Source organism: Pseudomonas sp. BS3767, from assembly GCF_900099665.1.
Taxonomy (GTDB): domain Bacteria; phylum Pseudomonadota; class Gammaproteobacteria; order Pseudomonadales; family Pseudomonadaceae; genus Aquipseudomonas; species Aquipseudomonas cerasi.
In genome coordinates this window covers 1-461,373 of sequence record NZ_FNCX01000003.1, presented here as the reverse complement: position 1 = coordinate 461,373, position 461,373 = coordinate 1, and the positions used below count along the sequence as shown (strand labels likewise).

Annotated in this window: 420 protein-coding genes, 2 tRNA genes, 1 rRNA gene, 14 pseudogenes and 1 riboswitch; of the genes and pseudogenes, 250 read left to right on the top strand and 187 right to left on the bottom strand. The window is 58.5% G+C overall.

All coding sequences use genetic code 11. The features are described from left to right. Nucleotides 1-310: 310 nt before the first annotated feature. Nucleotides 311-1,951 (bottom strand): methyl-accepting chemotaxis protein, encoded by a 1,641-nt coding sequence (locus BLR16_RS11215; RefSeq protein ID WP_057403941.1) that lies wholly within the window; start codon nucleotides 1,949-1,951, stop codon nucleotides 311-313. A 307-nt stretch (nucleotides 1,952-2,258) separates the two neighbouring features. Here BLR16_RS11215 and BLR16_RS28575 point away from each other — a divergent pair, with 307 nt between their 5' ends. Further along, nucleotides 2,259-2,504, top strand: a complete 246-nt coding sequence (locus BLR16_RS28575) for a hypothetical protein (RefSeq protein ID WP_161437896.1) — start codon at nucleotides 2,259-2,261, stop codon at nucleotides 2,502-2,504. Between the two features lie 193 nt (nucleotides 2,505-2,697). Here the strand turns inward: BLR16_RS28575 and BLR16_RS11205 are convergent, their stop codons facing one another. The 3 genes and pseudogenes from BLR16_RS11205 to BLR16_RS28055 all read right to left on the bottom strand — a co-directional run bounded on the left by BLR16_RS11205 (nucleotide 2,698) and on the right by BLR16_RS28055 (nucleotide 4,391). Beyond that, nucleotides 2,698-3,072 (bottom strand): histone-like nucleoid-structuring protein, MvaT/MvaU family, encoded by a 375-nt coding sequence (locus BLR16_RS11205; protein WP_092194277.1) that lies wholly within the window; start codon nucleotides 3,070-3,072, stop codon nucleotides 2,698-2,700. Nucleotides 3,073-3,522: 450 nt separating this feature from the next. Continuing rightward, nucleotides 3,523-3,642 (bottom strand): annotated as a pseudogene (locus tag BLR16_RS28060) (IS5/IS1182 family transposase); the annotation flags it as partial. 350 nt (nucleotides 3,643-3,992) lie between these two features. Continuing rightward, nucleotides 3,993-4,391, bottom strand: coding sequence for a hypothetical protein (locus BLR16_RS28055; RefSeq protein ID WP_129446496.1), 399 nt, complete (start codon nucleotides 4,389-4,391; stop codon nucleotides 3,993-3,995). Nucleotides 4,392-4,567: 176 nt separating this feature from the next. Here BLR16_RS28055 and BLR16_RS11195 point away from each other — a divergent pair, with 176 nt between their 5' ends. Both BLR16_RS11195 and BLR16_RS11190 read left to right on the top strand, forming a co-directional pair. Next, the gene (locus BLR16_RS11195) at nucleotides 4,568-4,828 is read left to right on the top strand and encodes a hypothetical protein (RefSeq protein WP_092194273.1); all 261 of its coding nucleotides are present in this window, start codon (nucleotides 4,568-4,570) and stop codon (nucleotides 4,826-4,828) included. After that, a complete protein-coding gene (locus BLR16_RS11190; RefSeq protein ID WP_223886360.1) occupies nucleotides 4,828-5,316 on the top strand; it encodes a hypothetical protein in 489 nt (162 codons plus the stop codon). Before BLR16_RS11195 ends, BLR16_RS11190 begins: the two co-directional genes overlap by 1 nt. 131 nt (nucleotides 5,317-5,447) lie before the next feature. On the opposite strand, the pseudogene BLR16_RS11185 reads toward BLR16_RS11190, so the two are convergent. From BLR16_RS11185 to BLR16_RS11165, 5 genes and pseudogenes are all read right to left on the bottom strand, one after another. After that, nucleotides 5,448-5,978, bottom strand: a pseudogene (locus BLR16_RS11185) (glycerophosphodiester phosphodiesterase family protein); the annotation flags it as partial. Nucleotides 5,979-5,984: 6 nt separating this feature from the next. After that, entirely contained in the window at nucleotides 5,985-7,091 is a 1,107-nt protein-coding gene (locus tag BLR16_RS11180; protein ID WP_092194271.1) for an ABC transporter ATP-binding protein, read from the bottom strand. Further along, complete coding sequence (locus tag BLR16_RS11175) at nucleotides 7,088-7,981, bottom strand: ABC transporter permease subunit (RefSeq protein ID WP_092194269.1); 894 nt, start codon at nucleotides 7,979-7,981, stop codon at nucleotides 7,088-7,090. Before BLR16_RS11175 ends, BLR16_RS11180 begins: the two co-directional genes overlap by 4 nt. Then, a complete protein-coding gene (locus BLR16_RS11170; protein ID WP_092194267.1) occupies nucleotides 7,978-8,871 on the bottom strand; it encodes a carbohydrate ABC transporter permease in 894 nt (297 codons plus the stop codon). The genes BLR16_RS11175 and BLR16_RS11170 overlap by 4 nt, the downstream gene beginning before the upstream one ends. Next, entirely contained in the window at nucleotides 8,868-10,190 is a 1,323-nt protein-coding gene (locus BLR16_RS11165; protein WP_092194265.1) for an extracellular solute-binding protein, read from the bottom strand. Before BLR16_RS11165 ends, BLR16_RS11170 begins: the two co-directional genes overlap by 4 nt. Nucleotides 10,191-10,662: 472 nt before the next feature. Here BLR16_RS11165 and BLR16_RS28875 point away from each other — a divergent pair. The 10 genes and pseudogenes from BLR16_RS28875 to BLR16_RS11115 form a co-directional block, all read left to right on the top strand. Continuing rightward, nucleotides 10,663-10,988: pseudogene (locus tag BLR16_RS28875) on the top strand (hybrid sensor histidine kinase/response regulator); the annotation flags it as partial. Between the two features lie 192 nt (nucleotides 10,989-11,180). After that, nucleotides 11,181-11,993 carry a DUF1868 domain-containing protein gene (locus tag BLR16_RS11155; RefSeq protein ID WP_092194263.1) on the top strand — a complete coding sequence of 271 codons (813 nt, stop codon included), beginning with the start codon at nucleotides 11,181-11,183 and terminating at the stop codon, nucleotides 11,991-11,993. Nucleotides 11,994-12,028: 35 nt separating this feature from the next. Then, a complete protein-coding gene (locus tag BLR16_RS11150) occupies nucleotides 12,029-12,841 on the top strand; it encodes an energy transducer TonB (RefSeq protein ID WP_347237604.1) in 813 nt (270 codons plus the stop codon). Nucleotides 12,842-12,849: 8 nt separating this feature from the next. After that, nucleotides 12,850-13,551: a MotA/TolQ/ExbB proton channel family protein gene (locus tag BLR16_RS11145; protein WP_092194261.1), complete on the top strand. Its 702-nt coding sequence runs from the start codon at nucleotides 12,850-12,852 to the stop codon at nucleotides 13,549-13,551. A gap of 1 nt (nucleotide 13,552) precedes the next feature. Beyond that, nucleotides 13,553-13,957, top strand: a complete 405-nt coding sequence (locus tag BLR16_RS11140; protein WP_092194259.1) for an ExbD/TolR family protein — start codon at nucleotides 13,553-13,555, stop codon at nucleotides 13,955-13,957. A gap of 58 nt (nucleotides 13,958-14,015) precedes the next feature. Then, nucleotides 14,016-16,295, top strand: a complete 2,280-nt coding sequence (locus BLR16_RS11135; RefSeq protein ID WP_092194257.1) for a TonB-dependent receptor family protein — start codon at nucleotides 14,016-14,018, stop codon at nucleotides 16,293-16,295. A 121-nt stretch (nucleotides 16,296-16,416) separates the two neighbouring features. Next, nucleotides 16,417-17,481, top strand: a complete 1,065-nt coding sequence (locus BLR16_RS11130; protein WP_092194255.1) for a LacI family DNA-binding transcriptional regulator — start codon at nucleotides 16,417-16,419, stop codon at nucleotides 17,479-17,481. A gap of 213 nt (nucleotides 17,482-17,694) precedes the next feature. Next, nucleotides 17,695-17,974: pseudogene (locus BLR16_RS11125) on the top strand (hypothetical protein); the annotation flags it as partial. 473 nt (nucleotides 17,975-18,447) lie between these two features. Beyond that, complete coding sequence (locus BLR16_RS28570; RefSeq protein ID WP_161437895.1) at nucleotides 18,448-18,612, top strand: hypothetical protein; 165 nt, start codon at nucleotides 18,448-18,450, stop codon at nucleotides 18,610-18,612. Nucleotides 18,613-19,428: 816 nt separating this feature from the next. Then, nucleotides 19,429-20,040, top strand: a pseudogene (locus tag BLR16_RS11115) (IS5 family transposase); the annotation flags it as partial. A gap of 14 nt (nucleotides 20,041-20,054) precedes the next feature. On the opposite strand, the gene BLR16_RS11110 reads toward BLR16_RS11115, so the two are convergent. The 4 genes and pseudogenes from BLR16_RS11110 to BLR16_RS11095 form a co-directional block, all read right to left on the bottom strand. Further along, nucleotides 20,055-22,220 carry a tyrosine-type recombinase/integrase gene (locus tag BLR16_RS11110; RefSeq protein ID WP_092194251.1) on the bottom strand — a complete coding sequence of 722 codons (2,166 nt, stop codon included), beginning with the start codon at nucleotides 22,218-22,220 and terminating at the stop codon, nucleotides 20,055-20,057. Beyond that, entirely contained in the window at nucleotides 22,217-23,236 is a 1,020-nt protein-coding gene (locus BLR16_RS11105) for a tyrosine-type recombinase/integrase (protein ID WP_092194249.1), read from the bottom strand. Before BLR16_RS11105 ends, BLR16_RS11110 begins: the two co-directional genes overlap by 4 nt. 64 nt (nucleotides 23,237-23,300) lie before the next feature. Then, nucleotides 23,301-23,543 (bottom strand): annotated as a pseudogene (locus BLR16_RS11100) (DNA polymerase V subunit UmuC); the annotation flags it as partial. After that, nucleotides 23,530-23,964 carry a LexA family protein gene (locus tag BLR16_RS11095; protein ID WP_074805602.1) on the bottom strand — a complete coding sequence of 145 codons (435 nt, stop codon included), beginning with the start codon at nucleotides 23,962-23,964 and terminating at the stop codon, nucleotides 23,530-23,532. The gene BLR16_RS11095 and the pseudogene BLR16_RS11100, both read right to left, overlap by 14 nt. 113 nt (nucleotides 23,965-24,077) lie before the next feature. On the opposite strand from BLR16_RS11095, the gene BLR16_RS11090 reads away from it, so the two are divergent. Together BLR16_RS11090 and BLR16_RS11085 are read left to right on the top strand one after the other, a co-directional pair. Further along, nucleotides 24,078-24,776 carry an SOS response-associated peptidase family protein gene (locus BLR16_RS11090; RefSeq protein ID WP_074805927.1) on the top strand — a complete coding sequence of 233 codons (699 nt, stop codon included), beginning with the start codon at nucleotides 24,078-24,080 and terminating at the stop codon, nucleotides 24,774-24,776. Nucleotides 24,777-24,889: 113 nt separating this feature from the next. After that, complete coding sequence (locus BLR16_RS11085) at nucleotides 24,890-25,384, top strand: Hcp family type VI secretion system effector (protein ID WP_058417267.1); 495 nt, start codon at nucleotides 24,890-24,892, stop codon at nucleotides 25,382-25,384. Between the two features lie 73 nt (nucleotides 25,385-25,457). On the opposite strand, the gene BLR16_RS11080 is transcribed toward BLR16_RS11085, so the two are convergent. From BLR16_RS11080 to BLR16_RS11040, 9 genes are all read right to left on the bottom strand, one after another. Then, nucleotides 25,458-25,781, bottom strand: coding sequence for a hypothetical protein (locus BLR16_RS11080; protein ID WP_080484270.1), 324 nt, complete (start codon nucleotides 25,779-25,781; stop codon nucleotides 25,458-25,460). Further along, nucleotides 25,781-26,425 carry a hypothetical protein gene (locus BLR16_RS11075; RefSeq protein WP_080484254.1) on the bottom strand — a complete coding sequence of 215 codons (645 nt, stop codon included), beginning with the start codon at nucleotides 26,423-26,425 and terminating at the stop codon, nucleotides 25,781-25,783. Before BLR16_RS11075 ends, BLR16_RS11080 begins: the two co-directional genes overlap by 1 nt. A gap of 89 nt (nucleotides 26,426-26,514) precedes the next feature. Then, nucleotides 26,515-27,309 carry a DNA adenine methylase gene (locus BLR16_RS11070; protein ID WP_074805609.1) on the bottom strand — a complete coding sequence of 265 codons (795 nt, stop codon included), beginning with the start codon at nucleotides 27,307-27,309 and terminating at the stop codon, nucleotides 26,515-26,517. Nucleotides 27,310-27,489: 180 nt separating this feature from the next. Then, a complete protein-coding gene (locus tag BLR16_RS11065) occupies nucleotides 27,490-28,035 on the bottom strand; it encodes a glycoside hydrolase family 19 protein (protein ID WP_074805611.1) in 546 nt (181 codons plus the stop codon). Nucleotides 28,036-28,115: 80 nt separating this feature from the next. Continuing rightward, on the bottom strand, nucleotides 28,116-29,156 hold the full coding sequence (locus BLR16_RS11060; protein ID WP_074805613.1) for a phage late control D family protein: 1,041 nt from the start codon (nucleotides 29,154-29,156) through the stop codon (nucleotides 28,116-28,118). Nucleotides 29,157-29,232: 76 nt separating this feature from the next. Beyond that, a complete protein-coding gene (locus tag BLR16_RS11055; protein ID WP_003342371.1) occupies nucleotides 29,233-29,439 on the bottom strand; it encodes a tail protein X in 207 nt (68 codons plus the stop codon). After that, on the bottom strand, nucleotides 29,414-30,259 hold the full coding sequence (locus tag BLR16_RS11050; RefSeq protein WP_080484256.1) for a phage tail protein: 846 nt from the start codon (nucleotides 30,257-30,259) through the stop codon (nucleotides 29,414-29,416). Before BLR16_RS11050 ends, BLR16_RS11055 begins: the two co-directional genes overlap by 26 nt. Nucleotides 30,260-30,267: 8 nt before the next feature. Further along, nucleotides 30,268-33,375, bottom strand: a complete 3,108-nt coding sequence (locus BLR16_RS11045; RefSeq protein WP_092194245.1) for a phage tail tape measure protein — start codon at nucleotides 33,373-33,375, stop codon at nucleotides 30,268-30,270. Nucleotides 33,376-33,514: 139 nt separating this feature from the next. After that, complete coding sequence (locus BLR16_RS11040) at nucleotides 33,515-33,835, bottom strand: phage tail assembly protein (protein ID WP_005621660.1); 321 nt, start codon at nucleotides 33,833-33,835, stop codon at nucleotides 33,515-33,517. A gap of 18 nt (nucleotides 33,836-33,853) precedes the next feature. Here BLR16_RS11040 and BLR16_RS11035 point away from each other — a divergent pair. The 5 genes and pseudogenes from BLR16_RS11035 to BLR16_RS11015 all read left to right on the top strand — a co-directional run. Continuing rightward, nucleotides 33,854-35,350: pseudogene (locus BLR16_RS11035) on the top strand (DNA cytosine methyltransferase); the annotation flags it as partial. Then, nucleotides 35,347-36,045 carry a hypothetical protein gene (locus BLR16_RS28870; RefSeq protein WP_223886433.1) on the top strand — a complete coding sequence of 233 codons (699 nt, stop codon included), beginning with the start codon at nucleotides 35,347-35,349 and terminating at the stop codon, nucleotides 36,043-36,045. The pseudogene BLR16_RS11035 and the gene BLR16_RS28870, both read left to right, overlap by 4 nt. Then, nucleotides 36,042-36,530, top strand: coding sequence for a class I SAM-dependent methyltransferase (locus BLR16_RS11025; protein ID WP_074805621.1), 489 nt, complete (start codon nucleotides 36,042-36,044; stop codon nucleotides 36,528-36,530). Before BLR16_RS28870 ends, BLR16_RS11025 begins: the two co-directional genes overlap by 4 nt. Further along, entirely contained in the window at nucleotides 36,527-36,850 is a 324-nt protein-coding gene (locus BLR16_RS11020; RefSeq protein WP_074805624.1) for a hypothetical protein, read from the top strand. The genes BLR16_RS11025 and BLR16_RS11020 overlap by 4 nt, the downstream gene beginning before the upstream one ends. Before the next feature lie 352 nt (nucleotides 36,851-37,202). Then, entirely contained in the window at nucleotides 37,203-38,609 is a 1,407-nt protein-coding gene (locus BLR16_RS11015) for a hypothetical protein (RefSeq protein WP_074805627.1), read from the top strand. A gap of 267 nt (nucleotides 38,610-38,876) precedes the next feature. Here BLR16_RS11015 and BLR16_RS11010 read toward each other — a convergent pair whose 3' ends face one another. Further along, the gene (locus BLR16_RS11010) at nucleotides 38,877-39,779 is read right to left on the bottom strand and encodes a tyrosine-type recombinase/integrase (protein WP_241689280.1); all 903 of its coding nucleotides are present in this window, start codon (nucleotides 39,777-39,779) and stop codon (nucleotides 38,877-38,879) included. A gap of 590 nt (nucleotides 39,780-40,369) precedes the next feature. Here BLR16_RS11010 and BLR16_RS11005 point away from each other — a divergent pair. Beyond that, nucleotides 40,370-40,753 (top strand): type III secretion system chaperone, encoded by a 384-nt coding sequence (locus BLR16_RS11005; protein ID WP_032609490.1) that lies wholly within the window; start codon nucleotides 40,370-40,372, stop codon nucleotides 40,751-40,753. 59 nt (nucleotides 40,754-40,812) lie between these two features. Further along, entirely contained in the window at nucleotides 40,813-41,940 is a 1,128-nt protein-coding gene (locus BLR16_RS11000) for a T3SS effector HopA1 family protein (RefSeq protein WP_003365117.1), read from the top strand. A 615-nt stretch (nucleotides 41,941-42,555) separates the two neighbouring features. On the opposite strand, the gene BLR16_RS10995 is transcribed toward BLR16_RS11000, so the two are convergent. Both BLR16_RS10995 and hrpL read right to left on the bottom strand, forming a co-directional pair. Continuing rightward, entirely contained in the window at nucleotides 42,556-44,862 is a 2,307-nt protein-coding gene (locus BLR16_RS10995) for a type III effector HrpK domain-containing protein (protein ID WP_003365119.1), read from the bottom strand. A gap of 73 nt (nucleotides 44,863-44,935) precedes the next feature. Further along, a complete protein-coding gene (gene hrpL / locus BLR16_RS10990) occupies nucleotides 44,936-45,490 on the bottom strand; it encodes an RNA polymerase sigma factor HrpL (protein ID WP_003365122.1) in 555 nt (184 codons plus the stop codon). A gap of 242 nt (nucleotides 45,491-45,732) precedes the next feature. Between hrpL and sctW the strand changes: the two genes are divergently transcribed. The 12 genes from sctW to sctU are packed head-to-tail and all read left to right on the top strand — an operon-like array spanning nucleotide 45,733 to nucleotide 56,195. Continuing rightward, nucleotides 45,733-46,839 (top strand): type III secretion system gatekeeper subunit SctW, encoded by a 1,107-nt coding sequence (gene sctW, locus BLR16_RS10985; RefSeq protein WP_003365124.1) that lies wholly within the window; start codon nucleotides 45,733-45,735, stop codon nucleotides 46,837-46,839. Next, nucleotides 46,839-48,926: a type III secretion system export apparatus subunit SctV gene (gene sctV, locus BLR16_RS10980; protein WP_003365126.1), complete on the top strand. Its 2,088-nt coding sequence runs from the start codon at nucleotides 46,839-46,841 to the stop codon at nucleotides 48,924-48,926. The genes sctW and sctV overlap by 1 nt, the downstream gene beginning before the upstream one ends. A gap of 33 nt (nucleotides 48,927-48,959) precedes the next feature. Next, on the top strand, nucleotides 48,960-49,934 hold the full coding sequence (gene sctD / locus BLR16_RS10975; RefSeq protein WP_003365128.1) for a type III secretion system inner membrane ring subunit SctD: 975 nt from the start codon (nucleotides 48,960-48,962) through the stop codon (nucleotides 49,932-49,934). Continuing rightward, on the top strand, nucleotides 49,931-51,280 hold the full coding sequence (hrcN, locus tag BLR16_RS10970) for a type III secretion system ATPase HrcN (RefSeq protein ID WP_003365129.1): 1,350 nt from the start codon (nucleotides 49,931-49,933) through the stop codon (nucleotides 51,278-51,280). Before sctD ends, hrcN begins: the two co-directional genes overlap by 4 nt. A gap of 2 nt (nucleotides 51,281-51,282) precedes the next feature. Continuing rightward, entirely contained in the window at nucleotides 51,283-51,729 is a 447-nt protein-coding gene (locus BLR16_RS10965) for a hypothetical protein (RefSeq protein WP_060708758.1), read from the top strand. 6 nt (nucleotides 51,730-51,735) lie between these two features. After that, nucleotides 51,736-52,308, top strand: a complete 573-nt coding sequence (gene hrpP, locus BLR16_RS10960; protein WP_003365132.1) for a type III secretion system protein HrpP — start codon at nucleotides 51,736-51,738, stop codon at nucleotides 52,306-52,308. Further along, entirely contained in the window at nucleotides 52,305-53,021 is a 717-nt protein-coding gene (locus BLR16_RS10955) for a type III secretion system protein (RefSeq protein ID WP_074805634.1), read from the top strand. Before hrpP ends, BLR16_RS10955 begins: the two co-directional genes overlap by 4 nt. Beyond that, entirely contained in the window at nucleotides 53,011-53,400 is a 390-nt protein-coding gene (locus tag BLR16_RS10950; protein WP_074805637.1) for a FliM/FliN family flagellar motor switch protein, read from the top strand. The genes BLR16_RS10955 and BLR16_RS10950 overlap by 11 nt, the downstream gene beginning before the upstream one ends. Beyond that, nucleotides 53,397-54,050, top strand: coding sequence for a type III secretion system export apparatus subunit SctR (gene sctR / locus BLR16_RS10945; protein ID WP_003409078.1), 654 nt, complete (start codon nucleotides 53,397-53,399; stop codon nucleotides 54,048-54,050). The genes BLR16_RS10950 and sctR overlap by 4 nt, the downstream gene beginning before the upstream one ends. 7 nt (nucleotides 54,051-54,057) lie before the next feature. Then, nucleotides 54,058-54,324 (top strand): type III secretion system export apparatus subunit SctS, encoded by a 267-nt coding sequence (sctS, locus tag BLR16_RS10940; protein ID WP_003339811.1) that lies wholly within the window; start codon nucleotides 54,058-54,060, stop codon nucleotides 54,322-54,324. Next, entirely contained in the window at nucleotides 54,325-55,119 is a 795-nt protein-coding gene (gene sctT, locus BLR16_RS10935) for a type III secretion system export apparatus subunit SctT (RefSeq protein WP_092194243.1), read from the top strand. Next, on the top strand, nucleotides 55,116-56,195 hold the full coding sequence (gene sctU / locus BLR16_RS10930) for a type III secretion system export apparatus subunit SctU (RefSeq protein WP_003433472.1): 1,080 nt from the start codon (nucleotides 55,116-55,118) through the stop codon (nucleotides 56,193-56,195). The genes sctT and sctU overlap by 4 nt, the downstream gene beginning before the upstream one ends. A gap of 399 nt (nucleotides 56,196-56,594) precedes the next feature. On the opposite strand, the gene BLR16_RS10920 is transcribed toward sctU, so the two are convergent. The 14 genes from BLR16_RS10920 to BLR16_RS10855 all read right to left on the bottom strand — a co-directional run bounded on the left by BLR16_RS10920 (nucleotide 56,595) and on the right by BLR16_RS10855 (nucleotide 68,346). Beyond that, nucleotides 56,595-56,942, bottom strand: a complete 348-nt coding sequence (locus BLR16_RS10920) for a hypothetical protein (protein ID WP_003365146.1) — start codon at nucleotides 56,940-56,942, stop codon at nucleotides 56,595-56,597. A gap of 2 nt (nucleotides 56,943-56,944) precedes the next feature. Beyond that, complete coding sequence (gene hrpT / locus BLR16_RS10915) at nucleotides 56,945-57,148, bottom strand: HrpT family type III secretion system protein (protein WP_003314144.1); 204 nt, start codon at nucleotides 57,146-57,148, stop codon at nucleotides 56,945-56,947. Beyond that, nucleotides 57,145-59,250 (bottom strand): type III secretion system outer membrane ring subunit SctC, encoded by a 2,106-nt coding sequence (gene sctC, locus BLR16_RS10910; protein WP_003433473.1) that lies wholly within the window; start codon nucleotides 59,248-59,250, stop codon nucleotides 57,145-57,147. Before sctC ends, hrpT begins: the two co-directional genes overlap by 4 nt. Before the next feature lies 1 nt (nucleotide 59,251). Then, nucleotides 59,252-59,692 (bottom strand): type III secretion system protein HrpG, encoded by a 441-nt coding sequence (locus BLR16_RS10905; protein ID WP_003415377.1) that lies wholly within the window; start codon nucleotides 59,690-59,692, stop codon nucleotides 59,252-59,254. After that, a complete protein-coding gene (locus BLR16_RS10900; protein WP_003314139.1) occupies nucleotides 59,670-59,894 on the bottom strand; it encodes a type III secretion protein in 225 nt (74 codons plus the stop codon). Before BLR16_RS10900 ends, BLR16_RS10905 begins: the two co-directional genes overlap by 23 nt. An 83-nt stretch (nucleotides 59,895-59,977) precedes the next feature. Continuing rightward, nucleotides 59,978-60,559: a type III secretion system stator protein SctL gene (sctL, locus tag BLR16_RS10895; RefSeq protein WP_054080718.1), complete on the bottom strand. Its 582-nt coding sequence runs from the start codon at nucleotides 60,557-60,559 to the stop codon at nucleotides 59,978-59,980. Nucleotides 60,560-60,592: 33 nt separating this feature from the next. After that, nucleotides 60,593-61,120, bottom strand: a complete 528-nt coding sequence (locus BLR16_RS10890) for a hypothetical protein (protein ID WP_003365149.1) — start codon at nucleotides 61,118-61,120, stop codon at nucleotides 60,593-60,595. Then, entirely contained in the window at nucleotides 61,120-61,926 is an 807-nt protein-coding gene (gene sctJ / locus BLR16_RS10885; RefSeq protein ID WP_003433474.1) for a type III secretion system inner membrane ring lipoprotein SctJ, read from the bottom strand. The genes BLR16_RS10890 and sctJ overlap by 1 nt, the downstream gene beginning before the upstream one ends. Nucleotides 61,927-61,934: 8 nt before the next feature. Further along, a complete protein-coding gene (sctI, locus tag BLR16_RS10880; protein WP_003314135.1) occupies nucleotides 61,935-62,309 on the bottom strand; it encodes a type III secretion system inner rod subunit SctI in 375 nt (124 codons plus the stop codon). 27 nt (nucleotides 62,310-62,336) lie between these two features. Next, on the bottom strand, nucleotides 62,337-63,362 hold the full coding sequence (gene hrpZ / locus BLR16_RS10875; RefSeq protein ID WP_074805640.1) for a type III secretion system effector HrpZ: 1,026 nt from the start codon (nucleotides 63,360-63,362) through the stop codon (nucleotides 62,337-62,339). Nucleotides 63,363-63,414: 52 nt separating this feature from the next. Beyond that, nucleotides 63,415-63,741, bottom strand: a complete 327-nt coding sequence (locus BLR16_RS10870) for a type III secretion system major pilin HrpA (RefSeq protein ID WP_003314134.1) — start codon at nucleotides 63,739-63,741, stop codon at nucleotides 63,415-63,417. 92 nt (nucleotides 63,742-63,833) lie between these two features. Further along, nucleotides 63,834-64,742 (bottom strand): transcriptional regulator HrpS, encoded by a 909-nt coding sequence (hrpS, locus tag BLR16_RS10865; protein ID WP_003365153.1) that lies wholly within the window; start codon nucleotides 64,740-64,742, stop codon nucleotides 63,834-63,836. 45 nt (nucleotides 64,743-64,787) lie between these two features. Then, nucleotides 64,788-65,732, bottom strand: coding sequence for a transcriptional regulator HrpR (gene hrpR, locus BLR16_RS10860; RefSeq protein ID WP_072365606.1), 945 nt, complete (start codon nucleotides 65,730-65,732; stop codon nucleotides 64,788-64,790). Between the two features lie 1,075 nt (nucleotides 65,733-66,807). Next, nucleotides 66,808-68,346, bottom strand: coding sequence for a lytic transglycosylase domain-containing protein (locus tag BLR16_RS10855; protein WP_074805642.1), 1,539 nt, complete (start codon nucleotides 68,344-68,346; stop codon nucleotides 66,808-66,810). Nucleotides 68,347-68,564: 218 nt separating this feature from the next. Here BLR16_RS10855 and BLR16_RS10850 point away from each other — a divergent pair, with 218 nt between their 5' ends. Then, a complete protein-coding gene (locus BLR16_RS10850) occupies nucleotides 68,565-73,934 on the top strand; it encodes an AvrE-family type 3 secretion system effector (RefSeq protein ID WP_074805645.1) in 5,370 nt (1,789 codons plus the stop codon). A gap of 61 nt (nucleotides 73,935-73,995) precedes the next feature. On the opposite strand, the gene BLR16_RS10845 is transcribed toward BLR16_RS10850, so the two are convergent. The 3 genes and pseudogenes from BLR16_RS10845 to BLR16_RS10835 form a co-directional block, all read right to left on the bottom strand. Further along, nucleotides 73,996-74,385, bottom strand: coding sequence for a type III secretion system chaperone (locus BLR16_RS10845; RefSeq protein WP_003433480.1), 390 nt, complete (start codon nucleotides 74,383-74,385; stop codon nucleotides 73,996-73,998). 98 nt (nucleotides 74,386-74,483) lie between these two features. Then, nucleotides 74,484-76,641, bottom strand: a pseudogene (locus BLR16_RS10840) (restriction endonuclease). Beyond that, on the bottom strand, nucleotides 76,638-77,132 hold the full coding sequence (locus tag BLR16_RS10835; RefSeq protein ID WP_074805933.1) for a CesT family type III secretion system chaperone: 495 nt from the start codon (nucleotides 77,130-77,132) through the stop codon (nucleotides 76,638-76,640). The pseudogene BLR16_RS10840 and the gene BLR16_RS10835 overlap by 4 nt, the downstream one beginning before the upstream one ends. A gap of 304 nt (nucleotides 77,133-77,436) precedes the next feature. Between BLR16_RS10835 and BLR16_RS10830 the strand changes: the two genes are divergently transcribed. After that, nucleotides 77,437-78,729 carry a pectate lyase gene (locus tag BLR16_RS10830; protein ID WP_074805651.1) on the top strand — a complete coding sequence of 431 codons (1,293 nt, stop codon included), beginning with the start codon at nucleotides 77,437-77,439 and terminating at the stop codon, nucleotides 78,727-78,729. An 83-nt stretch (nucleotides 78,730-78,812) separates the two neighbouring features. Here BLR16_RS10830 and BLR16_RS10825 read toward each other — a convergent pair whose 3' ends face one another. Next, the gene (locus BLR16_RS10825; protein ID WP_074805653.1) at nucleotides 78,813-80,264 is read right to left on the bottom strand and encodes a type III effector; all 1,452 of its coding nucleotides are present in this window, start codon (nucleotides 80,262-80,264) and stop codon (nucleotides 78,813-78,815) included. 342 nt (nucleotides 80,265-80,606) lie between these two features. Here BLR16_RS10825 and BLR16_RS10820 point away from each other — a divergent pair, with 342 nt between their 5' ends. Next, nucleotides 80,607-81,551: a bestrophin family protein gene (locus BLR16_RS10820; RefSeq protein WP_058397429.1), complete on the top strand. Its 945-nt coding sequence runs from the start codon at nucleotides 80,607-80,609 to the stop codon at nucleotides 81,549-81,551. Between the two features lie 87 nt (nucleotides 81,552-81,638). Here the strand turns inward: BLR16_RS10820 and BLR16_RS10815 are convergent, their stop codons facing one another. Next, nucleotides 81,639-82,556, bottom strand: a complete 918-nt coding sequence (locus BLR16_RS10815; RefSeq protein WP_003433485.1) for a LysR substrate-binding domain-containing protein — start codon at nucleotides 82,554-82,556, stop codon at nucleotides 81,639-81,641. Nucleotides 82,557-82,744: 188 nt separating this feature from the next. On the opposite strand from BLR16_RS10815, the gene BLR16_RS10810 reads away from it, so the two are divergent. The 8 genes from BLR16_RS10810 (at nucleotide 82,745) to BLR16_RS10775 (ending at nucleotide 90,585) form a co-directional block, all read left to right on the top strand. Then, complete coding sequence (locus BLR16_RS10810; RefSeq protein ID WP_003365186.1) at nucleotides 82,745-83,494, top strand: SDR family NAD(P)-dependent oxidoreductase; 750 nt, start codon at nucleotides 82,745-82,747, stop codon at nucleotides 83,492-83,494. Between the two features lie 100 nt (nucleotides 83,495-83,594). Continuing rightward, complete coding sequence (locus BLR16_RS10805) at nucleotides 83,595-84,896, top strand: MFS transporter (RefSeq protein WP_024662124.1); 1,302 nt, start codon at nucleotides 83,595-83,597, stop codon at nucleotides 84,894-84,896. Between the two features lie 18 nt (nucleotides 84,897-84,914). Further along, nucleotides 84,915-85,763 carry a transketolase gene (locus BLR16_RS10800; protein ID WP_074805657.1) on the top strand — a complete coding sequence of 283 codons (849 nt, stop codon included), beginning with the start codon at nucleotides 84,915-84,917 and terminating at the stop codon, nucleotides 85,761-85,763. Further along, entirely contained in the window at nucleotides 85,760-86,779 is a 1,020-nt protein-coding gene (locus BLR16_RS10795) for a transketolase family protein (RefSeq protein ID WP_074805660.1), read from the top strand. The genes BLR16_RS10800 and BLR16_RS10795 overlap by 4 nt, the downstream gene beginning before the upstream one ends. 48 nt (nucleotides 86,780-86,827) lie before the next feature. Continuing rightward, on the top strand, nucleotides 86,828-87,781 hold the full coding sequence (locus tag BLR16_RS10790; protein ID WP_065349202.1) for an alpha/beta hydrolase: 954 nt from the start codon (nucleotides 86,828-86,830) through the stop codon (nucleotides 87,779-87,781). Between the two features lie 143 nt (nucleotides 87,782-87,924). Then, nucleotides 87,925-88,458 carry a P-loop nucleotide/nucleoside kinase family protein gene (locus BLR16_RS10785; protein WP_072365592.1) on the top strand — a complete coding sequence of 178 codons (534 nt, stop codon included), beginning with the start codon at nucleotides 87,925-87,927 and terminating at the stop codon, nucleotides 88,456-88,458. Nucleotides 88,459-88,614: 156 nt separating this feature from the next. Next, entirely contained in the window at nucleotides 88,615-90,360 is a 1,746-nt protein-coding gene (locus tag BLR16_RS10780) for an OPT family oligopeptide transporter (protein WP_003433497.1), read from the top strand. A gap of 63 nt (nucleotides 90,361-90,423) precedes the next feature. Beyond that, on the top strand, nucleotides 90,424-90,585 hold the full coding sequence (locus tag BLR16_RS10775; RefSeq protein ID WP_074805663.1) for a DUF2986 domain-containing protein: 162 nt from the start codon (nucleotides 90,424-90,426) through the stop codon (nucleotides 90,583-90,585). 229 nt (nucleotides 90,586-90,814) lie between these two features. Here the strand turns inward: BLR16_RS10775 and BLR16_RS10770 are convergent, their stop codons facing one another. Both BLR16_RS10770 and BLR16_RS10765 read right to left on the bottom strand, forming a co-directional pair. Further along, a complete protein-coding gene (locus BLR16_RS10770) occupies nucleotides 90,815-91,441 on the bottom strand; it encodes a glutathione S-transferase family protein (RefSeq protein ID WP_003433501.1) in 627 nt (208 codons plus the stop codon). Nucleotides 91,442-91,537: 96 nt separating this feature from the next. Continuing rightward, nucleotides 91,538-91,954 (bottom strand): ester cyclase, encoded by a 417-nt coding sequence (locus BLR16_RS10765; protein ID WP_054080706.1) that lies wholly within the window; start codon nucleotides 91,952-91,954, stop codon nucleotides 91,538-91,540. A gap of 380 nt (nucleotides 91,955-92,334) precedes the next feature. Between BLR16_RS10765 and BLR16_RS10760 the strand changes: the two genes are divergently transcribed. The 12 genes from BLR16_RS10760 (at nucleotide 92,335) to BLR16_RS10705 (ending at nucleotide 104,384) form a co-directional block, all read left to right on the top strand. Continuing rightward, a complete protein-coding gene (locus tag BLR16_RS10760; RefSeq protein ID WP_032609497.1) occupies nucleotides 92,335-93,756 on the top strand; it encodes a sugar porter family MFS transporter in 1,422 nt (473 codons plus the stop codon). Between the two features lie 39 nt (nucleotides 93,757-93,795). Further along, a complete protein-coding gene (locus tag BLR16_RS10755; protein WP_054080705.1) occupies nucleotides 93,796-94,176 on the top strand; it encodes a glyoxalase superfamily protein in 381 nt (126 codons plus the stop codon). A gap of 222 nt (nucleotides 94,177-94,398) precedes the next feature. Next, nucleotides 94,399-96,204: an allophanate hydrolase gene (gene atzF / locus BLR16_RS10750; protein ID WP_161437894.1), complete on the top strand. Its 1,806-nt coding sequence runs from the start codon at nucleotides 94,399-94,401 to the stop codon at nucleotides 96,202-96,204. 15 nt (nucleotides 96,205-96,219) lie between these two features. Further along, the gene (locus BLR16_RS10745) at nucleotides 96,220-97,329 is read left to right on the top strand and encodes a BMP family ABC transporter substrate-binding protein (RefSeq protein ID WP_003433508.1); all 1,110 of its coding nucleotides are present in this window, start codon (nucleotides 96,220-96,222) and stop codon (nucleotides 97,327-97,329) included. Between the two features lie 9 nt (nucleotides 97,330-97,338). Then, nucleotides 97,339-98,448, top strand: a complete 1,110-nt coding sequence (locus BLR16_RS10740; protein ID WP_058397438.1) for an ABC transporter permease — start codon at nucleotides 97,339-97,341, stop codon at nucleotides 98,446-98,448. Further along, complete coding sequence (locus BLR16_RS10735) at nucleotides 98,441-99,361, top strand: ABC transporter permease (protein ID WP_058397439.1); 921 nt, start codon at nucleotides 98,441-98,443, stop codon at nucleotides 99,359-99,361. Before BLR16_RS10740 ends, BLR16_RS10735 begins: the two co-directional genes overlap by 8 nt. Before the next feature lie 25 nt (nucleotides 99,362-99,386). Then, nucleotides 99,387-100,403 carry a formamidase gene (locus BLR16_RS10730; protein WP_074805668.1) on the top strand — a complete coding sequence of 339 codons (1,017 nt, stop codon included), beginning with the start codon at nucleotides 99,387-99,389 and terminating at the stop codon, nucleotides 100,401-100,403. 4 nt (nucleotides 100,404-100,407) lie between these two features. Continuing rightward, nucleotides 100,408-101,094, top strand: coding sequence for a biuret amidohydrolase (locus BLR16_RS10725; RefSeq protein ID WP_003365215.1), 687 nt, complete (start codon nucleotides 100,408-100,410; stop codon nucleotides 101,092-101,094). Then, on the top strand, nucleotides 101,091-102,632 hold the full coding sequence (locus BLR16_RS10720; RefSeq protein WP_161437893.1) for an ABC transporter ATP-binding protein: 1,542 nt from the start codon (nucleotides 101,091-101,093) through the stop codon (nucleotides 102,630-102,632). The genes BLR16_RS10725 and BLR16_RS10720 overlap by 4 nt, the downstream gene beginning before the upstream one ends. Next, entirely contained in the window at nucleotides 102,629-103,306 is a 678-nt protein-coding gene (locus BLR16_RS10715) for a cysteine hydrolase family protein (RefSeq protein ID WP_092194241.1), read from the top strand. The genes BLR16_RS10720 and BLR16_RS10715 overlap by 4 nt, the downstream gene beginning before the upstream one ends. Then, complete coding sequence (gene hpxZ, locus BLR16_RS10710; RefSeq protein WP_054080701.1) at nucleotides 103,306-103,701, top strand: oxalurate catabolism protein HpxZ; 396 nt, start codon at nucleotides 103,306-103,308, stop codon at nucleotides 103,699-103,701. The genes BLR16_RS10715 and hpxZ overlap by 1 nt, the downstream gene beginning before the upstream one ends. Continuing rightward, on the top strand, nucleotides 103,698-104,384 hold the full coding sequence (locus tag BLR16_RS10705; protein WP_003365220.1) for a GntR family transcriptional regulator: 687 nt from the start codon (nucleotides 103,698-103,700) through the stop codon (nucleotides 104,382-104,384). Before hpxZ ends, BLR16_RS10705 begins: the two co-directional genes overlap by 4 nt. 57 nt (nucleotides 104,385-104,441) lie before the next feature. Here the strand turns inward: BLR16_RS10705 and BLR16_RS10700 are convergent, their stop codons facing one another. Together BLR16_RS10700 and BLR16_RS28855 are read right to left on the bottom strand one after the other, a co-directional pair. Then, nucleotides 104,442-105,188 (bottom strand): ATPase, encoded by a 747-nt coding sequence (locus tag BLR16_RS10700; RefSeq protein ID WP_074805677.1) that lies wholly within the window; start codon nucleotides 105,186-105,188, stop codon nucleotides 104,442-104,444. Next, nucleotides 105,175-105,444: a hypothetical protein gene (locus BLR16_RS28855; RefSeq protein WP_024959552.1), complete on the bottom strand. Its 270-nt coding sequence runs from the start codon at nucleotides 105,442-105,444 to the stop codon at nucleotides 105,175-105,177. The genes BLR16_RS10700 and BLR16_RS28855 overlap by 14 nt, the downstream gene beginning before the upstream one ends. 527 nt (nucleotides 105,445-105,971) lie before the next feature. Here BLR16_RS28855 and BLR16_RS10690 point away from each other — a divergent pair. Next, entirely contained in the window at nucleotides 105,972-108,218 is a 2,247-nt protein-coding gene (locus BLR16_RS10690; RefSeq protein ID WP_074805679.1) for a putative bifunctional diguanylate cyclase/phosphodiesterase, read from the top strand. Between the two features lie 51 nt (nucleotides 108,219-108,269). Here the strand turns inward: BLR16_RS10690 and BLR16_RS10685 are convergent, their stop codons facing one another. Then, nucleotides 108,270-109,640 (bottom strand): GntT/GntP/DsdX family permease, encoded by a 1,371-nt coding sequence (locus BLR16_RS10685; RefSeq protein WP_060708740.1) that lies wholly within the window; start codon nucleotides 109,638-109,640, stop codon nucleotides 108,270-108,272. A 320-nt stretch (nucleotides 109,641-109,960) separates the two neighbouring features. Between BLR16_RS10685 and BLR16_RS10680 the strand changes: the two genes are divergently transcribed. Further along, the gene (locus BLR16_RS10680; protein WP_058416407.1) at nucleotides 109,961-111,217 is read left to right on the top strand and encodes a sensor domain-containing diguanylate cyclase; all 1,257 of its coding nucleotides are present in this window, start codon (nucleotides 109,961-109,963) and stop codon (nucleotides 111,215-111,217) included. A 105-nt stretch (nucleotides 111,218-111,322) separates the two neighbouring features. On the opposite strand, the gene BLR16_RS10675 is transcribed toward BLR16_RS10680, so the two are convergent. Then, complete coding sequence (locus BLR16_RS10675) at nucleotides 111,323-113,062, bottom strand: dipeptidase (protein WP_058397446.1); 1,740 nt, start codon at nucleotides 113,060-113,062, stop codon at nucleotides 111,323-111,325. 130 nt (nucleotides 113,063-113,192) lie between these two features. Between BLR16_RS10675 and BLR16_RS10670 the strand changes: the two genes are divergently transcribed. Then, nucleotides 113,193-113,798 carry a DUF6508 domain-containing protein gene (locus BLR16_RS10670; protein WP_054080697.1) on the top strand — a complete coding sequence of 202 codons (606 nt, stop codon included), beginning with the start codon at nucleotides 113,193-113,195 and terminating at the stop codon, nucleotides 113,796-113,798. A 54-nt stretch (nucleotides 113,799-113,852) separates the two neighbouring features. On the opposite strand, the gene BLR16_RS10665 is transcribed toward BLR16_RS10670, so the two are convergent. Beyond that, a complete protein-coding gene (locus BLR16_RS10665) occupies nucleotides 113,853-114,290 on the bottom strand; it encodes a GNAT family N-acetyltransferase (protein ID WP_054080696.1) in 438 nt (145 codons plus the stop codon). A 157-nt stretch (nucleotides 114,291-114,447) separates the two neighbouring features. On the opposite strand from BLR16_RS10665, the gene BLR16_RS10660 reads away from it, so the two are divergent. Beyond that, the gene (locus BLR16_RS10660) at nucleotides 114,448-114,657 is read left to right on the top strand and encodes a hypervirulence associated TUDOR domain-containing protein (RefSeq protein WP_003433541.1); all 210 of its coding nucleotides are present in this window, start codon (nucleotides 114,448-114,450) and stop codon (nucleotides 114,655-114,657) included. Nucleotides 114,658-114,766: 109 nt separating this feature from the next. Here the strand turns inward: BLR16_RS10660 and sodC are convergent, their stop codons facing one another. The 3 genes from sodC to BLR16_RS10645 form a co-directional block, all read right to left on the bottom strand. Further along, on the bottom strand, nucleotides 114,767-115,285 hold the full coding sequence (sodC, locus tag BLR16_RS10655) for a superoxide dismutase family protein (RefSeq protein WP_092194239.1): 519 nt from the start codon (nucleotides 115,283-115,285) through the stop codon (nucleotides 114,767-114,769). Nucleotides 115,286-115,528: 243 nt separating this feature from the next. After that, nucleotides 115,529-116,539: a zinc-dependent alcohol dehydrogenase family protein gene (locus tag BLR16_RS10650; RefSeq protein WP_074805683.1), complete on the bottom strand. Its 1,011-nt coding sequence runs from the start codon at nucleotides 116,537-116,539 to the stop codon at nucleotides 115,529-115,531. A gap of 63 nt (nucleotides 116,540-116,602) precedes the next feature. Continuing rightward, nucleotides 116,603-116,911 (bottom strand): ArsR/SmtB family transcription factor, encoded by a 309-nt coding sequence (locus BLR16_RS10645; protein WP_017277782.1) that lies wholly within the window; start codon nucleotides 116,909-116,911, stop codon nucleotides 116,603-116,605. Nucleotides 116,912-117,056: 145 nt separating this feature from the next. Between BLR16_RS10645 and BLR16_RS10640 the strand changes: the two genes are divergently transcribed. Both BLR16_RS10640 and BLR16_RS10635 read left to right on the top strand, forming a co-directional pair. Next, nucleotides 117,057-117,845, top strand: coding sequence for a transporter substrate-binding domain-containing protein (locus BLR16_RS10640; protein WP_074805686.1), 789 nt, complete (start codon nucleotides 117,057-117,059; stop codon nucleotides 117,843-117,845). A 117-nt stretch (nucleotides 117,846-117,962) separates the two neighbouring features. Further along, nucleotides 117,963-118,961 carry a hypothetical protein gene (locus BLR16_RS10635; RefSeq protein ID WP_054080695.1) on the top strand — a complete coding sequence of 333 codons (999 nt, stop codon included), beginning with the start codon at nucleotides 117,963-117,965 and terminating at the stop codon, nucleotides 118,959-118,961. A 56-nt stretch (nucleotides 118,962-119,017) separates the two neighbouring features. On the opposite strand, the gene BLR16_RS10630 is transcribed toward BLR16_RS10635, so the two are convergent. From BLR16_RS10630 to BLR16_RS10585, 10 genes are all read right to left on the bottom strand, one after another. Beyond that, a complete protein-coding gene (locus tag BLR16_RS10630; protein WP_074805688.1) occupies nucleotides 119,018-120,037 on the bottom strand; it encodes a branched-chain amino acid aminotransferase in 1,020 nt (339 codons plus the stop codon). 148 nt (nucleotides 120,038-120,185) lie between these two features. Continuing rightward, nucleotides 120,186-120,827, bottom strand: a complete 642-nt coding sequence (locus BLR16_RS10625; protein ID WP_074805691.1) for a CatB-related O-acetyltransferase — start codon at nucleotides 120,825-120,827, stop codon at nucleotides 120,186-120,188. Between the two features lie 37 nt (nucleotides 120,828-120,864). After that, nucleotides 120,865-121,749 (bottom strand): glycosyltransferase family 2 protein, encoded by an 885-nt coding sequence (locus BLR16_RS10620; RefSeq protein ID WP_074805694.1) that lies wholly within the window; start codon nucleotides 121,747-121,749, stop codon nucleotides 120,865-120,867. Between the two features lie 255 nt (nucleotides 121,750-122,004). Then, the gene (cyoE, locus tag BLR16_RS10615) at nucleotides 122,005-122,892 is read right to left on the bottom strand and encodes a heme o synthase (protein WP_003314082.1); all 888 of its coding nucleotides are present in this window, start codon (nucleotides 122,890-122,892) and stop codon (nucleotides 122,005-122,007) included. 10 nt (nucleotides 122,893-122,902) lie between these two features. After that, nucleotides 122,903-123,235, bottom strand: coding sequence for a cytochrome o ubiquinol oxidase subunit IV (gene cyoD / locus BLR16_RS10610; RefSeq protein WP_003409003.1), 333 nt, complete (start codon nucleotides 123,233-123,235; stop codon nucleotides 122,903-122,905). After that, nucleotides 123,235-123,867, bottom strand: a complete 633-nt coding sequence (locus tag BLR16_RS10605) for a cytochrome o ubiquinol oxidase subunit III (protein WP_042930342.1) — start codon at nucleotides 123,865-123,867, stop codon at nucleotides 123,235-123,237. Before BLR16_RS10605 ends, cyoD begins: the two co-directional genes overlap by 1 nt. A 3-nt stretch (nucleotides 123,868-123,870) precedes the next feature. Further along, a complete protein-coding gene (gene cyoB, locus BLR16_RS10600; RefSeq protein ID WP_003433558.1) occupies nucleotides 123,871-125,883 on the bottom strand; it encodes a cytochrome o ubiquinol oxidase subunit I in 2,013 nt (670 codons plus the stop codon). A gap of 3 nt (nucleotides 125,884-125,886) precedes the next feature. Then, a complete protein-coding gene (gene cyoA / locus BLR16_RS10595; protein WP_003433560.1) occupies nucleotides 125,887-126,828 on the bottom strand; it encodes a ubiquinol oxidase subunit II in 942 nt (313 codons plus the stop codon). A 10-nt stretch (nucleotides 126,829-126,838) separates the two neighbouring features. Beyond that, entirely contained in the window at nucleotides 126,839-127,039 is a 201-nt protein-coding gene (locus tag BLR16_RS28565; RefSeq protein WP_003314077.1) for a hypothetical protein, read from the bottom strand. A 252-nt stretch (nucleotides 127,040-127,291) separates the two neighbouring features. Next, the gene (locus tag BLR16_RS10585) at nucleotides 127,292-127,801 is read right to left on the bottom strand and encodes a disulfide bond formation protein B (RefSeq protein WP_003365269.1); all 510 of its coding nucleotides are present in this window, start codon (nucleotides 127,799-127,801) and stop codon (nucleotides 127,292-127,294) included. A gap of 611 nt (nucleotides 127,802-128,412) precedes the next feature. Here BLR16_RS10585 and BLR16_RS10580 point away from each other — a divergent pair. The 3 genes from BLR16_RS10580 (at nucleotide 128,413) to BLR16_RS10570 (ending at nucleotide 130,709) form a co-directional block, all read left to right on the top strand. After that, the gene (locus tag BLR16_RS10580) at nucleotides 128,413-129,309 is read left to right on the top strand and encodes a chemotaxis protein (protein ID WP_003365270.1); all 897 of its coding nucleotides are present in this window, start codon (nucleotides 128,413-128,415) and stop codon (nucleotides 129,307-129,309) included. A 65-nt stretch (nucleotides 129,310-129,374) separates the two neighbouring features. After that, nucleotides 129,375-129,836 (top strand): GNAT family N-acetyltransferase, encoded by a 462-nt coding sequence (locus tag BLR16_RS10575; RefSeq protein ID WP_074805697.1) that lies wholly within the window; start codon nucleotides 129,375-129,377, stop codon nucleotides 129,834-129,836. A gap of 117 nt (nucleotides 129,837-129,953) precedes the next feature. Beyond that, nucleotides 129,954-130,709 carry a YkgJ family cysteine cluster protein gene (locus BLR16_RS10570; RefSeq protein ID WP_058416399.1) on the top strand — a complete coding sequence of 252 codons (756 nt, stop codon included), beginning with the start codon at nucleotides 129,954-129,956 and terminating at the stop codon, nucleotides 130,707-130,709. Between the two features lie 17 nt (nucleotides 130,710-130,726). Here the strand turns inward: BLR16_RS10570 and BLR16_RS10565 are convergent, their stop codons facing one another. The 7 genes and pseudogenes from BLR16_RS10565 to BLR16_RS10535 all read right to left on the bottom strand — a co-directional run bounded on the left by BLR16_RS10565 (nucleotide 130,727) and on the right by BLR16_RS10535 (nucleotide 137,604). After that, the gene (locus tag BLR16_RS10565) at nucleotides 130,727-130,951 is read right to left on the bottom strand and encodes a hypothetical protein (RefSeq protein WP_003365273.1); all 225 of its coding nucleotides are present in this window, start codon (nucleotides 130,949-130,951) and stop codon (nucleotides 130,727-130,729) included. A 93-nt stretch (nucleotides 130,952-131,044) separates the two neighbouring features. Then, a complete protein-coding gene (locus BLR16_RS10560) occupies nucleotides 131,045-132,043 on the bottom strand; it encodes a fimbrial protein (RefSeq protein ID WP_074805699.1) in 999 nt (332 codons plus the stop codon). Between the two features lies 1 nt (nucleotide 132,044). Continuing rightward, nucleotides 132,045-132,830, bottom strand: coding sequence for a fimbrial biogenesis chaperone (locus BLR16_RS10555; RefSeq protein ID WP_060708969.1), 786 nt, complete (start codon nucleotides 132,828-132,830; stop codon nucleotides 132,045-132,047). After that, nucleotides 132,827-135,361: pseudogene (locus BLR16_RS10550) on the bottom strand (fimbria/pilus outer membrane usher protein). Before BLR16_RS10550 ends, BLR16_RS10555 begins: the two are co-directional and overlap by 4 nt. A 131-nt stretch (nucleotides 135,362-135,492) precedes the next feature. Next, nucleotides 135,493-136,245, bottom strand: a complete 753-nt coding sequence (locus tag BLR16_RS10545) for a fimbrial biogenesis chaperone (RefSeq protein ID WP_003433576.1) — start codon at nucleotides 136,243-136,245, stop codon at nucleotides 135,493-135,495. 63 nt (nucleotides 136,246-136,308) lie between these two features. After that, nucleotides 136,309-136,893 carry a fimbrial protein gene (locus tag BLR16_RS10540; RefSeq protein WP_003365284.1) on the bottom strand — a complete coding sequence of 195 codons (585 nt, stop codon included), beginning with the start codon at nucleotides 136,891-136,893 and terminating at the stop codon, nucleotides 136,309-136,311. A 330-nt stretch (nucleotides 136,894-137,223) separates the two neighbouring features. Continuing rightward, nucleotides 137,224-137,604 carry a hypothetical protein gene (locus tag BLR16_RS10535; RefSeq protein ID WP_074805936.1) on the bottom strand — a complete coding sequence of 127 codons (381 nt, stop codon included), beginning with the start codon at nucleotides 137,602-137,604 and terminating at the stop codon, nucleotides 137,224-137,226. A 292-nt stretch (nucleotides 137,605-137,896) separates the two neighbouring features. On the opposite strand from BLR16_RS10535, the gene BLR16_RS10530 reads away from it, so the two are divergent. The 5 genes from BLR16_RS10530 to BLR16_RS10510 all read left to right on the top strand — a co-directional run bounded on the left by BLR16_RS10530 (nucleotide 137,897) and on the right by BLR16_RS10510 (nucleotide 145,942). Then, complete coding sequence (locus BLR16_RS10530) at nucleotides 137,897-139,063, top strand: efflux RND transporter periplasmic adaptor subunit (protein WP_074805706.1); 1,167 nt, start codon at nucleotides 137,897-137,899, stop codon at nucleotides 139,061-139,063. Then, nucleotides 139,060-142,164, top strand: a complete 3,105-nt coding sequence (locus tag BLR16_RS10525) for a multidrug efflux RND transporter permease subunit (RefSeq protein WP_074805709.1) — start codon at nucleotides 139,060-139,062, stop codon at nucleotides 142,162-142,164. The genes BLR16_RS10530 and BLR16_RS10525 overlap by 4 nt, the downstream gene beginning before the upstream one ends. 10 nt (nucleotides 142,165-142,174) lie before the next feature. Further along, nucleotides 142,175-142,852: a heavy metal response regulator transcription factor gene (locus BLR16_RS10520; RefSeq protein ID WP_003314062.1), complete on the top strand. Its 678-nt coding sequence runs from the start codon at nucleotides 142,175-142,177 to the stop codon at nucleotides 142,850-142,852. Next, complete coding sequence (locus BLR16_RS10515; protein WP_092194235.1) at nucleotides 142,842-144,206, top strand: heavy metal sensor histidine kinase; 1,365 nt, start codon at nucleotides 142,842-142,844, stop codon at nucleotides 144,204-144,206. Before BLR16_RS10520 ends, BLR16_RS10515 begins: the two co-directional genes overlap by 11 nt. Nucleotides 144,207-144,412: 206 nt before the next feature. Then, nucleotides 144,413-145,942 carry a sensor domain-containing diguanylate cyclase gene (locus tag BLR16_RS10510; RefSeq protein ID WP_003365292.1) on the top strand — a complete coding sequence of 510 codons (1,530 nt, stop codon included), beginning with the start codon at nucleotides 144,413-144,415 and terminating at the stop codon, nucleotides 145,940-145,942. A 70-nt stretch (nucleotides 145,943-146,012) separates the two neighbouring features. Here BLR16_RS10510 and BLR16_RS10505 read toward each other — a convergent pair whose 3' ends face one another. Further along, nucleotides 146,013-146,492 (bottom strand): PA2169 family four-helix-bundle protein, encoded by a 480-nt coding sequence (locus BLR16_RS10505; RefSeq protein WP_074805714.1) that lies wholly within the window; start codon nucleotides 146,490-146,492, stop codon nucleotides 146,013-146,015. Between the two features lie 218 nt (nucleotides 146,493-146,710). On the opposite strand from BLR16_RS10505, the gene BLR16_RS10500 reads away from it, so the two are divergent. Continuing rightward, complete coding sequence (locus BLR16_RS10500; protein ID WP_003341842.1) at nucleotides 146,711-146,950, top strand: DUF3820 family protein; 240 nt, start codon at nucleotides 146,711-146,713, stop codon at nucleotides 146,948-146,950. A 123-nt stretch (nucleotides 146,951-147,073) separates the two neighbouring features. Here the strand turns inward: BLR16_RS10500 and BLR16_RS10495 are convergent, their stop codons facing one another. From BLR16_RS10495 to zwf, 3 genes are read right to left on the bottom strand one after another with little or no spacing between them, the layout of a single operon-like run. Further along, nucleotides 147,074-147,748, bottom strand: coding sequence for a bifunctional 4-hydroxy-2-oxoglutarate aldolase/2-dehydro-3-deoxy-phosphogluconate aldolase (locus BLR16_RS10495; RefSeq protein ID WP_003433587.1), 675 nt, complete (start codon nucleotides 147,746-147,748; stop codon nucleotides 147,074-147,076). A gap of 36 nt (nucleotides 147,749-147,784) precedes the next feature. Then, nucleotides 147,785-148,498, bottom strand: coding sequence for a 6-phosphogluconolactonase (pgl, locus tag BLR16_RS10490; RefSeq protein WP_003365295.1), 714 nt, complete (start codon nucleotides 148,496-148,498; stop codon nucleotides 147,785-147,787). Next, complete coding sequence (zwf, locus tag BLR16_RS10485) at nucleotides 148,485-149,954, bottom strand: glucose-6-phosphate dehydrogenase (protein ID WP_003408964.1); 1,470 nt, start codon at nucleotides 149,952-149,954, stop codon at nucleotides 148,485-148,487. Before zwf ends, pgl begins: the two co-directional genes overlap by 14 nt. A gap of 218 nt (nucleotides 149,955-150,172) precedes the next feature. On the opposite strand from zwf, the gene BLR16_RS10480 reads away from it, so the two are divergent. Beyond that, nucleotides 150,173-151,039, top strand: a complete 867-nt coding sequence (locus BLR16_RS10480; protein WP_002552324.1) for a MurR/RpiR family transcriptional regulator — start codon at nucleotides 150,173-150,175, stop codon at nucleotides 151,037-151,039. A 125-nt stretch (nucleotides 151,040-151,164) separates the two neighbouring features. Here the strand turns inward: BLR16_RS10480 and BLR16_RS10475 are convergent, their stop codons facing one another. The 10 genes from BLR16_RS10475 to edd all read right to left on the bottom strand — a co-directional run bounded on the left by BLR16_RS10475 (nucleotide 151,165) and on the right by edd (nucleotide 163,159). Further along, nucleotides 151,165-152,040: a D-hexose-6-phosphate mutarotase gene (locus tag BLR16_RS10475; RefSeq protein WP_003433591.1), complete on the bottom strand. Its 876-nt coding sequence runs from the start codon at nucleotides 152,038-152,040 to the stop codon at nucleotides 151,165-151,167. A 108-nt stretch (nucleotides 152,041-152,148) separates the two neighbouring features. Beyond that, on the bottom strand, nucleotides 152,149-153,510 hold the full coding sequence (locus BLR16_RS10470) for a carbohydrate porin (protein WP_003408960.1): 1,362 nt from the start codon (nucleotides 153,508-153,510) through the stop codon (nucleotides 152,149-152,151). A 125-nt stretch (nucleotides 153,511-153,635) separates the two neighbouring features. Continuing rightward, nucleotides 153,636-154,805, bottom strand: coding sequence for an ABC transporter ATP-binding protein (locus BLR16_RS10465; RefSeq protein WP_074805720.1), 1,170 nt, complete (start codon nucleotides 154,803-154,805; stop codon nucleotides 153,636-153,638). Between the two features lie 2 nt (nucleotides 154,806-154,807). Further along, entirely contained in the window at nucleotides 154,808-155,653 is an 846-nt protein-coding gene (locus tag BLR16_RS10460; protein ID WP_003433593.1) for a carbohydrate ABC transporter permease, read from the bottom strand. Continuing rightward, nucleotides 155,646-156,554 (bottom strand): carbohydrate ABC transporter permease, encoded by a 909-nt coding sequence (locus tag BLR16_RS10455; RefSeq protein ID WP_003314048.1) that lies wholly within the window; start codon nucleotides 156,552-156,554, stop codon nucleotides 155,646-155,648. Before BLR16_RS10455 ends, BLR16_RS10460 begins: the two co-directional genes overlap by 8 nt. Before the next feature lie 104 nt (nucleotides 156,555-156,658). After that, nucleotides 156,659-157,945, bottom strand: a complete 1,287-nt coding sequence (locus BLR16_RS10450) for an ABC transporter substrate-binding protein (RefSeq protein ID WP_065349176.1) — start codon at nucleotides 157,943-157,945, stop codon at nucleotides 156,659-156,661. A 169-nt stretch (nucleotides 157,946-158,114) separates the two neighbouring features. Continuing rightward, a complete protein-coding gene (locus BLR16_RS10445; RefSeq protein WP_003433594.1) occupies nucleotides 158,115-159,521 on the bottom strand; it encodes an ATP-binding protein in 1,407 nt (468 codons plus the stop codon). Nucleotides 159,522-159,582: 61 nt separating this feature from the next. Next, nucleotides 159,583-160,320, bottom strand: coding sequence for a response regulator (locus BLR16_RS10440; RefSeq protein WP_003365308.1), 738 nt, complete (start codon nucleotides 160,318-160,320; stop codon nucleotides 159,583-159,585). A 50-nt stretch (nucleotides 160,321-160,370) separates the two neighbouring features. After that, a complete protein-coding gene (locus BLR16_RS10435; RefSeq protein ID WP_074805723.1) occupies nucleotides 160,371-161,336 on the bottom strand; it encodes a glucokinase in 966 nt (321 codons plus the stop codon). After that, nucleotides 161,333-163,159 carry a phosphogluconate dehydratase gene (gene edd, locus BLR16_RS10430; RefSeq protein WP_003365314.1) on the bottom strand — a complete coding sequence of 609 codons (1,827 nt, stop codon included), beginning with the start codon at nucleotides 163,157-163,159 and terminating at the stop codon, nucleotides 161,333-161,335. The genes BLR16_RS10435 and edd overlap by 4 nt, the downstream gene beginning before the upstream one ends. Before the next feature lie 219 nt (nucleotides 163,160-163,378). On the opposite strand from edd, the gene gap reads away from it, so the two are divergent. From gap to BLR16_RS10375, 11 genes are all read left to right on the top strand, one after another. Further along, complete coding sequence (gene gap / locus BLR16_RS10425; RefSeq protein WP_003433596.1) at nucleotides 163,379-164,380, top strand: type I glyceraldehyde-3-phosphate dehydrogenase; 1,002 nt, start codon at nucleotides 163,379-163,381, stop codon at nucleotides 164,378-164,380. Nucleotides 164,381-164,553: 173 nt separating this feature from the next. Continuing rightward, complete coding sequence (locus BLR16_RS10420) at nucleotides 164,554-164,952, top strand: YbaN family protein (protein ID WP_050557974.1); 399 nt, start codon at nucleotides 164,554-164,556, stop codon at nucleotides 164,950-164,952. A 98-nt stretch (nucleotides 164,953-165,050) separates the two neighbouring features. Further along, nucleotides 165,051-165,407 (top strand): DUF5064 family protein, encoded by a 357-nt coding sequence (locus BLR16_RS10415; protein WP_003433598.1) that lies wholly within the window; start codon nucleotides 165,051-165,053, stop codon nucleotides 165,405-165,407. Between the two features lie 189 nt (nucleotides 165,408-165,596). Next, nucleotides 165,597-167,105 carry a sigma-54-dependent transcriptional regulator gene (locus BLR16_RS10410; RefSeq protein ID WP_003433599.1) on the top strand — a complete coding sequence of 503 codons (1,509 nt, stop codon included), beginning with the start codon at nucleotides 165,597-165,599 and terminating at the stop codon, nucleotides 167,103-167,105. Nucleotides 167,106-167,275: 170 nt separating this feature from the next. After that, nucleotides 167,276-169,006 carry a PAS domain-containing sensor histidine kinase gene (locus tag BLR16_RS10405; protein WP_074805725.1) on the top strand — a complete coding sequence of 577 codons (1,731 nt, stop codon included), beginning with the start codon at nucleotides 167,276-167,278 and terminating at the stop codon, nucleotides 169,004-169,006. Next, a complete protein-coding gene (locus BLR16_RS10400; RefSeq protein WP_003365327.1) occupies nucleotides 168,991-169,380 on the top strand; it encodes a response regulator in 390 nt (129 codons plus the stop codon). Before BLR16_RS10405 ends, BLR16_RS10400 begins: the two co-directional genes overlap by 16 nt. Before the next feature lie 9 nt (nucleotides 169,381-169,389). After that, nucleotides 169,390-171,519 (top strand): putative bifunctional diguanylate cyclase/phosphodiesterase, encoded by a 2,130-nt coding sequence (locus BLR16_RS10395; RefSeq protein ID WP_003365329.1) that lies wholly within the window; start codon nucleotides 169,390-169,392, stop codon nucleotides 171,517-171,519. A 328-nt stretch (nucleotides 171,520-171,847) separates the two neighbouring features. After that, a complete protein-coding gene (gene gcvH, locus BLR16_RS10390; protein ID WP_003365331.1) occupies nucleotides 171,848-172,231 on the top strand; it encodes a glycine cleavage system protein GcvH in 384 nt (127 codons plus the stop codon). Between the two features lie 10 nt (nucleotides 172,232-172,241). Next, nucleotides 172,242-175,106, top strand: a complete 2,865-nt coding sequence (gene gcvP, locus BLR16_RS10385; RefSeq protein ID WP_060708730.1) for an aminomethyl-transferring glycine dehydrogenase — start codon at nucleotides 172,242-172,244, stop codon at nucleotides 175,104-175,106. Between the two features lie 80 nt (nucleotides 175,107-175,186). After that, the gene (gene gcvT / locus BLR16_RS10380) at nucleotides 175,187-176,311 is read left to right on the top strand and encodes a glycine cleavage system aminomethyltransferase GcvT (protein ID WP_003433603.1); all 1,125 of its coding nucleotides are present in this window, start codon (nucleotides 175,187-175,189) and stop codon (nucleotides 176,309-176,311) included. A gap of 411 nt (nucleotides 176,312-176,722) precedes the next feature. After that, complete coding sequence (locus BLR16_RS10375) at nucleotides 176,723-176,935, top strand: cold-shock protein (RefSeq protein ID WP_003365337.1); 213 nt, start codon at nucleotides 176,723-176,725, stop codon at nucleotides 176,933-176,935. A 141-nt stretch (nucleotides 176,936-177,076) separates the two neighbouring features. Here BLR16_RS10375 and lptG read toward each other — a convergent pair whose 3' ends face one another. Together lptG and lptF are read right to left on the bottom strand one after the other, a co-directional pair. Beyond that, nucleotides 177,077-178,138 (bottom strand): LPS export ABC transporter permease LptG, encoded by a 1,062-nt coding sequence (lptG, locus tag BLR16_RS10370; RefSeq protein WP_003433604.1) that lies wholly within the window; start codon nucleotides 178,136-178,138, stop codon nucleotides 177,077-177,079. Then, on the bottom strand, nucleotides 178,125-179,252 hold the full coding sequence (lptF, locus tag BLR16_RS10365; protein ID WP_003316899.1) for an LPS export ABC transporter permease LptF: 1,128 nt from the start codon (nucleotides 179,250-179,252) through the stop codon (nucleotides 178,125-178,127). The genes lptG and lptF overlap by 14 nt, the downstream gene beginning before the upstream one ends. 319 nt (nucleotides 179,253-179,571) lie before the next feature. On the opposite strand from lptF, the gene BLR16_RS10360 reads away from it, so the two are divergent. The 5 genes from BLR16_RS10360 to rlmF all read left to right on the top strand — a co-directional run bounded on the left by BLR16_RS10360 (nucleotide 179,572) and on the right by rlmF (nucleotide 186,172). After that, entirely contained in the window at nucleotides 179,572-181,062 is a 1,491-nt protein-coding gene (locus BLR16_RS10360) for a leucyl aminopeptidase (protein WP_003365340.1), read from the top strand. A gap of 60 nt (nucleotides 181,063-181,122) precedes the next feature. Further along, a complete protein-coding gene (locus BLR16_RS10355; protein ID WP_002552284.1) occupies nucleotides 181,123-181,551 on the top strand; it encodes a DNA polymerase III subunit chi in 429 nt (142 codons plus the stop codon). A gap of 7 nt (nucleotides 181,552-181,558) precedes the next feature. Further along, nucleotides 181,559-181,993, top strand: a complete 435-nt coding sequence (locus BLR16_RS10350) for a hypothetical protein (protein WP_058416391.1) — start codon at nucleotides 181,559-181,561, stop codon at nucleotides 181,991-181,993. 188 nt (nucleotides 181,994-182,181) lie between these two features. Continuing rightward, the gene (locus BLR16_RS10345; protein WP_074805728.1) at nucleotides 182,182-185,028 is read left to right on the top strand and encodes a valine--tRNA ligase; all 2,847 of its coding nucleotides are present in this window, start codon (nucleotides 182,182-182,184) and stop codon (nucleotides 185,026-185,028) included. Nucleotides 185,029-185,185: 157 nt separating this feature from the next. Further along, a complete protein-coding gene (rlmF, locus tag BLR16_RS10340) occupies nucleotides 185,186-186,172 on the top strand; it encodes a 23S rRNA (adenine(1618)-N(6))-methyltransferase RlmF (protein WP_092194233.1) in 987 nt (328 codons plus the stop codon). Nucleotides 186,173-186,951: 779 nt separating this feature from the next. Here rlmF and BLR16_RS10325 read toward each other — a convergent pair. Continuing rightward, entirely contained in the window at nucleotides 186,952-187,233 is a 282-nt protein-coding gene (locus BLR16_RS10325) for an HU family DNA-binding protein (RefSeq protein WP_002552279.1), read from the bottom strand. A gap of 393 nt (nucleotides 187,234-187,626) precedes the next feature. Between BLR16_RS10325 and yejK the strand changes: the two genes are divergently transcribed. Together yejK and BLR16_RS10315 are read left to right on the top strand one after the other, a co-directional pair. After that, nucleotides 187,627-188,628 carry a nucleoid-associated protein YejK gene (gene yejK, locus BLR16_RS10320; RefSeq protein ID WP_003365349.1) on the top strand — a complete coding sequence of 334 codons (1,002 nt, stop codon included), beginning with the start codon at nucleotides 187,627-187,629 and terminating at the stop codon, nucleotides 188,626-188,628. 5 nt (nucleotides 188,629-188,633) lie between these two features. Further along, a complete protein-coding gene (locus BLR16_RS10315; RefSeq protein ID WP_054080679.1) occupies nucleotides 188,634-188,984 on the top strand; it encodes a glutaredoxin family protein in 351 nt (116 codons plus the stop codon). A gap of 61 nt (nucleotides 188,985-189,045) precedes the next feature. Here BLR16_RS10315 and BLR16_RS10310 read toward each other — a convergent pair whose 3' ends face one another. The 4 genes from BLR16_RS10310 to BLR16_RS10295 form a co-directional block, all read right to left on the bottom strand. Beyond that, nucleotides 189,046-189,978: a glutathione S-transferase family protein gene (locus tag BLR16_RS10310; RefSeq protein ID WP_072365552.1), complete on the bottom strand. Its 933-nt coding sequence runs from the start codon at nucleotides 189,976-189,978 to the stop codon at nucleotides 189,046-189,048. A 64-nt stretch (nucleotides 189,979-190,042) separates the two neighbouring features. After that, on the bottom strand, nucleotides 190,043-190,384 hold the full coding sequence (locus BLR16_RS10305) for a GIY-YIG nuclease family protein (protein WP_003365356.1): 342 nt from the start codon (nucleotides 190,382-190,384) through the stop codon (nucleotides 190,043-190,045). After that, a complete protein-coding gene (locus BLR16_RS10300; RefSeq protein WP_072365550.1) occupies nucleotides 190,377-190,868 on the bottom strand; it encodes a nuclear transport factor 2 family protein in 492 nt (163 codons plus the stop codon). Before BLR16_RS10300 ends, BLR16_RS10305 begins: the two co-directional genes overlap by 8 nt. Nucleotides 190,869-190,955: 87 nt before the next feature. Then, nucleotides 190,956-191,399, bottom strand: coding sequence for a winged helix-turn-helix transcriptional regulator (locus BLR16_RS10295; protein ID WP_003433613.1), 444 nt, complete (start codon nucleotides 191,397-191,399; stop codon nucleotides 190,956-190,958). A 48-nt stretch (nucleotides 191,400-191,447) separates the two neighbouring features. Between BLR16_RS10295 and BLR16_RS10290 the strand changes: the two genes are divergently transcribed. Then, nucleotides 191,448-192,386, top strand: a complete 939-nt coding sequence (locus tag BLR16_RS10290; RefSeq protein ID WP_074805730.1) for an aromatic alcohol reductase — start codon at nucleotides 191,448-191,450, stop codon at nucleotides 192,384-192,386. A gap of 42 nt (nucleotides 192,387-192,428) precedes the next feature. Here BLR16_RS10290 and BLR16_RS10285 read toward each other — a convergent pair whose 3' ends face one another. The 5 genes from BLR16_RS10285 to BLR16_RS10260 form a co-directional block, all read right to left on the bottom strand. Continuing rightward, the gene (locus BLR16_RS10285) at nucleotides 192,429-193,658 is read right to left on the bottom strand and encodes a CynX/NimT family MFS transporter (protein WP_161437926.1); all 1,230 of its coding nucleotides are present in this window, start codon (nucleotides 193,656-193,658) and stop codon (nucleotides 192,429-192,431) included. Between the two features lie 167 nt (nucleotides 193,659-193,825). Further along, nucleotides 193,826-194,590, bottom strand: coding sequence for an amino acid ABC transporter ATP-binding protein (locus BLR16_RS10275; protein ID WP_003365366.1), 765 nt, complete (start codon nucleotides 194,588-194,590; stop codon nucleotides 193,826-193,828). Nucleotides 194,591-194,600: 10 nt separating this feature from the next. Next, the gene (locus tag BLR16_RS10270) at nucleotides 194,601-195,698 is read right to left on the bottom strand and encodes an amino acid ABC transporter permease (protein ID WP_060708725.1); all 1,098 of its coding nucleotides are present in this window, start codon (nucleotides 195,696-195,698) and stop codon (nucleotides 194,601-194,603) included. A gap of 10 nt (nucleotides 195,699-195,708) precedes the next feature. Continuing rightward, complete coding sequence (locus BLR16_RS10265; protein WP_003365371.1) at nucleotides 195,709-196,890, bottom strand: amino acid ABC transporter permease; 1,182 nt, start codon at nucleotides 196,888-196,890, stop codon at nucleotides 195,709-195,711. 70 nt (nucleotides 196,891-196,960) lie between these two features. After that, the gene (locus BLR16_RS10260; RefSeq protein ID WP_003365373.1) at nucleotides 196,961-197,989 is read right to left on the bottom strand and encodes an amino acid ABC transporter substrate-binding protein; all 1,029 of its coding nucleotides are present in this window, start codon (nucleotides 197,987-197,989) and stop codon (nucleotides 196,961-196,963) included. A 485-nt stretch (nucleotides 197,990-198,474) separates the two neighbouring features. Between BLR16_RS10260 and BLR16_RS10255 the strand changes: the two genes are divergently transcribed. Together BLR16_RS10255 and rhlB are read left to right on the top strand one after the other, a co-directional pair. Continuing rightward, nucleotides 198,475-199,134: an alpha/beta hydrolase gene (locus BLR16_RS10255; RefSeq protein ID WP_003365375.1), complete on the top strand. Its 660-nt coding sequence runs from the start codon at nucleotides 198,475-198,477 to the stop codon at nucleotides 199,132-199,134. 115 nt (nucleotides 199,135-199,249) lie between these two features. Then, entirely contained in the window at nucleotides 199,250-200,707 is a 1,458-nt protein-coding gene (gene rhlB, locus BLR16_RS10250; protein WP_161428607.1) for an ATP-dependent RNA helicase RhlB, read from the top strand. 3 nt (nucleotides 200,708-200,710) lie between these two features. On the opposite strand, the gene moaE is transcribed toward rhlB, so the two are convergent. From moaE to BLR16_RS10225, 5 genes are all read right to left on the bottom strand, one after another. After that, a complete protein-coding gene (gene moaE, locus BLR16_RS10245; protein ID WP_058397465.1) occupies nucleotides 200,711-201,160 on the bottom strand; it encodes a molybdopterin synthase catalytic subunit MoaE in 450 nt (149 codons plus the stop codon). A 2-nt stretch (nucleotides 201,161-201,162) separates the two neighbouring features. Next, nucleotides 201,163-201,408, bottom strand: coding sequence for a molybdopterin converting factor subunit 1 (gene moaD / locus BLR16_RS10240; protein ID WP_003365381.1), 246 nt, complete (start codon nucleotides 201,406-201,408; stop codon nucleotides 201,163-201,165). Beyond that, the gene (gene moaC / locus BLR16_RS10235) at nucleotides 201,405-201,890 is read right to left on the bottom strand and encodes a cyclic pyranopterin monophosphate synthase MoaC (protein ID WP_074805736.1); all 486 of its coding nucleotides are present in this window, start codon (nucleotides 201,888-201,890) and stop codon (nucleotides 201,405-201,407) included. The genes moaD and moaC overlap by 4 nt, the downstream gene beginning before the upstream one ends. 115 nt (nucleotides 201,891-202,005) lie before the next feature. Further along, nucleotides 202,006-203,400, bottom strand: a complete 1,395-nt coding sequence (locus tag BLR16_RS10230; protein WP_003365383.1) for a PhoH family protein — start codon at nucleotides 203,398-203,400, stop codon at nucleotides 202,006-202,008. Nucleotides 203,401-203,694: 294 nt separating this feature from the next. Then, the gene (locus BLR16_RS10225; RefSeq protein ID WP_074805739.1) at nucleotides 203,695-204,873 is read right to left on the bottom strand and encodes a polysaccharide deacetylase family protein; all 1,179 of its coding nucleotides are present in this window, start codon (nucleotides 204,871-204,873) and stop codon (nucleotides 203,695-203,697) included. 202 nt (nucleotides 204,874-205,075) lie between these two features. Here BLR16_RS10225 and yaaA point away from each other — a divergent pair, with 202 nt between their 5' ends. The 15 genes from yaaA to BLR16_RS10150 all read left to right on the top strand — a co-directional run bounded on the left by yaaA (nucleotide 205,076) and on the right by BLR16_RS10150 (nucleotide 224,550). After that, a complete protein-coding gene (gene yaaA, locus BLR16_RS10220) occupies nucleotides 205,076-205,855 on the top strand; it encodes a peroxide stress protein YaaA (RefSeq protein WP_003433624.1) in 780 nt (259 codons plus the stop codon). An 815-nt stretch (nucleotides 205,856-206,670) separates the two neighbouring features. After that, on the top strand, nucleotides 206,671-207,987 hold the full coding sequence (locus BLR16_RS10215; protein ID WP_003365389.1) for a nucleotide sugar dehydrogenase: 1,317 nt from the start codon (nucleotides 206,671-206,673) through the stop codon (nucleotides 207,985-207,987). A 100-nt stretch (nucleotides 207,988-208,087) separates the two neighbouring features. Next, a complete protein-coding gene (gene alg8 / locus BLR16_RS10210) occupies nucleotides 208,088-209,569 on the top strand; it encodes a mannuronan synthase (protein WP_002552255.1) in 1,482 nt (493 codons plus the stop codon). 40 nt (nucleotides 209,570-209,609) lie between these two features. Further along, nucleotides 209,610-210,782, top strand: coding sequence for an alginate biosynthesis protein Alg44 (locus BLR16_RS10205; protein ID WP_003365396.1), 1,173 nt, complete (start codon nucleotides 209,610-209,612; stop codon nucleotides 210,780-210,782). A gap of 2 nt (nucleotides 210,783-210,784) precedes the next feature. Next, on the top strand, nucleotides 210,785-212,197 hold the full coding sequence (gene algK / locus BLR16_RS10200; protein ID WP_003433625.1) for an alginate biosynthesis TPR repeat lipoprotein AlgK: 1,413 nt from the start codon (nucleotides 210,785-210,787) through the stop codon (nucleotides 212,195-212,197). Further along, nucleotides 212,194-213,678 (top strand): alginate export family protein, encoded by a 1,485-nt coding sequence (locus BLR16_RS10195; protein WP_003433626.1) that lies wholly within the window; start codon nucleotides 212,194-212,196, stop codon nucleotides 213,676-213,678. The genes algK and BLR16_RS10195 overlap by 4 nt, the downstream gene beginning before the upstream one ends. Before the next feature lie 26 nt (nucleotides 213,679-213,704). Then, the gene (algG, locus tag BLR16_RS10190) at nucleotides 213,705-215,315 is read left to right on the top strand and encodes a mannuronan 5-epimerase AlgG (protein WP_003433627.1); all 1,611 of its coding nucleotides are present in this window, start codon (nucleotides 213,705-213,707) and stop codon (nucleotides 215,313-215,315) included. Nucleotides 215,316-215,329: 14 nt separating this feature from the next. Then, nucleotides 215,330-216,769, top strand: a complete 1,440-nt coding sequence (locus BLR16_RS10185; RefSeq protein ID WP_003365406.1) for an alginate O-acetyltransferase AlgX-related protein — start codon at nucleotides 215,330-215,332, stop codon at nucleotides 216,767-216,769. Nucleotides 216,770-216,777: 8 nt separating this feature from the next. Then, the gene (locus tag BLR16_RS10180; protein ID WP_003365409.1) at nucleotides 216,778-217,914 is read left to right on the top strand and encodes a mannuronate-specific alginate lyase; all 1,137 of its coding nucleotides are present in this window, start codon (nucleotides 216,778-216,780) and stop codon (nucleotides 217,912-217,914) included. 189 nt (nucleotides 217,915-218,103) lie between these two features. Further along, nucleotides 218,104-219,660 carry an MBOAT family O-acyltransferase gene (locus tag BLR16_RS10175; RefSeq protein WP_024662377.1) on the top strand — a complete coding sequence of 519 codons (1,557 nt, stop codon included), beginning with the start codon at nucleotides 218,104-218,106 and terminating at the stop codon, nucleotides 219,658-219,660. Between the two features lie 10 nt (nucleotides 219,661-219,670). After that, entirely contained in the window at nucleotides 219,671-220,846 is a 1,176-nt protein-coding gene (locus tag BLR16_RS10170; RefSeq protein ID WP_003365413.1) for an alginate O-acetyltransferase, read from the top strand. Between the two features lie 12 nt (nucleotides 220,847-220,858). Next, on the top strand, nucleotides 220,859-221,527 hold the full coding sequence (locus tag BLR16_RS10165; RefSeq protein WP_003433631.1) for an alginate O-acetyltransferase AlgF: 669 nt from the start codon (nucleotides 220,859-220,861) through the stop codon (nucleotides 221,525-221,527). 118 nt (nucleotides 221,528-221,645) lie between these two features. Continuing rightward, nucleotides 221,646-223,097 (top strand): mannose-1-phosphate guanylyltransferase/mannose-6-phosphate isomerase, encoded by a 1,452-nt coding sequence (locus tag BLR16_RS10160; protein ID WP_003415201.1) that lies wholly within the window; start codon nucleotides 221,646-221,648, stop codon nucleotides 223,095-223,097. 152 nt (nucleotides 223,098-223,249) lie between these two features. Next, nucleotides 223,250-223,714, top strand: coding sequence for a hypothetical protein (locus BLR16_RS10155; RefSeq protein WP_003365419.1), 465 nt, complete (start codon nucleotides 223,250-223,252; stop codon nucleotides 223,712-223,714). Nucleotides 223,715-223,731: 17 nt separating this feature from the next. Next, entirely contained in the window at nucleotides 223,732-224,550 is an 819-nt protein-coding gene (locus tag BLR16_RS10150) for an SDR family oxidoreductase (RefSeq protein ID WP_003365421.1), read from the top strand. 112 nt (nucleotides 224,551-224,662) lie between these two features. Here BLR16_RS10150 and BLR16_RS10145 read toward each other — a convergent pair whose 3' ends face one another. Genes BLR16_RS10145 through BLR16_RS10130 form a run of 4 tightly spaced genes read right to left on the bottom strand, consistent with a single transcriptional unit; the run spans nucleotide 224,663 to nucleotide 229,418 of the window. Further along, a complete protein-coding gene (locus BLR16_RS10145) occupies nucleotides 224,663-225,523 on the bottom strand; it encodes an efflux RND transporter periplasmic adaptor subunit (protein ID WP_003365423.1) in 861 nt (286 codons plus the stop codon). A 25-nt stretch (nucleotides 225,524-225,548) separates the two neighbouring features. After that, a complete protein-coding gene (locus tag BLR16_RS10140; protein WP_003365425.1) occupies nucleotides 225,549-225,749 on the bottom strand; it encodes a DUF1656 domain-containing protein in 201 nt (66 codons plus the stop codon). Then, nucleotides 225,739-227,925, bottom strand: a complete 2,187-nt coding sequence (locus BLR16_RS10135) for an FUSC family protein (protein WP_074805741.1) — start codon at nucleotides 227,923-227,925, stop codon at nucleotides 225,739-225,741. Before BLR16_RS10135 ends, BLR16_RS10140 begins: the two co-directional genes overlap by 11 nt. Then, nucleotides 227,922-229,418 (bottom strand): efflux transporter outer membrane subunit, encoded by a 1,497-nt coding sequence (locus BLR16_RS10130; RefSeq protein WP_074805743.1) that lies wholly within the window; start codon nucleotides 229,416-229,418, stop codon nucleotides 227,922-227,924. The genes BLR16_RS10135 and BLR16_RS10130 overlap by 4 nt, the downstream gene beginning before the upstream one ends. A gap of 183 nt (nucleotides 229,419-229,601) precedes the next feature. Here BLR16_RS10130 and BLR16_RS10125 point away from each other — a divergent pair, with 183 nt between their 5' ends. Together BLR16_RS10125 and BLR16_RS10120 are read left to right on the top strand one after the other, a co-directional pair. Next, complete coding sequence (locus BLR16_RS10125) at nucleotides 229,602-230,549, top strand: LysR family transcriptional regulator (RefSeq protein WP_003365431.1); 948 nt, start codon at nucleotides 229,602-229,604, stop codon at nucleotides 230,547-230,549. Nucleotides 230,550-230,636: 87 nt separating this feature from the next. Next, entirely contained in the window at nucleotides 230,637-231,611 is a 975-nt protein-coding gene (locus BLR16_RS10120) for a 2-hydroxyacid dehydrogenase (RefSeq protein WP_092194229.1), read from the top strand. Between the two features lie 45 nt (nucleotides 231,612-231,656). Here the strand turns inward: BLR16_RS10120 and BLR16_RS10115 are convergent, their stop codons facing one another. Further along, nucleotides 231,657-232,559 (bottom strand): DMT family transporter, encoded by a 903-nt coding sequence (locus tag BLR16_RS10115; RefSeq protein ID WP_003365436.1) that lies wholly within the window; start codon nucleotides 232,557-232,559, stop codon nucleotides 231,657-231,659. Nucleotides 232,560-232,695: 136 nt separating this feature from the next. Between BLR16_RS10115 and BLR16_RS10110 the strand changes: the two genes are divergently transcribed. Continuing rightward, nucleotides 232,696-233,571: an AraC family transcriptional regulator gene (locus BLR16_RS10110; RefSeq protein ID WP_024663438.1), complete on the top strand. Its 876-nt coding sequence runs from the start codon at nucleotides 232,696-232,698 to the stop codon at nucleotides 233,569-233,571. Here BLR16_RS10110 and BLR16_RS10105 read toward each other — a convergent pair. Genes BLR16_RS10105 through BLR16_RS10095 form a run of 3 tightly spaced genes read right to left on the bottom strand, consistent with a single transcriptional unit; the run spans nucleotide 233,560 to nucleotide 235,798 of the window. Continuing rightward, a complete protein-coding gene (locus BLR16_RS10105; RefSeq protein WP_074805745.1) occupies nucleotides 233,560-233,892 on the bottom strand; it encodes a DUF3325 domain-containing protein in 333 nt (110 codons plus the stop codon). The genes BLR16_RS10110 and BLR16_RS10105 overlap by 12 nt on opposite strands. Beyond that, on the bottom strand, nucleotides 233,892-235,433 hold the full coding sequence (locus BLR16_RS10100) for a PepSY-associated TM helix domain-containing protein (RefSeq protein ID WP_161437925.1): 1,542 nt from the start codon (nucleotides 235,431-235,433) through the stop codon (nucleotides 233,892-233,894). Before BLR16_RS10100 ends, BLR16_RS10105 begins: the two co-directional genes overlap by 1 nt. A gap of 20 nt (nucleotides 235,434-235,453) precedes the next feature. Next, nucleotides 235,454-235,798 carry a DUF3649 domain-containing protein gene (locus BLR16_RS10095; RefSeq protein ID WP_074805751.1) on the bottom strand — a complete coding sequence of 115 codons (345 nt, stop codon included), beginning with the start codon at nucleotides 235,796-235,798 and terminating at the stop codon, nucleotides 235,454-235,456. 201 nt (nucleotides 235,799-235,999) lie between these two features. Between BLR16_RS10095 and BLR16_RS10090 the strand changes: the two genes are divergently transcribed. The 6 genes from BLR16_RS10090 (at nucleotide 236,000) to BLR16_RS10065 (ending at nucleotide 242,584) form a co-directional block, all read left to right on the top strand. Beyond that, nucleotides 236,000-236,503: a sigma-70 family RNA polymerase sigma factor gene (locus BLR16_RS10090; RefSeq protein WP_003433640.1), complete on the top strand. Its 504-nt coding sequence runs from the start codon at nucleotides 236,000-236,002 to the stop codon at nucleotides 236,501-236,503. Then, nucleotides 236,500-237,477, top strand: a complete 978-nt coding sequence (locus tag BLR16_RS10085) for a FecR domain-containing protein (protein WP_003349772.1) — start codon at nucleotides 236,500-236,502, stop codon at nucleotides 237,475-237,477. Before BLR16_RS10090 ends, BLR16_RS10085 begins: the two co-directional genes overlap by 4 nt. 269 nt (nucleotides 237,478-237,746) lie before the next feature. Further along, nucleotides 237,747-240,095, top strand: coding sequence for a TonB-dependent Fe(3+) dicitrate receptor FecA (fecA, locus tag BLR16_RS10080; RefSeq protein ID WP_003433642.1), 2,349 nt, complete (start codon nucleotides 237,747-237,749; stop codon nucleotides 240,093-240,095). A 273-nt stretch (nucleotides 240,096-240,368) separates the two neighbouring features. Next, a complete protein-coding gene (locus tag BLR16_RS10075; RefSeq protein ID WP_003365451.1) occupies nucleotides 240,369-240,797 on the top strand; it encodes an HPF/RaiA family ribosome-associated protein in 429 nt (142 codons plus the stop codon). An 858-nt stretch (nucleotides 240,798-241,655) separates the two neighbouring features. Then, the gene (locus BLR16_RS10070; RefSeq protein ID WP_032609541.1) at nucleotides 241,656-241,988 is read left to right on the top strand and encodes a DUF3509 domain-containing protein; all 333 of its coding nucleotides are present in this window, start codon (nucleotides 241,656-241,658) and stop codon (nucleotides 241,986-241,988) included. A gap of 263 nt (nucleotides 241,989-242,251) precedes the next feature. Continuing rightward, complete coding sequence (locus tag BLR16_RS10065) at nucleotides 242,252-242,584, top strand: YXWGXW repeat-containing protein (RefSeq protein ID WP_003365453.1); 333 nt, start codon at nucleotides 242,252-242,254, stop codon at nucleotides 242,582-242,584. 62 nt (nucleotides 242,585-242,646) lie between these two features. Here BLR16_RS10065 and BLR16_RS10060 read toward each other — a convergent pair whose 3' ends face one another. After that, on the bottom strand, nucleotides 242,647-243,135 hold the full coding sequence (locus BLR16_RS10060) for a phosphate-starvation-inducible protein PsiE (RefSeq protein ID WP_003316964.1): 489 nt from the start codon (nucleotides 243,133-243,135) through the stop codon (nucleotides 242,647-242,649). A gap of 411 nt (nucleotides 243,136-243,546) precedes the next feature. Between BLR16_RS10060 and BLR16_RS10055 the strand changes: the two genes are divergently transcribed. The 7 genes from BLR16_RS10055 to BLR16_RS10025 all read left to right on the top strand — a co-directional run bounded on the left by BLR16_RS10055 (nucleotide 243,547) and on the right by BLR16_RS10025 (nucleotide 254,036). Continuing rightward, on the top strand, nucleotides 243,547-243,813 hold the full coding sequence (locus tag BLR16_RS10055) for a YebG family protein (protein ID WP_003365454.1): 267 nt from the start codon (nucleotides 243,547-243,549) through the stop codon (nucleotides 243,811-243,813). Between the two features lie 705 nt (nucleotides 243,814-244,518). Then, nucleotides 244,519-245,769 carry a non-hydrolyzing UDP-N-acetylglucosamine 2-epimerase gene (gene wecB, locus BLR16_RS10050; protein WP_003365455.1) on the top strand — a complete coding sequence of 417 codons (1,251 nt, stop codon included), beginning with the start codon at nucleotides 244,519-244,521 and terminating at the stop codon, nucleotides 245,767-245,769. A gap of 167 nt (nucleotides 245,770-245,936) precedes the next feature. Continuing rightward, nucleotides 245,937-248,153, top strand: coding sequence for a cellulose biosynthesis cyclic di-GMP-binding regulatory protein BcsB (locus tag BLR16_RS10045; RefSeq protein ID WP_092194227.1), 2,217 nt, complete (start codon nucleotides 245,937-245,939; stop codon nucleotides 248,151-248,153). Between the two features lie 12 nt (nucleotides 248,154-248,165). After that, entirely contained in the window at nucleotides 248,166-250,286 is a 2,121-nt protein-coding gene (locus BLR16_RS10040) for a glycosyl transferase family protein (RefSeq protein ID WP_003433646.1), read from the top strand. Then, on the top strand, nucleotides 250,283-252,247 hold the full coding sequence (locus BLR16_RS10035; protein ID WP_060708717.1) for an NfrA family protein: 1,965 nt from the start codon (nucleotides 250,283-250,285) through the stop codon (nucleotides 252,245-252,247). Before BLR16_RS10040 ends, BLR16_RS10035 begins: the two co-directional genes overlap by 4 nt. Before the next feature lie 31 nt (nucleotides 252,248-252,278). Beyond that, nucleotides 252,279-253,151 carry an alpha-amylase family protein gene (locus BLR16_RS10030; RefSeq protein ID WP_003433649.1) on the top strand — a complete coding sequence of 291 codons (873 nt, stop codon included), beginning with the start codon at nucleotides 252,279-252,281 and terminating at the stop codon, nucleotides 253,149-253,151. A gap of 81 nt (nucleotides 253,152-253,232) precedes the next feature. Next, nucleotides 253,233-254,036, top strand: a complete 804-nt coding sequence (locus tag BLR16_RS10025; protein ID WP_092194225.1) for a SirB1 family protein — start codon at nucleotides 253,233-253,235, stop codon at nucleotides 254,034-254,036. Between the two features lie 228 nt (nucleotides 254,037-254,264). Here BLR16_RS10025 and BLR16_RS10020 read toward each other — a convergent pair whose 3' ends face one another. From BLR16_RS10020 to BLR16_RS10010, 3 genes are all read right to left on the bottom strand, one after another. Then, the gene (locus BLR16_RS10020; RefSeq protein WP_003365464.1) at nucleotides 254,265-254,822 is read right to left on the bottom strand and encodes a hypothetical protein; all 558 of its coding nucleotides are present in this window, start codon (nucleotides 254,820-254,822) and stop codon (nucleotides 254,265-254,267) included. Between the two features lie 212 nt (nucleotides 254,823-255,034). Then, on the bottom strand, nucleotides 255,035-255,946 hold the full coding sequence (locus tag BLR16_RS10015; protein ID WP_074805758.1) for an SDR family oxidoreductase: 912 nt from the start codon (nucleotides 255,944-255,946) through the stop codon (nucleotides 255,035-255,037). 110 nt (nucleotides 255,947-256,056) lie between these two features. Continuing rightward, complete coding sequence (locus BLR16_RS10010; RefSeq protein WP_003433653.1) at nucleotides 256,057-256,509, bottom strand: flavodoxin; 453 nt, start codon at nucleotides 256,507-256,509, stop codon at nucleotides 256,057-256,059. Nucleotides 256,510-256,715: 206 nt separating this feature from the next. Here BLR16_RS10010 and BLR16_RS10005 point away from each other — a divergent pair, with 206 nt between their 5' ends. From BLR16_RS10005 to BLR16_RS09975, 7 genes are all read left to right on the top strand, one after another. Beyond that, nucleotides 256,716-257,321, top strand: a complete 606-nt coding sequence (locus BLR16_RS10005; protein WP_003365472.1) for a hypothetical protein — start codon at nucleotides 256,716-256,718, stop codon at nucleotides 257,319-257,321. Between the two features lie 151 nt (nucleotides 257,322-257,472). Further along, nucleotides 257,473-258,039, top strand: coding sequence for a putative antibiotic biosynthesis monooxygenase (locus BLR16_RS10000; RefSeq protein ID WP_003346204.1), 567 nt, complete (start codon nucleotides 257,473-257,475; stop codon nucleotides 258,037-258,039). Nucleotides 258,040-258,272: 233 nt separating this feature from the next. Then, nucleotides 258,273-258,983 (top strand): dihydromonapterin reductase, encoded by a 711-nt coding sequence (gene folM, locus BLR16_RS09995; RefSeq protein WP_003433655.1) that lies wholly within the window; start codon nucleotides 258,273-258,275, stop codon nucleotides 258,981-258,983. Between the two features lie 21 nt (nucleotides 258,984-259,004). Next, entirely contained in the window at nucleotides 259,005-259,568 is a 564-nt protein-coding gene (gene folE / locus BLR16_RS09990; protein WP_003433656.1) for a GTP cyclohydrolase I FolE, read from the top strand. Next, a complete protein-coding gene (folX, locus tag BLR16_RS09985) occupies nucleotides 259,568-259,939 on the top strand; it encodes a dihydroneopterin triphosphate 2'-epimerase (protein WP_003316983.1) in 372 nt (123 codons plus the stop codon). The genes folE and folX overlap by 1 nt, the downstream gene beginning before the upstream one ends. A 43-nt stretch (nucleotides 259,940-259,982) precedes the next feature. Further along, a complete protein-coding gene (locus BLR16_RS09980; protein WP_003365478.1) occupies nucleotides 259,983-260,282 on the top strand; it encodes a DUF1244 domain-containing protein in 300 nt (99 codons plus the stop codon). Further along, entirely contained in the window at nucleotides 260,275-260,616 is a 342-nt protein-coding gene (locus BLR16_RS09975) for a HopJ type III effector protein (RefSeq protein WP_003433658.1), read from the top strand. The genes BLR16_RS09980 and BLR16_RS09975 overlap by 8 nt, the downstream gene beginning before the upstream one ends. Before the next feature lie 261 nt (nucleotides 260,617-260,877). On the opposite strand, the gene trxB is transcribed toward BLR16_RS09975, so the two are convergent. Then, the gene (gene trxB / locus BLR16_RS09970) at nucleotides 260,878-261,840 is read right to left on the bottom strand and encodes a thioredoxin-disulfide reductase (RefSeq protein WP_003316986.1); all 963 of its coding nucleotides are present in this window, start codon (nucleotides 261,838-261,840) and stop codon (nucleotides 260,878-260,880) included. 359 nt (nucleotides 261,841-262,199) lie between these two features. Between trxB and cysZ the strand changes: the two genes are divergently transcribed. The 4 genes from cysZ to BLR16_RS09950 all read left to right on the top strand — a co-directional run bounded on the left by cysZ (nucleotide 262,200) and on the right by BLR16_RS09950 (nucleotide 264,620). Continuing rightward, nucleotides 262,200-262,961, top strand: coding sequence for a sulfate transporter CysZ (gene cysZ, locus BLR16_RS09965; RefSeq protein ID WP_003433659.1), 762 nt, complete (start codon nucleotides 262,200-262,202; stop codon nucleotides 262,959-262,961). A gap of 182 nt (nucleotides 262,962-263,143) precedes the next feature. Beyond that, a complete protein-coding gene (locus tag BLR16_RS09960; RefSeq protein WP_003433661.1) occupies nucleotides 263,144-263,488 on the top strand; it encodes a hypothetical protein in 345 nt (114 codons plus the stop codon). Between the two features lie 338 nt (nucleotides 263,489-263,826). Continuing rightward, nucleotides 263,827-264,123, top strand: a complete 297-nt coding sequence (locus BLR16_RS09955; protein WP_003433663.1) for a hypothetical protein — start codon at nucleotides 263,827-263,829, stop codon at nucleotides 264,121-264,123. Next, complete coding sequence (locus BLR16_RS09950) at nucleotides 264,120-264,620, top strand: hypothetical protein (protein ID WP_044310852.1); 501 nt, start codon at nucleotides 264,120-264,122, stop codon at nucleotides 264,618-264,620. The genes BLR16_RS09955 and BLR16_RS09950 overlap by 4 nt, the downstream gene beginning before the upstream one ends. 40 nt (nucleotides 264,621-264,660) lie before the next feature. Here BLR16_RS09950 and BLR16_RS09945 read toward each other — a convergent pair whose 3' ends face one another. Further along, complete coding sequence (locus BLR16_RS09945) at nucleotides 264,661-265,083, bottom strand: flagellar protein FlhE (RefSeq protein ID WP_223886491.1); 423 nt, start codon at nucleotides 265,081-265,083, stop codon at nucleotides 264,661-264,663. A gap of 343 nt (nucleotides 265,084-265,426) precedes the next feature. Between BLR16_RS09945 and BLR16_RS09940 the strand changes: the two genes are divergently transcribed. Continuing rightward, on the top strand, nucleotides 265,427-266,647 hold the full coding sequence (locus tag BLR16_RS09940; protein ID WP_058416375.1) for a glycosyltransferase family 4 protein: 1,221 nt from the start codon (nucleotides 265,427-265,429) through the stop codon (nucleotides 266,645-266,647). Here the strand turns inward: BLR16_RS09940 and BLR16_RS09935 are convergent. From BLR16_RS09935 to BLR16_RS09925, 3 genes are all read right to left on the bottom strand, one after another. Next, nucleotides 266,616-267,719, bottom strand: coding sequence for an NADH:flavin oxidoreductase (locus BLR16_RS09935; protein ID WP_003365491.1), 1,104 nt, complete (start codon nucleotides 267,717-267,719; stop codon nucleotides 266,616-266,618). The genes BLR16_RS09940 and BLR16_RS09935 overlap by 32 nt on opposite strands. A 157-nt stretch (nucleotides 267,720-267,876) precedes the next feature. Next, nucleotides 267,877-268,365 (bottom strand): glutathione peroxidase, encoded by a 489-nt coding sequence (locus BLR16_RS09930; protein ID WP_003365493.1) that lies wholly within the window; start codon nucleotides 268,363-268,365, stop codon nucleotides 267,877-267,879. Between the two features lie 131 nt (nucleotides 268,366-268,496). Next, nucleotides 268,497-268,982, bottom strand: coding sequence for an FKBP-type peptidyl-prolyl cis-trans isomerase (locus BLR16_RS09925; protein WP_003365497.1), 486 nt, complete (start codon nucleotides 268,980-268,982; stop codon nucleotides 268,497-268,499). A gap of 14 nt (nucleotides 268,983-268,996) precedes the next feature. On the opposite strand from BLR16_RS09925, the gene BLR16_RS09920 reads away from it, so the two are divergent. From BLR16_RS09920 to BLR16_RS09910, 3 genes are all read left to right on the top strand, one after another. Beyond that, complete coding sequence (locus BLR16_RS09920) at nucleotides 268,997-269,302, top strand: DUF3565 domain-containing protein (protein WP_003365499.1); 306 nt, start codon at nucleotides 268,997-268,999, stop codon at nucleotides 269,300-269,302. A 78-nt stretch (nucleotides 269,303-269,380) separates the two neighbouring features. Next, entirely contained in the window at nucleotides 269,381-271,471 is a 2,091-nt protein-coding gene (gene pta / locus BLR16_RS09915; protein ID WP_003408730.1) for a phosphate acetyltransferase, read from the top strand. 63 nt (nucleotides 271,472-271,534) lie between these two features. Beyond that, nucleotides 271,535-272,443, top strand: coding sequence for an acyltransferase (locus BLR16_RS09910; protein WP_003433675.1), 909 nt, complete (start codon nucleotides 271,535-271,537; stop codon nucleotides 272,441-272,443). A 109-nt stretch (nucleotides 272,444-272,552) separates the two neighbouring features. Here the strand turns inward: BLR16_RS09910 and BLR16_RS09905 are convergent, their stop codons facing one another. The 6 genes from BLR16_RS09905 to rutR all read right to left on the bottom strand — a co-directional run bounded on the left by BLR16_RS09905 (nucleotide 272,553) and on the right by rutR (nucleotide 278,925). After that, nucleotides 272,553-273,242, bottom strand: coding sequence for a YiaD family glycine zipper/OmpA-like lipoprotein (locus tag BLR16_RS09905; RefSeq protein WP_003433676.1), 690 nt, complete (start codon nucleotides 273,240-273,242; stop codon nucleotides 272,553-272,555). Nucleotides 273,243-273,355: 113 nt separating this feature from the next. After that, entirely contained in the window at nucleotides 273,356-274,282 is a 927-nt protein-coding gene (locus BLR16_RS09900; RefSeq protein WP_054080658.1) for an ABC transporter permease, read from the bottom strand. Continuing rightward, on the bottom strand, nucleotides 274,282-275,391 hold the full coding sequence (locus BLR16_RS09895; RefSeq protein ID WP_042930348.1) for an ABC transporter permease: 1,110 nt from the start codon (nucleotides 275,389-275,391) through the stop codon (nucleotides 274,282-274,284). Before BLR16_RS09895 ends, BLR16_RS09900 begins: the two co-directional genes overlap by 1 nt. Beyond that, entirely contained in the window at nucleotides 275,384-276,895 is a 1,512-nt protein-coding gene (locus BLR16_RS09890; RefSeq protein ID WP_003433679.1) for an ABC transporter ATP-binding protein, read from the bottom strand. Before BLR16_RS09890 ends, BLR16_RS09895 begins: the two co-directional genes overlap by 8 nt. Further along, complete coding sequence (locus BLR16_RS09885; protein ID WP_003365515.1) at nucleotides 276,892-277,983, bottom strand: BMP family ABC transporter substrate-binding protein; 1,092 nt, start codon at nucleotides 277,981-277,983, stop codon at nucleotides 276,892-276,894. The genes BLR16_RS09890 and BLR16_RS09885 overlap by 4 nt, the downstream gene beginning before the upstream one ends. A 213-nt stretch (nucleotides 277,984-278,196) precedes the next feature. Beyond that, nucleotides 278,197-278,925, bottom strand: a complete 729-nt coding sequence (rutR, locus tag BLR16_RS09880) for a pyrimidine utilization regulatory protein R (RefSeq protein ID WP_074805764.1) — start codon at nucleotides 278,923-278,925, stop codon at nucleotides 278,197-278,199. Between the two features lie 290 nt (nucleotides 278,926-279,215). On the opposite strand from rutR, the gene rutA reads away from it, so the two are divergent. The 6 genes from rutA (at nucleotide 279,216) to BLR16_RS09850 (ending at nucleotide 284,236) form a co-directional block, all read left to right on the top strand. Beyond that, complete coding sequence (rutA, locus tag BLR16_RS09875; RefSeq protein WP_003433682.1) at nucleotides 279,216-280,298, top strand: pyrimidine utilization protein A; 1,083 nt, start codon at nucleotides 279,216-279,218, stop codon at nucleotides 280,296-280,298. After that, on the top strand, nucleotides 280,298-281,035 hold the full coding sequence (gene rutB / locus BLR16_RS09870; RefSeq protein WP_044309915.1) for a pyrimidine utilization protein B: 738 nt from the start codon (nucleotides 280,298-280,300) through the stop codon (nucleotides 281,033-281,035). The genes rutA and rutB overlap by 1 nt, the downstream gene beginning before the upstream one ends. Before the next feature lie 10 nt (nucleotides 281,036-281,045). Continuing rightward, the gene (gene rutC / locus BLR16_RS09865) at nucleotides 281,046-281,429 is read left to right on the top strand and encodes a pyrimidine utilization protein C (protein WP_003365523.1); all 384 of its coding nucleotides are present in this window, start codon (nucleotides 281,046-281,048) and stop codon (nucleotides 281,427-281,429) included. Nucleotides 281,430-281,470: 41 nt separating this feature from the next. Beyond that, on the top strand, nucleotides 281,471-282,250 hold the full coding sequence (rutD, locus tag BLR16_RS09860; RefSeq protein WP_044309914.1) for a pyrimidine utilization protein D: 780 nt from the start codon (nucleotides 281,471-281,473) through the stop codon (nucleotides 282,248-282,250). A gap of 13 nt (nucleotides 282,251-282,263) precedes the next feature. Continuing rightward, nucleotides 282,264-282,800, top strand: coding sequence for an NADH-dependent FMN reductase RutF (gene rutF, locus BLR16_RS09855; RefSeq protein ID WP_058397484.1), 537 nt, complete (start codon nucleotides 282,264-282,266; stop codon nucleotides 282,798-282,800). 242 nt (nucleotides 282,801-283,042) lie between these two features. After that, a complete protein-coding gene (locus tag BLR16_RS09850) occupies nucleotides 283,043-284,236 on the top strand; it encodes an HD-GYP domain-containing protein (protein ID WP_074805771.1) in 1,194 nt (397 codons plus the stop codon). 24 nt (nucleotides 284,237-284,260) lie between these two features. Here the strand turns inward: BLR16_RS09850 and BLR16_RS09845 are convergent, their stop codons facing one another. The 5 genes from BLR16_RS09845 to BLR16_RS09825 form a co-directional block, all read right to left on the bottom strand. Further along, on the bottom strand, nucleotides 284,261-286,990 hold the full coding sequence (locus tag BLR16_RS09845; protein ID WP_161437924.1) for a winged helix-turn-helix domain-containing protein: 2,730 nt from the start codon (nucleotides 286,988-286,990) through the stop codon (nucleotides 284,261-284,263). A 209-nt stretch (nucleotides 286,991-287,199) separates the two neighbouring features. Then, on the bottom strand, nucleotides 287,200-288,564 hold the full coding sequence (locus BLR16_RS09840) for a DUF1329 domain-containing protein (RefSeq protein ID WP_003365535.1): 1,365 nt from the start codon (nucleotides 288,562-288,564) through the stop codon (nucleotides 287,200-287,202). A 28-nt stretch (nucleotides 288,565-288,592) separates the two neighbouring features. Beyond that, entirely contained in the window at nucleotides 288,593-290,530 is a 1,938-nt protein-coding gene (locus tag BLR16_RS09835; RefSeq protein WP_003365537.1) for a DUF1302 domain-containing protein, read from the bottom strand. 309 nt (nucleotides 290,531-290,839) lie between these two features. Beyond that, on the bottom strand, nucleotides 290,840-292,522 hold the full coding sequence (locus BLR16_RS09830; protein ID WP_074805778.1) for a fatty acid--CoA ligase: 1,683 nt from the start codon (nucleotides 292,520-292,522) through the stop codon (nucleotides 290,840-290,842). A gap of 169 nt (nucleotides 292,523-292,691) precedes the next feature. Further along, entirely contained in the window at nucleotides 292,692-293,324 is a 633-nt protein-coding gene (locus BLR16_RS09825) for a LysE family translocator (RefSeq protein ID WP_074805781.1), read from the bottom strand. Between the two features lie 237 nt (nucleotides 293,325-293,561). On the opposite strand from BLR16_RS09825, the gene BLR16_RS09820 reads away from it, so the two are divergent. After that, nucleotides 293,562-294,560: a class I SAM-dependent methyltransferase gene (locus BLR16_RS09820; protein ID WP_054080647.1), complete on the top strand. Its 999-nt coding sequence runs from the start codon at nucleotides 293,562-293,564 to the stop codon at nucleotides 294,558-294,560. Nucleotides 294,561-294,599: 39 nt separating this feature from the next. Further along, nucleotides 294,600-294,793: riboswitch (yybP-ykoY riboswitch) on the top strand. A 13-nt stretch (nucleotides 294,794-294,806) separates the two neighbouring features. Further along, complete coding sequence (locus BLR16_RS09815; RefSeq protein WP_003365548.1) at nucleotides 294,807-295,391, top strand: TMEM165/GDT1 family protein; 585 nt, start codon at nucleotides 294,807-294,809, stop codon at nucleotides 295,389-295,391. Between the two features lie 54 nt (nucleotides 295,392-295,445). Here the strand turns inward: BLR16_RS09815 and BLR16_RS09810 are convergent, their stop codons facing one another. From BLR16_RS09810 to BLR16_RS09795, 4 genes are all read right to left on the bottom strand, one after another. After that, complete coding sequence (locus tag BLR16_RS09810) at nucleotides 295,446-296,264, bottom strand: M48 family metallopeptidase (RefSeq protein WP_003365550.1); 819 nt, start codon at nucleotides 296,262-296,264, stop codon at nucleotides 295,446-295,448. Nucleotides 296,265-296,447: 183 nt separating this feature from the next. Next, a complete protein-coding gene (locus BLR16_RS09805) occupies nucleotides 296,448-297,077 on the bottom strand; it encodes an SOS response-associated peptidase (RefSeq protein ID WP_003365552.1) in 630 nt (209 codons plus the stop codon). 28 nt (nucleotides 297,078-297,105) lie between these two features. Continuing rightward, a complete protein-coding gene (locus tag BLR16_RS09800) occupies nucleotides 297,106-297,366 on the bottom strand; it encodes a putative signal transducing protein (RefSeq protein ID WP_074805782.1) in 261 nt (86 codons plus the stop codon). Next, nucleotides 297,366-297,548, bottom strand: a complete 183-nt coding sequence (locus BLR16_RS09795) for a CPXCG motif-containing cysteine-rich protein (RefSeq protein ID WP_002552181.1) — start codon at nucleotides 297,546-297,548, stop codon at nucleotides 297,366-297,368. Before BLR16_RS09795 ends, BLR16_RS09800 begins: the two co-directional genes overlap by 1 nt. A 106-nt stretch (nucleotides 297,549-297,654) precedes the next feature. Here BLR16_RS09795 and BLR16_RS09790 point away from each other — a divergent pair, with 106 nt between their 5' ends. Next, a complete protein-coding gene (locus tag BLR16_RS09790) occupies nucleotides 297,655-298,818 on the top strand; it encodes a 1-acyl-sn-glycerol-3-phosphate acyltransferase (RefSeq protein ID WP_032609513.1) in 1,164 nt (387 codons plus the stop codon). Between the two features lie 315 nt (nucleotides 298,819-299,133). Continuing rightward, on the top strand, nucleotides 299,134-299,340 hold the full coding sequence (locus BLR16_RS09780) for a hypothetical protein (protein ID WP_046719914.1): 207 nt from the start codon (nucleotides 299,134-299,136) through the stop codon (nucleotides 299,338-299,340). 77 nt (nucleotides 299,341-299,417) lie between these two features. Here the strand turns inward: BLR16_RS09780 and BLR16_RS09775 are convergent, their stop codons facing one another. After that, nucleotides 299,418-299,999: a YajG family lipoprotein gene (locus BLR16_RS09775; RefSeq protein ID WP_003365560.1), complete on the bottom strand. Its 582-nt coding sequence runs from the start codon at nucleotides 299,997-299,999 to the stop codon at nucleotides 299,418-299,420. A 228-nt stretch (nucleotides 300,000-300,227) separates the two neighbouring features. On the opposite strand from BLR16_RS09775, the gene BLR16_RS09770 reads away from it, so the two are divergent. Both BLR16_RS09770 and mqo read left to right on the top strand, forming a co-directional pair. Next, the gene (locus tag BLR16_RS09770; protein ID WP_003365562.1) at nucleotides 300,228-300,461 is read left to right on the top strand and encodes a hypothetical protein; all 234 of its coding nucleotides are present in this window, start codon (nucleotides 300,228-300,230) and stop codon (nucleotides 300,459-300,461) included. A 721-nt stretch (nucleotides 300,462-301,182) separates the two neighbouring features. After that, nucleotides 301,183-302,691 carry a malate dehydrogenase (quinone) gene (mqo, locus tag BLR16_RS09765; protein ID WP_046719915.1) on the top strand — a complete coding sequence of 503 codons (1,509 nt, stop codon included), beginning with the start codon at nucleotides 301,183-301,185 and terminating at the stop codon, nucleotides 302,689-302,691. An 88-nt stretch (nucleotides 302,692-302,779) separates the two neighbouring features. Here the strand turns inward: mqo and BLR16_RS09760 are convergent, their stop codons facing one another. Further along, nucleotides 302,780-303,676 (bottom strand): homocysteine S-methyltransferase family protein, encoded by an 897-nt coding sequence (locus tag BLR16_RS09760; RefSeq protein ID WP_074805785.1) that lies wholly within the window; start codon nucleotides 303,674-303,676, stop codon nucleotides 302,780-302,782. 110 nt (nucleotides 303,677-303,786) lie between these two features. On the opposite strand from BLR16_RS09760, the gene BLR16_RS09755 reads away from it, so the two are divergent. Further along, nucleotides 303,787-304,608: an ABC transporter substrate-binding protein gene (locus BLR16_RS09755; RefSeq protein ID WP_003365572.1), complete on the top strand. Its 822-nt coding sequence runs from the start codon at nucleotides 303,787-303,789 to the stop codon at nucleotides 304,606-304,608. Next, nucleotides 304,605-305,438 (top strand): amino acid ABC transporter permease, encoded by an 834-nt coding sequence (locus BLR16_RS09750; RefSeq protein WP_054080645.1) that lies wholly within the window; start codon nucleotides 304,605-304,607, stop codon nucleotides 305,436-305,438. Before BLR16_RS09755 ends, BLR16_RS09750 begins: the two co-directional genes overlap by 4 nt. A gap of 198 nt (nucleotides 305,439-305,636) precedes the next feature. Here the strand turns inward: BLR16_RS09750 and BLR16_RS09745 are convergent, their stop codons facing one another. The 3 genes from BLR16_RS09745 to BLR16_RS09735 all read right to left on the bottom strand — a co-directional run bounded on the left by BLR16_RS09745 (nucleotide 305,637) and on the right by BLR16_RS09735 (nucleotide 307,118). After that, on the bottom strand, nucleotides 305,637-305,924 hold the full coding sequence (locus tag BLR16_RS09745) for a PA4642 family protein (protein ID WP_003365576.1): 288 nt from the start codon (nucleotides 305,922-305,924) through the stop codon (nucleotides 305,637-305,639). Nucleotides 305,925-305,990: 66 nt separating this feature from the next. Next, nucleotides 305,991-306,494 (bottom strand): hypothetical protein, encoded by a 504-nt coding sequence (locus BLR16_RS09740; RefSeq protein WP_003365577.1) that lies wholly within the window; start codon nucleotides 306,492-306,494, stop codon nucleotides 305,991-305,993. A gap of 66 nt (nucleotides 306,495-306,560) precedes the next feature. Continuing rightward, nucleotides 306,561-307,118 carry a hypoxanthine-guanine phosphoribosyltransferase gene (locus tag BLR16_RS09735; RefSeq protein ID WP_003433705.1) on the bottom strand — a complete coding sequence of 186 codons (558 nt, stop codon included), beginning with the start codon at nucleotides 307,116-307,118 and terminating at the stop codon, nucleotides 306,561-306,563. Between the two features lie 207 nt (nucleotides 307,119-307,325). Here BLR16_RS09735 and upp point away from each other — a divergent pair, with 207 nt between their 5' ends. Continuing rightward, complete coding sequence (upp, locus tag BLR16_RS09730) at nucleotides 307,326-307,964, top strand: uracil phosphoribosyltransferase (protein WP_003365583.1); 639 nt, start codon at nucleotides 307,326-307,328, stop codon at nucleotides 307,962-307,964. Between the two features lie 4 nt (nucleotides 307,965-307,968). Further along, on the top strand, nucleotides 307,969-309,246 hold the full coding sequence (locus BLR16_RS09725) for a uracil-xanthine permease family protein (protein ID WP_003365584.1): 1,278 nt from the start codon (nucleotides 307,969-307,971) through the stop codon (nucleotides 309,244-309,246). A gap of 196 nt (nucleotides 309,247-309,442) precedes the next feature. Here the strand turns inward: BLR16_RS09725 and hemH are convergent, their stop codons facing one another. Both hemH and BLR16_RS09710 read right to left on the bottom strand, forming a co-directional pair. Then, nucleotides 309,443-310,465, bottom strand: coding sequence for a ferrochelatase (hemH, locus tag BLR16_RS09715; protein ID WP_024661430.1), 1,023 nt, complete (start codon nucleotides 310,463-310,465; stop codon nucleotides 309,443-309,445). A 27-nt stretch (nucleotides 310,466-310,492) separates the two neighbouring features. Then, on the bottom strand, nucleotides 310,493-311,395 hold the full coding sequence (locus tag BLR16_RS09710; RefSeq protein ID WP_003433707.1) for a TIGR01777 family oxidoreductase: 903 nt from the start codon (nucleotides 311,393-311,395) through the stop codon (nucleotides 310,493-310,495). A gap of 288 nt (nucleotides 311,396-311,683) precedes the next feature. Here BLR16_RS09710 and BLR16_RS09705 point away from each other — a divergent pair, with 288 nt between their 5' ends. The 12 genes from BLR16_RS09705 to BLR16_RS09650 all read left to right on the top strand — a co-directional run bounded on the left by BLR16_RS09705 (nucleotide 311,684) and on the right by BLR16_RS09650 (nucleotide 321,628). Further along, on the top strand, nucleotides 311,684-312,670 hold the full coding sequence (locus tag BLR16_RS09705; protein WP_003365592.1) for an NAD(P)/FAD-dependent oxidoreductase: 987 nt from the start codon (nucleotides 311,684-311,686) through the stop codon (nucleotides 312,668-312,670). Next, the gene (locus tag BLR16_RS09700; protein ID WP_074805788.1) at nucleotides 312,667-312,882 is read left to right on the top strand and encodes a TIGR02450 family Trp-rich protein; all 216 of its coding nucleotides are present in this window, start codon (nucleotides 312,667-312,669) and stop codon (nucleotides 312,880-312,882) included. Before BLR16_RS09705 ends, BLR16_RS09700 begins: the two co-directional genes overlap by 4 nt. A gap of 107 nt (nucleotides 312,883-312,989) precedes the next feature. Further along, nucleotides 312,990-313,952, top strand: coding sequence for a YbgA family protein (locus BLR16_RS09695; protein WP_074805791.1), 963 nt, complete (start codon nucleotides 312,990-312,992; stop codon nucleotides 313,950-313,952). 3 nt (nucleotides 313,953-313,955) lie between these two features. Beyond that, a complete protein-coding gene (locus BLR16_RS09690; RefSeq protein ID WP_058397492.1) occupies nucleotides 313,956-314,858 on the top strand; it encodes a MerR family transcriptional regulator in 903 nt (300 codons plus the stop codon). A gap of 9 nt (nucleotides 314,859-314,867) precedes the next feature. Then, entirely contained in the window at nucleotides 314,868-316,316 is a 1,449-nt protein-coding gene (phrB, locus tag BLR16_RS09685) for a deoxyribodipyrimidine photo-lyase (RefSeq protein ID WP_044309898.1), read from the top strand. After that, the gene (locus tag BLR16_RS09680; protein WP_003433711.1) at nucleotides 316,309-316,731 is read left to right on the top strand and encodes a nuclear transport factor 2 family protein; all 423 of its coding nucleotides are present in this window, start codon (nucleotides 316,309-316,311) and stop codon (nucleotides 316,729-316,731) included. The genes phrB and BLR16_RS09680 overlap by 8 nt, the downstream gene beginning before the upstream one ends. Beyond that, nucleotides 316,728-317,516 (top strand): SDR family NAD(P)-dependent oxidoreductase, encoded by a 789-nt coding sequence (locus BLR16_RS09675; protein WP_003433712.1) that lies wholly within the window; start codon nucleotides 316,728-316,730, stop codon nucleotides 317,514-317,516. The genes BLR16_RS09680 and BLR16_RS09675 overlap by 4 nt, the downstream gene beginning before the upstream one ends. Continuing rightward, the gene (locus BLR16_RS09670) at nucleotides 317,513-318,760 is read left to right on the top strand and encodes an NAD(P)/FAD-dependent oxidoreductase (RefSeq protein WP_044309896.1); all 1,248 of its coding nucleotides are present in this window, start codon (nucleotides 317,513-317,515) and stop codon (nucleotides 318,758-318,760) included. Before BLR16_RS09675 ends, BLR16_RS09670 begins: the two co-directional genes overlap by 4 nt. Further along, on the top strand, nucleotides 318,757-319,557 hold the full coding sequence (locus BLR16_RS09665; protein WP_003415048.1) for a DUF1365 domain-containing protein: 801 nt from the start codon (nucleotides 318,757-318,759) through the stop codon (nucleotides 319,555-319,557). Before BLR16_RS09670 ends, BLR16_RS09665 begins: the two co-directional genes overlap by 4 nt. Beyond that, a complete protein-coding gene (locus BLR16_RS09660; protein ID WP_074805794.1) occupies nucleotides 319,544-320,812 on the top strand; it encodes an SAM-dependent methyltransferase in 1,269 nt (422 codons plus the stop codon). The genes BLR16_RS09665 and BLR16_RS09660 overlap by 14 nt, the downstream gene beginning before the upstream one ends. After that, the gene (locus BLR16_RS09655) at nucleotides 320,805-321,314 is read left to right on the top strand and encodes a DUF2878 domain-containing protein (RefSeq protein ID WP_003365611.1); all 510 of its coding nucleotides are present in this window, start codon (nucleotides 320,805-320,807) and stop codon (nucleotides 321,312-321,314) included. Before BLR16_RS09660 ends, BLR16_RS09655 begins: the two co-directional genes overlap by 8 nt. After that, entirely contained in the window at nucleotides 321,269-321,628 is a 360-nt protein-coding gene (locus tag BLR16_RS09650) for a YkgJ family cysteine cluster protein (RefSeq protein WP_044309893.1), read from the top strand. Before BLR16_RS09655 ends, BLR16_RS09650 begins: the two co-directional genes overlap by 46 nt. 438 nt (nucleotides 321,629-322,066) lie before the next feature. Here BLR16_RS09650 and BLR16_RS09645 read toward each other — a convergent pair whose 3' ends face one another. The 6 genes from BLR16_RS09645 to hemA all read right to left on the bottom strand — a co-directional run bounded on the left by BLR16_RS09645 (nucleotide 322,067) and on the right by hemA (nucleotide 327,466). Next, a complete protein-coding gene (locus BLR16_RS09645) occupies nucleotides 322,067-322,585 on the bottom strand; it encodes an acyloxyacyl hydrolase (protein ID WP_002552154.1) in 519 nt (172 codons plus the stop codon). Between the two features lie 118 nt (nucleotides 322,586-322,703). Further along, nucleotides 322,704-323,519: a glutamate racemase gene (murI, locus tag BLR16_RS09640; RefSeq protein ID WP_003433716.1), complete on the bottom strand. Its 816-nt coding sequence runs from the start codon at nucleotides 323,517-323,519 to the stop codon at nucleotides 322,704-322,706. Continuing rightward, nucleotides 323,512-324,282: a molybdopterin-synthase adenylyltransferase MoeB gene (locus BLR16_RS09635; protein WP_161437923.1), complete on the bottom strand. Its 771-nt coding sequence runs from the start codon at nucleotides 324,280-324,282 to the stop codon at nucleotides 323,512-323,514. Before BLR16_RS09635 ends, murI begins: the two co-directional genes overlap by 8 nt. Continuing rightward, nucleotides 324,276-325,109: a peptide chain release factor N(5)-glutamine methyltransferase gene (prmC, locus tag BLR16_RS09630; RefSeq protein WP_003408643.1), complete on the bottom strand. Its 834-nt coding sequence runs from the start codon at nucleotides 325,107-325,109 to the stop codon at nucleotides 324,276-324,278. The genes BLR16_RS09635 and prmC overlap by 7 nt, the downstream gene beginning before the upstream one ends. After that, nucleotides 325,110-326,192, bottom strand: coding sequence for a peptide chain release factor 1 (gene prfA, locus BLR16_RS09625; protein WP_003404940.1), 1,083 nt, complete (start codon nucleotides 326,190-326,192; stop codon nucleotides 325,110-325,112). Beyond that, nucleotides 326,189-327,466 (bottom strand): glutamyl-tRNA reductase, encoded by a 1,278-nt coding sequence (gene hemA, locus BLR16_RS09620; RefSeq protein WP_003433718.1) that lies wholly within the window; start codon nucleotides 327,464-327,466, stop codon nucleotides 326,189-326,191. The genes prfA and hemA overlap by 4 nt, the downstream gene beginning before the upstream one ends. 226 nt (nucleotides 327,467-327,692) lie before the next feature. Here hemA and BLR16_RS09615 point away from each other — a divergent pair, with 226 nt between their 5' ends. The 22 genes from BLR16_RS09615 to BLR16_RS09510 all read left to right on the top strand — a co-directional run bounded on the left by BLR16_RS09615 (nucleotide 327,693) and on the right by BLR16_RS09510 (nucleotide 352,515). Beyond that, entirely contained in the window at nucleotides 327,693-329,420 is a 1,728-nt protein-coding gene (locus BLR16_RS09615) for a tetratricopeptide repeat protein (protein WP_003433719.1), read from the top strand. Between the two features lie 4 nt (nucleotides 329,421-329,424). After that, nucleotides 329,425-330,042 (top strand): lipoprotein insertase outer membrane protein LolB, encoded by a 618-nt coding sequence (lolB, locus tag BLR16_RS09610; protein ID WP_010430230.1) that lies wholly within the window; start codon nucleotides 329,425-329,427, stop codon nucleotides 330,040-330,042. A 2-nt stretch (nucleotides 330,043-330,044) separates the two neighbouring features. Next, complete coding sequence (gene ispE, locus BLR16_RS09605; RefSeq protein WP_060708704.1) at nucleotides 330,045-330,893, top strand: 4-(cytidine 5'-diphospho)-2-C-methyl-D-erythritol kinase; 849 nt, start codon at nucleotides 330,045-330,047, stop codon at nucleotides 330,891-330,893. A 37-nt stretch (nucleotides 330,894-330,930) separates the two neighbouring features. Next, nucleotides 330,931-331,005: transfer RNA gene (locus tag BLR16_RS09600), tRNA-Gln, on the top strand. 45 nt (nucleotides 331,006-331,050) lie between these two features. Next, nucleotides 331,051-331,992, top strand: coding sequence for a ribose-phosphate pyrophosphokinase (locus BLR16_RS09595; protein WP_003317125.1), 942 nt, complete (start codon nucleotides 331,051-331,053; stop codon nucleotides 331,990-331,992). Nucleotides 331,993-332,116: 124 nt separating this feature from the next. Next, nucleotides 332,117-332,731: a 50S ribosomal protein L25/general stress protein Ctc gene (locus BLR16_RS09590; RefSeq protein ID WP_003365632.1), complete on the top strand. Its 615-nt coding sequence runs from the start codon at nucleotides 332,117-332,119 to the stop codon at nucleotides 332,729-332,731. 164 nt (nucleotides 332,732-332,895) lie between these two features. Beyond that, nucleotides 332,896-333,480 (top strand): aminoacyl-tRNA hydrolase, encoded by a 585-nt coding sequence (gene pth / locus BLR16_RS09585; RefSeq protein ID WP_003317127.1) that lies wholly within the window; start codon nucleotides 332,896-332,898, stop codon nucleotides 333,478-333,480. Between the two features lie 21 nt (nucleotides 333,481-333,501). After that, nucleotides 333,502-334,602 (top strand): redox-regulated ATPase YchF, encoded by a 1,101-nt coding sequence (gene ychF, locus BLR16_RS09580; protein ID WP_003433722.1) that lies wholly within the window; start codon nucleotides 333,502-333,504, stop codon nucleotides 334,600-334,602. A gap of 306 nt (nucleotides 334,603-334,908) precedes the next feature. Then, the gene (rfbB, locus tag BLR16_RS09575) at nucleotides 334,909-335,982 is read left to right on the top strand and encodes a dTDP-glucose 4,6-dehydratase (protein WP_003365638.1); all 1,074 of its coding nucleotides are present in this window, start codon (nucleotides 334,909-334,911) and stop codon (nucleotides 335,980-335,982) included. Continuing rightward, complete coding sequence (gene rfbD / locus BLR16_RS09570) at nucleotides 335,982-336,887, top strand: dTDP-4-dehydrorhamnose reductase (protein WP_003433723.1); 906 nt, start codon at nucleotides 335,982-335,984, stop codon at nucleotides 336,885-336,887. The genes rfbB and rfbD overlap by 1 nt, the downstream gene beginning before the upstream one ends. Beyond that, entirely contained in the window at nucleotides 336,884-337,774 is an 891-nt protein-coding gene (rfbA, locus tag BLR16_RS09565; protein WP_044309888.1) for a glucose-1-phosphate thymidylyltransferase RfbA, read from the top strand. The genes rfbD and rfbA overlap by 4 nt, the downstream gene beginning before the upstream one ends. A 41-nt stretch (nucleotides 337,775-337,815) precedes the next feature. Then, a complete protein-coding gene (locus BLR16_RS09560) occupies nucleotides 337,816-338,727 on the top strand; it encodes a glycosyltransferase family 2 protein (protein ID WP_074805800.1) in 912 nt (303 codons plus the stop codon). A gap of 558 nt (nucleotides 338,728-339,285) precedes the next feature. Next, nucleotides 339,286-339,423, top strand: a complete 138-nt coding sequence (locus BLR16_RS28560) for a hypothetical protein (protein WP_162492614.1) — start codon at nucleotides 339,286-339,288, stop codon at nucleotides 339,421-339,423. Then, a complete protein-coding gene (gene rfbC, locus BLR16_RS09550; RefSeq protein ID WP_003365650.1) occupies nucleotides 339,420-339,965 on the top strand; it encodes a dTDP-4-dehydrorhamnose 3,5-epimerase in 546 nt (181 codons plus the stop codon). The genes BLR16_RS28560 and rfbC overlap by 4 nt, the downstream gene beginning before the upstream one ends. After that, nucleotides 339,965-340,792 (top strand): ABC transporter permease, encoded by an 828-nt coding sequence (locus BLR16_RS09545; protein WP_003365652.1) that lies wholly within the window; start codon nucleotides 339,965-339,967, stop codon nucleotides 340,790-340,792. The genes rfbC and BLR16_RS09545 overlap by 1 nt, the downstream gene beginning before the upstream one ends. Next, nucleotides 340,782-342,146: an ABC transporter ATP-binding protein gene (locus BLR16_RS09540; protein WP_060708700.1), complete on the top strand. Its 1,365-nt coding sequence runs from the start codon at nucleotides 340,782-340,784 to the stop codon at nucleotides 342,144-342,146. Before BLR16_RS09545 ends, BLR16_RS09540 begins: the two co-directional genes overlap by 11 nt. Next, complete coding sequence (locus BLR16_RS09535) at nucleotides 342,139-346,818, top strand: glycosyltransferase (RefSeq protein ID WP_074805803.1); 4,680 nt, start codon at nucleotides 342,139-342,141, stop codon at nucleotides 346,816-346,818. The genes BLR16_RS09540 and BLR16_RS09535 overlap by 8 nt, the downstream gene beginning before the upstream one ends. A 167-nt stretch (nucleotides 346,819-346,985) precedes the next feature. Next, nucleotides 346,986-349,094 carry a glucosyltransferase domain-containing protein gene (locus BLR16_RS09530; RefSeq protein WP_161437922.1) on the top strand — a complete coding sequence of 703 codons (2,109 nt, stop codon included), beginning with the start codon at nucleotides 346,986-346,988 and terminating at the stop codon, nucleotides 349,092-349,094. 15 nt (nucleotides 349,095-349,109) lie between these two features. After that, nucleotides 349,110-350,219 carry a DegT/DnrJ/EryC1/StrS family aminotransferase gene (locus tag BLR16_RS09525; protein WP_058396841.1) on the top strand — a complete coding sequence of 370 codons (1,110 nt, stop codon included), beginning with the start codon at nucleotides 349,110-349,112 and terminating at the stop codon, nucleotides 350,217-350,219. Continuing rightward, on the top strand, nucleotides 350,216-351,166 hold the full coding sequence (locus tag BLR16_RS09520; protein WP_003365662.1) for a glycosyltransferase family 2 protein: 951 nt from the start codon (nucleotides 350,216-350,218) through the stop codon (nucleotides 351,164-351,166). Before BLR16_RS09525 ends, BLR16_RS09520 begins: the two co-directional genes overlap by 4 nt. Continuing rightward, entirely contained in the window at nucleotides 351,153-352,103 is a 951-nt protein-coding gene (locus BLR16_RS29095) for a WxcM-like domain-containing protein (protein WP_003365665.1), read from the top strand. Before BLR16_RS09520 ends, BLR16_RS29095 begins: the two co-directional genes overlap by 14 nt. A 7-nt stretch (nucleotides 352,104-352,110) precedes the next feature. Continuing rightward, nucleotides 352,111-352,515 (top strand): GtrA family protein, encoded by a 405-nt coding sequence (locus BLR16_RS09510; protein WP_046719931.1) that lies wholly within the window; start codon nucleotides 352,111-352,113, stop codon nucleotides 352,513-352,515. 96 nt (nucleotides 352,516-352,611) lie between these two features. On the opposite strand, the gene BLR16_RS09505 is transcribed toward BLR16_RS09510, so the two are convergent. The 3 genes from BLR16_RS09505 to BLR16_RS29280 form a co-directional block, all read right to left on the bottom strand. Then, on the bottom strand, nucleotides 352,612-354,699 hold the full coding sequence (locus tag BLR16_RS09505; protein WP_024662827.1) for a glycosyltransferase family 2 protein: 2,088 nt from the start codon (nucleotides 354,697-354,699) through the stop codon (nucleotides 352,612-352,614). 299 nt (nucleotides 354,700-354,998) lie between these two features. Continuing rightward, nucleotides 354,999-356,000 carry a glycosyltransferase family 2 protein gene (locus BLR16_RS09500; RefSeq protein WP_074805945.1) on the bottom strand — a complete coding sequence of 334 codons (1,002 nt, stop codon included), beginning with the start codon at nucleotides 355,998-356,000 and terminating at the stop codon, nucleotides 354,999-355,001. 175 nt (nucleotides 356,001-356,175) lie between these two features. Then, nucleotides 356,176-357,201, bottom strand: a complete 1,026-nt coding sequence (locus BLR16_RS29280; RefSeq protein ID WP_371124107.1) for a methyl-accepting chemotaxis protein — start codon at nucleotides 357,199-357,201, stop codon at nucleotides 356,176-356,178. Between the two features lie 1,391 nt (nucleotides 357,202-358,592). Here BLR16_RS29280 and BLR16_RS29275 point away from each other — a divergent pair. The 17 genes and pseudogenes from BLR16_RS29275 to BLR16_RS09405 all read left to right on the top strand — a co-directional run. Further along, nucleotides 358,593-358,707: pseudogene (locus BLR16_RS29275) on the top strand (molecular chaperone DnaJ); the annotation flags it as partial. A gap of 194 nt (nucleotides 358,708-358,901) precedes the next feature. After that, nucleotides 358,902-358,978: transfer RNA gene (locus BLR16_RS09485), tRNA-Met, on the top strand. A 167-nt stretch (nucleotides 358,979-359,145) separates the two neighbouring features. Beyond that, entirely contained in the window at nucleotides 359,146-360,387 is a 1,242-nt protein-coding gene (locus BLR16_RS09480; protein WP_074805811.1) for a tyrosine-type recombinase/integrase, read from the top strand. Between the two features lie 158 nt (nucleotides 360,388-360,545). Continuing rightward, nucleotides 360,546-361,334, top strand: coding sequence for a DUF6387 family protein (locus BLR16_RS09475; protein WP_004663880.1), 789 nt, complete (start codon nucleotides 360,546-360,548; stop codon nucleotides 361,332-361,334). 96 nt (nucleotides 361,335-361,430) lie between these two features. Further along, entirely contained in the window at nucleotides 361,431-361,691 is a 261-nt protein-coding gene (locus BLR16_RS09470) for a helix-turn-helix transcriptional regulator (RefSeq protein WP_004660907.1), read from the top strand. Further along, a complete protein-coding gene (locus BLR16_RS09465) occupies nucleotides 361,692-361,988 on the top strand; it encodes a helix-turn-helix domain-containing protein (RefSeq protein WP_004660909.1) in 297 nt (98 codons plus the stop codon). Nucleotides 361,989-362,603: 615 nt separating this feature from the next. Then, entirely contained in the window at nucleotides 362,604-362,909 is a 306-nt protein-coding gene (locus tag BLR16_RS09460) for a hypothetical protein (RefSeq protein ID WP_004667358.1), read from the top strand. After that, a complete protein-coding gene (locus tag BLR16_RS09455) occupies nucleotides 362,906-363,115 on the top strand; it encodes a hypothetical protein (protein ID WP_004660914.1) in 210 nt (69 codons plus the stop codon). The genes BLR16_RS09460 and BLR16_RS09455 overlap by 4 nt, the downstream gene beginning before the upstream one ends. Continuing rightward, the gene (locus BLR16_RS09450; protein ID WP_004660916.1) at nucleotides 363,112-363,444 is read left to right on the top strand and encodes a hypothetical protein; all 333 of its coding nucleotides are present in this window, start codon (nucleotides 363,112-363,114) and stop codon (nucleotides 363,442-363,444) included. The genes BLR16_RS09455 and BLR16_RS09450 overlap by 4 nt, the downstream gene beginning before the upstream one ends. Further along, on the top strand, nucleotides 363,441-363,773 hold the full coding sequence (locus BLR16_RS09445) for a hypothetical protein (protein ID WP_074805814.1): 333 nt from the start codon (nucleotides 363,441-363,443) through the stop codon (nucleotides 363,771-363,773). Before BLR16_RS09450 ends, BLR16_RS09445 begins: the two co-directional genes overlap by 4 nt. A gap of 47 nt (nucleotides 363,774-363,820) precedes the next feature. Beyond that, nucleotides 363,821-364,102 (top strand): hypothetical protein, encoded by a 282-nt coding sequence (locus BLR16_RS09440; protein WP_004660919.1) that lies wholly within the window; start codon nucleotides 363,821-363,823, stop codon nucleotides 364,100-364,102. Then, nucleotides 364,099-366,315: a DUF927 domain-containing protein gene (locus tag BLR16_RS09435; RefSeq protein ID WP_092194218.1), complete on the top strand. Its 2,217-nt coding sequence runs from the start codon at nucleotides 364,099-364,101 to the stop codon at nucleotides 366,313-366,315. The genes BLR16_RS09440 and BLR16_RS09435 overlap by 4 nt, the downstream gene beginning before the upstream one ends. A gap of 339 nt (nucleotides 366,316-366,654) precedes the next feature. Further along, entirely contained in the window at nucleotides 366,655-366,963 is a 309-nt protein-coding gene (locus BLR16_RS09430) for a hypothetical protein (protein ID WP_074805821.1), read from the top strand. Further along, a complete protein-coding gene (locus BLR16_RS09425; RefSeq protein ID WP_074805823.1) occupies nucleotides 366,960-367,562 on the top strand; it encodes a hypothetical protein in 603 nt (200 codons plus the stop codon). The genes BLR16_RS09430 and BLR16_RS09425 overlap by 4 nt, the downstream gene beginning before the upstream one ends. Nucleotides 367,563-368,578: 1,016 nt before the next feature. Then, complete coding sequence (locus BLR16_RS09415) at nucleotides 368,579-369,646, top strand: hypothetical protein (RefSeq protein WP_060404144.1); 1,068 nt, start codon at nucleotides 368,579-368,581, stop codon at nucleotides 369,644-369,646. After that, a complete protein-coding gene (locus tag BLR16_RS09410; protein ID WP_074805826.1) occupies nucleotides 369,643-370,047 on the top strand; it encodes a hypothetical protein in 405 nt (134 codons plus the stop codon). Before BLR16_RS09415 ends, BLR16_RS09410 begins: the two co-directional genes overlap by 4 nt. After that, complete coding sequence (locus tag BLR16_RS09405) at nucleotides 370,044-370,667, top strand: hypothetical protein (RefSeq protein WP_060404142.1); 624 nt, start codon at nucleotides 370,044-370,046, stop codon at nucleotides 370,665-370,667. The genes BLR16_RS09410 and BLR16_RS09405 overlap by 4 nt, the downstream gene beginning before the upstream one ends. Before the next feature lie 513 nt (nucleotides 370,668-371,180). Here BLR16_RS09405 and BLR16_RS09400 read toward each other — a convergent pair. After that, a complete protein-coding gene (locus BLR16_RS09400) occupies nucleotides 371,181-371,444 on the bottom strand; it encodes a DUF1652 domain-containing protein (RefSeq protein ID WP_060407239.1) in 264 nt (87 codons plus the stop codon). A 183-nt stretch (nucleotides 371,445-371,627) separates the two neighbouring features. Further along, nucleotides 371,628-371,846, bottom strand: coding sequence for a hypothetical protein (locus BLR16_RS09395; RefSeq protein WP_060407240.1), 219 nt, complete (start codon nucleotides 371,844-371,846; stop codon nucleotides 371,628-371,630). Nucleotides 371,847-372,161: 315 nt separating this feature from the next. On the opposite strand from BLR16_RS09395, the gene BLR16_RS09390 reads away from it, so the two are divergent. From BLR16_RS09390 to BLR16_RS09370, 6 genes are all read left to right on the top strand, one after another. Next, entirely contained in the window at nucleotides 372,162-372,782 is a 621-nt protein-coding gene (locus tag BLR16_RS09390; protein WP_007253027.1) for a type VI secretion system-associated protein TagO, read from the top strand. A gap of 358 nt (nucleotides 372,783-373,140) precedes the next feature. Further along, nucleotides 373,141-373,557, top strand: coding sequence for a DUF2280 domain-containing protein (locus tag BLR16_RS09385; RefSeq protein WP_060407241.1), 417 nt, complete (start codon nucleotides 373,141-373,143; stop codon nucleotides 373,555-373,557). A 666-nt stretch (nucleotides 373,558-374,223) separates the two neighbouring features. Beyond that, nucleotides 374,224-374,391 (top strand): hypothetical protein, encoded by a 168-nt coding sequence (locus BLR16_RS28555; RefSeq protein WP_164989081.1) that lies wholly within the window; start codon nucleotides 374,224-374,226, stop codon nucleotides 374,389-374,391. A gap of 278 nt (nucleotides 374,392-374,669) precedes the next feature. Then, entirely contained in the window at nucleotides 374,670-378,713 is a 4,044-nt protein-coding gene (locus BLR16_RS09380; RefSeq protein ID WP_074805829.1) for a phage tail tape measure protein, read from the top strand. Then, nucleotides 378,710-379,000 (top strand): hypothetical protein, encoded by a 291-nt coding sequence (locus BLR16_RS09375; RefSeq protein ID WP_074805832.1) that lies wholly within the window; start codon nucleotides 378,710-378,712, stop codon nucleotides 378,998-379,000. The genes BLR16_RS09380 and BLR16_RS09375 overlap by 4 nt, the downstream gene beginning before the upstream one ends. Before the next feature lie 121 nt (nucleotides 379,001-379,121). Continuing rightward, complete coding sequence (locus BLR16_RS09370; protein ID WP_007253033.1) at nucleotides 379,122-379,739, top strand: recombinase family protein; 618 nt, start codon at nucleotides 379,122-379,124, stop codon at nucleotides 379,737-379,739. Between the two features lie 41 nt (nucleotides 379,740-379,780). On the opposite strand, the gene BLR16_RS09365 is transcribed toward BLR16_RS09370, so the two are convergent. After that, entirely contained in the window at nucleotides 379,781-380,746 is a 966-nt protein-coding gene (locus BLR16_RS09365) for a hypothetical protein (RefSeq protein ID WP_232917498.1), read from the bottom strand. Nucleotides 380,747-381,629: 883 nt separating this feature from the next. On the opposite strand from BLR16_RS09365, the gene BLR16_RS09360 reads away from it, so the two are divergent. Then, the gene (locus tag BLR16_RS09360; protein ID WP_074805838.1) at nucleotides 381,630-382,367 is read left to right on the top strand and encodes a hypothetical protein; all 738 of its coding nucleotides are present in this window, start codon (nucleotides 381,630-381,632) and stop codon (nucleotides 382,365-382,367) included. Between the two features lie 523 nt (nucleotides 382,368-382,890). Then, nucleotides 382,891-383,454, top strand: a complete 564-nt coding sequence (locus BLR16_RS09355; protein WP_060407375.1) for a hypothetical protein — start codon at nucleotides 382,891-382,893, stop codon at nucleotides 383,452-383,454. 336 nt (nucleotides 383,455-383,790) lie between these two features. On the opposite strand, the gene BLR16_RS09350 is transcribed toward BLR16_RS09355, so the two are convergent. After that, nucleotides 383,791-384,687, bottom strand: a complete 897-nt coding sequence (locus BLR16_RS09350) for a LysR family transcriptional regulator (RefSeq protein WP_074805841.1) — start codon at nucleotides 384,685-384,687, stop codon at nucleotides 383,791-383,793. A 130-nt stretch (nucleotides 384,688-384,817) separates the two neighbouring features. Between BLR16_RS09350 and lldD the strand changes: the two genes are divergently transcribed. After that, a complete protein-coding gene (lldD, locus tag BLR16_RS09345) occupies nucleotides 384,818-385,960 on the top strand; it encodes an FMN-dependent L-lactate dehydrogenase LldD (RefSeq protein WP_074805844.1) in 1,143 nt (380 codons plus the stop codon). Between the two features lie 126 nt (nucleotides 385,961-386,086). After that, nucleotides 386,087-386,350, top strand: coding sequence for a hypothetical protein (locus BLR16_RS09340; protein WP_058396846.1), 264 nt, complete (start codon nucleotides 386,087-386,089; stop codon nucleotides 386,348-386,350). A gap of 163 nt (nucleotides 386,351-386,513) precedes the next feature. On the opposite strand, the gene BLR16_RS29270 is transcribed toward BLR16_RS09340, so the two are convergent. Together BLR16_RS29270 and BLR16_RS29265 are read right to left on the bottom strand one after the other, a co-directional pair. Further along, complete coding sequence (locus BLR16_RS29270; RefSeq protein ID WP_371124105.1) at nucleotides 386,514-387,302, bottom strand: methyl-accepting chemotaxis protein; 789 nt, start codon at nucleotides 387,300-387,302, stop codon at nucleotides 386,514-386,516. Nucleotides 387,303-387,419: 117 nt separating this feature from the next. Continuing rightward, a pseudogene (locus BLR16_RS29265) lies at nucleotides 387,420-388,394 on the bottom strand (cache domain-containing protein); the annotation flags it as partial. Between the two features lie 214 nt (nucleotides 388,395-388,608). On the opposite strand from BLR16_RS29265, the pseudogene BLR16_RS29260 reads away from it, so the two are divergent. Next, nucleotides 388,609-389,790, top strand: a pseudogene (locus BLR16_RS29260) (methyl-accepting chemotaxis protein); the annotation flags it as partial. Between the two features lie 39 nt (nucleotides 389,791-389,829). Further along, on the top strand, nucleotides 389,830-390,693 hold the full coding sequence (locus tag BLR16_RS29255) for a methyl-accepting chemotaxis protein (protein WP_371124103.1): 864 nt from the start codon (nucleotides 389,830-389,832) through the stop codon (nucleotides 390,691-390,693). Nucleotides 390,694-390,756: 63 nt separating this feature from the next. Here BLR16_RS29255 and BLR16_RS09325 read toward each other — a convergent pair whose 3' ends face one another. Next, entirely contained in the window at nucleotides 390,757-391,521 is a 765-nt protein-coding gene (locus BLR16_RS09325; RefSeq protein WP_003433744.1) for a meso-2,3-butanediol dehydrogenase, read from the bottom strand. Nucleotides 391,522-391,747: 226 nt separating this feature from the next. Between BLR16_RS09325 and BLR16_RS28840 the strand changes: the two genes are divergently transcribed. The 9 genes from BLR16_RS28840 (at nucleotide 391,748) to BLR16_RS09280 (ending at nucleotide 400,074) form a co-directional block, all read left to right on the top strand. After that, a complete protein-coding gene (locus BLR16_RS28840) occupies nucleotides 391,748-391,876 on the top strand; it encodes a hypothetical protein (protein WP_256332995.1) in 129 nt (42 codons plus the stop codon). A 142-nt stretch (nucleotides 391,877-392,018) separates the two neighbouring features. Further along, complete coding sequence (locus tag BLR16_RS09315; RefSeq protein WP_003433746.1) at nucleotides 392,019-393,287, top strand: OprD family porin; 1,269 nt, start codon at nucleotides 392,019-392,021, stop codon at nucleotides 393,285-393,287. A 178-nt stretch (nucleotides 393,288-393,465) separates the two neighbouring features. Further along, the gene (locus BLR16_RS09310; RefSeq protein WP_054080629.1) at nucleotides 393,466-394,293 is read left to right on the top strand and encodes an NAD-dependent epimerase/dehydratase family protein; all 828 of its coding nucleotides are present in this window, start codon (nucleotides 393,466-393,468) and stop codon (nucleotides 394,291-394,293) included. Nucleotides 394,294-394,335: 42 nt separating this feature from the next. Beyond that, nucleotides 394,336-395,220: a glucurono-1,5-lactonase gene (locus BLR16_RS09305; protein WP_024663310.1), complete on the top strand. Its 885-nt coding sequence runs from the start codon at nucleotides 394,336-394,338 to the stop codon at nucleotides 395,218-395,220. A gap of 57 nt (nucleotides 395,221-395,277) precedes the next feature. Further along, a complete protein-coding gene (locus BLR16_RS09300; protein WP_003433751.1) occupies nucleotides 395,278-396,303 on the top strand; it encodes a TRAP transporter substrate-binding protein in 1,026 nt (341 codons plus the stop codon). 62 nt (nucleotides 396,304-396,365) lie between these two features. Further along, on the top strand, nucleotides 396,366-396,893 hold the full coding sequence (locus BLR16_RS09295; RefSeq protein ID WP_003365702.1) for a TRAP transporter small permease: 528 nt from the start codon (nucleotides 396,366-396,368) through the stop codon (nucleotides 396,891-396,893). Beyond that, complete coding sequence (locus tag BLR16_RS09290; protein ID WP_003433753.1) at nucleotides 396,894-398,174, top strand: TRAP transporter large permease; 1,281 nt, start codon at nucleotides 396,894-396,896, stop codon at nucleotides 398,172-398,174. Nucleotides 398,175-398,258: 84 nt separating this feature from the next. Further along, nucleotides 398,259-399,230 carry an EamA family transporter gene (locus BLR16_RS09285; RefSeq protein WP_054080628.1) on the top strand — a complete coding sequence of 324 codons (972 nt, stop codon included), beginning with the start codon at nucleotides 398,259-398,261 and terminating at the stop codon, nucleotides 399,228-399,230. Next, nucleotides 399,205-400,074, top strand: coding sequence for an aldose 1-epimerase (locus BLR16_RS09280; RefSeq protein ID WP_074805850.1), 870 nt, complete (start codon nucleotides 399,205-399,207; stop codon nucleotides 400,072-400,074). Before BLR16_RS09285 ends, BLR16_RS09280 begins: the two co-directional genes overlap by 26 nt. Nucleotides 400,075-400,105: 31 nt before the next feature. Here BLR16_RS09280 and BLR16_RS09275 read toward each other — a convergent pair whose 3' ends face one another. Beyond that, on the bottom strand, nucleotides 400,106-400,669 hold the full coding sequence (locus BLR16_RS09275; protein ID WP_003365706.1) for a hypothetical protein: 564 nt from the start codon (nucleotides 400,667-400,669) through the stop codon (nucleotides 400,106-400,108). Nucleotides 400,670-401,004: 335 nt separating this feature from the next. Here BLR16_RS09275 and BLR16_RS09270 point away from each other — a divergent pair, with 335 nt between their 5' ends. Next, nucleotides 401,005-401,517: a sigma-70 family RNA polymerase sigma factor gene (locus BLR16_RS09270; protein ID WP_003345995.1), complete on the top strand. Its 513-nt coding sequence runs from the start codon at nucleotides 401,005-401,007 to the stop codon at nucleotides 401,515-401,517. Continuing rightward, nucleotides 401,517-402,179 (top strand): ChrR family anti-sigma-E factor, encoded by a 663-nt coding sequence (locus BLR16_RS09265; RefSeq protein ID WP_058396851.1) that lies wholly within the window; start codon nucleotides 401,517-401,519, stop codon nucleotides 402,177-402,179. The genes BLR16_RS09270 and BLR16_RS09265 overlap by 1 nt, the downstream gene beginning before the upstream one ends. 22 nt (nucleotides 402,180-402,201) lie before the next feature. Here the strand turns inward: BLR16_RS09265 and BLR16_RS09260 are convergent, their stop codons facing one another. The 3 genes from BLR16_RS09260 to BLR16_RS09250 form a co-directional block, all read right to left on the bottom strand. Then, nucleotides 402,202-403,458, bottom strand: coding sequence for a 3-phosphoshikimate 1-carboxyvinyltransferase (locus BLR16_RS09260; RefSeq protein ID WP_054080624.1), 1,257 nt, complete (start codon nucleotides 403,456-403,458; stop codon nucleotides 402,202-402,204). Between the two features lie 96 nt (nucleotides 403,459-403,554). Next, nucleotides 403,555-404,037, bottom strand: coding sequence for a PAS domain-containing protein (locus BLR16_RS09255; protein ID WP_003365711.1), 483 nt, complete (start codon nucleotides 404,035-404,037; stop codon nucleotides 403,555-403,557). Between the two features lie 3 nt (nucleotides 404,038-404,040). Further along, entirely contained in the window at nucleotides 404,041-405,045 is a 1,005-nt protein-coding gene (locus tag BLR16_RS09250) for a response regulator (RefSeq protein WP_003433765.1), read from the bottom strand. 265 nt (nucleotides 405,046-405,310) lie between these two features. On the opposite strand from BLR16_RS09250, the gene BLR16_RS09245 reads away from it, so the two are divergent. From BLR16_RS09245 to BLR16_RS09230, 4 genes and pseudogenes are all read left to right on the top strand, one after another. Then, on the top strand, nucleotides 405,311-405,760 hold the full coding sequence (locus tag BLR16_RS09245) for a DUF2384 domain-containing protein (RefSeq protein ID WP_003408523.1): 450 nt from the start codon (nucleotides 405,311-405,313) through the stop codon (nucleotides 405,758-405,760). After that, nucleotides 405,757-406,218, top strand: coding sequence for an RES family NAD+ phosphorylase (locus tag BLR16_RS09240; RefSeq protein ID WP_074805853.1), 462 nt, complete (start codon nucleotides 405,757-405,759; stop codon nucleotides 406,216-406,218). The genes BLR16_RS09245 and BLR16_RS09240 overlap by 4 nt, the downstream gene beginning before the upstream one ends. A gap of 303 nt (nucleotides 406,219-406,521) precedes the next feature. After that, a pseudogene (locus tag BLR16_RS09235) lies at nucleotides 406,522-408,557 on the top strand (S-type pyocin domain-containing protein). A 1-nt stretch (nucleotide 408,558) separates the two neighbouring features. Next, nucleotides 408,559-408,822: a hypothetical protein gene (locus BLR16_RS09230; RefSeq protein WP_003433769.1), complete on the top strand. Its 264-nt coding sequence runs from the start codon at nucleotides 408,559-408,561 to the stop codon at nucleotides 408,820-408,822. 98 nt (nucleotides 408,823-408,920) lie between these two features. Here the strand turns inward: BLR16_RS09230 and BLR16_RS09225 are convergent, their stop codons facing one another. The 16 genes from BLR16_RS09225 to BLR16_RS09150 all read right to left on the bottom strand — a co-directional run bounded on the left by BLR16_RS09225 (nucleotide 408,921) and on the right by BLR16_RS09150 (nucleotide 431,270). Beyond that, nucleotides 408,921-410,072 carry an alginate O-acetyltransferase AlgX-related protein gene (locus tag BLR16_RS09225; protein ID WP_074805860.1) on the bottom strand — a complete coding sequence of 384 codons (1,152 nt, stop codon included), beginning with the start codon at nucleotides 410,070-410,072 and terminating at the stop codon, nucleotides 408,921-408,923. An 11-nt stretch (nucleotides 410,073-410,083) separates the two neighbouring features. Further along, a complete protein-coding gene (locus tag BLR16_RS09220) occupies nucleotides 410,084-411,499 on the bottom strand; it encodes an MBOAT family O-acyltransferase (protein ID WP_058416332.1) in 1,416 nt (471 codons plus the stop codon). Nucleotides 411,500-411,517: 18 nt separating this feature from the next. Continuing rightward, nucleotides 411,518-412,192 (bottom strand): alginate O-acetyltransferase AlgF, encoded by a 675-nt coding sequence (locus BLR16_RS09215; protein WP_003433774.1) that lies wholly within the window; start codon nucleotides 412,190-412,192, stop codon nucleotides 411,518-411,520. After that, a complete protein-coding gene (locus tag BLR16_RS09210) occupies nucleotides 412,189-412,854 on the bottom strand; it encodes an SGNH/GDSL hydrolase family protein (protein ID WP_074805863.1) in 666 nt (221 codons plus the stop codon). The genes BLR16_RS09215 and BLR16_RS09210 overlap by 4 nt, the downstream gene beginning before the upstream one ends. A gap of 16 nt (nucleotides 412,855-412,870) precedes the next feature. Beyond that, nucleotides 412,871-416,746, bottom strand: coding sequence for a cellulose biosynthesis protein BcsC (locus BLR16_RS09205; protein WP_161437920.1), 3,876 nt, complete (start codon nucleotides 416,744-416,746; stop codon nucleotides 412,871-412,873). Continuing rightward, nucleotides 416,722-417,933, bottom strand: coding sequence for a cellulose synthase complex periplasmic endoglucanase BcsZ (bcsZ, locus tag BLR16_RS09200; RefSeq protein WP_074805866.1), 1,212 nt, complete (start codon nucleotides 417,931-417,933; stop codon nucleotides 416,722-416,724). The genes BLR16_RS09205 and bcsZ overlap by 25 nt, the downstream gene beginning before the upstream one ends. A gap of 3 nt (nucleotides 417,934-417,936) precedes the next feature. Continuing rightward, nucleotides 417,937-420,192 carry a cellulose biosynthesis cyclic di-GMP-binding regulatory protein BcsB gene (gene bcsB / locus BLR16_RS09195; protein WP_074805869.1) on the bottom strand — a complete coding sequence of 752 codons (2,256 nt, stop codon included), beginning with the start codon at nucleotides 420,190-420,192 and terminating at the stop codon, nucleotides 417,937-417,939. A gap of 14 nt (nucleotides 420,193-420,206) precedes the next feature. After that, entirely contained in the window at nucleotides 420,207-422,426 is a 2,220-nt protein-coding gene (bcsA, locus tag BLR16_RS09190) for a UDP-forming cellulose synthase catalytic subunit (protein WP_003365732.1), read from the bottom strand. Further along, on the bottom strand, nucleotides 422,423-423,562 hold the full coding sequence (gene bcsQ, locus BLR16_RS09185; protein ID WP_060708687.1) for a cellulose biosynthesis protein BcsQ: 1,140 nt from the start codon (nucleotides 423,560-423,562) through the stop codon (nucleotides 422,423-422,425). Before bcsQ ends, bcsA begins: the two co-directional genes overlap by 4 nt. Before the next feature lie 268 nt (nucleotides 423,563-423,830). Continuing rightward, on the bottom strand, nucleotides 423,831-425,033 hold the full coding sequence (locus BLR16_RS09180) for a murein transglycosylase A (protein WP_074805872.1): 1,203 nt from the start codon (nucleotides 425,031-425,033) through the stop codon (nucleotides 423,831-423,833). Nucleotides 425,034-425,275: 242 nt separating this feature from the next. Continuing rightward, nucleotides 425,276-425,761, bottom strand: coding sequence for a GNAT family N-acetyltransferase (locus BLR16_RS09175; RefSeq protein ID WP_074805952.1), 486 nt, complete (start codon nucleotides 425,759-425,761; stop codon nucleotides 425,276-425,278). 49 nt (nucleotides 425,762-425,810) lie between these two features. Continuing rightward, entirely contained in the window at nucleotides 425,811-427,052 is a 1,242-nt protein-coding gene (locus BLR16_RS09170; protein ID WP_074805874.1) for a phospholipase D-like domain-containing protein, read from the bottom strand. A 64-nt stretch (nucleotides 427,053-427,116) separates the two neighbouring features. Beyond that, nucleotides 427,117-427,767 (bottom strand): MotA/TolQ/ExbB proton channel family protein, encoded by a 651-nt coding sequence (locus BLR16_RS09165; protein ID WP_003365740.1) that lies wholly within the window; start codon nucleotides 427,765-427,767, stop codon nucleotides 427,117-427,119. A gap of 25 nt (nucleotides 427,768-427,792) precedes the next feature. Then, on the bottom strand, nucleotides 427,793-430,075 hold the full coding sequence (locus BLR16_RS09160; protein WP_003433789.1) for a TonB-dependent receptor: 2,283 nt from the start codon (nucleotides 430,073-430,075) through the stop codon (nucleotides 427,793-427,795). 20 nt (nucleotides 430,076-430,095) lie between these two features. Next, nucleotides 430,096-430,860, bottom strand: a complete 765-nt coding sequence (locus BLR16_RS09155) for an energy transducer TonB family protein (RefSeq protein ID WP_074805881.1) — start codon at nucleotides 430,858-430,860, stop codon at nucleotides 430,096-430,098. A 2-nt stretch (nucleotides 430,861-430,862) separates the two neighbouring features. Beyond that, nucleotides 430,863-431,270, bottom strand: coding sequence for an ExbD/TolR family protein (locus BLR16_RS09150; RefSeq protein WP_003380333.1), 408 nt, complete (start codon nucleotides 431,268-431,270; stop codon nucleotides 430,863-430,865). A gap of 201 nt (nucleotides 431,271-431,471) precedes the next feature. Between BLR16_RS09150 and BLR16_RS09145 the strand changes: the two are divergent. The 3 genes and pseudogenes from BLR16_RS09145 to ycaC all read left to right on the top strand — a co-directional run bounded on the left by BLR16_RS09145 (nucleotide 431,472) and on the right by ycaC (nucleotide 434,383). Beyond that, nucleotides 431,472-432,034: pseudogene (locus BLR16_RS09145) on the top strand (GNAT family N-acetyltransferase). Continuing rightward, the gene (locus BLR16_RS09140) at nucleotides 432,031-433,602 is read left to right on the top strand and encodes an alkaline phosphatase D family protein (RefSeq protein WP_074805884.1); all 1,572 of its coding nucleotides are present in this window, start codon (nucleotides 432,031-432,033) and stop codon (nucleotides 433,600-433,602) included. The pseudogene BLR16_RS09145 and the gene BLR16_RS09140 overlap by 4 nt, the downstream one beginning before the upstream one ends. Nucleotides 433,603-433,756: 154 nt before the next feature. Then, on the top strand, nucleotides 433,757-434,383 hold the full coding sequence (gene ycaC, locus BLR16_RS09135; RefSeq protein WP_058416325.1) for an isochorismate family cysteine hydrolase YcaC: 627 nt from the start codon (nucleotides 433,757-433,759) through the stop codon (nucleotides 434,381-434,383). A gap of 189 nt (nucleotides 434,384-434,572) precedes the next feature. Here the strand turns inward: ycaC and BLR16_RS09130 are convergent, their stop codons facing one another. Then, nucleotides 434,573-435,886 carry a methyl-accepting chemotaxis protein gene (locus BLR16_RS09130; protein ID WP_032609546.1) on the bottom strand — a complete coding sequence of 438 codons (1,314 nt, stop codon included), beginning with the start codon at nucleotides 435,884-435,886 and terminating at the stop codon, nucleotides 434,573-434,575. Nucleotides 435,887-436,146: 260 nt separating this feature from the next. On the opposite strand from BLR16_RS09130, the gene BLR16_RS09125 reads away from it, so the two are divergent. Then, nucleotides 436,147-437,106: a GDP-mannose 4,6-dehydratase gene (locus BLR16_RS09125; protein ID WP_054080613.1), complete on the top strand. Its 960-nt coding sequence runs from the start codon at nucleotides 436,147-436,149 to the stop codon at nucleotides 437,104-437,106. Between the two features lie 77 nt (nucleotides 437,107-437,183). Here the strand turns inward: BLR16_RS09125 and gmd are convergent, their stop codons facing one another. Beyond that, a complete protein-coding gene (gene gmd / locus BLR16_RS09120; protein WP_003365756.1) occupies nucleotides 437,184-438,230 on the bottom strand; it encodes a GDP-mannose 4,6-dehydratase in 1,047 nt (348 codons plus the stop codon). A 389-nt stretch (nucleotides 438,231-438,619) separates the two neighbouring features. Here gmd and BLR16_RS09115 point away from each other — a divergent pair, with 389 nt between their 5' ends. Further along, complete coding sequence (locus BLR16_RS09115) at nucleotides 438,620-439,813, top strand: GGDEF domain-containing protein (RefSeq protein WP_003433802.1); 1,194 nt, start codon at nucleotides 438,620-438,622, stop codon at nucleotides 439,811-439,813. Nucleotides 439,814-439,894: 81 nt separating this feature from the next. Beyond that, entirely contained in the window at nucleotides 439,895-440,332 is a 438-nt protein-coding gene (locus BLR16_RS09110; RefSeq protein ID WP_003350855.1) for a GNAT family N-acetyltransferase, read from the top strand. Between the two features lie 8 nt (nucleotides 440,333-440,340). On the opposite strand, the gene BLR16_RS09105 is transcribed toward BLR16_RS09110, so the two are convergent. Continuing rightward, the gene (locus tag BLR16_RS09105; protein WP_074805886.1) at nucleotides 440,341-441,981 is read right to left on the bottom strand and encodes a methyl-accepting chemotaxis protein; all 1,641 of its coding nucleotides are present in this window, start codon (nucleotides 441,979-441,981) and stop codon (nucleotides 440,341-440,343) included. 258 nt (nucleotides 441,982-442,239) lie between these two features. On the opposite strand from BLR16_RS09105, the gene BLR16_RS09100 reads away from it, so the two are divergent. Then, entirely contained in the window at nucleotides 442,240-444,252 is a 2,013-nt protein-coding gene (locus BLR16_RS09100) for an alkaline phosphatase D family protein (protein ID WP_074805889.1), read from the top strand. Nucleotides 444,253-444,338: 86 nt separating this feature from the next. After that, complete coding sequence (gene pcsA / locus BLR16_RS09095) at nucleotides 444,339-445,058, top strand: phosphatidylcholine synthase (protein ID WP_003433808.1); 720 nt, start codon at nucleotides 444,339-444,341, stop codon at nucleotides 445,056-445,058. 66 nt (nucleotides 445,059-445,124) lie between these two features. On the opposite strand, the gene BLR16_RS09090 is transcribed toward pcsA, so the two are convergent. The 3 genes from BLR16_RS09090 to BLR16_RS09080 all read right to left on the bottom strand — a co-directional run bounded on the left by BLR16_RS09090 (nucleotide 445,125) and on the right by BLR16_RS09080 (nucleotide 447,486). Continuing rightward, entirely contained in the window at nucleotides 445,125-446,333 is a 1,209-nt protein-coding gene (locus BLR16_RS09090; protein ID WP_054080609.1) for a sugar transporter, read from the bottom strand. Between the two features lie 268 nt (nucleotides 446,334-446,601). Then, nucleotides 446,602-447,033 carry a thiol-disulfide oxidoreductase DCC family protein gene (locus BLR16_RS09085; RefSeq protein WP_074805892.1) on the bottom strand — a complete coding sequence of 144 codons (432 nt, stop codon included), beginning with the start codon at nucleotides 447,031-447,033 and terminating at the stop codon, nucleotides 446,602-446,604. Between the two features lie 108 nt (nucleotides 447,034-447,141). After that, nucleotides 447,142-447,486, bottom strand: coding sequence for a zinc ribbon domain-containing protein YjdM (locus BLR16_RS09080; protein ID WP_042930397.1), 345 nt, complete (start codon nucleotides 447,484-447,486; stop codon nucleotides 447,142-447,144). 255 nt (nucleotides 447,487-447,741) lie between these two features. Here BLR16_RS09080 and BLR16_RS09075 point away from each other — a divergent pair, with 255 nt between their 5' ends. The 3 genes from BLR16_RS09075 (at nucleotide 447,742) to BLR16_RS09065 (ending at nucleotide 452,272) form a co-directional block, all read left to right on the top strand. Then, the gene (locus tag BLR16_RS09075; RefSeq protein ID WP_074805894.1) at nucleotides 447,742-449,763 is read left to right on the top strand and encodes an acyltransferase family protein; all 2,022 of its coding nucleotides are present in this window, start codon (nucleotides 447,742-447,744) and stop codon (nucleotides 449,761-449,763) included. A gap of 65 nt (nucleotides 449,764-449,828) precedes the next feature. Beyond that, a complete protein-coding gene (locus BLR16_RS09070) occupies nucleotides 449,829-450,488 on the top strand; it encodes an HD domain-containing protein (protein ID WP_058416416.1) in 660 nt (219 codons plus the stop codon). Between the two features lie 119 nt (nucleotides 450,489-450,607). Beyond that, nucleotides 450,608-452,272, top strand: a complete 1,665-nt coding sequence (locus BLR16_RS09065; RefSeq protein ID WP_054080607.1) for a methyl-accepting chemotaxis protein — start codon at nucleotides 450,608-450,610, stop codon at nucleotides 452,270-452,272. Between the two features lie 57 nt (nucleotides 452,273-452,329). On the opposite strand, the gene can is transcribed toward BLR16_RS09065, so the two are convergent. Continuing rightward, the gene (gene can, locus BLR16_RS09060; RefSeq protein WP_003345939.1) at nucleotides 452,330-452,968 is read right to left on the bottom strand and encodes a carbonate dehydratase; all 639 of its coding nucleotides are present in this window, start codon (nucleotides 452,966-452,968) and stop codon (nucleotides 452,330-452,332) included. A 170-nt stretch (nucleotides 452,969-453,138) separates the two neighbouring features. On the opposite strand from can, the gene BLR16_RS09055 reads away from it, so the two are divergent. Further along, a complete protein-coding gene (locus tag BLR16_RS09055) occupies nucleotides 453,139-453,546 on the top strand; it encodes a serine kinase/phosphatase (RefSeq protein ID WP_074805901.1) in 408 nt (135 codons plus the stop codon). A 9-nt stretch (nucleotides 453,547-453,555) separates the two neighbouring features. On the opposite strand, the gene rimI is transcribed toward BLR16_RS09055, so the two are convergent. Both rimI and BLR16_RS09045 read right to left on the bottom strand, forming a co-directional pair. Then, a complete protein-coding gene (gene rimI / locus BLR16_RS09050) occupies nucleotides 453,556-454,008 on the bottom strand; it encodes a ribosomal protein S18-alanine N-acetyltransferase (protein ID WP_003365779.1) in 453 nt (150 codons plus the stop codon). Then, nucleotides 454,001-454,807 carry a hypothetical protein gene (locus BLR16_RS09045; protein ID WP_060708678.1) on the bottom strand — a complete coding sequence of 269 codons (807 nt, stop codon included), beginning with the start codon at nucleotides 454,805-454,807 and terminating at the stop codon, nucleotides 454,001-454,003. The genes rimI and BLR16_RS09045 overlap by 8 nt, the downstream gene beginning before the upstream one ends. Nucleotides 454,808-454,951: 144 nt before the next feature. Between BLR16_RS09045 and mksB the strand changes: the two genes are divergently transcribed. The 4 genes from mksB (at nucleotide 454,952) to BLR16_RS09025 (ending at nucleotide 461,163) form a co-directional block, all read left to right on the top strand. Continuing rightward, the gene (mksB, locus tag BLR16_RS09040; protein ID WP_003404706.1) at nucleotides 454,952-456,229 is read left to right on the top strand and encodes an Mks condensin complex protein MksB; all 1,278 of its coding nucleotides are present in this window, start codon (nucleotides 454,952-454,954) and stop codon (nucleotides 456,227-456,229) included. Continuing rightward, nucleotides 456,219-456,926, top strand: coding sequence for an Mks condensin complex protein MksE (mksE, locus tag BLR16_RS09035; protein WP_003365786.1), 708 nt, complete (start codon nucleotides 456,219-456,221; stop codon nucleotides 456,924-456,926). Before mksB ends, mksE begins: the two co-directional genes overlap by 11 nt. Beyond that, on the top strand, nucleotides 456,923-459,742 hold the full coding sequence (mksF, locus tag BLR16_RS09030; RefSeq protein WP_003391215.1) for an Mks condensin complex protein MksF: 2,820 nt from the start codon (nucleotides 456,923-456,925) through the stop codon (nucleotides 459,740-459,742). The genes mksE and mksF overlap by 4 nt, the downstream gene beginning before the upstream one ends. A 173-nt stretch (nucleotides 459,743-459,915) precedes the next feature. After that, nucleotides 459,916-461,163 carry a right-handed parallel beta-helix repeat-containing protein gene (locus BLR16_RS09025; protein ID WP_074805903.1) on the top strand — a complete coding sequence of 416 codons (1,248 nt, stop codon included), beginning with the start codon at nucleotides 459,916-459,918 and terminating at the stop codon, nucleotides 461,161-461,163. Between the two features lie 122 nt (nucleotides 461,164-461,285). On the opposite strand, the gene rrf is transcribed toward BLR16_RS09025, so the two are convergent. After that, nucleotides 461,286-461,373, bottom strand: a 5S ribosomal RNA gene (gene rrf, locus BLR16_RS09020); the annotation flags it as partial.

Below are 461,373 nucleotides of genomic sequence, written 5' to 3'. Positions count from 1 at the left end.
GGTTAGCGGCAACACCCTGTTTGGCCTGCTGCAAAATCTCTGCATTGGCCGGCGGGGAATCACTCATATGAACGCGTACTATTCCTACTGGATCAGTATGGATACGGCGATGTCCCCCTTCCCCAAGATCAAATGGATCTTCCAGAGCCTAAGCAGTGCCGAGGTAAAGCCATTTCAAATATTGGTTTATATAACCATGTCCCATGGAGCACGCTGAAGGATCTGAAGACCCATCAGCCCCAAACTGGAAATACATCATCCAGCACTTCTTAGTCGCCTGCGTCATCAATGGAAAATCAAGGGCAGCCCATCAAAGCTTGAATTTACCCACAAGTGTATTGAAAGAAATGGCCAGTCGGGATAGCTCCTGACTCGAAGCGTTGGTTTGGTTAGCGCCGGCGGACGTTTGGGTAGACAGATCTTGGATATTAACCAGGTTGCGGTCGACTTCACGTGCTACCTGAGCCTGTTCTTCGGCTGCGCTGGCAATCACCAGGTTGCGCTCGTTGATTTCGCTGACCCCGGCGCTGATTCGCTCCAATGCCAGGCCCGCCTCGGCTGCCAGCGACTGTGTTCTTTGAGCCATCGACTGGCTTTTGCCCATCGATTGCACAGCCTCGTCAGCGCCTGCGCGCACTACCTTGATCATCGCTTCGATTTCACCCGTGGAGGCTTGGGTGCGGTGGGCCAAGGCCCGGACTTCGTCGGCAACGACCGCAAAGCCTCGACCCTGTTCACCGGCACGAGCGGCTTCGATTGCGGCATTGAGCGCCAATAGATTGGTCTGCTCAGCGATACCACGGATGACGTCCAACACCTTGGTGATGTCACGAATCTGACCGGCCAGGGTTTCGACACGCTGCGTGGAATCATTGATGTCCCCAGCCATGGTGTTCATCGCCATTACCGTCTGCTGCACTTGATACTGGCCTTTGGTCGCATCTTCTGCAGTCTGGCTCGACACTTGGGAAGTACTGACGGCATTACGCGCAACCTCTTCCACTGCGGCAGTCATCTCGTTTACGGCGGTCGCGGCTTGCTGGATCTCATCATTCTGACGAACCAGCCCACGTGTGCTGTCTTCGGTCACTGCGGTCAACTCTTCAGCAGCTGAGGCCAACTGATCGGATGCGTCCGCGATCTGCTGCACGGTGCCTTTGAGGTCTTTTTGCATGCTGGACAGCGCTTTGAGCAATTGTCCGGTTTCATCCTCGCTGTTCGAGGTGATCTCTTGGGTAAGGTCGCCCTGCGCGACCTGAGTGGCACTCTTCACGGACTGATAAAGGGGTCGGGTAATCATCCGCGTGACCACCAGTCCCAGAGTGATGGCGGCAGCGGCTGCCACAAGTCCGCCGATAATCAGAGCCCAGGTGACTTGATGGTTGGTATCGTTTCCTGCTTTGGCAACGTCAAGCGCTTGCCGGGCATTGGACTCGATCATGATATTCACTTCACCAACGGTCTTGCGATATGCCGGGGTTGCGCTTGAATCAGCAAGCCTGACGGCCTGGTCGACGTCGCCACTTTTCAACAGAGAAAAGAGGTTTTCTGCCGCTGCGACGTACGCGGGCCAGTCCCGCTCGAAGTCATTACCTGCCGCGCGCTCGTCAGCTTCCAGAGGAGTGGCGCGATAAATTTTGAATTGTTGCTCAGCCTCTGCTTGGTTATCCTTGAAAGACAAAACGACCGCGTTAATGTCTTCCGGGGCTGCTTTGCGCAAAGCCAGGTTAATGGCTCTGAACATGTCCCGGTGAGTGGCAATCACGTTGGCTTTAACCGAGTCAGTCTTTTGGATCGAGACCAGGTTGTTGCTGACCGTGCTCTGCAAAAGGCTATAGATGGTTGAGATCCCGCTGTACCCAAGCGCCGCAACACCGACAGTGATGACCGTGCATAGACCAAAAGCAAACAGCAGCTTGGATTTGAGCTTCAGATTGATGAACAGGGACATATGGAATACTCAGGCTCGTCGTTGTTGGTGTCGAGGGTTTCGAGCACTAGGAACCTCTCTATCGGTATTATCGACTGGACGGGGGCAAACTTTATTGATGTACCAGTACTTCTGGTGGGCTTGCGGTGAGAAAAAGAGTGAATAAACACGAGTGGACGTAATGTACTGTTTTTTTTAAGAATAAATTAAATTTCTGTTACCGATTTTCTCTGAAAAGCCGCTCTGGCGAGGCGGTTTTTGAAATTAGTAAGTCGTTTGCTTACTGGGCTCACCCTTTTTCGAGCATGAAGACGGGTTGGTCATGCCCATGGCCAGTAATATTGCCACCGTTAATGATGCAGACGAATTCTTTTTTATCGTTGGTTTTAAAATTGGCGTAGGTGTTGGTTCCATCGGTACGACGATTGACGAGAATCAAGTCTTCTGGCGAGTAACCCAATGCACCAGCGCCAATCGATTTGACTTTTCGTCATCCAGCACATTGGTTTTGCTGGCGATGATATTGCAGCCAGCCAGACTTGAAAAGATAAAAAGCGATAAAGCGATTTTTTGAACATGCTGTTTCGTCTCCAAATCGATTGCGATAAATACCAAACGATACCCGCTGCCAGTACGCTAAAAAATAGTACACATGTGCTATCCCAGAAGATAACAATTAAGACGCGTCGAAGAAAAAAGCCGGGAGGTATTCATAAAAACCTACACGCTCACCTCCCGGCGCGCTATCGGGTGCTTATTTATTCAACTCAATGGGCGAGCCAGGAGTCCACAACGTCTGCACCATATTTGGCTTTCCACTCTTTAAGGGTGCGATGATTGCCCCCTTTCGTTTCAACAACCTCCCCGGTTTCAGGATTCTTGAATACCTTGATCACTCGAGCTTTACGGGTTTTACGCGCAGTGACGGGATTGTCATTCGTCAATAGGGGAGCGCCAGCGTGGGGATCAAGCACCGCCACCACATTTTTCAGGCTGAAACCGTAATCGGCCAACAGGTTGCGCAATCTGGTTTCGAATTCGATCTCTTTCTTCAGCCCTTCATCGCTTTTCAGCGCTTCCAGCTCTTTGAGCTGCTCGGCCAATTTTCTTTCCAGCAAACGAAACTCTGCAAGCTTGGACATGTATAACTCCATCACGTATTGGAGGTTGGAATGGGCAGGCGAACCGAAGTGTCCTGTTCGCTCGCGGAAAAGCATTCAATGTTGCCCAGGTAGCGATGTTATCCAGACCAGCTTCTCTACTAGCTTTTTATACAAACGGCATTTATCAGCGGAAAATATCGGATGACCATCTCGCCGACATCGGTTTGCTCAAAAATACGTTGCGTGTCTGCATCCGGAGCATCGGACCTAGCACTCCAGCCAGAACTGCCTTCAGCGCAATCCTTGATACCGAGCTTGCACGTCGAAATCAGCTTCGGCTTCCGGTCAACAATATCTGCCACAGCAAGGGTCTGATACAGGTCCCCTCTAGCCCAGTCCTGAGAAAGACTGCAGACGCGGTTCTTATTATGATGAAAGCGAGTCCCGAAACACCCGTAAGCATAGGTATCCGCTTGCGGCACAAACTCGCAGGAGGGCAATCAAACCTTTCCAGGGAACCACCTGATCCATCTCGATCAGGAACAATTCCTTACGGGTCTGCTTGCGCTTGCTGGCATACTCGGCGTCGGCGAAGGTCATCTGTTTCATCATCGAAAAGCTCGGCGACTGGTGTCCGGAGATTTTGCCAAATTAGGAAGTCTTTTTCAGAATTTCCTTAGTGGTCGCCTTCGAAAATGTGTAACCAACGACGGCAATTAACTCATTCATGCCGAACCGTTTTCAATAGCACATATGTGCTATTTTTTCGTGTACGCCCTGGGTATAGCATTTTATCAATGCTAATCATGCGCATCGCTGATCTGTTAGTTACCTTAAGAATGTTTTATGCGCCAACGCTTGCTGACTATTCCGGCTCTTGCTGTAAGTGCGATCACTGTTTTCCAGGCTCAGGCAAGTGATGATGACTCCTGCGCAACGACCTAGCCGGTCAACACTAATCAATTCAGCGTTTGCAGCAACTTTCCTTTTCTCAGCCCCAGCAATGACAGCATCGCCAACTTGCGCCTGTTACTGGCAGACTTCGGCAAGCTGCCGCTGACACCCGTTCCGCTGAGCAAAGATGATATCCCGGAATACCGTTTGCCCACTATCGCCTTCAGCCCGCGCCAGACGCTGTAGAATCGGATGCTTCCGAGAGCAAAAAATCCAGAGCCTTTGATCCATTGCTGACAAGCCTGGGAATCAAGTGCGAACAGGCGAAGGTTACCAGCTCGACTCTGATCGACGGTGTAGGCAGTCGTTGCCGGAGCAACAATGAACAGGCTGCCACCGACTTCATTTCCCAAAGCCAAAGATTTTCCAATAGTACAGGTGATTTCTAATTCGTCGAAAGGCACTCTATTGTGTCGATCAATATAGAAATAGGCAGACAGGTGAAAAAAAGATTGGTCTGTGCGTTACAAGCGCCCTTTTCCTTGCCTTTACCCTGCACGCGAATGCTGGAGCCGACGATATTCCGCCCGGCTATTCCGATTTTGGGTTTGCCGAGCGCTGCGACGATGAAAGTGCAAAGTTGACCACGCTCGAAGATATCGCCTGTTCCAGTGCCAGCCTGCGAGCTCAGGAAACCAAAATGCTGAATCTGGTCGACGACGTGAGAGCAGAAACCAAGGGGGTCGATGGTGAGACCGGTAAGGCGTTGGACCCCATGGGCGCACAGCAGAAAAAGTGGCGTGATGCCTTGGCCCGCACGTGCAAGGATGCCGTCTGCTTCTCTGTAGCTTACGCAGCACGCATCGCAGCAATCCATAAAGAATGGTCGGAGGCGCTGTGATGAATACACTTGCTCACTGGCGAACCCGCGCAAACGCCGTGCTGGCAGTTTCGATTATTTCCACCGCGACGCTGCAAAGCCCGGTGTCCCTCGCTGCTCCCCCATACCCAGAGGATTATATGCAATCTTTCTTCTCTAAAACATTTGGTGGCCTTACCCCTAGTTACTATACTCGGCAGCTCATATTTGGGGCGCTGATTACCGCGGGAATACTTTGGGTACTATCGAACTCAACTAAAGGAATGTCAGCCAATCCTGGTATGATTTCCTTGCTTTTTTTCAATACGTTGCTTTACCCCTATTCGCGCTTTCTCTACGAACGCGTGGTTGGATTTATAATGGGCGGGAATATATTTTTTGTAAATGCGGTATTTATGCTGGCAGCAAAAGTGATAAGGATGTCGATGTGCTGGTCCTTCGCAACCTTCATCGTTCCAGTGGGGCTCGCCTATCTATATTGGCACAACAGCCGAAAAACTATGCTTTAGCTAACATCGACTTTTCAAGCTTAGTTTTTTGCTTCATGTTCTATTTAGATTGAACATGAGCCAAGAACGACCACTTTTAAACTTCATGTCTTCTTCAGAGTATTGCTGCTACCAACAGCACCTGCTAACACAGGTGCGACTACTGAGGCAATGGCCAATGGTACGTCGGTCCGTAACCGGCGTGCGGCGGTGAGTGAACCCACTGAAAAGCTGGATACAAACAGCTTGTGTTTATCGGCTGGCCATAGTCGCTTGAGGATTGGCATGACGACTTCCGCTGTCTCGATGTCGTCGCCAATGGTGGGCTTGAGTTCGACCTGTAGCCCCAGGTTCAGGCGCAAGGCGCAGGCCACGATCTCCTCGAAAGTCGGGATCTGCAGAACTGCGAATTCAGGTGCGAGCTAACTGCCCGCGTCGAGTGTGCGAATGACATCCAGATCACCCAGGACCACAGCAGCGCTTCCGTTGCTAGTTTGGTCCAGCAGGTCGTCATAAATGACAATGGGCTGAGCGTCGCGAGTCAGTTTCACATCTATTTAAACCTACTGGACGCCGCATTCAACAGCTGTTTCGAGGGTTAAAAGAGTGTTTTCCTGCACATAGGCCTTGGCGCCGCGGTGAACGATCAGCGGCGAGCGGACGAAGTGAGATTGTGTGGGCATAGACGGTCACTTGGCGGGTTGAGAAAAAGAGACGAACTGGCGTTGACCACTCTGGATATCGAACAACAACGGGGTGGCGTTGATTGCCAGTTGAATCTGGGTACCAGGTATCAGGTGCTGGCGTCCGGCTAGACTTACAACGCAGCGGGTTCCCGCGAGTTGGCAATACAGCAGGCTATGGCTGCCCGGACTTTCCGAGGACTCCACAGTTGCCGTGACGCCTTGCTGACCCAGAGTGAAGGCTTCAGGCCGCAGCCCTATCAACCATTTGCCCACATGACTGGTGGCAACGCCGAGCTCGAAAGGCAGGCGTTGGCCGTCCGCGAGTATCAGGGAGTTGTCCTCCAGGCAGTGTACGGGCAGCAGATTCATCGGAGGGGTACCGATGAAACCGGCGACAAATGTGCTGGACGGTTGATCGTAGATCTCGGCAGGCGTACCCACCTGTTCGACGCTGCCTTTGTTGAGAATCATCACTTGGTCAGCGAGCGTCATGGCTTCGGTCTGATCGTGGGTGACGTACAGGATCGTGGCACCGGTCTGCTGATGCAGATGCCGGATTAACAGACGCATCTCATGACGCAATGCGCTGTCCAGATTGCATAGAGGCTCATCGAACAGCAGCACTGGCGGCTTGCGAATCAGCGCACGCCCGATTGCCACTCGCTGGCGTTGGCCCCCCGAGAGTTCAGCGGGCTTGCGTTGTAGCAGGCCCTCAAGCCCCAGCGAGATAGCACAGGCTTGAATGCGCTGTTCTCGTTCCTTGCGTGAGACGCCCCCCAGCTTGAGCGCATAGCCTATGTTTTCGGACACGCTCATGTGTGGATAGAGCGCGTAATTCTGGAACACCATGGCGCAGCGGCGCTCCTTGGGCGGCAGCCGGGTAACGTCAAGGCCTCCCATAACAACTTGGCCCTGGCTAATACTTTCCAGGCCCGCAACCAAACGCAGCAAGGTGGACTTGCCGCAGCCGGACGGGCCGAGAATGACGCTCAATTCGCCGGCCTTGAAGGACAGGTCGAGCCCTTGAAAAACAGGCTCGGCACCATAGGCTTTGTGCAGACCTTTGAGGGCGATATCCGGAGCGCATGCAATAGGGGTGAGCGCGGTCATTTACCAACTCCAATCAGGCCCTTGACGAACCATCGCTGCATGAAAGCAATGACGAGGATAGGGGGCAGCATGCTGACCACGGCAGCGGCCATCAGCAGGTTCCATTCGGGGATTTGAGTGGCATCCGTCGGCAGGAAGCTGGCGACGCCCAGCACCAGCGTGCGCATACCCTCACGATTGGTCGCAACCAATGGCCACAGATAGTCTTTCCAGGCCCCGATGAACACCAGAGTGCCAAGTGCCGCAAAGTTAGTCTTCGACAGAGGCAACAAAATATCCACAAAGAATCGCCACGGCCCGGCGCCATCCATTCGTGCAGCTTCGGCCAGTTCTGCAGGCAGTGTCTGGTAAAACTGTCGGAACAGAAACGTACCGGTCGCCGAGGCAATAAGTGGCAGGGCAAGCCCGGGGTAGCTGTCCAGCAAGTTGATCGTCGGTATCGGCAACCACTGGATTCCCAGCCATTGCAATACGCTGCGAAAAGGACCGAGAAGATCGCTGGCCACGGCGTAGGTAGGGATGATGCGTACTTCCAGCGGCAGCAATAACGCACCTAAAACAGCGAAGAAAATCACTGAGGTATAACGGCTGCGAAAATACACGACCGCAAAAGCGGTCAACGCCGACAGCGTCAGCTTGCCGATCACCACCAATGTCGCGACCAGCAGGCTGTTGCCCAGCAAACGCAGCAAGTCCAGGCGCGCTGTCACTTGCTGCAGATTCACCAGCAGTTGGTCCCCGGGGACCACTGCCAGACCGTGAGTGAACAGCTGCGAATTGCTGACCGTTGCTGAGCAAACGGCCATATACAAAGGCCCCAATGCGAACACCAGGCCCAGAGTCAGTAACAGGTAGGCACCTGCGTTGAGCAGTCGGTTGTGCTCGATCATGCTTTGACCCCGCGGCGCTTCAGATGAGACATGAGCTTGAACTGGGCAACGCTCAACACTACGACCGCCAGCAGCATGAGGACCGAAAGTGTGGATGAGCCTGCCAGGTCCAGCCCCATGAAACCGTCGGTATAAATTTTGTAGGCCAGCACGTTGGTGGTATCGCCCGGCCCACCCTGGGTCAGGGTATGCACCAGTGCGAAACTGTTGGACAGGCTTTCCAGCAGGTCGATGCCGAACACGAAGAATAGATACGGCGCAACCAGGGGCAACTGGATATCGAGCATGCGCCGTAATGGGCTGGCACCGTCCAGCGCTGCGGCGGCGAGGTAGTCGTCCGGCACCGATTTCAGGCTCGCGACCAGCATCACAAAATTGAACGGTACCAGGCACCATGCATAGGCCACGATCAACAACAGCATGCTCTGCACCGGGTTGGCATAGGGTTCCCAGGTATCCGGTGCAATGGCGTTGAGCCAACCAAAAATACCCATCCCCGGATTGGCCAACACATGAAAGACGATACCGATGGTGGCGCCCGATACCGCGTAGGGCCAGATCAGTAGATTGCGAAAAATAGCGGTGCCGCGCAATTTCAGCTCCAGGCATAAGGCCAACACCAGCGCAATGAGAATCGAAAGCACCACGCTCGAGAGACTGAAGACCACCGTCGAGCCCAGCGATGCGAGGACGCCGGGGTCTTTCAAAACGCGCCAGTAATTGCTCAAGCCGACAAAAATATTCTCACCTCCGAAGGGCGGTACCAGATGAAACGACCACCAGAGTGCCTTGACTGCAGGCCAATAAAAAAACAGCCCGAGCGCCAGCAGTTGCGGCAGGGCAAACAGCAGCGCCAGACGCGGTTGTGGAAAATGCGCGCCGGATTTCATGGCGTAACCTCGTGAGTCGGGTCGTTGGCCTGAGCCTGAGCCTGGTGCATTTGTTGAAACAGGCTCAGCAGTTCGTTGGCGCGCAGTGTTGACTGGCGCAGCGCGCTATCAACGCTTTGTCGGCCTGCCAGTGCGTTTTCCATCTCTTGCGACCAGATCAGGCGCATCTGTGTGATGAAGCCAGACCGCAAGGGCGTGGAAGGTGGCTTTTCTGCTTCATTGAGCGCAGTCAAACCTGCCGTCACCGCTGACGGCTTCTGTTCACTGGATAGTAATGTCGCAGCTGTTGCCTGAGTGACCGGCAGGTAGCCGGTCCTTGCGCTAAACACCCGTTGGTTTTCCGGTAGCAGCAAGAACGTCAGGAATTCGGAAATTAACCGATACTCTTGCTCTGAATGCCCACACATCACCCACAGCGAAGAGCCACCGGGGACATTGGCCTTGCGAATGGAGTTGGCGTAGATCGGCAGCGGTGTGACGTCGATGTCGGATTCGAGCGAACCGTGCATGACATTCCATGCCCCGGTCGAGTCCAGCAGCATCGCGCACTCATCGCTGGCGAATGCCAGCGTCTGCTGACCGCTGCGGGTCGAATCCTCGTAGCGAACCAGTCCTTGAGCGGTCCATTGCGCAAGTTCATTCATTAGGCGCAAGTGCGTGCTTTTGTCGAACTGGTAACGATCAGCCCCGTCAATACGCAGGGCAACATCCGTGCCTTGTGCCGCACTGGTCTGTTCCAGCCAGATCCAGGGTGCAAAATCAGTAGCGAGGGGGCAGGTATGGCCGCTGTTCTTCAACCCACGCAATGCAGTCGCAAACGCCTCCCAAGTGGCGGGCGGCTCGTTGATACCTGCGGCGGCCAAAGCGTTTCGATGGGTGTAAAGGACGGCAGTCGAGACGGCGAACGGCTGGGCCACCAGAACGCCGTGACTGTCCGCGTAATAGCGTCGCAATGCGGGCAGGAAAGTGTCGCTGGAATAGGCCCTCTGGTGAGAGGCCATGACGGTCTCGACAGCCTTGGTGGCGCCACCGAGCAACATGTCGGGTGTGGCGACGTCGTAAATCTCCACCAGCGTTGGGCCTAAGCCGGCCCGATAAGCCGCCACGGTTTTCTGCAGGGTCTGCTCGTAGGTTCCTTGACGGATGCAGTGCAGGCGATCACCTTCATCACGTTTGGCATTGAAGCTTTTGCACAGGTCGACGATGGCGCTACCCGGCGCGCCGCCGTGGCTATACCAGAACTCTGCTGATGCAGCCAGGGTATGGGTGGCGAGTGACAGCAGCGCCAGCATGGATAATATTTTATGGATGAAAGGCATAAGAGCCTAGTCAATGACTTGGCAGGTCTGTTCGACCCCCAGGCTCTGGTGTTTGGTGGGCAATTGCCACCTGAATTGGGACGCCGCTGTGGTGCGTTACAAACAGCGACGGTGGCTTAGCAGGAAGCGTGGCAGCAGGCGGCTCAGGCCAAGGGCAGCGCTCATGCGGCGGTAGGCGGCGGGGCAATATCATGGTTGACATGGAATCAGCTCACCATCGAAAGAGTACGAACCTAGAGTCGCCACGCGGGTTCGTTTCAAATGGTGAGGATACTAATACACGATAGATGTATTAATTATGACTATATTTTACTGATCCTGTTTTGTCTCGTTGAATGCCCATGCCTTTGCGATACGCAGGGAACCATGATTTTTCAAAGTTCACGAGCAGATTGTACGAGCACCAATGGACCGGCCGCTGAACGTGGAGCAACCATCGTGCGGTTCTATACAAGGATCGGCGTGAGTGCCGCTGCGAAAATTGGGCTGCGATGTGCAGACAGCTTCAGCAATTCCCAAGACTCGAGTTGATTACGACCTTGTCGTCACCGACTTTGATCTTGATCGCGCCGCGACCGGTTCCGACAGTATTGCTATCTGCGCGAACTGCAAGGCCGTCGGATACCCTCAATTGTGATTACCGGCCATGAGTTGCAATACGTATAACAATCACTCAACGATCCGGATATCCCGATTCTGCCCAAGCCCGAGCGTCCTGCAGAACTTCGCTCATTACTGCTGAGTTTCAAAATGGATCAGATGCAAGACGTCGTGTGTGGGACGCCTGCATTGAACTGATACCGGATTGCCGCTTGGACCTGCCAGAACCAGGACTCAGTTCGCGAAGGTTCAAAAGTCCCGCTCAAATCGTCATGAATGTCATTTCTTCGTCATAAAAACGCGCTAGGTTTGCTGAAAATTAGAACGTTCTAATTTCTACGATCACTGATTTTCAAGCTCTGGCAACCCAGCATGAATGGAATTAATCTCATGATGAACGTCAATACGCGCCGCGCCTTCTTGCTGCAATCATGCGTCATGACAGCCAGCGTCGCGTTTGCCTCTTCGCCGGCGTCTACCCTTCCTCTCCCCACCGAGGACGACAGCGAAAAACCTTACGACGTTAATCGTAAATTCTATGAAGACGGTACAGCGCGACCGTTCGCCGGCAACACCATTATCAGTCAGATACCGTTGCGCACACCTCTGAACGAGGCGCTCACCGTCGTCAGGAATACCTTGGCCAATTACGAGTTCAGTCAATGCTTGAGCCTGCTGCCGCCTTCCAGCTATCACATGACTGTCTTTGAAGGTGTTATTGACGAAAAACGCAAGGCACCGTTCTGGCCAAGTGAAGTCCCCAGCAATGCGCCCATCCAAGCCTGCACACAATATTTCACTGCGCGGTTGAAGAATTTCTTTATTGAAGAGAATTTCCAGATACAGATGCACATCGATGACTTCAATGTTTACAAGGACAGCGGTGCAACAGTGCGGTTGGTCCCTGCCAATAGCCACGAGACTCAAAAACTTAATGATGTGCGAGATCGGTTAGCCAACTGCCTGGGGATTCGATCACCCCATCATGATGATTATGGATTTCACATCACGCTGGGCTATCTCGTGAAGTGGATGAACGCTCAACAAATCCAAGACTACGAGCTCGTTCAACAAAGTTGCAGGGCTTATCTGAAGAAAACATTAAGTGTTCTGACGTTGGAGAGCCCTCGCTTTTGTACCTTTAACGATATGTTGGCTTTTGACGACAAGTTCGCCATCGGCCAGCGTCCTGTAACGCTTTGACAGCGTCTACCCAAGCCTTTACAGCGAGCCTGTCCATGTCATCGTTTAGCGTACGTCGGCGCCCAAGCCCGGATTATTATCTAGAGCCTCTGATGCCTAACGCGATTGCCGTTCGGGCCACAGGCTGTTCAATCAAACTGCCCGCGATTTCCATGCCTGGACACCTGGGCAGGGACACTCTGTTGTGTCTGTTTCTGGCGATCGGTGTCCACGGGGTGGTGGCTTGGCTCCTGATACAAAGCCCCGCCGACATTCCAACCACCCCACCACCCGCGCCCGTGGTGATGCAATGGGTAGCGCCTCCCGTCGCGCCCCCAATGAGCTCATCCGCGCCAACAGAGCCTGCGGCAGCTACCCCTGCCCCCCAGAGTCCAAAGCCCGTTGAAACGCCTGCACCTCAAAAACCAAAACCTAAACCGGCACCCACGCAAGCACCGAAAAAAATCGCGATAGCGAACAAAACGCTGTCCCCCGCACAACCGACCGAGCAACCCGTTAAAGAGTCGGCGCAACCACCACAGACGGTCCCGGGCAAGCCTCCCGCCTCCGCCACTGAACCGACGCTGGTGGGCCCCTACGGACGCGCGGGTTACCTGAACAACCCGCCACCGACGTATCCGCCCGTTGCTGCCCGCTTACGCCAGCAAGGCGTGGTGGTGCTGAGGGTACACGTCCGGGCGGACGGTCGCCCGGAGCAGGTTCAGGTATTCACTTCGAGCGGATTCGACAGCCTGGACCAGGCCGCTATCAAAGCCGTCAACCAATGGACATTTATGCCCGCCAAGCGTGGAGAAGTCGCCACGGATGGCTGGGTCAACGTCCCTCTCTCCTTCAAACTCTCAAACTGAGGTTACTTATGAATAACGCCTACGCAACGCTCATCGCTCAGGTGTCTCTGGGAATCCTGTTATTTTTTTCTATCGTCACGTGGGCACTGCTCCTGCTCAAAGGCCTGAACCAGTGGCGACAAAGTCGCAAGAGTCGAGAATACATAAATGCTTTCAAAACCGCAGAAAGCCTTGAAGCGGCTCTAGACGTGGCGCAGAACGGAAGTGCCGCAGCGCGACTGGGGGCAACTGGCGCGCAAGTGCTGACCACCCGACAAGGCATTACGGAGCTGGGCCACCCCTGGAATCGCCAAGACTTGCTGGAGCGTAATCTGCATCAGCTGATCGTCGATGAACGACGAGCAATGGAAAGTGGCCTGGGTTGGTTGGCTAGCATTGGCAGCACCGCACCTTTTATCGGCTTGTTCGGCACTGTGTTTGGCATCATCCATGCGCTGAGCGCAATCAGCACGGCCAAGTCCGCGAGTATCGCGGTCGTCGCCGGCCCTATCGGTGAAGCACTGATTGCCACAGGCGTGGGTATCGCCGTCGCGGTTCCCGCCGTACTTGCTTACAACTTCTTCATGCGCCGGGTGAAACTGCTGGTTGCCGATCTGGATAAGTTTGCGGTCGAGTTCCTCAACCTGTCCCAGGTCCATGAATTTCAAGTGCAACGTCCGACCGCCGTACCGCGCAGCAAAGAAAACAGTGTATTGAGCGGGGTCATGTGAAATGGCATTTTCAAGCAATCAAAGTGACGATGTCATCAGTGACATCAACATCACGCCGCTGGTGGACGTCATGCTCGTCTTGCTGGTGGCATTTATAGTAACCGCCCCTTTGCTGACCAATGCCATCGCCTTGAACCTGCCTGAAACTGCAGCCACCGGGGAGGCAACACAACAACACTCAGTGGCCGTCAGTGTGGACGCAAAGGGTCAAGTGTTTCTGGACACCAATGTCCTGTCGATAGGCCAACTACCTGCCGCATTACAAACCCTGCATCAACAGGAACCTGATACGGCAATTACATTACGAGCGGACCGCAGCGCTGAATATGGAAAAGTTGCGCAAGTTCTTGCTGAAGTTCGCAATGCGGGTATCACTCAGTTATCCGTGATTACAGAAACCCCCTAACACCAACATCCACGCCTGCATTTCATCGCGCCCTGCTGCCTGAAAGGACATGAGTTACATGAACTTCAAACCGATGCTCAATTGGCAACGGCTAACCGCCGCTTGCCTGAAAATTGCCCTGACCCTGCCACTGCTTCCCCTTGGCCAGGCAAAAGCCGAAGAGGCCGATGTACCGCAGGACACTGGTGCGACATCAATAACACTGGGGACGGTCTCGGTCATGGGCCAAGGAGAAACGCGACAGGTTCAACGGGTTACAGAGCAGGACACCAAGGCCTATGCGCCTGGGAGCAACCCCATGAAAGTCCTGCAGCGCTTGCCAGGTGTCAACTTCCAGTCGAGCGACCCGCTGGGCCGGGAGTTGGGCAGCCAGCGTATCAGCCTGCGTGGCTTCGACATGCATCATCTTGGCTACACGCTGGATGGTGTGACGCTGGGGGACATGAGTTTCGGTAACTTCAATGGCCTGACGATTAACCGCGCAATCATTCCGGAAAACATCGTCAGTACTGAAGTGGCCGAAGGTACGGGAGCGTTAGGTACCTCTTCGACCAGCGATCTGGGCGGAACTCTGCAGTTCAAAAGCGCCAATCCGGATCAGACCCCAGGCCTGCGTCTGTCGCAAACCTTTGGCAGTTACGACACCACCCGTACCTTCTTGCGAGCCGATACAGGTCAGTACCAAGGGCTCGCCGCCTACGTTGCAGCCGAGAACTACGATGCCCAGACCTGGAAAGGCGACAGCCCACAACGCTCGCACGCCTTGAACGCCAAAGTCACTTATGATTTTGACGATAACCACTTAAGCTTCTTTCACAGCCAATCGGAATACAAAGAATCGACTATTCCATCGCTTTCACGAAGCCAGATCGACCGGCTCGGCTACAACTGGACCAACTATTCACCCGACTGGCAACGCGCAGTGAACGCTGCCAATGGAAGATTCAGCGGCGGCGTAAACAGCGTCAGCGATGCTGTGTATAACTCGAGCAACATCCGTAACGACGAACTCGACATTCTCAGTGGCACGTTTGCCTTGAATGATGCTCTGGTACTTGATGCCACCGTTTATCATCATCACAACTCGGGTGCCGGCAACTCCTATTATCCGTTCGTCTTCAACAACGGGTCGACTACAGTCCCAAGCAACTCGATTCGCAGCACCTTTTACGGCATTGACCGCACGGGCTTTCAAAGCTCATTGTCCTACTACGTCGCAGACCACGTGTTCCAGGCTGGCATGTGGGTACAGTCCAACAAGAATTCCGCAGATCGTTACCTGTTCGATACAACCGGTACAGCGCCGCAAAGCGGCATTGTCGAGGTCAGCGGTTTGCCCCGGGCGGCAACGATCCAGGCCCAGGATTACAACGACCTCACTCGCCAGTTCTATATTCGTGATACCTGGACGCTGCTGGATAACCGCCTGAAGCTTGAATACGGTGCCAAACACGTCGTTACCACCTCAACAGCCAAAGGCTCGGGCACCTCAGCCAGCGGCTCACTCGAAGCCCGTAACAACTTTCTTCCGCAGATCGGCACCACTTACAAAATTGACGAGCAAAACGAAGTTTTCGCATCCTACGCAGAGAATATGGCGGCGTTTCCCAGTGGCACCTCCAGCCCGCTGTTCACCAGCCAGACCACACTGGATGCACTTAACGGCTTCAAGGACCTGAAACCGGAAACTTCAAAAACCGTTGAGTTGGGGATGCGCCACAGCACCCCACTTTATGCAGCTTCGGCAGCGCTTTACGGAACACGCTTCGATAACCGTTTACTGGCCATCGCTAACTGTACCGGGATTGTGATTTGCCAGAACGGCGTGGCCAACGTGGGATCGGTCAGCAGCCGTGGCCTGGAATTGGCACTCACGCTGACTCCAGATCCCTATTGGCGCTGGTCCAACACCATGACCTATAACCGCAGTGTTTATGAAGACAATTACACCAGTAACGGCGCTCAGGTTGCTGTCAAGGGCAAAGATGTCATCGACGCACCCCGCTGGATGCTTTCCAGCAGCCTTGATTGGCAATGGGATCGCTGGAACGCCGGGGTGCAAACCAACTACATGGACAAGCGCTATTACACCTACACGAACGACTCGAGCGTCGATGCATACTGGGTGACCAATGCCAGCATGGGCTACGACTTCGGCAAGTTCGGGGATTTGAAGGAGACAACGCTGTCGCTCAATCTCGTCAATCTGTTTGACCGTCGTTACATCTCGACCATAAACACCGACTCCAGCGCAGCAAGTGACCCGTCAGGCAACCTGCAAATTTTAAAGGTCGGCTCGCCGCGTAGCGCCTTCGTCACATTGAGTACACGCCTATGAGGTAGTCTGCGTGCAAGCGCTTATTGCACAGAAAACAGGTTCCAGCCAGAATCGCCGCCAAGGCCTCTACTGGCTGGGCTGTTGAACTCACGCTAGCGGCATGGGGCGTGTACGGAGAGTTATGCGAAGTGAAGTAAAAAGAATCACCATTCGGGACGTCGCCGATGCCGCCGGGGTTAGTTTCCAGACAGTTTCCCTGGTCATCAACCACCCTGAAAAAGTTGCAAAGAAGACCCTAGCCAAGGTCCAGGGTGTGATTCGTGAACTGAACTTCGTACCCAGTGTGGCGGCGCGCTCGCTGCGCAACATTCCGACAAAAACGGTGGCCTGTATCTTTTTCGGCGAGCGCAGCCCCTATGACAACCGCTCCGGACAGAATCAAGACACCTACTGGAGCAACGTTGTACAGTCGCTGGGATTAGCTGCAGACCAGGTGGGTTATTCACTCCTGCAACGCAAGCCCTCAGCCCTCCAGGCACCGGCCCTCGAAGAAATACTGGGGCTCTACCGATCCGGAAGTATCGTCGGTGTCATTGCAGTCACCGAACAGCCTGATAATCCCGTATTGTCAGCACTCAGAAAACATGATGTCCCCATCATTCTGTTCGGGACGATGGATCCAGACTTTACTTATGTTGCTCAAGCCAACCGAATCGCTACAGCACAGATAGTTGATCATCTTTACAGCGGTGGTTGCCGTCATATCGCATTTATCGCCGGGGAACGAAATGGGCACACCAATCAGGATATCGAAGAGCGCTACCTTGGTTATCTCGAAGGGTTAAAAAAGTATAATTTATCGTTGGACAATGGCTGGAAGTTTGCAGGTGACTGGTCAATGGCCAGTGGAATGCAAGTGGCCCAATACCTCTGTGCACTTGATCGACGCCCCGATGCAATGATTTTTGCCAGCGATCGAATGGCGCTAGGCGCCCTGAAGGGGTTGTACGATGCTGGACTGAAAGTTCCCGACGATGTCTGTGTCGTTGGCTTCGACAACATGCAATATGATGAATTCAGCATTCCTACCTTGACCAGTGTTGACTCCCCGCTATTTGATATGGCGACAACCGCCATACATCTTTTACTTAAAAAGCTTGAAGGGTCAGCGCTCGATGAGCTGCCCCCTGTCATCTTCTCAACTAATCTCGTGGTCAGAGACAGCACACGACGTAAACTTACCTGACCCTTTTTGGCACTCAGACACTTGGCCTGCAAAACAAAGTTTTTTTGGTAGACTTTAAAGACCGAATACCAAAGTCCGTACGAGTGTCCAAACTCGTAGGGAAAGATGGACTTGAGTACGGACTGGTAGCTGGCACAGTCGCTGGCGATAGGGAGTAAGTGGCGTTCCTGTATCTTGTTGGAACACATCCGAGTCAGGCAGCAGCATCGATGTATGAGGTTTGAAAATTCCACACTCCACAACTTTCTTATAGTGGATGGGCAAGCCTTGCCGTATGTGCAAGGTTATCGAGAGCTTGCCGATGAAGGCGAAACCAGAGGCAACATTGCGCGGTTGACGGGCTTTTCCTGCCCAACGATCACGTTCTGGTGCCAGAGTTTCCAGGCACGTCGACTGGAGGGACTGGTCGACGAACCAGGACACGGACGCAAGTCATGGAGAGCCGCGCTGGAGATGTCGGAGCATGGCGAGGGCAGCAGGTATTTCCTCGACCAATCGTGCTTAGGCATTCGACGCAATTGATTGGCAAATGGCTCGTTCACATCGGCGGTGAAGTCGTTACCTGACACTTCGATGATCATGTCTCTGACCATCGTATGGCAAAGCAGTCTTCTCCGGGATACGCGCCATTAACCCTAGGCTCACCACCCGATCAAAGAAATAGGTGACTCAAGAATTGTAAGGGGCCGGGGAACACGCCTTCCGAATCCGATCAATAAGGGCGATTGTGTCCGCGTATTTTTAAGCGGACGCAATTATCCTTAATGTCAGGATAGTCATGCGCCAACGTAACTCATACCCGCCGATCAAAGCGGATCAGCCTAAAACTCTCAAATTACAAAAACAAGCCAAAAAGATTAGAAAATCTGGCTAAAGAATCGAGAGCAAGAGCTGCAGTTACACTTTCCAATTTTATAAAATCGCATTTGCTATAGATCTATAGGCGACGCTAAGCAACGGCGTACGATGCTCAAAGCAGCTGCAGAAAAAGCGCAGCTTGATGGAGATGGATTGAATTACGCAACAAACACCATTGAGTATTTCGAAATGACACTGACTGAAGGCTTAGCTCTAAGCAAATCCGACATTGCTCATATGGAAGAAGCTTACAGGCTAAACTACAACCAGTAATTAACATCTGAATTCAAGAAGGCATCCAAAATTTTGTGGGAGGACAGTAAGAACAAAAGAGATCTAGACAGGTTGCTTGAGCTTTTCGCTAGAGGATCACAGGTATTCCAGATCCTGAAACTCGACAATGAAGAAGAACGATATCTAACGGACTTATTTATAGTCCTTCAAGATAAAACCTCTCACAAATTTTATGCGAGCCTAAAATATGCGTTAGTACGCGCACTGGAACTCGAACGCCTATCCTTCGAAAAAATTTCAAACTCTCTGCAAGGAGTGGTTGAAGGTGATTTACAATACCGCCCTTGAAAGAGGATGAGGCCATGTAGCCAGTATGGCCGACAGTCAGTTGTATCGATGGAGCCAGCGATAGGCTTGGGACAAGTCCGAAGCAAACTCGTGTTATTGACCCAGGAACCCCACGGCTATCATCCCCAGCACGGCCACGGATCAGCCCGGAGGCTTCGTTGGTAGAGAGTTGCGCGGAATCGGAACGCTCCCGCAGTCCGGCTAGCGGCTTCCCGAAGGTGGGAATGCTGCTCTCGGAAAACGGCGGCCGGAAAACATATTTATTTCCACTAGCGAAAAATAAATATACCCCCGATTTTTTTCTAACAGCTTGTCCATTTCCTTGGCCGAATAATATTGCTCCTGAGAGGCATAGTCATTCCCCTAATGGACTGTTTCTGGTCGACTTCGTTGCGTCACCAACAGCGATTAGAGGTTGATTTCAGATACTCGACCGCTAGGGAAACTCTGAAAAAGACTTCCTAATTTGGCAAAATCTCCGGACACCAGTCGCCGAGCTTTTCGATGATGAAACAGATGACCTTCGCCGACGCCGAGTATGCCAGCAAGCGCAAGCAGACCCGTAAGGAATTGTTCCTGATCGAGATGGATCAGGTGGTTCCCTGGAAAGGTTTGATTGCCCTGGTTGAGCCCTATTATCCAAAAGGAGAAGGTGGCCGGCCCGCCTACCCACTGATGGCGATGCTGCGTGTTCATCTGATGCAGAACTGATTCGGCTACAGCGATCCGGCGATGGAAGAAGCGCTGTATGAGACGACCATCCTGCGTCAGTTTTCAGGCCTGAGACTGGAGCGCATTCCAGACGAAACCACCATTCTCAACTTCCGTCGTCTGCTGGAAAAGCACGAGTTGGCGACCAGGATTCTCGGCGTAATTAATGGTTATCTGGGCGACCGTGGCTTGTCGTTGCGTCAAGGCACCATCGTCGATGCCACGCTGATTCACGCGCCCAGTTCGACCAAGAACAAGGATGGCAAACGCGATCCTGAGATGCATCAAACCAAGAAAGGTAACCAGTACTATTTCGGCGCCAAGGCTCACATCGGCGCCGACGACGAGTCAGGCCTGGTGCACAGCGTGGTAGTAACAGCGGCCAATGTGGCAGACGTCACGCAGGTTCCCTAGGTCGCATCTTATGGCTGCCATCCCTTACTCGTATCAATCTCATTTGGCGTCCGGCCATCCAAAGTCGGAACGTTATCCAGTTTTCGAATAAGGCCGTCCAGTTTTTCCAAATCGCCTTCCACAATCGCCCGCTCATCAGCAGTCAATGGCACCGCTTCGAGGTAACGCCCGATTGAGGCTTTGCTTTCCAAGGCCTGAGCCCTTGCGCTGGCTTTCGGCAGGTTGAAATCACACCCGGCGCAGGCCATGCGATGGGGGCAACTGCTCCAGAACGGATTCGAGCAATACGAGTCGCCCAAGTCATAGAATGTGTAAGGTTCTTCTGAATGACGCGCGATTACATCGTGGTCAATGAGCACAGATGCCATGTGCGACATTTGATCTGCTTTGACAAAAGCTGCCGCCAGCTTGGTGGGGCGAATACGAATGTAATGAAGCGTCGAACTCGGCGAGCTATGCCCTGACCACTGCATCAATTCAATCAGCGACATGCCATGGGCAACACTGGCCAGCGCAGTAACTGCTGAGGCGCGCCCTCGGTGACTGGTGATGCGCCCCCGACTGTCGTCCAGCGGAACACCTGCCTTAGCGCACAGCATAGGGATGATGGTGCGGTTGATTACGCCTGAGCCCGTGCGCTTGCCTCGAAACTGAAACAAGTAGCTGACTTTCTCCCCGGTTCGCTCGTCCAATAGCGCCGCTTGGTTCACTGGCCTGTCCTTAAGCCAGGCATCAATCCGCTCTTTCACTACCGCCGCAACAGGTTTGACAAAGGCTTTGAACGTCTTGCTGGCAGGGATATCGAGATAGCTCAAAGTTCCAGCAGGTACGACGGTTCCATCCTCGTGTACCACATCGTTGGTCTGAGCATGCGCACACCCTTTGTCCAGCCGCATAATCTCATTGCTGCGCAGACCCGTGTGCGTCCACACCACAGCAATGGCTTGCACCATCGACAGAGGATAGTGAATTTCCGAGAGTAGATCGTTACGCGTGAGATTTAGACTCGCCCAAATCAGCTTGAGCCAGCTCGAGTCGTCAATAACGCGAGGGTTTATACCCGAGTTAAACGCCACGGATCTCGGCGTGGCTAGGTGATGCCTGGGACTGAATTTCAACCGGCCCCAGCCCCAAAATTCAAAGTCTATAAAAAATCGTCGTAAGGCATGTAGAAATCCGCGTTTTGAGTTCGGCGCAATTGGTTGGCCAAGCCCCTTGAGTTTCGTACCACGCGCTGACTCCAAGGCCCACTCGCCAACTGTCATCCGGTCGACTGCGGCAATAAACGCGGCGCAGCTAGACAGGCTCCAGTCGACTGGCGAATTAACCCATGGCTGCTCACGCGCCAACCAGATACCGGTTCTCAAGATAAAGCTGTAGTTACTTTCCCGTGTACGCGGGCGCAAGGTTGAGGTATCTCTCCACCGACGGCACCATCTGACCCAGGTAGGATCAATACCGTCGATACTTTTTTCACGCCAACTGGCATAGCCGCGCATGCGCAACGGCTTCACCAAGATGCCCATTGCAGCTAGCCCATGGGAAACTTTTCCGACCGATCTTGCGACACATTCGCTCCGATGGGCCTGGCCTCGTAGCAACAGTTCCTCAGTAAAGGTTTCCAAGCGCGGATCGCCGTTTTCCAGCATCAGGGTGCCCAGCACGCTGGAGAGGAACTGTTCTAGATGGCGCGCTGCATAACCCAGCGATTTCAAAATTTGGCTCATTCGAGCGTGTTCAAGTATGAATATTTCATGACCGAAAATATAAGAAGCGTAGATCGCTGGCTGCCGAAATTTGGCAATGCGTTGAGGTGTTTGAAAGCCGCCTAAGTGGTAAGCAACGGCGGCAAGATACGGGCGTGAACCTGCTCGGGTGTTAAGCAAGGTCAGCCACTGTGCTTCTGACCAGCACCAATAGGGCTTGCCGATTTTGCTAACATGCAAAAGAATGGCAGCCACTGAAGGGACAGCTAAACGATCAGAAACACCACTGTAGGCCACCAGATCAATCAGGGGCTTTATAAGCCCAGGCATCCTCGATTGCAGGTAGGGCCAGTCAGAACGGTAAAGATGATTGGAAAGCACAACCTGCTCAAAATCCGCTAGCACCTCTTGTCGCTCATACTGACCGACATCAAACGGTACATAGTTAGCAGCAGATGGTGCGCTCATGACGATGACTCCGACTTGAAGAGTTCGCCGAACATCCGGGCATCCAGACTACCCACCGATTGCGCCATTTTTGCGGTCAGATCCGCGCCCGATAGATGCAGGTAGATCAAGGTGGTTTTAGGATCTCGATGACCTGCATAGGTAGTCAATTCATGTAGTTTCCAGCCTGCACGAGCCAAATGCGTTAGTCGCAGATGACGGAAGGTATGCGTACTCAAGCATGAAAGATTTGCTTCCCTGGCCCACCCTTCTACCGTTTTACTCCACGTCCAACGCGTGAGCGCCGAACCACGATTGCGGTCTGATTCAGATCGAAACAGCGGCCCTTTCGACAACCCTGCATGGCGAAGGGCGTGAAGATGCACCATCAGGACAGGAGCTATGTCTGGGCTGTAACACACGATGCGGCTGCGTCGGCCCTTCGTCGTTTCAGCCCGCACGGATATCAGCCGATGGGCAACGTCCAAGTCTTCAATTCTCAGCGCCACCAGTTCGGCACGACGAAGCGCACCACAGTACGCTAACGCGAGCATAAGTCGATCACGAATAGACGACTTGGCCGCTGTGCTCAGAACGTACTGCCACTGCTTGTCGGTAGGAATGTCTGGCAGCTTGATGAGCCGTGGCACTAGCCCCCTTACAAACCCGGGATGTCCCGGCACTTGTAGCAGCCGACCATGCTGTCCGCGAGGCACGGGGTTTTGCTGACAAAGCCCCTGAAAGACTAAGTGGTCGTACCACAAGCGGATCGCTGTAAGCCGTTGGTGCAAGGTTGAATTCGCCACCGAATTTTCTTGGCCGGGTAACAGCCTACGTATGTAGAGCGTTACCTGCTCAAACGTGACTGATTCAGCTTTCAGGCCAGAAGCTTCGCAGTGAAGCAAGTAATGCGCTAAACCACGACCATAGGCGTCCAGGGTGGCAGGCGCACGCCCCAGGTTACCAAGCAATTGCAGCCATTCTTGAGCACTAGGATAGCGGCTCAGCACCAGCACATACGAAGCAGTAGAGGTCATGGGGAGATCCCTCTGAAAGTCAATAGAATCAGACTAGCTCAGAAGCATTCCACCTAACTTACTAAAGCGCGTAGTTGCTGCTGAACACCTTGATGCCATTGCGGCGCAGCACCTCTTTGATCTGGAAATACGGAGCCCCCATTTTCACAAATGGCTTGGCGTCGTAGCTGCGGGCGATAACGCATCCGTCGTTGTTGCTAAGGACCACGATAGGGGTCTTTTCCAAGTCAGGACGGAAGACGCGCTCGCAGCTCGCATAAAAGCAGTTGCAGTCAATCAGCGCGAAAACCGACTCACACTTTTCCATGACGGCGCATGCTGTAATTCACCACGCCCCAAATGACCAGGTTGTCACCTTCCAGAATATGCCGAGCTGGATATGCGGCATTTTCAGACTGGAGCTTGACGACTCCATCCATCATGAAGAGCCGTTTGCAGATCGGCTCAGAGTTATTCAACGCTGCAACGACTATCTCCCCATGCTCCGCGTTGCGGCTACGGTCGACGACGATCAGATCCCTATCGAAAATGCCCGCGCCTATCATGCTGTCACCCAAAATCTTCGCAAGATACACATGAGGCGCACGAACCTCGGCCATTTCATCCAGTGAGACGTGCTTCTCGATGTAATCGACAGCGGGCGAAGCAAATCCTGCGGGCACCTGAAACGAGTAAAGCGGAAGCTTGATGCCCCCTTCAGACAATGGGCCGAGAATGACTACGCTCATGTGGGAAACCTTTCGATTGAGATTGCTGTATGCATATACAGTTAACTCTTCAGCCCGCGTGCGGTCAATCGTATAGGCAGGCATTTTCGACGAGTGACATTACGGGTGACATCATGTGCGGACGCTACTCGATCTACGAATCGATGGACCATTACCTCAGGGAGCTTGCGCCAGAGCAGCTGGTGATCAATGGCTATGACCTTTGGCCGATAGAGCGATATAACGTCGCGCCGACGACTCGCGTAGAGATCATTCGACCGACGGAGGCTGGACTTAGTGTCGACAAGGTTCGCTGGGGCTGGGCACCGTTCTGGGCTAAGGGCAAACGCCCCGCACCAATCAATGCACGAGTCGAAACCGTCATGACAGGCAAGTTTTTCAAGGAGCTTTGGCCGCACGGCCGTGCTCTTGCACCTGCAAATGGCTGGTTTGAATGGGTCAAAGATCCAGCGGAACCAAAAAAGAAGCAGCCGTACTTCATCCGCCTCAAAAGCCAGAGACCTATGTTCTTCGCAGCCCTGGCCCAGGTTCATCCAGGTCTTGAGCCCCACGAGGGCGACGGATTCGTGATCATAACCGCCGCCAGTGATCAGGGGATGGTCGACATCCATGACCGGCGACCTTTAGTGCTCAGTCCGGAACTGGCCCGCGAATGGACCGACTCTGCAATTGACCCAGCGCGTGCAGCCGAAATTGCGCGGGAGTGCTGCACGCCAGTTGACGAATTCGAGTGGTACAAGGTTGGCAAGGCTGTTGGCAACATGCGGAATCAGGGGCAGGATCTTATCCGGCCCGACGTTGACGCTGCCTAAATGAAACGGGGTATCTGCAGCTAGTTCTCCGGGCGCTGGCTTAGACCGTGCTGGCAAACGATGGGCTCCGTAAGCTAGGCTAAGCACTCAATTTTTTAAAGCAGGAAGCTGATATGTCTTTTGACGCATTTATGCAGGTAGACGGTGTAGAGGGCGAATCCCTGGATGACGGCCACAAGGGCTGGGTAGAGCTGTTGTCCTATCATTACGATGCGGTTCAGTCGATCAGTACAACTGCCTCTTCTAGCGGCGGCGCGACTGCAGGGGGCGTGACCCTGGGCGACTTTAGAGTGAGTAAATATATAGACAGAGCAACACCGAAACTATTTGAACTTTGTTGCCGAGGCTCGCACATCAACAAAGTAACTATTCGCGTACACCGTGCAGGCACCGAAAAATTTAAATATTTAGATATCGTTCTTGAAGAAGTTTTGATATCAACCGTTAGCGGCAATGGCGCGGAGCATGCTGGCTTTCCTGTAGAAATGATTACACTCAATTATGGCCGCATAAAATTCGAATATTCTCAGCAAAGGCGTGCCGACGGAGGGAATGCTGGTATCGTTTCAGGGGGATGGGATAGAACCGCAAACAAACCATTTGCGTAATCAAAAGCATTATCGACTCAATGGCATTGCTTAACAAATAAAGGTCCGCCCAAAAACTGGGCGGACTTTAGAATCACCTAAACAAAAGCAAAGTAGCACCAAGTAGAATAACTGTAACTATTGCTTCTTTTCGAGAAAGCAAAAAGAAAATAGCCAACTGCACAACGACAGCTATAGTTGCAACTACGCCCCGAAAAACCGCTCTATCATTAGACTCATCTTGAATGGGGAAGGATAAATTGTCAGGTGATGGCGCGAGATCGGGTGATGGCGCAAGCATACTAGGGTCCATCCAATCATATTCAGAACCCTGAAAAAGCACATACATTAGCAAACAGAAAAAATAAATACCGTATAAAAACACTCGTAGCAATACGCTTTTAGCTTTCATATTTATCACATCATAAGCTGATTGAGATGACGCCAGGAATTGACGATGAAATTGCCATAACTCATATCTTTTTTTATCTCATCCAAGGACCAACTCGTTCCTCGATTATACCTAGCACCGATGATTCGTGCCTCCTCTATTCCAATGATAGAAAAGTGATCATAATCAGCGAGCATACGTATGTGCTTTGCTGCAATATCAATGTTATAAACATCAATCTCAATACAGTTAGCCAAGCTCCGGAACTGACTGGAATCCATCTCATCGGGATTCATCCCTAACGTAATGGCTGCCGTTCGAAGCTGGATGCTGACCCAACCAAAACTGGTCTTGGCTGGGGGATTAGTCAGCACGCTTGACACATTGCCCAAGCGGTCAAAAGTTCTGACTTCGAAGCCAATCCTATCCACAATATTTGGATCCCCACCTACTTCGATCCAACATACTCCTGCCAGCAACTCAATAGGAAGCGAATACTTGGCTGCCGCCGCCTTTATATATAATTTGTTATGAACCAGCCAAGCATCTTTAAATCTTCGCAAGTAGCCGGGACCCCCGCCCCACCGCTCCGGCCATCCCTTCCAAATGATTACATCAAGCAGGGTCCAAGTGGGACTGTTGTTTGATTCGGGCGTGCAAAATTCGTCCATATGTTCATCCATGACCAGCTTGCAAAACCATACTCTAGCATTAACCTTTGCCGTAAGTGCAGTCACTAGTGGCCAACCTCGGACAAAAATCAGAATAACCCCCCCAGCGCCGCAGGCTCCCAATTCATGATAATCAGCTCACCACTGACATCAGCCTTTCCCTGTCTCTGGTTGGCCGTGCTGTAGCGAATGTCGACCGTTTCAAAATGGAAGCCTTCAAACACCCGCCGTATGTCAGGGTGATCGTTGATGCTCACCATCACCTTCCCCTTACACCGCCGCATGAACTCAGCCATCCGCTCATAGTTCTCAAACGGAAAATCCACACCATACCCAGCCGTCTGCCAGTACGGCGGGTCCATGTAGTGGAACGTGTGGGGCCGGTCGTAGCGCTCGGCACATTCGAGCCACGGCAGATTCTCCACGTACGTACCTGACAACCGCTGCCAGGCCGCAGAAAGATTCTCCTCGATCCTCAGCAGGTTGATAGCTGGTCCCGTCGTTGCGGTCCCGAACGTCTGGCCGCTGACCTTGCCTGCGAAGGCATGGTGCTGCAGGTAGAAGAACCGGGCGGCGCGCTGGATGTCGGTGAGGGTTTCGGGGCGGGTCATCTTCTGCCACTCAAACACCTGGCGCGAGCTGAGTGCCCATTTGAACTGGCGGACGAATTCTTCAAGGTGGTTTTGGACGACGCGATAAAGCGTCACCAGATCTCCGTTGATGTCGTTCAAGACTTCAACGGGAGCGGCTTGGGGACGCATGAAGTAGAGGGCCGCACCGCCAGCGAACACTTCGACGTAGCATTCATGGGGTGGGAAAAGCGGGATGAGGCGGTCGGCCAGGCGGCGTTTGCCGCCCATCCAAGGGACGATGGGTGTGGACATAAATAGCAAGACCTTTACTGTATATATAAACAGGTGCTAGGCTCGCTCCGCTTTGTGCACGAAGCGGGAGCCTTGGCTGGACTTGCAGGGGTAATCTGCGGGAACAGTGACCAGTCGCGATGTTGGCGCATCTCGACTGGTCGCTCTTTTTCAATCTGCTGCGTTATCTCTTCAGCTCAATCAGACCAGTACCTTCAGGGCCCGCTCGTAAAGCCCCTGACGGTCGGCAAGGCCATTGGTGCCACCGTTGATCCGCTTGGTAATTGTCAGGAAGTCGCCTCTATCTGCGAAGGTATTAAGCCCAGCACGGTGCCAGAACCAAGCAGCTGACATGGCGGCATGCTCCGGACGCTCGAGGAGTTCAGGTTGCTGTAGCAGATCCAGGCCCAATGCCTCGCCGCACTCCGCGTAGTTCGCCCGTCCGGTAATTTGAATAAGCCCCCTGCCCCGATATAACTGACCGTCGCCGTCGTCCTCTGGCGTGTTGCCCAAGCGTTCGGCGAGCCGTCCGGTATCGTATTTTTCGAGGTAGGCATCACTGCCTAATTCCCGCACGTAACGAAGCTGGCCAGACTCATGGCCCACCTGCGCCAGGAAGGCCGCCATACGCAGCTTCGTGACGATGCCATATTTGCTCATTGCAACGTTTAAGACAGGAACAAAAACGCCAGCTCGGGAGCTGGCGTTGGGGAGGATCTGCAGCAATTGCTGCACAGTAATCGACATTCAGATATCTCCTGAATAGGGGTGATTTGTGATGGAGGTGATGGAGGTGATGGAGGTGATGGAGGTGATGGAGGTGATGGTCAGAGCTGCACGACCTTGACTGGTTTTTTCGCTTTCTTTTTGCCTTTGGCTTTTGCCTTGCCCTTGTTGCCACCATTGCACTCGGCCGTGGTGGACCAGCCAGCTTGGGTAAATACCTGTTCGACCGAATCGGTCAGGTACTCGCCATCAAGCCCCTCCTTGAACCCCTGCACGCTGATCATGCGCTCCGCGAAAAGGTCAGTACGCCCGACCATTTCAAGACGGATGCCTGCAGTGCTGCGATTGAAAGCAGCAAGACGCGCTTTCGCGGCCTGCTCCGCTGCAGTTTTGTTGGGGTAGATATGCCGGTCGGTATGAACAGGCGGGAGACCGTCTGGGGCCGTGTCGTTGTTGAGGCTCACGATCTGGAGCTTCCCGGTCTTCTTGTCCTGATGCTTCGTCGACACGGCTTTGTGTGTCGAACGATCACCCAGTCTGAACTGCCATCGGCTGACGTCTTGGCGCGTGATGGCCAGAACGCCAAACGCTTTACCGGACGCGCTGACTCCGTTTTGCCTGGGCATAACGAGCAATTTGCCGTCGGCAACCTTGGCAGTGCAGTCGTACTTTTTTGCCAGCCGTGTGATGAAGTGGTAATCCGACTCGTTGAGCTGGTCAGCCCGTGGGACCTTTGTCGCTACGTTGCAGGCTGAGGCCCAGCCATTGCGTGCGGCAATGTCGCTGACAATCTTGGACAACGGCACATCCTCCCAGCTACCGCTGCGCGTGGTCTTACCACTTCCACGCATGCTGCTGGCCTTGCCTTTGATGACCATTGTGTCGGGAGGACCAGACACCTCTATCTCGTCAATGGTGTAAAGACCGATCTTGGTCAGCTTCTGGCCGTCATAGCCCAGATAAACCTCAACATCGGCGCCCCTCGATGGCAACGCCACTGCACCGTCGCGATCATCAATGCGCAGCTCGAATTCGTCTGAGTCCATGTCGGGCTTGTCAGTGGTACGCAGCTGGATCAATCGGTCGTTGATGAGCGCCGTAATGTCGGTGCCGTCGGCAACGATCCGGAAAGTGGGTTTCATGCGCAGACACCAAAAGAAAGCCCCGCACTAGACGGGGCTGGGCAAAAGGAAAGGTTCGTTACGCGTAACACCGAGGTCAGCCCCAGAGCATTACAGTTTCGTCGGAGGATGCGGGAAGGTCTGGCAGAGTGATGATCAGCCCCACCCGAAAGGGTTGAGCCTCATCAGCCAGGCCCTGATTGGCATCAAGCACTGCCTCCACAGAGCCGTTTAAGTGGCCGTAGTGGTTGAAACAAAGGGTATCGAGGATATCCCCGTCAGACGTTCTGCATATCGTCGCCATAGCGTGTGAACTCCAGCGTGAACGCCTGCTTGCGAGGGATACCCCCTTGCATCAGAGCGCTCTGGTCTTCCTGAATTTTCTTCAAGCACCAGTTACCCAGCACGGCCCCATACCCTGTGGTCAGCGCCAGAGGCACGCCCAGACCTGCGATGCCACGCAAAGTATCGAGCTGTTTGATCCCGCCTTTGACGTTGGGGAACACCGCCCCCTTGAGCGTCAGTGACTCATCACCCATACCGATGTTCTGCTGTGCCGGTCGACGCGTGAGACGCTCTTGCGATGCCCAGCGAAACTCACTGGAACGGCTCAGTTCGTCGAACGCAGCGGTGTCCAGATTGAAGTAGTACGGCTCGGCTTTCGCGCTCAGCGGCTGCAAGATCAGAAGATGCTCAAACGGTTTGACCGCTTCGACAGCCGGGGTTTTCTGCGCGGCAAATGACGAACTGGGCACCACGTTGGCCAGCGCGGGACTGATACTGCCAGCCACCTTGTTGATGGCTGTCCCGGCTTTTGCTGCCTGCTCTTTGAGCACTCCCAAGCGCTCGTCAATCTGCGTCGCCGCCCTTGATGCACGACTGTATGTCGACACCACAGCCCCGACCTTCGCCTGGGCCGCATTGACACCCCGCATCACGCGTTGAAGCTTGGCCCCGGTTGCGGGGCCTACGATGGGCAGGCCCTCAAGTTCGGCGGTCGCACCACTGATTTCGCTGATCGCGCCATTGACCGGCGAAAGCATGCCGTCCAGATCGCGACGACCTGACTCACCTGCCGCCACCAGGTACTTCATACCCGACTGCAGTTGTTCCATATAAGCCATATATCCCCCTACTCGACGTGCGGAGCATCAAACAGATTCGACCGTTGCGACTGCTGCGCCGAGTCGCGCATAGCTCGCTGAATCATCGGCTCCAGATCTCGCATCAGCTGCTGCGGATCTTTCACATCACCTTGAACGGTCAGTGTTATTGGGGCATTTATCGAAACCTGCTGTTCGTACTTGGGTGTCGGCATCTTGGGTGCTTCGGGCTTGATGACAATCGGCGCGGCAGGACTCAGTGCTGGCTTTTCCGTCATGGCCCGCCCTACGTCCCCCATCAATGGCCCGGTAGGAGCCAGCGCTGGAGCTGGCCCTCGAGCCATCAGCGGCACCCGGTCGTTGTCGAAAGCCTTGGCCGTCGCACCCAGCGTGGGTACTACCGGGCCGGGCAGCGCGACCGGAACCGAAGGCGCAGCCAGCAGCGACACCGGCTTGTTCTCTTTCTCCGGCGTGCCAAACAGCTCTTTGCCCAACAAGCCGCCGACCTCACCGCCGCCCCAAGACCCCAGGGCACCGCCAATGGCCGCGCCTATCGCCGTGCCCACGACCGGCAAAATCATCGTGCCAATCGCCGCACCGGCCGCAGCACCACCCCAGCCGCCCAGCGCGGAGCCCGCAACTTCGGTAGCCCCTTCCAGTTTTTTCTCGATAGGGTCATCCGACTGATACAGCTCGACCGCTTTCAGGCCAGCGCTGATTACCGCTTCGCCAGGCAAAACCTTGGCCTTGCCTGCCATCTTGCCCAGCAAAGGCATAATGCTTCGTTCAGCAGCCGCAGGAAGCGGCGGCACAGGGATGGGCATACGTGAGGCCGGACGAATACGAGGAGCATCGGTCGGACGGGGTGGCACCGGGCGAATACGCGATTCACCGGCCAGGCTTGGCGGTACCGGGCGGATGCGCGGCTCACCGGGCGGGCTTGGTAGTATCGGACGGATGCGCGGCTCACCGACCGGACGCGGCGGAACAGGCCTGTTACGCGGTTCACCAGTTGGACGCGGTGAAACGACGGGCGCACGAGACCCAGCGCCTGCACGACGACGTGCGCGGGCTGATCGCCGTCCTCTACGTGATGTATCGCGCTGGCCCGGCAAACCCGATCCGGCACCTATCTCCGAGGCGTTCACCACGAAGACGCGCTGCAGGCCGCCCCCTTCGCCAGAAGCATTGGAACCGCCATCTGAATCCGCACCAGTCTCCAGCGTCTCGCGGTAAGCCTCCAACGCAGTGAACCCAACCCCCAGCAGCCCTTTAGGCCTTTTGGCCTCACCGTCTGCATCAGCGCCTTTGGCCTCGTCGTTCTTGGCGTCATCATCTTTGGCGTCATCCGGCTTGTCCTTGTCGACCAGCTTCGCACCGGCTTTGGACGCCACTGTCAGGCCAACGCCCAGCAGCGCAGCGACACGCGCTTTGCGCCCAGCGGCTGCAGCACCAGGCGCGGCCCCTGCGGTACTGCCAACACCTGCAGCTTTTGCGTTGGTCACAAAAACTTGCTGGACCTTCCCAGCTCCGCCGCCGACCGTCCCTCTGGCAAGGTTCATCAGGCCCTTGCCGATTTTGAATGCACCGAAGGCTGATTTCGCAACCAGCAGAGCACCTATGGCCCCCGTCAGTCCCATAGCCAGGTTCGGCATCTTGTCGCTGACGGTGGTGATGCCTTGGGCTACGGTCGTCAAACCTTGCGCCACGGCATCGGTTGCCGGTCTGATCGCATCGCCCACGCTGCGCATGGCATCGTTGGCGGCCTGTGAAAGCTCGGCCCACTTCTGCGACGAGCCTTCCCGGCGCTCGGCCAGGTTCTTGTCGAGAATGCCCGACGCGTTGCGGGACTGCGATTTCAGATCGTTGTACAGCTGCTTGTTCTGCAGGTACGCGGTAAGCGCCGCCTTGACCTGCATGTCCGCAAAGATGTCGCCGGTTTTCAAAGCCTGCGACAGCGATTCCATCATCGCTTTGGCTTTAGCCGGATCTGTTTCCTTGCTGATTTTGGACGTGGCGGCCGCCATTGCTTCGGCCTTTTTCGGGTCCGTCTTCTGGATGTACTGCTGGGCCAGCGCCATGCTGGACTCCAGCGTGGACATGCCTTTCTGCAGGCCGGTTTGCATCGAGCCTTCGTAATCGATACCGGCCTTTTTGTAGGCATCGACCGTATCCGAAGCACCGATTTTGCCCATCCAGTTTTTCAGGTTGTTGGCCGCCTCGTCAGAGCTGCCCGCCGTCTTCATCTGGACCTGCAGCATTGCACCGAGCTGCGTCACTGCGTCCATGCCGGTGATACCAATACTGCCCATGTTGGCCAACAGTTCGGGAAACCACTTTGCCATGTCGGAGGCTTCGAAACTGCCCGCCTGCCCTTGGTAGGCGATGGCCTCCAGAGCCTGCTGCATTTCCTTGGCGTCGGTGATCTTGGCGTTTTGCCCCAAGGCGTTGATCATCTTCGCTGTGTCGGTCCCTTCGGAACCCTGACCGACCACGAATTTGGCGGCAACCGGTGCGTACTCCAGCGCCTTGCTCAGTTCCATACCGGCACCGACCAGTTGGTTGACTACGTCAGCGACTTGATTGCGCTCCATGCCGGTATCACGGGCGGTCGTGATGATGGTTCGTGACATCTCCGCTTCTTGCGGTTTGTTGGCAATACCAGCCTTGATCGCAATGTCGCGAACAATCGCCCCGAAGTCCGCGCTGACTTTCGTCGGGATCGCCAAGGCCCCGGTCGCTACTACGGCTTGCCCGACCGAGCTTTTGACCGTCTCCCGTCCCTCGCTCATCTGCCGTCGGCCTTTGGCCTGCAACTCCGCAGAACGAGCCGTGCGCCCCATTTCCTTATAGGCTTTGCTCAGCCGTCCGACCTCGACGCCCTGCGCCTTGAGGCTATCGAGGTTCGAATTCAAACGTGACAGTAACGCGGTCGCACCGGCCTGGCCCGTTGCATGGGCTTTGCGCCACTCCTCGCGCAACTTGATCGTTTCGCCAATCGTGCTCTGCAGGACGCGAGCCTTGGCACCTTTGTCGTCCAGCGCCTTGATACGGCTCTCAACGTCCTTGAAGGCCTTGCCTACGGTTGCACTGACCGCGCCACCGATGACAAGGCCCAGCTTCAAACTATCACTCATAGACCACCCGAGGCGTTCAAAGGGGGATCAATCCATGATCCACCACAACATTCGATTGAAAGGCATTGCCTCGATCTCAGCAGCGGAAAAGCCCGTCTCCGCTGCCAACTTGCGCGCCGCCTGTCTCATGGTCTCGGGATTACAATTCATCCTCTTCGACCAGGCGAAAATAGCCTTCCTGCAGGCGGCGATAATCGCGCTGTTTCATTCGGTCCAGATCGTCCCGGCCAGCCTCGATCAGGCTGCAGAACAAGTGGAGTTCGTGGGCCTCGGGGCTGCCATTGGCAGCGGCCGCTGCAGCGCGGGTATCCCTGACGCAAGGTGCGCGCATTGTTACCTTGTCGACTTTCACGGTGTTGATTTCCACCGGGTACTTCAGCGTGATGATCGCGCCTGAATCCGTCAGGACAATCCACGACGGCAGCGGAGTGGTTTCGTTGTTGCCAGTTACTTGAGTCATGTTCGTTCCTTAAAGGCCAAGCGCGGCAAGACATGGGCCGTGTTCGTCGCCGAGCTGGAGCGCCTGGGTTATTCGGTCGAATGGCGTGTGATCCGAGCGTGCGACTTCGGCGCGCCGACCAGCCGGGAACGCCTGTTCATGATTGCCCGCTGCGATGGCCTGCCAATCGTGTGGCCAGAGCCGACCCACGCCAAGCGTCCCGCCAAAGGCCAAAAGCCTTGGAAGACCGCCGCAGAATGCATCGACTTTACCGACTTGGGCAAAAGCATATTCGGACGCAAGAAGGATTTGGCCTCAGCCACACTGCGCCGAGTCGTGAAAGGTATGAAGAAGTTCGTCATCGATAACCCGGCCCCGTTCATCGTCCCGATTGCGAACTGGTCGGTCGGGAATGTGCAGCCCTCAAGTGCGCCGCTGCGCACGATCACCTCCTATCCAAAGGGAGGCGCGTTCTCTGTGGTCAGCCCTGTCATCGCACCAGCAACCCACCAAGGCAGCGACCGCATCAACGATCCGCTGGAGCCATTACCTACAATCACCTGCGCCAACCGTGGCGAACTGACGCTGATCAGCCCAACCCTTATCCAGTCTGGTTACGGCGAGCATGAAGGCCAGAAGCCTCGCGTGCCAGGAATCGATCAGCCTTTGGGCACTGTAGTAGCGGGAGGTGTCAAGCATGCCCTCGCATCGGCGTGCATAGTCCAGGCAGGCCACGGCGAAGGAACTGGTGCAACCAAACGCCGCTCCCATGGCGTGAACGACATCCTTGGCCCGGTCGGCACTGTTACAGCAAGCGGTGGTGGCCAGTCGGTCAGCGCTGCGGTGATGATCCAAGCCAACGGCGGGTTCAACACCACTCACGCCAAAGACATTCGCGATCCGATGACTACGGTGACCAATTCCGGCAGCCAGCAGCAACTTGCAGTGGCGAACCTGGTTCATCTGCGCGGCAACTGTGATGCACGAGACGTGAATGATCCGCTACACACGATAAGCGCCGGCGGGCAGCACCACGGACTGGTCACGGCTTTCATGGAAAGGCAGTTCGGTGCCAGCGTGGGCCAGCCACTGGATGAACCTGCGCCTACCGTTACGGCTGGCGGCGGGAAAAGCTCAGTCGTATCGCTCAGGCTCTCCCCAGAACATGAGGAAGGCGCACTTCGTGTCGCAGCATTTCTGATCAGCTATTACGGGACCGAGAACGTCAGCAGCGCAGGCGAACCAGCACCAACGATCACAACCAAGGATCGCTTGGCACTGGTCACCGTCATGTTCAAGGGCACGCCCTACGTGATCGTCGACATCTGCCTGCGGATGCTCAAGCCGTCCGAGCTGTACAAGGCGCAAGGCTTTCCCGCCGACTACGTCATCACACACGGCGCCGACGGCAAGCCATTCACCAAAACCCAGCAGGTCCACATGTGCGGCAACAGCGTCAGCCCTCCGCCGATGGCCGCAATTGCCAAAGCAAACGACCCATGGCGGCAGATCGAACTTTGCAGGGAGGCAGCATGAGCCGCACAGGAGCACGTGACAGAGCGCGCAGACAGCTTACCGAAACCCTGACGCTCTTGAGTGAAGCCGTAGCCATTCTTGGCAGGTCGCGCTCGCTGATCGAGCGCATCGAGACCCAGGACGCTGCCCAGTATCTTGCAGATCTGGACGCTTTTTGTGGCCGCCCATTTCCAGCGCAGGTCAACCAGCACCCTGATAATCAAGCTGTTGATACGTTCGCTGCCGCAATGAAAACTAAGCTTGCCGAGGCCCGCGCCAAAGGTCGTCATGGCTGGAGTGAGTCATGGGTACAGGACAAGGAACTGGCCGAGCTGATGGTTGAGCATATTCGCAAGGGCAATGCTGGCAACTTCGAAGACATAGCGAACTTCGCCATGATGCTGCATCAACGGGGCGCTGATCCGATGGAACTGATGTTGGCTTTCAACAAAGCCAAGCTCGGTCCGCATCTGATGACGCGTGTTGAACAAGCGCTTGAGGGGATAACCAGACAAGTCACAATCGAATCAGCCGATCTGCACGGCGAGCCGGTGGCTTGGGATGTGCGCACCACTAATGGAAGCTGGTGCAAGACTGTGAGAGGCCGCGAAACCGCAAAGGCTGCTGAACAGCGCGGCTTTCGGATAGAGCCGCTTTACCGCCATGCCCAATCAGCCGAGACGGATGTAGATGAGCGGTTGGAGACACGACAATGAGCACAATAGCGAAAGTTCTGGACCCATGCTGCGGAAGTCGTATGTTCTGGTTCGATAAGGCCAATCAGTCAGTTTTGTTTGGCGATATCCGCGACGAAGAACATGTCTTGTGCGACGGCCGAGTTCTGAAGGTTAAGCCCAATGTCGTAATGGATTTCCGCTCGCTTCCATTCGAAGACGGGACTTTCAAGCTTGTCGTGTTCGATCCACCACATCTGACGCGCGCTGGAGTCGACAGCTGGATGCGCGCCAAGTACGGCGTACTGACAAAGGACTGGCGCGAGGACATATCGAAGGGTTTCACCGAGTGCTTTCGAGTGTTGGCCACCGATGGCGTGTTGATTTTTAAGTGGGCCGAGACCCAAGTGTCGGTGAGCGAGCTGCTGGCATTGACCAATCAGAAACCACTGTTTGGTCACAAGTCCGGCAAGCGCGAGAAAACACACTGGATCACCTTCATGAAGCAGAGCGGGACGACGTTATGAAAGACCTAAACATCGACGCTGACAGCGCTGAACTGCTCGTCACTCTACGCGCTATTGTGGTTGAGCTGCGTGCTCCGAGGGTTTCAATAGATGATGAATTATGGACCTTCGAAGACATCGCCCAATACTTAAAGCTATCTCAATACACGGTGGAAAGGCGCGTGGTGGTTCGCCCTGGATTTCCTGAGGCATTGCAGCCATGCGCTTCAGGCAAAGGAACGAAAGCGGTTAAACGATGGTTCGCAGGTGAAGTGATCAAATGGGCGCGCCAAAATCGGGCCAAACTACCTAGCGCCCGGAGCCCTCGCAAGGCCGCATGATTAATTACGGAATCGCTTGGATTTGAACAGTCTGTTCCATCGAGCCCGTCCAAAATAAACCGCTAAATAAGAAGATTTATCATCATCACCGACATCGGTGGTGATGGCACGATGGACACTGCTGATCGAAGTAAAGTACTGTGGTATCCAAAGGCCGGTAAGCTATGACTTGAGCCGGACCGAAAAATCGACAGGGCATTTCAGGTCGGGCAGCAACAAAGCAAACGGTTGGTGAATTTGGGTGATATACCTGTTATACCGACGTGAGCAGTACAAAGAATCATGGCAGCGAAAAATCAGATCATTCAAGGAATGAATATTACTGCCACACCCTCTACTGAAAGGAATCAAAATGGCAAATTTAATATTAGAGTCGAGCATTAAAGATAAAACCATTTGTGTGGGAGTAGACGGCGAGGTAGTTCCAGAAATACCTTTTTATACAATTCACATAAGCAGCTTAGGCCGCATCCGCGAAGACGTAATATTCTCGACAATCTTATCAAGCTCAAGACTCGGAGAGCGTATTGAAGCTAGATTGGAGAGAGCCGATGATGATAATATTTTTTGCATTTATATCTGTAGTGAGCCGAAAGACGAGTTTTTCATTAGCTCCCCCAACCATAATGGGTTAGTGATCAAGCAGTTTTTTTCTTTTGCAAATGGTGACATCACCTTGCTAGAGAATTCGGCTGGAGCAGAAAAAATAAATAACCAAGCCGCTTCGAACAGTGCGCCTTTGTACGCAGACACCCGAGATATCGCCAAGTGCAACTTCCAAGTAGTGGTATTTTGCGCAGGAGCCTACATATACAACACACTACCTCTAGAGGGAATCACAATAAAGCCCATTGAAAAAGGACTAAACAATCTCCCAATACTAGAAGCCATAGATAAATATTTGCTTGAAAATCACACAATAAATATTTTTGCGAATGGAAAAAATGGACCATGGCTTGAAACACAACCCACCTTTGCCGTGCACTTTAATCATGTCGTTTCAGCCTCTAGAGAAAGCGCTCTTGCATATACCAAGAGAACAATAGACTACATGAGAGACATTTTAGCACTTGACAGAGGCGACAGGCCTTATCCATTTATAACACTACTACTTGATCGCGACACGTTGAACTGGGCACTATACCCCTCAACCTACGATTTCAGAGGAAACTTACTAGCGCCATTATTTCCGCACTCGAACGCAGACCAAATTGAAAGGCTACGTCCAGTAGTAGAAAAAAACCCATTCGCACGACTAGTCCTTAGCCTTTACGTACAAACTATCACCGAGAAAGATCGATCCTATAAATTTTTTAGACAATGGTCTCTCCTTGAGATGATTGCTGAAAAATATATCAAGACTTCGAGCACTCCATTGAAATACAAAGATGGCTCAATCATTTACCGTGAACCCGGCAAAGAGCTCACTACAAAAAACAATTCAGGCAAGGTGTATTCTCTTCTATGTTCGCGCAGTATTGCGCAATCTATTCAAGGGTTTTCTGATGGTACAACAGTAGTTATTGAGGGCTCTGATGGGGGGTACAATCCCGGTGGAAAAATAATATCTCTGTACCTAGCCGTAGCTGCGGCCTATGCTGTGAGAAATGCAGTTGCACATGAAGGTTTTTACGATAACTTAGCTGAGCCAAAAAATGAAAAACAAGAGCTAAGCAAAATGCTTTATAACGGAGTTTATGGTTTCTTAGAACATTGGGTAGCAAGTGTTGCCCTGGCAGAAATATATAAGGACAGTTAAGTTCCAGCTCAGAGATCATGACCTGCCTCCTTGAACACATTGAAGTAAGCTTGTTTTTGTTTCAAGGCGTTGCCCCGCGTAGGACTGACCGAGTGGAGAGCTGCTCTTACACTTGGGCACCCATCGCCTAGATGCACCAGCGGTGGGGGGTGGGGTATGCGGAGAGCGAAGTATAATAATCTTCACGACGCAAGATTATACAGTTGGTGATTCAACCGTGGGTAGGTGCAGCGGAAACGGTCCACCTGATGGTAATCAATTTCTCAATCAGTCAAGCCGCGCGGCCATCTCGGCCGCCGTGGCGTTGTAGTAAACCATCAACGAACGAGGGTCTTTGTGACCTGTAATACGGGCGAGATCCAAGACGTCAACTTTTCGAGCAAGCCGAGTTGTCGCTTCGTGCCTGGTGTCATGGAAATGCAGATCAATGATATGCAACTCATCTCTGACCTTACGAAACATCGCATCAGCAGACGCAGAGCTGAGCCTGAAAACCTGACTATCCCCAGCACGTTCACCCACCAGCACTTGCAACAACTCCCCTGCACGCCTTGTTAGCGGGACATTGCGGCTCTCTCCATTCTTGGTCATTTCTAAATGAACGTATCGGTCCTTCAGTCGAACGTCTCTCACCTTAAGGCCAAGAATCTCCCCCTGCCTCATGGCCGTCTCAAGTGCCAACAAAAAGGCATAGGCCAGCTCCTGCTGCAAAGTAGTAGGTGCCAGCCCCTCAACAAACCCCAACCGATTAATGAGAACAATCTCTTCCAAAGCTGATACGCGGCGATCTCTGCGCCGACCGTTGCTTGGGCGCTTGACCTCGCGCACAGGATTAATTGTGCAGCACTTCCACTCTCGCTTGGCGATCTCGAATACAGAGGACAGCAGAGTCATATCGCGCCTTACAGAAGGGCTGGCCACCTTTTTCAACCGAAGGTCACGCCACTCCGCAATCTGATCAGCGGTGACGTCCCCGATCAATTCACCCACAAACGTAAGCTCGTTGTCCATCTTATCCAGGCGCAGTTCTTCCCATCGCTGCCCAGCCTTCGTCGGAGATACATCACGCTTGTATCGCCTCAGAGCCTCTGATAGCGTCATTTGGTTGCCAGCTTTTGGCTTGCCAGCTCCCGCCAGAATTTCTGCTTCACGATGCGTTGCCCATGCCACAGCAGTTGCCTTTGTCGGGAAGGTCTGTGAGTCCCGAATCCCCAGCTTGACTACCTCGGCTCGCCATCCCCCACTTCGCTTTCTGTATGAGGCCACATCGTTACCCTATTGGCGTAAAAATGGCGTAAAGAGTACCACGCCAATGCAACCAGATGCCGCCACCTGCACACCTGCAATTGCATTAAAACCTTACAGAACAAGATGTTGCAGCCACATGCAACTTATAGCAATTATTTGTGCGACCTATTAAGATTCCCCCTCGGGGCACCACCTTTAAAAAAGACCTTGAAATTCAAGGTCTTTTTTTTCGTCTGGTGGAAAGTGCCTTGATCCAATCCTCGCTCTTCCGCCTCTTTCTCGGAATAGAGTGCTAAACGTCCAGCAAAGCCTTCCTGCATTAAACATTCGTCGTTACACACATGCCTTCGATGAGCAGTGGGCGAAGACCTCCAAATGCCGCTCCGCTAATCACTTGAACCTTTCGAAACGTAAGCACTGACAGGGCGTCTGCCTGACGTTTCTGTACGCGCATGGAACCTTATCGGGAAAATTTGCCACCCACCCGACAAATCCACAGTGGCGAACCGATTATGAGTAGCCTTTTCTACAAAACGTTGCTTGATGACTTTTCAAGATGCATGGAGATGCCCGCCTTGGCGTTTGACGATAAGGGTGCGTGCAACATGATCATCGACAAGGCATTCGCTCTGACGCTGTTGCGCGACGACACGCATCAACGTTTGTTGCTGATTGGTCTGCTTGAGCCACACGAGGATCTACCCTTGCAGCGCCTGTTGGCTGGCGCTCTCAACCCCCTTGTGAATGCCGGCCCCGGCATTGGCTGGGATGAGCAAAGCGGCCTGTACCACGCTTACCAAAGCATCCCGCGGGAAAAAGTCAGCGTGGAGATGCTGAAGCTCGAAATTGCAGGATTGGTCGAATGGATGAAGTGTTGGCGAGAAGCCCGCACGTGACCGCGCTTTCAATCTTCCGACGTATTTCAACTACTCTTGCTTAGCGTAAGGAGCTTTTAGTGAACCCTATCCATGCACGCTTCTCCAGCGTAGAAGCGCTCAGACATTCAAACGTTGATATTCAGGCAATCAAATCCGAGGGTCAGTTGGAAGTCAACGGCAAGCGTTACGAGATTCGTGCGGCCGCTGACGGCTCAATCGCGGTCCTCAGACCCGATCAACAGTCCAAAGCAGACAAGTTCTTCAAAGGCGCAGCGCATCTTATTGGCGGACAAAGCCAGCGTGCCCAAATAGCCCAGGTACTCAACGAGAAAGCGGCGGCAGTTCCACGCCTGGACAGAATGTTGGGCAGACGCTTCGATCTGGAGAAGGGCGGAAGTAGCGCTGTGGGCGCCGCAATCAAGGCTGCCGACAGCCGACTGACATCAAAACAGACATTTGCCAGCTTCCAGCAATGGGCTGAAAAAGCTGAGGCGCTCGGGCGCGATACCGAAATCGGTATCTACATGATCTACAAGAGGGACACGCCAGACACAACGCCTATGAATGCGGCAGAGCAAGAACATTACCTGGAAACGCTACAGGCTCTCGATAACAAGAAAAACCTTATCATACGCCCGCAGATCCATGATGATCGGGAAGAGGAAGAGCTTGATCTGGGCCGATACATCGCTGAAGACAGAAATGCCAGAACCGGCTTTTTTAGAATGGTTCCTAAAGACCAACGCGCACCTGAGACAAACTCGGGACGACTTACCATTGGTGTAGAACCTAAATATGGAGCGCAGTTGGCCCTCGCAATGGCAACCCTGATGGACAAGCACAAATCTGTGACACAAGGTAAAGTCGTCGGTCCGGCAAAATATGGCCAGCAAACTGACTCTGCCATTCTTTACATAAATGGTGATCTTGCAAAAGCAGTAAAACTGGGCGAAAAGCTGAAAAAGCTGAGCGGTATCCCTCCTGAAGGATTCGTCGAACATACACCGCTAAGCATGCAGTCGACGGGTCTCGGTCTTTCTTATGCCGAGTCGGTTGAAGGGCAGCCTTCCAGCCACGGACAGGCGAGAACACACGTTATCATGGATGCCTTGAAAGGCCAGGGCCCCATGGAGAACAGACTCAAAATGGCGCTGGCAGAAAGAGGCTATGACCCGGAAAATCCGGCGCTCAGGGCGCGAAACTGAAATCGGGGCTAAATAGCTGACACACTCACTGCCCTTATTACCTGTGTGGTCCTGAGATAGATTTATACCTGTTTCACACTTAAAACGCTCGATGCACCGCATCGGGCGTTTTCTATTTCAGGGGTGTTTAGCAGTTCATTAAAAGCCGGAACAGTACTGAGCGCCGCAGCCTGAATGCTGAATCAGCCTCTGATCGGTTTTTTGCTCTCCAACCGCTTTCTCCGGAGCCTTTATCACCGACTGGGTAGAGGGCGATGAGTGGTCTTGTGATAAGCCCGTTGGCGAGGAACCTGCTCGCGCGCATCACGAATGAGGATAAACAGACGGTCTCTGCCTACGCACGACAACGCAGGAGCAATCAATATGAAAAAGCCCGCTCACCGCGGGCTTTTGAATTATTTTTGAGTAGGTGCCTGATGGGTCCGAACGCGACACTGGATAAACTTGCCAACCGCTGCCTATGGGCAACGTGTTCCTCAACCTCGGCATCAACATGCCAATACTTTCCTGGCAAGTAAAAAACCCTAGGATTGAAGACGGGCGGAACAATACAAGCACCTCATACACAGCACAAGAGGAAGAGGCTTGAAAAAGAGTTCAACCTCTTCCCTGCTATCAATGCGCCCTGTCAATCCCGAACTGATCCAGCACCGGGTCAACGTTATGATCAAACGCCTTCTGTGCCTTGTGCTTTTTGACTGCGTCGATAATCGCCGAAATACCAAAACCCAAAGCCATGGCGCCGTCGATGGCCCAGCCGATCACCGGGATTGCAGCGCCCAGCGCTGCGCCTGCGGCAAGTCCTGTGGCTTCGCCGGCAACCAGGCCGACAGCGCGGCCGATCATCTGTCCGCCCAGACGACCAAGGCCGGCGGACGCCTCGCGGCCCATCATTTTCGCGCCGGTGTCTATGCCGCCCTTGATTGCCTCCGCACCCAACCTGGAGCTGTCGATGATGCTCTGAGCCGCGCCCAGCTTGTCGCCGCTGGCGAGCCTGTCAGACACTGACGCGAAGCCCATGACCGAATTGAATGCCTTGCCTCCGATACCTTGCTCGGCGAGCTGCTCGGCCAGCGAAGGGCCACCCTCTTCATCGGTCTTGCCCTCCAGCAACTTGCGGCCTTTTTTGGAGTTCTGCAGTTCGGACAAGGTGCTGGCCGTGTAGCTCTCACGCTCACCATTAACGAAATCAGCGGGCAGCACGCTTTCATACGCCGCTTTCTGGTTATCTGCGGTTTGCAGAGACTCACCGGCGTCAGACTTTTTCTGGCCAAGCAGTTGTTTCAGAGCGCCCCCCTCGCTGAAGTTGCGAACGTAGGAATCGGCAATCTTCGTTTGCACTTCATCAGGCTGGTTGTTGAATACTTGCTGGGCAGTGGGCACCTGGGCATCGGGAAACAGGTCTTTTTGCAGTTGCAGTTGAGCCGACAGGCCGGTGATGGCGCCGCTGTAATCGGGGTCGGGGTTGTGTTTGTCGACGGCCTTGTCTGCGGTTGCCAGGTCGGTTTGCAAGGCCTTCCCGCTGTTGACGTTTTGAGCCTGCTCAGTCACGGCCTTCTGCAGCGCCGAATCGCTGCGAACCAGGCTGCGCTCCTGTTCGGGAATGCTTTTGTTGAGGTACTCCTGAACGTCGGGATCGGCTTGCAACTGAGCGATTCGCTCGTTAAGGCCCGCCTCGGTCTTCTCGGTATTGCGCAAATCCCGCCCGGCTATCACGCTCTGCTGAGTCTGCTGCAACTTGATCATCACAGCGGCCTTCTGCGCGCCGGTGTAAGCCTTGGGCTTCTCGAAAACCTGGGCGTTGAGTTTGCTGATATCGATACCGGCTACCGAATTCAACGTCGCGGCGTCGCTGAGCATGCTGGCGAACTGGCCACCATTTTTGGGAGCGCTCTTTCTGATCCACTCGCTCATATTGGACGCATCGAACACCTGGTCGGGACTATGCGCAGCCTTCTTGCGCCCGGTCAGACCGGCTTCATCCACCTGGCTGAGGAAGCCCGCCTGCGACCACATGTTGGACGACTGTTTGAGCGTACCTGACAACCCGGGGTTACTTTTAATCAGCGCTTTCAGACCCTCGGCGCTGACATTGCCATCGACATCGGTCTTGTCCGCCGCCCCGACTGCATGATGAGGGTCGGCAGCCGTGGCCAACGGCATATTGGCGCGCATCACCGCTGCGCTGCGCACCATTTCAAGGGATTGAGGATCGGCGCCGGGGTTGTCTTCCATGTACTTGGCCACGTCTTTGTCGGCATTGTCGGCCGCCTTCTCCATGTTTTTGGCGAACGCCTTGAGGTCTTTGTTGGTGATTTTGCCATCTGCATTACCGCCGTCCTTGCCGACGTCGACCGCCGTCTTCAACGCAGGATTGGCATTGATGAACGCCATCGCCTTTTCGGCGTTGGGGCCATTCTCTCTGGCCATCCAGGCTGCGGCGATGGGCCGGTTGAGTTCTTTGGCGGCCTGCTCGCGCTCTTCGGGCGGCAGGTTGGCAACCATCGGTTCCCAGCGCTTGAGCGCCTCGGGCGAAGAGTATTCGGAGTTATCGAGAAACGCTGCATCGGTCGCGCTCGGTGCATTCGCCGGGTTGGAGGCCGCCGTGGGTGACGCGCTCGCGGTTGACGAGACCGACGTCATCGGGGACACCTGATCACTGTCCTGATCGACGCTTGAGGTACTTTCGCTACTGCTGCTGCGAGTCAGCAGACTCATCAGCGATGAGCCGCTTTGCTCGGTTCCCGAAAAGGACGATGGGCTGTCGTTGGCCTGGCCGAACTGTACAAAAGCCTGACCACCACCTGCGCCGCTCTGCGTGAGCGAGGCTTTGGCCAATGGCGTCTCAGCAGCCAGTTCGCCAGAGGTGGGTTGATTCACGATGCTGCCGAGGGCAGGACTGGGAGAACTGGATATACGCATGGTTGCCATCCAAGTGGTGAGGGATGGCAACTGTGTGGTTTTGCGTGCGAGTTGGTTCCAGACAGATAACCACTCAGGCAAACGGGTCTATCTGTTGCTTGAGCTGCACCCGTGCCCGGGACAACCGTGAGCGGACGGTGCCGATCGGGACACCCAGCGTGTTGGCGGTTTCCTGATAATTGCCGTCCATTTCCAGCGAAACTTCCAGGACCTTCTGCATGTTCGTCGGCAAGCAATCGATGGCCTCTATGACACGTGCCAACTGCCGGTGCCCGTCTACCTGATGAGTAATATCGCCGTGCCATTCCAGATCGGTATGGACGTCGTCTTCCCAGCTTTCCTGATAAGGCTGGCGATACATTTTGCGGAAGTGGTTGCGGATCAGATTCAGTGCAATGCCACACAACCAGGTTTGCGGTTTGCTGGCGTGCTGAAACTTGTGCTCATTGCGTAACGCTTCGAGAAACACACACTGCAGGATGTCATCCACATCATCGGCGTTCTTTACCCGCTTCTGAATGAACGCCCTGAGCATCTGGATCTGATCGGCCGTCAATTGACGAATACCAGCGGACGAGGATGGTTTGCGTGGTTCGGTTACATCAAGGATCACAAGATTCGGGAGCATGGGCTTGCCTCATTTAATGGAGTGCAAGCCCTATAGCGATAACCATGCCAGCCAAAAAATATTTATAAATATCTGTTTTATAAGACTATTTTAAAATCTGAAATTCTTTGAAATACATTTTTTTGCGCAACACGGTTTTTGGCTCTGCAGCTTTTGGCACAAACGCATAAGCCTTCGGCATCAGGGAACCGAACCGCGTCAATGACCCACTCAGCGGTCATGACCAGGCCCAGAATCGTCCTATGAAAATCGTCGCCCCGCCTACATTACCCATTCGTCCGGTAGCGCCAATCCGCGCCATCACACCGGCTGCGCGAGCGATTCCCGGCAGCGGGTTGCCTGATGAAAAAGGCACCTCGTCACTGCAGGTCTCGCGCTTCGCCGCAGCGCTGGTGCAGCACAGCCGGATACTGCGTGAGCGAGAGCTGATCGCGAGCAGGAACGCGCTGCAGTCGCGGGCCGTCAAACTGGGCGAGCTTTATCAGTTGCTGATGAGCACCAGCGACACCGGGCTGGATAACGCCGCCAGACTGCTGCGCAAAAAACTGCTGCAGGACAACGACGCCGATCTGGAACAGGTTCTGGAATTCGCTGACGGCGACGCTGCCAAGGCTCACGTTGTGTTGCAGGCAGCGCGCAAACAGGCAGAAGACGATGGGGCTGAAGAAGAATATGCAGCGCTGACCCAGACGCTTAAACATCTGCGCCGCCGATTCGGTCCGCGCGCCCGCGCCGGTATCAATACCGCAAGAGCCTTCGGGCGCCAGAACATCGATAACAAGCGCCGCACTGCCTTGCGCAATCTGTATGGCGTAGCGGTGTCGGGACAACCCAACGTCACGGGTTTGATCGAAGCCCTGATCGGCGAGCAACAGGAACCCGGCGAGTTCGACCTGAACCTGCGCGACATGCGTAGAGCCATCGCCGACGATCTTTCGGCGATTACCCCGTCGGCTTCCCATGAACAACTGCGCACGCTGATGCATGGCCTGACCACCGCGCGCCATGTCACTACGTTGCTGCGCGGTTGCGAACACCTGCTGGGACGCATGCGCAAAAAGAATCCCAAACTGACCGTGGACCCTCCGGCCTTCCTCAAACACATGCTGACCCTGACGGCCAATGGCATGAACGTGAATCAGACCTTGCAGCTGACCCAGCACATCGGGGGCAACAAACTCGAACACCAGTTGGCGTTTCTCAATGGCCTGCGGCCGATGCTGATGCAACTGCCGATCCTGCTCTGGCGGGACCTGAAAAGCCGCCAGGCCGCGCTGAATAATCTACTCACGCTGATGGCCGAGCTTACGCATAAGGAACAGAAGCAACTATACGAGGGGCTTGCCTGATGAACCGGGTCATCAACTTTCTGAACATGGTCGCGCTGTCGGCCATGCGCCGCTCGGAACTGGTCGGTGCGTTTTTTGTGATCGCCATCGTGTTCATGATGATCACGCCGCTGCCCACCGGGTTGATCGACGTGCTGATCGCCGTGAACATCTGTATTTCCTGCCTGCTGATCATGCTGGCGATGCACCTGCCAAGGCCACTGGCGTTCTCGACCTTCCCTGCCGTGCTGCTGCTGACCACGATGTTTCGTCTGGCCCTGTCGGTTTCCACCACGCGGTTGATTCTGCTCAACCAGGACGCCGGACACATCGTCGAGGCGTTCGGGCAGTTCGTGGTGGGCGGCAATCTGGCGGTGGGTCTGGTGATCTTCCTGATCCTGACGGTGGTCAACTTTCTAGTGATTACCAAAGGCTCGGAACGGGTCGCCGAAGTCGGTGCGCGTTTTACCCTGGACGCGATGCCCGGCAAGCAGATGTCCATCGACAGTGACCTGCGTGCCAACCTGATCACCGTCCACGAGGCCCGCAAACGACGCGCTGAACTGAACAAGGAAAGCCAGTTGTTCGGTGCGATGGATGGCGCCATGAAGTTCGTCAACGGCGATGCGATCGCCAGCCTGATCATCGTTGCCATCAACATGATCGGCGGCATTTCCATCGGCGTGCTGCAACACAACATGGCGGCAGGCGACGCCTTGCAGCTGTATACCGTGCTGACCATCGGTGACGGCCTGATCGCGCAGATTCCTGCGCTGCTGATTTCCGTGACCAGCGGCATGATCATCACCCGCGTGCCCAACACCGAGGCGGGTGTGGAAGCCAACATTGGCCGCGAGATCGCCGAGCAGATCACCAGCCAGCCCAAGGCCTGGATCATCGCCTCGGTGGCCATGCTCGGCTTCGCGGCCCTGCCGGGAATGCCGACCGGTGTTTTCATTACCATCGCGATCATCTGCGGTGCCGGTGGACTGCTGCAGTTGCAACGAGCAAAACCCAAGGCCGATGAGCAACGTACAGCCGCTGTGGCGCCAGAAATGAACGGCAAGGAAGACCTGCGTACTTTTTCGCCCAGCCGCCAGTTTGTGCTGCAATTCCACCCCGGTCAGGACAGCGCACAGATCGAAGCGCTGGTCAGCGAAATACGCAAGCGCCGCAACCGTCTGGTGGTGCAGTACGGCCTGACCCTGCCTTCGTTCATCATCGAGCATGTCGATGACATTGCCCCGGACGAGTTTCGCTTCACCGTCTATGACGTACCGATGCTCAAGGCCACCTTCACGCAGAGCCATGTCGCCGTGGAAGCGCGCCAGCTGGAAGGCGAAAACCTTCCAGCGGCCATCCCGGGAAATACCGACCGCCAGGAAGATCAATGGGTCTGGCTGCCTGCCGAGCAGTCTGGCGAATTGAACCCGGTCAGTTCCACGACGCTGATCATCGAACGCATGGAGCGTGCATTGCAGTCCTGCGCGCCGCAGTTCATCGGCTTGCAGGAAACCAAAGCGATCCTCAGCTGGCTGGAGTCCGAGCAACCGGAACTCGCTCAGGAAATGCAGCGGGTCCTCACCCTGACGCGCTTCTCGGCCGTCCTGCAACGCCTGGCCTCGGAGTGTGTGCCGCTGAGGGCGATCCGGGTCATTGCCGAAACCCTGATCGAGCACTGCCAGCATGAACGCGATACCAATGTGCTGACCGACTATGTGCGCATTGCGCTCAAGTCGCAGATCTACCACCAGTACTGCGGTGCCGAAGGCCTGCAAGTGTGGCTGCTCACGCCGGAAAGCGAGGGGTTGTTGCGCGATGGCCTGCGCCAGACGCAAACCGAAACATTCTTCGCGCTGAGCAACGAGACCAGCCAGATGCTCGTGCAACAGCTGCACATTGCCTTCCCGGTACGAGCTCCCGAACAGGCGGTTCTGCTGGTGGCACAGGATCTGCGCAGCCCTCTGCGTACCTTGTTGAGGGAGGAGTTCTACCATGTACCCGTACTATCTTTTGCGGAAATCAGCAACGCGGCCAAGGTCAAGGTCATGGGTCGATTCGACCTTGAAGACGATCTCGAGCCGCTGGACAACGAGCACGCTGCCTGAGCCTGCAAGGCCTGAATGCACGGAGACTTTCAGATGTTTGAATTACGCGTACTGAATGGCCAGCACCAAGGCGCGGCATTACCGCTGATCGGTGAGCAATGGTCGATTGGCTCTGCCGGGCAACACGATCTGGCGCTGGACGATGCGGGCGTGGAAAGCCTGCATTGCCGCCTGCAACGTGTCGACGACAACTGGACACTGAACGCTGAACAAGGCGCGGTCTGCGACGAACAGGGCAACGCCCGGCCGAGCATCGACCTGACGCTCAATAACGCTTTCATGCTGGGTTCGGTGTGGCTGTGCGTTTCGCCTGCGGGCGATGAGTGGCCCTCGGTGCCCGCCGTGCTTCCCAAACAGCCCGAGGCCGAATCCGGGCCGGCACACAACGATGTGCCGCTGGAGAAGGTCAAGTCCCGCTCGCAATTTCTCAACCGCACCACGGGCATCATCGCCGGGCTGCTGGTGGGCGTCATCGGCAGCGCCTGGAGCCTGACCCGCCCGCCTGCTATTGCGATGGATCAGAGCCCGGCACACCTGGCTGCCGCCACAACAGAGGCCTTGCCCGATACGCCCAAGGCACCAGCCAGGGCTGCAAACCCTGTGACCGACAAACGCATACGCCTGAGCAACGCGGATGCCGTCCGCCATCAGTTGAGCACCATGCTCAGCGACCGCCTGCTGACTGACATCAGCGTGGAAGAGACGCCCGACGGGCTGATCCTCAACGGCGATCTGAAAGAAGAATCGCTGCTGGTCTACCAGCGCATGCTTCAGCGCTTCAAGGCGCTGTATGACTCGCCGGTAACCGTCCTGGACAACGTGGGCAGCAATCGCAACACCCTGCCCTTTGTGGTGGTTCAGATCATGACCGGGCCGCATGCGCATCTGGTGACTGCCGACGGTCGACGTGTTTACGTAGGTGACGAAGTGGATGGCCTGCGCCTCACCCGAATCGATAATCAGCGTCTGCAATTCGACGGTAATCGCCATATCGAGGTGAACTGGTGAATGCAGCACTGAACCTGTGGAAAGACGCGCATGCCAAGCGTTTGAGCCAGTATTGCGCGGTGCGCGTCATTGGCCGGGTCAGCGCCGTGCGCGGGATTCTGCTGGAGTGCAGGATTCCATCGGCCAAGGTCGGCGATCTCTGTGAAGTGAGCAAAGCCGATGGCTCGTTGCTGCTGGCCGAAATCGTCGGTTTCACCCAGGAATGCACGCTGCTCAGTGCCTTGGGCCCACCCGACGGTATTCAGGTGGGCGCGCCGATCCGACCGCTGGGCGTGGCACACCGGATCGGCGTCGACGACAGCCTGCTCGGCTGTGTACTGGACGGTTTCGGGCGGCCGCTGATGGGCGATTGCCTCGGCGCTTTCGCCGGCCCCGAAGACCGCCGCACGACTCTGCCGGTGATCGCCGACGCCCTGCCGCCGACCCAGCGACCGCGCATCACCCGGGCTTTGCCCACCGGGATACGCGCCATCGACAGTGCGATTCTGCTCGGTGAGGGCCAGCGTGTCGGGCTATTCGCCGGTGCGGGCTGCGGCAAGACCACACTGATGGCCGAACTGGCGCGCAACATGGATTGTGACGTCATCGTTTTTGGCCTGATCGGCGAACGGGGTCGCGAGTTGCGCGAGTTTCTCGATCACGAACTGGACGAAACCCTGCGCCGCCGCTCGGTGCTGGTCTGTGCAACTTCCGATCGTTCCAGTATGGAGCGCGCCCGCGCTGCGTTCACTGCCACCGCCATCGCCGAAGCCTTTCGCGCCCGTGGCCAGAAAGTGCTATTGCTGCTCGACTCCCTGACCCGCTTCGCCCGCGCGCAACGGGAAATCGGTATTGCCTCGGGCGAACCACTGGGGCGCGGCGGTCTTCCGCCCTCGGTGTACACCCTGCTGCCACGGCTGGTGGAGCGCGCCGGGATGAGCGAGAACGGTTCGATCACCGCGCTTTATACGGTGCTGATCGAACAGGACTCGATGAACGATCCGGTCGCCGACGAAGTGCGCTCATTGCTCGACGGACACATCGTACTGTCGCGCAAGCTGGCCGAGCGCGGGCACTACCCGGCTATCGATGTGTCGGCCAGCATCAGCCGGATTCTGAGCAACGTCACCGGTCGTGAACATCAACGGGCGAACAATCGCCTGCGCCAGTTACTGGCCGCCTACAAACAAGTGGAAATGCTCCTGCGCCTGGGTGAATACCAGGCCGGGGCCGACCCGGTCACCGACTGTGCCGTGCAACTGAACGAAGCCATAAACGCGTTCCTGCGCCAGGACCTGCGTGAGCCCGTGCCGTTGCAGGAAACCCTGGACAGGCTGCTGCAACTCACCTCTCAACTGCCGGAGTAGCCATGGACGAACCACTGGAAGACGACCCGCAACAGGTTGCTCTGCAGCAGGTGATCGGTCTGCTCACGCCACTGCGTCAACATCGTCAGGCCAGTGCCGAGCGGGCTCATCGCCAGGCGCAGTTGGAACTGAAATCGATGCTCGACCACTTAGCAGAGACCAGGGCGTCGCTGAATCAGGAACGCGAAAACCACAAGCGCCGCCGAGAGAGTCTGTCCCATGCGCATTTGCAAAGAACTCTCAGCCTGACTGATGTGGACGGCTGGCACGAAAAGGAAAGAACCATGCTCGACCGCCTGGCTTACATCCGCCAGGACGTGCAGCAACAGCAAATGCGAGTAGCTGAACAACAGGCGTTGCTTGAACAGAAACGGCTGCAAGCCAAGGCGTCTCAGCGCGCGGTCGAGAAACTCGCCTGCATGGAGGAGACGCTCAACGAAGAAGGTTAAGTGACGATGACCGCACCGATCAAAACCCCCGCCAAAGCGCCACCCGCGCCGAGTGCGCCGCCAGCCGCCTCGCGCCCCCTGCCTTCGCGGCGTCAGCCCGCCAGGTTCGATGACCAGCCGCCGGCCTTTACCGGGACGCCAAGGGGCGATGTGCAGAAGGTTCGTTTCGCGCTGAACCGTTCAGTGACCGACAGCCCGATGAGCGCCGACGGCATGTTCTTCTCGCAACTGCTGATACCGCAGGTAGGCGAAGAGCCGGATCAGCAGGGCTTCGGAGGCAGCGGTGTGGCCTTCTCCGCACAGTCCGAAAACGTACCGACGCAGTTGATCGACGAGCTGGCTCAGCGCTTGCCCGATCAGCCAGACGGTCCGCTGGCATTCAGCCTGCTCATGCCCAATCTGGGGAGCGTGCGGGTCAACGCCAGCAAATCCGAAAACCGCTGGAATATTCAACTGGGGTTTGGTCGGCGTGACGTTCTCAAGCGCTTGCAGGGCCAGGCCGGCGCATGCCGGGAATCGCTGGCACAGGCGCTCGGTCAGGACGTCGAGCTGGACATGCATGAAGACTTCACAGCATGAGCGCCCTGCGTCTGCGCAAGGTCGACGCTCTGCTGGCCCAAGCCACACGCGAACTCGGTGCCGGACGGCGCCTGGGCTTCAGCAGCCGCGGTCAGCACGCCGAACTGAGCCTGCTACCGCTGCTGGAAGACGCGCGGATACCGGCAGACGGTGTCTGGTTGAATACGGCGGTCGGCCCCTTGTTGCTGAGCGATGCCGAAGCGTTGCTCAGCCTGCTGGGCGAAGTGCCCTTCACGCTTGGCGGCGAGCACCAGGGCTGGTACTGGCAATTGTTCAACCAGCGCCTGAGCCCGGTGGTCGCCGACCTGCTGGCGCCTGTTGCGCCGTTTTCCGACACCCCGACCGAGCTGGCCATCGGCTGCCGCGTTCACGTGAGGCTGGGCAGCGAGCGACTGGATACCCGCCTGCACGCCGCACCCGCCACCCTGCTCAGGCTTCTGGGTTCGGCTGACTGGCAGGTCTTGAATCGTAACCTGGACGAATTCTGGTCGGTGTCGACACCGCTGATCGTCGGCGAACTGTCACTGACCCGGGAACAAATCGCCTCGCTACGCCCCGGTGACGTGGTGCTGCCCGCCCGCTGCCGCTTCGACAGCGCCGGACAAGGGTCCGTGACACTCGCTGGACGTCAATGGGCGGTCCGCACCGACCAACAGGCACAGCATCTTTTTCTGCAGCTCAGTCATGAGGAGCACAGTCACCATGAGTACTGAAGATCTGTATCAGGACGACGTCGAGATGCTCGACGACTATGAAGAACCGGTGCCTGAACAGGCTGATCAGCAACAGCGTGACGACGAATACGCCGAGCACGCATTCGGCTACGCGGAGCATGAAGAACAGTCGGGAGACCACCATGAATCGCCGATGCTCGATTCACTGGAGCTGGACCTGACCTTGCGCTGCGGCGAGCTCAGATTGACCCTTGCCGAACTGCGTCGACTGGACACCGGAAGCATTCTTGAAGTCAGCGGCATCGCGCCAGGGCACGCCACGCTGTGCCACGGTGAGCAGGTGGTTGCCGAAGGCGAACTGGTCGACGTCGAAGGCCGCCTCGGTTTGCAGATTACCCGGCTGGTGGCGCGCTCATGATCATGGAGGGCGTCAACCCGATCATGCTGGCGCTGTTTCTCGGCTCGCTGTCGCTGATCCCGTTCCTGTTGATCGTCTGCACCGCCTTTCTGAAGATCGCCATGACGCTGCTGATCACCCGCAACGCGATCGGCGTTCAGCAAGTACCGCCGAACATGGCGTTGTATGGCATCGCCCTGGCCGCGACGATGTTCGTCATGGCCCCGGTGGCGCACGACATACAACAGCGGGTCCATGAACACCCGCTGGAACTGAGCAACGCCGACAAACTGCAGAGCAGCCTCAAAGTGGTCATCGAGCCGCTGCAACGCTTCATGACACGCAACACCGACCCTGACGTCGTCGCCCACCTGCTGGAAAATACCCAGCGCATGTGGCCCAAGGAAATGGCCGATCAGGCCAACAAAAACGATCTTCTGCTGGCGATCCCGGCCTTTGTGCTGTCGGAACTGCAGGCCGGTTTCGAGATCGGTTTTCTGATCTATATCCCCTTCATCGTCATTGACCTGATTGTCTCCAACCTGTTGCTGGCACTGGGCATGCAGATGGTCTCGCCGATGACACTGTCGCTGCCGCTCAAACTGCTGCTGTTCGTGCTTGTATCGGGCTGGTCGCGTCTGCTCGACAGCCTGTTCTATTCCTATATGTGAGGCGGTCATGGAAGCGTTGGCGTTGTTCAAGCAAGGCATGTTTCTGGTCGTCATCCTGACCGCCCCGCCGCTGGCCGTTGCGGTGCTGGTGGGTGTGGTCACCTCGCTGCTGCAGGCACTCATGCAGATTCAGGATCAGACATTGCCCTTCGGCATCAAACTGGGGGCCGTCGGACTGACCCTGGCCATGACCGGCCGCTGGATCGGCGTCGAGCTGATCCAGTTCATCAATATGGCCTTCGACCTGATTGCCCGCTCCGGGGTCAGTCACTAAATGCCCTTCGACGCGCACAGCGCCTTTCAATTCATGCTGGGCATGGGACTGGCAATGGCGCGGCTGATGCCCTGCATGCTGCTGGTGCCAGCCTTCTGCTTCAAATACCTCAAAGGCCCGTTGCGTTATGCCGTCGTGGCGGTGATGGCGATGATCCCGGCACCGGCCATCACCCGGGCTCTGGAGTCCCTCGACGACAACTGGTTCGCAATCGGCGGCCTGCTGATCAAGGAAGCGGTACTCGGCACCCTACTGGGGCTTTTGCTGTATGCGCCGTTCTGGATGTTCGCCTCGGTCGGCGCACTGCTCGACAGCCAGCGCGGTGCGCTCAGCGGCGGCCAGTTGAACCCGGCGCTGGGCCCTGACGCCACGCCACTGGGCGAATTGTTTCAAGAAACCCTGATCATGCTGGTCATCCTCACCGGGGGGCTGTCGCTGATGACTCAGATCATCTGGGACAGCTACAGCGTCTGGCCTCCGACGGCCTGGCTGCCAGGCATGAACGCTGGCGGCCTGGATGTATTTCTGGAGCAGTTGAACCATACGATGCAGCACATGCTGCTTTACGCCGCCCCCTTCATCGCGCTGCTGCTGTTGATCGAAGCAGCGTTCGCGATCATCGGCCTGTATGCGCAACAGCTGAACGTTTCGATCCTCGCCATGCCGGCCAAGAGTATGGCCGGCCTCGCGTTTCTGCTGATCTATCTGCCGACGCTGCTGGAACTGGGCACAGGTCAACTATTGAAGCTGGTTGATCTGAAGTCGCTACTGACACTTCTGGTGCAAGTGCCGTGAGCGAAAAAACCGAAAAGGCCACGCCCAAGCAACTGCGTGACGCGCGGGAAAAGGGTCAGGTCGGGCAGAGTCAGGACCTCGGCAAACTGCTGGTGCTGATGGCTGTCAGTGAAATCACCCTGGCCCTGGCTGATGAAAGCGTCAACCGCCTGGAGGCGCTGTTGTCGCTGTCCTTTCAAGGTATCGACCGCAGCTTTGCCGCCTCGGTCGAGTTGATTGCCAGCGAAGGATTCTCCGTACTGCTCAGCTTTACCTTGTGCAGCGTCGGTATAGCGATGCTGATGCGTTTGATCAGCAGCTGGATGCAGATCGGCTTTCTGTTCGCGCCCAAGGCGCTGAAAATCGATCCCAACAAGATCAACCCGTTTTCCCACGCCAAACAGATGTTTTCCGGGCAAAACCTGCTCAACCTGCTGCTCAGTGTGCTCAAGGCCATTGCCATCGGCGCGACGCTGTATGTGCAAGTCAAACCTGTGCTGGGTACCCTTGCAGTGCTGGCCAACAGCGATCTGACGACCTACTGGCACGCGTTGGTCGAGCTGTTCAGGCATATTTTGCGAGTGATATTGGGGCTGCTGCTGGCGATCGCCATGATCGACTTCGCCATGCAGAAATACTTCCATGCGAAAAAACTGCGCATGAGCCACGAAGACATCAAGAAAGAGTACAAGCAATCGGAAGGCGACCCCCACGTCAAAGGCCATCGTCGGCAACTTGCCCAGGAGATCCTCAATCAGGAGCCCAGCGCTGCGCCCAAGCCGGTGGAAGACGCCGACATGCTGCTGGTCAACCCGACCCACTATGCGGTGGCCCTGTATTACCGACCAGGCGAAACGCCTCTGCCTCTGATTCATTGCAAAGGGGAAGACGAGGAAGCCCTGGCATTGATTGCCCGGGCCAAAAAAGCCGGCATCCCGGTGGTGCAAAGCATCTGGCTGACCCGCACGCTGTACCGCTCCAAGGTCGGCAAATACATCCCCCGCCCCACCCTGCAGGCTGTCGGCCACATCTACAAAGTGGTTCGGCAACTGGACGAAGTCACCGATGAAGTGATTCAGGTCGAAGTCGAGCTGTGATGGCTGTTTAGCCATACGCGTACCCTTCCAGCCAAGTGACCTCAACCGACGTTATCTCGCGGTCGTCGAAGCCTGCATGAATCACAGACAGAGTCATACCGGGTCATACAGGGCTGCATTGCCCATTGTCGGCCTGGATGTCGGGGCTGCGCCGTAGCCATGGCGCTTGACCAGGCCGCTGCTTGATCTCGGCTATGGTCTTTTTTATCGCTGGCGTCCGCAGTTGGCCTGGTCGTCCCATCCTGATGGCAGTGCTCGCTGCCGGGGTGACAGCTGTGCAGTGTCGAAAACCGACCGAGCTCCGCATGACCAGTAACTGCCTGATGCTTTTGGATTGCATCTGCGCAAAAAAAGACCGCCCCAGATGGGGCGGTCTTCTTTTCACGCGGGTGTTATCTCCTAAGCCAGATGATCCAGGCCTGCCAGTATCAGCTCGTTTCGCCGGATATCATCCAGGTTGGTGACGGCATAGGGGGCGTCGCTCACCGCGTGCCACACCACGAAATCACGCCGCATATCCAGGAACAGAAAGTAGTCATTGAATCGTTCGGCTTGTGAAAACCTCAGTTGCAGCGCCTCTCTGAGTTGTTCGGGACGCAGCGCTCGACCCTCGATGTGCAGCGCAATGCCCCAGTCATGATGCTCGCGCCGGCTGACGAAAGACACTCCGTTTGCCACCGGCCAGACCGCAGGACTCTGCGCCGCAACGTTGTAGTAGAACGCTGTTTTCTCCTCGACCTCGATCATGTCTAGTCCCTTAACTTCACGACGGTGTAATCACGCTCGTGGTCCTGGTCGTCAAGACCGTCACGCATGTCCGGAGGCCACCAGATGACCAGTTCGCGGCTGGTGGAGTCCGGGCGTTTGCAGGCAGTTCCCGAACAACCGTGGGTGGCGCACCCGGTCAGGGTAGCGAACACCACCAACACGACTGCAACGCTGCTGATCTTCATGGCTTTGCCCCCCGGAGCAGTGATGGCCGGCTCTCTTTGGCCATTTTCGATATCTGTGGCTGACGTACCGCGATATACACTTCGCTTTCCTCGCCCGGTTGCAGCCATGCATGGGGCCAGGCGGCGACGCCGATGACCCAGCGACCACCGCAGCGACTCTCGTCGATCCGCACCGGTTTGTCGGTATTGTTGCGCGCGACCACGACAGCCACACCCCAGTCCTTGCGGGCATACCATTGCGAGCGCTGGCCATCGAGGCTCAGGCCCTGGCCCGGGTCACACAGGCTGTCGGTTTCAAAGGGCAGTGTTTCGCCATCATGCATGCCCTCTGGCGCAGCGCCATCAACCATCTGCGTGAAGACTTTCTGAATGTCGCCACGGGTAGGCAGCTCACCGCCGTCACGCCGTTCCTTGATCCTTTTCATCTGATCATCGACGTCGTGAGGGTTGCCGTTCTGCACATAGCGAGCCGGGTTGACCTGATCGCCAATCAGTCTTGGCGTCAGGATGAACAGGCGCTCGCGCTGGCTCAGTTCACGGCTGCGTGACTGGAACAGCAGCTTGCCGATGTAGGGAATGTCGCCCAGCAACGGAACCTTGTGGACCTTGTCGTTGGCTTCAAGACCATGGAAACCACCGATGACCAGCGAACCGTGCTCGGCTATGACGGCTTGGGTACTGACATTGCCTTTGCGCACACTTGGCTGCGTGTCATTGATGTCGGAGATGTCGATCTGACCATCCTCGATATCGACGATCAGTTGCACCTGAGGCTTGCCATCGTGATCCAGCGAGCGCGGGGTCACCTGCAGACTGGTGCCTGCGGTGATGGGCTCGATATTGGCCACGCGTTCCGAGGTCGCGGTGAGGTATTCGGTGCGACTGAAGTCGATCACGGCCGGCTGGTTTTCAAGGGTAAGAATGGACGGGTTGCCGATCACCGACGCTGAGCCGTTACCTTCCAGCGCATGCAGTTCGGCGGCGAACTTGCCGGCGTTCTGAATGAACAGGGTGGAGCTGGTGCCAGCGTCGAACATGTTGGCGCCCCCGTTGACACTCCCGGCATTGAAGTTCCAGCGGCTGGACAGTTCTGCCAGCTCGTTGCGATCGATGTCGAGAATCACGGCGTCGATTTCGATCAGGTTGCGCGAAACATCCAGCTCTTTGATGAGCTTTTCGTACATGGCCTTGCGCGAGGGCAAGTCGTAGATCAGCACGGCATTGTTACGGACATCGGCGGTTACACGGATGTTGGCCCGCCCGCCAGAGCGACTTTTTCCACTGCTTTTGCTGCCGCCGCCACCATAGTGCAGCACCTGATCGAGGCCCTGCTCCAACGCATTGGTATCGAGGCCGCTGGAGCTCATTGGCAGACTCGGAGTGTCCGGGCTGCCACCGCCCGCCAGACCGTTACCGCGACCGCCTCGCCCCAGCAGATCCATACCATTGATGGACCCGCCATGAGAACGGGTATCCAGCAAATCCTGGAGAATGCTGGCGACACCGGCGACCACCAGTTGTTGATCGCGATAGCGAATGGTGCGGTCCGCAGCACTGGCGTACTTGAGCGGAAATACGATGACGTCCTGTTTGTCGCCCTTTTCCGGCGCTTCGACTTTCTTGCTGTAATCGCGCACCAGTTCCACATATTTTGCCGGGCCGCGAACCAGAACCACGCCTTCGTTCGGCAATACCCCCCAACCGAAGCGCTTGTCCAGCAGCCCCACATCGGTCAAGGCAGTCTGCAGGTCATCCACCGCGTCGGAGGACACTTCGATGCGTGCCGAGGTGTGCTCGCTGGAGGGGCTGACGTACAACGTGTCGTTATACACAAACCACTGGAAGTGATATTCCTGGCCCAGACGATCGAGAAACTCTTCCGGGCTCTGGGCGCGTATCCGGTCATCGAGGACTCCCGGGATGGGCGGCATGTCCAGCGCCATGCCGAATTCCTTGGCGAAGTCGGCCAGCGCCGTCGCCAGCTCGGTCTGCCGGGCATCGTAGGCGTAAGCCGTATGTTTCCAGGCTTCGGGGGTCACCGCCCACGTGGCGGGGGACAGCCCGATCAACAATAAAGGCAACCACATCAAGGCCTTGCGCATTTCAAACTCCCGGTTGCCGGTGATTGAGGGTCGTGCGCCCGGCTAAGGCGGGCACGGAATTGACCAGAGTGGTGTGCATCAGGCTGAGCAAGGCCGCGCGCTGATTGGCCAGGCTTTCCAGACGGTTCAGCAGATCGGCAAGGCCGCAGGGGCCAGGCATCCAGCTGACCAGCACCATGCAGCGCGTTTGCGGATCGATGGCGAACGCGCCGTCACAGGCACACGCCAGGCTGGCACCGCCGTGACTGAGCAATGCTTCGATACGCTGAGGGTCGTTGGCGTCATAGGGGTCGAGTAATTCGATGCTGCAACGGACTCCGCCACCCACCATTTCCAGCCGTGCGTTGGCGTCGTCGACCCAGCAGTCGAGCGGGCTCGCCGGACGCTGATCACGCCACAGGCCGACGACCTCCTCGAACTCACTGAAATCCATCGATGACATTTTTGGTCATTTTATAACCAGCCTGCTGGCATTGATCAGCGATGTTGGAGCTGACCGCAGCCTGCTGGCTCGCCTCACTGAAGGCATCGATGTCGTCGGCGGTGAAATGCCCATTGCCCCCGTCCAGCACGTCATCCACGTCGGACAACGCGCGAGTGAGCGTGGAATCGAGGTTATTTTGCAGGGATTTGAAATTTATCATGTCCTGATACTCCAGCAGAAAGGTTCAAACCTTGAGTGGAGCAAACAGGTGGAGCGGTTCCATTTTCGCCGCAAGAGTCTGTTTCAGGCAGCTGGCTCCGCGCCTGCCAGCCCATTGCGAAGGGTTGCCCAATCGATTTCGAAAGCGCCGTTGGCGTCGCTCAGGCGCAGGCTTTCGGTGGTCAGCGTCGCATCGCGCTTGAGCTCCCAGTGCTCTGCAAAACGGCTCTCTGCCAACCATTCGGCGACCGGCTCGGCCATCTCCGGATGAACGCTGAGTGTGGCCACTGCTTCGTTGAGCTGACTGGCTGCCAGGTTCCTGACCAGTGCCCGAGCGCGCTCGGCAAGGGTTGTTTCGTCGAGCAACTGGCACAATGCCTCAGTCAGCAGTTCCTCTACAGCAGTCATGGCCTGCTGCTGCAAGGCTTCGCGCTGAACGTGCAGCTCGTCCAGAAAGGCATTGGCACGCTCCCAGAACTGCGCAAGCGCCTCCTGATGCCGATGATCGGCTTTAGCCTGCTCAAGCACCAGCAGTTGCTCAGCCTGACGGCGCGCGTCAGTCAGAATGTCGCGAGCCAGCAAACTGTTGGCGATGTCTTCACGGCGCAATACCGGCTCGGGCAGCACCGCGTCGGCAGTCAAAGTAATACTGCGTTTGGCAAGCATGGGAGAATTCCTGGTGCAGAGAGGAGCGGATACTCAGGCCGCGGTGACACGCCATAGAACAGCCTGCCACAACGTCTGAAGTTTATTTTCGGGGGCCGCGCAAGGTCTGTCGGCGACCTCATCGGGCGCCCAGGCCAGACGCAATCGCGACCAATACTCAGGCCCGAGCCAGGCACCCAACAGCAAGCGCGCATCTTCACGCTCCAGCTCCAGCCAGACACCGGGGCGCAACGCTTTGGTCAGCGCCCAGCACCACTGCCCGTCATGGCCGTCGCTTTCGTTACGGGAAAAACAGATGCGCTGCGCCAGATCCAGCGCCTGATCACGCTGCACGGGCGTCAGTGCCAGCCAGTTCAAAACAGGCTCCGCAGGCATTGGCGGTTGACTTGGCGTGATGCCGATACTCTGCAGGAACACACTGTGACGGCTGACCATAAGGGCTTCACAGTCGCTGACGGTCAGTCCGCAGCGCTCGGCGAACCGGCTTTGCCAGCCCGGATGCGCCCATGGCCAGGGATTGCACCACCACTGAGTCCAATAGTCCTCGGCGGTCAGGTCCATCACGCGCGCGCCGGTACGGTCGAGCGACTCCGGCCGGCAAAGCCGATCCGCCGCAGCACTGAAGCGCGCCAGTCACTGCGCAACAGCAGCGCGGTGATCAGCAGCAATACCGCCAGGCCAGCCGGCACCAGCCAGAGCATCAAGTTCCAGAACGGCAAATTGGCGCTGTCCAGCTTGAACGGTCCGAAACTGACCCACTGTGTGGTTTCCTGAAACTCGGTAGCCGGTACGAACACAATGGAAAACTTTTTCGATTCTGCCGCTTGCGTCGACATACCGGGGATACTGCTGGCGACCATCTGCTGAATGCGTCCGCGCACGCTGTCCGGGTCAAGCGCTGCGGAGTGTTTGATGAACACTGCAGCAGAAGCAGGTTGCACCGGTTCGCCCGGTGCGATGCGTTCCGGAAGTACCACGTGCACCCTGGCCACGATGACGCCGTCTATCTGCGAAAGTGTCGCTTCGAGTTCCTGAGACAGGGCATAGATGTAGCGGGCGCGCTCTTCGAGCGGGGTCGAAATGACCCCTTCTTTCTTGAAGATATCCCCCAGACTGGCGCGGGACTGACGTGGCAGGCCGGCAGCGTTGAGCACCCTGACGGCGCGGTTCATGTCGCTTGTGGCGACGGTGACGACAACGCCGGTTTTTTCCAGACGTTTGCGCGCGTCGATATGCTGATCGGCAAGGCGCGCAACGACCTCGTTGGAGTCCTGCTCGGACAGGCCGGTGAACAGATCGGTTTCATCACTGCAGCCGCCGAGCAACACCATGCAAATCAGCAACAGCCCTGCGCTCAGAAATTTCACGGAAACCTCTACTGCAAGTTAGTCAGCTTGTCGAGCGCCTGCGCAGTCTTGCTCACCACCTTGGTGGTGAGCGCAGTCTGCAACGAGCATTGCGACAAGGTTCTGGTCATCGCCGCGATATCCAGCGCGTCTCCAGTCCCGGAGGCTTTCTTCATCGACCGCATCGCTTGCTGAGACATTTTTTCGGTTTCGCCCAGACCGCCGGAAATTGCGCTGGCGATATGCTCGGAAAGCGGCGCTCCACTTGAAACGCCGTCCGGCTGCGTGGCAGCGGTGAAGATGTCGACATCCGCCTGGGCCGGTTCTGAAACGAGCCCCTGTGGCACATCCTGCCCGAGTTCCGGCGAGATGCTTTTAACATTACCAAGGTGGGAAATGGTCACGTGAGTTCTCCGTCAGGCGGTTGTCGGTCAGGCCGCAGCCTGATTGCGGGTGCCTTGCAGCAGCGTACTGACCAGCAAGGTGGCGATTTGCGCAGCGCTCGACTGCACGTCGGTGCCTGTTTGCCCGGCATCCTTGAGCGTTGCCTCCAGGCCCTTGAGCAGCAAGCCGCCCAGCAACTGATCAAGATCCTGAGCGGACTGTCCGCCATTCGCCGACGTACCGGTCTGCGGGGTGTTTACGGGTGTGCCCAGTCCACCACCGGCCAATACCGATTGCAGGCCACGGTCGATAAGCTCGCCGATCAGTTGCCCCGCTTCACCACGGGTATTGCCGCTGTCACCGGGACCGGTATTGGCGTCGATCAGCGGATCACCCATCACGGACGAGTTGTTGGAAAAACTGCTCGGAGTGCCCAGACCTCCACCCGTCCCTGCCAGACTGCCAGTGTCACTCTGCTGATTACCCAGTTGCTGGCCAATGATGTCGAGTGCCGAACGGAACGCAGCCGTTTCGTCGCCATCAAGGAAGTTGTCTTCCTTGAGTTCGTTCACCCAGGAGCCCGAGTCCGGTTTGGGAAACTGTGCGGGATTGTCATCCATGAACTGCGCGATCTTGTTCAGCATCGGCATATCGTCTTCGGAGAAGCTTGTCCCGCCATCCTGCTTGGTCAGAAGATCATCGAGCATCGACTTGGCCAGGCCATTGAGCACCTGAGTCATCAGGTCCTGCTGTCCGGTACCCGAGGCGCTGTCCGCAGACGCGCCGAAGTTGTCACCGAGCTTTTCATGGATCAGCTTGTCCAGCGCAGCGATGACATCCTCAATACCGCCGCCCGCCTTGCCATCTGCGGCCATCGACTTGGCCAACAGTTTTCCCAATGGCGAGCTGTCGTCGAGTTGACCATTGCGCATCAGTTCCTCGGCCAGCTTCACGACAACTTCCTGAAGCGCCTTGCTCGACGTACTGCCAGTCGTCTCGGCTTCAGGACGTACCAGGACAAGGGCCATTGCCGGGGTTTGCAGCGAGCTGCTGTTAAGACTGAGACTCTGCATCACAACCTCCTAAAAGTAGCAGCCCCCTCAGGTATGAAGGGGCGTCAAGAAATCAGAACTGGACGACCGAGTTCCGGATCTTGCTTGCGACGATCTGGTTGGAAAGCGCCTCTTTCTTGTCCTCAAAGCCCGCCAGCATGCTCGACTCGCGGAGCAGGCCGTTCTCTTCGTTCGCGGTGCCGTCAAGCTCGGCACTTTTTGCATCGCCTTTGCTGATGCTGGAGCGAGTAGCGTCGATGCTGTCAGTGCTGCCGGTGTTGCTCACCAGTGCAGCATTACGGTCGGCGCTGCTCTTTACGCTGTTGATGCCCTGAGCGGCACCACCGATCGTGTTGACTACACCGCGACCCGCACCCGCCAGAGAACTCATGATAGTCATAACGTCATACCCCTTCGTCTGTACCAGCGTAATTGCTTGGTACAGCTAGGTGGCATGTGTCCGCGAATCGGTTCCAGATCTTCTGCAAAAAATCAGATGCTCAATTCCTTGATGCGACGGTAGAGCGTACGACGTGGAATATCGAGCTCCAGGCTGGCCGCGTCGATGCAATTGCGGTGGCGCTTGAGCGCTTGCTGAATCAAGGCCTTTTCGATCGCCCGCAATTGGAACTTGAGCCCGCACGCCATGTGCTCTTCGGTCTGCGAGTCAGCCCCCAGCAAGGGGAAGCCCAACACATGACGCTTTGCAGCGGCCTTGAGCTCGCGGATATTGCCGGGCCAGCGATGCCCCGTCAGTACCTGCTGCAGCAACGGGCATACATCGGGAATCGCGACGTTCAGTTCTTTGGCCGACGCCGCCACAAACCGAGTAAACAACGGCAGGATACGCTCGGGCTGATCGCGCAGCGGCGGCAGTTTGAGGGTCAGCACGTTCAGGCGAAAGTACAGGTCGCGCCGAAACTTCCCCTCTTCGACGGCATCGTCCAGAGAGGCCTGAGCCGACGCAATCACACAGATATCCAGGTGGATCGTGGAGGTCGAGCCCAGACGCTCCAGTGCTCGGGTTTCAAGCACCCTCAGCAGCTTGGCCTGGAGGGCGAGCGGCATGCTATCGATCTCATCCAGATACAAGGTTCCACCCTGCGCCGCTTCGATGTAGCCCATTCGAGAACGGTCCGCGCCGGTGTAGGCTCCACTCACCACCCCGAACAGCTCGCTCTCGGCGAGCGATTCCGGAATGGCCGCGCAGTTCATCGGTACGAAGCGCCCCTGGCGCCCGGACATGTTGTGAATGCGCCGGGCAGTGGTGTCTTTACCGGTGCCGGTTTCGCCCGACAGCAAGACATCGATGCCGAGCTGCGAAATACTTTCGGCAACGATCCCCAGATTGGGTACGCGCTCCGCATCCAGGTCATCGTCAAACTCATCATCGAGATTCATTTCATGACTCCAATGGCATCGGCGTTGCGCGAGCGCAGCGGCGATTCAGGACTCGGCTGCCAGGTCGATATGCGAAGCAACCCCCAGCTCTTTCATGCGGTGGTAGAGGGTCCGCCGGGGCAGTTCGAGTTCCTCTAGCACAGCGTCGAAATTGTGGCGATGCCGCTTCAAGGCATCCTGGATGAGCATTTTCTCGATGACGCGCATCTGCATGCGCAGTCCTGTTACCGGGTCACGCGCTTCGACCGGCTCGGCGCCCAGCAACGGCAATCCGAGGACAAATCGCTTGGCAGCGGACTTCAGTTCGCGCACGTTGCCGGGCCAGTCATGACTCAACAGGATCTGTACACGCCCATTGTCGAGCGTTGGAGCGGAGCGGCCACACTCTGCGGCGATGTCCTGGGTGAACTGGTCGAACAATGGCAAAATCTGCTCGCGACGCTTGCGCAAGGCTGGCAACTGCAGTGTCAGCACATTGAGCCTGAAAAACAGGTCACGACGAAAAAGTCCTTGTTCCACCAGTTCATCCAGCGGGCGCTGGGCCGAGGCGATCACTCGCAGATCCAGGGGTATGAAGTCGGTCGAGCCCAGCCGCTCGACCCCCCTGCTTTCCAGCACGCGCAGGAGCTTGGCCTGAAGGCTCAACGGCATGCTGTCGATTTCGTCCAGATAGAGGGTGCCGCCGTTGGAGGCTTCGATGTAGCCCTCGCGAGCGCGGCACACGCCGGTGAACGCACCATTGACCACGCCGAATAGCTGACTCTCTGCCAACGACTCGGGGATGGCCGCACAGTTCATGCCGACAAAGGGCCCTGTCCTGCTCGACAGCTCGTGAATCCGGCTGGCCAGGGTGTCTTTGCCGGTGCCGGTTTCCCCGCAAAGAAGCAAGTCCATATCCAGTAGCGCACTGTGCATTGCAATTTGATGACCAGCCGATAATGCAGTTACGTTCCAACGCGTTCGAACGTCGTTATCAATGTCTGTGCTCATCGATCACTCTCATAGCGGGAGGAAGGCGGAATATTAATACCACGTCTTACAAGGCACACCTATAGTAATTTAGTTCCCCAACGATGGTAAAAAATTTCACAAACTCGAGAATCACTATCAAGTAGCGCCAGCACCTTAAGATTCACTCGGTATAGCGAACGCGCTTTTACATGACCTTATTAATATATACTTATTCCAAAATTATCATAGACTTACGCTGGCCAAGCATCGCCGCAGGCCCCACAGCTGCTGGGGATCCGGGCGCATGCCCGATCAGGAGCCATAATGAAATCGAAAAATTTGTAACTTGCCAATCGTAGAAAAAACAGTTAGCCACCCCATGAACTTCGATGCCCCTGCACGGTGTGCCGCAACGCGTGAGTTCTTTGCAACAGTAAAAATCGATCAAACCAAAAGAATAAAGCACATGCACTTAATAGATTAACTTTCAATAACATTACAACTAACAAACTCAGGCATAAACCTGTCAATGTCCAACCTGCTCCACACGTTCGAATATAAAGTGCCGGACTGCAAAACAATGCCCGATAACTGGGCGGATACAACCAAGTTATCAGTCGGATTTCCGAACAGTGCGACATCGCTGATTTGGTTGGATCCAGAATCCCCCCATTTCTTGGGCCCATCTCGCGATAGCTTTTTGCCACACCTGCATTCGGTAATCCGAACGCGTCGCCTTTTCAGAATTTAGATTGTCAGGTTCTGAAAATGGCTAATCGGCTGAAAGGATTCACTGTAGGACAATCTGGCAATCAAGGATTATGGCGCTGTGAACTTTTCCCTCCATAAGCAGCGCTGATACCTCATCATCACTGAGATTGTTTCAAAATATGTGTAAGTATTTACTTACAATTCTTTACAAAGTTTGCATGATCCATTGAGAAACATATCTGGTGCAGGTCGGTCAGCCGCCCTTTTTACGCCCCTATAACGGCAAAAAAAGGAGCAAAATTCTGCCTCCGAGGATTTCGGATACACACTGAAAACGCGAAAAAGCACTAAAAAAGGTCAATTTTCAGGTGCTTTAAGGGCTCAGGAGAAAAAAATCGAGAGGTTATTGGCGTGGATCGCTCGCGTACACCACGACACGAGGACCGTTCGGCAGCTCACGCGGCTTATCGCGGTACGCGATCTCGTCGCGCTTGCGTGGCGACGAACGGTCATCGATGTACAGCCTCTTTTGTATCCGGCGGTCCAGTAACGAACGCTCGTTTTGCGATTCAAGCTGTGTCGCCTGCGACGACGCCAGACGCTCAGGCTGGATGGGGTCGGATACAGGCACCCGCTCGGCAGCGTTAACGGGTTGCGCGGCGCCGGGCAAGGGTTCCTGCCTGGCAACCTGCACCACTTTCGGTTGAGGTTCACGTCTGACCGGTTGCACCGATTCCGGTGCCGGCTCCCGCCCAAGAACCTGCATCAGGCCTACGGTCTGCTCGCGCGCTGCTGCGTGCAACGGTCCAGGCGTCGGAGCGCGCTCGGCCACCTGCGACGATGGCTGACGCTCGAGCACGCGCTTTCCAGGGCTGGGCGGGATGACAGCGGTTGTCGGCGACTCTCCGGTGATCCGCTCGATACCAGCAGTCAAAACCTGCGTGTGGGTCTTGGGAATCAGCAAGCGTCCCGGCCCATCCGGGGTCTTTTTTCGCAGGAATGCCGGGTTGAGGCGCAACAACTGCGCCTCATCTACCCCGGTGGTGGCGGCGAGCTGAGTCAGGTCTACCGTGTGGTTGAGCTCAACCACATCGAAATACGGCATGTTGGCGACCGGCGTCAGTTGCACGCCATAGGCGCCTGGATTACGCACCACCAGCGAGAGTGCCAGCAGGCGCGGAACGTAGTCCTGGGTTTCGCGGGGTAAATTCAAATGCCAGTAGTCGACAGGCAAGCCACGCCGACGGTTGGCGTCGATCGCTCGTACAACCGTACCCTCGCCTGCGTTATAGGCCGCCAGTGCCAACAGCCAGTCGTTATTGAACTGATCATGCAGGCGAGTCAGATAATCCATCGCCGCCTTGCTTGACGCTACGACATCGCGGCGGGCGTCGTAGGTAGCGCTCTGGTTCAAGTTGAACTGGCGACCGGTGGACGGGATGAACTGCCAGAGGCCCGCTGCCGCCGCCGGGGAGTTGGCCAAGGGATTGTAGGAGCTCTCGATCATGGGCAAGAGTGCCAGTTCCAATGGCATGTTGCGCTCATCCAGGCGCTCGACAATGAAATGCAGATAAGGCGTGGCGCGCTTGCTGGCCCCGGTCAGGAAGCCCCTATTGTTCAGCAGCCAGTCACGCTGACGAGCAATACGTTCATTGACGCCCTGCCCGTCCACCAGCCGGCATCGCTGCGCTACCCGTTGCCAAACGTCCTCGCCGTTGTAGACGGGCAAATCGGAAACAGTCGTTGCAGCCAGAGGGTTTGCCTGCGCGTCGTCAGAGCGATGCCCCAGCCCGGCGACCAGTCGCGGTAAGCGGTCCAGGCGCGGCTGTGAGTCATCGACTGACTGACAGCCCACACACAGCGACCCCAAGGCCAGGACGGCGATCTGTATCGAACGAGCCAGCAAACGAGGAGACGAAACGTGGAGGGCAACGGCGGCCATGTGCGGAATGTCCTGAACGTGTCCCCCTACGTGGCACGCCCGCCTTTCCAGTTCCCTGCAACGCGTATTTCGCTTGCGTACGCACAAGCCTGAAACGTTTCAGCCAGCTGTTTTTCTGTGGAACCGGTGCCTTTCCCATGCCACACAGAAGCTGAAGGACTTTTCAAAGGGTTACAAAATCGCCGTCGTCGGGCGGCAAATGGAAAGGGAGATGCACCGTGCAGGCACCAACGGTCAACCGCAATTCCGGTAACGTCATTTCGCCAGAAGCAACAGCAAGAGCCGACAACCCTTCAAATCTGCGGCAGCAAACTGAACAGCCGACCCAGCGCTCCTCACATTCCCTGGGGAGCATGGGAAAACGGCTGCTGAAAAGCGTCGGCAAGGTTTTCCAGAAATCCAGGGCACCCCGTCAGTCGGCCGCCAGATCGCCCAGTACACAAACACCCTCAAGCTCGGCGCCGCGCTCCAGTCGCGAGGCCGGCAGAAATACCGGTCGTGGCAATCATTTGCAGGATAACCCGGCGCCGCGCAGCGACCAGCCTCCCAAGTCCATTCTGCGCACCAGTGCGAACAGGGCAAACGCGTCAGGGACGACGACGCATGAAATAGAAGAAGGATCGACGCGGACAGGCACTGCCCCCCGTAACAATCGCCGTGTCACATTCAATCTTCCGCAGGATCAGCTCACACACAGCGCTTCGCAGCAGCTCTCCGCAGAGCCCATGACTGACGAAGAGGCGGTCGCCAGCGCTATGCGCGAACGCCGTAACCCTGGCAGCCGCCTGCAAGGCTCCGATGGTACACGCCAGTCAATGCAACCTGTCGACACGAACACGGCAAGCAGTTCCGGCACCAAAGCCGACGATCCTGAAGAGCCGCTTGCGCCGCGCAACCCCGGTCTGGAACCTGGCACCAGCGGGCGCTCCGCGCTCAGGAGCGAGCAACGGCTACGCAATGCGCAACCACAGGCCACTGTCAGGCTGAGTGCCGACGGCAAGCCGGATTTCTCTTCGTTCAAGACGCCCGGCATGGCCGCGCTGCTGGACGACATACTCGCCAAGCCCGGACAAACCTATCTGGCGCAGCAGAGTGAGCAAGGCGCGCAGGGCCACCAACTTCTGCAAGCCAACGGGCATCTGCTGCATCTGGCGCAGGACGACAGCTCGCTGGCCGTCATCCGCAGCAGCGAGCCCACACTGCCGGTAGCAGGCGGGAAACCTCCGCCGGTGAACATGCAGCGTGAAGAAAACCACATTCATCTCGACACCCTTGACGGGCGGCGCAGCCAGGAGTTGCCAGGCAAGGCCCATATCGCCCACCTCACCGAGGTCCATCAGACCACCAGCGGCGACCGCCTGCGCGTGCATGAAGACCGGCTGTACCAGTTCGAACCGCTCGCCGCTCGCTGGAAACCAGTGGATGATATCGAGGACATCGCTTTCAACCGCCTGATAACCGGAGGCAACGGCTCGGTCTACGCCAAAAGTGACGATGTCGTCGTCGATCTCTCCAGCCCGTTCATGCCGCACGCCGAGTTCAACGACCTGAAGTCATTTTCGGTTGCCCCTGACGATACCGCGGCACTGCTCAGCGGCTCGGACGTGCAGACCGTCCTGCTGGCCGACATGAGTCCGGTGATTGGTGGGCTGACCCCGAAAAAAACCAAAGCCCTTGAACTCGACGGTGGTCAGGCACAGGCCGCCGAAGTTGCCCTGAGCAACGACAGGCTATTTATTGCAGACACGCAGGGCAGGCTTTACAGCACTGATCGCAGCGCCTTCGAAAGCAACGACCCGATGTTGCGCCTGATGCCGGAGCGGGCCGGCTACAGGCTGGACGATCAACCCATGGGCGGCCACAACAGCGTCAGCGGATTCATCAGTGGCGATGACGGTCGCGTGCACGCGCTGATCAGGAATCGTCAGGGCGAGGTGCACTCCCATGCGCTCGATGAGCAGGGTACGAAACTGGAAAGCGGCTGGAACCTGACCAATGCGTTGGTACTGGACAACACACGCGGCCTGACGGTTATGCCAGCACCTACCGGTGCCGACCGCCTGCACCTCGACCGTGCCGGGCTGGTCGGCCTGAGCGCCGGTCGTATCCAGCGTTGGGATGCGACGCCACAGTGCTGGAAAGATGCTGGCATCAAGGAGGTGGATCGCTTGCAACGCGGTGCCGACAGCAACGCCTACGTATTGAAAGGTGGCAAGCTGCTCAGGCTGGATGTGGCCCCTAAGCACCCCAATGTCGCCTTCGACCACAATACGGCGCTGGCCCAGATAGCACGCTCGACCAAGGTGGCGATGGGCAAGGAAATCGCAGGGCTGGAGAATCGGGTCGTGACCGCCTTTGCCATGGTCAGCGACAAGCGCTTTGTTGTGCTCGATGATCAGAACAGGCTGACGGCCCATAGCAAGGACCACAAACCCATTGATCTGGATACGTCCGTAATCGAGGGCGATATCAAGGAACTGGCCCTGGACGAAAAGCACAACCTTTACACACTGAGCAGCACCGGCAAGCTTTACTGCATGCCCAGAGAGGCATGGCAGGCAACCCGATTCGGAGGCCAGTTGGCCGCCAAATGGACGCCGCTCGCAGCACCTGACGGGCAACCGGTCAAAGCGCTGTACAGCAATGATGACAATCGCTTGAGCGTCCAGGTCGAGGACGCCGCCGGTCAAGGCCTGATGCAACTGAAAGAGGGGCAGTGGCAAGCGTTCGAACAGCGTCCCGTGGAAAAAAACGGCTTGAACGACGTCTACAATCGCATCACGCGAGCGCACAAGACCTGGCGGATTCCAGGCACCGGGTTGACGGCCAAGCTGGACATCAATGCATTCGGGCGCAGCGGCATGGAGAAAAGCAATCGTCCCGCCGCCAGCGAGGCTATTCGGGCCAATGTCTACAAGCACACGCTGGAACCGCCTCGCTGGATGAAGAACGTCGGCAACAACATCCAGCATCGCTACCATGGTCGCGAGGGCCTGAAGGAGCTCTACAAGAAAGAGCTGATCGCGTTCAAACAACTTGAACTGATTCATGAAGCCGGCGGCGCACCGCCGACCCCGGGCAACGATCTGAAGGCGCGAATTGCGCGCCTGCAGCTTGGCCCTGAAGGCGCTGAGCTGGCAAAAGAACTGGAAGTATTCCGCGACGAACTGGAGAAGCACGCCAGGACCGCGTTGGAGAACATCGGCAAGGATTACGGCAAGCTCAAAAACCTGAGGCAGAACGACGGCGTGCTCAACCAGCACAGCGAATTGGCAAAGTCGTCGAAACGCACTCAGCTAGGCAAGAAGCTGGCTGAACTGGGGTCGATGCTCAACTTCAAAAGCTCCGGCCATGATTTCGTCAATGAGCTGGATAACGCACTGACCCGGGTCGCCCCGTCCGCAGAAAACCCAACGGCCGCAACGCTCAAGCGGCTGAAAGACAACGGGGTAAAGCTTTCTCACACCAAAACCGATATCGGTCTGGGTCAACGCCGCGATGCCAATGAAGATCACGGGCTGAGCAAGGCCCGCCTGGCGCTGGATCTGGTCACCCTGAAAGACCTCGGTGCGCTGATCAGCAAGGTTGAGCTGCTGACACGCAGCAGCGACCTGCCCAGGCTGCAAGCGGAATTGACCTCGTTACGCGATGTGACCTATGGCGAGAACCCGGTCAAGCAGGTCACCGACATGGGCTTTACCGATAACGCAGCACTGGAAGGCGCGTATGACGCAGTCAAGGCGTTCTCGAACGCGCTCAAGAAATCCGACCACGCTGTCAGCGTCAATATGCGCGCGGCAACCGGCAGCCAGGATCAGTCCGAACTGGCCGACACGCTCAAGGCCATGCTCAAAAACCTGGAGCATGGCGACGATGAAATCGGCGTGCAACGCAGTTACGGGCTGAACCTCACCAGCCCGTTCGCCGTCCTTGCCGACAAGTCGACAGGCCCGTGGCCGACCGCCGGCGCTACCGGCAATCGCAACTACCTCTTCAGTGCCGAACGCTGCGAAGGTGGCGTGACCCTGTACCTGATGAGAGAAGCGGCCGGAAATATCAGCGGCGGCGTGGGCGGCCGCAAGGACTACTGGCCTGGCTTCTTCGACGACAACCACCCAGCCCGCAGCGTCGATATCGGCAACAACCGCAAGATGACCCCGAACTTCCGTCTTGGCGGAGACGTGACCGCAACCGCTGCCGCCAGCCAGCGTGCCGGGGTGATCTTCAATGTGGCGGACGACGAAATCGACGGGTTCGTCGATGATCTGTTCGAAGGCAAGCTCAACCCCTTGCAGCTGTTGAACAAGGTCAAGGACCACGAAACCTATGAAGCGCGCCGCTTCAATTTCGATATCACGACAGGCTTCAGCGCTGATATGCGCGTCGGCTTCGGTCTGTCGGAGGCCGACAGCGCGCCGCTCTCCGCAGTTGCGCGTCTGGGCGTGGCGGCGAATGTCACGGTCAACCTGCTGAGCTACACCGATTACTCCCTGACCCAGAAGAACGACAAGACAGAACTGCGCGAAGGCGGCAAGAACCGGCCGCGCTTTTTCAACAGTCTGATCTTCGGCGGGCAGGCGCGCGGGCAGATCGGTGGCACGCACACCAACGCCACAGCGACCCCGGCCTCCGCTGCCGGGCCGACGCCAGCGACTCAATCGGCGGCCAATAACCTGGGCGTCGCAGCGAACGTGACCATCGATGACAAAACCGTCAAACGGGTCAAGTTCCGCTTTAACGTAGCGACCCCGATGAGCACCGAGAGCCTGGACAAACTGTCGAAAAGTCTCGCTGCAGCCTTCAAGGATAAAGCCACGACAGCCAGGCTTGCAGCGCTGCAGGATCCGCTGAACGCGCTTTACGCCGACATGAACCCTGAGCAGGCCATTCAGGCACGACTTGACGGGTTCACAGCGCTGTTCGCCGACAGACCGTCGCAGAACGACACGCAATACAAGGCGCTTCGAGACCTGAAACGGGCGGCCGTGCAACACGAAGCGTCGATCAGCAATCACAGCGTGCTGGACAATGCCCGCTTCGAAACCAGCAAGACCAACCTGTCCGGCCTGAGCAAGGAAAGCATCCTCACCAGAATCATGGGTTCGATACGCGAAGCCAGTGCGCCCGGCAACGCCGCCAGGGTCGCCGAGTACATGCGTCAGGACCCGACGCTCAGCGCCATGGTCAAGCAGCTTGAAAACAGCCAGGGCACCCTCGCCCGGGTACGCCTTGAACCAAAAGACTCGCTGATCGACGAGATCGACGAAGGCAGCCGCAGGGGTACGCTGACGCAGACCGAACTCTCCGGCCTTCTGGAAAATCGCAACAACATGAGGATCAAAAGGCTGGTGGTGTTCCATGCGCCACCGCAGACCGAGAACTTCACGTCACCCACGCCACTGATCAGCTACAACAGCGGTGCGTCGTTGAGCGTGAACAAGACCCTCGGGCGAATCAATTTCATCTATGGCGAAGACCAGGACAAACCCATCGGCTACACGTTCGACGGGGAGCTGTCGCGGCCCTCGGCATCGCTGAAAGAGGCGGCAGGCGAGTTGAAGCTGTCGGGCTTCGAAGTCAAAAGCTGATAGCTGAAACAACGCAAAAGCGCCGCATGGAAGCGGCGCTTTTGCGTGCATACCCGTCTGCTCAGGCGTGCAGAAATGCGCGGGCTTCGCGTGCCTGAGCAATAAAGCCACGCGTCACGTCGCAAAAGGCTGGCTCATCGAGCGACACCAGCTCACGTTGCGCACACAGGCGTACATCGCCCTGATCGACGGCAAACCAGCAACCGTGCAAACGGGCGACATCGAAGTTCAGGCTCAACAAATGCTGCAAATCGGCAGTGCGTTCAGGGCAGCGCCCGACGCGGCAATGAAAGATGACCATTTCACTGTGCTCGGGCAGCTCGATGACGGCGGCTTCGTTATCCTGGCCGTCATATAGCGCGCATACCCCGTTCTGCCAGGTAAGCGAAGTGCCAAGCTGGGTACCCAGCGCAGTGATGAAACGGGAAAACTCATGTTGCGAGGTATTCATCGTCATAGTCCTTTAAGAAAAGCCTGAGCTGACCAGGCAGTGAGTGGCTGCCTGGCGCTGTCGGTTCCAAAAGAAAGGCTCAGCCCTGGTTGCTTTCGTCAGCGTCGGCGCCCCTCCTCCATCGCCGTCAGTTCGACAGCAGCGGCGTCATCAACTGCTGGCGATGATGTTTCCGCTGGTTTGAGCGCATCGCGCAACGAGGACACGCCGCTTGCTACGCCGTCTTCCACGACACGCGCCGTATCGACCACCACCTGGGTCGGTAATTGCAGCGCACCCCTGGCCATGTGATAGGCGTTTTCCACGGCTCTGGGGACGCCACCCAGGGTAGCTGGCTGGAACGTATGCGGCAGTGAAGCTCTGTCCGGATGGCGGATGTTGCTCAGGGCGGTTTCAGTGCGGGCTACCATTGGCGTGGCGCCGCCCATGCCCGCCTCTTTCAAGGCCTTGGCCTCGGCCGTAACCGACTGGTTGGCATACAGGGTCGACAGGTACGACACCGAACCGGTTGCCGCCAGCGCCATGTTGCGCAGGATATTACCCGCGCTGAGCGTGCCGGATGTACCTTCGGGCTGGACTGCCACCGGTGGTAGCGCGCCGTTCAGCGCTGCGCTCTGCACACCTGAAACAGCCTTGCTGTAGAACGCGGTGCGTACCGCCGGCTCGCGAAGGTCCAGGCCTTTGGCCAGGTCCTTGCCCAGGTCGGCATTGGCGCGGTCCGGGGTGAAGACCGGGATCTTGCGTCCGCGCGGATCGACATAGGTCGAGTTCAGCTGTGCAATGGTCTGGGTGGTGGCTGATATGGCCCCGGCGATCCCGGAGGTCACCGCTCTGGCCGACAGGGTCTGGCCATTGAGCAGATTGAAATCATTCAGCATCTGGCGTACCGCCTGCCCGCCACCAAAGGCACCGTAGGGGATCATCTCACCCAGTGGGTGGGTGGACGAAACCTGAACCTTTTTCTGATTCAAAACCGCTCGCTCGCTTTCGACGAAGGCTTTGTCCTCAGCGGCTTCTTCAGGTGTTTTTCTGACCAGTGCGCCGTTGTCGTTCTTCAACTCGAAAGGGTCGGGAATCACCGAGTCGGTATCAATCCCCTTGAGCGGTACCATATTCAGCCGCTCATTGAGGCCGGTTTTCTGAAACCCGGCCTGCACGACCGGCTTCAACAGATTGGTAATGCCCTCATGAGCCACGCCGGCAGTCAGTCCTACGGCCAGGGCCCTCTTCATGCTGGCGTCGGCGCTCTTTCCGGGAACGGCATCTTTCATCGCGTCACCGGTGGCCGTACGGATATACCCCAGGTGGAGCATGGACACCATAAACTGCGGCACCGCTGCCGCGACGATCGGACCGACCCCCCTTCCAGCCGCCGACCGAGTTGCGATCAACGTTCAGCTTGTCGATCAGAGCATCCATTTGCGTGTGAGCGGCAACGGCATTCAGCCGCTTGGCTTCAGGCGATTTGCAGAAGTCGGCGTGCAAGTCGCTCAGCATCGCTCTGGCCGTTTCCAGCGCCTGTCTATCCATCAGCAGACCCGGTCTGCTGCCCTCATTGGCGCCCTCCAATTGACTGTCCAGTGCGGCGATGCGTTCATCCAGCACCGCGAGACTGTGGTTCAACCCCGCTTCGATGGACTTACTCGCCCGACCGGCGTATTCGCCCAGCGCCGCCTGACTGACCGCCAGCGTGTTGCGGTCGCGCAGCCCTCCGGGGCCGAATCCATCAGCCGTCGCGTCGTGCATGAGCTGGAAGTGTTCCAGCTGGTCTGCGAGCGACTGGGCAAAGCCCTTGATCAGTTGCTCGGTCTCGGCCTTGCCTGGCACATGCCCTGGCTCAGCGAATCGTCCGAGCGTTTGCTGCAAGTCGGAGCCATGAAACTGTTTCAACTCATAACGCTCAGGCGCCAACCGGGCGGCCATGACTTCGAAGGGCAGCTTTTCAGACTGCAACAAACTGCCGATCAGCAGGGCCGCGTTAGAGCTGATAGTCGGTGTGGAAGTGCCTTGTACGGTGGGCTGTTCGGCACGAAACTTCTGCAAAATCGGCAGATGTCGCGGCGCGACTGGCAGGCGAGCGGCGCCGGCCGCCGAGCTTTCCGGCGCCTGCGCGGCCGACTGGCTGGCGGTCAGCGGCGGGTTGCTGCCCGGGCTTACCGCGTGTGGATGAGCCTGGGCGACAGCGGCAGATGGCTGCGGCTGGTTCGCCTGAACGATCTCGGTACTGCCTGATCCGCCGACTCGTGTGCCGATCATTGGAACCTCCCGGCGCTCGCAGGATTATCACGCATGGTTGCCTTGGAAGCGGGCATATTGAGCGGGGCACCCGCAGTGCCCACCGGTCCCATGAAACCGTGTTCGCGCCACTCTCTGGCCAGGTCGGCAAAGGACTTCATCAACAACAGCACGCCCTCGGCTGTCGCTCGTTCAAGGCCTATCGATCCCATCAGCAGCACTCGGCCGGTCTGGGCATTCCAGGAGAAAGCCGGGCTGTGGGCACCCGAAAACATATGAAAGTTGATGTCCATCAACGCCAGCAATGCGCTGTAGCGATTGCGCGCGGGCAACGCGCCCATATCCCCGTAGATCAGAATCGCACGCCCCTCGTCGCGATCCTGATAGTGAAGTGTGAAGTCGACGTCGCTGATTTTGAAATTGGCTGACTCGTAAAAACGTTCGGGTTCGGAGATCAGGCTGAGCGCGCAAATCTCATTTATAAGCGTTTGATACTCATCATTTTTGTTCATTTCACGGCCTCTGAGTGCGATGTGGGTCCACACCATTTTTTTGCTGGCGTGCGCGCACTGAGTCGGAGGGCAAGGTGTTTTGGTTCCTTGGGGCGAGTCTGCCTCTCCAGACACGTACATCGGGATCATCGCCAGTCAACGCACACAAACGGGAACCCATCCCACCGTGTTGCCACTCACTTCGGGCAACGCCAAGGCAGAGTCCTCATCGACCTATAGAGCCCGACAAGGACGCGGCGATCAACGCCGGTAAATCCGGAAGACGACGCTGGTTCATATGTCCATCCCATCGAGGTAAAGCACCATGAGCATCGGTATCAACTCCTCCACCACCTACCAACCCGCTTCAACCCAGTTGGACTTCTCGGCGCTGAGCGGCAAGAGCCCACAGACCAATACGTTCAACGATGAGAGCACTGCACAGGCCGTCGACCCGAGTGCCCTGCTGTTCGACACTGCCAGCCAGAAAGACGTCAGTTTCGGAAAGCCCGACAATACGGTTCAAAGCCCCACCGACAGCAGTGCTGCAACTGACCCGCAGTCCAACGTCGTCAAGCTGCTCAGCGCGCTCGTCACATCGCTGCTGCAAATGCTCATGAACCTCAATAAAAAACAGGACACGGGTCAGGACTCCAACGAGTGGCAAGACCCGTTTCAGAACAATGGCGGACTCGGTACGCCATCGACCGAAGGCGGTGGCGGTGGTACTGAGGCGGCTTCAGGCGGTGACGACGGCGGCGGCGGTACAACGGCAGCGTCGGGTGGTGGCGATGGTGGCGGTACATCCCCAACCACTGAAGGTGACGGCGGCGGTAGTTATGCGTCGACTGGCGCAGACGGCAGCGGCACGCCTTCGACCGAGGACGGAACCGGTGGCGGTGGCGGTGGTAGCGTAACGCCTCAAGTCACCCCACAACTGGCCAATCCCGGCCGCAGCTCGGGCAACGGCACGGTTTCGGATACAACGGGCTCTCTTGAGCAATCCGGCGAGGTCAATGTCGAGAAAGACACCATCGAAGTCGGTCCTGGCCAGGTGTATGACGGCCACGGTGCAACCTTTACCGCCGACAAGTCGATGGGCACCGGCGACCAGGACGAACATCAGAAACCCCTGTTCGAACTGGCCGAAGGCGCTGTGCTGAAAAACGTGAACTTGGGTGAGAACGAAGCCGACGGCATCCACGTGAATGCCAAGAACTCGGAGCAGGTCACCATTGATAACGTGCACGCCCAGAACGTCGGTGAAGACATGATCACGGTCAAGGGCGAAGGAGGCGCAAAGGTCACCAACCTGAACATCACTAACAGCAGCGCCAACGGTGCCGATGACAAGGTCATTCAGCTCAACGCTGATACCCACCTGAAAGTCGACGGTTTCAAAGCCACCGATTTCGGTACCCTGGTCCGCACCAATGGCGGCAAGCAGTTTGATGACATGAGTGTCGAGCTCAATGGCGTGGACGCCACCCATGGCAAGTTCGCACTCGTCAAAAGCGACAGCGATAACCTGAAGCTGGCCACTGGCGACATCGCCATGAGCGACGTCAAGCACGCCTATGACAAGACCAAGGCGTCTACCCAGCACACCGAGCTTTGATACGACGCATACATGAGGAACAAGCAAAGGGGCGCATTCCGTAGAGGGCGCCCCTTTCCTTTACCGGCTATGGTTGGAGACGCTTATGAGCGCCCTGGCTGAAACGGCACCGCGCTCGGTGAACCCGCTGCAATGCCACCCTCTTCGATGTCCGGCTCACGAGCATTGCGACGACGTAATGTGTCACGCAGGGATGCCCCCGTCGCAGCAATCGCCTCACTACTCGCGTCGATGCCCGCCCTGGCCAGCTTGACAGTCTGATCGGCTACATAGCTGGTCGAACTCGACGCCGCCGATTTAACCGTATCCTGCAAGAACGACTCGGCCTTTTTCACTGCGGGATCGGTTGCGACTGCGGCCGTGGTCCAGGCTGCGAACACACCTGCCGAGCCGGCCATATTGGTCAGTTGGCTGACCGCCGCCTTGGTGGCCGGGTCAGTGATATTTTTGGTCGCCATCTCCTGCAATTTGCCCACGCCGGCAAAGCCGCCCGCCAGGGCCAGCCCGTTTTGCGCAAGACCGGTGGCCGACACCAGGCTTCTCACCGCTTTCAGGCCGTCGGTGGCGACGTCAAGCGGCAGACCCGCCATCCGCTTGCCGGCGTTCAGCGCCGCGCCGGCGTAGCTGGCTGACTTGATCGCATTGTAGGCCTCAAGCCAGTCGGTTTCTTCACTCAAGTCTGCCTTGGGTTCCTTGTCCTTGATGCCGAGCACGAATGCACCGCCGCGCAGGTGATCACGCGCCTGCACACTGAGCATCCGATTGCCGAACCCCGCGTTGGCCGCCAGGCCACCTGCCGCCGACACGCTGATGTCGACCGCACCCTGCACGGCGGGTCTGGATGCCAGTGCTGGCGCCAGCACGGTACGCACCGCATTACGCGCACTGTAAGTCTGAACGGCAATGCCCAGATCGACCGCCTGACGCATGACACCCGGCGAATGACGCTTCACGGAAGCAGCCATCGCATCATGCAGTTTCTCAGGCGAGGTACTCAGGTAGTGCAGGTCGCCCGTGGCGCGATTCATGACCGTAGTGCCCACCTGATCCATGACACCGGACAGCGCTCCGGATACAAATGGCGTCAGGGGTTTGAGCGGCGTCGGCAGCCAGTCGCCCTTGTTGATGGCAGGCTGCATGTACTGCAACACCGACGCAGCGGCAAACGGCGTGGCACGTAGCGCGGTCGAAGCGGTGGTTGCCATCCTGTCGAACTTCTCCGCCTTGGCGAAGGTTTCGCCAATGCTGGCAGGCGTTTCGCCCTCGTCCAGCAAGCGTCTGGCGCGAGTATCGATGATGTTGTCGATCTGCTCGTTATGCGCATGAACAGCGTCCTGGTCGACGGCCGACTCACTCAACGGCAGTTTGTGCGCAGCGAACACATGATCTTTCAAGTAATCGGTAATGGCTTGCAGATTGGTCTGCTCGGCACTGCTGAGCTCGCGTACGGAACTGGAGGCAAACGATTCCGATGTGGAATAAAACCGCTCCAGCTCGATGCTGGGGTGCGGGCTGCCGGTTCGGTTGATGTTCATGGAAACTCCCTCTCTATTGCGTAAGTTGCGTAGCAACGCGACGAGACGGGTCTGGCCGGACGACTTGCTTGTAAACAGGCAAGGCAATGGGGCGTCGGTCCGAGAGTGATAGGAATTGCAAACGTCCGGGTGCCCGTCAGCGAAGAGGACCGACAAGGCTGTGTGGTCGCAACTGTGCCGGGGGTTCCAGCTGTCGGCATGGGCCGCCATGGTCAAGACAGGCGTGACTGTTTCGCCACCATGGAGAATTAAGCGAGCTTTAAGCCTCGGTCAGTAAGTTTGCAGCGTGGCGTGTTGATTGACCGCGCCAAACCTCTTCCAACCCAGCAAAGGAGTGCCGCAATGTCTGGTCCTTTTGAAAAAAAATGGCGGTGCATCAGCAGAACGGTCACCTACGTTGGCTGGTCACTGTTCTGGCTTCTGCTCTGGGACGTGGCCGTGACCATGGACTTCATGTTGGTCCAGGGTGCTGGGATAGATCTCCCGCTGATGCCGCTTACGCTGTTGTGCTCGGCGCTTATCGTGCTGATCAGCTTTCGCAATTCCAGCGCCTACAACCGCTGGTGGGAGGCACGCACGTTATGGGGCGCGATGGTCAACAGCTCGCGCAGCTATGGCCGTCAGGTACTGACCTTGATTGAAGGCAACGCCGATGAGCGCGGCAACCCGGTGAAAGAAGTGCTGTTCAATCGTCACGTGGCTTACCTGCGGGCACTGCGCGCTCATTTGAAAGGCGATGTCAGCAAAGCGAAACTGGAAGGGCTGTTATCGGATTCCGAGATTCAGCGCGCAAAAGAGAGCAACAACTTTCCCAATGACATCCTCAATGGCTCGGCGGCCATGATCTCCGAAGAGTTTGCCGGAGGTCGAATCGACAGCATCCGCCTGGCGCGACTGGAGTCGACCATGGTCGAACTGTCCAACTGCCAGGGCGGGATGGAGCGCATCGCCAATACGCCGCTGCCCTACCCGTATGTCTATTTCCCCAGACTGTTCAGTACCCTGTTCTGCATCATCATGCCGCTGAGCATGGTGACCACTCTGGGCTGGTTCACCCCGGCGATATCCACGGTGGTCGGCTGCATGCTGCTGGCAATGGACCGCATCGGCACTGACCTGCAAGCCCCGTTCGGCGCCAGCCAGCACCGGATCCGCATGGAAGACCTGTGCAACACCATCGAAAAGAACCTGCGCTCGATGTTTGATGCACCGGCAAGGCAAAGTCTGGTGATTGACGCGCAAGATCAGCAGGGCAGCGCTTGGCAACCGCATCGGCTGGTCGTTTAGACGCGTTTGACTGGCGTGCCGATGTTCCACATTGGCACGCCATCCGGGACGCCCGGCCTCACACTGCAAGACCACAGACAGTGCAGCTCAAAACGCAAATCCCTGCCCCAGTTCGCCTTCCATCCATTCCAGAAATCGCCTGACTCTGGGGAAGCTGGAGTGCGCCTTGGGGAATACCAGATGGTGCGCGGCGACCGGTGCAGTCAGGGCTTGAGGGGCAACTTCGATCAACTCACCCGTGGCCAGGTATTTTTGCGCCAGCAACGTACTTTCCAATGCAAACCCCAGACCGTGGCTGGCCGCTTCGAGCGTCATGTATGAGCGGTCGAAACTCAGCGCGTAGGGCTTTTCCGGACGAGCCAGACCATGCCGGGCAAACCATTCAGGCCATTTCAGCAGTGTGGCCTCGGAGAGAATCAGTTCGCGGTCGAGCAAGCCAGCGGCGCTCTCTACCGGACGTCGCGCCAATAGCTGCGGAGACGCCAGCACAGCGAATTTCTCGTCACGCAAGGTGCGCACTTCATAACTCGGCCAGTTCGGCCTGCCATGCCGGATATCGACGTCGATCTTGTCCCTGCTGAAATGCAGCGACTCGTAAGAACACGACAGGTTGATCTGAATGTCCGGATGGCTTACGCGAAAGGCTTCCAGCCTGGGCATCAGCCACAGCAGCCCGAAACTGGGCGCAGAATGCAGACGCAGGCAATCGAGGCTGACATCGCTGGCGGCACGCTCGGTGGCGACGGCGAGACTGTGCAGCACTCCGGAGACATCTTTCAGATACTGCTCACCGACCGGCGTCAGGGTCACACCACGGGCGGCCCGAACGAACAGCTGGCGACCAATCAAGGCCTCCAGCCGGGCCAGTTGGTGACTGACCGCCGACGGCGTCAGATCCAGTACTTCGGCGGCTCTTGCCAGGTTGCCAAAGCGCGCCGTCTGCTCGAAAGCCTGAAGCGCTTTCAGCGGTGGCAGGCTCAGCGGTGCATCGTCATCAGGCCGCATGGATGCTCCGATGTGTCCGATTATTCGAGTTTCATTCATTCAACCACTCGCCTGTCGAATTGACGAGAGGTGAATTTTTTTCAGCATCCAGTGATTTTTGCGGCATTGCTCAGGATCGGCACCGGGAACACTCTGAAGTCATCGATCACCCGAATCGAACCCAATAACAATAATCAGAGGTAACCCTCATGCTACTTCAAGGCAAAATTGCAGTGATCACCGGCGCGGCGTCGGAACGCGGTATCGGTCGCGCAACCGCGATCACCTTCGCCAACCACGGCGCACGCGTGGTGATTATCGATCTCGACGAGTCCGCAGCACGCGATGCCGCCGCCGCACTGGGCGAAGGTCATCTCGGCCTGGCGGCCAACGTCGCCGACGAACGTCAGGTTCACGAGGCCGTCAGCAAAATCATCGCGCACTATGGTCGCATCGACATTCTGGTGAATAACGCCGGTATCACACAACCCATCAAGACCCTGGACATCCGCCCTTCCGATTACGACAAGGTGCTCGACGTCAGCCTGCGCGGCACCTTGCTCATGTCGCAAGCGGTGATCCCGACCATGCGCGCCCAGTCCTCGGGCAGTATCGTGTGCATGTCTTCGGTTTCCGCCCAGCGCGGCGGCGGCATTTTCGGCGGGCCTCATTACAGCGCCGCGAAAGCCGGCGTGCTGGGACTTGGCAAAGCAATGGCGCGGGAATTCGGCCCCGATCAGGTGCGTGTCAACTCCATCGCCCCTGGCCTGATTCATACCGATATCACCGGCGGTCTGATGCAGGATGAGCGACGCCACGCGATCATCGACGGCATTCCCTTGGGCCGCCTGGGCGCAGCGCAGGACGTGGCCAATGCCGCGCTGTTTCTGGCCAGCGACCTGTCGTCCTACCTCACCGGTATCACGCTGGATGTGAACGGCGGCATGCTGATTCACTGACCGCGAGTGGACGGGCTGGCAAACAGCCTGTGTTTGTTCTGGATCGACGATACGCCAGGCGGTTGCCTGGCGATCTATAAAAACAAGAGATCAGACCATCATGATAACCACCATGACCCTCGACGCGGTGTCGACCACGCGCGCCAATGCCTACCGCAAGACCGCCTGGCGACTGATGCCGTTCCTGATGCTGTGCTACCTGTGCGCGTACTTGGATCGGGTCAATGTCGGCTTCGCCAAGCTGCAGATGATGAACGACCTGGCCTTCAGCGAAACCGTTTACGGGCTGGGTGCAGGCATGTTTTTCATCGGCTATTTCCTCTGTGAGGTGCCCAGCAACCTGATCCTGCACCGGGTCGGTGCCAGACGCTGGATCGCCCGCATCATGATCTCCTGGGGGATTATTTCCGCGCTCTTCGCCTTGGTCGAAACTGCCTGGCAGTTCTACGCCCTGCGCTTTCTGCTCGGGGTGGCGGAAGCCGGTTTGGCACCCGGTCTGCTGCTGTACCTGACGTACTGGTTCCCCTCTTATCGCCGCGCGCGCATGACCGTGCTGTGGTTCATCGCCATCCCGCTGTCCGGCATGATCGGCGGCCCGCTGTCGGGCTACATCATGACCCGCTTCGCAGGCGTTCATGGATGGGCCGGCTGGCAATGGATGTTCGTCCTCGAAGCGATCCCGACGGTGATCGTCGGCTTGCTGGTCCTGAGCTATCTCAAAGATGGCGTGCATCAGGCGACATGGCTGTCTGCCGAAGAAAAGGAACTGGTCAACAAGGAGCTGCAAGAGGACAACAGCCAGAAAGTGGTACACGCGTCGGTAGGCGCCTTCATTCGCGACAAGCGTCTGTGGCTGCTGGCGTGCATCTACTTCTGCGTGGTGATGGGCCAGTACGCAATCACCTTCTGGCTGCCTACGCTGATTCGCAATGCAGGCGTTTCCGACCCGCTGCATATCGGCCTGATGACCAGCCTTCCCTACCTGTGCGCAATCGTCGTGATGCTGTTGATGGGGCGCAGCGGCGACAAGCATCGAGAACGCCGCTGGCACCTAGTCGGGCCGATGATCGCAGGCGCGCTCGGGCTGAGCCTGGCAGCGCTGTTCGGCGGCAATCTGCTGCTCTCGGTGCTCAGCCTGTGCCTCGCCGCAGCAGGCATTCTCTCGGCATCGTCGCTGTTCTGGATGCTGCCCACCACCCTGCTGGGCGGGGTATCGGCGGCCGCCGGGATCGCCGGAATCAACAGTTTCGCCAATCTCGCGGGCTTCTGTTCGCCCTACCTGATCGGCTGGATCACCACCACGACCGGCTCAAGCGCCATTGGCATGTACCTGATTACCGGCGTGCTGTTCATCGGCGCCTATCTGGTGCTGCGCATCCCTGCCGCCTCGGTCAATCGTTGAGTCAACGGAGTAATCACCATGACAGCCACTACTTTACCTGCGCCTTCCACTTCGCTGGCGCAGCGTGCTCATAACATTCGTCGACACGCATTACGCATGGGCCAGGTTCAGGGCCAGGGTTATGTCGGACAGGCGCTGGGCGCTGCGGACCTGCTCGCCGTGTCCTATTTTCACGCGCTGAACTATCGCCCTGAAGACCCTGAATGGGAACAGCGTGACCGCTTTTATCTGTCGATCGGCCACTACGCCATTGCGCTGTACGCGGCGCTGATCGAGGCCGACATCATCCCGCTCGATGAGCTGGAAACCTATGGCTCCGACGACAGCCGATTGCCCATGTCCGGAATGGCCACCTACACCCCCGGCATGGAAATCACCGGTGGCTCACTGGGTCACGGGCTGGGCATTGCCGTAGGGGCCTGTCTGGGTTTGAAACGCAAGAACTCGCGTTCTTTCGTCTACAACCTGCTGTCGGACGGCGAGCTGAATGAAGGCTCCACCTGGGAAGCGGCCATGTCCGCCTCGCACTGGAAGCTGGACAACCTGATCGCGATCATCGATGTGAACAACCAACAGGCCGATGGTCACTCCAGTGAGGTACTGGCGTTCGAACCCATTGTCGATCGCTGGCAGGCGTTTGGCTGGTTTACCCAACGGGTCGACGGCAACGATCTGGACGCGCTCGTCGCCGCCTTCGACAACGCGCGCCAGCACGACGGAACGCAGCCCAGGGTCATCATCTGCGACACCAAAATGGGCAAGGGCGTGGCGTTTCTGGAAACCCGTGAAAAGACCCACTTCATCCGTGTGGATGAGCACGAATGGGACATCGCACTGAATAACCTCGACGAGGGGAAAATCGTATGAGCTCTGCCAATCACACACCGTCTCCGTCCGTTGCCACGAAGAAAAAACTGACCACCTCGGCAATGATCGCGTCTATCGCGTCCGAGGGTCAGGCCACTCGCCCGGCTCCGTTCGGCCATGCATTGGCGGCGCTCGCGGAGCAACATCAGGATATCGTCGGGCTGTCGGCTGACCTGTCGAAATACACCGACCTGCACATCTTCGCCAAGGCGCATCCCGAACGTTTCTATCAAATGGGCATGGCCGAACAGTTGCTGATGAGCGCAGCGGCCGGCATGGCCAGGGAGGGTTTTGTACCTTTTGCGACCACTTATGCGGTGTTCGCCTCGCGTCGCGCTTACGACTTCATCTGCATGGCGATTGCCGAAGATAACCTCAACGTCAAAATCGTATGCGGTCTGCCGGGCCTGACCACAGGTTACGGGCCGAGCCATCAGGCCACCGACGACCTGGCGATCTTTCGCGCCATGCCCAATCTGATGATCGTCGACCCCTGTGATGCACTGGAAATAGAACAGGCGGTCCCTGCGATCGCAGCACATCAGGGCCCGGTGTACATGCGCCTGCTGCGCGGTAACGTGCCCTTGGTGCTGGACGAATACGGTTACACATTCGAGATTGGCAAAGCCAAGACCCTGCGCACCGGCAACGACGTGTTGATCATTGCCACCGGTCTGATGACCATGCGTGCACTGGAAGCGGCCAAGCAGCTGCAGGCTGACGGTATCGACGTGGCAGTGCTGCACGTACCGACCATCAAACCGCTGGACGAACAAACCATACTCGCTGAAGCCAGAAAGCCGGGCCGGCTGGTGGTGACGGCCGAAAACCATTCGGTCATTGGAGGGCTGGGCGAAGCAGTGGCGACGCTGCTGCTGCGCAATGGCGTGACCCCCACGTTCAGGCAGATCGCCCTGCCGGACGCTTTTCTCGACGCTGGCGCGCTGCCTACACTGCATGACCGTTATGGCATTTCCACGCCCGCCGTCTGTACGCAAATCAAGGCGTGGCTTTAAGCACTGACAGGCGCAGGGGCTTATCTCCCTGCGCCTCGGGAGCACGTATTGAACGCCGATGAATTACTGGACCCGGCCTATCGTTGGTTCATGGACGAGCCGTCGAGCAACTGGACGCTGCACACCCTTGCCGACATCAGGGCTCGCGTCAGCGCCTCATGGGCAACCGCCGCCACAAAGCGCGGCGAGCAACACTGGACCTCCTCCGATTCGGACAACGGCGTCAGGTTATGTCTTTATCGTCCGGACCTTTCGCTCTCTCACTCTGGACTCCCCGTCATCCTGTATATCCACGGGGGCGGCTTTGTACTGGGCAGCCCGGAGATGGCCGATGACTATCTCGCAACGCTGGCCGTCGAGCTCCAGGCAATAGTCATTGCCGTCGACTACCGGCTTGCACCCGAGCATCCATTCCCGATCCCGCTGGAGGACTGTTACGCAGCGCTGGAGTGGGTATTGAGCAACGGGCTGACGCAGGGCATGGACACCCGCAACCTGGTGATCATGGGCCACAGCGCCGGCGGCGGGCTTGCTGCCGCGCTCGCCCTGCTGGCAAGAAACAGAGGTCTGCGGACCATCGCCGGCCTGGTGCTGATCTACCCGATGCTGGATCACCGTACAGGCACACCCGACGCTCCGTCAGCCAACCCGACTACCGGCACTTTCAGCTGGTCGCGTCAGGCCAATCATTTTTGCTGGGAATGCCTGCGCGGTGCCTACGCACTGGACGATGATCGCAAAGCCCTGTTCTCCCCCGCACTGGCCACCGACCTGAGCGATCTGCCGCCCACTTTCATCTGCGTTGGCGCACTCGATCTCTTTCTGGAAGAGGACCTGGCATTCGCGCTGACCCTGTCGCGCTCTGGGGTGCCGGTGGAATTGCATGTCTACCCAGGCGTGCCGCATATGTTCGATCAGTTGCCAGGCGAGCAGACCGCGCAGGCTACGCAAGATATTGCCCGGGCCGTGCGCAGGATGATCGCAGCAGGGTTATGCGATTAGAATGACGCGCATGTTGCGGTGACGATCGCGAGTGCCATTTCAATGATGCGCTGAATGTGCTTGGCTGAGAGCCTCCCGCAGGGTCACGGACTCGCCTCTGCTCAGGAATGCACACCTTACGACTGGAAAAGGGACACGCCTTGATGCTCGCCACGAAACTTCACCTGCTGTGCGGCAAGATCGCATCCGGTAAATCGACACTGGCAAAATCAATCGCGACCGAGCATTCAGCGATCCTGCTCAGTGAAGATCAATGGCTCTCTCGGCTCTACCCTGACGAGATCAAATCAGTGGCGGACTACGTGCGTCTGGCCCATCGGATTCGCGACATCATCGGCCCTTTGGTCATCGACATGCTGAAGTCCGGCATGTGCGTGGTTCTGGATTTCCCAGCCAATACGCTTGCCGACCGCCAGTGGCTTCGCAGCCTGGCTGAAGACGCTCAGGTTAAGCATCGACTGCACTATCTCGATGTGGAAGATGATATTTGCCTTGCCAGACTGCATGCTCGTAACGAAACAGCAGAGCATGACTTTGCGGCTACAGATGCGGAGTTCAGGCTGATCACGCGCTACTTCCAGACTCCACACACTGACGAGGGGCTGGATATCCTGGTTCACCGCCTGTCATTCATCAGAGGGCGCGTGGCGACGTCCTTCCAAGAGTCTGATTTCTGATGCTCCCGCAACAGGCACCCTGCGTAGCCGGTCGGCAAAGATCGGGACAAACGGATGCCTTAACGCCACTCCACAACGAAGCCTGCCATATGAACCTTCGGCCGATATGGCGCTCACTTTATAGGTTGCCTTGTCTCATTGCCGAAAGGAATTCGCATGCTTTCGACCTCACCATCGAACCCTCTTGCCAGCCCTGTCGAGCGTGAGCTCAGTCTGCGCGCGGTGATTACCGGGGTTGTGCTCGGTATCCTGCTGACGCCTTCCAATGTGTACGCCGGGTTGAAGATCGGCTGGTCGTTCAACATGTCAATCATTGCGCTGTTGATCGGTTATGCGATCTGGCAAGGGCTGTCGAAGCGCGCCTCCGGGCAGCTGCCGTGGACGCTGCATGAGAGCAACATCAATCAGACGGTCGCCTCGGCCGCTGCGTCGATCATTTCCGGCGGGCTGGTCGCGCCGATTCCGGCTTATACCTTGCTGACAGGCCAGCAATTGGACGCCATCCCGATGATCGCCTGGGTCTTTTCGGTGAGCTTTCTGGGGATCTGGATTGCCTGGTATTTGCGGCCGTCACTGCTCAATGACACATCGCTGAAGTTTCCCGAAGGCATGGCCACTCTGGAAACCCTCCTGCACATCTACAATCACGGCCGTGAAGCTGCGACGCGCCTCAAGGTGTTGCTCAGTACCGCGTTGCTGTCGGCGCTGGCCAAGTGGATCGACACGTTCGTATGGGCGTTCCCGCGCTGGTCGCCGAGCGCTCAGTTGGAGCGCCTGACCTTTACCGCGGACCCTTCGCTGCTGCTGGTGGGGTTCGGGGCGATTATCGGTATTCGCGTCGGCTTGACCCTGCTGATCGGTGCCGTGCTGGCCTGGGGTGGCCTGGCGCCGTGGCTGCTGGAACAGGGGCTGGTGACGTTGCCGTCCGACAGCAGCGGCCCGCAGTTCGCCGCGCTGGTGGAATGGTTGCTGTGGCCGGGCGTGAGCCTGATGGTCTGTTCGACGCTGGCTTCGCTGGCTATCCGCCTGTGGACACTGCACGCGTCTACCAAAGCCAGCGGCGGGACGCCCTGGTCAATGCCCAAGCCCGGGCCGGCCGCCGGTTTTGCGCTGGCGATCCTGTTGGTGGTCAGCCTGCAGGCGCTGTTGTTCGGTATCAATCTGTGGATGGCATTGCTGACCATTCCTCTGGCGATCTGCCTGGCGGCCGTGGCGGCTCGTGTGGTCGGTGCCACGGGTATCCCGCCCATCGGCGCAATCGGGCAGTTATCGCAACTGAGCTTCGGTATCGTCGCGCCCGGTCAGGTGCCGATCAACCTGATGAGCGCCAACACCGCAGGCGGTTCAGCCGGGCAATGCACCGATTTGATGAACGACTTCAAGGTAGGCCGGGCGATTGGCGCCACGCCGCGCAAACAATTGATCGCCCAGACACTGGGGATTTTCGTCGGCAGTATCGTCGGGGTCCTGGCTTATATGGCGCTGATCCCGGACCCGCAATCGATGCTGCTCACCGAGGAGTGGCCAGCCCCGGCGGTGGCGACCTGGAAGGCTGTGGCGCAGACCCTGACGCACGGTCTGGATTCGCTGTCGGCAAGCATCCGCTGGGCGATTTTCATCGGCGGTCTGGCCGGCTTGCTGCTGGGCATCCTCGACAGCACACTACCTGCGTATCGCGCCCGGTACTTGCCCAGCGCCGCAGCCCTGGGCCTGGCCTTCGTGCTGCCCGCCTCGGTGTCGTTGATGATGGCGCTCGGTGCGGTGCTCACCTGGCTGGTGAACTGTCGCTGGCCGTCACTTACCGAACGCTTCGCCATCACCGCGGCGGCAGGCCTGATTGCCGGCGAGAGCATTACCGGCGTCGGTGCGTCGTTGTGGCAAATGGTTCAGAACGGCGGGTAGTCGCATGCATGGTGCGACAGGCAAACTGCTATGATTCGCGCCTGTGCAAGCGAGTTGAAGAATATGAATCGTCGCAAGAAAATCCAGCAGTTGCTGAAAGCTCATGCCAAAAAAGCCAGCGCCAAACTGGCCCCGCAGAGCAAGACCAAATACATCAGCAAGGCCGACCGCGTGAAGCTGGCGGCCGAAGCGGATCAGGAATCCAACAGCCAGTCCGAAGGCTGACCCGCCACGTAAGCGCCATCGTGCGACGCAGAGCGTCGAGAACTGCATTCCCACGCTGGAGCGTGCGGAACGATCATCGCAACTATCGTGCGACGCTCTGCGTCGTATGCCTTTCTGGACGCTCCGCGTCCTCTTGCGACGCAGAGCGTCGAGAACTGCATCTACACGCTGAAGCGTGAGGAACGATCAGCCCGAGTATCATGCCGCGCAAGCGCTTCAGGCACGGCGGTTACTTGGCAAAGGAATATTCCCCGCCCTGCTCCAAAGCCTTGCGGTACGCAGGTCTGCCCTGCAGCCTTTCAACCCACGCGGTCACGTTCGGGTACGGCTGCAGCATTCCCTGGGCCTTGGCAAACTCGCCGATGAAGCTCATCTGAATGTCCGCACCACTCAGCTCGTCGCCAAGCAGATACGGCGTCAGCCCCAGAGCCTCGTTCAGATAGCCCAGGTAGTTGGCCAGCTCCGACTGGATACGCGGATGCAACGGCGCACCTGCGTTACCCAGGCGCCCGACGTACAGGTTGAGCATCAGCGGCAGAATCGCCGAGCCTTCAGCGAAGTGCAGCCATTGCACGTATTCGTCGTAGGTAGCGCTGGCCGGGTCCGGCTGCAGACGACCGTCGCCATGACGGCGAATCAGGTAGTCGACAATGGCACCGGACTCGATGACGACATGCGGGCCATCTTCGATGACAGGTGATTTGCCCAGCGGATGCACGGCCTTGAGCTCGGGTGGCGCAAGGTTGGTTTTCGGGTCGCGCTGATAACGTTTGATTTCGTAGGGCAGGTCGAGCTCTTCGAGCAGCCACAGAATACGCTGCGAACGTGAGTTGTTCAGGTGATGGACAGTGATCATGTGAGGCTCCGCCGGGTGAGAGTGTCTAAAAAAGACTGCGCTACTACCCCGTAGTGCCCTGAAATGATTTTACTTCGATGAACGTAACGAATTCATTCAGGTGCTTCTGTCACTCGAGGCGCCCGCCGCTTCGCCACGAAGCTCGCGCTCCACTGCCGCTTTATCAATGACCGACCAGACGCCGATGATCTTGCCGTCAGCAAAGGTATAGAACACGTTCTCGCTGAAGGTAATGCGTTGGCCACGCGCCTCCAGCCCGAGAAAACGCCCTTGCGGCGAGCAGTTGAAGAGCAGACGGGCGGCAATCTGTGGCGCTTCGACCACCAGCAGGTCGATATTGAAACGCAGGTCGGGAATGATCCTGACGTCGTTTTCCAGCATCGCCCGGTAACCGGCCAGACTGATCCGCTCGCCGTTGTAGTGCACACCGTCGTCGACGAAATTGCCCAGGTCCTGCCAGCGACGCTCGTTGAGACAGGCGATGTAGGCACGGTACTGCTCGGCCAGGTTCATGTTGCGCCCTCTTTTTCAAAAGATACCGACGCAGCCTCGTTGAAAAGGCCGCACACCTCTGCTGTCTTACTGTAGCGCTTATGAGCGGCGCAGAGAGTGAGTAATGACAGCAGCGCATGTGCCAGATAAAAACTGCTTGGAAATCAATGAACAGCATTTTTTACCAGTCAAAAAAACTGAATTTCATTGACAGCGAAAGGGGGAAACAGGGGCGTTTATGACAAGGAAAAGTTAATCGTTTCAGCAGCCTCAAGCTCAAGGCTTTCGCCAGGAAAACAATCCTGAGCAGGTTTGTAGGGAACTAGCACGGCCGACACCGCCCTAAGCGTGACATCCATGTACTGGCGCAACGCTGGTTTCAAGCCAAGGACTTCAGATTCATGTCTTCAAGTAGCACCTCAGCAGCGGCGGGTCAGCAAGGCCGGCAACGCGCTTCATCGAATCGACTCATCTTTATCTCTGTGCTTGTGGCGACCATGGGCGCACTGGCGTTCGGGTATGACACTGGCATCATCGCCGGTGCCCTGCCGTTCATGACACTGCCCGCCGATCAGGGCGGGCTGGGTCTGGATGCTTACAGCGAAGGGATGGTCACCGCGTCACTGATTGTCGGCGCCGCGTTCGGCTCGCTTGCCAGTGGTTATATCTCCGACCGCTTCGGACGCCGCCTCACCTTACGCCTGCTGTCAGTGCTCTTTATTGCGGGCGCACTGGGCACTGCTATTGCGCCGTCCATTCCGTTCATGATCGCAGCGCGCTTCCTGCTGGGTATCGCAGTGGGCGGCGGCTCTGCAACAGTGCCGGTGTTCATCGCCGAGATCGCAGGTCCGTCACGGCGTGCGCGGCTGGTCAGCCGTAACGAACTGATGATCGTCAGCGGCCAGCTGCTCGCCTATGTGCTGAGTGCGGTCATGGCGGCCTTGCTGCATACGCCGGGGATCTGGCGTTACATGTTGGCCGTCGCTATGGTGCCAGGGGTGTTGCTGCTGGTTGGTACGTTCTTCGTACCTGCGTCGCCGCGCTGGCTGGCCTCCAAAGGCCGTTTCGACGAAGCGCAGGACGTGCTGGAGCAACTGCGCCCCAGCAAACAGGACGCGCAGCGTGAAGTCGACGAGATGAAGGCGCAGGACGAAGAAGCTCGCCATCGCCCGAAAGCAAGAGAGTTGCTGCGTCAGCGCTGGGTCATCAAGTTGTTGCTGATCGGTGTAGGGCTGGGCTTCACCGCGCAGTTCACGGGGGTGAACGCGTTTATGTACTACACGCCGATCATTCTCAAGAACACCGGGATGGGCACTAACGCTGCGTTGACCGCAACGATCGGCAACGGCGTGGTATCAGTCATCGCGACCTTGCTGGGCATCTGGGCCATCGGCCGCTACGGGCGCCGGCATTTGCTGATGACCGGTCTGGTCATCGTCATTCTGATGCAGGCAGCGCTCGGTTGCGTGTTGCAGTTCATGCCGCAGAACATGACCCAGAGCTACACCGCCCTCGCCTGCATCCTGGTGTTTCTGCTGTTCATGCAGATGTGCATCTCGCCGGTTTACTGGCTGCTGATGTCAGAACTGTTCCCCATGCAGGTACGCGGCTTGCTGACCGGCACGGCGGTATCGATGCAGTGGCTGTTCAACGCATCGGTAGCGTTCACATTCCCGATTGCGGTCGATACCATCGGCAACCCGACGTTCTTCATCTTCGCCGCCATCAACATTGGCTCGTTGATTTTCGTGTTCCTGTGCCTGCCGGAAACCAAGGGCAAGTCACTGGAGCAAATCGAAAAACATTTGAAGAAAGAGCTGTAATGGGCGCCTGTCCACTGAACCTCAACTAAAGGAATAGCGATGCCCACGACCGAGCCAGCCACCGTGACCTTCACCAGTGCCATCCCGATCCTGCGGATATTCGATGAACGCAAGGCGCGTGAGTTTTACATCGACTTTCTCGGTTTCAGCATTGAATTCGAGCACCGCTTCGAAGCGGATCTGCCGTTGTATCTGGGCATCAGCCGTAATGGGCTGAACCTGCACCTTTCCGAACATCACGGTGATGCCTGTCCAGGTGCGGCGGTGTTCATCCCGACGCAGAACATCGAGCAATTGCGCGATGAACTGATCGGCAAGCAGTATGGCTACGCCCGCCCGGACATCGTTCAGCAAGGCTGGGGAAAGACACTGGAAGTCTGCGACCCGTTCGGTAACCGGCTCAGGTTCTGCGAGAGCTGAGAACCCTGCATTGATGTCAGCCGCGCGGCGCTACATTCGCCCTGCGGCTGACATGACCTATCTTTGTGCACGCAGACACATTCAAGCGCAAACATGACGCATGACTGCAGCGCAACGCCCCGCCAATAGCCAGTAACCCCACCGTAAATCGTCCTCCGGCTGACCTTGGCACGTAACGTGCAAACGCGTCAGCTCATCTTGTATACATGAATGAACACCACCATGACCGCACTCGATATCCCTGAACTTCAGTCGGCGCTCCGCTCGGGCGAAACCACGCTGACGACACTGGTGCAGAACCTGACCGCGCACATTGATGCGGATGACCGGGCAGAGGTCTGGATTCATCGCGTCCCGCTGGCACAGCTTGTCGAGCGGGCACAGGCGCTGGAGAGTATCGCCGAACAACTGGGCGATGCGCTGTATGACCGGTTGCCGCTGTTCGGCGTGCCCTTTGCGGTCAAGGACAATTTCGACGTAGCGCAGATGCCCACCACGGCTGCCTGCCCGGCGTACGCCCACGTGCCCGAGGACAATGCTCACGTTGTGCAACTGCTGCTCGACAGCGGCGCGATCCTGATGGGCAAGACCAATCTCGATCAATTCGCCACTGGCCTGGTGGGCGTCCGTTCGCCCTACGGCGCGGTGCGCAATGCGCATGATCCGGCCTACGTCAGCGGCGGTTCGAGTTCCGGCTCGGCAGTGGCGGTAGCGCGTGGCTACGTCAGTTTTGCACTGGGCACGGACACCGCAGGTTCAGGCCGCGTGCCAGCCGGCTTCAACGGCATCGTCGGCCTCAAGCCCAGCCTTGGTCTGTTCAGCAGCCGCGGGGTCGTACCTGCCTGCCGCACGCTGGACTGCCCATCCATCTTTGCCAACGATGTGATGCAAGCCTGGCACGTGGCGCAGGTCATTGCAGCTTACGACCCGCTGGATGCGTCCAGTGCGACCGTGCAGGCATTGCCGGTACAGCGCAGGGCTCGGCGTGTCGCCGTCGCGCGGCACTGCGAGTTTTTCGGTGACGAGCAGGCAAAAGCGGCTTACCTCAAAACGCTGGAAGCCCTGCAAAACGACCCGCTGGTGACGGTCAGCGCTATCGAGTTCGACGTGTTCGCCGAGGCGGCTGCCCTGCTGTACCAGGGCCCGTGGGTGGCGGAACGCCGCGCTGCCATCGGCGAATTCTTCGCCAGCAACGCGGCCGACATTCATCCCGTGGTGCGCGGCATTGTGCAGAGCGCGGATTCATTCGACGCCGTGGACACGTTCAACGCCCGCTATCGCCTGGCAGAACTGACCCGCGCTGCGCAGCAGTTGCTGACCGACATCGACGTGCTGGTGGTGCCTACCGCGCCGTGCATGCCGACCATCGAAGCGGTGCTCGGCAATCCGGTCGAGCTCAACTCACAGCTTGGCTATTACACCAACTTCGTCAACCTGATGAACATGTGCGCCATCGCCATCCCGGCAGATCGCCGCGCGGACGGACTGCCTGCGGGCATCACGCTGATTGGCCCGGCCGGTGCCGATCAGCGCCTGGCGGAGATCGCCGCTGCCTGGCAGCCGCTGTTCGGCCAGGCTGACCAGCGTGACGCCGTGGCGATGGCTCCCCTGCCCTATAACAGCCCGACCGTGCAGGTTGCAGTGGTCGGTGCACACCTCGTTGGCCAGCCACTCAACTGGCAATTGCTCGAAGGTGGCGCGCGCCTGCTGCGTACCACAACCACCAGCGCGGATTACCGCCTGTATGCGCTGGCAGCAACGACACCGCCGAAACCGGGACTGGTGCGCGTCGCTGAACAGGGCGCGAGCATCGAGATAGAAGTCTGGGAAATGCCGCTGAGCCAGTTCGGCGCCTTCGTCGCGGCCATTCCCGCACCACTGGGCATCGGCTCGCTGCAATTGGCCGACGGCCAGTGGGTCAAGGGTTTCATCTGTGAGCCTGGCGGCCTTGAAGGCGCGTTGGACATCACCGATTACAAAGGCTGGCGCGCCTACCGCGCCGCGCACACATCTTCCATCGCTCAATGACCCGAGGTAGCACACATGTCGAATGTTGATCGTCGCAGTTTCATCAAGTTGGCGGGCATTATCGGCCTGAGCGCAGCGCTGCCTTTTGGTCGCGCCTATTCAGCCGATGCGCCGTTGGTAGTGGGTTTTATCTACGTCGGCGCTCGCGACGACTTTGGTTACAACCAGGCCCACGCTCAGGCAGCGGCCATCATCAAGACGCTGCCCAACGTCAAAGTGATCGAGGAAGAAAACGTTCCGGAAACCGTGGCCGTACAGAAGACCATGGAAGCCATGATCCGTCAGGACGGCGCCACGTTGATTTTCCCGACCTCGTTCGGCTATTTCGAACCGCACGTGGTCAAGGTCGCCAAAAAGTACCCGGACGTCCGTTTCGCGCACTGCGGCGGTCTCTGGCAGAAAGGTCGCGACCCGATGAACGCGGGTAGCTTTTTCGGGTACATCGACGAAGCGCAATACCTCAACGGCGTGATCGCCGGGCACATGAGCAAGAGCAAAAAGCTCGGTTTCGTCGCCGCCAAACCTGTGCCGCAAGTGCTGCGCAACCTGAACGCGTTCGCCATGGGAGCCCGCTCGGTCGACCCGAGCATCGTCACCACGGTGATCTTCACCGGTGACTGGTCGCTGCCGGTCAAGGAAGCAGAAGCTGCCAACGGCCTGATCGACCAGGGTTGTGACGTGCTGACCTGCCATGTCGACGGGCCCAAGGTGATTGTCGAGACAGCTGAAAAACGCGGTGTGATGACCTGTGGCTACCACGCCAGCCAGGCTGCGCTGGCGCCCAAGGGCTACCTGACCGGTGCCGAATGGAACTGGGAGACGCCTTATCGTGCTCACGTCGCGGCAGCCCAGAGCGGCGCGCCGATGATCAACTTCCTGCGCGGCGGGCTGAAGGAAGGCTTCGTCAAAACGTCCGCCTACGGGCCTGCGGTAACAGCCGACGCCAAACAGAAAGCGGATGCCATCAAGGCGCAGATGATGGCCGGTCAGTTCGTGATTTTCAAAGGCCCGCTCAAGGACAACAAGGGCAACGTGGTGATTGCCGATGGTGTTGCACAAGGCCAGACCGACATTGCGCTGGAGAGCATGAATTACCTGGTCGAAGGCGTGCTTGGCCAGATCTGAGGAACGTTCATGAGTTCATCGATAAGTCTGCGCCGTCTGGCCAGCGCGCTGTTGCCAGGGTTGCCTACAGTGCTGGCGGTGTTTTCCTCGTGCGTGCTGTTCGGGCTGTTTCTGGCGGTTCAGGGCAAGCCTGCCTGGCAGGCGCTGCACTTGGTCGGCGAAGGCGCGTTCGGCTCGTGGTTCGCCCTGGAAAACACCTTGCAACGCGCCGCGCCGCTAATGCTGACCGCGCTGTGCGTCGCCCTGCCCGCGCGAGCCGGGCTGATCATCATCGGCGGTGAAGGTGCGCTGGTACTGGGCGGCCTGGCTGCCGCCGTGACACCCTTGTGGCTCAGCCATCTGCCAGCCGGTTTGATGCTTGCCTGCATGGCCGTCGCGGCAATGACCGTGGGCGCACTGTGGATCGGTCTGAGTGGCTGGATGCGCCAGCGTCGCGGGGTCAATGAAACGATCAGCAGCCTGCTGCTTTCGTACATCGCCCTGGCACTGTTCCGGCAGTTGGTGGAAGGCCCGCTGCGCGACCCGGCAAGCCTGAACAAGCCTTCGACGCCGCCGCTGGACGATGCCTACATGATCGGCACGATCAGCGACAGTTTCGAGGTGCACTGGGGACTGGTGGCGGGCGTCGTCGCCTGCCTGCTGGCGTATGTGCTGGTGCGCCACAGCGTCAAGGGGTTTGCCCTCGCCGTGGTCGGCGGCAACGTGCGTACCGCGCTGATGATCGGCTTGCCCGTGGACCGGCTGATCATGCTCAGTTGCCTGCTGGGCGGTGCGGCGGCGGGTCTGGCCGGCATGTTCGAGGTCACCGCAGTGCAAGGCAGCGCCAACGCCGCGCTGATCGCAGGCTATGGCACCAGCGGCATCCTCGTGGCTTTCGCCGCTCGCCATCATCCGCTGGCAATTATCGTCTGCGCCATCCTGCTTGGCGGGCTGGAGGCCAGTGGCGGACTGCTGCAACGACGACTCGGTCTGCCGGACGCCACCACGCTGATTCTTGAAGGTCTGCTGTTCACCAATCTGCTGCTCTGGGAAGCCCTGAGTGGGCGTATCGCCGCCTGGAAGATCAGGCTGACGGCGTCGCCCGCGTCACTCGACAAGGGAGCACTGCAACATGGCTGATATCGACCTGACTACCTTTCTCCTCGCCCTGCTGGCCGGCGCTATCCGCGTCGGCACACCTTTTCTGTTCGTCAGCCTGGGCGAATGCCTGACCGAGAAGAGCGGCCGGATCAACCTGGGGCTGGAGGGCATTCTGGTGGCTGGCGCCATGTCCGGATATGCCGTCGCGTGCCTGAGCGGATCGGCGTGGCTGGGGGTGGGCGCGGCTGCAGGGGTCGGCATTGTGCTGGGCCTGCTGCATGGGCTGGCGTGCTCGTTGCCAAGGGTCAACGACATCGCGTTCGGCATCGCGCTGATTCTGCTCGGCACCGGCCTGGCGTTCTTTCTCGGCAAAGCCTTTATCCAGCCACAGGCGCCCATGCTGCCTTCACTGGCGCTGGGAGCCTGGAGCAGCGAAGAACGCGTGCGTTCGGCGCTGAACATCAATGTGCTGTTCTTCGTCGGTGCAGCCCTGGCGTTCGTTCTGCACTGGGGGCTGCGCACCACGCGCTGGGGGCTGATGCTGCGTCTGGTCGGCGACCACGCTGAAACCGCTCAGGCGCTGGGCTATCGACCGCTCAAGGTACGCATTGTGGCCACTGCGGTGGGTGGTGGGCTGGCCGGTATCGGCGGTGCCTATCTGTCGCTCTACTACCCCGGCAGCTGGAACGAAGGGCTGTCCAGCGGTCAGGGACTGATGGCCGTGGCGCTGGTGATATTTGCCCGCTGGCGCCCGTTGGCGTGTCTGTGGGCGTCGTTGCTGTTCGGCGCTGCCGGTGCCATCGGCCCGGCCCTGCAAGCGGTCGGTATCAGCACCGGCTACTACCTGTTTGCCGCAGCACCTTATGCGCTGACGCTGGTGGTGATGTACGCCACCTGCCGCCGTGGTCGCACTCTGAATGGCGCGCCGGGCGAACTCAGCCTGACGCGATGAACTGATCTTTTCGAGGAGACATTGCATGGCCAGTGGTCTTGGTGGTTTGAACAAGTCGCCCAAGGGCGTGGTGATCGGCCTAGCGCAACTGGCGCTGCCCGATCCGCATACGCGCGAGGCGCTGTGGGCACAGACGCAGAAAGTGGTCGGCATGGTTGCCAAAGCGCGACGCAGCAACCCGGGCATGGACCTGATCGTATTTCCCGAATACTCGCTGCACGGCCTGTCGATGAGCACGGCGCCGGAGATCATGTGCAGCCTCGACGGCCCGGAAGTCCTTGCGCTGCGCGAGGCGTGCAAGACGCACCGGATATGGGGCTGCTTCTCGATCATGGAAGCCAACCCGCACGGCAACCCGTTCAACAGCGGCCTGATCGTCGATGACCTCGGGGACATCCGCCTGTACTACCGCAAGCTGCACCCGTGGGTGCCGGTCGAACCGTGGGAGCCGGGCGATCTGGGTATTCCGGTCTGCGACGGACCGCGCGGCAGCAAGCTGGCGCTGATCATCTGCCACGACGGCATGTTCCCGGAAATGGCCCGCGAGTGCGCCTACAAGGGCGCCGACATCATGCTGCGCACCGCGGGTTACACCGCACCGATCCGCCACTCGTGGAAGATCACCAATCAGAGCAACGCCTTCACCAACCTGATGCAGACCGCAAGCGTCTGCATGTGCGGCTCCGACGGCACGTTCGACTCCATGGGCGAAGCGATGTTTGTCGACTTCGACGGTACGGTCATGGCTGAAGGGGGTGGCCGGGCCGACGAAATCGTCTGCTGCGAACTGCGCCCCGACCTGGTCCGCGAAGCCCGTGTGCACTGGGGCGTGGAGAACAACATCTATCAATTCGGGCATCGCGGCTATGTGGCGGTCAAGGGCGGCGCACGCGACTGTCCCTACACCTACATGCACGATCTGAGCGCAGGCCAGTACCGTCTGCCATGGGAAAACGATGTCGTGCATACCGATGGCAGCTCGTGCGGGTTCGCGGCCCCCGAGCGCGACTTCAAACCTACCCCCAGCAGTTGGGAGGAGTAATGCCATGAGCGAACGTCATATTGCATCGGCGCCCTACCCCTGGCCCTGGAACGGCCAATTGCATGCGCACAACACAGCCTTGATCGTGATCGACATGCAGACCGATTTCTGCGGCGTCGGCGGCTACGTGGACAGCATGGGTTACGACCTGGCACTGACCCGTGCGCCCATCGAGCCGATCAAGGCGTTGCTCGCCGCGATGCGCCCGCTGGGCTTCACCATCATCCATACCCGCGAAGGCCATCGCCCGGACCTCAGCGACTTGCCCGCCAACAAACGCTGGCGTTCGCAGCGCATCGGCGCGGGAATCGGCGACCCAGGTCCGTGCGGCAAGATTCTGGTACGTGGCGAGCCGGGCTGGGAAATCATCGACGAGCTGGCACCGCTGCCCGGCGAAATCGTGCTCGACAAGCCCGGCAAAGGCTCCTTTTGCGCCACCGATCTGGAACTGATTCTGCGCACTCGCGGCATCGACAATCTGATCCTGACCGGCATCACCACCGACGTCTGCGTGCACACCACCATGCGCGAAGCCAATGACCGTGGCTTCGAGTGCCTGCTGCTGGAAGACTGCTGCGGGGCGACCGACCCTGGCAATCATGCGGCGGCCCTGAGCATGGTCAAAATGCAGGGTGGCGTGTTCGGCGCAGTCGGCCATTCCTCAATGCTTCGCGACCTGTTGGGAGCATGAACATGCGCGCCCCGAGCCTTGAGACGATTGGTGCCAGCAAGCATTTCGGAGCGTTTCGCGCACTCGACGAGGTGTCCTTCAAGGTCCGCGCCGGCACCGTCCACGCCCTGCTCGGCGAGAACGGCGCCGGCAAGAGTACGCTGGTCAAAGGCATCATCGGCTACAGCCCGCTGCAGTCGGGCAGCATTCTGATCGACAACCGCGAACACGAGATTCGCACCCCGCGCGACTCTCATCAGTTGCAGATCGGCATGGTGTATCAGCACTTCACCGTCGCGCCGGGCCTGAGCGTGGCGGAAAACCTGGTGCTGTCGCGTGGCGATCTGCCGTGGCGTATCGACTGGGCCTGCGAGCACCAGCGTCTGGAAGCGTTCATGGCAAAAATGCCTTTTCGGCTGGACATCCATCGTCCGGTCAGCAGCCTGGCGGCCGGCGAAAAGCAGAAACTGGAAATCCTCAAACAGCTGTATCTGGAGCGTCGACTGGTCATTCTCGACGAACCCACCTCGGTGCTCACGCCACAGGAAGCCGACGAAGTGCTGGGGCTGATGCAGGCGATGGCGCATCGTGGCGAACTGACCGTCTTGATGATCACGCACAAATTTCGCGAAGTCAGCACCTACGCCGATGACGTCACCGTTTTGCGCAAAGGCCGCTGGGTGGGCAGTGCAGCAGTGGCTGACACCACCACACAACAGATGGCAGCGTGGATGATGGGCAACGCACAGGTGCGCGGAGTGAGCACCGAGCGCCCGGTGATGGCAGCTCGTCCGCCGCAGTTGCAGGTGACAGGCCTGGATGTGCCTGGCGACAAAGGCACGCTGGCGGTGAAAAACCTGTCTCTGGCCGTTCACCCGGGTGAGATCGTCGGGGTTGCAGGCATCTCCGGCAACGGTCAGCGCGAACTGACCGAAGCGCTGCTCGGCCAGCGAGCCTTCAGCGCCGGGCAGATAGCGGTCGACGGTCAGCCTTACCACGCGCGGCGTGAACAGATGCAGCGCCTGCGCGTGTTCAGCCTGCCCGAAGAGCCCCTGCGCAACGCCTGCATCGGCACGTTCAGCGTGGCTGACAACCTGGCCCTGCGCAATTTCGACCAGCCGCCGCTCTGCCGTCAGGGCTGGCGCCTGGATCGTCGCGCCGCAGGTGTGCAAGCACGCAGCCTGATTGAGCAGTTTCAGGTATCGCCCAACGACCCGAACCGGCCCATCGGCACTTTGTCAGGGGGCAACGTGCAGCGCGCTGTACTGGCCCGAGAGCTGACCCACGACGTCGCGGTACTGATCGTCGCCAACCCGGTATTCGGTCTGGACTTCGCCAGTGTCGCGCTCATTCACCAGCGCCTGATCGACGCTCGCAACAGCAGCACAGCGGTCCTTCTGCTCAGTGAGGACCTCGACGAACTGCTTAGCCTGGCAGACCGCATCGTGGTTATCCACGACGGCGAGCTGGTGTTTGAAACCAGTGCAGCGGACGCTGACCGTACCGAGCTGGGCCGACACATGGCCGGTGCCGAGCATCTCGCGGGGCAACCGGCATGATCAAGGTCAATGCGCGCCCTGACAGCTTCGCCTTCGACACGTCCCGGACCGCTGTGGTGATCATCGACATGCAGCGCGATTTTCTCGAACCCGGCGGCTTTGGTGCCGCACTGGGCAACGACGTCGCACCGTTGCAAGCCATCGTACCGTCCGTGCAACGCCTGCTGACGCTGGCCCGCGATGAAGGCATTGCGGTGATCCATACCCGCGAATCACACCGCCCGGACCTTGCCGATTGCCCGCAAGCCAAACGTGACCATGGCTCGCCGGGCCTGCGCATCGGCGATGCTGGTCCGATGGGACGCATCCTGATTCGCGGCGAACCCGGCAATCAGATTATCGACACCCTGGCGCCGCTCGCTGGCGAGTGGGTCATCGACAAACCCGGCAAAGGCATGTTCTTCGCCACGGATCTGCAGCAGCGGCTGACCGACGCCGGGATCACCCATTTGATCTTTGCAGGCGTCACCACCGAAGTCTGCGTGCAGACCAGCATGCGTGAAGCCAATGACCGGGGTTATCGCTGCCTGCTGATCGAGGACGCGACCGAAAGCTACTTCCCCGCATTCAAACGGGCCACGCTGGAGATGATCACCGCACAAGGCGGGATTGTTGGCCGCGTCGCCTCACTGACGGACCTGGAGCAGGCGCTGCAGACAAGGAGTACACATTGATGGACATCAACCTCCCCCACGTGGTCGCTGAAGTGACCCACGCCTTTCACGACTACGAACGCGCCCTGCTGGCCAATGAACTGACCACGCTGGATGCATATTTCTGGGATTCCGAACAGACCGTCCGCTACGGCGTCGCGGAGAACCTGCATGGCGCCGACACGATTGCGCGCTATCGGCGCCAGTGCCAGCCGGTCGGACCGGGCCGCATGCTGCTGCGTACCGTGGTGAGCACCTTCGGTGAAGACTTCGCCACGGTCAGTACCGAGTTTCACGATGGCGTCACCCAGCGCCTCGGTCGGCAGATGCAGACCTGGGCGCGACTGGAGGGCGGCTGGAAAGTCGTTGCTGCACATGTCAGCATTGACCTGAGCAGCCTGGAGCCACGCCCTTGAATTCCCCGAACACCACCAACGCACTGGCAGAAGACGTCTATCGGCGGCTCAAGCAGGAGATTTTCGACTTCTATCTGCTGCCTTATGACCGGTTCACCGAAACCCAGCTGGCCGACCGTTATCAGGTCTCGCGAACACCGGTGCGTGACGCACTCTACCGCCTCCAGCGCGAAGGCTACCTGGACGTCGAGTTCCGACGTGGCTGGTCAGTCAAGCCTCTGGATTTCAACCAGATCGACCAACTCTACGATCTGCGCATCGTGCTGGAGTGCGCGGCGGTCGAGCGCATTTGTGCATCCGCCGAGGTGCATCCGGAACTCACTATTCTGCGCCAGCACTGGTTGGTCGATCGCGACCGCTGGCAGATAGACATGCAAGTGGTCGCCGACCTCGATGAGCAGTTTCACACCCAACTGGTGGCGGCGTCAGGCAACCTGGAAATGGCCCGCATCCATCAGGAAGTGACCGAGCGCATCCGTATTGTGCGCCGCCTGGACTTCTTCAAAAGCGCCCGTATCGAACATACCTACCTCGAACACGCCGCGATCCTCAATGCCCTTCAGGCGCGCAAACGCGACGAAGCATTATTGCTGCTGCGCTCCCATGTAGAGATCAGCAAACTGGAAGTACGCAAACTGACGATTTCCATGCTCAGTGATGCACGACGGCGGTATGAGGCGTGAGCGTCTGTTCGCTTTGCGATCGGTAGCCAGGAGCTCATACTCAAATAAAAAGCACTTCTAGGGTTCCGGATAGATAAGCTGTTCAAGCTCTTCAATAGAGACTTTGCACCACTCCGGGACTTCGTCAACTTTGTATTCGACAATAGAAGCGTCTGTGATTTCTGCTTCGAGCTCTGCAGTATCTCCGGAGTTATCAAACAAGTATGCTCGGTTCGTCGCCTGGATGGCCTCCGGCAGTAACGCCAGGCATCTGTGATAACGAGTACGCACTTTCTCCGGGGTGACATTATGCCCGCCCTCGCCAACACGAATCGCGATCCGGTTGATATTGATACTCGGGTTTTCGGTAGCGACAAAATATAAATAGGTCCGGTATCCCATTGCCTTGGCTTTTTTGATGAACTCCACTTTGGAACGATCTGACATGACCGTCTCAAACGTGAAGCTGGCGGACTGATCAAGCAATTGATGCCTGATGAAGTCAGCAACCACCGAAGCGTGGTAGGACGTGAAGGTGATGCCTTCAATCAATAGCGATTGGGCGGTGATGACGAAATGCTCAGCCTGGCAAGCCAACTGTTCTCTTTCAATGAGGGGGTGGGACGAAAAAAACGTCCGGAAAGCCTGCTGGTCAGCGTCAATCGAAAAGGGAGAAAGATCCAGAAACCCGTTGTCACCCACCTCACGCTCAAGGTCGTCGGCATTGACGTAGATGTAAATCAGGTCAGGATGAAGTATGCGTTTGATGGTGCTTTTGCCTGAACCGTTGGGGCCGGCAAAGACACGTAGCCTAGGTACGGGCACTGGTAGCGGACCCTGGGCCGATCCTGAAAGAGCCCGTCGTTACCTTGCGTCTCGGCTTCGAGGCACAAACGACTTTCTCCGTGCCGTCCGCACATTCGGCGACGATAAATCCTCCTTTGGACAACAACACTGTCTGCCCGGAGGATTTTGCCTTCTCATAAGCCATTCTGGTTGCAATGGACGCTTTAGCCGGGATCTGGGCTTCCAGCTCCTGAATAGCTTCTTCAGACAGTATATTTTCTGGAGATCTGGGCATGAATCCTCCTCGTCAGCATGTTCAGTGCGAACCTCAATGGCCAGATCATAGCCCGAAAGCGCTTTTTTCGACACCGACGGATACTCATCAGTGTTACCAATCATGGCGCGGGCGAACTGACATATACAAAGCCGTAAGTCAGAACAAAGTGAATTGGGGCGCATCAACCAGCCCACCCGGACATCGACTCTCCCATGCAACCTTTTGAAACCCGCCCTGTCGTAACCATTAGTGCGTAATAGCACTTAGGCATCAGCAAGAACTCACTGTATTAAACATGAGCCGTAACAGCAGGTGCGATCCGCAGCTGACTGAGGGGCACGTTATCCAGTAGGTCACTCGTCGCTTCGACCAAACGTCTTTTAGCAACATCAAGTCTGTACGTGGTGCTGGCTGAAAAAAATCAGCTGAACCCGTCAGACGATCTCTTAGCGCAACTGGAAGAGGTCCACGGAACGCGTCCACGGCTTATGCGCTGCCGAACAGGATCCGGACTATACATGCATGCCATTCAGGAATAGCGATCGATGAACCCTCAGGGCTATGAGCACGACCACGTCATACCAAAGAATATTGAAGATGTTGCCAAGGTATTGCAGGCCGCTGCTCATTCCGCCTCGTGCAACGCCGCTCTGCTGATGGTATCCAGCGCTACAGGCTGGGAGCAGTTGGTCAGCGTTGGTCAAAGCCAGACCAAGGCGGACGAAGCATGGTTAAGGATGATCTCATCGTATGGAGACGTGGTGCTGGTCGGTCATGACAGCCCGGCGAAGGCAATCGAAGCGAATGGCTCAGGGCCTACCCTGATCTACGTCGCGATTCGTGGCTTCAGGCATGAGTTGCTGGGCGCGATGTTGTTGAGCAACAGCGACGACGCAACAGTGCTGAGCGCAGCGCAACGTTATGCGCTGCAGGCCCAGGCTGTTCATATTCGTACTTACCTGCAACCGGGACGTGATCCCGAAGCCAATAACCCGCTGGTCACCTCGTTCGAACGCCTGCGCTTGCTTGAATCGGTTGTCATCAACGCCAATGACGCGATTCTTATCACCGAAGCGGAACCCATCGATCTGCCCGGCCCGCGTATCGTCTATTGCAACCCTGCGTTTCTGGCAATAACCGGTTTCACGGAAGACGAAGTCATAGGTCGCACGCCACGGATTCTGCAGTGTGAGGACACCAGTCGGGCAACGCTGGACGTTATTCGCGAGGCACTCAGTCACTGGCGACCGGTTGAAGTCGAACTGCTCAACACCCGCAAGGATGGCAGCCAGTTCTGGGTCGAGCTGAGCATTGTGCCGGTGGCCAACGAAAAAGGCTGGTTCACTCATTGGGTATCTGTGCAGCGCGATATCACCGAGCGCAAGGAGTCCCAGCAACTGGCTCAGCGAGCTCGGCTGGAGTGGGAGGAAAAGCTTGCGTTACAGAGCCGGCTGGAGGAACGCGAGCGTATTTCCGAAGAGCTGACCTATATCGCTTTTCACGATGAGCTGACCTCACTGTTCAACCGCGCTTACTTGATGAACGAATTGACCACGGCATTTGTAACCCGTGACTCTCGTTACGAACGGGCAACGGTACTCTTTCTGGACCTGGACGGCTTCAAGGTGGTCAACGACAGCATGGGGCACCTGGCCGGTGACAAGTTGCTCAAGGCGGTCGCGAACCGATTGCAGACCTGCGTTCGCTCGAATGACGTTTTGGCTCGAATCGGCGGCGACGAATTTGCAATTCTGCTGATGGGCAAGGAGCAGCCGGAGACTGCCGTAAAAATGGCTGAACGTATCGTCAGTCAATTGCACACGGCAATACAGATCGAAGGCCAGGACATTTTCATCTCGTGCAGCATCGGCATTGTCACCGCAGGTGAAAGCCATACCAAGCCCGAAGAGTTGCTGCGTGACGCCGATGTCGCCATGTATTCCGCAAAAAAACAGGGCAGAGGACGCTGGAACATCTTCAACGCCTCGATGCGCGAGGCGGCCATCGACACGCTGGTGATTCAGAATGCATTGCGCCAAGCACTGGAAAACAAGGATTTCCTGGTTTTTTATCAGCCGATCTACAGCGGCGACTGTGAGCATCTGGTGGGAGCCGAAGCCCTGGTCAGATGGAACCACGCCACCATGGGCATCATTTCCCCCGATGCGTTTATCCCGATTGCCGAAGACCTCGGGATCATTCATGAGTTGGGGGCCTGGGTGATGCATCAGGCCTGTAGCGAAGTGCAGGCCTGGCGCAAGCAGTTCCCTCACCTGGACCTGAGGCTCAATGTCAATGTGTCCGGAAAAGAGTTGAGCCATCCCGGGTTCGTCGATCAGGTGACACGGATCATCGCCTCCACCGGCCTGCCTGCGGGCCAGCTGCAGATCGAGGTCACCGAATCGGTGTTTCTCTATCAGCCTGACGCGATCGCGGAGATTCTCCGGCAGATCAGGCAGCTCGGCGTGAGAGTAGCGCTGGATGACTTCGGTACGGGTTACAGCTCGCTCGGCTACATCGACCGTTACCCGATCGATGCCGTGAAGATCGATCGCTCCTTCGTGTCCCGAATGATGACGTATGAGCGCAGCGAAGCCATTGTCAGCAGCATCCTGTCGCTGGGCCGAGCACTGGACCTGGATATCACGGCGGAAGGTGTGGAGACAGCGGAACAATACAACCTGCTGCGCAAAATGGGCTGCCCTTACTTTCAGGGTTATCTGTTGAACAGGCCGATGCGCTCAGAGGCACTGTTGCATATCATCAAGTCCGCAGCCGAATGCACTGCCTGATTTACGCCGACGTTGATGGGCCGGAATGATTCCCGGCCCTCCCGCAGGGCTTCACGTCAGCCAGTGCCACAGCAGCAATGTCCCGATCAGCCCGACCACCGAAACGATGGTCTGCAACACCGACCAGACCCAAATGGTTTGCTTGAGTTGCAGGCCGAAGTATTCGCGGACCATCCAGAAGCCTGCATCGTTGACGTGGCAGAAGAACACCGAGCCGGCACCGATCACCAGCGCCACCAGTGAGGCCTGCACCGGCGCAAGCCCGGCCATCATCGGCGCGAGTATGCCTGCGGTCGTGGTGGTCGCCACGGTCGCGGAACCAGTGGCCTGACGCAGTGCCACGGCAATCAGCCAGGCGAGCAGCAGATAAGGCATGTGCGCACCTTCCGCCACTTTGCTGATGGTCTGGCTGACTCCCGCATCCAGCAACGTCTGCTTGAGGCCGCCACCCGCGCCGATGGTCAGCAACAGTACCGCGATGGGCGCGAGGCTTTTGCGCAATGTACCGCCGACGTGTTCACGGGAAAGCCCGTTGGCCCAGCCCAGACAAACCGTAGCAGCCAGCACCGCGATACCCAGCGCTACCAGCGGCTCACCGAGAAACTTCAAGGTCAGCGCGATGTTGCTTTCAGGCTCCAGGGCGATCTTGGCAAAGGTGCTGCCGAGCATGAGGATCACCGGCAAAAGGATGATCAGCAGCGAGATGCCGAACCCTGGCTGGCGACTGGTTTCAGGCTTGGCACTGAACAATTCACCGAGCTCGGCCGGCTCTGCAACGTGCATGCGTCCGGACAGCCAGTTGCCGTACAAGGGACCAGCGAGAATCACCGCCGGCACGGCAATGCACAACCCCAACAGCATGGTCAGCCCCAGATCGGCATGCAACGCGCTGACCGCAATCAACGGGCCGGGATGCGGGGGCATCAAAGCGTGCAAGGTGGTCATACCCGCCAGTGCCGGAATCGCGATTTTCAGCAGCGGCTGACCGGACTGACGCGCCATGACGAAGATGATCGGCACCATCAGCACCAGACCGACTTCAAAGAACAGCGGCAAGCCGATGACCATCGCCACCAGCGCCATTATCCAGGGCAACATGCGGCCCTTGCCCAGCCTGAGCAAGGTGGAGGCAATACGATCCGCCGCCCCCGACTCGGCCATCAACGCGCCAAGCATTGCCCCTAGCGCGATGATGATTCCGGCCTCGCCAAGAATGCTGCCTGCGCCTTTACTAAAGGCTTTTGCGACAGCCTCGGCTGGCAAACCCGCGCCGATACCGGCGATGAACGTGCCGACGAGAATGGAGAGAAAAGGTGGCAACCGGGTAGCGCTGATCAGCACGATGATCGTGGCAATGGCAATCAGGCAGCAGATAATCAGACGGGTGTCGTGAAACACCCAGGCAGCAGACGACAAATCCAACGCAGACCTCCTGGCATTCGTTTTTTCAGGACGCATTTCAGCGCGCACCCCGAGAGAGAGTCAGAAACAATTAGTTTCAATTGACCGAACGATACCGGAATGCGACATCGCGTCGCAGTTAATATTTGCCAAACCGCTCAGATACTTGGGCGCTGCACGGGGAGTCATGCGCGCGTTTTTTCCTGGAGGTATAGTGCCCGTGCAACCAGTGCTCGGTGCCTGCGGTCCAACTCACTGCACCCATTGTCCAACCGGCATTGCGTCACACATTATCTGATCAGAGCCGCGATCAATTAACGGATCACTCGACAGGAAATCAGATGACCTCATCCAGTCAGCGTCTTGCCTTGCTTGAAGCAGTTGTCGAACAGTCATTCAATGCCGTATTGATCACCGACGCCAATCTGGCCAATGGCGGCCCCTTCATTGTGTACGTCAATCCGGCATTCTGCTCCATGACCGGCTACACGGCCGAGGCATTGATCGGTGCCTCGCCACGGATCCTGCAAGGCCCGGACACCGATCCTCAAGTGATCGAGCGGATGCGCGAATGCCTGAGTGAAAGCCTTTTTTTCGAAGGGTCGACAGTCAATTACCGCGCGGACGGAAGTCCTTACATCGTCGAATGGAAAATTTCTCCCGTGCGCGACGATGCAGGTTCGGTGTGCAACTTTGTCTCTGTGCAGCAGAACATCAGCCCGCGCATCCGGGCCGAGCGTGAGCAACACCTGCTGGCGCAGGCACTGAACGCTGCGCTTGATCCGATTATCATCACCGACTGCAATTCCACCATCGTGTTTGCCAATGAGGCTTTTCAGCAGATCACTGGCTACAGCAGCAGCGAAATCCTCGGCGAAAACCCGCGGATACTGAGCTCTGGAAAACACGATGAGGCGTTCTATGCGCAATTCAAGGAAGCGCTGAAGAGTGGCGCCCCGCTTCGCACGACCTTCATCAACAAGCGCAAGGATGGCTCGCTGTTCTATGCGGAACACAGCATTTCTCCGCTGTGTAACCTGGAGGGCGCAATCACCCACTACGTCAGCATCAGCCAGGATGTGACCACACGCCTGGGCCGTGAGCAAAAGTTGCTGGAGATTGCTCACAGCGATCCGCTGACCGGGCTGGATAACCGTCGCTCAGCCGAGCATACGCTTGAGCGACAGATACCTGCGGTGAGTATGTCGGGCAAGCCGTTCAGTCTGATCATCTGCGATATCGATCATTTCAAGGCGGTCAATGACCGGTACGGCCATCCTGCCGGCGACAGCGTAATCACCAGCGTTGCGGCCATCCTCAAACAGCGTATCCGCCTGTTGGACGTCGCCGCCCGATGGGGAGGAGAAGAGTTTCTGATCCTGGTGCCCGACAGCTCGTTGAAACAGGCGGCCGAACTCGCGGAGCGCATTCGCAAGAGCGTTGAAAGCCTGGTGATTCCGGAAACAGGGTCGGTGACCATTTCTCTGGGCGTTGCAGAACTGAGCACCGGGGAAACGGCCGCCAGCCTCATTCAGCGCGCAGACCAGGCGCTCTATCAGGCCAAGCGCCTGGGCCGCAACCGTGTGGAATGCGCTTAGGCAAGGACCCGGCTTTCTTCGTCATCCGCGTCGTTCGCCCACGCATCGGAGTGAACACCGCTCATCGAAACCGGGCCTGTCATTACAACAGGCCCGGACATCGTGTCAGAGCTTCGGCAACTGTCCGATACGCCCCATCATCTCGGTGACGATCTGCAGATCCAGCAAGAACTGTCCGGTGGTCTTGAACTCGTTATCCGTATGGCCGGTGTATTTGACTTCGGGTCTTGCCAGACCGAACTGCACACCGTTGGGTAATGAATGGACCGACGTAGCGCCAGCCGACGTGCCAAAGGTGTGCTCCATGCCGAGATTTTCACTGGCAACAGCCAGCAGCGCCTTGACCCACTCACCCTCGGGATTGCGATACATCGGCTCGGCGATGGAATAGTCAAACACTGGCTTGATAGAAGTTTTTGTACTCCAGGCCGCAAGCTTTTCAGCGATTTCGGATTTAAGGACCTGCGGGGACTTGCCCTTCGGCACACGCAGATTGACCGCCAGTTTGAACGCCTTTTCATCCATTGCTACGTAAGTCAGGGATGCGGTCAGAGGCCCCATGAAGTCGTCGGAGAACCCGACGCCCAACTTGCTGCCCAGATAATCGAGCCCCCAGTTGTCAGCGGCATAGCGGGCAGCGTCGGTGATCTGGTTCTGTTTGAGCGCAACCTTGCCCCGCAGACTGTTGATGAAGTCCAGCATCCTCGCGACCGGGTTGACGCCGGACTGGGGTGCCGACGAGTGTGCGGATACACCGGTGACCGTCAGCTTGACGTCTTTGCCGTCGACGCGGGCATCGACCTCGAAGTCGCCGCCATTACTTTTCACGTACTCGGCACCGGCCTGTTGCAGGCTGGCAGCCAGCTCGGCAGGCTTGTCGGTCACCAGAGTGGCCACCGACTTCGATGGAATCTGATTGGTGGCCATGCCCCCGGTCATTGAAACGATCTCGGCGCCCTCGCCCTCGGCCTGGCGTCGAGCAAAGCTGGCCATGACCGTGCCGTAGCCTTTTTCTGCGATCACGACGGGATAACCGCCATCCAGCGCCAGGTTGTAGGCGGGCGTCGGGTTACGCTCAAAATAGTACGGGATGGCGTCGCCGGCCGTTTCTTCCGTGGTATCGATCAGCAACTTGAAGTTTCTGGCCAGCGGCAGCTTTTCTTCCTTGATGACTTTCATGGCATAAAGCGCCACCACGATACCGTTCTTATCGTCCTCGGTGCCGCGTCCATACATGCGATCACCGATCAACGTCACCTTGAACGGGTCCAGACGAGTGCCGTCAGGCAAGACCCAGTTGTCCAGCGTGACCGGCACAACATCGGCATGCACATGAATGCCCACCACTTCGTCACCGGCCCCGTCGAGCGACACTTCATACACACGGTTATCGACGTTACGGAACTTCAGATTGAAGCCCTCGGCCAGGCGCTTGATCGTGTCGGCGATCTTTATGAACGCCGGGTTTTCATGCTGGGCAACGCCGTCGACACGAACAGTGGGAATCGCCACCAGCTCGCGCAGGGTTTCAGTAGCCGCGCTGCCATACTTCATGCGGGTATACAGACCAAGCAGACGATGAATATCGTTCTGTTGCGATGCGGAAAGTTGCTTGTTGTCGAGAAAGGCGCTGATGGCCGGGCCAAAATCGGCAGTTTTCACCACATCAGCGCTGGCGAGATTGTTCAGAAACTGCCTGAAATCCTTTACCGATGTCTCACTGAATGTCTGGAGAATGACAGCGCTCTGTTGTGCAGTGACAGTGGCATTTGCCAGACTGGCGAACGACGAGAGACTGGCCAGTATCAAGGTGGAGGCAGCCAGTTTTTTGAGTGACAGGTTCATTATTGAAGGCATTCCTTGGCAGGCAACGTGCGGATTTTCTGATCGTTTGATCAGGAAGCGTTTCAACTTACACCAAGAGCAGTGATGCGAGAATCCCCTTCTAAAACGAAGCGATGCACTGGAGTGCTCTATGATCAAGCTGCTGATGCGCCTGAAAGCGCGCTTCGACCGAAAGTCCAAGGGGCAGCAACCTGATCGGTTACCGCCTGCGCAGCCTGCCGATCAGCAGGAATCCATGTCACGCGTGCGGGAAAATCTGGCTTGGCTGCCAGTCTATAAAGAGCCGGAACCACTGCGTTTTACGCCAAGACAGGTCAGGACATTTCTGCCACATCCCTCAAGCGAGACACGTTTGCCTGATGAACCTTCGCCGGGGCCCGACGATATTGACCAGCTGCTCTCCTACCTGCCACTGCTGTACCCAGACGGCGTGGCGATCAAGACTTATATCGTCAAGGAAAACACCTATTGGCCAGACTACTTTCCGGTAGTTGAAGCGTTTTATCACGCGGTGGCCAAAGACTGCTGGTGTGATATTGATTACCTTAATCATGGCGCGGCGGACATGCTCAATGACGACAGCTATATGGCCCAGGCAAACCTCGCTGATATACAAACCTTGCTGACCTACTGCATCAGAGGCGAGCGTTTTTGCGATGGCCACAATGGTGCGATGATCGAAAAAGGCTACGTGCTGAAGATCTTACGCAGGCTGGCAGTGTTGCGCGAGGATTGAAGTTCGTGACAATCAGTCAGAGTGTCGGGCCATAACAGTGTATACCTGACTCTTTCAAATGCGCTCCTGTGCACCGAACGATTTCAATAGCGTATGTCGGCTCCAGGGGCCACAGTAGCGTGGAAGACATGCGATCGGCACGTAACCGCAACGCGCGTACCATCTGGCGACATCGTCATCCAGCGTTTCGATCAGAGCGTCAGTACAGCCCCGCTCGATGGCCAACGCTTCAAGCCTGTTCAGGGTCTGCGCCCCGAGCCCTTTTCCGCGCGACCCGGCATCGATCCAGAGGTAACTCACAAACAGCCGCTGGAACTCGGTTCGGCCTGTGGCGCCGCCAATCAATAGATCGTTCTCCATGATCATGCAGGCGATCGGATCAGCCACTCCCCCTTTCGCTTCGGACAATGCGCGGCCATGTTGCAAGACGCCGTCAACAACAGCGCGGGTTTGATCATTGTCAATCTGTGAGCCTGTAAGCCACTTCCTCATGTAATCAACTCCTTGATAACGGACCGCAGGTACATGAGCATGAGCAAGATAAAGGCCAGGCACACGATCAACCGCAGTGAATTCTTCCCGCGCCGGACACTCCGAACAATACCGAGCGAATGCTGCAGATCATTCGCTCCCCACTGAGGAAGTCTGAATGACCACCGCATTCAAAGTTGGCGACGCCGTACACTGGAACTCCGAGGCGGGCCAGGTGCATGGCAAAGTCACTAAAGTACATGTGAAGGACGTTGAGTTCATGGGCAAACATCGGCCTGCTTCAAAGGACGATCCGCAGTACGAAGTGAAGAGCGACAAGACCGGCCATTCGGCGATGCATCATGGGGATGCGCTCAAGCACGCGTGATTGCTCCGCGCCGCGTTGTGGAGAGAACGGTGTAGCGCACGTCTCACTTACGCGAGAAAGCTTTACCGATTGGCGCGCCTGCACCCGAAACGGATGCAGGCACGGTCCGTCAGATCACGCCACAGGCAGCACGATCACCGCCACCGCCCAGAGGTGCGGGGTGGTCGGAATGGTTGTCGCCGCCGGCGTGAACCATCAGCGCGTGGCCTTTGACTTCCGAGAGTTTCTTCAGGCGTGAGGCAAGCACCGGGTAAGTTGCAGTGCCGTCAGCAGCCACGTACAGCGCAGGCAGATCGCCTAGATGGCCATCGGCGTAAGGACCCAGGTGCTTGCCGGTCTTGGCCGGGTCGAAGTGACCGCCAGCCGCGAGGGCTGCGACCTTCTTGCCGTCCTTGGTGCCCGCTTCGCAACTGCCGTTTTCATGCACATGAAAACCGTGGATGCCCGCAGGCAGCTCTTTCAGATTCGGAGTGAACAGCAAGCCGTATTGCGTTTCGCTCACCGTAACGCTGCCGACAGGTTTGGGGGCGCCATCAGCGCTGACCAGATTGATCGGAACGTCCAGCGATGCAGCCTGAACACCGAAGGAGAAAACGCCAAGCAGACCTAGCAAAAGGTGAGGTTTCATAATTTCAATGCGTCCCTGATCTGATAATCGAATTGAACGTGGCGCCAGGCAGCACTGATGCTGCACAGCACGAACGTCTTTCATGCCACAGAGGTGTGACCACAGACCGGCGAACTTGATGCGAGGAAATGAGCGGGGAGTACTTGGGAAAGTAATGCAAAACATCACAACTGGCCTGCCGACACCAGGGTCGGCAGGCCAGCGCTGTTCACCTGTGCTCAGTTAACAGCACAGTGTTGCGGATCAGATATCCAGGCAGATCTTGCCGAAATGCTGATTGGTTTCCTGGTAACGGAACGCTTCGACGATGTCGGTCATCGGGAAGGAACGGTCCATGACTGGGCGCATGCCATTGGCATCGATGGCCCGGATCATGTCCTGTTGCTGAGTGCGACTGCCGACCAGAACGCCCTGCATGCGCAGCTGTTTGACCAGCGCCGGGACGAACTCCAGTTGGCCGGCAACACCGCTCAGAATACCGATGACCGAGATATGGCCAGCGACCCGGGCCGCGTTCATGGAGTGCTGCAGTGTCGAGGGCCCGCCCACGTCGATGATGTGATCCACGCCACGGCCGCCGGTCAGCTTGCTCGCCGTCTCGCCCCAATTGCTGTCCTTGCGGTAGTTGATCAGGTGATCAGCGCCCATGGCTTGCAGACGCTCCAGCTTTTCATCACTCGACGACGTGGCGATAACGGTCGCACCAACCATCTTGGCGAACTGCAACGCGAAAATCGATACACCACCAGTGCCCTGCACCAGAACGGTATCGCCGGCTTTCAGCGCGTCATCGACCATCAGCGCACGCCATGCGGTCAGACCGGCGGTGGTCAGCGTGGACGCTTCAGCATGGCTGTAGCCCTTTGGCGCAAGGGTGAACGAGGTGGCACGGGCAGTCACCTGCTCGCGGGCATAACCGTCGACGCCATCACCCGGCACCGTGACAAAACCTTCGACCAGCGGCTCGCCGCTGATCCATTCCGGGAAGAACGTGCTGACCACTGAGTCGCCAACCGCGAACTCGCTGACGCCCTCGCCCACTGCAGTGACTACACCTGCGCCATCGGCCATGGGAATGCGTTTTTCCGTCGGTGCCCACATGCCGGTAACGACCGCGAAGTCGTGATAGTTGAGCGAATTGGCATGCAGACGCACAGTGATCTCACCGGCTTTCGGTGCCAGTACTTCGCTTTCGCCCACGCTGACCTGATCGTAGCCGCCGCCAGCCTGCACGTAGATGGTTTTATTGCTCATGGTCAATCTCCTATCAATTCAACATTACGCAAAATGACGAAATGTATAAATAACGCTCAAAGCCTAGAGTTCTTTCTTGAGCCTGTCGGCAAACCGGTCTATGGCCTGCTCGTCACGGCGAAAATAAGTCCACTTGCCGATCCTCGTTGCCTGAACCAGCCCGGCACGTTGCAGGATGGCCAGATGCGCAGACGCGGTAGAAGCCGACAGGTTGGCCTTGGCCTGAATGTGCGACACACACACGCCTATCGCCGGATCACCGTGGTCCTGGGGAGGGAAATGGGCTTGCGGGTTTTTCAGCCACTCCATGATCAACATGCGAGTGTCATTGCCGACCGCTTTGATTTGCTCAAGAATCATGGGGCACAACATTACGCTTTTTTACGAAATGTTCAACCCCTGATTTCCCTCCCCCGGCCAACGGCATGTTTTGATTACAGCTTCACAGCGGCCTGACAAATGAAGCAATCTGTCGGCTCCAATAAAACCGACTGCACCGCTGAGAGCATCCAGACTCATGATGAATCTTAAATACAGCGCACTGACCGCCCTGCTGCTGGGCATCACAGGCATGGCTCAGGCTCAGGACTACACCTCGCATCTGGACAAGGTGCTGCAAGCTGGCCAGTTGGCTGTCTGCACCACTGGCGACTACAAGCCCTACACCCTGCTGCGCGAAGACGGTGAGTACGAAGGCATCGATATCACCATGGCCCGTTCACTGGCCAAGAGCCTGGGGGTGAAGGTGCAGTGGGTGCCCACGACCTGGAAAAACCTGATGCCGGACATGGTGGCCGGTAAATGCGACATCGGTATGGGTGGCATCTCTGTGAGTCTGGAACGCCAGAAAAAAGCGTTTTTCAGCAACACACTGGACGTCGATGGCAAAATCCCGCTGGTACGCTGCGCCGATCAGGCGCTGTATCAGACGGTCGAGCAGATCAACCAGCCCTCTGTGCGTTTGATCGAACCCGCCGGTGGCACCAATGAAGCCTTCGCTCGCGCTCATCTGCCAAAGGCGTCCCTGGCATTTCACGACAACAAGACCATCTTCCAGGAGCTGCTGGACAAGAAAGCTGACGTGATGATCACCGATGCTTCCGAAGCGCTCTACCAGCAGAAACGCATGCCCGGCCTGTGCGCGCTCAATCCGACCCGCTACATGCAATACGGCGAAAAGGCCTACCTGTTGCCACGTGACGATGTCACCTGGAAAGGCTACGTGGATCAGTGGCTGCACCTGAGCAAGGCCACCGGCGAGTATCAGCAGGCGCTGGGAGAATGGCTGGCAGTGCCCGCCGAGTGAGTGTGAAGTGGTTTTGCCGGGCACTGCCTTCGACGTCCTGCTGTGCAATGGTTGCAAGGCGTGTCCGGGTGAAATAGCGTGTTACGGCAACTCTCACTGGAAGGCAGCCAAACGAGCATGAAGCCCAGCAAACCCATCACCCGTGCGTACTGTGTGGAACTGCAGCAGGAGCTGTCGATCGCCGCGGCGCGACGCGAATACTTCTCTCAGGAACCGCCACGCGCACGCTTCGAGTTTCTCTGCTCAACCGAGGCGTGCAGGGCAATGGGCGCGAAGGTCACCGGGGTTCGCTATGACGTGAAACCACAGGACAACCCGACCTTCGTCGCCGCGCACTTTCGCGCCAACCCGCATTACGACCATCACCCGGGCTGCGAATGGGTGGATGAGCGCGCAGAAGCAGAGGAAGAACCGAACGAGCCGGTCGAAGAAACCGATGTACAGACACGCCTGCGCAAGGCCAAACGCAAGCTGGACGATTACATCGATATCTTCGACCCGGTCATCAAGGTGCCGACCAAGGAAACGTCCGGCCCGGAAAAGCCCGATGCTGGCGCTCAGCGCCCTGCTGCAACGCTTCCAGTCACAGAACCTGCCAAGGCACCGATTGCTCGCTACAGCGAAACGCGCACCAACAATCTGGAGCGGCTGGTGGACAGCTATCGGCAGGCCAAGGCCGAGCTGTCACTGGAAGACTTCAAGCTGTTGAAGCTGAAGATTCCGGGCCAGGGCGAAGTGTCGCTGCGCTCATATTTTCGCCATATCAAATACGCGCAATCAGGCGATAACGGCCGGGTGCTGTTCGGCGGCGGCCTGATCGAGCAGCGGTACGGGCTGGGCTTCAAGTTCAGGTTCTTCGACCGTCTTGACGGCAAACTGGTGACGCTCTATGTGTCGCCCGCGCAGATGCAGGCCTATCGCTCCAGCCGTTACATCAGTGAGCTGCTGAGCCACGCGGATGACGTGAAGTTTTTCACGGTGTATGCGCTGGGAACGGTCACTCAGAGCCCTTCGGGCAAAAGCTATGGCCTGGAGGTCGACGACTTGCGACATTTGGCGATTGTGCTGGGGCCGGCTAAAGAACCGGTTGAGCAAGGAAAAACACCTGAAGCCTGAACGTGTGGTCGGTGGTCGTTCCAGCGTTCGACGCTGGAACGATCCGGGTCAGCTCATCAGACCTTGACGATCCAGCCGGCTGGCGCCTCGATGTCACCGGACTGAACGCCGGTCAGCTCCTTGTACAGACGCTGAGTGACAGGGCCGACTTCGGTCTGGCTGTAGAACACGTGCAGGTTGTCCTTGTAGGAAATCCCGCCGATCGGAGTAATGACCGCAGCCGTACCGCATGCGCCTGCTTCCTTGAACTCGCCGATCTGGTCGATGAACACATCGCCCTCTTCGACCGTCAGGCCCAAACGGGATTTCGCCAGTTCGATCAACGAAAGTCGGGTGATACCCGGCAACACTGATGGCGACTTGGGCGTCAGGAACACATCGTCCTTGGTGATGGCAAAGAAGTTGGCTGAACCTACTTCCTCGATCTTGGAGTGGGTCTGTGGATCGAGATAGATGCAATCTGCAAAGCTGTGCTTCTTGGCTTCGGAACCGGGCATCAGGCTGGCAGCGTAGTTACCGCCGACCTTGGCCGCACCTGTGCCGTTGGGCGCAGCACGGTCGTAGCCGGAGATGACGAAATTGTTCGGCTTCAGGCCGCCCTTGAAATAGGCGCCCACCGGAATGCAGAAGATCGAGAAGATGAACTCAGGCGCCGTACGCACGCCGATGTTGTCACCCACACCGATGACGAACGGGCGCAGGTACAACGCGCCGCCGGAACCGTAAGGCGGGATGAAGCGTTCGTTGGCCTTGACCACCTGTTTGCAGGCGTCGATGAATACATCGGTCGGGATGTGGGGCATCAACAGACGGGAGCAGCTGCGCTGCATGCGCTGGGCGTTCTGATCGGGACGGAACAGATTGATCGAGCCATCCTTGCAGCGGTAGGACTTGAGGCCTTCGAAGCACTGCTGACCATAATGCAGCGCGGTCGACCCTTCGCTGATATGCAGCGTGTTGTCCTCGGTCAGTGAGCCCTGATCCCAGGCACCGTCGCGCCAATGAGAAAGGTAGCGCTTGTCAGTCTTGATGTAATCAAAACCCAGAGTGTCCCAGTTGATGCTTTCTTGACTCATAACGCCCTCTATCATTTTAGCGACTGCCTGGTCGAGTCAGGCCAATGCCTTATTCTGCCAGATCATTCGGGCCATGAGGCTCGAAATAAATGCAAACCGACATGGCATTTCTGAAGCAGCTCCGAACGCACAGGCGCTTTTCGTCCAGTCAGTTGCCCACTGGCCGTGATGTGGCCTGGCGCCGGCGAACATATGAGAGAAAGGCTTCCATATCACCGCTGCACAAGGTCCGTGCCACAGATTTGACCTCCTCCATGGGCCAGTCCCACCAGGCCGTTTGCAGCAGCAGTTGAAGAACATCCTCTTCAAAGCGCCAACGGATGAATTTGCACGGATTGCCACCGACAACCGAATAGGGGGCCACATCGCGCACAACCATCGCGCCGGCACCGACGACTGCACCGTGACCTATCGTGACGCCCGATACGATGAGCGCGTTGGCGCAGATCCAGCAGTCACAGCCAATGGTGACATCACCCTTGCTGGGGGAGTAATCCTTGATATCTGCCAATTGCTCGACCATGGCGGGAAATGGATAGGTCGTGATCCAGTCTGTGCGGTGCTCACCCCCCAGCAGAATCCTCACTCCTTTGGCAATCGAAGTGTAGGACCCTACACGCAGCACGGAATCATCACCAAACTCGACGATATCCGGCGTGCCATATGTGCCTACACCCACTTCAGCTCGCGGGTATTGCAGTCTGATCTTCTCCGCAAGCCTCTCCAGTTTGTCAAGTTTGCGTAGCTGCTTGCGTATTTTTCTATTTTTTAACAGCTCGATGATTTTCATATCTTCAATCACATATGTTTTGACCAGCAGGCAGCGCCTACCGATAGCTCAACAACAAACGCTTGCAGCGCCGCAAGGTTGTTCTGTTGATCTGCCTCCACGGAATGGACAACAGCAGACTCCAGGCATATCGCTTGTCCGCGATCGCGGCATATTTCAAGGCCTTGTTGATGGCCTGAGTGCGACCGCACTGGTATTCGCGATGGTCCCGATAAGGCTCGATGCTTTTCAAGTCAGCCTCTAGCAACACCTTGTACTTGCGTGAAAGGTTGTTCGAGTGACGTCGGTAGCGCGTAACGATCTCGGGGAGCACATGAATTTCATAGCCCAGATGGGCTATTTTCAATGTCGCCTGAAAATCCTGAACCTTTATCTGCGGGTCATAGCCGTTCGCATCCTTGATGGCCTTCATGCGGTACAGAGCGACCGGCGCGCCGACGACCACTGCGCCGCGCAATATGTCATCGAACGTCAGCCTCTCGATGTAATCGCGCGACTGACGTTTGATTTCATTGCCGTCACCATCCATGTAGCTGATCAATGCGCCGACACAGCCTACTGCGGGGTGATTGTCCAGATACTCGGCACGGATCCGCACCGATGAGGGAAGCATGATGTCATCCAGGTCCGGCGTGGAGAGGTAAACGCCCTTGGCATACCGCAGACCGTGGTTAAGGGCAGCACTGACACCCTGATTGGCCTGACGGTAAAGCTGGAAAGGATAGCGTTGCTGCAGGGACTCGAGCATCGCAATGCTGTTGTCGGTCGAGCCATCATCAACAACGATGACCTCGAAATTTCCGTAGTCCTGAGCAAAGATGCTCTGAATCGCAGCCTCAAGAAATCGCTCGGCGTTGTAGCAAGGGGCAACGATGGAAACCAAGGGGCTGGACGTGGGGTTCTGACTTTCTGAAGACATCATGGGTAGCAGCCATAATCATGATCAGCCCTGGCGGGCTCGGAAACCGGATATCTGTAACAGGTCGCTTGAAAACGGCACATCATGCGGCAAGCGCTCCTGATTTTCCATGAAAGGTCAAAAACGCCCTGCAAGCAGGCGTTTACAGGCACTTCAACACTGCCGACACGCCCTGTGTTTCATCCAGTGTAGTTCGGCACTCGAAAAAAAACCCCGTTCTTCGCAGAACGGGGTTTTCATAACGCGTATCAGGAGGAATCAGAAGGCGTAAGTCACCAGCAATTCTTTTGTCACCTGAAAGTCGACCGACATCATCACGCTCAACGCAGTAATGGTGAAGATCGAAAACACGAACAACTTGCGAGCCCAGACAGTATCGTCAACGGCCTTGTAGCCCTTCCAGGCCATGTACAACCAGTACATGCCCATACCCGCTGCGACAGCCAGGTAATTGAGACCCGCATAGCCACCGACGGTCAGCATCAGGGTCGCTACGAGGAACGCCAGGATGTAGAGCATGATGTGGCGCTTGGTAACCAGAATGCCGCGCTTGACCGGCAGAACCGGGATCTTCGCAGCACGGTAATCATTGAAGCGGAAGATGGCGATCGCATACGAATGCGGCATCTGCCACAGGCTGAACATCACCAGTAGCGTCAGGGCCGCAAAGTCGAAGCTGTTGCTCACTGCGCAGTAGCCAATCACCGGCGGCATGGCCCCCGAGAGACTGCCCACCAGCGTGCCGTGAACGGATCTGCGTTTCAGGTACAGGCTGTAAAGGCCGACGTAAATCACGAACCCGATCACTGCAAACAGTGCGGCCAACGGATTGGCCTCGGTGTACAGCAGGCCAACGCCTGCAATACCGAGCAAGGTTGCGTAGAGCAGCGCCAGTTTCAGTGAAACCAGGCCCTGCACCAGAACCCGGTTACGGGTTCTTTCCATTCGCTGATCGATATCGCGATCGATGCAGTTATTGAACACACAACCGGACGCAACGACCAGGGAAGTACCGATGACAGCAGCGAGGAACACGCCGAAATCGATATTTCCCTTAGAAGCCAGAAAAAAGCCACCTGCCACCGAAAGCACGTTACCGAAAATGATCCCCGGCTTGGTGATTTGGATAAAGTGCTTCAGTGACATCTGGTATTCCTCAATGCGCCATCATTTCGCGGTGGACGCTGAAAATGATCCACAGCGACAAGCCGACCAGCAGGACGATAACCATCGTGGTAAAGGCGAAGGCCATCACGTTGTTACGCTGCACGCTCGTGAAGTCCAGATGCAGGAAGTAATGCAGGTGCACCAGGATCTGGATGATCGCGAAGACCAGAACGATTGCGATCGTCATGTCCTTCGGCAGTGAAGGTGACATCACCAGGGCAAACGGAATGGCGGTCAGGATGATCGACAGTACGAAACCGATGACGTACGACTTCACTGAGCCGTGACTATTGTCTTCAGCGGAGTGATGCGAATTTGACATTACAAAGCTCCCATCAGATAGACAACGGTGAACACGCCGATCCAGACAACGTCCAGGAAGTGCCAGAACAGGCTCAGGCAGCTCAGGCGCGTCTTGTTGGTGTTGGTCAGGCCCCTTTTCTGGACCTGGAACATCATGATCGCCATCCAGATCAGACCGCTGGTCACGTGAGCACCGTGCAGGCCTACCAGGGCGAAGAACGCTGACAGGAAGCCACTGCGGCTCGGACCGTAGCCCTCTTCGATCAGGTGATGGAACTCATAGATTTCCATGCCGATGAAGGCAGCACCGCACAGGAAGGTCAGTGCCAGCCAGCCCAGTACCTGGCTTTTATTGCCCTTGTACAGTGCCAGCATGGCGAAGCCGTAAGTGATACTACTGACCAACAGGAACGCGGTTTCCACAGCCACGAATGGCAGCAGGAAGATGTCCTGGCCCGATGGGCCACCCGCGACACTGTTGACCATCACGGCGTATACCGCGAAGAACGAGGCGAACAACACGCAGTCGGTCATCAGGTACAGCCAGAAGCCGTAGACCGTCATGCCACCGCTGTCGTGGTGATCGTCATGCCCATGATCATGGTCGTGACCGTGATCGTGGGCTCCGGAGTTGATTGCAATATTTGACATTGTTTAAACCTGTTCCAGCGAGGACTTGACAGGAGTGTATGCACCGTTGGCCGCCAGGACCTTGTGATGCTCACCTTCAATACGCGCTACATCTTCAGCAGGCACCATGTAGCCCTGGTCGTCACGGACAGCGTGAGCAACGAAGACTGCAATGGTCGCAACCAGGCTTGCGCCTACCAGCCACCAGATGTGCCAGATGAATGCAAAGCCGAAGACCGTCAGCAACATACCCATGTACAGGCCGGTCGGCGTGTTGTTAGGCATGTGGATCGCCGAGTAGCGGGCAGGAACCTTGTAAGCGGTGCCGGCACGTTTTGCGTCGGTGAACGCGTCAATGTCGTCAGCTTTTGGCAGCTCGGCAAAGTTGTAGAACGGTGGAGGCGAAGACGTGGACCATTCCAGGGTATGGCCATTCCATGGGTCACCGGTCAGATCGCGGTTGTTGTCGCGGTCACGGATACTCACGAACAGCTGGATCAGCTGCGAAGCGATACCCATCGCGATCAGCACGGCACCGAACAGCGCGACGTCCAGGTAGATGTTCCACTCTGGCATGTCGGTAGCGTTCAGACGACGGGTCATGCCCAGGAAGCCCAGCGCGTACAGCGGCATGAATGCGACGAAGAAGCCGACGATCCAGAACCAGAACGCAGCCTTGCCCCACTTCTCGTTCAGGGTGAAACCGAACGCTTTAGGGAACCAGAACGCGAAGCCGGCGATGTAACCGAATACCGCACCGCCGATGATGACGTTGTGGAAGTGAGCGATCACGAACAGGCTGTTGTGCAGCACGAAGTCAGCACCCGGGATCGCCAGCAGAACGCCGGTCATGCCGCCGATCGAGAAGGTGACCATGAAACCCAGGGTCCAGAGTACCGGCGGAGTGAAGCGCAGACGGCCCTGATACATCGTGAACAGCCAGTTGAACAGCTTCACACCCGTCGGGATCGCGATCAGCATCGTCGCCAGACCGAAGAAGGCGTTGACGTTGGCACCCGCACCCATGGTGAAGAAGTGGTGCAGCCAGACCATGAAGCCCAGGATACAGATCGCACCGGAGGCGAAGATCATCGACTTGTGGCCGAACAGACGCTTGCCGGAGAACGTCGAGATGACTTCCGAGAACACGCCGAAGGCCGGCAGGATCAGGATGTACACCTCAGGGTGACCCCACGCCCAGAACAGGTTCACGTACATCATGGGGTTACCGCCCATTTCGTTCGTGAAAATGTGGAAGTCCAGGTAGCGGTCAAGGGTCAGGAACGCCAGGGTAGCGGTCAGGATCGGGAACGAAGCCACGATCAGGATGTTTGCCCAGGTGCAGGTCCAGGTGAAGATCGGCATGTCCATCAGTTTCATGCCAGGGGTACGCATCTTCAGAACGGTCACGAGGAAGTTGACCCCCGTCAGCGTCGTACCTAACCCGGATAACTGTAGCGCCCAGATGTAGTAGTCAACCCCTACGCCAGGACTGTATTGCAACCCGGAGAGAGGCGGATACGCGACCCAGCCAGTCTTGGCGAACTCACCGACACCCAGGGAGATGTTGATCAGCAGCATACCTGCAACCAGCAGCCAGAAGCTCAGGGAGTTCAGGAACGGGAACGCCACGTCGCGAGCGCCGATCTGCAGAGGCAGAACGATGTTCATCAGACCCGTGAAGAACGGCATCGCCATGAAGATGATCATGATCACACCGTGAGCGGTGAAGATCTGGTCATAGTGTTCAGGCGGAAGGAACCCTTCGGAACCGTTCTGGGCCATCGCCAGTTGGGTACGCATCATGATGGCGTCGGCAAAACCGCGCAGCAGCATGACCATGGCAACGACGATGTACATCACGCCGATTTTCTTGTGGTCGACAGAGGTCAGCCATTCAGACCACAAGTACGTCCACTTGCGGAAATAGGTGATCAACCCGACAACCGCAATGCCGCCGAGCGCGATCATGGCAAGTGTCACCATGACTATGGGCTCGTGGAACGGCACCGCTTCCAGACTTAATTTGCCAAACATCGTTTACTCCTCTGCCCCAGCAGCTGAATTTTTGCCTTTTTCCGCACCAGCGTCACCGGCCACTTCCTTCTCACCAGCAACAACCTTCTTGCCTGGATTCATACCTTCATACTTGTCGATGACGATCTGGAACAGGTTCGGGGTGACCGAGGAAAAGAGTTCGACAGGGTTGCGTTCGCTCGGCTTGATCAACTCGGCGTATTCGGCCGTGCCAAGCTTTTTAGGTGAGCTCTTGACTTCGCTGACCCAGCTGTCGAAATCAGCCTGGCTGGTAGCGATGGCCTTGAACTTCATGCCGGTAAAGCCTGCGCCACTGTAGTTGGCCGAAATACCGTTGAATTCGTGATTCTCGTTGGCAATGAGATGCAGCTTGGTGTGCATGCCCGCCATCGCGTAGATCTGACCACCCAGACCCGGGATGAAGAACGAGTTCATCACACTGTCGGAGGTCACCTGGAAGTTGATCGGAGTCTTGGCAGGGAACACGATCTTGTTGACCGTGGCGATGCCGTAGTCCGGATAGACGAATACCCATTTCCAGTCAACCGAGATCGCCTGGATGGTGACCGGCTTGACGTCCGAATCAAGCGGACGGTAAGGGTCCAGCGAGTGAGTCGAAACGTAAGTGATGTACCCCAGGAAGACCAGCAACAGCATGGGTACGCCCCAGACTGCGATTTCGATCTTGGTGGAGTGAGACCAGTCCGGCGTGTACTTGGCGGCCTTGTTCGACGCGCGATACTTCCAGGCGAAGATCAGGGTCATCAGGATGACCGGGATCACGACAATCAGCATCAGCAACGTTGCGATTACGATCAGGTTCCGCTGCTCGATACCCACCTGCCCTTTTGGATCGAGCAGAGGTACGCCATCGCATCCACTGAGCAAAAGCATACAGAAAAGGGCCAAGAAGCCAAAAAACCTGGGGTACCTTTTTTTACTCATTTCACGACCTCTAAAAGCAGCTTGCGCGGTGCAGTTGGGTTTCGACCGCCAACACTTCGCCCTGCCAGTGCCGGCTAATTTTTTTGAATTGAACAAGGGCCGCCAGCACGCACAGCGGCGTATCGACAAGTCCGGGTTTAGCTATGGATTCTTGTTTTTTGAGTTGCTGGAACTGCCCAAAACTTCGGGCAGACGCTTTCGACGCGGCCATTATACGCCCTCAGAGGCAAGCGTTGCGCTGCCTGTTCAGAGTGCACAGGGGACGCTCCAAGCCTCAAAATGCTGATCGTTCGGCCAAGCTGAACGACAAGTGACGGGGATTGTAGATACGTAAATTTTTAATGACTATGCCTAATTTTGTAACAGTTATTCTCTATATGCGTAACAATCGTCTTGCAAACGCCTCATTTCACTCGTAAAAAGCCCCGTATTCACGGGGCATTTTTTGCGAAAGCCCCTGTAGTTAGTAAGGTTTGCGGCGATTGCGAATGATGCACGCCGGTACCAGAACTGCGGTCAGGACAAACGCCGTCAGCGCCCATTGCGCGAGTGACAATCCGAGAACCGGCGGATATGGCGTCGTGCAGAAACCGCTTACCTGAAACCCTGTAGGGAACAGTGTAGCCAATGGCAGGCCATCGACAATTGGCTGCAGCACGTCGATACCGCAGCTGTCGGACGGATGGGCGAGGATCCAGACATGCCGGCCGGCCGCGGCAATGCCGCCAAGGGCGCTGAGGGTAACCAGGGTTTCAAACGCCGTGACGCTGCGACGCCCAGGCATGGCCGCGCCGATGAACGCAAAAATGGCGATGAACAACAGCGCGTAACGCTGCAGGATGCACAACGGGCAAGGCGCTTCGCCCAGGACGATCTGCATGTACAGGGCGCCGCCGATCAGGGCCAGGCAGATAATCCCCAGCAAAACCAGAAAGCGCTTTTCGCGTCTCAGGTACAACGTGTTGTCGCTCATTCACATACCTTACTGAACTGATGAAAGGGTTGGTCAACGCCATGCAGCGTGCGTCAGCAACCTGAACGGGGGTGGACGGCCTGGCTGAGCCGAGGCGTGCGCGATGATCATCTGTCTGATCCGGCAACTCAAGCATTGGCCAGCCATACGGGCGCATTTGCCAGCCGGATGGTCTGCGCGTCGGCAGATCCAAGACCGACAGGACGTTTTTGCGGGAGCCGGATGCAATGCCCTTCTATATATAGAAGGGTGCGTCAGTTTGTCGCAGCTCTTCTTCTATATATAGCTGCGGTATTTTGTCGCAGGGTGCCTTTCTGGCAAAGCACTACTGCGTGCGAACCCGCGACGCAGGTTGTCGGAATGCAGAGAGCGACAATCTGCCGCCCTCCTCCGGTTTGACGCAACCGAAGCCAGACTGCCACTATCGGGACGTGGGCAGTCAGTTTGTCGGGCCCGCTGCGGTGTAGTGCAACGACTTCCAATGGCAAGCGAACGGCGTGCTCGGCTGTCGGTTAAAAATCCTCAAGCCAGCCCGTCTCAGGTCGATAACCTGTCATAGAAAGTTGTCTGCCGCTACCAGGCGACGAAACACCTACAGCCAGAAGGTTCATATGTCCAAGAACGTCCGAGCAGATTCACTTTCGCTGCTCCTCTTCACGTTGCGCAGCGGCAAGCTGATGGCGATCAACCTGCTCAAGGTCAGCGAGATTATCCCCTGCCCTCCCCTGACCCATCTTCCCGAATCGCACCCGCACGTCAAAGGCATCGCGACGTTACGTGGCTCGTCACTGTCGGTTATCGATCTGAGTCGTGCGATCGGCGAGCGTCCGCTGGCCGATCCCGACGGTGGCTGCCTGATCGTCACGGATGTCAGTCGCTCGAAGCAGGGCCTGCACGTTCAGGCCGTCAGCAAGATTGTGCATTGCCTGACCACCGATATCCGTCCGCCGCCCTACGGGTCGAGCAGCAAGTCGTTCATCACCGGGGTCACTCAGGTCGACGGCGTGCTGGTGCAGGTGCTGGACATCGAAAAGGTGATCCACGGCATCGCCCCTGCGCAGATCGTCGTGCAATCGACGGAGCTGGCCAAAGAGGATGCGGAACTGCTGAGCAAGGCGCGGATTCTGGTCGTCGATGACAGCCAGGTTGCCCTGCAGCAGTCGATCATTACCTTGCGTAATCTCGGCATCGAATGCCACACGGCGCGCAGTGCCAAAGAAGCTATCGATGTTCTGCTCGACCTGCAGGGCACTGCACGGCAGATCAACGTGGTGGTTTCCGATATCGAGATGTCGGAAATGGACGGCTACGCCCTCACCCGCACACTCCGGGATACGCCGGACTTCAGTGACCTGTACATTCTGCTGCACACCTCGCTCGATAGCGCGATGAACAGCGAGAAGTCCCAGGTCGCCGGGGCCAATGCCGTGTTGACCAAGTTTTCGTCACCCGAGTTGACCAAATGCCTGATCGAGGCCGCACGTACGGTGGTCGCCCAAGGGCTCTGATCCCTGAGCGCACAGCGACACAACGTCCGAACCTGACCGACGCATCCGCCGCGCATTACTGGCTGATGCGTCGGGATCTCGCAGTGCCAGTATCATTCGCAGCCTGGCCGCATGGCATCCAGCCACACCCCTTCACCATTGATCGAGCCCCAGAGGTTCACCGCCTGCTGACCGTGGGTTACGGCAGCGCGGCAGGCTGCGTTGCGGATTATCCGGACTGGCTGGCCGCCTTCGAACACGATCCGGAATGCGACCCGTCGCTGTGCTTTCTGGCCATGCGTGATGCAACGGTAGTCGGTGTGATCGTGTGCTGGACCAGCGCATTCATCAGGGACTTGGTCGTGCACCCTAGTGTGCGACACAGCGGGATCGGCCACGCCCTGCTCAATCACCTGTTCGTCCATCTGCGTACGCGCAACGAAGCATCTGTCGACCTTCACGTCATGGAAAACAACTTGGCGGCGCGGCGTCTTTATGAGAAATCCGCAATGGCCTATCTCAAGCGTTTCGACATCCCTGCAGCCTGAACGCGCTGTTGACCCGCCCGGCGACTGGCGCACAACTTGCTTCCGGAGAGGTATCAAGCAGGTGAGTGACCAATTGTTGTCGCCCACCACATACCTCTTCGACGGATCATCGAGATAATGGACACCAAGTTTTCCTGCGTGGGTTGTGGCGGCTGTTGCACCGACCATCACGTACCGCTGACGCTCGGCGAAGCCACGCAGTGGGCAGCAGATGGCGGCAACGTCATCGTTCTGACCGAGGCATTTTTGAGCAATGGCTACGGGGTCTCCGAGACCCAGCTGACCCATGCCAGCCGTCGCTCGACCGAGGTGAGCAGTGGCAGCACGACAGCCTTCGTGGCGATCACCTTCGCGGCCTACAACGTGGGGCGCTGCCGGAATCTTGACGAGAAGAACCTGTGCCGCATCTACGAGCGTCGGCCGCTGGTGTGCCGAATCTATCCGATGGAGATCAACCCGCACATTCCGTTACGCCCGGACAGCAAAGGCTGCCCGCCAGAGTCCTGGGAGCAGGGTCCTGACCTGATCGTCAACGACAGGCTGGTCGATACGCAACTGATAGACCTGATCGAACAGTCGCGTCAGGCCGACCGGGATGAGATAGAGACCAAACAGCTGATTTGCCAGAAGCTCGGCATCCGTACCACCGCCCTCAAGGGCAACGGTTTCGTCGCCTATCTGCCGGACATGGGCGCGTTTGCCGCTGCCATCGAAGAAGTCGCAAATCCTGCGCAGGATGAGCGAGCCCAGGGCTCGAAGTGGGAGTTTCACGTGGCCGGCCAGCACGTCCTGGACACCCTGCAACAGGAAGGTGCCGAAGTGACTGACCGGCAGCCGGTTTCCTACCTGTTCATCCCGTTGCAGGCTGCCTGACAGGATCAATCAGGCAATCAGCGCTTGCCCATCGACCTGCGGGTGCCGGCCGGCGCTGCGCCCGGGGTCTTGTGGTGGCCGTGCTTGTTGGTTTTCTGATGCCACGCCGGCTCCTTTTTGGCCTGGGCAAACTCCGAAGGCTTGAACGGAAAGCTGAAAGGCGCAATGACAGCCTTCTTTTCAGTGTCTGCGGCGGAGTCGGCGGCGGCGTCTTGAACAGGGGGTTGTTCAGGAGTGGTCATGGTGTCACCAGAAAGTCGAATTGGCCGGGCAAATGCCCGCGGCCGCGCAGCATACATCAATCGCCGCACAACCGCCCGAGCCTCCTGTCGCCGTCATTTGTAGAACAGATCGACCATCACTTCGGCATTGAACGGTCCGGGCCGTGGCGTGCTGGTGTTCCATAGCAGTTCGGCATTGAAGTCCGCCCTGGCAGTGTTGGTTTCGCCCAGCAATTCCGCCAGATGGAAGGGTTCGTTGTAGCGTAACGGCTGACCATTGACTGCGCTGGTCATCCGGATCCCCAACGAATCATTTCCGACAGGGATCAGCAGCTCGCCAGACAGAGTGCCTGTCACCGGCCTGAAACGCGCGTCGATGCTGAAGGGCGAATCGCAGCTGCGACTGGTCAGCAGGGAGAATGTCTGGGTGGCAGTCACTTTGCCAATGGCCACTTGGTGTATCGCAACATCGCCAAATTCCACGGTTTCCGGGAGCACTTGGAGATCGGCATCGCAGGCCACGAACCTCAGCCCCCGCAGGTTATTGATCACATAACTGAGGCTGCGCCCTGACAGCCGACTCGGGTCTGTCGCGCCGCCCAGCTGAAAAAACCGGTAATCGAGCAGGTCACTGGCCACGCCGGAGGACGGTGTAGCGCCGAACTTCTGGATGAACACCGAAAACGCCAGGCTGAAGCGCACCTTAGGGCAGTTGTCGAGCGTGCTCTCACCCTCACGACACATCGGCAGGTAGCTCCCGGTACTGATCCTTCCACCGCCTTGCAGGTGATCGATGCCCTGCAGCGTCATCCCGGCGCGAATCCCCTGACCGATCGAACGATTGTCCGGATTCAGGTAGATAAAAATCTCCTCCGCGCCGGACTGCCAGCCCTCTCTCGCGCATTCGACCTGAACAGTCAGAGGTTCGGAACGCCATACCACTTCCCCGTCAGGACTCGACTCCGGGATTGCCACCGAACTGCTCAGATCATCGTGAATTTCGGTTTCGCCCGTCCCTTGAGTGGTACAGATCAGCGCGAAAGTGGAAGCCGGATGCAGTAACAGCACCACGGCAAGGGATCGCAGCCAGCCTCCGGCAGAGAGATGTTTCATATCAGCATTCGTCCTGAATGGAATTGTTTTTCGGCAGCCCGGCCGTAGTGGCTGTCTGCCCGGTGAGCTGTGCGCAATGGGTCCGTCGGCCGCCGTAGTCGGTCAGCGCCTGGTATGAAAAACGATGTGTGGCAGAGGGCTCGACACTTGCGGGCACAGCCATGGCAACCTGGGCGCCCGGCGCCAGCAGCAGATGATCGCCGAGCTGCACACCGTCGATATGCAGCGCTTGCAGAGCGGCGTGATAGGGCGTCGGGTTACTGACCGTCAGCAACAAGACGTGCGACGGGTCATGAGTCAGTGTCCACAGCAGCCGCGCGGGGGTGTCGGCCGGATCACCGTCAAGGCCGGGGGGCCGGTAGAACACGTTGATGCGTTGGCGCACGGCAATGTTCAACTGCCCCACGCCGTCCTGGCGTCGAGGCACCTCAAGCACATACAGATGCAGCAGAGACTCGTGCTCCTGCGGCATGCCCGAGCCCTGATACAGCACGCGCAAGGTCTGCCTGCCGCCCACCGCCAGGCGTGCAAGCGGTGGCGTGACCACGAATGGCAGCGCTTTGCGAAGCTCACCCGGGGTGTCGTCATCGTCCGCGGCGTCGCTGAGCCAGGCCTGCAAAAGCGCCTCGGACTTGCCGCGATTGCGCACTTCGAGCGTGACTTCGCGATACTGCCCGTTGAAAACCAGCCGTGTTCCACTCAGCGAAACAGCGCCGTGCGCCGCCAGGTCGCTTGTCAAAAGCACAGCCGTCAGCAGCGCCTTGCATGAGCCAGCGAAAGCGCTCATCGGCATATCACCCTGATCCGCTCGTAGGCTCGCGACGGGTCTCTGGGCGGTAGCGAGAATGTTGCCTGACAACGTTGATCGGATCAGCGCACCCACAGGCTGCCGGCGTCCTGCTCGCTGAGCACCAGCGCCTGACTGCCGGGATCGACCACTGCCAGCGCCCTGCCCTGCTCATCTTCGACACTGGCGCCCAGCGGCACCTTGCTGCCATCGGTGCGCACCAGTTCGAACTGCACCCGACGGCCCACATTGGCCTTGAAGCGCACCACCGGGATCGCGCCCCTGCGCGGCACGATCTGGGTGATGGCGTTTTCCAGATCGACATCAGCGCCCAGCTGCCGGGTATCCAGGCTGACCCAGTTGGTGCGGTAAGCCTGCGCATAAGGCAGAACCGCATAGCCGTTGCCGGCGGTCTCGACGTTACTGAACGACTTCAAGCGGGCGCCACCGACATCGGGCACCTGAACCAGTGCAAAGGTTTCCCCCAAGGCCTGCCCCAGGTTAACGCCACCGGCATGCGCTACCAGCGAACCAGCGGCGGACAGGCTGAATGCATCGTAATCCTGACCCTGGCTATAACCGGCCTCGAAACGGCCGAATGCCGTGCTGGTGCTGACCTTGCCTGCGCCGAAACTGCCGGAGGTACTGTCACGTCCAGCCTGTACCGAATAGAACGTGTCGCGATCGCCGGGCACCTGGCCGTTAAGACCGGTCTGCGCGTTGTACTCGCCGCGGCTGTCGCGCACCGCGTTGAAAGACAATCGCGACGAGCCGGGGCTGGATCCAAGCGGCAGGGTCACGCTCAGAGCAATACGATTGTCGGTGCTCGCGTCACCGCTTCGCCCGAAATCCTCGTTGCGTTCGACGGACAGGCTGTAATTGAGCGAACGCCAGGCTGCGTTATAGGACAGGTAAAGTTGCCGGGTCTTGCCGGGCAGGTTCCAGTAGCGCTGCTCTGAAGCAGTCAGGCTCAGCGACGCCGACTGGCCGGGCACTATCTGAGTGATGCTGAGTTCGAGTCGATCCCGCGCCAGGCCAGAGGGCAGTACCAGCCGCTGCGGGCCGATATCGCTGACGTGCTGGTTCAAGGTCCGGTATTGCTCGGTCGAATACCGGTAACCGGCCACTGCCAGCGTGGTGTCGGTGACGTCCAGCGTGTTGGCATAACGCACCCGCAGGCTCTGACCACTGCGCGCCTGCTGATCCACCTTGCTGATCGATCGGGTGAGGTCCATCGACACCGCGCCCAGCCCGGTGTTTACTCCCGTACCTATGTTCCAGGCCTGATAATCCTCGGCCAGTTGCAGCCCGGCAAACCCGGTGATCCGTTCGGAAAGCCCGTAGATCAGGGCTGCGCTGGCAAACGCCGGAGAGGCCTGCTGGTCGTCATTGTTGTCGACCTGCCCGCTGGCCAGGCTGTAGCGCAACGAGCCTGCGGGAACCATGATCGGCAGCGACGCGTAAGCCTGAGTGAAGTTTCGCACACGCCCGTCTGCTTCGATGACAGACACCGACAAATCGCCATTCGAGCCACTGGGATAAATATCGGCAATCTCGAAAGGCCCGGGCGACACAGTGCCGCTGTAAAGCAGAAAGCCGTTCTGGCGAACTTCCACGGTCGCATTGGTTTCGGCAATCCCGCGGATGACCGGGGCATAGGCCCGCTCGCTGTCAGACAACATGCCGTCGTCAGAGACCAGCGCCGCGCCCCTGAAGCGGACACTGTCGAAGACCTGCGAATCGGTAAACGTCTCGCCCAGCGTGAGCTGGCTTTTCAGGGCGGTGATGTCGCGCTGTGCGAACGTACGATTGCTGCGATAACGCCAGGGTCTGTCACTGCCACCCACCAGAGAGGACTCGTTGCGCAAACGCCAGGCACCAACGTTCAGCCCGTTTCGCAGCCCAACGTAGTACTGATCCGTTTCCAGGCCCTTGTTACGCCGACGGCTGCCATTGAAGTTGTAATTGATAAAGCCTGCGGTCTCGCCCTGATCCCAAAGCTCCGGCGACACATAACCGCGGGCACCGCGTGACATCACCGCTTGCGGCACACTGATCGTCAGTCGCAACGCACCGGGCTGATAGTCGACGCGGGCAAATTCGACACGCGCAGGCAGGTCGAAACAGGCCTGGGCAGACACCTCACCTGACGGCAGACGACTCAAGTCCAGACCAAAGCTCTGTAGCATCTCGAGCGACAGGCAGGGCTCGATCAGGCCTGACAGCGGATTTTTCAAAAAGCGGATATCCCGCCTGCCGCTCAGCTTGCGATTAACGTAGATATCAACCCGGTAAGTACCGGGCAGTACGCTATTGGAGCGCAGAAACTCCTGAAGGTCAGGCGGCTGATCGCTTCCCTGGATAAAAGCCGTATTGAATCTGCCTGCGCCGCTGCCACCCGAAGAGGCGGCCGACGCGCTGACCGCAACCATCAACGCCAATCCGAAACCGATACCCCGCGCACAGCGTCGGGGGTGAGGGAGCGCGCACTGGGCAATGACTCCCTTGTTAACTTCTTTGCGCCATTCCATAGCGGTCTTCACTCTACTTCGGCTGTCGCGCGCGTCGCGCAATCCTTTTACACAGACGCAGGTCTGCCGGGCGGTCTTGTCGCTGAGGCCCGACGGTTTGAACAGTGAACGCTGACAGTGGATGCGCCAGCTTATCGGGCCGACGCCTTGCCGGCGTTAACCGGTTGTTTATGGGTAAGGGCTGCCTGATAAGGCACTTGTCCGCCGTAGTCATTGAGACTGACGAAACTCAACAGCAACGGCGCACTTGCCGATGTGTGCTGTAACTGAATACGCAGACGCTGATGCGGCGCCAGCATCTGACTGTCCAGACGGGCAAGTTCGGTGTCATGCTGGCGTATGGAAACCCTCAGCATGGAGACATGATAGGGGCCGGGATTTTCGACCTGTACACCGGTGTCATCGACCCACTGCCAGTTCAGTTTTTCCGGAGCCTGCTGTGGATCACCCTGCAAACCATCAGGCCGGAAGAAGACTTTGATGCGCTGACGTACCGCGATCTGCAGTGTGTTTTCAGCTGCGGTCTGGGGAATTTCCTGAACATTGAGCCATAACACCGATTCACGATCGGTGGGCATGTCGGCACCGGAATGAATGATCCGCAATAGCTGCCTGCCACCCCCGGCCATACGCGCAAGTGCGGGTGTGACAATGAACGGCAGGTTCGGCAGACTTTCGTGAGTGCTGACCGCCGCCACAGGCGGTTCAAGCCAGGACTGCAGGAGAATCTCTCCCCCGCCACTGTTGTGAACACCCAGACTGACCTCTTTATCAGTGCCCTGGTAAATGACTCGCGTCGTATTCAATACAATGCCCGCCTGAACGGTGGATGCGCAGAACACCAACGCAACAAGCATCGTGTAGCGAAAAAAATCGGAAAACATGCTGGCGTTCGCCTTGAATTCGGTAGAGGACAGAGCGAGCACTGCCCGCCCCGCCCGACACGATTACTCGTAATCCATCACGAACGGCAGGAAGCCGTCGGCATTACCCGGATTGGTGGGCGTGCCGTTAAGCACATACACCGCGCCAAAATTGATTTCAGCGGTGGCTCCGTTGGCGCCATCCTTGATCAGCGTGGTGTCGACGGTTTCGTCACCACTCAGATCCATCAGCACACTGGACGCATTGAGCAGGCCGATACCGACGCCATCTGCCGCACCGGTGGTGCGCAGGAGTTTCGCATCGTTGTTGTCCAGGCCACTGCCGTTACGGGCAATAAGTCGCATCTTCACCATGTTGTACTGGTCTGCACCGGCACTGCAGTTGACCAGCAGCTGGATGGGGGCAGCCGTCTCGAATCGGCTTTCGCTCGATACACCGATATCGGAGAAGGACACGTTGCCCAGGTCGATATTGATTTCGCCAGGGTTGGTCCCCGCACTGACACCCGTGCCCGGCCCCACATCGCAGGAGATATTGGTCAGTGTTCCGTTAAAGACCATTGTGCCGTTGTTCGCAGCACTGGCGGTACCTGCCATGCCAACGCCCATTACGCCCAGAACTGCCAATGTAAGAGAACGCTTTTTCATGCTAACGACCTTCCTTGTGTTATTTCGTGTGTGCCCGCTATCGGACGGTGAGCACTATAGAGCCAGGTCTATTTCAATGCTGTCAGCCCGGTAACTTTCACCCCGCAGACAACACAACACGACACGCAGGACAGGTCTGTAGGAATAATTATAAGTCGTGCCCGGCACACTGATAAAAACCCTTTTCCATACAGAAGCGCGCCCTTACTCAGGTACAGACTAGCGACGCCTTGACGGTGGCCGAGGTTATGTATCGTTCAAACCTGGCGGGCACTGGACTGCCACTTGAAAACGTGACAGTCCGGACGAAAAAACACAACAGGCAGCTAGTTACTGATAGCTCAACGTAACGACGGCAGCGCGCGCCTGCAGGGCTTCTCCGTCGATAACCACGGCGGCAGGCAATACCAGATACTGCGTCACGAAGGGCATTGCCTGCTCACCACAGACATTGCGTTCGGTGCTCACATGAATAATGACCCCGGGTGCAACTTCCAGCGTTCTCGACTGATTACCGGGCACCGTTATCTCTGTACTGGAAACCCTGCAACTGCTGTTGACGATACTGCCACGCAACGTTATTGCACCGTCCTTTGCCCATGACACAACGGGAGTAGCCAGCCACAGCGTCGACATGATTGCGACCCACAAGTTTTTATCAAGGGACCGTAACTTCCACATCACTTTTCCGTTCGTTTTCTGACGGCTCATGGCGTACTCCATTCATTGACTCATACGATAAGTTAAGTTGATGAGAGAATGACCTGCCAGAAACCTACTTAGGAAAATGTAGGAAAACTCCTAGGACTTAATAAACATCTGGACAACTATCTCTTCAACATAGATATCGTCCAATTCCGACTTTTCTTGACTGCACGCCACACCCGCTGGAGGCTTTCTGACAAACCTGACAGCTGAAAGTCATTCTGTTGACCGGGTTTGCAGGCTATAAGGAAGCTGTAAAAAATATCTCTCCCGTACTGACATTTGGCGTTTTCTTCATATGCGCAGAAAGACCCTGACCGTCACCGCTGTCGTTCTGGTGATCACCTGTGTGGCGATTGCCGGCTGGAAACTGACACGCCCGGCCACGCTTCCCAAAAATGCCGCTGCCGCTGTGCCCGTCAAAGTGATCACGGTCAGTCTTGAAGACGTGCCGCGCTTCGTCACAGGGATCGGATCGGTGCTGTCGCTGCAAAGCGTCGTGATCCGCCCCCAGGTGGATGGGGTGCTGACGCGCGTGCTGGTCAAGGAAGGTCAGCAGGTCAAGGCCGGAGACCTGTTGGCAACGCTGGATGACCGCTCTATCAGGGCTGCGCTGGAACAGGCGCGTGCCCAGTTGGCGCAGAGCAAGGCGCAGCTGGACGTAGCGCAATTGGACCTCAAGCGCTATCGCCAGCTCACCCAGGAAAATGGTATCTCGCGACAGACGTTCGATCAGCAACAGGCACTGGTCAGGCAGCTCGAAGCCACGGCAAAAGGCAACGAAGCGAGCATCAACGCCTCACAGGTGCAACTGTCCTACACTCAGATTCGCTCGCCGGTAACGGGACGGGTCGGCATTCGCAATGTCGATGAAGGCAACTTCCTGCGCGTCAGTGATGCTGCCGGACTGTTTTCAGTGACCCAGATCGACCCGATTGCCGTGGAGTTTTCCCTGCCACAGCAGATGTTGCCGACCCTGCAGGGGCTGATTGCCGAGCGCGACGCTGCGACCGTCAAGGCGTATCAGGGCGACGGCGCGGCCAACGGCCTGCTGCTGGGTGAAGGCACGCTTTCATTGATCGACAATCAGGTGTCGGCAAGCACCGGTACGATCCGCGCCAAGGCTCAATTCAAAAACCCCGGCGAGCAACTCTGGCCAGGGCAACTGGTGACCGTGAAGATCCAGACCGGTATCGAACTCAACTCGCTGAAAGTGCCGCCACAAGTGGTGCAGCGCGGCGTTGACCTGCACTTTGTCTATCGGCTCACTGCCGATAACAAGGTGGAAGTCGTACCCGTCAAAGTGCTCTATCAGGACAGCGAGCAGACGCTGATCAGCGGGCCGCGTGCTGGCGATGTACTGATCAGCGACGGCCAGTCGCGGCTACGCCCGGGAGCAACGGTCGAAGTGATCAGCACGCCTGCTGCGGATGTCGCCAGCGCGCAAGTGGAGCCCGCACGATGAACGGCCGTGGTTCGGTATCGGCGTGGTGCATCGACCATCCAGTGGCCACCTTGTTGTTGACCTTCGCATTGGTACTGCTGGGGGTCATTGCCTTTCCGCGTCTGCCGATCGCGCCGTTGCCGGAAGCGGAATTCCCGACCATCCAGGTCACCGCGCAACTGCCCGGCGCCAGCCCCGAGACCATGGCGTCTTCGGTTGCCACGCCACTGGAAGTGCAGTTCAGTGCGATACCGGGCATGACCCAGATGACTTCCAGCAGCGCACTGGGCTCCACCAACCTTACGCTGCAGTTCACCCTCAACAAAAGCATCGACACTGCGGCCCAGGAAGTCCAGGCCGCCATCAATACCGCCGCCGGACGCCTGCCGGCCGATCTGCCCAATCTGCCAACCTGGCGCAAGGTCAACCCGGCCGACAGCCCGGTGCTGATCCTCAGCGTGAGTTCCAGTCTGATCCCCGGCACCGAATTGAGCGACGTCACCGAAACCATTCTGGCGCGCCAGCTCAGCCAGATCGAAGGGGTGGGCCAGGTATACATCACCGGTCAGCAGCGTCCGGCGATTCGTGTCCAGGCCGCCCCCGAGAAACTCGCCGCGCTGGGGCTGACCCTGGCGGACATTCGCCAGGCGGTGCAACAGACCAGCCTGAACCTGGCCAAGGGTGCCCTGTACGGCAAGGACAGTATTTCGACCCTGTCTTCCAACGACCAGTTGTTCAAGCCGCAGGACTACGCGCAACTGATTGTTTCCTACAAAAACGGCGCGCCCGTCCAGCTCAAGGATGTGGCTCGGGTCGTCGCGGGCTCGGAAAACGCCTACGTCAAGGCGTGGTCCGGCGATCAGCAAGGCGTCAACATCGCCATCTTCCGCCAGCCGGGCGCCAACATTGTCGACACCGTGGACCGTATCCAGCGTGAATTGCCACGCTTGCAGGAAATGCTCCCGGCCAGCGTCGATGTATCGGTACTCAACGACCGGACCCGCACCATCCGTGCCTCGCTGCATGAAGTGGAACTGACCCTGCTGATCGCGGTGCTGCTGGTGGTCGCGGTCATGGCGCTGTTCCTGCGCCAACTGTCAGCCACCCTGATCGTCAGTGCGGTACTCGGGGTCTCGCTGATTGCCAGCTTTGCGATGATGTACCTGTTCGGCTTCAGCCTGAACAACCTGACACTGGTGGCCATCGTGGTCGCGGTCGGTTTCGTGGTGGACGACGCCATCGTGGTGGTCGAGAACATCCACCGTCACCTCGAAGCCGGCCAAGGCATGCGCGAGGCGGCGATAAAGGGCTCCGGAGAAATCGGCTTTACCGTGGTGTCGATCAGTTTCTCGCTGGTGGCGGCGTTCATTCCGCTGCTGTTCATGGGCGGCGTGGTTGGGCGACTGTTCAAGGAATTCGCACTGACCGCAACCGCGACCATTCTTATTTCGGTGGTCGTCTCCCTGACCCTCGCGCCGACCCTGGCCGCCCTGTTCATGCGCGCGCCCACCCATCACCCGCATCAGAAACCGGGGTTTGGTGAACGCCTGCTCGCCTCCTACGAGCGCGGCCTGCGCAAGGCCCTGGCCCATCAACGGCTGATGCTTGGCATATTCGGCCTGACCCTGGCGCTGGCGGTAGTCGGTTACATCCTCATACCCAAAGGCTTCTTTCCGGTCCAGGACACCGCGTTTGCACTCGGGACCACCGAGGCAGCTGCTGACATCTCCTACCCGGACATGGTGGAAAAACACCTGGAGCTGGCAAAGATCGTCGGCGCGGATCCTGCGGTGCTGGCGTTCTCGCATTCGGTTGGTGTTTCAGGCAGCAACCAGACCATCGCCAACGGCCGCTTCTGGATCTCGCTCAAACCACGCTCCGAACGCGATGTGTCGGTCAGTGAATTCATCGACCGCCTGCGCCCCAAACTGGCCAAGGTCCCGGGCATCGTTCTGTATCTGCGCGCCGGGCAGGACATCAACCTCAGCTCCGGCCCGAGCCGCAGTCAGTACCAGTACGTGCTCAAGAGCAACGACGGCGAATTGCTCAACACCTGGACGCAACGGCTGACTGAAAAACTGCGCAGCAACCCTGCATTTCGCGACATGTCCAACGACTTGCAACTGGGCGGCAGCGTCACGCACATCGACATCGACCGCAGTGCTGCCGCGCGATTCGGCCTGACCACGGCCGATGTCGACCAGGCGCTGTACGACGCATTCGGCCAGCGGCAGATCAGCGAGTATCAGACTGAAGTCAACCAGTACAAGGTGATCCTTGAACTGGACGCCCAACAACGCGGCAAGGCCGAAAGCCTGGCGTACTTCTATCTGCGCTCGCCGCTGACCAGCGAAATGGTGCCGCTGTCGGCGCTGGCCAACGTCAGTGCGCCGCGCATGGGACCGTTATCGATCAGCCATGACGGGATGTTCCCCGCGGCGAACCTGTCGTTCAACCTGGCACCCGGGGTCGCCCTGGGCGATGCCGTGAGCATGCTCGATCAGGCCAAGAACGAAATCGGCATGCCCGCCTCGATCATCGGCAGCTTCCAGGGCGCGGCCCAGGCGTTCCAGAGTTCGCTGGCCAACCAGCCCTGGCTGATCCTTGCGGCGCTGGTGGCGGTGTACATCATTCTGGGCGTGCTCTATGAAAGCTTCGTGCATCCGCTGACCATCATCTCCACCCTGCCCTCGGCAGGCATCGGCGCACTGTTGCTGCTGTGGATGATGGGGCAGGACTTCTCGATCATGGCCCTGATCGGCGTGGTGTTGCTGATTGGTATCGTCAAAAAGAACGGTATTCTGCTGGTGGACTTTGCCCTGCAGGCCCAGCGCGAGCAGGGCCTCACGCCGCACGAGGCCATTTATGAGGCCTGCATCACCCGCTTCCGACCGATTATCATGACCACCCTCGCCGCCCTGCTCGGCGCACTGCCGCTGATGCTCGGTTTCGGCGTCGGTGCCGAGTTGCGGCAGCCGCTGGGTATAGCCGTGGTTGGCGGCCTGCTGGTGAGCCAGATGCTCACGTTGTTCACCACGCCGGTCATTTATCTGCAACTGGAGCGGCTGTTTCATCGACGCCAACCGGCGCCCGCCGCACCGACGCTGGCCCTGCAAAAGTGAGAGTTGCCCGATGCGCGTGCTGATTATCGAAGACGAAGAGAAAACCGCCGACTACCTGCGTCGCGGTCTGACCGAACAGGGCTATGCCGTGGACGTGGCGCGCGACGGGATCGAAGGCCTGCACCTGGCGCTGGAGAATGACCATGCGATCGTCATTCTCGACGTGATGCTGCCGGGCCTGGATGGTTTTGGGGTGTTGCGTGCGCTGCGTGCGCGCAAACAGACGCCCGTGATCATGCTGACCGCGCGCGAGCAGGTCGACGACCGTATTCGCGGCCTGCGCGAAGGCGCGGATGATTACCTGGGCAAGCCATTTTCCTTTCTGGAACTGGTCGCCCGCCTGCAGGCCCTGACGCGGCGCAGCGGTGGCCACGAGCCGGTGCAGATCACCATCGCCGACCTGTGGATAGACCTGATCAGCCGCAAGGCGACCCGCGCCGGCCTGCGCCTGGACCTGACCGCCAAGGAGTTTTCGCTGCTCAGTGTGCTGGCCCGACGTCAGGGTGACATCCTTTCCAAGACATCCATCGCCGAGATGGTCTGGGACATCAACTTCGACAGCGATACCAATGTGGTCGAAGTCGCGATCAAGCGCTTGCGGGCCAAGCTCGATGGCCCTCACGAGCACAAGCTGCTGCACACCATTCGCGGCATGGGCTATGTGCTGGAGAACCGCAGTGCGGGTTGATTCGATTGCACTGCGCCTGAGCGGGCTGTTCGCGCTGGTGGCACTGGTGGTGTTCCTGCTGATCGGCTGGGCCTTGTACCTGCAGGTCGACAAAAGCCTCGATTTGCTGCCCCGTGCAGAGGTGGATGCGCGCTACAGCGTGCTGGAATCGGCGGTCAATCGTTTCGGCAACCCGGAACACTGGCGCAAGATCAAGGCCAAGCTCACCTTGCTCAGTGAAGAGGACAAACGCCTGCGCTTCTGGGTGGTGAGTGACAATCCGCTCTATGAGTTCGGCAATCCCGGTGCGGACATTCGTCGTTTTGCACAGGGGCCGCTGGGCATGCACGACCTGAAGCTGGCGGACCATCCGTTTTCGTTCAAAGTGCTGGTCAGCGAGTTTCCCGCCAAGGAACAGCGTCCGGCCCTGCGCTTTCTGACTGCCATAGACACCGAGACGTTCTGGCACACGCAGCACTCGCTGCTGGTCGCCTTGATCAGCCTGGCCACGCTGGGCATTCTGCTCGCGTCGGCGCTGGGCTACTGGGTCGCGCGGATTGGCCTGCGACCGCTGACCAGCCTTTCGCAGGAAGTCCAGAAGCTCGCCCCGCCAAGGCTGTCCGGACGCTTGCAGTTGTCGCCGCTGCCACCGGAACTCGAGCAATTCGTCGCCTCGTTCAACTCCACGCTGGAACGCGTCGAGCAAGCCTACTCGAGGCTGGAGTCGTTCAATGCCGATGTGGCACACGAGCTTCGTTCACCGCTGACCAACCTGATCGGTCAGACTCAGGTGGCGCTGACCCGTGGCCGCTCTGCCGAGCATTATTTCGAGGTGTTGCAGTCGAACCTCGAAGAGCTGGAGCGCCTGCGCTCGATCATCAACGACATGCTGTTTCTGGCCAGCGCCGATCAGGGCACCAAGGTCAAGGCACAGATCTGCACCTCACTGGCTGAAGAAGTCGCGACGACGCTGGATTATCTGGACTTCATTCTGGAAGACGCGCACGTGCAAGTCCGTGTCCAAGGCGACGCCAGCGCACCCATTGAAAAACCCCACTTGCGCCGCGCGCTGATCAATCTGTTGCATAACGCCGTTCAGCACACTGGCGCTGGTGAAGTGATTGAAGTCAACATCGAATCCCGCGATGCCCATGTCACTGTCAGCGTGACCAATCCGGGCGTACAAATCGCTCAGGAACATTTACCCAGACTGTTCGAGCGCTTTTATCGGGTGGATGCCTCACGCAGTAACAGCGGCGCCAATCACGGCCTGGGGCTGGCCATCGTCAAGGCGATTGCCTTGATGCATGGCGGCACCGTGTTCGTGAACAGCGACAAGGGCGCCAATACCTTCGGCATCCAGTTGCCTCGCTGACACCTGAAAATACTGACTACATTGACCGTGTTCACGGTCCTCAGTGTGCGTCTGTTCGCAGCGTTTTAAATACAGTTGCTTTATTCACATTCCCTTCATATGGGGCTATAAGGAGCGTGTTATACACGCGTCAATAAGTTCCCCACCTAACTGATAATTTTATTAACCGATTATCAAGAATCATTCGTCTGCAGGTAGAACAACCGATGATGGTGTTTGCGTTTTCTCGGCAAGCCCGGCTCAAATGGACCCGTCCGGAGCTGATATTGATTTTCGGCAGCTCGGTTTCAATGCTCGCCATTCTGGCGATCGTGGCGTCTCTACTGGCCCAGGAGCGCGACGACGCAGCACAGACAGCAGCACGCGCAGCGTCCAATATCGTGCGTTTGATCGATGCCGACGTCATGCGTAATGCAGAACTTTACGACTCTTCACTGCAAGGCATGATCAGCGCGTGGCAGCGTCCGGACCTTCAGCAACTGTCACCTGAACTGCGCCAACTTGTTCTGTTCGATCGCGCCACTGCCGCCTCTTACAAGGGCGACCTGGTATTACTCGATAACCGCGGCGAAATAGTGGCTGATTCTTTGTCTGTCACCCCTCGACACGACAACTTCGCTGACCGCGCCTATTTCAAGGACCATGCAACAGACCGCTCTTTGACGCTACACGTCAGTGCACCGTACAAGACTCGCTGGGGCTACAAGGACTGGTGCATCAGCTTCAGCCGCCGCCTATCAGGGCCCAACGGCGAGTTCATGGGCATCGTGAGCGCAGAGATGCGTCTGGTGTATTTCAAGCACCTGTTCATGAGCCAGAATCTGGGCCGTGACAGCAGCATCAACCTGATCAATACCTCAGGCATTCTGATCGTTCGCTACCCGGAAATGGAAGGCCAGGAGTTGATCGGCAAGGATTACAGCCACAGCCCCAACTTTCAGCGCATCCTTCAGGAAGGCGATGGCAGCTTTGCCGCGATGTCGACGCAGTTGAATGCTCGTCGGCTGTATACCTTCTCCCGCGTCGGCAACTTGCCGCTGATCGTGGTGATCGGGCAATCCGAAGATGAGGTGTATGCCGTCTGGCGGCGCAATGCCTGGCTGGTCGGCTCCGCGACCAGCATATTGTGTCTGGGCATTTTGTGGCTGACCTGGCTGCTGTGTCGCGAGCTGAGAAGGCGCCACCGTGCCGAAGATGCACTGGCCAGCCTGGCCGCGACAGATGGTCTGACCGGGCTTGATAATCGCCGCCAGCTTGACGAAGCCATGGAAGTCGAATGGGCGCGAGCGCAACGCTCTGGCAAGCAGCTGTCATTGCTGATGATCGATGTAGATCATTTCAAGGCATTCAATGAGCGTCATGGCCATCAGGGCGGGGACGAGGCGCTGCGTCTGATTGCGCAGACCATCTCATACTGCATCCGTCGTCCGGGCGACCGCGTGGCACGCTATGGCGGCGAAGAGTTCGTAGTTGTGTTGCCGGAAACAGACTTGCCGGGTGCCATGCTGATCGCGGAAAAAATCCGCAAGGCTGCGGAGGCACTTCCGCTGTTCATGAATGCCGAGTATCCCATCACGGTCAGTATCGGGGTCGCTTCGGAGGTCGTCCGTCAGGGAGACAAGCTGGAAGCATTTTTCGGGGTGGCCGACAAGGCGCTGTATCAGGCCAAGGACAATGGGCGCAACCGGGTCGAGTACCGCAGTTCGGTTGCCAGAAAGGTGACAGACCCGGTCTGACCAGCTGCGTTCGGGCATAAAAAAACGCCAGACTGGCTGGCGTTTTTTCGGTTACCGCTGACGCATCGGATTACGATGCGGCGTGGGCTGCACGTGCTGCGTCACGCAGTGCTTTTACTTTGTCGTGGTTGGCCAGAACGCCAGCCTGCTGCTTTTCAATCAGCGCGATAACGTTAGGCGAAACGTTCTTGGCACGGGCTTTTTCCAGCGCTTCGCGGTAAGCCTTCTTGGCAACGTCTTCGCCTTTTTCAACTTCTTCCAGTACGGCCTTGTCGTCGTCGGAAGTAACCATCGACTTCAGGTTGACCCAGGCGCGGTGCAGTGCGCCAGATACGCTGGAAGAATCTTCAGGCTTGCCACCCAGTGCGGTCACTTCAGCTTGCAGTTCGCGAACGGCTGCAGCGACTTCGGTAGAGCGGTTTGCGAGGAACGATTTCACCTCGGCGCTTTTTGCGTGTTCTGCGCTGGTGCGGAAACCTTCTTCACCGTCTTTGCTGGTTTCGATCAGGTCATTCAGGATAGAGATCGTTTCTTTGTTGATATCAGTCATTTGATAATTTCCTAATGGCAGGTTGATACGAAAGTGTTCGATGTATAGGTAATTGCAGACACCGTGCCAGTTTTTGATACGAAAATAACTATTTAAAATCAATGACTTACGAAATTTTCACAATTACCCGTTCGTGACTTCTGCATGATCTGTCGTTTGGCCTGCATGCAGAATGCACGTATCGTACTGGCTGAAAGAGAAATACAGGCGTATCGCGGATGAATCCGGAAAAACTCAAGCTGCTGGTGACACAGGAAATGCCGTTCGGCAAATACAAGGGTCGGTTGATCGCTGATTTACCGGGGCATTATCTGAACTGGTTCGCCCGGGAAGGCTTTCCCAAAGGAGAGTTGGGAGGTCTGTTGGCGCTGATGCAGGAAATCGATCACAACGGCCTTGGCGCGCTATTGGACCCGTTGCGCACGCGTCCACGCCAGTCGTTCAAGGACAAGGGATAAACAAAGAGACGGTCCGGGGAAAAAAAACGGTGCTCCGGACCAGGGAGCACCGAAAAGCCATACAACCAACAACAACTTCCTTGTCGGAATCAGCAGCAAGGGCTGACTCCGAAATCCTGAAAATCAGTCAAACAGTGCCATTGCCTGCGCAGTCGCTTCCTGGATACGTCCCCAGTCGCCATTCTTGACCCATGCGTTATCGATCATCCAGGTGCCGCCCACGCACATGACGTTGGGCAGGGCCATGTAGCTCTTGAGGTTATGTTCGTTGACACCGCCTGTGGGGCAGAAACGCACCTCGTTGAACGGCCCGCCCAAGGCCTTGATCGCTGCCACGCCACCACTGATCTCAGCCGGGAACAGCTTGAAGCGGCGATAGCCCATGGCATAGCCGATCATGATTTCCGAGGCGCTGCTGACGCCCGGCAGCAGCGGCAAAGGGCTGTCGACCGCGGCTTGCAGCAGGTCTTGCGTGCTGCCGGGAGTGACGATGAACTGCGAACCGGCCGCTTCAGCGTCAGCCAGCATCTTGCGGTCCAGGATGGTCCCGGCGCCCACACACAGCTCGGGGCGCTGTTCACGCAGGATACGAATGGCGCTCAGACCGAACGCCGAGCGGAGGGTCACCTCCAGTGCAGTCATGCCGCCAGCGGCCAGTGCATCGGCCAGCGGCAGTACGTCCTGGTCACGGGCGATGGTAATCACCGGCAGAATCTTCGCCTTGGCGCAGAGTTCGTCGATCTGGGCAATCTTGTTCGCCATGCTGGTCAGCGACTGATTATTTTCATTCTGTGTCATGGCGACGGTTCCTTTGTTTGTGGGGCTTATCGGGGCTTATGGGCACCAGTAAATCTCGAGAGACGGGTTGAGAAAGGCACGCACCGGCATCTCGGCGAGGTCGTCGCCTGCCAGCGCGGTGCGCAGAGTGTCGAGTTTGGCCTGACCGGACACCGACAGAATCGGTGAACGCGCCGACGCCAGCAGGCGGCGGGTCAGGGTCAGGCGCTGGTGCGGCACGCTCGGTGCGAGCATGGGCAGGCAGCGGCGCTCACCTTGCAGGTCAAGGGCTTCGCTCAGATTCGGGCTGTTGGGGAACAGCGACGCGGTATGCCCATCGTCGCCCATGCCCAGAATCAGTACATCAATGGGTGGCAGCTCGGCCAGTGCCTGATCGGCAGCCTGAGCGGCTTCCTCGACACTGCTCGCCACGCTGTACAGGCCGAGAAACTTCGCCTTCGCCACAGGCCCCTGCAACAAGTGGCGGTGCAACAGGCCGGCATTGCTGTCGGCATGTTCGGTCGGCACGAAGCGCTCGTCCGCCAGACTGATGACGACCTTCGACCACTCCAGCGGCTGTGCCGCCAGACGCTGGAAGAAGGCGACCGGGCTGCGTCCACCGGACACCACCAGCGTCGCCAGACCGTTCTCGCTGATCGCCTGCTTGAGGCGTTCGGCGACAGTTTCAGCCAGTGCATCGGCCAGTTGCTGCGCTGTGTCGAAATCGTGTGCTACCAGCCCTGCTGGCAGCTTGAGGTCACATGTCGCCATACCAGGATCTCCCGTCGCGAGTAATCAGGGCAATGGAGCTCATCGGCCCCCAGGTTCCGGCCGGGTAAGGCTTGGGCGCATCGCCCGCCTTCTTCCAGCCAGCGATCAACTGATCACACCATTGCCAGGCGTACTCGATCTCATCTTTGCGGACAAACAGGTTCTGATTGCCACGCATGACTTCCAGCAACAACCGCTCATAAGCGTCGGGGACACGAGCGCTGCGGTAGGTGTCGGAAAAATTCAGTTGCAAGGGACCGCTGCGCAGCTGCATGCCCTTGTCCAGGCCCTGATCCTTGGTCATCACCTGCAAGGAAATGCCTTCGTCAGGCTGCAGGCGGATGATCAGGCGATTGCTGATCTGCAAACGCTGTTCAGGCGCGAAGATGTAGTGCGGCGGTTCTTTGAAATGGATCACGATCTGCGACAGCTTCTGCGGCATGCGTTTGCCGGTGCGCAGATAGAACGGCGTACCCGACCAGCGCCAGTTGCGGATATCGGCACGCAACGCGACGAAGGTTTCGGTATCGCTCTGGGTATTGGAGTTTTCTTCCTCCAGATAGCCAGGCACCGCCTTGCCTTCGCTATAGCCGGAGGTGTACTGGCCGCGCACCACCTGGGTGGCCAGACGCTCAGGGGTAAACGGGGCCAGTGCCTTGAGCACCTTGACCTTCTCGTCCCGGATACTGTCGGCGGACAGGTCGCTTGGCGGGTCCATGGCAATCAGGCAGAGCAGCTGCAGCAGGTGGTTCTGGATCATGTCACGCAGCTGGCCAGCCTGATCGAAGTAGCCCCAACGGCCCTCGATGCCGACCTTCTCGGCCACCGTGATCTCCACGTGCGAAATATGGTTCTGGTTCCACTGGGTTTCGAACAGGCTGTTGGCGAAGCGCAGAGCGATGAGGTTCTGTACCGTGTCCTTGCCCAGATAGTGGTCGATACGATAAACGCGGTTTTCCGGGAAAAACTGCGCAACAGCGTCATTGACCCGGCGCGAAGAGGCCAGGTCGTGACCGATGGGTTTTTCCAGCACGGCACGCGTGCGCTCAGCGAGGTTGACCGACGCAAGGTTCTCGCAGATGGCACCGTAGACCGAGGCAGGTGTGGCGAAATAGGCGATCAGGGTTTCGGCATTGCCGACGCGCTCGGCGAGTGCGACGTAATCCTCGGCCTTGAGGAAGTCGACATGCAGGTAGCTGAGGCGCGCCAGAAAGCGGCCCAGGTTGTCCGGCTCCAGTTCCGTCTCGGGAATGAAGCGACGCATGGATTTTTCGATGTACGCCAGATGCGACTCTTCGTCACCCGGTTCACGCGCCAGGGCAAGAATTTTTGTGTCTTCATGCAGCAGTCCAGCGCGATCAAGCTGATAAAGAGCCGGGAACAGCTTGCGTACCGCCAGGTCCCCCAAGGCACCAAACAGGGCAAATGTGCACGGTTCAACCGTAATCAAGGGCATAATGTTGGTTCTTTTATCAAGTTAGGCTACAAATACCTTTTTTAAAGGCGTTACTCAAGGCCATATGTAGTAATAACCACAACATTCTGCCTGAAAGCATATTCCAGTGGTGATCAACACAGGCCCTCAGTACGATAGGCCACCTTTGCTACAGGCTAAAGGGCTAATAAAAGCCCAAGGCAAAACCGTTGGTAAATCAGCCCCGACAAGGACTTTGAATGGACCGCGTAAGAAACCTCCTGGAGCAAATCCAGGGCCGACTCGACGAGCTGAACAAGGCCGAACGCAAAGTGGCCGAGGTCATCCTGCTCAATCCGCAGATGGCAACGCGGCTGAGCATTGCAGCGCTTGCCCAGGCCGCCAAGGTCAGCGAACCGACGGTCAATCGCTTCTGCCGTTCGTTCAGTGTCAGCGGCTATCCGGAATTGAAGCTGCAACTGGCCCAGAGCCTGGCCAGCGGCGCGGCTTATGTCAGCCGTGCGGTGGAAGCGGATGATAATCCGGAGGCCTATACCCAGAAGATTTTCGGCAGTGCCATCGCGTCACTGGACAGCGCCTGCCAGCAGTTGGACCCGGCCTTGATCAGCAAGTCTGTGGACATGCTCATCCAGGCGCGGCAGATCCATTTTTTCGGGCTGGGTGCCTCGGCGCCGGTGGCCCTGGATGCGCAGCATAAATTCTTCCGCTTCAATCTGGCGGTGACGGCGCATGCCGATGTGCTGATGCAGCGGATGATTGCGTCAGTGGCGCATACCGGCGAGTTGTTCGTGATCATTTCGTATACGGGCCGTACTCGTGAGTTGGTGGAAGTGGCGCGTATCGCGCGGGCCAATGGCGCGTCGGTGCTGGGGCTGACGGCAGCCGGCTCGCCGCTGGCTCAGGCCAGTACGGTGAGTCTGAATATTCCTCTGCCGGAAGACACGGATATTTATATGCCGATGACGTCGCGGATCATTCAGTTGACTGTGCTCGATGTGCTGGCCACGGGTATGACGTTGCGTCGCGGTGTCGACTTTCAGCCGCATTTGCGCAAGATCAAGGAAAGCCTGAATGACAGCCGTTATCCGATCGAGGATCAGGGCTGACTGGGTGTCGTTGACTATCGTTCCAACGCTCCGCGTAGGAATGCCTTTCGTGACGCTCTGCGTCACACAGCGGTTCTGTGATCCTCAGGTGGATCCTTGCTGAGCGCGAGTGAAGACGACGCAACTCACCCTGCCAGGCTGGCTTGCAGTTTGAGCTGCACCTGCTCTCCGGGCCGCAGGCTGAAGGTGTCGCCGGAGCCTGAGGCGGCTTCGACACGGACGAAGCCTGTGGTTTCGCTGCCGCATACGCCGAGAAGCGGTCTGCTGCCGGGGTGCCAGACGACGGTGTTGGTGCTGTCGCCGGTGTCGATGTTAAGCCTGCGCTGCCAGATCGGGTCCTGGAGCTGTAGGGCGCCGGCGTGTTCGAATACGCGCTGGCAGGCGCCTGCCACGCGCAGTTCGCCGTGTTGCTGACACGCCTGTCGGCTGAGTTCGTCATAGCCCTGTGCACCGTCGAGCCCCTCCAGCGCGACTTCAGCCACATCACCGATCCGCCAGTACGCGTGCAGCGCATGGCTGAAGTGACACGGCTCGCTGTCCTCGTGACGCGTGCTCAGACGCAGTTCCATGCCCTGCCCCAGTTCAGCATGCAGATCGACCTGCCAGTCCCACAGTTGCAAGCGCCAGTGCAGGCTCACGCCTTCTTCGCACTCACTGCTGTCGATCAGCTTCCAGTCCAGCAAACGCCCCCAGCCGTGCGCCGGCCAGCCGCTCTCGCCGGGATGCCGGCCATACCAAGGCCAGCAGACTGGCACGCCTCCACGAATGGCGCCCACCTGTGGCCACTGCGCAGCACACCAGAGCCAGGGTTTCTGGCCCTGCGGCTGAAAATGCAGCAGTTGCGCGCCCTGACGACTGAACACGGCCTGACATTGCGGGTGGTCGATGACCAACACATCGCGCAGTTGATGGCGCTCCCACTCGAAAGTCGGTCTGGCACGTCGGGATCGGAAGAAGCGCTGCAATGGATGTTCAGGCAGTTGCGCGTCGTGAGTGGTCATCGCCAATCGCGTCCCTGAAAAATAAAAGGATCAAGCCAAAAAAAACGGGCAGCCAGGCTGCCCGCAAAGCACACACGACCCTTGATCGCGTTACGCGTCAGTCAATAATCAGAACTTCGACTGGATCTTGATGCCCGCTACCAGCGCATCATCAACCTGGTCTACGCCACCAGGATGCTTGATGTACTGCAGGTTGGGACGCACGGTCAGCCAGTTGGTGACATGGAAGCCGTAGTAGATTTCAGAGTTGTACTCAGTGCTCTGGACCGGCAGGTAGCCAGGGTTGTCATAGTCATTGATACCGCTGATCTGGTTGGCCAGACGCACGCGATCCTGCACATCGTCGTTGACGTGGATACGGGCAATACCGATACCGATGTCATCTTTCGGACGCGAGTTGAACGGACCTTTGTACGTGAAACCGATCTGCTGGTAGTTGTCGACGAAGTTGGTCGCCTTGTCATGCACGGTGGCGTTGGCAAAAATGCTGAGGCCGCGCGAAGCATCGCCGTCATGCGTGGTCAGTTGTTGCTGAGCCACGACCCACCAGCCATGCTTGCTGCTGTGCGACTTGAACGCTGCGCCAGTCAGCGCTTGCGGCTGACCATTCACGTCTTCATAGACGTCGTTGGCGTTTGGCGTGCTCTTGTAGTAACCGACACGGTACTCACCGGGCAACGAGTTGAAGGATGGAGTCCAGACCAGTTCGACCGGCAGAATCATGCCTTCGGTGCCACTGCCACTGAGCTTGAAGCCGTTGCCTGTTTCCAGGTTGGACGGGTTCTGCTCGTACACACCCACCTGGGCATAGACTTCAGGCGTGATGTTGTACTTGATGCGCAACGCCCACTGGCTGATTGGCCAGTTGTACCAGGTGCTTACGTAGTTACCGACCTGCGAGCCGCAGAATGACAGGTTCTGGAAGTCGCACGGGAAGCTGTTGAAGTCTTCGCCCGGACCGAAACGGCCGGCCTTGACGTCCAGCGCGCCGTCGAAGTACTTCTGCTTGATCCACATCTGCGTCAGACGCCAAGTCTGACCACGGCCCCAGACTTCCTGGGAGGAACTGAGTGTACCGGCGCGAGGATCGCCGATACGGTCATTGGAGATGTTGCGACCGCTACGTTCGGTGATTGCCAGCTTGAACTCTGCGTCCTGCCAGCCGAGAACTTTCTGCAAATCGACTTTCATGCCCAGCGCGAACTGGTCGCTGTAACGACCGGTGGTGTCGTCGTTGTAGCCGCCCTTCAGGTTGCTGGCCATCTCGGAAACGTATTCCAGCGAGAAGTCATAACCCTTGTCCAGCAACTCGGTGCGCTTGCCACCCCAGTCACCCGTCATCCAGGGTGAATCTGCGGCAAACGGCTCGGCGGCGTGAACGCTGCCTGCCAGACCCATCGCACCCAACGCCGACAGCTTGCATACCAACTGGAGCCGGGAAAGCGATTTACCTTTGTTGATCTTCTTCATCCCATCAATCCTCGTTTTATTGTTATTAGCTTTGGTAGACGTGTTACTTCATTCACTGCCCTGTGTTCGCTGGTCGGCCGTGCGTTTTGGCAGCAGACGGCCAGCCAGCGATGCTCGTTGCTGAATCAATTTATCACTTGCGGCTCGACCGGTGACACATTGTTTTCAGGTTCAGCCGCCAGTCGCGCTCCCAGCACCCCGAGACGCTCGCCGCTCTGGGCATCGAAAATCAGCACCCTGGCAGGATCGAATTGCAGGGTAAGGCTCTCGCCCACCTGCGGTGCGACATCCGGGGCGAGGCGACAGCAAACCTTGCTCTGATTGAGCGTGACGAACACCAGCGTATCCGGACCGGTCGGCTCGGTCACCTGGACCTCGGCACGAATGGTCGGCAGCCCGGTAGATTCAGCGCCGGCCAGCATAATCTGTTCGGGGCGAATACCAAGAATGATTTCTCGATCTTCAAGGCCTGCATCGGACACGCCCACCGGCAGCTCGCAACGGGCCTGACCACTGTCGAGCGCAGCGATCAACTGGCCATCCTTGCGTTGCAGGCGCAGCGGGATAAAGTTCATCGGCGGCGAACCGATGAAACTGGCGACGAACAGGTTGGCCGGATCGGTGTAGATCTGCTTGGGCGTGCCGAACTGCTGGACGATACCGTCCTTCATCACCGCCACCTTGTCACCCAGCGTCATGGCCTCGATCTGATCGTGGGTCACATAAACGGTGGTGGTTTTGAGGCGTTGATGCATCAACTTCATTTCGGTGCGCATCTCGACGCGCAACTTGGCGTCGAGGTTGGAGAGTGGCTCGTCGAACAGGTAGATCTTCGGTCGACGCGCCAGGGCACGGCCCATCGCGACACGCTGCTGCTGGCCACCGGACATCTGGCCCGGCTTGCGATTGAGCAAGTGCTCGATCTGCAACAGCTTGGCAACGCGCGCCACTTCAGCGTCGATGTCGGCTTGCGGCATCTTGCGGATCTTCAGCCCGAACGCGATGTTTTCACGCACGCTCATGGTCGGATACAGGGCGTAGGACTGAAAGACCATGGCAATGTCGCGGTCCTTGGGGCTGGTGCCGCTGACGTCCTGGCCGTCGATCAGGATCTCACCGCCACTGATGCTTTCCAGACCGGCAATGCAGTTCATCAGCGTGGATTTACCGCAGCCCGATGGGCCGACCAGAATCAGGAACTCGCCATCCTTGATCGACAGGTCGATGTTCTTGAGTGTGTCCGGCAGATTGCTGCCGTAGGTCTTGTTGACGTTGCGTAATTCGAGAGTCGCCATGATTACCCCTTGACCGCGCCGGCCGTAAGCCCACGCAGGAAATACTTGCCAGCCAGTACGTAGACCAGCAGTGTCGGCAGGCCGGCAATCATCGCCGCCGCCATGTCAACGTTGTATTCCTTGGCACCTGTGCTGGTGTTGACCAGATTGTTCAGAGCCACAGTGATCGGCTGAGAATCGCCGCTGGAGAACACAACGCCGAACAGGAAATCGTTCCAGATCTGGGTGAACTGCCAGATCAGGCAAACCATCACGATAGGCGTGGACATCGGCAGAATGATGCGCCCGAAGATGGTGAAGAAACCGGCACCGTCCAATCGTGCAGCCTTGACCAGCGCATCGGGAATGCTGACGTAGTAGTTACGGAAGAATAGCGTGGTAAATGCCAGTCCGTAGACCACGTGAACAAACACCAGCCCGGTGGTCGTATTGGCCAGCCCCATCTTGCCCAGTGTGAAGGATGCCGGCAGCAGGACGGTCTGAAACGGCAGAAAGCAACCGAACAGCAGCAGACCGAAGAACAGCTGCGAGCCCTTGAAGCGCCACATCGACAGCACATAGCCATTGAGCGCGCCGATTGCGGTGGAGATGATCACGGCCGGAACAGTGATTTTTATCGAGTTCCAGAAATAACCATCGACCAGGTCCCAGGCTTTTATCCAGCCGATTGCAGTCACTACGCTCGGCCAGCTCAACAGGTTGCCGGTGCCGATGTCCTCGGGTGTCTTGAAGCTGGTGAACAGCATCACCACCAGCGGCACCAGATAAATCAGACAGGCCAGCATCAGCACGGCGTAAATCAGAACACGACTGAAGCTGATGCCCGGTTTGCCAACATGACTAGTCATGGCGTTTGGTCCTCAGCTCGGAATACAGATACGGCACCAGAATCGCCAGGATCGCGCCGAGCATCAGAATCGCACTGGCAGAACCCATGCCCATCTGGCCGCGGCTAAAGGTGAACGAATACATGAACATCGCCGGCAGGTCGGATGAGTAACCGGGGCCACCGGCGGTCATCGCGGCTACCAGGTCGAAACTCTTGATCGCAATGTGCGCGAGAATCATCACGGCACTGAAGAACACCGGACGCAGGCTTGGCAGCACGACGCGCCAGTAGATCATCGGCAAACTCGCGCCATCCATCTGGGCCGCGCGAATGATCGACTGATCGACGCCACGCAGACCTGCCAGAAACAACGCCATGACGAAGCCGGAGGACTGCCATACCGCGGCGATGACCAGGCAGTACACCACGCGGTCCTGGTCAATCAGCCAGTCGAAACGGAAACCTTCCCAGCCCCAGTCGCGCAACATCTTGTCCAGGCCCAGGCCTGGGTTGAGCAACCACTTCCAGGCCGTACCGGTGACGATCATCGACAGCGCCATCGGGTACAGGTAGATAGTACGAATCATGCCCTCGCGACGAATCCGCTGGTCCAGCAGGACGGCCAGCAGGACCCCGATCACCAGGCTGATTGCAATGAACATCCCGCCAAAGACCGCAAGGTTCTTGCTTGCCACCCACCAGCGATCGTTGTCCATGAGACGCGCGTATTGCGCCAGACCGACCCATTTATAGGAAGGCAGGAACGTCGAGTTGGTGAACGACAGTGCGAATGTCCAGAGGATATAGCCATAGAAACCCACCAGCACGATGAACATGCTGGGGGCCAGCACCAGTTTTGGTAGCCAGCGTTGCAGCGCATCCATTGGCGAGGCTTTGCTGTTCGCAGCGACAGAGCTCATCGGGAGTATCCCATGCGATGTATCGAATCCAGGCCGCAGCCGCAGGTGAAATCAACCAGGGATTTCAACACTGCGGACGACGGTTAAAGGCGGTTCAGAACGAATTACTTGGCAGACTTGATGGCAGCGCCCAGCTTTTTGGCTGTTTCGGCCGGATCAGCTTTCGGGTCATTGATGTAGTTGGTCACCACATCGAAGAACGCGCCCTGCACTGCCAGCGTAGTTGCCATGTTGTGCGCCATGCTTGGCTGCAGACCACCGGTTTTCGAATCAGCCAGGAAGTCCTTCGCAGCGGTTTGCGCACACGAGTCGAAACCGTATTTGCTCATGTCGGACAGCATGTCTTCACGAACCGGGATCGAACCCTTGTTGATGCTGAAGACCTTCTGGAAGTCCTCGCCCATGGCGACCTTGGCCAGATCCTGCTGTGCGGCAGTCGTGCCCTTGTCTTTCTGCTTGAAGACGGCCAGCGAGTCGATGTTGTAGGTAAAGGCTTTTTCGGTGCCCGGGAAGGCTACGCACTGGTAATCCTTGCCAGCGACCTTTTTGGCTGCGGTCCATTCACTCTTGGCCCAGTCGCCCATGATCTGCATGCCGGCCTTGCCATTGATGACCTTGCCAGCTTCCAGGTTCCAGTCCTGGCCCTTGCCATCGGCATCCATGTAGGTCGCGACTTTCTTGAGTTCGGCGAGCGACTTGACCATTTCTGGGCCGGTCAACGCGCCGTTGTCCAGATCGACCAGAGCTTTCTTGTAGCCGTCAGCCCCCATTACCGAGAGCACGACAGCTTCAAAGACGGTGCTGTCCTGCCAAGGCTGGCCACCGTGGGCGAGCGGGATGAAGCCGGCTTTTTTCAGCTTGTCGCCTGCCGCGTAAAACTCTTCGAGCGTTGCAGGCGCCTTGTCGATACCGGCTTTCTTGAAGACTTCAGGGTTGATCCACAGCCAGTTGACGCGGTGAATGTTCACCGGTACTGCTACGTAATCACCGTCGTACTTCACGGTGTCGGAGACTTTCTTGTCCAGCAGGGAGTCCCACTTCTCGGACTTGGCGACCTCTTTCAGCGCATCGGTATCGAGCAGGCCGGTAGAGGCCCATTCCTGAATATCCGGGCCTTTGATCTGGGCTACACCGGGAGGATTTCCGGCAACCGCACGGCTCTTGAGCACGGTCATGGCCGTGGAGCCGCCGCCGCCTGCAACGGCGCCGTCCTTCCAGGTAAAGCCGTCCTTTTCAACCTGAGCTTTCAGAACATCGACTGCAGCCTTTTCGCCACCCGACGTCCACCAGTGCACGACTTCTACGGTGCCTTTGGATTCAGCGGCGTTAGCGCTCAGAGGGAACAACGAAGCGAGAGAGATGACAACAGCGAGACGTGACATGGAATTCATCGAATTGACCTTTCTTGTTGTTATGCATGAGCAAGTCTGGTGCTTGCGCTTCGTGGGAGTCTAACCAAGCCTGACGCGCCGACAGTAACGAAGGGACGCGTGATTGTCACAGGATGGTGACAATTGAAATCCCGGTGCAATCGCTAGCCAAAAGCCACTGTGCAGCGCGTCATTCCACAGTTCTCGGCAGGTACAACGTTACCCGCAACCCTCCGTCACGCAGGTTCTGCAGGCTGACTTCGCCGCCATGACTGTGGGCAATGTTGCGAGCGATGCCCAAGCCGAGACCGTAGCCCTGCTGCTGATTGCCTGCCAGACGGAAATGCGGTTCGAAAACGTGTTCGAGACGCTGCTCGGGAACGCCAGGACCTTCGTCATCGACATGCAGTACGAACGCCTGGGCATCGTCTTCGACTTTCAGATGCGCGCGATCACCGTATTTGAGCGCGTTATCGATCAGGTTGCCGATGCAGCGCTTGAGCGCCAGCGGTTTGCCTGAATAGGCAGCCTGAGCCTCACCCTGCTGCGTGACCCGCCCATTGCCGTCAGCAAGCAGCCAGGGTTCGACCAGACACTCAAGCAGCGCGTTGAGGTCTACCGGCTCGATGTTTTCATGAATATCAGTGTCCTTGACGCACTGCAGCGCGCCTTTGACCAGCAGCTCCAGTTCATCCAGGTCGCGACTGAATTTGCGTTGCAGTTGCTCGTCCTCGAGCAGCTCGACCCGCAAGCGCAAACGGGTGATGGGCGTACGCAAATCATGGGAAATGGCACTGAACAACTGCCCCCGCTCAGTCAGGTAGCGACTGATCCGTGTGCGCATGGCATTGAACGCCCGGCTGACCTCGATGACTTCGCTGCCGCCGCCCTCGACCACAGGTTCGACGTCCGCGCCCAGCGACATGTCCCGTGCGGCCCGCGCCAGACGCTTGAGCGGGCGGCTCTGCCAGTGCACCAGCAAGCCGATGAACAACAGCAGAAATGCGCTGGTCAGGACAATGAACGAGACCTGCTGAAGAGGCAGCTCCTGCTCCTCCAGCGAGGTGTAGGGTTCGGGCAGCAGCGAGGCAATGTAGAACCACTCGCCCGGCGCCATTTCGATTTGCGTGACCAGCACCGGCGGGTTCACCGGCTCGAGTGTCAGCGCGTAATGCGCCCACGAACGCGGCAGCTCGTCGAGCTTCAGGCCGCTGTTGAAGATCCGCAGTTCTTCGGGCCGCGCGAACCATACGGTGATGTCCGGACCATTGCCCAATCGCTGGCGCAGCACCTCGCCCACCACGTCCAGCACCGCCTGCTTGCGAGGGGTGGGCTGCATGATCTGCATGTCCAGCGGGTGATCGTTGAGTGACACCACGAACCGTGTGCCACCCATACTGCGTAACTGGTCGAGCACCATGGGCCGGTAAGCCAGCGGCAATGAGCGAAAGTAGCTGACACTGGCCGCCATCGAGTACGCCAGACTGCGCGCACTGGTCACCAGGCCTTCCATCTGCGTGGCACGCAACTGTGACAGCCAGATCACGCTGGACAGCGCCTGCGCCAAAAGAACTGCCAGCAAGGTCAGCAGCAACATGCGCCCCAGCAACGAGCGCGGCAGCGGCAGGCCGGTTCTCTTCGTGCCTGCCCCTGTCGGTTTAATAGCCGTTGCCCGCTTGCGAGTTGACGTTTGCGGCCAGCAGGTAACCACTGCCGCGAATGGTGCGGATCAGACGCGGTGACTTGCCGGTGTCGCGCAGACGCTGACGCAGGCGACTGACCGCCATGTCGACAATGCGCTCCAGCGGCATCAACTCACGCCCACGTGTGGCATTGCCGATGGTGTCGCGGTCGAGAATCTGCTGGGGGTTGTCGAGAAACAGTTTGAGCAGTGCGAAGTCGGCGCCGGACAGAATCACCTCTTCGCCGTCATTGTGAAACAGCCGGTGGCTGACCATATCGAGTCGCCACTCATCAAACAGGATCACGTCGCCACCCGGACGCTCCTGACCGAACTGGGCACGTCGCAACAGCGCCTTGATGCGGGCCTGAAGCTCGCGCGGGCTGAACGGCTTGCCAAGGTAATCATCGGCCCCCAGTTCCAGACCGATGACCCGGTCGGCTTCGTCCGAACTGGCGGTCAACATGATGATCGGCACATGCGGCTGACGCGGGTGCTGGCGGATCCAGCGACACAGACTGAAACCGTCTTCATCGGGCAGCATGACGTCAAGGATCAGCAGATCGCTTGGTTCGTCATTGAACGCTCGACGGAAATCCGCGCCATCGCCCACTGTGCGCACCTGAAAACCGGCGCGGCTCAGGTAGGTGTCCAGCAACTCGCGAATTTCCTGATCGTCATCCACCAACAGGATCGATTTACTGACTGAGCTCAAGTTGAAGCGTCCTTGTCTGGCTGTTAATTTTTGTTGTTATGCCATATCGCTCAGATCTGCGCACCAAACGCCTGCTGCAGGGCCACGCCTGAACCCATGAGGCCCGGGTATTCGGCCGTGACCAGCCGCACCGGCAGGCCATTGAAATAGTCGCTCATGACGCCCTTCTCGGCCATGGCGCGCTTGAACCCGCTGTTGATGAAGAACTCAGTGAAGCGCGGCACCACGCCGCCGACGATATAAACCCCGCCGAGGCTGCCCAGGGCCAACACATGGTTGCCGACCACTCTGCCGAGAAACACGCAGAATTGTTCCAGCACTGCCGCAGCTACCGGGTCGCCCGAGAGCGCAGCGGTAGTGATCGCCGCAGGCGATTTGAGCACCGGTTCGATGTCGTCCAGCGCGCAGCTGACCTGATACAGCAACAGCAAGCCCGCACCGCTGAGCACGACTTCGGCGCTGACATGTTCATGCTCGGCCATCAGCCGCGTCCACAGCAGCGCCTCACGCGCGGTGCCGATGGGCAGGTCGGCATGACCGCCCTCGCCCGGCAACGCCATCCAGCGACTGCCGTCGAGTTTGATCAGCGTACCGACGCCCAGCCCGGTCCCCGGCCCCACCACCACGCGCGGCCGATCAGGCTTGCCGACACCGTGGCAGACCGTCAGGTATTCATCATCCTTGAGCCGGGTCATGCCCAGCGCCATGGCGGTGAAATCGTTGATCAGCAGCAGTTCATCGACCTGCAGGTCGGCGCAGAACGCCTTGCGGCTCAATTGCCAGTGGCTGTTGGTGAACTGGAAAAAATCGCCATCGACAGGCCCGGCCACCGCCAGGCACACATGACCGATATCGCCGCGCTGCAGCTCCAGGTCCTGCAGATAGACTTCGATGGCCTTCTCCGGGCCCGCGTAGTCAATGGTCGGGAATACCCGGACAGAATGCAGCGTGTCGTCTTCCCAAATGGCAAAACGTGCATTGGTACCGCCTATATCACCGACCAGGGCCAACTTCACTTAAGCGTCTCCAGACTAGAGGTAAAGGCGCTGGCGCCTTGCTCTGCGGAGCTGAAGGCCATGCGCATGAATCCAAAAAGCTCGCGACCGCAGCCGACACTGTTGTCGATCTGGTTGATGGCCGGTTCTCTGGCGGCCAATTCTGACGCTTCGACCAGCACTTGTAACGTGCCTTTTACACCATCCACGCGAATCACATCGCCATTGCGTACCAGCGCCAATGGGCCACCATCAAACGCCTCCGGGCAGACATGAATCGCCGCCGGGATCTTGCCCGAAGCGCCCGACATGCGTCCATCGGTGACCAGCGCAACCTTGAACCCGCGATCCTGAAGGACACCCAGAAACGGCGTCATCTTGTGCAGCTCGGGCATGCCGTTGCAACGCGGGCCCTGGAAGCGCATCACGGCGACGAAATCGCACTCCAGCTCGCCGGCCTTGAAAGCGTCGGCCAGCTCTTTCTGATCCTGGAACACCTTGGCCGGTGCTTCGACGATCTGATGCTCCGGAGCCACCGCGGACACTTTCATCACGCCGCGCCCCAGGTTGCCTTCCATGACCCGCAGCCCACCTTCCGGCGAGAACGGACGGGCCACCGGGCGCAGGATATTTTCATCGAGGCTTTCGAGCGGCCCTTCACGCCAGACGAGTTTGCCGTCCTCCAGGAACGGCTCCTTGGTGTAACGGCTGAGTCCATAACCGGCCACGGTATTGACGTTTTCGTGCAGCAGACCGGCAGCCAGCAGCTCGCGGATCAGGAACGACATGCCGCCTGCCGCCTGGAAGTGGTTGATATCGGCTTTGCCGTTGGGGTAGACGTGACTCAGGGTTGGCACCACTTCAGACAGATCGGCCATGTCCTGCCAGGTCAGTTGAATGCCAGCAGCCTGAGCAATGGCCGGCATGTGCAGCGTATGGTTGGTCGAGCCACCTGTCGCGTGCAGCGCAACGATGGAATTGACCAGCGAGCGCTCGTCGACGATTTCGCCGATCGGCATGAAGCTGCCACTCTGTTTGGTCAGACGCGTCACCTGGCGGGCCGCCTCTGCGGTCAGCGCATCACGCAATGGCGTGTAGGGATTGACGAACGAAGCACCAGGAAGGTGCATGCCCATGACTTCCATCAGCAACTGGTTGGTATTGGCGGTGCCGTAGAAGGTGCAGGTTCCCGGACCGTGATACGACTTCATTTCCGAGTCGAGCAGCTCTTCGCGGGTGGCCTTGCCTTCCGCATAACGCTGCCGTACGTCGGCTTTTTCCTTGTTGGAGATGCCTGAGACCATCGGTCCGCCGGGCACGAAAATGGTCGGCAGATGACCGAATCGCAATGCGCCCATCATCAGACCCGGCACGATCTTGTCGCAGATGCCCAGCATCATGGCGGCGTCGAACATGTTGTGTGACAAGGCAATCGCCGTGGACATGGCAATCACTTCACGACTGGCAATCGCCAGTTCCATGCCCGGCTCGCCCTGGGTGACCCCATCGCACATGGCTGGTACACCGCCGGCAAACTGACCGACCGAACCAATGTCACGTAATGCCTGTTTGATCTGGGCTGGAAAGTGTTCGTAGGGCTGATGCGCCGAGAGCATCTCGTTGTAGGAAGAGACGATTGCCACGTTGGCGGCGTTCATCAGACGCAGGCTTTGCTTGTCTTCCGGTCCGCAGGCGGCGACGCCGTGGGCAAAGTTGGCGCATTGGAGCTTGCCGCGCATCGGGCCATCGCTCGCTGCGCCGCGAATCAATTGAAGGTAGCGCTGACGGGTATCGCGACTGCGGGCGATGAGACGCTCGGTTACTTCAAGGACGCGGGGATGCATGTGATGAACTCCAGGCTAACGTCTAAGGTCACCCGTAAAGACGGCTCCGGTTTTCGAGCAGTGACTGTCAGGGAGCAAAACCCTGATCTCGATCAACTGGGAGTGCCTTTCAGGCTTGTAGTTGTAGATAAAACAAAATATTGCCACTAAAAAGGCTTGTTTTCTATTTCTATGAGAATAATCTTGTAATTCCAACAACAAATTCAGAAGGACGGCTGTATGACTCTTCGTATTGCAATCAACGGTTTTGGCCGAATCGGCCGCAACGTCCTACGCGCACTGTATACCCAAGGCTACCGTCAGGACCTGCAGGTCGTCGCCATCAACGATCTTGGCGACAGCGAAATGAACGCACACCTGCTGCGCTTCGACACTGTACACGGCCCTTTCAGCGGCACAGTCGAGTGTGACAAGGACAGCCTGACCGTCAATGGTGACCGTATTTCGGTCAGTGCCATCCGCAATCCGGCCGAGCTGCCGTGGAAAGCGCAGGACATCGACGTGGTGTTCGAATGCACCGGTCTGTTCACCAGCCGCGACAAGGCTGCCGCGCACCTCACCGCCGGTGCACGCAAGGTGATTATCTCCGCGCCAGCCAGCGGTGCCGATGCCACCATCGTCTATGGTGTCAACCACGACACGCTGCGCCAGTCGCACCAGATCATCTCCAGCGCCTCGTGCACCACCAACTGCCTGGCCCCGGTCGCTCAAGTGCTGCATCGCGAGCTGGGTATCGAAAACGGCCTGATGACCACCATTCATGCCTACACCAACGACCAGAACCTGATCGATGTCTACCACACCGATCCGTACCGCGCCCGCTCGGCGACGCAGTCGATGATCCCGAGCAAGACCGGCGCTGCCGAAGCGGTGGGCCTGGTACTGCCGGAGCTGGCAGGCAAACTCACCGGCATGGCGGTACGCGTACCGGTCATCAACGTTTCGCTGGTCGACCTGACCGTGACCCTGAAGCGTGAAACCACGGTCGATGAAGTCAACGCGCTGCTGAAAGAAGCCAGTCAGCATTCCAAAGTGCTCGGTTACAACGCCCTGCCGCTGGTCTCCCACGACTTCAACCACAACCCGCTGTCGTCGATCTTCGATGCCAACCACACCAAGGTCAGCGGCAAGCTGCTCAAGGTACTGTCGTGGTACGACAACGAATGGGCGTTCTCCAATCGCATGCTCGACAACTGCCTGGCACTGCATAACGCGCAGTAACGGCGCAGCCGCGCTGAAGCATGTGCAGCGAGAGGTGTCCGGGTCATGGACGCTCGCGACCATGCTCAGCGCATGTCAGATCGATGCACTGCGGGTGGTGAAACTGTGCAGGCATGAAAAAGCGCCCGGTGCTGTTAAGCTGACCGGGCTCCCCGAACCTGCCTGTAGAGACCATGACGTACAAACCACCCGGCTCAAGACTTTCACGCCTTTTATACGGCATCCTCGCCTATACCGCGTTGGGCATAGGCATCGTTGCGATCTTCGTTCCCGGCCTGCCAACCACCGAGTTCATTCTGCTGGCCGCCTGGGCGGCAACACGCAGTTCGCCGCGGCTGAACGCCTGGCTGGAAAACCACCGCGTGTTCGGGCCGATACTGTACAACTGGCGTAATGGCCGACTGGTCGCGCGCAAGGCCAAGATCAGCGCCACCATCAGCATGCTCGTCTGTGCCGTGGTGATGCTGAGCCTGATCGGCCATGCCTGGTGGCTGTACCTGGCACTCTCGGGGATGGCGCTGGGCAATCTATGGATCTGGTCGAGGCCGGAACCGGACAAGATCGATCGTTAAGCGCAGGCATGAAGCGAGCGGTACTCTGCGCAAGGCTGAACCGTCCGCTCGCGAGGGGTGTCTGACTGAGCACACTCACCACTTGATGGAGTCACTTCATGTACGAGCCAGGCCATCTGCACCTCACCCACGTGGCGCTTCAACCGTCGGATATCAGCTATGACATCCACTTGCGCTACAACGTGGAGGAAGATCCCAAGCAAGGCACGTCCATGCACTTCACCATGCAGGGCGCAATCAACGGCAAGTCGTTCGAAGAGCAATTCCAGCTGCCCCGTGACCTCGCCTTCAACTTCGCCCACGACGCGAGTCGCATCGCAATAAGGCATGGCTTGCCCAACTCGGCCGCACTGCCCATCGCCCAGCACAAGGACTACGACCGAATGTTCGCGGACATTCGCGACAAACTCCACGCCAAGTCAGGTGACCCGGTGAAGCCGGAGCATCTGGAGTAAGCCAGCGCTGTCGAGGCCCGTAGAACGCCAGCGGGCAGTAGCGGGAGGAATCAGGCACGGAAAACACCATCGTGCCCACGCTGGAGCGTGAGCAGCGATAGGTGTGTGCAAGTCCACAAGCGGATTTCACCAAACCTGCCGCCACAAGGCATACTTGCCGCCCTCTCATTCGCGAACCGTCATCGCCCCATGCGCATCCATGTCAGCTTCATCGACCGCGTCGGTATCACCCAGGAAGTGCTGGCGATTCTGGGTGGACGCAATCTGAATCTGGACGCAGTGGAGATGGTGCCGCCCAATGTGTACATCGATGCGCCGACGCTCAGCCATCAGATGCTCGAAGAGCTCAAGGACGCGCTGTTTCGGGTCAGAGGTGTGGAAGCGATCACTGTGGTCGATATCCTTCCGGGGCAGCGTCGCCACCTGCAACTGGACGCGTTGCTAGCCGCCATGACTGACCCGGTGCTGGCTCTGGACAGCGCCGGGCACGTGCTGCTGGCCAACCCGGCACTCATCGCGCTGATTGGCCGGGAGCCCGCGGGTGAATCCATCGGTGAGCTGTTCAGCGACCCCAGTCTGCATGTCGCGTTGCTGGAAAACGGCTTTCGTCTGCCGCTGCGCGAGATCAACCTGAACGGTGAAGCCCTGCTGCTGGACGCCACGCCGATTACCGAAGCCGGCGCGCTGATTACCCTGTACCTGCCCAGCCGAATCGGCGAACGCCTGTCGGCCTTGCACCATGATCACGCCGAAGGTTTCGACGCCTTGCTTGGCGACTCAGCCGCCATTCGCACCCTCAAGGCACGGGCGCAACGGGTGGCGGCGCTGGATGCACCGCTGCTGATTCAGGGTGAAACCGGCACCGGCAAAGAGTTGGTTGCCCGCGCCTGTCACGCCAGCAGCGCCCGCCACGGCGAGCCGTTCCTGGCTCTGAACTGCGCAGCGCTGCCGGAAAACCTCGCTGAAAGCGAACTGTTCGGCTATGCCCCGGGGGCCTTTACCGGGGCCCAGCGTGGCGGTAAACCGGGGCTGATGGAACTGGCCAACCAAGGCACCGTATTCCTCGATGAAATCGGCGAAATGTCACCCTATCTGCAAGCCAAATTGCTGCGTTTTCTCAACGATGGCAGCTTCCGCCGCGTCGGTGGTGATCGGGAAGTAAGGGTCAATGTGCGCATTCTCAGCGCCACCCACCGCGATCTGGAAAAAATGGTCAGCGAAGGCTCCTTCCGTGAAGACCTGTTCTACCGCCTCAACGTCCTCAATCTGGAGGTTCCGCCGTTGCGCGAGCGCGGTCAGGACATTCTGTTACTGGCCCGATACTTCATGGAACAGGCGTGCGCACAGATTCAGCGTCCGGTCTGCAGGCTCGCACCCGGCACCTACCCTGCCCTGCTCGGCAACCGCTGGCCAGGCAACGTGCGGCAATTGCAAAACGTGATTTTTCGCGCGGCCGCCATCTGCGAACACACTCAAGTGGATATAGGCGACCTGGATATCGCTGGCACCGCCGTGGCGCGTCAGAACGACAGCTCGATCGACAGTCTCGAACATGCCGTCGAAACCTTTGAGCGCAATCTGCTGGAAAAGCTCTATGCGGACTACCCTTCCACCCGCCAACTGGCCAATCGCCTGCATACCTCGCACACCGCAATCGCTCATCGCCTGCGAAAATATGGAATTCCCGACAAGCGTTAGTCGATTAGCGTCATTTATCGAAAATATATTCCGAGAAGTTTCATTTAATAACTAATCTGCCGATAACGATCTGGTATTGTCCATGAACCTCTTATCATCCATTTGAATGGATGTCCGTAGTGTGATTACGGCCGTAATGGCATAAAGGTCAGGTAGTACCGGGAAGTCATATGCCAACCTCGCCAGTGGACCGCCCGCTCGTCGATGCCCAGTCTCGCGCTGAAAAAATCGTCGAATCCCGCCGCCAGAAAATCCTCCTCAAGACTGGTGCACTGCAGGATGCCATTTTCAACAGCGCCTATTTCTCCAGCATCGCAACAGACGAACACGGCGTTATCCAGATATTCAATGTCGGCGCCGAACGCATGCTCGGTTATCACTCCGAGGACGTTGTCGACAAAATCACACCTGCCGACATCTCCGACCCCGCCGAGCTCATCATCCGCGCAGCAGCCCTCAGCCATGAACTCAACACCCCCATCACGCCGGGCTTCGAGGCTCTGGTGTTCAAGGCTTCGCGTGGCATCGAAGACATCTACGAACTCACCTACATCCGCAAGGATGGCAGCCGCCTGTCGGCCATGGTCTCGGTCACATCGCTGCGCGACAGCGCTGAAACCATCATCGGTTATCTGCTGATCGGCACCGACAACACTGCGCGCAAACAGGAAGAAGAAGCTCAGGCACTGCTGGATCAGCGCTTGCGGGACCAACAGTTCTATACCCGCTCGCTGATCGAATCGAACATCGATGCGCTGATGATGACCGACCCGCAAGGCATCATTTCCGACGTCAACAAGCAGATGATGGCGCTGACCGGACGCACCCGCGACGAATTGATCGGTGCGCCCTGCAAAAACTTCTTCACCGACCCGGCGAGTGCCGATGCCGCGATCAAGCGCGTGCTCAGCGAGCACAAGGTCAGTGACTACGAACTTACCGTGCGGGCCTATGACGGCACTGAAACCGTGGTGTCCTACAACGCTGCCACGTTTCACGACCGTGACCGCAAGCTCAAGGGTGTCTTCGCCGCAGCCCGCGACGTGACCGAGCGCAAGCGTTTCGAGCGAACACTGGAAGAAAAGAATATCGAGCTGGAACACGCCAGCCACATGAAGTCCGAGTTTCTTGCCACCATGTCGCACGAACTGCGCACGCCGCTGAACGCCGTGATCGGTTTTTCCGAGGCACTCAGGGACGGCATGGTCGGCGACATGACCGATGCCCAGCGACGCTACATAGGCGATATCTTCAATAGCGGCCAGCATCTGTTGTCACTGATCAATGACATCCTCGACCTGTCCAAGGTCGAGGCCGGCATGATGACGCTGGAGCTAGAATCGGTGGATCTGGACGAACTGCTCGGCAACAGCCTGCTGATCGTTCGCGAGCAAGCCGCACTGCAACATATCCAGCTGAAGCTGGAAACAGAGGCCGACTTCGGCGTGCTTGAGCTCGACCGGCGCAAGACCAAACAAATCGTCTACAACCTGCTGGCCAACGCCGTGAAATTCAGCGAGCCCGGTGGCTGGGTGACACTGGCGGTGCGTCTGGTGCCGCTTGCTCAGGCAGGCCTTATCGACGGTGACTGGCCGACATACGGATTTGCGCTTCCCTCCAGCGACTGTGAGCAGTTTCTGGAACTGAGTGTGAGCGACACCGGAATCGGCATCGCCCAAAGCGACATGAACAAGCTGTTCAAGGCGTTCAGCCAGATCGACAGCGGCCTGGCACGCAAATTCGAAGGCACCGGACTGGGCCTGGCGATGGTCAAGCAGCTCGCCGAACTTCACGGCGGCTGCGTCGCAGTGGCCAGCGTGAAAGACCTCGGCGCACGCTTCGTTGTGTGGCTGCCCATCCGCTCACCTGAATCAGCGGAGGCACGATGGCCCAGATCCTGATCATTGAAGACAACGCGGCGAATATGCGTCTGGCAGAGCTGTTGCTGACCAGCGCCGGGCACGCTGTGCTGTCGGCCGTCGATGCCGAAAGCGGCCTGAAACTGGCTCGCGAGCGCCAGCCCGACCTGATCCTGATGGACATCCATCTGCCGGAAATGGACGGCCTGACCGCCACGTCGCTATTGAAGAAAGACGCCGGCACAGCCGCGATCCCGGTGATCGCACTGACCGCGATGGCCATGAAGGAAGACAAGGAGAAGATCCGCCTGGCGGGCTGCAACGCTTATGTTATCAAGCCGTTGCGCTACAAGGAGTTGTACCGGGTCATCGACACCCTGCTGGAAAAAAATCTGCCTCAACAGTCCATTACCTGAGCATTCGATATGACCCAGAGCGCCGCGACCATCCTGATTATCGATGACGACGTCCATGTCCGGGACCTGCTGGAGGTGCTCTTGCAGAACCAGGGTTATCGGACACTGACGGCGGAATCAGGCGAGATGGCGCTGGCCATGGTCAAACAACAGGCACCCGACCTGATCCTGCTCGATATCATGATGCCGGGCATGGACGGCTATGAAGTCGCCACCCAGCTCAAGGCCGAAAAGGGCACCGCCAATATACCGATCATCATGCTCTCGGCTCTCGACGAGCAGAGTGCCCGCCTCTCGGGACTGGAGGCCGGGGCCGAGGAATACCTCAACAAGCCTGTGGACAGCGCCGAACTGTGGCTGCGTGTGCGTAATCTGCTGCGCCTCAAGTCCTTTGGCGACTACCTGAAAAGCCACAGCCTGATCCTCGAAGACCAATTGCAGCAGCGCACCATCGATCTCGAGCGCTTTCGCACGGTGATGGACGCTTCCGAAGACGCGATTTTCCTGATCAACCGCAACACCATGAGCCTGATCGAATTCAACCGCCGCGCCTGCCAGTTGCTCGGCTACACCGCTGAGGAACTGTCACACAAGACGCCTGCCGAACTGGGCGAAACGTCCATGGAGCAGCTTGAGGTCGTGTACGACCAGATCATTGCCGGCAAAGGCCCCAGCGAGCCACTGGAAACCCAGATTCGCGACAAGAGTGGCCGGGATGTCGAGGTCGAAATCCATCGCCAGGCGTACCGCACCGGCGAGGACTGGGTCATCGTCGGCATCGTGCGCGACATCACCCGGCGCAAGGAAAGCGACCAACGCCTGCTGACCATGGCCCACTACGACACGCTGACCGGCCTGCCCAACCGGGACCTGTTTTTTACCAGCCTGCAAATGGGCATGACCCAGGCGGCCATCAGTCGCTGGAAGCTGGCGGCCCTGACGGTCAATATCGACGGTTTCAAGAACATCAACGAAACCTGGGGGCATGTGTTGGGCGATGAGGTGCTGCTGGAAGTCAGCCGCCGACTGTCGAACTGCCTGAATGCCAGCGACACCCTTGGCCGCGTGGACGGCGATCAGTTCGCCCTGATTCTGATGCTTCGTCCCGGCCAGGCGGATACCCGGCAAACGCTCGAGCGCATCCGCAACGCATTGCGAGCGCCCTTCCACATAGAAGGCCAGAGCCTGGTCATGACCGCCAGCATCGGTATTGCGCTGTACCCGGAGGACGGCGAAGACTCACGCGAGCTGATCAGACACGCCTACACCGCCATGAACAGCGCCCGAAAAATCGGCCCGGACAACTACCGGTTCTATACGCCGCAGATGAACGCCGATGTTTCGGCACGCCTGGACCTTGAGGCTGCCCTGCGCGAAGCCGTGCGTAATCAGTCCTTCGAAATCGTCTACCAACCCAAGCTGGACCTGAACAACGACCGCATATGCGGGCTTGAGGCGCTGTTGCGCTGGCCACGCCCAGGCCACCCAGGCGTTTCGCCCGCTGTATTCGTTCCTGTACTGGAAAGCCTCGGCCTGATCGGTGAAGTCGGCAACTGGGTGGTCGACAGCGTCTGCGCGCAGATCGCGCGCTGGCAACGCTCCGGGCTGGGCTTGTTTCAGGTAGCGGTCAACATTTCGGGGCAACAGATTTCCAGCAGCAGCCTGGTTGCCGACATTCGTCAGGCCCTCGAAAAACACAATGTTGCGCCGCAGTGGCTTGAGGTCGAACTGACAGAAAGTTCGCTGATGGAAAATACCACGCACACCATCGCCACCCTGGGAGCGCTGCGGGCCAATCGCGTGAGTATTTCCATCGATGACTTCGGCACCGGCTATTCAAGCCTGGCGTACCTGCGCCGCTTTCCTATCGACAAGCTTAAAATCGACATCGCATTCATTCGTGAAGTGACCAGCAATCCACAGGACGCGGCCATTGCCAGAGCCATCATCGAGCTGGCTCACAGCCTCGACCTGCAGGTGATCGCCGAGGGTGTGGAAACCCCGGAACAACTGGCGTTCCTGAGGGAAAACCACTGCGATCAAATCCAGGGTTATCTGATCAGCAAGCCGCTGCCGCTTGAAGAGCTCGAAACGTTTTTGTGCTCACCGGAAAAGAAAGCCGCGTCAGGTAAAGGGTGACGCGCGACTGATGCGTTCAGCCTGCTTGATAACGATGACCACTGCGGGATGGATGCACTCACTGCAACCCACTCGTAACGAAAACGCTCCACTGTAACGATTTCACTCCAAAACACTTCCTTCCGTGCGTATCAAGGCCTTGATCAGTCAGGTATTTTCAAATACCTGACGACTGTAGCGTTTTCGCTACACCCAAGATCTAAAGGCTCAGTTAAAAAACATACAACCCTTTGATTTAATTAAAAAAACAAAACATGGCCGCTAAATTGCTAAGTCATAGCTCATATTGTTCGCGTGCTGCGCGAGCCCTGTTCTCCTAGGAGTTTGTATGAGCGATTTGCGATTCACCGTTGACCATGAATGGCTGCGTGCCGAAACCGACGGCAGCGTGACGGTCGGCATTACGCCCTATGCGCAGGAATCGCTGGGCGACGTAGTCTTCGTGCAGCTCCCGGAATTACAGGCCTACACTCAACACGCTGAAGTGTCAGTGGTGGAATCGGTGAAAGCGGCCAGCAGCATCAACATGCCGCTGGACGGTGAAGTCGTCGAGGTCAATTCCGCCCTCGACGCCACACCGGAGCTGGTCAATGAAGATGCCCTGGGTGCGGGCTGGTTCTTCCGCTTCGTTCCACAAGATGCCAACGCCATTAACGGCCTGTTGGATCAGGACGCCTACGACCGCCTGATCAAAGCCAACGCCGAAGCCTGAGGAGCACGCCATGACTGACCGTATTGAACTGAGCACTGCCAACGAATTCATCGCCCGTCACATTGGCCCCCGGGCGGCCGACGAGCAGGCCATGCTGCAAACACTGGGTTTCGATTCAATTGATGCGCTGAGCGAAAGCGTCATTCCGGAAAGCATCAAGGGCACCAGCGTTTTGAACCTGCCTGCCGGGCAGAGCGAAGCTGATGCGCTGGCCTCCATCAAGGCCATCGCCAGCAAGAATCAGCTGTTCAAGACCTACATCGGCCAGGGTTACTACAACACCCACACGCCAGCACCGATCCTGCGCAACCTGCTGGAAAACCCGGCCTGGTACACCGCCTACACGCCCTATCAGCCAGAAATTTCCCAAGGCCGCCTGGAGTCACTGCTCAATTTCCAGACACTGATCAGCGACCTCACCGGCCTGCCGATTGCCAACGCCTCTCTGCTCGACGAAGCCACCGCGGCCGCCGAGGCAATGACCTTTTGCAAACGCTTGAGCAAAAACAAGGCTAGCCAACAGTTTTTCGCGTCCAGCCACTGCCACCCGCAGACCCTCGACGTGCTGCGTACCCGCGCCGAGCCGCTGGGCATCACCGTGGTCGTAGCCGACGAGCACGAGCTGGGCGATGTCAGCGATTACTTCGGCGCGCTGCTGCAATACCCGGCCAGCAATGGTGACGTATTCGATTACCGAGAGCTGGTCGAGCGCTTCCACGCGGCCAATGCACTGGTCGCCGTGGCTGCCGACCTGCTGGCCCTCACCCTGCTGACCCCGCCAGGCGAATTCGGCGCTGACGTGGCAATCGGGAGCGCGCAACGCTTCGGCGTGCCGCTGGGCTTCGGTGGCCCGCATGCGGCCTACTTCTCGACCCGCGATGCCTTCAAACGTGACATGCCCGGCCGTCTGGTCGGCGTGTCGGTAGATCGTCACGGCAAGCAGGCCCTGCGTCTGGCCATGCAGACCCGCGAACAGCATATTCGTCGCGAGAAGGCCACCAGCAACATCTGCACCGCGCAGGTGCTGCTGGCCAACATCGCCAGCATGTACGCGGTCTATCATGGTCCGCGCGGCCTGACACAGATCGCCAATCGCGTTCACCACCTGACCGCAATTCTGGCTGAAGGCCTGAGCAGCCTGGGCCTGAAGGCCGAGCAGGCATTTTTCTTCGACAGCCTGACCCTGCACACCGGCGGCAGAACCGCTGCACTGCATGCCGCCGCACGCGCCAGGCACATCAACCTGCGCGAAATCGATGACCAGCGTCTGGGTCTGTCGCTGGACGAAACCACCTCGCAGTCGGCCGTCGAAACCCTGTGGGCAATCTTCGCCAGCGAAGGCCAGAGCCTGCCGGACTTCGCCGCATTGGCAGACAGCGTGCAATCGCGTCTGCCGGCCGGGCTGTTGCGTCAGTCAGCGATCCTCAGCCACCCGGTGTTCAACCGCTATCACTCGGAAACCGAGCTGATGCGCTACCTGCGCAAACTGGCCGACAAGGACCTGGCGCTGGATCGCACCATGATTCCGCTGGGCTCGTGCACCATGAAGCTCAACGCTGCCAGCGAAATGATCCCGGTGACCTGGGCCGAGTTCGGCAACCTGCACCCGTTTGCTCCGGCCGAGCAAAGCGCCGGTTACCAGCAACTGACCGACGAACTGGAGGCCATGCTCTGTGCGGCCACCGGTTATGACGCGATCTCGCTGCAGCCGAACGCCGGTTCACAGGGTGAATACGCCGGACTGCTGGCGATCCGCGCCTATCACCAGAGCCGTGGCGATGAACATCGCGACATTTGCCTGATCCCGTCCTCGGCGCACGGTACCAACCCGGCGACTGCCAACATGGCGGGTATGCGCGTCGTAGTGACTGCTTGTGATGCACGCGGCAACGTCGACATCGAAGACCTGCGCGCCAAGGCCATTCAGCATCGTGACCAGCTTGCGGCAATCATGATCACTTACCCGTCGACCCACGGCGTGTTCGAAGAAGGCATTCGCGAAATCTGTGGCATCGTTCATGACAACGGTGGCCAGGTCTACATCGATGGCGCAAACATGAACGCCATGGTTGGTCTCTGCGCTCCGGGCAAGTTCGGCGGCGACGTGTCGCACCTCAACCTGCACAAGACGTTCTGCATCCCCCATGGCGGTGGCGGCCCGGGCGTTGGCCCGATCGGCGTAAAATCCCATCTCGCGCCGTTCATGCCCGGCCATGCACGCATGGAGCGCAAGGAAGGCGCGGTCTGCGCAGCACCGTTCGGCAGCGCCAGCATTCTGCCCATTACCTGGATGTACATCCGCATGATGGGCGGTGACGGCCTCAAACGCGCTTCGCAACTGGCGATTCTCAACGCCAACTACATCTCGCGCCGCCTGGAGGAGCATTACCCGGTGCTCTACACCGGCAGCAATGGTCTGGTCGCCCACGAGTGCATCCTAGACCTGCGCCCGATCAAGGACAGCAGCGGCATCAGCGTTGACGACGTGGCCAAGCGCCTGATCGATTTCGGCTTCCATGCCCCGACCATGTCGTTCCCGGTCGCCGGGACGCTGATGATTGAGCCGACCGAGAGTGAATCCAGAGAAGAACTGGACCGCTTCTGCGATGCCATGATCAAGATCCGCGAAGAAATCCGCGCAGTTGAAAACGGCACCCTGGACAAGGATGACAACCCGCTGAAAAACGCGCCGCATACCGCTGCGGAAATCGTCGGCCAGTGGAGCCATCCTTACAGCCGCGAACAGGCGGTGTACCCGGTCGATTCGTTGATCGAGAACAAGTACTGGCCTCCGGTCGGTCGTGTCGACAACGTCTTCGGCGACCGCAACCTGGTCTGCGCCTGCCCGTCCATCGAGAACTATCAGGAAGCGTGACAGCCCCGCCTGGCATTGCCTGATCGCGCTGCGCGCACAGGCCGTGCCATTGGCACGGCCCGCTCAACAAGGAATCGAACATGTCCACAGAATCACTGCTGACCACTCCCCTGCACGCCCTGCACCGCGAACTCGGCGCGAAGATGGTGCCCTTCGCCGGTTACGACATGCCTGTTCAATACCCGGCTGGCGTAATGAAAGAGCACCTGCACACCCGCGCACAAGCCGGTCTGTTCGATGTCTCGCACATGGGCCAGATTCGCCTCACCGGTACGGATGCGGCCAAGGCACTCGAAGCCCTGGTGCCGGTGGACATCATTGACCTGCCGGTCGGCATGCAGCGTTACGCGATGTTCACCGACGAGAACGGCGGCATTCTCGATGACCTGATGGTGGCCAATCTCGGCAACGACCAGTTGATGCTGGTGGTCAACGCGGCCTGCAAGGATCAGGATCTGGCGCACCTGTGCAAGCACCTGGCCGGGCATTGCAAGATCGAACCACTGTTCGAAGAACGCGCCCTGCTCGCGCTGCAAGGGCCGGCCGCGGTGACCGTACTGGCACGCCTCGCCCCGGAAGTTGCCAAAATGACCTTCATGCAGTTCACCAGCGTCACGCTGCTCGGCGTCAAATGCTATGTCAGTCGCTCGGGTTATACCGGTGAAGACGGCTATGAAATTTCAGTGCCTGCCGAACAGGCTGAAGCCCTGGCACGCCGCCTCCTGGATGAGCCGGAAGTGGCACCGATCGGTCTGGGCGCACGTGATTCGCTGCGACTGGAAGCCGGTCTGTGCCTGTACGGCCATGACATGGACACACACACCTCGCCGATCGAGGCCAGTCTGTTGTGGGCCATTTCCAAAGTGCGTCGCGCCGACGGTGCGCGTGCAGGCGGCTTTCCGGGCGCCGAGCGAATCTTTGCCCAGCAACAGAACGGCGTCAGCAAGAAGCGAGTCGGCCTGCTCCCCCAGGAGCGCACACCCGTGCGTGAAGGTACCGAGATCGTCGATGAACAGGGCGCTGTTATCGGTACCGTATGCAGCGGCGGTTTTGGGCCGTCGCTGACCGGGCCGCTGGCCATGGGTTATCTGCATAACGATTACACGGCGCTGAATACACCTGTCTGGGCAATGGTGCGCGGCAAGAGAGTCCCCATGCTCGTCGCAAAAATGCCTTTTGTTGCGCAACGTTACTTCCGCGGTTAAATAGCGGCGTCAAAAAAACAGCAACACTTCGGTGTTGCTGAAGCGCTGTTCCCCAGCAGTGTTTCGTCAGTATTTCGAACACGTGAACAGCCTGTCATATATGCAAAAAATGCACCTATAAAGTGCAAAATGTTATGACGGATCAATCACCGTGCACGCGGCGCAAACACTGCGCATACAAGGCCAAAGCCCCGGAAATAGGGTGCCAAGCAAGGGGGTTGTATTTGTAACGGGACTTGGCGTAGAGTTTCCGAACTGTGTTTGCATGGGTCGCCGAATCTGGACCTGGGCAGTAGCTCTAGGTTTGCTACAACCCGTTCTACGTTTCTTACTTCCTGCAACCAGCCCCAGTGCTCTTTCATACGAAAGAGGCTGTAACCAATTCAAGTCAAGCGTCAAGGAAATAAGAAAATGGCTGAACGTCAGAGCGGTACCGTCAAGTGGTTCAACGACGAAAAAGGTTTTGGTTTTATCACTCCTGAGAGCGGGCCGGATCTGTTCGTACACTTCCGCGCCATTCAGGGTAACGGCTTCAAGAGCCTGAAAGAAGGTCAGAAAGTTACCTTTGTTGCGGTGCAGGGCCAGAAAGGCATGCAGGCTGACGAAGTTCAAGCCGAAGGCTGATAACGACGCAACCACGCAGATACAAGAAAGCCTCTGGCAGCGATGCCAGGGGCTTTTTTGCATGCGGGATTTGCAGGGCTCCGCAAGCGCCCATGAAAAAAGCCGACCCAAGGGTCGGCTCTTTTCAATAAGGCGGATGCATTACCCGGCGCGACGTAACAGAAGTACCCCGGCCAGCGCACAGGCGGCGGCAGGCAGCAGCACTGCCAGCAAAGGCGGGAAGCCGAACAGCAAGCTCGATGGACCGAGCAGGTCCTGAATGATGCGGAAGGTAAAACCGACCACCACACCGGTGAACACCCGCTGCCCCAGCGTAACCGAACGCAGCGGGCCGAAGATGAACGAGATCGCCATCAGCACCAATGCGACGGTCACCGCCGGTTGCAGGACCTTGGTCCAGAATGCCAGCCAGTAGCGGCCATTGCTCAAGCCCTGATCAGCCAGGTAATGCGCGTAGCTCCAGAGGCCGCTGATGGACAGCGACTCGGGCGGCATGATCACCGTGCTCAGCAGTTGTGGGCTCAGCGCCACATCCCAACGCTCGACCGGGGTGTTGATGACCTTGGTGCTGCCGTCATTGAAGTGCGTGGTGGTGACGTCCTTCAATTCCCAGTAATCGGTTTTGAAGTTGGCCTCTTTGGCAAAGCTGGAAGTCAGCATGTGGCGCTGATCGTCGAAACGATAACGTGTCACACCGAGCATCAGGCCATTGGGCTGTACCGTGTTGATGTGGATGAACTCATCGCCCTGGCGGTGCCACAGACCATGACGGGCGCTCTGCGCATCACCTGAGCCCTGCGCCAGCGAGCGCGCGGCCTGAGCCTGGTTCTCGGCGTAGGGAGCGACGTATTCGCCGACCAGCACGCCCGCGATCATCAGCAGCAGCATAGGCTTCATGACCGCCCAGACGATGCGTCCGATGGACACACCCGCCGCACGCATGATGGTCAGCTCGCTGCTGCTGGCCAGCGTACCCAGACCGATCAGGCAACCGATCAGGGCGGCCATCGGCAAGGTGTCGTAGACACGACGTGGCGCCGTCAGCATGACGTAGCTGAGGGCATCCGCCAGTGTGTAGGTGTCGCTGATATCGCCCATCTCGTCGATGAACGCGAACAGCGAGACCAGACCCAGAATGATGCCCAGAACCGCGAGAATCGCCAGCAGGACGCTTTTGCCAATGTATCGATCAAGCTTGACCACGAGTCACCTCCGTGACGCTGCGACGACTCGCCATCTTCAGACGCAGAGGCTCCCAATAGAACAGCAACAGGCCGATGGACAGGTAGATGGCATGCACCCACCACATCCCCAGACTGAGTGGCAGCTTGCCTTTCTCCAGCGAACTGCGCACCGAAATCAGAATGGCCAGGTACGACATATACAGCAGGATCGCCGGCAGCAGTTTCAGGTAACGGCCCTGACGCGGATTGACCCGTGACAGCGGAATGGCCATCAGTGTCACGATGAACACCGACAGCGGCAGCGAAATACGCCACTGCAACTCGGCCACGGAACGCGGTGCCGGGTTGCCGATCAGCTCGCTGGTCGGAATGGCTTCACGGTCGGTGATTTCTTCACTGATTTCCGGCTTGGGCAGCATCGCCCCGTAGGTGTCGTACTTGATCACGCGATAGTCGGCCGCCCCGGGATTGCCGTCATAGCGATAGCCGTTCTCGAGGATCAGGAAGCGACTGCCGTTGGGCCGTACCTCCTGGTGGCCCTTCTCCGCGACCAGCACGGTGATGCCGTTGTCCTTGCTCTTGTCGCTGGACATGCGCTTTTCAGAGATGAACACACCGGCCAGTTGCGAGCGGTCCTCCGACAGTTCCTTGGTGTAGGTGATACGCGTACCGTCGCGCAGCGCCTGAAAACGGCCCGGCACCAGCGTGTCGAACTCGGTCATGGCGTCCTGCTGATTGATCAGCAGCGAAAACTGCGTAGCGCCCTGCGGAGCCAGGCTGAAGCTCAGCCAGGCAACCAGCAGACCGACCAGCGTGGCCGGCCCCATGGTGATGGCCAGCAGACGCTGCTGACTCATGCCGGTGGCGGCCAGCACGGTCATCTCGCTTTCCAGGTACAGGCGTCCGTACGCCATGAGGATGCCGAGGAACAGGCCAAGGGGCAGAATGACCTGCAGAAAGCCCGGCAGGCGGAAGCCCATGATCAGGAACAGTACGCCCGGATCGAGTGCACCGGATGCGGCCTGCGCCAGGTACTTGATGAAGCGTCCGCTCATGATGAAGACCAGCAGTACGGCGCTGACCGCACTCAAGGTAAGCAGCACTTCTCGGGACAGATAACGGAAGACAATCAAACCAGACACTCCAGAGTTGTCAGGCTCAGGCAGCCAAACAGGGAAAATTTGTGAGCCACGGCAACCAGAGCTTCACGCCGAAAAAAGGCGTGGGCCTCAAAAAATATGCGGCATTATCCTGTGATTGTGTGTTTCTGTCACTGCGCACCGGGGATAGTTCGCACATAGACGCCAGACAGGCAGCTCTGCGGGGTTGTCAGCAGTCGTGCAGCGGGGTCAAACTGCAAGGCTTAGCGCAGGCATCGCCCCTGAAAACACTCAGGCCATGCCGCGTGCGACATTTATATTGCGACTCTCATCGTCTATTCGGGGACCCCACATGGAATTGGTTGTTAAAAGCGTAAGCCCAGAAACCTTGAAAACCGCAACGCTGGTGGTCACCGTCGGTGAAAGCCGTGTACTGGCCGGTGCGGCCAGGACGGTGGATATCCTCAGCGGCGGAGCCATTTCGCTGATCCTCAAGCGCGGCGATCTGGCCGGCAAGGTCGGCCAGAGCCTGCTGTTGCACAATCTGCCCAACATCAAGGCCGAACGCGTGCTGCTGGTGGGTACGGGCAAGGAAGACGAGCTGTCGGACCGTCAGTTGAAAAAACTCGTCGGCGCAGCGCTCACCTGCCTCAAGGGCCTGGGCGGTACCGATGCAGCGATCGCGCTCGATGACCTGGCGGTGAAAAACCGCGACACCTATGGCATGGCTCGTCTGCTGGTCGAAGCCCTGGCCGACGGTGAATACGTCTTCGACCGCTTCAAGAGCCAGAAGGCCGAAGTTCGCGCCCTGAAGAAAATCACCCTGCTGACCGACAAGGTCAAGGCGGCCGATGTCGAACGCGCGTCGACTCACGCTCAGGCAATCGCCACCGGCATGGCACTGACCCGCGACCTCGGCAATCTGCCGCCGAACATCTGCCACCCGACCTACCTGGGCGAAGAAGCCAAGGCGCTGGGCAAGGCACACAAGAACCTGAAAGTGGAAGTCCACGACGAGAAGAAACTGGCCGACCTGGGCATGGGTTCTTTCCTCGCGGTAGCACAGGGCAGCGCCCAGCCGCCGCGCCTCATCGTCATGAACTACCAGGGTGCCAAAAAAGGCGACCAGCCGTTCGTGCTGGTCGGTAAAGGCATCACCTTCGATACCGGCGGCATCAGCATCAAGCCTGCCTCGGGCATGGACGAGATGAAGTTCGACATGTGCGGCGCTGCCAGCGTGTTCGGCACCCTGCGTGCGGTGCTCGAATTGAAGCTGCCGATCAATCTGGTGTGCATTCTGGCCTGTGCCGAAAACATGCCGAGCGGCACCGCGACACGTCCGGGCGACATCGTCACGACCATGAGCGGCCAGACCGTCGAAATCCTCAACACCGACGCCGAAGGCCGTCTGGTGCTGTGCGATGCACTGACCTACGCCGAGCGTTTCAAGCCGCAGGCGGTCATCGATATCGCAACCCTGACCGGCGCTTGCGTCGTTGCACTGGGCGGCCACACCTCCGGCCTGCTGGGCAATAACGACGCGCTGATCAATCAGTTGCTCGACGCGGGCAAACAGGCCGATGACCGTGCCTGGCAGTTGCCGTTGTTCGATGAATACCAGGAGCAACTCGACAGCCCATTCGCCGACATCGCCAACATCGGCGGCCCGAAAGGCGGCACCATCACCGCGGCCTGCTTCCTGTCGCGCTTCACCAAGGCCTACCACTGGGCTCACCTGGACATCGCCGGCACTGCATGGCTGAGCGGCGGCAAGGAAAAAGGCGCCACCGGGCGTCCGGTTCCGCTGCTGACCCAATACCTGCTCGACCGCGCCGGCGTATAATAAAAAGAGACCCTGGCGTATCGACTGCACAGTCGATACGCCTCCGGTTCTGGAACCCACATGACTCAAGTCGACTTCTACATCCTGCCCAGCGCCGATCCTGCGGCCCGCCTGGACTTTGCCTGCAAGCTGACGGAAAAGGCCTGGCGCCTGGGTCACAAGGTCTATCTGCATTGCAGCGATGCTGCGCAGCGTGAGGACCTCGATGCCCGGCTCTGGCGTTTCAGAGGTGAAGTGTTTCTACCCCATGGCGACGCCGAGAGCGATCACGATGCTGCCGTGGTACTGGGCCTGGGCGACGACTCGGGCGAACACAGTGACCTGCTGGTCAACCTCGACCTGAGCATTCCGGCCTTCTTCAAACGTTTCGCCCGCGTGGCCGAAGTCGTTGTCGAAGACCCCGCCATACGTCTTGCCGCACGCGAGAGTTTCCGTTCCTACCGCGAACAGGGCTATCCTCCGCAAGATCACCGACTGCAGCGCCTTTGAGGACACGATGGATACTTCAAAAAAAGCTGAATCCGCGCACTTGCTGAACGACCTCGAGTCGATCCGTCAACTGCTCGGCGATGACCCCGCTCACTCCCCCGTGTCGAACGACACGGCTCGTCCCGAAGGCCAGATTCCCCTGTTGTTCGATGTCGTCGGCGCTCGCCCCGACGCGGCGTATCAACAGGACTTCGACGAAGACGACATCCCGACACTGACACCTGATGCCCATACAGCGCACGCCCCGCAGGTGCAGCAGACAGCCCAGCCGCAAGCGCAGCCCAACCCTGATGCACTGTTACATCTGGACAGCGAGTTGCGCGCAGCCGCGCAATTGATCATGCAGGACGTGATCGACGACTTCGCCCCGCATATCGAGAACGAAATCAAGCGTCGGCTGGAGGCAAGGCTGGAGCGGCTATTGGCGCAGCAGCAGAAGTGAAGTTTCTGGCTCGGGACCCGCACCTCGGGTAACTGACTGCGAGCGTATCAGAGCCGCCAGTGGCCCCTCGGACCACTCGCCGCTTACTGACAGATCTGCCAGTTGTGGCCCGGCACTTATGGCTTGTCGCTGGCCGTCAGGTCTATACTTACCGGTTTCCGAATCAATGCCACAGGTTCCCGCCGAGCATGGACAAGACTTACCAGCCGCACGCCATCGAAACTTCCTGGTACCAGACCTGGGAGTCCGAGAACTACTTCGCTCCGCAAGGCGTGGGTGACTCGTACACCATCATGATCCCGCCGCCGAACGTCACCGGCAGCTTGCACATGGGCCACGGTTTCAATAACGCGATCATGGATGCACTGATCCGTTTCCGTCGCATGCAGGGCCGCAATACGCTGTGGCAACCGGGCACCGACCACGCCGGCATCGCCACGCAGATGCTGGTCGAGCGTCGTCTCGAAGCGCAAGGCGTAAGCCGTCATGAACTGGGCCGCGAGAAGTTTCTGGACAAGATCTGGGAATGGAAAGCCGAGTCCGGCGGCAACATCAGCCGTCAGATCCGCCGCCTGGGCTCGTCCGTCGACTGGAGCCGCGAGCGCTTCACCATGGACGACGGCCTGTCCGAAGCGGTGAAGGAAGCCTTCGTGCGCCTGCATGAAGACGGCCTGATCTACCGTGGCAAGCGCCTGGTCAACTGGGACACCAAGCTGCACACCGCCATTTCCGACCTCGAAGTGGAGAACCATGACGAGAAAGGTCATCTGTGGAACCTGCGTTATCCACTGGCTGACGGCGCAAAGACCGCCGAAGGTCTGGATTACCTGATCGTGGCCACCACTCGCCCGGAAACCATGCTCGGTGATGCCGCCGTCGCCGTGAACCCGCAGGACGAGCGCTACAAGGCGCTGATCGGCAAATTCGTCGAATTGCCTCTGGTAGGCCGCCGCATCCCGATCATCGCGGATGATTACTGCGATCCCGAATTCGGCACCGGCTGCGTAAAAATCACCCCGGCCCACGATTTCAACGACTATGAAGTCGGCAAACGCCACAACCTGCCGCTGCTGAACATTTTCGACAAGAATGCCAACGTATTGCCTGCCGCTCAGGTGTTCAACCTCGATGGCACGCTGAACGAAAGCGTCGATGGCAGCCTGCCTGCCGCCTACGCCGGGCTGGACCGCTTCGAAGCGCGCAAGCAGATCGTTGCTGCATTCGATGCCGCCGGGTTGCTGGTCAGTGTCGATGATCACGCCCTTAAGGTGCCGAAAGGCGACCGTTCTGGCACCATCATCGAGCCGTGGCTGACCGATCAGTGGTACGTCTCCACCAAGCCATTGGCCGAGCCTGCGATTGCCGCTGTCGAAGACGGCCGCATCGCGTTCGTGCCCAAGCAGTACGAAAACATGTACTTCTCGTGGATGCGCGACATCCAGGACTGGTGCATCAGCCGTCAGCTATGGTGGGGCCACCGCATTCCGGCCTGGTACGACGAATCCGGCAAGGTTTACGTCGGCCGCGACGAAGCCGAGGTCCGGGCGAAAAACAACCTGGGGGCGGAAATCGCGCTGCAGCAGGACAACGACGTACTGGACACCTGGTTCAGCTCGGGCCTGTGGACCTTCTCCACGCTCGGCTGGCCGGAAAAGACCAAGGCACTGGAGACCTTCCACTCCACCGACGTACTGGTCACTGGCTTCGACATCATTTTCTTCTGGGTCGCCCGGATGATCATGCTCACCATGCACCTGGTGAAGAACGAGGACGGTACGCCGCAAGTCCCGTTCAAGACCGTCTATGTGCATGGTCTGGTGCGCGACGGTCAGGGCCAGAAGATGTCCAAGTCCAAGGGCAACGTGCTTGACCCGCTGGACATCGTCGACGGTATCGACCTCGAAACGCTGGTAGAGAAACGCACCAGTGGTTTGATGCAGCCGCAACTGGCGAAAAAGATCGAGAAGCAGACCCGTCAGGAATTCGCCGAAGGCATCGCCAGCTATGGCACCGATGCCCTGCGCTTTACCTTCTGCTCGCTGGCGTCCACCGGTCGCGACATCAAGTTCGACATGGGCCGCGTCGAAGGCTACCGCAACTTCTGCAACAAGATCTGGAACGCGGCGCGCTACGTACTGGACAAGGGCGAAGACTGCGGCCAGAACGGCGAAGCGGTCGAACTGTCGCTGGCTGATCGCTGGATCATCTCGCAGTTGCAACGCACCGAAGCCGAAGTGACCCGCCAACTGGATCAGTTCCGCTTCGACCTCGCTGCCCAGGCATTGTACGAGTTCATCTGGAACCAGTATTGCGACTGGTATCTGGAGCTGTCCAAGCCCGTACTGTGGGACGAAACAGCGCCGGTCGAGCGTCAGCGCGGCACACGCCGCACGCTGGTCCGCGTTCTGGAAGTCGCGCTGCGTCTTGCGCACCCGTTCATGCCGTTCATCACCGAAGAAATCTGGCAGCGCCTCGCGCCGCTGGCCGGTGCGCAAGGCAAGACCATCATGCTGCAACCCTGGCCGGTGGCCAACGAAGCACGCATCGATCAGGCGGCCGAAGACGACATCGAATGGCTCAAGGGCCTGATGCTCGCCGTGCGTAACATCCGTGGCGAGATGAACATCGGTCCGGGCAAGCCGCTGCAACTGTTCCTCAAGAACGTCAGCGCCGAAGATCAGCGTCGTTTGAGCGAAAACGATTACCTGCTCAAGAAGCTCGCCAAGCTCGAATCCATGACCGTACTGACCGAAGGCGCAGAAGCCCCGCTGTCCGCCACCGCGCTGGTCGGTGACATGGAAGTGCTGGTGCCGATGGCCGGGCTGATCGATAAAGGGGCCGAACTGGCGCGCCTGGACAAGGAAATCCAGCGTCTGCAAGGCGAAGTGCAACGCGTCGGCGGCAAGCTGTCCAACGCCGCCTTCGTCGACAAGGCACCGCCTGAAGTCATCGCCAAGGAGCGCGCCAAGCTGACCGAAGCCGAACAGGCACTGGGCAAGCTGGCCGAGCAACACGCACGCATCGCCAGCCTGTAAGGTGGCCAGAAAAGCCAGCCCGATTATGGGCTGGCTTTTTGTTATCTGAACTTCTGTACTGACTTATTCGCGAGCAAGGCCTGTCACGCCGAAGGCGACACTTCGCTTGCTCGCGAATAAGCCTGGCAACTCAACCTCACGGCTGACAATCGAATCCATGACCGATACCCGCAAACCACCGCGCAAGAAGCCTCAGCGGCCAGCCAAACCTGCTGCGCCGCGTGAAAAGGCCACGTTGCACCCGCGCAATCGGCATCAGGGCCAGTACGACTTTGCGAAGCTGATTAAATCCAGCCCCGAACTGGCAGCCTTCGTGATCCTCAATCCTTACGGCAAGGAAAGCATCGACTTCGCCAATCCGCAGGCGGTACGGGTGTTCAACCGCGCGCTGCTCAAAGCGTTCTATGGCATTGCCCATTGGGACATTCCGGCCGATTACCTGTGCCCGCCGATTCCGGGGCGCGCGGACTATCTGCACTTCCTCGCCGACTTGCTGGCCGAGGACAATGAAGGCGTGATCCCACGCGGCGCATCCATCAAGGCGCTGGATATCGGCACCGGAGCCAATTGCATCTACCCGCTGCTGGGGCACAGCGACTATGGCTGGCAGTTCGTGGGTTCGGACATCGACAGCACGGCCGTCGCGGCGGCTACCACGATCATCAAAGCCAATGGCCTCAGCAAGGCCATCAGCGTGCGCCAGCAGGGCAATCGCAAGCAAATCCTGCTCGGGTTGCTCGACAGCAGCGAACGCTTCCACGTGAGCCTCTGCAACCCGCCCTTCCATGCTTCGCTGGAAGAAGCGCAGCGTGGCAGCCAGCGCAAATGGCGTGCACTGGGCAAGGCGGATCCCAAGCGCAAGCTGCCGGTTCTCAACTTCGGCGGGCAATCTCAGGAGTTGTGGTGCGAAGGCGGCGAGATTGGCTTCGTGACCCAATTGATCCAGGAAAGCGCCACATTGCCGGGCCAGGTGGTGTGGTTCAGCACCCTGGTGTCCAAGGCATCCAACCTGCCGCCGATCCAGAGCGCCCTGAAAAAAGCCGGCGCGCTTGAAGTGAAGGTAGTCGAGATGGGCCAGGGCCAGAAACAAAGCCGCTTCGTGGCCTGGACCTTCCTTGACAAGGCACAACGCACACCCCACTGATAAGGCTATCGTGCCGCATCGACGATCGTGCGACGCCACGTCGGCAGGCCTTAATCTCGACTATCGTGCGACGCCGCGTCGGCAGGCCTTAATCTCGATTATCGTGCGACGCTCCGCGTCGCATGCCGTTCTGGACGCTCTGCGTCCTCTCTTGAGTATGCAGTGCAGCACAGATCTGTGACGCGGAGCGTCACGCAAGGCATTCCCACGCTGGAGCGTGAGGAACGATAATCTCAACTACCGTACGACGCTCCGCCGACATGCCTTAGCCACGACTATCGTGCGACGCTCCGCGTCGCATGCCGTTCTGGACGCTCTGCGTCCTCTCTTGAGTATGCAGTGCAGCACAGATCTGTGACGCGGAGCGTCACGCAAGGCATTCCCACGCTGGAGCGTGAGGAACGATAATCTCAACTACCGTACGACGCTCCGCCGACATGCCTTAGCCACGACTATCGTGCGACGCTCCGCGTCGCATGCCGTTCTGGACGCTCTGCGTCCTCTCTTGAGTATGCAGTGCAGCACAGATCTGTGACGCGGAGCGTCACGCAAGGCATTCCCACGCTGGAGCGTGAGGAACGATAATCTCAACTACCGTACGACGCTCCGCCGACATGCCTTAGCCTCGACTATCGTGCGACGCTCTGCGTCGGCATGCCGTTCTGGACGCTCTGCGTCCTCTCTTGAGTATGCAGTGCGGCACAGATCGGTGATCAGACGCCCACAAAAAAGCCGTGCCCGGTTAACCGGTGCACGGCTTTTTCACAGCAAGCGGTTGCTTACTTGTTGATCGAGTCGGTCAGCACTTTGGCTGGAACGAACTTGATAACTTTCTTGGCAGCGATTTCGATGGCAGCGCCAGTCGAAGGGTTGCGGCCAGTGCGAGCCGGACGCTCTGCAACTTTCAGTTTGCCGATACCTGGCAAAGTGATTTCCACGCCGTTTTCCAATTGGTCGGCAACAATTTGGCCCAATTGCTCAAGAGCATTACGCGCGGTGGTTTTTGGCGCGTCGATAGCTTCAGCGATATCGGCGATCAATTGGTCTTTAGTAAGAGCCATGGTGGTGTTCCTTCCCTATCAAATTCATTTGGATTGCAGAGCGCAACGTCGGCCCGTGGCCAGGCAACGAACCTGGCCACCCGCTAGCAGCCACGATTAATCGCGAAAGTGTAGATACTGAAACCGGGTAATGGTTCGACCTACGTGTGCGCTAACTGCATGCTTGACGCGCTAAGTGCGCAAGACCGCGCAAAACTAGCACAGAGCCGGGCAAATATCCGCCTCTACCTATCCTTTTGGTCAGGTTTTAATGCTAATTGCACAAAAAACACCCAGCAAACACTCGCTGCAGGCGAAAACCAGCCTGCCCCGGGCCATCAGGCGCATGCGTGCGTTACACTGGGCACCTTGCAACGAGCCGCACGCTCTTCACCTTTTTCAGCCGAGAAGCCCATGCCGATCCGTCACTGCATCGTCCACCTGATCGAGAAGAAACCCGACGGTACGCCCGCTGTTCTCCATGCACGCGACTCCGAACTCGCTGAGTCCCAGGCCATCGAGAACATGCTGGCCGACCTCAACGAAAGCTATAACGCCAAACAGGGCAAGGCATGGGGCCTGTTCCATCCCGAGTCCGGCGCACATCCATTCAGTGGCTGGCTGAAGGAATACATCGACGGTGGCAGCGACTTCACGGCGTTCTCGCGGGTGTCGGTCGAGCACCTGCAAAAGCTCATGGAAGAATCCAATCTGTCAGTGGGTGGCCACGTGCTGTTTGCCCATTATCAGCAAGGCATGACCGACTACCTGGCCATCGCCCTGCTGCACCACAGCGAAGGCGTGGCAGTGAATGCCGAACTGGACGTGACCCCGTCCCGACACCTGGACCTTGGCCAATTGCACCTCGCCGCCCGGATCAATATTTCCGAGTGGCAGAACAACAAACAGTCCAAGCAATACATCTCGTTCATCAAGGGCAAGAACGGCAAGAAGGTTTCCGAGTACTTCCGCGACTTCATCGGTTGCCAGGAAGGCGTGGATGGCCCCGGCGAAACCCGCACCCTGCTCAAGGCGTTCAGTGATTTCGTTGAAAGCGAAGACCTGCCGGAAGAATCGGCTCGCGAGAAGACCAAGACCTTGGTCGACTACGCCAGCAGTCAGAGCAAGATGGGCGAACCGATGGGCCTGGAAGAGCTGTCCGAGCTGATCGACGAAGATCGTCCGCGCGCGTTCTATGATCACATCCGCAACAAGGATTACGGCCTGTCCCCGGAAATACCGGCGGATAAGCGCACCCTCAACCAGTTCCGCCGCTTCACCGGCCGCGCCGAGGGCCTGTCGATCAGTTTTGAGGCCCACCTGTTGGGCGACAAGATCGAATACGACGAAACCGCCGGCACCCTGATCATCAAGGGGCTGCCGACGCAACTGACCGACCAGTTGAAGCGGCGGTAATCAACATGCTGCTGCGCACCCTGAAGAAGTTCGCCCTGATCATGCTGGTGGTAGTGATTTACCAGAACTGGGGCAGGATCGAGAATGTCGTCAACCCTCCCCCGGCAGACGTCGCGCAGCGCTACAGCCAGGCAAAAGTGGTGATGTACGCCACCGACTGGTGCGGCTACTGCAAGCAGACCCGGCGTTTTCTGGACAGCAAGGGGATTGCGTATCAGGAGTTCGACATTGAGAAGTCGGAAGAAGGCCGCAAGGCCTATGAAGCGCTGGGCGGCAGAGGCATCCCGCTGATCGACGTCAACGGCACGCTGATCAGGGGGTTTGACCCGGATCAGATACTGGCAGCGCTGAAGTAGCCTACCTGACTATTGTGCCAATGCTCTGCGTCCTCCTTGCGACGCAGAGCATCGTAGAACCTCAGCGCTTCTCGATCCGATAGCCCATTCTCGGGAAGTGTACGTGCACGACACCTGCACGTTCGTCCTCGCGGCGCAGGATCAGTTCTTCGCGGCCGGTAAATACCAGCTCGCCCTCAACCGCTTCGACGCCATAGTCGACTGCAGAAACCGCGACCTTGTCGCCTGCCTTGAAGCCATTTGGATCGACGAAGGTTTCATCCGGTAACGACGCAGGCGTGGCGTTTCTGGCGATGTCGATGGCATCTGCCGAGCTCAGGTCGCTGAACGTGCCATGGCCAAAACCCAGCACACGATCGAGCCAGGCCCTGACACTCGGATAATCATCGACAAAGGGTGCAGTGACCGGCGTCTGCTTGAGAAACCACAATGTATGGGCGACCGAGAAATCGGCAATCGACGGTACGCCGAACAGGAAGTCACCGCCGTGCGAGAGTTGCAGTTCCAGACGCGACATCAGCGTAGGCCATTGATGTTTGACCTGCTCCACAGGCGGGCGCGACGCAGTGCCGCCGTTGAACAGCGTCGAACGGTCGGCGACGAACGCCTTGGCGGCGTCTGGTGGCACCTTGGCAAAGCGCACAGCCATTGATTCAGGCTGAAACACCAGGCTCACGGCATGCATGAACAACACCGAATCGGCCCAGGCGGCCAGGCCGGTAACCGTGAACTCCTGTCCCTTCGGATAAAACGCTGGCGACGCTTTTTCCTGCTCCAGACGCCGCGCCATCAGCGCAGTGTCACAGTAGATGTCCGCACCCGCCTGCAACACCGGGGTTCTGCGATAACCGCCCGTCAATGCAGTCAGGTCAGGCTTGGGCATGATCGAAGGGATAGTCACCGAACGCCATGTGAGGCCTTTGAAGCCCAGCATCAGGCGGGCTTTTTCGGCGAACAGCGAAGTGGGGTAGTGGTGAAGGATCAACTCGGACATGTTCAGCCTTTGTGCACATGGGAAAAACACAGCTTAACCCGCAGCACCCTGCCCGCACACAGCCTCAAACTGATGGGACGGCATCACGCTCATGGATCGATGACGTTGCGTAGCTGGCAGCCAACGCCTCTTTGGCGCTTTTTTTGAGCTTCTTGATCAGCCGCTCATGGCGCAACGCCTCGCCCTTGCTGGGCCATTGTTCAACGTAGACCAGTGCCATCGCCGGACTCGAAGAGAAAAAGCGCGCGCCCTTGCCGCTCTGGTGCATAGCGAATCGGCGCTGCGGATCATCACTGATGCCACAGTACAGCGAGCCGTTGGCAGCGCGCACCAGATAGACAAACCAGGGTTTGCCGACCGCCTGTTCGGCAGTCGGCGCACTCGCGGTGCTGGCAACCTCAGGCACGGCGATTCTCTGAAAAGGTCTTCAGACCCTTGAGCGCCTGAGCCCTCACGGCGTTGCGTACCAAAGGCGTCCAGCCAAGCAACAGGCCCTTAAAACCCAAGGCCTGACGCGACCAGCGCCATATGTCGAAATGATCGTGATGCTCGCAGATCTTGCCATCGCGGAACATGAACCGGGCCTGAATATCGTTCACCACCGTGCGCCCGGTCTGGCTGAACAGGTACGTCGCCACCCAGTGCGCGCTGCCAGTCTGGTCATCGGCTCGCACCTGATCGAAGACCACCGAGAAATTCTTCGCCCGGGAAGTCAGCATGCGCCACATGTCGCCGACCTGAGCGCCACGCAATTCACCAAAGGCCGGGTCGCTGAACAGCACGTCATCGGTATAACAGGCACTCATCGCCTCGGCATCCAGCTGCGCAAACGCCTCATAAAAGCGGGTGATCAGTGCGCTGTTGGCCTGACTTTGTTCCTCGTAGTTCATGCGTGCACATCCCTTGGCGAATTATCCGTGCACGATAAGCGGCGCCGCTGAAAATGGCGAGGGTTGATGGCGCATCAGCCATCACTTTTACCTGTCCGCATAACGATTTCGCGCTGCACTGAACGCCTCTGAATTTTCAATCACCCAAGTCCACAGCGGAATCATTTGTACCAGCAGCCCCATGCCCAGGTCGGTCAACGAATATTCCACCCTGAGCGGCTTCTCGCAGTAGTCATGACGGGTGATCAACCCGTCCTGTTCAAGCTGGCGCAAGGTATGAGTGAGCATGCGCTGAGTGACACCGTGCAGCTTTCGGCGCAATTCGGCATGGCGCAAAGGGCTGCTGACGCCGAGGGCATGTACCACGCCCAATGACCACCGGTTTCCGGCGTGGCCGAGAATATCGCGCTTGAGACCATCCTCATCATCGCTGAGCGCAGCACAGGCCGCTTCGGAGCGTCTGACCACTTCCTGCGCGTCCAGCCCGCCCGGTATCACCGATGTGCCTACTTTTTGTATGTCGACAGGCATGCCAGCATCTCTCCCGCCTGAATTGAAAGACTGTCCAAAGGGGTCACCATGCAAGCCGATAACGCAAACGTCAAACAACGCATTCTGGTAATAGGCGCAGGAGAGCTTGGGCTCGCCGTGCTGCGAGGGCTGGTCGAGAAAGCCGGAGCATATGACTTGAGCATTGCCGTGCTGCTACGCCAGAGCAGCTTGAGCACTCAAGCGCCCGCCAAGCGTGTGGAAATCGAAGAAATCCGCGCGCTGAACATTGCCATCGAAACCGCCGATCTGGCCGATGCCACCGTGGACGAACTAGCCACTGTCATGAAGCGCTATGACACGGTAATCAGTTGTGCGGGTTTTACCGCTGGCCGGGGCACTCAACGCAAACTGACCGATGCGGCGCTCAAGGCCGGCATAAAACGCTACCTGCCCTGGCAGTTCGGCGTTGACTACGACCTTATCGGCCGGGGCAGCCCTCAGGATCTGTTCGATGAGCAACTCGATGTACGAGAAAAGCTGCGCGCCCAGCAGCAAACCGAGTGGTTAATCGTTTCGACCGGTATGTTTACAAGCTTCCTGTTCGAACCCGCGTTCGGTGTCGTCGATCTGCAAGGCGGTCGTATCAATGCGCTGGGCAGCCTCGATACGGCCGTGACAGTCACCACCGCAGAGGACATTGGCAGGCTGACCGCTGCCATCGTGATGCACGAGCCGCGCATAGTGAATCAGGTGGTGTACACCGCTGGCGACACATTGACGTACGCCGGGCTGGCCGATCTTGTGGAGCGTGTCACGGGGCGCGACATCGAGCGGCACGTATGGAGTGTTGCGCAGTTGCAGGCCGATCTGACGGAAATGCCGGATGACAATCTGCGCAAATACCGGGCAGTCTTTGCCATGGGCCGAGGCGTGGCATGGGACGTCGCCCGTACCTACAACGCGAAATCAGGGCTGAGCGTCACCAGTGCCGAACAATGGGCCCTGGCCAATCTGGCTCAGACCTGAAGCAGCTCAAGCCCGGTCCGAACGATCAACAATCATCGAAAATCAAACCTTCTCGCTACTGACCTGCACCTGCAGCGCCCGACCGGCACCCATGCCCGCGATGATGGCGCCCAGCCCGAGTACCGCGAAGATCCAGCCAATCGCGCTCCAGCTGCCGGTCATGTCATGCACCACGCCCACGGCAAACGGGCCGGTCGAGGCGATGGTGTAGCCGAAGCCTTGCGCCATGCTCGACAGATTGGCAGCGACATGTGAGTCACGCGAGCGTAGGACGATCAAGGCCAGCGCCAGACTGAACGTGCCGCCCTGCCCGATCCCCAGCAGGATCGCCCAGCCCCACAGACCACCGAGTGGCGCGTACAGGCAGCCGAACAGGCCGATCAGGGTCAGCGACATGACCAGCATGATCGCCAGACGCTGATCCTTGCCGCGTGTGGCCAGATAGGGCACCGCCAGCGCGCTGAGGACTTGCGCGATGATCGAGCCGGACAGCAGCAGACCGGCCTGGGTCGGCGTCAGGCCGCGACCGATGAGGATCGACGGCAACCAGCCGAAAACGATGTACGACAGCGACGATTGCAGGCCCATGTACAGCGTGACCTGCCAGGCCAGTGGATCACGCAACAAACCGCGGACCCGGTAGACATCGCGATGCGTGCCATGCACCTCACGCGCCTGCGGAAGCCACAGCGCTGCGGCAATCAGCGCAGGAACCAGCCAGAAACCCAGGCCAATCTGCCAACTGCCACCAACGTACTGACTCAGCGGCACCGTCGAACCCGCTGCAATTGCTGCGCCCAGGCACAAGGCCATGGTGTAGACACCGGTCATGGCTCCGGCCTTGCGCGGGAAATCACGTTTGACGATACCCGGCAGCAGCACGCCGATGATTCCGATGCTCGCGCCCGCCAGCAGACTGCCGGAAAACAGCCCGATCTGGCCAAACAGACTGCGCACTGCCAGACCTGCTGCCAGCGTCAGAAGCACCACCAGAACCACGCGCTCACTGCCAAACCGGCGGGCAAGAATCGGTGCCAGCGGCGCGAACAAGCCCAGACACAGGACCGGCAAGGTGGTCAGCAGTCCGGCTTCGGCGGCGGACATGCCGAGGCTGTATGAAACTGTATTGAGCAGTGGCGCAATGCTGGACAACGCTGGGCGCAGGTTGAGGGCAACCAGCACCAGGCCCAGCAACAGCAGCCAGGGGCGCTTCAAAGCAGAATGGGGTTGATCGGTAGTCGGTTGGGGGCTGGGTTGAGCCTTGGCAGTCATCAGTTTCTCGGTCATCAGGTATGTCGACCCTTTTCAGGGGGTCGGTATCCTGTTGGAGAATCATCGCGAATACAAGGTTCAGCGTAATTGCATACAACCCGAACAGCACCGACAGGCATAAAAAAACCGGGCACATGGCCCGGTTTCCTTGTTCAGCAGATGTCCACTCAGTGAATGATCTGGCTGAGGAACAGCTTGGTACGGTCGCTCTGCGGGTTATCGAAGAAGTCGTTCGGCGCAGCCTGTTCGACGATTTCACCCTTGTCCATGAAGATCACCCGGTTTGCCACGGTACGGGCAAAGCCCATCTCGTGGGTTACGCACAACATGGTCATGCCTTCTTCAGCCAGGCCGACCATGGTGTCGAGCACTTCCTTGACCATTTCCGGGTCAAGCGCCGAAGTCGGCTCATCGAACAGCATGATCTTCGGCTTCATGCACAAGGCACGGGCAATCGCCACACGCTGCTGCTGACCACCGGAAAGCTGACCCGGAAACTTGTGGGCCTGCTCCGGAATACGCACACGCTCCAGATAGTGCATGGCGATTTCTTCAGCCTTCTTTTTCGGCATGTTACGCACCCACATTGGCGCCAGCGTGCAGTTCTGCAGGATGGTCAGGTGCGGAAACAGGTTGAAGTGCTGAAACACCATGCCCACTTCACGGCGAATGGTTTCGATCTGCTTCAGGTCCGAGGTCAGCTCGGTGCCGTCGACGATGATACGACCCTGCTGATGCTCTTCCAGACGGTTGAGGCAGCGAATGGTGGTCGACTTGCCCGAACCCGACGGGCCGCACAGCACGATACGTTCACCCTGACGCACATTCAGGTTGATGTCCTTGAGTACATGGAACTGGCCGTACCACTTGTGTACGCCCTCCATGCGGATCATGCCTTCAGCGCCCAGAGGCTTATTGATAACTTCACTCATCACAAAACTCCTAACGCTTGTGGCCTGTGTCCAGCTTACGTTCCAAATGCATGGAATAGCGGGACATACCGAAACAGAAGATCCAGAACACCAGGGCCGCGAAGACGTAGCCTTCAGTGGCCATACCCAGCCATGCCGGGTCGGCGGTAGCCTGCTTGACGCTGTTGAGCAGGTCGAACAGGCCGATAATGATCACCAGACTGGTGTCTTTGAACAAGGCAATGAAGGTGTTGACGATGCCGGGAATAACCATCTTCAGCGCCTGCGGCAGGATCACCAGCCCCATGCTGCGCCAGTAACCCAGGCCCATCGCCGCGGCTGCTTCGTACTGGCCCTTGGGAATGGCCTGCATGCCGCCACGCACCACTTCGGCAATGTACGCGGACTGGAACAGGATGACGCCGATCAGCGCACGCAGCAGCTTGTCGAAGTTCATGCCCTCTGGCATGAACAGCGGCAGCATGACCGACGACATGAACAGCACGGTGATCAGCGGCACGCCGCGCCAGAACTCGATGAACGTCACGCACACCACGCGCACAGCGGGCATGTTTGAGCGACGACCGAGCGCCAGAACTATACCCAGCGGCAAGGCACCGACGATACCCACGGTAGCGATCACCAGGGTCAGCATCAGACCGCCCCACTGGCTGGTCGGTACGTTGGTCAGACCGAACGCGCCGCCATGCAGCAGGTAGAACGCAACAACCGGATAGATCACCAGGAAGGCGATACCGTAGACAGCCTTGCGTGGAAACTTCGAAATGAACAGCGGCGCAGCGCCGACGATCGCCAGGATAGCGGTCAGGTCGACCCTCCAGCGCAGCTCATTGGGAAAGTAGCCGTACATGAACTGACCGAAGCGCTGCTCGATGAACACCCAGCAGGCGCCCGCCTTGGTGCAGTCTGCCTTGGTCGTGCCGACCCAGTTGGCGTCCAGCAGGGCCCAACTGATGATAGGCGGCACGACCAGATAGATCAGATACAGGGAGAACAGGGTCAGCAGGGTGTTGATCCAGCTGGAGAACAGGTTCTGCCGCATCCACGCCATCGGGCCGAACACTTTGCCCGGTGGTGGCATATCAGGTTTGAAAGTATGAGTTGTCATGCGCTTTTCCTCACCGCTCGATCAGCGCAATGCGCTTGTTGTACCAGTTCATCAGCAGGGAAATGCTGATACTGATCGCCAGGTACACACTCATGGTGATGGCAATGACTTCAATCGCCTGCCCGGTCTGGTTGAGCACCGTACCGGCAAACAGGGAAACCATTTCCGGATACCCGATGGCTGCTGCCAGAGAAGAGTTTTTCGCCAGGTTCAGGAACTGACTGGTCAGCGGCGGAATGATCACGCGCAGCGCCTGCGGAATGATCACCTTGCGCAGCGTCGGCCCAGGGCGCAGGCCCAGTGAGCGGGCAGCTTCGGTCTGACCGTGGCTGACCGACTTGATGCCGGAACGCACGATTTCAGCGATGAACGCCGCGGTGTAGATGGTCAGTGCCAAGGTCAGGGAGATCAGTTCAGGGATCAGCACCCAGCCGCCCGTGAAATTGAAGCCCTTCAGTTGTGGCAGTTCCCAATGCACCGGGCTGCCGAAGATCAGCATGCTCAGACCGGGGATGACCAGCAACAATGCCAGGCCGACCCAGAACTTGTGAAACGGCTGGCCAGTGGCTTCGAAGCGTTTGTTGGCCCAGCGCACCATCATGACGATGGCGATCACGGCAACAACCAGACTGACCAGGAATGCCCAGGCGCCTTCGGCAGGCAACGCTCTGGGCATGTTAAGCCCGCGGCTGCTGACGAAGAACATGTCCAGATAACCATGCGCCTGACGCGGACCGGGCAGCGTGAGGAATACGGCGGTGTACCAGAACAGGATTTGCAGCAGTGGCGGAATGTTGCGGAAGACTTCGACATACACGGTGGCCAGCTTGCTGATCATCCAGTTCGGAGACAGACGAGCGACACCAATGACAAAGCCCAGCAAGGTCGCCAGGACAATACCGATAACCGACACCAGCAAGGTATTCAGCAAACCGATGACGAACACACGGGCATAACTGTCCGCTTCGCTGTAGTCGATCAGGTGCTGAGCAATACCGAAACCGGCACTGTTTTCAAGAAAACCGAAGCCCGAGGTAATACCACGGTGTTGCAGGTTGGTCTGGGTGTTGTCGAAGATGAACCAGCCCAACGCGATCACCGCCACGACAGTGATGATCTGAAATAACCACGCGCGCACTTTCGGATCGCTCAGAGAGAGCTTTTGCTTGGGTGCGACGATTTGCTTTTCCATGAAATGCCCCAGGAAAAATCCAACAGAACAACGCCCGACAGGCTGGGAAGCCTGTCGGGCGCCGGGTCAATCAACGAATAGGTGGAGCGTACTGGATGCCACCGGCATTCCACAGAGCATTCTGACCACGCTTGATTTTCAGCGGGGTGCCTTCGCCCAGGTTGCGTTCAAACACTTCGCCGTAGTTACCGACCTGCTTGACGATCTGCACGACCCAGTCTTTCGGCAGCTTGAGGTCCTTGCCGTAAGTACCGTCGGCGCCCAGCATACGGGCTACGTCGGGGTTCTTGGTCGACTTGGCTTCAGCTTCAACGTTCTTGGAAGTGATTTTGGCTTCCTCGGCGTTGAGCATGGCGAACAGGGTCCAGCGAACGATCGAGAACCAGTCTTCGTCGCCTTTACGCACGACAGGGCCCAGAGGCTCCTTGGAGATCACTTCAGGCAGAACAATGTAATCGTCCGGCTTGGCCAGCTTGCTGCGCTGTGCGTAGAGCTGCGACTGGTCGGAAGTCAACACGTCGCAACGGCCGCCTTCCAGCGACTTGGCGCTTTCGTCAGAGGTGTCGAAGGTGATCGGGGTGTATTTCAGGCCGTTCGAACGGAAGTAGTCGGAGACGTTCAGCTCGGTGGTGGTACCGGCCTGGATGCAGATGGTTGCACCGTCCAGTTCCTTGGCGCTTTTCACGCCCAGCTTGTTGTTTACCAGGAAGCCGATACCGTCGTAGTAGGTAACGCCGGTGAACACCAGGCCCATGCCCGCATCACGGGAACTGGTCCAGGTGGTGTTACGCGAAAGGATATCGATCTCGCCGGATTGCAACGCGGTGAATCGCTCCTTGGCGTTCAACTGGCTGAACTTGACCTTGGTGGCGTCGCCGAACACAGCGGCTGCAACGGCGCGGCAGACGTCAGCGTCGATACCGGTGATCTTGCCGGTGGAGTCCGGAACGGAAAACCCTGGCAGGCCATCGCTGACGCCGCACTGGATGAAACCCTTCTTCTGAATAGCGTCAAGCGTGGCACCGGCGTTGGCAGCCCCGGTCACACCGAATGCGGCCAAGGCGGTGACGACAGCCAGGGTAGATTTCAACATCTTCATTCAAAAACCTCCAGTTTGCTCTTTGTTGTGTAGGTGTCTCAGTCGCGTCGCACCTTTGTGAGGCGCTAATGACCCGTGCTGGCTTATTTTTGGGTCATGCAACGCTGGGCCTGAATCATGAATTGCCTGCAGGATCATCCCGTCATTCGTCTTCATCATTCAGAATCGGCCCCGTGGACTGAAACCCCATGATTTTCCCGGACCGGAGCGGTACAGGTTGAATCGTGCCGCGAATCCTGACGCATGGACTCCCGAGCTGCTTTTCGATCGCTATAAGTAATAGCCTTATAGTGTTACCGAACGATGTGAGCGACTCGACTCCAGTCCTGCTGTAGCAAAGCCCGTACCAGCATGCTGGCTAAGTCGAATTAGCGACAGGTCAAGACAAAAACTTGTAACCTTGCGACATCTTCTTTCATTTTTAATCTACCCGCGCACCTTATTAATGCGTTCAAAAAGAGCCCGCGCACACAAATGGAGCAGTCATGAGCGATTCTTTGATCATTGAACCTTCCAGCCCCGCCGACGCCTGCGTTATCTGGCTGCATGGACTGGGTGCCGACCGCTATGATTTTCTGCCGGTCGCCGAGGCGCTGCAGGAGTCGTTGCGCACCACCCGCTTCGTACTGCCTCAGGCACCGACGCGCGCCGTGACCGTCAATGGCGGTTATGAAATGCCCAGCTGGTATGACATCAAGTCCATGAGTTCAGAGGCCCGGGCCATTGATCATGATCAGATGGAAGCCTCGGCGCAGAAGGTGCTGGACCTGATCGAGCAGCAGCGCGACAGCGGCATCGACCCGGCGCGAATCTTCCTGGCCGGTTTTTCCCAGGGGGGCGCGGTGGTCTTGCACGCTGGCTACCGTCGCTGGCAGGGCCCATTGGGCGGCGTACTCGCGCTGTCCACTTATGCCCCTACATTCAGCAACGAGATGACCCTGTCGGCGAGTCAGCAACGCATCCCGGCCTACTGCCTGCACGGCAAGCACGACGCGGTTGTGCATTACCCAATGGGCCGCGCCGTCTACGACCACCTCACCGCCCAGGGTGTAACCGTTCAATGGCAGGAATACCCAATGGAGCATCAAGTGTTACCGGAGGAAATTCGCGACATCGGCGTCTGGCTGGCTGAACGGCTTCGCTGAAGCGCTCTGAGCCCCTTGCGACGGACCGCTTTTGTAGCTCGCCATGGATGGCACTACGCCGAGCACGGTTCTTGCTTTACACTGCTCGGCGTACATTCCTTAACCAATTGATGAGATGACCGTGCTCAAAGCACTTAAAAAGATGTTCGGTAAGAGCGAGGCTGAGCAGCCTGCGCCTACTCCGATAACCTCTATTCCCACCTCTCCCGCTGCCACAGGCGACACACCGGATCATGCTGTCCAGACTCAGGCTCTGGACACAACCAGCGAGCCCTCCAAAGCCAGAGCGCCGCGCACCGACAAGCCGAGGGCCGAGCGCCCGCGTCGCGAGCGCGTGACAAAACCGCCCGCGCCGGCCTGGAAACTCGAAGATTTCGTCGTCGAACCCCAGGAAGGCAAGACCCGCTTCCACGACTTCAACCTCGCGCCTGAACTGATGCATGCGATTCAGGACCTGGGTTTCCCGTACTGCACACCGATCCAGGCGGGCGTACTGGGCTTCACCCTCAAGGGCAAGGATGCGATCGGACGCGCCCAGACCGGCACCGGCAAGACCGCTGCGTTTCTGATCTCGATCATCGAACAGCTGACCCAGACGCCGCCGCCTGCAGAACGCTACATGGGTGAGCCGCGCGCGCTGATCATCGCACCGACCCGCGAGCTGGTGGTGCAGATCGCCAAGGACGCCGTCGACCTGACCAAGTACACCAACCTGAACGTCATGACGTTCGTCGGTGGCATGGACTTCGACAAGCAGCTCAAACAACTCGAAGCACGGCACTGCGACATCCTGGTCGCCACGCCTGGCCGCCTGCTGGACTTCAACCAGCGCGGCGAAGTGCATCTGGACATGGTCGAAGTGATGGTCCTCGACGAAGCCGACCGCATGCTGGACATGGGCTTCATCCCGCAGGTACGTCAGATCATTCGTCAGACGCCGCACAAGGGTGAGCGCCAGACCCTGCTGTTCTCCGCGACCTTCACCGAGGACGTGATGAACCTCGCCAAGCAGTGGACGACGGACCCTTCGATCGTCGAGATCGAATCGCTGAACGTTGCCAGTGACAACGTCGAACAGCATATCTATGCCGTCGCCGGCGCCGACAAGTACAAGCTGCTCTACAACCTGGTGACCGACAACGGTTGGGAACGGGTGATGGTCTTCGCCAACCGCAAGGACGAAGTCCGGCGCATCGAAGAGCGTCTGGTGCGCGATGGCGTTAACGCGGCGCAGCTGTCAGGCGATGTGCCTCAGCACAAGCGCATCAAGACCCTTGAAGGCTTCCGCGAAGGCAAGATCCGCGTGCTGGTCGCCACCGATGTGGCCGGTCGCGGCATTCACATCGACGGCATCAGCCACGTGATCAACTTCACCCTGCCCGAAGTGCCGGACGATTATGTGCACCGCATCGGCCGTACCGGTCGCGCCGGCGCCGATGGCGTGTCGATCAGTTTTGCCGGTGAGGATGACTCTTACCAGTTGCCCGCCATCGAGGAAAAACTGGGCCGCAAGATCAGTTGCGAGACACCGCCGACTCATTTGCTCAGGGCCGTGGTACGCAGCAACGCCTGATGCTTACTTCCAGCGATCAGCCGCTTGGTGATCGCTGTGACGACCTTCCACCCAGCGCGTGCCTTCTGACGTGTTTTCACGCTTCCAGAACGGCGCGCGGGTCTTGAGGTAGTCCATGACGAAATCACAGGCTTCGAACGCCGCCTGACGGTGCGCGCTGGCAACGCCGACGAACACAATCGGCTCGCCAGGCTCCAGCGCCCCTACCCTGTGCAACACATCGACGCGCAGCAACGGCCAGCGCTGTTCGGCCTCGGTAACGATTTTTGCCAGTGCCTTCTCGGTCATCCCCGGATAGTGCTCCAGAAACATGCCGGACACTTCGCGCCCGTCATTGAAATCCCGAACATAGCCGACAAAACTGACCACTGCGCCGATGCCGAGGTTGGCAGCATGCAGCGCGTTGACTTCAGTGCCTGGGTCGAAGGCTGCCGCCTGGACGCGAACGCTCATCATCAACCTCCGGTCACGGGCGGAAAGAACGCGACTTCATCGCCATCGGCCAACGGCTCGGTCGGCTTGCACAGTTCCTGGTTGCGAGCACACATCAGGTTCTGTTCGGCAAGCACCTGCCAGGCCTCGCCACGCTGCAGCAGCGTCTGGCGCAACGCATCCAGCGTAGCGAACTCGCCTTCGACGGACTCGTTGTCCACGCCCAGGACTTCACGGTAACGGGCAAAATACTGGACCTGAACCTTCATGACGATACCTGTGCCTGATCGGCAATGAAGTGACCGCTCTTGCCGCCCAGCTTCTCCAGCAGCCGGACCGACTCGATGACCATGCCCCGGTCTACGGCCTTGCACATGTCGTAAATGGTCAGCGCGGCAACGCTGGCGGCCGTCAGGGCTTCCATTTCCACACCGGTCTGCCCGGCCAGCTTGCAGCTCGCGGTGATGCGCACGGCATCATCACCCTCAGCGGCGAGGTGGACCTTGATGCTGGTGAGCATCAATGGATGGCAAAGCGGGATCAGATCGCTGGTTTTCTTCGCCGCCTGAATACCGGCGATACGTGCGACGGCAAACACGTCACCCTTGGGATGACCACCGCTGACGATCATTTGCAGCGTCGTCGGCAGCATGCGCACAAAGGCTTCGGCCATCGCCTCACGGGACGTCACGGCTTTATCCGTGACATCAACCATATTGGCGCGACCCTGGGAATCGAGATGAGTGAGCACAACGTTACTCCTTGGCAGAAGCAAGAAGTGTAGAGGGAGTGGCAGTTACACGCTACAAGCCGTGAGCTGCAAGCAAGGAACCCATTCACACATGGGCTCCCCGCATGCATCTGATTTACAAATGACTCTCCGCGTATTCGGCCAGTATCGAGCGAGGCACGCCCTGCAGGGTGATGTGCACGCCGTTCGGGAAGTCCTTGAAGCGCTCCGTCAGGTAGGTCAGCCCGGAACTGGTGGCCGACAGGTAAGGGGTGTCGATCTGCGCCAGGTTGCCCAGGCAGACCACTTTGGAACCGGCACCGGCACGCGTGATGATGGTTTTCATCTGGTGCGGGGTCAGGTTCTGGCATTCATCGATCAGAATCAGACTTTGCTGGAAGCTGCGACCTCGAATGTAGTTGAGGGATTTGAACTGCAACGGCACCTTGCTGAGGATGTAATCGACACTGCCATGGGTGTTTTCGTCATCCATGTGCAGCGCTTCGAGGTTATCGGTGATAGCGCCGAGCCACGGCTCCATCTTCTCCGCCTCGGTGCCGGGCAGGAAACCGATTTCCTGATCCAGCCCCTGAACGCTGCGGGTGGCGATGATGCGCCGATAGCGCTTGGTGACCATGGTCTGCTCGATGGCAGCGGCCAGGGCCAGAATGGTTTTACCCGAGCCCGCAGCGCCTGACAGGTTGACCAGATGAATATCCGGGTCGAGCAACGCAAACAGCGCCAGCCCCTGATAGATATCGCGCGGCTTCAGCCCCCAGGCCTCCTGATGCAGCAAAGGCTCCTGGTGCATGTCGAGAATCAGCAGTTCGTCGTTCTTGACGCCTTTGATCCAGCCGACAAAACCCTGCTCATCGACAATGAACTCGTTGATATGAACCGCCGGCAGCATTTCAGTGAGCTGCACGCGGTGCCAGGTACGACCGCGCTCCTGACGCGTATCGACCTTGCTGACGCGGTCCCAGAACGAACCGGTCATGTCATGGTAGCCACGCGACAACAGTGAAACGTCGTCGACCAGTTGGTCTGTACTGTAATCCTCGGCAGCAATGCCACAGGCGCGCGCCTTGAGGCGCATGTTGATGTCTTTGGTCACCAGCACGACGCTCAAGTCCTTGTTGCGCGCATGCAGGTCAATCAATTGGTTGATAATGATGTTGTCGTTCAGGTGCTCGGGCAGCAGGCTGTTGGGTTCCTCGCGTTTGCTCATCAAAATCGACAGGTAGCCCTTGAGCACGCCTGTACCACGATCGATGGGCACGCCCTTCTCGACTTCCTCCGGCGAAGCTTCGCCCAGGGTCTTGTCGATCAGACGGATGGCCTGACGGCATTCGGCAGCAACCGAATGTTTACCGGCCTTGAGTTTGTCCAGTTCCTCCAGAACCGTCATGGGAATGGCGACGTGGTGTTCTTCGAAGTTCAGCAGTGCGTTTGGATCATGAATCAATACGTTGGTATCGAGCACGTAAAGGATTGGCTGGTTGGTGGAAGGGGTGCGTCCGTGGTCATCCATACTCGCTCACCTTTGTAGAAGCCGGGCGACGCAGAACCACGACAGGACTGCGCCACGAAAAGGCCGCCGGATTCTCCCCTTCAGGCAGGGCAGAAATGTCGCTCAAGGTGGGTCTTGGAAGACGCCACCTGTGTTGCAGGTTTCGGCGGTCTGTATTCGTAATACAGCAAAAGGGATGACAGAAAAAAGCTCTTTGACAGTTTTTTGAAGTTTATTTCACAGCCTGACGAATAGGACTTGGCGGACGTACCCCGCACGTTTAAAGTCGGAAGTCCGCCCACGCCGAATCTGCCTTCATTCCCCTTCAGGCGCAGCCTCTTCACTGCTCTGCAGCCCTTGTTCTTCGGGCGCTTCAGAGATATTTCGGCAATCGTCCCAGATCAACTCGCTTTGCGCTGTATTGGCCAGCAGCAATGGCAGCGCCGACTGCGCCTTGTTGGCCACATCGTGGAATACCACCGTCCCTTTGCGCCAGAGCAGCATGAGGGTCAGTACACGGTCGCCCACCTGCTCTGCAGAAAGCCTTCCGGTGTCGTCTTCGGCGTCGATATTCCACAATGACACGCGCAAATGCTCGGTGCGGAAGAAGTCGCCGCTGTCGGCACGTCGATGGCCATAAGGAGGGCGAAACAGCGGCACGAAGTTGTCCGGCAACACCTGCTGAACCAGTGCCGCGCTGCGTTGCACTGAATTCTGCCAGTCCAGCCACTGACTGTGCGAACGGTACTCCCAGCCCTGGATGCCCACACACTGCTGGCGATACAGCGCCTGCAAACCTGCAACCGACGTGCTGTCGAGACGCTCCTGAAGACTCTTGCCCAGCACGAAGAAGGTGGCGGTCATTTTCTGCTGGCGCATAAAGTCAGCCAGCCAGTCGGTACCACCGTCGGCCGGGCTCGGGCCACTTTCGAAGTTGAGCATGAAGGTGCGATCCGGCATCTCGTCGCCGCTCATCTCATCGGAGTTGTAGCGTTCGATCTCGCTGCTGGTCTGCGGAAACAGGGCTGCCATGAACAGCAGCTCGTTCAGGTAACGCTGGTGGAATGCGGCGCTGGGTCTGGCCCAGTTGGCGTAGAACGAATCGTTGGATACCTGGTATTCCTCGGCGCGCTGCCGCAACTGATCCATGTCCTCGACCAGCACACAGAAATTGGCGTCCTGCTCACAGCTCTTCTGCGCGTTCTGGTAGTTCTCCAGCAACCGCAGCCACAGCCGATGACGAACCACATTCAACGACGGCACGTTGACGAAGCGCAGGCCGAGGCGCTGTTTGAGGCCCTCCTCGTCGAGCTTTTCGCTCAGGTACAACTCGTGGGCAAAGGCGAGGATCTCCGCACGCGACGCGACGTCGAACAACCCCGGCGTCTCGAGCCGTTCAGGCCAGACGCTGCGGTCAATGGTGGCGATGACCGGCGCTGCCGCCTGCGCCTGAAGCCAGAACAGACCTGCACACACTGCTAAAACGATACGCAAACCCGATGTCCTCTCGATCAACCATTAACGTCATGACCAGCGCGCCACTATAGCTGATATGCGCCGGGCTTCTTATGTCGGCGCGCATACAAAGCCGCAGGTCATGCTGCCATCACCCGCGGAACGGTCTCTATCGCCACCATAGCTGGAGTCGCAGGCTGTCAGCCCCTAGAATCCACGGACGATAAAAGGAGACGATTTCATGCTGATGGTGATTTCCCCGGCAAAAACCCTCGATTTCGAGACACCGCCCACGACCGGCCGCTTCACTCAGCCGCAGTACCTGGACCATTCCCGGGTGTTGATCGAGCAGCTGCGTGAACTGACGCCGGCGCAGATCAGCGAACTGATGCACCTGTCCGACAAGCTGGCCGGATTGAACGCGGCACGCTTTGGCAGCTGGAACCCGGACTTCACCCTCGACAACGCCAAGCAGGCACTGCTGGCCTTCAAGGGTGACGTCTATACGGGCCTGGAAGCGGAAACGCTGAGCGAAACGCAGCTCGACTACGCGCAGGGCCACTTGCGCATGCTGTCAGGTCTGTACGGCCTGTTGCGTCCACTGGACCTGATGCAGCCCTACCGGCTGGAAATGGGCACCCGGCTGGCCAACGCTCGCGGCAAGGACCTCTACGCCTTCTGGGGCACGCGGATCAGCGAATGGCTGAATGAAGCGCTGGCAGACCAGGGCGACGACCTGCTGCTCAACCTGGCCTCGACTGAATACTTCTCTGCCGTCAAACGTTCGTCGCTCAAGGCAAGGATCATCGACACCGAGTTCAAGGACTTCAAGAACGGCCAGTACAAGATCATCAGCTTCTATGCGAAAAAAGCCCGCGGCATGATGAGCCGCTTCGTTATAGAAGAGCGCATCAACGATCCCGAAGCATTACAAGCGTTCGATGCACAGGGCTATCGTTACAACCGCGAACAGTCGACCCCTGACAAGTTGGTGTTTTTGCGCAACATCGCAGAACACTAGATGATGTAACCGTCGTGTAACAGAGCGCTGTTACACGGCCTGTCCTACGATCCAACACCAAATGCCAACTTCATGACGCCAGACAAACGTCAACTTTTCGACTCGCCACTCACGTGCGATTTTTTCTTAAAAAAAAATCCATTTTTTTAACTAGTGGCGTTTCAGCTTTTTACAGTAGTGGCACTTTCATATTCACCCCTCTACACCCCTCGTAAATCGAGGCTTTTAAGAAAAAAGCCATCATCTCGATACCCTCCCTGTGACAAATCGGATACCGCAAAATCTGCAAATCAGGACGAGCGGCCAGGAACTAAATACGAATTCATACGCTCCTACATCCCGTAACAATTCTGGGCTGACGTGTAAGAGATCACTTACAGGTCGCCTCGAAAAACGGGAAGTTACCGACACGGAAGCCAGGCCCACGTGATCCTGGCGTCAGGTACCAGAACTAAACTCACATCACTAGTTGATGTTGTAGACAGGCGAAGCGCCGAACCGGTGTGATGCGCAGGATTCGAACAGGACGGCCCTGGCTTGCGCCAGAGGCAGGCTTACCGAGGTCCGCCGTCAATCGTCGAACAAGGAGTGGTTTACTGCATCCAAGGAGAGCAAGGCCCTGACCGAACGGACAGGTTACTTGCCGCTTGCACTTAGTGTCATTTGAGTTCGCCTTACTTGTTTTGGGCACTCACTCATTAAATATGCCTGCGTTAGTTCCACGGCGTTGTTAGCCGTGAGGGATGGCGCGTGACATCTGCTGGCCAAAATTAATATCCAGCCAATTTATGGCGTGAAAAATCGAGGAGAATACGATGCGTATCAGCATATTTGGTTTGGGTTACGTCGGTGCAGTCTGTGCCGGTTGCCTGTCTGCCCGCGGTCACGAAGTAGTTGGTGTGGATATTTCCAGCACCAAGATCGACCTGATCAACAACGGCAAATCACCTATCGTTGAACCGGGTCTGGAAGAGCTGTTGCAGAAAGGTATCAGTACCGGAAAACTGCGCGGCACTACAGACTTCGCCGAAGCCATTCGCGCCACCGACCTGTCGATGATCTGCGTCGGTACGCCGAGCAAGAAGAACGGCGATCTGGAACTGGATTACATTGAATCGGTGTGCCGCGAAATCGGTTATGTCCTGCGTGACAAAGCCACTCGCCACACTATCGTGGTTCGCAGTACCGTACTGCCGGGCACTGTTGCCAACGTTGTTATCCCGATTCTGGAAGACTGCTCCGGCAAGAAAGCCGGTGTTGACTTCGGCGTCGCCGTCAACCCTGAGTTCCTGCGCGAAAGTACTGCGATCAAGGACTACGACCTGCCGCCAATGACCGTGATCGGCGAGTTCGACAAAGCGTCGGGCGACGTTCTGCAATCGCTGTACGAAGAACTCGATGCACCGATCATTCGCAAGGACATCGCTGTTGCCGAGATGATCAAGTACACCTGCAACGTGTGGCACGCCACCAAGGTTACTTTCGCCAACGAAATCGGCAACATTGCCAAGGCCGTCGGCGTCGATGGCCGTGAAGTGATGGACGTTGTCTGCCAGGACAAGGCGCTGAACCTGTCCCAGTACTACATGCGCCCTGGCTTCGCATTCGGCGGCTCCTGCCTGCCGAAAGACGTTCGTGCCCTGACCTACCGCGCCGGCAGCCTGGACGTTGAAGCTCCCCTGCTCAACTCGCTGATGCGCAGTAACACGTCGCAAGTACAGAACGCTTTCGACATGGTTGCCAGCTACGACACCCGCAAGGTTGCACTGCTGGGCCTGAGCTTCAAGGCCGGCACTGACGATCTGCGTGAAAGCCCGCTGGTAGAGCTGGCCGAAATGCTGATCGGCAAGGGCTTCGACCTGAGCATCTTCGACAGCAACGTTGAATATGCACGCGTTCACGGTGCCAACAAGGACTACATCGAATCCAAGATTCCGCACGTTTCCTCGCTGCTGAACTCGGACTTCGACCAAGTCATCAATGACTCCGACGTCATCATCCTCGGCAACCGCGATGAGCGTTTCCGCGCCCTCGCCAACAAGACCCCTGAAGGCAAGCGCGTCATCGATCTGGTGGGCTTCATGGCCAACGCCACCAGCGAAGACGGTCGTGCCGAAGGTATCTGCTGGTAAATCAGCCGCAAGCCACAAGCGCCAGGCTCCAGGCCACAGGCTCAAGCAATGTGCTTGCAGCCTGGGGCTTGAGGCTCGCAACTGACTTAGGGATACGATTATGCAGAGGCTCAAGCACGGCCTGTTACAGGCCGCAGGTTGGCTGTTCTATTTAAGTTTACTCATGGGCCTTGCCGCGGCATTGCCTACCAGTATCTTCGACTCACAGTCGAAGAACTTTATATTCCTGATTGGCGCCGTTGGTATCTGGCGCTACTCGATGGGGATCACGCACTTCGTGCGCGGGATGATTTTCCTGTACATCGTCTACCCGCACTTGCGCCGCAAGGTTCGCAAGCTGGGCAGTGCAGCAGACCCGTCCCATGTGTTTCTGATGGTCACCAGCTTCCGCATCGACGCGTTGACCACCGCACAGGTCTACAACTCGGTTATCCGCGAAGCCATCGACTGCGGCCTGCCGACGACTATCGTCTGCTCGCTGGTGGAAATGTCCGATGAGCTGCTGGTCAAGAGCATGTGGGCGAAGTTCAACCCACCGGAGCGCGTCAAGCTGGACTTCGTACGCATTCCGGGCACCGGCAAGCGCGACGGTCTGGCCTATGGCTTCCGCGCCATCTCGCGTCACTTGCCTGACAGCCGTGCCGTGGTTGCAGTGATCGACGGCGACACCGTGCTCAACGAAGGTGTGGTCGCCAAGACCGTGCCGTGGTTCCAGCTGTTCGACAACGTCGGCGGCCTGACCACCAACGAGTTCTGTGAAGTACGTGGTGGTTACATCATGAGCGAGTGGCACAAGCTGCGTTTCGCTCAGCGTCACATCAACATGTGCTCGATGGCCCTGTCCAAACGCGTGTTGACCATGACCGGTCGCATGTCGGTGTTCCGCGCAACCGTGGTAACCGACCCCGAGTTCATTGCCGACGTGGAAAGCGACTCGCTCAATCACTGGCGTCTGGGCACCTTCCGCTTCCTGACCGGCGACGACAAGTCCAGCTGGTTCAGCCTGATGCGCTTGGGTTACGACACGTTCTACGTGCCGGACGCAGCGATCAACACCGTGGAACACCCGCCCGAGAAGAGCTTCCTGAAAGCCAGCCGCAAGCTGATGTATCGCTGGTACGGCAACAACCTGCGTCAGAACTCGCGTGCACTGGGTCTGGGCGTACGTCGCCTGGGGATTTTCACCAGCATCGTACTGTTCGACCAGCGTGTGTCGATGTGGACCTCCATCCTCGGTCTGACCGTCGCCCTGATCGCCAGCTTCAAGTATGGCGGCGCGTTCCTGTTGATGTATCTGCTGTGGATCGGCATGACCCGTCTGATCCTTACCCTGCTGCTGTCCCTCTCGGGACACAGGATCGGGCCTGCCTACCCGATCATTCTCTATTACAACCAGATCGTCGGCGCGCTGATGAAGATCTATGTCTTCTTCCGCCTGGACCGCCAGTCCTGGACTCGCCAGGACACCAAACTAAGCCGCGACATGGCCAGCTTTCAGGGCTGGTTCAACACGTGGTCGTCCCGAACCATGACTTTCTCGGCTGGCACCATCTTCGTCGCTGTGCTGTTGACGATGGTTTGACCGGGCCAACGGATTAATCGCTTAAGTAGGAAAAATAGCCATGAATACAGCCGTGAATGCGAACGTCGTACATGAATCCGAAGCCCAGCGCCAACACGCGCGGATCAAGATCCCTGCCAAGCTGCGCCTGCTGAATGATCAGCCCAACGCGCCACTGGTACGTGTCGAAGACCTGTCGGCCGGTGGCCTGAGCTTCGTTGCTCCGTCCGGGCAGAAATTCAGCGAAGGGCAGATCGTCAAGGGACGCCTGCAATTCATCATCGACAACCTTGGCCTGGCCATGGACGTCGATCTGCAGGTGCGCTCGATCGACAACGCCAGCAACCGCATCGGTTGCCAGTTCCAGAATCTGGAACCTCAGGACATCGCTACCCTGCGCCACCTGATCACCTCGCACCTGTCCGGCGAAGTCGTCACCCTGGGCGAAGTGCTGGCCACGCTGCAGCGCGATAACTTCACCAAGGCACGCAAGGTCAAGGGCAAGGACAGCGGCATGAGCGCCATGGGTCGCCTGCGCGCCGTGACCTTCAGCCTGGGCGTGTTCATTGTCGGTCTGGCCGCTTTCGGCTTCATCTTCAAGACGATCTACGGCCTGTACTTCGTCAGCCATGCATCGGCTGGTCTGGTCACCATTCCAAGCATGGACGTGACCATGCCGCGTGAAGGTACCGTACAAAGCCTGGTCGCCCAGAATGGCGAAGCCGCCAAAGGCGCGCCACTGGCGTCCTTCAACACCAGCATGCTGGAAATGCTCAAGGGCAGCCTGACCGGTGAAGACCTGCAGCCAGCCAAGATCGAAGAGCTGTATGGCAAGCAGATGAGCGGCACCATGACCAGCCCGTGCGATTGCGTCGTGGCTCGCCAGCTGGTTGCCGACGGTCAGTTCGCGTCCAAGGGTCAGGTGATCTTCCAACTGGTGCCACGCAACGCGCCGGCCACGGTTGAAGCTCGCTTCACCTATCGCCAGTTCAACGACGTCAAGCCAGGCACACGTGTCAGCTTCCAGATCGCTGGCGAAGACAAACTGCGCACGGGTCAGATCATCAGCAGCACCAACCTGAGCGACGCCGACCTGTCCACCGACATCCGCGTGCAGATCAAGCCTGACGAAAGCCTGAGCAGCTCGCTTGCCGGTCGCCCTGTCGAAGTGGTCAGCGATCGCGGCCCGTCCGTGAACTGGCTGATCGATAAAGCAATGGCTGCGGGTCTGTAACCATGAACAGCCCACTACGACGCCTGTCGACCCCCACGCTACTGAGCCTCGCCGTCGCGCTCGGCCTGAGCGGCTGTGCCGGCCTGCCTGATCAACGCCTTGCCAATGAAGCCCTGAAAAACGGCGACACTGCATTGGCGGAGCAGAACTATCGGCAGCTGGCGGACCTGGGCTACAGCGACGCGCAAGTCGGCCTGGCTGATATTCAGGTCGCGACTCGCGACCCGGCTCAGCTCAAGCAGGCCGAGGCTACCTACCGCGCTGCCGCGCAGACCTCCCCCCGGGCGCAGTCGCGCCTGGGCCGTCTGCTGGCTGCCAAGCCCGACGCTACCGAAGCCGAACATCGCGAAGCCGAAGGCCTGCTGAAAAAGGCCTTCGCCAATGGCGAATCCGGCACGCTGATCCCGCTGGCGATGCTGTATCTGCAATACCCGCACACCTTCCCTGAAGTGAATGCGCAGCAGAAGATCAGTGAGTGGCGCGCTGCCGGTTATCCGGAGGCAGGTCTGGCCCAGGTGCTGCTGTATCGCACTCAAGGCACATATGCTCAACACCTCGATGAGGTCGAGAGCATCTGCAAACAGGCGCTGTCGGCCACGGATATCTGCTACGTCGAACTGGCCACTGTCTACCAGACACGTGGCCAGGCCGAGCAGCGCACGGCCTTGATCGAAAAGCTCAAGAGCGACTACGCCGCTGGCCGCGTCAATGCTCAACGTGTGGACAGCGTCGCGCGTGTACTGGGTGACTCCACCATCGGTACGCCAGACGAAAAGACCGCTCAGCAATTGCTGGAAAACGTTGCGCCGGGCTACCCGATCTCGTGGGTCACGCTGGCCAAACTGCTTTACGACTTCCCCGAACTGGGTGACGTCAACAAGATGATGGAATACCTGAACAACGGCCGCGCGGCAGACCAGCCTCGCGCCGAGCTGCTGCTTGGACGCCTGTACTACGAAGGTAAATGGGTCACGCCCGATGCCTTCAAGGCCGAGGAGCACCTGAAGAAAGCCACCGCCACGGAAATCTCTGCCCATTACTACCTGGGTCAGATTTACCGTCGCGGCTACCTGGGCCAGGTCTACTCGCAAAAAGCCGTGGACGAGCTGCTGACCGCCGCCCGTGGTGGCCAGAACAGCGCCGACTTCGCCCTTGCGCAACTGTTCTCGCAGGGCAAGGGCACTATGCCCGACCCGGTCAACGCCTGGGTGTTCGCGCAACTGGCGCTGGCCAGTCAGACCCCGCAAGCGACCGAGCTTGCCGAGGCCCTCAATACACAACTGCCGCCTGAAAAGCTCGCCACCGCCAAAGACCTGTTGGCACGCGAGCAAAAAGTCCGGGGCGCTAACGCCACTCAGAACGCGATGGCATTGCAGGCCCTGCAAGAAGAAAAAGACGGTGAGGAAGCATTATGAAGTTGAATCCCCTGATGGCCGCCGGCATGGGCCTTGGCTTCACCCTGTTGTGGGCCTGCCCGACACTGGCAGCGCTGACCGAACAACCGCAAAATTTCGGTATCGAAATCAAAGCCACGGCGCAGGCCGAGGATGATCGCGATCTGGGCACCCGTTCGGGCGGCGACGTCAACGGTGTGGGCCTGGATCTGCGTCCCTGGGTCTATGGCGAGCGCGGCGACTGGAGCGGTTACGCGATGGGCCAGGTGGTCACCGCCACCGACATCATTCAGACTGACCCGCTGGAGCAGAGCAACAGCGACGGCAGCGGCACCCAGACTTCGCGTGGCACGGCCAGCGAGCGCGAAGCCGACAAGACCTACGCCGCACTGCGTGAGTTCTGGATCGGCTACAGCGGTTTCACGCCCTACCCTGGCGAGATCCTGAAAGTCGGTCGTCAGCGTCTGCGCAACGACGACGGTCAATGGCACGACACCAATATCGAGGCCATCAACTGGTCGTTCGATACCACGCTGCTGCGCGCTGAACTGGGTGCTGCCCAGCGTTTCAGCGAATACCGCACCGACCTGACCGAACTGGCACCTGACGACGAAGATCGCAAGCACCTGTTCGGCTCGGTCAGCTACCAGTGGACACCAGGCCATTGGGCCGGTATCCGTGCTCACCACAGTGCCGACGACGGCAAGCTCAAGTCGCAGGGCCAGGTGCTGGATGATCTGGACAAGACCTCCAATGGCGATCTGACCTGGGTCGGCCTGCAGGCTGACAGCGATGCCTACAACTATCGCAGCAACACCAATCAGCTCAACTACTGGGGCAGCCTGACCTGGCTGAACGGAACGCGCGACGAGATCGGCGTGACCTCCGCTCCCAACGACCAGTTCATCGCCGGCGAAAAGAACAGCCGTGACATGAATGGCTGGGCCACCGACCTGGGCCTGCGCCTGCGTCTGGACCCACAATGGCAAGTCGGCGCCGCCTACTCGCGCGCCAGCAAGGACTACGTCCAGAACGGTCTGGAAAGTAACCGCTCCAACTGGACCGGTACGCGTTCGCGCATCCATCGTTTCGGTGAAGCCTTCCAGGGCGAAATGGCCAACGTGGAAACCGGCTCGCTGTTCGCCTCCTGGCAGATGAACGAGGAATACGACGCGTCGCTGATCTACCACAAGTTCCGTCGCGTGGACGGCAACACCGGTATCGGTGGCTCGGGCATCAACGCGGTGAACGACAACCAGAACGGTACGTTCAGCTCGCTGCCGCTGGAAGACGGCAGCAAGGACCTGGGTCAGGAAATGGACCTGGTCGTGACCAAGTACTTCAAGCAAGGCCTGCTGCCGGCTTCGCTGAGCCAGTCGTTCGATGAACCTTCGGCACTGGTGCGCCTGCGCGCAGGTGTCTTCAAGCCAGGCGACGCGTATCAGAACAACGTGGACAGCTACATGCACCGCGCTGTTGTCGACGTCATCTGGCGCTTCTGATGCGAACCGCCAAAGGAGTGCCAGAGATGAACAGTCATACAAGCAACGGGCGTAGCCGACACTGGCCGCACACCCTGCTCGAAAGCGCACTGCTGACCAGCGCCCTGCTGCTGGCCAGCGGTGTGGCGCTGGCCAACGCGCCTGTCGTACCCGACACACAGAAGGCGGTGGTCAAGGAGTTGCACCAGGCCAAGACCTACACCATCACCAGCCCGCCGACCGAGCCGTTGGAAATGGCCAAGCCGGTGTTGCCCGACCTCAAGGGCTACACCGCCGAAGCCGCCCTGAAAAAGATCGTGCGCAACAAACCGGGCAAGGTCACTGTTTCACGGATGATGGAAGAAACCGGCCTGAAGGAATTCATCGGCGGCGATAACAAGATGGCCGAATGGGTCAACCGTCAGCGCGGCATCCCCCAGGCCATCATGATTTCCGACGGCTACGTGAGCCTGCAGGACCTGGCCAGGAAGGTGCCCAAGCAGTTCCTCAACGAGGTTTCGCCAGGTGTCTACGTGGCGCGCCTGCCAATCCTGATCAAGGAAACCGGGATCTTCGAGATCGACAGCAAGACCAAGGAGTTGCGTCTGTCTCAGGAAAAGGGCTCGTTCATCGTCAGTGAAGGCAAGATGCTGATCACTCACACTCAGGTCAACGCCTGGAGTGAAACCCGCAACAGCCTGGCGACCTATCGCAAGCCTGACGAGTTTCGCCCTTTCCTGCTGACCTGGGGTGGCTCGGAAACCTGGATCGCCAATACCAAAATGGCGAGCATGGGCTACGACCAGAGCAAGTCCTATGGCATCAGTATTTCCCAGTACACACCCAACACCGCGAAGATTCTCAAGCGTGCCGAACCGACGGGCTGGATCATCGATTCAGAGTTCTCGGACATGTGGTACGGCTTCTACTGCTATGAAACCCGCGACTTCGTGGTCAAAGGCAACACCTACCGCGACAACATCATTTACGGCATTGACCCGCACGACCGTTCGCACGGTCTGATCATCGCCGAAAACGACGTTTACGGGACCAAGAAGAAGCACGGGATCATCATTTCCCGGGAAGTCGACAACAGCTTCATCTTCCGCAACAAGAGCCACAACAACAAATTGTCCGGCGTGGTTCTGGACCGTAACAGCGTCGGCAACATCGTCGCCTACAACGAGATTTACCAGAACCACACTGACGGCATCACCCTGTACGAAAGCGGCAACAACCTGCTGTGGGGCAATCGCGTGATCGCCAACCGCCGCCACGGTATCCGCGTGCGTAACAGCGTGAATATCAAGCTGTACGAGAACGTCGCCATGGGCAACGGCCTGATGGGCGTTTACGGCCACATCAAGGACTTGAGCGACACCGACCGCGACATTGAGCTCGATCCGTTCGACGCTCAGGTCTCGCTGATCATGGTTGGCGGCGAACTGTCCAGCAATGGTTCCGGCCCGCTGTCCATCGACTCGCCACTGAGTGTCGAGCTGTATCGCGTCTCGATGCTGATGCCCACCAAAGAAGTCGGCATCAGCCTCAACGGCGTCCTCGGTGAGCGCCAGGACGAAATCCTCGACCTGCTGGTACGCCAGAAGAAAGCCGTATTGATCGACCCCGTCGAAAGCCAGACCGAGCTGCGGGAATGAGGAAGGGTATTGTTATGCACGCACATCTGATCAAGCTGTTGAGCCTGTCCAGCCTCACCGCCGCCTTGATGGCCGCCGCTGGTGTCGCTCGGGCAGACGACTCGCAAGCGCCGACGTTCAAGGCCGAGCCTTGCTGCTCACTGTGCCCGGCCGCACATGATGCGAAAAACTACACCACGCGCTATCAGCAGAACTTCACCACGCTGGTCCAGGCTCAGGGTGACTGGCTGTTCCGGACTCAGGAAGACCTGCGCACCGAGTTCGACACCACGCCTGCCGGCTATCGCCGCATGAAACAACTGCACGATGCGTTCAAGAGCAAAGGCGTCGAACTGGTCGTGGTGTATCAGCCGACCCGTGGCCTGGTGGATCGCAACAAATTGTTCCCGGCCGAACGCGACAAGTTCGACTACGACAAGGCGCTGAAAAACTATCAGGCCATGCTTGGCCGCTTCAGCAAGATGGGCTACTGGGTCCCTGACCTGTCGCCGTTGACCAACGAGCAGCAGGCGCATGACTTCTACTTCCGCGGTGACCAGCACTGGACGCCGTATGGCGCACAGCGTACGGCGAAGATCGTCGCCGAAACCGTGAAAAAGATTCCGGCCTACGGCGATATCCCCAAGCGTGAGTTCGAAAGCCATATTTCCGGACGCATGGGCAAGACGGGCACTTTGCACAATATGGCAGGTCAATTGTGCGGTACCAGCTACGCGATCCAGTACATGGACCAGTTCACCACCGAGCCCAAGGGTGAGGCGGGCGACGGCGACCTGTTCGGCGATTCCGGTAACCCGGAAATCACCTTGGTCGGTACCAGCCACAGCGGCAAGAACTACAACTTCGCGGGCTTCCTGCAGGAATACATGGGCGCTGACGTGTTGAACGTGGCGTTCCCTGGTGGTGGCCTGGAAGGTTCGATGCTGCAGTACCTGGGCAGTGAAGACTTCCAGAAGCGTCCGCCGAAGATTCTCATCTGGGAATTCTCGCCGCTGTATCGCCTGGATCAGGAGACCATCTATCGCCAGATGATGTCGCTGCTGGACAACGGCTGTGAAGGCAAGCCTGCCGTCATGAGCGCCAGCACCACGCTTAAGCCGGGTACCAACGAATTGCTGGTCAATGGCAAGAATGGCATCAAGGACATTCGCAACGGCAGCAATCAGATCGACATCAAGTTTGACGACACCTCGGTGAAAGTCCTTCAGGCCAGACTCTGGTACATGAACGGTCGCCATGAGGATCTGAAAATCGAGAAACCGGAAACGTCAGACACCGATGGACGCTTCGCCTTTGAATTGCGCGAGGATGAGGATTGGGCCAACCAGCAACTGCTGGCGCTGGAAGTCCAGGGACCGGAAGCAGGCACGGCACCACAAAAAGTCGAAGCCAAAGTATGCAAACGCAACGTGTTCCCGAGCGCTGCGACACACACCGCTCAAGCCGGACTATGAGGTGACTTATGCAGACTCCTAAACTGATACGCCCTACCCTGCTGTCGATGGCAATCCTGTCATCGATGGCGTGGGCCACGGGCGCGTCCGCCGCACTGGTTCCACCCAAGGGCTATGACGCCCCGATCGAAAAAATGAAGACGGGCGATCACAACTTCAGCTGTGAAGCCATTCCAAAGCCCTACACCGACAAGCTGGTCTTCCGCAGCAAGTACGAGGGTTCGGACAAAGCACGCGCAACGCTCAATGCGGTATCCGAAGAAGCGTTCCGCGACGCGACCAAGGACATCACCACCCTTGAGCGTGGCGTCAGCAAAGTCGTGATGCAGTACATGCGCGACGGTCGTCCGGAACAACTCGATTGTGCGCTGAACATGATGACCACCTGGGCCAAGGCCGATGCGCTGGAGTCGCGCGAGTTCAACCACACCGGCAAATCCATGCGCAAATGGGCACTGGGCAGCATGTCCTCCGCCTACCTGCGTCTGAAGTTCTCCGAGTCGCACCCGCTGGCCAATCGTCAGCAGGACGCGAAGATCATCGAGACCTGGTTCAGCAAGCTGGCCGATCAGGTGGTCAGCGACTGGAGCAATCTGCCGCTGGAAAAAATCAACAACCACTCGTACTGGGCTGCCTGGTCGGTGATGGCAACCGCTGTCGCCACCAATCGTCAGGACCTGTTCGACTGGGCCGTGAAGGAATACAAGGTCGCTGCCAATCAAGTGGACAAGGACGGTTTCCTGCCCAACGAGATGAAGCGCCGTCAGCGGGCACTGTCGTATCACAACTATGCACTGCCGCCGCTCGCGATGATTGCCAGCTTCGCCCAGGCCAATGGCGTGGACCTGCGTCCGGAAAACAATGGCGCCTTGAAGCGTCTGGGCGACCGGGTGCTGGCCGGCGTCAAGGATCCTTCGATTTTCGCTGAACACAACGGCGAGAAACAGGACATGACGGACCTGAAGAAAGATCCGAAATTCGCCTGGCTCGAACCGTACTGCTCGCTCTACACCTGCAGCCCGGATGTGCTTGAAGAGAAACACGAAAAGCAGCCATTCAAGACATTCCGTCTGGGCGGTGACCTGACCAAGGTCTACGACCCGACGCACGAGAAAGGCGACAAGGGCGATAACGACGGTTCGTGATTCACAGAGTTCTTTGTGGGAGCGAGCTTGCTCGCGAAGAGACACGCCCAGGCGCTGAATCCGTAAGACCGGACCTCGCCTGAGCTGCTTCACCGACAAGCCGTAACGCGACGTGTTTTACCCCCCAATTTCAACGGGGGGTTTGGGGGGGCTTTAGCCCTTGAATGTTGGACAAACGGAGAGATAAGGATGGTTTTCTCATCCAACGTGTTCCTGTTCCTGTTCATGCCGATTTTCCTCGGCTTGTACTACCTGAGCGGGCAACGCTATCGCAATCTGCTGCTGCTGATTGCCAGCTATATCTTCTACGCCTGGTGGCGAGTGGACTTTCTGGCGCTGTTCGTCGGCGTGACCGTCTGGAACTACTGGATCGGTCTCAAGGTAGGCGCAGCAGGTGTGCGAACCAAGCCGGCACAGAAATGGTTGCTGCTTGGCGTGATAGTGGACCTGTGTATTCTGGGCTACTTCAAATACGCCAACTTCGGCGTGGACAGCATCAACGCAGCCATGACCTCGATGGGTCTGGAACCGTTCATCCTGACTCACGTGCTGTTGCCGATCGGTATCTCGTTCTATGTCTTCGAGTCCATCAGCTACATCATCGACGTTTACCGCGGCGATACTCCGGCCACGCGCAATCTGATCGACTTCGCTGCATTCGTCGCGATCTTCCCGCACCTGATCGCCGGCCCTGTGCTGCGTTTCCGCGATCTGGCCGACCAGTTCAACAACCGTACACACACGCTGGACAAGTTCTCCGAAGGTGCCACGCGCTTCATGCAGGGCTTCATCAAGAAAGTGTTCATCGCCGACACCCTGGCGGTGGTCGCCGATCACTGCTTCGCCCTGCAAAACCCGACCACCGGCGATGCTTGGCTGGGTGCGCTGGCCTACACCGCGCAACTGTATTTCGACTTCTCCGGTTACAGCGATATGGCTATCGGTCTGGGTCTGATGATGGGTTTCCGCTTCATGGAAAACTTCAAACAGCCCTATATCAGCCAATCGATCACCGAGTTCTGGCGTCGCTGGCACATCAGCCTGTCCACCTGGCTGCGTGACTACCTGTACATCACCTTGGGCGGCAACCGTGGCGGCAAGGTCGCGACCTACCGCAACCTGTTCCTGACCATGCTGCTCGGCGGTCTGTGGCACGGTGCCAACGTCACCTACATCATCTGGGGTGCCTGGCATGGCATGTGGCTGGCGATCGAAAAAGCGGTCGGTATCAACACCAAACCCTACAGTTTCAACCCGATCCGCTGGGCACTGACCTTCCTGCTGGTGGTCATAGGCTGGGTCATCTTCCGCGCTGAAAACCTGCATGTCGCCGGTCGTATGTACAGCGCCATGTTCAGCTTCGGAGAGTGGCAGCTGTCGGAACTCAACCGCGCCAGCCTGACCGGTCTGCAAGTGGCAACACTGGTGGTGGCGTATCTGACGCTGGCGTTCTTCGGTCTGCGCGACTTCTACCAGAACCGCGAAAAAGACACCGGCAAGAGCGCCAAGGCTGACGGTCCTGCGACCGCCCAACCGGGCACCATCAAGGCCGTTCCCGGCGATGCTCCCGGCAGTCTGCACCTGCCAGGCTACACCGTGGGCAGCGAAGCTCAGGTGCAGCCTGCGTACTGGGTTGCCGACTGGCCACGTTACGCCATGCGTGCACTGATTCTGCTGCTGTTCGTGGCTTCGATTCTCAAACTTTCGGCGCAAAGCTTCTCGCCGTTCCTTTACTTCCAGTTCTGAGGAGCCTGACATGACGCGTTCATTACGAATCCTCTACATCGCCATCTTCCTGGCCATTCTGCTGGTCCTGGGCGTCTGGTCGCTGCGCAGCTTCAGCACCTTCTCGACGTCGGCCGAGACCACTGTGCTCAACGGCAAATGGACCAAGGCGGCGGAAACTCATTACGACGATGAGTTCCCGATCAAGCGCCTGGGCACCAACCTCTGGGCGGCGCTGGATTTCAAACTGTTCAACGAAGGTCGTCCGGGCGTCGTGCTCGGCAAGGACCAGTGGTTGTACACCGACGAAGAGTTCGATGCGGTTGCCAACGGCGAGCAGAACGAAGCCGACAACCTGGCGATCATTCAGGGTGTGCGTGACGCGCTGGAAAAACAGGGCACCAAACTGGTCCTGGCGATCGTTCCGGCGAAAACCCGTCTGTACCCGGAACACATCGGTGACAACAAGCCTGCCAGCCTGCACACCGACCTGTATCAGCAGTTCCACGCTCAGGTCGCCAAGGCCGGGATCTTTGCCCCGGACTTGCTGGCGCCGCTGCAAGCTGCCAAGCAACAGGGCCAGGTTTTCCTGCGCACCGACACCCACTGGACGCCAATGGGTGCCGAAGTCGCCGCGCAGCAACTGAGCGCCGCGATTGCCCAGAAAACACCACTGGAAGGTGAACCTGAGCAGTTCGTCACACAAGCCAAGGGAACCGAAGCCTACAAAGGTGACCTGACTACATTCCTGCCGCTCGATCCGTTGTTCAGCAACATGCTGCCCAAGCCGGACGAGTTGCAGAAACGCAGTACCGATCCGGTAGCAGGCGAAGCGGCAGGCGGTGACGCACTGTTCGCAGACAGCGACATCCCGGTGGGTCTGGTGGGCACCAGCTACAGCGCCAACCCTAACTGGAACTTCGTCGGCGCCTTGAAAGAAGCGCTGCGCAGCGATGTCGTCAACTACGCCGAAGACGGCCATGGCCCGATCCTGCCGATGCTCAAGTACCTGCAGACCGATGCCTTTAAGAACACCCCGCCGCAAGTGGTGATCTGGGAGTTCCCGGAGCGCTACCTGCCGGCACACAACGATCTTGGCGAGTTCGATCCGAAGTGGATCGCCGAGCTGAAGAAATCGCGTGACACCCAAGAAAACGTGGCGCTCAACGCCAAACAATCCGAGTCGCCCAACCGGGCGCAAAACTGAGAGGACTGACTCATGACTTTCAACACTACTGCCAACCGTTCGGCCGCAAAACGCATTTTCAAAACCTGCGCAATGGCCGCAGGTCTGGGCCTGATGTCCCTGCAGGCTTTCGCCGGTGACTCCGCCCTGTACGGCCCGACCGCACCGAAAGGCTCGACCTTCGTGCGTGTCTACAACGCCAGCAACGCTGAAATCAGCGCCACCGTTGGCAACACCAATCTCAACGAAGTGGCGCCACTGGGCAGCACTGCGTTCAGCTTCATGCCGCAGGGCGACTACACCGCCAAGCTGGGCAGCCAGAGCCTGCCGGTGAAACTGGCGGGTGATCACTACTACACCATCGTCAACAACGCCAGCGGCAAGCCACAGCTGGTCGAAGAGCCACCGTTCAAGAACAAGCAGAAATCCCTGGTTCGCGTGCAGAACCTGAGCGACAAGTCGCTGACCCTGAAAACCGCTGATGGCAAGACCGACGTGGTCAAGGCTGTAGCGGCCAAAGGCACCGGCGAGCGTGAAATCAACCCGGTCAAGGTCAGCCTGGCGCTGTACGACGGCGACAAGAAAGTCACCGATGTGAAACCTGTGGCACTGGAGCGTGGCGAAGCCGCTGTGCTCTACATCACCGGCAGTGGCAGCAGCCTCTCGCCAGTGTGGGTCAAGCCACCGGTCGCTACCCGCTAAACGGATTATGCCGGTCGGTTCAGGGCATCAGCGTTGAACCGACCCGCGCGGAACAAGAACAAGACAGAAACGACAGACACCTCGTACGGCCCTAATTGAATGCTTTTGGAGAAACAAAATGATTCCAGTTATCTTGTCAGGCGGTAGTGGTTCACGACTCTGGCCGCTTTCGCGTAAACAATTCCCTAAACAGTTCCTGGCGTTGACCGGCGAGCACACCCTGTTCCAGCAAACCCTGGAGCGTCTGGTGTTCGAGGGCATGCAGGAGCCTATCGTGGTCTGCAACAAGGACCACCGTTTCATCGTCAACGAGCAACTCGCTGCGCTGAACCTGGAAACCCAGGCGATCCTCATGGAACCGTTCGGCCGCAACACGGCACCCGCCGTTGCACTGACTGCCATGAAGCTGGTCAACGAAGGCAACGACGGCCTGATGCTGGTGCTGCCAGCCGACCACGTCATCGAAGACCAGAAAGCCCTGCAACGCGCACTGGCACTGGCGACCGTCGCCGCAGAGCGTGGCGAAATGGTGCTGTTCGGCGTACCGGCCAACAAGCCTGAAACCGGCTATGGCTACATCAAGTCCACCGCCGATGCCCTGCTGCCGGAAGGCGTCAGCCGCGTGTCGCAGTTCGTCGAAAAACCTGACGAAAAACGCGCCAAGGAATTCGTCGAAGCCGGTGGCTACTACTGGAACAGCGGCATGTTCCTGTTCCGCGCCAGCCGCTTCCTGGAAGAACTGAAAAAGCATGATCCGGACATCTACGACACCTGCCTGCTGACCCTTGAGCGCAGCGTGCAGGACGGCGACGCCCTTGAAATCGACTCCTCGACCTTCGCCTGCTGCCCGGACAATTCCATCGACTACGCGGTCATGGAAAAAACCCAGCGCGCCTGCGTCGTACCGCTGTCGGCCGGCTGGAGCGATGTCGGCTGCTGGTCGTCGCTGTGGGAAGTCAACGCCAAGGACGCCAACGGCAACGTCACCAAGGGCGACGTCGTCATCCAGGACAGCCGCAACTGCATGATCCACGGCAACGGCAAACTGGTGTCGGTGATCGGTCTGGACAACATCGTGGTCGTCGAAACCAAGGACGCGATGATGATTGCCCACAAGGACAAGGTCCAGGGCGTCAAGCAGATGGTCGCCACCCTCAACGAACAGGGCCGCACCGAGACCCAGAACCACCTCGAAGTGTACCGTCCGTGGGGCTCCTACGATTCGGTGGACATGGGCGGTCGCTTCCAGGTCAAGCGTATCTCCGTCAAGCCGGGTGCCTGCCTGTCGCTGCAGATGCACCACCACCGCGCCGAACACTGGATCGTGGTATCCGGTACTGCGCAGGTGACCTGTGACGAGAACGTGTTCCTGCTCACCGAAAACCAGTCCACCTACATCCCGATCGCCTCGGTGCATCGCCTGCGCAACCCAGGCAAGATCCCGTTGGAAATCATCGAAGTGCAATCGGGCAGCTACCTGGGCGAAGACGACATCGAGCGTTTCGAAGATATCTACGGTCGTTCGAACGCGCTTGAAGCGGGTGTGAAGACGCAAACTATCGCTCGTTGATAGGGTTTTAGCTGCACGCTACAGGTAACACAGCCCTCGACAACTCTTTGCGTAGATTTATACGCAGAGAGTTGTCGGGGGCTTTTCATTTGCGCGACGTCCCCCTCCCTGGTTCTGTAGGATGTCCAGCATTACCTTTGCTGGAGACCTGCATGTTTATCGGCATCCTGTTAATCCTGACCTGGCTCATCCTTCTGCTCCGCTACCCGGCGAAGGCCTTGCCCGTCTCGCTGGCTGCGGCGGTCGGGCTTGGGGCGGTGGCGGCCATCGTCATCTGGCAGGACAGCCGGGAAACACGCCAGCTTGAGCGTCTGGATATCCGCCTGAGTTACGATCCGCAAAACTGCCCGGCAGATCGTCCGTTGCAGGTCAGCATCACCAACACCAATCAGGTCACCCTGCAGGAACTGCGTTGGCGAATAGCGGCCTATGCGCCTGGTGATTCAGTGAATCTGATCGACAACACCTACGCATCCGCACGCTATCGCGGCCCCGGTGAACTTCAGGCCAAAGGCACGTGGCAGGATTGCGTGCCGGTGCCGGCACTGCGCAACGGGTACCGCCCGCAAACCCTGGAATTTCGCGCAGAACATCTACAAGGCAGTTTCTCGGACTGACCACAAGGATCTCCTTCATGCCCATCGCTTTGATTACAGGCTGTTCCAGCGGAATCGGCCGTGCTTTGGCCGACGCGTTCAAGGCCACTGGCTATGAAGTCTGGGCCACTGCGCGCAAGACCGACGATGTCGCGGCACTCAGTGCAGCGGGTTTCATCGCCGTACAACTGGACGTCAACGACAGCCTGGCGCTGGAGCAACTGGCCGCCGGTCTGGAGCACAGCGGCCTGGATGTGTTGATCAACAACGCTGGCTATGGCGCGATGGGTCCCCTGCTCGACGGCGGCGTGCAGGCCTTGCAGCGACAGTTCGAAACCAATGTGTTTTCCGTCGTTGGGGTGACCCGGGCGCTGTTTCCGGCACTGCGCCGCAACAAGGGGCTGGTGGTGAACATCGGCAGCGTATCCGGTGTGCTGGTCACGCCGTTCGCGGGCGCTTATTGCGCATCCAAGGCGGCGGTGCATGCGCTCAGTGATGCGCTGCGTCTGGAGTTGGCGCCATTCGGCGTACAGGTGATGGAGGTTCAGCCAGGCGCGATCGCGTCGAGCTTTGCGCAGAATGCCAGCCACGAAGCCGAGCAGTTGATCAGTGAGCAATCGCCGTGGTGGCCGATTCGCGAAGGCATTCGTGCACGCGCCAGAGCTTCACTGGACAACCCTACCCCCGCCACAGCATTCGCTCGTGACTTGCTCAAGGCCGTGCAACACACCCATCCGCCACGCCTTCTGCGTCTTGGCAACGGCTCACGCCTGCTGCCGCTGATGGCGTGGTTGCTGCCCAAAGGGCTACTGGATATGGGCCTGAGAAAACGCTTTGGATTGAACACCGACTTGTGACGCAGTGCGTCACGAACTGCATTCCCACGCTGGAGCGTGCGGAACGATCACCTGCCTACCGTGTGACGCTCCGCGTCGGCATGCCGTTCTGGACGCTCTGCGTCCTCAAGCATCAGCCGTCTACCGGCCTGACAATCACCGTGCAGGTCATTCCCGCTGCCAGAAGTACGCCTTCAGGTATAGCGTCCAGATGGATACGCACCGGCACTCGCTGGGCCAGACGCACCCAGTTGAAAGTCGGGTTGACGTCGGCGATCAGTTCGCGGCTTTGCGGGTTGTCACGGTCGTAGATGCCGCGTGCAATGCTTTCGACATGACCCTTGAGCACCTCGCCGCTCATTAACTGCATATCGGCAGGATCGCCCACGTTCAGGTGCGGCAATTTGGTTTCCTCGAAGAAGCCGTAGACCCAGAACGAGTTCATGTCCACCACGGCCATCTTCGCTTCACCGATACGCGCATAGTCACCGCGATGGACATTGAGGTTGGTGACGTAACCGTCCACCGCCGCCAGTACCCGCGTGCGTGACAGGTTAAGCTCGGCCGCCTCCAGTTGCGCCTGGGCCAACTGGTAATCGGCCAGGGCCGAGGTGGCTACGTTACTCGCGTCGTCACGATTTTCCGCCGAGATGACCAGTTCATCCATGTCGGCACGCCGCCTGGCATTCAGTTTGCGCATCTCCCAGGTTGCCTTGCGTGAAGCCAGTAACGCCTGCGCTTGCTTTACGGCGATCCGGTAATGCTCCGGGTCAATCTGCATCAGCAGATCGCCACGCTTTACCCACTGGTTGTCACGCACCGGCACCTCGACCACAGTGCCGGACACATCGGCGGCCACGTTGATGATATCGGCGCGCACCCGGCCATCGCGGGTCCATGGGCTATCCATATAGTCGATCCACAGCGTACGACCGATCCAGAGCGCGACTGCCAGCACCAGCAACGTGGCAAACAGACTGAAGAACTTTTTCATCCAGAGATTTTTCCCGACTCAGGCGTCAACGATAAAGGGGCAGCGCCAACGCGCCGAAGATGCAGATAAACAGGCTCAGACGCAGCAAGGCCGGGTGCCAGAAATGCCGATACAGGTCAAAACCGGCCAGCAGACGGTCCAGCGCCCATGCCAGAACCACGGCCAGCAGAAAGATCAGCGTGAGGGTCGGCATATACAGACCGTGGAAGGCTATTTCACGCGGCATGGGCGACTCCTGAAGCGGTTCGCGCAACGCCATAAGCGGCCAGCGGCGATTGCGGGTCCAGCAGTGACGTGCGGATAAAGTGCAGGTAGCTTTTTACCCGGCGCAGCACCGACGTATCGAAATGCGAGGCGAAGGGTTCATCGGCCTCCTGCACCCGCTTGATGGCCTGATCGACTGCCGAGAGACAGCGCTGCAGATTGACCGCATCAGGCTGGATGAACAGCCGCACCAAAGCGCGCCCCATGACTCGCAGCGCGATGCGCCAGGGCTGGTACTCGGCGTAAGCAGGGTGAATCGGCAGCAGCGCCTGTTCATGGCGCAGCTCGATAATGGCGTGGCCGATTTCCAGCACCACGAACATCCAGCGCAACAACTCGCGCTGAACCAGCGGTTTGCCAATCGCCAGGCCGTACGCCTGATGCATCAGGTCGCGGGTCTGGCTCTCGAAGCTTGAGCCCAGACGCTTGAGCGGCGCGCTGATCGCAAACACCACTTGATTGCGCAAGGCCTGTTCCAGGCGTTGCCACATCCAGCGGCTGTTGGGCGGCAGGATGATTGCTCCGGCAGCGGCACAGATCAGCATACCGACGACCATCGCGAGGTAATCGTTGATGAAGGTGTAGGGGTCGTAGACCGTCAGGTTGTCCGGCACCGAGCCCAGGCTGAAAAAAATCAGCAGCCCCAGTCCGTATCCCGTCCACTGTGGACGTGAGCCCAGGTATGCACCGAGCACAAACACCGGGGCCAGCAGCAGGCACAGCAACGGAAAACCGTCGATGTGCGGGAACAGAAAAAAGGTCTCGATAAATCCCGACAGCGCGCCGAGCAATGTACCGCCAGCCATTTGCAGCGACATGCGTCTGGGGTTGTGGGTGGTCGACGACAGAGCAACGGTGGCCGCCGAGGCCAGGACCATGCTCGCGCCGCTGGGCCACGCGGTCAGCACCCAATACACACTCATCAGACCGACCACGCAGGTCGCCCGGGCGCCGGCTGCCAGCGCGGTCATCCAGTGGGTACGCGGTACGAACGAGCCCTTCCACTGTTCACGCTCATGGCTGTGGTCGGCCAGTGATGCGTGGGTTCGTGCGTAGTCGAGCAACTCGCTGAGCAGGCGGTACAGCAGCTCGAACGAGGTGTGAAAGTCCAGTCGTTCGGCGTCGCTGGGCAGGGTGTGCTCCAACTCGGCGCGCAGGCTTCTGACCCGTTCGGGGAAGTGCGCCCTGCACGACTCCAGACGCGTGACCAGCAGCGCCGCGTCATCGTTGGTCAAGGCGCGGTCGGCGAATCCGTCGAGCAGCTCTGCAAGGTTTTCAAGGCCGGGATCGATATGCTTCAACACCTGATCGGCCTGTTCGAGACGCAAACGCTCGAGCAATTGGTGCAGGGCATTGAAGCGCGTGGTGACCGCCATGAATTCGCTGTTCAAACGGTTGAGTCGACCGTTGCGGCGACGCATGTGCGGGTCTTCGAATACCGTGACGCTGCGCAGCCCTTCAAGGCCGATGGCCTCGGCCACAAAACGTACATTGCCGGTTTCAAATTCAGTGCGTGAAATATCGCCGCGCAGGCCGTTGACCACGAAGCGCGCGAACCCGCCGAAGCGCAGATAAAGCGCGTTGCGCATCGCTGCGCTGGAGCTCTGCGGCAGCACCGCTGCGCTGATGGCCGTGGAACACAGGATACCCAGAGTGATTTCCAGTACACGCCACACCGCCGACATGAACGAACCTTCCGGATGCGCCAGGGCAGGCAGCCCCACCATGGCGGCGGTGTACCCGGCCAGCACAAAACCGTACGCACGAAAGTTGCGATAGCGCGCCGCACCGGCCGAACACAGACCGACCCAGAGCGCGAGGCTGCCGAGAAACGGCAGCGGGTTCTGCGCAAACAGGGCCATCAACAGCACCATCATCGCCGACCCGGCCAGCGTCCCCAGCAGGCGATAAAAACTCTTGGCGAACACCTGTCCGCTCTGTGGCTGCATGACGATGAACACCGTGATCATCGCCGTGTGCGGCTGCGGCAGTTCCAGGCGCAGTGCCAGCCAGTAGGTGAGGAATGCGGCGAGCAGCACCTTGAAGATGTAAACCCAGGTCACCCCGTCACTGCGCGCCCAGCTGTGTAATTCGCGACGCCACGGCAGGTCGGTGATGCGCTGTAGCGAGGCGATCATTGCCCGCCCCCGGACTTGGCAGCAGTGTCAGCGGAATGACCACTGGGATTGCCACTCTCGCCACCGTCACCGCCCAGCGCAACCACCAGCCCGGCGTAGGCTTCCAGCCGCGCGGCCTCGACCTGCTGCTGAATCTGCTGCTGGCGGAACAGCTGCGTGCGCGCATTGAGCACGTTCAGGTAATCGGTCAGACCGCGCTGCCAGGCGATCAACGCGATGTCGTAGGTCTTTTGCGCAGACGCCACCGACTCGGCAGCGAGTGCCTGCTGCTTGTCCATCGAGGCACGCCGAATCAACTGGTCGGAGACACTTTTCAGCGCCATCACCAGCGTCTGGTTGTAATGCGCAACGGCCTGATCGTAAGCAGCCGACGCCTGCCCCAGTTCCGCCCGCAAGCGTCCAGCGTCGAAGATCGGCAGGCTGATGGCCGGCCCGACCTTGTAACCCAGTTTGCTGCCGGTCAGAAACTCCAGCATGCCGCCGCCCGTGGCCATGTAGCTCAGGCTGCCGACCAGATCGACATTGGGATAAAAGCCCGCATGCGCGACGTCGATACCGCGCGCCTGCGCCGCCACCTGCCAGCGAGCGGCCACCACGTCAGGCCGCTGGCCCAGCAGTTCGGCAGGCAATGTCGAGGGCAATGTGAGTGAGGTGTGCAAGGACAGCGCAGGCCGCTGCAAGGCCGCACCCTGCCCCGGCCCCTTGCCTGCCAGCGCGGCCAGCTGGTTTCGACCCAACGCGATGGCCTCTTGCAGCGCGTCGATCTGCCGATGCGCCTCAGGCAGCGGGGTTTCGGCCTGACTGACATCGAAGTGCGTACCGATCCCGCCCTTGAGGCGACGCTGCGCCAGGTCGAGTATCTGTTGCTGCTGGGCCAGTGCCGCCTCGGCGATATCCAGTCGGGCGTAGTCGAGGGACAGCTGGATGTAGGCGCGCACCACGTTTTCCTGCAATTCGAGCTGCGCCTGACGCTGCTCGGCAGCACTCACGTGCGCCAGATCAACGGCCTGCTCGCTGGCGTTGCGTTCACGTCCCCACAGATCCAGCGCGTAGCTCAGGCCCAGTGACGCATTGTTGTCCCAGGTGCGAGTATCGGCCAGCGCGCCGGGGCCATAAAACTGATCCTCGGGCCAGTCGTGACGCATCAGGCTGGCGTTGCCTTGCAGTTGCACAGCCTCGGCGGACTCGGCGACCTGCGCCATCGCTCTCGCCTGACGCACACGAGCCGCGGCAAGTGCCAGACTCGGGCTGCCCAGCGTCGCCATATCGACCCAGTGGTCCAGTTGCGCATCGCCGTAGGCACGCCACCATTGCGCTGCGGGCCAATGGGCGTCGAGGGCAGCGCTCTGAATCGCCTGATCCGTGGCCAGGCTGTCGGCGTGCAGGACAGTGCCCTGCGGTTTGATTCCATGTGTTCCGATACAGCCGTTGAGGACCAGCGTAAAAGCCAGGATACCGACGGGCCAGAGCCCTCTGATGATGCGACGCGGCACAGCTGCAAGTTCCCGAACGAAGGTGACACACCTTGAATGGCGGCGATTCTAGGCGGCGCTCGACGCGGCGATAAGCGGGGAGATTTGTGAATCTTTGTTACTGAAACGGCGATAATCCTTTGGTCTGGATACATGCATCCGTTACTTCATGTCACAATTTGCCATCTACTCAGAGAAGTACCCATGGACACCCTGCAAAACATGCGTGCCTTCAGCTGCGTGGCGCAAGCGGGCAGCTTCACTGCTGCCGCCGCCGTGCTGGATACCACCACCGCTAACGTCTCGCGCGCGGTCTCCAACCTTGAAGCACATTTACAGACGCGCCTGCTCAATCGCACCACCCGGCGCATAGCCCTCACCGAAGCAGGCAAGCGTTATCTGTTGCGCTGCGAACAGATTCTCGCCTCGGTAGAAGAAGCCGAGGCCGAAGCCAGCGACGCTCATGCCCGCCCGGCCGGGCAGCTCAAAGTGCATTCGATGCCCGGCGTCGGCCAGCATTATGTGATCGACGCCATCGCCCGTTACCGGCGCAGCCACCCGGACGTCGCGTTCGATCTGACCATGACTCACCGCGTGCCGGACTTGCTGGAAGAAGGCTATGACGTGTCGATCGTGCTGGCCAGCGAACTGGCTGACTCGGGCTTTGTGTCTCAGCGCCTGGGCATTACCTACAGCATCGTGTGCGCATCCCCCGAGTACGTGAAAACGTTCGGCATGGCCCACAAGCCTGCCGACCTGCTGAATCATGCATGTCTGCGTCTGGTGAGCCCGGTGTTCCCGCTGGACAAGTGGCTGTTCGACGGCCCGGAAGGCCAGGAAATGGTCACCATCAACAGCTCGCCACTGCTGGTCAACTCTGCGGATGCGATGAAAACTGCGATTTCCAGCGGCATGGGGATTGGCATTCTGCCGATCTACTCGGCGATCGAGGGGCTGCGCAACGGCACACTGGTGCGCGTATTGTCCGATTACCGCTCGCAAGAGCTGAACCTGTACGCCATCTATCCGTCACGCCAGTATCTGGATGCGAAGATCAGAACCTGGGTTGAATACCTGCGCGGTTCCCTGCCGGAAATTCTCGCTGCCGATGAAGCCGATCTGCATGTGCAGGCTCTCAAGTCATCGTACTGACATCGTACAACTGCAAAAAGCGGCTGCCAAAGAGCGGGGAGGAATGTTAGCGTGCTACTCATTCAACCGCTCAAGAGTGACTGCCCAATGAAAAAAACCGTACTCGCCTTCAGCCGTGTTTCTCCTGAAATGGCCGAGCGCCTGGCGCAAGACTTCAACGTGATCGTGCCCAACCCCAAACAGGGTGATATCAACGCGCAGTTTGCAGAAGCCTTGCCTGAATCCCACGGGCTGATCGGCGCAGGCCGCAAGCTGGGTCGCGAACAACTGCAGAACGCCACGAAGCTGGAGGTGGTGTCCAGCATCTCGGTGGGCTACGACAACTACGACGTCGACTACCTGAGCGAGCGCGGCATTCTGCTGACCAACACGCCGGATGTACTGACCGAAAGCACCGCCGACCTGGGCTTCTCGCTGATCATGAGCAGCGCTCGCCGGGTCGCCGAACTGGATGCCTACACCAAGGCCGGACAGTGGACGCGCAGCATCGAACCGCCGCACTTCGGCACCGATGTGCATGGCAAGACGCTGGGGATCGTCGGCATGGGTAACATCGGCGCAGCCATTGCCCGCCGTGGTCGTCTGGGTTTCAACATGCCGATTCTGTACAGCGGCAACAGCCGCAAGACCGAGCTCGAACAGGAGCTGGGCGCACAATTTCGCAGCCTGGATCAATTGCTGGCCGAAGCGGATTTCGTCTGCCTGGTCGTGCCGCTGAGTGAAAAGACCAAACACTTGATCGGCCGCCGCGAGCTGAGCCTGATGAAGCCCGGCGCCATCCTGGTCAACATCGCCCGCGGCCCGATCGTCGATGAACCCGCGCTGATCGAAGCGCTGCAGAACGGCACCCTTCGCGGTGCCGGTCTGGACGTCTACGAAAAAGAGCCGCTGAGCGAATCGCCGCTGTTCCAATTGAAGAACGCGGTGACCCTGCCGCACATCGGCTCAGCCACCACCGAAACCCGCCAGGCCATGGCCGACCGCGCCTACGGCAACCTGCGCAGCGCGCTGCTCGGTGAACGACCACAGGATCTGGTCAACCCGCAGGTGTGGCAAGGCTGAAGCCCGCGCCTGCGGATCGGCCGGAAAGGCACGATAGCCACCAACTCAGGCCAGTTTGCCGCCGACCACGACGGCAACCGGTCTGATCTTCCTGAACACCAGCACGTTGCCGACCATCACCAGCACCAGCCCCAGCAAGGCAGCCAAGGTCCACTGATAGCCTTCCACCCAGGCGGAGATATTCAGCGCCACGACCGGGAACAGCACCGTGCAGTAAGCCGCACGCTCCGGCCCCATGCGCCCGACCAGGGTCAGGTAGGCAGTGAACGCAATCACCGAGCCGGGGATCACCAGAAACAGCAGTGAGCCTACGTAGCGCGTGTTCCATTCGAAGGTGAACGACGTGCCGCTCAGCAGGCAATACATGCCCAGTATCGTTGCCCCGTAGAACATCCCCCACGCATTGGTGGTCAGCGGACGCAGACCGGCTTTCTGCTGCAGGCTCGACAGCATGTTGCCCGCCGAGAAGCACAGCGTGCCGAGCAAGGCCAGTCCCAGGCCGATCAGGGTCTGCCGGCTCGCGCCATGCCCGGACATTTCAGGCCAGAACAGACAGGCCAGACCGATCAGGCCCATGGCGCCACCGGCCAGTACATTGCTGGCGATTTTCTGGCGAAAGAACACCCGTGCGTTCAGCGCATTCCACAGTGTCGAGGTCGAGAACACCACCGCGATCAGGCCACTGGGTATCCACTGGCTGGCCGTGTAGAAGCACATGAAGTTGACGCAGAACAGGCACACGCCCTGCGCCAGGCAAATCAACTGGCCACGACGATTGACCGGCTGCAGACGCTTGCTCAGCAACAGGAATGCAAACAGCACCAACGCTGCCAGGGCAAAGCGATAGACGATCGATACCGGAATCGCGACATCGCCGAGTTGAAGTTTCAGAGCGATCCAGGTGGTGCCCCAGATCAGCACGGTCAGCAGATAAAGCGAGAGGTTCATGGTGCAGGCTCCTTGATGAGCCATCAGTCTGCTGCGTGCCGGTCTGCCAGCGCTTGCACAATCTTGCGCATTTGCTTCAAGCGCTACTGGCAGCGGCGTCGCCAGCGAGTAGGATACAAATCCTAGAGGAATCGTCATGCCCACCATTGAATCCATCCAGGTCTTTCAGGCCCTGAACAGTTCGCCCAATGCCCATCTGGAGCAAAGCGCGCCGCTGGGCGACGGGTTGGTGGCGGCGTTGTGGAACAATCGGCATGACTCGCAGGAATATCACGCACCGACCCACCATACGCTGTCGTGCTATATCGAGGACGGTACCGGGACCTTTCGCCGCGGCAGACCCGACCAGAAAGGCGCGCCGGGCAAACTGTGCATCTTGCCTGCCGGCCATGAGTCCGCCTGGGTAGTGAATGGCGAGATCCGTCTGGCGCATCTGTATTTCAGCCCGGAACAGTTTGCGCTGGGCTGCGTGACCCTGCTGGACCGTGAGCCGCGCGAGATGCAACTGCGGGAAAACACCTTTCTGGAAGACCCCGCACAGGCGGCACGCTTCCGGCAGCTGATTCGCCTGAACTGGGCAGAACCCGGCGAGCGCCTGCTGACCAGCAGCCTGGCGCACGAGATGGTCAGCCATGCGCTGCTCAGCCAGGCTGGACTGCGCGAAGGGCTGCGCTTGAAAGGCGGCCTGGCGCCGCACCTGCGCCGGCACCTGGTGGACTTCATCGAAATGCATCTCGCCGACCCGCTGAGCCTTGGCCAACTGGCCGGCCTGTGCGCGCTGTCGGAATACCACTTCGCACGCATGTTTCGCGAAAGCTTCGGTTTGCCGCCGCACCAGTACCTGCTGGCGCGGCGTATCGAGCGGGCGCGCCAGTTACTGCGCGGCACCGGCAAGCCGCTGGGCGAGATCGCGCTGGCCTGCGGGTTCGCCAGCGCCAGCCATTTCAGCAACCGCTTTCGTCAGGCCACAGGGGCGACACCGGGTGAATACAGAACGGCGTTAGGCCAATAACTGACCTACCGCGGCCAACGGGCTCAACAGCGCCCCACACCCCGCCAGTGCCAGCACCCAACGCGGACGGAACGACAGCAACGCAACCAGCAACACCGCGCTGCCCATCAGCGCAGCGAACCAGTACACCGTCCCCATCATCCAGCCACAGTCATGAACCGCAGCCCACGACGACAGTAACAGCGCCCCCCAGCCGGCCAGTTTGAGCAGCCGTCGCCGCGGTTCGGTCAACGGCCCCTTGAGCAGTTCACCGTAATGTCGGGCCATGGACAGACACAGGCACGTGAACCCCACATAACAGAGCAAGGCCGCCAGCATCATCAGGGGGCCTCCTGAGGTACGACCGGCAACGAGACGCGGGAGGTTTTACCGGCAGGCGCAGCCTTGAACTTCAGCGCCGCCCAGCCCAGGAACAGCCCGATGACCAGCACCGTCAGGTCAAAAGCCGCCAACATCAGGTTTCCTGACATCAACGCATCCAGCAGATAGCGACCGCAGATCAGCAGATCGAGCACCGGCAGACCGGCGAACAGCAGCGCGCCGAGCCACAGTTGTTCTCGCCATGCGCTACGCCCCTTGCGCAGCGCAGCATGCATGACTGACACGGCCCAAACCGTGAAGAACGCGCTGACCTCCCAATCAGCACGCCCGACGAATCCGACAGGCAGCAAACGATTGGCCCAGAAAAAGCTGGCCACGGCGATCATCAACCCGGACATGCTGGCAATGTTCAGCACTTCGACCACACGCAGTTCCAGCGGCAGCACGCCGGTCTTGGCGTGTTTGAGCTGACGCTTGCCCAGCCACATCACCAACCCGGTGCCGATCATTGCAGTCCCGGCGACACCAAAAATGAAGTACAGCCAGCGCAGCAACGGTTCGGCGAAATGGCCCACGTGCAGGCCATACATCCCGCTGGAAATCAGCAGCGCCAGCGGGCGCTCGGGCACTTCGTTCAACAGTTCGCCGCTGGCACCGCTGAACGTCAGCGCCCCGCCCCGGTCCGGCACAATGCTGCCCTTGTCGTCACGCGTCAGCAGAATCGAAGCGGTGCTGTCGCCCGGATTATTAACGATAACCCGACCCACCTGACCGCTGTCCCATTTCGCATTCGCTGCGTTGACCAATGGCGCAAGCGCCACCAGCGGCGCAGCGGTGCCTTCGCGCTTGACCGTTTCCGGAAACGGATAGGCTTCGCTGTAGAAGGCCTGGACGGTGTCGTACTGGCTGAGAATGCTCGCGGGCATCACCATCGACATGAAGATCACCAGACTGCTGTAAGTGATCATCAGGTGAAACGGCAGCACCAGCACGCCCAGCGCGTTATGCCCGTCCAGCCAGGAACGCTGGCCCTTGCGCGGACGAAAGGTGAAGAACTCCTTGAAAACCTTCTTGTGAATGATGATGCCGGTGATCAGCGCGACCAGCATCACCATCGCGGCGCTGGTTGCCAGCCAGCGGCCCCAGGGATATGGCATCTGCAGTTGATAGTGAAACCGGTAGAAGAAATCGCCACCGCGTGTGTCACGCGCCTGCACCTCACTACCGGTCTGCGGATCGAGCAGCTTGCGTACGAAGTTGTTGCGCTGGCCCTGTTTGCCTTCGGGCAGCCAGCCGACCATCAGGCCGGGCGTGCGCTGATCGGGCAGACTGATGAACCAGCGCGTAGCCCCGGCGGCATGGCTTTGCAGATAAAGCTGAGCCTGTTGCACGCTGGCGCCTGCATCAAGGGCGCGCACCGGAATCTCCGGCTGCATCCAGTGGGTAATCTCGTCCTTGAAATAGGAAAGCGTGCCAGTCAGAAAAATCGCGAACAGCAACCAGCCAAACAGTAAACCGACCCAGGTGTGCAACCAGGCCATCGACTGGCGAAAACCCTCCTTCACAGCAACCACCGACCACAGGCGTAGGCCGCGCCCAGCAGTGCACAGGGCGTCAGCACCCCGACCCACGCCTGCAGCGCCGTGCGGCAGGCAAAACACCAGAGCACCGCGCCCAGATAGGCGAGAAACGAGAACATCATCCCCGTCACCACCGCTTCGGCGCGGGTAATCGGCAGCCATTGTGCGATGCAGGTACTGAACAACGACGCCAGCAGGTAACCGGCAAATACCGCAGCCAGTGTCCGCGAGACAATGGCAATGCGATAGGCCGCCGTCACGCCCCTGGTTCCGGTTTTTGCCGTGCGCTTTTCCGGCAACGGGCGGCTTGCGGTGGTGACATCCATCAAAGGGTCTGCATTGATTCATGAAACCAGGGAAGCCGGTCACAAGCGGCCAGGAAGGGGTCGCAACAAAAGCCGGCGGTGTGCGCCATTCATCCCGAACGGGACAAATGAACCGCAATATTAATGATAAATATTCTCATACGCAAAAGAGTCTGCCAGAATCCACGCCATCAATGAGTCCCCGTGGATTGTTTCCCCGTGATGCCCGTCGCCCACTCCGCTCTCAATCACACTGTCGAAGGCCTGTACAGGGCACACAACGTCTGGCTGACGACCTGGTTGCGGCGCAGGCTCGGCTGCCCGCACAGCGCGGCAGATCTTGCGCAGGACACCTTCATCAAGGTCCTGGGCGCACGCGATACGCCGCAGATTATCGAACCGCGTGCCTTTCTGACGACGATTGCCAAGCGCGTGCTGTGCAATCACTACCGGCGTCAGGACCTGGAGCACGCTTACTATCAGGCACTGGCCGCATTGCCGGAGAGCGTGGCGCCTTCGGAAGAAGAGCGGGCGATCATTCTCGAAACCCTGGTGGAACTCGATCAACTGCTGGACGGCCTGCCGACCCTGGTCAAGCAGGCGTTTCTGCTGTCGCAGGTCGACGGTTTGAGCCATGGCCGGATCGCTGCCGAACTGGGTATTTCCATCGCCACGGTCAAGCGCCATCTGCACAAGGCCGCCCTGCGCTGCTATTTCGCCCTATGAACACCAACAGCGAGTCCCTGAACAAATCCGACATCTCGCCCGCCGTGGCACAGCAGGCCGTTGGCTGGCTGCTGGAAATGCAGGAGGGCACGCTGGATGCCCGCCGTCAGCACGCCTGGCAGCTGTGGCTCAATGGCAACGTCGAGCATCAACGGGCGTGGGCGCACATGCAGCGGGTCAATCAGCGCCTGAGTGGACTGTCCTCGCCGCTGGCGCACGCGGCACTCAATGCGCCGAAGTCCGCCAGCCGTCGGCATGCGTTGAAGCTGCTGTTGCTGCTCGGCGCAGGCTCGGCAGCGGGCTGGAGCCTGCGCGAGCAGATCGCCCTGCAACCTTTGCTGGCCGACTACGACAGTGGCGTGGGTGAACAGCGCAAAGTGGCGTTGAGCGACGGCAGTCAGGTGCAGTTGAATACTGCCAGCGCGGTGGATGTGCGTTTTGATGCTCAGCAGCGCCTGATCGAACTGCTGCAGGGCGAAATCCTCATGACGGCCTCGGCGGACACGCGCCCGCTGAACCTGTTGAGTGCCGAAGGCTCGGTCAGGGCGTCGACAGGCGCCAGTCGTTTCAACCTGCGTCAACTGAATGGGCGCACGCAGTTGGCCGTGTTTGCCGGAGCCCTTGAAATAGTCCCTGCCGGCAAGAGCGGCCCCGGTTTGATGCTGCTGGCCAGCCAACAGGTGACGTTCAGTCGTGATGCCTGGGACAAGGTTCGTCCGCTGGACGCAGGCAGTGGCGCCTGGGCGGACGGGATGCTGGTGGCGTCGCGCATGAGGCTGGTGGATTTTCTTGCAGAGTTGGGCCGCTACCGCCGCGGTCGTCTCAATTGCGATGCGAAGGTTGCAGGGCTGCTTATTTCCGGCAGTTACCCGCTGGCCGACAGCGAGCGCATCCTCGACATGCTCGAACGCGCCCTCCCGGTGCGCGTGCAACGCTTCACGCGGTATTGGGTGAACGTGCAGGCGCGGGTTTGATCGTGATTGCTCGTTTCCACGCCGGGTCCTCATGGTGACGTACACATCCTGAAGAGCCCGAAATACGGGACTGAAACTCCGCTGACTATCGTCCCCATGCTCCGCGTGGGAATGCCGTTCGTGACGCTCTGCGTCACACAGCGGTTTTTGGATGACAGCTGGATTTGCGCTGGCCGGCTAAAATTTTTCAAAAAGCGTGAGCCGTTTTTCGACCCTCGCGTGACAGACAGGGAAAGCCTCTCTCAACCTTCCGGTCAAAGGACTCCTGCATGTCAGCCCGCCCTACTCAACTTTCACCGCTGGTGCGCACATTGCGCCATGTCATTTTCGGTGCCAGCCTCTCGGTCGGCAGTCTGTCGATGGTGCAGGCCGCAGAAGTCGCACCCAAGGTGTATCACATTGCGCCGAGCGAGCTTGAAGCGGCGCTGAGCCAGTTCGGTCGTGAGTCTGGCGTGCTGATTTCGTATGGTTCGCAAATCACCAGCGGCCTGAAAAGCCGTGGCCTGGAAGGTCAGTACACACCTGAGCAGGGCCTCAACGCCTTGCTCGAAGGCACCGGCCTGCAGGCCATGGCCGATGGCAATAACGGCTTCACCCTGCAACCGGTCAATGCTGTTGGCGCGCCGATCGAACTGGGTGTCTCCACGGTGGTAGGCGACTGGCTGGGTGCGGCGCAGCAAACCAACGTTTTCGAACATCCCGGCGCACGTGACGTGATTCGTCGTGAGGAGTTCGAGCGGGTCGGAGCGACATCGGCGCGTGAAGTGCTCAATCGCATTCCGGGCGTCAATGCGCCGGACAACAACGGCACCGGCAGCCACGACATGGCGCTGAATTTCGGCATTCGCGGCCTCAATCCACGCCTGGCGTCGCGTTCTACCGTGCTGATGGACGGTATCCCGGTGCCATTCGCGCCCTATGGCCAGCCGCAACTGTCGTTTGCACCGATCAGCATGGGCAACATGGACGCAGTCGATGTGGTGCGTGGCGGTGGCGCAGTCCGTTACGGTCCGCAGAACGTGGGCGGCATCGTCAACTTCGTGACCCGCGCGATCCCTGATGCACCTACTCTCAAAGGCGGCATACAAACCGAGACCAGCCCGTCGTCCAGCCACGACGGCTTCAAGACCACCGGCAACCTGCTGGCCGGCGGCACCGCAGACAACGGCCTGGGCGGTGCGATTCTGTATTCCGGCGTGCGCGGCGGTGACTGGCGTGAACACAGCGATACCGAAATCGACGACCTGATCCTCAAGGGTAAATACCAGATCGACGAAGCCAACAGCCTCAACGCCATGGCACAGTACTACGATGGCGAAGCGCAGATGCCCGGCGGCCTGAGCGTCAAGGACTACGACGCCGACCCTTACCAGTCGACGCGCCTGAAGGACAAGTTCTGGGGCCGTCGCACGATGTTCAACTTCGGCTATCGCTACGAACAGGACGCGCGCGTCTTCACCGCCAACACGTTCTTCACCAAGACCCTGCGCAGCGGCTATCTGGATCAGGGCAGCTTCGTTTCCCTGTCGCCCCGCGAATACTGGGTACGCGGTCTGGAAACGCGCTTCTCGCAAGGCTTTGCGCTGGGCGAAACCTGGCATGAAGTCGGCGTTGGCTACCGCTACGTCAACGAAGCCGGTCACGAACTGCGCTACCGCGAACCGGTCACCGGCAACCTGCCGACCACCGCCAGCCGCAACGACCGCGACACACGCGGCGCGACCGAAGCGCATGCGTTCTACATCGACGACCGCATCGATATCGGCAAGTGGACCATCACGCCGGGCGTTCGCTACGAGATGATCGACACCGCGCAGAACAACAACCTCACCAACGCACGCTACCAGGGCGACTACAGCACTGCGTTGCCGGCGTTGAACGTGCTTTATCACCTGACCGACACCTGGAACCTGTACGCCAACACCGAAGGCTCGTTCGGCAGCGTGCAGTACAGCCAGATGCCTAACCGCGTCACCGGGGATGAAGTCAAACCGGAAAAAGCCCGCACCTGGGAACTGGGCACACGCTACGACAATGGCAACCTGCGGGCCGAGATCGGCGCATTCCTGATCAATTTCGACAACCAGTACGACAGCAACCAGACCAACGACACGGTGATCGCACGCGGCGAGACGCGCCATCAGGGCATCGAGACCAGCGTCAACTATGCACTGGAAGGCCTGAGCCCGATGCTGGCCGGCTACGATATCTACGCGACCTACGCCTTCGTCGACGCCACGATCCGCGAAGACGGCCCGAACAAGGGCAATCGCGTGCCGTTCTCGTCAAAGCACAAGGGAACGATGGGCGTCAGCTACACCGAAGGGCCGTGGAAGCTCAATTTCGACAGCTCCTTCCAGAGCGACCAGTTTGCCGACAACGCCAATACCTCGACTGAAAGCGCCGATGGCAGCACCGGCAAGATCCCTGGGTACATGCTGTTCAGCACCCGAGCCAACTACGATTTCGGCCCGAAACTGTCTGACCTCAACGTAGCGGTCGGGATGAAGAACATCTTCAACCGCCAGTACTACACCCGCTCGTTCGACGACAACAACCGCGGCAAATACGTCGGCGAACCGCGCACGGTGTACGTACAGACGTCGGTCGCGTTCTAGTTTCGGACGCCAGAGCGCGAGAGCAGTGTTCTCCCGGACACCTCTCGTTCCTCACGCTCCGCGTGGGAATGCCGTTCTGGACGCTCTGCGTCCGTTCCCGATTCGTAACCTCGCGCCAGGGCAGCCATTTTTTGCTGCGAAATATTTCTTACACATTGGGGTTGAATTGTCAGGCCATTGCCGCCAACACTGTGAATGAGCGCAAACGAAATCGATTCCGCCAGGAATCGTGCAGTCCAGCCTCGCACGAGCAAGCCCTAATAAGGATTAACTATGCAAATCCAGGTCAATAGCGATAATCACATCGAAAGCAGTATCCGACTGGAGGAGTGGGTTCGTACCACCGTTGAAAGCACGCTCGAACACTACGATGAAAACCTGACCCGCGTGGAAGTCCACATCCGCGACGAAAACGGCGACAAGCCTGGCCCGCACGACATCAAGTGCCAGATGGAAGCTCGCCCCAAAGGACACCAACCCATTTCTGTTTCCCACAAGGCCGATACGGTAGATCAGGCTGTGGATGGCGCTGCTGTAAAACTCGATCACGCCCTCGAGCATCTGTTTGGCAAACTGCGCGGCAAACGAGGCGCCGCACCGACCATTGCCGAACAGGATGAAGATCCGGTCAGTCCGGACGCGCTGCTCGAAGAAGAATTTCTGGAAAAAGAGCAGGAGAAAGAAGCCGCTCGTCTGACCTGATGCTTCACTGACACGTTTTGCAAGAAAAGGGCGAACCGGCAACGGTTCGCCCTTTTTGTTCGCCATGGGTTCACGCCCCAATCAGTACGCACCACAAACGCTCGCTGCACAGCTTTGGCCACCTTGACCCGTCGCTAGCCTCGCCGCCATTTCGATCGCCGGGTGCCGTCCATCGAATTTAACATTCAGCGCCGTGCAGCCCGAGCGCTGTACCTGAGCACTATCGGCGAGCAAAAAAACATGCTGCTCGCTTCCATGAGCAGGCAAGTCAGCCAGTCATACCGACAAGCGTTCAACACTCATCCCGCAGCTCCGCAGCACGACGCTCAACGTCAGAACCTGGACAGTGGGCGAGTACGGTTTCGACCCCGTCTTTACGAATCTCTGACGTCAAGATTCGGTTGTCGGAGTGTCAGACAATCACTCGAAAAAGTCATAAGCAAAACGCATTCGCGAGACGAGCAGGCCATGTCCGGCAGCTGTTTTCGCCCGGCTTGGAAAGCACTGTTCTCAACCGAACTGAACGGCTCGTCCTGTGGCAAAGCCAACCAGGAAGCGGCTGCGGAGTGCGCCCGCTCGGCGGCTTCTAGCGCATCGCCCCTGCAATATGGCCCGAACCATGCAAAGCCCTGTAGTACGCGCCACGAGGCAGGCCATCAGGACGGCCACTTTCTGGCGCGAACTGAACGTCGTGAATGCGTCAAAGCTTCTCTAAACGAAACCCTGTCATCAACGCGAAAGACGACAGCAACACCGTCAGCAGCAAGCGCAGGAGTAACGCAACCGCTGATCAGTCGTCGAGAACCAAAAGGACTAATACCCGGTCAACTTATGCAGACCATTGAGCAGGTGAATGATATGGACAATCCTTTTCAGATGATCACGGACACGTTTCACCCTGACTATCGGGTGAATCTGAGCATTCAAGGGCTGGACGGCAGCATCATGCTGACCTTGTCCAACGAATGCGGCGTCGTTGCCAAGCGCTTGATCAGCGCTGCCCAACGCAATGACCCACAACGCCTGCGCAAGCTGATAGAAAGCGTGCAATTCGGCATCGCCATCGAACGTGGCGACAGCGCGATCAAGATCCTTGCAGCGATGACTGATGGCGCGACGCTGAAAAAGACACCTGTCCCGGCCAATGGTCTGTGGCCACAGAGCCAGGCAACGGTGAATGCCGGGGTTTGATGCACTCCTGCCCTTCCCCGCTGTGCAGTGCCGTTGTTGGCACTGCACAGAGCAAGACTATCCCGATGCCGCTCAATATTTTCCAGCCTGCTTGAACGGGCTTTCCCCCCAGTAAAACCGGCCTTTCGCTATCATTCCCCCTTCCTCCTCTTCAGCAAAAGTACAGATACATCCTGCTACAACAATCCTTGCGCAGAAACATTCGAGCGACTGGGCACTGAGCTCAGCGCCACTGCACCTGCGGTTGATTCCGAGGAGGCAACATGTACTTACGTTATGGGGTATTGATCGCATCACTTGCGATAGCGTCAGGCTGTGTCGAGGAGCGCGTGGTTCATGAACGGCCGCATGTCCATCACGAATACGTTGAAGAAGTGATCGCGCCACAACCGCCACCGGAACGCGTCGTCGAGGTGGAACCGGCGCCTCGTCCCGGCTATATATGGGCACGCGGTTACTGGCACTGGAACGGCCAGCGTTTCGTGCCGGTGCATGGCCACTGGGAAGCAGAGCGTCCCGGCTATCACTATGTACATCCGCACTGGGAAAGCGCCGGTGACGGCTGGCACTGGCGTGCCGGGGTCTGGCTGAACTGATTGGGCTCCTGTCCAGCAACATTGCTGGCGGCATCTTGCACAGATGCCGCCACTGCCTTCGATCAGATCTCGCCCTTTTCTTCCGTCACTGCACCTTTGACGGTGCTGGACGAATCGGGAATCTTCGCTGACGGGTACTTGTACGACGCATAGCGCACCACCAGAATCGCAAACGCCAGCAACAGGATGCCGCCACACAGGTAGATGATGCCGATGTCCGGCGGGTTGTGATGGGACACGTCGGAAATCAGCAGCCGGGTCAGTGCAGTGATCGCAACATAGATCAGGAAGCGCACGGGCATGTGGTTGGTCTTGAAATAAATCCCGGTCATCGCCCCCAGTTCGAGGTAGATGAACAGCAGCAGGATGTCATCGACCGTGACGTTGCCTTTCTCGACCATCCCCAGGAATGCGACCACTGACGCCCAGGCAGTGATCGCGCCGATCGCGAACAGGGCGAGAAAGTGGAAGCTCTCCACACACAGGTTGCCCAGTGACTCGGCCTGCGCATGTACGCGGTGTCTTATCTTTACTGCCCATTTATTCCCCATGACGCGTTACCTCTGAACCTTCGTTTATGCCGACCGGATGATGCCGGGTACTCGTGACACCCTTGTGGCCTGCTTTTTAAAGCAGGAACAGGGCCATAGGCTATGGTTGAGAGCGCGGCGGGTTGTCGCAAGGCACATTTGCAGCGCAAAAAAGATGCGTAAACGCCACTATTCAGGCGGGGCTTGATTGGCACATGGCTTTTACTGTATAAAAACACAGTAATCGAGAAATCGCTTCTGCTGTTGCGTCGCAGGCCAGCCTCCCTAAAGGTCTTCACGCAGTGCCCCGCTACACCTGACCGGCGCGCTGGTCATGCACGATCAATGCTTTGCATACCCGCTGGTCAGAGCACGACGCCCTGAACGTCCGGGTCTAGCCCTTTCAACACTGGATAAGACGACGAGGCCAAAATGGCTGTTGAAACCCTTTACCGCAGTACCCGCGATCTGGAGACTACTTTCGTGGACCGTAAACTCGCCGATGCGCACGACCAAATGCTCGAGCTGGCCGAGCTTCTTACCGACGTCCTGATCAAGAACGTGCCGGGGATCTCGGAGAAGCATGCAGAGGACGCGAGCATTTACATGGCCAAGAATCGCGCCGTGTTCGCCGCGGCGTTCAAGAACAACGCGACCGCGCTCAGCGAGCTGTCGGAACCGGCCGAGGCGAAAGACTGATTCCGCTGTGGGCTGCGACTCCCCTCATTGCGAGGGGGTCGCCAATCATTCTCATTTAATGGCTGGGCAATCACCCGTATTGCTGCTACAACTCAATACTGTATATGCCGCGCAAATTTGAACAGCATCTAAGCTAATTCCTAACATCCCGTCTGCCGCTCAGTGTGTCAAACTCGGTACATAATCAAAGTTCCCAAGCGTCATTATATCAGCGTCATTTTTGTGAACCCCTTCTCTCTTCCTGTCATTAAACAGGCGTCAGGATTCTGCTGTAGTGACACACACCTCGCTGTTGATATTTTTGTTGGAACTTTTTGCCATCATCCAGAATTACAGCGAATAACCCAGCACTCAAAACAGCAGGAAAAGCGTTACCAAGAGCCCCCGAAGACCCCGTATTCATTGACCTAAGCGCCTTTTTTCAAAAAATACAACCCTGTACTGACCGTGGTGAAAAACTAAAGTTCCTACCCATTGTTACTTTGAAAAATACTTAATAAAACGTTTTGCTTTATTATCTTGTTCTGCTAATAATCCCGACAATTCCGGGTAACAAGGCATATTGCTACATTCACACTGAAGTGAACATCGAGCCACAAACTCCGATCTTTCCGCCCGAGAAACTCATCAACTCGCAGTCTCACCAAGCTGTTCTCAGCCTGGTTTTTGCTGCTGTGCGGCGCGCTAAAGGCGCGGGAGGAAATAATGGCTGGTCTGCACCCCAGAATGAAGGTCCTTTCCATTTTCGGTACTCGTCCGGAGGCCATCAAAATGGCTCCCTTGGTCAGAGCATTGGCTGCAGAGCCGGGTATCGACTCAAGAATCTGCATTACCGGGCAGCATCAAAGCATGCTGCAACAGGTGCTGGACATGTTCGAGCTCAAAGCCGACTACAGCCTCGATGTGATGCGCCCGGATCAGACGCTGAATTCTCTGACGGCTGCGCTTTACGCGGCGATCGACCCGATTCTGGACGAGATGAAGCCGGACAAGGTGCTGGTTCATGGCGACACCACATCAGCGATGGTGGCGGCCATGTCGGCCTTTCATCGCCGCATCCCCATCGGCCACGTCGAAGCCGGTCTGCGCACCGGCGATATCCGTCAGCCGTGGCCTGAAGAGATGAATCGTCGCTGCATCGATCTGATTTCCGATCATCTGTTCGCGCCTACCGCCGAGTCGCGCCGCAACGTGCTGGGCGAACGCCTGCAGGGCATCTCGTTCGTGACCGGCAACACCGTGATCGACGCCCTGCACCTGACGGCCCAGCGAATCGACAGCAATCGCCAGTTGCGTCATGCCCTGGATCGCCAGTTTTCGTTCCTGGTGCCCGAGCGCAGGGTATTGGTGGTGACCGGGCATCGCCGTGAGAACTTCGGCGACGGCTTCCTCAACATCTGCAAGGCGCTGGGCGAACTCGCCAGGCGTGACGACATACAGATCGTCTACCCGGTGCATCTGAACCCCAACGTATTGGGGCCGGTGACCGAGCACCTGGGCGACCTGCCCAACGTGCACCTGATCAAACCGCTGGACTACCTGTCGTTCGTGCGCCTGATGCAACGTGCCCACGTCATCCTCACCGACTCCGGTGGCGTGCAGGAAGAAGCGCCGTCGCTGGGCAAGCCGGTGTTGGTCATGCGCGATGTCACCGAGCGCCCGGAAGCGGTCGCAGCGGGGACCGTGCGCCTGGTGGGCACCGAAACGGACGCCATCATTCGCGGCGTGAACGCCCTGTTTGACGACGACGCCCTGTGGCAGAACGCATCCCGCGCAGCCAATCCTTATGGCGACGGCAAAGCCAGCTCACGGATCGTCGATGCCCTGATGGGCCGTCCGGTGGATGAATTTGTCGCCGAGCTGCCGCGTCAGCGCCAGGACCCGGTGGACATGCAACTGGATACGCGAATCAAGCCTCAGCACGAACATGCAGAGTTGCGCTCGATGGCCAGTTAGCAAAAAGGACGCGCAGGCAGCGCAAACAAACCCTAAAACAATCCGCAGGAAGCAGTCCGCAAACGATACGGGCACCCGGTTCAGACCGAGTGCCCGAAAAACGTTGTAGCAGACCGGCAGCCTGTATCAAGACCCAATGGCCTTGAGCCTTTACCGAGATCTGCACGATGAAATCTTCCGTTGCCGTAAACATGGGCGCGTTTGGCGTACTTGCCTGCGGGATGAGCCTGCTGGCGCTGATGCCTGCATTCGCCCTGGCTGCCGAAAGCCCCCTGACCCAGGCGATCAACCGAATCACTGCCGACAATCGCCAGGAGCGCGTGATCGAGCTGAGGGAGCTGGGTATCGATCGCCCGATCATCCTCAATGCTACCGACGCACGCCGCGAACTGTACCTGCCGGTGCCGGCCAATGTGCCATTGACCGAGGCCACGCTGAATTTCGATGCCAGCTACCTGAACGGCGAGGCTGGCCGCAACACGCTGCTGCTGTCGCTGGACGGATATCCGGTACGCGCGCTGGGCCTCAATGAAGAACAGGGCAATGCCAGCGCGACGCTGGGTGTCGACAAGGCAGCACGGGAAAGCGGTTCGGTACGACTGGGGATCGCCTGGTCGTCGGTGATCTCGAAAGTGCTTTGCGAAGACGAACGTGCGATCGGCAACGTGTTGCGCATCGACCCGCACACGCGCCTGACGTACAGCTATGACGCCAGCCAGTTGCAGGACGTCGGCGCGGTATGGAATGCACTGCCCGGCAAACCCGGCCTGCTGGTCGCACCCGGCACATTGTCGAACGCCAGCTACGATGCCGCCTGGCGTCTGGGCGTAGCGCTGGAGCGCATCGGCAAGCAGGCACGCATCCTGCCGTTTCCTGCGGTGCAGGACAGCGTGGACCTGAGCGGCCTGACTATTCCAGCGGAACTCAAGCAGATTCCGGCGTTTGCAGGGCTCGAAGGCAAGGGCCAGTACACCCTGCGCGACCCGGCGGAAATCGGTGCATTGTTGATGCTTGGCCAGACACCTGCGTTGCAGGCCGACCTGGCGATCAGCGATCCACAGCTGCTCAAGGCCATCGACGACGCCATGGACGCTCTCCAGGCGCAGGTGCAGGGTCTGGATGCTTCGGCGGCCAGCGCACTGGGCCAGTGGCGCGAGCGTCACATCAAGAAGCCGCTCGCCAACAGCACCGGGGATGACGTAAGCCTGGCCCTGCTGGGCAATCGTGCGCTGCTGATGATCAAGCCGGAGTCGGCCAACAAGGCCATTGGCCTGTTCAGTTCGGCGTGGAACAAACTGGCGCGCAATCGTCAGCTGACCATTGGCGAAGAAGCCGCCATGCCGCTGAGCGAAGACGGTCGCGTCGCGCTGACCCGTCTGGGCGGCAAGCCCGGCACGGTGGATGTGCTGGCAAAAACCGACTGGAGCGCCTCGTTCCCGCTGGGCAGCGTTGCCTATGACGGTCGGGTACCGGTGACTGCGATGATCGATATCGCTGCCGCCCCGGGCGCATCGGGTACACCACCGGTTGCCACGCTGTTCCTCAACGATTACCTGATCGGTGCGATGCAACTGACTGCCGATGGCAAGAAAGAGCGCATCGAAGCCCGCATTCCGCAGTACGCACTGGCGGCGCAGAACGTCCTGCGCGTGTCCTTCCAGCGTCAGCCGGTCAGCAACCAGTGCCTGGAAACGCCGCAAGCGTTCCCGATCTCGGTATTGCCGACCAGCCACATCGTGCTGGACAAGGTCACGCCTGACGAAAACTTCTCGGGCATGGCGGCACGCTTCGCCACCGACACGCAGATCATGGTGCCCAAGGGCTACCTTGAGCGCCCGGCCAGCAGCCTGCCGCAAGTCATCCGCATCGCCAGCGCTTCCGGCGTCTCGCCGTTGCGTGCACAGCTCAGCGTCAGCGATGACGCCAGCGTCGCCGTGACACCGGCCAAGGCGTTCCTGGCCTTCGAACTGCCGGTCAAGGACGGGGCCGAGTCGGTCAAGGCCAGCAACGACGGGCACCTGCTGATCAACCACAAAGAACAGACGCTGCTCGACCTCAAGTCGCTCAACCACCTGGCTTCGCTGCAAGTGATCGAAGCCGGCGGCCAGCACGGCATGGTCTATCGCTCGTTGGGCGGTCAGGCCCCGGTTTTCGAACGTCCGTTACTGCTGGAACGTGGCAACGCCGCGGTGCTGGCTGACAGCGGCCCGATCGCCACCTTCGACGCCAAGGACCCGACCGGCAGCCAGATGATCGAGGAGGAGGAAAGCACCGGCATCGACGCCTGGCGCAAACCATCGCTGCTGTGGCTGATCCCGGCCGGCATCGTACTTTTTCTCATTCTGTTGCTGGCTGGCCGTAGCGCCCGTCACAATCGCTCGTAACAGGCCGCCGCAATGACGTCGCTCTATTGGCCTTACTGGCTGGCCCATTACTACAGCGTGCTGGAAGTCGCGACGATCGTTGTCGGGCTGATCATTCTGGTATCGAGTATCGATGACCTGTTCATCGATATCTGGTACTGGTCGCGGCGGCTGTACCGCAAGTTCACCGCCGAACGTCGCTACCGGCCACTGACTGCCGAGCAGTTGATTGCCCGCGACGAGCAGCCGCTGGCAATCATGGTCCCGGCATGGCTGGAATACGACGTCATCGCGCCGATGATCGAAAACATGGTGTCGACGCTCGACTATCAGAACTACGTGGTGTTCGTCGGCACCTACATCAACGACCAGCGCACCATCGATGAAGTGGAGCGAATGCGTCGCCGCTACAAGCAGTTGCACCGCGTGGAGGTGCCGCACGCCGGCCCCACCTGCAAGGCCGACTGCCTGAACTGGGTGATCCAGGCGATTTTTCTGTACGAAAAGACTCACGCCGTACAGTTCGCCGGGACCATCCTGCACGACAGCGAAGACGTGCTGCACCCGCTTGAATTGCGCCTGTTCAATTACCTGCTGCCGCGCAAGGACATGATTCAGTTGCCGGTCGTGTCGCTGGAACGCAACTGGTACGAATGGGTGGCCGGCACCTACATGGACGAGTTTGCCGAATGGCACGGCAAGGATCTGGTGGTACGCGAAAGCATGACTGACACCGTGCCTTCGGCTGGCGTCGGCACCTGCTTCTCGCGGCGTGCACTGATGGTGCTGGCGGATGAAAACCAGAACCAGCCGTTCAATACCGAAAGCCTGACCGAGGACTACGACGTCGGCGCGCGATTGGCTAAGTACGGTATGCAAGCGATCTTCGTACGCTTTCCGGTGCAATTTCGGGTGCTGCGCAAGTCCTGGTTCCGCAAGCCTTATGAATCGACGCTGGAAATGCCGCTGTGCGTGCGCGAATTCTTCCCGGACACCTTCCGCACCGCCTTTCGCCAAAAGGCGCGCTGGACGTTGGGTATCGGCTTGCAAGGCTGGGAGCAAATGGGCTGGACTGGCTCGTTGGCCAACCGTTACCTGCTGTTCCGGGATCGTAAGGGCGTGGTGACATCGTTCGTCAGCATCCTCGCTTACTTTATCCTCATTCAATTGCTGGCGTTGATTGTGCTGCGCTCCAGCGGACTCTGGAACACCAGCTTTCCGACCCCGTTTGAAACCACAGGTCTGATTCAGTACCTGCTGGTGGCCAACGGCATCGCGTTGCTATGGCGAATCCTGCACCGCTGCTACTTCACTACCGTGCTTTACGGCTGGCAGCACGGTTTGCTGTCGATACCGCGCATGGTGGTCGGCAACTTCGTCAACTTCATGGCTGCAGCGCGCGCCTGGCGGATGTTTCTGGTGGGCAAGGTGCTCAACCGCAAGCTGGTCTGGGACAAGACCATGCATGACTTTCCGTCTTCCGACCTGATTGCCGTAGCGCCACGCCGCCTGGGTAGCGTGCTGCTGTCCTGGCAAGCCATCAACGACGAAAAACTGCAGACCGCACTGGCTGAACAACAGACCCGTCAGCTGCCGCTGGGCAGGATTTTGCTTAGCCACGGCTGGCTCGACGATGAAACCCTGGCTGAGGCCATCGCTTTTCAGAACGACCTGCCACGGGTATTCGACATTGCCGGCAAACGTGCGACAAACGATGTGCTGGCCGATGAGTTCTGCCTGCGCTGGCGTGTCGTGCCGTTGCAAATGAATGCGCTGGGTCGCCAGGAAATTGCCGTGGCCAGCCCGCTGCCGCCTGATGGTCTGCAACAGATTACCGAGCAACTGGGTGCCGAGCCGGTGCAGTTGATTGCCCGTGAAAGCGACATCGTCGCGCAGTTGCGTCAGCTTCAGGTGGTCGAGGGTCAGCCGCTTCCAGCCAGAGCGCCACTGCTCGGCGATCTGCTGATCGAGCAAGGCCTGCTGGACCGCGAAGTGTTCCAGAAAGCCATGCTCGGCTACCGCCCGCATGTGCATGGCCGGATCGGCGATTACCTGGTCGACATCGGCGTGCTGTCCAGAGAAACCATCGAACAGGCTGTGGCACGTCAGCACAACCATTACCGATCTGACGATCAAACGGAGCAGCCACTATGAAGCGCCCCTTCATCCTGTCGCTGCTGGTGAGCGGCCTGGGTCTTGTTGCACCGCTCAGCCAGGCGGAAACACTACCCTTGCCGTTGACCGGACCCGCCTATGCCATCGCCAACGAAGCCTACATGGCCTACAACCGCAAGGACTACGACCTGGCCATCGCCAAGGCGCGCGAAGCGTTGCGTCAGCGTGCGGATGCCGATCAGTTGCGTGATCTGATTGCCCTGGCAGAACGTGACAAATACCGCCGCGATCACCCGGCCCGCTTCCCCAAGGCGCGCCCCAAGCCTGGCTACCTGGAAGGCAATCAGGCGCTGCGTGCCTACGCCAACCGCGACTACGACGGCTCGGCCAGTCATGCACGCAAGGCCATTGCCCAGGCACCTAAGAATCTCGATTACCGCATGATGCTGATCGAGGCGCTGCAACGTCAGCAGCGTCTGGACGAAGCGCAGGCAGCGATCAACGAGGCCGAGCAGGCACTGGGGCCGCAACAGGTCCTGACGCGTCGTCGGCAGGCGATTCAGGAGCAGGTGGCGGTCGACAAGGCAGCCACTGGCTATAAAGCATTGGCACGCGGCGATAACGACACCGCAGTCAGCGAGGCGCGGGAGGCTGTGCGCAGTTTTCCCAAACAGATGGCCTACCGCAAACTGCTGGTCAGCGCATTGATCGCTCAAGGGCAGTATGCCGAAGCGCGCTCTGCGGCCACCGAAGCGCTGGCGCTGAATGGTAACGACGCTACCCTGCTCGTCCAGCGCGGACAAATGCGTCAACGCCTGGGCGATCAGGATGGTGCACGTCAGGACTTCGCTCAGGCAATGGCGGTCGGCAACCTGCCGCTGCGTGAGCAGGCCTCGTTGTATGCCGCCATGGGCCAGCCGAGTGAAGCACTGCAACGTCTGCAGCAAGCTCGCGATGCGGGCGAACTGCAACCCGGCGATGAAGTGCAGATTGCCTATTTCCTCAGTCAGGCGGGCGATGATCAAGGCGCACTGGATACGTTCAAGCGTGTCGACCGTCAGTCCGGTCTCAAGCCCCGCGAAGTACAGGATGCCGCCTACAGCGCGATGCGCACATCGGATGATGCGCAAGCCATCGCCTATTTCAAACGCGTCCTCGATTACCAGCAGACCGGCGATCTGCAGATGCCCGCGCAACAGGTGTTCGACACCCGACGCGCCGTGTCTGATCTGTCCCGTGAATGGGGCCTGACCAATACCACGACTTATCGCGGTGCCAGCACCAGCAGCGGCCTGAGCGGCGCGCCCGGCGGCAGCAATGACAGCGTGCAGAACAGCACCGAAGTGTTCTGGCGACCCTTCGGTTACCGTAACGCGCGCTTCGTCGAGCTTTACGGACGCGTCACCGACACGCTGTGGAGCAAGGAAGGCGACTCCGACACAGGCGCGGACGCCTTGCAGGGCGCGCTCGGTATCCGGGTCAAACCGTTCAGCGCAGTCAACGTGATCGGCGCCTTCGAACGCACCTTTCCGCTGGGCAACTCGAACGCCGACGGCGACTGGCTGGTGCGCCTGGGCTACGGCTCGAGCATCGGCACCGACCTGCGCGTCGATGTACCGAGCTGGTGGACTTCGCAGTTGTACGCTGAAGGCGGGCGCTATCTGCAGGACAAGCGCAACTATTTCAACAGTGAATGGCAGGTCGGGCGCAGCTTCCGTCTGGACAGTATCAGCCCGCGGCTGGTGGTGTTTCCCCACGTAGTCGCCGCAGTGGACTACGATTCAAAGATGCGCAGTGAAGTCGACAGCCTCGGCCGTAGCAGCACATCATCCGGTAACGCTGGCGGTCTTGGTGTCGGTACGGGCGTGCGTTACTGGTTCCGTGAAGACAAATACAAGGCACCGCAGTCGTATGTCGATTTCTCCGTGCAGTATCGCGAGAAGGTATTTGGCGATGACCGTGCAGAAGGCGTCTTCGCGCGCGTGACGTTCTCGTGGTGATCCACGCCCGTCATCCATCAGGGAGTAATGTTTGAAGGCTCTGGCCGCACTGCTGCGACAGGCAACATTGATCAAGACCTCGGTGGCCGCCCTGCTGGTGGGGGCGATCGCCCTCGGCACCAGCGAGCTGTATCTGCTGATCCAGCCCCAGGGCCCGGGGGTTGTCGGCATCGTCTGGCAACCGGATAACGCAACGGTAGGCATAAGCGGCAACTGGGACAGGCTCGGCGCACGGCAATTGCTCGTGCAGTGGACGGCGGTCGATGATCAGGCGTTCATACCGGGCACCCCGATGACCAGTGTGCCGGTGCTGCCGGACTGGACACGGATCGGCAAGGAGCCGTGGGCCCAGGAAGTGATCCTCGGACTGGCCGGGTACTTCAGCGAAACCCGCTCGCGGGACAATATCGAGCAGCTGGCGGTGCTTTCGGCGCAACTGGCCAAGGTGAAAACGCCGCTCAATGTCACCGGCTGGTACTTCCCCGCCGAGGTCGACCCCAGCTGGAGTCGTGCCAAGGAGTTACCGGCACTGCTGGCGAAACTGCCCAGACCACTGTGGATCAGCGTCTACGACGGCGCCAATATCGGGCCCGCCGCCACAGCGGACTGGCTGAAAACCTGGCTGCCGGACGATATCGGTGTGTTCTTTCAGGATGGTGTGGGTGTCTATGCCCGCACCGCTCCGGTTGCCCGCACCTACGCCGACGCCCTGCGCAAACGGCTGGGCAAGAATCGCGTCAGAATCATCGTCGAAGCCTTTCGCCCGCAGGTAGGCGGCGGCTTCCGCCCGGCAACGGCGGCCGAACTGAAACCGCAGATTGCAGCTTTCGATGGCTATCCGCTGTACCTGTTCGACGGTCCTCACTATGTGACACCCGACCTGATAGAAGCCCTGAACAAGTAGAAACACGTGGCGCTGGACGAAATTCGCGCACAGGGCTACAAAGAGTCTTCGCACTGGATTTCGAGCCGCACGGAGTGGTCCATGACGCCACGTCAGCATTGCCTGGCCTGCCTGCAACAGACACCGCCCTCGGTGTTTGAAGCTGCGTTATGGGTGTCGACCGAACATGACGCACATTTCGAGTGGCATGAGGTAATGAGCGAAATGGCCCAGTTGCAGCGCCAGATAAATTCAGCGCTGCCTGTCCTGCCTGCGCCTGAACTTGCCCAACCGCTGTTACGGCAACTCAATGCCCTGGGCTTTCAGCAGAATGACTGGAACCCTCCCAAACCCGATTCGGCCCTTCTGCACAAGATCGTGCTGCAGCGTCGAGGTCAGCCACTGGGGCTGGCAATGATTGTGCTGGAGATCGCACGGCGCCTGGACATTACCCTGGAAGGCGTGAATTTCCCGGGTCACTTCCTGTTGCGCGTGCCGGGTGCCGATCATCTGCTCGACCCCTGCAGCGGGCGCAGGCTCTATCCCGCTGACTGCCGCGAGCTGTTGATCAGGCAGTTCGGCCCAACCATGCAGCTGCGCGCCGAGCATATGACTCGCGCCACCCCGACCAGCATGCTGCAACGGTTGTCGCGCAACCTGCGGCATCTGCACCAGATCAACGATAATGTTCTTGCGGCGCTCAAGGATGCCGACCGCATCGTCGAACTGGGCCAGGCCACCAGCAGCGATCACCTGGCCCGCGCCAGCCTTTATCAGTTGCTCGAATGCCCGCAGGCCGAACGTTTCGATCTGGAACGCGCGCTATTGCTCAGTGAAGACCCGATGCAAAGACTCCAGCTTGCCGAGCGCCTGAGCCGCTTACCGTTAAACCACCGCGTTCATTGAGCAACCGGCTCATTCGCTGCGAATTGTTACCCGCCAGGTAATGCTGCATATCCTGTGCGGGGATTTTTCGGGCGCGTGATGGCGGTTAACCTGCGCGCGTTAAATCGACGTGGATTTGCAAGCTCCCTTGATCCTGCGTTTTGTTTGGCCGCCGTGCAGGTCTCTGTGCAGCGGCCTTTTTTATTGCCCGCAGATTAATACTCTCCGCGTTATATCGTGCAGCCTGCCTCAGCCCTTGGCATCCGGCGTTCTTTTGATCAGCCCCTTGTTTTCCATGTCCTTGATCTTGCGCATCTCGTAACTGTCGCCCGACTCGGCAAACACCTGAAGATTCTGCATGATATGGATGGTCCTGATGTAATCAGGCAATAGCGCCTTGGCATATGGATCGCCGCTCAGCGCCTTCTCTTTCATATCGATGATCCGATTGGCAAAAAACTCCAGCGCGTTGATTTCCTTGCTGGGGTCGACCAGTTTGCCTTTCTTGTCGAACTCATCGCCTGCGCGACTCATCAACTCGGCGGTGTGATTATCGATCATGCCGAACTTGTATAAAATCATCCCCGCTCTGTTGAGATCCTTGGGGGTTATCTGTTCGGGATTGAAGCCCTTGAACAGCGGCTTCATCTTGCGCTTTTCCATCGCCAGCGCATTGAGCGCAATCGAATTTTCACCCACCTCCTGAAGCACCTGGGTTACCTGTGCCGCAGCCTTCTTGACCTTGACTCGTTCAGGAGGCGCGGCGACGCTTACCGGTGGAAGTTCGCCCCATATTGATTTGGCCATGTGTCACTCCAGATATGAATGTGTTCGAACTTCATATCGGAGTGGAAGATGCTTAATTAATAGACCTGCAAAAATCCATACTCGACCTACAGGGCAAAAAGACAGTTCTTACATAACACAGTGAAACTTCCCATATACAATTAAGCACCCCCCTTAAAGATGCGCACACGTTCAACAAACACTCTCGTCTTGCGTCAGCTAGCAAAGGCGGGTTAGTTAACGTACTTCTGCAGGTTGACCATCATCTCTTTCAACGCTTCGCCAGTGTCGGCAGGATGCGCTGCGTTGACGAAATCACCAATCGCCTGCCACTGCTGCGCAACGTCTTGCGGGCTGAAACCTGTCTGCGGGTCGAAGCAGGCCCCCTGACTGCGCTGCCAACGGACCTTGCCGATCCAGCCGCCGCCCACTTCGAACAGGTCGCCACTGCTCTGACATTGTTCGCTGCACAGGTACACCACCAGCGGGCTGACCAGTTCGGGCTTGAGCAGCTCGAAGACATTAGCGGGGATCAGGCCCTCGGTCATGCGTGTGCCGCCCGTTGGCGCTATGGCGTTGACGAAGATGCGGTTCTTGCGACCTTCCAGCGCAAGGGTGCGGGTCAGCCCGTAAAGCCCCAGCTTGGCCGTCGCGTAATTGGCTTGCCCGAAGTTGCCGTAGATACCGGACGTCGATGACGTAAAGATCACCCGTCCGTAGTTCTGCTCGCGAAGGTAAGGCCAGGCGGCATGGGTGACTTTGTAAGCACCCTCGACATGGACGCGATAGACCAGATCCCAGTCGGCGTCCTGCATGTTGGCGAAGGTCTTGTCACGCAGGATGCCCGCGTTGTTGACCAGCACATCGATGCGTCCGAATGCGTCCAGCGCATGCTGCACGATGTGGCCGCCCTCGGTCACCGAATCATGATTGGCTATCGCTGTGCCGCCTGCCGCGCGAATCTCGGCGACGACGCGATCTGCGGCAGACGCGCTGGCACCTTCGCCATGCGCCGAACCGCCCAGGTCATTGACCACCACCCGCGCGCCATGTTTCGCAAACAGCAGCGCATGAGCCCGACCCAGCCCACCCCCTGCGCCGGTCACAACCACGACTTTATCGTCAAAACGTACTGACTCACTCATCGCTGGCTCCATGCCTCAGGAATACGTTGCGATGAGTATCGTCCACGTCCGGCACAGCCACAATCAACACTGCTGTGCTGAATCATGCCCGATAAAGACGCGCGATGTTTTCAGCCCAGGTGCTTGATGAACGCTTCCAGCCAAGGCTCGGCGTCGGTTTCCGGGGTGACGCTTTCGCTTCCGTCCAGACGCAACATATCCTGGACTTCGGTAACGCCCATTTCAGCGAACAATTCGCGCATCTGCTCACCGCCCGCGCAGAAGGTGTCGCCGTAACTGGCATCGCCCAGTGCAATCACCGCGCCGGGCAAGCCGCGCAGTTCGCCTGGCAGACCGTCGCGCAGCGCTGAATAAAGAGGCATGAGGTTGTCGGGCAACTCACCCATGCCGGTGGTCGATGTCACGGCCAGGATCGCCTGAGGCTCGAAGGCGAGCAGCTCCGGCAACATGAGCCGGGGATTGACGAGCGTCTCATGGCCGGCGGCACGCAACAAGGCAGCGGCGTGTCTGGCGACTTCCTCGGCCGATCCGTAGACCGTTCCACACACGATGGCGACTTTCATGGTTATTCCTGCAGCAGCTTAAAAAAGTGAAACATTATGCCTTAGAATGCCGTCTGAATTTTCTACGGACCATTCTGCCTTCGGTCTGCCCGGAGAAACACAGCAGAGTTGAAACACTTGAATGAAAAAATATGATGAATGGTCCGAACACATTACGGAATCAATGGTCTTTGTTCTCAATAACCGGTTAGACCGAGCCTCCGCCCATGCAACCTGATTCACTACTCACCCAGGCTGAGCTGGATTTTATCCAGAGCATGCACCGCAACCCTCAGCTGAACGTACGTGACAGTACGCGTAGCCTGCTGGTCAACGGTGGCATCCAGATTCAGGATCTGCTGACCCGACTGGCCGCTCATGAGCAGGTCACGATCCATGCGCAGTTCGAGAATCAGCAGATGAATTTCCCGCTGCATCTGGTCGAGGACGAATTCCACGCACTGCATCTGGAGCTCGGCGCGCCGAGTATTTTCGAGGAAGGCCCGAAGATCCGCCCATGGCGGCTTGTGCTGGAAGAACCCATCCCTCTCGAAACAGAAAAGGGTGCATTGACGGCACTCTGGGTTCATGAGTTGTCGTTCAAGGGTGTGTTGCTCGAGTACCGCAAGGAAGGCAAGCTGCCGAGAAACTTTTCCGCCTGGTTCAACCCGCCGGGTCAAGCGCCCATTCCGATGCGCGGCAAGCTGGAGCGAATGATCGGGCAAAACGTCGGTGCCTATCATTTCAGCAAGCATGGCAAGGACGATGCCGAGCGCTTGCGCCAGTACATCCTGCAAGAACATCGTCGCAAGCATCCATCCTTGCACAAGTAACCTGCCTGCCCGACAACGCTCTACCGGTCTATCAGCGTTTCAGGAATAATCCTTGCTTGCTGTTTACGTGAAGCTGTCGCGACCCACCATCCCGGATCGCGGCATGTGACCTCCCTACCCGGGAATTTCACGCCTCTACCGGAGATATACAATGTCTACCTCACCCGTCACCTTGATGGTTGCACGCCGCGTGGCGCAGGGTCGCTACCATGAAATGATGGCCTGGCTGCACGAAGGCGAACAGTTGGCCACGGACTTTCCAGGGTATCTGGGTTCAGGGGTACTGGCGCCGCCGCCCGGCGACGACGAATTTCAGATCATTTTCCGCTTCACCGATGAACACACCATGCACGCCTGGGAGCATTCCGCCTCCCGACGCTCCTGGCTGGTGCGCGGCAGCGGTCTTTTCGCACAACCTTCGGAGCATCGGGTCAGCGGCATCGACGGCTGGTTCGGCGCAATCGATCAGCGTCCGCCACGCTGGAAACAGGCTGTCGCGATCTGGCTGGCGTTTTTTCCCGTGTCGCTGATCTTCAACTTTCTACTCGGCCCGTTGCTCAATCATCTGGACCTGTTACCGCGCATCATGATCAGTACAGCGGTGCTCACCCCGCTGATGGTCTACCTGTTCATCCCGCTGTCCACGCGCCTGCTCGCACCCTGGCTGCAGAGCACGCCTGCACCGGCACGCCCGACGCAATCACCTTCCCCTCGCTAGACTCATAAAGACCTGTACACCTTTACACCTCGGTACAGGTCTTGGTCGCGTCCCAGCCCCGCTCGTTCCCTCAACCTCCCCGTGCTCAGCGCCTTCGAGCACTGCCTCGGCGAGTTTCATGATGTCCAGGGTTGTACAAAAAAATTCTCTGGTATAACTTTGCCTGTAAACCGGAAGAAACAATCGACCGTACAATCCCCGTCCACTACGGATAACCGATACGTGAGCTGTCGATGGCAATGTCTTCTGCACCTATCCTGATCACCGGCGCCAGCCAGCGCGTGGGCCTGCATTGCGCCTTGCGTCTGCTGGAACACGGGCAACGGGTGATCATCAGTTATCGCACCGAGCACGAAAGTGTGACGGAACTGCGCCAGGCCGGCGCGGTGGCCATCCACGGGGATTTTTCCTGCGAAGCCGGCATCATGGCTTTTGTCGAGCTGTTGAAAACCCAGACCTCGAGCCTGCGGGCCATTGTCCACAACGCTTCCGAGTGGCTGGCAGAAACACCGGGCGATGAAGCCGACAACTTCACACGCATGTTCAACGTGCACATGCTGGCGCCCTACCTGATCAATCTGCATTGCGAGTCGTTGCTGACCGCCAGTGAGGTCGCTGACATCGTGCATATCAGCGATGACGTGACCCGCAAGGGCAGCAGCAAGCATATCGCCTACTGCGCAACCAAGGCCGGCCTGGAAAGCCTGACGCTGTCCTTCGCCGCCAGGTTCGCCCCACTTGTCAAAGTCAACGGCATAGCACCGGCGCTGTTGATGTTTCAACCCAAGGATGATGCGGCCTACCGCGCCAACGCCCTGGCCAAGTCGGCCCTGGGCATAGAGCCTGGTGCAGAAGTGATCTACCAGAGCCTGCGTTACCTTCTGGACAGCACCTATGTCACCGGCACAACACTGACCGTAAACGGCGGACGGCACGTCAAGTAAGCCGCCCCGAGGATCATTCTGATGAGTTCGTCCCTGCCCCAGCACTATCGAGACATTCTGCTCGGCCTTGGTGAAGATCCAGACCGCGAAGGTCTCCTGGATACGCCGAAACGCGCCTCCAAAGCCATGCAGTATCTGTGTCATGGCTACACCCAGAGCGTCGAAGAGATCGTCAATGGCGCCCTGTTCGCCTCCGACAACGATGAAATGGTCATCGTCCAGAACATCGAGTTGTACTCGCTTTGCGAGCACCACCTGCTGCCGTTCATAGGCAAGGCGCATGTGGCGTATATTCCGACCGGCAAGGTACTGGGCCTGTCGAAGATCGCACGCATCGTCGACATGTTTGCCCGCCGTCTGCAGATTCAGGAAAACCTGACCAAACAGATTGCTGATGCGATTCAGAAAGTCACCGGAGCCGCCGGTGTGGCTGTGGTCATCGAAGCCCAGCACATGTGCATGATGATGCGCGGCGTCGAAAAGCAGAATTCAACCATGAACACGTCAGTGATGCTGGGGGCCTTCCGTGACTCGAGCAACACACGCATGGAGTTTCTGCAATTGATCGGACGGAGCAGACAATAATGGCAAGACTCGAACCTGGCACCGCGCGCATCCGGGTCAAGGACCTGCGCCTGCGTACCTTCATCGGCATCAATGAGGACGAAATCCTCAACAAACAGGACGTGCTGATCAACCTGACGATTCTCTATGCCGCTCAGGAAGCGGTCCGGGATAACGACATCGAGCATGCCCTCAACTATCGCACCATCACCAAGGCCATCATCCAGCACGTCGAGGGCAATCGCTTTGCCCTGCTGGAAAGACTGACCCAGGAAGTGCTGGATCTGGTGATGAGCCACGAGGCGGTGACCTACGCTGAAGTGGAAGTCGACAAGCCGCATGCCCTGCGCTTTGCCGAGTCGGTATCGATCACGCTCGCCGGTCAACGCTGAAACTCTTATCATGACCTCAACCGTCTACTGAAAAGAGCCCGTCATGACCGAGCAAGAACGCCTCGAACTCGAAGCCGCAGCCTTCCGCCGACTGGTCGCGCATCTGGACAGCCGCAAGGATGTCCAGAACATCGACCTGATGAACCTGTCCGGCTTTTGCCGTAATTGCCTGTCCAAGTGGTACAAGGCCGCCGCTGACGAAAAGCACATCGACCTCAGCCTCGATGATGCGCGCGAAGTGGTTTATGGCATGCCATACAGCGAGTGGAAAGCCCGCTATCAGAAAGAAGCGAACGCCGAACAACAGGCGGCGTTCGTCAAGGAAACCAAACAACATGACTGATCTGAATTCCCTGCGCACCCGCCTGCGCAGCGGCGAGCATGCGTTTGCCGACACCCTGGCGTTCATCACCGAAGGCTACGACTACCAGCCTCAGGCCTTCAGAAACGGCGACGTCGACAATGCTGCCGGACAAAACGAAGGGTCGTGCAAGACGCTGGGCCTGGCGCTACTGGAAGGCTTGACTGACGAGGAGGCACTGCTGGCGTTCGGCGAGCATTACCGCTCGGTACAAGCCACACCTGAAGGCAGCGACCACGGCAATATCCGTGCGCTGATCGCGAATGGTCTGGCGGGTGTGAAGTTTGAAGGCGAGCCGCTCAAGCGCAAGGCTTGATCGGCTGGGTTGAAATCACATCGTTCTAGTGCCCATACCTGGGCACTCCACGCTATACACGCGTCCTGGTAAACCCGGAAAACGGGGTTAAACACAACATGAGGCAGAGTACAGCCCACTGTGGGAGTGAGCTTGCTCACGAAGGCATCGGTTCAAACACCCTGTTTCTGGGGAATGTGCTGACCTCCTCGCGAGCAATGCGGATCGCTCCGCTCCCATAAGATTTGTGTATAGCGATGAGCGCTTGGGCACGAGAGCAAATCAGAACGATACGTCAGCCAGCCCGTCCAGGTAGCGCTCGACGTCCAGTGCCGCCATGCAGCCGGCACCGGCCGAGGTAATGGCCTGGCGATACACGTGGTCAGCCACGTCGCCGGCAGCGAATACGCCTTCGACGCTGGTCGCCGTGGCGTTGCCTTCACGGCCACCCTGCACAACCATGTAACCGTCTTTCAAGGCCAGCTGACCGTCGAACAACGAGGTGTTTGGTGTGTGGCCGATCGCGATGAACACACCGTCGACTTTCAGCTCGCTGCTGCTGCCGTCGTTGTTCTTCAGGCGCGCACCGGTCACACCCATGTTGTCACCCAGAACTTCGTCCAGTGTGGCGTTGAGCTTGAGTTCGATCTTGCCCTCGGCGACACGTGCGTGCAGCTTGTCGATCAGGATCTTCTCGGCACGGAAGGTTTCGCGACGGTGAACCAGGGTCACCTTGCTGGCGATGTTGGCCAGATACAGCGCCTCTTCAACCGCCGTGTTACCACCACCCACCACTGCGACTTCACGGTTGCGATAGAAGAAGCCATCGCAGGTGGCGCAGGCAGACACACCCTTGCCCATGAACGCTTCTTCCGATGGCAGGCCCAGGTAGCGGGCGCTGGCGCCGGTGGCAATGATCAGAGCATCGCAGGTGTAGGTTGCGCTATCGCCCTGCAGGCTGAACGGCTTGCCAGCCAGGTCAACGGAATTGATGTGGTCGAAGACAATTTCAGTCTCGAAACGCTCGGCATGCTCGCGCATGCGTTCCATCAGCGCAGGACCGGTCAGACCGTGCGGGTCGCCTGGCCAGTTATCAACTTCTGTAGTCGTGGTCAATTGGCCGCCAGCCTGCATGCCAGTGATCAGCAGAGGCTTGAGGTTGGCGCGAGCGGCGTAGACCGCAGCGCTGTAACCGGCAGGGCCGGAACCGAGAATGATCACTCGGGAATGACGTACGTCTGACATGACACACTCCTATCGACCGACCGTTTACGCCGCGGTCGGGACGGCTGGATAAAAAGGACCACCGAAACGCTTGGGGAAGCGTCGTTTGGTTCGGCAGGTCCTGAAAATTCTGACCTGAAGGACAGGTCCTAGATTGCCGAACAGCCTATCGGGGCCGCAGAGGTTAAGGAAATATCGTTTCACAATCCACCCTATAGGTCACTTCTATAGCGCGGGCGCTTGAAAGCGGCGCCATCCGGATATTCTTCGTCGAAGGATACGCCACAAGTCTGACATGCTCAAAAACCGTCGGCGCTCCGCTCTTTCATGGCCATCACAAAGCCGGTAAGGTCACGCCTTTCAAGCACTCGGAGACTCCCATGCCCGCTCCCGCCCTTACCGGCCCGCAATACCTGAGAGAGGGCCTGAAACTGGTCCTCAGCCCTGGCTTGCGCTTGTTCGTTCTACTGCCATTGAGCATCAACGTGGTGTTGTTCTGCGGCCTGATCTATCTGGCGGTGCACCAGTTCGAGCTGTGGGTCGACACCTTCATGCCGACCCTGCCCCACTGGCTGAGCTTTCTCAGTTATATCCTCTGGCCACTGTTCGTGGCGCTGGTGCTGCTGATGGTGTTTTTCACTTTCACCATGGTCGCCAACATCATTGCCGCACCGTTCAATGGGTTTCTGTCCGAAAAGGTCGAAGCCGTGGTTCGTGGCGTAGACGAATCGCCCGATTTCAGCTGGGCCGAACTGGTTGCCATGGTGCCCCGCACCCTGGCCCGCGAAGCACGCAAGCTGGGCTACATGCTGCCACGCATGCTCGGCCTGTTCATCCTGTCGTTCATCCCGGTCGCCAACATCATCGCCGCCCCGCTGTGGCTGTTGTTCGGGGTGTGGATGATGGCGATCCAGTACATCGACTACCCCGCCGACAACCACAAGCTGGGCTGGAACGAAATGCTCGGCTGGCTGAAAAGCAAGCGCTGGCAAAGCCTGAGCTTCGGCGGCATTGTCTACGTCGCCTTGCTGATCCCGGTGGTCAACCTGCTGATGATGCCCGCGGCAGTGGCCGGTGCAACGCTGTTCTGGGTGCGCGAGCGCGGCGCGGATGCGTTGCCGGTGACCCACGCACGAGGCTGAATGCCGACCTGCCGGGCCGCGCCATGCGGTTCGGCACACCCGAAGAAAAATCACACGCATATAAATATGCACCGCAACTCACCCCGCCAACCAAGGCTAAATGGGGCCTCAATCAATCCGTTCATGTGAAGCCAGCTTCCATGAAACTCAGCGACACATGAACTTAACAAGGAAGTTAAATCATGAATGCTCAAGTAAATCCTGCTGCACTGACCACCGACAACGCAACCGTTCAGGAAAAGATCCGCGCCTTTCTGGTCAGTGAACTGGCCGAATGGTCGATCAATCCGGACGACGTATACATCAACGGTGTGAACGCCCCTGAAGAAGGCGTGGTCATCAGCTCCAATTCGCTGACAGCCGAAGCCGCGAACCGTGTTTTCGAGAAAGATGCCCCTGCCTATTCCACCCGTACCGCCGGCCTGTTCACCGTCGCCTATTCGTATGCCGATGAACATCGTCTGGATGCACCGGACCTGGCCAAAGTGGGCGAAGTGATCGGCCAACTGGTTCGTGATCTGGGCTGATCGCCCTGCTTGACCGGCTAAGTGACGACGACGCCTGAGAGCGTGCCGAACAGATAATGAGTTATCTGTTCGGCACTCCAGCATTAAAAGGGAAACTTCTTACAGCTATATATCAGCACTCTTACAAGCAGCTTATAGAACTCCATTCCGTGTAACGGCAGCGACTTGCCGCAACCCGACACTGCTTGCCGAGATATGAAAAAACATTACACGTAGGAATATTGCGTAGGACATATCTTCCCGACCTCTAATACAAGACCGCAACGACGTAGGAACAACCAATACATTAAATATGGCATTACCCTTGCTTTCCTGATTAAAAAACAGGAGTAATCGCTATGGAAATAAAAACAGAATCTGCCGCAGAACAACTCTCCTCCTACCGACCCGCATCCCTCGAAAGACTACCGGAAAACCGTTCAGGTCAGTTTGCAAGCCTGTTGAACGCTGCCATCACACAGACGGAGAAAAAACCTCCAGCCGCATTACCCGCAACACTCGGCAGTTCAGCAATGTCCCGCTCAACTCGCTTCATGGATAGCATGACGATCGAACAACGCAGATCCATTGTGGAGGATAAAGAATTCGTGCCTATGCCTGCAGCAATGGAACGTGCGCGAGGGATTTTCAAATGACCCACACCGACAATGTTTCGCCATTCCTGAACGTTACACCGTTCGGTGTACGGTACAAAACAACACCACGCCCCCCGGCATCAACACCTGAAAGCTTCGCTAGCGTACTTCAAGAAGCCGTCCGCGAAAAAGAAACACCTCACTGCGCAAGGACAATCCTGCGAGGAGGAGAGCTCAGGCCCAAGTTGATGGCACAAGCTCAAAGCAGTCCGGTCGAAGCGAGCTTCCTGGCCAGACACTATGCGTACAATTCATTGACTGGCGAGGGAGTGGATCTATCTGATTACCCCGTGATTCGTTACTGCGCCACGGGCAAGATAGTCACACCCGAGTCGAGCGCTTACTTTCAGAAAATCGGGGGGTGTATGCAAAAAGAGCGAACAGCCCTTTATGAAGAAGAATATTTGAAAGGTACGCCTGCGGCCAGGATACTTGAAAAGATACTAAACTTTAACGACGCTCTTCCTCTCGCATTTCGTGACATGGCAAATTGGTAGCCTGAGCGCCCTCCCTGTCTGGGGGAGGGCGCTTGTGAGATTACCAATCGACAGTTATTCGCCCTTGCTGTCCAGCGACTGGCACCCTTCCCGCCTCTCCAACCTTCATCGTGTAATAGAACTTGCGACGTGCAGACTGATTACCGAAAAACGTTGTGGACCCCGTTCGCTGACGTGATACGTTCAGGCATACGCTGACACCTTGGCACAAGTAGACCTCAAGCCCCTGAGGCCAGCCCAACACGCTCCAGTTCCAACTGACACTTTTGATCGTCGCTGTCACAGGCGCATGCCTGCTTACTGGCAGCTCAGCGGTGTGAACATAGCCTTTTGAATGAATAACCGGCAGAGCAATCGACGATTGATAGTTTCCAGCCAGTGCAAGGTTCGAAAAGGCTAAAAGTGCCAAAGCAATTCCTGAAGCCGAACGAGCCCATTTCAATTTATTGTCGTTAAATTTCATTTCACTTCCCTAGTATATTGATAAGCAGGAACAACTAAAAATCCAGCCATTCCAAACCAACGTTAACGAACCACACGATTCGATAACCCGACATTACTAGGCAAACAGATAATATCAACACGTATCAGAACGGACTACACGCTTTTAGGAAACGATGTGAACACCTGTAGGAAGCCAATTAACTTTATCGTGAGTTTTATTGAAATCATTGTACAGCTTATGCGTTTACCTATTAACTATCCCGCGCAGCCTCACACCAACCTCCTCACCTTACCGACGCCCTATCACCAATCCATCACACAACCGCCACATAACCGAAATGTAACCCGCCGAAACTGCTCCCATGAGCCAAATTCTTAATGTCACCCTGATTACTGAAACCTTCACTCCCGAGATCAACGGCGTTGCCAATACCCTGGGGCGTCTTTGTGAAGGGTTGCGGTTGCGCGGGCACCGGGTCGAGCTGGTGCGGCCACGTCAGAACGACGAGATCGGCGTGGGCGCTGCAGAGGACCTGCTGCTCTGCCGGGGCTGGCCGATACCGGGCTATCCAGGGTTGCAATGGGGTCAGTCTTCTATGCACAAGCTGTTGCGCCGCTGGCAGCGGCGTCGACCGGATGTGCTGTACATCGCCACTGAAGGCCCGCTGGGTTTGTCGGCGCTACGGGCAGCTCGGCGCTTGGGAATAGCGGTGATCAGCGGCTTTCACACCAACTTTCCACAGTACACGCAGCAATACGGCATGGGGTTTATCACTCGGCTGCTGACCCACTACCTACGCTGGTTCCACAACCGCTCGCGCATGACGCTGGTGCCGAGCATCAGCCAGAAGGTGGAACTGGAGCGGCGCGGCTTTGAAAGGATCGAGTTGTTGTCTCGTGGTGTCGACAGCCAGATGTTCAACCCGTCCAGGCGTTCGCAGGCTCTGCGCGAAAGCTGGGGCCTGCAAGCAGGTGATATCGGCGTCATACACGTCGGCCGCCTGGCACCCGAGAAAAACCTGGGCTTGCTCAAAGCCAGCTTCGAAACCCTAAAGGACAGTTACCCGCAACGTAATATCAAACTGATTGTTGTCGGCGATGGACCGCAGCGCCAGCAGCTTGAGGAGCAGATCCCGGATGCGATCTTCTGCGGCACTCAGCGCGGTGAAGTGCTGGCCATGCACTATGCCTCGGCAGATATGTTTCTGTTCCCCAGCCTGACCGAAACGTTCGGCAACGTGGTCCTTGAAGCGCTGGCCTCAGGGCTGGGTGTGGTCGCTTACGACGAAGCCGCTGCCGGGCAGCATATTCGTCATGGCCACAATGGGGCCTTGGCCATGCCGGGTGACGAGGCGGCATTCATCGATGCGGCGCGCTGGTTGCTGGAAGACAGCGAAACATTGCGCCGGGTGCGCCTCAATGCTCGTCAACACGCCAGTCGCCAGGGCTGGACGGCGATAATCGATCAGTTCGAACGGCAATTGCGTGAGGCCTGCCCGGGCGAAAAACCTGTAAATGCCAAAGAGATCAGGCCGGTAGCCAGCAAGAAGATCAGACCAGTGTCATCAGTGCGTCTCGACTGAAAGGCAGGATGTCCTGCTCGCGGCCCTCGCGCACTTTCAATGCCCAATCCGGATCGACCAGCAGCGCACGTCCCACCGCCACCAGATCGAACTCGTCGTTGCCCAGCCGCTTCATTAGATTTTCCAGGCTGGCCGGCTGAGCGACCTTGTCGGTGTTGACCATGAACTGCAGGAACTCGCCGTCCAGTCCGACGCTGCCGACAGTAATGGTCGGTTTGCCGGTCAGCTTGCGCGTCCAGCCCGCCAGGTTCAGGTCGGAGCCTTCGAACTCAGGCTCCCAGAAACGCCGGGTAGAGCAATGAAAGATATCCACACCAGCATCGGCCAGAGGCTGCAGAAACTCGCCCAGCGCCTCGGGCGTTTGTACCAGACGCGCGGCGTAATCCTGCTGCTTCCATTGTGAGAAACGGAAGATGATCGGGTAGTCCGGGCCCACTGCGGCGCGCACGGCCTTGATCAGTTCGAGGGCAAAACGTGAGCGGTTGGCGAGGCTGCCGCCGTACTCGTCGCTGCGCTGATTGCTGCCTTCCCAGAAGAACTGATCGACCAGGTAACCGTGAGCCCCATGAATTTCGACACCGTCCATGCCAATTGCCTTGGCATCGGCGGCAGCCTGGGCGAAGGCCGCCACGACTTCGTCGATGTCCTGCTTGCTCATGCCATGCACCAGCACCTGACCGTCCTTGACCTTCTCCATCGGCCCGTAGGCAGGCACGCTGCCATCCGGCTCGGTGCCAGGACGGCGAACTGCGCCGACGTGCCAGAGTTGCGGAACGATGCTGCCGCCCTCCGCATGTACTGCCTCGACCACCTTGCGCCAGCCGGCCAGTGGCGCGTCACCGAAAAATTGCGGGACATTCGGATAACCGTTGGATGCCTTGTGATCGACCGTCGTACCTTCGGTGATAATCAGCCCGACACCTGCCGCCGCGCGCCGCCGGTAGTACTCGACGACCTTCGAGTTGGGCACGTGCCCTGGCGAAAACGAACGGGTCATGGGGGCCATGACCACACGCGATGACAGCTCCAGGCTGCCCAGACGGAAAGGCGTGAACAAGGCTTCTGCCGACATGCGCAACTCCTGTGAAATGGTCGATTGTCATCAGGCGCGCAGAGTATCGCCGGGCGTCTGCGGTGGCCCAGTACTATTGATCTGGCTGATTTGAGTTCAAAAGCGACGAGCGCGCAAGAAAGCCGGGCGAATGCGAAATGCTACCCCGGCTATACGATCAGCCTTGCGCCAGGGCCTTTTCAATGGCCTGGATCACGGCAGGATCATCCGGAGTGGTACGCGGAGAAAAACGTGCGCTGACACCACCGTTCTTGCCGACCAGAAACTTTTCGAAGTTCCAGGTGATATCCCCGGGAAACTCGGCACCCTCGCCCGCCAGCAAACGGTAAAGCGAGTGACGATCAGGGCCGTTGACGTCGAGTTTTTCACCCAGCGTAAACGTCACGCCATAGTTGAGCTGGCAAAACTCGGCGATCTCTTGCTCGGTACCTGGTTCCTGCCCGGCAAACTGGTTGCACGGCAGACCCAGTATCTCCAGGCCTTGGTCCTTGTACTGCTGATAGAGGTTTTCAAGTGCCGCGTACTGCGGTGTCAGCCCGCATTTGGACGCGACGTTGACCACCAGAACCACTTTGTTCCTGAAATTCGCCAGCGGCAGTTCCTGGCCACCCAGCGCTTTCAATTTGATGTCGTGAAAAGCACTCATGAGAACCCCTTTTGAAACAAGTCGCCCCAGGCTACAACCTGAAAAAAGGCACCGTGACCGCACGCGTAACGAAAGTCGTCATCGCAGAACAGCCAGGGCGCCTTTTCAGTGCCTGAGCTTAGCAGCACAAATCAGTGTTGATGGCCGCCTTCACCATGAACATGGCCGTGCGCCATTTCTTCTTCACTGGCATCACGGATGGCCACAACCTTCACGTCGAAGTTCAGACGCTGACCCGCGAGCGGATGGTTGCCGTCAACGGTGACATCGTCGCCTTCCAGATCACGGATAGTCACGATCTGCATGCCGCCATCCGGGCCGGAAGCGTGAAACTGCATGCCGACTTCGAGCTTGTCGACGCCTTCGAACATGCTGCTGCTCAGGGTGCTGACCAGTTCGGCCGAGTACTCACCGTAGGCGTCTTCGGGCTCGACGGCAACGTTCAGCTGGTCGCCTACTTCCTTGCCTTCCAGTGCCTTTTCCAGGCCCGGGATGATGTTGCCTGCACCGTGCAGGTAAACCAGCGGCGCACCACCGGTAGAACTGTCGATGACCTCACCAGCGTCGTTGGTCAGGGTATAGTCAATGGAGACAGCCTTATTGGCGGCGATCGGCATGGGGACAAGACCTTTTGCTTAAGATTGAAGAACGGGCAAGTTTAACCAAGCAATCGCCCGAAAGCGAACGCAACTCTGACGGACGGCCCGCTTTGAAAGGTTCAATCGTTATCGATCTGAGACAGGACGAGCACGGGCACTGGTTCGCGCTGCTGTCGTGCGGCCACACCCAGCACCTGCGTCATGATCCTCCGTGGCAGTCACGCCCTTGGGTACTCGACCCTGCACAGCGTCAACAGATGACCGGTAAAGCCTTTCGTTGCGGCTGGTGTGCGAACGCCGCAGATAACGATAGTCTTGCCGCAGAGAAATCGCGTTAGACGGTTTCCGGACTTTTTCGGTCGGCAGCGCTTCCCTATGTGCTGCGACCCCTTGCACTGCTCAATCGAGAAGCCAGTATGCAGACTTTTTTTATCGCCCCCACTGACTTTGGCGTGGGGTTGACCTCCATCAGCCTGGGACTGGTGCGCACGCTGGAGCGCGCCGGCTTGAAAGTAGGCTTTTTCAAACCGATCGCCCAGCCACACCCCGGCGATCTGGGCCCCGAGCGCTCGACCGAACTGATGGCTCGCACCCACGGCCTCAAGCCACCCAAGCCTCTGGGGCTGGCGCATGTCGAACGCATGCTCGGTGATGGTCAACTGGATGAACTGCTCGAAGAGATCATCAATCTTTATCAACAGGCAGCGGTCGGCAAGGATGTGCTGGTAGTCGAAGGCATGGTCCCGACCCGCAGCGCGAGCTATGCCGCGCGGGTCAATCTGCATTTGGCCAAGAGCCTGGATGCCGAAGTCATTCTGGTCTCCGCCCCGGAAAATGAAGTGCTCGCCGATCTGTCGGGCAGGGTCGAATTGCAGGCCCAGCTGTTTGGCGGCCCCAAGGACCCCAAGGTGCTGGGGGTGATACTCAACAAGGTGCGTACCGAAGAGAGCATGGAAGTCTTCGCCTCGCGCCTGAAAGAGCACTCGCCGTTGCTGCGCAGTGGCGACTTTCGCCTGCTGGGCTGCATTCCGTATCGCGCCGAACTCAACGCACCGCGTACCCGCGATGTGGCCGAGCTGCTCGGCGCGCAGGTGCTGAACGCAGGCGACTACGATCAGCGCCGCATGACCAGAATCATCATTTGTGCCCGTACCGTGCTCAACACGGTTCCGTTGCTCAAGCCGGGTGTGCTGGTGGTGACGCCGGGTGACCGCGACGACATCATCCTGGCGGTGAGCCTTGCAGCCATAAACGGCGTACCGCTGGCCGGCCTCCTGTTGACCAGCGATACCGTGCCCGACCCACGCATCATGGAGCTGTGTCGCGGCGCGCTGCAGGCGGGGCTGCCGGTGCTGTCGGTCAGCAGCGGCTCGTATGACACGGCCAATCGCCTGAATCAGTTGAACAAGGAAATCCCCATCGATGACCGCGAGCGCGCGGAAAACATCACCGATTTCGTTGCCAGTCATCTGGACGCCAACTGGCTGCACCAGCGCTGCGGCACGCCCCGCGAGCTGCGCCTGTCGCCCGCGGTGTTTCGCTATCAGTTGATCCAGCGCGCGCAGGCGGCCAACAAGCGCATCGTACTGCCTGAAGGCAACGAGCCGCTGACCATCCAGGCCGCCGCCATCTGCCAGGCGCGCGGTATCGCGCGTTGCGTGTTGCTGGCCAGACCCGAGGAAGTGCACGCCGTTGCGCAGGCGCACGGCATCGAGCTGCCGCAGGGGCTGGAAATTCTTGATCCGGACCTGATTCGCGAACGCTATGTTGCGCCGATGGTGGAACTGCGCAAAAGCAAAAGCCTGAATGCCCCCATGGCCGAGCAACAGCTCGAAGACCCGGTGGTGATCGGTACGGTGATGCTGGCGCTGGACGAGGTAGACGGGCTGGTGTCCGGCGTCATTCACTCCACCGCCAACACCATCCGCCCGGCCCTGCAACTGATCAAGACCGCGCCAGGCTGCACGCTGGTGTCTTCAGTGTTCTTCATGCTCTTTCCCGAGCAGGTGCTGATGTACGGCGACTGCATCATGAACCCCCATCCGAGCGCCAGCGAGCTGTCCGAGATTGCCTTGCAGAGCGCCGATTCGGCCACTGCGTTCGGCATCTCGCCGCGCGTGGCGATGATCAGTTATTCCAGCGGCAACTCGGCCAGCGGCGAAGAGGTCGAGAAGGTCCGCGAAGCGACGCAACTGGCACGCGAAACCCGCCGCGATCTATTGATCGACGGGCCGCTGCAGTATGATGCGGCCGCCAACGAACAGGTCGCCCGACAGCTGGCTCCGGACAGCGCGGTCGCAGGACGCGCCAACGTGTTCGTGTTCCCGGACCTGAACACCGGCAATACCACGTACAAGGCGGTGCAACGCAGTGCCGACTGTGTGAGCCTCGGCCCGATGCTGCAAGGCCTGCGCAAACCGGTAAACGATCTGCCGCGCGGCGCGCAGGTCGACGACATTGTCTACACCATCGCGCTGACAGCCATACAGGCCGACACGCTGTCCTGATACCTGACACGAGTGCCGCAGAGCAGTCTGCGGCTTCCGATAACTTGCGGAGCCATCTCCTTCATGGATTTCCTGCCTGCCCCGTTACGCGGCGTCATTGCCTCGCTGTTGCTGGCGCTGAACACCATCGTCTGCTGCACGGTGCTGTTCGCGGTCACGATCCTCAAGATCTGCCTGCCCTTCTCTGCGGCACAGCGTTTCACCGACTGGCTGATGAGCCATATCCATGAAACCTGGATCGGCAACAACAATGCCTGGATCAAACTGCTGTGCCACACCCGCTGGCACCTGAGCGGTCTGGAAGGGCTGGATTACAAGCACTCGTATCTGGTCACCAGCAATCACCAGAGCTGGGTCGACATCATGGTCTTGCAGTACGTGCTCAACCGGCGTATTCGCCCATTGAAGTTTTTCCTCAAGCAGGAGCTGATCTGGGTTCCGGTGATCGGTCTGGCGTGGTGGGCGCTGGGCTTTCCATTCATGAAGCGCTACTCCAAGGCGTACCTTGCCAAACACCCGGAAAAGAAAGGCAAGGACCTGGAAACCACCCGCCGCACCTGCGCGAAGTTTCGCCATAACCCGGTGGGGATTTTCAACTTCGCCGAAGGCACGCGCTTCACGGCCGGCAAACACGCGCAACAGAACTCGCCGTTCCGCCACCTGCTCAAGCCCAAGGCCGGCGGCATTGCTTTCGTGCTGGATGCGATGGGCGAACAGCTGGAGTCGATCATCAACGTGACCATCCATTACCCTGGCGGACAACCCGGCTACTGGGACCTGCTGTGCGGTAACGTGAGGGAAGTGGTTGCGCACTTCGAAGAGATCAAAATCCCGCAGCAGTTTCTCGGCAAAAATTACGACCAGGACGGCGAATACCGCCTGGAATTCCAGCAGTGGATCAATACGCTCTGGGAAGAGAAAGACCGGCTGCTGGACAGCCTGCATGAGCAGTATCCGGCGCAGCATGGATAGTGACTCATGGGAGCGAGCTTGCTCGCGAAGAGGCCATCACCTTCGCGAGCAGGTTAGCTCCCACTTCTTTGCCCCGCCGTCAACCAGCCTGCGAGCGGAGCGACATTGATCAGTACTGCTGACCCGGAATCGGCTTGAGGTTTACCTCGACACGGCGGTTCTGGGCGCGACCGTTGACGTCGGCGTTGCTGGCAATCGGTTGGTCAGGCCCTGCACCGCGCACTGACAGGTGCGATTGATCGACGCCTTGCGAAGTCAGGTAAGTCGCGACGCTCTGGGCACGCTGTTGCGACAGGTCCATGTTGTGCTGGCGACTGCCGGTGCTGTCGGTATACCCGACAATTTCAATGTTGTTCTGGTTGAACTGCTTGAGCGAACTGGCCAGGTTGTTGAGCGGCGAATAGAAGCTGCTGGCAATGGCCGAAGAGTCCGTCGCGAAGGTGATGTTACCCGGCATGATCAGTTTGATCTGGTCACCCTGACGCTGTACCTCGACACCAGTATTGGCCATGCTCTCTCGCAACGCAGCTTCCTGCTTGTCTGCGTAATAGCCGTAACCCGCCGATGCGGCACCCGCCACTGCAGCGCCGATCAGGGCACCCTTGCCGCGATGATTGTGATCGATGGCCGCACCGGCTACCGCACCCGCCAATGCGCCGAGCCCGCCGTACTTGGCCGTTTTGCTCATACCACCGGAGCTTTGCGCCTGGCCTTGATTGTCATAGGGATTGGATGTTGCACAGCCGGAAAGCATGGCTACGGCGGTGGCAACAATGATCAAACGACGCGAGGTAAACATTCAGGAGCTCCTGGTTTTGACGAACGCTGGTAACCGGATTAGAGCATACCCGCTATCAAAAATTCCTTAACCCGTGCTGAACCGCCCGTCTTGCGGGCTTCTGCGCGCATCGCTCAGCGACGCTCCTCGCGAATGTAAGGTTCACCCAGTGCACCGGGCTGGCTGCTCGATTGCCGCTTGCCGCTCGCCACCCAGACCATGACCAACAGGGTGACCGCGTAGGGCGTCATCAGGACGAAATACTGAGGCAGGCGCACGCCGGTTGCCGCCAATTGCGGAATCAGTGCCTCGATCCCGCCGAACAGCAAGGCGCCAGCCAGCGCACGCCAGGGCGACCAGCGTGCAAATATCACCAGCGAAACCGCAATCCAGCCGCGCCCGCCAGTCATGTCGGCGATCCACATCTTGGTGCTGAGCACGGCAATGAAACCGCCGGCCAGCCCCATCAACGCAGAACCAACGACAATCGCTGCCAAGCGGTAACCAAGTACGGAAATACCTGCGGCATCGGCGGCCTGCGGGTTCTCGCCGACCGCGCGCAGACGCAGCCCGGTGCGCGTACGATCGAGCAGCCAGACCACCGCGATGAAAATCACCACGGTCAGGTACACCAACGGGTTCTGCACAAAGACCCGGCCCACCACAGGCAGCTCGGACAACGGCCACAGCTCGACCGCCTGCAAGCCGCTGACCGGGCGGTTGGTCCAGCCCAGCAGCGTGCCCAGCAACCCGGTCAAGCCCTGACAAAAGAACACCAGCGCCAGCCCGGCGATCACCTGATTGATCCGCAGCACCAGCACCATCAGCGCAAACAGCAACGACACCAGACCTGCCGCCGCCATCGACGCCAGCAGCGAAAGGCCAGGCGAGCCGAGGCTCAACTGCATGCCGATGCCCGCCAGTGCGCCGACCAGCATCAGCCCTTCGACGCCCAGCGCCAGTACGCCGCTGCGCTCGATGAGGATCAGGCCCAGCGCTGCCAGGGCGAACGGCACGGCAAAATCCGGTGCGCTGCCCAGCCAGTGGGAAATAAGCTCCATCAACGTTCTCCTGCCTGAATGCGCCGCAGGCGATGGCGGATGAAAAAGTCCGAGGACGCGACGCAGATCACCAGAATCGCCTGGATCAGTTGCACCATCGAAAACGGAATCTGATAGAACACCTGCAGATTGCGTCCGGCGACGAACAGCATGGCGATCAGCAGCGCGACCACGGTTGCGGCCACTGGATTGTTGCGGGCCAGAAAAGCGATGAGAATCCCGGAAAACCCGTAGCCCTGATAGAACGATTGGGTAAGGCGCCCCTCCTGCCCCGAGGTCACGACAAAACCTGCGAGCCCCGCCAGCGCGCCCGACAGCAGCACGGTGCCGATGATCATCTTGCGCACCGGGACGCCCACGGCCCCGGCGACCTTAGGGTTGGCATCGACGAAGCGCAGGTACAACCCCGCTCGCGAAACACCAACGAACCACAGGGTCAGACCGGTGACCAGCAGCGCCAGAGGGATCGCCGCGTTATACCCGGCAAACAGGTCGGGCAGCCGCTCGAAGCTCTGGAACGCGGGGGAATAGGGAAAGTTGTCTCGCGGGTCCTTCCAACTGCCGTACACCAGGTGCAGGAGGAAATTGGCGGCGATGTAATTGAGCATCAGCGTCGAGATGATTTCGTTGACCTGCCACTTGAGCTTCAGCAGCACCGGGCCCAGGCTCCACAGCAATCCGCAGATAACGGCTGCCGCCATCATCAGCGGCAAACGCAAGGCCTCCGGCCCCACCTGAAACAGCGAGATAGCCGTAGCGCCAATCGCCCCCCAGATCATCTGGCCTTCCAGCCCCAGGTTCCAGAAACGTGCTCGAAACGCCATGCACCCGGCGAGCCCGACCATGATCATCGGCGATGCCTGAAACAGCACTGCCTTGAAGTTTTGCCCATCGAACACCGTCTGCACGACGAATTCGTTGAGCAACTCGTCAGCAGGCACGCCAGCAAGAATCAGAATGGTGGTGCAGATCGCCAGCCCGATCAGCAACGCCAGGGCAATGATCAGCGCCTGCAATAGCCAGCCGGTCTGCTGACGAAGTTCCAGGGTGTAGCGCCGCGCCAGCAACGGTTGCCGTGCGGATTTCATCGGATGTACTGATTCAGTCATGGCTCACCATCGCTTTGCCGATGGCTTGCCGGTCGGCAGGGTGCGCGAACTCGGCGACGATGCGCCCGCCGTTCATCACGCCGACACGGTCAGCCAGGGCCAATACTTCGTCCAGATCCTCGCTGATCACCAGCACCGCAGCGCCCGCGTCCCGAGCCGCTCGCAAGCGGGCATGCACCGCCTGTGTGGCACGCACATCCAGGCCCCGGCTCGGGCTGTGCACCAGCACCAATTGCGGGTCGCGGCTGAATTCGCGGGCGATCACCAGTTTCTGGGCGTTGCCTCCCGACAACAACGCAGCTTTCTGATCGAGAGAGCGCACGCCCTGTACGTCGAAGTCCGCCACGGCGCGCTGCGCATCCTGTTTCAGACGCTTGTAGCCCAGGCGCCAGAAAGAGCCGTATTGCCCGCTGTGGAGGTTGCCGATGGCAAAGTTCTCGGCCACCGACAGCGACCCGGCCAGCGCCGCGCCGTAGCGGTCGGCCGGGATCGAGGCAATGCGCAACTGCCGACGCTGATCGGCCGACGCGCCGCGCAGATCGCCAAACCCGGCCACATGAATTTCACCCTCAGTGGCTTGCGGAAGCCCCATCAGGGCGTTGGCCAGTTCAGCCTGACCATTGCCGCCCACGCCTGCGATGCCGTAAATCTGCCCGGCGTGCAGGCTCAGGTTGACACCGTTGAGCGTACTGCTGCCGACGCTGCGCAAGTCCTTGACCTGCAAACGCACCTCGCCGGGTGTCGACGGTTGATGTTCGGCAACCTGCACGGACTCACCTACCGTGAGCTGCACCAGTTGCTCGACACTCACCTTCTGCGGGTCAAGGGTTTGCACGGTGCGCCCGCCACGCATCACGGTTACCCGGTCGGCATAGCGTTTGACGTCAGCCATCTTGTGCGTGACCAGAACCACCGCCGCGCCTTGTCGGGCGAATGCCTGAACAGTCAGCAGCAGACGCTCGGCCTCCTGATCGGTCAGCACTGCTGTCGGTTCATCGAGGATCAGAATCCGCGCACCGGCCAGCAGCACCTTGAGGATCTCGACACGCTGCTGCTCGGCGACTGACAGGCTGTCGACGGTACGCGCCGGATCAATCGCAAAACCCAGCGCCTCGGCCTTGCCGACAATCTCCTGTTCCAGCGCACGCAGACGCTTGCGATAGCTGCCTTCGCCAGGTTGCTCGGGCAGCGCCAGGAGAATGTTCTGCGCCACCGTGAACGGTTTCACCAGCTTGAAGTGCTGGTGGACCATGCCGATCCGGTAACGGCTGGCGTCCCTCGGCCCCTGAAGCTGAACCGGGTTGTCGTCCAGCAGCAGGGTGCCGGTTTCCGGTGCGTACAGCCCGGCGGCGATGTTCATCAGTGAGGACTTGCCTGCACCGTTTTCGCCCAGCAGCGCATGCACTTCCCCCCAACAGGCGGTGAAGTCGGCATCGATCAGCGCCTTGAAGCCATCGAACGATTTGCTGATGCCGGTGAGTTGCAGCGCATTGACCTGACTCATTGCTGAGTCTTCACGCCTTCGACGAACCAGTCCATTTTCCACAGGTCCGGGTCAGACAATTGCTGACCGGCCGCCACTCGCTCCTTACCGTCACGATCGGCCAGCGGACCGCTGTAGATGATTTTCCTGCCGGCCAGCAGCTCGGCGCGCTCGGCCTCGATCTTCTTGCGGTCTGCATCGGAAATGATCGTGTCCGCAGTCAGCTTGATATCGGTACCGCCCTGCTGCATCGACAGCAGCGCGCCGTTGGCAGGCGGCGTCCAGTTGCCGGCAATGATTTTCTTCAGCTCCGGCCCGAGGAAGCGATCCCAGACCCACAGCGAAGAGCAGACCGTCGCCTTGGGGGCGAACTCGCTCAGGTCACGATGGTGGCCGGTGCCATGAATGCCCCGCTCCTGTGCGACGATCTGCGGTGTCGGGCTGTCGACGTGCTGACCGACCACATCGGCACCGTTGTCGATCAGCGCCATGGTGGCCGCGCGCTCCTTGACCGGATCGTTCCATGCACCGGTATAGACCACGTTGACGGTGGCCTTCGGATTGATTTGCCGGGCGCCCAGTTCATAGGCATTGATGGTCCAGTTGACCTGGCCGAACGGGTTGGCGGCGACGAAGCCCAGCTTGCCGGTCTTCGAGGCCGCACCAGCGGCCATACCGCACAGGTACTGGCTCTCGTAGGTACGCCCGTAAAACGATTCGAGGTTGGGCGCATTGGTGGTGCCCGAGCCATTCAGGAACGCGACTTTCGGGTATTTTTTGGCCAGTGCAAGAAAGGTGTCGGAGTAGCCGAACGCAGTGCCGACGATGATGTTGGCACCGCGTGCGATGAGGCGGTCGACCACCGGCGTAATGGCCGCGGCGTTCTCGGGCACGCTCTCGACGTACTGGATCTTGGTGTCCAGATCCTTTTCAAGCTTCACACGTGCTTCGTCGAAGGCCTGAGTCCAGCCGCCATCATTGCGCGGGCTGATATACACCATGGCGATTTTCGGCTTCCCTTCGAGGGTCAATCCTTCAGCCTGAGCGAGGCCGACCGCTCCCAACGCTACGGCCGCACACAATGTCCCGGGCAACAGTTTCTTGTACATAGACGTTTTCCTGAGGGTAATGGCCGATGAGGACCGCACACGCAGGCATTAGCAGCATCCATGCCAGTACAGGAAAAACGCTACGGAACAACGACCTGACGCCATCGAGACGAATAAAACAGATCAAATGGTCTGAATCAGAGCACTTGGTTTGTGCAGGACGTCCGCGCACTGCGCAGGCGGGGTGCGCGGGTCAGGGCCGGCGCCCCCCGTTCACAACTTGCGCGGCAGGATCCCGCCCAGAACCATGCTGCGCAGGCTCGCCAGCACTTCTTCGAAAAACACCGGATCATCCAGCGTCTTGCCGGTCACGGCCTCGACCTGAGTGCGGAAGTCGGCGTAATGCTGAGTGGTCGCCCACAGAGTGAAAATCAGGTGATGCGGGTTGATGGGGGCCAACTGGCCGCTGTCGATCCAGTGCTGAATCACCGCCACCTTGGCCTGCACCGTGTCACGCAACGGGTGCTGCAACTCGCCCTGAATCAGCGGTGCGCCCTGCATCACTTCCATGCAGAACAGCCGTGATTCGGCCGGATGATCGCGGGACATCTCCAGTTTGGCCTTGATGTAGGCACTGATCGCCTGCACCGGCTCCTTGTCGGCGGTGAAGTGCACCAGCGGGCTCAGCCATACCTCAAGCAACTGGCGCAGCACGTTCAGGTACAGGTCGTCCTTGCTGCTGAAGTAATACAGCAGGTTGGTCTTGGAGACGTCCGCCAGGCTCGCGACCTGATCCAGGCTGCTGCCGTGCACGCCATAGCGGGAAAATATCTCCAGCGCCGCATCGAGAATCAGCGTGCGCTTGCCTTTCATCAGGCGCATGCGCCGCTTCAGGGATGTCGCACTGGGTTCGCGGGTCGTCTTGACCACGGTCTCCGGCTTGACCTTGCGTACGCGCTTGTTCGCCGGGTCCGCCAGGGGAGGTTTCTTGTTCACGCACATCCATCCAGTGATGCCGAAATGAGCGGGCATCTTAACGGGCGCAGCTGTTTTGTCGATACGGATTGCCTGCGCCGTCAGCCCTGCCCCATCTGCGTGCGCCCTGCACAAACCAAGTGCTCTGATTCGGACCAAATGGTCTGAAATAAACCATGAAAACTTTCAAGCCTTTGAATAAAAACAACAAAATTTTCTGGCCCGCTTAATGCAGAAGATCAAGAGACGATTGAAAGACGATTCAAGTGCCGCCAGTCGCGCCTTGGCACGCATCGACCCACGCAGAGAGGCCTCATATGGACATTGGTATCTTCATCCCCATCGGCAATAACGGCTGGCTGATTTCCAGCAATGCTCCGCAGTACATGCCGACCTTCGAGCTGAACAAACAGATCGTGCAGAAGGCCGAGGGCTACGGCTTCGACTTTGCGCTGTCGATGATCAAATTGCGTGGCTTCGGCGGCAAGACGCAGTTCTGGGAACACAACCTGGAGTCGTTCACGCTGATGGCCGGCCTGGCCGCAGTGACCAGCCGGATCCAGCTGTTCGCCACGGTTGCCACCCTGACCATCCCGCCCGCCATTGCCGCGCGCATGGCCTCGACCATCGATTCGATCTCCAATGGCCGCTTCGGGATCAACCTCGTCACCGGCTGGCAGAAGCCGGAATACGAGCAGATGGGCCTGTGGCCGGGCGACGAGTTCTTCCACACCCGCTATGAATACCTGGCCGAATACGCTCAGGTTCTGCGCGACCTGTGGGCCACCGGCAGCAGCGACTTCAAGGGCGAACATTTCAGCATGCAGGACTGCCGCGTCAGCCCTCGCCCACAGGCCGACATGAAGCTGATCTGCGCCGGTCAAAGTGAAGCGGGCATGGCGTTCTCGGCGCAATACGCTGACTACAACTTCTGCTTCGGCAAAGGCGTCAACACCCCCACGGCCTTTGCGCCAACCGCACAGAAACTGATCGAAGCCAATGAAAAGACCGGCCGCAACGTCACTTCCTGTGTGCTGTTCATGATCATCGCCGACGATACCGACGAAGCTGCACGGGCTCGCTGGGAGCACATCAAGGACGGTGCCGATGAAGAAGCGATCGCCTGGCTGAGCGAGAAAGGTTCGGCGGATAAAAGTGCCGGTTCCAATCTGCGGCAGATGGCCGACCCGACCTCAGCGGTCAACATCAACATGGGCACGCTGGTGGGGTCGTGGGCCACAGTGGCAAGAATGCTCGACGAAGTCGCCAGTGTGCCGGGGACCCAAGGCGTGATGCTGACGTTCGATGATTTCGTCAAAGGGGTCGAAGACTTCGGCGAGAAAATCCAGCCGCTGATGACCAGCCGCAAGCACATTGCGCAACTCAAGGAGGTGGTCTGATGACGACCTCGGTAACCGTCGCAGGCGTTGACCTGCCGGACGTGCAGCCCGCCCGCGAGCTACCCGCCCGTCCCGAACCGCTGCGCATGAAACCCGGCGAAACCGCGCTGGTAGTGGTCGACATGCAGAACGCCTACGCATCGCTCGGCGGGTATCTGGACCTGGCCGGGTTCGATGTCAGCAGCACCGGGCCGGTCATCGCCAATATCAACAAGGCCTGTGCCGCCGCACGTGCGGCAGGCATTCCGGTGATCTTTTTCCAGAATGGCTGGGACCCGGCCTATGTCGAGGCCGGTGGCCCCGGCTCACCTAACTGGCACAAGTCCAACGCCCTGAAAACCATGCGCAAGCGCCCTGAACTCGAAGGGCAACTGCTGGCCAAGGGTGGTTGGGACTACCAGTTGGTCGACGAGCTGACGCCACAGCCTGGCGACATCGTGGTGCCGAAAATCCGCTACAGCGGCTTCTTCAATTCCAGCTTCGACAGCGTGCTGCGCAGCCGCGGCATTCGCAATCTGGTGTTTACCGGCATCGCCACCAATGTCTGCGTCGAGTCGACCCTGCGCGACGGTTTTCATCTGGAGTATTTCGGCGTGGTACTGGCTGACGCGACCCATCAGGCAGGCCCCGAATTCGCTCAGCAAGCCGCGCTGTTCAACATCGAAACCTTCTTTGGCTGGGTTTCCAGCGTCGATGACTTCTGCACCACTTTCAGCCCTGTCGGGCAACCTTCGTGAGGACATCAGTATGACCAAAAAAGCGATCATCCCTGCCGGCACCAGCAAACCCATCGCGCCGTTCGTACCGGGCTCCATGGCCGACGGCGTGCTCTATGTCTCGGGCACGCTGCCGTTCGACAAGGACAACAACGTGGTACACGTCGGCGACGCCACCGCGCAGACCCGTCACGTGCTGGAAGCCATCAAAACCGTGGTCGAGACCGCGGGCGGGACGATGGACGATGTCACGTTCAACATGATCATGATTCGTGACTGGGCCGACTACGCCAAAGTCAACGAAGTGTATGCCGAGTATTTCGCGGGCGAGAAACCGGCCCGTTACTGCATCCAGTGCGGCCTGGTCAAACCCGAGGCGCTGATCGAAATCGCCAGCATCGCCCACATCGGCTGAATCGCGACTGTGGGCAGTTGACGCCCACCCGGAGAAAACCCATGTTCCATGAGTTTCATGCCTGCCAGCATGCCGATGCACCGACCCTGGTGCTCAGCTCCGGGCTGGGCGGGTCCGGTCGCTACTGGGCGGATGACCTGGCACTGCTGACCCGCGATTACCGCGTGCTCGTCTACGACCATGCCGGAACCGGACGCAGCCCTGCGGTGCTGCCGGCGGATTATTCGATCCGGCACATGGCTATCGAGTTGCTGGCCCTGCTCGATTCACTCGGTATCCAGCGTTGCCATTTCATGGGCCATGCGCTGGGCGGCCTGGTGGGTCTGGAACTGGCCCTGCTGCGTCCGGAACTGTTGCAAAGTCTGGTACTGATCAATGCCTGGAGCAGCCCGAACCCGCACAGCGCGCGCTGCTTTTCAGTGCGCAAAAAACTGCTGTTGAACAGCGGACCGGAGGCCTACGTACAGGCTCAGGCGCTGTTCCTCTACCCGGCGGACTGGATCGCCGCCAACGGTCCGCGGCTGGCCGATGACGAAGCCCACGCGCTGGCGCATTTTCCCGACACCGACAACCTGCTGCGGCGTATCCATGCGCTGGAAACCTTCGACGTGGAGGCCGATCTTGCGCGCATCCACACCCCGACCCTGTTGATTGCCAACCGCGACGACATGCTGGTGCCCTGGCAGCAATCCCGGCACCTGGCCAACGCGCTGCCGAATGCAACGCTGGCGCTGCTGGACTATGGCGGCCATGCCTCGAACATTACCGATCCACAGCCCTTCCAACGCGCCTTGTTCGATTTTCTCGGCACACAACCCTGAAAGGACTCATTTCATGACTACTTCCTCTGCAGCTCCCACCATTCTGCCTATCGCTGCTGTCAGCCAGCTGGCGTTTCGCGAGGCGATGTCCAGCCTGGCCGCCGCCGTCAACGTCATCACCACCGATGGCCCTGGCGGACGTGCCGGCTTTACCGCGACCGCCGTGTGCAGCGTGACGGATCAACCGCCGACGCTGCTGGTCTGCATCAACCGCAGTGCATCGGTGTATGACGCTTTCATGGAGAACGGCACGTTGTGCGTCAATACGCTGGGCAACGGTCAACAGGACTTGTCCAACCTGTTCGGCGGCAAGAGCTCACAGCAGGAACGCTTTGCCTGCGGCCAGTGGGAACCCGGAGTGACCGGCGCGCCGATCCTGGACGGTGCGAAACTGGCGCTCGACTGCAAGGTGAGCCAGTCGATCAGCGTCGGCACGCATGACATCCTGTTCTGCGAAGTCGTGGATATCAGGCATCAGAGCGGCGCAGACGCATTGGTGTACTTCGCCCGTCGCTATCATCACCTGCCGAGCGAAACGCCAGTGTCATGAAGGCTTTGCCGGCTGACTGGCGGACTTGCAGAATGAACCCACCGGAATGCACCAAATAGGCATGATTTTTTGCGACACCTCCGCATACTGGCATTGTGAGATCAGGATGATCCTTGCAGTCAATGAGGTGAAGTCATGTCGGTCCATAGCGCCTGCATCCTGCTGATACCCGCCAGCAGCCCATCGTATGCTCGTCGCGCTTACCCGCCGCCTGGCATGCCTATGCACGCGGGTGGCTGAGCATGCTGAAGAAAATACCTGTGGCTGAGCTTGCCCTGGGCATGTACATCCACAAAATCTGCCGCCGCTGGACCAATGATCCATTCTGGATAGGCCTGGTCGAAGTCATGCTCGATGACATTGAAGTGCTCAGGCGCATCCAGCAATCGGGCACCCAGGAAGTCTGGATCGAAACCGGCAAAAGCCGTGTACTGGCACCCGGGCCCTCGGCCGCCTCGACAGCGCCATCGGCCAGCGACGATACGACTCCGACCAGTCTCGAAAAGGAAGTTCTACGCGCCAGGGTGATCTGTGGACGGGCCAGAGATGCGGTCATGTCCATGTTTACCGAAGCGCGCATGGGCCGGGCCATGGATGTCGGCAATGTGCAATTGCTGGTGGAAGAAATCTCCAACTCGATCCTGCGCCATCCGCACGCGCTGATCAGCCTGTCACGCCTGAAGACATCCGACGAATACACCTACATGCACTCGGTGGCGGTCTGCGCGTTGATGGTTGCGCTGGCCAAACGCATGGGCATGCCTGACGATCAGGTCCGTGAGGCCGGTGTGGCCGGGCTGATGCACGATGTCGGCAAAATGATGATCGCCCCGGCGGTGCTCAACAAACCGGGCCGCCTGACCCGCGACGAATTCGAGATCATGAAGGCCCACCCCGAGCTGGGTGTGAAGATCCTCATGGAGACGCAGCCCGTGGCAGCGTCGGTGATTGACGTCTGCCTGCATCACCACGAAAAGGTCGACGGGTCGGGCTACCCGCATGGCCTGAAAGGCGACCAGATCAGCATCTTCGCGCGCATGGGCGCGGTCTGCGATGTGTATGACGCGATTACTTCCGACCGCCCTTACAAAAAGGGCTGGGGCGTTGCCCATTCGATTCGCGAAATGGCCTCGTGGAAAGGGCATTTTGACGATGTGGTGTTTCAAAGCTTCGTCAAGACCGTGGGTATTTACCCGATCGGCACACTGGTACGCCTGGAGAGCGGGCGCCTCGGCGTGGTGGTCGAACAAGGTCAGGCATCGCTGCTGAAACCGAAAGTGAAGGTGTTCATGTCAGCTCGCACCGGCAAGACGTTCGCCGCGCAAGTCATCGACCTGACTTGCCCTTCCGACCCGGACGGGATCGTCAGAATCGAAAAACCCACCGACTGGGGGCTGGAAGAAGTCGATACGCTGTGGGCGGGCAGCCCGGCCTGAGCGGCCCGGTGAACGCCACCGCTGTCAACCCAGCAAGCCCAGCGTCTTGGCCCTCGCCACCGCTTGAGTACGACGCTCGACCCCCAGTTTGCTGTTGATATGACTGGCGTGGGTCTTGACGGTGTGCAGAGAGATGAACAGCTGCTCGCTGATCTCCTGATTGGAACAGCCCTGTGCAATCAGTTGCAGCACTCCCAGTTCACGCACGCTGAGGCAATCGCCGCCATGTGCCGGCTCGTGCAACGGCGTGCAACAGACCGGGAGTTTTTCCAGCAGCGCAGCTCGAACCCGACAGGGTGGCAGTTGCAGCAGTTGCTCATGCAGCCACTGGGGGTGCTCGGCAATCAGCGCCTTGAACGGTATCAGTGCGCCGCCGGACGCTGCGGGCAGGCTGCGCAGCAACAATTCCCGCGCCTCATCGCGTCGCGCCTGGCTCAGCAGCAGGCCGATCTGCTGGGTCATGGCGATCAGTCCCAGCAGTTTCGCCCCCACCTCCTGAGCGCGCAGCTCAAGCGCCCGCAAGCGCCGCTCGCAGGCAACGCCGTCACCCTGTAGTCGTTCAAGTACGGCACGCTGCAACTCGATGTGTTGCGGCAATTGTGGATGGCATTCGGGGGCCGCAGCGCCGAGACCGCCGTTGTAGGTTTGCGTCAGGCGCAGCAGCCATGCTTCGGCAAGGTCCATGCGCCCCTGCAACAGCCACAGCTCGCATTTGACCAGGGTAATCATCGCCAGGTAGTAGACCGGCGGCACGTCCCAGATGTGCATCAGACGTTCGGCCTCGGCAAGCTCGGCGAAGGCTTCGGCAAAGCGGCCGGCGCAGCCTTCCATGGTGGCGATCACGCAATGACCGATCAGCACGCTGATGTCGCGGCAGGCGCGCGCCTCGGCCAGGCCGGCCAGTAATAACACCCGCCCCTCGTCCACCTGCAGGCGCAGGGTCAGCAAGTAGCCTTCATACAGCGTCAGACGCGCGCGGACCGCGTACAGCCGAACGGAGGACAAGCCTTTGAGGCGTTGCTGCCCCTGCCGTACTTCCTCGAGCGCGCGCAGAATCTCGCCCCGTGCCTGCAGGACTCGGGCGCGGTCGTAATGCGCCAGCGCCTCGAACAACGGATTGGCGACCCGCTGAGCCAGCTCCAGCGCATCACGATTCAACACGCGGGCGCGCCACAGATCACCGTTGGCAACCGCGAGGTTGGCCAGTGTCGACAGGCACACCAGCCGCTGCCCATAACGTTTTTCCGGCAGGCTCAGCAGGGCTTCGGTGCAATAGCGCTGAGTCTTTTCGCTGTCTCCACGGCCACGGGCGATGATGCCGCTGAGCGCCAGCCACTGGGCGAGCATGGATTTCTGAGCCGTGGCCGAGGGCGCCGGCAGAAACCGGCTCAGTTGATTGGCCAGTTCTTCGGCGGCATCCAGCTGGCAGGCCAGCCCCAGCGCCCAGGCGTAGAGCACGATCAGGCGTGGCGTGCTGGTCAGCAGGTCATCCGGCAAATCCATCTTCCAGCGCAGCAGCATGCCGACGTTCTGTTCGGCCAGCAGTTGCTCTTCCGAGAGGTTCTGCACCAGATTGGCCGCCACATCCAGATGCCCGGCGCGTAACGCCTGCTCGACCGCTTCGTCCAGTTGGCCCTGAGCGCTGAACCAGCGGCAGGCATTGAGGTGCAGACGGGTCGGTGGTGCACCGGCCGCCTGACGCGCGCGCAACAGATCGGAAAACAGATGGTGATAGCGAAACCAATGGCCCTGCTCGTCCAGCGGCACCAGAAAAACCTGATGCGCCTGCAGATAACCCAGCATCTCAACACTGTCATGGCTGTCCCGCGCGGCGTCGCACAGCTCGGCGCAAAAGCGTTCCAGGCAGGCGGTGTCATAGAGAAACGCCTGAACATCGGCAGGCAGGCAGTCGATCACTTCTTCAAGCAGGTACTCGCGAATCAGCACCTCACTGCCACGCAGCGCCTGAGGCAAGGCGCTTTCGTCGCCGGCTTCGGATGCCGCCAGCAACCAGAAGCGTAGCCCGGCGACCCAGCCTTCGCTGCGCTGAATCAGGCTTTGCAACGCCTCGCTGTCGAGCGACCCGCAGTGCCGCTCCAGCACTGCCATGGATTCGGCGTGCGTGAGGCGCAGGTCCTGTTCGTTGATTTCCAGCAACTGCCGCGTCAGACGCAAGCGTGCCAGATGCCAGTCCGGGCGCTGTCGGCTGGTCACCATCACCACCAGCCCGGCCGGCAGATGATTGAGAAGGAACTGCAGGCAGCGATCGAGTACCGGTCCCTGGGCCAGATGATAGTCATCGAGCACCAGCAGCAGCGGCTTGCTCAGTATCAGGTGCATGGCCAATTCGTCGAGCAGGCCGTCGAGCCACTCCTCGAAGGCAAACGGCTGGTGGCGCTGGCGCATCTTCAGCAGGCTCATCGCCTGCACGCCCAGTTGCGGGAAGAACTGTTGAAGGCTGGCCAGCAAACGCTCGAGAAAACGGCCCGGGTCGCTGTCCCGCGCGCTCAGACCCAGCCATACGTTTTGCCAGTTGTCCGGCAACCCCTGACAGAACTCGACAGCCAGCGAGCTCTTGCCGAACCCGGCCGGGGCGCAGATCAGCAGCAGTCGGCCGCCAAGCCCTGCATCGAGACGCTGACACAGGCGCGCACGGGGAACATAACCCTCAGGCAGAGGTGGACGGAAAAATCGCCCTTCCAACGCAGGAATCGCGCCGTCTGCAAACCCTTGCATTCGGGACAGATCAGTCATGGCCGGCTCGTGTAGGAATCGTTGTTTCGGCATCGCGGTGTTCGGAGACTAGCGGGTAAATCGCTACTTTTGAAAGGCCATCACCGAAAAGACTGTAACAAAATTCCTACAGCTTATAAGGCCGCTTTCCACAACTGAAAAAGCCCCGATCAAGGGGCTTTTCAGGCGTACAAGGCAGGCGCTGCGCTACAGCGTGTATCGATCAGGTATCAACGAACCCCTTCCTGACGCAGCGCGTTGGGGGTGAAGTCGCTGGTGCCGGCCGTGAAGCCGAACTCGTAGGCTTTCTTCTCTTCGTTCTTCATGCCCAGCGCCACGTAGCGACCCGATTGCAGGTCGTACAGTGTTTCTACCGCGTACCACGGCACTTGCTTGTCGTAGTAGTTTTCCGAGTGTGCCTCGGCCACGCGCCACAACTGACCACGCCCGTCGTAATGGTCGATGACCGCAGCCTGCCAGGTGTCTTCATCGATGAAGAAGTCACGCTTGGCATAGATATGACGCTGCCCTTCCTTGAGGGTAGCGGTCACGTGCCAGACGCGGCGCAGTTCGTAACGGGTCAGGTCCTGGTTGATATGGCCGGCCTTGATGATGTCGGCGTACTTGAGCGTCGGATCGTCCAGCTTGTGGCTGTTGGCGGCGATGTACATTTCCTGCTTGCCGATCAGTTTCCAGTCATATCGATCCGGCGCGCCGTTGTACATGTCGAGGTTGTCGGAGGTGCGCAGCCCGTCGGACGCGGTGCCCGGCCCGTCATAGGACACCTGCGGCGCACGCCGGACGCGGCGTTGACCGGCGTTGTACAGCCAGGCCGAACGCGGCTCCTTCACCTGATCGAGGGTTTCATGCACCAGCAGCACGCCACCGGCCAGACGCGCCGGGGCGGTGACTTCCTGCTTGAAGTAGAACAGCACGTTGCCCGGATTTTTCGGGTCGAAATCCCTCATCTTGTCGCGAAACACGAACTGATCGGAGAAATACACCAGGCTGTAGGAGCCATTGGGCTGTGGCGTAGCCTGGGTGACCAGACGCTTGACGCTGCCGCCCCGGTAGCGGGTGATGTGGTTCCAGATGACCTCGACACCGCTGGCCGGGATCGGGAACGGGATGGCCGTGTCGAAGTTTTCCAGACCACTGCCGCCGCCGACCAGCTTGGTGGTGGTGGCATTCTTTTTGATCGCGGCGAACACGTCATCCGGCACGGTGGCACCGCGATGGGTCGGGTAGACCGGAATCCGGTAGCTGTCCGGGTAACGCTTGAACATCGCGTATTGGCCCGGCGCCAGCTTGTCCTTGTACTGCTCGACATTGGCCGCGGTGATGATGAACAGCGGTTTTTCACTGGCGTAGGGGTTGGCAAGGAAACCCTTGCTGTCCACCGCCCCGGCGTTTTTCGGCATCGGGCTCCAGGCCGGAATGGTGTTGGCCGCATTACCGGCCTTTTCCGCGCCCATCGGCGTCAGCGAGGTGCCCAGCTTTGCCGCTTCGGACTCGGATACCGCAGCCATCACCCCTGTCGCCAGCAGCGACAGACCCAGAACCCCGGCTTGCAACAGACTTTTTGTTATTTTCATGTTCATCGTCATCCTGAAAACCATGTTCTTAGAAGTTCATGCCGAAGCTGAGCGCCACGAAGTCCCGATCATCGACCGTGGTGTACTTACCATCAAAGAAGTTGGTGTAGGAAAGGTTCGCGGTGTAGGTGTTCTGGTACTCGGCATCGAGCCCCAGGCTGACGGCCTTGCGCCCTTCTTCGAAGTTGCCGCCAGGGCCGGGTGAATAGCCTTTGACGTCATGCGACCAAGCCACGCTCGGCTTGAGGTTGACCCCGGCGAACACGCTGTTGTAATCCCAGATGGCGCGGGCGCGGTAGCCCCAGGAGTTGGCAGTGGTAAAGCCGTCGTCTTCGCAATAGCGGGTCAGGTTATTCTGCTCGGCACCGGTCAGCGTGCCGGCGTTCAGCGTTGCGCATTGACCGCCAGGCAGCGGCCCAGGGCCATACACCGGATCGCGTCCGTAACGGATTTTGGAGGTGCTTTCGAGCCCGCCCACATGCGTCCAGCCCACTTCACCGACCACCGTCAGACGCTCTGCGCCCATGACCTGATCGAAGAACTGGGTAAATGTGGTCTGCATCTGGGTGATTTCTTTGCGGCGATAACCGGCTTGATCCGTATTCGGCTGACCGCTGAGCAGCGACACGTTGGGGTTGAGCGGCGAAATGCCCGAATAGAGGATGTCGGTGGTGTTGACCTGAATCGGTGCGTTGGGGCGGTAGCTGATCTCGCCGCTCCACGCCGTGCCGGTGGGCAGCGTGGTCGAGAAGCTCAGGCCGTACAGGCGAATGTCTTCGGGGTACTCAACGTAGTAACTGGAGTTGCCCGCCACCACCACCGGCAGCAGGCTGGGGGCCAGCGCGGCGGCAGTGCTGGCAGGAATGCCGTTGCGAACCAGCGAACCGACCAGCCCTTGCGGACTGAACGAAGCGGCCGAGCCGCCGCGCCCGCTGAAAATCGGTGCACGGCTGTGGTAATTCATCATGTACGCGCCGAACTCGGTGTCCAACGGTTCGAAGTTGTAACGCAAGGCGAAACCGAACTGGCCGCTGTCGCGCGCATCGCGGTCAGGGCCTCGACGCACCACCGCGCCCTCATCCGGGTTGCCGAACACCACGCCCTGCTGCGACAGCGAATTGAACACCGCACCGCGCGCGCCGGCTGGCAAACCGGCCGCCGTCAGCGAGCTGTTCAGGCCGCTGCGGCTGCGCAAGACCGCCAGGTTGTTGTTGCAGCCATCGGCAATCACATCGGGTTGCGAGAAGAAGGTGCCGCAGTTGTCGACGACCGTCTGATCCCATTCCAGCTGGTAGAAACCTTCGGCAGACAGGTTGTCGGTCAGGCTCTGGGACAGGTAGAACATGTTGACCGGAATCAGGCCTTCCTTGATTTCCGAACCGGGTCGCCGGAACGCCGAGACATCGATCGGGTTGACGCTGTTGATGCCGCCCTGAATGAAGGTACTTTCACCCCAACTGATGACCTGCTTGCCGAAGCGCACCGCGCCGGGCTGATCGGCAATCGAATAGTTGTGATAGACGAAGGCGTCGAGCAGCTGGAACCCGGACGACTTGGCGCCCTCCTTGCGGCCCGAGTCGCTGATGTCCTTGAACTCGCGGTTTTCATCCTTGAGTTCGAAGTCGTACCAGTATTTGCCGCGCAGGAAAACGCCGGTGTCGCCGTATTTCAATTCCAGATCATGAATGCCCTTGAAGATCTTCGAAAACGTCTCCCCACGCTTGAAGTTCAAGTGACCGTCATCGGACGTCTGCGACAGACCACGCCCACCGTTGTTGGCGCCGATCAGGTTCTTGTTGGGATTGGCCGTCGACCAGCTCGCGCCCACCGACAGCGAGGAGTCAAAACTGCCTTCGATCTCGCCAACGTTGAAGGTCACGGCAAAGGCCGGGCTGGCGAGCGATGAGGCAAGGCTGACAGCCAGAGGCAGCCTGGCCCGACGCCAGAAGGGGGATGTGCTTGTCATCGACGCTACTCCTTGTGTTTTATTGTTATGGCGGTGGGGAAATCCAGAAACGAATCAGTCATCGAATCAACACACACGCCAGGTCCGCTCTTGCCATTCCCGGTGCTGACTATAGCCAGCACACTCTGACGCTAGATCCCTCTAAAGTGTGATTTGCACGACCAACGCCTCTGGACCGCCCGTTTCCGGGAGGCCGCCAAAAAACATGTGGCGGGGAGGATGGCGTAATTTGCAAATTTGGCAAGTCACAGAGCAGGACCTGCAGCGCAGACACGTGCCGTCGCCGACGGATACGGCACGCCCGAGGTGTCAGAGGGTCGACAGAAAGGCACTGTTGCTGCTTTGCCACTCCACGATGTCCAGGCGCATGCGTTTCTTGTCCAGCTTGCCGACGCTGGTCTTGGGAATTTCGGTAACAAGCGCGATCTGGCTGGGAATGGCCCACTTATTGATATGACCTTGCTCGACAAACGGCTTGAGGTGATCCTTCAAACCCTTGGCGTCGAGCTGGTGGCCATCGCGAATCACCAGCAAGGCAAACGGCCGCTCTCCCCATTGCGGATCGGCGATGCCGACCACTGCCACTTCGCGCACTGCCGGATGGCGACTGCACAAATCTTCGAGCTCCAGCGACGAAACCCATTCGCCACCGGTCTTGATCACGTCCTTGATACGGTCGCGAATGTCGATGAAGCCCATGCCGTCCAGCGTCGCCACATCGCCGGTGTGCAACCAGCCGCCCGCCCACAACTCGGCGCCTTTTTCGGGCTCGCGAAAGTAGCTTCCGGTCAGCCAGGGCGCACGCAAAACCAGCTCGCCTTGGGTGTCGCCGTCGGCCGGGAGGAAGTTGCCCTGTTGATCGATGATGGCGGCCTCCACCAGCATCCCCGGCACGCCGGCCTTGATCCGGTAGGTGATGCGCTCGTCTTCACTGCCCGCTTTCAACTCCTCGTTGATGTGCGCTACGGATATGAGCGGTCCGGTTTCGGACATGCCGTACGCGGCAGTGAGCTGGATGCCACGGGATTTGGCGGCCTGATACAGGCTGCAGGTCAGGGAGCTGCCGCCAATGATGATCTTCCAGCCGCGGAAATCGACATCCTGGGCAGACTTGGCGTTCAGGAGCATTTGCAGGATGGTCGGCACGCAATGAGAGAAGGTGACTTTCTCCCTGCGCCAGAGCTCTACCAGCAACTCGGGATCGTAGCGGCCGGGGTACACCTGCTTCAGACCAAGCATGGTTGCGGCATAGGGAATGCCCCAGGCGTGCACGTGAAACATCGGCGTGATCGGCATGTAGACGTCATCGCTGCCGAGCAGCCGGGTGCTGTCGATACAGCCCATGATGGTCGCCACGCCCATGGTGTGCAGCACCAGTTGGCGGTGGGTGAAATATACCCCCTTGGGGTTGCCGGTGGTGCCGGTGGTGTAAAACGTGGTGGCGACTGAGTTTTCGTCGAAATCCTCGAACACGTATTCGGGGCTGGCCGCCGCCAGCAGGGTCTCGTACTCGCCCACGAGGTTGGGCAGCTCGGCGGTCTTGTCTGGCAAATCGGTCAGCAGCAGGGTCTTTTCGACCGTATTCAGATGTTCGGACATCGCCTGATACAGCCCGGTGAACTCGCTGTTCACCAGCACCAGACGGTCATCGGCGTGATTGATGGTGTAGGCGATCTGCTCGGGAGAAAGCCGCACATTGACGGTGTGGATGACCGCGCCAATCATTGGGATGGCGAACATGCACTCCAGGTAGCGGTGGCTGTCCCAGTCCATCACCGCCACGGTGTCGCCGGCTTTCACGCCCGCCGCGGTCAGTACGTTGGCCAGGCGGCAGATGCGTTCGTTGAGGGTGGCGTAGGTGTAGCGGACCGAATCACGGTAGATGATTTCGCGCGTCTTTTCATAACGACTGCCGGACAGCAGCAGGCGCTTGATCAACAGAGGGCACTGATAAGCGCCATCGGCGGGCGGAAGAACGCGAGTCTGTAACATATGAAGCCCTTTTCAAAGTCCACAGGCGTGGCTGGAAATATGGACTCTAGGGCCTCGAGCTGCCAGTGAAATCAGTAAAAGGGATGATTTGGCGAGACGCCCCGTGCTGTCTGCAAGGGGCGTCCGGGTTGCTGCATATGCTCGGTGTTAGGCGTCCTGAATTCAGGTTTCAGCGGACCTCGGTCAGCGCCAGCTTGATGCCCAGCGCGATCAGCACGCCGCCCATGGCCCGGTCGAACCAGTGCCCCATGCGCGCGAATCCTGCGCGTACCCGGGCCTGGCTGAACAGTCGCGCCACCAGACAGAACCACGCCGCCGTCGCCACCGCGAGATACACGCCGTAACCGCCCTGCACCAGCAATGGCGTGTGCGGATTGATCACCACGGTGAACAGCGAGAGGAAGAACAGCGTCGCCTTGGGGTTCAGGCCATTGGTGACGAAACCGCTGATGTAGGCACCGCGCGCCGTGCGCTCGCCGGGAGTGGCCTTGATGGCGGCATCGCCCGTCTCAGAGGCCGGTTTGGCGCGCAACGCCTTGATGCCGATGTACAGCAGATAGGCAGCGGCTGCCCATTTCAGCGCGTTGAACAGCACGATGGACTGGGAAACGATAATCCCGATCCCCAGCAGCGAATAGCCCACATGCAGAAAGATCGCCGAGCCGACGCCCAACGCCGCCCAGGTCCCGGCCTTGCGCCCATGAGTCACGCTTTCACGCACCACCACCGCGAAATCCGGGCCGGGACTGGCAACCGCCAGCAAGTGAATCAGCGCAACGGTAAGAAACTCTGCCCAGTACATGTGGGACCTCCTGGAGGATTGACGTCTGACCCGGCAGATTACGCTGTCTGGTGTGTCCGCAACAGGTGCCCGCATTGATGCGACGCAGGGCTTGCTCTAACTATCGTGCGACGCTGGAGCCTGGGGAACGATCATCGCAACTATCGTGCGACGCTCTGCGTCGCATGCCGTTCTGGACGCTCCGCGTCCTGCTGGCCCATATCCTGTTAGACTGCGCGCTTTTTCAGGAGCCATTCCATGGACCCGCGCAGCGAAGTGTTACTCCGTCAGGCCGAGCTGTTTCAGGGCTCGCTGTTGTTGGTCGGGCTGCCCGCCGATGACCTGCTCGGAAAACTGCCGGATGCCCGTGGATGGTGCTGGCACGCCGGTGATCAGGCGGCGCTGGACGCACGTTTTGAAGGGCGCGTGGATTTCGGCGTCGAAGCGCCACAGACTGCCTTTGAAGCCGCCGTGCTGTTCCTGCCCAAGGCACGCGACCTGACCGACTACCTGCTCAATGCGCTGGCCTCACGACTGGCCGGGCGCGAGCTATTTCTGGTCGGCGAGAAACGTGGCGGTATTGAAGCGGCTGCCAAGCAACTGAGCCCGTTCGGTCGCGCACGCAAGCTGGACAGCGCCCGCCACTGTCAGCTGTGGCAGGTCACGGTCGAGCACGCACCGCAAGCCGTCAGCCTGGAAAGCCTCGCCAAGCCCTACCAGATCGAATTGCAGGACGGCCCGCTTACCGTCGTCAGCCTGCCCGGCGTGTTCAGCCATGGCCGCCTCGACCGTGGTTCAGCCCTGTTGCTGGAAAACATCGACAAGCTGCCCAGCGGAAACCTGCTCGACTTCGGTTGTGGCGCCGGAGTGCTGGGGGCGGCGATCAAGCGTCGTTACCCGCACAACGAAGTCATCATGCTCGATGTCGATGCCTTCGCCACCGCCAGCTCGCGCCTGACCCTGGCCGCCAATGGCCTGCAAGCCCAAGTGCTGACCGGTGACGGCATCGACGCAGCACCGATGGGGTTGAACACGATTCTGAGCAACCCGCCGTTCCATGTCGGCGTTCATACCGATTACATGGCAACGGAAAACCTGCTGAGAAAAGCCCGCCAACATCTTAAATCAGGCGGCGAACTGCGCTTGGTGGCGAATAATTTCCTGCGTTATCAGCCGTTGATCGAAGAGCACGTCGGGCAGTGCGAAGTCAGGGCGCAAGGCAACGGTTTCAAAATCTACAGCGCCAAACGCCCCTGAAATAAGCACTTGCCGAAACGTTTTCGCGGAGGCAGAATCCGCTCCGTCCTAGGGGAGTAGTCTCCCACGAGCGCCATGCTCGTCCGGCACGTATCAACATACTTGGTCCTCAGACCATGGTACGTGCGACCCGGAATCCGCTCAGACGGATCGGTGGTTTGACAAGACCTATGACACGAACACCTTACCCGGGGCGGGGAGGTCGTACGTGTCATAGCCGTGTCGGCCCGCCCCTTAGGAAACCTGATGCTGGAATCATTCTTAATCCCTACCGCAGTGGTCGCACTCGCCGAAATCGGTGACAAGACGCAGTTGCTCGCGCTCATTCTCGCTGCGCGCTTTCGCAAGCCCTGGCCGATCATCGCAGGCATCGTTGCCGCAACGCTGGCCAACCATGCAGCAGCCGGCGCTGTAGGTGCGTGGTTCAGCAGTTATCTGTCAGACGCAGTGCTGCACTGGATACTCGCCGCCAGCTTTACCGCCACGGCGCTGTGGACACTGGTTCCGGACAAGATGGACGATGACGAAGCCAGCACGGCACGCAAGTTCGGCCCGTTCATGACCACGCTGATTACGTTCTTCATCGCTGAAATCGGTGACAAGACGCAGATCGCCACGGTGATGCTGGCGGCGCAGTATTCCTATCTGTGGCTGGTCATTCTGGGCACCACGGTGGGCATGCTGCTGGCCAACGTGCCGGTGGTACTGGCGGGCAATTTCGCCGCCGAGAAACTGCCACTGACCCTGATCCGCCGACTGGCTGCCTGCGCGTTCTTCGTGCTGGCGCTGGTGGCGGTTTACAAGGCAATGCAAGTCAGCGGCTGGGTGTAATGCTGGCCCGTAGCGTTGCAAAGACACTCGCAACGCTACGGACGACTCATTCACTCAGGATTTGGGGGCAGCCTGATACAGCGGCATGACTTTCGGAATCGCAGCCTGCAACGAAGCGATGCGACTTTCCGAGGCCGGGTGAGTGCTCATGAACTCAGGCTGCGAACCACCGGAGTTCTGGGTCATCTTCTGCCACAGGGTGATCGCCGCATTCGGGTTGTAACCGGCACGTGCGGCCAGTTCCAGACCGAGCAGATCGGCTTCGTTCTCGTTACTGCGGCTGTTGGGCAGTGTCAGGCTGTAGTTGACCACGGTATCTGCCAACGCCAGGCTGTCCTGTCCCAATCCCAGCAAGGCACCTGCGCCCTGCTTGGCCATTGAAACGCCGTATGCCTTGGACATCGCTTCACGCCCGTGCTCGCGCAGGGCATGGGCGATCTCGTGGCCCATGACCGCAGCGATTTCATCGTCGGTCAGCTTGAGGGTATCAATCAGACCGGTGTAAACGAAAATCTTGCCGCCAGGACCACAATTGGCGTTCAGCTCGTCGCTCTTGATCAGGTTGACTTCCCACTGCCACTGCGCCGAATCAGGCCGCAATTTGGGCGCCTGGGCAATCAGTCTATTGGCGATTGCATGAACCCGCTTGGCATTGGCGCTGGTGGTGTCCAGCACCCCTTTGCTGGTCGCCTCGCCAACGGTCTGCTGGTAGGACTGGGCGTACATTTTGTTGACTTCATCCGTGGAGAGCATGCTGAACATGTACTGTTTGCGCTCCACACCGACCGAGTCGCCACTCGTGGTATTGACTGCCTGACACCCGCCGAGCAGCAACGCAGCGCTCAAGGCACAGAAGGCAAATGAAGGACGCATGGTGTATCTCCTTGTGTGTAAAACGGTCAGTCCCGGGGCAGACCTCTGCGCCAGATACCGGCCAACTGGCATCTTGGTCTTTGACAGGGGTGGATGGTTCCCGCAGGTGTGTCCAGTTTGTATCAGATGTACTTCAACGCGGATATCGGATTTGTCCGATTCGGTGTTTTTTGCCGTCCCCGCCTAGCTTAATGGCGTGAGGCACTCGGGCGCATTCAGCTTGGGATCGTTGACCAGATTGGCCAGAGGCCGTTCGCGCAGCGCCGTCTGCGGGGCAGCCAATAACGCTTGCAACGTCGGCAGCGGCGTGTCGGCGGCCAGCCAGTCTTTCTGACCCTTGGCATCCAGAATCAATGGCCGACGCTGGGTCGCAGCCGCCTGGGTGACCACCGCGACGCTCAGGTACGTATGCCCCTGCACCGGGTAGGCTTCCCAGATGGCGGCGAAAAACAGCGCGGCGCCCTCCCCCGGCGTCAGCCAGAACGGACGCTTGCGCACCGTGCCGCGCCACTCGTAAAAGCCGTTGGCGGGCAGCAGGCAGCGGCGATGGGTAAAGGCGTCACGAAACATGGGTTGCTCGGCCACGGTTTCGGCGCGGGCATGGGCGGGTGTTTTCGACAGATCGGTGAGCCAGGCCGGCGTCAGGCCCCAGCGCGCGCGCACCAGCTCGATACCGTCAGCGTTTTCGGCGGCGCGCATGATCAACACCCAGTCGGCTGGCGAAATGTTCCATTGCGCCTGCTGATCGGCAGGAAAACCGGGCAAGGCGGCAAAGGCAGGGGTCCAGCGAAACAGGGCGTAGCGTCCACACATGGGGGCTAATCAGACTCTTTTAAGGTGCTCAGCACACCAGTACATCGGGGAAGTCGTCCGGCTCATCGCCAGACAGAGGCGAGGCGCTATTGTACGCAGTGATCAACGCTCGTGCGCGAGCGACCTGCGCATCTTCGACCCTGAGTGCCAGCAGCCCCAGCCCCGGCAGCTCGCCCATCGCCCCGAGCAGATCGCGACCGGCCAGATGCGCCTTGATGCCTTCACTGGCGAGCATTGCCAGCAGCAACTCGGCCTCCATCAGGTTCTCGGGCTCGTAGATCTTCTGCATCACTCGTTCTCGCTGCGAACGTCCAGATTCCAGTCTTCGCCGTCGGTCTGCAGGTCGAAAATGATCGGGCGGCAACAGACCGGACAGTCTTCAATGTACTGTTGATCGCCACCGGAAAGGTCCAGTACGGCTTCGACAGGTTCGCCGCAATAAGGGCAGTCGTAACTCTGTAATTCCTGCATCACGGTCTCCGGGATCAGTTATGCGTATAATTGACCCATTCTTCAGAAGGCAGTTTTAACAAATCCGTCTTCTTTTTACCCTATTCGATTCAAACAAGAGAGCATGATGGGCGAATTTGATGCCATCCGACCTTACAACGATGCAGAAGTCCCCGCCGTCTTGGCACGTCTGCTGAGCGACAAAGCCTTTCTCGCCATTCTGACCCGATTCCGCTTTCCCCGCCTCGCGGGCGCATTCGGCTGGCTGCTGCAGCCTACCCTGGCGCGCAAGCTGCGCCGCGAGTTTGCCGGTATCGACTCGGTCGCCACGCTGCAGGACAAGGTCGAATATTACGTCGACCACACGATCGAACGCGCCACGGACGGGGTCACCTACACCGGCGTCGAACAGCTGAAGTCCGGTTGCGCCTACCTGTTTTTGGCCAACCATCGCGATATCGTCATGGACCCGGCGTTCGTCAACTACGCCGTGTACCACGCAGGCCTGCCCACTCCGCGCATAGCGATTGGCGACAACCTGCTGCAAAAGCCATTCGTCAGCGACCTGATGCGCCTGAACAAGAGCTTCATCGTGCATCGCTCGATCATCGGGCGACGCGAGAAAATGGCGGCTTATCAATTGCTGTCGGCGTACATCAATCACTCGATCACCAAGGACTGCCAGTCGATCTGGATCGCTCAGGCCGAGGGCCGCGCCAAGGACGGTGACGACCGTACCGAGTCGGCGATCCTCAAGATGTTCCACATGAGCCGCAAGGATGAGCCGTTTGGCGACGTGATCCGTTCGCTGAACCTGATCCCGGTGTCGATCAGCTACGAATATGATCCGTGCGACAGCGCCAAGGCCCGCGAGCTGTACATTCGTGCGACAACCGGCGTCTACACCAAGACGCCGGGCGAAGACGACGTGAGCATTGCCCTCGGCATCACCGGCTATAAAGGCCGTGTCCACGTGAACTTCGCACCGCCGATCACCGAGTATTTCGAGGACACCAAGCAACTGGCCATCGAGATGGACCGGCAGATTCTCGGCGGCTATCGGCTGTTCCCGGTGCATTACCTGGCTTACGCGCAGTGGAGCGATGCCGATCCGGCGCTGGAAGTGCCGAAGGCTGACGCACTGTTCCCGGCCGATGAACTCGAACGCGCCAGGGAGGAGTGGGAAAGTCGCCTGGCTGGCACGCCGATCGAGCACCGCCCTTACATGATTCAGCAATACGCGACACCGGTGCGCAACCAATACCGCGTCAAGGCAGGGCTGGCGCTTTAAGAGTCGGAACGTCTATCGCGCCCATGCTCCGCGTGGGTACGCCGTTCTGGATGCTCTGCGTCCGGTCTTGAGCGCTTCAGCGCGCCGTGACGCAGAGCGTCACCCAAGGCACTCCCATGCTGGAGCGTGAGGAGCGTGAGGAGCGTGAGGAGCGATAGGTATGCGGGAGAGCACGTGTCATGCCCATGCTCCGCGTGGTCATGCGCCCCGAAATATTCTGCATGACAATTCTCTGCCGCTGTCACCCCAGCGTCATACTTCGCCTGCATTGTGTGGCTCCTCGAGAAACGGACTTCCCTCTCTTTGGAGCTTGTCATGCTGCATGCAAAAAATCAGGATCGCCTTTATCTCATTGCCCCAAGCGATGAGCAGCAGGAGTTGATCGATGGCCTTGCCTTCAATGTTCAGGACCGCCACTGGTTGGTCTACTGCGCACTGGGCGGGCATGTTCATTATGATCTGCCGGATCTGGATCAGGACACGGGGTTGAGTTTTCTGGACTTTTACCAGCAGGCAGCCTGATACCAAACCCGGAACAGCAAAAAGCCCGGCCCCCCCTCAACAGGGGCCGGGCTTTTTTTATCGCGATGGTTAGAGGCTTACTGCGACAGGGTCGAACCGATGGTCGGGTCCTGGAACACGCGGGTCAGTGCGTCGCTCAGCACGTCGCTCACCAGCTTGGTGTTGGTTTCCTGATTCGGCGCCATACCGAAACGCTGATCCAGCGATGCGGCGTAACGACCACTGTAGGTGCGACCGTTATTGCGCACGTCAGCGCGGAACGTCGAGCTGATGGTGGCTTCAGTCACATACAGACCTTCCTTGGGCGACTGGTACTTCAAGTCAGCGAGGGTCACGGTCAACTGCGGAGCGCTGCCGCCCTGGGTCGGCGTAAAGCCCAACAGGCGCACGGCGGCTTCAGCCTGGGCCTGGAGCTTGGGAACGATATCGGCACCGTTGACGCTGATCGAACTGGTTTCCGGGTACATGCCGCCGCGCGTGCCCAGTGTCGGGCCAGGACGGCCGTCGACGACACGCACCACCACAGGCTGCCCGCGCCCTACCGGCGCCAGCTGCGCGTTGAGCTTGGGCGTGGGGCTGAGTTGTTGTGGGCTGTGGGCGCAACCCACCAGGGTCAAACTGCTTACAGCAAGCAAACCGAACAAAATGCGACGCAGCATGCTCATTTCTCCATGGGCCAGACACTGAATGTGCCGCAGTATAGCGGCCTGTAACAGCCGCTAACCAGAGGCCACTGACCGTTAAGCCTCGGACATTCGACACGCATCGGGGTTCACGCAGCAACGCAGGGCGAGATTCATCCGGCACGGTGTAATCATGGCGTCACATCCACGCGGCAGACTCGCCTCCATCGCACAGACGCTCATTCACGTCACAGGAGCTGCGCCATGAATCTGTTCCGGTCTCTGTTCACTGCACGCCCCCAGCATCGCCACTACGCGCGTATCGATCAGGCAGGCATCTGCCGTGCATTCAAACACTGCGCGCAACGTCCGACCGGCGTGGAATGGGTTGAAGTGACCGAGCAACGGATCAGCTGGCTGAATCGACCACTGCCCGCCAGCGCACGCGTGACGCAGCGTAGCGAACGCTCAACGCGCGGCCAGTTGCTCACCGCCTGACCGGAGAGCGAATAAAAGTCATTTAAAGCGATCAATTCCTGCCATTTCATCGCTATAATCTCCCCCCGATTATAAGGACGTCTCCTGATCGGGCCTCGCAGCACTGCTAATCGCCGTATTAGCGCCTTCGTAATGCCCACAGAGAGCCGCCCACACAGGTCATTTGCGCACGAGTGTGCTCGATGAAAGGTGAAGAAAGCTCGAATCGAATCGAACCTTTCCCGCCCGTCAGCGCCTCACTCTTTATGCTCCTGACCTGCCAGCGCTGTCATCGCAGCCATTTCGAGGTTTGGTTCGCGTTCCCAAAAGGACGTGAAAAACGGGTTTCACTACTTCACAAGAGTGTGGCGAGCAAATGAATAGGTACGCGTTTGTAAATGCACCATCAGCGTCTGAACCGACTCTCTTGAACAGGACTGACCGCGACTGCGCCTCCATGACCGGAGCCTGACGCCATCGGCAGGAGCCAATTGCACAAGGGGCTCCCTGACGATGGTCGAATGGCCTCGCAGGCCTGGAAATGCGTTCATGAAGCAATGATGAACCATGACCGGACCTGACCGGGACCTGCGCTTTGGATGCGAAAAATTGCGAAGAATCGGTCAGGCGATCCTGGCAAGGCGCACGAGGGTAGACATTTGATCCAGCCCACGAACACCTGGCAACCAGCCTCAGGATCGTATGCCGTCAATTTGGTGCTGCAGATTTTGGAGACGCGTTAATGGCGCATAAAGAAGCAGTCGATGTAGTACTGGTCGGAGCGGGCATCATGAGTGCCACTCTGGCGGTATTGCTTAAAGAGCTCGACCCCGGCATCACGCTGGAAGTCGTTGAGCTGATGGATTCCGGTGCTGCAGAGAGTTCCAACCCGTGGAACAACGCCGGCACCGGCCACGCAGGTCTGTGCGAGCTGAACTACACGCCGCCTGCGGCTGATGGCTCCATCGACATCAAGAAAGCGGTGCACATCAACACCCAGTTCGAAGTCTCGAAACAGTTCTGGGCCTATCTGGCACGCAAGGGCACCTTTGGTTCAGCCAGATCGTTCATCAACCCGGTCCCGCACCTGAGCTTCGTGCAGGGCGAAAAAGGCATCTCGTTCCTCAAGACCCGTTTTGAAGCCATGAGCAAGCATCACGCCTTCTCTTCGATGGAATATACCGAAGACAAGGCAAAGCTGGCCGAATGGATGCCATTGATGATGCCGGGGCGGCCTGCGGACGAAAAAATTGCCGCAACACGCATGATGAACGGCACCGACGTCAACTTTGGCGCGCTGACCAATCAACTGCTCGGCCATCTGACCAGTGCTCCAGGCACACAGATCAAGTACCGCAGCCGGGTGACCGACCTGACCCGCAACGGCGCTGGCTGGACCGTCAGCGTCAAGGACGTGAATGGCGGAGGCACGCGTGAGATAGATGCCAAATTCGTGTTCCTCGGTGCCGGTGGCGCAGCGTTGCCGCTGTTGCAGTTGTCGGGCATCGAAGAAAGCAAGGGCTTTGGCGGCTTTCCGGTCAGCGGTCAGTGGCTGCGTTGCGACAACCCGGAAGTGGTCAAGCATCACCAGGCCAAGGTCTACAGCCAGGCCGCCGTGGGTTCGCCGCCAATGTCCGTGCCGCACCTGGACACCCGCGTGGTCGATGGCAAGAAATCCCTGCTGTTCGGACCGTATGCCGGCTTCACCACCAAGTTCCTGAAACACGGCTCGTTCCTCGACCTGCCGCTCTCGGTCCGCGTGGCCAACATCAAACCGATGCTGGCGGTGGCGCGCGACAACATGGACCTGACCAAATACCTGGTCAGCGAAGTGATGCAATCAATGGAGCAACGCCTGGAATCGCTGCGCCGCTTCTATCCGGAAGCGAAAGCCGAAGACTGGCGTCTCGAAATCGCCGGTCAGCGCGTGCAGATCATCAAGAAAGACGCGAAAAAAGGCGGCGTGCTGCAATTCGGCACCGAGCTGGTCTCCGCAAAAGACGGCTCATTGGCCGCCCTGCTCGGTGCGTCACCGGGTGCATCGGTGACCGTGTCGATCATGCTTGAGCTGCTCGAACGCTGCTTCCCGGAGAAAACCCGCACGGAATGGGCGACCAAGCTCGAAGAGATTTTCCCGGCCAGGGAAAAGATCCTCGAAACCGATGCGCCGCTCTACGAGCGCATCAGCGCGCAGAACGACGAGGCGCTGGAACTGGTCGAGAAAAGCAGCCAGGAACACAGCTTCGCCTGACCCTACCGCTGCTGCTGTGCTGTAACAAAAAGCCCCGTGAGCCTTTACCAGCCACGGGGCTTTTTATTGGGTGTATTGCAGGTGCCGGTCAGAGGCTTCGGGACAGTACGGCAATGTGCTCCGGGCCAATTCCGCAGCAGCCGCCAATGTGCGTGGCGCCGCGCTTGACCCAGTCTGCCGCCCACTGCTGATAGCCCTGCGGGTCAAGGTCTTCACGCAGCTCATCCAGACCGTCGTTGGCCGTGGCGTCCTTGGGTTGCGGCGGGAAGGCGTTGGCATACGCACCAATGGCTATGTCGACGTTCAACGACTTGAACACCTCACGCGCCGCGTCGATTGCGCCGCCGATCACCTCTGGCTGGCTGCAGTTGAACAGCAGCGTGGCGACCCCCATTGCTGCGGCGGCCCTGGCGGCGTCGGCGACCGGCTCGCCTGAGCGCAGACGCGGAGTTTCGTCAGCGTCCTCATCCTGCAGGGTGAACGACAGCCAGAACGGTTTTCCGTCATTGGGCAGCCCGGCGCGGATGGTCTGCGCTTCGAGAATGCAGCTCTGGGTTTCGGCCAGCCACAGGTCGACATACGGCGACAGCCCGGCAACCAGTGGTTTCAGCACATCGGCAGCCTGCTCCGGCTGATACAGGTCAGGGCGATAGGAACCGAACAGCGGCGGAATGGAGCCCGCCACACGGGCGCGTCCGCCAGAGGCATCGGCCGACTCGCGCGCCAGTTGCCCGGCCAGCGCTGCCAATGCCTGACCTTCGCGGGCAAAACGTTCTTCGCCAATATGAAACGGCACGACGGCGTAGCTGTTACTGGTGATGACCTGAGCACCACTTTCGATATAAGCGGCGTGTACCGCACTCACCGCTTCGGGTGCTTCACTCAATGCCAGAGCCGACCACTCCGGCTGGCGAAACGGGGCTCCGCGACGCTGCAGTTCACGGCCCATGCCGCCATCGAGAATTACAGTTGTGCCTTGAGTCATATGTGATCTGCTTATATGTATATGAAAAAAACTCATTATGAGTCAGTCTTGTATAACGTATTTAATACGGCCCTTTCATCAAACTACAAACACTTTTTCAGGGGAAATCTGTGAATTATCGCGCTCTGCTGGGCATCGGCCTGGTCACTCTGGCGGCCTCCACACACGCTATGGCCGGCGCCACGCTGGATCGCGTGCAGAAAAACAAAGAGCTGGTCAACGTCCTCATGGAAAGTTACCCGCCCTTCTCTTTCCTGAATGACAAGAATGAACTGGACGGCTTCGATGTCGACGTCGCCAAGGCCGTGGCGCAGAAACTGGGCGTCAAGTTGCGCCTTGAAACGCCGTCCTGGGACGTGATCGCCGCAGGCCACTGGAGTGGCCGTTATGACATCTGCGTCTGCTCGATGACACCGAGCAAGGCCCGCGCCGAAGTGTTCAACTTCCCGGTCGAGTATTACGCCTCGCCTGCGGTGATCGTAGTCAACGCCTCGGATGATCGTATTCATTCGGCCAAGGACCTGAGCGGCAAGAAGGTCGGTCTGACCAGCGCCTCCAGCTATGAAAGCTATCTGAACAAGAATCTGGTCATTGATGGCGCCGAAGACAAGCCACTGCAGTACCCGTTCGAAGACGTACAGATCGCCCCGTACGACAACGACAACGTGGCCTTTCAAGACCTCGGGCTGGGTGCTGGCAAGCGGCTGGACGCGATACTCACCAATCTGGTGACCGCAAAACCGCGCCTGGATCAGGACAAGCGCTTCAAACTGGCGGGCGAGCCGCTGTATGAAGAACCCAACTCGGTGGCCATCGAAAAAGACGATCCGGAATGGGACGCCAAGGTTCGCCAAGTCTTCGCCGAACTCAAGAGCGACGGCACCCTGAGCAAGCTGTCGCAAAAGTGGATCGGTGCTGACATCAGCAAATGACTTCCTTTCAGTCCCAGCGCCCACCCGAGCAGGCCGAGCAGAGCCTGCTCAAGCGAGTTTTCGGCTTCCGCACACGGCTTTACCTGACCTGGCTGGCCATGTTTGTGCTGTTCGCCGGTTTCTTCCTGAGCTTCGATCTGAAGCTGTCGATCATCCTCGACAAACTGCCGAATCTGATCGGGCTGCATCTGGCCCCCAACGGCTTTCTGCAGGGCGCGGCGCTGACATTGTTCGTGTCAGTGTGCTCGATCGTGGTCTCGGTGGCGCTCGGCTTTGTCACGGCACTCGCGCGGCTTTCCAGCAGCGCGGTGGCGTTCGGCATCGCCAGCTTTTACGCCTCGTTCTTTCGCGGCACGCCGCTGTTGATCCAGATCCTGCTGATCTATCTCGGCCTGCCACAACTCGGCATCGTGCCCGGAGCCATCACGGCGGGGGTGATCGCGCTGTCGCTCAACTACGGAGCTTACCTGAGCGAGATTTTCCGTGCGGGCATCATCGGCGTCTCTGCCGGACAGCGTGAAGCCGCGCTGGCCCTGGCCTTGCGCCCGGCGCAGATCTTCTGGCGCGTTACCCTGCCCCAGGCCATGCGCACGATCATTCCGCCGACCACCAACCAGTTCATCTCCATGCTCAAAGACTCCTCACTGATTTCAGTGATGGGCGTCTGGGAAGTGATGTTTCTGGCACAGTCTTACGGCCGCTCCAGCTATCGATACATCGAAATGCTGACCACCGCAGCGGTGCTGTACTGGATCATGTCGATCGGGCTGGAGTTGTTGCAGTCACGATTGGAGCGGCATTACGGCAAGGCGTATCAGGCGCGCAAATAACTGCGGCTTTCGTCCTTACGCTCCGCGTGCGGTGCAGCGCAGCCGTGTGACGCAGAGCGTCACGAAATGCATGCCAACGCGGAGCATTGGCACGATAGGTGTTCTCTGGTGCGCCTCTCGTTCCTCACGCTCCGCGTGGGAATGCAGTTCCGGACGCTCTGCGTCCAGCCCTGGCAGTGCGGAGCCTTGGCAGGATAGTCAACCGCGGGCTTTCTCGATCAGTTCGATGTATTCATCGGCGTTGCGCTGATCCTTGATCAGGGCAATGAAATCGTTACCGTGCTCGTCCTTGCCATCGAAGTCATGGCCCGCTTCCTTGAAGAACACCAGAAAGCGTTCGAAATCGTTGATGCGCAGCCCACGGTAGGCCTTGATCAGCTTGTGCAGCGACGGCGAGGTAGCATCATACGGCTCGAAATCGAGGAACAGTTTAATCTGCTCATCGCCGATCTCATCGCCAATCAACTGCTTCTTATCTTTACGCATTACAGGCTCCAGCGGGTCGCAGACACTTTCACGGTCGGGCAGTTTACCCTCCGGCGAGCGCCGCGCTCAACGCGCACGTGCAGAGGTGGTGTGCAGATCAGCCCAGATGTGCCCGTTGGCATAACTGAGGAACTGGCAATAGACCTTCTCGTTGCGCAGCAAGTCCACCAGCACACGGTATTGGGACAGCGGGTAATAAAGCGTCAAGGTGCGCGACGGCTCATCATAGGTCGGCTTTTTAAGGCTTTTGCTATCACCGCCATCGAAGTGCACGAGCACCTGGGAGATGGACGCGCCCTTGTTCAGCGACTTGCCCTTGAGGCGCAGCGACAAGGGCGAGGTGACCGGAATCGGCTGCTGACTCGACTGCCGCTGGTTACCGGCAACGATGGTGTATTCGGTGACACGCATCAACTGTTGCTGCTCGGGCACACCTTCGCGCAGGCTCAGGTCGTCAGGCGGCAGGTATTGATCGTGCATGGGGCTGGCCGAAACCGGCGCAGCAGGTGCGGCAACTGCCAGACCAGACAACAGCACCAACGCCACGGCGCCGGGAATCAGTAGCTTCATTGAGGGTTTCCATATAATTGCGAATCGACGACCGCCCCTGTTCGCAGAAGCGGCCGTCAGAATGCCTTACATCCCTTTGACCGCATAGATACCGGCAGCGTTACGCCAGTAGCCTTTGTAGTCCATACCGAAACCGAAGATGTAGCGGTCGATGCACGGCAGGCCGACGTAGTCGGCTTTCAGGTCCGGACGGGCCTTGCGGTCGTGGTCCTTGTCGATCAGCACGGCGGTGTGCACGGCGCGGGCACCGGCGTGTCGGCAGAAGTCGATGATGGCGCCCAGGGTGTGACCTTCATCGAGGATGTCGTCGATGATCAGCACGTCACGGTCCATGAACGAGACTTCCGGCTTGGCTTTCCAGAACAGATCACCACCGGTGGTTTCGTTGCGATAACGCGTTGCGTGCAGGTAGGACGCTTCCAGCGGGAAGTTCAGGTGGGTGAGCAGCTTGCCGGAGAAAATCAGGCCGCCATTCATGACGCAGAACACGACAGGATTGCGCTCGGCCAGTTCGGCATTGATCTGCGCGCCGACGCGGGCAATGGCCGCATCCACTTCGGCCTCGGTGTACAGGCAGTCAGCTTCGCGCATGACTTGACGGATATGCTCGAGATCAGCGGACATGACGCTCTCCAGGTAAGGCAGTTTGAGAAAAGCGGGCAAAGGTACGCATCCGTTCAAGCCAGAGCAAGTGATTCTGGACTAACGTTGCGTGTGTCTTGCAAAAGCCGCGAACGTCGAAGCTTCGTAACGATACTGCACGTGCTTTAAGACAGTAACAGCTGAATAGATTAACCTAGACCGATTTTTGCCCCGCTGGAGCCTTTCCCCATGCCCATTCGTGAGATCCGTCACCCGCTGATCCGCCACAAGCTCGGCCTTATGCGCCGCGCCGACATCAGTACCAAGAACTTCCGTGAGCTGGCTCAGGAAGTCGGCGCGCTGCTGACCTATGAAGCCACGGCCGACCTGACCCTGGAAAACTACGACATTCAAGGCTGGGCCGGTACGGTGTCAGTCGAGAAGATCGCAGGCAAGAAAATCACCGTCGTGCCGATTCTGCGCGCCGGTATCGGCATGCTGGACGGCGTGCTCAGCCTGATTCCGGGTGCCAAGGTCAGCGCGGTCGGCGTGGCCCGCAACGAAGAAACCCTGCAGGCACACACTTACCTGGAAAAACTGGTCCCGGAAATCGACGAGCGCCTGGCGATGATCATCGACCCGATGCTGGCCACCGGCAGCTCGATGGTCGCCACCATTGACCTGCTGAAGAAGGCTGGCTGCAAGGAAATCCGCGCCATGGTCCTGGTCGCGGCGCCCGAAGGTATCGCTGCCGTAGAGCAAGCGCACCCGGATGTGATGATCTACACCGCCTCCATCGACGAGCGTCTTAACGAACACGGCTACATCATTCCGGGCCTGGGCGATGCCGGTGACAAGATTTTCGGCACCAAGCAGAAGGACGCGTAACCCGATGACGCAGCAGGAGTTCAACGATCCACTGTGGCGCACGATTCTATCCGGCGCGCAAATGCTGTTCGTGGCCTTTGGCGCGCTGGTCCTGATGCCGCTGATCACCGGGCTCGATCCGAACGTGGCACTGTTCACCGCAGGCCTGGGCACGCTGTTGTTCCAGATCGTCACCGGGCGTCAGGTGCCGGTCTTTCTGGCCTCGAGCTTTGCCTTCATCACCCCGATCATCCTCGCCAAGGGCCAGTTCGGTCTGGCCGCGACCATGGGCGGTGTCATGGCGGCAGGCTTTGTGTACACCTTTCTCGGTCTGGCCGTGAAGATCAAGGGCACCGGTTTCATCGACCGCCTGCTGCCTCCTGTGGTGATCGGGCCGGTCATCATCTCGATCGGTCTGGCGATGGCGCCGATTGCAGCCAACATGGCGATGGGCAAGTCCGGCGATGGCGTGCAGTTGATTCCTTATCAGACCGCCATGCTGATTTCGATGCCGGCCTTGCTGACCACACTGATTGTGGCGGTGTTCGGCAAAGGCATTTTCCGTCTGGTGCCGATCATCTCCGGCGTGCTGGTGGGCTTCGCGCTGTCGTTCTACTTTGGTGTGGTCGATACCAAAAAGATTGCTGACGCCGCCTGGCTGGCCTTGCCGCACTTCACCGCACCGGAATTCAACTGGCAGGCGATTCTGTTCATTGTCCCGGTCGCCCTGGCCCCGGCCATCGAACACATCGGCGGGGTGATTGCAGTCGGCAGCGTGACCGGACGCGACTACCTGAAAAAGCCGGGCCTGCACCGCACGTTGTTCGGCGACGGCATCGCCACCACCGCTGCCGGCCTGTTCGGCGGCCCGCCCAATACCACCTACGCCGAAGTGACTGGCGCGGTGATGCTGACCAAGAACTACAACCCGCAGATCATGATCTGGGCGTCGTTCTTTGCCATCATCCTGGCGTTCATCGGCAAATTCGGGGCGCTGCTGCAGAGCATTCCAGTCCCGGTAATGGGCGGCATTCTGTGCCTGCTGTTCGGTTCGATTGCCGCAGTGGGCATGAACACCCTGATCCGCCACAAGATCGACCTGGCCGAAGCGCGCAATCTGGTGATTGTCTCGGTCACGCTGGTGTTCGGGATCGGCGGCGTATTGATCGGCACCGGCAACGGACCGAACGATTTCGGCCTGAAAGGCATTGCCCTGTGCGCCGTGACCGCCATCGCCCTGAACCTGATCCTGCCGGGCAATGACAGCTGGAAGAACAAGCAACTGGATGATCAGTTGCCTTGACGCTTCACTTCTTGACTATCGTGCCAATGCTCCGCGTTGGCATGCAGTTCCGGACGCTCTGCGCCCTGTCCTGAACATGGGGTGCGGCGCAGATTTGTGACGCGGAGCGTCACCCAGGGCATTCCCACACTGGAGCGTGAGGAACGATAAGCGTCTGGAAGAACACTATCGTGCCCATGCTCCGCGGTTCAGCGCATCACAACATCAACGGCGCACGCTCGCACAGCCTGTTCAGCTCTTTCGCCCAGTTGGGGTCGTCGTTCAGGCAAGGGATCAGGATCAGTTCCTCTCCGCCCGCTTCCTTGAACTGCTCGGCACCGCGGTCACCGATCTCTTCCAGTGTCTCGATGCAATCAGCGACGAACGCCGGGCACATGACCAGCAGCTTCCTGACACCTTTCGCCGCCAGTTCATCCAGATGCGCTTCGGTGTAGGGTTCGATCCACTTGGCGCGCCCCAGACGTGACTGGAACGACACCGACCACTTACCGTCAGGAATGCCCATACGCTTGGCGAACGCCGCCGCCGATTGTATGCACTGCGCGCGATAGCAGGTGGCGAGCACTTCGGCGGGTGCGGTCATGCAGCAGTCGTCCTTCAGGCAATGCTTGCCGGTCGGGTCGAGCTTGTGCAGGTGCCGCTCGGGCAGACCGTGGAAGCTCAGCAGCAAATGGTCATAAGGTTGCTCCAGATGCGGCCGCACGCTTTCCACCAGTGCACTCAGGTACTCGGGCTGATCGTAGAACGGCTGCAGAACCGAGAACTGCATCTTCAACGATTTGGCGCGCACCACGCGTTTGGCTTCTTCAATGACCGTGGTCACCGTGCTGTCGGCGAACTGCGGGTACAGCGGCGCCAGGGTGACTTTCTTGAAGCCCTGCTCTGCCAGCCGCGTCAGCACGGTTTCGATGGACGGCTCGCCATAACGCATGGCCAGTTCGACCGGCCCGTGCGACCACTCCTTTTTCATCGCCTGCTGCAGACGCTTGCTCAGCACCACCAGGGGCGAACCTTCATCCCACCAGATGGACGCATAGGCGTGTGCGGACTGCTCGGGCCGCTTGATCAGAATCAGCGAGACCAGCAGCCTGCGCACTGGCCATGGCAGGTCGATCACATAAGGATCCATCAGGAACTGGTTCAGATAGCTGCGCACGTCTGCCACTTGAGTAGAGGCAGGCGAACCCAGATTGACCAGCAACAAAGCGTGATCGGTCATGCAACATCCTATTCATTTCAACAGCGTTCAGTGGCGACCCAGCAAATCCTGCAAGGCGGTGTCGAGTTCGGTGTACTTGAATGTAAAACCAGCTTCCTGCAAACGCTCCGGCCGTGCACGCTGGCCACCGAGCAGCAATACCGAAAGCTCGCCCAGCAATACTTTCAGGGCCAGCGCCGGCATGGGCATGAATGCCGGCCGGTGCAGAATGCCGGCCAGGGCCTTGGCAAACTGACGATTGCGCACCGGTGACGGCGCACAGACATTATAAGGACCCTTTGCTTCATTCAGATTCAACAGAAAATCAATCGCGGCGATTTGATCCTGGATGTGAACCCACGGCATCCACTGCCTGCCATTGCCGATCGGCCCGCCCATGCCGAATTTGAAAGGGGGTAACAGACGCTGAAGAAAACCGGCACGATCGGACAGCACCAGGCCTGTGCGTATCAGCACCACGCGCACGCCCAGCGCCTCGGCGCGTTGTGCGGTTTCTTCCCAGGCGTTGCACAGCTGGCTGGCAAAGTCTTCCTTGGCAGGCAGCGAGGTTTCGTCGATTTCGCGCTCGCCACTGTCGCCATACCAGCCGACTGCAGAGCCGGAAATCATCAGCGCAGGTTTTTGCTCGCGAGTGCCCAGCCATTTCAGCAGTTGCTCGGTCAGGCCGACGCGACTTTCCCACAGCAACAGACGGCGCTTGCGGGTCCACGGACGATCCGCAATGGGCGCGCCCGCCAGGTTGATAATTGCATCCACCGGCTGCGTACCCAGCTCATCAAGGCTGGCAATGCCACGCACCGAAGGGCCGCACAGCTCGACGACGTCGGCGGGTTTTCGGCTCCATACCGTCAATTCATGGCCTTGAGCAGACCAGAAACGGCAGAGCGCTCGTCCTATCAAACCAGTACCACCGGTCAGCAATATGTGCATGGCAGATAACCTCGCGTGGCGTAGGTGACAATTGGGTAGTCTTATTTTTACCAGTGACGCTGTCCGTGACGCTGGTCCGGAAAACGAAACTGTCAGCTGAACCATAGGCCACAGCAGAATGAAACGCAGCCTCGAGGCCTTTGCCCGAGTCGCTGAACCGTTCGACCTTGCCAGTGGCAATGTGACTCAACCGCTAAATTCTAAAACCACTGCAAGTTATACCAAACAAGAAGATTGTACAGGTTTTAACTACGGCGTAGTCTGTACAGACAAGGTAACGAGGCCCCTATGACTGTCCCTATCGCAATCATCGGTACCGGTATCGCCGGACTCTCCGCAGCCCAGGCGCTGACATCCGCCGGGCATCAAGTGCACCTTTTCGACAAGAGCCGCGGCAGCGGCGGTCGTATGTCCAGCAAGCGCAGCGACGCAGGTTCGCTGGACATGGGGGCACAGTATTTCACCGCCCGTGACCGACGCTTTGCCACCGCAGTCAAGCAGTGGCAAACCCAGGGTCACGTCGCCGAGTGGACACCCTCGCTCTATAACTTTCATGGCGGCAGGCTCAGCCCCTCTCCGGACGAGCAGGTGCGCTGGGTCGGCACGCCTGGAATGAGCGCCATTACCCGGGCGATGCGCGGCGATCTGCCGGTGTCGTTCTCGTGTCGCATCACTGAAGTGTTCCGTGGCGAACAACACTGGAACCTGCTGGATGCCGAAGGCGAAAGCCACGGCCCTTTCAGCCATGTGATCATCGCCACCCCGGCCCCTCAGGCCACTGCCCTGCTGGCTGCTGCGCCGAAACTGGCCAGCGTCGTGGCAGGCGTGAAGATGGACCCGACCTGGGCCGTGGCGCTGGCCTTCGAAACCCCGTTGCAGACGCCCATGCAGGGTTGCTTCGTGCAGGACAGCCCGCTGGACTGGCTGGCCCGCGACCGCAGCAAACCTGGTCGCGACGCCACGCTCGATACCTGGGTGCTGCACGCCACCAGCCAGTGGAGCAGGCAGAATCTCGACGCTTCCAGAGAACAGGTCACCGAACAGTTGCACGGTGCATTCGCGGAATTGATCGATTGCACCATGCCCCCGCCAGTGTTCAGCCTCGCCCACCGCTGGCTGTACGCACGGCCTGCCGGCTCTCACGAATGGGGCGCCTTGTCGGACGCCGATCTGGGCATTTATGTCTGTGGCGACTGGTGCCTGTCCGGGCGCGTGGAAGGCGCATGGCTGAGTGGCCAGGAAGCAGCGCGCCGACTGCTGGAGCATGTGCAATGAATCAGATCAACCCGCGCAAGCTGCTGCTGTCGAAATGGACAGCCGCCACCCCGCTCAACCGGGAAAAGCACTTCCTGGTCACCGAGCTGTTCAAGGACGAAGAAGGCACTGTGCTGGAAATCGAACTGCAGGCTGTGCTGACCCAGCGCAGCGAGCGGCTGCCGTGGCAGGTGTTGCAACAGGCGAATACCTGGCGAATGGGCTGGAAGTAGCTTTTACCGCCCTCTACAAAGAATTTGACTTGTACAGTTACACCCCTATGATGAAGACAAGTTGTACAGCACGAACTATCTGTACAAGTCTTCTGTAGAGGTGACTGATGGCGACGTCCTTAATCGAAAAACCCAAACTCGGCATCAGTGCCTGCCTGATGGGTGCCGAGGTTCGCTTCAATGGCGGACACAAGGAATCTCATCTGTGTACGCAGGCGCTGAGCAAGTATTTCGATTTCGTCCAGGCGTGCCCCGAAGTCGCTATCGGCATGGGCATCCCCCGCGAGCCGATCAGGCTGGTAGGCGACGCAGAAAATCCAAAGGCGCTCGGCACGGTCAATCGTGACCTGGACGTTACCGAGGCATTGGCGGATTACGGCATACAGATGGCCGATGAGCTGAGCGATATATGCGGTTACATCTTCATGCAGAAATCCCCGTCCTGCGGTCTGGAGCGCGTCAAGGTCTACCGCGAAAACGGCTCTCCGGTCGATGGCGGTGGTCGCGGGATCTATGCGCAGGCCTTTTGCGAACGTCATCCCGATCTGCCCGTTGAGGAAGACGGCCGGCTCAACGATGCGGTGCTGCGCGAAAATTTCGTCACCCGCGTGTTTGCCTATGCCGCCTGGAAACAGCTGTTGAAGGAAGGCATCACCCGGCGCGCCCTGACCGAATTCCACTCGCGCTATAAATACCAGCTGATGGCCAACGATCCGGTGCAGTACAAGGCGCTGGGCAAGATGCTCGGCAGCATGGGCCGCACCGACCCGAACGAAATCGCGCCGCTGTACTTCAGCCAGCTGATGGCGGCCTTGAAAAAGTGCGCCACGCGCAGTACGCACACCAACGTCCTGCAACACCTGTGCGGTTATTTGAAACAAACCATTACCAGCGAGGACAAGCAGGAAATCCAGCAGGTCATCGCCCAGTATCACCAGGGCATCGTGCCACTGATCGTGCCGCTGACGCTGCTCAAGCATCATTTTCGCCAACATCCGGACCCCTATGTGGCACTGCAGGTGTACATGCAGCCCCACCCGGAAAACCTCAGCCTGCGCAATGCGATTTGACTCATGAATGAAACAGACACAGAGGTGCCGGGCGACTGGCTGCCGATCCGCGAGGTCGCACGACAGACAGGTGTCAACGCCGTCACCCTGCGCGCCTGGGAGCGGCGTTACGGACTGATTGTCCCGCACCGCACCGCCAAAGGTCATCGGCTGTATTCGGACGAGCATGTGCAGCGCGTCATGAAGATTCTGACCTGGCTCAACCGTGGCGTGTCGGTCAGTCAGGTCAAGGGCCTGATCGATGACAATCGCCAGGACGCTCTGCCGCCGACCAACGACTGGGACGCATTGCGTCAGACCTTGCTGGTCGCGATCGGCGAGCTGGCCGAACGCCGGGTCGATGACGTGTTCAATCAGGCGATGTCGCTGTACCCGCCGCGCACACTGTGTGAACAGTTGCTGCTGCCGCTGCTGGCCGAACTGGAACGGCGCTGGCAAGGCAAGTTCGGCGCACAACTGGAGCGCACGTTTTTCTACTCCTGGCTGCGCAGCAAGTTCGGCGCGCGCATCTATCACAACAACCGTCAGCTCAATGGCAGCCCGTTGCTGCTGGTCAATCAGTCCGATCTGCCGCTGGAGCCGCATCTGTGGCTCGCGGCCTGGCTGGTGAGCAGCGCCGATTGCCCGGTCGAGGTGTTCGACTGGCCATTGCCGGTCGGCGAGCTGGCGCTGGCAGCCGAATACCTCAAGCCACGCGGCATATTGCTGTATTCCAGCAAGTCGCTGAACGTGACCCAGCTGCCACGATTGCTGGCCAATATCACCTGCCCTGTCGTGCTGGGCGGACCAACGGTGCAGATCCATAATGCCGAGTTGCTCGTACAGGCCAACGAGATATCTGGACTGACCCTTGCCCACGACGTACTCAGCGCTCAGATCGAGCTGGGCAAGCTCGGACTTATCTAAGGACTTCTCATGCAACTGATCTGGCTGCGCAGCGACCTGCGCGCTCAAGACAACACTGCCCTGACCGCCGCCATGGAGCGCGGTCCGACGCTGGCGGTTTACCTGCTCAGTCCCGCGCAGTGGCGCAGCCATGACGATGCCGACTGCAAGGTCGACTTCTGGCTGCGCAACCTGGTCGAGCTCGAGAAAGCGCTGGGCGAGTTGAATGTTCCCTTGCTGATCCGCGAGGCGGACACCTGGGACCAGGCGCCTGAAGTGCTGGCAAAGCTGTGCACACAGTTCAAGGTCGAGGGCCTGCACCTCAATCAGGAATACGGCATCAACGAGACCCGTCGCGACCAGGCAGTGCAGAAGGCGATGGAAAAAGCCGGTGTGCACTTCAACAGCTATCTCGATCAGCTGTTATTCAAGCCCGGCAGCATCCTGACCAAGACCGGCAACTATTTTCAGGTATTCACCCAGTTCAAGAAGGTCTGCTACACCCGACTGCACGAGGCCATGCCGCACCCGGTGCGCACCCCGAAAGCGCAGCCGGCACAGTCGATAAAAAGCGATCCGATTCCCGATCAGGTCAAGGGCTTTGCCACGCCAGCGAAAGCGTTGCGTGACCTGTGGCCAGCCGGTGAGGCGGAAGCCAGACGGCGCATGGACGCCTTCGCCGACGAGCAGATCAGCTACTACAAGGACGAACGAGATTTTCCGGCCAAGCCCGGCACCAGCCAGCTGTCGGCCTATCTGGCGGCCGGGGTGATTTCGCCGCGCCAGTGCCTGCACGCGGCCCTGGCCAGCAATCAGGGCGAGTTCGAGACCGGCAACGTAGGCACCGTGACCTGGATCAACGAGCTATTATGGCGAGAGTTCTATAAACACACGCTGGTCGGCTACCCGCGCGTCTCGCGTCATCGCGCCTTTCGCCCGGAAACCGAGGCGTTGAAGTGGCGCGATGCCCCCGAAGAGCTGCGCGCCTGGCAAGAAGCGCGCACCGGGCTGCCGATCATTGACGCAGCGATGCGCCAGTTGCTGGAAACCGGATGGATGCACAATCGGCTAAGGATGGTCGTTGCGATGTTTCTCACCAAAAACCTGCTGATCGACTGGCGCGAGGGCGAGCGCTTTTTCATGCGCCACCTGATCGATGGCGACCTGGCGTCGAACAATGGTGGCTGGCAGTGGAGCTCGTCCACCGGCACCGACTCGGCGCCCTACTTCCGTATTTTCAATCCGTTGTCGCAGTCGGAACGCTTCGACCCCGAAGGCGTTTTCATCAAACGCTGGCTGCCGGAACTGGCGGATCTGAATAAAAAGCAGATTCATGACCCGTCGTTAATCGGTGACCTGTTTGGCGCGGCTGACTACCCGAAACCCATCGTCGACCTGAGCAAAAGCCGCGCCCGCGCCCTGGCAGCGTTCAAGGCCCTACCGGCTCGACAGCCGGCCGCAGGAGTCGAACATGGCTGATTTCCTGCATCGCTTCGCCGAAGGTTTTGCCGCGCTGAACAAAGACAACCTTGACCAGGTTGCCGAGCTGTACAGCGAAGACGTGTCGTTCAGCGACCCGATGCACGATATCCACGGCCTTGCCGCCATGCGCCGCTATTTCGGCGAACTGTACGCCAACGTCCAGGACCTGCACTTCGACTTCCACGCCTTCGACGAGGTGCGCCCCGGCGAGGGCTATCTGGTCTGGACCATGAGTTATTCGCATCCCCGTCTAGCCGCCGGCCGGACAATTCAGGTAGAAGGCTGTTCGCACCTGAAGTGGCGCGACAAGGTTTATCGGCACCGGGACTACTTCGATGCCGGTGCATTGCTCTACGAACATCTGCCCATCATGGGTCGGGTCATCCATTGGTTGAAGAAGAGGTTGGGATGAGCACTCCTGTTGCACGACGCATCTGGTTGACCGGGGCAAGCAGCGGCATTGGCCTGGCGCTGGCCAAAGAACTGCTCAACGCCGGTCATCGGCTCGCGCTGACCGCCCGCACGCTTGAGCCATTGCAAAACCTCGCAAACGTTTATCCCACGCAGGTGCTGCTGGTGACCGGTGACATCACCGACCCCGAGCAAGTCAAGGCGATTGCCGGCGATATCGCGCAGCAATGGGGAGCCCTGGACACCGCCATCTTCAACGCGGGCACCTGCGAATACATCGATGCCCGGCAGTTTGAAGCGGCCATGGTCGAACGCGTGGTGCGCACCAACCTGCTGGCCAGCAGTTACTGCATCGAGCACGCATTGCCGCTGCTGCGCAAAGGTCATCAACCGCATCTGGTCGGCGTCGCCAGTGCGGTGACCTACCTGGCGCTGCCCCGCGCCGAAGCCTACGGCGCGTCGAAGGCCGGCCTGCGTTATCTGCTAGAAGCCCTGCGTCTGGATCTGGCCAGCGAAAACATCGACGTGACGGTGGTCAGCCCTGGATTCGTCGACACGCCGCTGACGCAGAAAAACGATTTCCCCATGCCGATGCGCTGGCCGGTCGAGAAGGCCGCCAAACATATCGCCAGCAAACTGGGGCGCAACAAACGCCCCTTGGATATCGCCTTTCCGGCGTTGTTCATCTTCAGCATGAGCTTGCTGGCCCTGCTCCCGGCACGCGCCCGACTGGCCCTCGGCAAACGCATGGCGCGCAACGAATCGTCGAATAAGGACGCGCAATGAAGATCGCAGTCATTGGCAGCGGGATCGCTGGCCTGACCAGTGCCTACCTGCTCAACCGCGCGCATGAGGTGACCGTGTTCGAGTCTTCGGACTGGATCGGCGGGCACACTCACACGGTGGACGTGCAGGTCGAGGGCCGCGCCTACGCCATTGACACCGGTTTCATTGTTTTCAACGACTGGACCTACCCCAATTTCATTCGCCTGCTAAGCCAGCTGGGTGTCGGCTTCAAGCCCGCCGAAATGAGCTTTTCGGTGCATGATCCGCGCACCGGCGTGGAATATAACGGCAACAACCTCAACAGCCTGTTCGCCCAGCGCAGCAATCTGCTGTCGCCACGGTTCTGGGGCATGCTGCGCGATATCCTGCGTTTCAATCGCCAATCGGTCGATGATCTGGAAAACCAGCGCATCGCGGCGGACACCACGCTGGGCGAATACCTGAAGACCGGCGGTTATGGCCAGCGCTTCATCGATCATTACATCGTGCCTATGGGCGCGGCGATCTGGTCGATGTCGCTGGCCGACATGCTCGGCTTCCCGTTGCAGTTCTTCGTGCGTTTTTTCAAGAATCACGGGCTGCTCTCGGTCACCCACCGCCCGCAATGGTGTGTGATTCAGGGCGGTTCCAGAAGTTATGTGGAACCGCTGACAGCCTCGTTCCGCGAGCGCATTCGTCTGTCGTGCCCGGTCACACGTGTCGAGCGTGACAGCGAAGGTGTGACACTGCACAGCGCCATGGGCAGCGAACGTTTCGACAAGGTGGTGTTTGCCTGCCACAGCGATCAGGCCCTGGCCCTGCTGGCGCAGCCATCGAGTGCCGAGCAGTCGATTCTCGGCGCCCTGCGCTATGCCGAAAACGATGTGGTGCTGCACACCGACACGCGACTGCTGCCCAAGCGCAAACTGGCCTGGGCGAGCTGGAACTACCGCTTGGGCGGCGGCGAACAGCAATCGGCCGCCGTTACCTATGACATGAACATTCTGCAAGGGATCGAGAGCGACACGACGTTCTGCGTCAGCCTCAACCAGACTGCCGCCATCGACCCGGCCAAAATCCTTGGCCGCTACCGCTATGCCCATCCGCAATACAGCCTCGGTGCGATCGCTGCACAGGCGCGCTGGGAGGAAATCAACGGGGTCGATCACACTTGGTACTGCGGCGCCTACTGGGCCAATGGCTTCCACGAAGACGGCGTGGTCAGCGGCCTGCGTGTCGCCCAGGCCTTTGGTGAAACGCTGTGAACAGCGCCCTCTACAGTGGCTGGATCAGCCACCGGCGGTTTGCACCGCGCGCCCATGAATTCACCTATCGGATAGGCCTGCTCTATCTGGATCTGGATGAGCAGGACAGCGTGCTGGGGCTTTCCCCACTGGCAGGTCGGGGGCGTTTTGCGCCGTTCTCGTTTCGTGAGCGAGACTATCTGCCAGAGCTGACCGGGCAAGGGCTGACGCTCATCGAGGCGGTCCGCGAGCGGGTCGGCAAAGCGTTGGGCCGCATTCCGTCGGGTCGCGTCTGCCTGCTGACCCAGGCACGCAGTTGGGGCCTGTCGTTCAACCCGGTGAGTTTTTTCTACTGCCATGAGGCCGACGGCACACTGGCCGGCATTCTGTGTGAAGTCACCAATACCCCGTGGGGCGAGCGCTACAGCTACGTGCTGCCCGCCACCGGTGAAGGCCATCAGCATTTTGCCGTGGCAAAGGCCTTTCATGTTTCCCCGTTCCTGCCACGTGATCTCGAATACCGCATGAGCTTCAGCCAGCCCGCCGAACGTATCGGTGTACACATGGCTGACTGGCAAGGCGAGCTGAAGATGTTCGACGCCACGCTCAATCTGACCCGCCAGAATCTGAACCGCAAGACGCTGCACCGCTATCTGATCGCTTATCCATGGATGACCGCGAAAACCTGTCTGGCCATTTATTGGCAGGCCATGCGCCTGCTGGTCAAACGCATACCCATCTTTTCCCATCAGGCCGCTGACGGCGAGTACCGTGCTGCCGCCGCGCAATCCAAGGACTCACTCCATGAAAAGCAGTAGCAGTAGTTTTTCTGCCAATCTGGGCACCAATGGTTTGACTGCCAACCTCTTGCGTCGAGGCGTGCTGAGGCAACTCGCAGGACTGCGTAACGGCCAGTTGGTAGTAATCGAACGGGGTGAGCGCCATGTGTTCGGCAAGAACGGCGCACTGATTCAGGCTGAAATCCACATTCTCGATTCGGCAGCCTGGGGCATGGTCGCCAGCAACGGTTCCATCGGTGCGGGTGAGGCCTTCATTCATGGCTACTGGACGACACCAGACCTGACGGCGGTGGTCCGGGTGTTTGTCAGCAATCTGGATGTGCTGGATGCGATGGAGGGCGGAATGGCACGCCTGACCCGCCCGCTGATTCATGCGCTGCACTGGCTCAACCGCAACACGCGCGAAGGCTCGCAGAAAAACATCGCGGCCCACTACGACCTGGGCAACACCCTGTTCGAGCAGTTTCTCGACCCGACGATGATGTATTCGGCCGCGCAGTTCCTCAGCGAAGACGACACGCTGGAACAGGCGCAGTTGAACAAGCTTGAGCGTATCTGCCAGAAACTTGCCTTGAAACCCACCGATCACCTGCTGGAAATCGGCACCGGCTGGGGCAGCATGGCTATTTACGCTGCGCAGCACTACGGCTGCCAGGTGACCACCACGACCCTGTCCAAAGAACAGTTCGCCTACACCGAGCGACGGCTGATCGAACTGGGCCTGCAGGATCGCGTGACGCTGCTGCTGACCGACTACCGTGACCTGACCGGTGAGTATGACAAGCTGGTGTCCATCGAGATGATCGAAGCGGTCGGCCATCGCTTTCTGCCCACGTACTTCAAGCAATGCGCGGACCTGCTGAAAAGCAACGGCATGATGCTGTTGCAGGCGATCACCATCCGCGAGCAGCGTTACGCACAGGCCAAACGCAATGTGGACTTCATCCAGCGTTACATTTTCCCCGGTGGCGCCCTGCCCTCGGTGGCGAAGATGCTCGACATCGTCGGCAGCGATACCGACATGAACCTGCTGCACATGGAAGATTTCGGCTTGCACTACGCACGCACCCTGCGCCTGTGGCACGACAACTTCAAAAACACTCACGGCAAACTCGCTGAGCTGGGTTACGACGAGCATTTCCTGCGCCTGTGGGAGTTTTACCTGTGCTACTGCGAAGGCGGCTTCCTGGAGCGGACCATTGGCACCGCGCAACTGCTGCTCGCCAAGCCCGAAGCGCTGCGCGAACCCTTGCTTGGGCGCTTCAATGCTTAAATCCATCGCCAATGCGCTGTTGTTTCAGATCGGCTGGTTCGCCTGCGTACTGGGCGGCAACAGCTTCTGGCTACTGATCGCCATCGGCGTTCTGGCGGTGCATTTTATGTGGATCAGCTCATGGGCAGCCGAAGGCCGGCTGATTCTGACCGTGACCTTGATCGGTATCGTGCTGGACAGTGCCTTGATGACACTCGGCGTTTTTGATTTCGGCACGGGCGGCTATCTCTTGCCGCTGTGGCTGGCGCTGTTGTGGGCGGTGCTGGGCACCACGCTCAATCATTGCCTGGCCTGGACGGCGAAGCCACTATGGCGCGCAGTCGTGCTTGGCGCTATTGGCGGCCCGATGTCGTACTATGCCGGCTCGCAACTGGCACAGGTCCATCTTCCCCTTGGAGTGTGGCCAGGCATGCTGGTGCTGGGCCTGGTCTGGGCGGGTGTATTTCCCCTGCTGCAATGGCTGGCAGCCCGCGCCGCCAGACACTCGGGAGAACCGCTCTGAACGCTACACTCATTCCGCTCGCAGAGATCCACGGCGAAGAACCCGCAGTCACGTGTTCGACCTGCGCAGCCTGCTGCTGCCAACTGGAAGTGATGCTGATCACCGATACGGGCGTGCCTGAGCGTTACATCGATACCGATGAGTGGGGTGGCGAGGTCATGTTGCGTCTGGATGACGGCTGGTGCGCTGCGCTGGATCGCAACACGATGATGTGTACGATCTACGAGAAACGCCCGTTGATCTGTCGTGAATTCGAAGCGGGTGCGGAAGATTGCCTGAACGAACGCAAAGGGATTGCGACGGCTTATCTCTGATCAGTGTTGCCTGGTTGATAACTATCGTTCCCACGCTCCGCGTGGTAATGCATTTCGTGACGCTCCGCGTCACACGGCGGTTCTTCGACATCAGGTGAATTGGTGCCCGACTCAGCTCACCTTTTCGCCCCTCGGCGAGTTACTTTGATAAGGCCAAAGTAACCAAAGCCTTTCGCTCCTGTTTCCGACCCGACTTCGTCGGGTTCCTTCGCCCTGACACTGATCCGGGGGCCGCCGCAACGGGCCATCCTTGGCCCGGTGCGGCTTGCTCGGCGTTCTGCCTCGCATCCCCCGGATCAGCGCCAGAACTCAGCCGTCACTAACGTCGCACTCTGCGTTGTCAGTGCCATCGCGATAAAAAAGCATTTTATGCGCAATGGCTTTGGGCAGGGCATTACGTTGTGCTGTAGCGAAGCGTTGGCACGAATGCCAGTCAAATCAGAACGGCATCTTGTAGTGCAGTGCGTAGCTTTCTATACCGTCGTTCGGCTCTTTGATGCCGGCGTTGGAGTAGTGGGTCGCACGGATACCGACTTCATGCCCGCCCGCGAAGCGCAGACCAAAACCGATACGGTCTTCGAAGTTGAAGGCAGAACCGAACTTGCGGTCTTCAACCTGGGTGTTGGAGAACACCGAGACGCCGATACCGGCTTCTACGTATGGCTTAACGTTGCCGTTGCCGAATTCGTAGACCAGAACAGGGGAGAACGACAAGCTGTGGTTATCCTTGTAGTCCTTGCCATCCCAATAGGTGTAAGCGCCATCCCAGTAGCCGGTCAAACGGCCGATGTCGCTTTGCAGCCAGGTTTTATCCCAATCGAACTGCACGCCCAGACGATAAGTCATGGTCGACTCGCCGGTCTGACCGACCGAAAACTCAACACCATCAGCCTGCGCGATTGAAGCTTGCCCTGCCAAAGCGGCCGCAATCACGGCCAGGCAAAAGAGTCTCTTCATGAGAAACGTCCTAAATATATTAAATTGTACGAAAAGTGTTGGAATTCATCAGCCGCTTTTATAGAAGCCGCGGAGGCGACGTTAGTTCACCCCAAAAGCGCCTTTTTTCACGTTTTTTTTACAAACGGAAGCTTCTCACATCGCCGACGTTTTGCGACAAAAAAGGTAGGATTTTTCTGAAATTGTCCGGTATGTCACTAGACCAATACACGGTGTCGCGCGCGACACCACTGGCAAGCAGGCCGGACCGTGCCAAAAGACGCTGCAGCTGTCGCGCCACTGCGGCTCCGGTGTCGATCAGGGTGACCGATTCGGGGAGCATTTCGCGCAGCAATGGCTTGAGGAACGGGTAGTGCGTGCAGCCCAGAATGATCGTGTCACAGCGCGCTGCCAGTAGCGGCTCTACATAGTGCTGCAGCAACTGACGGATTTGCGGGCTGACCAGATCGCCGGTTTCGATCAGTTCGACCAGCCCGGGGCACGGCTGGGTCACGACCCGCACATCGTTGGCAAAACGGTCCAGCAAGGCCGCAAAGCGGGCGCTTTGTAGCGTTCCGGTGGTCGCCAGCACACCGACGACACCGCTGCGGGTCGCCTCGGCAGCCGGTTTGACCGCTGGCTCCATGCCTACAATCGGCCAGTCCGGGTAGCGCTGACGTATGTGCGACACACCTGCTGCCGTGGCCGTGTTGCAGGCGACGACCAGCGCCTTGGCACCCTGCTCGCGGAAAAACCCGGCAATCGTCAGGCACCGCTCGATGATGAATTCGGGAGTCTTTTCGCCGTAGGGAATGTGCCCGCAGTCCGCCAGATACAGCAGCGACTCGCTGGGCAACAGCTGACGGACTTCATTGAGCACTGACAGACCGCCAACCCCGGAATCAAAGATTCCGACCGGCGCATCGCTGCCATGGCTCATATGAACGTCAAGCATGCTCGCCCTGCACGCTGGCCGGACCACAGACGCTGCACGCCGGGTCTCGCTTGACCTTCAGTTCACGAAAACGCGTGCTCAAGGCGTCGATCAATAACAGTCGACCAACCATGGGTTCGCCAAAACCGGCCAGCAGCTTCAATGCTTCCAGCGCCTGCAAGCTGCCAACCAGACCGACCAGCGGCCCGATGACACCCGCTTCGCTGCAGGTCAGCTCGGCTTCGCTGCCATGCCCGTACAGACAATGGTAACAAGGGCTGTCCGCACGACGCGGATCGAACACCGACAACTGCCCTTCGAGCCGGATCGCCGCTCCGCTGACCAACGGCTTGCCGGCAGCGACACAGGCGGCATTGACCGCTTCGCGGGTGGCGAAATTATCCGAGCAATCCAGCACCAGATCGACAGCCTGCACCGCCGCGTCCAGTGAGTCGGTATCCAGCGCTGCGCGATGAGCGACAAGGGTGATCTCGGGATTGATCGCGCTGAGCCGGGCGATGGCCGAATTCACCTTGGCCTTCCCGATGCTCTGAGTGTCGTGGATGATCTGGCGTTGCAGGTTGGTCAGGTCGACGTGATCGAAATCCGCCAGATGCAGCTCACCAACCCCTGCGGCGGCCAGATACAGGGCCACCGGCGAGCCAAGCCCGCCGACGCCCACGATCAGCGCACGACTTTGCTTGAGTCTTAGCTGGCCGTCGATATCGACGTGTTGCAGCAGAATCTGGCGACTGTAGCGCAGCAGCTCCTGGTCACTCAGCACGGCTTGCATCCGAACGTGATGCGCTCATGCTCGCCCAGATCACGGCGCGTCTGAATACGCTCGAAGCCCTGGCGAATCAGCAGTTCACGCACCGCAGGCCCCTGATCGTAGCCGTGTTCCAGCAGCAGCCAGCCATCCGCATTGAGGTGTGCAGGCGCCTGTTCGATGATCGTGCGCAAGTCATCCAGCCCGTCGGAACCGGCCACCAGCGCACTGCTCGGCTCAAAACGCACGTCACCAGCCGACAGATGCGGATCGGCGTCGGAGATGTACGGCGGATTGCTGATGATCAGGTCGAACTGTCGACCTTGCAGGCCACTGAACCAGTGACTTTCGAAGACTTCGGCGTTATTCAGTTGCAAGCGCTGCCGGTTGCGTTCGGCCAGGGCGACGGCCTCTGGCACACGGTCAACCGCGGTGACCTTCCATTGCTGGCGTTCGTTGGCCAGCGCCAGCGCAATCGCGCCGGTGCCGGTGCCGAGGTCCAGCACCTGAGCGGGTGCGAAGGCAGGCACCAGTTCCAGAGCGGCCTCGACCAGCATTTCGGTCTCGGGACGCGGGATCAACGTGTGCGGCGCGACTTCCAGATCAAGCTTCCAGAAGCCCTGCTGGCCGAGAATGTAAGCGACCGGCTCGCCCTTGCGGCGGCGCTCCATGTAACCGGCGAATGCCACCGCGGCTTCGGTGCTGACGATGCGCTCGGGCCAGGTGTGCAGAAAACTGCGCGGTTTGCCCAGCGCTGCCGCGAGCAGCAACTCGGCATCAAGGCGTGCAGTCGGTGAATCGGGAAGCTCGGCGCTTCTGAGTACACTTGCGATGATGGTCATTTACTCACCCAGTGCCGCAAGTTGATCAGCCTGATATTCAGCGAGTAGCGGCTCTATCACTGCATCGACCCCGCCCGCCAGAACTTCATCCAGCGAATACAAAGTCAGGTTCACGCGGTGATCCGTCACTCGCCCCTGAGGGAAATTATACGTACGTATGCGCTCGGAACGATCGCCCGAGCCTACCAGCAGCTTGCGTTCGCTGGCGATGGCATTGGCCGCCGCGCTGGTCTGCTGATCATTCAGTTTGGCAGATAGCCAGGACATTGCCCGGGCTCTGTTCTTGTGCTGCGAACGCTCTTCCTGACACTCGACGACAATACCCGACGGCAAGTGGGTAATGCGGATCGCCGAGTCGGTCTTGTTGACGTGCTGACCACCGGCACCCGAAGAACGATAGGTGTCGACCCGCAGGTCGGCAGGGTTGATCTCGATCGCCTGCTGCTCGTCAGGCTCCGGCAACACCGCCACCGTACAGGCAGAGGTATGAATACGGCCCTGGGATTCGGTCTCCGGCACACGCTGCACACGGTGCGCGCCGGACTCGAATTTCAGCTTGCCATAGACGCTGTCACCCTCGACACGCGCGATGACTTCCTTATAGCCGCCATGCTCGCCTTCGTTTTCGGACAGAATCTCGACCCGCCAGCCACGCCGCTCGGCGTAACGCGAATACATGCGGAACAGGTCGCCGGAGAAGATCGCCGCTTCATCGCCGCCGGTGCCCGCGCGGATTTCCAGAAACACGTTACGACCGTCGTTCGGGTCCTTGGGCAACAGCATGCGCTGCAATTGCGCTTCCAGCTCGACCAGTTGCTGCTTGGTTTCGCGAACTTCCTCGACGGCCATTTCACGCATGTCCGGATCGCTGTCCTTGAGCAGCGCCTGTGCGCCCTCCAGGTCACCCTGCACCCTGAGCAACTGCGCGTAGAGCGCAACGACCGGCTCCACTTCAGCGTATTCACGGGAATAGGCGCGAAAGCGTGTCTGATCGCTGATGACTTCCGCGTCGCCGAGCAGCGCGGTCAGTTCCTCGAAACGGTCGCTGAGCACATCCAGCTTATTGAGCAGTGAAGCTTTCATTGCGGGGTTTTATCCGTCGAGCCCTCACCGAGGGCAAATAGTTCCTGGGCCATGGCCAGCGCATCGACGCGACCTTCGGCAGACAGCTTCTTGAGCTGCACGCTCGGTGCATGCAGCAATTTGTTGGTCAGGCCACGCGCCAGCTGGATCAGTACGTCCTCGGCATTGCTGCCGTTGGCCAGCATACGTTGCGCCTTGCTCAGCTCTTCGTCACGCAGCCGTTCGCTTTGTTGACGATAGGCACGCAGCACATCGACTGCGGCCAGTTCGCGCAGGCGCGACATGAAGTCCTCGGCACCCACGCTGACCAGTTGCTCGGCGGCCAGCGCCGCGCCCTGACGGCTCTTGAGGTTCTCTGCTACCACTTCATGCAGGTCATCAACGCTGTACAGGTAAACATCGTCCAGCTCGCCGACTTCAGGCTCGATATCCCGCGGTACGGCGATATCGACCATGAAAATCGGTTTGTGCTTGCGCAGCTTCAGCGCACTTTCCACGGCGCCCTTGCCCAGAATCGGCAACTGACTGGCCGTCGAGCTGATCACGATGTCGCTGTTGACCAGTTCCGCCGGGATGTCCGACAGCAGCACCGCGTGCGCGCCGAACTCGGCGGCGAGCATGCTGGCGCGTTCCAGCGTACGGTTGGCGACCACGATACGCTTGACGCCCAGATCATGCAGATGCCGGGCGACCAGCGTAATGGTCTCGCCTGCACCGATCAACAAGGCCTGGCTGCGTTGCAGGTCACTGAAAATCTGTTTCGCCAGGCTGACTGCGGCAAAGGCCACAGAGACCGGGTTCTCGCCGATGGCGGTGTCGGTACGCACCTGTTTGGCGGCGCTGAACGTCGCCTGGAACAGTCGACCGAGCAATGGCCCGACCGTGCCGGCTTCGCGGGCAACCGCGTACGCGGACTTCATCTGGCCGAGAATCTGCGGCTCGCCGAGCACCAGCGAATCGAGCCCCGAGGCGACACGCATCATGTGCCGCACGGCAGCGTCATCTTCGTGCACGTAAGCACTGGCACGCAGTTCTTCAAGACTGAGGTGATGATAATCGGCAAGCCAGGCAAGAATACTGTCCGCGCCGAGGTGCTCGTGTTCGATGTACAACTCGCTGCGGTTGCAGGTCGAGAGGATCGCAGCCTCGCGGCTTTCCGTCAGTTGGCAGAGCTGCTGCAATGCCTCGACCAGCTGTTCCGGGGTAAATGCCACACGCTCGCGAACGTCGACCGAGGCGGTCTTATGGTTGATACCGAGTGCAAGGAAGGCCATTCAGGGTCGCAGGTGGTGACGTGAAGCCGGTAATTGTCCTACTTCGATAAGCTCAGAACAACCACCACATATTATTGTCCCACTACAATCGCTCGTCGCAGACCGTGCTTTCGGGTCCGCGACACTGCAAACACACGCATTGCATCAGTTTTTCCGACGGCTGTGGGTTTTGCCAACAGCCTTGTGTCATGATGCTCACACCGCAGGTAAGCCGCCCTTCTTATATATGAATAGATCCTCCGCGTTGTTCCTTGCTCTCGCCTTTCTGGGCGGCTGTCAGTCCATGACTCCCGCCTCGTCACAGCCTGTGCCCGCTCAAAAGGACGCCCCGCCCGCGCCTGAAGCCAAGCCGCAGGTCTATGGCTCGTTCACTCAGGACACCCTGGTCAGCCTGTTGAGTGCGGAGCTGGCTGGCCAGCGCAACCGCTTCGACATCGCCCTGGACAACTACGTGACCCAGGCGATCAAGACCCAGGACCCGGGGGTCTCGGAGCGCGCTTATCAGATTGCCGAGTACATGGGTGCCGATCAGTCGGCGCTGGATACCGCATTGATCTGGGCGAGGAACGCACCAGGCAATCTTGAAGCGCAACGCGCCGCCGCCATTCAACTGGCGCGCGCCGGACGTTACGACGATTCGCTGGTGTACATGGAGAGGGTCCTGCAAGGCCAGGGCGACACGCACTTCGATTTCCTGGCCCTGTCGGCGGCCGAAACAGATCCGGACACCCGCAATGGTCTGCTCAAGAGCTTTGACCGATTGCTGGGCAAATACCCGAACAACGGTCAGCTGATTTTCGGCAAGGCGCTGTTGCTGCAACAGAACGGCGATTCCGAACAGTCGCTGAAACTGCTTGAGGACAATCCGCCTAAAGAAGGTGAAATCGCGCCGATTCTGCTGCACGCCCGTCTGCTGCAAAGCATGAACCGAGGCAAGGAAGCGGTGCCCCTGCTGGAAAAAAGCATCAAGAAATACCCCGACGACAAGCGCCTGCGCCTGACCTATGCGCGCATGCTTGTCGAGCAGAACCGCATGGAAGACGCGAAAGTGCAGTTTGCCGCACTCTTGCAGCAGTATCCGGATGACGACGAGCTGCGCTTCTCGCTGGCCCTGGTGTGCCTTGAAGCCAAGGCCTGGGACGAAGCGGCGGGCTATCTGGAAGAACTGATCGCCCGTGGCGCGCATGTCGATTCAGCGCACTTGAATCTGGGCCGCATCCACGAAGAGCGCGATGACCCGCAAAGCGCGCTCAACGAATACGCTCAGGTAGGCCCCGGCCCGGACTTCCTGGCGGCGCAATTGCGCCAGGCCGATATTCTGGTCAGCAACGGCAACGGTGCCGAAGCCGCCAAACGGCTGTCCGAAGCCCGCGCCGAAGAGCCCGATTATGCCGTGCAGCTGTACCTGATCGAAGCCGAAACCCTGACCAGCAATGATCAACTGGATCGTGGCTGGCAGGTATTGAATCAGGCGCTCAAGCAATACCCGGATGACGCCAACCTGCTGTACACCCGCGCCATGCTGGCTGAAAAACGCAATGATCTGGCGCAGATGGAAAAAGACCTGCGGACCATCATCAAGCGCGAGCCGGAAAACGCCATGGCGCTGAATGCGCTGGGCTACACCCTTTCTGATCGCACCACGCGTTATAGCGAAGCCCGCGAACTGATCGAAAAAGCTCACCAGATCAGCCCTGATGATCCGGCAGTGCTCGACAGCCTTGGCTGGGTGAACTACCGCCTGGGCAATCTGGACGACGCCGAGCGCTACCTGCGTCAGGCACTCGAGCGCTTCCCCGACCACGAAGTCGCCGCTCACCTGGGCGAAGTACTCTGGGCCAAGGGCGAGCAGCGCGAAGCCAAAAAAGTCTGGGCCAAGGCCCTGGAACAACAACCCGACAGCACCGTCCTGCGCAGCACACTGCGACGCTTGACCGGATCAGAGACCCTTTGACGTTATGTTTTTGCGCCATGTAATCGTATTCAGCCTCATCGCCCTGCTCACCGGCTGCGCCGGCCTCACCTCCCGCGAAGCCGTTCAGGGCAAGGGTGACCCCGCGCAATGGCGCGAGCACAAACAACAACTGAGCAGCCTCGATGGCTGGCAGATCAACGGTAAAGTCGGTATCCGCGCGCCGAAAGACTCCGGCAGCGGCACCCTGTTCTGGCTGCAACGCCAGGATTATTACGATATCCGCCTGTCCGGCCCGCTCGGCCGTGGTGCAGCGCGGCTGACCGGCAGGCCCGGCGCCGTGGTGCTCGAAGTCGCCAATCAGGGCCGCTACGAAGCCACCTCGCCAGAATCACTGCTACAGGATCAACTGGGCTGGAAGCTGCCCGTGTCCCACCTCGTATGGTGGGTACGCGGTCTGCCGGCACCGGACAGCAAAAGCAGCGTGACACTCGATGGCGACAGCCGGCTGGCCAGCCTTGAACAGGATGGCTGGCAGGTGGAATACCTCAGCTACGTCGAGCAGAACGGCTATTGGCTGCCAGAGCGCGTCAAGCTGCACGGGCAGGATCTGGATGTCACGCTGGTCATCAAGGACTGGCAGCCTCGCAAACTGGGGCAATGACCATGAGCACGCCACAACTGGTTTTGCCTGCCCCGGCAAAACTCAATCTCATGCTGCACATTCTGGGACGTCGCCCTGACGGTTATCACGAACTGCAGACGCTGTTTCAGTTTCTCGATTACGGCGACGAACTGGGCTTTACGGTTCGCGAAGATGGCGAGATTCGCCTGCAGACCGATGTTCCCGGCGTTCCGCATGACAGCAACCTGATCGTCAAAGCTGCCCGAGCGCTGCAAAAACAGTCCGGTTGCACACTGGGCATGGATATCTGGCTGGAAAAACGCCTGCCCATGGGTGGCGGTATCGGCGGCGGCAGCTCGGATGCAGCGACCACCCTGCTGGCCCTGAATCATTTGTGGCAGCTCGGTTGGGATGAGGATCGTCTGGCGCGACTGGGGCTGACGCTGGGCGCCGATGTACCGGTTTTTGTGCGTGGACATGCCGCTTTTGCTGAGGGCGTCGGCGAAATTCTCACCCCGGTGGACCCGGAAGAACCGTGGTATTTGGTGCTCGTTCCGCAAGTCGCTGTAAGTACAGCAGAAATTTTTTCAGATCCGTTGTTGACACGCGACACGCCGCCCATTAAAGTGCGCCCCGTTCCCAAGGGAAACAGTCGAAATGACTGTAAGGCGGTTGTAGAGAGGCGTTACCCAGAAGTACGTAACGCTTTGAATTTGTTAGGTAAATTTACCGAAGCAAAATTAACCGGAACTGGAAGTTGTGTGTTTGGGGCCTTCCCAAACAAAGCTGAAGCTGATAAAGTCTCGGCCCTTCTTACAGAGACCCTTACGGGGTTCGTAGCGAAAGGAAGCAACATCTCGATGTTGCATCGTAAGCTGCAAATTCTGTAGCAGGAATTGAGTGCCAGGCACTCGATTGATTCAATACAGGGGCGTCGCCAAGCGGTAAGGCAGCAGGTTTTGATCCTGCCATGCGTTGGTTCGAATCCAGCCGCCCCTGCCATTTTCTATACTCATCCAGGTTACCCTCAGCCTCTAGGTACTGCGCGTGTCCAAGATGATGGTCTTTACGGGGAATGCCAACCCCGATCTCGCTCGGCGTGTAGTACGTCAGCTGCATATCCCACTGGGTGATGTTTCTGTTGGAAAATTTTCCGACGGTGAAATCAGCACTGAGATTAATGAAAACGTCCGCGGTAAAGACGTCTTTATCATTCAGCCGACCTGCGCACCCACGAACGACAACCTGATGGAACTCGTCGTGATGGCTGATGCCTTCCGTCGCTCCTCAGCGTCCCGAATCACTGCTGTGATTCCCTACTTTGGTTATGCCCGCCAGGATCGCCGTCCGCGCTCCGCACGTGTTGCAATCAGCGCAAAAGTTGTCGCTGACATGCTGACCGTGGTGGGAATCGATCGTGTACTCACGGTTGATCTTCATGCTGACCAGATTCAGGGCTTCTTCGACATTCCGGTAGATAACATCTACGGCTCCCCCGTTCTGGTGGATGACATCGAAGATCAGCGCTTTGAAAACCTGATGATCGTTTCCCCGGATATCGGCGGTGTCGTGCGTGCACGTGCTGTCGCCAAATCCCTGGGTGTCGATCTCGGGATCATCGACAAACGCCGTGAGAAAGCCAATCACTCCGAAGTGATGCATATCATTGGTGATGTCGAAGGGCGTACCTGCATTCTGGTTGATGACATGGTCGATACCGCCGGCACGCTGTGCCACGCGGCCAAGGCCCTGAAAGAGCATGGTGCTGCCAAGGTCTTCGCTTACTGCACACACCCTGTGCTGTCGGGTCGGGCGATCGAAAACATTGAAAATTCCGTGCTGGATGAACTGGTGGTGACCAACACCATCCCGTTGTCCGCCGCCGCTCAAGCCTGTGGCCGTATCCGTCAACTGGATATTGCCCCGGTAGTCGCCGAAGCGGTTCGCCGCATCAGCAACGAAGAATCGATCAGCGCGATGTTCCGTTAACTGACATCACGCAGACGAAAAGCGCCCCGCCCTGACATCCGGTCAGGGCGGGGCTTTTTTGCCCATACCATCCGAGCGCTGGTCGCAAACGCAACGGTGGATGTGGTTAATTTGGAGATACAACATGAACGAATTTACCCTGAATGCAGAACAGCGTTCCGACCTGGGGAAAGGTGCGAGCCGCCGCCTGCGTCGTCTCGCTAGCCTGGTTCCAGCTGTAGTCTACGGTGGCGACAAAGCCCCCGAGTCCATCAGCATGCTGGCCAAGGAAGTTGCCAAACTGCTGGAAAACGATGCGGCCTACAGCCACATCATCGAGCTGAACGTTGGTGGCAAGAAGCAAAACGTCATCATCAAGGCGCTGCAACGTCACCCGGCCAAAGGCCACGTGATGCACGCTGACTTCGTGCGCGTTATTGCCGGCCAGAAACTGACCGCAATCGTGCCGATCCACTTCCTGAACGAAGAAGCTCCGGTCAAGAAAGGCGGCGAGATCTCGCACACTACCACTGAACTGGAAGTGACCTGCCTGCCGAAAGACCTGCCAGAGTTCATCGAAGTTGATCTGGGCACGCTGGAAGTAGGTGACAACGTTCACCTGTCCGAACTGAAAGCCCCTAAAGGCGTTGAGTTCGTCGCTTTGGCACACGGTACTGACCTGGCAATCGCCAACGTCCACGCACCGCGTATCGTCAAAGACGAAGAAGAAGGTGAAGCTGAAGAAGGCGCTGCCGAGTAATTCATTACTTGGTAACGTCGGAGTTGCTCAGGAGACATCGCGAGCGATAGCAGGCAAAGCGGGCGAGATCGCTGAGTTTACATCATGGTAAATGAGCAGTTTTCGTCCACATTGCCGCTGTCGTCAGCGGTTCAACCCTCAACTCCAAAGGAAGAGCCCCTGTCGTGACCGCCATACAACTGATCGTGGGCCTGGGAAATCCAGGCGCCGAATACGAACAGACCCGGCATAACGCAGGGGCTTTTTTTGTTGAGCGTATTGCTGCGGCGCAACGAGTCAATCTCGTTCCCGAGCGCAAATTCTTTGGCCTGACCGGGCGCTTCACGCACCAGGGTCAGGATGTTCGTCTGCTGATTCCCACCACTTACATGAACCGCAGCGGCCAGGCTGTCGCGGCACTCGCCGGCTTTTATCGCATCCCGGTCGAGTCGATTCTGGTGGCGCATGACGAACTTGACCTGCCTCCAGGCGTCGCCAAACTCAAAGTAGGCGGCGGCCATGGCGGTCATAACGGGCTGCGCGACATCATTGCGCAGCTCGGCAATCAGAACACATTCCATCGCTTGCGGCTTGGCATTGGCCACCCGGGCGATGCCAGCAAGGTATCCGGCTTTGTCCTGGGTCGAGCGCCACGCGCCGAACAGGAAAAACTGGACGCCAGTATCGACTTTGCCCTCGGCGTGCTGCCGGATATCTTCGCCGGTGAATGGAACCGGGCGATGAAAAACCTGCACAGCCAGAAGGCCTGACATCACTCGAGGGGAAACACCATGGGATTCAATTGCGGCATCGTCGGCCTGCCTAACGTCGGCAAGTCCACCCTGTTCAACGCCCTGACCAAATCTGGTATCGCGGCCGAGAACTTCCCCTTCTGCACCATCGAACCGAACAGCGGCATCGTGGCCATGCCCGACCCGCGTCTGGCGGCCCTGGCAGCCATCGTCAACCCGAAACGCATCCTGCCGACCACCATGGAGTTCGTCGACATCGCAGGCCTTGTGGCAGGCGCTTCGAAGGGCGAAGGCCTGGGCAACAAGTTTCTCGCCAACATCCGCGAGACCGACGCCATCGCCCACGTGGTGCGCTGCTTTGAAGACGAGAACGTGATTCACGTTTCCAACAGCGTCGACCCCAAGCGCGACATCGAGATCATCGATCTGGAACTGATCTTCGCCGACCTCGACAGCTGCGAGAAGCAACTGCAAAAGGTCACCCGCAACGCCAAGGGCGGCGACAAGGACGCAGTGGTCCAGAAAGGCCTGCTCGAGCAGTTGATTGCACACTTCAGCGAAGGCAAGCCTGCACGCAGCCTGATGAAGAGCATGAGCAACGACGAGAAAGCCACCATCCGTGGCTTCCACCTGCTGACCACCAAGCCGGTCATGTACATCGCCAACGTCGCCGAAGACGGTTTCGAGAACAACCCGCTGCTGGACGTGGTCCGCGCCATCGCCGAAGAAGAAGGCGCAATGCTGGTGCCGGTCTGCAACAAGATCGAAGCCGAAATCGCCGAGCTCGATGACGGCGAAGAAAAAGACATGTTCCTTGAAGCCCTGGGCCTCGAAGAACCCGGCCTGAACCGCGTAATTCGCGCTGGCTACGAAATGCTCCACCTGCAGACCTACTTCACCGCAGGCGTCGAAGAAGTCCGCGCCTGGACCGTCCGTGTCGGTGCCACCGCACCACAAGCCGCAGGCGTGATCCACACCGACTTCGAAAAAGGCTTCATCCGCGCCGAAGTGGTGGCGTATGACGACTTCATCCAGTTCAAGGGTGAGTCAGGCGCCAAGGAAGCCGGGAAGTGGCGTCTGGAAGGCAAGGAATACATCGTCAAGGACGGTGATGTGATGCATTTCAGGTTTAACGTGTAAACCAAAGGAAGCGTCCGGCGGGATCTCGGCAAGTGCAGATCCCCCTATCACGAAAGCCCCATTATCTGGGGCTTTCGCGTTTTTATGCACGGCCATGCTCAAGCGCTCCACCCTATCGCAGGCACCCTCAAATTTTTGATGGGGATGTCTGTTTTTCTATGTAAAATGTCGTTTTTTAACCGTCGCTCATCCACGTCATTTAAACATTCACGTTTAACGCAGCAGATGTCTGAAAGGCGGCAGCCGATTAGCGATTGTTTCCACGGACCGGGCAGAGCCTTGTCATAACCCAAGGTAGATACTCTTTTGAAGATCTTAGTAACAGGCGGTGCAGGCTTCATCGGTTCGGCGGTCATCCGGCACATCATTGCCAACACAACCGACTCCGTCGTTAACGTCGACAAGCTGACCTATGCAGGCAATCTAGAATCGCTGCAGTCAGCTGATCAAAGCGAGCGCTACGCGTTTGAGCATGTCGATATCTGCAACCGCGAAGACGTGGATCGGGTTTTCAAAGAGCATCAGCCCGATGCCGTGATGCACCTGGCGGCCGAATCGCATGTTGATCGCTCGATCACTGGCCCTTCGGAGTTTATCCAGACCAACATCATCGGCACCTATACCCTGCTTGAATCTGCGCGTGGCTACTGGAGCCAGCTGGACGAAGCACGCAAGGCCAACTTCCGCTTTCATCACATTTCCACCGATGAAGTGTACGGCGACCTGGAAGGTCCGGAAGATCTCTTCACCGAGACAACCCCTTACCAGCCAAGCTCACCCTACTCGGCCAGCAAGGCCAGCTCCGACCACCTGGTACGCGCCTGGAGCCGCACTTACGGCCTGCCTACTCTGGTGACCAACTGCTCCAACAATTACGGCCCGTGCCATTTCCCCGAGAAGCTGATCCCGCTGATCATTCTCAATGCGCTGGAAGGCAAACCGCTGCCTATCTACGGCAAAGGTGATCAGGTTCGTGACTGGCTCTACGTAGAAGACCACGCCCGCGCATTGTACAAAGTCGTCACCGAAGGCGAAATCGGCGAGACCTATAACATCGGTGGTCACAACGAGAAGCAGAACCTCGAAGTGGTCAACACTGTCTGCGCCCTGCTCGACCAGTTGCGTCCGGACTCAGCCCATCGCCCGCATGCCAGCCTGATCACTTATGTGCAGGACCGCCCGGGCCATGACCTGCGCTACGCTATCGATGCCAGCAAGATTCAGCGCGAGCTGGGCTGGGTGCCGGAAGAAAGCTTCGAATCCGGCATCCGCAAAACGGTGCAGTGGTATCTCGATAACCCCGAGTGGGTTGCTCATGTAAAGAGCGGAAGCTACCAGCAATGGATCGACAAGAACTACACAGCGCGCGCCGATAAATGATGAAGATTCTTCTGCTGGGCAAAAACGGCCAGGTGGGTTGGGAGTTGCAACGTTCACTCGCTGTAGTGGGTGAAGTAGTGGCTCTTGACCGCCATACCGTATCGACGGCCTATGGCGACCTTTGTGGCGATCTGTCTGACCTGGAAAGCCTGCGCAATACCATTCGCAGCGTGAAACCTCAGGTTATCGTCAACGCCGCAGCCTATACCGCTGTCGACAAGGCTGAAACAGAGCGCGAGCTCGCGCATACGGTCAATGCCCTGGCCAGCCAGGTCCTGGCAGAAGAAGCGCGCACGCTGGACGCCCTGTTGGTTCATTACTCGACCGACTATGTGTTCGACGGTTCGGGCGACACCGCCTGGAAAGAAAGCGATGCGGTGTCGCCGGTCAACTATTACGGCGCAACCAAACTTGAAGGCGAGCGACTTATCGCTGCCTCAGGCTGCAAGCACCTGATCTTCCGTACCAGCTGGGTTTACGCGGCACGTGGCAACAACTTTGCCAAAACCATGTTGCGCCTTGCAAAAGATCGCCCGACGCTCAATGTGATCGCCGATCAGATTGGAGCGCCTACAGGTGCGGAGTTGCTGGCCGACATAGCAACGGCAGCCCTGCTTCAAACGCTGGCGAAGCCGGAGCTTTGTGGCATCTACAACCTGGCACCTGCCGGCGAAGTGTCATGGCATGCCTACGCGCAGTATGTGATTGATTTCGCCCGCGCCAACGGGGAACCCCTGGCGGTAGAAACGATCAATCCCATCGGCACGATCGAATACCCTACACCCGCGCAACGCCCTCTGAATTCGCGTCTGAACACAGAAAAGCTGCGCCACAATTTTTCTCTGCACCTGCCTGACTGGCAAAGTGGTGTAGCCCGAATGCTCATGGAAACTCTGAACAAATGACCACCATTAATCGTAAAGGCATCATCCTGGCCGGCGGCTCGGGCACTCGTCTGCACCCGCTCACCCTTGGCGTATCCAAGCAGATGCTGCCTATCTACGACAAGCCGATGATTTTTTACCCTCTTTCAGTGCTGATGCTGGCGGGGATGCGTGAAGTCCTGATCATCTCGACACCAGAAGACTTGCCAAGCTTCCGCAAGCTGCTGGGTGATGGCAGCCAATACGGTATTCAGCTGACTTATGCTGAACAACCTACCCCTGACGGCCTGGCACAGGCGTTCATCATCGGCGAAGAGTTCATCGGTGAAGATCCTTGCTGCCTGATTTTGGGCGATAACATCTTCTACGGTCAGCACTTCTCCGACAACCTGCGCTCGGCCAGCCAGCAGACCAGCGGCGCTACGGTCTTCGGCTATCACGTTTCCGATCCTGAGCGCTTTGGTGTTGTCGAGTTCGACGAAACCGGTCGCGCCTTGAGCATCGAAGAGAAGCCTGCAGCACCGAAGTCGAGCTATGCAGTAACCGGCCTGTACTTCTACGACAACCAGGTCGTCGAAATCGCGAAGAGCATCAAGCCTTCCGAACGTGGCGAGCTGGAAATCACTGATGTAAACCGTGCCTACCTCGAGCAGAAGAGCCTGACCGTAGAAATTCTCGGTCGTGGCTTTGCGTGGCTGGACACAGGTACTCATGAGTCGCTGTTGGAAGCGAGCCATTTCGTGCACACCATCGAGCAGCGTCAGGGCTGGAAAGTTGCCTGCCTGGAAGAGATCGCCTACACCAACGGCTGGATCACGGCCGCTCAGTTGGGCGAACAGGCTCAGAAGCTGAAGAAGACCGGCTACGGCCAGTATCTGCAGAAGTTGCTGGATCTGGGCTCGTTCTAAGGCTGCAAACCTCTATCCAATACCGCAAGGCTGCGAACAGTATGTCATCTGCTTTTCCCACGGTAGCCGTGCTGTTGGCAGCCTATAACGGTATGGCGTGGATAGAGGCGCAACTTGATTCAATCCTGAAGCAGAAAAACGTCTGCGTCAGCGTGTTCATCAGTGTCGATACCTCCACGGACGGCACTGAACCATGGTGTGCCGACTACGCTCAGCACCATGCGAGTATCTCCCTGCTGCCGCCTGCCGGACGATTTGGCGGAGCGTCACGCAACTTCTTTCGCTTGATCCGGGATGTCGACTTCTCGACATTCGATTACGTAGCGTTCTCAGATCAGGATGATATCTGGCACCCGGACAAGCTTCAGCGCGCCGTAGCGGCTTTGGCGCCGGGTCATCATGATGCCTATTCCAGCAATGTCACCGCATTCTGGCCTGATGGTCAGCGCGTACTGCTGGATAAGGCTCAGCCTCAGGTCCAGTGGGACTATCTGTTCGAAGCTGCAGGCCCCGGCTGCACCTATGTGTTGAATCGCCGGCTTGCAGATGCCTTCAAGTCATCCCTCCTTTCCCACTGGGATGCAGCTCAGGCCGTCAGCCTGCACGACTGGTACTGTTACGCATTTGCTCGCAGTCACGGCTTCCGATGGCTTATCGATCCGGTTTCCGGCATGGACTACCGTCAACATGCCAACAACCAGGTTGGAGCCAATACCGGACTTGCTCCACTCATCAGTCGACTGAAAAAGATTGCTGACGGATGGTGGGCCGGGCAGGTATTGCTCATTGGCCGTTTGACCGGAAACAACCAACTGCATACTGCGGGGAAGCACGGGAGTACGCGGCTGTCGTTCCTGAAACTCGCTTTCAAGGCACCGCAATGCCGCAGGAGACCGAGAGACAAGATCTTCTTCATTATTGCCTGCCTTACAGCAATGCTAAGCAAGCGTTGACCGTCAAATAACCACTCGTACCCTATCAGGCCCAGCCAGAGCGATATAGCCTGATTAAACCAGTGATCAGGCATCGCAACCTTCTGAAAATACGGGTTTTCAACATCTGCGCCCAAAGCCAGAGAGGACTTCAGCCGCCGCATGGCCAGGCATCGGTCACAGCACCGAAACCGCTTAATTTCGCTGGGCACCGAATGTTCTCCGGCGGCGGCTTATGTTAATGTGCAGGCCTTTGTTTTCGGTATCAAAAGCGCAAAGAAGCCGGTGTAACCGGGGTGAGCGGAACCAGCCTCGGAAGGTGGGGTCACTTGTACCGCCCAACCAAGGATGACAAGGCTCCAGTCACCCATACGGCCATGAGCTCAGATACCGGACGCGCTTCAATTCGTAAAACCGTCCTGCCATGAAGACCTTGTGTTGCTCATCGTCGGAACCTACGTCGGAAAACTACAAATAGACGATGCATGCCTCGCGCGCCCCAGTCATAAAAGAACTACCCCCTTATCCAGCGCAGACATTTTCCGCCCAGGTGGACAGTCTATGGCGCACCCGACGCCCATGAGCCTCGATATCGTAAAACGCGTTTTAATGGCGCAATCAAATTTCATGGCGCAGGCTTTTTTCAACACACGCCTGCCCCAGCCAGGGCCTTATGAGCAGACCCTGATGAGCATCCCGGAGATACGTTACCTATGAATGCAACACGCCTCGCCATTCCAGACGTCATCGTATTTGAGCCCAAGGTTTTCGGAGACGATCGCGGTTTTTTCTTTGAAAGCTTCAACCAGAAGGCATTCGAAGAGGCCGTTGGGCGTTCTGTAACGTTCGTTCAGGACAACCACTCGCGTTCGGTGAAGGGCGTTCTTCGCGGTTTGCATTACCAAATTCAACAGCCACAGGGCAAGCTGGTCCGAGTCACCGTAGGAGAAGTCTTTGACGTTGCGGTCGACCTGCGCAAGAGCTCCCCGACCTTCGGCAAATGGGTAGGGCTGCATCTCACCGCTGAAAACAAAAAACAACTGTGGATTCCGGAAGGCTTTGCCCACGGCTTCGTTGTACTGTCCGAAAGCGCCGAGTTCCTTTACAAGACCACCGATTACTGGGCGCCTGAACATGAGCGCAGCCTTGCCTGGAACGACACCACCGTGGGCATCGACTGGCCATTCGGCGAAGCGCCCTCTCTGTCCGCCAAAGATCAGAAAGCCGTCGTATTCGAAGACGCCGAGGTGTTCGCTTAATGAACCCTCATAAAACCCCCTCGGCAGGCCCTTTACGGCTCGTCAGTAGCCTGTGGACCAACCGCTCATTGATCTCGCAAATGACCAAGCGAGAAGTCATTGGGCGCTACCGCGGCTCGGTGATGGGCCTGGCGTGGTCATTCTTCAATCCGGTTTTGATGCTGGCGGTATATACCTTCGTGTTCTCTGAAATCTTCAGCGCGCGTTGGGTCGGAGTCGATACCGGCAAAGGCGGCTTCGCTATTCTGCTGTTCGTCGGGATGATCGTGCATGGCTTGTTTGCAGAGTGTGCGAACAGAGCACCTTCTTTGGTGATGAGTAACAGCAATTACGTCAAGAAGGTGGTGTTTCCTCTGGAGATTTTGCCGGTTATCACCTTGGGTTCGGCGCTCTTCCACAGTTGCATCAGCCTTATTGTGCTGGTGATCGCACAACTGTTGATCTCGCACACGCTTTTCTGGACGGCGCTGTTGTTTCCGCTGATTCTGGTGCCGCTCATTCTCGGCACACTGGGTATCAGCTGGTTTCTCGCATCCCTGGGTGTGTACTTGCGCGACGTCGCGCAGGTCATTACGGTTCTGACAACCGTTCTGCTGTTTCTGTCGCCGGTTCTTTACCCGGTGGCGGCGCTTCCTGAAGTCTATCGCCCCTGGCTGCAGATGAACCCGCTTACCTACATTATCGAAGAGAGCCGTAGCGTACTGCTGTTCGGCAACCTCCCGCATTGGGACAGCCTGGGTATCGCCATCGTGATTGGCGCGGTAATTGCTGTCATGGGGTTCTGGTTTTTCCAAAAAACACGTAAAGGATTCGCTGATGTCATCTGATCAACCGGTTATCAGCGTACAAAACGTCTCGAAGTGTTTTTACACGTATGACAAGCCACACGACCGCTTGAAACAAGCCTTGGTACCTAGAATTCAGCGCTGGTCAGGGCAGCCGACCACTACCTATGGCAAGGAGTTCTGGGCCCTGCGCGACGTCAGCTTCGACGTCGGCAAAGGCGAAACAGTTGGTATCGTCGGCCGCAATGGTTCAGGCAAGTCAACCTTGCTGCAGATCATCTGCGGAACATTGAACCCGACTGTTGGCGAGATTCACACGCGTGGCCGGGTCGCGGCCCTGCTGGAGCTCGGTTCGGGCTTCAACCCCGAGTTTACCGGCCGTGAAAACGTTTATCTGAACGCTGCTGTACTTGGGCTGACGCGTGACGAAGTAGACGAGCGTTTTGACGCGATCGCCGGCTTTGCCGATATTGGCGAGTTCCTTGATCAGCCGGTCAAATCCTACTCGAGCGGCATGGCCGTACGCCTCGCATTTGCAGTCCAGGCCCAGGTCGATCCGGAAATCCTTGTCGTTGACGAAGCACTTTCCGTCGGCGATGCACGATTTCAGGCCAAGTGCTTCGAGCGCCTCAGGCAGCTGAAAGAAAATGGCACCAGCATCCTGCTCGTCACGCACTCCAGCGAGCAAGTGGTCACCCACTGTAATCGCGCGATTTTGCTGGAAAAGAGCAGGATCGAGATGATTGGCGAATCGCGCCCGGTCATCAACCGCTACACGGACCTCCTGTTCGGGCGTGAGAAGAGCCCTATCACCGACAAGAGTCTGGACCTCGCCGAAGCAGAGCGGGTGGAAACCGCACCCGTCGAAGCCGACAAGATAGCGCTGCGTTTTGATGAAGACGTGTACGCCAGCAGGCCTGGTTATAACCCTCATGAGTACCGTTGGGGGGATGGCGCTGCAACACTGCTCGACTTCCATATGAATGCATCGGGAAGGGAGTTTCCCAACAGCGTTGAATCGGGCGAGGAAATCGTTCTTGATCTGGCCCTGCAATTCAACCGCACTGTGGTCAACCCGATTATCGGCTTTACGATCAAGACCAAAGAGGGTGTCACCGTATACGGCACCAACTCTTACATGCAGGATTGCGAGGGCGCAGGCCTGATAGGCAGCGCTGGCAAACAGGCAAAAGCGCGAGTGAAATTCAGAAACGCGCTGGCGACCGGTGATTACTTCATTTCCATTGGTATCGCCTCTCGGCAAAGCGAAGATATCGTGCCTCACGACCGGCGCTATGATTCGATACATTTCGTCGTAGAACCTACTCCGAAGCTTCTGGGCTTGATAGACCTGGGCGCCTCCATGGAAATTGAACCGGTACTTGTTGATGTTTGAGCTTGATAAATACGGCTATAACCTTGATGCGGACACAGGGGTTTGGGTGCGTTCCGATTACCAGGGCATCGCCTACAGCGATGGCGACAACTCCGAGAACGAACTGGCGAAAATCGTACGTGAGGCGAAGGACGTATCAGTACTGTCCAGCGAGCTTCCGCAATATTGCACCGATTGGCCGAAGCTTTATCACCTGACCTCCAGCCGTGGAAATATCTTTCGCCCCTTCGAGAGCCTTATCAAAGGCAAATCGATTCTTGAAATAGGTGCCGGATGCGGCGCAATCAGCCGTTACCTCGGCGAAGCAGGCGCCAAGGTTCTGTCTTTGGAGGGTAGCCCGCGCCGCGCCGCGATTGCTTCCAGCAGAACCAGAGATCTGGATAACGTTACGGTACTGGCTGAGCGTTTTGACGATTTCAAGCTTGATCAGCAGTTCGACGTCGTAACACTCATCGGCGTTCTTGAATACGCCAGTATGTTCAGCGCAGATGCCGATCCAGCCTTCGGCATGTTGAATCGCGTTCGAAAACTGCTGAAGCCCGACGGCCATTTGTTTATCGCCATCGAAAATCAGCTCGGCCTGAAATATTTTGCAGGCGCGCCGGAAGATCATGTCGGCGTCGCCATGTATGGCATCGAAGGACGATATGTAGATCGGCAGCCGAAAACATTTGGCCGTAAAGAGCTACAAGCGCTTATTGCCCGTGCAGGGTTCATGGCGTCAGACTTTCTATCGCCCTACCCCGATTACAAGATTCCGAATTCGATCATTACTGAAAGCGGCTTCAGGTCTCAAGACTTCGACGCGGCTGCGCTGGCTTGCCAGAACACTCGAAAAGACCCACAACTGCCTGCGAACACGACGTTCAATCTGGAAAGAGCCTGGCCCGTTGTGATTGATAACCATCTGGGTATGGACCTCGCCAACTCTTTCCTGGTCGTTGCCTCATGCAAGCCGGAACAGGTCGTGCCAGGTGATACCCTCGCATTCCACTACAGTACGGGGCGCAATGCCGAATATTGTAAAGCGACCGTGTTCGTCGACACACCAGAAGGTATCAAGGTTCGTTACCATCGTCTTAGCGACAGCCCTGTTACCGAAAACCCGGGAGATGCGCACAGGTTCATTCTTCCGGACGCTCATGGTTACGCCAAAGGCTCGCTGCTTAGCCTGAAATTCTATGAGGCTGCGTCAACTCATAACTGGGACGTTGGCACATTCACACCGTTCCTGTCGTTGTATGTGGACAGTCTCAAACAACTTCTCGCCTCAGAGGGCCATGACCTTGCGCTCGATAACGTAGAGGCGCGCTTGCCGGGTCACTACATCGACGCGGTGGCGCAAAACATCATCCTTGATATCGAGGGCAAGCCACACCTCATCGACATCGAATGGGAAATGGCTGAGGGTATTGAGCTGGGCCATTTGCTGATGCGTGGCTTACTGCTGCTGATTGCCAGCGCGGTTCCTTTTCACCCCACCGCAACCATGATCAGCAGGCGCGACTTCATCATTCAATTGTTGGCCAGCATCGGTCTGACTGTGACGGATCAAGACCTCAATCGCTTTGCCGCGCTGGAAGCCATTTTCCAGGAAAAAGTGACCGGTCGTGAAGCCGCCAGCTTTCTGAATTGGGCGCCCGATGCGACGATCCAGAAAACTGGTTCGCAAGCGAACGAAGTGCCTAAACGGGCGACGCTTTATCTGGGCGATGCCGCAGGCGCGTTCTCTGAAGACCGAACGAAAAACCAGCGTGTTCATGATGGTTTTCAGACGGTTATTTTCGACGTCCCCGCTTCAGCCCGGTGCGCCTCTTTACGTTTCGATCCAACGAACGTCAGACAATCATTTTCGATCAGTACCATCAAGGCCTATAGCGCGAACTCAGAACTGTGGGCGTGGCACGACGATACGCATGCGCCATTGACCGCTGCGGGTGTTACCGCATTTTCCAGCGATGCCAATGGCACGTTGTTCATGGCACTCAACGACGATCCGCACGTGATGTTACCTGCCGATCTCAATGCGCTGATTACCGGTAAATCATTCAAAGTCCAGATATCGTTCACCTTGCTCACAGAAGGTCAGGTCGCTGAACGACTTCTTCAACAGGAAGAAGAGCTCAAACAGGCACTTGAAACAACAGCGGATCAGAACCTCAAGGAACACTCGGCACTGGAAGCGATCGAGGCGGCAAGTCTGGCCGAGCAAGAGAGCCATCGCCAGGCATTGGCTCACATAGAAAATGAAAACCTGTCCATTCAGGAAAGTTATCGTCTGGCCGTCCAGGAACTCGAGGCTGCGAATGCTGCACTTCAGGAGAGTCATAGCCAGGTGCTGGCGACTCTTGAAGCTGAAAGGCTGGCTGCGCAAGAAGCTCACCAGCAAGAGCGGGAGGACCTGGAAGCTCAAAACCTCGCCCTGCAGGAAAATCTTCGACTCAAGTTAATCGAGGTCGAAGGCGAGCGTTTGGCAGCGCTGGATGCTCACCACACCGCGATCAGGGAGCTTGAAGCCGAAAATCTGTCATTGAAAGAAAGCCATCACCTGGCACTGACAAGCCTTGAAACGGAAACTATGGCTCTGAAACAGAACCAGCGCCGTGAAATGACAGGGCTTGAAAGGAAAAACCTGACGCTGATGGAGAATCATCGTCTTGAGCTGGAAGCTAAAGATACTCATATTCATAACCTGAATCTGAATATCATCTCTATGCAGTCTTCCTATAGCTGGCTGGTAACAGCGCCACTCAGGAAAGTGACAAGGACGCTTTACAGAGCGAAAAGCAACATCACCTCGCTACCGATGATCATTCGACGCGGTGGTGGTTTGCTCAGCACCGCCAAGAAAGCCTACCAGGTATGGCAGGTTCGGGGGGTTGCTGGCGTCATTGCTCAAGCACGATGGGCCAAGGGTGACGCAACGCAAGCATTGCACGGCAACAGGCATGATTACGTACTCTGGGTTCAGAAGTACGACACCTTGGACGATGCAAAAATCAGTCGTATCAACGACGACATTGTTGGCTGGGGTGACGGGCCAGTCATCTCCATCATCATGCCCGTCTACAATCCGCCACTGGAATTACTGCGCGAAGCGGTAGAGAGCGTCCGCGCCCAGTTATATCCGCGTTGGGAGCTTTGCCTCGCTGACGACGCCTCGACTGATCAGCACGTGATCGACTACCTGAAGTCTCTGAGCGCGCAGGATGACCGGATCAGAGTCGTCTTCCGCGAACACAACGGGCATATATCCGCGGCCAGTAACTCGGCCCTGGAGGTTGCCACAGGCGAATTCGTCGCGTTGATGGATAACGATGACTTGCTGCCTAGGCATGCGCTCTACTGGGTGGCACGCACCATTCGTGAGAATCCGGACGCGGGGCTCATCTACTCCGATGAAGACAAGATCAGCACAGACGGCACGCGCAGCTCGCCTCACTTCAAGTCAGACTGGAATGAGTTCCTGTTCCGCTCACAGAATATGGTTTGCCACCTGGGCGCCTATCGTCGAGATCTTGTCAACGAAGTCGGGCAGTTCCGGGTCGGCTTTGAAGGTGCACAGGATTATGACCTGGCATTGCGCTGTGTAGAAAAGCTTGAGCGAAACCAGATTATTCATATCCCGCGCGTGCTCTACCATTGGCGGATACACGCCGGCAGCACCGCCATGGCGGGTGACGAAAAGCCTTATGCAGCACTGGCCGGGGTCAAGGCACTGGATGAGCACCTGCAACGTAAAGGGGACGTCGGCGTTGCCGAGCTCTCCTCTCTGGGCATGTACCGTGTTCACTACAAGCTCCCGGCTTCCCAGCCGCTGGTCAGCTTGGTAATCCCGACTCGAAATGCCCATGCACTGGTCAAACAGTGTATCGACAGCATCAAGCGGCTCACTACATACACGCATTACGAAATCATTCTGATCGACAACGGCTCTGACGAGCCTGAATCACTTGAGTATTTTGCTCAGCTAGATCAGGAAGAGAACATTCGCGTCATGCGCGATGAAGGCCCTTTCAATTACTCGGCACTCAATAACGCGGCAGTGCGCATTGCAAATGGCGAACTGATCGGACTTATCAATAATGACATTGAGGTCATCTCGCCTGAGTGGCTGAGTGAAATGGTATCGATAGCTCTGCAACCGGGCGTGGGCGCCGTAGGTGCGCGTCTCTGGTATCCAGATGACCGCTTGCAGCACGGCGGCGTTATCACCGGCCTGGGTGGGGTAGCGGGCCATTCCCACAAGAATCTACCCAAAGGCGCACCTGGCTATTTTTGCAGGGCGGAGCTGATTCAGGAGCTGTCAGCGGTGACGGCTGCCTGCCTGATTATCAGAAAATCGACTTTTGAACAGGTCGGTGGTCTGGAAGAGGAGCATTTGAAAATTGCCTTCAACGACGTGGACTTCTGCCTGAAAGTCAAAGAGGCAGGCTATGTAAACGTCTGGACGCCTTTTGCAGAGCTCTACCATCACGAGTCCGCCACGCGTGGGCTGGAAGACACACCGCAAAAACAGGCACGCTTCACGAAAGAAATCGAATACATCAAGTCGCGTTGGCCTGATATTCAAGCTGACTATGCCTATAGTCCGAACCTGACGCTGGATTACGAAGATTTTAGTATGGCGTGGCCTCCTCGTGTTCAAAACACATACGAGCGGATCGGTTAGTACTATGTACCAGCATTAACGGAATATGACTCAGCACAAGGTGCCCGGCTTCAAAAATGAAGTCAGGCGCCCAGCAAAGGATTGGCGAAAATCATGAGAAGTCGAGAGATAAAGAGCGAATCCTGCGAAGCGCAAAAAAATACAGAATCCAATCAAGAATCGAGATCATGCTGAATAATAAGCTCAATGCGGTATTATTAAAAATCGTCATCTTTCTTCTCTTGCTAGGGGGGGTATGGCTATCTCCCTTGTGCGCCCCTACTCTCAAGCTAGTCGTGTTATCCGATACGGCTAGCCAATCTCAACTGTACACAAGCCAAAACGCGATTTTTTCCGAAGAGCATTCGGAAACTCAGCCTCTGCCCGCGGGAAAAACAGAACTTCGATTTGGTTTGGCTAACGCTGTTTCGCCTGCAAGATGGGACCCTGCACAGTCGTCCGCCAATATAAAAGTCTCCAGCATTTCAATTACTATCGCAGGTATAGCGCTTCCTGACGCCAACATAAGTATTCAACCTGCAAACCAGATTACAAGCTTGGTCAAATCAACTGATGGATATGTAATATCCATACCGTCAGACGCAAATGACCCACAAACCTCCATCCAATTTAATGACAGCAACATCGTAACCGTCAAGATAATTGTGTGTATCGTAATAGCTTGCCTGATGTCGCTGATCATATTTTTCCAGAAAATTATCAGCGCTGCGATCAACAAATATCTACTCAGCGCCACCCACCAAGTGGCCAGATTCAAGACACACTGTATAAAACATAGATTTTCAAAAAAAGAATTTTTCATTCTATTTTTAGTGGCGACCGTACTCAATAGCTATTTCATTACCAACCTATCATTATCTATTGATGATGAAATGGGCGCTTTGAGGACCGACCCCGAAATATGGATTTCTCAAGGCCGCTGGGCAGTCTATCTAATAGAGCGATTCTTGCTACCTTTGCCAGCAATTCCATTTATTCCATACCTTATACTGGACGTAGCTCTGGCACTGTCATACATGTTACTCGTAAGAGCGCATGGCGCAATGCCAAGCTGGAAATCATATATCGCATTTCCGGTGTTTTGCAGTTTTCCAACATGGTGGTTGATAGGCGAGTTCTCATCCAATGTGCCTGCCGTAGCACTCGGACTATTTCTAACTGCGACATCCGCATATCTTTCGGCCCCCTCACTGAATCTGGAAACATCAAAGAAATCGAAGTTTAAGACTCTTGCAATTTGTCTAATGCTTGCAACCGCTATATCCTGTTATCAGTCACTTATATTATTTTATTTAAGTGTCGGGCTAGGCGTATTATTAATCGGCGCCATTTCCACCACCAACAACATGACATACTGGATTCTCAGAGGCGGTCTGCGCTATCTGTTTTTAGGAATCGGCGGTATGATCAGCTATTTTCTTTTAAATAAAATCTTTCAAGATATCTCAGGATCGTACAGCGCTTATTTGAGCGGATTTGTAAAACTCGACCAATTTATCGACCACCCTTTAGCAGCATCACTACAGATCTTTGACGAAGCCAAAAGCCTGTATTTTGGCTCTGCCTATTATTTTGGAACCTCTATAGGACTCGCACCTTACATATTGTTAGGCTCGACATTAACTGTTTTGATAACCGCTTATAGAAAGAATAAAATACTTTCAGCTTTAGTGTGGGCACTCGCATTAACGACACCGTTTTTACTGCATTTCCTAGCGGGTGCAGGCGGCATGCCTATGCGGACAATGATTTCACTTGCTTATGTAGCATGGCTGATGGTGTTTATTTTACTGACCGCAACCCGAGCTTTTTCACCTATTATCTTCGCGCCCATCGCTCTTATTTACATCATCCAACTCCTAGATGTGAATTCTCAATATATTGCCTCAGCGACACTTACTCAAAAGCACGATGAATTGCTCGCCGCTGATATTTACAGAAGAGTAGGAGAAATCGACAAAAGCTTCGATAGAACCAAACCCGTAAAGATCGATTTTTATGGTCATAAGAAATTCGAAACTGTCTACGCTAAAGCCTGGTCATCGACTACTCAAGCCTCATTTTTTGATTGGGACAACGGAAATATCTTAAGAATACTTACCTACATGAAAATCTTAGGCTACCCCAATTTATATGCTGTCGATAAAGATGCCGCAAGAGCACTGACCCCCGTATTTATGACAATGCCTGTCTGGCCTGCACTCGGCTCTGTCATAAAAGTAGATGACACCTACCTGGTAAGGCTCAGCAAAGACGCTGACCCTACTCACTATTAATTCAGGATAAGAATCATGAACACAAAAGATAATGTCCCCCTGTTCTCAGCGGCCTTGGCAAATGCAGGCCTCGATTTCATTACACCTTTGACAAAAACACTTGATAGCCATTGGTACGTTCTGGGTCAAGAAGTCGCACACTTTGAACGTGAGTTCGCCGACTACGTAGGCGTCAGTCATTGTATTAGTGTTGCAAACGGCTCCGATGCTCTCGAGATCGCGTTAAAGGGATTGAACGTGGGCATCGGTGATCGCGTAATCGCCGTCGCCAATGCTGGTTTCTATGGCAGTACGGCGATTCATGCGGTCGGTGCCGAGCCGGTTTACATCGACGTCGACCCTCAAACACTTACGCTTTGTACTGAATCATTAAAGTCGCTGGTTGACAGCAAACCCTCTGCAATAATAGTTACGCATTTATATGGTCAACTCGCCAATATCGAAGCTATCGTTGCTATTGCCTCCGCTGCTGATATACCCGTCATCGAGGACTGCGCACAGTCTCACGGTGCTCGTCGTAATGGAAAACAGGCTGGCAGTTTTGGAACGATTGGCTGTTTCAGCTTTTATCCGACCAAAAATCTGGGTGCCCTGGGTGACGGCGGCGCCATTGTCACGCACAGTGATGCATTGGCATCACGTGTACGGCAACTGCGCCAATACGGCTGGTCACAAAAATACGAAGTGGCCATACCAGGTGGCCGCAATAGTCGTCTCGATGAAATTCAAGCGGCAATTCTAAGAGTCAAGCTGCCCCATCTAGACACGTGGAATGAACAGCGGCGATCAATTGCGAAACGTTACAACGCGGCGTTTGCGCAACTGAATATGCAACTCCCCTATTCAACCGGTGAAGATTTTGTCGCACATCTATATGTAATAAGAGTCGAAGACAGGGCTGCACTTTCAGCTGCGCTCAAAGAGAAATCCATCAGCACGGATATTCACTATCCTATTGCCGATCATCATCAGCCAGCTTACAGCGTCGCTGCTAATTTTTCGCTTGCAGAAACTGAGCAAGCATGTAATACCGTCATCTCCCTGCCCTGCTTCCCAGGCCTCAGTGACGACGAGGTTGATCGCGTCATCGCTGCGGTCACTGCGCACTTTTCCAAGGAGATATGATTTTGCTGACGTTGGTCATTCCCGTCTATCGTAATGAGAGCAATCTGCCCGACTTGCTCGTTGCTGTGACGGCGCTTGATGAGCAGCTCGGACACGACCTGGAGGTCGTGTTCGTTGTGGACGGCAGCCCTGATCGCTGTTACGAAATACTCAGGGAACAACTGCCGTCACAATCGTTCAAGTCCAAGCTGATTCTGCTGTCCAGAAACTTTGGATCATTCATGGCGATCCGTACGGGTCTGCAGCATGGCAGTGGCGACCGTTTTGCGGTAATGGCTGCAGATCTTCAGGAGCCGCCGGAACTGGTTCTGGAAATGAACACGGTACTGATGCGCGGCGATATCGACGTTGTGGTTGGTGTACGTGAAGGTCGTCAGGACCCATGGGCAACGCGGACTGCTTCAAAGATTTTCTGGGGCTTTTACCGTCGCTATGTCATCCCTGAAATACCGCCAGGCGGCGTCGATATGTTCGCCTGCAACAAGGCTTTTCGGGATACTCTGCTGACCCTTGAAGAGCGTCACAGCTCTCTCATCGCGCAGATATTCTGGATGGGCTATCGCCGCGAGGTAGTTACCTATACCCGGCAGGAACGGGTTCACGGTACGTCTGCGTGGACACTGCGTAAAAAAGTCAATTACCTGATGGACAGCGTATTCTCCTTCACGGATATGCCTATACGTATATTGACCCGCGTCGGCGCGTTCGGCTCTACATTTGCAGCGCTGTTCGGTGTGTTCACACTGATCGCCAAGCTCGAAGGCAGAATTGAAGTACCCGGCTACGCAATGATCATGCTGGCCATCACATTCCTCGGCTGTTTGAACCTGCTGGGATTGGGCATCGTCGGCTCTTATGCATGGCGCACTTACGAAAATACAAAGAATAGGCCCTTGGCCATCCCGATGCGGATCGAGGGATTTGGAGAAACACATGAGCAGCGGTAAGGATTTCTTTGTTCACAGCCATGCGCTGTGCGAGTCCGAGAATATCGGGAAAGATTCGCGGGTATGGGCGTTCGCACATATCCTGCCAGGCGCAAGCCTCGGTAGTGAATGCAACGTCTGTGACAACGTCTTCATCGAGAATGACGTTATCATCGGCGATCGGGTGACGCTGAAATGCGGTGTACAGGTATGGGACGGCATTACCATTGAAGACGATGTCTTCATCGGTCCTAACGCCACATTTACCAATGACCTGTTCCCACGCAGCAAAGTCTATCCACAGAGTTTCGCGCGTACCATCATCAGAAAAGGCGCCTCACTGGGTGCTAACTGCACGATTCTTCCGGGTATCACCATCGGCATCAACGCCATGGTCGGCGCAGGTGCCGTCGTTACCCGCTCTGTGCCGCCTAACGCTATAGTCGTAGGTAACCCGGCCAAGATCATTGGTTACGTGGACGCCAAGCCTGTCAACGCCAGTAGCGAGACGCGCCCGGAAAAAGCCGCACCAGGCGTAACCGCCACGTCGGTGAAGAACGTTACCCTGCACACCATGAATGAAGTCGCGGATATTCGCGGTAGCTTGTCGGCGGGCGAATTCGAGCGTTCGGTACCCTTCAAGTCCGAACGTTACTTCTTGGTCTACGACGTACCGACCGCCGAGACTCGAGGCGAGCACGCACACCGTATCTGTCACCAGTTCCTGGTTGCCGTGAAGGGCTCGGTTCATGTTGTAGCGGATGATGGTGTCAATCGTGAAGAGTTTATTCTCGACAAGCCGAATCAGGGCATCCACCTGCCGCCGATGACGTGGGGTATTCAGTATCGCTATTCTCAGGACGCCGTGCTGTTGGTATTTGCGTCGCATTACTATGATGCCGGGGACTACATTCGTAACTACGAAGAATTCAAATCCCTGATCGCAAACGCTGAATAATGGCACGATGATGAATCAGGCTGTTTCAAAATTCTTAAAACAGGATTTTGCCCGATTCCTGATGTCAGGCGGTTTCAACACCGCCCTGACCTACGGAATCTATCTCATTCTGTTGATGTTCCTGTCCTATAAAATCAGTTACACGATTTCTTATGTGACCGGAATATTACTGGCCTATGTTCTGAATCGATTCTTTGTCTTCAAGAGCCATCAGGGCCTGCGCTCTGTGATCCTGCTGCCGCTTATTTACGCGATTCAGTATTGCTTGAGTCTGGTCATACTCTGGTGTTGGGTTGAAAAGCTGCAGTTTGACGAAAGACTTGCGCCTTTGGCCGCTATCGCCTTAACTCTGCCAGTGACGTTCATCCTGTCAAAATTTGCGTTCGCCGCCAAGGCCGAGAAGAGCCAGTAAGCTGCATGGTCACGGCGGGACAAACGTCTTGCTTGATCAGTATGAGGCAGGTGTCGGTGACTACCGACACCTGCCTCAACCATAGCTCTTAGCAGGCTACATACCACCTGCCAGATCAGTAACACGCGGCGGGAACGCTACCGAAAAGTCTTCCGCAGATATAGTCAGGTTAGGGTTGTAGTAAGGGTCGTGCTTGATAATCGCACGCCACTTGTTCTGCATGTACTCGACTTCACTAATAAACCGCTTTATTTTTTCAGGCGTATCCTCAAAGCCACGCGTCGCCGACTCATGATGGTAAAGATCTGCATTCGGGGTCCAGATATTCTGATACCCGGCCTGCATGATCTTCAGGCACAAGTCCACATCATTGAAGGCAATCTTCAGGTCCTTGGCGTTAAGCCCGCCTACTTCCTGAAAGACTGACTTTTTCACGACCAGGCACGCGGCTGTCACTGCAGACATACCCTGAATCAAGGATGCCCTTCCGAAATAGCCGTGATGCCCCCTTGGCAGCATTTTATGAGCATGCCCGGCGAGGGTGAGTGGCCCCATGATGACGCCACCATGCTGTAGCCGCTCATCGGGATACCACAACCGTGCACCAATGGCTCCAGCGTTAGGCTGCAACGCCAGGGACACCATTTCATCCAGCCACTCTGGGTTGATGACTTCGATGTCGTTATTGATCAACCCGATGAGCTCACCCTTGGCGTGCTCTACGGCGTTGTTGTTAAGCGCGGAGTAGTTGAACTCCCCGTCGTCACGAAGCACGGTGACACCCGTCAGGCGTGAGAGCATCTCGAAATACTGCAGCGACTGCGGATCATCAGAACCGTTATCCACCAGAATGATTTCGTAGTTGGGATAAAGCGTCTTGTGACGAATGCTCTCAATGCATTGTTTCACCAAGGCATAAGCGTTCCGCGTAGGTATGATCAAACTGACCAGCGGCTTGACAGCAGGCAGGTCGTAATGAACACGGTACATACCAAAATCCAGTAGCTCGGCATGCCCGGCTATTCCAGATCTTTTCAGGTGTTCATCAAGTGCTTTTTGCCCGGCATTTTGTGCATAAGGCTTTTCGTCAGTGGACATCGCCGTGCTACCGGCGTGCATACGCCAATGATAGAGAACACGAGGGATATGGATAATCTGAGTCGCATTGACTTGCTCAACACAGCGAAGCGCCAGATCATAATCCTGGGACCCTTCCATGCCGACCCGGAAACGCCCGACTTTATCGACAAGTTCTTTTCGGTACACGCCCAGGTGGCTGATCATGTTATGCGAGCGGAAGAGGTACGGGTTCCAGTCGGTTTTAAAATAGGGCGCCGATCTTACGCCCTGCTCGTCTATCTTGTCTTCATCCGAATAAATTACCGCGGCATCAGGGTGACTATTGATTGTTTTTGCAACCCAAAACAAGGCGTGCTCAGGAAGGGTGTCATCGTTATCCATCAGGACAATGAACTCACCTGTTGCGACATCAAGCGCAGAATTGCTGGCCTTCGAAATGTGACCATTCTGTTCGCGATAAGTGACTTTTATCCGATGGTCTGATTTGACACTCTGCTCAAGAAACAGCCGAACACGGTGATCGGTTGAAGCATCGTCGGCTATGCACAATTCCCAGTTGAAATAAACCTGGGTTTTTATGCTTTCTATAGCTTCTCTCAGCATGTCGATAGGCGGATTGTAAACGGGCATGATGATGGACAGCAGCGGCTTCGTTTTCCAGGCTCCCATTTCCTCATACATGCAAAGGCGATCAATATCGTCAATTGTGTCGAACTCTTCGACCCATTGTGTGTACGTATTGACATGCTCTGGCGCGTGTTCTGAATGAACGACTTCTGTTGTTTCTGGCTCGACGGTATACGTAAGCACACCAGGAGCAGGAAGTGGCGCCGCGGTTTGCTGCCCGCTGCGCGCCCGTCGAATGGCAGCAACTATTTTTCTAAGCGGAGACGTTATCTTCCAACTGGTCGAGCCTTGTAGCTCCATAATGGTGAGATTCAGATTATGAATATGCGTATCTCGCTCAATCAAGGCCGCCGCGAGCACTGCTTCCTTTCTGGCCAGTTTTTGCTGTTCTAAAACCAGCTCTCGCTGCAGCCTCTCTATGACAGCAGAAGATTGCTTTTTCTGAAGCGAGTTCTCGTGGCGGAGACGCTTAAGCATGACTCAATGACCTCGTAATTTCTTTTAAATTCTTCCGAATACACCACGTTGCTCTTACGGCAAGACGGTCACTCGCACTCCTGTCGACAAATCGTATATTACACGACTTGTCTGTGACGGTTTAGCTTCTGACAACAGGTCAATGCTATCAAACTTTCCGAAGTTTCCTTGACACGCGCATGGCCTAACAGGGTTGGGCGTGACGGATGTCTGGCGATTACCTTTATCAGACGGGCTTTGCTCCAAAGCCTCAATCAGCTAAAAGACTGATGACCTGGAGACAACCCGGTGCGCATTTCTTAAACCCTGCCCAAACAAGCCGCCAGGATCAGGCTCAAATTGCCCTGTACAGTCTGCCGGTAGATCCCGGCTTTTCGAAGCGTGAACACACGTTTGAACAACCGCTGCCTGCGACCGCTTTCAAAGTAACCCAGCACGTGCCGACTTTCCTCGGTGAGCACACACTCCATATCCTTGAGGATCGCCACGTTGGCATCGTTCCACTCGGCAAATCGCCCTGAAAGCATCTTTCGAAATCGTATCAGCCTTTCTCGAGTGCTCGCATTGGCGCCGATCAGGTTTCCGCGGTGTTGGCGATAGTAGAGGCAGGGGTCGGCGTCATAGAACACCTGACCGCCGCATCCGGTCACCAGAAGATAGGTGAGCCAGTCATGCGCGATCAGAGGAGCGTGTTCAGGCAATTTGGCCAACAAACCACGGGTCGCCTGATTGATCAGCATGGTATTGGCGCCTGCCAGGCTCTGAACCAGGGCGTTTTTAAAAGAGGGCGTTTTTTTGAACAGCGGAGAAACCCCGATTACCTTCAAGTCTGCATCGACCAACCGGGTTCTGGAGCAGTAAAGCGCCGGCGTATCGGGCTTCAATAGCTCAAGGCGCCCCACGCTTCTCTCCAGCTTGTCACTGAACCAGACGTCATCCTGATCACTGAACGCAAAATAGTCGGCGTCTATTTCAGGGCGTTGAACCAGCGAGACAAAGTTCTCCGCAAAGCCCTTGCAAGGCCCGCTGAAAATGACCAGCCGCTCTCGCCCCCAGCGGGCCTGGTAGTCGGACAGTATGTCAACGGTGTCATCAGTCGATGCATCGTCGGAAACATAAAGAACCCAATTGCGAAAGGTCTGAGCAAAAAACGATTCGAGCTGCTCACGAAGATACGCAGCCCCATTGTACGTGCACATCAAAATGGCGACGCGAGGGCGACCTGACGCCTCGGATAAACCTCGACGCCGTAGCGGGTTTGCACCGTCCGCCCTGTGTTTTTCGGTGAGCTGCGTTCTCAAGAAACCTTTCGCCTGCAAAAACCGCGCATTTTACGCCTTGTATCGACTCCCGTCAGTTATCAAATGATTGAATGCCTATCCGTTGATCCAACTTTTATACGTCCCCTCACTAAAACGGAGAAACCGGCGGTTTTCACCACGCCGGCTCTTCGTTCTGATGCGGCAAACTACCCAGTTATCCCAACCGGAACCGCGCCGTATTGTCATTCAGCGCCCGACTGCCCTGACTCAAGGTATCCGCCGCCTGATTGACTGCGCGGGCACCTTGCAGCAAACGCCCTGCGGCCTGATCGACCTGCTGGATGTTGCTGCTCACTTCATCAGCGGTCGACGCCTGTTCTTCCACGGCGGTCGATATCTGCGCCAGCGTATCGGTCACACCCTGCACTGCCGTGGCGATTTCGCCCAGGCGGACGCCCAGCCCGGTCACCGACTGCGCATCGTTGACGGCTTGCCCGCAGGCCGCTTCCATCAGGTTGACCGCCTGCGTCACGGTGGAGCGCAAGCTGTCGACCGTGCCGGCGATCTGGGCGGTCGAGGCCTGGGTGCGCTGGGACAGGCTGCGCACTTCATCGGCAACCACCGCGAACCCGCGCCCTTGTTCACCGGCGCGTGCCGCCTCGATGGCTGCGTTGAGGGCCAGCAGGTTGGTTTGTTCGGCGATGCCGCGAATGGCATCCACCACCGATTGAATCTGCTGACCCTGCTCGCTGACCCGACCCAGCGCGGCGGCAGTTTCGGTCAGCCGCTGATTGAGTTGCTGGATACTGTCAGTGGTGCGCTGGCTGTCCTGGCTGCTTTGCTGAGCAATCTGACGCGTCTGCCTGGCGCTTTCCGATGCCTGTTCACAGCTTCTGGCCACGCCTTGGGAGGTGGCGGCCAGCTCGGTGGCTGCTGCGGCGATCTGACTGATCTGTTGTTGCTGGTCTTCGACCTCGCTCAGCGTTCCGCTGGACTGGGCATTCAGCGTCAGCACCGCATCGCCGACGCGAACCGTTTCCTGATTGACGCCCAGCAGGCTGGTACGCAGTTGCACCACCGCGACGTTCAGCGCGCGACTGATGGCAGCAAGCTCGTCACGGCCCTGCACAGCGACTTCCACACACAGATTGCCGTCACGCAGGGACTCAGCCAGCGTGGTGATGCCTTTGGCGCTATTACGGATCGAGGATTGCAGACAGGCGAACAGATAGATTGCCATGATCACCAGGACACAGAAGATCACTGCCATCGGGATGAACTCGGTGTTGGAGCTCTCGTGGTAGTAATCGAGACGTCCATTGAGCGCGTCAAGCGATTGCCTGCGCAAATCTGCCGTGCTGCCGGTCAGGGTGTCGATGCTCTTTTCGAACTCTTCAGGCTTGAGCTTGATGCTGCCGCCGAAAACACCGTCATCAATGACCTTAAGCTGTGTCTCCAGCACTTGTATTACTGCAGCGTACTTGTCCGCCCAAGGCTGCAACTGCTCGGGAAGCTTGGACAGCAGCAGGCCGGCAGCCTTTTGCATCTGATCCTTGGAGTCATCGATGCGACCGCGCAGATCGCGCATTTGCAGACGGCTCTGCAGACTGAACTGACCCGATGCCACCGACGTCTGCCCGACACTCGACAGACGGCCGATACGCTCGATCAGGTCCGGCACTTGCTGGGTGGAGAGCTGCATGAGCATGTAGGTTTCAAGCCAGGGGTCGAGAATCAAACCGCTGTCCATCGCGATCTGCTCGCGCAGCGCCTGGACCAAGTTCAGCACCGTAGTGAATCGGTCATAGCCATCAGGCCACCAGCCCACTGTGCGCAATGATGCCGTGTCCAGACCGGTGACAGCGGCTTGAAGCGTCTTGAACCGGTTCATGGTATAGACAGGCGCCTTTTCCTCGACCAATGCGGCCTGAACGCCTTCCAGCGCCTTGGCAATGCGAGGGATCCCCGCATCGACGTTGGCCATCGCCGCCTTCGCTGCCGGGGTCGGCTCGCGCAGGATATCGGCGGCTTTCCAGCGTGCGGCATGATCGCGCTGAGCGGACAGCTCGATGTTCAGATCGTCGAGCGCCAGCAACTGACGCACGCCGGATTGCTCCCCGGAAATGACATCGAGCTTGTTGCTGTACTCCTTGGTGATGACCCACGCGCTGCCCGCCAGCGGCAACATGAACAGCAGGAACAAGACCTGAAACTTGCGAGCAAAACCAAAATGTCCCATCAGGCGCATGCCTGGTGACAAAAGACTGTTCATGTCCTGCGACTCCCCGTGAACACCTGCCAGATCTGCACAAACAGAGGCGATGCCTTTTGTTGGAAAAACACTAGCAGCAAAATGCCATGTTATTGTTTCAATGACGATACGCGTCGCCTCAGATTGGTACGCAAAGTGTCGCCATTCGTTGTTTTTGGCGTCAAAAAGCTTCTCAAACGAGCTATCAGGCACAACCAAGCAAGAACCGGACCGCCCAGCCGACGGGAAAAGCGCTTTACGGCAGTCATTTTCTCATCCCGTAAAAGCTCGAAACCAGGTGCAAGCTTTTGCAGCAGTGGCTCGCGATTTCAGCAAGCCGCGAAAAGATGTGGATCGAAGAGTTGATTCCGATGCTCGGTAAGCAGGCCGAGCAGGCGCAAGGCTCACAGAAGCCAAAAAAGCCGCAAGCTGGCCAGCGCGCTGCACCCGGACCGTGAACAGGATACCGATGAGCGCGAACGGACAACGGCGCTAAGGCCTGACTCAGGGAGCGAAGGGAGATGGCCGAGTGCTATTCGATGACCTGAAGATACTCGACACCCTGTTCCGGTAAGCGCCCGGAAAGACGTTCCGACAAGCGCTGCCACCTAACCGGTTGATCGCACGCAATTATTTTTCACAACAACGCTTGACACATATGCGTTCTCCGAGAATAATGCGCGCCACTTGGCTACATAGCTCAGTTGGTTAGAGCATAGCATTCATAATGCTGGGGTCCGGGGTTCAAGTCCCTGTGTAGCCACCAAGTACCTGTTTACAGACGTCTACAGCAGTCTATAAACAACATCAAGAAGCCCGCCTCGTGCGGGCTTTCTTGTTTCTGGCTATCTTTCCTTGTATCCCCCTATATCTACCCACCGTGTATCCCAGCGTGTATCCTTCGAAAATAATTGAACCGAAGGGATACAAGCCGTGAAACGGTCTGAAATCAAGCGCCGGCCGCTCTCCGACACCACTCTTGCGGGTCTTGAACCGGAGCTGAAGGAGTACCGCGAGCTCGACGCCAACGGCCTTTACTTCCGCGTGAAACCTGACGGACAAAAGTCTTGGCAGTTGCGCTACAAAAAAACAGACGGTAAGTGGTCCTGGCTCGGGCTGGGCGGATACCCCGAGGTCAGCGGCGCAGCGGCCAGAGCAAAGGCTGCAGATCTTCGCGCCGATACGGCCGAAGGCCGAAACCCAATGGTGACAAAGCAGGCGCGCAAGGCAGCAGAAGCCCAGGCAGCAAACGATACATTCGAGACGCTGGCCCGCGAATGGCATGCCTCGCGCATCGGCGGCTGGGACGCAGGCACGGCCAAGCGGATCATGGGAGCGCTTGAGCGTCATGTGTTTCCCACTTTCGGCCAGCGCCGATACACCGGCATCCTCTCCATGGAGTGGATGGAGCTGCTTCGGGGTTTGGAGCAACAGGGCATTCTTGAGCAGATGAGCCGAGTGCGTGCTTACTGCAAAGATGTCTACGATCTGGCTCGCGTGACCGGCCGTGCAGTGAATAATCCTCTTGAAGGCATCCACAAGTTCCTTTCCAGCGGAAAAGCCGAGAACTATGCCCACGTCTCGGCCGAAGAGTTGCCCGCCCTCCTTCGTGCCATCCAGTCATACCCGCACGCCAAAGACGTACAGTTGGGCTTGCGTCTTCTGACCCTGCTTGCGGTGCGTCCCAGCGAGCTGCGCGAAGCCCAGTGGTCCGAGTTCGATCTGGAAAAGAAGCTGTGGACCATCCCAGTTGAGCGCAAGGGCCGCAAAAAAGGTCGAGAGCACCTAGTGCCGCTTTGCCGCCAGGCCATTGAGTTGTTGGAAGAGCTACGCCCTATCACCGGCGCGTATCCCCTGCTCTTCCCCGGACGCAGCGACCGAACCAAACCGCGCAGTGACACCGTATTCCTGATGGCACTGCGCCGGATCGGCTATGAAGGCCGCCAGACTGGCCACGGCTTTCGTCATATTGCGAGCACCACACTCAATGAACACGGCTTCCCGGCCGACCATATCGAGGCGCAGCTCAGCCACAAGCCTCAGGGTGTCCGTGGCGTTTACAACAAGGCGCAGTATCTGGCGCAGCGCACGACCATGATGCAGTGGTATGCGAACTACCTCGACGGCCTCGCCGGGGGCGTTGTTGTCCAAGGTGACTTTGGCAAGCGTGCCTGATTGCTTCCCTCTCCATTGCAGACAGATATAGACTTAATGCGATTACTGTTCGGACGGCCAGCAGTTAGCTGGAAAAGCCCATTTGCTTTAGCTCGAAGGTGCAAAGCGGGCTTTCGGCCCGACGGGCTAGCCATGTATTCAACGGGGAGAGTGTCCCAGTGAGCAAGATTGACTGCGCGCAAGATTTACCCGAATGGTTCGATCTGGAGAAGTATCGAGAGTGCGACCACTTTAATGTGAATGAGTGGTACAGGCAGTTACTGGAAAGGCAGAGCCTTTTCAAGGCGTGCGCTTGCCTGACCAACCCTGACTCAACTGAAAAATGGTGCTACGACTGGTACGAAGACGCTGTCGAAGAATTCAGGGAGGCGCCCCTGGAGCTATCGCCATCGCTTTCCGATATTGAAGTTAAACGTCAATCCGTTAGTGCCTTGCGCGCTTATGATTTGCACTTAACGGCAAGCGAGGAAATGTTCGCACTGGGCGCGGAAAAACCTCACGACGTTGACTATCGCGTTCTTTTCAAAGGCTCATGGCAAAAAGAAATAGAGGTCCTGACGAGAGGCTCGCCGTACTTTCAACCTGCAATAGTTGTGGACCTGGGAGCCAATGATTCCACCCTGAAGGCGGCCTTCGCTATCTGGCTGGCGGAAGCCCGTAAGCAATCCCCTGATTTTTCGCCGAGCCGCAGCAAGCCCAATTGGCGGCGGTGGGCGCGATATGGGTTATTGCCCTACATAGACCTCTGGATCTGGAGCATAGAAACGAAAACCCATATCCCTGATCGTGTAATGTCATCAGCAATAAGCAGTTATGACGCGGGTGAAGCGAACTTGAGGAAGACCGTAGTGCCTCTCGCAAACGAGCTGATGGCTGATCTTTCCCCTCTGCAAGCTTTAGTGGCACTTCAGGCAGCTTCAGCCAATGCTGAATCTTTTGACAAGTAAAAGATTCCGGAAAACTTCTCCCACCTAAACTCGGATCGAAGACGCCCGCCTATCTGCTTAACCTGTCCCCGTCCTCATCAATAACGGGAAACAGATATGAGCAGCCTCCGCCAGCTTGAAGTCAACTCCGCTAAAGGGTTCGACCCCGCGAATACAATTATTCGCTTCCCTGAGGTCGAGGTCATCACCGGCCTCGCCCGCGCCACTGTCTACAAGCGCCTCAAAGATGACCCGACGTTCCCGCGCCCAGTGCCGCTGAGCAACAGCAAGTCACGCGGCTCGCCAGTTGGTTTTGTTCTGGCCGAGGTCCACGCCTGGGTTCGCCAGCGCATGGCGCTGCGCGGGGAGGCTGCATAAATGGCAGACAAAAAAAAGGCCGACCAACAGGCCCGCCTCGAAATATCTCAAATAAAGAATACCAGCATCAACGCCCAGAACGCACGGTTTATACAGCGTCTTCGCTTAGGGTCGATTGACACGTTCACCGCAATGCGCGAGCTGAATATCTGCCGACCAGGCGCGCGCATTTGCGACCTGCGCAACGCCGGGTATCGGATCGACACAGCCCGGATAGTCCTCACTGATGAATGGGGGCGCACCCATCGTGGTGTTGCCTTGTATACGTTGATGTCCGAACCGAGGTCCGCCGCGTGAATCCCTTCGACTGGCTCTACTGCATCGGCCTCGCTGTTGTTCTCGCAGTGTCACAGATCCCCCATTGCCAAATAGTCGAACTGCGCCCTCTCGACTCAGAGATGAGTGCCGGAGCGCTGCTGGCCGAGGCACAATCAAAATGACAACACCATTCATGATTAGCGACCGGCGGTCGATAACTGAGATTGCACGTAAGCGCTTACGCGGTTATTGTCCTTCCCGTCACATTGCTGACAACGACCTTGGCGGGTCGAACGATTTCAGGCGCAACAGCGCCCCCATTACGATTGCAGGCGCTTTTTTTGTGCCCGCATTATCGTGTTATGGCGGGTTGCGCAGGAGCACCCTCGGGTGCGCCGGGTTCCTGAATCACCGGTCCGCCAATCTTGCGCAACTCGCCACCCCTCTCTGCTTGGCGGCAGGCTGTGGTGGCTCTCATGATTCGGGAGCTACACCCATGAAACACGCCCTCATTCCGTCCGCACTCAGCGCACTTGCTCACCGCCGCATGGCCTTGAGCGCTCTCCGCTCAAACTCATCCCTTGCTGTACGACTCAACCGCTACAACTCCCACATGGACCGCGCCCGCGCTCTGGAAAATGCTGGGGGTGCACAATGATCGTCTCGAAAAATAAAGCACTGCCACCGCTGCAATCCATCAAGTTCGGCGCTCGCGACGATATGAACCACCTGATCCAGGTGATTCAAGGCGGCGATAGTGGTGAGGGCCTGGCGCTGGCCGCCGATCTGGCTCTGGGGGTAGAGCGTCTTTGCGCTCGTCTCGACGTTGCAACCAATGACGGCGAAGACCCTGTAACATGCGTGGAGCTTCGATCTCTTGGCCTCCTTGCTGGCACTGCTGCAGCGCTGGTTCAGTCGGTGCGTTACAGCCTGCGCGATGATCAGGGAGCTGCTCAATGAACGATCATGCCCTTATCGATTCCGAACTGGTCAAAGACCTCAGGGAAATTCTAACTCTGCTGGCGCTCGCCTCTGCCGTAATGGCCAGCCCGACCACTCCGCCACTCGTGGCCAAGGTGATCGCCGTCATGGCCCAGCACACAGCCATGACCTGGGCCGATCTGCTAATTACGGAAATTCACGTAGTTGGTGGGGGTGATCAATGAAATCCATGATCTGGGTCGACCTGCTTCCCACAAACGACACCATCGCAAAAATGAATGCTGATGAGCTTGATGCGGTGATCCGTGCGACCGATGACTACATGCATACCCTGGCGCATGGAATTTCAGGCATTGGCAACCTGCTGGCTTGTGCAGCGGATAACGAAAACTCCGGCCTTAGCCCAGAGGCAGTAGTCAAGGTTGGGTGGATGCTGGAAAGCCTCGGAGGACTTATCGGCACTCTTTCTGATGCTTCCTGCAGCGCGACAGTGGAGGTCTGCAACAGGACACTGGAAGCCAGCAAGGCTATGCGCAAGACAGGTGCTAAATGAACCTCTACTCCGAGCACCCGGCGCTCTGCGGTATGAACACCGAGCAGCTTGCCGAACTGGCGCTGTACGGCCTTCGATATCGGGCCTTGGGCGCACATAACATCGATTTCAGCGCCCCATCCAGGCTTGATGTTTATTGGACTGGCGAGCGCATGGTGAAACAAGCAGTCAAGATCTCGGTGAAGGCCTTCGCATCTGGCTGTCCGCTCGCAAGTCAACGTGATGGCGAGGCGATTGGACACCTCACGGCGTTGTTCAACTGCGGCGTTATCAACAATGCCATTTACATGGAACAGTGGAAACGCCTGAATAAAACGAAACCTTCGTAGTTATGCGCGGCTACAGCAAAACGTCGGCCAGATAGAGGTTTAACAGCATGAATTTTCAAAACGATGCACTTGCGTCGACGGGATCGGCTTGCCTGAAAAAAGCCAACGAACTGTTCTATGTAGTTCATCCGAAAGCGCCCAAGCCACTGCTGGGGCCTTTTTTGACTGCGGAGGACGCCGAGTGCGGGCGAGTTGTGATGCGTAGTTCTGGCACCGCCGTAGAGGCTCGTCAGGTTGGAGCGATTGACGAATTCACCTACTGGCACGCGATCAATAACGGTCAGGTCATGCAGGCTTTTGCAGTAGTAGCGCGGGAGCAACTGCAATGAAATCCAGGCCAAAACTGTCCGTAGTGGGCGATGACCCAGCCAGCCGGATTCTTCAACGGCTGGATGGCGTAAAGCCGTCCGGCAAGAACCGTCACATGGCGAAATGCCCGGCGCACTTGGATAAATCCCCCTCATTGAGCGTGTCCAGCACCGACGATGGTCGGGCATTGATACACTGCTTTGCCGGCTGCTCATCCGAGGACGTTCTCGCCTCAATCGGCCTGGAGTTCAAGGACTTGTTCCCAGGACGCCTGACCGCTGCAGATCGCTCCGAATATCGGCGTAAATCGCTCGAGAGCGGACGGGAGCATGCGCGGATCATTCAGCAAATCGCAGCAGTCCAGCTTGAGCGTGGTGAAAGCCTGAGCGAGATCGACTCCGAGCAACTGCAAGAGGCCGTAAGGCGTGAGCGCGAGATCTGCGACGAGCTGGCCGGGTTTGAGGTGGAGCGTGGCCAGCGCATCACGCCAGACCGACCGTGCTGGGCAGTCCATGAGCAGTGGGTGATCAACGAGAAAGGACGGCGTCTGCGCCCGGGGGTCTACTGGCACGGCTTCAAGCGCGGCGGTGCCGAAGAGGACGAAAACGAAGATGATGCCAGTGACCGCCCTATCACCGACGAGTGGATTTCTACACCGGTGACAGTGGTTGCCCGCACGACCAACAGTGACGATGGCAGCGAGGGCCGTCTGCTCCGCTTGGCCACCGAGGGCGGTATCAAGGAATGGATCATCGCCATGGAAGTGTTCGGCGGCAGCGGCGAGGATGCCCGGCGCGCATTGTTCGGCATGGGCGTCATCATCGCGCTCAAGAAACGCGGAACGTTCATGGAGTACCTGCTCGACCAGCGCCCGGATGAGGTGTTCGCCACCACCAGCCGCCCGGGCTGGCATGAGTCAGGCGCGTTTGTGCTGCCCGGACGAACGCTGGGGAGCGCCAAGGTACGGTATCAGGCCAGCAACAAGGCTCAGGTGCTGTTCAGTCGGCGTGGCGAGCTGGACGGCTGGAAAGCCGAGGTGGCTGCCAAGTGCGAAGGTAATCCGGTACTGACACTGGCAATCGGGTGCGCACTGGCTGGCCCCCTGCTCAGTCTGGTGGGCGTGCTGGGCGGCGGTGTTCACTTGGTTGGCGACAGCTCGAGCGGCAAGTCATTGGCGCAACTGATCGGCTCGTCGGTGTGGGGCGACCCCGGGATCTTCGCGGCCAGTTGGGACATGACCAAGGGCGGTCTGGAGATCGAGGCTTCCAGCCGTAACGACACCATGCTACCGCTTGACGAGATCAAGCGCGCAGATCCCAAGCGCGTGCAGGAAATGGCCTACTCGCTAGCCAACGGTCAGGGCAAAGGCACGATGACCCGCGACCGCGAGGCCCGCGGCAAACTGAGCTGGCGACTGTTGGCGCTATCGAGTGGCGAGCGCTCTCTGTCCGAGCACGCGGCCATCAGCGGCAATGCGGCGCACGCTGGTGCTGAGCTGCGCATGGTCGACGTGAACGCCGGTACACGCACTCACCGCGCCTTCGACGAGCTGCATGGCCTTGAGGGTGCCGACTTCCACCGCCTGCTCACCGTGGCAGTGAGTGCGCATCACGGCCACATCGGCCCCGCATTCGTGGAGCATCTGCTCGCCAGTGACGACCGGCCCGGCCTGCTGGAGGACTTCGCCAGAACCAGAGCGCAATTCATGGAGGACAACGCCCAGGCCGGGCGCGTGGCAGATCGCTTTGCGGTGATTGCCCTAGCGGGCGAAATGGCTATTGCCTATGGTCTGCTCCCTTGGACACCTGGTAGCGCCCTGGCCGACTGCCAGTTGCTGTACGGCGAATGGCTTAATCAGGTGGGCAGCGGCAATGCCGAGGACCGACAGATCCTGGCTGGCATTCTGGACTTCATCGATAAGCACGGCACAAGCCGCTTCTCGGACGTGAACGACCAAGTACCCGACACCAAGGTGTTCAACCGTGCCGGCTACTGGGAGTTGTCCGTGGGGAAACGCCTGTACCTGTTCAACAAGTCAGCCATTGTCGAAGCGGCCCACGGACATGGCTTGAGCCGCGTGATAAAGGCGCTGGAGGCCGGCGGGATGCTTGCCAGACGTGACACCGATCGTGAAAGCCGCAAGACGAAGAAATACCGAATTCCAGGTGGAGGTTCGGCACGCCTGTACGTGATTGATCCAGAGGTCATGGACGGTGAAGGTGGCGGCGCATGAACAACACCTTTATCACCGAGTGCAAATGCCCGAGTTCACAGGAACCTATTTTCTTGGGGAACAGGGGGAACGGGGGAACAGCCAGTATCTATAGGGCCTGGAGCCGTTCCCCCTTATTGAATGTATGGGGAACAGGGGGAACACAGACATGTTTTTGAATATAAGAGAACCAGCCATTTCGCACATCTGGTTATCACTGTTCCCCCGTTTTTTAGGTGGGGAACATGTACCCCCTCTGAAAGCCCCGGAAACATTGGCTGTTCCCACTGTTCCCCCGTTCCCCCGATTTTTTTTCACAGGCACATATGAGAGTCATCGCCAAACCGGGCAGATCCGGCAATGAGCCTCCTATCCGGCCTGCTGGATGGCCTGCCTCCCCCGGCAGCCGCATCACGACCAAACCTGACGAAAAGCACAGCGGATCGACCACTGCTCACGCTGATCGAGCGCGGTAGCCGCCAAACAACACCAGCGCGCACCTACACGCATGCCGCGAAAGCCACGCCTGAATGGCGGCATGCCCGGGACCAGTACATCAGCCACGTCATGGCATGCCGCAATTGCAGCATGCCCACCGGCCGCCACTGCCCTGCTGGTGCCGATCTGCGCATCACTTACGACCAAACGCCCATGGAGATACACCAATGACATCCAGCGTTCTCATGAGGCTCTGCAATATCGCCTTGAAGCCAGGTATCAGCGCCAGCACCCAGCTCATCACCGCTCGGCGGATCTGTCGTATCGTGTCTGAAAGGCTTGATTACATTACTGCTGAGCGGCGGGCCTTTCGTTGCGAGGCGAACAAGCTCAAACCGTTCCTGCCATTCGCCAAACAGGCCATTGCGGACATTGGGCTGCAAGCGCTGGCACACCGTGAAGTCGAACGCATTGGAGCGAGAACCATCCTTTCAGGGTTTGGAAAGTCGTTTATTTTCGACCATGAGGGACTGGCCGAAGCGCTGGGCTTTGAGCGGATGTGCGATCTGCTGAACGTGAATCCTGTCCACCGTCATCAGGCTGCCGAGGATGGCGACACAAGCCTGCAAGGCATAGCGTACCTGTCACAACTGGAAGACAGCTCATCAGGCTACGGCGAAGACTGGGGCGCTGGCGGGCCAATCTACCGCGCCTGCCACGCAGCAATGATCCAGTTCATCCGGGAATGCCCAGAGGACCAACTACCCGATCTATTTGAGCCTGGCGCACCAGTCGTTCCAAGGCCACCCCCTCACCTCACGCTGCATTGATTTAATACCGCCTGAATGCTCTTGAATGACCGCCAGTGAGGGACGGCTCAGTGATTCGTTCATGCGCGCCACAATTCGACTTGGTGTAATTTCGTGGCGCGGAAACCACATCCTGCACCTGCCATACCGAAACAGGAGACCAAGTGCTTGTTCTTTCGGAGATGTGCTCAAAGCTGAGCACATCTCCGAAACCATCGTTGTCCGAGCTACGCGTGCAAACCGCGGCAAGCAACCTTCGCCGTGTTCTTACTTTTTCAGGAGCTTTCGCCCAAGCTTGTAACTGCCCCAGCCGACTCCGCCGAGAATCGCTGCACCGCCAACAGCACAAGCGACAATAGGGAGTATCGCAGTGCCCGCAGCCGTGCCTGCTATGGCCACGACGCCTCCCGCTATTCCTCCCCCGCCCGTAGCAATCGCGCCTCCTCCCGCCGCCGCAATAGTTGCCGTTGTTGCTGCGGCTGATGCTCCAGCAGCCACAGCGGCGGCGGCAGCTGCCTCTGCTGCCGCAACACCTATTACACCCACGCCATAGGCGGCCCCAAGACCTGCACCAGCGGCCGCACCTACGCCTACAGCAGCAACTTCACCAACCTGTTCCGTCTTCATGCAGTTTCGCAGCCCATCATCCAAGATTGAACCGCAATAGTAATGCAGGCCATGTGATATCACGCAACAAAAATCGATTTCAGCCATCCACGTCGCGCCACGCTTCCGCTTGCTCCAGTTTCGTGGCGCGAGCTCGTCGTCGGATACGCTGGATGTACTTATATTTGAGCTTATCTGCTGGCTGGGCCGGTTGCTCGGCTCAGTGCCTGGCTGCGCTGCAGATGCTGCTGGAACTGCGTGCCACGATTTGGCTTGCCCTCGCTTCACCGCATATGACACATTAAAGCGATGCTCGTAAAGCCTGGAGAACAGGAATGCGGACATACCAATAAACTAAAATGGACATTGGCGCGACATTGCTAGGACAGGTGGCCTGACTAGCATGATCGATAGCCCAGTAAAGGATTGATATGGATAGTCATAATTTGGGTTATGCGCTAAAAATTAGAGCCAATATTTACAACACTCGAAGTATTGTTAATGAGCACGTAGAAAAGCCGCCTCGTGACTGGGATGGCTTGGAAGTATTAATCTCAGAAGAGACCAAAGACAATCAGGAGCTTAAAGAAGCCCTCTCTTCATATCTGAAAAGCGAACTCGAAAACAACTATAAAATTCTAAGCCTATATCATTTATCTACAAAATCGGCAGATTCATTTCGTAAACTTTCCGCTTCTGTCACAAAGAAAATCACCTACCCCTATCCTGCCATTCTTTCAGGCGCTAAATTAGCTGGGCTCTCGCAGCTTCATTTCGTGGTCAGCAGTGAGTCGACCCAAGAGTACACCAGGATAGTACTATCTAGACGCAGGACGTTTACACTGCGTAAGAAAATAGATAAAGCAGATTTAAGCGGATTGCCCGCCCACACTCTAGACATATATGACGATGTGTATGGCGTTTCCAATTATCATTGGCAAACATTTGATGTCATCACCCTGAACAACAAAACCAATATCCTAGAGATACGGGCGGACTATACTCGGGCTGAAAACAGCTACCAGAACGGCAAACAAATCGAGCTCTCGCTTGGGGAGACACTTGGATGGATTGTATTTAACTGCAGCTCACTAGGACTGAATTTCTCACCAGACGCTGCAATGAATTTGTTCCCGGCCATCCAATACTTTACGTTCAATGCCGAAGGATATATAAGCAAGCTCAACTTTATGACACCACAAGGATCAATTAAACAAGACACCATGAAGCGTGGCGAGGATTTACGTAGCGAGCAATTTTATGCAAACGGGTTACAAGCTGTAGCTGGCGCGATTACTCCTTTCGACATATCTGTTATTTGGCACATACCAAATCGATTTAGTACTGGACAGGAAGTAGAGCTTACGCTGCCAAGCACCATTTCTGTTGCGACAGCTGGCTCGAGAGCTGCTCTTACATATGCTATACTCCGTTTCTGTAGTACGGAAGAAGAGACACGCTTGCTGATAGACAAACTTCTTGAGGCACTAAGAGCATGAAGATCAATCCCGAGCTGGTTGAGAAAATCGAAAAAGATCTTTCAATATTTGGCCTAGCCGTCTGCGCCCTCAACATAGTAAGATATATTGCCGGAAGAACAGTCAAAAGCGAGTTCTACATATCCTTATCGGATTTTCTTAAAGAGATACCCAATTGCTCCTCAAGTGAAACCGAACAAGTTATAAATTACTTGGCGACGACAACCCCCCCAACACTCACAAGAACTTATTGCTTTGTCGATGAGGAAAGTGTTTTTCATGAATTAGGTGACGATGCTCTTATCCTATTTCAAGAGTCGAATAAGCTTTATCACCCTTCTTCTGGAAAATTAGTTGAGGAGGAAAGTGTGAACATATTTCTTCTTTACAAGACAAGCATCGACAAGGTTCTTGTACAATGACTATTTTGACTGATGCGGATAATGTTACGAGAATCATAACAGCCGATGGGTACTTTGAAGATAACGCAACGTCATTTTTTTCCCTGAGAGCTTACAGTCATTTCGTGGAGATCACTGAGAAAGCGTTGCAGAAAGCGATCCATTTGCTTGAGGCTAACCCTAGGTTTCTTCAGGTGGGTGAAGATGATATTACCAATATGATCTGCGTGGCTATGAGAATGGCTGGCATAAACGTTGAACATGACTCGATGGAAGGGGGTCACGCTGATCTCGTGGTGAAAAATGTCAGATATAAGTGGCTTGCGGAGGCGAAAATCAAGGATGATTCGTACGATTACGGATGGCTCTGGGATGGATTTATGCAGCTGACGGAAAGGTATGCTACTAACACTGCAGGAAATAACCGAGCGGGATTTTTAGTTTACATAAAGCAACCTAACTCGAAGCGCGTGATGAAGCGCTGGCAAGATCGCATGAGTGAGGCCGAGGGTTACAGATTCTCGTTCGCCGACTCAGACTTTCCACTTTCATTCAAAAGTACTCACGAACATACTCGTAGTGGCGAAAACTGTGACGTGACGCACTTTTCACTAAGCGCTTATTTTCAGCCTGTGGTGTGATTGCCAAGGCAGGCCAAAATGAAGTTGGGTCAGCCCGGTTTAAAACTGCAACATCTCTATTCCGATCGAAATCATCCTTACCTTTATCGGTAGCTCGCTGAATGCCTTGGGCAAGCCAAGGCCTCAGTTCCCCTCCTCATCCGAAGTCACTATCGCAGCATAAGCGCACGAGCAGAAGCTTCCAAGGCTTGAGCCTTGGCCTGTACAGATCTTTCGCAATGCGCGTCATTCGTCAACAGGGCTCGCTCAACGCACTCGTATGCCGATAACTCAAGGTCGTGCTTTTTATCCAAAAAGCTTAGACATACCAAGCCGACGCCTATCATCAATAAAAAGTAAAAGACATATAAGGGAGCAGCAATATTCATAATTTTATTCACAAATACGAGAAATTTTGTCGTGCAAAGTAACTCACTTGTTCCACTGTTCCAAGGACTAAAGCAGCGCGACTCATGCAAACACCTCGAAGCTCGCTACCATAGCTACTACCTTCAGTAAGACCAGCTTTTCATTCTAAGCGTTTCGCACCCTCCCCTGCTGGGCAGACGCAAGCCGCCGCAGCCTCATATCCTCCTTCACCTCAAGCACCAACGCAACGATGTCGCGGATCGTGATCAGTGCCGTCGTGTCGATGCATGTCACGGTGAATTCTTCCGCCTCGGTGGCTAGGTTGGATATCCGGATCGTCATCGAGCCGCCCGGAGCGATATCGCATACGCACTTCATCGGCAAAAATACTGCCTCAATGATAGGCCTCAGGTCCATTGGGGAGTTCATTCGAGACATCCTATGTCGCAGGTCGGGAGAATTCCTGAGGCCTGCATCGCGCGGAGTGTAGGTGGCAATTCACACTTTGCTGATGCAATTACCTGCTGGCGTTGAATTAAATGCCACTCCCCCGCCACGCGACCCTCAGTCGGATAGATCGACCCTCATTTGCGGTAAGTTCGGCGGCCACGCTCACGAGTCTCGCAGGGTAAATATCAATTCCCCCCTGCTCGTCCGGCACACACCGTCCACAAGTTTTCCGAGATAGCTCTCGTGCATCGAGTAGGCAGCGCCGTCTATCACTCGTAAGATCACCGCTCGATCCGACCTGATGACCCCTTCGCTATCCATCGTGCCCAGCTTGGTATTGTTCTGGCCGTAGACGCAGAGTCTGACTTTGATGACGTCCATGTTTTCTTGCTCCTTGGTGAACAGCTCTAACCATAGCGGATGATCATCACTCTGCTGAGCGAGCCGACGGAGCGCTTATCTGGCTTGCGCATATAGGGGCCCGAAATGCTCACCGCGAATGGATCAGCGCAGGTTTTCAGGTCGATCCGGTCACATATACATAGGCCATCACAGCCCCAGGGGCCGACCATGCAACACATCACCGATCTGCATCACATCTGCTAACGGGCTCGTTGAGTCTGAGATTTGATGAGGGGCGTGCGCGACGAATTGATGGCAAGGTAGAATCACCCTTCATCTATGGAGGGTTGTACTGTGCGTAATTTGGCGATAACTGGATTGATTTGCCTCTCGGCCATGATGGCATCTGCGCCAGGGCTCGCGGCGATTAGCGATACATCAATCGCGGCATGCTCAGCAATAAAAGGCGACGTTCAGCGACTGGCATGCTTCGACAAGATTGCCGATGACGCAGGGCTCGCGGAGAAGACAACGCCAACTAAAACCGAGGGATCGGGGAAGTGGTACACCGCCACCAAGACCGACCCTTTGAACGACAAGCCTGTTTACACGGCGGCTTTAGGGTCTGAAGGCGGCACGGGCAGGTCGGTAGAAAGCGTGGTCATGCTTGCACGCTGCGCCGACGGTAAGACTGAGCTTTTCGTTAACTGGTCTTCATTCATCGGTACTGACGACACAGACGTTACCTATCGCATAGGCAAAAGCAAGGCCATTACCAGGTCTTGGCAGATATCCACTGACAACACTTCGACCTTCTATCCGGGCTCTCCGATCAAGGCTATGAAGGAAATGATGGAGTCAGACAAGTTTATCGTTAACGTAACCCCATATAGCGAAAGCCCGGTCACGGCGATCTTTGACATCTCAGGCGCAGAAGCGGCGTTTGCAGATATCAGAAAAGGATGCAGTTGGTAATTTCAATCTAAAGCCTCGTCAGAGCCTGCCACTGAGCGGGCTCGTGTGCTACCAGCACCGACCTCTTCTCTTAACCTTCTGCTCAGGCGCGGCTTCCCGCACCAGCATCTGCTCCTTCCCCTCAGACACAAGCCGCACGATATCGCGTATAGAATTCAGTTTTGCCGTGTACATACCAGCCATTGTGAACTCAAGCGCTTCACTGTCATTCCGCTACGATTCCGTAAGTCTATTGGCGGCATTGGGCCGTTCTACATGCGCTGATCCGATAAACGTGACAGACGGGGCATGGCGCCGGGCTAATGATCTGCGAGACCATGCGGTCAATTCTTGACAGAACCTAGACAGAATCGACCATATGGCCGCGATAACTCCCGAAATCAAAACCTTTATCGTCCAGGCGTTAGCCTGCTTCGATACACCCTCACAGGTGGCAGAGGCCGTAAAGACTAACTTCGGGGTGACTGTGTCCCGCCAGCAGGTCGAGATTAACGACCCAACCAAGCGCTCCAGCAAGGGGCTGGCTAAGCGCTGGGTGACATTATTTGAAGATACCCGGGCAAACTTTCGCGAAGCTATTGCCGAGGTCCCAGTAGCGAATCGGGCCTATCGCCTGCGTGCGCTCGGGCGAATGGTGGAAAATGCTGAGGAGCGTGGGCATCTTGCTCAAGCAGCGAAGTTGCTGGAGCAGGCCGCCAAGGAATGTGGCGACATGCACACCGTGCGCGGCAACGTTAGCGGAGAGCCGGCGGCTCAAATCTCTCCGTCGCACTAGGTTGACCCAGCTTCGCCCAACACCTGATCAGCACCGTCCGTCAAGATCGATTCCCGCACGCGGAACCTGACATTCAAGAGGTCGATGCGAAGCTCGCGTGCAGATTCAAATGAGCAGTTCGCACTGGTATCCAGCTTGGTATCCAGGCTTTTGCAGCTATTTCCAATGGTTGAATGATCGTTCTGCGAAAACCAACCCCATGAATGAGGCCTAAAGTAGCTTTGGCCTGCGATGAGATCGAGCGATATGTCAACAATTGTCAACGTTTGGCGTAATGGCTACCACTGAGGTAACCAAGGTGGTAACAAGAGGTGATAACCACCAAGCCGCTGCGCTCACAGAATCTCGCGCCACAAATTCACGTACTGTCGTTTCGTGGCGCGGAACAACTCTCTCCCATTAGGGCGGCCCTCGCCCAAACTCAATCTGAGGCTGAGCCGCTGAGCCGAAAACTCACCCCTGTATCACTTTGCCTATCGGCGACTTACTGGGACAAAAACGCCCTTCAAGATTTCACCGACCATCCGCTTTCCGTGGTTCTCTTAATCTATTACTGTCTCGTTCTATGTATCACTCTAAGTGCACCCTAAAAACACTGGTTATATGCGCATATTAGCTCTAATGTCGTCTCTGTAAGGCTTCATCCAGCCAGCAGAGGAACAATCCATGTCAACAACCAGTAAGCAGCGTGGACAACAAGCCAAACCAACCCGTGCAGAAGTCAAAGCAGCCTGGAGTCGTCTTCGTTCAGCGGCTGACCAGGGTAACGTTCAGGCGAGTGCTTTGCTCATCGCGTTGACTGAAAACAAGCCGGTGCTTGGCGTGCACGCCTAAGCAAAACGAGCACCCGGAGCAGTTAACACTGCATGAAATCACGACTTAGCTCATCAGGCCATGGCGAACTATCAGTGGACGCTGTCGGTTGGCATCCACTCCATGAGATGACGCTCACCGAGCTCATGACGGCCTATGCCAATGCTTTTAAAACACCTCAAAACTGACATCCAGCAAACCAACCCATCTTTCGACTACTTCTTGGTCGCCAACGCGCCGGCCGGCTTAATTACGCAAGAACACATAGCGGGACTGTACGTCGCGCTCAGGAGCTTCTGATGGCCCTTACATCCCGTTTAGCGCTTGAGGTCGACAGCCGGAGCGCACAGCAGCAAGTAGACGATCTTCGCCGGGGCCTGATTGCCCTTAATGATGCAGGCCTGCGCAGCGGGCCGGTACTGTCCGGAGCTTCCAGGGCAGTGAGCGACACTGGTCGCAATTCCGCGTCAGCAGGTGCCCAGGTTCAGGGGCTCGAAAGGCGCGTGCGCTCGCTGTCATCGGCGGCCGCTGGCCTGGCTGGACCGCTTGTTGCGGCAGTCAGCACGAAAGCGTTTTACGACGCAGCCGAGGCTTACAGCACTCTCACAAACCGCATGAAGCTGGTGACCGATGGTGCTGGTGAGCTGGCCACGGCACAAAAGGCTGTGTTCGATATCTCTCAGAGTTCCTATCAGCCGCTCAATGCCACGGCCGAGTTGTATCAGCGGATCGCGACCAATCAGAAAGAGCTGAAACTGACCGGAGCAGGCGTTGCCGGCGTTGTCGGAACCATCAGCAAGACGCTGGCTATCTCCGGCGCTTCGGCGGCATCAGCCAGTGCAGCGCTTGTCCAGCTCGGCCAGGCGTTCGCTTCAGGCGTGCTGCGCGGCGAAGAACTGAACAGCGTCATGGAGCAGGCCCCTGCATTGGCTCAAGCAATCGCCGCAGGCATGGGTAAGACCGTCGGGGAGCTGCGCGCACTCGGCGCTGCCGGGCTTCTGACAGCGGACGCGGTTGTAAAGGCGCTGCAATCACAGCAGCAGGCCGTCGACCAGCTTTTCGCCAGGACTGCCGTGACGATCGGCAACAGCATTACCGCGCTGGACAACTCGTTCACCCAACTGGTCGGCAAGATGGATCAGGCCAGCGGTGTCAGCGCAACCATATCATCTGCATTCGTTGCCGCTTCCAAGTCCATGGACGCGCTGACCAGTGATTCGTCAGCCACCTACCTCATGCTTTCCCGGGTGTCGAATGCAGCGGAAACGCTCGCCTACATCATCGGCGGTCGACTGGTTCTCTCTACGGGCCAGGCCATCGCCAATTTAGCACTGTCGACCAAGGCGTCTATCCAGCAGGCCGCTGCGCTGTACAGCGCTACCGCTGCAACGCTGACCGCAAACAAGGCTGAGGCAGAGTCAGCGAAACAGGCGGTGCTGAGCGCGCAGTCAAAGCAGGCCGACGCAAATGCGACGCTCGCACGGGCAAATGCCGAGCTGGTAGCAGCAGAACAAAAACTAGCTGCCGACCGGATGCGCCAGGAGTCTGAACTCAACAATATGAGGTCTGTGCAGGCGGCTTTGGTTGCCGAGCGCGAGTTGGAAGTGTCCAGGCTGTCGAGCCAGATATCCGAACAGGGTCGAGCTGCAGCACGCAACAGAATGGCTGTAGCGAGGCTCGACGAAATCAAAATAATCAAGCAGATCCAGGCCGCCGAAATCCAGTTGGCAGCCACCACGACCGCTGCGTCTGCCGAGATTCAGCAGGCCTACGTCGTGAGGTCTGCAGCAGCAGCGGGGGTAGCGGAGACCACCTTGGCCGCCAATGCCGCCATACGAGCCTCAGAGACAGCCACAGCAGCAGTGACGACGGCCAGCAAGGCGCTGCTTGTCGCGAGCGCTGCCGGACGCGGCTTATTGGGGCTTCTGACCGGGCCTGTCGGCTTGATTGCCATGACCGGCGCGGTTGCCTACTCATTCCTGAGCGTCGGCGATCGAGCTGACGATGCATCCAAGTCACTGATCAGCCATAACGCCACCGTCAGCGAGACGGTAAGCGCATACAAGGCCCTGTCGGCTGAGCAGCAGCGCCTGCAAAAAATCACCTGGGCCGACCAGCAGGCAGCAGCGTTGGACAAGGCATCATCTGCCCTCGACGACTACGCCTACAAGGTAGAACGGGGCATCACCCTCGGGCCGTTTGCCGATCAGTTCCGCAGCATGATTGCCGAGGTCGAATCAGGAAAGCGAAGCCTCGACAGCGTCACGCAGTGGATTCAGACGAACAGCAACGCGACCCCTGATTTCATTCGTAAGCTGGCCGAGCTGGCCGCGACGCAACAGACGAATACGGCCTCGGCCGCAGACCTGGCCACGAAGCTGGGCACCGTCGATGCGGCCACGAAGGCAATATCGCAAAGCACTGGGAATCTCACGATAAGTCAGAGCGGTTCAGGCTCTCAGACGAAGGCGCAAGTCGCTGAGTGGGAAAAGTACATCGCAAAACTGACTGAATCACGCGACCTGATCGGTGCAAACGCGAAGGCCGAAGCCGCCCTTCTGGCCCAGAAAATGGGGCTGACCAAGGCGCAGGCCGCTCAATCCAGCATTGTGGCCGAGCAAACCGACCTTCTGAGAAAGTATGAAAGCGCGGTCAAGGAGGCAGACAAGGTCCAGCAGGCCGCACTTAAGGCCCAGCTTGTCGCCTTGTACACCCAGCAGCAGGCAGCAGAGGACGCGACCGCAGCGGTCAAGAAGAGTCACGAAGATGCAGCCAAGGCCGCCGAGGCCAGCGCCAACAAGCAGATAAACCAGATGCAGCGCGTCATAGATAAAGCGCTCACTCTGAGCAAGGGCACAAACCTGCTTTTGCTGCCACAGACGAAACAGCAGGCCCTGACCGGTGCCGCCCTTCTTACAGGGGGCTCTACCGTCAAAAAGACCGCTCCGGCTCGCCTGACGCCCCAGCAAATGGTTGATGCAAGAACGTCTCAGATCGAGCAAGGCACCACGGTCAACAAGAACGCCGGCAAGACGAAGGCCTTCCAGGAGGACGCTGGCACGAAGCTACTCGATGACGCCAGGCAGCGTTATGCGGTCCTGCAGCAGCAAAGCCGGGAGTTGCTGATACAGGACGGCACAACCAGGTCCATCGGTGCCGAGCAGAAGAAGCTGGTCGAACTGGAAACAGAGATCGCCCAGCTCAAGGAGAAAAAGACGCTCACTGCCGCGCAAAAGCAGGTTCTGGCCATGGCCGATCTGAACCTCGCACAGCAGAAGCAGAACGCGGCACTGGAGAAAGAAAACGAACTGCGCAAGCTTGCCACCGAGGAAACCCAAAAGCTGTTTTCCTTTCAGGCGAACCTGAATAGCCAGCTCGTCAAAGACCGGACCGGACTGAACAACAGCCTTTCCGGGCTCAGCATGGGCGACCAGCAGCGCGCCAGGATGCAGGAGCAATTCGGCATTCAGGAGCAGTACCAGTCGCAACTGGATGCGCTCGCAGCGCAGCGCAACGAAGACAAGATCACCCCGGAGCTGTACGCCAAGCAGACCGCCGCACTGAACGCAGCGCTACAAAGCCGTCTCGCCATGCAGCGTCAGTATTACATCGACGTCGACCGCGCAGAGCAGGATTGGACGCTGGGCGCCAGCTCGGCAATGCAGACCTACCTCGAGCAGTCCCGAAACGTCGCAGGACAGACAAACCAACTGTTCACCCGTGCCTTTGGCAACATGGAGGACGCGGTTATCAACTTTGTGAAGACTGGCAAGGCGTCATTCAGCGACTTTGCCGACGGCGTGGTTTCCGACCTCATCCGCATTCAGTTGCGCCAGGCAGCCGCGGGCTTCCTGGGCACCGCGTTCAGCTTCCTTAGTGGCGGTAGTGCGGCGCTCGGCCAAGGCGTCATGACCGGATCAAGCCAGACCATTTCCAAAATCGGTTATTCAGGTGGCGGCTTTACTGGCATCGGTGGCAAGTACGAAGAAAAAGGCGTGGTGCATGGCGGCGAGTTTGTCGTCAAGAAAGAAGTGGTCAGTCAGCCCGGCAATCGTGAGTTCCTTGAGCGCATGAACGCAAACAAGAAGGGCTACGCCGACGGCGGGTATGTCGGCAGTGCTGCATCCACATCCAGGGCGTCCAGCTCTTCAGCGTCGGTAAGCATGCCAACGATCGAACAGAACTTTTACTTTCAGGGAGGCGCTGACGAGAACATGGCACAGAATCTGAAGCAAGCGGCTGACGATGGCGCAAGTCGGGGCATGAAGGGTGCCTACGAGATGATGTTGCGCGACCTGCAGCGAAATGGCCCGGCTATGCAACTCATCAGGAGCAAGCGATGAAAATCAGCGATATCAATATGCCAGAGTTGATCGAGGCGCTAAGCCAGGCTCTGGTGCCGGTGATCTTCAAGGGCATGGAGGCAGAAACGCCTCCCCACGTCTGGCGTGAGCGCGCGCAACTGAGCGCTGACGTCATGGGCCGCTTTATCGCGGTGATCCATTGCGGTGAAGAAGTCGGACCGGAGGTTGTCAAGCTGACCGAGATTTTCACGAAGCAGATGAGAGAGAGCTATGCCGAGTCGTTCGGCACTTTGCTCGGGCCTCGGGGCAAGTTCAGCACGGTGTAAACAAAGGTATGCCTGAGCAGATACGGGCATATCGTCGCATATTAGATCTTTTCGCTTGATATGTGACACCCAAAGTGCAACAGTATTAGTGAGACACTTAAACTGATACGGGAAGCACTTCATGTTCATCCGCGCATACCTCAGAGCATCGACAGACGAGCAGGACGCCGGCCGGGCTCGCGCCTCGCTCGAGCAGTTCGCCAACGACCATAATAAGGTCATCGCCAGCGTGTATCTGGAGAATGCCAGCGGAGCGGCCGCTGACCGGCCGGAGTTGCTTCGCCTTCTCAAGGATGCGCGCAAGGGTGACGTGCTGCTGGTGGAATCCATCGACCGCCTCTCGCGTCTGCCGGTGGATGACTGGCAGAAGCTCAAGGCCGCGATTGACTCCAAGGGGCTCCGCATCGTTGCGCTTGATCTTCCGACTAGCCACCAGGGGATGCAGGATACGAAAGGCGATGAGTTCACCGGCCGGATGCTGGGCGCGATCAACTCGATGCTGGTGGAGATGATGGCCGCTATCGCCCGTAAGGATTACGAGCAGCGGCGCGAGCGCCAAGCGCAGGGGATCGAGAAGGCGAAAGCCGAGGGCAAGTATCAGGGGCGCCCGGTGGATACCGATCTGCACAAGCGCGTAAAGGAGCTGTTAAAGGCCGGGTTGGGCATCCGCGCTACCGCCCGACACGCTGACTGCTCAACTACAACCGTTATGAGAATCAAAGACTCAATCACAGCATAGAGTGGCTTACCGCCCTTCCCTAGCATAACGCCCGACGTCAGTTATTCACTCAGCAACGGCGGTGGGGATACCCATGACATGAGCGCATCGACACTGTCCACGCTACCAATAAGGTTTCTTCCTTCCTGAACCTTATTAAGGAGCTTAGATCGAGCCTCCTCACTCAAGTCGGCTGAGCGATTGATGATGTCATCGAAAAAATCCTCAACCTTCCTATCCGCGCTCCACTTTTCGATGATGCTCAGGAGGTCGTGTAGCGCATCTTTCCGAGTTTTGATTACTAGTGAGCGCTGATACTCCAGCTGAGCAATTCTTCTCTCTTCCTCCCAACGTTTCCGCTCCAAATCTGCCTCTCGATGAGCTTCCGCAAGTCTGGGGCCCAAGGAGGTAGCGCTGCTAATCAACGAATGTACGATTTCATCGATCTGCTTCGAGAGGCTTAAATTTTGCTCCGTCCAAGTTTGTGTCCAATCGACCAAAGGGTAAGGGCTGTATGCTCTGAGGCAGAGTCGTTTAGTTGGAGCTCGATCAGTAATCACTTGGTAGCGCGCAGCTCTGGTTCCGCTCCACAGTCCTGGCTTGAGCTTTCTAGCCTCACTTACAGGCAGGTACTTACCGTCGATATAGACGACCTCTTTGTCGGCCGTTTGCTCATAGATCGTCAGGCCGATTGCTAGCTCACCGATAAATACCAGAGTTGGCCGAGCGGGTGCCCAATTGCTTGTTTCAAATACCGAGCGTATTAGCCGGCCCTCTTCCTCATCGAGAGCCTTGCGCGCGTACCCGGCCTGACCACAAGCGACGGAAACCTGATGTTGATAGTCGCGAAAACGGGTCGCTATTTTCTGAAGGATCATCGCCGCCCTGCGAAGAGTAGGCTCTGTAACTACGAGGTCAGGTAGATTTCGTTTCTTTGGCTTGAGATAACCGTCGCCCTCTACCCTGCCATCGGTGAACGAATCTAGCGATCCCATCACCATCAAACGGCTATCACTTCGGCCTTTCAACGCAGCATCAACGGGCGCAGCTCCCTTACTGCGGAGTAGCTGATCACCCTTCCTCCACTCGGCAGGGTCTCCAACCCTCAACTTTGGGAGAGGCGGAATACTCAGCTTTTGTCCCGACTTCTTTCTCGCCCAATAACCCCGGGGTGGACAAGGTACGTTCAGGCGGGCACAGACCCGTGACAGAAAAACCGCTGATACTCCGTACTTGGGAGCGAGGGAAAGCATGGGCGTGGCCCATACTTCGGCGTAGAGAGTATCTCTATGAACGCGGTCCTGATCCATCCCACTGCCCTTGTGTTTCGACGTGCGAGCATTCCGTGATTACGCTCGCATCTTTCATAGTAATCGTCAAAACGCTTTCCTCCAGCCAGCCAGATCTACAATCCATCAGTCGGCTAGCTCGTTGCTTCAGCGCGGCTCCTTCAGTAAGTTGAGACTGTCGAGAGTTCGTTTTTTCGACCGGTTAGCCTGGTATCCATTAATCATGGCGCTCGCTGCGACAGGCTGACCGTTACTATTCCCTAGCTGTAACGCTGCTATGCGATCAGGTCCTTTCTATTGACCGACGATCAAAATGCGGTTGCCCTGCCCATAATTGTGCGCAGGAAGTACGCACGTTTGGTACGCATTCGTGTACATACTGGCAACAGTTTCGCACAGAGGTACGCACTTCCGATTAGCAACCACCAAGGCGCGAACCAGGCCGCTCGCCTGTTATCAAAACTATGGTTGCCAGGCGATGGTTTCCACTGTGGTTTCCACCAGAACGTAGATGTTTTGACTGGCAACCTCGGCGCCGCATAGCACATTGTCCGACAGTGCCATGGCGCGCCTCCAATGGGAAAGCAGCTATGATTGGCCATCCGACCTCAAGGGAAAGCAAATGACGAGTATTGTCTGGGGTCGCCATCCCCAAGAGGCTTACGACAACCCTTATGAGCATGAAGCCCAACAACAATTCCTGAGGGAATGCGACGCCTTGCTTCGCGAAATAATAAAACGCCTCAGGCCGCACACGCTGAAATACCATCGCGACGAGCAGTCACTGCAGAAGGCAACTTGGCTGATCACCATGGACTTGCTGGCATCACTCCTGGACTGCGTGGCCTTACTGAAGGAAACGCGGCACCGGCCAGTTGCTCGGGTCTTCCGGGACGCGGTTGAAGCAATCGACGTGATGCGCTTTTTGCACGCGGAATCCCCAAAAGCCGAGTTGGCTTTGAAGAAGTGGTACGCAAACAAGACGATTTCTCACGGTGAAATCCGAAAACTGATCGAAGCATTAGACGGCATGGACGCGGCCATGGAACGAAGAATCTTCTATCAGGAACTATCTAAGTTCACTCACCGAACTTATCGAGCACTTCTCCACAGCATTTCACTCGGTCGGGACGATCTAATGGTTCACGATAGCCACGGTTCCGGTCTCTTAGTTCTACCGCAAACCATAGCTGCCTACATGGCCGTGCTGGGCGACATAACAATTCAGGCGAGTGGGAGTGTCAGCTCTACCGGACTGCTCTCCCCTGATGAAGTGGTTGAGGCATGGGGTGTGGCTTTGGAGATCCATACGGTCCCACGACGCTTCGCAATGCGTGTAAAACTTGGCCCTCCACTTTGACCATGCTTTGACGAAATGTGAGACAGGCATGAGACGGAATCCGAAGTGGGTGGGCGTCCGGGGCATATTCAGCCCGGGCTGCGTCAAAGTTGCCGCTTGGCCATCTCTTACCCATGGCAGACCCGAGACGGATTCTGTACAGGCTCTGGACGGATTGCGCGGCAACGGGAAGGCTGCCGAAATCCTTGACAACCCTAGACGGAGCCTCGACGAAATTTAGTCAGGTCTTGACGGATTCAGCAGGCGCCACAAGCAGCTTTAACGCTGAAAGGCACGCAGGACAAGGCTTTGCGGGCACTTGCGCAGCATGGTCAGAGCCAGCCTTGTCAATAATTCAAGAGATGTTCGTCAAGGCAACTGCCCGATAAATCACCCGGCCAAAAAATCAGCGGGATGGGGGTGGATTTGCGTTACGCGCAAACTGCGTTGAGTTGAAATGCATTGTGTCCGCATCCCGTATATGGTGCCTCTAGCGTCGAACATGAGGTTAGGCGCATTCAATGTATTTAAAGGAGCGCGCTTCATGCAGAGTGGCTTTCGATTTATCGCTGTGCTTGCCTATGTTGTTATTGCGGGTTGTGCAGGTGAAAAATCTGTCCCTAGAGATTCGGCTGTTGTCACCATATCCGCCTATGGCCCTGATCTGTTCGGTCAGCATGCACACGGTGTCGGGGGGCGCTTGGATGTCCTAGAGTCTTCGGAAGGGACAACCCAACTTAGCTATCCGCCCATGGATTTACGTTCCTGTAACCAATCTAAGACAGACTGCTCGTTGGGCCTAGGGGTAGTTGATGGCACCGCCAAAGTCATTTCGTCGAGTGCAGCCGGCGCAAAAGTGGCAATCAACCTCAACTACAAAGTGGGGCGGAGCCACTCCATCAATGCAAATGGCTATCAATCCAAGCAAGAAATACCGTCTGATGTGAAGGCATTGCATGCCAATCAGATAATCTCGAAGACAATCGATGTTGCTTATGGGGAGGTCTTGCACATGTCGCTTGCATACGGTGTCGATGTCGCAGTGTGTGCCCAGAAGCACTATGCGGGACAACTCATGCCGGACCGGAGCGTATGCAAGGGGTATTGATGATGGCATACCGCTCATCGGGTATGTCGTACAAAGCTCCAAGAGCTTTCGGCAGCCGCAAAACGGGCCATAAACATCTCAGCAGACGTCGCCGTGTATCCCCAGCTGTATCCCTACGAAAACCAACATAGATAATATCTATAAATTACAATAAGTTGCCAAACCAGTTCAAATGTCTGTGTACCACCAAGTACCGATTCACAGTTTTCTTCTGATCACTGTGAATCAACAAGAAGCCCGCCTCGTGCGGGCTTTCTTGTTTCTGGCCTTCCCGTTTTGCCACACCTCTTATGCCCCCAGCCCCCCTGCGTGTGCTTAAAGCACGCCTCCGGGATTTCAGGACGTCTTCGGGAAACGGGTTTCCCTAGCGAGCGCCAACCAGGCCTCGGCCGCAGGTGACAAGTGCGCGTTCTTGCGCCATGCCAACACCATATGCCAATCCGTATCCGGCTCGTCCAGCGCAACCAATCGAATCCCGTCGTGATAGTGCTTCTGCGCCAGCATCCTCGGCAAAAATGCGACACCCAGCCCTGCCGAGACCAGATCCACAATAAAGTCGACCTGACCACTGCGTGCAGTCACTTTGGGCGTAACGCCCTTGCGGTCGCAGGTCAGTTTGATCATGGTGTTCAGTGCAAACCCCGCCTCGAAGAGGATAAACGGCGTTTCGGCCAGGTCTTCAATGACGACTCGTTTGCGCTTGGCCAATGGATGGTTCTCTGCCATGACCACCACCACCGGCTCGATACGCACATCCTGGTAATCGAACTCTTCACTGAACGAGTTCATCTTCAACAGTGCAGCCAGCTCGACTTCTCCCCACGCCAGGCACTCATGCAGTTTGCTCGCGCCGTGCTCGGTGAGCTGAATATCGATATCCGGATAGCGGGCGCGGTATTGAGTGAACATGGCGGCGAAAAGCGCACCACTGCCCACGGGTGGCAGACCGATGCGCAACACGCCGCCCTTCAAACCACGCAGGTCGTTGAGCTCGGTCAGCAGATCGTTGCGCTCGGCCAACAGGGTCAAGGCGCGGCGGTAGACGATTTCACCGGCGGCGGTCAGTTCGCTGCGGTGGCCAATGCGGCTCAACAGCGGCGTGCCCAATTCGTCTTCAAGGGTCTTGACGGCCTTGCTGACGGTGGACTGAGTGAGCGATACCACGTCAGCGGCCTGGGAGAAGCTACCCTGACGCACCACTTCGACAAAAGTGCGTAATGTTCGAAGGTTCACAAGTATTCGATTTCCGACTGAATTCAAGTTGTATTAGTTGTTTTGATCATAGTCGGTTTTTCCGTAATCTGAACCTGCCGCTCACCCCTGGCGGCCTTGGTTCGTAGATTTATTCGCTCAGGAAAACGTCATGATTATTTCTTCGGCATCCGATTACCGTGCAGCGGCCAAACGCAAACTCCCGCGTTTTCTGTTTGATTACATTGACGGCGGTGCGTATGCAGAGCACACGCTGCGTGCCAATGGTTCGGACCTGGCCGATATCAGCCTGCGCCAGCGGGTCCTGAAAAATGTCGATAACGTGAGTCTTGAAACCAGGCTGTTTGGCGAATCCCTGGCCATGCCGATTGTCCTCAGCCCCGTGGGCTTGAGCGGAATGTATGCGCGCCGCGGTGAAGTTCAGGCAGCCAAGGCCGCGGCGAACAAGCGGATTCCATTCTGCCTGTCGACGGTGTCGGTGTGTTCGATTGAAGAGGTAGCGTCGCAGAGCAAGCAGGCGATCTGGTTTCAGCTGTACGTGCTCAAAGACCGTGGCTTTATGAAAAACGCTCTGGAGCGTGCCAGGGCAGCCGGCGTCACGACGCTGGTCTTTACCGTCGACATGCCAACGCCCGGCGCGCGTTATCGCGATGCGCACTCGGGCATGTCCGGGCCTTATGCCGCGCCTCGACGCATTCTGCAAGCCATGACCAAGCCGGACTGGGCGCTGAATGTCGGCCTGCTCGGTCGCCCTCATGATCTGGGCAATATCTCCAGATACCTGGGCAAGGCCACCACGCTGGAAGATTATGTAGGCTGGCTGGCGAACAACTTCGACCCGTCCATCAGCTGGAAGGATCTGGAGTGGATTCGTGAGTTCTGGGAAGGCCCGATGATCATCAAGGGTATTCTAGATCCGCAGGATGCCAGGGATGCGCTGAGTTTTGGCGCGGACGGCATTGTGGTATCCAACCACGGCGGACGTCAGCTGGATGGCGTGCTGTCCACCGCCAAGGCCTTGCAGCCTATTGTTCAGGCGGTCGGCAGTGACCTGACGGTGCTGGCCGACTCCGGCATTCGCTCGGGTCTTGATGTGGTGCGCATGCTCGCTCTTGGCGCCAAAGGCATGTTACTCGGACGCTCGATGGCTTATGCGCTGGGCGCCGATGGGCAGCGTGGCGTCGAGAATATGCTGGATATTTTTGCCAGGGAAATGCATGTGGCGATGACGTTGACCGGGGTGACATCGATTGAGCAGATCGACGAAAGCATTCTTGTTAAAGCAGTTGCTTGAAGGCCGGGACTGGATCGTTACTCAAGTCGGCCTTTCGACGAACTGCATTTTTCACTTTGAATGCCTGGTCTATGCTCGAAAATGCTGGCTCAAGACGAGCCAGCATTTCTCTTGAAGGAGCGAAGCATGCGTAAACTCGTACTCTCAATGACTGCCGCCCTCTTCCTGGCGGGTGCTGTAGCGCCCGTGGCCTTAGCAGAGAGTGAGCTCGAAAAGGGTGTCCGACACGATAACCGTGAGCTGGATAAAGGTATCGATCATGACGCCAAGGAAGTGGACAAAGGTGTGAAGCACGACGCCGACGAGGTCGACAAAGGTGCGAGGCATGACGACAAAGAGCGTCACAAGGCTGACAAGCATATCGATAAAGAAGTTAAAAAAGATCTATGACCAAAAAGCCTGCCATTGAGCAGGCTTTTTTATGGGCGGATGACGCTGTAACGTCCGGCGGGTTTGATAAAACACCTACGCACAGGTGCTTCTAGCCCTCACCCTTACAGACCGGGCCATCTACTCAGGGCAAGTGGCCCGGCCTCTGTCACTGGATGTACGGTCAAATCTTGAAACTGTCGACCAGTTGTTTCAAACGTCCGGCCTGTTGCGAAAGCGCAGCACAATCCTTGAGCGTTTCATTAAGGTTGGCCACGCCTTGTTGATTGAGCGTGTTGATCTGATTGATATCGATATTGAGTGTTTCGACAACAGCGGTCTGCTCTTCTGTCGCCGCAGCGACGGATTGATTCATGCCGTCGATATCGCCAATGCGCCGCGTTACATCGCGTAGACGACTACCGGCCTGATTGGCAACTTCGACACTTTCCTGACTCGACGTCTGACTTTCATTCATGTTGAGTACGGCGTGCTGAGAGCCGGTCTGCAGGCCGCCAATCATCTTGTGGATCTCGTCGGCAGATGTCTGGGTGCGATGCGCAAGGTTGCGCACCTCGTCGGCCACTACCGCAAAACCGCGTCCGGCTTCACCCGCGCGGGCAGCTTCGATAGCGGCGTTGAGCGCCAGCAGGTTGGTCTGCTGCGAGATGCCTTTGATGACATCAAGAATGTGGCCGATGTTTTCGGTGCTGGCGTTGAGTTGCTCGATCTGCGTGCAGGAATCACTGATCTTGGCCGACAACGCGCTCATGGCGTGGATGGTCTTCTCGACCACTACCTGACCGTCTTCTGCCTGATTGCGGGCCTCACTGGCCTGGATCGAGGCGTCCGATGCGTTGCGGGCAATCTCCTGGGTTGCAGCTCCCAGCTCGTTGATCGCTGCAGCGACGCTGTTGGTCCGGGCGCTCTGCTCATCGAAACCGACGATGGACGAGTTGGAGGAGTTGACCACCCGCTGCGACAGGTCATGCACCTGAAGCGTTGCGGAGGAGACCTCAGCGATGGACGCATGCACGCGCTCCACGAACTGATTGAACGAACCACCCAGTGCGGCGAACTCGTCCTTGCCCTGAATGCTCAGACGCCGGGTCAGGTCACCCTCGCCCTGGGCGATGTCCTGCATCGCACGGCCCATGTCGGTCAGAGGGCGCATCAGCGCGCGAATGAGCAGGCTCAACAGCAACGCAATCACGGCAACGGCAATCAGCACGGCAACCATCGCCGAGCTGCGAAACTGGCTCAAGGGCGCATAGGCCTTGTCCTTGTCGATCGACAGACCGATGTACCAGTCAGCCGAGGGCAGCCCGGTAATCGGGGTGAATGACAGCAGCCGTTGCTGACCATTGAGGGTCACCTCACGCAGGCGCGCGTCCAGGCTGATGGTCTGTCCGGGGTAGATGTCCTTGAGGTTTTTCATCACCTGTTCCTTGTCCGGACTGACGATGATCTGCCCGTCGCCACTGACCAGAAAGGCGTAACCCAGCCCACCGAATTCGACCGAGTTGATGATCTTGACCAGCGTGTCGAGGCTCAGATCGCCACCGACGACACCGGTGACCTGACCTGCCGCCTTGACCGGGCTGGCGATCGTTACAACCAGGCCACCCACGGAAGCCTGATAAGGCGCGCTGAGAATGGTTTTGCCCGCGTCGACAGTGGACTTGTACCAGGGCCGCTGGCGAGGGTCGTAGCCCGCAGGCATGTCCACGTTGGGCCGCTGAGTGAACGTGCCTTTGCTGTCACCGACATAGGTGAACTGGAAGGTCGATACCAGCGCAGACTGCGATACCAGCCCGCTGAGATCGGAATTGACCCCCTGAAAGGCTACGTTCTGGGTGAGATTTTCCAACACCAGAATGCGTCCGCTCAGCCAGTTCTGGACGCTGCTGGCAGTCAGCTGACCCGCTTGGCCCACGGAGGACTCAAGGTTCTGGTTGATCGTCTTACGTTGCAGGTAATCGTTGTAAAAGGTGAACAAGGCGAACGCCAGCACCACTACACCGGCCGCGGCCAACAGGATCTTATGACGAAACTTCAAATTCATGACAAGGCATCTCAAAAGGACTGCTAGAAGAAAGCTCAGATGCCAGAGCAACTTGCGACACAAAAAATGTCATGCCCTGCACACACAATGAACCTACAACGAATAGGGTTTTAATCGCGTAAACACAGCCAATAGCGTGCCTTTCCCGTGAAATGCTGCGCTGTACTCCAATGACGTTGGCAGTGCTTTATAACGGTGTGCCGACGCAATTGATATGCCTGAAAAAAATACTCGGCGCGTCTTGGAACTTTCTTTATTTTTTATTTCAGCTTGGCCGGTCCCTGCCGATAGCGTCTGTATACCTCACCCTGCCCTGACCTGTATGCCATACCTTTCAGGGATAACACCGTTTCAATGGCAGTTGTTGGAGAATTCAATGAGTAGCTGGTTTGCAAACATCAGCGTGAATATGAAACTGGCCCTTGGGTTCGGTCTAGTACTTGTTTTTACAGCCATTCTTGCATTGACTGGCTGGACCAGCATGAGCGGGCTGATCAATCGCAGCAACTGGATGAGTGACATTACTTCACTCAATGCCCAGTTGACCAAACTGCGCGTGACACGCCTCCAGTACATGGTGGCCGACGGCGACGAGAAGGTTGCCGAAACCGTGCAGACTTCGCTGGACAGCTTCAAGGCGTATCAGGAAAAACTTCGGGCCTCGTTCAAAAGTCCCGAAAACGTGAAAATGCTCGATCAGTTGGGCATCGTGATCGCTGACTACCAGAAGTCCCTCAACAATATGCGCAGTGGCTACAAGGCCAGCACTGCGGCTCGTGATGAGCTGACGACCCATGCTGTCAAAAGCCTCGCGGTATTCGAGCAGCTTGTGACTGAAGTCAAAAACATGGACCCGGCTGACGCCAACCGCTTCGAGCAGTACCGACTTGTCACCGACGCAAAAGATGACTTGAGACTCGCACGCTATGAAGTGCGCGGTTACACCACCAATGCCACACCCGAGACCGAGCAGGCAGCCGTCTCGAAACTGGATGCGGCCATCAAGGATCTGGATGCGCTCAAGGCAACCTTCAGCGGCACTCAGGCCGATCAGCTCAGGCAGCTGGAAACCTCGTTGATGGCGTACCGGGCGACCTTGCAGAACTTCAAGGCCGCCACGGGCACGATTGTCCAGGCGCGCAAGGAAATGACCACGCAAGGCCAGGATATCGTCAAGATCAGCGAGGACATGTACAAGCTGCAACTGGATCGCCGCGATCAGGAAAGCGCACAGGCGCGTACCACGCAGATTGTCTGCACACTGCTGGCTATCATTCTGGGCATCATCGCCGCAGTCATTATTACCCGGCAGATTACCCGTCCTCTGCAGGAAACCCTGGCGGTGGTCGATCGTATCGCATCCGGTGACCTGACCCAGACCCTGGCCGTGACACGCCGAGATGAGCTCGGCGTTCTGCAGCAAGGCATCCAGCGCATGGGCACCACACTGCGCGAGCTGATTGGCGGTATTCGCGACAGCGTCGTACAGATCGCCAGTGCCGCCGAAGAACTGTCGGCGGTTACCGAACAGACCAGCGCTGGCGTCAACAGCCAGAAAGTCGAAACCGACCAGGTCGCCACCGCCATGCACGAGATGTCGGCGACGGTTGCAGAAGTGGCGCGTAACGCCGAACAGGCCTCGCAAGCCGCTTCCAACGCCGACCGCGAAGCGCGTGACGGTGACAAGGTGGTGGGTGAAGCGATCGCCCAGATCGAGCGACTGGCCAACGAAGTGGGTCGCTCGGCCGACGCCATGACTCAGTTGGAGCAGGAAAGCGACAAGATCGGCAAGGTGATGGACGTCATCAAGGCGGTGGCGGAACAGACCAACCTGCTGGCGCTCAACGCTGCTATCGAAGCAGCGCGTGCGGGTGAAGCCGGACGTGGTTTTGCCGTGGTTGCCGACGAAGTCCGCGGCCTGGCACAACGTACACAGCAATCCACCGTGGAGATCGAAACACTGGTCGCTGCGTTGCAGAGCGGTACGCGCCAGGTGTCCAGCATCATGCTCAACAGCCGCGAACTGACCGTCAGCAGCGTGACCCTCAGCCGTAAGGCTGGCACGTCGCTGGGCAGCATCACGCAGACGGTGTCGAGCATTCAGGCGATGAACCAGCAGATTGCCGCCGCCGCTGAAGAGCAAAGCGCGGTTGCCGAAGAAATCAGCCGCAGCATCGTCAACGTGCGCGATGTCTCCGAGCAGACGGCTTCGGCCAGCGAAGAAACCGCTGCGTCCAGCGTCGAACTGGCGCGCCTGGGCGGGCAATTGCAAACGATGGTCAGCCACTTCCGGATCTGATCACCCAGCGTTGACATCAAGCCCGGTCTTTACCGGGCTTGATTGTTTCTGCACTCCTGACAGTCACGCCTGTGGCGGCTGCCCGTTGGATGCCGACAGGCCGCCATCGACCGGGAGGTTGACGCCGGTCACGAAGCGCGCGTCGTCACTGGCCAGGAAAGCGATCACATCGCCGACGTCTTCGGCTTCACCCGGGCGACCCAGTGGGATGCGCTCCATGAACTTGGCCATCAACGCTTTGTCACCGAGCATATCTTCGGTCAGCTCGCTGCGGGTCAGTGAGGGGCAGACGGCATTCACGCGCACGCCGTCAGCACCATGGTCCATGGCCAGCGAACGAGTGAAGTTGGTGATCGCGCCCTTGGCCGCGTTATAGAAACTCATGCCCCAGTCGCCGCCCAGACCGGACACCGACGAGACGTTGATGATGTTGCCTTTGCTGGCGATCAGTGCAGGCATGGCGGTGCGGGTGCAATAGAACACGCCGTCCAGGTCCACGGACATCAACTCTTTCCAGTCCTCTATGCCCAACTCGGTCACTTTGCCGGACTTGACGATGCCGGCATTGTTGACCAGCACATCCAGGCGCCCGAAGCGCGTCGCCACTTCCTTGAACAGCGCTTCCACGTCGCTCGGGTCGGCCACGTCCGCGGCTCTGACCAAGTGCCCTTCGCCCTTCAGTTGGGCGGCTACTTTGGCCAGCTTGTCGTGATTGCGGCCGACCAGCACGACGCTTGCGCCTTCCTCGGCAAAACGTTTGGCGGTCGCTGCGCCGATTCCGGAACCGGCACCTGTGACGACGACGACTTTCTGGGTGAAACGATTCATTCGGCAGTCTCCAAAAAGTAAATGGGATTATCGGGTGGACTGCACACCCGGCCGCCGCGTTCACTCGCATTTAATTTTGGTATCAGTGGCGCTGTAAATGGCCGGTGAATCGTTAAACCTCGACCATGGGTGCGTTGACAACGCCGCAGCGGTCTGCAAATAATCCCCACGGTTGTACGACAACCTATAACGCCAAAAATAAAAACAACACCGAGGCCAGTCCATCATGAACACTCTCGCCGCGCCTGCTCGCTCGATCAGCAAGGGCTCAATCATTGAAGCCCTGATCAGTGACGTATTGTTTACTGAAAACTCGCACTACCAGACACCCTTCTCGATTAACAACATTCGCTGAAACACAGCGAACGGTACTCGGCCGCCTGCAGGTCGAGGCCATGCCTGGCGACAGGCATCACGTAATCCTCGAAGGTGTCGGCCGCCGCTTGCGCGGGGCCAGGAAAGGGGACGGTTTCACTAAACAAGGGAGCACAACAATAATGACATCTCACACTACCCGCTCACGCATCCTGCTGGGCTTCGGCGGTATGACGCTGATTTTCCCGATGCTCGGCATGGCCGAAGGTTTCGTCGACGACACCAAGGCCACGCTCACCCTGCGTAACGCCTACTTCAACCGTAATTTCACCAATCCTGCATACCCGAGCAGTGCCGCGCCACAGAGCAAGGCCGAGGAATGGACACAAAGCTTCATTCTCGACGCCAAGTCGGGCTTTACTCAGGGTGTGGTGGGTTTCGGGGTTGATGTGCTGGGCCTGTATTCGCTCAAGCTCGATGGCGGCAAGGGTACGGGCGGCACTCAGCTGCTACCGATCCACAGCGACGGGCGTCCGGCCGATGATTTCGGGCGTCTGGGCGTGGCGGGCAAGGCGCGGGTTTCCAAGACCGAGCTGAAGGTCGGCGAGTGGATGCCGGTGCTGCCGATCCTACGCTCCGATGACGGTCGTTCGTTGCCGCAGACGTTTCGCGGTGGCCAGGTCACGTCCAAGGAGATCGACGGCCTGACGCTGTATGGCGGCCAGTTCCGCGGCAACAGCCCACGCAACGATGCGAGCATGGAAGACATGTCGCTGAACGGGCGAGGCGCATTCACCTCGGACCGCTTCAACTTCGGCGGCGGCGAGTATGTCTTCAACGACAAGCGCACCCAGGTAGGCGTCTGGTACTCGGAACTGCAGGACATCTATCAGCAGCAATTCTTCAACCTGCTGCACAGTCAGCCGCTCGGCGACTGGACCCTGGGCGCGAACCTGGGTTACTTCATCGGCAAGGAAGACGGCAACAAACTGGCCGGCGACCTGGATAACAAGACGGCCTACGCGCTGCTCTCGGCCCGCTATGGCGGCAGCACCTTCTATGTCGGTCTGCAGAAGCTGACGGGCGATACCGCGTGGATGCGCGTCAACGGCACCAGCGGCGGCACCCTGGCCAACGACAGTTACAACTCCAGCTACGACAACGCCAAAGAGAAATCCTGGCAGCTGCGCCATGACTACAACTTCGCGACGCTGGGCGTACCCGGCCTGACCCTGATGAACCGCTATATCAGCGGCGACAATGTGCACACCGGCAACATCACTGACGGCAAGGAATGGGGCCGGGAGTCTGAACTGGCCTACACCGTCCAAAGCGGTGCGCTGAAGAATCTGAACGTCAAATGGCGCAACTCCAGCCTGCGTCGTGATTTCAGCACCAACGAATTCGACGAAAATCGCGTGTTCGTCAGCTACCCTATTTCGTTGCTCTGAAAGCGTGGCAGAGCCTGTTGGCCACGGCAGGTTTTGCCTTGTTACAAATGTATCCGGCCAAGTGCGTGCACAGCCCGTTTTTAGACCTTGGCCGCGTTGACAATCAGCGTATGCGGTGCCGATAATCCGGCAAGTCATACGACAACAGATGACAAAAATAACAATCGGGACTTCTCTCATGGCATCGGCTCATACCACTCAAACTCCCTTCAATCGCCTCCTGCTGACCGGCGCGGCAGGTGGCCTGGGCAAGGTATTGCGCGAAACTCTGCGCCCTTACACAAAAGTGCTGCGGCTTTCCGACATTGCCGAGATGGCGCCCGCTGTCGACGGCAGTGAGGAAGTTCAGGTCTGCGATCTGGCCGACAAGAACGCCGTGCACCAACTGGTCGAAGGCGTCGACGCGATCGTGCATTTCGGCGGTGTGTCGGTCGAACGCCCGTTCGAGGAAATCCTCGGCGCCAATATCTGCGGCGTGTTCCACATCTACGAAGCCGCCCGCCGGCACGGCGTGAAACGCGTGATCTTTGCCAGCTCCAACCACGTGATCGGTTTCTACAAGCAGACCGAGACCATCGACGCGCACTCCCCTCGCCGCCCGGACAGTTACTACGGTCTATCCAAGTCCTACGGCGAGGACATGGCCAGCTTTTACTTCGATCGCTACGGCATCGAAACCGTCAGCATCCGTATCGGCTCATCGTTTTCCGAACCGCAAAACCGCCGAATGATGAGTACCTGGCTGAGCTTTGCTGACCTGACTCAGTTGATCGAACGCTCGCTGTACACGCCAGACGTGGGCCACACCGTGGTCTACGGCGTCTCGGACAACAAGACCGTCTGGTGGGACAACCGCCTGGCCAGCAAACTGGATTACAAACCGAAGGACAGCTCGGAAGTGTTCCGCGAGAAGGTCGACGCCCAGCCGCTGCCGGCAGCCGATGACCCGGCAATGCTTTACCAGGGCGGTGCCTTTGTGGCTTCAGGACCGTTCGGCGACCAATAAGCAGCGCTTTCCCCTCGCAGCACTCTGGAGACACGAACCGTCATGGATGCCGAACTGATTGTCGATGCACAGAACGCCACCGGCGAAAGCCCGGTCTGGAGCGTGCGTGATCAAGCGTTGTACTGGGTGGATATTCCCAAGGGCGAGTTGCATCGCTGGGATTTCAATCAGGACAGCACGCGCAGCTGGAAAGCGCCGCAGATGCTGGCCTGTATCGCCGCCGACAATCGGGGTGGCTGGGTGGCGGGGATGGAGAACGGAATCTTTCATTTGCAGCCCTGCGAAGACGGCAGCCTGATCAGCACGCTTCTGGCCAGCGTCGAACACGCGCAGGCAGGCATGCGCTTCAATGACGGCCGCTGCGACCGACAGGGTCGTTTCTGGGCGGGCACCATGTTTATGGACATGGCCGCAGGGGCGACGGTGGGGGCGTTGTATCGCTACAGCGCAGGCCAGACCACGCTGAACGCACAACTCAAGGACTTCATCGTCCCCAACGGCCTGGCGTTCAGCCCCGACGGCAAGGTCATGTATCTGTCCGACTCGCACCCCGGCGTGCAGCAGATCTGGGCCTTCGATTACGACACCGACAGCGGCACGCCGCGCAATCGCCGCCTGTTCGTTGACATGAACCATCACCTGGGTCGTCCCGACGGTGCGGCGATCGACACCGACGGCTGCTACTGGATCTGTGGCAACGACGCAGGCTTGGTTCACCGCTTCACCCCCACCGGCAAACTCGACCGTTCACTGGTCGTGCCGGTGAAAAAGCCGGCCATGTGTGCCTTTGGCGGCCCCAATCTGGACACGCTGTTCGTAACGTCCATTCGCCCGGGTGGCGATATTAGCGATCAGCCACTGGCTGGCGGCCTGTTCGCCCTGCGACCTGGGGTTCAGGGCCTGGAGGAACCCACGTTTCAGGGCTGACAGCGCCCTGCCGAAAATCCCGTAGCTCTACCAAAAATAACAAAATCGGAGATATCCATGGACTTCAAACGCAAGCTTCTCATCGCCGCACTTCCGCTGGCCTTCTGTGTGTCAGGCATGGCCCACGCTGATGTCAAAATCAAGTTCGCCGAGGTTCACCCTGCTGGCTATGCGCCGGTCGTGGCAGAACAGAACATGGGCAAGAAACTCGAAGAACAGTCCAAGGGCGAGATCAGTTTCAAGATGTACGCGGGTGGCGTACTCGGCTCCGAGAAGGAGGTCGTTGAGCAGGTGCAGAGCGGCGCCGTGCAGATGACCCGCGTCAGCCTCGGCATCGTCGGCCCGGTAGTGCCGGACGTCAACGTCTTCAACCTGCCGTTCGTGTTCCGTGACCAGGCGCATATGCGCACCATCATCGATGGCGAGATCGGCCAGGAAATTCTCGACAAGATCACCAATTCGCAATTCAACATGGTCGCCCTGGCCTGGATGGATGGCGGCACCCGCAACCTGTACACCAAAAAGCCCGTACGGCAGATTTCCGACCTCAAAGGCATGAAAATCCGCGTTCAGGGCAACCCGGTGTTTATCGAAACCATCAACGACATGGGCGGCAACGGCATCGCCATGGCCACCGGCGAAATCTTCAGCGCGCTGCAGACCGGCGTCATTGACGGTGCGGAAAACAACCCGCCGACGTATTTCCAGCACAACCACTACCAGAACGCCAAGTTCTTCACCATCACCGAACACCTGATCCTGCCCGAGCCCATCGTGATGGCGAAAACCACATGGAACAAGCTCAACCCCGAGCAGCAAGCACTGGTGAAAAAGCTGGCGCGTGAAGCGCAGATGGAGGAGCGAGCGCTGTGGGACAAGTCGTCAGCCGATGCCGAGACCAAGCTCAAGGCCGCTGGCGTGGAATTCATCACGCTGACGCCTGAGCAGAAGAAAGCCTTCTACGACGCGACTCAACCGGTCCGCGACAAATTCGGCGCGCCTTACAAGGATCTGATCAGCCGCATCGAAGCGGTCCAGACCAATCCGGCACTGGCTGCACCCAGTACCCCAGCGGCCCAATAAGCCTGTCCGATTACGCAGCGGGGACGAGCACCAGCTCGTTCGCCGCCGCAGTGGTGAGCCTTATGAAAAATACGCTTTTGCGCATCAACGACACGCTTTATCGGGTCTGCATCGGCATTGCCGGTCTCTCGGTGTTGATCATGACTCTGATCATCCCCTGGGGCATCTTTGCCCGCTACATACTCGGCAGCGGTTCCAGTTGGCCTGAACCCACCGCCATCCTGCTGATGGTGGTGTTTACCTTCTTCGGCGCCGCCGCCAGTTACCGGGCCGGCGCGCACATGGCTGTGTCAATGGCTGTGGAGCGCATGCCGCAGCAGGTGCGCAGAGCCGCCAGCGTGGTGGTGCAGATTCTGATGGGGATCGTGGCCCTGTTCATGATTTTCAAAGGCTTCAAGCTGTGCGCCACCACCTGGAATCAATTCGTCGGCGAACTGCCGTTTCTGCGCGTCGGTATCTCTTATCTGCCGATTCCTCTCGGCGGCCTCGTGACGCTGGTCTTCGTTCTGGAAAGGCTGTTGCTGGGTGACCAGAGTCATCGCGCGGTCATGCATTTCGACGTCGTTGAAGAAAGCGAAGGTGCCGCATAAATGGACGCTTTTATACTGTTGGGCAGCTTTATCGCGCTGATCCTGATTGGCATGCCGGTGGCCTACGCGCTAGGCCTTTCAGCCCTGATCGGCGCCTGGTGGATCGACATCCCGGCCGATGCACTGATGATCCAGATTGCGGGTGGCGTGAACAAATTCTCGCTGTTGGCGATTCCGTTCTTCGTGCTGGCCGGAGCAATCATGGCCGAAGGCGGCATGTCGCGACGTCTGGTCGCGTTTGCCGCAGTGCTGGTGGGCTTCGTGCGCGGCGGCCTGTCGCTGGTCAATATCGTGGCTTCGACCTTCTTCGGCGCGATCTCGGGTTCCTCGGTGGCCGACACGGCCTCGGTGGGTTCGGTGCTGATCCCGGAAATGGAACGCAACGGCTACCCGCGAGACTTCTCGACGGCAGTGACCGTCAGCGGCTCGGTGCAGGCGCTGCTGACACCCCCCAGCCACAACTCGGTGCTCTATTCGCTGGCGGCAGGCGGCACGGTGTCGATCGCGTCGCTGTTCATGGCCGGGATCCTCCCGGGTCTGCTGCTCAGCGCAGTGATGATGGGCCTGTGCATGATCTTCGCACGCAAGCGCAACTACCCCAAGGGTGAAGTGATCCCGCTGCGCCAAGCACTGAAAATTGCCGGTGAAGCGCTTTGGGGCATGATGGCCATGGTCATTATTCTCGGCGGCATTCTGTCGGGGATTTTCACGGCCACCGAGTCGGCGGCTATTGCCGTTCTCTGGTCGTTCTTCGTCACCATGTTCATCTACCGCGACTACAAATGGCGCGACCTGCCCAAACTGATGCACCGGGCGGCACGCACCATTTCCATCGTGATGATCCTGATCGGTTTTGCCGCCAGCTTCGGTTACATCCTGACGCTGATGGAAATCCCGATGAAGATCACCACCGCGTTCCTGACCCTGTCGGACAACCGCTACGTGATCCTGATGTGCATCAACGTGATGTTGCTGCTGCTCGGTACGGTCATGGACATGGCGCCGCTGATTCTGATCCTGACCCCAATTCTGTTGCCGGTCATCGTCGGCGTCGGTATCGACCCGGTGCACTTCGGCATGATCATGCTGGTCAATCTGGGGATCGGGCTGATTACCCCGCCGGTGGGCGCGGTGCTGTTTGTCGGTGCCGCTGTGGGTAAAGTCACCATCGAAGCCACGGTAAAAGCACTGGTGCCGTTCTATGTTGCGCTGTTCCTGGTGCTGATGCTGGTGACCTATGTTCCTGCCATCTCATTGTGGCTGCCGAGCGTCGTGCTCTGACGTCTCCAGTTGCAAGGCTGCCGGAGCGCTTGAAAGCGCTCCGGCATGCACCTCTGTTGTCCAGCCAAGGAGGCTGGTTTGCGTATGTCTGCCCCTGCCCTGTTTCCGCGCCACATCGCCGTGCTGATTCTGGCGCTGCTGGCCTGTTCGTTTGCCGGCAACCACATCGCGGCACGCATTGCCTTCGATCATGACACCGGCCTGCTGCTGGCCATTCTCTGTCGCTCCGGCGTGACCTTGCTGGTACTGACCAGTCTGGTGCTCTGGCAGCGTGAAAGGCTCAGCCTGCCTGCCAGTACCTGGCGCTGGCAGCTGCTTCTGGGGTTGCTGATCGCCACGCAGAGCTTTTGCATCTACTCGGCGGTAGCGCGTATTCCGGTGGCCCTGGCCTTGCTGGTGGTCAATGTCTCGCCGATCCTGCTGGCGTTGCTGACCTGGGCATTGGGCGGTGCCCGGCCAACGCGGCGCGCAGCCGGCCTGATGGGCCTGATTCTGTTTGGCCTGACGCTGGCGCTGGATGTGCCACAGCGCCTGTCGAACCCCGGCAGCAGCGAGCCGCGATGGCTGGAGGGTGTCGCCTACGCGTCGACCGCGGCGGTGGTGTTCGCCTTTGCGCTGTGGATTACCGATAACAAACTGGCGGGCATGCGCGGCAGCGTACGCAGCATGCTGACCATGGCCGTGGTGTTTGTCGTCGCAGCCATCGCCGGCAGCAGCGGCGTGCTGCCCGGCGGCGTGGGTCTGCCAAAGAGTTCTGTCGGCTGGACCGCACTGGCCAGTCTGGTGGTTTTGTACGGGCTGGGTTTCTCGCTGCTGTTCATCTGCATGGCACGGCTGGACATCGCCCGCAACGCGCCAGTGATGAACATCGAACCGGTGGCCAGCCTGCTGTTTGGCTGGCTGATTCTCGATCAATTGCTCAGCAGCGGTCAGGTGGTCGGCGGGCTGATCGTCGTCAGCGGCATCGTGCTGCTGACCTGGCGTCGCGCCCAATCGCCTGACTCTCAATCATCCAGAAAGGCTTTGAAGCATGTCCACGAACGTACTGACCCTTGAAGATGGCCTGACCCGTCTGACCCTGGCCCCCGACATCGGCGGCAGTATCGTCAACTGGATCGTCCTGGCCAGTGGGCAACCCCTGCTGCGCCCCAGCGACGAACAGGCTCTGGCGGCCGGGACGCCTCGTCGGCTGGCCTGCTACCCGCTGGCACCCTGGTCGAACCGGATCGGCAACGGCGGTTTCGAGACACCAGACGGCTGGCTGGCCCTGGAGCCGAACAGCGCCAACGACCCGCTGCCGATCCATGGCAGCGCCTGGCAGCAGGCATGGACCGTCATCGAGCAGAGCGCAGAGCAGGTCTGCCTGCAACTCGACAGCCAGACGCCATTCGCCTACCGCGCGCACCTGCGCTACACCCTGCACGACGGCAAACTGAGTATCGAACTGACCACCACTCATCTGGACAGCCGCGCCATGTGGCACGGCCTGGGCTTGCACCCTTACCTGCCACGCACGCCTCACACACGCTTGCAGGCCAAAGCTGCGCAGGTCTGGCTGTGCGACGAGGCAGGTTTGCCGAATGAGTTGCAGGATCTGCCCACCGAATGGGACTTCCAGCACAGCAACAGGCTGCCCGAAGCACGACTGGACAACGGCTTCACCGGCTGGGACGGCCACAGCGTCATCAGCCAGCCGGACCTGGGCTATGAACTGCACTGCCACGCCACCGGCAGCGAGTACTTTCTGGTGTTCTGCCCTCCGGGACTGAATTTCTTCTGTTTCGAGCCCGTCAGCCACCCGGTGAATACCCATCATTTGCCTGGGCATCCGGGGTTGAAGCTGTTACGGCAGGGGGAGTCGATGGGGCTAGGGGTCAGTCTGCATCACAAGCCCTTGTAGCAGGCTGTTTCATGCCTTCCCTGGCCATCTGTTACTGGGCAATCACCAGTGTTGAAAGACCCCTAACGCTGGTTACGCCGGTCGTCTTGGCGCAATCGTTGCTCAATGTGGACTCGATATCGCCAAGTACAAATGTACTCATCGCCTTGGCATTCTTGTACCGGCCATCGACGATTTTTCCGACACCCACAATGGTCGTATTCAGATTACCGATATTATTGAGCGTCGCACTGAACTCGTAAGTACTGGTGGCGCCATCGCTCCAGTTGATGACCCATGTAATGGTCGGCGTTTGCAGCAGCAACGACTGACAGGAAAAATTCGCCTGAAAGTTTTGACTGGACGAAGCGCTGACTGCCAGAGGAAATGAAGGAGAAACACAGGGCCCCCAGTTGCTTGTCGTCGATACATTGACCAACTGATCGGTGTTGGTCAGTCCCGGCGACCAGTCGGCAGTGTGAGTCCCTGTCAGACAGGTCGCCAGGTTCGCAACCTGAGCCTGTGATCGCTCAGGCGCAAAAATAAGCCCCATGCAAACGATGATCAACAACAGGGTGGCCAGCGAAGATGAAACGCGTGCAACGCGAGTATCCATGTTTGTCTCCATGACATTGATGACATCCAGAACACAAAGTAATCATTTAACGTTAATGACTCTACTGTCAGAAATGACAGTGGCCAAAGACGGCAAGATCTGGCCCGCGGCCACTGCCATGGCCGGATCTGCAAGTCAAACCGCCACTCATCACATCCTGTGATCCACTCCCCCCCCCCGTTACGTAACACCTCTGCATAGCGAACCAAACCCACACAATGGTGATCAGAAGGTGGATCATGCGCATAACTGCCAGTCTCAGGACCTTCTGTCACTTGTCCCCCTCTCACAGCGAATCGACAATCACCCGACTTTGGATCGATGAAGTCACCGCCGTGGCCCGCCAGAGGGACCGCGATAGCTTCATGCGCATTTACGATCACTTCGCTCCGCGCCTGTTGCGCTACCTCACCGGGCTGAATGTGCCAGAAGGTCAGGCCGAAGAGTTGGTGCAGGAGGTACTGCTCAAACTGTGGCACAAGGCCGACTCGTTCGACCCGGCCAAGGCCAGCCTGGGGACATGGTTGTTTCGCATCGCACGCAATCTTTACATCGACAGTGTGCGCAAGGACCGTGGCTGGGTGCAGGTGCAGAACTCGCTGGAACAACTTGAGCGTCTGGAAGCTCCGGTAGATCGAACACTCGATTACAGCCAGCGCCAGGAACAACAACTCAACATCGCCATCCAGAACCTGCCTGCCGATCAGGCCCGAGTGTTGCGAATGTCGTATTTCGAAGCGCTCAGCCACCGGGAGATTTCCGAACGCCTGGGTATGCCGCTCGGCACAGTAAAGTCCTGCCTGCGCCTGGCGTTTCAAAAATTGCGCTCGCGGATAGAGGAATCATGATGGGTCCACAACATCATCCGGACGACGCCACGCTGGTCAGTTATGCCGCAGGGGCGCTGTCGCAGGTCATCTCGTTAGTCACTGCCGCGCACCTGGAGCGCTGTGCCGAGTGCCGGGCGCGGCTCAGGCAGGCCGAGGCGATTGGCGGTGTGTTGATGCAGCAGCACACCAGCAGTGTGGTGCCGCTCAAGGGCAGATCGGCCATGCTGGCGCGGCTTGACGAGCAGCAAGCGGGGCTTTTACCCGCCCTGCACTCGATGCCGGCGGCCAATCAGGACCCGGACCTGATGCCGGTCTGCATGCAGGCGCATTTTGGTCGACACCTGAGCACATTGAAGTGGAAGACCCTGATCCCCGGCGTACAACGAGTACGCGCCGAAGGCATCGAACAGGGCAACCTGATGCTGCTGAAAATCGCCCCCGGCGTGAGCATGCCGGTCCACAGCCACGAAAGCGGCGAGATGACCATGGTCCTCAAGGGCGCGTATTACGACGTGCAGGGGGAGTTCGGACTCAACGATGTGGCCGACCTGGACAGCCATATCCATCACCAGCCCATCGCCTACCCCGACCGGGAATGCATTTGCGTACTGGCCACTGAATCGAAGCTGCGTTTTCACGGGTTGCTGGCGCGGATGATGCAGCCGTTTTTCGGGATTTGAAAAACGGCCGCTGCGCCCGCGGTCAGCGCTGGACGGTGACGCCCAATGAGGCCAGCGCATCCCAGTAGCCCGGGTAGGTCTTGCCGACGCAATCAGGGTCGAGAATGCGGATGCCGGCGATCTTCAGGCCCGCCAGCGCAAAGCACATGGCGATACGATGGTCGGAGTGGGTGTCGATCAAGGCATCGACCGTAGTGCCTGCCAGCGCCGGGTTGGCGTTGACGATCAGATCGTCACCCTCTTCGACCGCCAGGCCGGGTGCGATGGCGCACAGGCCGTGGGACAGTGCCGATATGCGGTCGCACTCCTTGACCCGCAGGTTGGCGATACCGACAAAGCGCACCGGCTGACGATTGAAGGCGGCCAGTACGGCCAGCGTCGGAATCGCGTCCTGCATCTGCGAGCCGTCGATCACGGCCGGCATGTTCGGGAAGCTGGCGATGATCTGGCTGGCCAGCGCATCGGGTTGCGTGAACGCGTCGCTGGCCACGCCCAGGTCGATAGCGCCCTCGGTCAGGGCCTGCGCAGCCCACAGGTAAGTGGCCGCCGAGGCATCCGGCTCGATGTGGAAATCCGTAGCGCGATAACCGGTAGCCGAGACTTTCCAGGCGGCGTCGCCGATGGCCTGAACCTCGGCACCGAACGCGTGCATGGCCGCTAGCGTGAGGTCAAGGTAACCACGCGCACCGATCTCGCTGCCTGTCAGTGCAACTTCCACAGGCCCCTTGCCACAGGCACCGGCCATCAGCAGTGCCGACACGTACTGGCTGGACAGGTTGCCGTCGATTTCGATACGACCGGCCTCAAGACCGCCCTTGCCCTTGATGGCCACCGGCGGGCAACCGCTGGGTGCGCTGACTTCCACGCCCATGCGCTGCAAGGCATCGACCAGCGGCCCGATCGGACGCTTGCGCATGTATTCGTCACCATCCACCACGAAGTCGCCTTCGAAGTTGGCCAGTGCCGCGGTCAGAAAGCGTGTCGCCGTCCCGGCGTTGCCGAGGAACAGCGCCTGCTGCGGCGCCTGCCAATGCCCGCTGCTGGTGACCACGAAGGTGCTGTCATCCGGCTCGTCGACCTGCACGCCCATCAGACGCAGGGCTTCGGACATCACGCGCGTGTCGTCACTCTTCAGCGCGCCGGTCAGGCGGCTGGTGCCTTTGGCCAGCCCGGCCAGCAACAATGCGCGGTTGGTGATCGACTTGGAGCCCGGCGGGCTGACACGCCCGACCAGCGGGCGCTCGACAGGCAAAACAGTGAGGGTGGCTTGAGGTCGCATGATGTCCCTGAGCGTCAGCGGAAAAATCGCGATCCTAGCACGAGCGGGATCAAGCCCGCAGTGCCGGTTTCATTCATCGCCAAGCCCGGGCGCGGCTCAGCTTTTCGCTGAGCCCGACAGTTGCTGCAGCTTGTTGTTGGCCGCCAGCAACTGATTGCGGTTGGCCGCGACGTCGGTAACGTCATATATCACCAGACACACATGGCTGATCGCCCCGGTGGTCGAGCGCAGCGGGAACAGGGTGGTGTTCTGATACATGAACTCCTCCTGCCCGGTGATCGGCTGATAATTCTTGAAACGCACCAGATACGGCCGCTGCTCCCAGATGGTGAACGCCGGCGTGCCGAGGGTCACGACGTTATCGATTTTCTTGCTGAACCACTTCGCGTTGACCTCCGGAAAAATCTCGAAAAAGGTCTTGTCGACTGCCACGTAGGGCACCACACCCGAGCGGTTTTCCATGAAGGTATTCCAGACCGTCACGCGGTAGTTCAGGTCCAGCACCACGATGCCTACGTCAATGTTCTGCGTGACGGCCAGCAACCAATGAAGCTCGTTGATTTCAATAGCGTTGCTCATGGGTCAGCTCATCATGTAGGCAAGTTTTTTGGTAAGCAGCTCGACCGAATCTTCGGTGAACAGCATCAGCAGATCGAAATGCAGATTGTGGCCTTCCACGCTGTAACTGATTTCGACCGCCAGGGTCTTTTTCCAGCGCTGTTGATTGATGCGGATAAGCTCGTCGATGCCGCCCTGTGCACCCAGCAACTGGGGATGGCCCTGCGAAAAGGCAATGTCGATCTGTTCGGCAATGCCGCTCAGGCAGGCGCCGATCAGGATCGTGGACAGATCGAGCAGCATCTCCATGTCGGAACTGTCGGAGTGATCGCCGCCCATCAGTTGCGAGATTCCGGAGATTTCCGAATCATGAAAAATCAGCAGCGCTTCACCAGAGATACCGCCACCGATGTAGCCCTGACACACCGCGGTCAGACGCTGGTCGCTGTGAGCGTCGGCCAGCGCCATGTGCAACTCGCCAACTTCAAGCATGTTGACGTTGGGCACCGGCAGTTGCACGAACACGCCCAGCACCTTGGCCAACAACGCCGCTGCACGGCCCATGGCGACGTTGATGGTTTCGCGGAAGGCATCCTGAAAGCTGATCACCCCGCCCTTGTTGTTGAGGGCCGGCAGTGCAACCGGTGACGCGGCAGGCTTGCCCAGCAGGCCAAGGCGCTCCAGTGTGCTTTTGAGTTCGTCCGGGTCGGCGGGTTTTTTCAAAAACGCCAGCGCGCCCAGCTCCATGACCCGACGAACGGCCTCGTCCTGCACGTCGCCCGACACCACAATCACCTTGGCGTCGAGGTTTTCGGCACGAATCGCCGTCAGCGTCTGGTAACCGTCCATCACCGGCATGGTCAGGTCGAGCAGGACCACCTGGCCCTGACCTTTACGAATCGCTTCCAGGCCTTCCTGCCCCTGGGTGGCCAGCGTGACCGACACATCCCAGTCTTCAGGTAGCGCGCGCAACAGCTGCTTTCGCGCCATGTTCGAGTCATCGCATATCAATAGCGCAAGCGTGGACATCGTGTGGTTCTCACTGCAGGAAAATCAGGCTGACCACGGCGGACAGCACATATTCGTTAGACGGCACCATCGGAAGCGACTGACATCGAGCCTATAACGCGAGATCAGCAACATTCAAACTAAACCTATAGCCTAAGTCGGTGATTTTTGAAGTTTCTGTAGTTTTATTCGCAATTAGTTGCTGCGAATCACTATCACGACGTCTGAAACGTGCCTATTATCAATTGATAGATTCAATTGCAATCACTCGATAGACAGGTGTGCCATGTCTTTGCCCATAAGCGACTACCATCCGGCCCTGCCCCGGCAGGACGATTTCTGGCAACACCTGGGTATCCCCGCACGAGGCGCGCGGCTGTACTCGGCGCTGCATGACGGCTTGCCGTATGAAGTCTTCGAACGTCTGGCGCATTACACCGACCTGAACCGCTCGACCCTGGCCGAGCATCTGGGCATAGCGCCGGCAACCTTGCAGCGACGCCTGAAGGTGCGCCGCTTCAACGCCGAAGAAAGCGATCGGCTGTTCCGCCTGGCAGCGGTGTACAAGGCGGCACTGGACCTGTTCGAAAACGACGCCGAAGCGACTCGCCTCTGGCTGGCCAACCCGGTCTACGGGCTGGGCAATCGCAGGCCACTGGAAATGCTCGCGACCTCGGCAGAGGCTCAGGCAGTGCTCGACCTGATCGGCCGCCTGGAACACGGGGTCGTGGCGTGATAGCGGTCTATCGACTGGTCAAGCGCAAATGGCTGGCACAGGCCTTCGATGGCGAGGGCGCCAAGCTCTACGGCGGACGCTGGAACAGCAAGGGCAACGCCTGCGTGTACTGCGCGGGCAGCGAGTCACTGGCGCTGCTGGAAGTGCTGGTGCACCTGAACAACGCCACTGTGGCTCAGCACTACACGATGCTTGAGCTGCAGATTGCCGAGGAGCACGTCCTCAATGCGCGCCCGGACACTCTGCCCCGCGACTGGCGTGAAGAACCCGCGCCACCGGCAACCGCCTCGTTCGGCGACGACTGGCTGGCCTCCGCTCAGAGCGTGGCACTGGCAGTGCCCAGCGTGATCATCCCGCGCGAGTCCAACTACCTGCTCAACGTCCAGCACCCGGAGTTCAGGGCGGTAGTGGCAACGGCCAAAGAACTGGAGTTTGTGGTCGATCCGCGTTTGGGGTGAACTGGCCGAACGGTTAGCTCGGTTATGGGGGGCTTTTGCTGTCCCATGGGTTCAAAGCAACGTACGCCGCGACCAATGCATTCAGCACCAGAAGTAACGCCTTAACACTGCGATGGATTACAAAACCGGCAACACTACGTGCGGCCGCTGACCAGTCCTACACCAGCATGCGTTTCAATTGCGTGCCTGAAAGCCTGAACAAAAAAACAACTACCTATACCTATGTACCGCACTTCGTGACTATTAATACTAGCTAATATCAAGGAGATATTATTCGGCGATTTAAACCTTAAGGATAAGCACATGCCGCAAAACGTCATTACTCTTCCACCCACAATCGTAACACCTGGCCAGCCGTTGCCCAGGCCATTAGGCCCGCTATCGGGAGCCGGAGTAATCGCCAGACCGCTGCGATGGGACGGCAGTATTCCTGCAAACCATGAGATGGATGCATTCTTCAGTAAAAGGGGTATAAGAAACGAACAGTACACGATATCCATTATCGTGACGGCCTCTTCAACACAGCAAAATATCCATCAGTCTTACATAGACTTTTTGCCCCTCCTTCCGGCTGACGTTGACGCGGAAATTTCTGCCGGTGTAGGAGATTACCCCTTCTCTGAGTTAGAAAAGTCTACGATTGAAAAAAACGTGGTGGACAGCCTGATTTCACAGCGCGCTGCTGAGTTAGCCAAAAGCAAAGAAGGCGCTCATGCTTTCTTTGGCAGGCATGCATTGGCGGTAGATATTAAAAAAAACGCTGTGGATTTTTTAAATATCTTTCAAACAAGAAGAGACCTGGGCTCTCCCCTTGACGTTTATAAAAGCTGGGAAGCCTCAGTTACAGCAGCCTACAGAGCAAAAATTCTTGAAGAGAAAATCAGGATTCTCACAGAGAGGTCTGTATCACTGAGCCATACTATTGCTGCAGCGCAGGCCAGGGAGGACGCACGTATCGCGGCAGAAACCGAGTCGACGAGGCTTGCCGTTGAAGCTGCAGAGCACGCTCGACTTGCTGCCGAAACCGCTGAACAAGCCCGAGTTGCAGCGGAGGCTGAAGCCAAGCGAGTAGCGGATGAGCAGGCTCTTCTTGCTGCCGAAGCAGAAGCTCGCCGAGTAGCTGCCGAAGCGGCTGAACAAGCTCGTATGGAGGCAGAGACGCAGGCCCAGCGTGACGCTGACGAGCACGCGCGCGTGACGGCAGAAGCTCAAGCGCTAGAAGCGGGCAAGACGCTCAGGCTCCCGGAAGCTGGTACACCGCAGTTGGGTGCAGTTGCAGGAGTCATTTCCGTTACGGCAGGATCCGGTCTCTTTCTGGACGCTACCATTCAAGCCGCTATCGAACTATTAACTGCTCTCGCAGGCACGGCTGTCAGCTCTACCACAGCCGTAGGCATCGGCACGTTGCTGTACTCCCCTTCGCTTGGCAATGGAGAGTTACCGGAAAGAATGCTGGACCTTCCGGCCAGAGTTCTGATGCCTGATCTGCCCGACGCCTTGAATGACGTGGCGGCAACGGGTGGAACGGTCGATATGCCCTATAGAATTTACGGCGATCAGTCGAAGTATTCAGTCGTGGCAACACAAGCCGAAGGCGGATTTTCTCCCAAGGTGCCTGTGAGGGCTCTGATACTGGACCCAGTGGCCAACGCCTACACCTTTAACACTTCGGACACCCCGCCCATCACCTTGACGTTTCCAATCGCAGCACCTGGAAACAGCTCAACGACGACGGTGGCGCAACCAGTCGAAACTCCGGCGTACGCTGGAATTACACTGGAGCCTATCGAGGTGAAGGCCGAACCTTTACCCGGCACCAGTCAGATGGACATTCGGGATGCCATTTATGTTTACCCGCTAAATTCGGGTCTGCCTCCGGTCTATGTGGTGTTCAACAGCCCCTATGAAGGGGCAACAACCAAAGGAGAGCATAGCGGTCGAATGTACGATCCTGAAAAAGCGGGCGGCCCCACCCAGAACCTCGACTGGACAACCGCCTCAGTCACTCAGGACGGCATTGATCTCGTTAAGCTGCACACAAGCCGATTCGGCTCATCAGATGCAAATACTATAATGATCAATCGTCTGGAAAAATTTTGCGTGGCGAGTTAGCCGTGACGGATACTGATAAAAGATTTTACACCCACGAGCTCAGGGAATTAGAACGTTACAGGGCACTGGGGGTGGCTGATGGCGTGCAAGGTAACGTATGGAATAACGCTCATACGGCAGCCCTTGAGGATTATAGAATTAACGAAAATCGTGATTTTCTTTACACCGAAGCGGCTCTATCGGCTGGAGACAAACAAGATCATGCAGACGCATTGAGAGGCCAATAAAATGACCAATATCAAAGACATTATCATTAATGAAACCGTGGCAGATGTATTGGCAGTCTTTGCTCTAAATTTGTCCCAACCACGAATAGACAGACTCTACACCGCTTATAAATTTGAGGCTCTCCAGTCCGGTGAGCTCTGGGGCACTTATACCAGACTTTTTCGTGAAGGCATTCTGGCTTTAGATGAAAAAGGTCGCACGGCTAAAGGCCCCCACTGGAAGGAACCCGCTTTCATCGCTGAGAAAAAATATACTGTTGAATAAACACCACCCTGCCTAAAGAGCGCCCGGCTTCGGCCGGGTGTTCTTCCATCTAAAGTTCGATATTCGTAACAGCAGCTCTAACAGGGTATGCCCGACGTTTATTTTACAGGTATATCTAACTTTTCGATCGCCACATAAGGCGTCTGCAGATCCCGTTCGGGGATTTCCCATATGAGCAGTTTGGGCGGCGTCTGGCGGAAGGCCGGGTTGTCGAAGTAGACGTTGGCAGCGCCCGAGAACTCGCCGCCGTCCCTGGCGAAGTTACCAATCGGGGCGCCGAGTTCGCGCTGTAGAAACCCGACAAAACCCGAATTGCGCGAGAACGACGTGCCGATCAGCGCGACGTTGGGCAGGTTACTGTCGCCGAACAGGTCGTCCAGGTTGTCGCTGCCAGTCGCTGATTCGCTGGCAAGCTCGGTGATCTGCGTGGTGGCTACGCTTTGCGGCGCAGGTTGTAATGACGACGGCAACCAGTCGAGTCCGGCGAGGCGCACCAGATCGCCGGGGCGTTCGGCAATGGGTAACGTCTGAATCTGGAATTGACGCTGCGGAGTGGCCTGAATGCCGGCTTTTTGCACTTGCAAGCCGATGGCTCTGGCGGCGCTGTTGGCGCCACTCTCGCTCCAGTGCGTATCAGTACGCAGGTAAGCTGTTTCGCCCAGCGGTTGAAGGGTTGCGGTCAGGTCCAGAGCATCGACGCCAGCCGCTTGCAAATCATGCGTCCATTGCTCGACACGCGCCTGCAATACGTCAGGCCGGTAGAGACCACACAGTCGGGTGGCGGCAATGCGACTTTTGTCCGGGACCACGGCGACCAACAATTCGATACCGCGTTTTTTGAGGCTGCGCTGCACAGCGATCACCGCCTGGGCTTTGCGCTGCGCATTGGCCTGCGCGTCGCGATTGAGCCTGAACTCATCGGTCAGGAACAACCAGCCCGGACACCCCTGGCGCACACGCGGGCCGGTGTCGTGGAACAGCAGCCAGCTCGCACCGCGCTCGATATTGGCCGCATGCTGGCTCAGAAAGCTCACGGACAGTTGTTTCGCCAGTTGGTGAGTCACTTCGCCGTGCAGCGCTGCGTCGAGGGTCAGCGGCCTGGGTAGCAGCTCGACCTTGCCGCTGACCAGCAACATGCCCGAGGCCAGCAAGCCAACGCCGAGGAACAGCGCCAGGGTAATGCCCGCCACACCACAGGTGCGCACGGCCAGTTCAATGGGTGGAGGCGGTACAGCAGACGGAGTAGTCATGGGCACCGGCCTCAGAACTGGAAGTACAGAAACGGAACCGTTTCGCGGCTGGCAATCAGCGCGAACGACAGCAGAAATCCGGCCACCGGCCACAGCGCGGCGCCATAGACGAATAGCGTCCGGTTGCCGAAACGCTGCTCACAGCGAGCCTGCAGCAACGGCGCGAGCACGCAGGCCACACCCAACAAGGCGGCCATGCCGTGTGCCGGGCGCAGGGTCACGGCCAGCGCATCGCCCAGGCCCAGGCCGTGCAGGCCGAACTGCCCGGCATACATGTTCATCGCGGTGGCAAAGTCCGGGGCGCGAAACAGCGTCCACGCCAGGCACACAAACAGCAACGTCAGCAGGTGCGCCAGCGGCCTTGGAACAGCAGGCAGATTCGAGCGCGACCAGGCGCGATCGACGCACAACGCCACACCATGCGCCGCGCCCCAGAGCAGGTAATTCCAGCTGTCACCGCCGTGCCACAGACCGGCGATGGCCATGGTCAGGAACAGGTTGCGGTAGGTGTTCCAGACGCCGTGCCGATTACCGCCCAGCGCGATGTACAGGTAGTCGCGCAGCCAACTGGACAGCGACAGGTGCCAGCGTCGCCAGAAGTCCTGAATACTGCGGGCCAGATAAGGCCGGTTGAAGTTTTCCGGAAAGTGAAAGCCGAGCATCAGTCCCAGGCCGATGGCCATGGCGCTGTAACCGGCGAAATCGAAGAACAGTTGCAGCGAGTACGCCAGGCAGCCAAGCCACGCATCGATCAGCGACGGGGCCGGCAGGTGAAAGGCCACATCGACCAGCGGCGACAGGGTATCGGCCACCAGCACCTTCATGCTCATGCCGATCATGAAGCGCCGAGCGCCCAAGGCGAAGTTCTGCCGGGTGAAGTAACGCTGCACCAGTTCACGGCGCACCCAGTCGTAGCGAATGATCGGGCCGGCAATGGAATGGCCGAACATCGAAATGTAGGTCGCGTAATTGATGAAGCTGCGCTCGACCGGCACGGTATGCCGATGTACGTCCACCAGATAGGAAATCGCCTGCAGGACGATGAACGACAGCCCGGCCGGCAGCGCCACCCGCTGCCAATCGAGCGGCATCGCGCCATACCAGGTGATCAGCGCATTCCAGGTGCCGGCGACGATGTTGGCGTACTTGTACCAACACAGCACGGCGGTGTTGAACACGATCAACGCCACCAACAGCCGCACTCGCCCTTTCGAGCCTTGCCGCGCCCGGTCGACCAGCAGACCGCCGACCCAGGCCACCACGGTCAGCAGCATGTGCAGCGCCAGAAACAACGGGCTCAGCCAGCCGTAGAACAACCAGCTGCCGATCAACAGCACGACATTGCGCCACGCCGCAGGGCTCGCCGTGTAGGCCAGCAGAAAAGCGGGCAGGAACACCATCAGAAACTCGAGCGAGGCAAATACCATGACGACGAAAGAGCCTGATCAGTTGGACAATGTGTCCGTGGCCGACAACAGACGCGGGCCTGTGGCGGACGGCACCAGCAGCACGCTGTAGCGCTCGCCGGCCTTGAGCTCGCCCAGGTCCAGCGGCGCGCCGACAGTGGCGTTGGCGCAGACGAGTTGCACGGAAAGGCTGACCGGGTTGATCGAACGGCGTTGCAGGGTGCCCGTGGCAACCGACTTGAACAGGTCGGCGCTGCGACCGGCAGGACGCAGGCTCGCCTCACTGCATCCGGCATCCAGGCTGAAGAACGCCAGCGAGGCTTTCAAACCGTTGAAGTCATCGGGCTGTTCACGGACAGTCACCGGCTGGAGGCTACCGTCGGACTGTGCGGTGAGTACGACGGTGGCGAACTCGCCGGGCTCGACGCTGACGTCCATCGGCAGTTTTTTGTCGCCGCTGACCAGTGTGCCCTTTATCGAACTGCTGGCCTGCACCGGGAAAAACAGTGAAACCGGTTTTGCGTTGTCCAGTTGCAACGGCGCCTGGCCTTCACGAGCGATCACTTGCAGCGGCGCGGTGGCCGCATTGACGAAGCGAATGAACGCCGAATCCTGCGCAGGGCCGGTGGGATACAGGGCGATGTCGGCCGCCTGCGCTTGCACGCCCAGCAATACGGCAACCGCACTGGCGGCGATCAGGCGCAAGGCGATCATTGTCTGGCTCCTGCTGCGCTGACACTGCTGACCGGTAGTTTGCCCAGTGCATCACCGATCGCAGTGCCCCAGGATTTGTAACCGGCCACGGTAAAGTGCTGGCCGTCGGTGGTGATCCACTGGCCTGGCTTGGAAAAACTCAGCGAGTCGATATAGGTGCAGGGTGCCACGTTGCTGGCCAGGAACTGCGACATCAACTGGGTCCGTGCGTCGTTCTTCTGGTACATGCCGCCCGCCTTGCCCCACGCCGGGCCGACCCATGCGCATTTGGTGCCGGTGGCGGCAATGGCCTTGGTCAGGCCGGTTACGCTCTGCCACGCCCAGGCTTTGGGAAACGAAGGCTTGTCATACGAAGCCATGGTGTCACCGATCACGATGACCACCAGGTCGGGCTTGTCGGCAGCGATCAGTTCGCTAATCGGCGTAGTAGTCGCGTCACGACCCTTGATGACGATCTTGCCGTTGCCTTTCTGTTCGGCACCGCAATCGACCTTCTTGCTGATCAGCCAGTCACCGGCACTGGCCCCGCAGGCGCCAATCGAATGCACGATCGCACCCTGACGGGTCAGGTTGTCATGCAGCGGCTCCATCAGGTGGTCGGCCAGACTCATGTGGCTTTCTCCCAGGACCAGAAGGGTCATACCGGCAAGAACGGAAGGCATCGAATTTCTCCAGAAATCAGTTGGAATAAGGTGAACGGTAAGGGCTGACCGGCAGCTCCATGGGGCCAGTCATGTCCTCGAACATGTAGCGCAGGTAAAGCGCTCCGCTGAACTGGCGATAGTCGCGGGCGTTGTCCAGGCCCAGGTTGGCGCCCAGGAACAGGCTGGAATCGAGCTTGTATTCCCCAGCCGCGCTCAGGTTGTAGCCCACACCGGTCTTGCTCTGCCCTGAGTAACGCTGGCCGGAAGCGGCTTGCAGAGTGCTGTCGTCGGGGAAGAATGCGGCGCCATCCTGCTTGAAGTGCTGCACGCCGACCGAACTCTTGACCTGATAGCTGAAGCGCTCGGTGCGCTGCGCCCACATCACCGGCACGCCGATGGCGTAGAAGTTCTGCGGACTGAAATAGCCACCATGACCGTAAGTGAAGTAACTCTGGTCGTTGGCGTAACTCATGCCCATCAGACTCAGGCCCGCGGTCAGCTTGCTGTCCTCGGCATTGCGCAAGTACCAGTAGACGCCACCACCGACTTCGCCACGGGTGTTGGATTTGACGTTGGTGCCGACCAGCTTGTGCCAGGAACCGTAGCCATAGCCGCCAATGGTCTGATCGTCATAGCTGATCTGCCCGCGGCAGCCGTTGGCGGTCACCCCGCCCCAGGACAGACCGCTGCGCTCGTCGGTGGAACCGGCAAACGAAGTCACGCTGTCTGTCACCGGACGCCGTGACACGTTGAGGCCATAACGCAGATCAGGGTTATTGCCCAACGGCCGGTCGACGCTCACGCCGCCTGCGACCGTGCTGTATTTGAAACCCACGGGGGTGGTGCCGATATCAGCCTTGAGGCCCTCTTCGGGGCGTTCGAAGGCGACCGCCAGACCGACGCCCTTGTCGCTCTGCGAACCTGCTGCGCCGGCCGTTCCACCGCCAAAACGAGCGCCCGCATCGGATTTCACACTGCCTGCATTCAGCGACACCGGCGTGACGCGCACGGCCACGCGGTTATCGCCGGCCGGCACGTTGATCTCCAGCGGCGTCTCGACCACAGTGAGCTTGCTCAGGCCGGACTCGCTGTTATTGCTGCGCACGGCGAGGCCCTGACTGACGAAGCCGCTGCGCTGTTCGAGAATACGATTGAGCGCCTGCTGTGCGCTGCTGGCCTGATCGCGGTCGCCAGCAGCCAGAAACGGATTGCCACGCACGCTTTGCGCACGTCCGGCTGACAACGGTTGCTGCGCAGCGCTCTGGCCGGGGTAGGCCGTTTCACGCGTGGCCGGCAAGCTCGTCGCCGCCCCGCCGCTGAGCGACACCTGTGCCGGTGCCGGGATGGCAGACGCTGCGGCCAGGCTGCGTGAACCGCCCGCCGCGAACGGATTGGACGACGTCACACCCGACCCGCCCTGCGTAGCCATCAGACGCTGTTTTTCGCTTTGTTCGATGGCCACAGCCTTGCGCAGCAACTCGGTGGCCGCGCCGGTCTGGCCCATGCTCTGGTAGATGCGCGCGGCCTCGGTGAGGGTCTGCGGGTCGTTGCGCTGCAACGCGCGGAACTGGCTCAAGGCCTTTTCGGCAAAGGCATAATCATGAGCCTTCACGGCCGCGTCAGCAGCCCCCAGGAGTACTTGCGGATCGTTGGGCTTACGCTGCAACAACGGCTTGTAGAGTTCGAAGGCCTTGGCGCTGTCACCGTTGGCGGTGTACATCCGGGCGAAGGCCGACACCGCCTGAATGTCGTCCGGACGCTGGGCCAGGGCCGGGGCCAACGTGTCATACGCGCCAGCCAGATCGCCGCCCTCACGCAGCAAATCGGCCTGACGAATGCGGTAGCGATACAGCAAGTCATCGAAGCGTTTACGGGTCTGCACGCCCATGGGCTGGCCCTGCATAGTGCGCAGGATCGCATTGACCTGCACGTCATCCTCCGCCGCGAGCAACAGGCTGGCGTATTGCAGCAGCAAATCAGGTGACTGCGCAGGTGCCTGAGCGATGGCTGCGCGGGCCATTTCCCGGCCACGCTCCGGCTCGCCGGCGTCGATGTAGGCACTGGCCAGCGTGAGCTGACGCTCCGGGCTGCAGCTGGCGACCGGTTGCAGGCGATCGAGCAGCGCCAGCGCTTCCTGACGCTGACCGCGCCGGGCGATACCGATGGCCAGGTTGATCTGCACGGTCATGTTGACTTCGTCGGCAAGCGCCTTCATGTCCGGGGTGCGCTGGTCGACAGGAATGCGCGCAAAGGTAGCCTGCGCGTCCTGCCACTGGCCCATTTCCACCGACAGCAACGCACTGGTGTAGAGCGCGTCGATATCGTTGGGCCGAGACTTGAGCAACTCGTCGATCAACACGCGGGCCTTGGGCGCCTCGTCAGTCTTGAGGTACAGACGCGCCAGGTCGAAACGCGTCCAGACACTGTCTGGATCATTTTTTACCGCATCCTTCAGGGCCGCCTGAGCGGCACGCAGATCGCCACGTTGCTCGGCCAGCCGTGCCGTCTGCGTGGCGCGCAAGGCCTTGAAGCGACCGCTTTCGCCCAGCGCTGCCTGTTCGGCAGGCGACAGGGTATCGAGCAGGCGCAGCGCTTCATCGGCCTGGCCGCTTTGCGCCAATACGTTGATCAGCCCGCGCACGGCTTGCGGATTGCCGCGCTGGGTCGCCAGCACTTGACGATAGCCCGCCTGGGCCGCGTCGAGTTGACCGGCCTGGGCCTGCAAATCGGCCTGAGTCAAACGTACATCGATGCTGCTGGGGTTCTGCCGCTGCACCTGAGCCAGCAACTCTTGAGCCTTGCCGATCTGCCCCTTGGCCTGCAGGTCGCGGGCCTGTTGCAAGGATGTCCAGAGCTGAACACTCTCGAGGGCGCTTTTCCAGCGTGTGCCACCAGGCTGGCGAGTCGCGCGGGTCAGCAACTGCTCCGCTTCGGCCAGTCGATTCTGTTGCTGGCGGACCACGCCCAGCCCACCCAGCGCATCGGCATCGTCGGCCTTGATTTTCAGGCGCGCGGCAAATGCTTGTTCAGCAGCGGCATGATCATTTTGCTCCAGCGCCTTCAGCCCACGCGCCACCAGCGGATCCTGCTGCCAGCCTGAGGCGCCGCCACCGGCGTGCTGCTGACGTCCCTTGTTGAGTTGATCACGAATGTCCTGATCATCGGCATGGACCTTGAGGAACGCCTCGAACAGCGGCACTTGCGCCGCCGTAGGCGGACCGATCCAGACCAGCGCCATGCGCCAGCTCTGATCAGCGTCCCCGGCGATGTCCGGGTGCGTACTCAGGCGCGCCAGCGCAGCGATCCCTTCGGCCCGGGTGTCTTCGCGGCGGGCCAGATGCTTGGCGAAAAACAACGCCAGAATCGAGTCGTCCGGATTCTGCCGGATCAGGCGTTCGAAGCCTTTGCGCGCTTCAGGCCAGTCCGCGCTGTTGAACCCCAGGTTGGTGTAGTACTCGCGCCCGATCGTGCCCTCGGGCAAACGGCCGTTGAACAGTTGGCGAAAGACCCCGGTCGCCTTGTCGCGCTCACCGGCATCGGCGAGGCGTCGGGCCTCATCCAGCAAGGCCTGATTCTGCGGCTGAGCGAGGGCGATGTCCTGCTCCAGTTGCACCGACTGCCACGGCACTGGCGACAGGGCCTGCAGACGAGCCAAGTAAGTCTGCGCCTGCTGCGGCTTGTTCTGTTTGACGCCGATCAGCCCCATGCCATACAACGCGTCGATCTGATTGGGGTCGATCTGCAGCACCTTCTGCCAGACCTCGGCAGCCCGCACCGGGTTCGAGCGAGCCTGCCAGTACTGGCCCTGCTCGATCAACTGCGCCTCGGCGGTGGCGGCCTGAGCCTGAGAAACGCTGGCTGCGATCGCGGCAACCAACCCGATGACTAACGTGTGGCGGCGCGCGGGCATGACGTCTCCCAGGATAATTTGAGGGTTCCGTCTTCACGGAACTGATAGCGTTTTTCGACCCAGCCCAAGGCAAACAGGCTGAGCATGAGGTTGTAATAGGCCGGTTCAGTGCGGTCTTTCGGGTCACGGGCCAGCGCCTGGCTGACCCCGGCTTCGACCCTGCGCTGTTGCTGCTCGGCCAGCCAGGTCTGACCCTTGGCGTGGAAGTACGGCAATAGCGCCGCCGAATAACCGAAAGGCCCCTGCCCCTCGCGTGTACCGCTGACCACCTGGACCTTTTCCGGCGGCGTACCGCTCGAGGCAGTGCTGCTCGACATCCCGTCGAGACGGGCCAGCAGGCGTGCTGCCAACGGATCGGACGCAGGTGTCATGCCCGCCCAGAGGTAAACGCGAATCGCGTCATAGCTGCCCAGTTCGCCTGTGCTCGGATCGACCACGAACAGACCGCTTTTCGGGGAGGTCCCGCGGTAGCCAACCCAATCGGCGATAAAGCCCTTGGGGCTCGATGCGTCGATCAGCTTCGCGGTGTTGTCGGCAATTTCCTTCCATGGCCCGCCGGGTGCTTCTTTCGCCAGGCGCCGTAGCAGCGGAATGGGCAGGTAGCTGGCGTTCAAGCGCCATAGATGGTCGGGCTGCGCGAAACCTTCGGGGCCGGGCAGGAGCATTTTGCCGAGCCCCGGCAGATTGACCACCAGCCGCAACTCTACGTTCTTGAGCAAGGCCAGCGCATCGTCGCGATAGGTCGGGTGCTGCCAGACGCGCGCCGCTTCGAGCAGCGCGTAGACGATCCACAGGTCGGCATCGGACGCGGAGTTGGCGTCTTGAAGCGTCCAGTTGCCATCCTCGCCCTGCCCCCACAACCAGCCCGGCAGACGCGTTTTGACATCAGCCCCCATCATGTTCGCGGCGGTCCACGTCCACAGCGCGTCGAAGCGCGCGCGGTCATTGGCCATCAGCGCAAAGAGCATGCCGTAGGACTGACCTTCGGAGGTGCTGTGGTTGACCTTCAGGCTCGACTCCAGCATTCGGCCGTCGGCCTGCACATAGCGCGTGGCATAGTCCTGCCAGAACGGCCAGGCCACAGCATCGCACGCGCTGTTCGCCAGCACCGGCGTCAGGGTCGCCGACGCCAGCAGGCCGACCAGCCAGCCCGAGGCGCGGCGCAGTTTCAGTGCACGGAGCGGCATGGCTTATTCCTGCTCCAGACGGCGCTTGGCGAGTGAGCGCAGGGTCAGGTAGGCAACTCCGGTCACCAGCACCACACCCACGGCAACCACCAGCAGCAGCCACAGCACGTTGCGCGACATCAGCCACTGCACGTATTTGATCGGCCCAAGGTCACCAACGTAGTACTTCTGCTCGGCAACCAGCGCCTCGACCGAATCGCCGCGTACCACTACCAGGCTGCCCTGTACCTTGTCGCTGCTGCTCAGCGCACGGGCAACGTCGCTCATGCCGCCGGGCTGACCGCTGGAGATCAACACGACACTGCGCCCCTTGTGCAGCGGCGATTCGAAACCGGTCAGGAAGGTGCTGCGCGCGTCACTGGAAAACGCCATGGCCACCCGCGCCCGACGCTGGTTTTCATCCGGGTCCGGGCTCATCCAGTCGCGCAGACGGAAGGCCAGATCGGAAAGCTCGAAGCCCTGTTGCTGAGCATTGCCGGAAATCGGCAAACGGTCGGCCCACTGTTTGAGCAACGGCTGATCGCTGCCCGAGGACATGACCAGAATGTCCTTGTCGGCGGCACTGGCGATCTGTGCAGCGTGAATAACCGACACACCGGTCGCCGGGTAACCGGTCGATTCGCCGAAACGACCCAATACGCTCAAGTAAGCGCTGACATCTTCAGTACTCGGCTGATCGGCCAGCACCACAGCGGTCTGCGACAGGTCCGCCAGGCGTGTGAACGGAAACCCGGAATCCTTGAACACACCCAGGTTCGGCATGGCCATGAAGTGGTCGTAACCGCTGAAATCCAGCGTCGATTCCGGATCGATGCTGCCGCGCATGTTATCGATGATGATGTCGCCACATTCGCCCTGCTTGAGGTAATCGAACATGTAGCGCAGTTGCAGGCGCGATTGCAAAGCCACGGAGTTAAGCGGCAGGTACACATGCGCTTCACGGCTGATCGTGTCATCGCCGCCCGTCAGTCGCGAGACGATCGAGTTGTTCAGGTTCCCGATCGACGGCAGCGGCTCGGCCTTGATCAGCGTGTCGTTGAGGCTGACCATGATCGACGAATTGTTCGAGCGTTCCTGCGGTGTGTAGCGGTATTTGAGGTTCAACGGCACGCCGTCTTCACGCCAGCTGAACAGGTCTGGCGGCAGGTTCAACGGCACGGTGATGTCACCCGGGTCGTAACCGGAGACGTTGAGTTTGTTGGCAGGCATCAGCTCGCCCAGTTTGATCGGCCGATCACTGGGCAGCCAGTTCGGCGCGTCATACGGTTTGCGCGGCGCGAGCAGGTCGACACGCTCGATCAATGCGCTGCTGCCGACCAGACTCTGACCGCCGACCACCAGCGCATTGACCGCCCGCTTGAGTTCCGCCGAATCACGCCCGGTGATCACCAACAGCTTGCTGTTCGGGTCGTTGGGATGGGTCACCATCGTCAGGGTCGGGCCTTTCGGCGCAGGCATCGTCAGCGCGCCGAGCTGCAATGGACCATCGCCCTTGAGCAATACCAGCGCATTGCCCTTGGCCGGCAGCTCATTGAAGTGCGCCGGGAAGCTGGCCATGCGCGAGCGGGTCTTGGCCGCGCCAATCCATGAAGCCAGCGCGCCTGCAGCTTCGAGCGTCGCGTTATCGGGTGCCGCGCCCATCACCACGGGCAGATTCACGTCACGGTCATCGCGGCGGTCGAAGAACGGCAGCGGCAGAATCGCCAGGTTGTTGGGCAGCGCGAATGGCGTGACACGGATGTCCAGACGCGTGTCATTGTTGATCCGTGCCCAGAGGCTGGAATGCTTCGGGTCTTCGCAGCTCATCGTGTAATGGCCGATGAACTGCAGGCTCAGGCGGTTGAACTCGGTGATCATCTGCGGCGGAATCTCGATCACCTGCGTCTGCGGCTTGCCGGCACCTTCCTTGGGCAACGGAAGGGTCGCGGCCACTTCATCGTTGATCATGACGTTGATCTGCGACAGGTCCGCCAGCAACGCCGGCGAATAGCTGTAGCTCAGCGACAGGCTTGCGCCGGTCACCACCTGATCGGCACGCACATTGAAGTTGACGCTGTCGGTGGCTTCCACACCGCGCAGGTTCATCGGGTAATTGCGCCCCAGTTGTTGCAGCGTCACGCTGTAACCCTCGTTGGCACCCGTCGTTTCAGCAGCGCTTGCCCACATCCCGGTGGAGAGCACGGACAACGCACAAGCCAACAGGGCCCATGAGCGGCGAACGGCGAAGCGTTCGGCACCGAGAAAATACCGTTTAGTCATGACTACTCAATCCATCAATTTGCGGGAGGTGGGGAGATTTTTTTACGGGTCGGCAGTAACCGGCTGAAATCCTTGCGAGTGGCCTTGAGCAACTCGACGACGCCACGAACACCGATGTGGCTGACTTCGCGCAGCGCAGACAGCGGTGTGTCCGGCTTGCCGCGGCCCCAGGTCGACGCCCAGGTGTCGGCACGGCCAAAGGTCAGGCGTACCAGCTCGCTCTGCTGACGCAGCGACAGATCATCGAAACGAGTGCCCAGATAACCGTCGCGGCAGAACATTACCGTGGCAGGGAAATGGCTGGTCTGCGTACCGCGATACAGCGACACCGTGATGCTGTCGCCACTGTCGATGCCCGAATCGGCGGGCATCACCAGTCCGAGGCCGGTCTGGGAAAAATCCTGAGTCACGGCGTCGAATACCACGCCATCGGCGCGGGTAACGCGAATCGGCAGTCTGGCCTGGACCCGCGGCTCGGTACGCACCTGACGGATCTCGCTGGCCACCGCAATCGCAGCGCTGGTGATGATGATGTTGTAGATCGTCCAGGCCATGTTGATGACGATGGTCAGGGTGATCGCATCGTTATTCCAGCCCAGTTGGTAGAGGCTATAGATACCGAGTGCGAAGACCACTGCGTTCAGCGTCAGCAGCACGATGTAAGGCCGCGCCAGCGTCCAGTCGAAAAACTTCTCCTCGACCACTCCGCCCTTGTCGGTCACGTTGAAGCCACCGAATTTCGGATTGACCAGCGCCATCAGCACCGGGCCCATGATGTACCACGCCAGCACCGCCTCGTAGACCTCGTTCCAGAACGAATGGCGGAAGCGGCCCTGAATCCGCGAATTGGTCAGGCTGGCGTGGGCCAGGTGCGGCAACACATAGGCGGTGATCATCAGCGCCGAGGCGTGCATGACCTCGGCGCCGAACAGCAGGTACGCCAGTGGCGCGGTGAGAAACACCAGACGCGGCAGGCCGTAAAAGAAGTGCAGCATCGAGTTGGCGTAGCACAGCCGCTGGCCCAGTGACAGACCTTTGCCCAGCAGCGGGTTGTCAGTGCGAAAGATCTGCGCCATGCCCCGCGCCCAGCGAATACGCTGGGCAACGTGACGTGACAGACTTTCCGTCGCCAGCCCCGCCGCCTGGGGAATCGCAAGGTACGCCGTGTTGTAGCCGGCCCGGTTCAACTTCAGCGCTGTGTGCGCATCCTCGGTCACGGTTTCAGTGGCCACACCACCGATGTCCAGCAACGACGAGCGCCGCAACACCGCACAGGAGCCGCAGAAGAAAGTCGCGTTCCACAGGTCGTTGCCGTCCTGCAGCAGGCCGTAAAACAGCTCGCCCTCGTTAGGCACGCTGCGGAATGTATCGAGATTCTTTTCGAACGGGTCGGGCGAGAAGAAAAAGTGCGGCGTCTGCAGCATCGCCAGTTTCGGGTCCTTGAGAAACCAGCCCATGGCGACCTGCAGAAAGGAGCGGGTCGGCACATGGTCGGCGTCGAACATGGCGATGTACTCGCCATTCGTGGCCTTGAGCGCTTCGTTCAGATTGCCCGCCTTGGCATGTCGATTGTCGCCGCGGGTCAGGTAGCCGACACCGATCTGTTCGCAGAACTCGCGAAAATCCTCGCGACGACCATCATCGAGCACATAGACCCGCAGCTTGTCGCGCGGCCAGTCGATGGACTGGGCGGCAAAGATGGTCAGTTTGACGATGCTCAGCGCCTCGTTGTACGACGGAATAAACACATCGACGGTCGGCCACTGGCTGGAATCGCTCGGCATGATCACCGGCTTGCGCTGCAACGGCCAGGCTGTCTGCACGTAACCCAGCACGATGACGATCAGCGTGTAGAACTCGGCGATGATCAGCCCATAGCCCAACAGGCTGTCCAGCCAGTTGTCGAAATCCAGGGTCGAGGTCAGGCGCCAGTACATGTAACGAAACGAAGCCAGCAACGACAGGGTCACCAGCGCCAGTACCGAAATACGCCCCGGTATCCGGCGAATCACCAGCATCGCAGCGAAGCATGCCAAGGCAAAAAAGCACTGTGCATAGAGGTCCAGCGGCACGGTGACGACCAGCGCCATCAGCAGCAGGCCGACGACAATCGCCACGCTTTTCAAGGTGCGTCGCAGGGTCGTCGACAGACCGCCGAACCACGCCAGCAAAGCATGCAGCCACAATGATGAGCGCGTCCGGGGTACGGACGCGTCGAGCGACAGGTTGGTCATGACAATCGGTTCTCTTCTACGTCCTGAGTCAGCAGTCGGGCAATCAGCACATTACTCAGCACGCGAAGGTCTTGGGTGCCGGGAGAGGCGCTCGGAACCTGGACCGCGTTGTGGCCGTAGGCCAGCGCTTCTGCGAGCGCGTAATCATCGCGAACGACGCCCAGCAGGCGCTCGCCCAGACGTCGCGCCAGTACGTCGTACATGTCGCGACTGAAGGTGCGCGAAGCATCGAACCGGTTGATGACGTAATGACAGGCCGGCGGCTGCGACCCCGCCAGAACCGGCTCGAGCCAGCCCTGCATCTGATCCAGTGTCACGTAGCACGCCGCATCGGCGGTCAGCACCACCAGGACCTGGCTGGCAGCAGTCAGCGCCTGTTGCAACATGCGCAGGTCACCGCACGGCACATCGAGAATCACCACGTCGCGGGCATCGAGCTGCATGCGGGCGATCTGACGGACCAGCCAGTGTGGATCGTTTTCCTGAAAATGCTCGAGGGAACGACGCTCATCGAGCGGCAGCGCGCCATATGGCAAAACCTGCGTGTCGCAGGAGCCGGTCAGCAACAGCGTGCGCCAGTTTTCGCCGCTCAGGCTGGCACCGCCGAGGCCGGCCACATCCGGGCTGGCATTAAGGTGGTGCATCAAGGCGTTTTGGGGGTCGAGATCGATCGCCAGTGTCTGCGCGCCGGGCACTCTGACCAGGCTGGCCATTGCCGCGCTGAGCGTACTTTTACCCACACCGCCCTTGGCTGACACCACCGCAATCACGCGCGCCGATGTTCTCGGCGGCTGGCCCTTGAACAGCGATTGGACCAGCGCTTCGTTGTTGCGTGCCTGCGCTTCAGCCTGGCGTGCCTGTGCGGCCTCGGCAAGCAGATTTGCCAGGACGCCGGAGGCTGCACCTTTGGCTGTCGGGGTCATCTGAAGGTCAGGTGCCGTGTCAGGCGTCTCGGCTGATTGCGCCGCACAGGTCTGCTCAGGCACCGATTGATCAGTTACGCGTGGCGGCGTAGCAGGAAAGACACTGTCTACGGGCGTTTCGTGGTAGTCCAGGCTGTCGTCGATCTCCAGATAACCCTCGGAGCTCGCGCCAAAACGCTGAAACAAATTGGCCACATCGTCAGCTCGATTCATCCGGAACGACCTCAAAAGGGGCCGCTACGCACGATCCCTGTGTAAATGCATTAATACCAATGTGTAATGTCATTATGACAGTGTCAAGAAACCGATATATGTCGTCCACAATTTACCGATGAACGGTAAATTGTTCTTTTCTTGACATATTTCTGGCGTTGAAAAACCGTGCATTTGGCTGTTTCAAATGCGTTTGGAAGGAAAACGGGTGCGAAAAGATAGCTACCTGTCCATTGAGCAGGACGGTAGCTATCGAGGTGAGAGGATGTCAGTGGCTAGCAGGAGCCGGGGTTGTTGCAGGAGCTGTTTCTGCGGACTGAGGCAGTGGCATGCCCTTGGGCCACAGCAGCCAGATATTGCCTTTCTGCTTCATGTCGCCAGCCAGCTTGCCCGCCTCATCGCCGGTCCCCCAGAACAGGTCGGCACGTACCTCACCGGCAATCGCACCGCCCGTGTCCTGCGCCGCGACCGGACGGACCACGCTGCTGCCATCCGGCCGCGTCGTGGAGAGCCAGAGCAGACTGCCCAACGGAATCACCTTGCGATCGATGGCCACGCTGTAACCGGGGGTCAGCGGCACATTCAACGAGCCGCGCGGGCCTTCGTTGCTGTCGGGGTTACGGGCGAAAAACACGTAGCTGGGATTGCTCGCCAGCAGCTCGCTGATACGTTCCGGATGCGCCTTGGCCCAGGCGGCGATACTGCCCATGGTCACGTCTTCCTTCTTCAACTGACCCTGCTCTACCAGCCAGCGACCAATCGCGCGATACGGGCGACCGTTCTGATCGGCGTAGCCCAGACGCAGCTGCGAGCCATCCTCCAGACTCACGCGCCCCGAGCCCTGAATTTGCAGGAACTGCAGATCCATCGGGTCGGTCAGCCAGGCAATCACCGGCGCGTTCAAGCCTTGCGCGCTGATCGTCGCAGCGTCGTCGTAAGGCTTGAGCACCCTCCCCTCAAGCCGACCGCGCAGCCGCTTGCCTTTGAGCTCGGGGTAAATGCTGTCCAGATTGACCACGATCAGATCGTCCGGGATGCCATAAACCGGCACATTGGCGGTGGTGGTCTGGGTCAGGCTGCCCGGATAAACAGGCTCGTAATAGCCGGTGATCAAACCATCGGCACTGCCTCCATCGGCGCGCAGGCTGTAGACCTGCAACTGCTCCTGCAAAAAGGTGCGGATCTGCGCCGCATCCGGTGCGGCCGCGAGACTCACCGCCGCCGCACACGTCGGCCCCCACACCGCATCGGCTTTCAAACGAACACAGGCGCTGCGCCAAGAGGCAAAACCGGCCTGCAAATCCGCGTCGGACACCGCTGGCAACGCGTCCCAGCCGGCCTGGCTATAAGTGGTGTGCGGCGCCGCAGGCGGCGTCACCGGCTTGTCGGACTTGTCACACGCGGTCAGCAACGCAGCCAGTGGCAAAACCAGCGCCAGGCCCCGCAACCATGGTTTGAAAGAGAGCATCATCAGTAGCACCAATCCTTTTACAGCCCGCAGCAGGCTGGTGGGTGAAAGGTGTCATTGTGGCTGAAGCGGGCAGAGGGGCCTAGGGTTTGTCTGAAAAGTCAGCCTGAATGATGCGGCGTAAGAGAAAGATAGAGTCGAGCAAATCAGCGCTCATGAGTGGTACGCGTTGCGCCGTTGCGGCACGCCCCCCCCTTTGTACCTGATAACAGATAGGCTGCATTCAGAGGGACTTTTAAAATACGTCAGTAGACTGCTGCCATGCTGAAAGCGTCTATGTATTCGCCATCTCGATAGGCGAATTTCCTGTGCGTCCCCTCTATGACAAAGCCATTCTTTTCATACAGTGCGATAGCGGGCTTGTTATCAACGAGAACAGTAAGCTCCAGGCGCTTTAAATTCATCCATCGCGAGGCAGTGGTAGTGAGCTCGTTCAATAACAAGTCACCAATACCCTGGCGATGATGGTCGTCTGCGACCCCCATCCAGAAATCAGCTACGTGCTGTCTGCGCCCCTGAAAACGATAGAGCATGGCGCAGCCGACAACCACGCCATCCCGCTCGGCAACCAGGGACAGTCCAGAAGCACTTCGACTTTCAACAAGCTTTTTTATGTCGTTGATTGACTGGTACGGCATACGAAGCGTCCACCAACGGAATACCGGTTGTTCAAACATATCCGCCAGCGGAGACCAGTCACTGTCTGCCATGGCACGGACGATCAAGCTCATTTCAGCCCCCTCACTAACACTGCCCTTTCGGCTACCCATCTGCTTACTGTCAAGGCTTGCCCGGATGCGGCTCCGGATAGTCGCGATTGATGTCGATGGGCTTGGCGTACGGCCCGGCCCAAAGCTGCTCGTGCAACTGGCCGATGCGTTTGGCCATCGAGCCGTCGTGCATCACCACTTCAAGATTGCGCGAGTTGTCGAGGTAGCCGCCCAGCCAGTTGCTGGTGCCTACCCAGGCCACCTGATCATCAATATCCATGGTCTTGCTGTGGATCACGCGTGCATAGGGGATAAAACCCTGAGCCGCCATCGGCAATGTGACGACGCGCACCTGCACGTTGGGCACCAGCGCCAGGCTCTTGAGGTAAGCGACTTCGGGCATGCCGGTGTTCCAGTCGGACACCATGAGCTTTATCGACACGCCGCGGGCGGCCGCACTGCGCAGGGCATTATCGATGACCGCATAGTAAGGCCGGGTTTTCTCGGGCCCGTAGGACAGAGGCGCGTAATCCAGTAACTGGACACGAACCTCGCTTTTGGCTTGCACCAGCAAACGCGGCAGTTCGGCCTGGGAGTCGACGACCCCTGGCGGGTTATAGCGCTGCGGGCTGGCGGTCAGGTAGTTGCCGTTGGGCGATGGGCTATCGATCGGGTGCGGCACGGGAGCCGGTTTGCCCTCGGTAATGGCAGCCTGGGCAAGCCAGTCCTGATCGAATATGGCCTGCGTCTGGCCCACGATGGTCGGCTCGTCAATGCGCAGGCCGGTTTCGTGGATGTGCTCCAGTGAGCGCCAATCGAAGTTCTGACTGCCGATGAACGCCTGTCGGCCATCCACGACCAGAAACTTGGCGTGAATGATGCCGCTGCCCGTGAGCTTTGCGTAGGGCAGTACGCGCAGGGTGAGATTGGGAATGGCGCGCAGTCGTTCAAGGGTCTGCGGGTCGGAAAGTTTCAGGCCTTTTTCTTCCAGCAGAAAACGGATTTTCACTCCGCGCTGCCCGGCTGCCGTCAGGCTTTCAAGCACCTTGTCCATGACCGAGCCTGCGTGGTCTGCGACATAGAACTGTTCGATGTCGATACGCTCGCGAGCCCCGTCAAACAGCTCCCGCCAGACCTCGTCGGGTGCTCGCAGGTCAGGCGTCTGCAGGTCAGACCCGACCGGCACGGTGTGGACCAGCTCGAAACCCGGAATGGCGAAATCTGCCTGCGCGCACGAACTGCCCAGCAGTAACACTGCGATCACGGCGCGGTAGCTCAGGGACAGTCGACGATACGAAGGGTAATAGGGCATTGCGAGCCTCATCGCCAGACACAGACAAGATGGTGCATGCCAGAGGCACGCCCCGTTAAGTGGATCAGGCCGTCCGGTATTTCGGTTGAGCCGAAGCAGCCGGATGCTCGGCTTCGTCATGCACACGTGCTCCGCTGGAAGCGCGGATCAGCAGGATCTTGAGTTGGTCGTTGATGCGTTCCAGGCTGTCCTGAAAGTAGTTGTGAAAGACCACGCAGAACAAGGCAATGGCGATACCCAGCCCAGTCGCGAACAGCGCTGTACCGATACCGGCGGAAATCTGCCCGGGATCGGACACCCCGGCACTGGCCAGGGCCTTGAAGGTATCGATGATACCCAGAATCGTCCCCAACAAGCCCAACAGCGGCGCAGCGGTAGTAATGGTTTCGATCAGCCAGAGGCTGCGGGCCAGCGGTGCGCGAGTGCTCAGGTACTGGGTTTCGATGACATCATCCAGATCCCTGCGCGAGCCCTGCGCATTTTTTTGCGCCAGCACCGGCAGGACCATTTCCAGCGGCAGGCTGGTCCGGCGTGTCAGCGTCTCCGGCAGATCCTTTTCACTGTGCACCGAAGCACCGAGTGCCGTTTGCAACGCCCGCGACTGGCGACGCACGTAAGCAAAGTAGATGCCTCGTTCGATCGCTACAAAGATCGCTATCGCGATGGCGGCGTACATCACATAGAACGTGATGTCGTGAAGCTGATTCATGTCCATGGCACGGACCTCTGGTCAATGAAGATTAGAAATTGGCTTCAAGAGAAACGGTAACGGTACGCTCGACCCCGACGATGTAGGCCGGGTCGCCGTCGCGGAAACCGCTGTAAGTGCCCGCGTTGGTTTTGGTGGTGTACACGCCGTCCAGGTATTCCTTGTCGAACAGGTTGTCGACGTTCAGACGCAGAGTGGCGTCCTTGACGATTTTCTTGTCCACCGGAAGGTAGATCCCCGCGCCCAGATTGAAGATGGTGCGCCCCGGAATGCTTTCGTCGTTGGTCAGGTCGCCATACAGCTTGCTGGTGAGCTTGGCGCCAAAGGTCCCGTAATAACTGCCGTCGTCGTAGCCGATGTTGGCGGCCAGCATGTTCTTCGGCACGTTGGTAAATTGCTTGCCGCTGGTGGGCAGCTCAATGGCGGTGCCGTTATTGAAGACGGTCAGGTCATCTTTCTGTTTGGCGCGGGTGTAGGTGTACGAGGTGTAGTAATTGAAATGGTGCGGCAGCAAGCCACTCCACTCCAGTTCCAGCCCGCTGTTGTCGACTGCACCGGCGTTGATGTCGGCAAAGTCGCCGTTGATATCTTTTGATGACACCTGCCGGTCCTTGAACTGCAGGTAGAACAGCGTGGCCGCCAGCGTCATGTCCTGTTCGGTGTAGCGCCAGCCCAGTTCGTGGTTCCAGCTGGTTTCTGGCTTGCTGTCGATGGAGCCGGTGCCCGGGTCATACAGAACGTAGTTCTGCGGCACGCGCATGTTGCGTGACAGGCTGTAGAACAACTGGTCACGCTCATCCAGCTGGTATTTGAGGCCGACGTTCGGCAACAGCTTGTTGTAGGTCTGGTCCCGTTTTTCCGGCCGCTCGGTCAGGCTGCCGTGGTTGGTGCCTTCGCGCTCGACATTCATGTAGGCCAGGCCGCCGACCAGCGTCCAGTCCGGGGCGAAATACCAGGTGTCCTGAGCCCAGACTTTTTGGGCAGGCGTCACGGTATAACGGTCACGGCCCTGGATCTCGTTGCCGTTGGCATCGACCATGTAGTCCGAATCCGGCTGGATGCTTTCAGGCTTGCCATTGCTCTTCAGGCGGATGAAAGGCTGAGTCTGCGACTGTCGCGCGCGTTCATACCAGTAGCCGACCTGTACGCTGTGTTCGTCGTTGACGTCCCAGTTCAACTTGGTGGTGATCCCCGGACGCCACGTCTGGGTGCGCGACGGCCGGTAATAAACGCCAGTGGTCGATGATCCGTCTGCGTTATAAGCCGCCGCCGTCGGCAGGTTGCTCAGGTCGAACACACCGTTCTGGTTCGAACCGCGGTTGAGCGCATAGGAAGAACTGTTCACGCCGCTGCCATTACCCCAGAAATAATAGGGGATGACGGAAAGAGACAGGTTGTCGGCCAGTTTGAATTGGGTATTGAGCACGCCGGTGAACGTCTGGAACGGGTTCTGCGCCAACTCGTAGTAGCTGGACAATTTACCGTTGCTGCCCAGCGCTGGCGTCGAAGGATAAGGGTCAAACTTGCGCCCGTTCTGCTGGAACTGACTCTTGGTGAGCTGGCTGTAGCTGTTGTTGTCCTGCTCGTGGTATTTGAGGATCAGGTTGGCGGTATTGCCCGAGCCCATGTCGAAGAAACTGTTCCACTCAACCTTGTCGGCACGCACCGCGCCATCGCCGCGCCATTTCTGACCTTCGGTGTGAGACATCGACAGCCAGTTGCTCAGCCCGTTGATCTCTCCGGTGTTGAGTCGCGCGAAGGTCTTGTAAGTGCCATTGCTGCCCGCCACCTGCTTGACGAATGCGCCGGTTTCCTTGGTGGGCCGGATGGTGACGATACCGATGTTGCCGCCGCTGGAACCGATGTGCGGGCCGTCACTTTCGGCAGAGCCTTGAGTCACGAAAATCTGATCGATGTTTTCCGGATCCCCCAGCAGATTGGAATACAGCGCGTAGTTACCGGAGTCGTTGATCGGCATACCGTCCACCGACATGCCGACCTGATCGGAGTTGAGCCCGCGCATGGTGAATTTGAAACCAGAAAGACCTGTGGCGTCTTCGCTGGAGATATTCAGGCCCGGTGTGTACTTGAGCTTATCGATCGCATTCCCGGTCGCCGTCTGCTTGTCGAGCGCTTCCTTGGTGACAGTGGAGCGCGCCTTGATGCTCTCCTCCTGCACCATGTAGCCACCCCCAACCGTCGCCTTGCCTTGCACACCAATGGTGCCGACATCACTGCCACTCGAGTCGGCCATAACCATGCCGTGACTCATGCCCGCGGCGACCAACGCAAGGTGAATTCTGGAAAACTTCATCACTCTGTTCCTTGTCAGTGCTATTGCACGCTGTAGTTGAAGGTGGCGGTGAAGCGCTGTTCGCTGCGTCCACCAAAGGCTTGCTCGGGAAACGGCTTGACCTGCTTGATGCGTCGCAGACTGTTGGCGGCTGCGCGGTTGAGCAGCATGCTGGAGGCCTGGGTCTGAATGCCGGAGTCCAGCACTCGCCCCTGGCGGTCGACCAATAACCACACCACAACCTCGCCACTCGGACGCTCCAGTGAGGCCTGACGACCAGTCGGGTATTGTTTGTAACCGTCCAGCTCACTGCGCAGCCCTTTGAGGTAGCCACCTTCCATACCCTGGGTGTCGACCTTCGGCGGTGCGGGTGGCGCAGGCGGTGACGGCGGCGCAACCGGGGCGTTGGCGATCGGCTTGCTGGGTGCCTGAACCGGCTCGACGGGTTTTGCCACTGCCGGTTTGAGCAAGGGCTTAGGCCTTGGTTCTGGCTTGATCTCCGGCTTGGGTTTTGGCTTGGGAACGGGCTTGGGCGGCGGTGGAGGTGGCGCCGGTTCGGCCTCTTCGCTTTCGACTACAGGCGGCGGAGGTGGCGGCTCGTCAGGTTGTACCGGAGGCGGTTCGGGCTGCGTCAATGGCTCAGGGGCGGGCTGCTCGGGCTCGACCAGCGCCAGCTCGACGGCAGATTCGTCGTAGACCGACTCCATTTTCAGAGGCCGGGTCTGTACACCAATCACGATTGCGATGAGCGCCACCAGAGCAGGCAGGCCGCCGAGCCACTGACGTACACGAAACAGGAAATACATGGTCAGGATTTGCGCGTGGCGATGGAGACTGACGTGAAACCACCCAAACGCAGGGTGTCCATGATCTCGACCAGACGAGCGACTTCCACGCCTTTGTCACTGTTAACGATGATCGTGGTTTTAGTGTCGGGCTTTTCCAGCGCTTTCAAGGCAGGCACCAGGGCGTCGACCGTGGTCGCCTTGCCGTCGAGCTGTAATTCGCCGTTGAGCCCCAGAGTCAGGATCGATTTGTTCTGCGGTTTCAGTTGCTGCGAACTGCTGGCACTCGGCAACTGGGTTTTCATCCCCAGCGCCGGAATCACGTTCAGGCTTACCAACACGAAAAAGACCAGCAGGAACATCATCACGTCGATCATGGGGATCAGTTCGATGTGCGCCTTGCGCTTTTTAGGTTCGTCCCACGTTCTCATGCCAGCCTCTCGCTTTCTTGTTAGAGGCCGAGAATCTAGCAACCGAACATGACCGATCGGTTGGTTTTACAAGACCGATACATGACTGTTACATGGCTGTTACCTGTACATCTCATGGCACTTAAATGATTCTTGAGGCCGTCACGGAAATGCCATAACAACGCGCCAGCGTTTGAGCATTCAACCCGACGGAAAATACGGATGAGTCACCCGCTGCCCACCATCAGAACCTCGCGTCTGCTGCTCGCCGCGTTGCAGCCGGAACAGGCACTCACCTTGTCACGCCTGGCCGACGAGCCGACGATTGCGGCCATGACTCTACACTGCCCAGCCCCTACACCCTTGAGCATGCGCGGGCATTCATTGCACAGACCCACGACCAATACGCCGCCGGTCAGATGTTGAGCCTCGGGGTTCACATTCAGGAAACCGGAGAGCTGACCGGGATCGTCTCGCTACGCCTTTCGATGCCGCATCGCAGCGGCCATCTGGGTTACTGGACAGGAACGCACTATCAAAATCAGGGTTACGCCTGCGAAGCGGCTCAAGGCTTGCTGAGGCATGGCTTCACGGACATGAACCTCAACCGCATCGCCGGCCAGTGCTTCAGCGACAACCCGGCCAGCGCCAGGGTCCTGGAGAAGTGCGGGTTATCGTATGAGGGCTGTACTAGAGAGGCATTTCTCAAAAACGGTGTGTTCAAGAACATGTTGCTGTTCGGACTGTTGCGCTCGGAATACCCATCGTCGGAGGCCACGTCATGACCGATTTCAATCCGGATCGTCGACGCATCATTACCGGAGTCGCCGGTGCAACATTGCTGTCGATCCTCAGCCCATTTGCGCGCAGCGCGGGGGTCGATTATCCATTCACGCTCGGCGTGGCATCTGGCGATCCGTTGCCGGATGGCTTCGTGATATGGACACGTCTGGCGCCCAAGGTGATGACGCCCTCGGGCGATGGTGGCCTGAACAAACCCGTCGAGGTGCGCTGGAAGATCGCCAGCGATGCGGCCATGCTTCACGTAGTCCGCACAGGACAGGCCACCGCCCACCCGCGCCTTGCCCATTCGGTGCATGTTGAAGTGAGCGGCTTGCAGCCTGGACGCCCGTATTGGTATCAGTTCGAGAGCCTGGGGGCGCAAAGCGCTGTCGGGCAGGCCTGTACTGCTCCGCTGGCAAGTGCCATGGTCTCGGCGCGGTTCGGCTTCGTGTCGTGTTCGCACTGGGAGGCCGGGTATTTCAGCGCCTATCGACACTTGGCGGCAGAGCGCCCGGATCTGGTGTTCTTTCTTGGCGACTACATTTATGAGATGAACATATCCCCGGAAAACCCTCGGTTCCCGCGTCACCACGCTACACCTGATCCCATGGACCTGGAGGGCTATCGTAATCGCTACGCTCAGTACAAGACCGACCCCGACCTGCAAGCGCTGCATGCCTGTGCGCCGAGCGTGGCCACCTGGGATGATCACGAAGTACAGAATGACTACGCCGCGCAGTGGTCCCAGGACCCGAACGTTCCGGTGGACAGTTTTCTACGTCGCAGAGCCGCCGCTTATCAGGCGTTTTACGAGCACATGCCCTTGCGCGCCAGCAGCCTGCCCAAAGGACCGGACATGCGTATTTACCGGAACCTGGACTATGGCCGCCTTGCACGCTTTCATGTGCTGGACGGTCGGCAGTATCGTTCCGAACAGGCGTGCATCCAGGCCAACGGCAGCCGTCGAGGCTACGTAGCGCCCAGCGACTGTCCGGATCTGAGTGACCCCAAACGCACCATGCTCGGCTGGGAACAGGAAGCCTGGCTGGACCGCAGCTTCGCTGAATCACCTGGACAATGGAATGTCATTGCCCAGGACTTGCTGGTCGCTCCACTGGAACAGCGCAATCTCAAGACCCAGGCGCTGGGCCACTGGACCGACGGCTGGGACGGCTACGCGGCGACCCGCGAGCGCGTGCTGGCATCCCTGCAACGCCACCAGACCCGCAACCCGGTGTTCTGGGGTGGCGATATCCATTCGTTCTGGACCACCGACCTGCACGCCGAGGCAGGCAATCCGGATTCAGCCATCGTCGCCACCGAATTCGTCGGCACCTCGGTAACCTCCAGCGGACCACCGTTCGACGCCTTCAACAGCATTCTCGGCCTCAACCCACACGTGAAGTTCTTCGACAGCCGTCAGCGCGGCTATGTGGCAGTGGACCTGAACGAACAGCATATGCAGACCCGCTTTCAAGTGGTGTCGGATGTGCTGGACCCTGCGGCGAGCGTGTCAACGCTCAAGCGCTTTGTGGTGGAGGCTGGCAAGACGGGGGCTGTTGCCGGGTAGGCGACGTTTTGGATTGGCCATATTGTGGACAAAATTGTCCACTGTGAAGAGACAGTAAAACCCGCTTCAGGCGCTTTTTCCCTTTCCGGTGAGCTACTAACCTGAGCCCATGTTGCACGCCAGACCTCACCTACCCAAACGAAAGGACTTGACCATGACCCACACCACCTACAACCGCCTGAACAAAGATGACGCCATCGTTTTGCTGATCGATCATCAGACAGGCCTGATCTCGCTGGTGCAGGACTTCTCGCCGAACGAGTTCAAGAACAATGTTCTGGCCCTGGCTGACCTGGCCCGCTTCTTCGAACTGCCGACCATTCTCACCACCAGTTTTGAACAAGGCCCCAACGGCCCGCTGGTTCCGGAACTCAAGGCAATGTTTCCCGATGCGCCGTACATTGCCCGTCCGGGCCAGATCAACGCCTGGGACAACGAAGATTTTGTAAAGGCCATCAAGGCGACCGGCCGCAAGCAGTTGATCATTGCCGGGGTAGTGACCGATGTGTGCGTGACCTTTCCGACCCTGTCGGCATTGGCTGAAGGGTTTGAAGTATTCGTGGTCACCGATGCCTCCGGCACCTTCAACACCACGGTTCAACAAGCCGCGTGGTCGCGCATGACGCAGGCAGGTGCGCAACTGATGAACTGGTTCTCGGTGGCCTGTGAGCTGCAGGGCGACTGGCGTAACGATATCGAAGGACTGGGCAACCTGCTGTCCGAGCGCATCCCGAACTACCGCAACCTGATGAACAGCTATTCGGCGCTGACTGCTCGGTAGAGGCTGTCGACAAGTAGGGTGATAGGCGTCTGTAAGAACACTATCGTGCCCATGCGTTGGCATGCCGTTCAGGATGCTTAGCGTCCGATCTTGATTGCGCGACGAGGCGCAGAGGTGGATGGCCAGACTGCAAGGACCGGCCATTTCCACACCGCACACCACACCACAGAGTCCGCGAAACCAGAAAGACTACTTCAACTGATTGGCAAACCGCCCCACGGCACCCACCACCTGTTTGGCTCCTTCCTGAATCTCGACGATCACGGCACCGGCCTCGTTGGCCAGCACCAGGCCCTGCTCCGCCTGGGTGCGGCTGTTGGCCATGCCGCGTACTGCCTCATCGGCCAGCGACTGGTTTTGCTGCACGACGCTGACGATTTCTTCGGTCGCGGCGCTGGTGCGGCCTGCCAGTTGGCGGACTTCGTCAGCCACCACGGCAAAGCCCCGGCCCTGCTCACCGGCACGTGCGGCCTCGATGGCGGCGTTGAGTGCCAGCAGGTTGGTCTGCTGGGCGATGCCGCCAATGGTCTGCACGATAGAATTGATCAGCAATGACTGTTTGCCCAGCGCTTCGATGCCCGAGGAGGCTGACTGCATCTCTTCGGAGATCTTGCGCATGGTCTTTACAGTGTTTTGCACCACGTCCGCGCCGCGCTGGGCGCTGACGTCGGTCTGCTGGGAGATTTCAAACGCCACGCTGGCGGCCTGACTGACTTCTTCTTCGCGGGCCACCTGGTCGGTCACCATCGTGGCGAACTTGACCACCTTGTAAAGTTTGCCCTGAGCATCGTGGACCGGGTTGTAGGTTGCTTCCAGCCAGACCTCACGCCCGTTGCTGTCGAGACGCTTGAAGCGCCCGGCCACGAACTCGCCACGGTTGAGCATCGCCCAGAATTCCCGGTACGACGCCTGAGAGGTTTCCGCAGGATCACAGAAGATGCTGTGATGCTTGCCCTTGATCTGCGCCAGGTTATAACCCATGCCACGCAGGAACTGATCGTTGGCGGTCAATACCTGGCCGCTGAGGTCGAACTCGATCACGGCGGTCGAGCGTAACAGCGCCTGGATGAACGCGGAGTTCTCGGCAGCCGTTTCGACGATCTGGGTGATGTCCGAACCGTAGCATTGCAACGTCATCAGCCTGCCTTGCTCATCCAGCACTGGCTGCCAGAGGGCGCGAATCCACACCAGCCGGCCATCGGCATGCAGAAAACGGTACCTGTCGATGACCGACTCGCCCTTCTGCACCGCCACTTTGAGACTGCGGTAGCAATCCAGCTGTTTGACGTAAGTAGGCACCAAGTGATCGAGATCCTTGCCCTGCAGTTGCTCCAGCGAATAGCCAAGCGCATTGAGAAAGTTTTCATTGGCGTGGACGATGTGGTGGCTGGCGTCCAGAGTCAAAGACACCATTTGCGCATCCATCCCTTTCTGCATCTGCCGGTACATGGATAACTCGGCCTTTTGTGCCTGTAATTCCTTTTTCAAGCGAGCGTTGAACATGACGGCACCCATAGTGAGGTTGTACGTATATATCGACACAAGCGTAGACGGGATTAAGGCATTTCGTCTGATGGTGGCAGGATGGGTTGGGTTATGTTGTCTTGGCGCGTGCGGGCTTTAACTGCAAACACCCTTGAATATGTCAGGCTGCTGAACAGCGCCTTGAGGCGAAACAAAGGGCATGCGCAGCAGGTCAAACGGATCGACCCGCCCTTGCTAAACTCATTTACTTGCAGCACGTCCCACGAGGAGGCCACACGATGCAACGCATTCTGATCACTGGTGCAAACGGTTTCGTCGGGCAGATGCTGTGTCGCAAGCTACAGCAGGCAGGACATCATGTAGTTGCATTGGTGAGCCCTGAGTCTCCTGAGTCCGCTTGTGCCGCCGAATCGCTGCATTGCGACATTCGCGATGCCTCTGGCTTAGAGCGTGCGGTGTCCCGATCAAACCTCACTCATGTTGTACATTTGGCTGCAATCACTCACGTACCCGCCAGTTTCGAGGACCCCTTGATGACCTGGCAAACCAATGTCATGGGCAGTATGAACCTTCTGCAGGCATTGCAGCGCCAGAGTCCACAGGCATTTGTGCTGTTTGTGAGCTCATCGGAGGTCTACGGCGAGGCATTCAAGCAGGGTATTGCCCTCGACGAAAACAGCGTATGCAGGCCTATGAACCCGTATGCCGCGAGCAAACTTGCTGCTGAAACGGCCTTCCACGAAAACTTTCGTCGCGGACAGAGGGGTATCGTCGTACGCCCTTTCAATCATATTGGCGCGGGGCAATCAGCTGACTTTGCAACGGCCTCATTTGCTCGTCAGATTGCCTTGATAGAAGCAGGCAGGCAGGCACCGCAATTAAAAGTTGGAAATTTGCAAGCAGAGCGAGACTTTCTCGATGTCAGTGATGTGTGCGATGCGTACATCGCCCTGTTGAAAATGGCCGACACGCAGCAAACCTACGCTCGGTGCCTGAATATTTGCCGTGGCGAGCCCATACGTATCGAGGCCATACTCAACCAACTCACGGCACTGAGCTCAAGCACGATAGAGGTGGTCAACGATCCTGACCGAATGCGGCCGTCCGATATACCCAGCGCGTTCGGCGATAACTCCGCTATCCGCAGAGCGACTGACTGGGAGCCTACTACGACGCTGCGGGATACGCTGGCAACGCTATTGAATTACTGGCGCAATGAAGTAGCTGAGATGGTTTGAGCGATCAGGCCTCGGTGCAAGTGACGTTATACCCGTTAGCACCCGAGGCTTGAGTCGGACAGCATGGAAAGGGTTGATCAGAACGATGTCCCTTGCTGATTACGCTTCAGATCTGCGTCCACCATCAACCGACAAAGCTGCTCAAGGTTAGTACTTGCCTCCCAACCAAGCACCTGCCTGGCTTTCTCAGGATTGCCTATCAGCAACTCGACTTCAGAGGGACGGTAGAACCTGGGATTGACCTGGACGAGGGTCTCGCCCGTCGCCACATTGATGCCCCGCTCGTTCTCCGCGCTGCCTTTCCATTCCAGATCTATGTCGACAGCCTTGAACGCCATGGCCACAAAGTCACGAACCGTTTCGGATCTGTGGGTCGCCAGTACAAATGAGTCGGGCTCGTCGGCCTGCAACATGCGCCACATGCCTTCCACATACTCTTTGGCAAACCCCCAGTCACGCTTGGCGTCCAGATTGCCTAACTCCAGAAGTTGCGACATACCCAGTGAAATGCGTGCGGCAGAATCAGTTATTTTGCGGGTGACAAACTCTTTGCCGCGCAGCGGAGACTCATGGTTGAACAAAATGCCGCTGGCTCCAAAAATCCCATAGGACTCTCGATAGTTGACCGTCATCCAGTGCGCATAAAGCTTGGCGACGCCATAAGGACTGCGCGGATAGAACGACGTGCTTTCGACCTGTGGGACTTCTTGCACCTTGCCGAACATTTCGGAAGTCGATGCCTGATAAAAGCGTATCTTCGGGTTCACGATGCGTATCGCTTCGAGCAGGTTGACTGCACCCAAGCCGGTAATTTCGGCAGTCGTTATCGGTTGGTCGAAGGAAACGCCGACAAAACTCTGCGCCGCCAGGTTGTAAATCTGAGTGGGTTCGGCTTTTTGCAACAAGCGAATGCTGGCACTCAGATCAGTCAGGTCATGTTCAACAAGGTGCAGATTCGGATGGCTGGCTACGCCAAGCTCTTCGAGACGCCAGAAATTGACCGAGCTGGTACGGCGATAGGTGCCGTAAACCTTATGCCCTTTCTCCAACAGAAGTTGAGTCAAGTACGCGCCATCCTGGCCAGTGATGCCCGTGATAATTACAGATTCTTCAGGTGTATTCATAAATAGGAGCTCGGTCCGGGTTCGCTTGGCTTCATTTATTATGCCGAGATAAATTCATGAATCCCGGCGCGCCTGCTTCGAAAGCAGCCCACATTGTTTGAGTCGAAGCATAAGACCACTATAGATGGGGATCTGAAGTGCAAGCAGTCATTTTTCAGACATCTCTGCCTCCCCTAGGCTGCCGGAGGGTGTCGCCAAGAGAAACTCACCGCCCTCCTGCAAAATCCCCAGGACATCGATGATCTAAGGTGCAGGACACAGTAGAAGCTTTACCCACGTAGGCAACAGCCACCACCGGTCGACTTTGGGAGAGTGACACGATACATTGATAGCACTAAGACATCACTCGTGATGTCCTATGTCTCTCGATGTTAATGTCCCGGTGTCACATGCTTGTTTCTGCCCTTGAACGTCCCAATCTTGAAGATGCGCAACTCCTTGCCGAGGTCGAGCAGACGATCACTTCAGGTGTTGGCTCGTTACGCTTCAGCCGTGTTCTTGAGCAACGCTATCAGGAAGAAACCCGGCTACCGCGGCGCGAGTTCCTGACGGCGGTAGGGATTGGCGGCAGTCTGATCTACAACCTGTTCCTGATCAGTGACTGGTTGATACTGCGGGATGTGTTTTTCTATGTAGCCGTGGGCCGTCTGTGCCTGATGACGCCGATGTTTATCGCGCTATTGATACTGGCTCAACGCGTTACCACGCGCTGGGCGATGGAAACCATCGCTGCATTCGCCACGGTCGTGTGCTCGCTCATGCCATTGCTGGTCATGATTCACAGCGACAGCCCTTATCAGATCTTTTATCAACTCGGCATGCTGTTGATCATGGTCTACTGCACCATGATCCAGCAATTGCCGTTGCGTCATGCCGCTGTCGCCATGTCATGCATGCTGATCATCCAGTTGGTGACTACCTACATTGCCGACTTCGCCGACTTCGTGATCTGGCAGGCCAACGCCGTGTTGTTCGTCTCGACGGTAGCACTGCTGCTGATGGCCTCCTACTTTCTGGAGCGGGCAAGCCGCATGAGCTACCTGTTTGCGCTCCGCGGGCGCCTGCTTCAAGTGCAATTGATGGAGTTCGCGCGTACCGATGGGCTGACCCGGCTGTTCAATCGACACTACCAGGATGAAGTGATGACCTCCGTCTGGGAGCACGCTCGCAATACGCCGGCGAACGTGGCGATCATCCTGCTGGACATCGACCACTTCAAATCCTACAACGACAACTACGGGCACCCGCAAGGCGATACTTGCCTCAGATTGCTTTGTCAGAAAATCCAGCAAAGCGCGCATGAGCATGGCGCTGTGGCGTTCCGGTTCGGCGGCGAAGAGGTTCTGGTGCTGATGATCGGCGATGCCGTGCAGGCCAGAGAAGTGGCCGCGGCCCTGCAGAGCGCTGTTGCCGAGCTTAAATTGCCGCACCCGGTGCTGGGCGAAAACGCGCTGGTCACCATCAGCCTCGGCGTGGCGTGTGCGACAGCGCCCCTGACCAGCGCCGAGAACCTGATTGGTGCGGCTGACAATGCCCTCTACGCGGCCAAGCGCGCCGGACGTAATTGCGTGTGCTTTGCGTGAAATGAAACACCGCAGGATCCTGCTTTACGCCACGCCCCTGCCACTTTAATCTCGGCGCACACCCAGGCTGGGAGCCATCGCATGAGCATTCACATTGACGTCAACACCAACCCTACGGAAGAGGATCGTCTGGCGATTCTGGAACCACTGAAACGGTTCAACGCCGAGCAGGCGGGCGACGGCAAGTCCGGGAAAGTGGCGATGTTCATTCGCGATGATCAAACCCGGGAAGTCCTCGGCGGCCTGCACGCTCGTATTCTTTATGAGTGGCTGTTCATCGAGCTGCTGGTCGTGCCGGAACAAGCCCGTGGGCAAGGCATGGGCTCGCGTTTGATGCGGATGGCCGAGGATCTGGCGGTTGAAAAGGGCTGCACGGGAATCTGGCTGGACACCTTCGACTTCCAGGCCCCCGACTTCTATCGTCGCCACGGTTACACCGAGTTCGGCCAGATTGACGACTATCCGCCTGGCAACAAGCGCTTCTTTTTCCAGAAGCGCCTGCCGAACACAACGGCCTGATGCTTGCGTCAGACCTTGAACTTGCCTACCAGATTGTTGAAGGAAATGGCCAGACGCGACAGCTCCTGGCTTGAAGCACTGGTCTGGTGCGCACCTGCGGCGGTCTGGGTGGAAAGGTCCTGAATGTTGACCAGGTTGCGATCCACTTCGCGCGCAACGTGGGACTGCTCTTCGGAGGCCGTCGCAATCAACATGTTGCGGTCGTTGATCTCGGCGATGCTCTGCGCAATGCGCTCCAGCGACTGCCCCGTGGCCTGAGCCAGGGTTTGCGTGTTGCTGGCCAGCGTGCGGCTGTTGCCCATGGCCCGCACGGCTTGATCGGCACTGGCCTGGACACTGCCGATCATGGTTTCGATTTCGCCAGTGGATGCCTGGGTTCGAGCGGCCAGCGCCCGTACTTCGTCCGCTACCACAGCGAAGCCGCGCCCCTGCTCGCCTGCACGCGCAGCCTCGATGGCAGCGTTGAGGGCCAGCAGGTTGGTCTGCTCGGCGATCCCACGGATCACGTCCAGCACCTGCCCGATCTCACGAACGCGTCCGGCGAGTTCTTCGACCATCGTGGTCGAACTGCTGATCTCGGCACTGACGGTATTGATCGCATTCACGGCATCACGGGCCTGATCACGACCGGCAGCCGCGTCGGTGCTGGTCTGTCGGGACGCTTCCGACGTCGACATGGCGTTACGCGCGACCTCTTCGACCGCAGCGGTCATCTCGTTCACCGCCGTAGCGGCCTGCTGAATCTCATCGTTCTGACGGATCAGACCGCGACTGCTTTCTTCAGTCACCGCATTCAGCTCTTCAGCGGCCGAGGCCAACTGGTCGGCAGCGCTGGATATTTGCCCGATCGTGCTTTTCAGGTTGTCCTGCATATCGCTCAGGGCAACCAGCATCATGCCGGCTTCGTCGTGATATTGGCTGGTAATCGGCAGGGTCAGATCACCGCTGGCAATTCGCCGGGCATTGGTCACTGCCGTATTGATTGGCGTGCTGATGGCGCGACTTATGAACAGGCCCATCACAAACGCGGCCAAGAATGACAAACCAATGCCGATGTACAGGTTTCGTTGCGCAGCGTCCTGTGTCTGGTCGGAAGCGACAGCGGCCTCCCCCGCCTGACGATTATTGGAGTTGACGATGGTGGTCAGCTGATCCATGACCTTCAGGTAACCGCTGCGTACATCACCGTCGATGATCGCTCTCGCACCCGCAATGTCACCGGACAGGGCAGTGCCTTTGGCCTGCTCGATGAGTGCCTGATAGCCAGGCCAGTCTCTGTCCATCTGATCACCGGCGGCGCGCTCGTCATCCTCAAGCGGCGTAGCCCGGTAGGTGGCGTAGCTTTTTTCAGCCTGAGTCCTGTTAACGGTCATGCTCGCGAGAATATCGTCCTTGACGCTTTGCGGGGCGTTGCCTGCCATGGCGGCCAATAAACGATAAAGATCACGGTTCTGAGCAATGACCGAGGCCTTGACCTCGCCGGTTTTTGTAACCGACAGCAGGCTGTTGGTAAACACGTTATCCAGGCTGACGGACAAGGCACTGATGCCTCGGCTGCCTATTACGCCTACCCCTAGGGTGAAAAGCGCACATAACGCAAAAGACATGAAAAGCTTGGCCGACAGCCTCGCGTTGTAGAACCATTTCATAGCTGAAACCCTCATGAGCAAATATGGCACAACGCCATAAAAACTTTATGGAATTCAGATGCCTGTTGCATAGTCATGTATCGGCATTTTCAGCGCACTCTGCAGGCGGTTAACAAAGTCTTCATACGGACATGGTCGAGCGGGCCGCCTCGCATGCCTGCAATGTCCGGAAACACGCGCTCGCGTGGTGTAACAAGAACTTTCCAGGCCCGTTGCGTTACCATTCCCGCCTGTGTCCCGCCAGAGTCATGAGTCAGGATGTCTGCTTCTTCCATCGAACAACTCACTTCGTTACCGTCCATCCTTGCCGGCCCGCTGTTGCGCCGTCAGGAAGCCGGCCGCCTGGTGTTGTGGCTGGCAGGGTCTCGTCCGTTGCGCCTGACCGTGCGCCTGCGCCATGCAGCTACCGATGCCCCCACGGCGGGCTTCAACGATTACGTACTCGACGACCGGCAATGCCAGGTCATCGCAGTCGGGCGCCAAGCGTTCATTCACCTGATCGATCTGCAACTGGAAGCCGAACTGCCCCGCGACACCTGGATCGAGTACGACCTGCTGGTGGAAGGCGAAGGCGGCATTGCCGAGTGGGCGCCGCACCTGCTGTACGAGGGCAACCGCTACCCGAACTTCGTGGTGCGCAGCAGCATTGATCACCTTTTGCATGGCTCGTGCCGCAAGCCGCACCACAGCGCGGCCGAGGGTCTGCTGTGCGTGGACCGCCTGCTGGCCGACGTCAAGGAGCCGCTGCAACGCCCTGCGCTGTTGATGATGAGCGGCGATCAGATCTACGCCGACGATGTCGCCGGGCCGATGCTGCGCGCCATCCATATGCTGATCGAGCGGCTGGGGTTGTTCGACGAGCGACTCGACGGTGCCATCGTCGATGACAGCCCTCGTCTCTATGCGCATCCGGCCAGCTATTACCAGCGTGCCGACCTGCTGCCGGCCCTGAAAAGCAACGACACGCTGCGTGAGCGTTTTTTTGGCGGCACCAGCAAGCCGGTATTCACCAGCAGCACAGCGGATAACCATCTGGTTACCCTGGCGGAAGTCATGGCGATGTACCTGCTGGTCTGGTCACCCACGCCCTGGACCCTGATCGAACCCGGCAGGCCGCGGCTGGAAGACGGGGAAGTCGAGCGCTACGCCAGGGAGCAGCAACTGGTCGAGGCGTTTGCCGAGGGCCTGGGCGGCGTAGCGCGAGCGATGGCACATCTGCCGTGCATGATGATTTTCGACGACCACGACATCACCGATGACTGGAACCTGTCGGCGAACTGGGAGCAAACGGCTTACGGCCACCCATTCTCCAAACGCATCATCGGTAACGCCCTGCTCGCCTATCTGCTTTGCCAGGGCTGGGGGAATAACCCGGATGCGCTCAACGGGCTGGTCAGGCAGGCTCACGCACTGAGCACCGAGGCCGTGTCGAACGACAACTGGCTGGACAGCCAGGCCCAGGACCAGCTGATTGATCAGCTGTTGAAGTTTCAGCAATGGCATTACGTGTTACCCACCAGCCCGGCACTGGTGGTACTGGATACCCGCACCCGGCGCTGGCGCAGCGAGTCGAACTTCAACCACCCGTCCGGCCTGCTCGACTGGGAAGCGCTCAGTGAACTGCAACAGGAGCTGATCGACCATAAATCAGCGATTATCGTCTCACCTGCCCCCGTGTTCGGCGTCAAGTTGATCGAGGCCATACAACGGATATTCAGTTGGTGCGGCTATCCGTTGCTGGTCGATGCGGAAAACTGGATGGCGCACCGTGGCGCCGCCAACGTCATTCTGAACATCTTTCGCCATTCCAGAACACCGGGCAATTACGTGATCCTGTCGGGCGATGTGCATTACTCGTTCGTCTACGAAATCCTGATTCGCCAGCGCAGTGGCGGGCCTCATATCTGGCAAATCACCAGCAGTGGTATCAAGAATGAATTCCCCCGTCGTCTGCTGGACACTTTTGATCGGCTGAATCGCTGGTTATACTCTCCCCGCTCACCTCTTAACTGGTTCACCAAGCGCCGCCTGATGAAGGTTGTTCCGCGCACGCCCGAGCACAGCAAGGCCGGTGAACGCTTATGGAACTCGGCAGGTGTCGGGCAGGTACTGTTCAACGAACAGGGCCAGCCGACCCTGATCAACCAACTCAATGCCAACGGTGACCCGCCTACCTGTTTCGTCGAACCGGAAGAATACAGAGACCAGCGATCTGACCCAGAGCGTGGCTTTATGGAAAACAACCGGAAAACAAGGGAGAGTAACCGCTAAACTTATCGGCAATTGCCGGGTCGATAGTTGCTACCGGTCAGGTTGCGGCACACCCTGGCAAGCATTATTTCCTGGAGAGCGCCCCCGTGATAACCAATCAACGCATAGCCAGACTCAACGCATGGGGGGCACATGGCTTCACCGCCACCGGCGTAGTCCTTGCGTTCCTGGCGACCATTGCCTTGTTCAACAATGAACCCAAAGCCTGCCTGTTGTGGCTGGGCGCGGCCCTGATCGTGGATGGAGTCGACGGCTCACTGGCTCGCAAGGTCAACACCACGTCGGTCCTGCCGCACTTCGATGGCTCGGTACTGGATCTGGTCATCGACTACCTGACCTACGTGTTCATCCCGGCACTGTTCATCTACCGCTATATACCGGTACCGGATTACACGCTGCTGCTGAGCGTCTCGGTCATTCTGGTTTCGTCGCTGTTCTGCTTCTGCAACGTCGACATGAAAAGCAAGGACAACTACTTTCAGGGCTTCCCCGCTGCCTGGAACGTCGTTGCACTGTGCCTCTACATTCTGTCACCTGCACCCTGGCTGACGTTCATCACCATCATCGCTCTTGCGCTGCTGACCCTGACCCGCATGAAGTTCCTGCACCCGTTCCGCGTGCGCCGCTTCATGCCGATCAATATCGCTGTGACCACCGTATGGTTGCTGTCCAGCGCACTGCTGATCATCAACCACCCGCACAATGGCCCGGTGGTCATGGGGCTGTGGCTGGCGATGTCGGCGTATTTCCTGGGGATTTGTATCTGGAGAACGTCGCTGGAGTGGCTGGGTCGGCTTAAAGCCTGACACTCAAGTCAGACCAAAAAGCTCGCTGAACGCATTGCGCGGTCAGCGAGTTTTTTTATGCGCGTCCTATTTGCTCTCGGCCTGCATCTCGGCAGCTGGCCGGACCTTGCCGAAGTGATGCGTTGTATAGCAGCAGAACCCCAGCCCGCCGAGGGCCAGCAGGCCGCCGACGATACCGACATTGGCAACCCCGAGATGGCTGCTGACCACACTGCCGAGCAGCGCGCCGCCGCCAATACCGATATTGAAGATGCCCGAGAACAGCGCCATCGCCACATCGGTTGCATCGGGTGCCAACGACAGCACGCGCGCCTGCAGGGTCAGGCCGAAGCACATGATCGCCATGCCCCAGATAATGGTCAGCGTACCGAGCGTCACGGCGTCACCGGAGAGGGGCAACAGCATCAGCAGGCAAACGGTCAGCGTACCAATGGCGGTGATCAACAGTCCGTTCGGGAAGCGGTCGCTGAACAGGCTGAAGATGATCGAGCCCATGATCCCGGCACCGCCAAAGACCAGCAGCAGGATCGTGGTCATTTCGCCGCTGAGTCGAGACACAGTCTGGGTGAACGGCTCGATATAGCTGTAGGCGGTGAAATGAGCGGTCACCACAATCGCCGTCAGCAGGTAGATAGCCATCAACCGTGGGCGCTTGAACAGGATCGGCAGGCTGCGCAACGAGCCGGAGTTCTGGCTGGGCAGCAAAGGCAGCGCGCGAGCCAACAGGAAGACTACCAGCGCAGCGATGCCGGCGATGCCCAGAAAGGTAGTCCGCCAGCCCAGTGCTTCACCCAACACGCGGCCCAGCGGAATACCCAGCACCATCGCCAGCGACGTACCGGTCGCCAGCAGGCCCAGCGCCTGGACCTGCTTGCCAGGCGGCGCGATGCGCACGGCCAGCGACGCCGTGACCGACCAGAACACCGCATGTGCAAAGGCGATACCGACCCGACTCACCAGCAGGATCGCGAAGCTGGGGGAGATTGCCGAGAGCACGTGGCTGACCACAAACAGGCCGAACACGAACATCAGCAACTTGCGGCGCTCGATGTTGCGCGTCGCCAGCATCATCGGCAACGACATCAGCGACACGACCCAGGCATAGATCGTGAGCATCAACCCGACCTGGGCCGGGGTCATTTCGAAGCTCTGGCCGATGTTACTCAGCAGACCGATCGGCACGAACTCGGTGGTATTGAAAATGAAGGCCGCCAAGGCCAGCGCGAATACGCCAAGCCAGCTACCTGCCTGCTCGTTTGGAGGTGAAGTTATCAAGAATCACAACGCCCTGAAAATGTTCCGACCCGAAGGCCGATCGCCACGCGTGAACACGCACGCCTGACACCTGTATGGAAAACGGCGGCTCGCCCCACTGAAAAACCAACGCAAAAACGCTCCGCTCGACCTTCTGAATCGGGCGCAGTGTGCAAAGTGGATTATTGTGGATATGGGGAGTGGAGCCAGATGACACGAATTCTACGGACCGCCAGAGTGGATCACAACCCGTGCACTCATAACAGACTTTACAAATGACCGCCGGTCGTCAGCCGTCGAGGAAGCGCTGCCGGTCCTGAGGCGACGGCAACAGGCAGTGATCATAGCGCCCGAACAGGCGATATCGGTTGAGCGCGATACGGTTGTAGGCCCAGTCCCTTAGAAAGCGTGGAAAAATCCCCAGCACTTTGAGCAGCGGCCACGGCGCAGGCAACAGCCCCATGATGTGCAGAAAGGCATCCGAGCGTACGAACACCCGATTATTGACGATGACCGCGATGGTATGAAAATCGTCGAGTGGCAGCCCGGCCCACTTCAGCAATGCCTGCCCTTGCTCCGACTGCACGGCGGCCAAGCGCAGACGCTGATGCGGATCATGGCGAATCAGAAACTTCACCACGCCATTGCACAGTTTGCAGACGCCATCGAACAGTACGACACATTCATCGGGTTTCAGATACGGGGCGGGGGTACTCGGCACGGTATTCACCTGTTCAGGAAAAACAGCCCTGGCGCGCCCGGAAACATGAACGCCCCGCAAGTCGAAGGACCGGCGAGGCGTTCAGGCTAAAGCCATTGCCCGACAGAATCAAACCTTGCGGACGAACTCCGACTTCAGCTTCATCGCGCCGATGCCGTCGATCTTGCAATCGATGTCGTGGTCGCCATCGACCAGGCGGATGTTCTTGACCTTGGTGCCGACCTTGACCACCAGCGAGGAGCCTTTGACTTTCAAGTCCTTGATCACCGTGACGGTGTCGCCGTCCTGCAGCATGTTGCCCGTTGAATCCTTGATGACTTTCACGTCGTCGGATGCATCGGCGCCAGCGGCGTCGGCAGACCATTCATGGGCGCATTCCGGGCAGATCAGCAGGCTGCCGTCTTCGTAGGTGTATTCGGAATTGCATTTCGGGCAGGACGGTAAGCTCACAATGGTTCTCGCATCGAGGAGGGTAAAACCATGCATTATAAAGGGCTTTTCCTGTTTCAGGTGGGAAGAGACTGATCTGTCGTCATAAACCTGCTTCAGTCATTGGACAGAAGCGAAGACCTGAACTAAAAAATACAGCACGCTCTGTCCTGCAACTCCTCTTCGACCTCCCCCTACACGACCCCTGCGCCTCGCGTTGGCGGTAGCTATTGCAGCGCACTTACCGTCTCTTGCCACTTACTGCACTGAGCACATCACATGGGCATGCCTCACAAACCGGCACTCGGCTATCGGCCCGAGATCGATGGTCTGCGCGCGCTCGCGGTCATCCCGGTCATTCTGTTCCACGCGGGCTTGCCGCTGTTCAGCGGCGGATTCGTGGGCGTCGATATCTTTTTCGTGATTTCCGGCTATCTGATCACGTCGATCATCATCGCGGAGAAGATCAAAGGGCGTTTCTCGCTGATCAACTTTTACGAACGACGCGCGCGGCGCATCCTGCCTGCGCTGTTCGTGATGATGCTGATCTGCCTGCCTGTCGCGTGGTTGACGCTCGATCCGTCTGACCTGAAATACTTCGCCAAGAGTCTGGTGGCGGTGCCGACCTTCTCATCCAACGTGCTGTTCTGGCTGGAAAGTGGCTATTTCGACGCCACGGCAGAACTCAAACCGTTGTTGCATACCTGGACGCTCGCGGTGGAGGAACAGTATTACCTGTTCTTCCCGCTGCTCTTGATGCTGACCTGGGGCCTGGGCCGCAAGCGGCTGATTGGGCTGCTGATGGTCGTCGCCCTGGCCAGCCTGGCGATGGCGCAACCGAGCGCCCATCAAGACACCAGCGACGCGTTTTATCTGCTGCCGGCACGCGGCTGGGAATTACTGTCGGGCTCATTCATAGCCTTCTACTTTGCCTGGCGACCGCGCAGCACCGGGGGTGCTAGCGTTATCGATCAGACGGCAGCGGCGTTGGGGATTTTGCTGATCGGTTATGCCGTGGTCGGTTTCGACAGCAGCACGCCCTTCCCCGGCCTTAATGCACTGGTACCCGTGCTGGGTGCGGTGTTGGTCATCGTCTTCGCGCATGGCAAAACCTGGGTTGGAAGCGCGCTGAGTACACGTGTGCCGGTCGCGATCGGCATGCTCAGCTACAGCGCCTACCTGTGGCATCAGCCCGTTTTTGCCTTCGCCCGCCAGTACAAGCTGAATGAACCGAGCCTGCTGCTCATGCTGGCGCTTGCCCTTGTGTCTCTGATGCTGGCCTGGTTGAGCTGGCGTTTCGTCGAGCAGCCGTTTCGCAAGGCGGGCACCTTCACTCGCCGTCAGATTTTCACCACGGCAGGCGCTGCCTCAACGCTGTTTATCGCGCTGGGGCTGGTCGGCTATGTGAATAACGGCTTTCCCCAGCGCTTCGCTGTCGACCCGGAGCTGCATCAGGCATTCGCCGACCCGTTGATACGCGACAAATGCGACCCGCCCTTGGCCGGCAAAGGCGGTAACGTCGATTTTTGCCTGTTCGGGCTCGCTGACAGTCAGGCAGTGCCTGACATGGCGCTGTTCGGCGACAGCCACTCCGAGGCGCTGTTATCCACGTTCGACGCCGCCGCTCGGGATCAGGGCAGAACCCTCGCGCATATCGGCCTGGGCGGCTGCCTGCCCTTGCTCGGCGTGGACGTGGCCAACGGCAACTATGCTGCGGGGGTCTGCGAAGCGCTGGCCGATCGGGAGTTCGAATACGTGAAACAGCAGCGGATCAAGAAGGTCGTGCTGGTGGCGCGCTGGACGCTGTATACCGGCGACGATTACAGCGAGAGGACGATGAGCAAATATTTCCTGACCTCACGCGCCGATCCGCAGAAAAGCCGGGAAACCTCGCGCAGGGTATTCAGCCAGGCGCTTGAACACACGATCGAGGCCTACCGCAGTATCGGCGCCGAGCTGTTCATCGTTGCGCAGGTACCACAGCAAATGATCAACCCTGAAAGTCTTTATTACCGCTTGGCGCGGGATGCTTCGGACAGCGATGCGCAGGCATTACAGCGGGTCAGCGAACTGTCGGTGCCGGTCGAAAAACACGACCTGTTGCAGCGTTTCACCCGCCAGCTGTTCCTGCGCGCTAGCCAATCGCAACACATCAGCCTGATCACGCTGGATGACGCCTTCTGCAAGGACAGGCAATGCCTGATCGGCGACCTGCATTCGTACTACAAGGATTTCAACCACCTCAACGCCCGGGGTGCAGGGCTGCTTGCCGGCCAGATCAGCCATATTCTTGAGCAGTGACAGGGTTTTATCAGGCGGCATTGTCTGTAATGCTGATGCCTGACCAGACGCCCGAGGACCACCGCATGACCGCCGCCAGCTTCACCCCCTTCGAGGATCTGGCCAACCTGCTGATACCCCACACTCACGCAGAGAAAATCGACGGCTCGCACGATGTCTCGCACTTGCTGCGTGTGTGGAAAAACGTCTGCGCCATTCGTGACCGTGAAGGCGGCGATGCCCGCGTCCTGATTGCGGCGACACTGCTGCATGACTGCGTTTCAGTCGAGAAAGACTCGCCGTTTCGCGCCGGCGCATCACGACTGGCGGCAGCGCGGGCCAGCGAATTGTTGACCGAGATGGGTTGGGATGAACAGAGCATCGCCTCCGTCGCCCACGCCATCGAAGCGCACAGTTTCTCGGCGGCGATCACGCCCTTGACCCTCGAGGCGAGAATACTGCAGGACGCCGACCGTCTGGACTCGCTGGGCATGATTGGTGTGGCACGCACCTTCTATGTATCAGGGCGGCTCGGCAAAGCGCTCTACGACCCGAATGACCCGCATGCCAGCCGGCGCCCCTATGACGACCTGAATTTCGCCGTCGACCACTTCCACACCAAGCTGCTGCACCTGGCTGACGGTTTTCAGACCGATACCGGCGCACAGATGGCGAAAGTCCGGCACCACCGGGTCAAACGCTTTCTGAACGAACTGATGGAGGAAGTTGCACTTCCTCAGCCTTGATTCGTCAGTCACACGGCAACCCTTCAAGAGATGTCATAAAGACATCACACAATTGCCCTATAAACGGCTCTCCGAGAAGGTCCGTGTGTTTATAGGGGTTGTGTGCCGTGAAAAGATTTATGCCTCGTTTCCTACGTCGGCAAGCCACAACGACAACACTCTTGCGCCGCTTCAAAATCACGCTGCGCCTGGTGATCTGCTTCGCTGTCACCTCCCTCTTGATGGTCGCGCTTGGCGCATTCTGCCTGTTGCAGATGCAAGCTATCCGCACCCAGGGCGAGGCGGTCGAGAGCGGCGCCCTGCCCAGTATCGCCACTGCAGATGCCATCGCCATCGGCCTGGTCAAACTGCGCAGCGAAACCACCCGTCTGATCGCCAACGCCGACGATCCGGGTGCCGTCATCAACAGCAAGATCAATGTCGAGCAACTCAGGAATGAGGTAGAGAAAGGCTTCTCTGAATACCTCGCACGCGTTCAGTCGGGCACAGAGCATGACTCGATTGTCGCGTTGCAGGATGCCTACAAGGCCTTCATGCCCGGCTTGCAGGATCAGATCGCGCTGATCGAGCAGAACAAGCTGGACGAGGCCAGGATGCTGGCCAACACCATGCTCTCGCTGCAAGGCGACCTGATGGACATGCAAGTGCAGCTGTTGCGCGAACTGAACAAGCAGAGTGCGGCCACCGCTGTAGAGGCCGCAAGCGCCAGCTACGAGCAAACGCGGATCATCGCGCTGAGCGCCATCGGCCTGGTTCTGGCACTGACCCTGTTGCTGGCCTGGCGCCTGAGCGTCAGTATCATCCACCCGGTGCGGCAGGCTTTACACATCGCCAGCACCATTGCCGATGGTGACCTGAGCGAACACCCGATACCGGACGGCAAGGACGAGACCGCGCAATTGCTGATCACCCTGGGGCGCATGCGCACCAACCTGCACAGCACGATCGACCAGATCTACGCGGCGGCGGCACAGTTGTCGCAATCGGTTCAGGAAATGGGCAGCATCGCCGAAGCCAGTGCGCTCAATCTGCAGCTGCAGAACACTGAAATCGAGCAGGCTGCTGTCGCAGTCAATCAGATGAGTCAGGCGGCCATCGAAGTGGCAGGCAACGCCAGCAATACCGTGACCGAATCAGAGGCGTCGACCCAGGCGGCAGCACAGGGGCAGGAAAAGCTGTCGGCAACCATTCTTTCGATCAAGGAACTGACCAGGAATGTGCTGGATTCGTCGCATCAGGCTGAAGGGCTGGCCGAACGCACCCAGAGCATCAGCAGCATCCTCGATGTGATTCGTGCAATTGCCAATCAGACCAATCTGCTGGCCCTGAACGCAGCTATCGAGGCTGCACGGGCAGGCGAAGCCGGGCGCGGCTTTGCCGTGGTGGCCGACGAGGTCCGCTCACTGGCGCAGCGCACCAGTGCCTCCACCGCGGAAATCGAGGGGCTGATCAGCGGCGTGCAGCAAAGCACCCAGCAAACCGCCAGCTCGCTGCGCCACACGGCGACGCAGGCCAACCTGACGATGGAACAGGCCGCCTCGACCGGCGAAGCCTTGCAAGTGATCATCCAGTCAACCGCCACCATCAACGACCGCAACCTGCTGATTGCCAGTGCCGCAGAGCAGCAGGCCCAGGTGGCGACTGAAGTGGACCGCAACCTGAGCAGTATTCGCGACCTGTCCAGCCAGACCGCATCAGGCGCGCAGCAGACCACCGTCGCGAGTAACGCACTGTCGATGCTGGCCAATGACCTGAACCTGATGGTGCAGCGTTTCGTGCTGTGATGGGTTGAACATCGCCAGCCAGCCTGCAACAACAGGCTGGCTGGCGACGATCGGCTGTCAGTCCTGCGGACGCAGACGGTACTGCGGCGGCAGTTGCTCGAAACCGCTGATGGTCACGTCGAGGCTTTTCCAGCGGCCATCCTTGATGCCGTAGATGCAGCCATGCACAGACAGGCTCTGCCCACGGTGCCAGGCGTTCTGCACAATGCTGGTGTGACCGACGTTGGCCACTTGCTGGATCACGTTCAATTCACACAGGCGGTCGACGCGCTCTTCCTCGGTCGGCAGCTTGGCCAGCAACTCGCGGTTTTCGTAATACAGATCACGAATCGTGCGCAGCCAGCCGTCGATCAGGCCGAACTGGCGGTCCTGCATGGACGCCCGCACGCCGCCGCAACCGTAGTGGCCTGTGACCAGAATGTGTTTGACCTTCAACACGTCCACTGCGTATTGAATCACTGACAGACAGTTCAGGTCGGTGTGCAGCACGACGTTGGCCACGTTGCGGTGAACGAACAGATCACCCGGCAGCATGCCGACGATTTCGTTGGCCGGCACGCGTGCATCGGAGCAACCGATCCACAGGAACTCAGGGGTTTGCTGGCGGGCCAGTTTGGCGAAAAACTCAGGGTCTTCCTGCTTTATCGCATCGGCCCAGCGTGCATTGTTATCAATCAGGTCTTGTAGCTCGTTCATGCTTTGACGCCTCGATAATGATGCCCAGCCTTGGACTGGAGTCGAATCCTTCAAGTCACGCCTGTTTGCCACTACTGGCAAAATTCACCAACGCTCGTCGGTCAACAAAAAGGAATCTTCAAAGTCATGGCCGGTCCACTTTTTACGACCACCTGAAATGAGGATTTCCCATGAACGATTCACGCCGTCCGTTCGGTGCTACCGAACCGGAACCCATCGACGATAACGAAGACCGTATGGGCTCCATGGAAACACTCGATTTCGACGAGGAAGAACCGGGCCGTATTGGCGATCTTATCCCTGAAGGCGAGCTGCAACATGAAATTCTGGATCAGCGCGTGCGTGAGGCCGGTCTCACGGGTGCTTCCACGGATGATCATCACTCGACTGACGATGATCTGTCTCCGGAAACCCTGATTCGTGAAGACGGTGCTCGTTCACCGTCCGAGCAGGGCGACGGCGACCCGGCTGATCTGGACCTGACCGTAGTCGACGAGGACGACATCGGCGGTGGCAACGGCCTGGACGAAGAAGAACTGGCAATCATCGACCCGCTGGACGGCAACACCCAGCGCTGACAGCCAGTATTACTCGAAAAGCGTGCAGGCCATGACCACTGCGTCTTCACGGCCGCCCACTGCCGGGTAGTAATCGCGACGCCGGCCTATCTCGTTGAAACCGTAGTTTTCATACAGACGATAGGCTGGACGGTTGCTGTCACGCAGCTCCAGAAAGCATTCCCGTGCATTGAGCTGATAAGCGCGTTTCATCAGATGGTCGAGCAGTAACAAGCCAAGACCCCGCCCCTGGTTTTCAGGTTTGACCGTGATGTTGAGCAGGTGCGCTTCGTCGATGATGACCTGAATGACGCCGTGCCCGACCTGCTGCGCGCCCTCGAACATCAGCCAGATCTCGTAGGACTTGAGCCCGTCGAGAAAGATGCCGCGTGTCCAGGGATGACTGAACGCTGCGTATTCGATTTTCAGCACCGCGTCCATGTCGGCTTCGGTCATGCGGCGGAAGGTTACGGCATCACTCATCGATCGATTTCCAGCGCGTCATCAGCCGACGCATGGCTTTCCAGACATCCGCCTTGCGCTCAGGCTCGTCCATCAGTAATTCAAGACCTGGCAGCGCCCAGGCCGTGCCCAGGCCTTCAATCTGCAGTTCACGGTGGTAAGACTCGGCATCGGCTTCACCGGCGTACTTCATCGACGGCAGCCCGATCAGCCACAGGCAGGCGCAGGGCTCGTCCTCGAGCCGCGCGCCGACGAAGCCCTGCACGAAATCACGTGCGGCCTCCGGGCCCTGGTCCATCTGGCCGCGGACCAGCAACGGCCAGCGCACGGGCTCGCCGATGATCTGTGGGCTGTCGGGCAGACCGGCGGCGCGCAGCATGTCCTTGAGCAGCAGGTAGGAAGGATCACGGCTCTGAAACGGCTGACCGGTGGTGAGTTCGACCAGTAACAGGCAGCGTCCGGCGCGCAACAATTGCAGGGCAAAGCGCGGTGGCGGTACCACCGGCGCCTTGGGCGGCGCCGGCTCGGCCTCTTCGGCGGCCGGGGTGGCTGCGCGCGTGCTGGCCAGTGAAGGGCGCGGCACCTCGACCCTCGGGCGTTCGGGCTGCCGTGCCATCGGCTCGACGTTCGACGTTTCGGCAGGTGCAGCGTGCTCCGCTGGCGAAGCAGCAGGCGCGACACGTTGCACCTCGACCGGCAGCGGCAACGGCACAAGCAGCTGCGGGCGCGACGGCGCGGCGAATGGCAGTTCTGTGCGCGGCAGCCAGTTGACCACCTGCATGGCAGTCAAATAAGCGCGGCGACGGGACTCGTTGAGCAAGGGTCAGCCACCTGTGGATAAGTTAAGCGCGCAATTCTAGCGTTGTTCGCCTTTTTGCGCTGCAGCATATCGCCCGCAGGTGAAATATCAGTCGGCTGATGCAGTACAATTGCCGCTTTTCACTTGCCAACAGTCGGCCTAACGATGATCGAACCCAAGCGCGTTCTGCGCGCCCTTGCCGAGCACTGGGCGCTTCTTGAGCCCTTATGCGAACATTTCGACCAGGGTACGTTGAGCCTGAGCGAGCTGCGCCTGCAACTGGGCGCTCAGCAGCAGGACAGCACTCCGCAAGACATCACCAACCTGCTGGACGTGTGGATCCGTCTGGACATTCTGGTGCCCGTCGCGAAAAGCCCGAACCGTTTCGAGCTCAACGCACAGATCCATGACTTCCTGTCGTACCTGCGCCGCGAGCACCGTTTGGGCCTGTGCCTGGAAATCGAGGCCTACCTGCGCCATCTGGAGCGACTGGCCGGTTACATTCAGGATGCATTCGAGGTTCGCGACGCCAATGATTTGGCCAGACAACTGCGGCTGCTGGACATGCGCGTGCGCGACGTACTCAAGAAGCTCGCCAACGACGAACAGGCGCTGGTCGCCGTGGCCGACCGGGCCAAGACCAGTGACCGGCAGATCCCGTTGCGTCAACGCTATGCCGAAGTCTTGGCGACGTGGGACGAATACGTCGAGCCGATGATTCAACTGGTCAACGCAGACGGTGCGTTCGAACAGGGCGTGCGCAAGGTCGAGAACGTCCTGCTGCGCCTACTGACCGAGCAACAACGTCTCGGTCACCTGGTCGACGACGACATGCTGCTGCGCACCCACGCGCGCATTCTGGAAATGCAGACCAGCGCCCAGTTGACCTTGCGCCATGCGCGCGAACTGCTGCTGCCGTTGCGCGAAGAAGCGCGTCGCCATAATGCGGTGACCCGTGGCGCAGCGCTGGCCTTGTCCGCCATTCGCCGCAAGGGGCTGGATGCGGTGCCGCAGGCTGCCATGCCGATGTTCACCCGTCCGCAAAGCACGTTCCTGGGCAGTGCCAGTCAGGTCGAGGCCTACGTGTATGCCCTGGCGCGTTTTGAGCCGAAACCCGCGAGATTCCCCAAGGCCAGCGGTACCCGCAAGGGCCAGGCGCCACGCGCACCGCGTACGGTCAAGGAGATGCTCGAACGCTGCGAAGACGCCTTGCCGATGCCTGACCTGATGGTCTGGTTGCTGGAGCAGGAGCCGACCGGGGAGACCGACGAGCTGCTCTACTGGTTCTCGCGCCTGTCGCGCGACAAGCGCTTCGCCCGTGAACGCCTCGAGCGTCGCGAATATTTCACCCGGGAGCACCGCGTCAGCCTTCGCTCCTTTGCCCTGCTCGCTGCAAAAGACGAGCAGGCCGAGCATTCCGAGAGCACCGTTCATGCATCTTGATCTATCCGAAATGTCCCAGCTCGCGCCGATCTTTCGCGAGCTGTTCAAGGGCTATCACATCAGCCGCCGCGACCCGGAGCTGTACACCCAGCTCTCCAATTGCCAGGACCAGTACCGCACGCTGTTCAAGGCACTGGGCTTCGAACTGGTCTGCGACACGCGTGGCTTTTATTACTTCGTGCCTGAACTGGCTGCCGCGCAGGTCAACAAGACCGCCCAGCGCCTGGCACTGTTCACCTTCATCCTCGTTGAACATCTTGCAGATCAGGGCCGTGACCCCATGTCGGTGCTCGACGGTGGCAGCCTGGGCCGCGACGAGCTGCCTTCGATGCTGGAAAAGTACCGCGACCTGTTTCTCCAGGCTGAAGTGCAGACCCCGGAAGAGCTCGAAGAAAAGATCATGCGCCGCATGACGCAGTTGGGCTTTGCCAGTGAGGAAGTGGGTATCTACCGCTTCCTGCCGCCGATGCACCGTTTTCTCGATGTGTGCCTGTCGGTGCAACAGGATCGCGATCTGGCCGCCAGCCTGCATAGCGCCCTGCCCCTGCCGACGCCCGTGCTCATCGATGACGACAGCGACGAGAAACTGCTGGAAACCGATGACCCGCTGGACCTGGCTGAATTCGGTGAAGAGACCGAGGAAGAGGCACTGGCCCGGGCAATCGCCGATGAGCAACGACAGGAGATGGACACATGAGCCAGGAACGTTATGGCATCCGCCGCTTTGCCCTGTTGAACACTGCCGGTTACAGCCTCGGCCTGTTCCCGCTGGAAAATCCGCTGTCGGTATATGGTGCGAACAACCTCGGCAAAAGCGCCTCGATCAACGCCCTGCAATTCCCGATTCTGGCGCGCATGTCGGACATGAGCTTCGGCAAGTACAGCCTGGAACAATCGCGGCGCTTCTACTTCGCCTCCGACACCAGCTACATTCTGGTAGAAGTTTCCCTGCCCCACGGCCCGCATGTCATCGGCGTCGTGGGTCGCGGTCCGGGCGGCGGCTTCGGCCATCAGTTCTTCGCCTATGCCGGCGAGCTGGATCTGGGTCATTACCAGAAGAACGACACCTGCCTGCGTCAGAAAGAGCTGTTCAGCAACCTGGAAAGCCAGGGCCTGAAAGCCTACGAGCTGAAGCCTGACGAACTGCGCCGTCTGCTGGTCGGCGGCCACACGTCGATTCCGCTGGACCTGACCTTGATCCCGCTGCGCTCCACCAGCGAGCAGAGCCTCAAGACCTTCCGCGCACTGTTCATCAACCTGCTGCACATGCGCGAAATCACGGCTGCCAAACTCAAGCAGCTGTTTCTGGATGCCTTCGAGCACAGCCTGCGTTCGGGCAGCGTCGACTACATTGCCGCCTGTGAAGAAGCCTTCCGCGATGTGCGGCGTATGGAACAGGACTACAACTCGCTGGTGCTGGCCGGCCCTCTGGTCGAGGCGCTGGCCGCTGGCGTCAAGCAGCGCGATGTGTTGCGCGGCAAACTGCATCGTCTGTCACCGATCCTCGATTCACTGCTCGGCACCTGGTCGGATTACTCCGGTGCGCGCAAAGAAGAGTTGGTCATCCAGGCTGAGCATTACCGTGCTCAGCAGGATGAGATGCAAAACGATCAGCGCAGCAGCACCCAGGAACTGATGCGCCTGGAGCGCGAGATCAGTAGCATCCAGCGCTGGGTCGGCGAGCTGTCGGTGCTGAAGAATCGTTTTGCGCTGGTCGATGACGTCAAGGTGCTGGAGCAACAGCTGCTCGCCGCCAAGGACGCTCACGATGAGCTGGCCGGTGCGCTGGCCCAGTCCCGGCAGTTCAGCGCCGAGGACCTGGACGAGCGCCTGCGCGATCTGGAAAAACGCCTCAAGTCGGTCAAACAGCAGCTCGATCATGCGGACAACAACAGCTACGCCCGCCTGCGCGAAGAGTTTTCCCAGCCGGACGTCGAACGTCTGATGCGTCTGTTCAACAGCGCACTGTTCAGCTTGCCGTTGGGTGAGCAAGGTATTGCGCTGGATGATGGCGATGCGTGGGTCAAGTCGCTGGAGACCATTCTGGATGGCTTCAAGGGCGATCAGTTTGCAGTACCGGGGCTGACCATCAACCTGTCGAGCATCGAGCCGCCTGCCCTGCAGGCGCTGGCCGATCGTGCCGCGTTGCGCGATCAGAAAGAGCGACTGGAGAAAGAACTCAAACAACTGAAAACCCAGCAGGCTGTCGCTGCCGACCGTTCGGCGAGCAAGACCCAGACCGAAGCGCTGTACCAGCAGGTGCTGGATGCGCAAAAGGCGCTTGAAGACTTCCGCCGTTGCCAGACCTTGAGCGCAGAGGAATCCACCAAGCTGGAAGAACTGGCGCAGATGGAAGCCGCTCAGGATGAACTGAAACGCTCCAGCGACGCGTTCACCGAGCGCGTGCAGCAACTGTCCGCCAAGCTGCAATTGATCGCACGTCAGATCGGCGATATGGAATCCAAGCAACGCACGCTGGACGACGCGCTACGTCGCCGTCAGTTACTGCCAGCAGACCTGCCTTTCGGCACACCGTTCATGGACCCGATCGACGACTCCATGGATAACCTGTTGCCGCTGCTCAACGACTATCAGGACAGCTGGCAGGGTCTGTTGCGCAGCGATGGACAGATTGAGGCGCTGTACGCACAGGTTCGCCTCAAGGGTGTGGCCAAGTTCGACAGCGAGGACGACATGGAGCGTCGCCTGCAGCTACTGATCAATGCCTACGCGCACCGTACCGACGAAGCGCTTACGCTGGGCAAAGCGCGTCGCGCTGCGGTCACGGATATCGCACGTACCCTGCGCAACATCCGTAGCGACTACGACAGCCTTGAGCATCAACTGGCGCTGTTCAACCGCGAGATCAACAAGCGTCAGGTCTCGAACCTGGCAAGCTTCCGTATCGTGCTCGCCCCTAACAAGGAAGCGCTCAAGCACATCGACCAGATCATCCACAGCGCCGGGCAGTACGAGGAAGGCGAGACGTTGTCGGTCTTCGACCTGAGCCAGAGCGCAGAGCAGGACAACAAGAACGAAGAAGCCAAGGAATATCTGGCCCGGCTTGTGGCTGCCAACCACAACCAATTGGGCTTGAAAGACCTGTTCGAACTGGCATTTGAAATCACCAAGGTCAATGGTCAGCCGGTTATCCACACCGATATCGATGGGGCTGCCTCCAACGGCACCACGATGACCATCAAGGCATTGACCAACATGTACCTGCTGTTGCACTTGATGGATCGCGATCAGGCCGGACGGGTGCGTTTGCCTTACTACCTCGACGAAGCCGCAGACATCGACGAGAAGAATCAGGCAGCACTGCTGGAAACGAGCCTGCAACTGGGCTTCGTTCCAATTCTGGCCAGTGTGAAGCCACAGGTCTCGGCTCACGTCGCCATCGACCTGGAAGGCGGCAGCGGACCCAATGGCATCTACATTGATGAAGCGGACTGGAAATATATTCAGCGTCGTGACGATGTGAAACCAGAGGTTCCGGAACTGGCCTCTTAAAGGCTGATTGCTGTGAACAGAAGGCCGCATGAAAATGCGGCCTTTTTTATCGTCTTTGAATTGAGTGAGGCCCTGTTGCGGGCCTCAGGCGAGCAGACTCTTTACTCATCGAATTCATAATGAGGTGCAGCAAACACGCATACGATTACACCAGGCAGGCTTGGAGTGATCCCATGAGAACGATACTGCTGACGGTCTTGCTGGTCGTCGCTGCAACAGCGCATGCAACTGACTACTACGTGGCCCCCAATGGCGATGATCACGCTGCCGGTACGAAAGGCGCACCGCTGCGCACCATCATGCGCGCACAACAAGCCGCAAAGGCCGGCGACACGGTGTACTTTCGCGGAGGCACCTATGCCTACACAGCCGGCATCAACCGCTGCGCTACCCGCACAGACACCGTGAATGCCATCACCCTGAACAACAGCGGCAGCGAAAACGAACCCATACGCTACTGGGCCTATCCGGGCGAAACACCGGTTTTCGATTTCTCGGCCATGAAAGACGATTGTAGGGTGAAAGGCTTCAACGTTACCGGTAGCTGGCTACACCTGAAGGGGCTGGAGGTGACCGGCGTACCGCAGCAGCCGGAAAACCATCTCAACCACGAGTCATGGGGCATCTGGAACAGCGGGAGCCACAATACCTTCGAGCAACTCAATCTGCATCACAACATGGGACCCGGCCTGTTCATTCAGAACGGCGGCTATAACCTGGTACTGAATTCCGACTCTCACCACAACTACGATCCTTACACCTCAAACGGCGCAGGTCAGAGTGCAGACGGCTTCGGCGCACATATCAAGGCGGGCCATCCAGGTAATGTATTCCGCGGCTGCAGAGCGTGGGCCAATTCCGACGACGGCTTTGACCTGATCAATGCCTTTTCGCCAGTCACCATCGAAAGCTCATGGGCATGGCAGCAGGGTTACCTGCCTGGCACGCGAACAAAACTTGAAGCAGGCAATGGTAATGGCATCAAGGCCGGCGGATACGGTGGCAAGTATGTGCCTGACGGCGTGAAACACATCGTCCGTAATTCAGTTGCCTTCGACAACAAGTCCGCTGGTTTCTATGCCAATCACCATACCCTGGCACTGGACTTCATCAACAACACGGCTTTTGCAAATGGCGTGAACTACAACATGGCAGGTATCGCCCCGGATGGTTCGCTGATCCCGCTCGGTAACCTGTTCAACAACATCGCCTACAAGGGACGGTTGACAGTTAACACCGAGGGACTGGATATGGCACACAACTCCTGGACATTGCCAACGCCGGTAACCGACGCAGACTTTGAGGATGTTTCGGAGACGGGGTGGGATGCGCCACGTCAGCCGGACGGAAGCCTGCCAGTGCTGCGCAGCTTCCACCTTCGACCTGGCAGCAGACTGGCAGGGATGGGGGCGTTTCACTAAGCCTTGGGGGTCTCTGGCGCCTATGCGGCTGCATTGCAGTAGACAGAGAATGCAGAGATTTCTGAAACCCCAGACAAACAAAAACCCTCAACGCGTAAGCGAAGAGGGTTTTTGAAATTCAATCTTGACGATGACCTACTCTCACATGGGGAAACCCCACACTACCATCGGCGATACATCGTTTCACTACTGAGTTCGGGATGGGATCAG

Bases quoted from the DNA above. Each gene is read 5' to 3' on its own strand.
- BLR16_RS11215 (WP_057403941.1), bottom strand. From the start codon at position 1,951: ATGTCCCTGTTCATCAATCTGAAGCTCAAATCCAAGCTGCTGTTTGCT.
- BLR16_RS28575 (WP_161437896.1), top strand. From the start codon at position 2,259: ATGGCCAGTAATATTGCCACCGTTAATGATGCAGACGAATTCTTTTTT.
- BLR16_RS11205 (WP_092194277.1), bottom strand. From the start codon at position 3,072: ATGTCCAAGCTTGCAGAGTTTCGTTTGCTGGAAAGAAAATTGGCCGAG.
- BLR16_RS11190 (WP_223886360.1), top strand. From the start codon at position 4,828: ATGAATACACTTGCTCACTGGCGAACCCGCGCAAACGCCGTGCTGGCA.
- BLR16_RS11180 (WP_092194271.1), bottom strand. From the start codon at position 7,091: ATGACCGCGCTCACCCCTATTGCATGCGCTCCGGATATCGCCCTCAAA.
- BLR16_RS11175 (WP_092194269.1), bottom strand. From the start codon at position 7,981: ATGATCGAGCACAACCGACTGCTCAACGCAGGTGCCTACCTGTTACTG.
- BLR16_RS11170 (WP_092194267.1), bottom strand. From the start codon at position 8,871: ATGAAATCCGGCGCGCATTTTCCACAACCGCGTCTGGCGCTGCTGTTT.
- BLR16_RS11165 (WP_092194265.1), bottom strand. From the start codon at position 10,190: ATGCCTTTCATCCATAAAATATTATCCATGCTGGCGCTGCTGTCACTC.
- BLR16_RS11155 (WP_092194263.1), top strand. From the start codon at position 11,181: ATGATGAACGTCAATACGCGCCGCGCCTTCTTGCTGCAATCATGCGTC.
- BLR16_RS11150 (WP_347237604.1), top strand. From the start codon at position 12,029: ATGTCATCGTTTAGCGTACGTCGGCGCCCAAGCCCGGATTATTATCTA.
- BLR16_RS11145 (WP_092194261.1), top strand. From the start codon at position 12,850: ATGAATAACGCCTACGCAACGCTCATCGCTCAGGTGTCTCTGGGAATC.
- BLR16_RS11140 (WP_092194259.1), top strand. From the start codon at position 13,553: ATGGCATTTTCAAGCAATCAAAGTGACGATGTCATCAGTGACATCAAC.
- BLR16_RS11135 (WP_092194257.1), top strand. From the start codon at position 14,016: ATGAACTTCAAACCGATGCTCAATTGGCAACGGCTAACCGCCGCTTGC.
- BLR16_RS11130 (WP_092194255.1), top strand. From the start codon at position 16,417: ATGCGAAGTGAAGTAAAAAGAATCACCATTCGGGACGTCGCCGATGCC.
- BLR16_RS28570 (WP_161437895.1), top strand. From the start codon at position 18,448: ATGCTCAAAGCAGCTGCAGAAAAAGCGCAGCTTGATGGAGATGGATTG.
- BLR16_RS11110 (WP_092194251.1), bottom strand. From the start codon at position 22,220: ATGAGCGCACCATCTGCTGCTAACTATGTACCGTTTGATGTCGGTCAG.
- BLR16_RS11105 (WP_092194249.1), bottom strand. From the start codon at position 23,236: ATGACCTCTACTGCTTCGTATGTGCTGGTGCTGAGCCGCTATCCTAGT.
- BLR16_RS11095 (WP_074805602.1), bottom strand. From the start codon at position 23,964: ATGAGCGTAGTCATTCTCGGCCCATTGTCTGAAGGGGGCATCAAGCTT.
- BLR16_RS11090 (WP_074805927.1), top strand. From the start codon at position 24,078: ATGTGCGGACGCTACTCGATCTACGAATCGATGGACCATTACCTCAGG.
- BLR16_RS11085 (WP_058417267.1), top strand. From the start codon at position 24,890: ATGTCTTTTGACGCATTTATGCAGGTAGACGGTGTAGAGGGCGAATCC.
- BLR16_RS11075 (WP_080484254.1), bottom strand. From the start codon at position 26,425: ATGGACGAATTTTGCACGCCCGAATCAAACAACAGTCCCACTTGGACC.
- BLR16_RS11070 (WP_074805609.1), bottom strand. From the start codon at position 27,309: ATGTCCACACCCATCGTCCCTTGGATGGGCGGCAAACGCCGCCTGGCC.
- BLR16_RS11065 (WP_074805611.1), bottom strand. From the start codon at position 28,035: ATGTCGATTACTGTGCAGCAATTGCTGCAGATCCTCCCCAACGCCAGC.
- BLR16_RS11060 (WP_074805613.1), bottom strand. From the start codon at position 29,156: ATGAAACCCACTTTCCGGATCGTTGCCGACGGCACCGACATTACGGCG.
- BLR16_RS11055 (WP_003342371.1), bottom strand. From the start codon at position 29,439: ATGGCGACGATATGCAGAACGTCTGACGGGGATATCCTCGATACCCTT.
- BLR16_RS11050 (WP_080484256.1), bottom strand. From the start codon at position 30,259: ATGGCTTATATGGAACAACTGCAGTCGGGTATGAAGTACCTGGTGGCG.
- BLR16_RS11045 (WP_092194245.1), bottom strand. From the start codon at position 33,375: ATGAGTGATAGTTTGAAGCTGGGCCTTGTCATCGGTGGCGCGGTCAGT.
- BLR16_RS11040 (WP_005621660.1), bottom strand. From the start codon at position 33,835: ATGACTCAAGTAACTGGCAACAACGAAACCACTCCGCTGCCGTCGTGG.
- BLR16_RS28870 (WP_223886433.1), top strand. From the start codon at position 35,347: ATGAGCCGCACAGGAGCACGTGACAGAGCGCGCAGACAGCTTACCGAA.
- BLR16_RS11025 (WP_074805621.1), top strand. From the start codon at position 36,042: ATGAGCACAATAGCGAAAGTTCTGGACCCATGCTGCGGAAGTCGTATG.
- BLR16_RS11020 (WP_074805624.1), top strand. From the start codon at position 36,527: ATGAAAGACCTAAACATCGACGCTGACAGCGCTGAACTGCTCGTCACT.
- BLR16_RS11015 (WP_074805627.1), top strand. From the start codon at position 37,203: ATGGCAAATTTAATATTAGAGTCGAGCATTAAAGATAAAACCATTTGT.
- BLR16_RS11005 (WP_032609490.1), top strand. From the start codon at position 40,370: ATGAGTAGCCTTTTCTACAAAACGTTGCTTGATGACTTTTCAAGATGC.
- BLR16_RS10995 (WP_003365119.1), bottom strand. From the start codon at position 44,862: ATGCGTATATCCAGTTCTCCCAGTCCTGCCCTCGGCAGCATCGTGAAT.
- hrpL (WP_003365122.1), bottom strand. From the start codon at position 45,490: ATGCTCCCGAATCTTGTGATCCTTGATGTAACCGAACCACGCAAACCA.
- sctW (WP_003365124.1), top strand. From the start codon at position 45,733: ATGAAAATCGTCGCCCCGCCTACATTACCCATTCGTCCGGTAGCGCCA.
- sctV (WP_003365126.1), top strand. From the start codon at position 46,839: ATGAACCGGGTCATCAACTTTCTGAACATGGTCGCGCTGTCGGCCATG.
- sctD (WP_003365128.1), top strand. From the start codon at position 48,960: ATGTTTGAATTACGCGTACTGAATGGCCAGCACCAAGGCGCGGCATTA.
- BLR16_RS10965 (WP_060708758.1), top strand. From the start codon at position 51,283: ATGGACGAACCACTGGAAGACGACCCGCAACAGGTTGCTCTGCAGCAG.
- hrpP (WP_003365132.1), top strand. From the start codon at position 51,736: ATGACCGCACCGATCAAAACCCCCGCCAAAGCGCCACCCGCGCCGAGT.
- BLR16_RS10955 (WP_074805634.1), top strand. From the start codon at position 52,305: ATGAGCGCCCTGCGTCTGCGCAAGGTCGACGCTCTGCTGGCCCAAGCC.
- BLR16_RS10950 (WP_074805637.1), top strand. From the start codon at position 53,011: ATGAGTACTGAAGATCTGTATCAGGACGACGTCGAGATGCTCGACGAC.
- sctR (WP_003409078.1), top strand. From the start codon at position 53,397: ATGATCATGGAGGGCGTCAACCCGATCATGCTGGCGCTGTTTCTCGGC.
- sctS (WP_003339811.1), top strand. From the start codon at position 54,058: ATGGAAGCGTTGGCGTTGTTCAAGCAAGGCATGTTTCTGGTCGTCATC.
- sctT (WP_092194243.1), top strand. From the start codon at position 54,325: ATGCCCTTCGACGCGCACAGCGCCTTTCAATTCATGCTGGGCATGGGA.
- BLR16_RS10920 (WP_003365146.1), bottom strand. From the start codon at position 56,942: ATGATCGAGGTCGAGGAGAAAACAGCGTTCTACTACAACGTTGCGGCG.
- hrpT (WP_003314144.1), bottom strand. From the start codon at position 57,148: ATGAAGATCAGCAGCGTTGCAGTCGTGTTGGTGGTGTTCGCTACCCTG.
- sctC (WP_003433473.1), bottom strand. From the start codon at position 59,250: ATGCGCAAGGCCTTGATGTGGTTGCCTTTATTGTTGATCGGGCTGTCC.
- BLR16_RS10905 (WP_003415377.1), bottom strand. From the start codon at position 59,692: ATGTCATCGATGGATTTCAGTGAGTTCGAGGAGGTCGTCGGCCTGTGG.
- BLR16_RS10900 (WP_003314139.1), bottom strand. From the start codon at position 59,894: ATGATAAATTTCAAATCCCTGCAAAATAACCTCGATTCCACGCTCACT.
- sctL (WP_054080718.1), bottom strand. From the start codon at position 60,559: ATGCTTGCCAAACGCAGTATTACTTTGACTGCCGACGCGGTGCTGCCC.
- BLR16_RS10890 (WP_003365149.1), bottom strand. From the start codon at position 61,120: ATGGACCTGACCGCCGAGGACTATTGGACTCAGTGGTGGTGCAATCCC.
- hrpZ (WP_074805640.1), bottom strand. From the start codon at position 63,362: ATGCAGAGTCTCAGTCTTAACAGCAGCTCGCTGCAAACCCCGGCAATG.
- BLR16_RS10870 (WP_003314134.1), bottom strand. From the start codon at position 63,741: ATGACTATCATGAGTTCTCTGGCGGGTGCGGGTCGCGGTGTAGTCAAC.
- hrpS (WP_003365153.1), bottom strand. From the start codon at position 64,742: ATGAATCTCGATGATGAGTTTGACGATGACCTGGATGCGGAGCGCGTA.
- hrpR (WP_072365606.1), bottom strand. From the start codon at position 65,732: ATGAGCACAGACATTGATAACGACGTTCGAACGCGTTGGAACGTAACT.
- BLR16_RS10855 (WP_074805642.1), bottom strand. From the start codon at position 68,346: ATGGCCGCCGTTGCCCTCCACGTTTCGTCTCCTCGTTTGCTGGCTCGT.
- BLR16_RS10845 (WP_003433480.1), bottom strand. From the start codon at position 74,385: ATGAATACCTCGCAACATGAGTTTTCCCGTTTCATCACTGCGCTGGGT.
- BLR16_RS10835 (WP_074805933.1), bottom strand. From the start codon at position 77,132: ATGAACAAAAATGATGAGTATCAAACGCTTATAAATGAGATTTGCGCG.
- BLR16_RS10830 (WP_074805651.1), top strand. From the start codon at position 77,437: ATGAGCATCGGTATCAACTCCTCCACCACCTACCAACCCGCTTCAACC.
- BLR16_RS10825 (WP_074805653.1), bottom strand. From the start codon at position 80,264: ATGAACATCAACCGAACCGGCAGCCCGCACCCCAGCATCGAGCTGGAG.
- BLR16_RS10820 (WP_058397429.1), top strand. From the start codon at position 80,607: ATGTCTGGTCCTTTTGAAAAAAAATGGCGGTGCATCAGCAGAACGGTC.
- BLR16_RS10815 (WP_003433485.1), bottom strand. From the start codon at position 82,556: ATGCGGCCTGATGACGATGCACCGCTGAGCCTGCCACCGCTGAAAGCG.
- BLR16_RS10810 (WP_003365186.1), top strand. From the start codon at position 82,745: ATGCTACTTCAAGGCAAAATTGCAGTGATCACCGGCGCGGCGTCGGAA.
- BLR16_RS10805 (WP_024662124.1), top strand. From the start codon at position 83,595: ATGATAACCACCATGACCCTCGACGCGGTGTCGACCACGCGCGCCAAT.
- BLR16_RS10800 (WP_074805657.1), top strand. From the start codon at position 84,915: ATGACAGCCACTACTTTACCTGCGCCTTCCACTTCGCTGGCGCAGCGT.
- BLR16_RS10795 (WP_074805660.1), top strand. From the start codon at position 85,760: ATGAGCTCTGCCAATCACACACCGTCTCCGTCCGTTGCCACGAAGAAA.
- BLR16_RS10785 (WP_072365592.1), top strand. From the start codon at position 87,925: ATGCTCGCCACGAAACTTCACCTGCTGTGCGGCAAGATCGCATCCGGT.
- BLR16_RS10780 (WP_003433497.1), top strand. From the start codon at position 88,615: ATGCTTTCGACCTCACCATCGAACCCTCTTGCCAGCCCTGTCGAGCGT.
- BLR16_RS10775 (WP_074805663.1), top strand. From the start codon at position 90,424: ATGAATCGTCGCAAGAAAATCCAGCAGTTGCTGAAAGCTCATGCCAAA.
- BLR16_RS10770 (WP_003433501.1), bottom strand. From the start codon at position 91,441: ATGATCACTGTCCATCACCTGAACAACTCACGTTCGCAGCGTATTCTG.
- BLR16_RS10765 (WP_054080706.1), bottom strand. From the start codon at position 91,954: ATGAACCTGGCCGAGCAGTACCGTGCCTACATCGCCTGTCTCAACGAG.
- BLR16_RS10760 (WP_032609497.1), top strand. From the start codon at position 92,335: ATGTCTTCAAGTAGCACCTCAGCAGCGGCGGGTCAGCAAGGCCGGCAA.
- BLR16_RS10755 (WP_054080705.1), top strand. From the start codon at position 93,796: ATGCCCACGACCGAGCCAGCCACCGTGACCTTCACCAGTGCCATCCCG.
- atzF (WP_161437894.1), top strand. From the start codon at position 94,399: ATGACCGCACTCGATATCCCTGAACTTCAGTCGGCGCTCCGCTCGGGC.
- BLR16_RS10745 (WP_003433508.1), top strand. From the start codon at position 96,220: ATGTCGAATGTTGATCGTCGCAGTTTCATCAAGTTGGCGGGCATTATC.
- BLR16_RS10740 (WP_058397438.1), top strand. From the start codon at position 97,339: ATGAGTTCATCGATAAGTCTGCGCCGTCTGGCCAGCGCGCTGTTGCCA.
- BLR16_RS10735 (WP_058397439.1), top strand. From the start codon at position 98,441: ATGGCTGATATCGACCTGACTACCTTTCTCCTCGCCCTGCTGGCCGGC.
- BLR16_RS10730 (WP_074805668.1), top strand. From the start codon at position 99,387: ATGGCCAGTGGTCTTGGTGGTTTGAACAAGTCGCCCAAGGGCGTGGTG.
- BLR16_RS10725 (WP_003365215.1), top strand. From the start codon at position 100,408: ATGAGCGAACGTCATATTGCATCGGCGCCCTACCCCTGGCCCTGGAAC.
- BLR16_RS10720 (WP_161437893.1), top strand. From the start codon at position 101,091: ATGAACATGCGCGCCCCGAGCCTTGAGACGATTGGTGCCAGCAAGCAT.
- BLR16_RS10715 (WP_092194241.1), top strand. From the start codon at position 102,629: ATGATCAAGGTCAATGCGCGCCCTGACAGCTTCGCCTTCGACACGTCC.
- hpxZ (WP_054080701.1), top strand. From the start codon at position 103,306: ATGGACATCAACCTCCCCCACGTGGTCGCTGAAGTGACCCACGCCTTT.
- BLR16_RS28855 (WP_024959552.1), bottom strand. From the start codon at position 105,444: ATGCCCAGATCTCCAGAAAATATACTGTCTGAAGAAGCTATTCAGGAG.
- BLR16_RS10690 (WP_074805679.1), top strand. From the start codon at position 105,972: ATGAACCCTCAGGGCTATGAGCACGACCACGTCATACCAAAGAATATT.
- BLR16_RS10680 (WP_058416407.1), top strand. From the start codon at position 109,961: ATGACCTCATCCAGTCAGCGTCTTGCCTTGCTTGAAGCAGTTGTCGAA.
- BLR16_RS10675 (WP_058397446.1), bottom strand. From the start codon at position 113,062: ATGAACCTGTCACTCAAAAAACTGGCTGCCTCCACCTTGATACTGGCC.
- BLR16_RS10670 (WP_054080697.1), top strand. From the start codon at position 113,193: ATGATCAAGCTGCTGATGCGCCTGAAAGCGCGCTTCGACCGAAAGTCC.
- BLR16_RS10665 (WP_054080696.1), bottom strand. From the start codon at position 114,290: ATGAGGAAGTGGCTTACAGGCTCACAGATTGACAATGATCAAACCCGC.
- BLR16_RS10660 (WP_003433541.1), top strand. From the start codon at position 114,448: ATGACCACCGCATTCAAAGTTGGCGACGCCGTACACTGGAACTCCGAG.
- sodC (WP_092194239.1), bottom strand. From the start codon at position 115,285: ATGAAACCTCACCTTTTGCTAGGTCTGCTTGGCGTTTTCTCCTTCGGT.
- BLR16_RS10650 (WP_074805683.1), bottom strand. From the start codon at position 116,539: ATGAGCAATAAAACCATCTACGTGCAGGCTGGCGGCGGCTACGATCAG.
- BLR16_RS10645 (WP_017277782.1), bottom strand. From the start codon at position 116,911: ATGTTGTGCCCCATGATTCTTGAGCAAATCAAAGCGGTCGGCAATGAC.
- BLR16_RS10640 (WP_074805686.1), top strand. From the start codon at position 117,057: ATGATGAATCTTAAATACAGCGCACTGACCGCCCTGCTGCTGGGCATC.
- BLR16_RS10635 (WP_054080695.1), top strand. From the start codon at position 117,963: ATGAAGCCCAGCAAACCCATCACCCGTGCGTACTGTGTGGAACTGCAG.
- BLR16_RS10630 (WP_074805688.1), bottom strand. From the start codon at position 120,037: ATGAGTCAAGAAAGCATCAACTGGGACACTCTGGGTTTTGATTACATC.
- BLR16_RS10625 (WP_074805691.1), bottom strand. From the start codon at position 120,827: ATGAAAATCATCGAGCTGTTAAAAAATAGAAAAATACGCAAGCAGCTA.
- BLR16_RS10620 (WP_074805694.1), bottom strand. From the start codon at position 121,749: ATGATGTCTTCAGAAAGTCAGAACCCCACGTCCAGCCCCTTGGTTTCC.
- cyoE (WP_003314082.1), bottom strand. From the start codon at position 122,892: ATGTCACTGAAGCACTTTATCCAAATCACCAAGCCGGGGATCATTTTC.
- cyoD (WP_003409003.1), bottom strand. From the start codon at position 123,235: ATGTCAAATTCGCATCACTCCGCTGAAGACAATAGTCACGGCTCAGTG.
- BLR16_RS10605 (WP_042930342.1), bottom strand. From the start codon at position 123,867: ATGTCAAATATTGCAATCAACTCCGGAGCCCACGATCACGGTCACGAC.
- cyoB (WP_003433558.1), bottom strand. From the start codon at position 125,883: ATGTTTGGCAAATTAAGTCTGGAAGCGGTGCCGTTCCACGAGCCCATA.
- cyoA (WP_003433560.1), bottom strand. From the start codon at position 126,828: ATGAGTAAAAAAAGGTACCCCAGGTTTTTTGGCTTCTTGGCCCTTTTC.
- BLR16_RS28565 (WP_003314077.1), bottom strand. From the start codon at position 127,039: ATGGCCGCGTCGAAAGCGTCTGCCCGAAGTTTTGGGCAGTTCCAGCAA.
- BLR16_RS10585 (WP_003365269.1), bottom strand. From the start codon at position 127,801: ATGAGCGACAACACGTTGTACCTGAGACGCGAAAAGCGCTTTCTGGTT.
- BLR16_RS10580 (WP_003365270.1), top strand. From the start codon at position 128,413: ATGTCCAAGAACGTCCGAGCAGATTCACTTTCGCTGCTCCTCTTCACG.
- BLR16_RS10575 (WP_074805697.1), top strand. From the start codon at position 129,375: ATGCGTCGGGATCTCGCAGTGCCAGTATCATTCGCAGCCTGGCCGCAT.
- BLR16_RS10570 (WP_058416399.1), top strand. From the start codon at position 129,954: ATGGACACCAAGTTTTCCTGCGTGGGTTGTGGCGGCTGTTGCACCGAC.
- BLR16_RS10565 (WP_003365273.1), bottom strand. From the start codon at position 130,951: ATGACCACTCCTGAACAACCCCCTGTTCAAGACGCCGCCGCCGACTCC.
- BLR16_RS10560 (WP_074805699.1), bottom strand. From the start codon at position 132,043: ATGAAACATCTCTCTGCCGGAGGCTGGCTGCGATCCCTTGCCGTGGTG.
- BLR16_RS10555 (WP_060708969.1), bottom strand. From the start codon at position 132,830: ATGAGCGCTTTCGCTGGCTCATGCAAGGCGCTGCTGACGGCTGTGCTT.
- BLR16_RS10545 (WP_003433576.1), bottom strand. From the start codon at position 136,245: ATGTTTTCCGATTTTTTTCGCTACACGATGCTTGTTGCGTTGGTGTTC.
- BLR16_RS10540 (WP_003365284.1), bottom strand. From the start codon at position 136,893: ATGAAAAAGCGTTCTCTTACATTGGCAGTTCTGGGCGTAATGGGCGTT.
- BLR16_RS10535 (WP_074805936.1), bottom strand. From the start codon at position 137,604: ATGAGCCGTCAGAAAACGAACGGAAAAGTGATGTGGAAGTTACGGTCC.
- BLR16_RS10530 (WP_074805706.1), top strand. From the start codon at position 137,897: ATGCGCAGAAAGACCCTGACCGTCACCGCTGTCGTTCTGGTGATCACC.
- BLR16_RS10525 (WP_074805709.1), top strand. From the start codon at position 139,060: ATGAACGGCCGTGGTTCGGTATCGGCGTGGTGCATCGACCATCCAGTG.
- BLR16_RS10520 (WP_003314062.1), top strand. From the start codon at position 142,175: ATGCGCGTGCTGATTATCGAAGACGAAGAGAAAACCGCCGACTACCTG.
- BLR16_RS10510 (WP_003365292.1), top strand. From the start codon at position 144,413: ATGATGGTGTTTGCGTTTTCTCGGCAAGCCCGGCTCAAATGGACCCGT.
- BLR16_RS10505 (WP_074805714.1), bottom strand. From the start codon at position 146,492: ATGACTGATATCAACAAAGAAACGATCTCTATCCTGAATGACCTGATC.
- BLR16_RS10500 (WP_003341842.1), top strand. From the start codon at position 146,711: ATGAATCCGGAAAAACTCAAGCTGCTGGTGACACAGGAAATGCCGTTC.
- BLR16_RS10495 (WP_003433587.1), bottom strand. From the start codon at position 147,748: ATGACACAGAATGAAAATAATCAGTCGCTGACCAGCATGGCGAACAAG.
- pgl (WP_003365295.1), bottom strand. From the start codon at position 148,498: ATGGCGACATGTGACCTCAAGCTGCCAGCAGGGCTGGTAGCACACGAT.
- zwf (WP_003408964.1), bottom strand. From the start codon at position 149,954: ATGCCCTTGATTACGGTTGAACCGTGCACATTTGCCCTGTTTGGTGCC.
- BLR16_RS10480 (WP_002552324.1), top strand. From the start codon at position 150,173: ATGGACCGCGTAAGAAACCTCCTGGAGCAAATCCAGGGCCGACTCGAC.
- BLR16_RS10475 (WP_003433591.1), bottom strand. From the start codon at position 152,040: ATGACCACTCACGACGCGCAACTGCCTGAACATCCATTGCAGCGCTTC.
- BLR16_RS10470 (WP_003408960.1), bottom strand. From the start codon at position 153,510: ATGAAGAAGATCAACAAAGGTAAATCGCTTTCCCGGCTCCAGTTGGTA.
- BLR16_RS10465 (WP_074805720.1), bottom strand. From the start codon at position 154,805: ATGGCGACTCTCGAATTACGCAACGTCAACAAGACCTACGGCAGCAAT.
- BLR16_RS10460 (WP_003433593.1), bottom strand. From the start codon at position 155,653: ATGACTAGTCATGTTGGCAAACCGGGCATCAGCTTCAGTCGTGTTCTG.
- BLR16_RS10455 (WP_003314048.1), bottom strand. From the start codon at position 156,554: ATGAGCTCTGTCGCTGCGAACAGCAAAGCCTCGCCAATGGATGCGCTG.
- BLR16_RS10450 (WP_065349176.1), bottom strand. From the start codon at position 157,945: ATGAATTCCATGTCACGTCTCGCTGTTGTCATCTCTCTCGCTTCGTTG.
- BLR16_RS10445 (WP_003433594.1), bottom strand. From the start codon at position 159,521: ATGTTGCTGCTGACCTTGCTGGCAGTTCTTTTGGCGCAGGCGCTGTCC.
- edd (WP_003365314.1), bottom strand. From the start codon at position 163,159: ATGCATCCCCGCGTCCTTGAAGTAACCGAGCGTCTCATCGCCCGCAGT.
- gap (WP_003433596.1), top strand. From the start codon at position 163,379: ATGACTCTTCGTATTGCAATCAACGGTTTTGGCCGAATCGGCCGCAAC.
- BLR16_RS10420 (WP_050557974.1), top strand. From the start codon at position 164,554: ATGACGTACAAACCACCCGGCTCAAGACTTTCACGCCTTTTATACGGC.
- BLR16_RS10415 (WP_003433598.1), top strand. From the start codon at position 165,051: ATGTACGAGCCAGGCCATCTGCACCTCACCCACGTGGCGCTTCAACCG.
- BLR16_RS10410 (WP_003433599.1), top strand. From the start codon at position 165,597: ATGCGCATCCATGTCAGCTTCATCGACCGCGTCGGTATCACCCAGGAA.
- BLR16_RS10405 (WP_074805725.1), top strand. From the start codon at position 167,276: ATGCCAACCTCGCCAGTGGACCGCCCGCTCGTCGATGCCCAGTCTCGC.
- BLR16_RS10400 (WP_003365327.1), top strand. From the start codon at position 168,991: ATGGCCCAGATCCTGATCATTGAAGACAACGCGGCGAATATGCGTCTG.
- BLR16_RS10395 (WP_003365329.1), top strand. From the start codon at position 169,390: ATGACCCAGAGCGCCGCGACCATCCTGATTATCGATGACGACGTCCAT.
- gcvH (WP_003365331.1), top strand. From the start codon at position 171,848: ATGAGCGATTTGCGATTCACCGTTGACCATGAATGGCTGCGTGCCGAA.
- gcvP (WP_060708730.1), top strand. From the start codon at position 172,242: ATGACTGACCGTATTGAACTGAGCACTGCCAACGAATTCATCGCCCGT.
- gcvT (WP_003433603.1), top strand. From the start codon at position 175,187: ATGTCCACAGAATCACTGCTGACCACTCCCCTGCACGCCCTGCACCGC.
- BLR16_RS10375 (WP_003365337.1), top strand. From the start codon at position 176,723: ATGGCTGAACGTCAGAGCGGTACCGTCAAGTGGTTCAACGACGAAAAA.
- BLR16_RS10360 (WP_003365340.1), top strand. From the start codon at position 179,572: ATGGAATTGGTTGTTAAAAGCGTAAGCCCAGAAACCTTGAAAACCGCA.
- BLR16_RS10355 (WP_002552284.1), top strand. From the start codon at position 181,123: ATGACTCAAGTCGACTTCTACATCCTGCCCAGCGCCGATCCTGCGGCC.
- BLR16_RS10350 (WP_058416391.1), top strand. From the start codon at position 181,559: ATGGATACTTCAAAAAAAGCTGAATCCGCGCACTTGCTGAACGACCTC.
- BLR16_RS10345 (WP_074805728.1), top strand. From the start codon at position 182,182: ATGGACAAGACTTACCAGCCGCACGCCATCGAAACTTCCTGGTACCAG.
- rlmF (WP_092194233.1), top strand. From the start codon at position 185,186: ATGACCGATACCCGCAAACCACCGCGCAAGAAGCCTCAGCGGCCAGCC.
- BLR16_RS10325 (WP_002552279.1), bottom strand. From the start codon at position 187,233: ATGGCTCTTACTAAAGACCAATTGATCGCCGATATCGCTGAAGCTATC.
- yejK (WP_003365349.1), top strand. From the start codon at position 187,627: ATGCCGATCCGTCACTGCATCGTCCACCTGATCGAGAAGAAACCCGAC.
- BLR16_RS10315 (WP_054080679.1), top strand. From the start codon at position 188,634: ATGCTGCTGCGCACCCTGAAGAAGTTCGCCCTGATCATGCTGGTGGTA.
- BLR16_RS10310 (WP_072365552.1), bottom strand. From the start codon at position 189,978: ATGTCCGAGTTGATCCTTCACCACTACCCCACTTCGCTGTTCGCCGAA.
- BLR16_RS10300 (WP_072365550.1), bottom strand. From the start codon at position 190,868: ATGAACTACGAGGAACAAAGTCAGGCCAACAGCGCACTGATCACCCGC.
- BLR16_RS10295 (WP_003433613.1), bottom strand. From the start codon at position 191,399: ATGCCTGTCGACATACAAAAAGTAGGCACATCGGTGATACCGGGCGGG.
- BLR16_RS10290 (WP_074805730.1), top strand. From the start codon at position 191,448: ATGCAAGCCGATAACGCAAACGTCAAACAACGCATTCTGGTAATAGGC.
- BLR16_RS10285 (WP_161437926.1), bottom strand. From the start codon at position 193,658: ATGACTGCCAAGGCTCAACCCAGCCCCCAACCGACTACCGATCAACCC.
- BLR16_RS10275 (WP_003365366.1), bottom strand. From the start codon at position 194,590: ATGAGTGAAGTTATCAATAAGCCTCTGGGCGCTGAAGGCATGATCCGC.
- BLR16_RS10270 (WP_060708725.1), bottom strand. From the start codon at position 195,698: ATGACAACTCATACTTTCAAACCTGATATGCCACCACCGGGCAAAGTG.
- BLR16_RS10265 (WP_003365371.1), bottom strand. From the start codon at position 196,890: ATGGAAAAGCAAATCGTCGCACCCAAGCAAAAGCTCTCTCTGAGCGAT.
- BLR16_RS10260 (WP_003365373.1), bottom strand. From the start codon at position 197,989: ATGAAGATGTTGAAATCTACCCTGGCTGTCGTCACCGCCTTGGCCGCA.
- BLR16_RS10255 (WP_003365375.1), top strand. From the start codon at position 198,475: ATGAGCGATTCTTTGATCATTGAACCTTCCAGCCCCGCCGACGCCTGC.
- rhlB (WP_161428607.1), top strand. From the start codon at position 199,250: ATGACCGTGCTCAAAGCACTTAAAAAGATGTTCGGTAAGAGCGAGGCT.
- moaE (WP_058397465.1), bottom strand. From the start codon at position 201,160: ATGAGCGTTCGCGTCCAGGCGGCAGCCTTCGACCCAGGCACTGAAGTC.
- moaD (WP_003365381.1), bottom strand. From the start codon at position 201,408: ATGAAGGTTCAGGTCCAGTATTTTGCCCGTTACCGTGAAGTCCTGGGC.
- BLR16_RS10230 (WP_003365383.1), bottom strand. From the start codon at position 203,400: ATGGATGACCACGGACGCACCCCTTCCACCAACCAGCCAATCCTTTAC.
- yaaA (WP_003433624.1), top strand. From the start codon at position 205,076: ATGCTGATGGTGATTTCCCCGGCAAAAACCCTCGATTTCGAGACACCG.
- BLR16_RS10215 (WP_003365389.1), top strand. From the start codon at position 206,671: ATGCGTATCAGCATATTTGGTTTGGGTTACGTCGGTGCAGTCTGTGCC.
- alg8 (WP_002552255.1), top strand. From the start codon at position 208,088: ATGCAGAGGCTCAAGCACGGCCTGTTACAGGCCGCAGGTTGGCTGTTC.
- BLR16_RS10205 (WP_003365396.1), top strand. From the start codon at position 209,610: ATGAATACAGCCGTGAATGCGAACGTCGTACATGAATCCGAAGCCCAG.
- algK (WP_003433625.1), top strand. From the start codon at position 210,785: ATGAACAGCCCACTACGACGCCTGTCGACCCCCACGCTACTGAGCCTC.
- BLR16_RS10195 (WP_003433626.1), top strand. From the start codon at position 212,194: ATGAAGTTGAATCCCCTGATGGCCGCCGGCATGGGCCTTGGCTTCACC.
- algG (WP_003433627.1), top strand. From the start codon at position 213,705: ATGAACAGTCATACAAGCAACGGGCGTAGCCGACACTGGCCGCACACC.
- BLR16_RS10185 (WP_003365406.1), top strand. From the start codon at position 215,330: ATGCACGCACATCTGATCAAGCTGTTGAGCCTGTCCAGCCTCACCGCC.
- BLR16_RS10180 (WP_003365409.1), top strand. From the start codon at position 216,778: ATGCAGACTCCTAAACTGATACGCCCTACCCTGCTGTCGATGGCAATC.
- BLR16_RS10175 (WP_024662377.1), top strand. From the start codon at position 218,104: ATGGTTTTCTCATCCAACGTGTTCCTGTTCCTGTTCATGCCGATTTTC.
- BLR16_RS10170 (WP_003365413.1), top strand. From the start codon at position 219,671: ATGACGCGTTCATTACGAATCCTCTACATCGCCATCTTCCTGGCCATT.
- BLR16_RS10165 (WP_003433631.1), top strand. From the start codon at position 220,859: ATGACTTTCAACACTACTGCCAACCGTTCGGCCGCAAAACGCATTTTC.
- BLR16_RS10160 (WP_003415201.1), top strand. From the start codon at position 221,646: ATGATTCCAGTTATCTTGTCAGGCGGTAGTGGTTCACGACTCTGGCCG.
- BLR16_RS10155 (WP_003365419.1), top strand. From the start codon at position 223,250: ATGTTTATCGGCATCCTGTTAATCCTGACCTGGCTCATCCTTCTGCTC.
- BLR16_RS10150 (WP_003365421.1), top strand. From the start codon at position 223,732: ATGCCCATCGCTTTGATTACAGGCTGTTCCAGCGGAATCGGCCGTGCT.
- BLR16_RS10145 (WP_003365423.1), bottom strand. From the start codon at position 225,523: ATGAAAAAGTTCTTCAGTCTGTTTGCCACGTTGCTGGTGCTGGCAGTC.
- BLR16_RS10140 (WP_003365425.1), bottom strand. From the start codon at position 225,749: ATGCCGCGTGAAATAGCCTTCCACGGTCTGTATATGCCGACCCTCACG.
- BLR16_RS10135 (WP_074805741.1), bottom strand. From the start codon at position 227,925: ATGATCGCCTCGCTACAGCGCATCACCGACCTGCCGTGGCGTCGCGAA.
- BLR16_RS10125 (WP_003365431.1), top strand. From the start codon at position 229,602: ATGGACACCCTGCAAAACATGCGTGCCTTCAGCTGCGTGGCGCAAGCG.
- BLR16_RS10120 (WP_092194229.1), top strand. From the start codon at position 230,637: ATGAAAAAAACCGTACTCGCCTTCAGCCGTGTTTCTCCTGAAATGGCC.
- BLR16_RS10115 (WP_003365436.1), bottom strand. From the start codon at position 232,559: ATGAACCTCTCGCTTTATCTGCTGACCGTGCTGATCTGGGGCACCACC.
- BLR16_RS10110 (WP_024663438.1), top strand. From the start codon at position 232,696: ATGCCCACCATTGAATCCATCCAGGTCTTTCAGGCCCTGAACAGTTCG.
- BLR16_RS10105 (WP_074805745.1), bottom strand. From the start codon at position 233,892: ATGATGCTGGCGGCCTTGCTCTGTTATGTGGGGTTCACGTGCCTGTGT.
- BLR16_RS10100 (WP_161437925.1), bottom strand. From the start codon at position 235,433: ATGGCCTGGTTGCACACCTGGGTCGGTTTACTGTTTGGCTGGTTGCTG.
- BLR16_RS10095 (WP_074805751.1), bottom strand. From the start codon at position 235,798: ATGGATGTCACCACCGCAAGCCGCCCGTTGCCGGAAAAGCGCACGGCA.
- BLR16_RS10090 (WP_003433640.1), top strand. From the start codon at position 236,000: ATGCCCGTCGCCCACTCCGCTCTCAATCACACTGTCGAAGGCCTGTAC.
- BLR16_RS10085 (WP_003349772.1), top strand. From the start codon at position 236,500: ATGAACACCAACAGCGAGTCCCTGAACAAATCCGACATCTCGCCCGCC.
- fecA (WP_003433642.1), top strand. From the start codon at position 237,747: ATGTCAGCCCGCCCTACTCAACTTTCACCGCTGGTGCGCACATTGCGC.
- BLR16_RS10075 (WP_003365451.1), top strand. From the start codon at position 240,369: ATGCAAATCCAGGTCAATAGCGATAATCACATCGAAAGCAGTATCCGA.
- BLR16_RS10070 (WP_032609541.1), top strand. From the start codon at position 241,656: ATGGACAATCCTTTTCAGATGATCACGGACACGTTTCACCCTGACTAT.
- BLR16_RS10065 (WP_003365453.1), top strand. From the start codon at position 242,252: ATGTACTTACGTTATGGGGTATTGATCGCATCACTTGCGATAGCGTCA.
- BLR16_RS10060 (WP_003316964.1), bottom strand. From the start codon at position 243,135: ATGGGGAATAAATGGGCAGTAAAGATAAGACACCGCGTACATGCGCAG.
- BLR16_RS10055 (WP_003365454.1), top strand. From the start codon at position 243,547: ATGGCTGTTGAAACCCTTTACCGCAGTACCCGCGATCTGGAGACTACT.
- wecB (WP_003365455.1), top strand. From the start codon at position 244,519: ATGGCTGGTCTGCACCCCAGAATGAAGGTCCTTTCCATTTTCGGTACT.
- BLR16_RS10045 (WP_092194227.1), top strand. From the start codon at position 245,937: ATGAAATCTTCCGTTGCCGTAAACATGGGCGCGTTTGGCGTACTTGCC.
- BLR16_RS10040 (WP_003433646.1), top strand. From the start codon at position 248,166: ATGACGTCGCTCTATTGGCCTTACTGGCTGGCCCATTACTACAGCGTG.
- BLR16_RS10035 (WP_060708717.1), top strand. From the start codon at position 250,283: ATGAAGCGCCCCTTCATCCTGTCGCTGCTGGTGAGCGGCCTGGGTCTT.
- BLR16_RS10025 (WP_092194225.1), top strand. From the start codon at position 253,233: ATGACGCCACGTCAGCATTGCCTGGCCTGCCTGCAACAGACACCGCCC.
- BLR16_RS10020 (WP_003365464.1), bottom strand. From the start codon at position 254,822: ATGGCCAAATCAATATGGGGCGAACTTCCACCGGTAAGCGTCGCCGCG.
- BLR16_RS10015 (WP_074805758.1), bottom strand. From the start codon at position 255,946: ATGAGTGAGTCAGTACGTTTTGACGATAAAGTCGTGGTTGTGACCGGC.
- BLR16_RS10010 (WP_003433653.1), bottom strand. From the start codon at position 256,509: ATGAAAGTCGCCATCGTGTGTGGAACGGTCTACGGATCGGCCGAGGAA.
- BLR16_RS10005 (WP_003365472.1), top strand. From the start codon at position 256,716: ATGCAACCTGATTCACTACTCACCCAGGCTGAGCTGGATTTTATCCAG.
- BLR16_RS10000 (WP_003346204.1), top strand. From the start codon at position 257,473: ATGTCTACCTCACCCGTCACCTTGATGGTTGCACGCCGCGTGGCGCAG.
- folM (WP_003433655.1), top strand. From the start codon at position 258,273: ATGGCAATGTCTTCTGCACCTATCCTGATCACCGGCGCCAGCCAGCGC.
- folE (WP_003433656.1), top strand. From the start codon at position 259,005: ATGAGTTCGTCCCTGCCCCAGCACTATCGAGACATTCTGCTCGGCCTT.
- folX (WP_003316983.1), top strand. From the start codon at position 259,568: ATGGCAAGACTCGAACCTGGCACCGCGCGCATCCGGGTCAAGGACCTG.
- BLR16_RS09980 (WP_003365478.1), top strand. From the start codon at position 259,983: ATGACCGAGCAAGAACGCCTCGAACTCGAAGCCGCAGCCTTCCGCCGA.
- BLR16_RS09975 (WP_003433658.1), top strand. From the start codon at position 260,275: ATGACTGATCTGAATTCCCTGCGCACCCGCCTGCGCAGCGGCGAGCAT.
- trxB (WP_003316986.1), bottom strand. From the start codon at position 261,840: ATGTCAGACGTACGTCATTCCCGAGTGATCATTCTCGGTTCCGGCCCT.
- cysZ (WP_003433659.1), top strand. From the start codon at position 262,200: ATGCCCGCTCCCGCCCTTACCGGCCCGCAATACCTGAGAGAGGGCCTG.
- BLR16_RS09960 (WP_003433661.1), top strand. From the start codon at position 263,144: ATGAATGCTCAAGTAAATCCTGCTGCACTGACCACCGACAACGCAACC.
- BLR16_RS09955 (WP_003433663.1), top strand. From the start codon at position 263,827: ATGGAAATAAAAACAGAATCTGCCGCAGAACAACTCTCCTCCTACCGA.
- BLR16_RS09950 (WP_044310852.1), top strand. From the start codon at position 264,120: ATGACCCACACCGACAATGTTTCGCCATTCCTGAACGTTACACCGTTC.
- BLR16_RS09945 (WP_223886491.1), bottom strand. From the start codon at position 265,083: ATGAAATTTAACGACAATAAATTGAAATGGGCTCGTTCGGCTTCAGGA.
- BLR16_RS09940 (WP_058416375.1), top strand. From the start codon at position 265,427: ATGAGCCAAATTCTTAATGTCACCCTGATTACTGAAACCTTCACTCCC.
- BLR16_RS09935 (WP_003365491.1), bottom strand. From the start codon at position 267,719: ATGTCGGCAGAAGCCTTGTTCACGCCTTTCCGTCTGGGCAGCCTGGAG.
- BLR16_RS09930 (WP_003365493.1), bottom strand. From the start codon at position 268,365: ATGAGTGCTTTTCACGACATCAAATTGAAAGCGCTGGGTGGCCAGGAA.
- BLR16_RS09925 (WP_003365497.1), bottom strand. From the start codon at position 268,982: ATGCCGATCGCCGCCAATAAGGCTGTCTCCATTGACTATACCCTGACC.
- pta (WP_003408730.1), top strand. From the start codon at position 269,381: ATGCAGACTTTTTTTATCGCCCCCACTGACTTTGGCGTGGGGTTGACC.
- BLR16_RS09910 (WP_003433675.1), top strand. From the start codon at position 271,535: ATGGATTTCCTGCCTGCCCCGTTACGCGGCGTCATTGCCTCGCTGTTG.
- BLR16_RS09905 (WP_003433676.1), bottom strand. From the start codon at position 273,242: ATGTTTACCTCGCGTCGTTTGATCATTGTTGCCACCGCCGTAGCCATG.
- BLR16_RS09900 (WP_054080658.1), bottom strand. From the start codon at position 274,282: ATGGAGCTTATTTCCCACTGGCTGGGCAGCGCACCGGATTTTGCCGTG.
- BLR16_RS09895 (WP_042930348.1), bottom strand. From the start codon at position 275,391: ATGACTGAATCAGTACATCCGATGAAATCCGCACGGCAACCGTTGCTG.
- BLR16_RS09890 (WP_003433679.1), bottom strand. From the start codon at position 276,895: ATGAGTCAGGTCAATGCGCTGCAACTCACCGGCATCAGCAAATCGTTC.
- BLR16_RS09885 (WP_003365515.1), bottom strand. From the start codon at position 277,983: ATGTACAAGAAACTGTTGCCCGGGACATTGTGTGCGGCCGTAGCGTTG.
- rutR (WP_074805764.1), bottom strand. From the start codon at position 278,925: ATGTGCGTGAACAAGAAACCTCCCCTGGCGGACCCGGCGAACAAGCGC.
- rutA (WP_003433682.1), top strand. From the start codon at position 279,216: ATGGACATTGGTATCTTCATCCCCATCGGCAATAACGGCTGGCTGATT.
- rutB (WP_044309915.1), top strand. From the start codon at position 280,298: ATGACGACCTCGGTAACCGTCGCAGGCGTTGACCTGCCGGACGTGCAG.
- rutC (WP_003365523.1), top strand. From the start codon at position 281,046: ATGACCAAAAAAGCGATCATCCCTGCCGGCACCAGCAAACCCATCGCG.
- rutD (WP_044309914.1), top strand. From the start codon at position 281,471: ATGTTCCATGAGTTTCATGCCTGCCAGCATGCCGATGCACCGACCCTG.
- rutF (WP_058397484.1), top strand. From the start codon at position 282,264: ATGACTACTTCCTCTGCAGCTCCCACCATTCTGCCTATCGCTGCTGTC.
- BLR16_RS09850 (WP_074805771.1), top strand. From the start codon at position 283,043: ATGCTGAAGAAAATACCTGTGGCTGAGCTTGCCCTGGGCATGTACATC.
- BLR16_RS09845 (WP_161437924.1), bottom strand. From the start codon at position 286,990: ATGACTGATCTGTCCCGAATGCAAGGGTTTGCAGACGGCGCGATTCCT.
- BLR16_RS09840 (WP_003365535.1), bottom strand. From the start codon at position 288,564: ATGAAAATAACAAAAAGTCTGTTGCAAGCCGGGGTTCTGGGTCTGTCG.
- BLR16_RS09835 (WP_003365537.1), bottom strand. From the start codon at position 290,530: ATGACAAGCACATCCCCCTTCTGGCGTCGGGCCAGGCTGCCTCTGGCT.
- BLR16_RS09830 (WP_074805778.1), bottom strand. From the start codon at position 292,522: ATGTTACAGACTCGCGTTCTTCCGCCCGCCGATGGCGCTTATCAGTGC.
- BLR16_RS09825 (WP_074805781.1), bottom strand. From the start codon at position 293,324: ATGTACTGGGCAGAGTTTCTTACCGTTGCGCTGATTCACTTGCTGGCG.
- BLR16_RS09820 (WP_054080647.1), top strand. From the start codon at position 293,562: ATGGACCCGCGCAGCGAAGTGTTACTCCGTCAGGCCGAGCTGTTTCAG.
- BLR16_RS09815 (WP_003365548.1), top strand. From the start codon at position 294,807: ATGCTGGAATCATTCTTAATCCCTACCGCAGTGGTCGCACTCGCCGAA.
- BLR16_RS09810 (WP_003365550.1), bottom strand. From the start codon at position 296,264: ATGCGTCCTTCATTTGCCTTCTGTGCCTTGAGCGCTGCGTTGCTGCTC.
- BLR16_RS09805 (WP_003365552.1), bottom strand. From the start codon at position 297,077: ATGTGTGGACGCTACGCCCTGTTTCGCTGGACCCCTGCCTTTGCCGCC.
- BLR16_RS09800 (WP_074805782.1), bottom strand. From the start codon at position 297,366: ATGCAGAAGATCTACGAGCCCGAGAACCTGATGGAGGCCGAGTTGCTG.
- BLR16_RS09795 (WP_002552181.1), bottom strand. From the start codon at position 297,548: ATGCAGGAATTACAGAGTTACGACTGCCCTTATTGCGGCGAACCTGTC.
- BLR16_RS09790 (WP_032609513.1), top strand. From the start codon at position 297,655: ATGGGCGAATTTGATGCCATCCGACCTTACAACGATGCAGAAGTCCCC.
- BLR16_RS09780 (WP_046719914.1), top strand. From the start codon at position 299,134: ATGCTGCATGCAAAAAATCAGGATCGCCTTTATCTCATTGCCCCAAGC.
- BLR16_RS09775 (WP_003365560.1), bottom strand. From the start codon at position 299,999: ATGCTGCGTCGCATTTTGTTCGGTTTGCTTGCTGTAAGCAGTTTGACC.
- BLR16_RS09770 (WP_003365562.1), top strand. From the start codon at position 300,228: ATGAATCTGTTCCGGTCTCTGTTCACTGCACGCCCCCAGCATCGCCAC.
- mqo (WP_046719915.1), top strand. From the start codon at position 301,183: ATGGCGCATAAAGAAGCAGTCGATGTAGTACTGGTCGGAGCGGGCATC.
- BLR16_RS09760 (WP_074805785.1), bottom strand. From the start codon at position 303,676: ATGACTCAAGGCACAACTGTAATTCTCGATGGCGGCATGGGCCGTGAA.
- BLR16_RS09750 (WP_054080645.1), top strand. From the start codon at position 304,605: ATGACTTCCTTTCAGTCCCAGCGCCCACCCGAGCAGGCCGAGCAGAGC.
- BLR16_RS09745 (WP_003365576.1), bottom strand. From the start codon at position 305,924: ATGCGTAAAGATAAGAAGCAGTTGATTGGCGATGAGATCGGCGATGAG.
- BLR16_RS09740 (WP_003365577.1), bottom strand. From the start codon at position 306,494: ATGAAGCTACTGATTCCCGGCGCCGTGGCGTTGGTGCTGTTGTCTGGT.
- BLR16_RS09735 (WP_003433705.1), bottom strand. From the start codon at position 307,118: ATGTCCGCTGATCTCGAGCATATCCGTCAAGTCATGCGCGAAGCTGAC.
- upp (WP_003365583.1), top strand. From the start codon at position 307,326: ATGCCCATTCGTGAGATCCGTCACCCGCTGATCCGCCACAAGCTCGGC.
- BLR16_RS09725 (WP_003365584.1), top strand. From the start codon at position 307,969: ATGACGCAGCAGGAGTTCAACGATCCACTGTGGCGCACGATTCTATCC.
- hemH (WP_024661430.1), bottom strand. From the start codon at position 310,465: ATGACCGATCACGCTTTGTTGCTGGTCAATCTGGGTTCGCCTGCCTCT.
- BLR16_RS09710 (WP_003433707.1), bottom strand. From the start codon at position 311,395: ATGCACATATTGCTGACCGGTGGTACTGGTTTGATAGGACGAGCGCTC.
- BLR16_RS09705 (WP_003365592.1), top strand. From the start codon at position 311,684: ATGACTGTCCCTATCGCAATCATCGGTACCGGTATCGCCGGACTCTCC.
- BLR16_RS09700 (WP_074805788.1), top strand. From the start codon at position 312,667: ATGAATCAGATCAACCCGCGCAAGCTGCTGCTGTCGAAATGGACAGCC.
- BLR16_RS09695 (WP_074805791.1), top strand. From the start codon at position 312,990: ATGGCGACGTCCTTAATCGAAAAACCCAAACTCGGCATCAGTGCCTGC.
- BLR16_RS09690 (WP_058397492.1), top strand. From the start codon at position 313,956: ATGAATGAAACAGACACAGAGGTGCCGGGCGACTGGCTGCCGATCCGC.
- phrB (WP_044309898.1), top strand. From the start codon at position 314,868: ATGCAACTGATCTGGCTGCGCAGCGACCTGCGCGCTCAAGACAACACT.
- BLR16_RS09680 (WP_003433711.1), top strand. From the start codon at position 316,309: ATGGCTGATTTCCTGCATCGCTTCGCCGAAGGTTTTGCCGCGCTGAAC.
- BLR16_RS09675 (WP_003433712.1), top strand. From the start codon at position 316,728: ATGAGCACTCCTGTTGCACGACGCATCTGGTTGACCGGGGCAAGCAGC.
- BLR16_RS09670 (WP_044309896.1), top strand. From the start codon at position 317,513: ATGAAGATCGCAGTCATTGGCAGCGGGATCGCTGGCCTGACCAGTGCC.
- BLR16_RS09660 (WP_074805794.1), top strand. From the start codon at position 319,544: ATGAAAAGCAGTAGCAGTAGTTTTTCTGCCAATCTGGGCACCAATGGT.
- BLR16_RS09655 (WP_003365611.1), top strand. From the start codon at position 320,805: ATGCTTAAATCCATCGCCAATGCGCTGTTGTTTCAGATCGGCTGGTTC.
- BLR16_RS09650 (WP_044309893.1), top strand. From the start codon at position 321,269: ATGGCTGGCAGCCCGCGCCGCCAGACACTCGGGAGAACCGCTCTGAAC.
- BLR16_RS09645 (WP_002552154.1), bottom strand. From the start codon at position 322,585: ATGAAGAGACTCTTTTGCCTGGCCGTGATTGCGGCCGCTTTGGCAGGG.
- murI (WP_003433716.1), bottom strand. From the start codon at position 323,519: ATGCTTGACGTTCATATGAGCCATGGCAGCGATGCGCCGGTCGGAATC.
- prmC (WP_003408643.1), bottom strand. From the start codon at position 325,109: ATGACCATCATCGCAAGTGTACTCAGAAGCGCCGAGCTTCCCGATTCA.
- prfA (WP_003404940.1), bottom strand. From the start codon at position 326,192: ATGAAAGCTTCACTGCTCAATAAGCTGGATGTGCTCAGCGACCGTTTC.
- hemA (WP_003433718.1), bottom strand. From the start codon at position 327,466: ATGGCCTTCCTTGCACTCGGTATCAACCATAAGACCGCCTCGGTCGAC.
- BLR16_RS09615 (WP_003433719.1), top strand. From the start codon at position 327,693: ATGAATAGATCCTCCGCGTTGTTCCTTGCTCTCGCCTTTCTGGGCGGC.
- lolB (WP_010430230.1), top strand. From the start codon at position 329,425: ATGTTTTTGCGCCATGTAATCGTATTCAGCCTCATCGCCCTGCTCACC.
- ispE (WP_060708704.1), top strand. From the start codon at position 330,045: ATGAGCACGCCACAACTGGTTTTGCCTGCCCCGGCAAAACTCAATCTC.
- BLR16_RS09590 (WP_003365632.1), top strand. From the start codon at position 332,117: ATGAACGAATTTACCCTGAATGCAGAACAGCGTTCCGACCTGGGGAAA.
- ychF (WP_003433722.1), top strand. From the start codon at position 333,502: ATGGGATTCAATTGCGGCATCGTCGGCCTGCCTAACGTCGGCAAGTCC.
- rfbD (WP_003433723.1), top strand. From the start codon at position 335,982: ATGAAGATTCTTCTGCTGGGCAAAAACGGCCAGGTGGGTTGGGAGTTG.
- rfbA (WP_044309888.1), top strand. From the start codon at position 336,884: ATGACCACCATTAATCGTAAAGGCATCATCCTGGCCGGCGGCTCGGGC.
- BLR16_RS09560 (WP_074805800.1), top strand. From the start codon at position 337,816: ATGTCATCTGCTTTTCCCACGGTAGCCGTGCTGTTGGCAGCCTATAAC.
- BLR16_RS28560 (WP_162492614.1), top strand. From the start codon at position 339,286: ATGAGCCTCGATATCGTAAAACGCGTTTTAATGGCGCAATCAAATTTC.
- rfbC (WP_003365650.1), top strand. From the start codon at position 339,420: ATGAATGCAACACGCCTCGCCATTCCAGACGTCATCGTATTTGAGCCC.
- BLR16_RS09545 (WP_003365652.1), top strand. From the start codon at position 339,965: ATGAACCCTCATAAAACCCCCTCGGCAGGCCCTTTACGGCTCGTCAGT.
- BLR16_RS09540 (WP_060708700.1), top strand. From the start codon at position 340,782: ATGTCATCTGATCAACCGGTTATCAGCGTACAAAACGTCTCGAAGTGT.
- BLR16_RS09535 (WP_074805803.1), top strand. From the start codon at position 342,139: ATGTTTGAGCTTGATAAATACGGCTATAACCTTGATGCGGACACAGGG.
- BLR16_RS09530 (WP_161437922.1), top strand. From the start codon at position 346,986: ATGCTGAATAATAAGCTCAATGCGGTATTATTAAAAATCGTCATCTTT.
- BLR16_RS09525 (WP_058396841.1), top strand. From the start codon at position 349,110: ATGAACACAAAAGATAATGTCCCCCTGTTCTCAGCGGCCTTGGCAAAT.
- BLR16_RS09520 (WP_003365662.1), top strand. From the start codon at position 350,216: ATGATTTTGCTGACGTTGGTCATTCCCGTCTATCGTAATGAGAGCAAT.
- BLR16_RS29095 (WP_003365665.1), top strand. From the start codon at position 351,153: ATGAGCAGCGGTAAGGATTTCTTTGTTCACAGCCATGCGCTGTGCGAG.
- BLR16_RS09510 (WP_046719931.1), top strand. From the start codon at position 352,111: ATGATGAATCAGGCTGTTTCAAAATTCTTAAAACAGGATTTTGCCCGA.
- BLR16_RS09505 (WP_024662827.1), bottom strand. From the start codon at position 354,699: ATGCTTAAGCGTCTCCGCCACGAGAACTCGCTTCAGAAAAAGCAATCT.
- BLR16_RS29280 (WP_371124107.1), bottom strand. From the start codon at position 357,201: ATGGCAATCTATCTGTTCGCCTGTCTGCAATCCTCGATCCGTAATAGC.
- BLR16_RS09470 (WP_004660907.1), top strand. From the start codon at position 361,431: ATGAGCAGCCTCCGCCAGCTTGAAGTCAACTCCGCTAAAGGGTTCGAC.
- BLR16_RS09465 (WP_004660909.1), top strand. From the start codon at position 361,692: ATGGCAGACAAAAAAAAGGCCGACCAACAGGCCCGCCTCGAAATATCT.
- BLR16_RS09460 (WP_004667358.1), top strand. From the start codon at position 362,604: ATGATCGTCTCGAAAAATAAAGCACTGCCACCGCTGCAATCCATCAAG.
- BLR16_RS09455 (WP_004660914.1), top strand. From the start codon at position 362,906: ATGAACGATCATGCCCTTATCGATTCCGAACTGGTCAAAGACCTCAGG.
- BLR16_RS09450 (WP_004660916.1), top strand. From the start codon at position 363,112: ATGAAATCCATGATCTGGGTCGACCTGCTTCCCACAAACGACACCATC.
- BLR16_RS09445 (WP_074805814.1), top strand. From the start codon at position 363,441: ATGAACCTCTACTCCGAGCACCCGGCGCTCTGCGGTATGAACACCGAG.
- BLR16_RS09440 (WP_004660919.1), top strand. From the start codon at position 363,821: ATGAATTTTCAAAACGATGCACTTGCGTCGACGGGATCGGCTTGCCTG.
- BLR16_RS09435 (WP_092194218.1), top strand. From the start codon at position 364,099: ATGAAATCCAGGCCAAAACTGTCCGTAGTGGGCGATGACCCAGCCAGC.
- BLR16_RS09430 (WP_074805821.1), top strand. From the start codon at position 366,655: ATGAGCCTCCTATCCGGCCTGCTGGATGGCCTGCCTCCCCCGGCAGCC.
- BLR16_RS09425 (WP_074805823.1), top strand. From the start codon at position 366,960: ATGACATCCAGCGTTCTCATGAGGCTCTGCAATATCGCCTTGAAGCCA.
- BLR16_RS09415 (WP_060404144.1), top strand. From the start codon at position 368,579: ATGGATAGTCATAATTTGGGTTATGCGCTAAAAATTAGAGCCAATATT.
- BLR16_RS09410 (WP_074805826.1), top strand. From the start codon at position 369,643: ATGAAGATCAATCCCGAGCTGGTTGAGAAAATCGAAAAAGATCTTTCA.
- BLR16_RS09405 (WP_060404142.1), top strand. From the start codon at position 370,044: ATGACTATTTTGACTGATGCGGATAATGTTACGAGAATCATAACAGCC.
- BLR16_RS09400 (WP_060407239.1), bottom strand. From the start codon at position 371,444: ATGAACTCCCCAATGGACCTGAGGCCTATCATTGAGGCAGTATTTTTG.
- BLR16_RS09395 (WP_060407240.1), bottom strand. From the start codon at position 371,846: ATGGACGTCATCAAAGTCAGACTCTGCGTCTACGGCCAGAACAATACC.
- BLR16_RS09385 (WP_060407241.1), top strand. From the start codon at position 373,141: ATGGCCGCGATAACTCCCGAAATCAAAACCTTTATCGTCCAGGCGTTA.
- BLR16_RS28555 (WP_164989081.1), top strand. From the start codon at position 374,224: ATGTCAACAACCAGTAAGCAGCGTGGACAACAAGCCAAACCAACCCGT.
- BLR16_RS09380 (WP_074805829.1), top strand. From the start codon at position 374,670: ATGGCCCTTACATCCCGTTTAGCGCTTGAGGTCGACAGCCGGAGCGCA.
- BLR16_RS09375 (WP_074805832.1), top strand. From the start codon at position 378,710: ATGAAAATCAGCGATATCAATATGCCAGAGTTGATCGAGGCGCTAAGC.
- BLR16_RS09370 (WP_007253033.1), top strand. From the start codon at position 379,122: ATGTTCATCCGCGCATACCTCAGAGCATCGACAGACGAGCAGGACGCC.
- BLR16_RS09360 (WP_074805838.1), top strand. From the start codon at position 381,630: ATGACGAGTATTGTCTGGGGTCGCCATCCCCAAGAGGCTTACGACAAC.
- BLR16_RS09355 (WP_060407375.1), top strand. From the start codon at position 382,891: ATGCAGAGTGGCTTTCGATTTATCGCTGTGCTTGCCTATGTTGTTATT.
- lldD (WP_074805844.1), top strand. From the start codon at position 384,818: ATGATTATTTCTTCGGCATCCGATTACCGTGCAGCGGCCAAACGCAAA.
- BLR16_RS09340 (WP_058396846.1), top strand. From the start codon at position 386,087: ATGCGTAAACTCGTACTCTCAATGACTGCCGCCCTCTTCCTGGCGGGT.
- BLR16_RS29255 (WP_371124103.1), top strand. From the start codon at position 389,830: ATGGGCACCACACTGCGCGAGCTGATTGGCGGTATTCGCGACAGCGTC.
- BLR16_RS09325 (WP_003433744.1), bottom strand. From the start codon at position 391,521: ATGAATCGTTTCACCCAGAAAGTCGTCGTCGTCACAGGTGCCGGTTCC.
- BLR16_RS28840 (WP_256332995.1), top strand. From the start codon at position 391,748: ATGAACACTCTCGCCGCGCCTGCTCGCTCGATCAGCAAGGGCTCAATC.
- BLR16_RS09315 (WP_003433746.1), top strand. From the start codon at position 392,019: ATGACATCTCACACTACCCGCTCACGCATCCTGCTGGGCTTCGGCGGT.
- BLR16_RS09310 (WP_054080629.1), top strand. From the start codon at position 393,466: ATGGCATCGGCTCATACCACTCAAACTCCCTTCAATCGCCTCCTGCTG.
- BLR16_RS09305 (WP_024663310.1), top strand. From the start codon at position 394,336: ATGGATGCCGAACTGATTGTCGATGCACAGAACGCCACCGGCGAAAGC.
- BLR16_RS09300 (WP_003433751.1), top strand. From the start codon at position 395,278: ATGGACTTCAAACGCAAGCTTCTCATCGCCGCACTTCCGCTGGCCTTC.
- BLR16_RS09295 (WP_003365702.1), top strand. From the start codon at position 396,366: ATGAAAAATACGCTTTTGCGCATCAACGACACGCTTTATCGGGTCTGC.
- BLR16_RS09290 (WP_003433753.1), top strand. From the start codon at position 396,894: ATGGACGCTTTTATACTGTTGGGCAGCTTTATCGCGCTGATCCTGATT.
- BLR16_RS09285 (WP_054080628.1), top strand. From the start codon at position 398,259: ATGTCTGCCCCTGCCCTGTTTCCGCGCCACATCGCCGTGCTGATTCTG.
- BLR16_RS09280 (WP_074805850.1), top strand. From the start codon at position 399,205: ATGTCCACGAACGTACTGACCCTTGAAGATGGCCTGACCCGTCTGACC.
- BLR16_RS09275 (WP_003365706.1), bottom strand. From the start codon at position 400,669: ATGGATACTCGCGTTGCACGCGTTTCATCTTCGCTGGCCACCCTGTTG.
- BLR16_RS09265 (WP_058396851.1), top strand. From the start codon at position 401,517: ATGGGTCCACAACATCATCCGGACGACGCCACGCTGGTCAGTTATGCC.
- BLR16_RS09260 (WP_054080624.1), bottom strand. From the start codon at position 403,458: ATGCGACCTCAAGCCACCCTCACTGTTTTGCCTGTCGAGCGCCCGCTG.
- BLR16_RS09255 (WP_003365711.1), bottom strand. From the start codon at position 404,037: ATGAGCAACGCTATTGAAATCAACGAGCTTCATTGGTTGCTGGCCGTC.
- BLR16_RS09250 (WP_003433765.1), bottom strand. From the start codon at position 405,045: ATGTCCACGCTTGCGCTATTGATATGCGATGACTCGAACATGGCGCGA.
- BLR16_RS09245 (WP_003408523.1), top strand. From the start codon at position 405,311: ATGTCTTTGCCCATAAGCGACTACCATCCGGCCCTGCCCCGGCAGGAC.
- BLR16_RS09230 (WP_003433769.1), top strand. From the start codon at position 408,559: ATGACCAATATCAAAGACATTATCATTAATGAAACCGTGGCAGATGTA.
- BLR16_RS09225 (WP_074805860.1), bottom strand. From the start codon at position 410,072: ATGACTACTCCGTCTGCTGTACCGCCTCCACCCATTGAACTGGCCGTG.
- BLR16_RS09220 (WP_058416332.1), bottom strand. From the start codon at position 411,499: ATGGTATTTGCCTCGCTCGAGTTTCTGATGGTGTTCCTGCCCGCTTTT.
- BLR16_RS09215 (WP_003433774.1), bottom strand. From the start codon at position 412,192: ATGATCGCCTTGCGCCTGATCGCCGCCAGTGCGGTTGCCGTATTGCTG.
- BLR16_RS09210 (WP_074805863.1), bottom strand. From the start codon at position 412,854: ATGCCTTCCGTTCTTGCCGGTATGACCCTTCTGGTCCTGGGAGAAAGC.
- BLR16_RS09205 (WP_161437920.1), bottom strand. From the start codon at position 416,746: ATGCCCGCGCGCCGCCACACGTTAGTCATCGGGTTGGTTGCCGCGATC.
- bcsZ (WP_074805866.1), bottom strand. From the start codon at position 417,933: ATGCCGCTCCGTGCACTGAAACTGCGCCGCGCCTCGGGCTGGCTGGTC.
- bcsB (WP_074805869.1), bottom strand. From the start codon at position 420,192: ATGACTAAACGGTATTTTCTCGGTGCCGAACGCTTCGCCGTTCGCCGC.
- bcsA (WP_003365732.1), bottom strand. From the start codon at position 422,426: ATGACCAACCTGTCGCTCGACGCGTCCGTACCCCGGACGCGCTCATCA.
- bcsQ (WP_060708687.1), bottom strand. From the start codon at position 423,562: ATGAATCGAGCTGACGATGTGGCCAATTTGTTTCAGCGTTTTGGCGCG.
- BLR16_RS09180 (WP_074805872.1), bottom strand. From the start codon at position 425,033: ATGATGCTCTCTTTCAAACCATGGTTGCGGGGCCTGGCGCTGGTTTTG.
- BLR16_RS09175 (WP_074805952.1), bottom strand. From the start codon at position 425,761: ATGAGCTTGATCGTCCGTGCCATGGCAGACAGTGACTGGTCTCCGCTG.
- BLR16_RS09170 (WP_074805874.1), bottom strand. From the start codon at position 427,052: ATGCCCTATTACCCTTCGTATCGTCGACTGTCCCTGAGCTACCGCGCC.
- BLR16_RS09165 (WP_003365740.1), bottom strand. From the start codon at position 427,767: ATGGACATGAATCAGCTTCACGACATCACGTTCTATGTGATGTACGCC.
- BLR16_RS09160 (WP_003433789.1), bottom strand. From the start codon at position 430,075: ATGAAGTTTTCCAGAATTCACCTTGCGTTGGTCGCCGCGGGCATGAGT.
- BLR16_RS09155 (WP_074805881.1), bottom strand. From the start codon at position 430,860: ATGTATTTCCTGTTTCGTGTACGTCAGTGGCTCGGCGGCCTGCCTGCT.
- BLR16_RS09150 (WP_003380333.1), bottom strand. From the start codon at position 431,270: ATGAGAACGTGGGACGAACCTAAAAAGCGCAAGGCGCACATCGAACTG.
- BLR16_RS09140 (WP_074805884.1), top strand. From the start codon at position 432,031: ATGACCGATTTCAATCCGGATCGTCGACGCATCATTACCGGAGTCGCC.
- ycaC (WP_058416325.1), top strand. From the start codon at position 433,757: ATGACCCACACCACCTACAACCGCCTGAACAAAGATGACGCCATCGTT.
- BLR16_RS09130 (WP_032609546.1), bottom strand. From the start codon at position 435,886: ATGTTCAACGCTCGCTTGAAAAAGGAATTACAGGCACAAAAGGCCGAG.
- BLR16_RS09125 (WP_054080613.1), top strand. From the start codon at position 436,147: ATGCAACGCATTCTGATCACTGGTGCAAACGGTTTCGTCGGGCAGATG.
- gmd (WP_003365756.1), bottom strand. From the start codon at position 438,230: ATGAATACACCTGAAGAATCTGTAATTATCACGGGCATCACTGGCCAG.
- BLR16_RS09115 (WP_003433802.1), top strand. From the start codon at position 438,620: ATGCTTGTTTCTGCCCTTGAACGTCCCAATCTTGAAGATGCGCAACTC.
- BLR16_RS09110 (WP_003350855.1), top strand. From the start codon at position 439,895: ATGAGCATTCACATTGACGTCAACACCAACCCTACGGAAGAGGATCGT.
- BLR16_RS09105 (WP_074805886.1), bottom strand. From the start codon at position 441,981: ATGAAATGGTTCTACAACGCGAGGCTGTCGGCCAAGCTTTTCATGTCT.
- BLR16_RS09100 (WP_074805889.1), top strand. From the start codon at position 442,240: ATGTCTGCTTCTTCCATCGAACAACTCACTTCGTTACCGTCCATCCTT.
- BLR16_RS09075 (WP_074805894.1), top strand. From the start codon at position 447,742: ATGGGCATGCCTCACAAACCGGCACTCGGCTATCGGCCCGAGATCGAT.
- BLR16_RS09070 (WP_058416416.1), top strand. From the start codon at position 449,829: ATGACCGCCGCCAGCTTCACCCCCTTCGAGGATCTGGCCAACCTGCTG.
- BLR16_RS09065 (WP_054080607.1), top strand. From the start codon at position 450,608: ATGCCTCGTTTCCTACGTCGGCAAGCCACAACGACAACACTCTTGCGC.
- can (WP_003345939.1), bottom strand. From the start codon at position 452,968: ATGAACGAGCTACAAGACCTGATTGATAACAATGCACGCTGGGCCGAT.
- BLR16_RS09055 (WP_074805901.1), top strand. From the start codon at position 453,139: ATGAACGATTCACGCCGTCCGTTCGGTGCTACCGAACCGGAACCCATC.
- rimI (WP_003365779.1), bottom strand. From the start codon at position 454,008: ATGAGTGATGCCGTAACCTTCCGCCGCATGACCGAAGCCGACATGGAC.
- mksB (WP_003404706.1), top strand. From the start codon at position 454,952: ATGATCGAACCCAAGCGCGTTCTGCGCGCCCTTGCCGAGCACTGGGCG.
- mksE (WP_003365786.1), top strand. From the start codon at position 456,219: ATGCATCTTGATCTATCCGAAATGTCCCAGCTCGCGCCGATCTTTCGC.
- mksF (WP_003391215.1), top strand. From the start codon at position 456,923: ATGAGCCAGGAACGTTATGGCATCCGCCGCTTTGCCCTGTTGAACACT.
- BLR16_RS09025 (WP_074805903.1), top strand. From the start codon at position 459,916: ATGAGAACGATACTGCTGACGGTCTTGCTGGTCGTCGCTGCAACAGCG.